Genomic DNA, 453193 nt, shown 5'->3' on the forward strand with positions numbered 1-453193 from the left:
TCTTAACCTACAATGTCAAAGAGCCGACAAAAATACCGACACTCGCATAACCTCTTCGCTAGAAGAAGCTTGGAGCATCTGGTTTTTTGCGACCGTAGCAACCAGACCGTGTGGCCGTTCGCTGCGGTGACACCCCTCTAGGGCCACCTCCCCACACCGTCAAACACTATTTTACAGTTTGAGGTCACTTTTCGGAAAAATCCGGCCGAGACGCCCAGCGAGGCTCGGCGAGACCCTCACCCGCCTTAGCGAGGATGCAGCTTGGCGAGTGCTATGCCGGCAAGGTTCTGCCCTCGACCGATATGCCGGATCCGAAGCCGCTCGAAGCCGACGGCGAGCTCCGCGAACTTTACCCGGTGTGCATCCAGTTCTGCCGAGCGGCACCGCGCCGTTCCATTTGCCTGCGTTACGACCAGGGTAGAGTCTCCCAGTAACGTGACGTCGCGGTCGCCGTTCAGGGCTGCAACCTCCAACGCATATATCGCGGCCAGCCATTCGGCGTCGCTGTTGCTGCCATCGCCCAGATCGTGGCGGTAATGGGCAACGCCCTTTCGGACTACCGCGCATTCGATCGGCCCGGGGTTCGGCCGGCATCCGCCGTCGAAGAACATTTTGATCGACTGTCCGTATGCCATCACGGCTTCGATTGCGCGTTGGTCGCCTTGTCGCGCGCCGCCGACCGCTTCCGATGGGCCAGCGCTGCGCCGACGGCAATCATACCCAAGCCCGCGACTGGCGAACCGCGCCGGATCGATCGCAGACCGCCGAGCGCAAAGAGAGACGCGGGCAAGCCGGCATGAACGCCACCCAAATGGGCGACCGCCAAGACCCCTGCCCCGTCCGGCTCGACACGCCGAGCGACCGACGATGGATCGACCTCGGTCGCAACCGTATCGGCGACGGTGGCGCCCCGCGTTCCCATCGGTGTAGCCCCGCCGGTCGTCGTGTCGCTCGTCGTCTGGTGCTCGAGTTCCGAATTCAACTCTGCGCCGAGCAGGAAGACGTAGGCCGAAAGCCAAAGCCACGTCAGCAGCACGATGACAGCGCTCAGTGAGCCGTAGGTCGCGCCGTAATTTCCAAAGCGCGAGACGTAGATGCCGAACCCGATCGTCGCACCCAGCCAGATGACCGTCGCGGCCAGCGATCCGGGTGTCAGCCACGCCCATCTAGCTTTGTGACGATTGGGGCCGAACCGGTACAGACACGCCGCCGCCGTGACGCCCAGCGAGGCGAGCACGCCGTAACTCACGAAGCGGATCGCCAGAAGCAGGAACTCCGGCGCGCCGGGTATCAGGCTGTCGAGCAACGCGAACGCCGCCGTCGAGAGCGCCGCGACCAACGCCAGCATTACCGCGCCGCCGGTGATGGCGAAGGCGAGCAGGTTCAGTGTTATGAACCCGCGCGTTTCCTTCTCTTCATAGGCGATATTGAGCGCGGTGACGATCGACGATGCGCCCTTCGTGCCGCCGTACAAGGCGATCCCCAGCGCGATGAGGAGGCCGAAACCCTTCTTGCCTTCCGACGTGTTGACGACCGTCGCGAGCTGGTCGCCGATCACTCGGGCGGCGTCGTCGGGGAGGACGTTGAACAGCGCGCGGATGTTCGCCACGACCGTCGCGGTGTCGGCGACCAGACCGTAGATCAGGACGACGGACGCCAGCAGCGGGACGATCGCGGCGAACCCGTAAAAGGCGGTACCCGCCGCGATCAGGCCGATATTGTCGTCGTTTCCCTCCGCCCAAGTGCGCTTCAGGACCTTCCACCATTCGCGCGCCGACATCGACCAGGGGCTGGTGGCCTGATGATCGGATCGTGTTTCGTTCGTGCTCAGCGTCTTGCCCCTAGTCCCGGTATATCCGGCCCAACGCCGGGCGCGTGCAAACGTGCCCTCAGAGTTGCCGCAACGCCTGTGCCGGCCGTGCGCCGAGAATGGGCCACGCGCCGATCAACCCGATCACCATCGTCAAGCCTGCTCCGCCTAGCAACGTCGCCAACACCGTCGCGTAATCCGGACGCCATTCGAAACTGAAGAGCTGCGTCACGACATACCGTGCGCCTCCGAGCCCGAGCAGCAAGGCGAGTACCGAGAGCACGATGCTGAGGAACGCGTATTCGAGCGCCTGCACCGCGAGCACCTGCCCCCGCGTTGCGCCGAGCGTGCGCAGGATTACGCCGTCATAGGTGCGTGCCTCTCGCGCCGCGGCGATCGCGCCGATCAGGACGGCGATCCCAGCGAGGATCGCCACCGACGCCGCCGCGGTGATCGCGGTCGCCATCTGCGAGACGATATCGCGGACCTGCCCCAGCACGCCACGAACCTCGATCACCGATACCGACGGAAAGCGCGGCAGCAACGCCCGCATGACGGGCGCTTCCTGCCCCGGTGCAAGCTCGATCGTCGCGGCGAGGTTATGCGGCGCGTCCTCGATCGCGTTGGGCGAGAACACCATCACGAAGTTGAAGCCAAGCGTATCCCAGCTGATCCGGCGGAACGAAGCGATCCTCGCGGTCCGCTCGACCCCGAGCAGGGTGTAGCTGAGCGGATCGCCGATCTTGAGGTCGAGCACCTTGGCCAGTCGCTCGTCGATGGAGACCAGCGGCGGGCCCTTATAGTCGCGCGGCCACCACCGGCCGGCGGCGAGTTCGCTGCCCTCGGGTAAGGTCGCGGAGTAGGTGAGCCCGCGCTCGCCGCGCAACGCCCATGCACCGTCGGGCAGCGTCTTGAGATCGGCGACGCGCGTCGTGCCGTAGCCGGTGATCGTGCCGCGCATCGCAGGTACGGTGCGGATCACCGAATGGATCGCCACGCCCTCGATGGTCCGCCGGAACTCGGCCTCGCGGTCGGGCGGAACGTCCAAAGCGAACAGCGCCGGCGCGCGCTTCGGTACGGTGAGCGCGATGTTCGCGTCGATGCTGGTGCGAATACCGGCGAGCAGAACGAACAACGTCAGGCCGAGACCGAGTGCGACGACCAGCGTGCCGGTCCGCGCGCCGGGGCGATGCAGTCCGGCGATGGCGAGGCGGAGCAGTGGCTTGCGCGAACGAGGAAGCGCTGCGGCAGTCCGGCGTACGGCCCAGCCGAACCCCGCCAGCACCAGCAACACGCCGGCCACTGCGGCGAGGAAGCCTGCGCTGAGACCGGGCTGATCCGCGGTCGACAGCGCAAGCGCGACGATCGCGGCGCCTGCACCGAGGACCCACGGCAAGGTCCGGCGCAACGGCACGGCGCGATTGCCGAAGACGCCGCGCAGCAGGCCCGCCGCGGGAATGCTCCCCGCCTCGATCAAGGGAGGCGCGGTAAAGGCGAGCGCGATCAGCATGCCGTAGGCAGCGGCGAGCGCGAGCGGCGCGAACTGGAGCGAGAAGTGCGGCGCGACCGGGAGAACGTCGCCCGCGAGCCAGATGATGAGCGGGACAGTCAACGCGCCCGCAATCAGCCCGAGGACGATCCCCATCGCTGCCACGACCGCGACTTCGAGAAGGTAGATCTTCGCGATCAGGCCGGACGTCGCGCCGAGCACTTTCAGGGCCGCGATGCTGCTGCGGCGAGCGGCCAGGTAGGAGGAGACGCCGTTGCCGACGCCGATGCCGGCGATGACGAGCGCGGACAGCCCGACCAGCAGCAGGAACTGCCCCATGCGATCGACGAAGCGTTCGGCACCGGGCGCGGCGCGGTCGCGCGTCTTGGTTTCCCAGCCGCCGGTCGGGAATGCCGCCTTGAACCGATCGATCGCGGTCGTTGGCGAGGCGCCGGGCGAAAGGCGCACCCTATATTTGCTCTCGTACAGGCTGCCGGGCTGAACCAGGCCGGTGCGCGCTATGCCCGCCATCGAGACGATCGCGACCGGGCCGAGCGTGAAGCCCTCGCCGAGCCGGTCGGGCTCGTTCGCGATCACGCCGGCGACGGTGAAGTCGGCGATCCCGAGCCGTACGGTCGCGCCGCGCCCAACGCCAAGCCTCTGCGCCAAGGCCGGGACGATCCATATCGCCTTGGGATCAGCGACCTTCGCGACCGCCCCGCCCCGTACCGCCAGCGTGCCGTAGAGCGGGTAGAGCGCGTCGACGCCCTTGAGCTGGACCGGTACGCTGTTGGTGCCGCGGATCGCGGTCGCCTGCATCCGGACGGTTTCGGACACCGTCCCGAGCCGGGCCATCGCGGCGCGTTCGTCGGGCGTTGCGGCGCGCTGCGACGTGCCGAACTCGACGTCACCGCCGAGGATCGCGCTGCCGCGTGCAGCAAGCTCGCCGTCGATCGATTGGGTCAGGCTGCCGATCGCCGCCAGGGCGCCGACGCCGAGGAACAGGCATGCCAGCAGAAGCCGCAGCCCGCGAAACCGAAGATCGAGTTCGCGACGGGCAAGCCGCCACGCCAGCCGCCATTCGCTCACCGCAAGCGATCCGCGGCGATCACGCCGTCGGCGAGTTCAATGGTGCGATCGCAGCGGGCTGCGAGGGCGGGGTCGTGGGTTATGATGATCAGCGTGGCGCCGGTCGCGGCGCGGCGGTCGAAGAGGAGGTCCATGACCGACGCGCCGGTGGCGGCGTCGAGATTGCCGGTCGGTTCGTCGCCGAACACGAGTGCGGGGCGCGGGCCGAGTGCGCGGGCGATCGCCACGCGCTGCTGCTCGCCACCGGAAAGCTGGGTCGGATAATGGCCGATCCGGTGCGACAGGCCGACCGCGGCAAGCTCCAGTTTCGCGCGCTCGAACGCGTCGGGCATCCCGGCCAGTTCCATCGGCACGGCAACGTTCTCGAGCGCGGTCATCGTCGGGAGCAGGTGGAAGGCCTGGAGGACGATGCCGATGCGTCCACGCCGCGCGCGGGCCAGAGCATCCTCGTCGAGCTTGCCGAAATCGAGGCCGGCCACCTGGACCCGGCCGCTACTCGCACGCTCCAGGCCGGAGAGCACCGCCATGAGCGACGACTTGCCCGATCCGGATGGCCCGAGGAGCGCGACGCTCGTGCCCTGCGCGATGTCGAGATCGATTCCCTTGAGGATCGTCGTCGCGGCAGTCGACGCGCCGAGTGTCAGCGTGACATCGCGCGCCGAGATCACCATATCGGCGGAAGCAGGTTCGGACATGGAGACCAATATCTTGGAGAAACAGATGCGACGCTGGCCTCTCTATGGGGGCGGACTGGCGCTTCTCCAAGCGGGGTTGCTGGCCGGCTGCGATCGGACACCCGAAGTCCCTGCCCCGCCGCCCGCAACCAACGCGGTTTCACCGGTTGCCGCCCAGGTTGCGACGACCCCAGCACCGCAGGGTCCCGAGCGCCTGATCCTCGCCTTCGGTGACAGCCTGTATGCCGGCTATGGCCTCGACCGAGGTCAGAGCCTGCCCGATACCTTGCAGAACCGGTTGCGCAATGACGGGATCAACGCGACGATCGTCAATGCAGGCGTCTCGGGCGATACCAGCGCGGCCGGCCGACAGCGGTTCGCGTTCGCGCTCGACAACATGAAGCGCAAACCGGATCTCATCCTGCTGGGGCTCGGTGGCAACGATGTTCTTCGCCAGATATCGCCGGACGAAACGCGCGCCAACATGACCGCGATGATGGACGAGGCGAAGCGGCGCGGCATCCCCGTCATGCTGACCGGCATGATGGCCCCGCCTAATCTCGGGCCGGAGTATTCGCGCCAGTTCAACGGGATATGGACCGACCTGGCCACATCCTATCATGCCACGCTGTATCCGTTCATCCTCGACGGTGTCATCGGCGACGCCGCACTGATGCAGGCTGACCACGTTCATCCCAACCGAACCGGCGTCGACCGGATTGCAGCCCGCGTTGCACCGGTGCTCGAAAGCGCGTTAGGACAGCCGCGATGACGGCATCGTATTGCCGCCATCTATAGAATCACGAAGGATCGCGCGAACCACGGCGCGCGACACGATCATTTGGCGACGTGACCGGTAAAAGCGGCGCGCGGGCAGGGAAAAGGGTTACGCATGCAATTGAGCGGTTTGATCGCACGACTAGGGCGGCATCTCGATCTCACCGATGCCGAACGCGAGGCGATCCTGCACGCCGAACGCGGCGAGCGGCGGCTGCGCGCAGGCGATGTCCTGGTCGCGGAAGGTGGCGAAAGCCATGCGCTGTACGTCGTGCGCCAGGGGTGGCTGCATTCGTCGACCAAGCTGGTCACCGGCGGGCGCCAGATCCTGCGCTTCCACTATGCGGGCGACCTGATCGGGACGTCGAGCATGGCGTGGTCGCAGGCGGCGGCGACGCTGACCGCGATATCGGACTGCATCGTGATCGATTTGCCGAAGACCGAGCTCGGGCTGCTGTTCCGCGCGCAACCGCGGATCGCCGGGCTGCTCTACGCGATCGCGGCGGCGGAAAACGTCGCGATGAGCGACCGGCTGACGACGATTGGGCGGATGGGGGCGAGCGAACGGCTGTCGACGCTGTTGCTCGACATCATGGCGCGGCTGCGGGTGACGGCGGGCGGGATCGTCGACTCGTTCGACCTGCCGCTGACGCAGACCGATATCGGCGACGCGCTCGGGCTGACCAAGGTGCATGTGAACCGGACGATCCGCGCACTGGAGAAGGCGGGCGTGATCGAGCGGACCGGGCGGCGGGTGCGGATCGTCGACGAAGCGGCGCTGGTCGCGGCGACCGGGTTTACCGATCGATACGGCGAGATCGAGACGGCCTGGTTGCCGCCTGCGGTTTGAAGAGTTTCTGATCCTCCCCCGCCAGGGGGGGTGGCAGGCGTCAGCCTGACGGAGGGGGGCAGGCGAAACAGCGGTTCGTCTTTTCCTCCCCCTCCGTCTGGCAAGAGCCAGCCACCCCCCCTGGCGGGGGAGGATCAGTTGCAGGTCAGGTGCGGTCGACGACGAACAGCGTAACGCGGTCGTACTTGATGTCGCCGGGGTTGAAGATCGCATCGGGGACGAACGGTCGATCGATGACCTCGATATCCTTCAGACCGGCGAGCTTGAACGTGCCGAGCTTGATCTCCTTGGGCGGCTGACCATCGCGCTCCAGCGTGATCGCATCGACGAACACGTCGTCATGCTTGGTGTAGAGGATGTGCGGCGCCAGCGTGCAGACCATCCGGTTGTAGGTCGCGGTGATGCACAGTCGCAACGCGATCGCCTGCAGGAGCAGCGCATTTGCGTTCGACGGGGCGGACTGGTCTGGGGTCGAGGTCATGTTGTGCATCGCAGCATAAGTTGGAGGATCGGTGCCGTTAGGCCGAACGCGACGGGTGCGACAAGGCCTAACTTTACCCCATAGCGGGTTTAAGCCGCGGCTTCGACCTCATCGGTGTGGACGTCGAAGCCGACCAGTCGCGCCGGGCCGAAGCTGGTGGTGAGCGCGGTATCGGTCGCGTCGCGTCCGCGAGCCATCAGGATACGGCCGATCCGCGGACGATTGTGGCGCGCGTCGAGCGTGTGCCAGGTGCCGCCGAGATAGACGTCGAACCACGCGGAGAAATCCATCGGCGCATCGACCGGCGGAATACCGATGTCGCCGAGATAACCGGTGCAATAACGCGCCGGGATATTCATGCAGCGGCACAGCGTCACGGCCAGATGCGCGAAGTCGCGGCAGACGCCCTGGCGCTCCTGGTAGACGTCCCACGCCGTCTTGGTCGAACGCGCGAAATGATAGCCGAACTCGACATGGTTATGCGTGAAGTCGACGATCGCCTGGACGCGCTGCCAGCCGGCGGGGACGTGGCCGAACAGCGACCAGGCAGTCTCGGACAGGCGGTCGGTCTCGCAATAGCGGCTGCCGAGCAGGTAGATCAGGATGTCGTCGGGGAGGTCCTGTACCGCGTGCTGGACCGCGTCGGGGGAGACCGGGTCCGGCAGGCCGCTGTCCTCGATCGTGAAATCGCACGACAAGGTGAGCCCCCCGCTCGGCACCGTGAACCGCGTGCAGACGTTGCCGAACGCATCGAGGTAATCATAGGTCGGCACGTCGGGATCGGCGGCAAGCCGGTGCGGCGTCACCAGATCCTTGTTGCGGGACGGATGCACGCTGAGCATCGCCAGCATCGGGGTTTCGACGTCGGTTTCGAAACGAATGTCATAGCCGGCCCGGATCAGCATCGATGTCCCCCTATTCAAGCTGTTAGTGATGTTTGTTGGTTAGCCGCCTCATCCTCGTCGACGGTGATGTCGACCGACACACTCATGTCGAGGAAGCTGCCGGGAAAGCCACTCCAGGTGCCGGAGACGGGCACCGCCTGGTAGATGTCGCGGGCTACGGCGACGCGGACGAGCCCGCGGTTGCCGACGATGCCGTTGGTCGGATCGAACTCGACCCAGCCCGAGCCGGGGATGTACACGCGCACCCAGGCATGGGTGTTGCCGCCGCCGGTTCGATGTTCTCGACGTGTCGGATTGTAGACATAGCCCGATACGAACCGCGCCGCGAAACCGAGCGCGCGAACCGCCTCGATCATCAGCATCGCATAATCGCGGCAGGTGCCCTTGCGCTTGGCGAGCGTCTCGATCGGCGACTGCGTGCCCTTTTCGGGGCGCTGGACATAGGTGAACTCGCGCTTGATCGCCGCGGTCATATCCGAGAGCATGGCGAGCGTATCGGTCTGCCCGCCCGGCGCGACGAACCGCCGCGCCCAGGTGTCGATCTCGCGCAAAGGATCGTGATGCTGGCGCTCGATCGAACGAAGCAGGTCGGGCATTTCCTCAGACGAATATGTGAACGGATAGAAGCGCGCATAGCGTTCGATGTCGACGTTCTGGAGTTCGGCCGGGGTGTGATCGAGCCGGACGCGGCTGTCGATCACGAGGTCCTTGGCGCGCTTGTCGAAGGTGGCGATCGCGACCGCATTGCCGAACACGTCGTGCAGCCAGCGGACGTCGGAGGGTTCGGGAGTGATCGTCAGCTGCGTGTCGATCAGATGTTGGTCGTAGCTTTCGCGCGGTCGGACCATGATCCGGTGCTCGCCGAACGCAACCGGTTGGCGATACGAGTATTTGGTTACATGAGAGAGCGTTAGAGATGGCATCGAGGATCCACGTCGCATGAACAGCACTGCCAGCCAAACGCTGCTTGGGACCGAAGATGCCGCACCGGTCGTGATGGTCAACCCCAAAGGCGCGTCATCGTTCCTGCTGATCGGCGATCATGCGGGAAATGCCGTGCCTAGAGCGCTGGGTTCGCTTGGGTTGAGCGACGCCGACCTGGCGCGGCATATCGGCTGGGATATCGGCATCGGCGAACTGGGCGCGATGCTGGCGGTAAAGCTCGACGCGGTGTTCGTACGCCAGACCTATTCGCGGCTGGTGATCGACTGCAATCGCAACGAAACCCAGCCGGACCTGATCGCCGACATCAGCGACGCGACCATCGTCCCGGGCAATGCTGGCCTGGGCGACGCGGACCGTGCGGCACGTCTGGCGGAGATCCATGCGCCGTATCAGGCGGCGATCGCAGGCGAACTTGCGCGGCGCGATGCGGCGGGCATGCGGACGATCCTCGTTGCGTTGCACAGCTTCACGCCCGCGATGCGCGGTGCGCTACGCGACCAGGCGCGACCCTGGCACATCGGTATCCTGCATGACGGCGGGGACACAGGGTTCGCGCACGCACTGCTCGATGTGTTGCGCGCAGAACCCGACCTGACGGTCGGCGACAACGAGCCGTACCGCATGGACCTGATCGACTACACCATCCCGCGTCATGCCTATCCGGCCAGACGACCTTATGCGGAAATCGAGATCCGGCAGGACCTGCTGGGCTCGACCGAAGGCTGCGCGGCATGGGCGGATCGGCTGGCGCGATTACTGCCAATTGCTGCAGCGACCGTCGCTTAGGCACTAGTCCGCCAAGTGCCTCGCCCCGATAACGGCGGCGCGGCATGGATGTGTTGCATTGCGGTAACATGTGGTGGGCCAACTGCGGCCGTCGCCAGATTGTTACTTGATATATGATGTATCATCAAATCTACCCGAGACGTCGTACAGGGACGATACCCCGCTAGATACGACGAGGGAATTTCATGAAGACGATCTTGTTCGGCGCCACTGCGATGGCCGCCATCCTCGCCTCGCACGCGCAAGCCCAGACCGCCGCCACGGACCCTGCCCCGCCATCGGCCGGATCGACCAACCAGCGCGACATCATCGTCACCGCGCCGATCCAGACCAGCGAGCGCGACGTCCTGCAGGGCACCACCGTCCTGACCGGCCAGGAACTCACCCGCCAGCTGCGCCCGTCGATCGGCGAGACGCTCGCGCGCCAGCCCGGCGTGTCGGCATCGTCATTCGGCCCGAGTGCCTCGCGGCCGATCCTGCGCGGCTTCCAGGGGGACCGGATCCGCGTGCTGACCGACGGGATCGGCTCGATCGACGTCTCGAACACCTCGGTCGACCACGCGGTCATCATCGATCCGCTGCTCGCCGAGCGTATCGAGATCCTTCGCGGCCCGAGCGCGCTCCTCTACGGCACGTCGGCGGTCGGCGGTGTCGTCAACGTCATCGACACGCGGATTCCGCGGTCGGTGCCCGAGAACGGCTACCGGCTGAACGGGATCGCCAATTATGGTTCGGCCGCCAACGAGCGGTCGGGCGGGATGGCCGGCGACGTCGCGGTCGGCCAGCACCTCGTGCTGCACGCAGACGGCTCGTACCTGAAGTCGGGCGACCTGCGCACCGGTGGCTATATCCTGTCGCGCGACGCCCGTGCCCAGGCGCTGGCCACCGCCGCCCTCCCCGCCGATGCCAACGAAGCCGACCCGATCGATTACGCCGCATCGGCGCAGTTGAAGGGCAAGCTGCCCAACACGCAGGCCGAAACCTGGACCGCGGGCGCGGGCGCGTCGATCATCACCGACAACGGCAGCCTCGGCGTGTCGTACAGCCATTACGACAGCCTGTATGGCGTGCCGGTCCGCTACGCCACGCAACCCGGCCAGGAGCAGGAGGCGCCCCGCCTCGACGTCGTCCAGAACCGCGTCGACCTGCGCGGCGAGATCGATACCGGCGGCGACGTCATCAGCAAGATCCGCGTCCGCGTCGGCCAGGCGAGCTATCGCCATTTCGAGCTGGAAGAGGACAACTCCGTCGGCACCGCCTTCTACAACAAGGGCCTCGAAGGACGCCTCGAAGTCGTCCAGGCGAACCGCGGCGGCTGGCAGGGCGCATCGGGCGTGCAGTTCTACAACCGCATCTTCAACGTGGTCGGCGACGAGGCCTTCCTGCCGAAGAACGAGACCAACCAGACCGGGCTGTTCACGCTGCAACAGTATGAATCGGGCAAGTTCCATGCCGAGGGCGGCGTCCGCTACGAGATCACCGATCTCGCCGCGCGCACGCCCAAGGACGATCTGCGCTTCTTCCGCGGCAGCCAGAGCTATCATTCGGTCTCGGGTTCGCTCGGTGCGTCCTACGCGCTGACCGACGCCATCCGCGTCGGCCTGAACGGCTCGCGGACCGAGCGTGCGCCATCGGCGGAGGAGCTGTTCGCGAACGGTGCACATGCCGGCACGCAGGCCTACGAACTCGGCAATCCCGACTTCAAGCTGGAGAAGTCCTGGGGCCTCGAAGGCACGCTGCACGCGCATGGCGACGGCTTCAGCTTCGACGCATCGGCCTATTACAACTGGTTCTCGAACTACATTTCAGAGAACCAGGTCGCATCGTCGGTCTGCCAGGCTGCCGCCAATCCGTCTGGCCGCGTGGTCGACCTGCCCTGCTTCCAGTATCAGCAGGCCGACGCGCGCTATTACGGGTTCGAGGCGGACGCGTCGGTGAAGCTCGCGCAGATCGGTGGCTATGCGGTCAATGCCGACGTGCTCGGCGACTACGTCCACGCGAACATCGTCGACCAAGGGCCGGTCCCCCGCATTCCGCCGATGCGCGTGCTGGGCGGTATCGAGGCGCAGGGCGACCGGATCAACGGCCGCGTCGAGGTCGAGCACGTGTTCGACCAGAACCGGATTGCCGCGTTCGAGACGAAGACCGACGACTACACGATGGTCAATGCCTCGATCGGCCTGAGTCCGTTTGGCAAGGATTCGAAGACGACGTTGCTGCTGAGTGCGAACAACCTGTTCGACGTGAACGCCCGCCGCGCAACGAGCTTCCTGAAGGACTTCGCCCCGCTCGCCGGCCGCGACTTCCGCGCGACGCTGCGGTTCGGGCTCTAACCCTGGGCGATCCTCCCCCCCACCCGGGGGAGGATCCGCTGCCCCAACATGAAATAACTGTCATTTTCCGGTTTACGCCGCCCCGCTCCCGCGTTTAGAGAGCGGCCCTCGAACGGGTGGCAAGGTGATGATGCGGAAGGCTATTTTTCTTTCCGTGGGTGCATGCCTGCCGCTGTTGGCGGCCTGCAACCGGCACCAGTCGACGCTCGCGCCGTTCGGCGAAGAGGCAGACAAGGTCCTCTCGATCACCATCGTTCTGGTTATCGGCGCGATCGTTCTCGCGGGCGGGCTCGCGTTGCTGATGCGCCATGCGATGCGCGCGCCGGAAGGTCGGCTGACGCACGAGGGCGGGATGAAGCTGGTGCTCTGGCTCGGCGGCATCGGTCCTTCGATCTTGCTGCTGGGCCTGCTGCTCTACGCCCTCCCCGCGATGCGGCCGCGCGAGGTCGCCAACAGCGATCTGCGAATCGGCGTCGAGGGCGAGCAATTCTGGTGGCGCGTCCGCTATGCGCCACCGGGCGGCTCGGTGGTCGAGACCGCGAACGAACTTCGCCTCCCCATCGGTCGCACCGTCGAACTGTCGCTCCGCAGCCCCGACGTCATCCACAGCTTCTGGGTGCCGGGCTTGGCGGGCAAGATGGACATGATCCCCGGCCGCACCAACCGGCTCGTCGTTCGCGCGACCAAGGCGGGGACGTACCGCGGCGTCTGCGCGGAGTTCTGCGGGCTCGGCCATGCGCTGATGGCGTTCGACGTGATCGCAATGCAGCCCGCCGCATTCGAGCGCTGGCTCGGCGAGCAGCGCAAGCCCGCTATCGTCACCGCATCGCCGGGCGCGCGCGCCTTCGCGAGTTACGGCTGTAGCGGGTGCCACAGCGTCCGCGGCGTCGGCCCGGTCGCGAAGATCGGCCCCGACCTGACGCACTTCGGGTCGCGCCCAACGCTCGCCGCGGGTGTGCTGCCGATGACGCACGCCAACATCGCCGGGTTCGTGCGGGATCCGGGCAAGACCAAGCCCGGCGTGCGGATGCCCGCCTTCCCGCAGATGTCGGCCGCCGAAGCCGATCAGATCGCAAGCTATCTTCAGGGGCTCAAATGACCACCGAGAGCACCCGATATATCGCGCCCGACCAGAATGATCCGGCGGTCCGCAAGGGGCAGGAAGATCGCCTGCGCGAAGTGTGGAAGCCGCCGACCGGCTGGTTCTTCCGCTGGACCGACGTCAACAACAACCGGATCGGCGTGTGGTACACGCTGACCGCGTTCGGGTTCATGTTGTTCGCGGGTGTGCTCGCGCTGATCATGCGCACGCAGCTCGCGGTACCGAACAACGACCTCGTCACGGCGAACACGTTCAACCAGCTGTTCACGCTGCACGGCTCGATGATGATGTTCCTGTTCGCGGTGCCGATGTTCGAGGCGGTCTCGATCATCCTGCTGCCGCAGCTGCTCGGCGCGCGCGACCTGCCGTTTCCGCGGCTGTCGGGGTTCGGATATTGGAGCTTCCTGATCGGCGGCGTGTTCGTGTCGGGCTCGATCTTCTTCGACGCGGCGCCCGATGGCGGCTGGTTCATGTATCCGCCGCTGACGACGCGGACCGATTTGAGCGGGCTCGGCGCGGATATCTGGATGCTGGGCTTGAGCTTCATCGAGGTGTCGTCGGTGGCGGCGGCGGTCGAGCTGATCGTCGGCGTGCTGAAATGCCGCCCGCCGGGCATGCGGCTCAATCTCATGCCGCTCTACGCATGGTACATCCTAGTCGTCGCGGTGATGATCCTGTTCGCCTTCCCGCCGCTGATCGCCGGCGACGTGCTGTTCGAGATGGAGCGGCTGCTCAACTGGCCGTTCTTCAACGCGGAAAAGGGCGGCGATCCGCTGTTGTGGCAGCACCTGTTCTGGATCTTCGGGCATCCGGAAGTCTACATCGTCTTCCTGCCGTCGATCGCGCTGTTCGCGATGCTCATCCCGACGTTCGCGCAGCGGCATCTGCTCGGCTATCCGTGGATCGTCCTGGCCGCGGTGGGGACGGCGTTCCTGAGCTTCGGGCTTTGGGTCCACCACATGTTCACGACCGGGTTGCCGAAGATCAGCCTCGCCTTCTTTGCCGCCGCATCGGAAGCGGTGGCGATCCCGACCGGCGTCCAGATCTTCGTGTTCATCGCGACGCTCTGGGCGGGCAATGTCAAGAAATCGACGCCGTTGCTCTATGCGAGCGGGAGCCTAGCGGTGTTCGTGATCGGCGGTCTGACCGGCGTGATGGTCGCGGTCGCGCCGTTCGACTGGCAGGCGCACGACACCTATTTCATCGTCGCGCATCTGCATTACGTGCTGATCGGCGGCACGCTGCTGCCGCTGTTCGCCGGGCTGTATTATTACTGGCCGCTGGTGACGGGAAAGAAGCTGTCGGACCGGCTCGGGCGGATTGCGTTCTGGATCATGTTCGTGGGCATGAACCTGACGTTCTTCCCGATGCATCTGTCGGGCCTGCTCGGGATGCCGCGGCGCGTGTTCACCTATCCGGAGGAGCTCGGGATCGGCGGGCTCAACCTTGCCTCGACGATCGGGTCGTACATGTTCGCGACGGGCGTGCTGATCGTCTGCATCGACCTCGCACTGTCGCCGCGCCGCCCCAAGGCGCCGCGCAACCCTTGGAATGCTGGCACGCTCGAATGGCTCGCGCTGCCCGACGATGAGGATTGGGGCATCCGATCGGTGCCGCTGATCGAGAGCCGCTATCCGATCTGGGACCAGAAGAACTTCGTCCAGAAGGTCGACGAGGGCCGCTTCTTCCTGCCCGATGCGGAGGAGATGCGGCGCGAGTCGATCATCACTACCGTGCTCGATGCTCGCCCCCTCCAGGTGATCCGCCTCGGTACGCCGAGCGTGAAGCCGATGATGACGGCGGTCGCGCTCGCCGGTGTGTTCATCCTGACGACGTACCATCTGTATATCTGGTCGGCGGTCAGCGGCGTCGCGACGCTCGCCTGCGTGCTGTGGTGGCTTTGGACCGGCACCGCCGAGATCCCCGAAAAGCCGACCAAGCATATCGGCCACGGCATCGAGGTGCCGCTCTACACGTCGGGGCCGTCGGCGCCGGGCTGGTGGGCGATGTTCATCACGATGATGGCTGACGCGACCGCGTTCTCGGGGTTGGTGTTCGGCTATTTCTTCTTCTGGACGATCCACAACGACTTCCCGCCGAGCGGGGTCGGGCTCAACGGACCGGGCGTGTTCTGGCCGATGGTAGCGCTGGCGCTGACCTTGGCCGGCTGGGCCGCAACGGTCGGCGCGCGCGAAGTGCACCGCCGCGGCAACGTCGGTGCGGGTCTCTCGCTGCTGGTCGTCGGGATCGTTGCGACGCTGTCGAGCCTGTTCGCCGGACTTGCGGGGCCGTGGTATTCGGGGCTCGATCCAGAACTCCACGTCTATCCCGCGATCGTCTGGACGCTGGCGATCTGGACTGCGGTCCATGCCGCGATCGGGGTCATCATGCAGGCCTACACGCTCGCGCGCAGTCTCGCGGGGAAGATGACGCCGATCTATGACGCGGACCTGCGCAACATCACCGTGTACCACCATTTCCTCGCACTGACGGGCATCGTGACGTTCTGCACGATCGGCCTGTTCCCGGGTGTCGCATGACAGAGCCCAAGTCCGGTCGGCAACGCGAGTCCAACCGCAAGCATTGGGCGCGCGACCTCAAGGTCACGCTGTGGACGCTGATCGTCCCGCCGACGATCTGGGCCGTGCATTTCCTGTTCTGCTATCTGTGGGTCGCCGTGACGTGCGCGAAATCCTCGACCCCGGGGACGGCGTTGACCGGCTTCCCGCTCGCGACACTGATCGCGACGATCGTAGCGCTGCTGGGAATCGTCGCGGCGGGCTACATCGCGCGTGTCCAGTCGGAGACGCCGGGTGATCCGGCGCCGCACGAACAGGGCACCGCAATCGATCGCCTCCGTTTCCTCGCGCTGTCGACGCGGTTGCTGGCGGGGCTGAGCTTCGTCGCGGTGATCTTCACGGCCTTGCCGGTCATCATGTTCGGCGATTGCCGATGAGACGCGCGAGCCTCGCACTGGGCGCCGTGCTAGTCCCGCTCGGCTGGGCCTTCGCCGCAGCACCGCTAGGGATGGTCGGCCACATGGCGGGTCACATGATAGCGGTCGCGGTCGCGGCGCCGTTCCTGGCGTACGGGATCGCCGGCAGCCGTTTCGACCCTGCCGAGCGCTGGCCCGCGGTGGTGACTCCGCTCGCGATGTCGCTTGTCGAACTCGTCGTCGTGTGGCTCTGGCACCTCCCCGCGCTGAGGCTCCGCGTCGACATGCAGCCCCTCGCGCTACTGATCGAGCAGGCAAGCTTCCTCATCGCTGGCGTCCTCCTCTGGAGCGCCGTACTTGGCACCCGCATTGGCGGCGCCACCGACCGTCGCGCGTCGGGGGTTGCAGCGTTGCTGCTCACCTCGATGCACATGACGCTGCTCGGCGCGCTGATCGGCCTCGCCCCGCGACCGCTCTACGCGATGATGGCCCAAATGTCGGGGGGCCACCCGGCCATCCACGGTCTCGACGCACTCGAAGACCAGCAGCTCGGCGGCGTCGTCATGCTGATGGTCGGCGCGGCGAGCTATTTCATCGGCGGGCTCGCGATGCTCGGCGGACTGTTGAAGACACGGAGCGCGACCGCATGACGATCCGGATCACCTGGGCGCGCGCCGCCGCCGCTATCGTCGGACTGGCGCTCGCCGGGCTGTTGTTCGCGTGGTCGGGGGTGTTCAACATCGCCGCATCGTCGGGCCATTGGAAGATCACCGACTGGTTCCTCCACTGGACGATGCGCAACTCGGTGCGCACCTATGCCGCGGTCACGGCGCCCGACGATCCCAAGGCGAAAGAAGGTTTCGTCAGTGCCGCCGGGCTGTTCAAGGCGAGCTGCGCCTCGTGTCACGGTGCGCCCGGCGTCCGCCCGCTGCCGGTGATGCAGGCCGCGACGCCGCCCGCCCCGAACCTCTCGGTCAACGCGCGCGAGTGGACCGACAAGCAGATCTTCTGGATCCTCAAGCACGGCGTCAAATACACCGGCATGCCCGGCTGGGCCGCCAAGGACCGCAACGACGAAGTCCGTCGCATGGTCGCCTTCGTCCGCCTGCTCCCGGAAATGTCACCTGCGACCTATCGCTCGCTGACCGAAGTGCCGGGCGTCACCGATACCAAGATTGCCACCTGCGCAGGCTGCCACGGTGCCGACGGACGTGGCCGCGGCCAGCCCGACATGCCGGTACTCGGCGGCCAGAGCCCGGCGTATCTCCGCGCCGCACTGGAGGCCTATGCAACCGGAAAGCGTCAGAGCGCGGTGATGGCGAACGCCGCCGCGACGCTGACGCCAGAGGACACGACGCGCCTCGCGGATCACTTCGCGGCGATGCCGGGAATCGGCGGCGTCACGCCGTCGGGATCGACCGCAGCTGCCCGAATCGACCGCGAAGGCCTGCCGAAGGTGCAACTCCCCGCCTGCGCAAGTTGCCACGCTCCCGGCAAGCCCTACCCCGTGCTCGCCGGCCAGCGCGCGAGCTACATCGCGCAACGTCTGCGGAATTGGCGTGGTGACGAGACGGTGGTCGACGCGCGCAAATCGCAGTCGACGATGCCGGTCATCGCACGCCGCATTCCTGAGGACATGATCGACCCGCTCGCGCGCTATCTGGCGGGCCGCTGAGGGAACGCCGCCCCCAAATCAGCCGGGGCGGCGCGGCATCACTTGCCGATCAGGACGTCGCTGGCCTTGACCAGCACCGTGACCGTGTCGCCGGTCGCGAGCGCGAGGTCGGCGATCGCCTCCTCGGTGATGTTGGCGGTGATGACGTTGCCGCCGCCGATATCGACCTTGATCGAGCCATTGACCGCACCCGGCGTAATCGAGACGATGGTGCCGGAAATCTGATTGCGTGCGCTGATCTTCATGAACGTGCTCCTGTTGAGAAATCGTCGTTTAGCAACGGCTTGGTCAGCTCACTACGGCATCCATCACGACGACCGAAACGGCTGACGTGCCAAGCAGATCGGCGATCGTTTCGCCGGACGACAGCGCGGTATCCGCCCACCAGTCGCTGGCATCGACTTCGTCGACGTAACGTCCGGCGCTGCGCAGGGCCGTTACGCACCGCACTGCCTTGCCGTCATGCACGCGGTTGAACGCGATGACGTGTTCGGCTCGGGCACCCGCCACGGCTATCGGTTCGTACGAGCCGCCCGCGAACAGCGCTGGATACTGGCGCCGTAGCGCCAGCAGGCGAGCGATCAACGCGACCTTCGAATCGGATGCGGTTGCGAGCATTTGCTCGCGCGCAAGATAGTCGACCGGCCGCCGATTATCCGGATCGACGAGGCTCAAATCGTCGGTCTCGGTGCCTTGATACAGGTCGGGAACGCCTGGAACGGTGTAACGCAATGCTACCTGCGCGAGGCTGTTCGCCTCCGCTGCCGGCGCGACGAGATCGACGAGCGCTGTAATGTCGCCGAGGAACGCCGCCGACCGCTGGGGATCGAGCAATGCACGTGCGAGATCGTGGCAGCGGGTCTCGTACGCCTCGTCCGGCGCCTCCCAGGACGACCGGAGCTTGGCTTCACGTAACGCCTTTTCCTGCCATGCGACGATCCGCTCGGCATATTCTGAAAGGGCTTCTGGGTTCGCCGCGCGAAGGTTCGTCGGCCATGCACCGAACAGCGTCTGGAGCAGCATATAGGTGTCGGCGGGATCAACGCCGTCCGCATAGGGGGCAGCCAGTTCGAACCAATGCTCCCCACGCGAACGCCAGAGATCGGGTATCTCGCTGAGCACCGCGAGCCGCGCGCGGACGTCCTCGCCGCGCTTGTGGTCGTGCGTCGCGGTGGCAAGCATGGCGGACGGCCAGTCTCGCGCGCGCTCGGTCATCGCGGCGTGGAAGGCGTCGATGTCGAGCGACATCCGCGCGGCTTCGAACCCGACGTCGTTGCGCGAGAGCAAGCGGCCGTACCGGTAGAAGGCGGTGTCCTCGACTGCTTTTGCCGCGATCGGCGCGGAGAGCTGCTGGAATTTCCGGACGGCCTCAGCGGCGAGTGGTGCATTACCGGGGCCCTCACCGGCCAGCCAGGACAGGATCCGGTCAACGACCATGTCTTCACCGGGAGGGACGAATTCCGCGACCCGCTGGCGGACCATCTCGCGTATTCTGGCGTCTGCGCTTGGCGCTGCTTCGACCGTTCCATAGGTCCGATACACCGGAAAGACCCAGAGCAGCCGCTCGATCGCGCGGTGAAGCATGCCCCTCGTCAGTCCATCGCAGTCGGGTGTCGAGCGGGCCAGCGCCACGAACGCCTCGACGCAGCGGCGGTGCTGCGCATCGAACTGCCACGCGAGCAATTCCTGTCGCGCGCACAGTTCCTCGGGCGCGAAGTCGGCGGAGCGGCCGCTCATGTCGGCCCAGAGGTTTGCGAGTGGTTCGGCGCCACCGGGCGCGTGCAGGAGCGCCGTGACCTGCTCCATGAAGTCGTAGCCGCTGGTGCCGTCTACGGCCCAGTCCTTGGCGAGCGGTTCGCCGCCGGCGAGAATCTTTTCGATGACGATGTAGGCCGGACCGGCGGGCGCTTCCGCGGGGCGCTCGATGGCGTCGAGGCGCGCGCGGAGTTGGCGGCAATAGCCGGCGGGGTTGGTCAGGCCATCGACGTGATCGACGCGGACGCCGTCGATCAGTCCTTCGGCGTATAGGCGGAAATAGAGAGCGTGCGTGGCGTCGAACACGATGGGGTCTTCGGCACGGAGGCCGGCGAGGTCGTTGATCGTGAAGAACCGCCGCCAGTTGAGTTCGTCGTTCGCCACGCGCCATGAGGCGAGGCGGTAGTGCTGCCGGTCGATGAGCGCGGCGATGTCGTCGGTTGCCGCGGTTGCCTGGTCCTCGTCGCGGAGGGGTAAACGATGTTCGCCGTACGCTTCGAGGACGTAGCGGCCGGCGACCTGCTCGACCTTGAGCGCGCTGCTCGCGATCGTTTCTGCCAGCGGATCGCCGAGGATCGGGAGGACCAGCTTCTCGCGCCGGTCGATGTCGAAGTAGCGCGCGAATTCGCTGGCTTCACCGTGTGTTAGAACGTCGTTCCACCATGCGTTCTTACCTCCAGCGACGCCCATGTGGTTGGGGACGATGTCGATGATGACGCCCATGTCGCGCGCGCGGAGGGCGGCGACGAGGCTTCGAAAGGCGTCCTCGCCGCCCAGTTCAGGGTTGATACGGGTCGGGTCGACGACGTCGTAGCCGTGGGTCGAGCCACTGCGGGCAGTGGTGATCGGCGAGGCGTAGAGGTGGCTGATCCCAAGCGCGTCGAGATACGGCACAAGCGCCTCCGCATCGGCGAAGGTGAAGTCCTTGTGGAACTGGAAGCGGTAGGTTGCGCGCGGCGTTGTAGGCGGGATCATGCGGGTCTCGTGGCGTTGAGCGTGACGATGCGAGCGGCGACTTCGGGGCGGGCGAGCAGCGCCTCGGTCGTGTCTGGCATGCGGCGGCGCCAGTTGGGGTGTTCGTTGATCGTGCCGGGAAGGTTGGGTTGCTCGATCAGTCCGGCGAGGTCTTCGATCGGGATGATGGCAAGCGCGCAAGGCGTGCCGGCGACGTGGGCGATGGCGGCGTCGACGACCGGGTCGGTGTCTTCGGGGGTTGGCTGTTCGGTGCCGATGTCGAATGCAGACCAGAGCGCGACGCGGTCCTCGGCGCGAGCGGCGAGGTCCGTGGGTTTGTCGGCAGCGTCGGACTTGCGTCCGAGGTCCCATGTCCAGTCGATATCGCGGCCGCTCCACCAGCCTGCGACGGTGGCGAGATCGTGCGTACCGGTCATCGCCACCGCGTCGGGCGACCATTTAGCGGGCGGGACGAAGCCGTCCGCATCGCGCTCGAACCACAACACCCGCATCCCGAGCATGGCGCGCGCGTCCATCGCCTCGCGGAAGCCATCGGGGACGGTGCCGAGGTCTTCGCCGATGACGATCGCCTTGGCACGGTGCGACTCCATCGCGACGATCCGCATCAGGTCGTCGAACGGCATGTCGAGATAGGCGCCTTCTGCAGCGGAGGCGCCTTCGGGGACGACCCATAGGCGGCGCAGGCCGAACGCGTGGTCGATGCGGATACCGCCGGCGTGCGCCAGTGCCGCGCGGATCGTCGCGATGAACGAGGCGAATCCGCTTGCACGGAGCGCGTGCGGATCGAAACCGGTGATGCCCCAGCTCTGGCCATCCGGTCCCAGCGGATCGGGCGGCGCGCCGATCGACAGGCCGGTCAGCAGATCGCTGCGCCGGCTCCAGCCGTGGCTGCCGCCGGGGTCCATGCCGACGGCGAGATCGGCGATGAGGCCGATCGCCATGCCAGCGTCCTTGGCGGCCGTCTGCGCGGCGTCGAGGTCGCGGCGTGCTAGCCATTGGAGGAAGATGTATAACGTGACGTCGTCCGCATGCTCCGTGACGAAGCGGCGGACGGCGGGGCTAGCGGGATCGTGATACTCGGCGGGCCATTGCTGCCAGCCCCGTGCGCGGGTGGTCGCGAAGAAGTGCGCGTGGAGGGCGTCGAACTCGGCGTGGCGTTCGAGGTCGTCGCCACCTTGTCGCCTGAACGCCGTCAGGGTTTCTTCAATCCGTGGAAGCGCTTGGTCGAAGCTCTTGCGTAGTCGCGCGAGCTTTTTGGGGATCGCGGCCTCCCAGTCGATTAGTTCGGGAAAGTCGCGGCTGTTGGACTGTGCACCGAATGCGGCCGGGTCGCCGTACAGGCCATTGAGGAATTGCCGGCTCGTGGGTGCGTAGGGGCTGTACCGGCTGGCGTCGGCGGGGAACAGCGCGTGGGTTGGGCTGATCGCGAGGGCATCAGCGCCGCGTTGGCCGAAGGCTCGGGCGGCATCTGCTAGCGAAACGAAGTCGCCAAACGCCTTCGGCTCGTCGGTGCGAAGGCTCGGGATCTGGACGGCGGGTGCCCAGAGTTTGCGGCCCGGTAGCGCGTCGGCGATCGTGTAGCAGCGGCGTGGTGCCACGAGAATTTCGATGACTTCGCCATTGATTTCAAGCTTGTGGTAGCCGCTCTGACTTATCGGACTCAACTCGCCGTTATCGACCGTGACGGAGCGCGTCGTACAGTCTTCGAACGTAAGTTCGGCGTTGCCTGATACCTTCGATGTCAGCCGGATCGGGTCTCCCACATCGACGGACAGGAAACGGACACCCTGCGCGTTTCGAGTTTCGATCGCGGCGAGGCTTTGGGCGATCTGCTTTTCACTTCCGGACGGATGGCCGAGACGATCCAGAATCGCCTGTAACGCGTTATCGGCGACGGTCTGGCGACGACCCGCTGCGTCCTGCCATTCGGGTTGCAGGCCGGCCGCGACAGCGAGTGTTCGGAGGCTGCTCATCGATCCAGCCAGACTGCCACGCTGGCAGCCTCCCCCGGTTCGCCATCGGTGAAGATCGGCGAAGTCTCTAGTGCAGGAAAATCAACGACATCGTCGCCAAGGTTGAGCGCAATTGTCAGGATTGCGCCGTCACCCATTTTCCAGCGCGCAACGACCGCCCCCTCCCCGATCGCCTCGGCGCCGATCGCCATCGTGTCGCGCAGGCGGGGAATGATCTGCTCGTGGCGGATCTTGAGCAGGGTGCGATATAAGTCCTGCCAATTGGCCGCGTCGGCGCCGGGCCGAGCTCGCGATTGGAGGAAGGTTTCGTGCGCGTTGGGGTCGGGGATAGCCTTGCGCGCTTCGGGATCGGCGAAGGCGGCGAACTTGGCGAATTCCTTGCGCCGGCCTTCGCGCACCGCGTCGGCTAGATTGTCGTGGAAGTCGGTGAAGAACAGGAACGGGCTTTCGCTGCCGTGGTCGTCGCCCATGAAGAGCAAGGGTATCTGCGGGCCTAGCAGGAGCAACGCGGTGGCGGCGCGGAGCTTTCGCTTGTCGGCGAGCAGCGTCAGGCGCTCGCCCATCGCGCGGTTGCCGATCTGGTCGTGGTTCTGGAGGAACGCGACGAATGCGGTCGGAGAGAGGTGCGCGCTGGGCTTACCGCGCGGCTTGCCGTCGTGGTTGGGGGAGCCTTCGCCCTGGTAGATGAAGCCTTCGCCCAAGCACCGCGCGAGGCGTTCGGCGGGGCGGTCGGCGAAGTCGGCGTAATAAGCGCTGGTTTCGCCGGTGAGCAGGACGTGGAGGACGTTGTGGAAGTCGTCGTTCCACTGCGCGTCGAACGCGGCGGGGTGGAGTCGGTCGGCGTCGTTGCCTTCATTCTCGAGGACGAGGTGGACGTGGCGGCCGGCGGTCTTCGCGCGCAGTTCGGCGGCCATCGCGTCGAGGAAGCCGTCGTTCTCGATCGCGTGGACCGCGTCGAAGCGCAGGCCGTCGAACTCGTACTCGTTGAGCCACATCAGCGCGTTGTCGACGAAATAGCGGTGGACCGGCGCCTGGTCGACCGCGACCGCACCGCCCCATGGGGTGTCGACTTCGGCGTGGAAGAAGCCCTTCGCATAGGCGCCGAGGTAGTTTCCGTCGGGGCCGAAGTGATTGTAGACCACGTCGAGGAACACGGCGAGGCCGAGTTCGTGGGCGCGGTCGACCAGCGCCTTCAGGTCGTCGGGTGTGCCGTAGCTTTCTGCGGGGGCGTAGGGGAGCACGCCGTCATAGCCCCAGTTGCGGGTGCCGCCGAACGCGTTGACGGGCATGAGTTCGACCGCGGTGATGCCGAGTTCGGCAATCGCCGGAAGGTGGTCCGCAACGCCTGCGAAGCCGCCCAGCGTGCCGACATGAACCTCCTGGATGACCATCTCTTCCCACGGTCGGCCGCGCCAGTCCGGGGTGCGCCACGCGTAGGCGTCACGGTCGACGACCACGCTCCAGCCGTGGACGCCGCCGTCTTGTGCCCGTGCAGCGGGGTCTGGGACGGTCAGGTCGTCCGCGAGCCGGAACCGATACCGAGCGCCGGCGCCGATTGGTGCCTTCGCGCTGAACCAGCCCTCCGGTTCGGGGGTCATCTGAACCGCGTCGCCATCGGCGATTTCGAGTGTCACCATATCGCGGTCGGGTGCCCAGAGACGGAAGACCGTCCCGTCCTCGGAAAGCGTCGGTCCCCAGGTCATGCCGCTGCAATCGTCCACGAGAGCAATGCCGCGCCCTGTTGCGGCAGTTCGTAGCTGTCCTTGATCAGGGTCGCGCCCTGCTCCGGCTTGCTGCTGTCGATCAGCACGGTGCGCTCGACCTCTGCTGGCGGCGGCATATGGAACGTCAGCGGGCTTTCCGACGCGTTGAGCAGGAGAGAGATGACCTGTACTTCGCCCGACTCCTGCTCGCACGCGCGGCGCATCACCAGCGCGCGGCCGTTGGTGTTTTCCCAGTCCTCGGGCGTCAGTTGCAAGCCGCGCTCGTCCCACCATTCGATGTCCTTCAGCCCCTCGGCCGGCGTGTCCTCGCCGTAGAGGAAGTTTTCCGCGCGGAGCATCGGATAGTCGCGGCGGAGCGCGATCAGCCGCGCGGTGAAGTCGATCAGCGCATCGCCTTCGGGAGACTTCGCCTTCTCCCAATCGAGCCAGCTGATCTCGTTGTCCTGGCAGTACGCGTTGTTGTTGCCGTTCTGCGTGCGGCCGAACTCGTCGCCCGCGACCAGCATCGGCGTGCCGAGCGAGGCGAACAGCGTGGTCAGCATCGAGCGCATCACGCGCGACCGGGTCTCGATGATCGCCGGGTCTTCGGTCGGGCCTTCCACGCCCCAGTTGCAGGAGCAGTTGTTCGAGTGGCCGTCGTTGTTGTCTTCACCGTTCGCTTCGTTGTGGCGTTCCTCGTAGGCGACGGTGTCGGCGAGCGTGTAGCCGTCATGCGCGCCGAGCAGGTTGACGCTCGCCCAGGGGCGGCGTGCGCGGCGGTCGAACAGATCGGCCGAGCCCGTCAGGCGCGCGGCGAGATCGGCGCGCTGCGCGTGGTCGCCACGCCAGAATTTGCGCACGGTGTCGCGGTACTTGTCGTTCCACTCGGCGAAGCCGGGGGGGAAGTTGCCAAGCTGGTAACCGCCGGGGCCGATGTCCCAGGGCTCGGTGATGAGCTTCAGCCTGCCTAGTACCGGGTCCTGGCGGAGCACGTCGAAGAAACCTGCGCCCGGATCGAAGCCGGTGTCGGTCCGGCCCAGCGTCAGGCCCAGATCGAAGCGGAAGCCGTCGATGCCGAAGCTGGTCGCCCAGTAACGCAGCGAGTCCGCGACCATCTGGATCACGCGGGCCTTTGTGAGGTTCAACGTGTTGCCGGTGCCGGTGTCGTTGATCGAATAGCGCGGGTCGTCCTTGACCAAGCGGTAATAGCTGGCGTTGTCGAGGCCGCGCCAGGAGAGCGTCGGGCCCTGTTCCGAGCCTTCGCAGGTGTGGTTGTAGACGACGTCGAGGATCACCTCGATCCCGGCCGCGTGGAGGCGGCGGATCGAGCGGCGGAGTTCGTCGTGACTGTCGGTCGCGAAGAACGAGCGCTCGGGCGTGAAGAAATTGAGGGTGTTATAGCCCCAGTAATTGCGCAGACCCTTCTCCTGGAGAAAGCGGTCCTGGATGTAGGTGTGGATCGGCAGCAGCTCGATCGCGGTGACGCCGAGGCGCTTGAGGTGATCGATGACCTTGGGATTGCCGAGCGCCGCGAAGGTGCCGCGTTCGGAGGGCTGGACCTCCTCGAACAGCTTGGTCAGGCCCTTGGTGTGCGCCTCGTAGATCACCGTCTCGGACCAGGGCGTGTTCGGGCGCACGTCGCGCGACCAGTCGAAATGGCTGTCGGTCACGACGCCCTTCGGCATCGTCAGCGCGCTGTCGCGTTTGTCGAAGCTTAGATCCGCGCGCGGCGACTTCACCTGATAGCCGTACATCGCGTCGGTCCAGCGGAGCTCGCCGATCATCTGCTTGGCGTAGGGGTCGAGCAGCAGCTTGTTCGGGTTGAAGCGATGGCCTTCCTCGGGCGCGTACCGACCGTGGGCACGGTAGCCGTAGACGAGGCCGGGCTGCGCGTCGGGGAGGTAGCCGTGCCAGACTTCGTCGGTCCATTCGGGCAGCGGATAGCGCTTCAGCTCGCGGCGGCCGGTCTCATCATAGACGCAGAGTTCGATCTTCTCAGCATTGGCGGAATAGACCGCGAAGTTGACGCCGAGGCCGTCGAAGGTCGCGCCGAGGGGATAGGCCGAGCCGGCGTCGAGCGTGTCGGGCAGTAGATGCAATGCGAGGACCCTTTTCGTGTCGCCGACCGAACTTTATCGCGGTGCAGCATTCCTTGCCGTGAAACCCGCCCGCCCGTTCCTATGTTCCGCCAGCAGCAGCGAGTTTTCGCCGCACCTTCTCACAGATCAAGGGACATGCGCATGCCTTCCACCATCCGATCGATCGCCGCATGAGCGGGCCGAAACTGTTCGAGCCGCTTCAGGTCGGCAACCTCACGCTCGCGAACCGGATCGTGATCGCGCCGATGTGCCAATATTCGGCGACCAACGGTTGCATGAACGACTGGCACCAGATCCATTTGGGTCAGCTCGCGCTGTCGGGCGCGGCGCTGCTGACGATCGAGGCGAGCGCGGTGCTGCCCGAGGGGCGGATCACGTACGGCGACGTCGGGCTGTATGACGATGCGACCGAGGCGGCGATGGCGGGCGTGATCGAGAGCGTGCGGCGCTGGTCCGACATGCCGATCGCGATCCAGTTGTCGCATGCCGGGCGCAAGGCGTCGTGCGAGGTGCCGTGGAAGGGTGGGCTGCAGATCGCACCGGGTGAGCCGAACGGGTGGCAGACCGAGGGGCCTTCGACGGTTCCGTTCCTGCCCGAGGAGAATGCTCCGGTCGCGCTGGACGCCGACGGGCTGGCGCGGGTGCGCGATGCGTTCGTGGCGGCGACGGTGCGCGCGGCGCGGCTCGGGATCGACGCGGTGCAGTTGCATGCGGCGCATGGCTATCTGCTGCATGAGTTCCTGTCGCCGCTGTCGAACCGGCGCGAGGATGAGTATGGCGGCAGTCTGGAGAACCGGATGCGGTTCCCGCTTGAGGTGTATGACGCCGTCCGCGCTGCGTTTCCGGCCGAGCGCGCGGTGACGATGCGCGTGTCGGGGACCGACTGGGCCGAGGGCGGCTGGGACTCTGACCAGACGGTGGCGTTTGCGAAGACTCTGGAGGCGCGTGGGTGCAGTGCGATCCACGTGTCGAGCGGTGGGATCACGCCCGCGCAGCAGATCCCGGTCGGGCCGAGCTATCAGGTACCGCTTGCGCGGGCGGTGAAGCAGGCGGTGTCGATCCCGGTCGTCGCGGTTGGGCTGATCACCGATTTCGAGCAGGCCGAGGCGATCGTCGGGACGGGCGATGCGGACATGATCGCGCTGGCTCGGACGATCCTGTACGATCCGCGCTGGCCCTGGCATGCGGCGGCGCATCTTGGGGGTAAGGTGAAGGCGCCGAACCAGTATCTGCGGTCGCAGCCGCGGCAGTTTAAGGATTTGTTCGAGGGGTAAGCTTCTCCGTCACCCCGGACTTGTTCCGGGGTCCACCGTTCCGCAAACTTACGACTATCGAGTTTGCGGAACGGTGGATGCCGGAACAAGCCCGGCATGACGGAGGGTGGCGGCTCAGCCGGCCACGGTCATCACCGAGCCCGAGTCCACGCGGATATCTGCGCCGTTGATAAAGCTCGCCCGCTCCGAGCACAGGAACACGATCGCCGACGCGACCTCTTCCGCCGTCCCGCGACGCTTCAAGGTCATCCCCGGCCGCTCCTCCTCTAGAAACGTCTCGATCGCCTCGTCGAAGCTCGTACCCTTCTCGTCCGCGCGCTTCTGCATCATCTTGTCGGTCATCGGCGTCGCGATGAACGCGGGCGAAACGGTATTCACGAGCACATTGTCGCAGCCATAAGCCTTGGACAGCCCCTTCGACAGGCTGGAAATCCCCGCCTTCGACGCGCAATAGGCAAGCTCGTCGACATAGGGCTGCACCGCATCCTCCGAACTCATCAGCACGATGCGGCCCCATTTGGCGGCGCGCATCGCCGGGATCGCCTCGCGGCAGACGCGCACCGCGCCCATCAGGTTGATGTCGATCGTCGACTGCCAGCCGGCATCGTCGACGTCGAGAAAGTCGCCGGTCGCACCGGTCACGCCTGCGCAATTGACCAGGATATTCGGCTCGCCTAGCTGTTCGCGGACCTTGGTGAACAACGCTTTCACGTCGTCGAGCTTGGTCAGGTCGGCCTCGACCGCGATCACTTCGCCGTGCGCCTTCAGGTCCTCGACACTCGCGTCGAGGTCGCCGCCGGGTTGGTCGGTGATCGCGACACGGACGCCTTCCTGGAGCAGCATCCGGGCGGTTTCCTTGCCCATGCCGCTGTCCGCGCCGGTGATGAGTGCGATCTTGCCTGTGATATCGAGGTTCATGCTGTCGTCCTTGCGTCAGTGAAAAAGGTCATGCCCATTCCCGCGGACCGTCGCTGTCGAGCGCACGGTCGAGGTAGAAGGCCGCGCTGATCAGCGCCAAGTGGCTGAAGCCTTGCGGGAAATTGCCGAGGAAGCTGCCGTCCTGCGCGATCTCCTCGGCGAACAGGCCAAGATGGTTGCCATGCGCGAGCAGCTTCTCGAAGTTCAGCCGTGCCTCGTCGAGCCGCCCCGCCCGCGCCAGGCATTCGACGTACCAGAACGAGCAGGCGACGAACGTCCCCTCCTGCCCCGGCAAGCCGTCGTCGATCCGGTAGCGATATACCTGCCCGTCGTCGGACAGGTCCTCGCCGATCGCCTCCAGCGTCGCGAGCCACTTGGGGTCGGTCGCGCCGATGAAACGGATCAATGGCATCATCAGCAGCGCGCCGTCGACCGCCAGATCCTCCGGCGCGGCGCCGATCGCGCGGACGAAGCGGCCGAGATCGTCGTTCCAGAAGTTCGCCCAGATATCGTCGTGGATCGCCGTCCGCGTCTCGGACCAGCGGACCAGCGGCGCGGGGAGCGAGCGTTTCTGCGCGAGCCGCACGGCGCGATCGACCGCGACCCAGCTCATCAGGCGCGAGTGGAGATAATGCTTATTCGGCCCGCGGACTTCCCAGATGCCCGAGTCCGGCGTGTCCCACGTCTCGCAGACCTGATCGACGATCCGCCCGATCGCCACCCAGGAGTCATGCGCGATCGGCTCGCCGTATTTGCTGCCGAGATAGGTTGCGTCGAGCAGTGCGCCGTAGATGTCGTGCTGCGTCTGGTCCTTCGCCTCGTTGCCGACGACGATCGGGGTCGCGCCCTCGAACCCGGCGAGGTCGAGCTTGCGTTCGTCGGCGATCTCGCCGCCATCGAGCGCGTACATCACGCCGAGATGACCCTTCGAACACGCCTGCGCGCGGTCCATCGCCCAGTGGAGGAAGCCGACCGCCTCGCCCTGATAGCCTAGCCGTAGCAAGGCGTAGACGGTGAACGAGGAGTCGCGGATCCACGTCGCGCGGTAATCCCAGTTGCGGACGCCGCCATGCGCTTCGGGCAGGCCGAAGGTGGCGGCGGCGGCGATCGAGCCGTGTTTGCGGGAGGTGAGCAGCTTTAACGTCATTGCCGAACGCTCGACGGTCTCGCGCCAGCGGCCTCGGTAGCGCGACTTGCGGCTCCAGGTCCGCCAATAGTTCAGGTCCTTCTCGACGATCGCGTCGAGCGCTTCGGTATCGAGCGAGACGTCGTCGGGGTTGCTGAGGATCAGCGAGACGGTGTCGCCTTCGTTGAGGTGGATGTCTGCGGTCAGGTCGCAGTTGTCCGCGACGAGCGTCGCTGCGCCGTGAACTGCGAGCGCGAGGCCGCTCTCGTGGTCGAACCGGCCGCGCGACACGTCCGCGCCCGACGTCGTGACGGAAGCCGTGCGGCCCATCACGCCATAGTCGAACCGCGGGGCGCAGCGGACGCGGACCGTCGCCGACCCGCGCGTGCAGGTCAGCCGGCGGACCAGCCGCGACGGCGCATCGTCCTTGTCGTTACCGACCGGCATGAGGTCGACCAGATCGATGCTCGCCGCATTCGCCATCCAGCGGGTCAGCAGGATGTTGGTCTCGGGCAGATACATCTGGACTATGTTCGCGTCGGGCAGGTCGGGCTTGACCGAGAAATGCCCGCCCTTGTCTCTGTCGAGCAGCCTCGCGAAAACCGACGCGCTATCGAGGCACGGCCAGCAGAGATAGTCGATCGTCCCGGCCGTATCGACCAGCGCGATCGTCTCCAGATTACCGATCGCGCCGTGATCCGCGATCGATACGCCATGCTTATCCATTATCGCGGAAGCCGGGATACAGGCTCATGCCGCCGTCGATCGTCAGCGTCGATCCGACGATATAGTCCGCCGCGTCCGACACCAGGAACAGGGCGGCGCGGGCGACGTCTTCCGGGTCGCCGATGCGGCCGTAGGGGATGAGTTCGAGCAGCTTGTCCTGGTCGGCGGTCGCATCTTCGTTGATCTCGGTCGCGATCGCGCCGGGGGCGATGCCGTTCACGCGGATGCGGTCGCCGGCGATCTCCTGCGCGAGCGTCCGCATCAGCATCCCGCTGCCGCCCTTCGATGCGGCGTAATTGGCATGGCCCGCCCAGGGGATGACCTCGTGCACAGAACTCATGAACAGGATCTTGCCGATCGACCGGCTGACGCCGCGGTCGCCCTGCTTGCGGAACCGGCGCACCGCCTCGCGCGAGACGAGGAACTGGCCGGTCAGGTTGACGTCGATGACGCGCTTCCAGTCCTCTAGCGTAAGGTCGGCATAGGCCGCATCCTTCTGCATGCCCGCGTTGGCGAAGACGATGTCGACGCCGCCGAAGCGCTCGACCGTCTCGTCAAAGAGCTTCAGGACCGCCGCTTCGTCCGACGTATCCGCCTCGCAGGCGAAAGCCTCGCCACCCGCCTGCTCGATCGCCTCGACCACTTCGCGCGCCTTGTCCGCGCTGCTGTTGTAGTTGACCGCGACCTTCGCGCCTGCCTTGGCGAAGGCGATGGCGGAGGCGCGGCCGAGGCCGGAACTCGCGCCGGTAACGATCGCGGCCTGGCCTGTCAGGTCGATGTGCATGGCTGATCTTTCGCTGGGGATTATCGCGGGTTAACGCGCGCCCTCCGGCATTTCTCCCTGGCTACGCCTTGCGTCGGGCAATCTTGCTGATCTGGGTTAACTCGCGATTTTCGGTGCAACTCTTACGGCACGCCGCGCGCTGTGGGTCCTGAGAAGCTACGAGGACGGCACATGACCAAGACCATCGCCAAGGATACCGGCACGCCCCCGCAGGGCGCCAAGTTCGAAACGCAGATCGGCGAAGGCGGCGAACTCCACCAGGTCGCCAGCGGCGACGGCGACGTGCTGACGACGCAGCAGGGCATCCCGGTATTCGACGACCAGAATTCGCTGAAGGTCGGCGATCGCGGGCCGACGCTGCTCGAGGATTTCCACTTCCGCGAAAAGATTTTCCACTTCGATCACGAGCGTATCCCCGAGCGCGTCGTCCATGCGCGTGGCTATGGCGCGCACGGCACGTTCACGCTGACCGAGAGCCTGGAAGAGTTCACCAGCGCCGGCATCCTGACCGAAGTCGGCGAGCAGACGCCGATGTTCCTGCGTTTCTCGACGGTCGCGGGCAACAAGGGCTCGGCCGATCTCGCGCGCGACGTGCGCGGCTTCGCGGTGAAGTTCTACACCAAGGAAGGCAATTGGGACGTCGTCGGGAACAACATCCCGGTGTTCTTCATCCAGGACGCGATCAAGTTCCCCGACCTGATCCATGCCGCCAAGCAGGAGCCCGACCGCGGCTTCCCGCAAGCGCAGACCGCGCATGACAATTTTTGGGACTTCATCAGCCTGACCCCGGAATCGATGCACATGGTCATGTGGATCATGTCCGACCGCACCATCCCGCGCGGCTTTCGCTTCGTCGAGGGCTTCGGCGTGCATGCGTTCCGCCTCGTCAATGCCGAGGGCAAGGGCACCTACGTCAAGTTCCACTTCAAGCCGAAGCTGGGGCTCCAGTCGGTTGCGTGGAACGAGGCGGTCAAGATCAACGGTGCTGATCCCGACTTCCATCGTCGCGACCTGTGGGACTCGATCGACCAGGGCAATTTCCCCGAGTGGGACATGGGCGTCCAGTTGTTCGACGACGAGTTCGCCGACAATTTCGAGTTCGACGTGCTCGATGCAACCAAGGTCATTCCCGAGGAGCAGATCCCGGTCCGCATCATCGGCAGCTTCAAGCTCGATCGTCTGGTGGACAATTTTTTCGCCGAAACCGAGCAGGTCGCGTTCTGCACGCAGAACATCGTGCCGGGGATCGGCTTCACCAACGATCCGCTGCTGCAGGGCCGCAACTTCTCGTATCTCGATACGCAGCTGAAGCGCCTGGGCAGCACCAACTTCACGCATATCCCGATCAATGCGCCGAAGATTCCGGTGAACAATTACCAGCAGGACGGCCACATGGCGATGCATGCCCGCAAGGGCCGTGCGAACTATGAGCCGAACAGCTGGGCCGGCACGCCGCGCGAGAGCCCAACGAAGGGCTATAAGCACTTCCCGTCGCAGGAGACGGGACGCAAGGCGCAGGTGCGATCGGCAACGTTCGCCGATCACTACAGCCAGGCGCGGCAGTTCTTCATCAGCCAGACCGAGATCGAGCAGAAGCACATCGGCGATGCGCTGACGTTCGAGCTGTCGAAGGTAGAGCGCGTCGACATCCGCGAGTTGATGGTCGGGCATCTGCTGAACATCGACGAAAAGCTCGCGAGGACGGTCGCGACCGGGCTCGGGCTCAAGGCGATGCCTCCCAAGGCGAAGGCTGCGGTCGAGACGCGTACCGACCTGCCGGCTTCGGATGCGCTCAGCATCCTGAAGAACACCAGCGGCAGCTTCGAGGGTCGCAAGCTCGGCATCCTCGTCACCGACGGGGCTCCGGCAGCGATCGTGCAGGCATTGGTAGACGGGATCGTCGCGGCGAAGGCCACGTACGAGATCATCGCACCGAAGGTTGCCGGCGCGACGCTCGACGACGGGACGCTCGCGGAAGGCAAGCAGAAGATCGATGGCGCGCCTTCGGTGCTCTACGATGCGGTCGCGATCGTCGTGTCGGCGGACGGGGCCAAGAAGCTCGGCAAGGACAAGACCGCCAAGGACTTCGTCAGCGATGCGTTCGGGCATGCCAAGTTCATCGGCTTCAACGCCGACGCGAAGCCGTTCCTGGAAAAGGCCGGCATCGAGGACGAGGACATGGACGACGGCGTGATCGCGCTGGGCGGCAAGGGCGACGTCGATGCGTTCCTCAAGACGCTCGGCAAGCTGCGCATCTGGGACCGCGAACTGAACGTCGACCTCGACGCGCCTGCGTTCGAAAACCCCGAGGCGGCTTGATCGCTTCGTTCAAACCCGGATCGTCGCCACCGTACGCTCGGCGTGCGGTGGCGATCGCCATTCCGGTCAAGAACGAAGACCAGTATCTGCTTGGTTGCCTCGACGCGTTGGATCGTGCGGCGGGGCGGTATGGCGGCAAGGTCGTCATCGTTGCGATGGCGAACGATTGTACCGACGGCACGATCGATATTTTGACGAACTGGCGGCCGACGCATGCGACGCTCGCATGGTCGGCCGTTTCGCTTCTGCCGGGTGCACGGCACGCCGGCTGGGCCCGGCGGCTAGCGCTTGACGCTGGTGCTGGGCTGCTTACGCATCACGCCGATCTTCTGCTGTCGACCGATGCGGACACGAACGTCTCCGCGGACTGGATCGCTCGAATCGTTGCGCATGTCGACGCGGGTAACGACGCCGTAGCCGGTCGCGCGCTGACCCTTCGGTCCGACCGGGCGAGCCTTGGCGCTACGGCTCGGCGGCGGCTTGATCAACTCGGGCGCTATTATACCGCGCTGGATTATCTCCGCGCGCGCGCCGAGACCGAAGCCCATGATCCCTGGCCACGCCATTTCTATGAGGGCGGCGCGAGTATCGCGGTGACGCACGCGATGTACCGCCGGATTGGTGGCGCCCCTACCCCGCCGGTTGCCGAGGACCGCGCGCTGTTCGATCGGATTCGCGCGCATGGCGGGCAGGTGCGGCATCCTCTCGACGTCCGCGTCTTCACGTCTTGCAGAATTTCGGGCCGTGCGCCGGGTGGCATGGCGGACGCGGTCGCGCGGTGGATCGACCAGCCGGTCGATGCGCCGCTCCACGAGACTTATGCGGTGACGGCGGCGCTGGATCCCTCTTCTGCTAACCCGGGCGACCAGCTCAGCTTCGCGACCTTGCCCGATGCGATCCGCGAGGCGCAGACGCTGATCCGACTAACGCGCGTCTTCCAGGCGCCAGAGGTCGAGCCGATACGCTTCGTGCCGATCGCTGCGAACGACCGTGACGCGGTCGCCGAGCGCAGCGTGCAGTTCGGCAACGGCGTCGTCCCCGCTTTTGGGATAGTCGGTCTCGCCGATCCAGTGGACCAGCATCACATACCCGCCTGACACCGCCGCCGAGCGGACGTATGCGGCCAGCCGGACGATGTCGACGCTGTCCCAGTAGTAGACTAACTCCGACAGCAGGATCAGGTCGAACGTCCCTGCGGGAGCGTCTTCGGGAAGTCGGCGCTGCTCGATGCGGATATGGGGTTGGTCCGCGCATCGTTCGCGTGCCGCTGCGACCGCGGTTTCGGAAACGTCGAGCGCGAGCAATGCATCGCATCGAGCCCCGAGCCGCGCGGTCAGGACACCGTTCGCGCAGCCGACTTCCAGCGCGCTCTCGAACCGCTTCTTCGGCAACGCGGCCAGTGTCTCGTCATACTTCGCCGCCTCGTACGGGCTGGTCTCGAACTCCCAGGGGTCGCCCTTGTCCTTGTAGAGCGCTTCGAAATATTCGGGCTCGATCGAGTGTTCACGGCGCATCGCGCGTCTCCAGCAACAAGGTGTTCGGCCGGTCCATCAGCCGCATCATCGCGTCGGGTAGTCGGAAGTTCTCGCGCGCGCCGACGATCCGCCCGCCGCGCTGGCTGCGATGGCACGCCATTGCGCGACGCTGTCTGGGCCGTCCGCATGCCGTGGCGATCGACAGCACACGCGCGCGGCGCAGGCGCTTGGTCAGGTCGGGGACGGTCCAGCCCCAGACGAGATACTGCCAGAGGCGGCAATGCGCTCTGCTCGCCACCGCCTTGGCGAGTGCGGCTGCGGCCTCGTGGTCGCAATGCGGTTCGCCGGACCACGTCACGGCGATCTGGCGGACGCCGCGGGCTTTGCACCATGCGGCCAGTCGATCGACGCTGCGCACGAACAGCGGGTCGCCCTTCGAAGCCGGCGACGCGTCGGGCCAATCGAGATACAGCGCGTCCTGCTCGCCGCCCAAAGCCTTCAACGCCGCCTGCGCTTCGCCGCGCCGTAGCCCCGCGATCCGTTTTCCACTCCAGCCGGGTGCATCAGGATGGGATCCCGCGCCATCGGTCAGGAACGCGGTATGAACCCGGCCACCTGCCGCCGTTACCGAGGCGATGAACGCGCCGCAGCCGAGCGTCTCGTCATCGGGATGCGGCGCCAGCACGAGCCAAGGCCCCTGCCCCGCCGCCGTGCTGGCCGACATCCGCCGTGCCCGCCGCGTGAGGTTGCTCCAGACCTTGCCGCCCGGTGCTACCACCACCGATCGTCGCCCCAGCAATCATCCTCGAGCCACGCCGCCGCCGCGCGGTCGCGCGCCTGGTCCGGGACCGGCTGGCGCAGGTAGAGCCCGAGATCGCGCGTAATCCGGTCGATCCGGCTGGCCGCGAAGAACGACGCCGTGCCGACCGAGCGCGCGGCCGCCTCCATCGTCCGCAGCCCCGCGTCCTCGACCACGCCGCGCGTCATCAGCACCAGCGGGATCGCGTCGCTCGCCTGTGACTCGGCCAGATGCGCGGCTTGGCGCACCCACAGCCCGGCGCTCCGCGTCTCGGTCAGGCAGGTGGCAAACCGCGCGCGCTGGATCGGGTCCGCCCCCTTGCCGGTCGCGACGAGGTGATCGCGCAGATGCCTGACGAGTGCCTCGACCGCGCCGAGCTGGACCGCCGTAAACCGCCACGCGCCCGCGCTGAAGCGTGGCTCGCGTTCATAGTCGTTCGGCGCCCCGATCACGCCCTCGCGGCCGATCTCCATACCCGTGAAGTCGAACCGCCCGCTGCACGTGCCGCGCATCCCGCGCACCTGCCATCCGGAATTGTCGGTCCGCGTAGTCTCGTCCGTGATCGGGACCAGCACGAGCTGCTTGTCGCCGTGCGCGTCGCGCGCCGTCACCAGGATGCGATCGAGATGCCCGGCCCCGGTCGCAAAGCTCTTCGCACCGTCGAGCGTCCAGCGATCGTCGCCCGCGGCATGGATCGCGAGTCCCGGTGCGGGTTCGGTGTTCCAGACGCCGAAGACCTTGCCCGCCGCGAGATTCGCATCGAGGGCCTTTCGCTGCGCATCGTTGCCATAGGTCGCGACGAGCTGGACGGCGTTCACATGCCCTTCGAACACCCGCCCGAGGCTGAGGTCGGCGCCACCGATCGCGCGGAGAACGTCGAGCAATGCGTCGGTCTGCACGCCCGTGGCCAGCGTCTTGAACGCGGCCAGCGCGCCCGCGCCGTGGAGGTCCGCGATCCGCTCCGCCGGGAATGTCTCGTGGGAATTGTCCTGATCCCATGCCGCGGCAAGGTGCCGGACGGTCTCCAGGACGGTCCAGCCGGTTGGATATGTGGTCAGTGGCCGAGTCCCCGTGAAACCGATGGCGGTGCGCCAGCTTCATCACACAGAACGCGGGACAGGCGTCAGCGTTGCGTACCGCCGCCACCATGGCGGGAACAAATTTCCCCGTGCCATGCCGCGGTCGAACCTTTGGTTAACGCTTGGCCGGCATATTTGGAGCGACCGGAAGGGATGAGAATCGATGGCACGTACACAGGACGTCTTCACGCTGCTCGGCAAGCGTATGCAGGTCGATCAACCGTCGCTTCGCGGGCGTCGTGGCGACAGCGACATGCCGCCGATCGCGGACCTGATCCGGCGGATCGATCGCGCACTGCTGGAACGACGCGCCGCCTGACCGCCTAGTCGTCTGCGCCGGCTGCCCCGATCGCGGAGGCGTACATCCGCGCCGCACGCTGCTCCCGCGGATCCTTGAACGCTTGCATCGGGTCGGGCGCCTCGCCGGTCGCGCGCAACACTGCCCACAAAGCGAACCGCCGGCCAGCCTCCCGCTCGGTGCCGAACGCGATCGACACGCGCTCTCGTCCAGCATCCAGCGCCTCGGGGTCGAGCGTATCGATGTCGGTCGTGCCGAAGAAATGCTGCGAAATCGCGTCGAGGTCCATTGCCGCGCCATGCCGATATCGTGATGCAAACGCAATTGGCGCTTAGGCAGCGACCCGTGAACCAGATGGTTGCGATCCGCCCAACCACCGCCTAGATGCGCGTCGAGCCAGCATCCGGACGGGTGGCCGAGTGGTTTAAGGCAACGGTCTTGAAAACCGTCGTAGGGGTAACTCTACCGTGGGTTCGAATCCCACCCCGTCCGCCAATCCAAACAATCCGCACGCACCCGGAGATCAGTTCGCCTTCCCCGGCGGAATGATCGGCATGGGGAGCGGAGCGACCGGAACGCCTTCGTCGACCAGCGCCTTCGCCTCCGCAAGGCTCGCCTGGCCGTGGATGGTGGCGTGTTTCTCTTCGCCGAGATGCATCGCACGGGCGCGGTCGGCAAACGCAGTGCCGACCCATTCCGAGGATTCCAGCGCCTTGGCCTGCCGCGTCGCGAGCATCTTCATCGCGGCCTTGACCGCGTCCGGGGTCGGCGGCGGCGCCTTGCTGTTGCTCTTTGCCGAGATCGCGGGCGCCATCACCGCCTTGGTGATCGTGCCATCGTCGCAAACCGGACAGCGGACATGGCCCGCCGAGCGTTGGTCTTCATAAGCGCCGCTCGATCCGAACCACGCCTCGAACACATGGCCACCACCGCACTTCAGGTCGAAGACGATCAACCGACGTTCGATACGGCAGGAATGGTCCGGCGGTGCCCGATGACCGGAATACGCGACCGCACCTGCTCGATCCGGGCGAGGTCAATCTCCACGAACGCCAGCCCTGCGGCCTCGCCCATGTCGAGCAGCACATCGCCCCATGGATCGATCACCAGCGAATGCCCGTAGGTTTCGCGTCCGTCCTCGTGCACGCCGGTCTGCGCGGCCGCCACGACGAAGGCGCCCGCTTCGATCGCCCGCGCGCGCAGCAGGATTTCCCAATGCGCTGCACCGGTCGGTCGCGTGAAGGCAGCGGGAACCGACAGGATCGTCGCGCCTGCATCGCTCAACGCGCGATAGAGGTCGGCGAACCGAAGATCGTAGCAGATCGACGCGCCGAGCTTGCCTGCGGGCGTGTCGATCACCGTCGCGGTATCGCCCGCGACATAGGCTGAGGACTCCCGCCAGCTTTCGCCGGACGGGAGGTCGACGTCGAACAAATGAAGCTTGTCGTAGCGCGCGCGGATTACGCCGGTCGGATCGATCACGAACCCGCGATTGGCGAACTTGCCGTCCGGGCGTCGTACCGCGAGCGACCCGAGGTGCACCCAGATACCAGCCGCCGCGACCGCGTCACGGACCACAGCCAGCACAGGGTCGTCATCCTCGGCGACGATCGAGCCGGCTGCGCGGGAGCGATCGCGATCGATCAGACCCGACATTTCGGGCGTGAACACCATCGCTGCGCCCGCCGCTGCGGCGTCCCTGATCGCGTCGACCAGCGTCGCGGCGTTGACGGCGGAATCGATCCCGCTCGTCATCTGGAGGACGCCGATCTTCGCCATCAGGCGAGAAGTGCGTCGAGGCCGCCCTTCGCATCGAGCGCCGCCAGATCGTCCGATCCGCCGATATGCTTACCGTCGATGAAGACTTGCGGCATGGTCATGCGACCGCCCGACCGCTCGACCATCTCTGCCTTCTTAGGGCCACCCATCGTGACGTCGAACTGCTCGGGCTCGACACCCTTCGATGCGAGGAGCTTCAGCGCGCGCGTGCAATACGGGCAGAACGCCTTGGTGTAGATTTCGACTTTAGCCATAGGCCGGGAAATGTGGTCTCGGCCCGGACTTGTCAATCGTCGGCGGCGGACGAAAGGACGCGCGCCCAGCACAGGATGACGACCGATCGGGCCCCTGCCTTCAGCAGCACCCGCGTACATGCGTCGGAGGTCGCACCGCTGGTATAGACGTCGTCGACCAGCGCGATCGCGCTGCCCCGGACACGGTCGCCAGGCTGGACCGCGAACGCACCGGACACCGCCTTTGCCCGCTGCCGTGCACCCAGCCCGCGCAACAGGATCGTCCGCCGTAGCCGCATCAGCACGGTGCGATCATGGGCAACGCCCGACAGCGCCGCGACGGCGTCGGCAATGAGCGCCGCCTGGTTGAAGCCGCGCGACCATATCCGCCAGCGGTTGAGCGGCACCGGTACCAGCAGGTCGATGTCGTCCGGCAACAGCCGCAGCATCTGGCGCGCCATCGTCTCCGCAAAGGCGATCCGACCGCCATATTTCAGGCGCAATGCGAGTGCCCGGGCGATCGGGCCATAGGCGACGGCAGCACGAACGCCAGCGTGACGCGGCGGATCGACGAGACAGGCCGCGCACCGTGCTTCTTCGCCGCGATCGAAGGCGAAGGGCCGATTGCACCCGGCGCACCAAGGCGGCCCGAGGAACCGTAATCCGGTCCAGCAGATCGCACAGAAGCGATGATCCTCGGCAACGGGCGTTCCGCAGCCTGCACAACGGGGCGGCAGGGCGAGCCCGAGGAGGTGTCGAAACGGCCGGAGTATCCTCACCCAGAGCTCCTACCGCGACCGGATCTGCGCTGGTGATCGATCGTCGACGCGAAGCGGTCTTGTCGGCGAAGCGCCAGCGCGGCACAAGCGGCGTCGTGCCCGATATGAACCAGCCGACGTCCGCCCCCGAGATCTTCGATCGCTCCACGCGCCGCCTGCGTCGCGACCGTGCAGCGCCAGGCTACGCCGAACACGACTTTCTACGGGCAACGATGCTCGACGGAATCGCCGAACGGCTCGACGCGGTCACGCGGGATTTCACCGACGTGCTCGACCTTGGCTGTTTCGACGGGGCCTTCGTCGCGCCTCAGGGTGCACGCGTCTCGCGCTGCGATGCAGGCTTCACCTTCGCGGCTCGATCGGCCGGCATCCAGGCGGACGAGGATCGCCTTCCCTTCGCGGATGCATCGTTCGACCTGGTGGTGAGCGCGGGCGTGCTGGATCAAGTCAACGACCTTCCGGGGGCGCTGGCACTCGTCCGCCGCGTGCTGCGCCCCGACGGGCTGTTCCTCGGCGCATTCGTCGGGGCAGGCAGCCTGCCCGCATTGCGAACGGCGCTTCGTACCGCGGAAGAAGATCGTCCAGCAGCACGACTTCATCCGCAGATCGACGTGCGATCGGCGGGCGACCTGTTGATGCGCGCCGGGTTCGCGTTACCGGTGGCCGATGTCGAGACGCTCGACGTCGGCTACCGCGACCTCGGGAGGCTATTGGGCGATTTGCGTGGCATGGCCGCGAGCAATATCCTCGTCGACCGTCAACCGCTGACATCTCGGGTGCTGGGACGTACGATTGCGGCATTCTCGGGCGCCGCAGATGGACGCGACCGGACCGCCGAGAAATTCCAGATCATATTCCTGACCGGGTGGTCGCCCGATCCTTCGCAGCCAAAGCCCGCACGGCGTGGCAGCGCGACCGCGTCGCTGGGTGATGCGCTGACAGCGCCGCCCGCACGCTTTCCGAAGCCCTAGGCGATCATTCCTCCTCGCGCCGCATCGCGGGCGAGGATCGCACCCATCGCATCGAACAGCTCGTCCATCGCGACGGGTTTGAAGATCACCTCGTCGGCACCGGCGGCGAGGCAGCGTTCGCGCAGATCGGGTGCGATATCGGCGGTGACGACGATGATCGGGACATTCGCCTTCGCATCCGCGCGCGCGCGGATATGCTGGATCGCGGTGATGCCGTCCATGCCGGGCATCCGCAAGTCGACCAGAACAATCGCGAAATCCTGTTCGCCGATGATCTCCAGGCCACGCTCGGCCGTCTCGGCCTCGACCATGTCAGCACCCGCGACATCGAGCATATCCTTCACCACACGACGATTCATGCGATCGTCCTCGATGAACAGGACGTTCAAGACCGCCTCCGCGATACTGCAACAAACGGGGCATAAACGATCGGCATATCGTAGCGTCTACGCGTCAAGCAGCATGGGATACAAGGTCGGGATTTGAGTTGTTTTTTGAAACTGATCTATGTAACATTGTGACAAGGAGAGCGTCGCCGCTCACCGGTCTCGACACGACGCGGGTCACCCCCGTCTGCAGAAGTTCGCGCCGTTCCGCTTCTACCGATACCGGCCACAACAGCGTGGTTTCCACGCCGCCGGCAGCAACGGCGAGTCGCGCGAGTTCGGCGAGTACATCGTCTGCGCCCGCTCGGATCGTCACGTCGTCGATCAGGATACGAACCACGTCCCCGGACGTCAGTCGGGCTATGGCCTCGTCGACCGTTGCCGCAAAGCCGATCGGTCCGCAGGCCGGAGCGAGCAGCGTCCTGAACATGCTGCGCGTAATCGGGTTGCGATCGAGGACGAGGGTCACCGGTCCGGCTTCCGGCGAGATCGCATCGACCCGCGTCGCCAACACGCGCAATACCGGCAAGACGAGCGTGAAGGTCGCGCCCTGCCCCTCGATGCTGCTGACCGAGACGTCACCGCCCATCGCGCGGGCGAGATTGCGGCAGATCGACAGACCCAGTCCGGTCCCGCCGAACTGGCGCGTCGTTCCGGCATCGGCCTGACGGAACGATTCGAATATATCCTCGAGCTTGTCGGGAGGAATGCCGATGCCCGAATCGGTCACGGCGACCCGCAACCGGTCGTCCGCGCCGACCTCGACCTTCACGCCGACATGCCCCGCCTTGGTGAATTTCAACGCGTTGGACAACAGGTTGAAGACGATCTGGCGGACGCGCGCAGCGTCGCCCATGATCAAGGCCGGACACCCGTCCATATCGACCGTGAACGACAGGCGCTTCGCCCGTGCCTGTTCCTCCCACATCCGCGTGGCGTCGGTGATCGTCGCACACACGTCGAACGGCGCGGATTCGATCGCGAGATTGCCGGTTTCCATCTTCGCGACGTCGAGGATGTCGTCGACCAGCGCACGCATCGTCATGCCGGCACCGTGAACAACGCCGATCCGGTCGCGCAAGGCAGGTGCCAGTGCGGCGTCGGCGAGCATGACCTGCGTCATGCCGAGGATCCCGTTCAGCGGCGTCCGGATTTCGTGGCTCGTCGTCGCAAGGAATTCGGTCTTGGCCGCAAGCGCCTTGCTGAGCGCGGTGTTGGTCACGGCAAGGTCGTCGTTCGCCGCGCGAACCTGATCGCGGCTGCGTCGCAGCGTGACGACGCCGAACGCCAACAGCGCGATGACGATCGCCACTGCGGCAGACGCTCCGAGAAAGACATAGCGCTGGGTCTCGGCGCGGGCACGCTCGAACGCGATGCTGCGTTGAAGTTCGCTCGCCTTCAATTGACTGATCTTGAGCTCCTGGTTCGCGAAATCGAACCGCGCCGCCATCAGCGCGGTCTTCGTATCGGTCGCGAGCTTGGTCGCATCGTCGTCCAGGCGTTTGAGGGCCTGGAGGTGCGTGAGAGCCGAGTTGGTATCGCCCGTCGCGAGGAAGATGTCGTAGGCGGTCTGGTGAAAATCCTGATACGAAACGTCGGCGCCGTCGGGGTCGATGCCCACCAATGCCTGTATGATCAGTCTTTTTGCCTTGGGCAGGTTTCCGTGTTGCAAAGCAGACTTTGCAGCCGTCGCCCTCAGTCTCCCAAGCAGGCTAAGGTCGTTTGGATCCGCCACAGCTTGCCCACGAGCAAGCGCCTGATCGGCAAGCGTCAAGTTACCGGTGTCGAGTTGGACCCGCGCGATGTTCAGATAAATTTGTTCGAGGAGGTTCCGGCTTCCCAGCTGTTTCGCAAGCGTCAGGGCATTTTTAAATTGCTCCGCTGCCAGCTTATACTTTTTCGCCTCACCCAGAACTAAGGCCCTGTTATTGTATATGGAGACGGATATGTTGATATCCGCATGATACACGTCGAGCGCCTGCTTGTAGTATTTCTCTGCCGTGTCGTTATCTTTGGCTTGGGCGTAGAGAAGTGCGATAAAGACCAGCGCCCTCGATTGTCCGCGGGCATCCCCCAGCTTACCGTAAATGCCAAATGCTTGTTGATAGTCCACCAGCGCCTTGCCGACATGGCCTTGATAACTGTCCAGCCAACCCAGCGATATCAGAAGATCTGCATAGAGCTTCGGTAATGGCCGAACGTGAACGATCGAGGCCGCCGCCTTTCGCACCGGGGCATCCGCCTTGTCCGACTGATTCGTCCGTAGATAAGCCTCGCCCTGCAGCCATTGCGCGGTAGCGACCGCTATGCGGCGCGCGCGCGGTTCGGCGATCTTCTCGCCCAGTTGCTCGGCATAGATTGCCTTGGGTAGAACCTTTGCCGGGTCGATCAGCATCGTCGCCTTCGCATCGGCCGCTGCTACATCGTAATCAAGCACGGGCGATCGCTGCGCGTCCGCGTCGATCGCCGACATCGCACCGACCGTGATCATCAGCCCGAGGAGCATCTTGGCGAACGCGGACATCATCGATTCAGCCCCGCTTCCACACCGCCGCAAGCCGGTTGAAGGGCGCCCTTACGTCGGCCGCGATGGCCTGATATTTTCCATCCTCCAGAAAATGGATCAAGGCTTCCAGATTGATGGGGCGACTGATGAGGAAGCCCTGGATCATGTCACAACCCATCACGGACAACAGCGCCATCGCAGCCTGCGTCTCCACCCCCTCCGCGACGACTTCCATGTCCAGCGCATGCGCGAGATCGATCGTCGATCGAACGATCAGCGGATCGCGATTGGAACTCGTCAATTGCGTCACGAACAGCTTGTCGATCTTCAATTCGCGCGCCGGCAGCTGCTTCAGATATGCGAGCGACGACAAACCGGCACCATAATCGTCGATCGCGATGACGATCCCGATACCGGCGAAGACGTTGAGGTTGGCGATCGCACTGTCGGGATCGCGGATCACCGATGTCTCCGTGATTTCGAAACCCAGTTGCGCGCCGCTCGTCTCGACCAACCCGCATGCCAAGCTCACGAACAGCGTGTCCGCCAACAGCGCGCCGGCGATGTTGATAAAGATGCGCAGGTCATGGCCATGCGCCGCCAGGATCGCCTGGTCCTTGATCGCGCGGCGTATGGTCCAGAGCGTCAGCGCGACGATATCGCGCGACTCTTCGGCCAGAGGAATGAAATCGTTGGGCAAGACCAGCCCGCGGGTCGGGTGGTTCCAGCGCACGAGCGCCTCGACGCTAGTGATCTTCTGGCGACGCAGATGAACCTTCGGCTGATATTGCAGGAACAGTTCTTCCCGCTCGATCGCGCGGCCGAGATCGTGCCCTAGTTCCAGGCGATCGATCGCGGCGGGACTGCCCGTTACGTCCCGCGCTATCGCAACCCGCTCGGTGCGTGCCTCGACCAGTGCGCGCTCCGCCTCCTCGATCAGGTGGACTTCATCCCGATGTGCGGCAGCGGCCGCCGCACCCAACTGGACCTGGATCATATGCGATTCGCCGTCGATATCGAACGGGACCTCGAACGCGACCCCGAGCGCGGCCATCGCCACGTCCAGTGCCAGACGCGCCTCGCTTTCGAACGCGATCTCGGCGATCTCACGGCCCGCAATCTCTACCCGCGCATCGGGTAACGCATCCCTGATCCGCGTCGCTACGTCGATGATCAACGTGTCTGCTCTGGGTCGCCCCAAGTACCGCCGCAGAATCGCGAAATTGGCGATCTCGGCCAATACCAGGAACCGCCAACCCGATTGAGATGCTTGGCAAAAACCGTCGTGAGCAAGTGCGGCCGGCGAATCGAGATCGACGAGTCGCGGACTAGTGAGCGGAACCCCGCCCTTGAACTGCTCGTGCGGAACATCCCTCATGTCCCCCGAATAGAAGGGACGCATAAACATACCCTTAAGCACTTACCATCGAGCAGCACCGAGAAGATGGTTAACAATTTACAAATATCATTGTTTAACGACTCGTTAAGCAGTATGCCTCGGGGGCACCTAAAAGGGTGCAACAAGGGAGCATAAAAATGCTGAAGTTCATCATCGCACTCGTCTACGGCGCAGGCATTCGCCCCTGGTGAATGACTCGGTCGGCCCGGCTACTGGCGATGTGTTGGTTAACGACACGTTTCGGTAATCGGGCCGACATTTAAGCCTGTTCGACTATCGCGAGTAGTTCCGCCGAAGCCTCGCTAAAGCATTGAGATATCTAACGATGCCTCTGCTGAGTTCTGCGCGAATAGCGTAATCGGCGCTATCTATTGAATCGCGCCAAGAATATCCGGCTCCGACGTGGTAGTCGGCGGGCGGTCAGCACCACCGGGCACGCCCGCACCTGGCCGGCCGCTGGAACCTGAGTCTGCTTCGAATCCCTATCGAGGCCGACAAAAGCTCGCCGTCGATCGCGACAGGGGTTCCCCGGCGGCGACTACCCGAGTTCATCGATCACCGGATTTGTTGGTTACCGGGTCTCGGCCATGCTGGCCTGGCGGTTGACGACCGGTTCTGGATTCGAAAATACCATCGCGTCGTCGACCGAGCCGAACTTCAACGCCATCAGATCCAGCGCATAGTTCTGGTTCAGTTTCCATGGCTTGCGCTCGCCCTGCGTCGGCAGCGCCGCGGCAGCGCGCTGGACATAGCCCGAGGTGAAATCGAGGAACGACTCGCTCTTCATCGTCGGATCGTCGTTGTGCGGGGTCGCCTGGCGCAGGCCACGCTTGGTCATCGTGTTGAGCAGGCGGCAGACGTACACGGCGGTCAGGTCGGCCTTCAACGTCCAGGACGCGTTGGTGTAGCCGAAGGTCGAGGACAGGTTCGGCACGCCGTCGAACATCATGCCCTTGTACTGGAGCCGCCCGGCGAGCTCGATCGGCTTGCCATCGAGGCTGAACGCGACTCCGCTCATCAATTGCAGTTCGAGGCCCGTCGCGGTGACGATCACGTCGGCGGGCAGGTCCTTGCCCGAATCGAGGTGGATGCCCTCGGGCGTGATTCGCGCGATCGTGTCGGTGACGATCGAGGCGGTGCCGGCGTTGATCGCCGCGAACAGGTCGCCGTCGGGCACCAGGCAGACGCGCTGGTCCCACGGATTGTAGCGCGGGGTGAAGTGTGTCGCGACGTCGTAGTCCGGGCCGAGCTGATCGCGGACCATGCCGATCATCCGCTCCTTCACGACCGCGGGCTTCTTCCGTGCCATCCGGTAGAAGAACATCCCCATCAGCACGTTCTTCCACCGCGTGATGCCGTACGCGGCCTTCGCCGGCAGTTTGCCGCGTAGCCAGTTCGCCACGCCGTCCTCCCCGGGCCGCGCGACGATATACGTCGGCGAGCGCTGGAGCATCGTCACGTGCGCCGCGGTCTTCGCCATCGACGGGACTAGCGTCACCGCGGTCGCGCCGCTGCCGATCACGACGACGTTCTTGCCGCTATAGTCGAGATCCTCGGGCCAGAATTGCGGGTGGACGATTTGCCCGGCGAAACTGTCCGCCCCCTCGAACTCAGGCGAATAGGCCTTGGCGTAATTGTAATAGCCCGCGCACATCGAGAGGAAGTTGCAGGTCAGCGTTACCGGACCGTCGGGGCCGGTCGCTTCGACGGTCCAGCGCGCGTCCTCGGTCGACCACGCGGCGGACTTTACGTGGTGGCCGTAGCGGATCTTTCGGTCGATTCCGTACGCCTGCGCCGTTTCCTCGACATAGGCGCGGATCGAGGGGCCGTCGGCGATCGACTTGGCCGCCGTCCAGGGGTGGAAGACGAATCCCAGAGTGTGCATGTCCGAGTCGGAGCGGATGCCGGGATAGCGGAACAGGTCCCACGTCCCGCCCATCGACTGCCGGCCCTCGAGGAACATGTAGCTGCGGTCGGGGCAGCGCGTCTGGAGGTGGTAGCCGGTGCCGATCCCGGAAATGCCGGCGCCCACCACGATCACGTCGACATGTTCGGTCATGCTGCATCCTCGCGCCCCGGCGTTACGCCGTAGGTTTCATAACCGAACCTATCCTGTTGTGATCTTTACTCAATAGTCCTTCGTATATTTCACGCTCGCGCTCTGCCCGCCGCTCGATCCCGCTGCCGACAACAGGCTGAGCGCCTTGGTCAGTGCGATCTCCAACTGCGTGGAAGTAAAGCCCTTCGCGTCGGTCACGATCTCAACATAAATGTTCTTCGTGATGTACTTGCCGGCCGCGAGGCTGGTGCCACGCCCGGTGGCCTCGTCGGCGCCGAGCACGCGCAACCGGTCGAACCCGGTCGCCGAGCGCAGCTTGCCGAGCGGGTTCAGACCGCCCCCGCCCGACCCGCGCAGCGAGTTCAGCGCGGACGCCAGCTGGATCGCTTCGGTCGCCGACAGGTTGGCCGGGCTCGACCCGAACAGCAGGCGGCTCAACACCTCGTCCTGCGGGAGGACCGGCGTCGACGTGAACGCGATCTGCGGACGCTGGCCGGTACCCATCACGTTGATGATGACCGTGATGTCGCTGGTGGTCGTCGTCGCCTGGATGTTGATGTCCGGATCGGTGAGCGCGCCGCCACGGAAGCGGATCTGGCCCTTGTTGACCTCGAACCGCTTGCCCGAGAACGAATAGGTGCCGCGGACGATGTCGAGCCCGCCCGTCACGATCGGTGCGGCGGACGTGCCGCCGATCCGCATGTCCATCTCCCATTCGGATTCGAGTCCCATGCCGGACACGAACAGCTGGTTCGGCGCGCGCACCCGGAGGTCGAGCTTGAACTTGCCGATCGCCGGCACGTCCGAGCGATCGGTAGACAGCGCCGTATGGATGTCGCTCTTGCGGCGGACACCGGTCAGCTCGGGAACCTCGGCCTGCCCTTGGCGGATGATCTGGTAGCGCGCCTCCGGGATCTGGAGATCGCCCTGGATCAGGCCACCGTTGCGCCCGTTGGTCAGATGGACCGTGCCCGTCGTGGTGGCACTGATCGCGTCGCTCTTGGCGAGTTGCGCATTGTTCAGCGTCGCGCGGATATCGATCGGGAAGCCGCTGTCCGCCGCGAACCCGATCGTGCCCTGCGCCTGTACGGTACCGTCGCCGGCCTTCGCGCTGAGCTGCGTCAGTTGCAGGTCGGTGTTCGAGAACCGCCCGGCGATCCGCATCTGCGAAAGGCGCGTGCCGTAGGTCTCGTTGTCGTAGGTCAGGTTGTCGGCGCGAACGATGCCGTTGAGCTGCGGTGCCTGCAGGCGACCGGAGAAGTCGGCGGCGACCGCGATCGGCCCCGACAGTTGCTGGTTCGGGATCGCGGCGAAGCTGAACAGCACTGCCGACGGGCCGTTGTAACGGATCCCGCCCGACAGCGGCGCGGCCATCAGGCGCGTGCTCCACGAACCATTGCCCGCCGGTAGCGGCCGGAGGTTCGCGACCATGCGGCCGATGACCGACGTCCCGCGACGCACCAGCGCTCGGCCGGTCGCCCCCTCGCCGCCGAGCGTCCCGGCGAACACGATGTCGACAGGTTCGGAGACGGCGGCAAGACCCGAGCGGGTGAAGTTAGTGACCGTCACGCGTGCGTCGGCGGTCGGCAGTGCGGCCGAGTTCGCCTGCGCAAAGTCGAGGCTGCCGGTCGCCTTGCCGCCGATGCCGAGGTTCGGGACCAACGCCGAGAGCGTCGACAGGTCGAGGCGATCGAGCCGCACCTGCGCGTTCGTGCCGCGGCCGTAGCTGCCCGCCAGGCGCGCCGAGCCGCCGCCTGCGCCGCCGAAGTCGATCCGGGTCGGCGACAGGCGATACACGCCCTTCGCCGCCTGAATTCGCGCCGGATTGACGGTGCGGAAGTCGATGCCGTTCGCTTGGCCCTGTGCGGCTACGAGGTAGTTGTTGGGGCTGAGTTTGGCGTTCACTGCGAGACGGAACGGTACGCCGTTCGAGCCCGTCAGCAGCGCCTGTGCCGTGCCGTTGCCGCCAACGTAATTCACCTTCGCGCGCGCTGCCGAGAGAACGATGGCGCCGTAACGCATGTCCGCGACCTGCGCGTCGGCGACGATCTGCGGCGTCGGGGTCAGCACCGCGGTGGCGTTGACGATCGCGCGGCCGATGGTGAAGTCGACCATGCCGGGGATCTTCGCGCCGTTGGCACGCGCCGCGACGTCGGCGCGCTGGTAGCCGCCTTGGTTGGCTAGGCGGACGTTGCCCGACAGGCCCTGCCCGGCGAACTGGAGCGCGCCAGCGAACGGTCCGGCCGCAGTCTGCACGATTCGGCCGCTGCCGACGATCCCGGCGAACACCACGCGGCGCACGTCGACCGCGAGTTGCGCGCCCGGCTTGACCAGCACGTCGGCGGTGAATGGGCCATAATTGGTGCCGCCGCTCGCGGTGACGGCATAGGCGCCGCCGCGACCGACGATCCGGGCGTTGAGGTTGACGAGCCCGACGCCGACGCCCGGCCGCGGTGCACGCAGGACGACGACCGGTGCGGTCGCGCTGCCCGTGACGCGGGCGGACAAGGGACCGTACGCGGTCGAATACGCGTCGGCATTGACCAGCACCGCGCCGGTGGCCGGATCGAACCGGCCTTCGCCACGCGTCACACGGAACTGTGGCGCGTTCATGCGGAGATTGCGGAAGGTGACGATGCCTTCGGGGCTATAGCCGATGTCCGAGCGGATGATCGCGTTGCCGCCGAGGAAGCTGCGCGCGCCTTCGTTGAAGATCTGCGAGGTCTGCGCGACCACGCGGCCGGTGATCCCGAAGCCGCCCTTGGGTCCCGGCACCAGCTTGGCGTCGGTCGTCAGGTTGACGATGCCGATGCCGTCGACACGGTAGTTGTTGATCCGCCCCTTGAGCGCGCCGGTGTAGCGCCCGGTCGACAGGTTCGCGACGACCACCGCGGTCGCATCGATCTTGTCCGAGCGAATCTTGAGGTTGTCGGACAGGACGTTAACGCCCGAGATGGCAAAGTCGCCGTCGATCGCGACGTTGGTCGCGAGTCCGCCGACGGCGGCATTGAGCCCCGTCACGCGACGTGCGCGCCCCTTGACCGGCACGAGGATGCGGTCGGAGTTCACGCGCGCAAGACCCTCGGCGTAGAGGTTCTCGGCGCCCATGTCGCCGAATGCGATCGTCGCCGCGCGGACCTTGTAGTCGACCGTCGGCGTCGCAAACGCACCGTCGAGGACGACGCGCGCCGTGACATCACGACCACGCAGGTTCGGCAGGATCGCGCCCGGCGTCAGCAGCTTCGCGTTGACCGCGAAATTGCCGAAACGGCTGTTGGCGAGATCGATCAGGCCACCGGCATCGACCGCCAGCGCGTCCGACTTCAGCGTCATCCGCGTGTCGGCCTTGCGGTCGTTGAGCGTGGTGTCGATCGCGACGTCGAGCTGCGGCGACGTCAGGCGCTCGACCGGGCCTTCGAGATACAGACCGGGACGCGTTGAACCGCGCACTTCGATATGACCGTTCTTCGCGGTCAGGCCGAGGTTCACCAGCTGTCCGCCGCCGAGCGTTGCGACCGCGCGACCCTGCCACGAGGCCCAGCTGCCGCGGCCATCGACGGTCGCGGTCAGTGGCGCCTTGAACGACCCCATCGTCGAGACGACGCCGCCAACCGGCGCGGTCAGCTTCACGTTGACGTCGAGCTTGTTCTGTTCGGGCACCGCGTCGAGCTTGAGCACGAGGCGGTCGCCGCCAGCAATGCCAGGGCCGGTCAGCGCGGTCGCGTTGGTGGTCAACTGCGCGCGCTTGTCGGCGATGTGCACCGCGCCGTCGATCTTGACGATATGCGTCTGGCCGGTGACCGGCTTGGCGATCAGGAAGCGATCGATCACCAAGCGGTTCACGTCGATATTGAGATCGGGGAGCAGCGGCGCGTTGGGATCGGTCGGCGTCGCGTTGAGCACCGGGCGGCGCTGCAGCGTGACCAGCGGCGTGGTCAGCGAGCGCACGTCGACATGGTTCTTGGCGAACGCGAACGGGCGCCAGTCGACGGCGAGCTTCGGGCTGGTCAAAAAGACGCCCTTGGGATCGGACACGCGCACGTCGCTGAGCGTCATCGCGCCGTAGATCGAGCCGTCGATCCGGCCGACCTTGATGTTCAGCCCGGATGCGGTGGTGTAGCCGCCGATTTGGTCGGCGACGAGGCGCCGGCCCGGATCGGTGTTGATCCCGAACAGCACGATCAGGACGAGCGCGATCAGGCCGACGACCAGGATCGCCAGCCATTTCAGGATGCGCTGCCATAGCGGGCGACGTTCGACGATCACCGTTTCGGTCTGCTCGAACTGGTCCCGCTCAGCAGGGCCCTGTTCAACAGGTGGAGTGCCGTTTTCGGCCATCAGAATGCCTGCCCGATCGAGATGTAGAGGGCGACCTTGCCGTCACCCTCGCGTGGGTTCAGCGGCGTCGCGATATCGAAACGCATTGGGCCGAAGCTGGTATAGAACCGCCCGCCGATGCCCGCGCCGTAGCGCAGGGACGACAGGTTCGGCGTGCTGCTCTCATAGCTGTTGCCGGCGTCGATGAACGGCACGATACCAAAATCGCCGAACCGGTAGCGGGCCTCGAGCGCGAATTCGTTGAGCGAGCGCCCACCGACCGGGTTGCCGTTGGGATCGAGCGGCCCGAGCCGCTGATACCCGTAGCCGCGCACCGAACCGCCGCCGCCGCCGTAATAGCGCCGCGAGGGGGCAAGATCGTCGCGGTCGACGCCCTGGATCGAGCCCGCCTTGGCGCGGCCGGCGATGACGATGCTGCTGGAGACGGGATAGTAGAACGTCCCCTCGATCATTGTCCGAATATACGGCTTCACCGACCCCTGCACCGACGTTTCGGGGCTGAGGTTGAGCGTCAGGCGATAGCCCTTGGTCGGGTTTAGCAGGCTGTCTGAGCGATCGAACTTAACCTGACCCGGCAGCGCGACGATGCCATAGGTCCGGCGGACGTCCTTGCCTTGCGTGAAGTCGTAGACGCTTTCGTTCGTGCCGACGAGTTCGCCGCCGTAATAATAGGTCAGCGGCTTTTGCCAGATCGGCGTGGAATCATAGCTCCAGCGGACGCCGACGCTAGTCGTGAACGCGTCATAGGCGTCGTAATTCGAATGGTTCGCACCGGCGGTCAGGCTGAACGTCTTGTCGCGCTTGCCCGCGTTGGCGCGGCGGAACGTGCCCGACAGGCCCTGCTCCTGCGTACCCGCGATCACCGACGCTATCAGCGCGCCCTCGTACGGGAACAGGTTGCGGTGCTGCCACGTACCTTCCGCGCGGAAGCCCTGCCCGGTCGAGAAGCCGACATTGCCGCCGAGCGAACGCGCCTTGCCCTCGCTCTGGCGGACCAGCAGGTCGACCTGCTCGGTGCCGTCTGGGTTGATCGTGCCGGTGCGGACCGGTTCGACCGACACCGTCGAGAACAGCGACGTCGCGACCAGCGCATCGCGCAGGTCGTCGGTCATCCGGTTATCGTAGAGCTGACCCGACTTGAACCGCGGGAACAGGTTCAGATGCTCGAGATTGAAGACCGGATCGCCTTCGGTGCGAAGCTGCCCGAACGACGAGCGCGGGCCGGTATCGACGGGCAACGTGTACGCGCCGGTCGGGGTCTGATCGTCGAGCAGGATGTCGCGCTCGCCAACCTTGACGAACGGATAGCCTCGCTGCGGCAGCGTCAGGCTGACGTTGGCCTCCGCGCCCTGGATCCGTGCGGCCTCGATCGGATCGCCGACCTTCAGCGGCAATTGCGTGCGGACGAGGTCGGGCGGCGTCGTCGCATCCGCCTTCACGGTGATCGACGACAGCGAATAGAGCCGGCCGGGTTGCGCGCTGACGGTCGCCTTCAGCCGCGCGGGCTTGGTCTTGTCGGCATCGGGGATCGTCTCGATCGTCGAGATCGCGGTCGCATCGTAATAGCCGAGCGACTTCAGCAGCCGCACCGCCAGCGCCTCGTCCTCGCGGGCGCGCGCCGCGACCTGCGTGGCGTTCGCCGCCTTGCCCTTGCCCTCGGCGAGTGCGGAGAGCGCCTTGTATTCACCCTCGAGCCCGTCGCCCGCCTTGTCGAGACCCTTGGTGGCGGTCTCATAGCGGATCTCGGGCGCGTCCTTGTCCTTGATATCCGCCGCGGTCTGGAGCGGGGTCGTATCGAAGCTCGACAGCGGCGTCAGCGGCTGCGCGAGTTGCGGATCGCTGGGGCCGGTCGGCGGCAGCACGTCGCCGGCCAGCGTGGTGGCAGGGGTCGTAGCGGTGGCAGGCGTTGCGGGTGTTTGCGTCGACGGAGCGGGCAACGGCGCCATCGCCTCCAGCGGAGCGTTCAAGTCACCGCTCAACGGCGGCAGAGCGCTGGAAAACTCAGCGTCGGGCACGATCGGCGCGTCCGAACGCGGATCGGCGGATTGCGGCTGGTCGCTTGGCTTGGGCGCGTCGGGGCCCTTGGCCGGGGCGGTACCCGGCTTCACCAATTGCGCGGAACCGACGCCCGCGAAACCGGTTGTCGACGCTACCAACGCCAGAGCGAGCCAATGATGCCGGCTGTTCGAAGCTGTCACACGATCCCCTTTACAGGCAGCGATCGTGCTCGATTCACCCCCATCTTCGCCCACGTAACGCACATAGGACGGCTTGGTTTCCAAAAAATTTACCTCAGACACAGCCGATAAGGCCACCGACCGGCATGACGACGGTATCGCGTCCGGGGCGGTCGATCCGTAGCGTCGCCGACGTTACGGTGGCGCCTGCGGAGATGTCGGCGCGGACGGCGATGGCCATGTCGAGCGTCGCGGTCACGTCGCCGCCGCGATACTGGGTGACGCCGCCGAAGCCGAAGCCGATACCGGGCGACTGGGTCGCCATCGCGTAGTCGGTCGTCTTGCCGTCGATCGCAAGACGGATCTGGGCAGGGTCGGCCATCGCCATCGCGACGAGTTGCCGGCCGGCGTCCATGCTCCAGAGATAGGCCGCGCATCCCTTCGCGGGCAGCTTCTGCTTGCCGATCGCAGTGATGGGCCCTGGCCCCGGATTGGCCGCAGCAGACGGGGTAGCCGAGGGGGCAGCCGCTTGCAGCGCGAGCATAAGAACGAGCGATATCATGGCGTCAGGCCTATCATGAACAGCCACGCGGGATAAGCCGCGATCGCCAGCAACGCGCCGAATGGAAGCGCGGTGTCCGCCGCCATGCTGCGCCCCTTGAGATGCGCGGCCAGGACGACGCCGAGCCCGATCATGCTCGCGATCAGCAGGACGGCGGGCAACATCTGCCACCCGAGCCACAGCCCGATCGCGCCGAACAGCTTGGGATCGCCGCCGCCCATGCCGTCGCGTCCGCGCAAATGCCTGTAGCCGAACGCGACCAGCCACAGCGTGCCGAAGCCGGCGAGACCGCCGATCAGTCGTTCCTGAAGCGGCGGGTCGATACCGAGCGCGACGCCGACGAGCCCGGTCGCGGCGAGGAGCATCGTCAGCCGATCGGGCAGCCAGAACGCGATGAGGTCGAGGCTTGCCAGCGCGAGCAACAGCCATCCGAACACCGCGCCTGCAATGCCCACGGGCCCCGGTGTGATGATCCCCGCAGCCAAGCCGATCACAAGCCCCGCCAGTTCGATCCGCCAATGCACCGGGCTTATCGGGACGCCGCATCCTCGGCACCGGCCGCGCAGGACGACCGCACTCAACAGCGGTACCAGCTCGACCGCGCGGAGCGTCCGCCCGCAGCCATCGCACGCCGAGCGCCCCTGGATCACCGATCGCCCGTCGGGCCAGCGCGTCACCAGCGCCGCGATGAAGCTGCCGATGATCGCGCCGAGCACGCCCAGCACCACTGCCCAGAACGCAACCTCAGACACCCGTCTTGCGCACCAGGTAGCGATACACGCCGAGGAGGTTGATCCCGAACAACACGATGTTCTGCGTGCCCAGCGCCCAGTCCCCGGTCAAGGCCGCACCGCTCAGCCACGCGATCGACGAGCCGACGAACAGCACGAACCCCCACCCCGTCACGCGCCGGCCGAAATCGAGCGACACCATGAAGGCGGCGATCACCCCCGACGCTGCGGCACACCATTTGAGCGTCGTGATGAGTGTTTCCATGACGTGAGGTCTAGGCGCATCCGGCGGTGCTTTGTATTGCCGCACATCAACCCCAGATACGGGGGCAGAAGAATACATGGAGAGTGAAGTGGCCGCCGATCGAGATCCCATCGTCATCCTGTCCTACGCACGTACGCCGATGGGCTCGTTCCAGGGCGCGCTTGCGGGCGCTACCGCTACGCAGCTTGGCGCCGATGCCGTGCGCGGGGCGGTCGAGCGTTCGGGTGTGTCGGCGGCCGAGATCGAGCGGATCTACATGGGCTGCGTGCTGCCCGCAGGGCTCGGCCAGGCGCCGGCGCGACAGGCTGCGATCAACGCGGGCCTAGGCGATCATGTCGAGGCGACGACGGTCAACAAGATGTGCGGATCGGGGATGCAGGCGGCGATCCTCGCCGCGGATGCGCTCGCGGCGGGCTCGGTCGACCTGCTCGTCGCGGGGGGCATGGAGAGCATGACCAATGCGCCGTATCTCTCGAAAAGCCACCGCGGCGGCGCGCGGATCGGGCATGACCGGATGTACGACCACATGTATCTCGACGGGCTCGAGGATGCGTACGAACCCGGCAAGCTGATGGGCAATTTCGCCGAGGACACCGCGCACGAATACCAGTTTACGCGCAAGCAGATGGACGACTACGCAATCGAGTCGCTGCACCGGGCGCAAGCGGCGCAGAAGTCCGGCGCGTTCGACCGCGAGATCGTCTCCGTCGATATTGCCGGCCGCAAGGGCACGACCACGGTCTCGCTCGACGAGCAGCCGGCCAAGGGCGACGTCGCCAAGATCCCGACGCTGAAGCCCGCCTTCTCGAAGGAGGGCACGATCACCGCCGCTAACGCCTCGTCGATCTCCGATGGCGCTGCGGCCTTGGTGATGACGCGTGCGAGCGTTGCCGAGCGCCTTGGCATCACGCCAATCGCGCGGGTCGTGGCGCATGCCGCGCATGCCCACGCCCCGGCCCTGTTCACGACCGCGCCGGTGTTCGCGATGCGCAAGGCGATGGAGAAGGCCGGCTGGTCCGCGACGGACATCGACCTGTTCGAGGTCAACGAAGCCTTCGCCGTCGTCGCGATGATCGCGATGCGCGACCTTGGCTTGCCGCATGACAAGGTGAACATCCACGGCGGCGCGTGCGCGCTCGGTCATCCGATCGGCGCTAGCGGTGCGCGTATCTTGGCGACGCTGCTGTCAGCGCTGGAGACGACGGGCCAGAAGCGCGGTCTCGCCTCGCTTTGCATTGGTGGTGGTGAGGCGACTGCAATGGCGGTCGAACTGATGAACTGATCCCCTGATTTCCCCCCTCCCTGAAAGGGAGGGGCCGGGGGTGGGTTGCCCTCCGCATCTCCCGAGCGCAGTCTGGAAAGATGGCCCGTATCCCTCCCGAGATGACGCGGCGTGCTCGGGAGTCTCGCAATCATCCCACCGATTCGGAGATCGCGATCTGGCACAAGGTGGCGTATTTTCGGCCGCGGTTTACGCGGCAATTGGTGGTGGAGCGGTTTATCGTCGACTTGGCGTGCCGGGAGGTGCGGCTTGCGGTTGAGTTCGACGGCAGCCAACATATCGACTCGGTTCGTGATGCGGAGCGCACGCGACGCTTGGAAGCCCTGGGGTGGACGGTGATCCGGTTCTGGAACTCCGACGTTGCCCGCAATCCAGACGGCGTAGCCGAGACGATCCTGGCAAGCGTCGTCCATCTTCAGCGGCCGACCCACCCCCAACCCCTCCCTTCCAGGGAGGGGAGCTAGAAAAGCGGTTGGCTTACACTGGCGCAGTCATCCCCCTTCTTACCCCCCTCCCTGAAAGGGAGGGGTTGGGGGTGGGTCGGCTTCCGCATTACGGAACATCGCCAACAAAGCGCCCCCTCAAACCCTCAAGGCAAGACCTCCCCCGCCTCCACGCCCCAAAGCCCCCCAACAGAAACAAACCCCGCCTGCCCCTTAACGTCCATCCGGCACCATCCATTGCCGCACTGGCTCAGCCGCCCGACCACGCCCGGCGCCGCGCGCCACAGCAGCCGGCTCCCCGCATTGGGCTTCTCCCGCAGCTCGACCGGCCCGGAACCATGCACGATCGCAGTGCGCGTGCCGCTCAGCAGGTTCGCCTGCATCCAGCCCTCGGTCCCATCGGGGTCCGCAACTTTCCGCCATTCCTTGAAGATCGCGACCACCTTGATCGGCAGGTCCTGGCGTTGATACAGCCAGCTCGCCGGATACGTCCGTGCCGGCCCGGTCCGCATCCGCGCGCGCGATGCCGAGATCGACGCGTAATAGGGCACGCGCTTCTTCGTCGCGTCGGCTGCCGTCGCCGGGTCGGGCACCAGCGCGGCGACAACAAAAGCGGAAAGCGCGGCGGCGAGAATGCGCATGGTCATGTCCTAACTGGCAAGCTGAACTCCTATCGCGACCAACCGCTTTCCTCAACCGAAGTTGCGGCTCCGACGTTGACGGGACGTTGACGGGCACGAGCGCCTTCGCCAAGCCATCCGCATGATCGACACACGCCGCTGTCCGAACCCCAAGGTCGTCGTCACCCGCGAGCTGGCCGATACGCTGATGGACCGGATGGAGGCGCTGTTCGACACGCAGAACAACCGTGCCGACACCAAACTCGACCGAGACCAGCTTGCCGCGGCGATGGCCGACTGCGACGTCTTCGTGCCGACCGTGACCGATGACATCGACGCCGCGCTGATCGCGGGCGCGGGCGACCGCCTGAAGCTGATCGCAAACTACGGCGCGGGCGTGAACCATATCGACCTCAAGGCGGCGCGCGCGCGCGGGATAATCGTAACGAACACACCGGGTGTCCTCACCGAGGACACCGCCGACATGACGATGGCCCTTATCCTGTCCGTGCCGCGGCGGCTGGCGGAGGGCGAGAAGCTGGTGCGGTCGGGCCAGTGGAACGGCTGGAGCCCCGGCGGGATGCTCGGCCACCGGATCGGCGGCAAGGCGCTCGGGATCGTCGGGATGGGTCGGATCGGCCAGGCGGTAGCACTGAGGGCGCGCGCGTTCGGGCTCACGATCCATTATCACAATCGCACCCGCCTGCCCGCGGTCCGCGAGGCGCAGCTGGCCGCAACCTTCCATGCATCGCTCGACGACATGCTCGCCGCGGTCGACATCGTCACGATCCACACGCCGCTCAATCCCGACAGCCGCAACCTGATCTACGCACGCCGGATCGCTCTGATGCGACCGCATGTGTATTTGATCAACGCGGCGCGCGGCGGAATCGTCGACGAGGTCGCGCTCGTCGAGGCGCTGGAGACCGGACGGCTGGCGGGCGCGGGGCTAGACGTCTGGGCGCACGAGCCGGTCATCGATCCGCGGCTGCTCGCATTGCCCAACGTCGTGATGCTGCCGCACATGGGTTCGGCGACGCTGGAAGGGCGGATGGCGTCGGGGGAGCGCGTGATCCAGAACATCCGGATGTGGGCGGATGGCCATCGCCCCCCGGATCAGGTGCTCGACGGCTGGATCTGAGTCCGCCGACACAATCTGCATCAATATTTCGGAACCGATGCCGCGGTGCAGCATTTGTTGGATACCCCCGGAGAGACAGGAGTATCCAAGATGAAGAAGTTTGCCGTTTCCGCCCTGCTGGTCGCATCCGCCGTGTCGATGAGCGCATGCTCGACGCTCAAGGGTGCGGGTATCGGTGCTGCGGGTGGTGCAGGCGTTGCCGCCGCGACCGGCGGTAGTGTCGAGAAGGGTGCGGCCGTCGGTGGCGCTGGCGGCGCAGTGGTCGGCACGGTCGCCGACTGATACGCTACCGCGCAACATGAACGATCCTCCCCCGGCAGGGGGAGGTGGCACCGAAGGTGACGGAGCGGGAGGATACGGAGCAAAGGCTGCCCTTTCCTCCCCGTCCGTCTGGCAAGGGCAGCCACCTCCCCCTGGCGGGGGAGGATCGCGACGCTCTTAAACCGCGCGCATCCAGTGGGTTCGCGCTACCGTCCCGGTCAGGACCTTCGATCCGAACGCCTTGATGATCTTCGCGGCATCCGCGCTGTTCATCAGCACGACGCGCGTACCGCCCGATGGCAGCGTCTCGATCGCACTGATGATCGCGTCATGCTTCTTGCACATTGCGACGACCTGGGGCTGTTCGACGCTGACGTTGACCGCCCGCGAGATCGGCACGACCGTATCGGTGCCCGTCGTCACGATGCGATCCCTGAGGTCACGATGGCTGAAGTGATCGTCATGCGGCATTCCCGGCTCGGAGCGGGAGCGCAAAGCATCTCTCAGTCGCAACCTGCCCGTACGAAGCGCCACGATGGCTCAGCTATGCGCGCTATTGCCCCGAACGGCAATGGCGCAGCACGCTCATGCTATGCTCGCACGCGCAGCAAAGCGAGACCGAAACCAACGAAGATCGCCCCCGTTACGCGGTCGAACGCGCGTCGCAAGGCCGGGCGCGTCAGATAGCGCGCGAGCGTCCGCCCACCGGCTGCATACATGCCGTACCAGAAGCTCTCGACCACCGCGAAGGTCACCACGAGGATCGCGAACTGCGGCGCCTGCGGTAAGGCGCGGTCGACGAACTGCGGCAGGAATGCTGCGGCGAACAACAGCAGCTTGGGATTGCTGATCCCGATCACGAAACCGCCGCGGTAAAGGCGCCACGCCGACACGGTCGGGGGGAGCGCCACCGGCGTCGTGTCGTCGCCGACGTCGATCGGAGACCCCGCCCCGCGCCACGCCTTGATCCCGAGGAATATGAGGTACGCGACGCCGGCATAGCGCAGCGCATCGAATACCCGAGGCCATGCCGCGAGCAGCGCCGACACGCCCGCCGCCGACGCCGCCAGCACGAGCACCAGCGCGGTCAGGCAGCCGGCCATCGCCGCGACACTGCGCCGCGCGCCGAACGCGATGCTGCGCGTCATGACGTGCAGCATGTTGGGTCCGGGCGTTCCGCACAGGAGGAATATCGCGACCACGAACAACCACCAGGCGTGTAACGTCATAGGTGCATCCTATTCCTGTTGAGCTTGCGCAACGAGATGCCGCAACCAATCCGATTCCGGACCTGTTCGGGGCATCTCTTGTCGAAACAAGGGTGCGGCCGCGTTCGAACGTAGGTCCACCCTTCCTTGTTCTCCCGCAAAGGCGGGAGCCCAGACTGGGTCCCCGCCTTCGCGGGGAAACACGCTAGCCTTCTCTCCAGGCGATAAACGCCGATCTGCTTCAAGGCTCAAGGTGTCGCAAAGCCGATGCTATCGAAAGTTCGACATCATCGCTACGCGACGCCACTCGCCTCAGTCCCCCGTCAAAATCCGATCGACCAGCTGCCCGACGCTCGGCACGAAGCCGTTCGAATAGAACGGGTCCTTCTTGAAATTATACGCCGCATGGCCCGCGAACATCAGATTTTGATCGATGTCCCCACCATGCGCGATGTCCTGCAACGTCTTCTGGATGCAGAAGCTGCGCGGGTCGGCCAGACGCCCGGTCGAGTTGGTCTCGGTATCCGCCCAGCTCGAAAACGAGCATTGCGACAGGCAGCCCATGCAGTCGGCCTGATCCTTGCGGATCATGCCCTTCTCGGTCGGGCTGACGAACACCAGCGTGTTGTCCGGCGTCTTCAGTGCGTCGGTATAGCCCTCGCCAAACCAGCCGCGCGCGCGCAGCAGGTCGTTGCGGGTCACCCAGAAGTTCTTGCCCTTCACGCCGACGTCGAGCTGGAAGACGTGATCGCCCGCCTCCTGCGTCGAGAACGCGATCTGGCGCTCGGAACGTGCTTCGAGCGAGCGCAGGAACGGATTGCGCACCGCCGACGAGTAGAACCCGGTCGGCGAGAATTTGTGCAGCAGCACGTCGCCAGGCTCGATCTGCGTCAGCGCGTTCTTCCAGCCCTCGGGGATCGGGCTTTCGCGCGTAAGCAGAGGCCGCGTGCCGAACTGGAACGCGATCGTGCCGAGCTCGGGATTGTCGATCCAGTCGTTCCAGTCGCGCAGATACCAGACGCCGCCCGCCATCACGATCGGCACGTCGTCGCTGATGCCGCCTTCGCGCATCACATCGCGCAGTTCCTTCACGCGCGGATACGGGTCCTGCGGCTTCAACGGGTCCTCGGCGTTCGACAGGCCATTATGCCCGCCTGCCAGCCACGGATCCTCGTACACCACCGCGGCGAGCCATTCGGCTGCTTTGGAATACGCCCGCTTCCACAGCGCGCGGAAGGCGCGGCCGGAGCTCACGATCGGCAGATAGCTGACGCCGTAGGACGCGGTGATCTCGGACAGCTTGTACGGCATGCCCGCACCGCAGGTGACACCGGCGACCTTGCCGCGCGTGCGTTCGAGAACGCCGTGCAGAATCCGCTGCGCGCCGCCCATTTCCCACAGTACGTTGATGTTGATCGCGCCCTTGCCGTCGGCGATCTCGTAGGCGCGCTCGACCTGCTGGACCGCGCCTTCGATCGCGTATTCGACGAGTTCCTCGTGCCGGGCGCGCCGCGTCAGCGCCGCATAGACCTGCGGGATGATCTTGCCGTCGGGATCGTAGCTGTCCGCGTTGACCGCCGAGACGGTGCCGATGCCCCCGGCCGCAGCCCAGGCGCCGGCCGACGCGTGGTTGGTCGCGGCGACGCCCTTGCCGCCCTCAACCAGAGGCCAGACTTCCCGACCGTTATAGACGATAGGCTTCAGGCCCTTGAACACGACGTCACCTCTCCCGGAAAATACGGCCCCCTATATCGCAAGGACGCAGCGTGCGAGCAATATTACGACCTAGGTTAGCGCGCCCGGACGGTTCAAGGCGTCTTCGTACAGTGCGCGATAGCGAGCGATCATAACCGCTTCGTCGAATTCGGCCCGCGCCTTGGCCTGGTTCGCGGCGCCTACCGAGGCGCGCAGAGCGGGATCGACAACCAGCGCCTGCAACGCATCACGCAGCCGGACCTCGTTGGCGATCTCGGTCACGAACGGCAAATTGTCGGGCGAGACCATCTGCTTGATATCGCCGACCGGATAGCTCGCGATCGGCAGGCCCGCCGCCATCGCCTCGACCACCGAAATCGGAAACTGCTCGCTCCGCGACGACACCGCCAGCATGTCGAAGTGACCGATATAGCGGTAGGGACGGTCGAGGAACCCGGGCAACACCAGCTTGTCCGCCATCCCCATCGCGGCCGCCGCTTGCAGGATATTGGCGCGCTCCGGCCCCTCCCCGACTATCACCAGCCGTACTCGACCCGAAACGCCGCCGACCGCCCGCACCAGGGCGGTCAGGTCCTTCACGTCGCGCAAACCCGCGAGCGCACCGATCACGACTTCCCTGGCGTTGGGCGTAAAGCCCGGAATCGCCTTCGGCTCGGGTTTCGGCGCGTAATAGGCGGTGCCGATCCCGTTGACGATCCGGTGGACCCGCTCGCGCGGCTGCTTCCACGTTTTCAGCGCGATGCCCTCCAGCACTTCGGACGGCACCGCGAGCGCATGCGCCGCACCCAGCGCAAGCCGGCGATAGATGTTGCGCTCGATCTTCAACCCGCCCGCCTCGTCGGCGTTGAACCCGTCCTCGTGGTGCACGAGCGGCGGCGCGCCCTTCGCGAACGCCCGCCGCGCCATTGCCCCGTCGATCGCACCCCAGTTATACGTCAGCACCAGGTCGAACCGCCGCATATACTGCGCGATCGCCTCGTAGCGCTTGACCGAGGGTTTGCCCGTCAGCGGCGGCGGGTTCTGCGCGATCTCGTAACGCACCCCCTTCGCGATCGAGTCCCGCGCGCTCAGGGCATCCGGTACGCCCGACACGATGGTATGCTTCGCCCGATCCCCAAAAGCATTCATCAACCGAACCGCCCGCGCCTCCTTGCCGCCCAGGTCGAAGGAGGAGTGGAGGTGGAGGATGTTGAGGGGTGCGGCCATGGCCGACCGATGCCCTAAGTCGGCGTTGCGTTTCAAGCATGGGATATGAAGGCGCCACAATCCGGCGCGAAAGCGGATGCTCCAGTACGGAGGAGGTTACGCAATACTCCCGCGCCGCCCCTGATACCCTCTGCTCACCCCGTACGTCACCGACACGCTGTGACCGAACGGGACATTGCACTGAAAATTTCGGGGGAAATTTATGAGATACGCAGGATTCATAGCAGGTCTGATCGCGTGCGTTGTCACGCCGGCACTTGCCCAAACCGAACCGGTCGCCGGGTCGATCCCGTCGACGACCACCTCGGCGCCATCGACATCCACCTTGGCACCGACCGCGCCCGCGGAGTTCCTCGTTGGTCCAATCGAGATCATCCAGGACGTCAACGGAACGCCGGTCAGGGTGGTGGCCAACGATTATTTTCAGGTGGTCGGCAAAGCCGACGGACTGCATCTGATTTCCAGGCTGGAACTGGACCTATCCGACCTTCAGCAGAAGTTTCCGTCGATTATCGGTGCCTTACCGTTGCCCAGCGATAATTGTGGTAGCTACAAACCGGACAATCTGATCGTCACGCTGCCCACGCGCGAACTGCGTGCTGAAGGCGATCATGCGACCATGGCGATTGCCGGCAAGGTCGATGTCTGGAGCTGTTTCGAAAACCCCATTCCGAAGATCACGATACGGTGGAAGAAGAGGTTTGGAATTCCGTATCCTGTCCTCGAGCGGGCGCCGGGCGACCCGTTCAAGAACAAAAGCGCGTCCCAGCCTTTCGAAGCGACGCTGCCGATCTACTTCCGCAAGATGAACGACACATCGCTCGGCATCGTCACGGGAGTCCCCAACGTCAAACTCAAGGGCCAGTATGTCTTCATTACGAACGGCATTCTAAACCTCGCCAGGATCGACATCAACGAGGAAGCAAGGAAGGCCTTGAGCAAGGCGATCGCGCCGAACGACCTTATAAAGTCCATTCCGGATGAATTCGTGGCGATGAACCCAACGATCCACGATGCGACGTTCTACGCCAAGGATGGGCTGCTGTCCGCCCGCGTCAACGCTAGCGCGATCATACCGCCAGCGAAGATTACCGAGTGGATTACGCTCATGATGACAAAGCCGACGCCGACGCCGGTTCCAACACCGGCTCCGTGATCGAACCGCGGGAGTCGTCTCTGACGCCTCCCGCGGCTACGGACGTCAGGCGAACACATCCTTCGCCACATGCGTAATCCGGCACGCCAAGTCCGCTTCTCCACTCGCGACGACGTAGAAGTCGCCCGCGTCGGCGATACCGGTCGTGAAGACGACGTTGTCGAGGTACAGGCTGTCCTTCAGCGGCTCGGTCAGCACGGGGTTCGGCTCGAGCAACGGCTTGTGCTCGGTCGCTACCGTGATCGACGGATCGTCCCTGTCGAGGATCGACCAATAGGTGCGATAGATCCCGACCACGCCCGACGGCTCGACGCCATGCCACAAGGTCAGCCAGCCGCGATCGGTCAGGATCGGGGGCGCGCCGCCGCCCATCCGCGCGGTCGAGACGGTGGCGGCATGCGGCCGGATGCCGGGCTTGTCGTGCGGCTTCCAGTGCAACGCATCGGGCGAGCGCGACAGGTTGATCGACGGCCCGCTGCGCCATTCGCTGCCCGGTGGATACGCGAAATACAGGTCGCCGAGCGGCCGGGTCTGCGCCCAATACTGCCCGTCGATCAGGCCCTCGAAGATCAGCATGTCCTTGTTCTGGTGATCGAGCACGATGCCCTCGAGCTGCCAGTCGAGCGCGTCGGCGGAGGTGTACAGCGTCGTCGAGTGCCGCTCCGGGCTGACCGAGCAGGTGGTCATCAGATAGCGGTCGCCGACCTTCGAGATCCGCGCATCCTCGACGCCGTAGCATTGGTACGACGTGCGCGGCGCGATCGCCTTGTCGTAATGGATCGCGACGACCGAGCGCCCCTCCGCGTCCAGCTCGACCGGGAGCAGCCACGACAGCGACGTCAGCGCCATCACCTTCCAGCCGCCACCGGGGATCAGGAATTTACGCGGATCCTTGGTATCGACCATCTGCAACGGCCACGCATCGAGCAGATATGCACCGTCCTGCCAGCGGATCGCGTGGACGTTGCCGTTCTTGACCGGCTGCTTCAGCGCTTCGGCGACGCGCACCATCAGCAGCAGGTTGCCGTTCGCCAGCCGCGTCATCCCCGGGTTGAACGCACCGAGCACATAGGTCTCGGCGCCGACCTTTCCCGCCAGCGGCGAGCGCGACAGGTCGATGTCGGCGGGGGTGAAGACGAGCTGGTCGAACATGGAAGCCTCCTAAGTGGTTACCTCAGCGCTCTGGCTGTTCCCCCGCGAAGGCAGGGGCCCAGGAGCCACAAACGCCGTTCCCAGTGACCCTGGGCTCCCGCCTTCGCGGGGGAACAGAAGGGATTACTCCCCCTCGAGCGCCCGCGGGACGATCACGATCTGCTGGATCACGGTCCGGGTCGGCTGCGTCAGCACGAACTCCACCCCGACCGCGATGTCCTCGGCGCGCAGCATCTGCTCCGCCTCGATCATCTGGCGCTGCTTCTCGTCGGGTACGTCGGGATACTGCATGTTCGACCCGACCTTGCCCGGCTCGACCAGCGATACCTTGACCCCCTTCGGCCCCAGCTCGCGCCGCAACGCCTCCGAGAAGCCGGCGATCCCGGACTTCACCCCGGCATACACCGTCGAGCTCGGCCCGAGGATATGCGCGCTCAGCGAGCCGATGATGACGATGTCGCTGATCGGCTTCATGCGGTGAGCGGCGTGATGCGCGCTCAGCAGATAGGCGGTAAAGTCGACCGCGATCGCATAGCGGAGTTCGTCCTCGCTCATCTGCGTCAGGCCGCCCGCCGCGACCGCGGCGTTGATCACGGTGATGTCGAACCCGCCGAGATACGCTTCGCCCGCGTCGAAGAACGCGCGAACCTTGTCGGGATCGGCCAGTTCGGTGACCATCCCGTCGCCCTCGCCGACTTCGCGGATACGCGCCAGCGCGTCCTGCAGATACCGTTCGTCGCGCCCGCAGATATAGACCTTGGCGCCCTCGGCCGCGAGCAGCACCGCGATCGCCCGGCCGATCCCGGTGGTCCCCCCGGTAATGATCGCGCGGCGGCCCTTGAGCGGGCGAACGGTCGTGTGGGCGTCGGAGAGTTCGGTCATCAAGTATCCCGGCTTGTCAGCAGATTGGCGGCGAAACGCTCGCCGCCATCCCTCTAAGCGCGGATCGCGGCCCCCTCAAGCGCGCCCGCCAGCAACCGGTCGATCGGCTCCTGCAGCATCGTCTCGCTCAGCGTCGGCGCGTGGCCGACGCCCGGCACCGTCACGAGTTCAGCCCGATCGAGCGATGCCGCCATCCGCTCCGCCGTCGCCGCCGACAGCAGGTCGGACCGTCCACCTCGCACGATCAGCGTCGGCACGTCGCGGAGCGAGGCCAGCGCCTGCCACATGTCCGGCCCCGCCTCGTTCCCCGGCACGCGGAACGGCTCGGCGATCTTCAGATCATAGTCCAGCACAATGCGCCCCGAACTGTTGAGCCGGTACAGCCGCTTGGCCATCGCCAGCCAATCCTCGATCTGCCAGTCGGGATAGACGTCGGCGTTGTTCTCGGAGACGCAGCGCGCGGCATGCATCCAGGTCGGGAACACGCTCGCCTTGCCGACATACCCTCGGATACGCGACAGACCTTGCGCGTCGATCTCCGGGCCCACGTCGTTCAGCAACGCCGCCATCATTCGGCCGCGCGACGGTCCCGCCATCAGCATCGCGACGATACCCCCGAGCGACGTGCCGAACGCGATATACCGATCGATACCGAGTTCGGTCAGCAACGCCTCGACGTCCTGCACGTACGTCAGCGGGACATACGACATCGGATCCTTCGCATACGCGCTCTCGCCGCGTCCGCGAAAGTCTATGGCGATCAGGCGCCAGCGCCCGGCCAACCGCGCCGCCAGCGCATCGAAATCGCGCGCGTTGCGCGTGAGCCCTGCCATGCAGATGATCGGCGGCTGGCCTTCCTTGCCCCCCGGATAGTCCCTTGCGTGCAGTCTCAGCCCGTCGTTGGACCACCAATAGAGGTTTTCATAAGCGGCCATGGTTGCGTCCTTCGGGTAACGGCCACCATATCGCCGCATGCCTATCGACCCGCAAGCCTATCACCCCGAAGCAAAGCTCCTCGACCTCGGCGACGGCTTCTTCGATCCCGTCGCGCCCGCCGACTTCCCCGAGACGCGAACCCGCTTCCGCAACGACCGCGCCGCGGCTCAGGTCGGCCTCGACACGTTGACGGATGACGAATGGACGCGTCATCTCGGCCGGTTCGAGCCCCTCCCCGGCACGCTCCCCCAGCCGCTCGCGCTGCGCTATCACGGTCATCAGTTCCGCAACTACAATCCCGATCTCGGCGACGGTCGCGGCTTCACCTTCGCGCAGATGCGCGACGACCGGAGCCGCCTGATGGACCTCGGTACCAAGGGATCGGGCCAGACCCCGTGGAGCCGTGCGGGCGACGGTCGCCTCACGCTCAAGGGCGGCATGCGCGAGATACTCGCCACCGAGATGCTCGAGGCGCTCAACGTTCCGACCTCGCGGACGCTGTCGCTGATCGAAACCGGTGAGGAATTGCAGCGCGGCGACGAGCCCAGTCCGACCCGCTCCGCGGTCCTCGTCCGCCTCAACCACAGCCACGTCCGCATCGGCAGCTTCCAGCGCCTCGCCTACCACCGCGACGAAGCGGGATTGCGCAAGCTCGTCGGCTACACGCTGCGCAACCTCTACGACGAGGACAGCGACGATCCGGTCCGCCTGCTCGACCTCGTCGTCGGCCGCACCGCAAGGCTGGCCGCACGCTACATGGCGGCGGGCTTCGTCCACGGCGTTCTCAATTCCGACAACATCAACGTCACCGGTGAGAGCTTCGACTACGGCCCGTGGCGGTTCGCCCCGACCTGGGACCCCGCGTTCACCGCCGCCTATTTCGACCATCAGGGCCTCTACGCGTTCGGCCGCCAGCCCGAGGCAATCCACTGGGACGTGATGCAACTCGCCGTCGCGCTTCGCCAGATCGCAGAGAGCGATCCACTGGTCGCCGCGCTCGACCAGTTCGGTCCGCGCTATCAACCCGAGGTCACGCAGGCGATCCTCTGGCGCCTCGGCGTCCGTCCCCGCGATCCGGACACCGACCGCGACCTCGTCCAGGCCACCGAACGCGCGCTGCGCACCTCAGGGGTGGGCATCGACCGTTTCTTCTTCGACGCGTTCGGTGGCGACCTGCCCGAAGCCTACGCCGAACCCTGGACCGAGGTTCGCACCGCGCTCGCCGCCTACGAACCCCGGAAAGACCGCTCGCACCCGTACTGGGCGGGCGAGCCCTGCAGCATGCTGATCGACGAGGTGGAGGCGATCTGGGCACCGATCGCCGAGGACGACGACTGGATGCTGCTCAATGCCAAGGTCGCTGCGATCCGCACGATGGGCGAAGCACTAGCCCAGTAATTTCTCCCCTCCCTGGAAGGGAGGGGTTGGGGGTGGGTAGGTCAGCTCGAGCCGCGAGCGTCTGAACTCATCGAAGCCGACCCACCCCCGACCCCTCCCTTCCAGGGAGGGGGGAAGAAGACGGCGCATCCCCCAGTGGAAACTCACCGCGAATCAAGGCAAGAGCCGCAGATGTCCGAGATCATCTCCTACGAACCGGCCACCGGCGCGATTCTCTGGCGTCAACCAATCGGCGACGTCGATGCCGAAGTCGCCTGCGCGCGTGCCGGGTGGTCGAGCTGGGCATCGAAACCGCTCGCCTTCCGGATCGAGACGATGCGGCGCTTCGCCAACATCGTCCGACAGCGCAACGATGCTTTCACCGACCTGATCGCGCGCGAGACCGGCAAGCCGATCTGGGAAGCGCGCGGCGAAGTCGAGACCGTCATCGCCAAGGTCGACATCTCGGTCAGCGCCTATGCCGATCGCACCGCGCAGCGTCGCCTGGAGGCGACGATGGGCTCGCGCATCGCCGTCCGGCACAAGCCGCACGGCGTGCTCGCGGTGCTCGGGCCGTACAATTTCCCCGCGCATTTGCCCAACGGCCACATCGTCCCGGCGCTGATCGCGGGCAACGCGGTGGTCTTCAAGCCGTCTGAAAAGACCCCTGCGGTCGGCGCGTTCCTGGTCGAATGTTTCCGTGCCGCCGGGGTACCGTCGGAATGCATCCGCCTCGTCATCGGCGGCCCCGACGAAGGCAAGGCACTCGCCGCGCATCCCGATATCGACGGGCTGCTGTTCACCGGCTCGGCCAGCACCGGACTCGCGCTGAACCGCGCGTTCGCCGACAAGCCGGAAAAGATCCTTGCGCTCGAGATGGGCGGCAACAACCCGATCGTGGTCTGGGACACGCCCGACCTGCACACCGCGGCGATCCTGATCATCCAGTCCGCCTTCACCACCGCCGGCCAGCGCTGCACCGCGGCCCGTCGGCTGATCGTCGACACCAAGCTCTACGACCCGCTGATCGCGACCGTGGACAAGATGGTCGGCAGGATCATCGTCGGTGAACCGCACGCCAACCCCGCCCCGTTCATGGGCCCGGTGATCGACAACCAAGCGGCCGAGCAGTTGACCGAGAGCTTCCTCGAACTGCTCAAGCGCGGCGGCCGCCCAATCCGCCATCTCGAACGCCCGGTCGCGGACCTGCCGTTCCTGAAACCCGCGCTGATCGACGTCACGGACATCGCCGACCGCCCCGATATCGAGCTGTTCGGGCCGATCCTCCAGATCGTTCGCGTCGACGATTTCGACGCCGCGATCGCCGAGGCGAACAACACGCGCTACGGCCTGTCCGCGTCGTTGATCAGCCAGACGCCAGCGCTGTACGACCGGTTCTGGGCAAACATCCGCGCCGGCATTGTCAATTGGAACAAGCCGACCAACGGCGCCTCGTCGGGCGCTCCGTTCGGCGGCATCGGCTGGTCGGGCAACCACCGTCCGAGCGCCTATTATGCGGCCGATTATTGCGCCTACCCGGTCGTCAGCAGCGAATCCGAAAGCGCGCGTGCGTCCATCGGCATTGGCCTCGCCGACGGCTGACCGCGAAATCGGCATGGTCGCCCCAAGTTGTCGATTGCAGGCTTGGCCAAAGCACCCCCCGTCATTCCCGCGCAGGCGGGAACCCATACTGGCCGGCCTTGCAGCAGGATTGCATGCGCTCGACGATATGGGTCCCCGCCTCCGCGGGGATGACGAAGGGTGGGACGACCCCATCCGTCGCGCAAAAGCAATCCTACCTCCCGCCAAAGCATCATTCGGTTGCAGCGCAGCGCCCATCCGCCCATCTCCGGTCGCATGGCAAGCCTCCTAGACCCCACCGCCCGCGGGCGCGTCATACTCGTCGGGGCGGGGCCGGGCGATCCCGGGCTCCTCACCGTCCGCGCGGTCGAGGCGCTGAAGACCGCCGACGTCGTCGTACATGACGGGCTGATCGACCCGCGCGTGCTCGACATCGCGCCGCCGGAAGCGCAGCGCATTTCGGTCGCCAAGCAGCGCGCGCGCCACACGCTGCCGCAGGAGGCGATCAACGCGCTGATCATCGCGCACGTGAAGACCGGCGCGATCGTCATCCGGCTCAAGGGCGGCGACCCGTTCGTGTTCGGTCGCGGCGGCGAGGAGGTCGAGGCGGTTCGCGCTGCGGGTCTCCCCGTCGAAGTGATTCCTGGCGTCTCGGCCGCACTCGGTTGCGCTGCTGAGGCGATGCTGCCGTTGACGCACCGCGATCATTCGAGCGCGGTCAGCTTCGTCGCGGGCCAGTGCAAGGGTTTGACCGAGCAGGACTGGTCCGGGCTTGCCGGCCAGGGCCGCACGCTCGTGATCTACATGGGCGTCGCCACGGCGACCGAGATTGCCGACAAGCTGATGGCCGACGGCGTCGCGCCCGACATGCCCGTCGCCGTGCTCGAACGCGGCACGCTACAAGGTAGCCGCGCGATCCGCACGTTGCTTGCCGATCTCGGCCCGATGGTGACGCGCGAGGCGGTCAAGAGCCCCGCGATCATCGTCGTCGGCGAAGTCGTCGAACTCTCCGACGCCGAAGACAAACTCGCCCGCTGGGCCCGCGTAGCAGAGGACGCCGCCGCATGAAGCTGTTGACCGGAAACGACCTTCCCACCGGCGACGTCGTCTGGTGGACCGGCAATGGCTGGTCGCGCCACATTGAGGACGCGGCCGACGTCGGCGTCGCGGGTGAAGCGATCCTCCAGGCGGAGGAAGGCGCGCGCCGGGTCAACGTCCCCTATCTCATCGAGGCGACGCAGACCGACGACGGCCCCCGCCCCGCCCACATCAAGGACCGCATCCGCGCGCTCGGCCCGACGATGCGGCCCGACCTGACCCTCAAACCCGCCGACCCCAATGCCGGCAGCTGGGTAATCTGATATGTATAAATACGACGAATACGACCAGGCGATCGTCGACCAGCGCGTCGACGAATTCCGCGATCAGGTCCGCCGCCGCCTCTCCGGTGAGCTGACCGAGGACCAGTTCAAGCCGCTGCGGCTGATGAATGGCCTTTACCTCCAGCTGCACGCGTACATGCTGCGCGTGGCGGTGCCGTACGGGACGCTCGACGGCCGCCAGATGCGGATGCTTGGGCATATCGCGCGAAAGTACGATCGCGGTTACGGGCATTTCACCACGCGGCAGAACATCCAGTTCAACTGGATACAGCTCGACCAGACCCCGGACATCCTCCAGGAACTGGCGACGGTCGAGATGCATGCCATCCAGACCAGCGGCAACTGCATCCGCAACATCAGTTCCGACCAGTTCGCCGGCGCCGCCGCGGACGAGGTCGCGGATCCACGCCCCTGGGCCGAGCTGATCCGCCAATGGTCGACGTTCCACCCGGAATTCACGTTCCTGCCGCGGAAGTTCAAGATCTGCGTAATCGCGGCTGACGAGGATCGTGCGGCGATGCGGCTGCACGACATCGGCATCGGGTTGCACGTCCGCGACGGCGAACTCGGCGCGAAGATCTTCGTAGGCGGCGGCATGGGTCGCACGCCGATGATCAGCCACGAGATCCGCGATTTCGTTCCCGCCGACGACCTGATGAGCTATCTCGAGGCGTGCCTGCGCGTCTACAATCGCTACGGCCGCCGCGACAACATCTACAAGGCGCGGATCAAGATCCTGCTGCACGAGATCGGCCCCGACGAATATCGCCGCCAGGTCGAGGAGGAGTTCGCCGCGGTGAAGGGCCTCGGCCTCGATCCTCCGCGCGCGGAACTGGAGCGCATCACGAGCCATTTCGGCGCGCCTGACTTCGACGCCAACGCCTCGACCAACATCGACCGCAGCGATCCCGACTTCGCGGTCTGGCTCGACCAGAACGTCAAGGCCCACAAGCAGCCGGGCTATGCGATCGTCAACATCAGCCTGAAGCCGATCGGTGGCATCCCCGGCGACGCGTCGGCGGACCAGATCGACGTGATGGCCGACCTCGGCACGCGCTACAGCTTCGACGAACTGCGCGTCACGCACGCGCAGAACATCGTCCTGCCGCACGTCCGCATCGCCGACCTGCACGCGGTGTGGTCGGCGCTGAACGACGCCGGGCTCGCCGAGGCCAATCTCGACCTGATCAGCGATATCATCGCCTGCCCCGGTCTGGATTACTGCAGCCTCGCCAACGCGCGCTCGATCCCGCTCGCGCAGAAGATCGCGACTCGCTTCGGCAGTCTCGATCGCCAGCGTGACCTTGGCGAACTGAAGCTCAAGATCAGCGGCTGCATCAACGCGTGCGGGCATCATCACGCGGGCCACATCGGCATCCTCGGCGTCGACAAGAAGGGCACCGAGAATTACCAGCTCTCGCTCGGCGGTTCGGGCGCGGAGGACGTGAGCCTCGCGAAGATCACCGGCCCCGGTTTCTCCGAGGACGGCGTGGTCGACGCGATCGAACGCGTCACCGACCGGTACCTGCAGGTCCGCGATCCCGGCGAGCGTTTCCTCGACACCTACCGCCGCGTCGGCTTCGAGACGTTCAAGGAGGCGATCTATGGTTGAGTATCCGGACCAGACGCTGCTCCGCTTCCGCGACGACGAGCCGCATGACGAGCCTGCGGTGACGCTCGACTCGTTCATCGGCCAGAGCAACGCCGCCGCCGTGCGCCTCGAAGCGGGCGACGATGCCCGCGCGCTGTTGCCGCAGATCGACCAGCTAGCGCTGATCGAGGTGAGCTTCCCCGGCTACCGCGACGGGCGCGGCTATTCGTCCGCGCGGATCCTCCGCGAGGCGGGCTATACCGGTGAACTGCGTGCGCAGGGCGATGTGCTGGTCGACCAGATCCCGTTGATGCGGCGCTGCGGGTTCGACAGCTTCGCACCGCAGGCACCGATCGATATCGACGTGCTGCGTGCGAGCCTGGAACGCTACGACACGCCGTACCAGAAGGCGGCGGACGGTGCCGTGCCGGTGTGGAAGCTGCGCCATGGGTGAGCCCGCGCGCCAACTCGACATGATCGACGTCACGCCGGCGTTCACGCGCGCCGACGCGGTGGCGATGCAGGACCGGTTCGAAGGCATCTCCGCGCAGGAGATGCTGTTCGAACTGCTGGTCGGCGAGTTGCGCGGGCGGATTGCGGCGGTGTCGTCGTTCGGCGCGGAGTCGGCGGTGCTGCTGCACATGGTCGCGCAGGTCGATGTCGATGTGCCGGTGGTGTTCACGAATACGCAGAAGATGTTCGGCGAGACGCTGGCGTATCGCGACGAGCTAGCGGAGAAATTGGGCTTCACCGACCTGCGCGTGTTCCGTCCCGATCCGCGGTTGCTCGCGATCAAGGACAAGACGGGGCTGCGCTGGTCCTATGATCCCGATGGCTGCTGTGATCTTCGCAAGGTGGAGCCGTTGCGGCGCGCGCTCGCCCCATTCGATGCGTGGATTTCAGGACGGAAGGGGTTCCAGTCGGGCACCCGTACCGCTCTCCCCCGCTTCGAAGAGGACGAGGGCCGCTTGAAGATTAACCCGCTGGCGGATTGGGACAAGGCCAAGCTCGACGCCTATTTTGCCGAGCATGAGTTGCCGCGACATCCGCTGGAAGCGCAAGGCTATCTCTCGATCGGCTGCGCGCCCTGCACGACCAAGGTCGCCCCCGGCGAAGACCCGCGCGCAGGCCGCTGGCGCAGTTTCGACAAGGTCGAATGCGGCATCCACGCGCCTACCGATTACGATCCGATGATCTAACCACTTTCCCTCGCCCCTACGGGGAGAGGGAGGGAGGAGCCACTTGGCGACGGAAGGGAGAGGGGAGTTGGGATGCGACGTCCCGAGCCACACTCCCCTCTCCCTTCCCACCGCAAGAGCGGCGGGCCCCTTCCCTCTCCCCGCAGGGGCGAGGGAGACGATGACCTCAATACTCCGCCAGATCCGAGAACTTGGTGATCGTCGGATCGAACTTCATCCGGACCTTCCCCGTCGCGCCATGGCGCTGCTTGGCGATGATCAGCTCCGCCAGGCCGTAGACCCGCTCCATCTCCGCCGCCCACGACGCATGGTCCTCGAAGATCTTCGAGCTGTCGCCCTCCGCCGGGCGCTTGGGCTCCTTCGACGCGACGTAATAGTCCTCGCGGTACACGAACCAGACCATGTCGGCGTCCTGCTCGATCGAACCGGATTCGCGAAGATCCGACAGCATAGGCGTCTTGTCCTCGCGCGATTCCACCGCACGCGACAGCTGCGACAGTGCCAGCACCGGGACGTTGAGGTCCTTCGCCAAGGTCTTCAGGCCGCGCGAAATCTCGGAGATTTCCTGGACGCGGTTGCCGTCCTTGCTCTTGCCCGAGCCCGACAACAGCTGGAGGTAATCGACCACCACCAGCCCTATCTCGTTGTTGTGCCGACGCTGCAACCGGCGGACGCGCGTATGCAGCGCGCCGATCGAGAGACCACCGGTGTCGTCGATGAACAGGGGCAGATTCTCAAGCTCGGCTGCGGCGGCGGCGAGCTGTGCGAACTCGGTGCGGCTGATCTTACCCATGCGGAGTGATTCGGAACTGATCTGCGACTGCTCGGCGAGAATACGCGTCGCCAGCTGATCCGCGGACATTTCCAGCGAGAAGAACGCGACCTTTGCGCCGACCGAGTCCTTCGGCGCGATTCCGTCGGCCATGTCGCGCATCCAGCGCCGCGCGGCGTTGAACGCGATGTTGGTGGCGAGCGACGTCTTGCCCATGCCCGGACGGCCGGCGAGGATCATGAGATCGCTGTGATGCATGCCGCCGATCTTCGCGTTGATCGAATCGATGCCGGTGGTGACACCCGACAGATTGCCGCCAGAGTTCAGCGCGCGCTCGGCCATCTTGACCGCCGCGGTCGTTGCCTGCGCGAACGACTTCACCGTGTTCTCGGAACCGCCATCCGCCGCGACCTTGAACAGCTCCTCCTCGGCGAGTTCGATCTGCGCACGCGGATTGACCTCCTCGGAGGTGTCCATCGCGCGATCGACCAGCGTGCGACCGACCGACACGAGCGCGCGAAGCATCGCGAGGTCGTAGATCTGCTGCGCGAACTGGCGCGCACCGATCAGGCCCGCGCCGCTGCCGGTCAGCCCCGCCAGATACGCCGGCCCGCCTAGTTCGCGCATACCCTCGTCCGCATCGAACATCGGCCGCAGCGTCACCGGCGTCACCAGCATGTCGTTGCCGCGCAGCGTCTTGATCGCCGCGAAGATGCGTCCGTGGACGGGTTCGAAGAAATGGCCGGGTTCGAGCTTGTCGACGAGATCGTCCGCGAGCCGGTTGTCGATCATCATCGCGCCGAGCATCGCCGCCTCGGCCTCGACGTTGCGGGGAAGCTGCTGCGGTTCGGGGACAGCGGGAACGGGGAATGCGAGAGTTGCCATCCCCTGCACCTACGCGATGCGAAGCGTCGGGTCCAAGCGCACTGCGACGGAATGTGGGGATAAGTCGCCTTCTTCGCCCCTCCCTGAAAGGGAGGGGTCGGGGGTGGGTCGGCTTCCGCATCATGGAACGGTTGCGGCCAAAGCCGGCCTACCCACCCCCAGCCCCTCCCTTTCAGGGAGGGGAGCGCGTGTCGCTCTTGGCTTGCGCGCGCTCAGACCAAGTGACAGGCGATACGACCCCCGCTATCGAACCGGTATGGCCGACCCGCGGATCATCGACGTGCAACTCGACGAGACCAGTCTCGGCTGGCGCTCGCCAGACGTCGAGCAGGAGCGGCGGATCGCGATCTTCGACCTGATCGAGGGCAATCACTTCGCCCCGCAGCGAGCCTATGCCGACGGCTATGCCGGGCCGTACAAGATCAAGCTGCAGTCGGAGGAAGGCCGCCTCGGCATCCATATCCATCGCGAAGACGACACGCATCTCGAGACTTTGGTGCTCGCGCTCGGGCGCTTCCGCCGGCCGATCCGCGATTATTTCGCGATCTGCGACAGCTATTACCAAGCGATCCGGCAATCCTCCCCCGCGCAGATCGAGACGGTCGACATGGCGCGCCGCGGCGTCCACAACGAAGCTGCCGAGCTGCTCAAGGAGCGCCTCGACGGCAAGATCGAGGTCGATTTCGACACTGCGCGACGGCTGTTCACGCTGATCTGCGTCCTCCACATCCGCAACTAGAAGACCCATGGCTCACGCACTTTTGAAATTCGCGGCCGCGCTCGCCGCGACCGGCTTTGTCGGCATCTGCGGCTGGACCGCGGCCACCGGATGGCACCCCGACGTCAAACACTACCCGTTGCAGGGCATCGATCTCGCCGAGAACCCCGGCACGGTCGAATGGGGCACGGTGCGCGCAAGCGGCGCCGACTTCGCCTATATCGTCGCGACGTCGGGCACCGACCGCCGCGATCCGACATTCGAGGCGAACTGGGCGGCGCTGCCCGACGCCGGCCTGCGTCGCGGTGCGGTCCACGTCTATTCCTTGTGCCAGCGCGCGGACGAGCAAGCGAACGCGTTCAACACCTTCGTACCGCGAACGTCGGACGCATTGCCGACCGCGGTCGACATCGCGTTCCACGACGACTGTACCGCGCGGCCCGACCGCGCGACGCTGATCGCCGACATCGCGCAGTTCGTGACGATGGTCGAGACGCACACCCGGCAGCCGGTGATGCTGCGGATCAGCAAAGCGGTGGATTCGAAATACACGCTGTCGGATGCCGTCCCGCGGCCGCTATGGGCGGTGGAGAATATCCTCAAGCCCGACTACACCGCGCGACCGTGGCGGATGTGGCGCGCGAGCGATTTCCGCCGCATCGACGGGATCGAGGGACCGGTGAACTGGGACGTGGTGGCATCATGAACGAACAAGCAACGCAACTCGTGGCCGCAGCACGCGATGCGTCGCGCAACGCGCACGCGCCCTATTCGCGGTTCGCGGTCGGTGCCGCGGTGCTGCTTGACGACGGCACGGTGATCACCGGCGCAAACTTCGAGAATGCGAGCTACGGCCTGTCGCTCTGTGCCGAGACTGTTGCGATCGCCACCGCCAGCGCCGCAGGCCGGCTCCGCGATATCGTCGCGATCGGCGTGATCGGCGGTGCGATGGACGCCGACGGCCGCGCCACCGGCACGTCCCCCGTCAGTCCCTGTGGGCGTTGTCGCCAGGTCATCAACGAAGCCGCGCAGATGGGTAAGCGTGACCTGCCGGTGCATTGCGGCGCGGCGGAAGGTGATGCGATCCGCACCTATGTCGTATCGGAATTGCTGCCTGATGCGTTCGGCCCGGCGGACCTGGGGGTCAGCTAAGCCGCGCGTCCTACGGGGCCGCCGCCAGCCATGCGCGTACGCCGTTGGGTTGCGTGATATTCGACACGACCAAACAGCAGGTCCAGGTCCTCGCGGCTTACGTCGAGTGTTTCGCCGAGATCGGCGAGCGCCTTGTCGAGATCCTCGGCGCGGAGCGCGGCTTCGATCGGCGCAGGCACGGCGACGGGCACACGGTGCGGGTAGCTGTGCCCTGAAAACCGGTGGAACAGGATTCCGCACGCCGTCAGTATGATGGCGTTCAGCGCGATCGGGATGAGCACGAACGCGAAGCCTGCGTCGATGACGGCAGGGCCTCCGATGACCGCGGTTAACGCGACCGCACCGGCCGGCGGATGCAGCGACCGGGTCAGCGACATCATGAGGATCGCAGCACCTACCGCGATTGGGGCTGCGAGTTCGGGCACCGGTACGAGCATCCTGACCGCGACCCCGACCAGCGCAGCGATACTGTTCCCGCCGATGACCGACCAGGGTTGCGCCAGCGGGCTCGCCGGTACCGCGAACACTAGGACCGCGGCGGCCCCCATCGGCGCGGCGATCAGCAGGAATGGTCCGTGCGGGTGAACGAACGCCGCACTGATCGCGCTGGTTAGGCCAATGCCGAGCACCGCGCCCAGACAGGCTCGGAGTCGATCCCCGAGGTTTCCGCCTGCGAGAATAGGATCGAAGAGTTTGCGCATGCGAGACACCCGGTGGACGATGGCTGGTCCATATGGCGGGATCGCCCGCAAGTCACGGCGGCGTGCCGGCCGGTCGGAGGTGGACCGATTACTCCTGTGCGGGGATCTCGTAGAAGCCGCGGAACCGCTTGCTCGGCGCGAAGGCGCTAGTCTGGCCGATCACGGTTTCGCCTGCCCCCATGACCAGCACGCCGCCCGGTTTCATCGCCTTGGCGATTTTCGGGAACACCTCGGCCTTGGTGTCGGGGGACAAGTATAACAGCACGTTGCGGCACAGGACGACGTCAAACTGTCCCGATGGGGCTGGATCGGATACCAGGTTCATCCGGCGAAACGCGACCATCGCGAGAAGCTCGGGCTTCGCCACCCAGTCGCTGCCGGTCGTGTCGAACCAGCGAACCATGCGACGCACCGGCAGCCCGCGCTGGATCTCGAACTGAGAGAAGCGACCGGACCGCGCGCGCGCGACGGCGGCATCCGACACGTCGGTGGCGACGATCTCGGGCAGCGGCGCACCGCTCGCCTCGCGCCGCTCGGCGAACTGCATCGCGAGCGACAGCGGCTCCTGCCCGGTCGAACAGCCCGCGCACCAGATTCGCGCGCGACGACCGTCATGCTCGGCTTGGGCGACGGTCTCGGCGAGCATCTCGAACACCTGCGCGTCGCGGAAGAACGACGTCTCCTGGTTGACGAGCGCATCGACGATGGAGTCGCCGATCGAACGATCGCTTCCCTGCAGCAACTGGGTCACCAATTGGTCGAGCGTCTCGAGCTTGCGTGCGCGCAACAGGGGTTTCAACGCGGTGTCGAGCCGCCATGAGCGATACGCGGCGATCTGCTGCCCGGTACGTGCCTCGAGCAAGGCGGTCAGGACGTTGATTGCGGTCTGCGACGCGGCGGGTGCGGGAACGGCGCGAGGCATCATGGTCGACGCCGCGTTGCGACAAGACGGCCGATAGCGTCCGGCGCCAGCACTGCGTCCGCAATGCCCGCCGAAGCGATGGCGCCGGGCATGCCCCATACGACCGAACTCGCCTGATCCTGCACGACGACGCACCCGCCGCCATCATGCACGCGCCGCGCCCCTTCGGCACCGTCGCGCCCCATGCCGCTCAGCACGATTGCCAGCAGGCGCGGGCCATAGACGTCGGCGAGCGACGCCAGCATCGGATCGACCGACGGCATGCAGCCGCTTGCTGCCACGTCGCGGGTCAGGCGGAACGCCGCCCCCCCCTCGGACAACCTGACGCATTTGAGATGCGCGTCGCCTGGTGCGATGATGATCCGTCCCGGCCGGATCCGCGTCCGGTCGGTCGCGACCTCGCACGGTCGCCCGGCAAGCTGTGCGACCTGCGCCGCGAAATACGGCATGAAGGAGGCCGGCAAATGCTGGGTGACGACGATCGGCAGCCGGAACCCGGCGGGAAGCTCGCGGAACATCCGGCTCAGCGCATGAATACCGCCCGTGGATGCCCCGATTGCGACGATGTCAAAATCGTCGATCGACGATACCGGGCGGACCGGCGGCGCCTGTACTGGGGGAGGTGGTACGATGGAGGATGGCGCGGCGGGCGAGCGCACGACCAACGCAGGCGGCATTCTCGTGGGATATTCGCACAGCGTCTCGAGCTTGCTGACCAACGCCGAACCGAACCGCGTGGACAATGCACTGGTAGACGGCTTGGTCAGCGTTTCGGCAGCACCAAGCGTCAGCGCGCGGACGGCGGTAGCACCGCCCTCGTCCGCGCTCGACGACACGATCAGGACCTTGGCCCCCCTCCCCGCCGCGATAAGGTCGGGGAGCGCGCTGAGTCCATCGATCCCCGGCATCTCGATGTCGAGCAGGATGAAGTCGACGCTTGCCCGATCGAGAAATGCCAGCGCCGCGGCGGCGGTGCCGACGGCACCAACCACCGAAAAACGGTCGCTAGCGTCGATCAACCGGGCGATCACCGCCCGCGCGACAACCGAATCGTCGACGATCAATACACTTGCGGCATCGAGACCGTCGCGATTCCCAGGCCGCGCAGCGATGTGAGGGCGGGTCGTCACGGCGCTGCCCGGATCAGGCCATGCCGACGATCTGGAGCTTCGATTCCAGCGTATCGCGATCGAACGGCTTCATGACATATTCGTCCGCCCCGGCTTCGATCGCCGCACGGATATACGCCATGCCGTTCTCGGTGGTGCAGAACACGACCTTGGGCCGGCGGGGAACATCGGCTTCACGCAGCGCGCGCAGGAAATCCATGCCGCTCATGACCGGCATGTTCCAGTCGAGCAGAATCACGTCGGGGATCGAGGCCATGCATGAGGCCAACGCCTCGCGGCCGTCGCAGGCTTCGGTAACAGTGAAGTCGAGCGTTTCCAGGATATGACGCGCAACCTTGCGGATCACCTTAGAGTCATCGACGACGAGACAGGTCTTCATGAAGCGCCTTCCGGGGAAATCGTGGATCCGGTCTACGCGGGAAAGCGTAAGCGCCGGGTTAAGCGAGAGATATTTCAGGCGGCCAGGGCGGTATCGGAAATGATCGCCGCGAGATCAAGGATCAGCAGCGGTTCTCCCTCCCGTTCGACGATACCGACCCCCGCCGATGCCCAGCCACCATGCAGCGCCAGTCCGGACGACAGCGGTAGCCGCACGAACGGGGCGACATCCTCGACCGAATCGACCAGAATCGCGTAATGATGCCCTTCGACGCCGGTGATGACGGCGCGCCGAACACTGTCGGGAGTCGGGTCCAGCCCGAGCGCGGTGCCGGTGTCGATCACCGTCACGACCCGGCTGCGCAACGCCGCCAGGCCCCGGACGAAGGCGTCCGCGCGTGGGACAGCAACGATCTCGCCGATGTCCACCACCGAGTCGACCTGCGCGGCGACGATCGCGACACCCCGACCGGCGATATGCGCCACCAGGAACAATTCGCTCACATTCCCCTCCGTGCGGCGAGCGCGGCGATCAACGCCGGCCGATCGTACCTGTAGATACTGGGATCGTCGTCGCGCTCCGCGGTCGGCATCCGCCGCAGCGTTACCACCGGCGCGCGGGTTTCGCGGATCGGGGTATCCTCCATCGCGAGCGCCACCACCGCGGACTCGCCAGCCGCCAGCGCAGTGACGCAGCGATAGCCCGACGCCTCGAGCGCAGGCTTCAGGAATGTTTCCATCCAGCCCGATCCATCGACCTGCAACAGGCAGATCGGCAGCGATGCGAGCGTCACCGGCTGCCCCGCAAACAGTGCATGCGGATCGACCAGTTCGATTTGCTCTCCGCCGATCGAGACCACGCCAGCGATCGGTCCCGTGCCGCGTGCGGGCGCCATTTCTACCGGGAGCGCAACGATTTCGATCGCCTCCGCAATGGCATAGGCCATCTCGCTCTCGCCGTCGGTCAGCCGCAGCACTGCGACTTCGGCCCGCGTACCAAGATCGGCGACCGCATGAAGCGGGATGATCGTATCGCCGATCGACAGCCGCATCGCCCCGCCCGACCAGCGGATCGCATCGGTCGGCACCGGCTCGACCCGGTCGATCACGGCAAGTGCGATCGCGCGGCGCTGACCGTCGAGATCGTCGAACAGCAGCGCCGGTACGCCCGGCACGACCTGTTCGACCGCCGCTGCCGCCGCGACGACCGGCGTAAAGCGCAGCCCTGCAACCGCGGCGATGCCCGAGGCGTCCAGCAACAGCATCGGCAGCCCGTTGTCCGGCAGCGTCTTGCCGGCATAGACCCCGGTCGCCATCACCGCGGGCGATGCCGGCTTGACCACCAGTTCCTCGGTGTCGAGCACGGTATCAACACCGAGCGCGTAGTCGCCCTCGCGCGTCGAGACGATCACCAGCGTCGGCGGTGGGGCGCCATTCAGATTGAAGAGCTCGCCCAGCGATACCAGCGGCATCCGCCTGCCGCGCACCGTGACGGTGGCCGCGTCGCCGATCGTATCGATCCGCACGGCATCGCCGCGGACCATCACGATCTCTTCGATCGCCTGGCGTGGCAACGCGAACCGTTGCGAGCCGACGCCGACGATGATCGTCGACAGGATCGACAGGGTCAGCGGCACATGGATGACGATCCGCAAGCCCCGGCCGGGATCGTTGCTCAGCACAACGCGCCCGCCGATCTGTTCGATATTGGCCCGCACGACGTCCATGCCCACGCCGCGTCCCGACGTGGCGGTAACCGTGTCGCGGCTCGACAAGCCCGGAGCGAAGATGAGATCGAGCTTGTCCGCCTCGCTCATCACAGCAAGTTCGGCGGCACCCAGCAGGCGCCGTTCGACCGCCTTGGCTACGATCCGGGCGACGTCGATACCCTTGCCGTCATCGGCGATCTCAATGAGGATCTGGTTCCCTGACTGCCGCGCCGACACGATCAGGCGGCCCGTCAAAGGCTTGCCCGCCGCGCGGCGTTCGGCCGGGGCCTCGATGCCGTGATCGATCGCGTTGCGGATCATATGGCCGAGCGGATCGCGCATCAGCTCGATCATCTCGCGATCGAGTTCGACGTCAGCGCCTTCGATAACCAAATCAACGCTCTTGGCGAGTTCGGCGCTCGTATCGCGCACCATCCGCGGCAACGCCGAGAACAAGGCATCGACCTTCTGCATTCGCGTGCGCGTAACCGTGTCGCGCATATCCGCGACGGTCAGCGACAGGCGTTCGAGCGCAGCCTCGACCTTCGGATCGACGTCGCTGTCGCGCAGCCGACGGGCGAGTTCGTTCCGGGCTAACACCATCTCCGACATGCCGCTCATCATGTGATCGAGCAGATCGACGTTGAGACGGACGCTGCGGCTTGCGGCGCGGTTCTGCGGTGGGGTGGAAACCTGCGCACGGGGCCGCGCGTCGGGTGCCAGCGCCGCAATCAGAAGGTCCTCGTCGGAATTGTCGAGCGATGCGCCCGCATCGATCGCCTCGACGATCGCGGCGATCCGATCGACGATTCCCAAGACCGCGTTGACGAGCGCGGTATCGGGTATGCGCTTGCCATCGCGGACTGCGGCAAGGACGTCCTCTGCGGCGTGGCTCAGGCGTGCCAATCGGGGCAGGTCGAGGAAGCCGCAGCTTCCCTTGACGGTGTGGACGAAGCGGAAGATCGCATCGAGACGCGCGCTATCGCCCGGCGCGGCTTCCCACGCGACGATCTCGCCGGCAATCGCCTCCAGCGTTTCGCGCGTCTCGGCAATGAATTCCTGTAACAGATCGTCCATGCGGGCCCCGCGTTCGAGGGCTGTCATGCAGGACGGAGGTTAAGGGCGCGTTAGTTCCGGTGGGGGCCGCACGCTCGATGATCTTCCACAAAGTGGCGAGAATCGCGGAACACTTACCGCGCGCTGAAGACGGCACCGAAGATCATGATGCCCTCCGCCGGCTCGGACACGATCACCGTGCCGCCCGCTTCCGCGACAACCGTATTGATCATGTACGCCGCCGCGGCGCGGGGCGTGACGGTGTGCGCGCCCTCGCCCTCGACCAGCGTCCGTCGGATTTCGGGATCGAGTACGATCCGGGCGCCCTCGATCTTCACGACGATCTCAAGCTGACCATCATTGTCCTCGCCGCCGACCTCCATCGTGCCGCCGCGGACGAGCGACTCGGTCGCGACGAGAACGAGGTTGAGCAGCACCTTGACCGCCGACTTGGACATGGCCGGCGTCTCGACCGCCCAGACGAAAGTGATCCGCTTGTTTTCCGCGACCAGCCCCTCGATCGCGTTCCGCGCTTCGTGCGTGTCGACCAGTTCGCCGAACCCGCCCGCAGCCCCGAACGCCAGACGAAAGAACTTCAGCTTGCTCGCCGACGCACGTGCGCTGTCCGCCAGCAGTTCCATGACGCGTGCGCGCATCGCCGGGTCGGTCTCGTCGGCGAGCAGTTCGAGCCCGTTGTTGAGCGCGCCCACCGGCGACAGCAGGTCGTGACACAGGCGCGAACAGAGCAGGCTCGCGAAATCGACCGGGCTGACCGTCATGAAAATCCCCTAATTCTGGAAGGTCTTGTGGCGGGCGGGCGGCTGCTGCGCAATGCCAACTTAGCAGGCACCGCGCGGCGCAGGGCGCGGTACCTTCTTCCTCCTCCCTGAAAGGAAGGGGGGAAGGTCGGCGTCGCTACTCAATGACTTCGATTGCCTGCTCGACGAAAGCGCCCACCTCGACCGATCGCCACGCCCGCGCCTCCCCGCCGCCAAGGATCATCCAAACCGCCCCATCCCCCATCGCCTGCGCCGCATCCCGTGGGGACGGAACCGGCACACCGGAGGGATGCGAGTGGTAATGCCCAATCACCGCCAGCCCTCCACCCCGAACCCGCCGATACGCCGTGAACAACGCAGCCGGATCGATCTCGAAAGCCTGCGCCGGGTTAGCCGCCACGTTCGCGCACGCCTCCGCCGACTCGATCAGGCCCGCCGCCCCGAACAGTAGCCCGCAGACCTCCGCATTCGGCGACGCAGCCGCCTGTGCGACCAGCAGCCGCAGCAATCCGCTTGAAATCGTCACGCTCATCGCCACATCAGTAGGACATGGACCGGGGGGTTTCCATCGTCGAAGCATCGATCACGCCGGCCACGGATGGCTGGAGGCTGGATCGTGCGCTCGCCGAAGTGCTGTCGGACATGTCGCGCGAGCGGTTGAAGGCGCTGATCGCGGCGGGTCAGGTGACGCTCAACGGCCGTGAATGGCGCGATTCGGCTAAGAAGGCCGCGGCGGGTCAGGTGTTCGCGGTCGCGATCCCGCCGCCGACGCCGCTGCACAACGAGGCGCAGGATATCCCACTGGTCGTCGCTTACGAGGACGACGACCTGATCGTGATCGACAAGCCCGCGGGGCTCGTCGTCCACCCTGCCGCGGGGAACTTCGACGGGACGCTGGTCAACGCGCTGCTACATCACTGCGCCGGCAACCTGTCGGGCATCGGCGGCGTCGCACGACCGGGCATCGTCCACCGCATCGACAAGGACACGTCGGGGCTGATGATCGCCGCCAAGACCGATCGCGCACACGAGGGCTTGGCGAAGCAGTTCCACGACCACAGTATCGACCGCCGTTACAAGGCGATCGTCGGCGGCATCCCGTGCCCGCCGAGCGGGACCGTCAACGCACCGCTCGCGCGGAGTCCGCAGAACCGGAAGAAGATCGCGATCGTCGACGGCGGCAAACGCGCGGTGACGCATTTCTCGACGATAACGACGTTACGCGATGCGGCGCTGATCGAATGCCGGCTCGAAACGGGCCGCACGCATCAGGTGCGCGTGCACATGGCGTCGATTGGCCACGCATTGCTCGGCGACCCGGTCTATGGTAGAACAAAGCAAGTTCAGAAGTCGCTGCTCGAAACGCTCGCTTTCCGTCGGCAGGCCTTGCACGCGGCGCATCTGGGGTTCATCCATCCGGTGAAAAGCATCGCTTTGGCGTTCGAAAGCGAAATGCCCGCAGACATGCAGGAACTGTTCACCCAGCTTCACGTATAGATAATCGACACTATGCCGCAACGCGGCAATCGGGGGCCGCGGTGCGGCACCCGGGGTCAGCAGAAAGGGATTACGACAATGGCAGCCCGCTCCAACGTTCCAGCGACGATTCCTGCGCTCGGCAGCGAGGCGGGTCTCAATCGCTATCTCGCCGAGATCAAGAAATTCCCGCTGCTGAAACCCGAGCAGGAATATATGCTCGCCAAGCGCTTTCAGGAGCATGGTGATACCGAAGCTGCGGCGCAGCTGGTTACCTCGCATCTTCGCCTCGTGGCGAAGATTGCGATGGGCTATCGTGGTTATGGTTTGCCGACGTCGGAGCTGATCTCCGAGGGCAATATCGGCCTCATGCAGGGCGTGAAGAAGTTCGAGCCTGAGCGTGGTTTCCGTCTTGCGACCTATGCGATGTGGTGGATCCGCGCCTCGATCCAGGAATACATCCTGCGGTCGTGGAGCCTCGTGAAGATGGGCACCACCGCCGCGCAGAAGAAGCTGTTCTTCAACTTGCGCCGGATGAAGAGCCGCCTCGATGCGTTCGAGGATGGCGATCTGCGCCCCGAGCATGTCACCAAGATCGCGACCGACCTAGGCGTTGCCGAGACCGACGTCGTCAGCATGAACCGCCGCATGGCGATGGGCGGCGATACGTCGCTCAACGTGCCGATGCGCGAGGATGGCGAGGGCCAGTGGCAGGATTGGCTGCAGGACGACGCGCCGCTGCAGGACAAGATCGTCGCCGATGCGCAGGAGGCGGACGTTCGCCATTCGATGCTGGTGTCGGCGATGGACGACCTTAACGAGCGTGAGCAGCATATCCTGACCGAGCGTCGCCTGACGGATGATCCCAAGACGCTCGAGGAATTGTCGCAGGTCTACGGCGTGTCGCGTGAGCGCGTGCGGCAGATCGAGGTGCGCGCGTTCGAGAAGCTGCAAAAGGCGATGATGCGGATCGCTGGCGAGAAGCGCCTGCTGGCAGCGTAAAGTGGGATGCACCGTCGTCATCGGCGGCGGTGCGGCCGGTATTGCTGCGGCAAGAACGCTGCATGATGCGGGACATGAAGTTCTGCTGATCGAGGCCAGCGACCGTCTAGGTGGCCGGGCCCACAGTCTCCCCCTCTCCTCCTTGTTCCCCCGCGAAGGCGGGGGCCCAGACTGGACCCCCGCCTTCGCGGGGGGACATGTCGACGCAGGTTGCGGCTGGCTACACTCGGCCCAGCGCAATCCTTGGACCGAGATTGCTAAGGCGTCCGGCTTCACCGTCGACCGCTCGGACGCAACCTGGCGGACACAATGGTGCGACCTCGGCTTCCCGCCCGACGACCAGGCTGCATCCGCCGACGCCTACCTAGCCTGGAACGAGCGAGCCCTCGACGCCATCGAAGGCCCCGACCGCCCCCTCTCCGACTTCATCGCTCCCAACGACACATGGCGCCCGAAGATCGACGCGATCTCCGGCTACGCCAACGGCGCGAACCTCACGCAAGTCTCGCTCCACGACTGGGCGGCCTACGAAGAAGCCGCGACCGACGACAACTGGACGGTCAAGGAAGGCTACGGCACGCTCGTCGCCAGCCACGCTGCCGGTCTGAACATCCGCCTATCGACCCCGGTAACGCGCATCGATCATAGCGGCCGCCGCCTCAAGCTCGACACCCCCGCCGGCACGATCGAGGCGGACCACGTCATCGTCTGCGTCCCCACCACCGTTCTCGCCAAGTCCCAGATCGTCTTCGACCCACCGCTCTCCAACAAGCATGCCGCCGCCGCCGACCTCCCGCTCGGGCTTGCGGACAAGGTGTTCCTCCACGTCGACCGTCCCGAATGGCCGACCAACGCGCACCTGATCGGCAACCCGTACAGCGCCTGCACCGCCAGCCACCGCCTGTCGCCGTTCGGCTGGCCGATCGTCGAAAGCTTCTTCGGCGGCGACTGCGCGGAGATGCTGGAGGACGGCGATGCGGCACAGTTCGCGATCGACGAACTCGTCGGCCTGCTCGGCAGCGACTGGCGCAAGCGCTTCACGCCGCTGGCCGCAACCCGTTGGCGGCACGAGCCTTATATCGGCGGCAGCTACAGCCACGCGCGGATCGGGCGGGCCGGACAACGCGCTGTCCTCGCAGCGTCCGTCGACGGCCGTATCCACTTCGCGGGCGAAGCGTGCCACGCGTTCGACTTCTCCACCGCGCACGGCGCGTACGAAACCGGCGTGACCGCAGCCCGCGCGGTCATTGGCGAGGCCGCGACGATCGCATAAGGAGCGGCGATGGGCCTTATCCGCATTGCCGCCAAGATCGTCTTCGCCTTCGTCCTGATCACGGTCGCGTGGGTCGGCATCTACCGCTTCGTGCCGGTGCCGTTCACCTGGACGATGATGGGCGACGTCATCAACGGCCACGGCGTCACGAAGGACTGGATGCCGCTGTCGGAGATGGACCCGGACATGGCGCGCGCGGCGATCGCCGGGGAGGATTCGCGATTCTGTTCGCATCATGGCTTCGATTTCAAGGCGATGGCGGGGGCGGCGGCGCGTAATGCGCAGGGCGGGCGGATCCGCGGCGGCTCGACGATCAGCCAGCAGACCGCGAAAAACGCGTTCCTGTTTCAGGGCGGCGGCTATGTGCGGAAGGCGTTCGAGGCGTATTTCACCGTGCTGATCGAGACGCTGTGGGGGAAGCGGCGGATCATGGAAGTGTATCTCAACATCGCCGAGACGGGGATCGGGACGTACGGCGCGAACGCGGGGGCTATTCGGTACTTCAACCACGATGCTTCGCGGCTGTCGCCGATGGAGGCGGGGCGGATTGCCGCTGTTTTGCCGTTGCCGAAGAAGCGGGCTGCGATCGATCCTCATGGGTTTGTGCGGAAGCATGGGAATACGTTGTCGCGACGGGTTTCGGTGGTGCGGAACGATGGGTTGGATAGCTGTCTGCGGTGAGGGCCAACAAGACCGCCAGCTAAAGTCGCCACCCCGGCGAAGGCCGGGGGCCAGTTGGAAAGGTGCTCGTGACGACCGCCACGTCGAGTTATCACCGTTCCCCAACTGGGCCCCGGCCTTCGCCGGGGTGGTGCCAAATCTCTGCTCTTGCTCCAAGGCCCTATGTTCTCCCGCCGAGGCGGGAGCCCAGCGTGTGTCCCCGCCTTCGCGGGGACACACGCTGGTTTACTGCGTGGACTTCTCGACCGCGTCGCCAGCCTTGTCGGCTGCACTGCCGACGCTCTTCGCCGCTGATGTAATCGCGGCGTCCTTGCTGTTCTGTGCGCCCTGGCGGCTGAACAGGTAATAGCCGCCGATCAGGACCGCGATCAGCAGGACGATGCCGATCAGCATGCCGCTACCGCCGCCGCGGCGTTCGATGATCGTGGTGTGGGTGGTCGGCGTTTCGACGATGCGCTCTTCGGCCATTTTGACTCTCCCTGATTACTGAAGAGCGCAACGCCGACCGAAGAACGATTGTTCCCGTGCCGAAACGAACCCGATCTGGTTCAGAACGGCAGCTTGAAGCCCGGTGGCAGCTGCAGGCCGCTGGTCATCTTCGACATCTCGCTGCCCGATACCGCGTCGGCCTTCGCCCGCGCGTCGTTGAAGGCGGCCGTGAGGAGGTCCTCGAGCATCTGCTTCTCGCTCACCTGCATCAGCGAATCGTCGATCGCGATGTTGATGATACGGCCCTTGGCGGACGCCTTCACCTTGACCAGACCGCCGCCGGATGCGCCCTCGACCTCGATCGTGTCGAGATTGGCCTGGGCCTTTTCCATCTCGTTCTGGACGTTCTGCGCCATGGCGAGGATTTCATCGATATTCTTCATGCGTTGCTCCTTTGGCCGGGCCACGATTCGAGCTGGGCGTCGGGAAACGCTGCCACCGCGGCCTTCATGATGGGGGATTCGAGAATAGCTTGGCGCACCGCGGCGTCGGCAGCGTCCTGCGCCTCGCGCAGCGTCGGCTCACCGGGAGCGTCGACGATCGACACTTTCCACGCGGTCCGCGTCACGCTCTTCAGCAGCGTGTTGAGCTCGGCGAGCGTGTCGGCCGAGACCGGACGGCTGCCGCTGAGGACGAATTCTGGCGGCGAATAACTGACGACGCGTGCGCCGTGACGAAGACGCGCGGCGATCGCGAGGCCACCTGATTCATCGAGCAGATCGACCAGCGCTTCGAACGTCGGCGGCAGGATCGGGCCGGTCGCGACGGGTTCGGGCGCCTTCGCAGCGGATCCAGCGTTCCAGGGCGGCGCTTCGCCGGACGGGGGTGTAGGTGGCGGCGGCGCCGTTGGTGCAGCCGCAGGGGTCGCACCGCTGGCGATCTGGCGGGCAAGCTCGCCGGGGTCGGGCAGCGTCGAGGCGTAGATCGCCCGCAGCAGCGCCATTTCCGCGGCCTCAATTGGCAGCGCGGCCTTCGCGACCTCGTCATGGCCCTTGAGGAACAGCTGCCACAGGCGGTGCAACGCGGGATAGCCCAGCGATGCCGCCCATTCCTCGCGTGCCGCACGCTCCTCCATCGGCTGCGCGGCGTCCGCCGGCGTGCCGACCTTCGTCAGCGTGATGCCGTGGATGGTTTCGAGCAGCGAGCGGAGCACCGACAGCGGGTCGACGCCGTAATCATATTGCCGGCGCATGGAGGCGAGCGCCCCTGCCCCGTCGCCGGCGAGGATCAGCGTCAGCAGGTCACGCACCGCACCGCGGTCCGACAGGCCGAGCATCTGGCGGACCGCATCGGCCGTCACGCCGCCGCCTTCGAGCCCGGCGTGCGCGATCGCCTGGTCGAGGATCGACAGGCCGTCGCGCGCCGAGCCTTCCGCGGCGCGGGCGATCAGCATCAGCGCCTCGGGATCGGCGGTGACGCCCTCTTCGGTCGACACCCAGGCGAAGTGCTTGGCGAGCTGTTCGGCGGAGATGCGGCGCAGGTCGAATCGCTGGCAGCGCGAGAGGACCGTCACCGGGACCTTGTTCACTTCGGTGGTCGCGAACAGGAATTTCACATGGGGTGGCGGTTCCTCCAGCGTCTTCAGCAGCGCGTTGAACGCGTTCTTCGACAGCATGTGGACTTCGTCGATGATGTAGATCTTGAAGCGCGCGGTGACCGCCGAATAGCGTGACGCGTCGATGATCTCGCGGACGTCGTCGACACCGGTATGGCTGGCGGCGTCCATCTCGATCACGTCGATATGGCGGCCCTCGGCGATCGCGCGGCAGGGTTCGCAGACGCCGCAGGGGTCGATCGTCGGGCCACCGTCGCCGTCGGGGCCGATGCAGTTGAGGGCCTTGGCGATGAGGCGCGCGGTCGAGGTCTTGCCCACGCCGCGGACGCCGGTCATCAGGAAGGCGTGCGCGAGCCGGTCGCGCTTGATCGCGTTGCCGAGCGTCTGGACCATCGCGTCCTGCCCGATCAGCTCGGAAAAGGTCTGCGGACGGTATTTGCGCGCGAGTACGCGGTAGGCGGGGGCGTCCGGTGCTTTGGCCGGCTGCGGGGGTTCGCCAAGGTCGAAGGAATCTGACATTGCGGCCGTCATAGCGGGTGCTGCGCGCGCTGTCGAAGGGGAGTGAAGTGCAGGAAGTGCAGACGCTGGGAAGGGTCTGCACTTCGCTCGCCGGATGGGTAACGGAGGATTGGCGCGGGGCTGTTTATGGGAGGCGTGCGGGGCATGCGCCGATCTTGGCACAGCGTTGCGCCGTAGGACAATGATTCGGAACGTTTCGGGAACGCGTAGGGCCGTAATATGTTTTGCGGGCTACGAGATCAGGAGAAGGTTGGAAGTGCGCTGCGGCTGAGCCGCATCGTCAGACGGCGCTTTGCGCCGCTGGCCGCGCTCATGCCAGTCTTCTGGCATTCGCGGTGGGAGCCGGGACGACCCGTGGCTGGGTCGTTGTGGCTGCTTCCTTCCGGATCTGACCAAGTTGGCGACGACCACGTCCGCCCGACTCCCGCGGCGCATATGGCGGGGTCGGGCGGGATGATCAAGCCGCTTTAATACGAGCGCCCTGACTTAGCGGCCCTGATTTAGCGGTTGTAGCGGACCGTGCGGCAGACGCGCTGGCGGTGATGGTTGCGGTACACGTTGCGGCAGACCTGACGCGTGCGGACGACGTGGCGACGGTAGCCGGGACGGCGATCGGTGTGGCGGACGACGGTGCGCTCATGGACGACCGTGCGCTGGGCCGATGCCTCGGCGGCGATGCCGACGGGGGCAAGCCCGGTCAGCGCGACAAGACCGGCGGCGGCGAGCGTGAACAACTTCATGATATTCTCCTGCTGGGGCGGGCCCTAAAGACCCTGCAACCTATGTTAACAAACCAACTTCGGTCGTTACGGTTCCGTATCAGCGGTGGAAACACCGGCGAACCGGGCCGTAATAGCCACGTTCGATCCGGCAGACGACACGCGACCGGCCGTATCCACGTGGGCCGCGATACCCGTAACCGCCCCGATAGCCGCCCCGATAGCCGTCGTCGTATCCGCGGTAGCCGCGGCGGGGGCCGTCCCAGCGGCGTCCGTCGTGCCAGCCACGATCGCCACCACGCGGACCATGCCAGCCGGGGCCGCCACGCGGGCCGTCCCAGCCGTAGCGCTGCGCATCGGCGGGGGCTGCGGCGAACAGCGTTCCGGTGGCAAGCGCGCCGGCGGCGAACAAGGCGATGATCTTCATGTTGGATACTCCTCTCAGGCCCCGTACACTGGGGCGATGGAAGGATAATCGGCTTTGCGCCGTGCACGTTCCCTGAACCGGCCGTTGTCATCCTGTAAGTTTTGCTGACCTAACCGGGGATCCGCACGGTCAGTCCATCGAGCGCCCCTGTGAGGTGGATCTGGCAGGCGAGCCGGCTGGTCCGCGTTGCGTTATGCGCGAGATCGAGCATGTCCTCCTCGTCGGCGCTCGCCGGGGGGAGGCGCGCGAAATCGGCGGGGTCGACGATGACATGGCAGGTCGCGCAGGACAGCTGGCCTTCGCAGGTGCCTTCGAGCGGCTGATCATGCGTCTGCGCGACGTCGAGCAGGCGGTCGCCCACGGTCGCGGCGGCGCTGGTGATCGTGCCATCGCGCGCGATGAAGCGGACGATCATGGCCATTGCGCCTTGGCTGCGGCGACGATCGCATCGATCGCGTCGCGGAGTTCGGTTTCGCCCGTGTAGCGGCCGAAGCCGAGGCGGATGCTGGAGCGCGCCTGCGCTTCGGTGAGGCCAATCGCGCGGAGCACGTGGCTGGAACGGCCCGATCCGCTGGCGCAGGCGGACCCCGCGGAGAACGCGATATCGCGCAGGTCGGACATCAGGCGGTTCACGTCGAGGCCTTCGCGGCGGATGTTGAGGTTGCCGTGATAGCGGGGGTCGATGGCGCCGTTGATCGTCCAGTCAGGGCCGAGACGGTCAAGCGCCAGCGTCCAGAGGCGGTCGACATGCGCCGCATCATGCTCCTTGCGATCCGCCATGAGTTGCGCGGCAATGCCGAAGCCTGCGCAAAGGGCGGGCGAGAGCGTGCCGGAGCGGCCGGGGGCTTCCTGCCCGCCGCCATGCATCAGCGGGGCGAGGTCGACGCCTTCGCGGATCCAGAGCGCGCCGATGCCCTTGGGGCCGTGGATCTTGTGCGCGGAGATGGCGATCAGGTCGACGGTGTCGGGAACGGTCACGCGACCATAGCCTTGGACCGCGTCGCAGAGCATCAACGCGCCGGCTGCATGGGCGATTTCGGCGAGCGCGGCGATCGGTTGCGTGACGCCGATCTCGTTGTTGACGAGCATCGCGGCGACGAGGCCGGTGCCGGGTTGGAGTGCGGCACGGGGTGTGTCGGGGTCGACTGGCGAGGGTCGACATTCAACTTCCCCCCTCCCTGGGAGGGAGGGGTTGGGGGTGGGTTGGCCAGTTTTTGCCGCCGACGTTCGATCATACGCAAGCCGACCCACCCCCGACCCCTCCCTTTCAGGGAGGGGAGAAGAGTCGGGCTGGCTACCGGCACGTCTAATGTCGCTCCACAATAGGCCGTCTACGTTGACTGGGAGGATCGTGACGGGGCGTCCCCTCGTGCCTTCCGCTGCGGCCGTGTCGAGTACCGCGGCATGTTCGGTAGCGAGCGTCACGATCGGGCCGGTCGTGCCCTTGATCGCCCAGTTGAGCGCCTCGGTCGCGCCGCTGGTGAAGGCGACGCGACCGCCGGGGGGAAGCAGCGCGGCCACCTGGTCGCGCGCGACTTCGACCGCGGCTTTGGCGCGGCGGCCCTCGCGGTGCGGGGAGTGCGGGTTGGCGTGCTGCGATTCGAGCCAGGGGAGCATCGCGGCAAGCGCTTCGGGTGCGAGCGGGGTGGTCGCCTGGTAGTCGAGATAGGTCATGCGGCTCGCCTTATGTCGCGAGCGATGCGCGTCCAGGCGTCGGCGAACTGCGCGACGTCGTCGGGTGTCGTGGTCCAGCCGAAGCTGACGCGGACGACTTCGGCGGCGGCCTCGGCGGAATAGCCCATCGCCGCCAGGACGTGGCTCGGGCGCATGCTGCCCGACGAACACGCGCTGCCGGCGGAGACGGCGAAATTGGCCATGTCGAGGCGGATCAGCTGCGCCGCAGAGCTGGCTCCCGGCATGCGGTAGGAGGCGATCGTCGGGATGCGCGGGGAGTTTGGCGCAACGATTTCACCGCCGACTGCTAGGATCGCTTCGTCGAGTTCGGCGCGAAGCTGGGCCATCTCGACGAACCAGTCGCGCGGCGCTTCGAGCGCGGCGGCGAAGCCCAGCGCACCGGGCAGGTTCTCGGTACCACCACGATAGCCGCGCTCCTGCCCGCCGGTCGGGTCGAGCATCCCGAGATCGCGGACCAGCAGCGCACCGATACCGGGGGGGCCGCCGAGCTTGTGCGCGGAAACGATGATCAAGTCGGCGTCGGGGAGCGAAAGCTTGCCCGCGGTCTGCGAGCAATCGGCTATCCAGAGCCCGGCAGGTCGATCCTGGAGGACGCCAGTTTCGCTGTTCGCGGACTGCAGCGCGGTCGCCTGGGCGCCCTCCCCGTTCACGACGATACCGCCTGAATCGACGTCCAGCATCATGGGCTGTTCGGCCGCGCGAAGAACCGCGTCATGCTCGACTGCGGCGACAGCGACGCCGGGCCGGCCGCGCAAGGCCAGCGCGGCGGACTCGCTTGCGCCGCTCGTCAGGATCACGTGATGCGGCCAGTCCAGTGCCTGCGCGATCCGCTTTCGCGCATCCTCCAGCGCAGCCCGTGCCGCGCGGCCCTCGGCATGCGGCGAGGACGGGTTCGCCCAGCGCGCCATGCCTGCCATCACTGCCGCCACGGCCTCGGGGCGCATCGGTGTGGTGGCGGCGTGATCGAGGTAGATGCGGGACAGGGTCGGTTCCAATTGCGGAAAGGGGCGTGTCGCCTATATAATGCAGATCACCCCGCACTCCACCCGAGTGCGTATCCCAGCTCGCGAGTGCCCATGCCAGAAGTCATTTTCCCCGGTCCCGAAGGCCGTCTCGAAGGTCGTTTTGCGCCGGGGCCGCGTCCGCGCGCACCCGTCGCGATGATCCTGCACCCGCATCCATCGGCCGGTGGCACGATGAACAACGCGATCGTGCAGCAGCTGTACAAGACCTTCCAGCGGCGCGGCTTCGCAACGCTGCGGTTCAACTTCCGCGGCGTGGGGAAGAGCCAGGGCGTGTTCGATAACGGCGTCGGCGAACTGAGCGATGCGGCGAGCGCGCTCGACTGGGTACAGAGCTTTCATCCCGAGGCGCAGACGACCTGGATCGCGGGCGTGAGCTTCGGTGCGTGGATCGGCATGCAGCTGCTGATGCGCCGGCCGGAGATTCGCGGGTTCATCTCGGTCGCACCGCCGGCGAACCTCTACGACTTCACGTTCCTCGCGCCTTGCCCGTCGAGCGGGATCATCATCCAGGGCGAGGCCGACGAGGTCGCGACGCCGGGCGCGACGCAGAAGCTGGTGGACAAGCTGCGGACGCAGAAGCACATCACGATCCATCACGACACGATCCCGAAGGCGAACCACTTCTTCGAGCATGAGATGCCCGAGCTGATGGGGAGCGTGGACAAGTATCTCGACATGCGGCTCGACCCGAACTCGCCGATCCGGTGATCCTGTCCTTCTCCCCTCGGGGAGAAGGTGGCGCGGCAGCGTCGGATGAGGGGGAGTCGGGATATGCTGGCTCTCCCCAACTCCCCTCTCCCTTCCCACCGCAAGCGCGGCGGGCCCCTTCCCTCTCCCCGGAGGGGCGAGGGAGTTATAGCGTCCAGATGGCTACGTTGGTTAGCAGGACCGCGGCCATTACCAGCATCAGTATGCCCTTCTTCTTGTCGCGCTTCTTCGTGATGAGCGCGATGCCGCCGAACAGGCAGGCGAACATTCCCAGCATTGCTATCGCAGGCGCCGCTGAAGCGATCGAGGTCAGCGCGGCGTTCATGCGGCCATTGCCTTGGCATAAGCGGCTAGGTCGACGTTGCCGCCGGACAGGATGACGAGCAGGCCGGGTTCGAGCTTCACCTTGCCAGACAAGACCGCGGCGAGCCCGACTGCGCCGCCCGGTTCGATCACCAGGCGCAGTTTCTCCGCCGCCCAGCGCTGTGCAGCCGCGATCTCCGACTCGCTGACGGCGACGCCGGTCGCGTCGCGGCGGGACAGGACGTCGAAGGTCAGCGGGGACACGCGCAAGGTCTGGAGCGAGTCGCAGGCGGTGGGCGGCGGGTTGGGGCCGACGGGTTCGATCCATGATGCCTCCAGCGAGCGGCGCATGTCGTCCCAGCCCTCGGGCTCGACGACGGTGATCGCGCTGTCCTTAAGCGCCAGCGCGATGCCTGCTGACAGGCCACCGCCGCCGCAGGGGATAACGACGCGGCTTGGCACGCCCATGCCTAGCGCCGCCATCTGTACGGCAGCCTCGATCCCCGTGCTCCCCTGCCCCTCGATGATCCACGGGTCGTCGAAGCTCGGCACCAGTGTCGCGCCCCGCGCTTCGGCCAGCCCTGCGGCGATGGTCTCGCGGCTTTCGGTGGCGCGGTCGTAGGTCACCACCTCTGCACCCAGAGCCAGGGTCGACTCGCGCTTCAGGCGTGGCGCATCCGACGGCATCACGATCGTCGCTGCGATGCCCAGGCGTTTCGCCGCCCAGGCCACACCCTGCGCGTGATTGCCCGACGAGAACGCGACGACACCTTTTTGTCGTGTCGCCTCGTCCAATGCGGTGAGCCGATGCCACGCGCCGCGAATCTTGAATGCGCCGATTGGTTGCAACGATTCGGCCTTGAAAGCGACCGGTACGCCTTTGATTTCGCTTACAAACAGCGGCGTCGGCGGGAGTATCCGCGCGATCTTCTCCGCGGCGTCCCGCACACCTGCCCGCGTCGGTTGTCGCAAAATCGTCACACATCGTCTCCTACGCGCCAAACGCTATTTACATGGGGGGCGCGTAACCCTAGATCGCGCTTCCGCTGCCCCATGGGACTTCCAACCGCAAGGCAGTGTTTTTGTAATTTGTCTCAGGACATTGGAGGTCCCTTGAATTGGTCAAGCATCATATCGCGCTGGGGTTAGCGAAAGCCCATTCGACCGCCGACACCTCCCACATCGGGAGCGGCATCGACATCGCTAAAGGGCGTCCGGTCAATCCGGTCACGCTCGTTCGTCCGCACGCTGCTGCGCGCGCCGCTCGGTTCTTCGTCGAGAAGTTCCCGGGCCGCTCGATGTATGCGGTGAAGGCGAACCCGTCTCCCGAACTCCTGCAGATCCTGTGGGACAATGGCATCACGCATTACGACGTGGCGTCGATCGCCGAAGTGCGCCTGGTCGCACGGACGCTGCCTGGGGCTACGCTCTGCTTCATGCACCCGGTCAAGGCCGAGGAAGCGATCGCCGAGGCGTATTTCACGCACGGCGTCCGCACCTTCAGCCTCGACAGCCTGGAAGAGCTGGACAAGGTCGTTCGCGCTACGAAAGCCGCCGCCGATTTGACGCTCTGTGTGCGCCTGCGCGTGTCGTCGGAGCATTCGAAGCTGAGCCTCGCGTCGAAGTTCGGTGCGGCCCCGCATGAAGCCAAGGAGCTGCTGTTCGCGGCTCGCCAGGCAGCAGACGCGCTCGGCATCTGCTTCCACGTTGGCTCGCAGGCGATGACCCCCGAAGCGTATTCGAACGCGATGGAACGCGTCCGTGCGGCGATCGTCGAAGCGGCGGTCACGGTCGACGTCATCGACGTCGGCGGCGGCTTCCCGTCTTCGTATCCCGGCATGGAGCCCCCGCCGCTCGAGCATTTCTTCGAGACGATCCACCGTGCGTTCGAATCGCTGCCGGTCAGCTATTCGTCCGAGCTGTGGTGCGAGCCGGGCCGGGCATTGTGCGCGGAATATTCGTCGATCATCGTGCGTGTCGAGAAGCGTCGCGGGACCGAGCTGTACATCAACGACGGCGCATATGGCGCGCTGTTCGATGCGGCGCATATCGGCTGGCGTTTTCCGGTCGAGCTGCTCCGCGAGCCGGACAGCCGTGCCAAGGACATGGAGTTCAGCTTCTATGGTCCGACGTGCGACGACATGGATTACATGGTCGGCCCGTTCATGCTGCCCGCGGATACGAAGGCCGGCGATTACATCGAGATCGGCATGCTCGGCGCCTACGGCTCGGCGATGCGGACCGCGTTCAACGGGTTCGGATCGGACGAGACGGTGATCGTTGCCGACGAGCCGATGGTCTCGCTGTATGGCGAGCGGTTCGAGGACCGTGCGTCGAACGTCGTCAAGCTGTAACCAACACTAAGTAATCGTTCGCCCTTCGTCTTCCCCTCCCGCTCGCGGGAGGGGACCGAGGGGTGGGCGCGCGTTTTCCACATCCGGCGCGTTCGCGGTGAGCGCGCGCCCACCCCCTAGCCCCCTCCCGCAGGCGGGAGGGGGGATCAGGAGAAATTAGACATGACCGAAGACACCCGCATCGACGCGCAGCGCAAGGCGGAACTCCTCTCGACCACCGTCGAGCATATCGACATCACCAGCTTCGACGCGCGGCCGATCGTCGACGCGATGAAGAAGATGTCGTTCACCAGCCGCGATCTCGGCCGTGCGACCGACATCTACAACCAGATGCTGGCCGACAAGGACTGCACGATCTTCCTCGTGATCGCAGGCTCGACGAGCGCCGGCGGCTGCATGGACCTGTATGCCGAGCTGCTGCGCAACAACATGATCGACGGCATCGTCGCGACCGGCGCGACGATCGTCGACATGGATTTCTTCGAGGGCCTCGGCCACAAGCATTACCAGGCGCTCGAAGTGCCGCACGACGACGTGCTGCGCTCGCTGATGATCGACCGGATCTACGACACCTATATCGACGAGGAGGAGCTCCAGCACGTCGACCACACGATCTTCGAGATCGCCGAGACGCTCGAGCCGCGCGCCTATTCGAGCCGCGAGTTCATCCGCGAGATGGGCAAGTATCTCGTCGAGCACGGCAAGAAGGAGAACAGCCTCGTCAAGCTCGCCTACGAGCATGACGTGCCGATCTTCTGCCCGGCGTTCGTCGATTCGTCGGCAGGCTTCGGTCTGGTCAAGCATCAGGTCGACGCGGTGAAGGCGGGCAAGCCGTACATGGTCCTCGACGCGATCGCCGACTTCCGCGAGCTCACCGAGATCAAGATCAAGGCGGGCACCACGGGCCTGCTGATGATCGGCGGCGGCGTGCCGAAGAACTTCATTCAGGACACCGTCGTCTGCGCCGAAATCCTCGGTCACGACGACGTCCAGGTCCACAAGTACGCGGTGCAGATCACCGTCGCCGACGTCCGCGACGGTGCGTGCTCGTCGTCGACGCTGCAGGAGGCGGCTTCGTGGGGCAAGGTCAACACGGGCATCGAGCAGATGGTGTTTGCCGAAGCCGGTTCGGTCATGCCGCTGCTGGCGTCGGATGCGTATCATCGGGGGCTCTGGAAGGACCGTCCGGTCCGCAAGTGGGGCGCGAGCTTCGACAAGGCCTGAACTTACGATCCTTCCCCGCCAGGGGGAGGTGGCAGGCGCTTGCCTGACGGAGGGGGCGGACACGGAGCCGATGGTATCGCCGCCTCCCCCTCCGTCGCTTCGCGCCACCTCCCCCTGGCGGGGGAGGATCAGATACCGTTGCTCCTGTGGGGCAATTGATGCAGCCTCCTTCGGATAACCGGGGGAGGCTTTTTCGTGCATAGTGATATCCTGCGACCGATGGTGGTGCTGATCGCGTGGACGCTCGTGATGCTGGGCTGGACGCTCGCCACCCGCCTGCCGGCGATGAAGGCGGCGGGCGTCGACATGGGGAAGCTGGTCGGGACCAAGGCGGCCGACGCGGACCGCGGGCTGCCAGCGAACATCCAGTGGAAGGCGCACAACTACAATCATCTGATGGAGCAGCCGACGCTGTTCTACGGGGTCTGCGCGGTGCTGGCGCTGAGCGGCACGGGCAACGGGGTCAACGCCTGGATCGCCTGGGCGTATGTCGGTCTGCGGATCGTGCACAGCGTGGTTCAGGCGACGACCAATCGCGTCCGCCACCGGTTCGTCTTCTTCATGCTGTCGAGCCTGATGCTTGTCGCACTGACGCTGCACGCGGCGCTCGCGGTATTCTGACGGTCATTTCCCGAAATAATTACCGATCGTGTCAGGCTCCCCTCCCCGAGCGTGCGCGGATCGTCTAGACTTGCGGCATGACTTTCGATCGCCGTTCGCTCCTCACCTTCCCGCTCGCCGCCGGGCTGACGCTCCCGGCTTTTGCCCGGAGTGGTGGACAGTTCACCGCCGCGCAACCGCGGGCGCCGGATGTGCCGATGTGGCCGCCCGCCGAGCGATTTGCGCTCTGGCCCGGTATCCCGGCAGGCGCGCCGAACCCGCTGCCGATCCCGCAGCCGCGCATGCCGCGCTATCCCGACGGCTATCGTGACTTCCAGATGCACGGCGTGGTGCGGCCCGAGGTCGGCGTGTTTCGCCCGGCTCGGCCGGATGGTCGCGCGGTACTGATCGTGCCCGGTGGCGGCTATTCGATCACGTCGCTGCGCAACGAGGGCATCGACGTGGCGCGGGTGCTGAACGGTTTTGGGATCACCGCGTTCGTGCTGAGCTATCGGTTGCCGGGCGAAGGCTGGGCCGACCGCGCCGACGTGCCGCTGTCCGACGCGCAGCGGGCGATGCGGCTGATCCGTGCCAACGCGCGCAGCTATGGGATCAGGGCGGAGAAGCTTGGCGTGCTCGGGTTTTCCGCAGGCGGCCATCTGGCGGGATCGGTGGCCGTGCTGCACGATTTCAAGGCCTATCGCCCGGTCGACGCCGCCGATCGCCATTCGGCGAGACCGGCCTGGGCGGGTCTCATGTACGCGGTCTCCAACATGGACCCCGGCCGCAGCCATGGCGGATCGCGTGCGAACCTGCTTGGGCCGGACCCGCTGCCCGCGGTACAGGCGCGCTACGCGATCGATCGCCAGTTGAAGGCTGGCGACCCGCCACTGTTCCTCGTCCATGCCGAGGACGACACTACCGTGCCGGTCGCCAACAGCGTCGACACGCTCGCCGCGGCACGTCGGGCCGGCATCCCGGCGGAAGCGCACTTCCTCCAGCATGGTGGACACGGCTTCGGTACGCGCCTCTCGCCGCGCTCGCCGGGGTCGTTGTGGCCGCAATTGTTCGATCGCTGGATGGGCGAACTGGTCGCCGGCTGACCCTAGTCGGTCAGCATCGCGGACCTATCCGTCCCGACCGACGTTTATCCTGAAAGATCAGGAGAGCGTGATGACCCGTCCGCATGCCGAACCCCGCGACGTCTTCCATGAAAATGGCGAGGTCGTGATCGACGGGCCGGACGGGGCGGTCATCGCGATGACTCCCGAAGCGGCGTTGCGCACGGCCGGACGGCTCGACGAAGCGGCACTCGATGAGTTGATCGCGCGTGCACAACACTGTGGCACCCCGCTTTAAACGTGCCGTTCGCGGATCTTAGCGGGACTTCACCATCAGTTGACCGTCCGACGTGACCGTCGCCGTCACATTCCGATAATCGTTTATCTGCAGTCGACGGTCATCCAGCTGATGGCTCGATCCATGCGTGGCGGTGATTACCAGAACGTCCGCGCCCGCCGCCTCGCCAGCCGTGATCCCGGCGGGGGCATCCTCGAACACCAGGCAGTCGCTTGCCATGACGCCGAGGCGTTCGGCCGCGACCAGGAAACAATCGGGTGCGGGTTTGCCGTTCGGGATGTCGTCGGCGGCGATCATGGTGGCGGGCATCGGCAGGCCGGCAGCTTTCAGGCGAACTTCGGCCAGCGCGCGGGGGGCAGAGGTTACGATCGTCCAGCGCTCGGGCGGCAGGCTGGCGAGAAATGCCGCGGCACCCGCGATCGGTTCGATGTCGTCGACATCCTCCATTTCGGCGGCGGTGATCGCGGCGGCTTCCGCTACCGGGTCGACGCCGGGGAGGTTCAGGCGGCGGACCGTCTCGACCGACTGCACGCCGTGGATTGTCGGCACGAACGTCGCGGCGTCGAGGCCGTGGGCGATCGCCCATTTGGTCCAGGTGCGCTCGGCGGAGGCGATCGAGGTAAGGATCGTGCCGTCCATGTCGAACAGGAACGCGGCGTAGGTGCGGGTGGGGAGAGTCATGAGGGTGCTCGTGATGGGGTTTGCGCGGTAGGGCAAGGGCGTTTGGCCTAGCCCGCCGCACCACCCCGGCGGAGGCCGGGGCCCAATTGGCATGTCCGAGGTAACAGCGCGATACCGCTAATCAGCGCCGTTTCCCAATTGGGCCCCGGCCCTCGCCGGGGTGGTAGTGGTTGTCGTGTTTGCGGTTGCAATACGGCGGAATAGACCACACAAAGAAAAGGCCGCTCCGGTTTCCCGAAGCGACCTGTATTCTTACACTAAGCCAAAGCTTAGATGTCGTCGCCGAGTGCGCCCTTGACGCTGCCCTTGACGTTCTGCGCAGTGCCCTTGGCCTGCTGCGCTTCGCCTTCGGCTACCAGCTTCTCGTTATCGGTCGCCTTACCGACGGCTTCCTTGACGTTGCCTGCAACCTTGTTGCCTGCTGCTGCGACCTTGTCGGTGAACTCGCCCATCAGAGCCTCCACTTGCTGTGCGAACCCGCCAACCGGGCCGCTTGAACTTGCAGAGGTATAACGGCCGTCTTTACCGTGGGTTCCGTGACGTTTGCGTCATGACCTATGTTTCAGATCAACCCCGCCAATGGACTCGAAGGATCGGCATAACGACGCTGCCCCATCCGCCCGGCACGGTATGCCAGACGCCCCGATTCGACCGCGGCCTTCATCGCGGCGGCCATCATCAGCGGGTCCTTCGCCTCGGCGATCGCGGTGTTCATCAGCACGCCATCGCAACCGAGCTCCATCGCCACCGCCGCATCGGACGCCGTGCCGACACCGGCATCGACCAGCACGGGCACCCCTGCCCCCTCGACGATCAGGCGGATCGTCACGCGGTTCTGGATGCCGAGTCCCGAGCCGATCGGCGCGCCCAGCGGCATGATCGCGACCGCGCCGGCATTTTCGAGGCGCCTGGTGGCGATCGGATCGTCGACGCAATAGACCATCGGCTTGAAGCCCTCGTTGGCGAGGATCTCGGTCGCGCGCAGCGTCTCGACCATGTCCGGATAGAGCGTCTTCGCCTCGCCAAGCACTTCGAGCTTCACGAGATCCCAGCCGCCCGCTTCGCGCGCCAGTCGCAGCGTGCGAATCGCCGATTCGGCATCGAAGCAGCCAGCAGTGTTGGGGAGGTACGTGATCTTCTTCGGATCTATGAAGTCGGTCAGCATCGGAGCGTTGCGATCGGATACGTTGACGCGGCGGACCGCGACCGTGACGATCTCCGCGCCCGAGGCCTCGACCGCGGCGGCGTTCTGCGCGAAATCCTTGTACTTGCCGGTGCCGACGATCAGCCGTGACTTGAAGGTCTGGCCCGCGACAGTCCAGCTGTCGTCATGGTCGCCGCCGCCGACGAAATGCACGATCTCGAGGTCGTCGCCGTCCTCGACCATGACGTCCGCCAGGGTCGAGCGCGGCACGACTTCCATGTTGCGCTCGACCGCGATCTTCTCGGGTACGAGGCCGAGTTCGGTCGCGAGTCCTGCGAGGCTGAGCCCGGCGGAGACGCGCTTGTGCTCGCCGTTGACGGTGATCGAGACGGTGCCATCGGAATGGGGCATGGGTGCGTGATCCACTATACAGTGAAGGCGCGGCTCGACTTGTCGCGAGACGGGCCTGTAAGGAATGGCGTGACGCGCATATAGAGACCGCTCCGCAGCACCCGCAACCGACCCGTAACCGAAAGGCCGCCCTTGCCCGATACGATATTCGTCCTGAACGGCCCCAACCTCAATTTGCTGGGAACGCGGGAGCCGGAAATCTATGGCGACGAGACGCTCGACGATATCGCCGGGATGCTGGAGGACCGCGCCCGCGAGCTCGACCTGGAGATCGACATGCGCCAGTCGAATCACGAGGGCCACCTCGTCGACTGGATCCAGGAGGCGCAGGCGCGCGGTGCGAAGGCGGTGATCCTCAACGCGGGTGCGTTCACACATACCTCGGTCGCGGTGCACGACGCGATCAAGGGCGTGAAGACGCCGGTGATCGAAGTGCATCTTTCCAATCCCCACACGCGTGAATCGTTCAGGCATGTGAGCCTGGTCGGTCAGGCGGCCAAGGGTACGATCGCGGGTTTCGGCGCGCTTTCGTATCTGCTCGCGCTTGAAGCCGTCGCACGGTTCTGACAGGAGGCCCCGCCATGAACGATACAACCGAAAACGCCGGTGCGATGCAGGTCGACGTGACCCTAGTGCGCCAGCTCGCCGAACTGCTCGACACCACGCAGCTGACCGAGATCGAAGTCGAGGACGGCTCGCGCCGGATTCGCGTCGCGCGCAAGGCCGCCCAGGCAGCACCCGTCGCGCATTACGCGCCGGCGCCTGCTCCGGCCCCCGTCTCGGCACCGTTGTCGATCCCGCAGGCCGAGGTCGGCGCGTCCGCCCCCGCGATCAGCGCGAGCGCAGTCAAGTCACCGATGGTCGGCACCGTCTATCTCGCCGCCAACCCCGAGGCGAAGCCGTTCTCGACGGTCGGCCAGAAGGTCAATGCGGGCGACACGTTGCTTATCATCGAGGCGATGAAGGTGATGAACACGATCGTCGCGCCGTCGGCGGGCACCGTGACCGCGATTCTGGTCGAGAACGGCCAGCCGGTCGAGTTCGACCAGCCGCTGGTCGTGGTGGAATAATGCCGCAAATCAAGAAGCTGCTCATTGCGAATCGCGGCGAGATCGCGCTGCGGATCCACCGTGCCTGCCATGAGATGGGCATCAAGACGGTCGCGGTGCACTCGACCGCCGACGCCGACGCGATGCACGTCCGGCTCGCCGACGAGGCGATCTGCATCGGACCGCCGTCCGCCGCCGACAGCTATCTGAACATCCCGAACATCATCTCGGCCGCCGAAATCTCGGGCGCGGATGCGATCCATCCGGGCTACGGCTTCCTCAGCGAGAACGCGCAGTTCGCCGAGATCGTTGAACTCCACAACATCCTGTTCGTCGGGCCGAAGCCCGAGCACATCCGCACGATGGGCGACAAGGTCCAGGCGAAGCGCACAGCGGGCGCACTCGGGTTGCCGCTCGTCCCCGGTTCGGACGGTGCGATCAGCGACATCGCCGAGGCGAAGCGGATCGCCGAGGACATCGGCTATCCGGTGATTATCAAGGCTGCTAGCGGCGGCGGTGGTCGCGGGATGAAGGTGGTCAACGACCCCGAAGACCTCGAAACGCAGATGCAGCAGGCCGGCAGCGAGGCGAAGGCCGCGTTCGGCGACGCCACCGTCTACATGGAAAAATACCTCGGTAACCCGCGGCATATCGAATTCCAGATCTTCGGCGACGGTGAGGGCAACGCGATCCACCTGGGCGAGCGCGACTGCTCGTTGCAGCGCCGCCACCAGAAGGTGCTCGAGGAAGCCCCCTCGCCGATCATCACCGCCGAAGAACGCGAGCGGATGGGCGGGATCGTCGCCAAGGCGATGGCCGACATGGGCTATCGCGGCGCGGGGACGATCGAGTTCCTGTGGGAAGCGGGCGAATTCTACTTCATCGAGATGAACACCCGGCTCCAGGTCGAGCATCCGGTGACCGAGATGATCACGGGCCTCGATCTGGTCCGCGAGCAGATCCGCGTGGCCGAGGGTCATCCGCTGACGCTCCGTCAGGAAGACGTCCAGTTCCGCGGGCACGCGATCGAATGCCGCATCAACGCCGAGGACCCGCGCACGTTCGCGCCGTCGCCGGGGCTAGTGAAGGTGTATCATGCGCCGGGCGGGATGCATGTGCGCGTCGATAGCGGACTGTATGCGGGCTATCGCGTGCCGCCTTACTATGACTCGATGATCGCCAAGCTGATCGTCTACGGGACGACCCGGCAGGGTGCGCTGCGCCGGTTGCGGCGTGCGCTCGAGGAGATGGTGATCGAGGGCGTCACGACGACGATCCCGCTGCACCGTGCGCTGCTCGACGATCCCGAGTTCCAGGAAGGCGCGTACACGATCAAGTGGCTGGAAGAGTGGTTGGCCAAGCAGGGGGCGTAACTTCCCCACGGTACTAAGCTTGTTCTCCCGCGAAGGCGGGAGCCCAGACTGGGCTCCCGCCTTCGCGGGAGAACAAGAAGCGGTTGGGACCTGTGTTCTGGCTGACGTTAGTTTCGATATGACGGAGCATTCGTGAAGGCGACGATCTACCACAACCCGCGTTGCTCGAAGTCCCGCGAGGCGCTCGCGCTGCTGCAAGAGGCAGGAGCGGACGTCACGATCGTCGAATACCTCAAGAACCCGCCCTCCCGCGCTGAACTCGTCCGCCTCTACGACCGCGCCGGCATGACGCCGCGCCAGGGGCTCCGCATGGCCGAGGACGGCGCCAAGGCAGTCAAGCACCGCGACGCCGAGGCGATCCTCGATGCGATGATGATCGATCCGCTGTTGATCGAGCGCCCGCTGATCGAGACAGACAAGGGCGTCCGGCTCGGCCGCCCGATCGCCCGGCTGCACGAGATCCTGTGATCGGCTCCGCTGCCCTTAAATTGCGCACGCACCGTTCAGGTGCCGCAATTTCGGGCAGTGAAATCAACGATATTCCGCGGTTGCCCGAGGGCGCTGCGGCTGGCACGCTTGGTGCAAGGCGCCCTTCAGGGCGGACGGCTCGTCCGAAAGGGCGAGGGTTTCAACGACAATCGGGGGCGTACCTGTGAAAAAGATCGAAGCCATCATCAAGCCGTTCAAGCTGGATGAGGTGAAGGAAGCGCTGCACGAGATCGGCGTGAGCGGCATCACCGTGACCGAGGCCAAGGGTTTCGGCCGGCAGAAGGGCCACACCGAGCTGTACCGCGGCGCGGAATATGTCGTCGACTTCCTGCCCAAGGTGAAGCTCGAGGTCGTCGTCGAGGACGGGCTCGCGCAACGCGTCGTCGAGGCGATCGCCGCAGCCGCACAGACCGGCCGGATCGGCGACGGCAAGATTTTCGTCATCCCGGTCGAGAGCGCGCTCCGCATCCGCACCGGCGAGCGCGACGACGACGCAATCTAGTTCCGAACCGCGCATATTGCGTTGACGACGAGTGACGACATCGTCATTTGACGCGACGCAACATTGTGTGGAAATTCTGTTCCATACCGCAATTAGATTCCCCGCATGACGCGGTGGAAATCTCAAAACGAAGGGCAAGCATCATGGCGAATTCGGCCTCCGACGTTCTCAATATGATCAAGGACCAGGAGATCGAGTGGGTCGATCTGCGGTTCACCGATCCCAAGGGCAAGTGGCAGCATCTGACGATGGTCGCGAGCCTGATCGGCGAAGACGAGCTGACCGACGGCCTGATGTTCGACGGCTCGTCGATCGAGGGCTGGAAGGCGATCAACGAGAGCGACATGACGCTCAAGCCCGATCTCGACGCGGTCTATGTCGATCCGTTCTCGGCGACGCCGATGATGATTCTGATCTGCGACATCGCCGATCCGTCGACCGGCGAGCTGTACGCGCGCGATCCGCGTTCGACCGCCAAGCGCGCCGAGGCATATCTGCTGACCACCGGCGTCGGCGACACCGTGTATGTCGGCCCCGAAGCCGAATTCTTCATGTTCGACGACGTCCGCTTCGAGAACAGCTATTCGACCAGCTACTACAAGATCGACGACATCGAGCTGCCGGGCAATTCGGGTCGCGAATATGAGGGCGGCAACCTCGGCCACCGCCCGCGCGCCAAGGGCGGTTACTTCCCGGTCGCGCCGGTCGACAGCGCCGTCGACATCCGCGGCGAGATGGTCTCGACGATGATCGAGATGGGTCTGCCCTGCGACAAGCATCACCACGAGGTCGCGGCCGCACAGCACGAGCTGGGCCTGACGTTCGGCACGCTGACGCAGACCGCGGATCGCATGCAGATCTACAAGTACGTCGTCCACCAGGTCGCGCATGCGTACGGCAAGACCGCGACGTTCATGCCGAAGCCGATCAAGGAGGACAACGGTTCGGGGATGCACACGCATTTCTCGATCTGGGAAGGCAAGACCCCGCTGTTCGCCGGCAACGGCTATGCGGGCCTGAGCGACATGTGCCTGTATTTCATCGGCGGCATCATCAAGCACGCCAAGGCGGTCAACGCGTTCACCAACCCGTCGACCAACAGCTACAAGCGCCTCGTCCCCGGCTACGAAGCACCGGTGCTGCTCGCCTACTCGGCACGCAACCGCTCGGCATCGTGCCGCATTCCGTACGGCACCGGCCCCAAGGCGAAGCGCGTCGAAGTGCGCTTCCCGGACGCGCTGGCCAACCCGTATCTCGCCTACGCGGCGCTGATGATGGCCGGCATGGACGGCATCCTCAACAAGATCCATCCGGGCGAAGCGATGGACAAGAACCTGTACGACCTGCCGCCGGCAGAACTCGCGCAGGTCCCGACCGTCGCGGGTTCGCTCCGCGAGGCGCTCGAATGCCTGCTGGCCGATCACGACTTCCTGCTGAAGGGCGACGTGTTCTCGAAGGATCAGATCGAGAGCTATGTCGAGATCAAGTACGCTGAGGTTGCGCGTTGGGAGATGACGCCTAGCCCGGTTGAATATGACATGTACTATAGCGGGTGAGCTGCCGAGCCGGCAGCGGTGCGCGAGAGCGCACAGCCGCTGTCGGCCGGCGTCGCGAGTAGCGACGACCGACGGCGTGGCTTCGCCACGTCGCTGAATTGGAAGAGGGCGCACGGAGCAATCCGGGCGCCCTCTTTCTTTAAGGCCTAACGAACCCTCTTCCCGGCGCGTTCAATGGGAGGAGAGATCAGGCCGGCGCCCCTTCCGTCATTCCCGCGGAGGCGGGAACCCACACTGGCTGACGGCGCGATCGAAGCGCGAGTGGTCGAGTTTATGGATCCCCGCCTGCGCGGGGATGACGATGGGGTCGAGGATGACGAACGGCATGGCCCGATGTCCGCGCCAAGCTTGTTTCCCCGCGAAGGCGGGGACCCAGTCTGGGCTCCCGCCTTCGCGGGAGAACAAGAAGGGGTAGCCTCGGTTAACTTCGCGCCGTGAGGCTGATTGATCGACCGCTAGAGCCACCCATATCCCGTCCAAGACGCACCGCCCCCAAAACCCAAGGAACACCCGTGACCGAAGACAACGGCAACAGCGCCGGACGCGCCATCCCGAGCGGCCGCCTCGCCCGCCTCGGCGTCTTCGGCAAACTCGCGGGCGGCGTCGCCGGCGGCGTAGTAGCAGAAGGCGCGCGCCGCCTAGCAAATGGCGAACGCCCCAAGATCGGCGATCTCCTCCTCACCCTCGCCAACGCCACGCGCGTCGCCGACCAGCTCTCGCACCTCCGTGGCGCCGCGATGAAGCTGGGGCAGATGATCTCGATGGACGCGGGCGACATGCTCCCGCCCGAACTCGCGACCATCCTCGCCCGCCTGCGCAACAACGCGAACCACATGCCGCCGCAGCAGCTCGATCGCGTGCTTGCCGCCGAATGGGGCAAGGACTGGCGCCGCCGGTTCGCGCATTTCCAGGCGCACCCGGTCGCTGCGGCCTCGATCGGCCAGGTCCACCGCGCGCGCCTGCCAGACGGCACCGAACTGGCGATCAAGGTCCAGTATCCCGGTGTGAAGGAAAGCATCGACGCCGACGTAGACAACGTCGCGACGCTGCTGCGCGTGTCGGGCATGCTCCCCAAGTCGCTCGACATCGCGCCGTTGCTCGACGAGGCGAAGAAGCAGCTTCACGAGGAAGCCGATTACCTCCGCGAAGCGCAGATGCTCGCACGCTACGGCGACCTGCTCGCCGACCAGTCGCAGTTCGTCGTGCCCACACTCTATTCCGAGCTCACCACGCCACGAGTCCTCGCGATGAGCTTCGTCACCGGCGTGCCCGTCGAGACGCTGGAAACCGCGTCGCAGGATGTCCGCGACCGGGTGATGCACGACCTGATCTCGCTCGTGCTGCGCGAGCTGTTCGACTGGCGGCTGATGCAGACCGATCCGAACTTCGCCAACTACCGCTGGCAGCCCGAGACGGAAAAGCTGGTCCTGCTCGATTTCGGCGCCGCCCGTCCCCTGCCCGCCGAGACCGGCGACGGGTATCGCCGCCTGCTTACCGCAGCCCTCGCCGGCGACCGTGACGCGGTACGCGAAGCCGCAATCGCCGCCGGGTTCCTCGGCGAGGCGGCCGTGCTCCAGCACCGCGCACTGGTCGACCGCATGATCGACGTCATCCTCGCCGAACTCGCCAAGCCCGGCCCGTTCGACTTCGGCGACCGCGCGTTCGTCGGCGTGCTGCGCGAACAGGGCACCGAGATCGCGCGCGACCGCGATACCTGGCACTTGCCGCCGATCGACACGCTGTTCGTCCAGCGTAAGATCAGCGGCACCGCCTTGCTCGCCGCGCGCCTCAGGGCGCGGGTCGACATTCGCACGATGGTCGCCGCCTATTGCGACGGCGTGCCATCGTGAGGATCAGCGTAACTTCAGCGCGCGCTTCACGCTCGCCCAGCTGACATACTTGAAGTTTTGTGTGGCCGGTGCGTTGTCGCCGTCTTGAGCGACGAACAGGCCCTGAGGGTAGGCGGGGCCGAAGTTGCCGAGCATCAGCTCGATCCCGTCGGTATCGCTGGTACCGTCAATCGCGCCCCCGCCGATGCGGAAGCGACCGGCATAGGTGACGCCCGGCAGGCGGTAGAGCGTGTAGGCGTTGTCGCCCTGGCTCGACACGACGAGATAGCCGCCGTTCCTGCCCGACGGGGCGAGCGCGAGCCCTTCCGCGTCGGCGACCAGCGTCTTGCCGTCGACCTTGGCGATCGCAGTTGCGGTGACCGGCGCGGATGGGTCTGCGTCGAAGCGCCAGAGGCCGACATCTTCCTCGGCGACGTAGAGCTGCCCGGTGCGATCATCGACGACGCAGCCTTCGGACTGGGTGCCGAGTTTCATCGAGCGGACCGTCGTGACCTTGGGCGATGCGCCGGACAGGTCGATCGCGACCTGGTCGATGCGGCCGTCCTTCAACACGACGAAGCCGAACAGCGCGTGGTCGCGCGCGCGGGTCCAGAGGCACATGCCGTAGGCCTCGCCCGGACCGACCGGGAAGCGGCCGAGGGGCACGAGCTTCGCCGCCGCCGTGTCGAGCGTGAACAGCGAGACATGTGCGGTGGCGATGTCGGCCCGGTCGCTGGCAGCGGCGATCACGCGCGTCCCCAGATCGCGCAAGTCGACGTTGTTGAGCCGCGCGGCCGGGGTGAAGCTCAGGCGCTTGCCCGTCAGGCTGTAGACGTGGATTCCCGCCTTCTTGTCGGTGCCGATGACGAGGCTCTTCGCCAGATCGCCCGCGTCGCGCCAGATCGCGGGATCGTCCGCGGCATCGGCGGCGGTGTCGACCGGGTCGGTCTCGGCGGTCGCGGCGACCATCGGCGCCTCGACCGCCACCGGGGTCGAGGTCGTTGCACATCCCGCCAGCAATATCGCGATGAAGGGCAGCATGCGCATCAGAACGTCACCCGTACGCCGCCGGTGTAGCGCCGGCCGAACGTCTCATGCTCGATCGTGTACGCCGACGATCCGACATAGCGACGGCCCGGCCCGTTCAGCAGATTGGCGAAATCGCCGTAGATCTCGACATTGCCGTTGATCGCATAGCGTACCGACGCGTCGAGCTCGTTGTCCTTGGCCCAGTAGAAATCGCCGCCATCGACACCGCGGACGGTGCCGCCGACGTCCGCCACGGAGCCGATCGCGTCGAGCCACGCCGACCGGTTCTGGTACGAGACACGCGCGGAGAAGCCGTATTTCTCGTAATAGCCGATCAGATTGTAGATCGCGTCGGATGCACCCGGCAGTGGCACTTTGCGCGACGGGATGCCTGCGCTGGCAGGTGTATCGGCGCGGCTCTTGTTGATCGTCGCGTTGAGCTGGACCCCGAAGCCCCCCATCCAGTCCGGCAGCCCGAGGTCGGCGGTGAAGGGGTCGAGCTGCTGCTGGATCGCGCCCTCGATCCCCATGATGTAGCCTTTGCCGCCGTTGACGATCGTCGAGTAGAGATAGCCCGACCGATCGACGCCGCCAGTGTTCAGCGTCGCCCGCCCGAAGGTTTCGGTCGAGTCGAACAACACGTCGGTGACGTGCTTGTAATAGGCGCCGATCGAGATGAAGCCGCGCGGCATGGTGTAATATTCGACGTAGAGATCGGCGCCCTTGGCCTTTTCGGGCTTGGCATCGGGATTGCCGCCGGAGATCGTCGCGTCGGCATCGTTATAGCTCAGGTTCGGGCGCAGCTGGTCGTAATCGGGGCGTGCCGCGCCGGTATTGAACGACAGCCGCGCCTTCATCCGATCGTTGACGTCCCAGTTGAAGTGGAGGCTGGGATAGACGAGCGTCTGGCTGGACTTCAACTCGACAGGGGTCGCCACGCTGGTCGCCGCATTGATCGAGAAGGCGCGAGCGTCGTTGCGGATGTGCTCGACGCGGGCACCGCCGATGATGCTGCCCCAGCCGGTGGTGGTGGTCGCCATCGCATAGGCCGAATAGACCTTCTCGCCGACTTCGTAATAATTGGCGTCGACCGCCTTGTAGCTGCTCACGGTCTTGGCCTTGTCGACCAGCGCCAGGATCTTGTCCTCGTCGAAATACTGGAAGGTGTAACCGAGCGGGATCTCGCCCTGGAAACCGCCGGTGGTCGCGATCGCCGAATAGGCGGTGGGAATACCGGCGGCGGCGAACTGCGCCGCGGTGGTCAGTTCGAGCAGATATTCGTTCGCGGTCTTGGTCCGGTCATCGTAGCGGACGCCGGCGGCGAACACGGTCGACGCGCCGAACAGCGATGCCTCGCGGCTGATGTCGAGCTTGGCGGTATAGGCCTCGGTCACGTCCTTGGCCTTGAGCGACCGCAACCGGCTCAGCGTGCGCGGGAAATCCTCGATCGAGGTTACCTGTGCGCCACGCGACAACGTGCCGTCGGCATTGCGGATCGTGCGGTACAGCTGGACCTTGGCGAGCTGTGGATCGGTCAGGTCATAGCCCACGGTCAGGCGGTTGGCGGCGTTCGCGCCGTTGGTGCCGAACGACGGGCTGTCGTAGTTGAGCTGTGCGGGCTGCGAGCGATCGTCGATCGAGCGCGTGAAATTGCCGCGCCACGCGACCTTCCACTCGCCGAGTTCATGATCGCCGCCGACCGTGTTGGTGAACACCGACTGCTTGTAGCGGCGTACCGTGAAGTTCGAGTTGAGATCGACGCCGTACACCGTGCCGAGCAGCGGCGTGTTGCCGGTGCAGACATCGGCATAGCCGGTCGTGCCCGATGCCGGCCGCGAATTGACCGTACACGCTGCGCTGCCGGTCGGGGTGCGCGACTGCTGGTCGTCGAGATCGAAGATGTAGTTGTTGCGAAGCTCGTGATCCTCGAACGCCGAATAGATCGTTTCCGCGAACAGCTTGTGCCCGGGGGCCGGGCGCCAGTCGAGCCGCGTCGACAGCGAGTAGTTCTTGCGCGTCAGGCGGTAGAGCTTGTTCTCGGTCTCGCGGGCCCAGTTGCGCGTCTCGTAGCCGGGACGCTTGTCTTCCTTGACCGCCTCGAAGTCGGTCTCGAAATTGTCGGTGACCATGCCGCGTCGATACAGGCTGGCGGACGAGACGATCCCGAACTCGCCGATCCCGGTGTCGATCCGGTCGGAGACGACGAGCGAGCCCTCATATTCGGTCTTCTTGCCGAGCTCGACATGGCCGAGGCCGCCCTTGGCCTGCACCTTCATGCCCGGATAGTCGAACGCCGAGCGGGTGATGATGTCGACGTTGCCCGCGATCGTCTCGCCGGTCATGTCGGGCGTGACGGCCTTGCGCACGATGATCTGCGAGGCGATCGCCGACGGGATCGAATCGAAGCGAGCATCGCGGCCCTCAGGGCTGACGACGTTGATGCCGTCGATCGACAAGGTGGTCCAGTTGATCGGCGCACCGCGCAACGTGATGTAGCGCGCCTGGCCCTGGTCGCGCTGGACGCCGACGCCGGGAAGACGGCTGACCGCCTGCGCGACGTTCTGGTCGGGCAGGCGACCGATCGAATCCGACGCGATGACCGAGACCAGCGACGGGCTGGTGCGCTGGATCTGGAGCGCTGCGGCTTCGGATTCCGCGATCGGGCGCGAGCCGGAAACGACGATCTCGCCGCCCTCCCCTGCGCCCTCCCCTGCCGTCGCACCAACGGCGGTAGTCATCGCCACGTCGAGCGCGACGGCAGCGTCGGCGACCGTCACGGTCCGGCGCGCGTCGGGAAAGCCGACATAGCGGACCACGATCTCGTGCGTTCCCGCGGGGACGCCGAGCAGCGTGAACCGTCCGGTCCGATCGACGACCGTGGACAGGTCCAGCGCCGGGATCGAGACCGACGCGCCGTCGAGATACTCGCCACTGCCGACCTGCGACACGTTGCCGGTGATCGATCCGGCCGCACGCGGCGCGCCGGCCGGGGCGGCGGCGTTGGGACGCGCGTGTGCGCTCGCGACGGTCAACGAGGTCAGCGCGGAGCCGGCGAGCAGCGCATGCGCAAGGACGCGACCGCGAACGCGGTTCGACAAGTTCGATTTCATGGTATTCCCCCGGCTGGTCCCGGCTTCTTCAGCCGGCTTGGGAGGCGCGGTAGCGGTCCCGCATGGCATCAACGTTACGTCCACATGACAACCACATGACAGCGGCGTCATCTCGGGACACATCGCGTACGCGCGGGAAACAACCTGCATTAAACCAACGTTAAAATTACCGGACACGCGATTCTTATATTCGTAACGGACGTGCCACGACCGCCGCCTATCGCGCCCTTCAAGGCAAACACTGCCGAAAAAGGGAAACTCCAGATGTTGAACTCAGCAAGCCTGCGCTTGCGGCTGCTGGCCGGCGCCGCCCTGACGCTCGCGATGACGTCGCCAGTCTATGCCGCCACGCCAACCGCCGCCAAGGATCCTGCGCCCGTTGCGGCAGCGGATCCGGCCGCCGTCGATCCTGCTGCCCCGGCAGCGGCCGACCCCGCCGACCAGACCGGTCTTGGTGAGATCGTCGTCACCGCGACCAAGCGCGAGACCAACCTGCAGAAGACGCCGATCGCGATCAGCGTGCTGACCGCCGCCGCGCTGACCGACCGCCACGTCCAGAGCCTGTACGACCTCGCCGACGGTACGGTGCCCAGCCTGCGCATCGCCACGTTCGAGGCACGCCAGTCCGCGCTCACCATCGGTATCCGCGGAATCGTGCCGCTCGACGCCAACCAGCCCGCACGCGAGCAGGGCGTCGGCATCTATATCGACGGCGTGTATCTCGGCCGCCAGCACGGCCTGAACGCCGCGCTGTTCGACATCGAGCGTGTCGAAGTCCTCAAGGGTCCGCAGGGAACGCTGTTCGGCCGCAACACCGAAGGCGGTGCGCTCAGCCTCGTCAGCCGCGCCCCCAGCGGCAAGCTCGAAGGCCGCGCCGAGGGCGGCATCGCCAATTACGGCGGCTATAACGGCGACTTCCACCTCGACCTGCCCAAGTTCGCCGGCTTCAGCATCAAGCTGGACGGCGTGCTGCAGCATCAGGACGCGACGACGAAGAATCCGTACGAGGGTGCGGCCGGCTTCAACTATTACGATCGTCAGGGCGGCCGCGCCGCCGTGCGCTGGCAGCCGACCAGCACCATCACCGACGATTTCGCGTATGATGTCGCCAGGGACAAGAACACCCCGTTCTACAGCCAGCTGCTGAACGCCAACCCCAATGGCTGCGCGAACGGCGCGGTTACCGCATCCACCACCTGCGTGCTGCCGAGCGTCAACTACACTTCGCTCACCGGCGGTCCGGTCAAGGCGCTGCTGCCGGGCGTGGTCGTCAACGGCGACAGCCGCATGAAGACCGCCGATATCGGCGTGCCGCAGCAGGTCAGCGTCGACAAGACGCACGGCTTCACCAATTCGCTGAAATGGAATCTCGGCTCCGAACTCGAACTGCGTTCGATCACCGCATGGCGCGGCGTCGACGTGGAGCAATACGACAATAGCGGCGGTGCGCATCGCCCGCCGCTGGTCAACCTGACCGCCAACTGCACCGCGGCCGCGCCGTGTGCCTTCAGCCGCTACAGCCTCGCCGACCTGCGCCAGCGCCAATTCAGCCAGGAATTCCAGGCGGTCGGCACGATCGGCTCCGTCGACTACGTCGCGGGTCTGTATTACTTCAACGAGCATGTCAGCGACGATGCCGCGACGCCGAGCTCGCTCGGCGCAGTGGCGACCTTGACCAACGGCGTCGTGACCGGCGCGAACATCGTGTCGATCCCGTTCTGCACCGGCAACACGCCCGCCTTCGTCGGCACTGCGGTCAACGGCTGCTCGATCGATCGCGCGTCGGAAGTCTGGTCGAAGAGCTATGCTGCCTATGCACAAGCGACCTGGAACGCGACCGACGTGCTGCACCTCACCGTCGGCGGTCGCTACACCAAGGACAAGAAGCGCGGCGTCCTGCATTACTTCAACAATCTGAACTACGACACCGCCACCCCGGCACAGCTCGCGGCCAACGGCTACACCCCGCTGGACAAGACCTGGAACCGGTTCAATCCGATGGTCACGCTGGCCTACGACCTGAACGACGACACGCACGTCTATGCGAAATACTCGACCGGCTATCGCGCCGGTGGCGCCAGCTCGCGGACGCCGAACTATCTCGCGTTCGAGCCCGAGGATCTGAAGTCGTATGAAGTCGGCCTGAAGAAGGATTTCTGGCAGCATCGGGCGCGCCTGAACCTTGCCGGCTACATCATGGACCGGAAGAACAGCCAGGAAGACGTCAGCTTCATCACCTTTGCGAACAGCGCCAACGTCAACGTGCTGCGCGTCGTCAATGCGCCGGGCATCACCAAGATCCGCGGCATCGAGGCGGACCTGACGGTCGCACCGGTGGAAGGCCTGACGCTCAACGCGTCCTATGCCTATACCTACACCAAGATACCGCCGGTTCCGGTCAGCTTCACGGTGGGCGCCAACACGTCGACGGTGATGCAGCAGTTCTACATCCCGTTCACGCCGCGCAACGCGGCCAGCGGTTCGGCCGACTATGCGATCCCCGTCGGCGGCGGCGACACCAAGCTGAAGTTCCACATCGACGGCAATTATTCGCAGGCGACCCAGGCGTTCGACCAGTTCGCAATCAAGGCGGACGCGTCGTTCCTGGTCAACGGCCGCATCGCACTGGCCAATGTCCGGGTCGGCTCGGCCTCCGACGTGACCTTCTCGGTATGGGCGCGCAACCTGTTCAACGAGCAGTATATTTTCCGCGTCGACCCGTCGAACAGCCTGCCGGGCGCACCGTCGAGCAGCCTGACGACGGGCTCGATCGCCAACGTGCTGGGCGATTACGGCAACTTCAACGCGCCGCGCACCTACGGGATGGACGTATCGGTCAAGTTCTGACCGGTACGACTGCGGCGACGACGGACCCGGGCAGGCGCCTCGCCTGTCCGGGTTTCGTCGTTTCAGCGTATCGGCAAGGTGACGACGACGCGCAGACCGGGTGCGGCATCTTCCAGCAGGATCGTACCGCGGTGAAGCCGGGTGATCGCCTCGACCAGCGCCAGGCCCAGGCCCTGTCCCCCGTCGTGACGGCTCGCATCAAGCCGGCCGAACCGCCGCAGTGCTAGTTTGCGCTGGTCGGCAGGGATCCCGGGACCGGTATCGGTCACCACCAGTATCGCCATGGCGGCGGTCGCGCCGACCTCGATCGTCATCTGCGTGCCGACCGGGGTATGGCGGACTGCGTTCTCGATCAGGTTCACGAGCATCTGGCCGAGCAACTGCCGATCGCCGACGATCCCGGCCGGAGCGGCGGTATCGAGAACCAGCGTTCGACCACTATCGGCGACCACCGGCTGCATCATCGTCGCGATCTCGTCGGCCAGCGCCGCCAGATCGAGCGCCGCGAACGCCGCGCGGCGATCGCCACCTTCGACCTCGGCAATCCGGAGCATCGCCGCGAACATCTCGAGCAGGTCGTCGCTCATCGCGATCGCGGTTTCGAGACCGGCTCGCTGCGCGTCCGTCTCGGCCCGCCGGAGCGTCAGCGCGAGTTGGCTCCTCAGCCGGGCGAGCGGCGTCCTGAGATCGTGCGCGATGTCGTTGGAGACGTTGCTGATGCTCGCCATCAGATCCGAGATCCGGTCGAGCATCCGGTTGAACGCCATCGCCTGCTGCGCGAACTCCCCGCCCGATCGATCGATCGGCACACGCCGCGCCATGTCGCCGTCAATGATCGCATCGACCGTACGACGTGTCTCGCCGATCCGCCGCCCGATCGTGACGACGAAGAAGATCATGCCACCGACCACGATCAGCACGATCGAGCCGAACCCGATCAGATATATCCGCGCGCGCGCCGCGTTGTAATCGTCGAACGGCTCGGTTTCGGCGATCGTCGCCAGCGTCATGCCGTGGCCGACATCGCGGACCAGCGCGCGACCTGCCGAAAGGCCCGCGATCCTGTCCTTCAGCGCGACCGTCGAGACCCCGATCGGCAGGCGGCGCGGCAGCACGATGTTGCCACCCAGGCGACGTCCGTCCGCATCGAGCAACAGCAAGCCGATGTCGCCGGTATCGCGCTGCCGGGTCGCCGCATTGATCCGGCGAACGAGTTCCTCGGGGCTGCGATCGGCGAACGCTCCGGCGACTTCCTCGCTGACGGCCTGGATGCGACGGTCGACCAGCCGTTCGATCGTCTGTTGCGTCGCCGTGTGGATCGCGAACCCGGTCCCGATCGTCGCGACGAGAAACGCCAGCAGGAACGCCAGCGTCAGCGCGCGCAGCGACCGGAAGCGCATCATCCGCGCAACAGGTAGCCGACGCCGCGGACCGTCAGGATCGGGTCCTCGCCCCCCGCCGCGGTCAGTTTCACGCGGAGGTGGCGGACATAGACGTCGACGATGTTGGTGGTCGGCGCGAAATCATACCCCCAGACGCGCTCGATCAGCATAGCGCGGGTCAGCACCGCATCGGCATTGGCGACGAACTCGGCGAGCAGCTTGAACTCCAGCTTGCCGAGATCGAGCGCGATGCCGTCGCGCCACGCGCGGAACTTGGTCGGGCTGACGGTGATGTCGCCGGCGCGGATCGTATCGGCGCTGCCGCCGGTCCAGCCTCGCCCGCGCACGACGGCCGCCAGGCGCGCGTCGAGTTCGGCCGCGTCGATCGGCTTGACGACATAATCGTCCGCACCGGCCTGCAATCCCTCGACTTTCTCGACCGAGCGGCCGAGCGCGGTGAGCATGATCACCGGCAGGGTCATGTTGCCGCCGCGCAACCGTTCGAGCACCGACATGCCGTCGACCTTGGGCAGCATCCGATCGAGCACCACCGCGTCGAAGGGTTCGCTGTCGACCGCCGCCAGCGCATCGCGACCGTTCGGCGCCACGGTGATCCGGTGCCCGAATCCCCGCAACTCCTCCGCCATGCCCTGTGCGAACACGGCATCGTCCTCGACCAGCAGCACGTTCAGGCTCATCGTCTTCTCGCCGAAAGGGGGCGTTCGCCGTACCGCGATTCGTCCCCAACGCAAACCGCCGGCTTATTCGGGCAGCAACAGCGTGCTGCCCCAGGTGTTGCCGCTTTCGACCGCGCGGTGCGCGTCGGCGGCATCTTCTAGCGCGAAGGTCTGCCCGATCTCGGGCGTGATCGCGCCGCTGTCGAGCATTTCGAACAGTCGGGCGATGCCGGCCTGTTTCTCCTCCGGCGTCACGTAGTAATCGAACAGCGTCGGCCGCGTCACGAACAGCGAGCCCTTCCGCGCGAGGACGCCGATGTTGACGCCGTCGACCACACCGCCCGCATTGCCGTAGCTGACGATCAGGCCACGCTTGGCCGCGCTGTCGAGCGACGCCTCCCAAGTCGCGCCACCGACGCCATCGAGAACCACTGGCACGCCCTTGCCGTCGGTGATCTCGCGGACGCGCTTGGCGATGTCCTCAGACTTGTGGAGGATGACGTGATCCGCGCCGGCCTTGCGGGTGCGTGCGGCCTTGTCCTCGCTGCCGACGCTGGCGATGACGGTCGCGCCGATCGCCTTCAGCCAGCCGACCAGGATATGGCCGACGCCGCCCGCCGCCGCGTGGACGAGCACGGTCTGGCCCGACTGCACCTTGGCGCAGCGCTCTACCAGGAACTCGGCGGTGGTGCCCTTAAGCAGGATCGCCGCGGCGGTGCGGTCGTCGAGCGTGTCGGGGAGTTTGAAGAGCTGGCTTGCGGGGACGTTGCGCTCGGTCGCATAAGCGCCACGTGATGGACCGAAGATGCCGACGCGGTCACCGGGTGCGAAGTCGTCGACGCCCTCGCCGACCGCCATCACCACGCCCGCCGCCTCGCTGCCGAGACCCGAGGGCAGGTCAATCGGGTACACGCCGCTGCGGTGATAGGTGTCGATATAGTTCAGCCCGACCGCGGTGTTGCGCATCCAGACCTCGCCCTTGCCCGGCGGCGGCAATTGGACGTCGTGCCACTGGATGACCTCCGGGCCGCCGGTCTTCTCGATGAATGCCACTCTCGCCATGCCGGCCTCCTGATGAATTTCCCGGTCAACCTACGGCATGCGTTTCGGGTTGCAACCGATCTCCGGCGAGCCCATTCCTTGGCGAGACAAGATGCGGAGAGGCACGATGAAAAGCTATTTGCAGCAGTATATTGACGGCGCGTGGGTCGAGAGCGAGGGCGGCACCGTCTATCAGGTGATCGACCCGTCGACCGAGCAACCCTGCACCGAAATCACGCTGGGCACCGCCGCCGACGTCGACAAGGCCGTGGCTGCGGCGCGCGTCGCGTTCGAAAGCTGGAGCCAGACCAGCGTGCAGGAACGCCTCGATGTGCTCGGCCGGATCATGACCGAGTACAAGGCGCGGATGCCCGATCTGGCGAAGGCGATGTCGCAGGAGATGGGCGCACCGATGGCGCTCGCCTCGATGGCGCAGGCGCCCACGGGGCTCGCGCATTTCTCGGCGACCGCAAAGGCGCTGGCGGGGTTCGCATTCTCCGAGACGATCGGCAAGGCGACCGTCGTGCACGAGCCGCTCGGCGTCGTCGCGATGATCACGCCGTGGAACTGGCCGTTGAACCAGATCTGCGCGAAGGTCGCCCCTGCCCTGGCGGCGGGCGACACGATGATCCTGAAGCCGTCCGAGGAGGCGCCATCGTGCGCGGTGATCCTGGCGGAGATCATGGATGCGGCGGGGGTGCCGGCGGGGGTGTTCAACCTCGTCAATGGCGACGGTCCGGGCGTCGGTGCGGCGCTGTGCGCGCACCGCGACGTCGACATGGTGAGTTTCACCGGCTCGACGCGGGCGGGCATCGCGGTCGCCTTGGCCGCAGCACCGACCGTCAAGCGGGTGCATCAGGAGCTTGGCGGCAAGGCGGCGAACCTCGTGCTGGAAGGCTCCGATCTTGCCGCCGTGCTGCCGCCGACCGTGGCGGGGGTGCTCGCCAATTCGGGGCAGAGCTGCATCGCGCCGACGCGCCTACTGGTGCATGCTAGCCAGGTGGCCGAGGCGACTGCGATCGTGAAGTCGATGATGGAGCAGACCAAGGTCGGCGATCCCGCCGAGATGGGCCAGCACATCGGCCCGGTCGTCAACAAGGCGCAGTTCGACAAGATCCAGGGGCTGATCCAGTCGGCGATCGACGAAGGCGCGACGCTGGTGACCGGCGGCGTCGGGCGTCCGGACGGGCGTAATGCGGGGTATTACATCCAGCCGACGCTGTTCACCGACGTGCGCCCGGACATGCGGATCGCGCAGGAGGAGACGTTCGGTCCGGTCGCGACGATCACGTCGTATGCCGATCAGGACGAAGGCATCCGCATCGCCAACGCCACTGAATACGGCCTGTCGGCGACGATCTCGGGCGATCCGGCGGCGGCGGCGAAGGTCGCACCGAAATTGCGCGCGGGGCTGGTGACGATCAACTCGTGGAGCCCGGACATCGGCGCGCCATTCGGGGGGTACAAGCAATCGGGCAACGGTCGTGAGAACGGGCGCTATGGCCTGACCGACTTCATGGAGGTGAAGACGATCACCGGCCTGCCGGGTGACGTGCGCGAAGGGAAACCGGCCGAAGCTGGGGCCTGAACCTCTATCTCCCTCTCCCAATGGGAGAGGGAGTTAGTCGAGGTTGGGGCGAAGCCAGCGTTCGGCGGTCTTCAAGTCCGCGCCGCGTCGTGCGGCGTAATCCTCGAGCTGGTCTCGGCCGACGCGGGCTACGCCGAAATACTCGGCCTGCGGGTGGCCGAAATAGAACCCCGAGACCGCCGCGGTCGGGAACATCGCGAAGCTCTCGGTCAGTTCCAGTCCGGTCGCGGTCTCCGCGTCGAGCAGGTCGAACAGGATCGGCTTGAGGCTATGGTCCGGGCAGGCGGGGTAGCCCGGTGCGGGCCGGATGCCGCGATATTGTTCCTTGATCATCGCTTCGTTGGTGAGTTGCTCGTCGGGCGCATAGCCCCACAGGTCGGTGCGGACGTGCTTGTGGAGGCGTTCGGCGAAGGCCTCGGCGAAGCGGTCGGCGAGTGCCTTCAGCAGGATGTCGTTGTAATCGTCGTTGTCCGCCTTGAAGCGCGCGATGTGGTCGTCGATCCCGTGGATGCCGACCGCGAACCCGCCGAACCAGTCGTCCTGCGTGTCGACGAAATCGGCGAGACACATGTTCGCGCGGCCCTCGCGCTTGGCGATCTGCTGGCGGAGCATCGGGAGGCGCACCTCTTCTTCTGCCCCCTTCCCGCTTGCGGGAAGGGTCGGGGAAGGGCCTTCTTGTGCGGCACGCCCCTCCCCTGACCCCTCCCGCAAGCGGGAGGGCAAAAGAACCACATCATCGCCTTCGCGGCGCGCCGGCCACAGCCCCGCGACTCCCCGCGGAGTCAGCCACTTCTCCGCGACGATCGTATCGAGCATAGCCTGCGCATCCGCATACAGCGAACTCGCGCTCTCGCCGACCACCTCATCAGTTAGGATCGCCGGGAAATTCCCCGCCAGCTCCCACGCGCGAAAGAATGGCGTCCAGTCGATATAGTCGCGCAGGTCCGACAGGTCCCAGTCCGCGAACACATGCACGCCGGGCTTCACCGGCGCAGGCGGCTTCATCGCGAAGTCCGCGACGAACCCTCTCGCGCGAGCCGTCTCCAGCGGCAAAAGCTCGCTCTGCCCCTTGTTCGCGCGCGAGATCCGCACAGCCTCATATTCGTCAGCGGTCTTCGTCACGAACTCGTCACGGATCGTGTCCGACACCAGCGTCGACGCAACGCCCACCGCACGGCTCGCATCGAGCACATGCACCACCGGGCCATCATAGGCCGGCGCAATTCGCAGCGCGGTATGCACCTTCGAGGTCGTGGCGCCGCCGATCAGCAGCGGCATCGTCATGCCCGCCCGCTTCATCTCCTCGGCGACCGTCACCATCTCGTCGAGCGACGGCGTGATCAGCCCGCTCAGACCGATCATGTCCGCATCGTTCTCGTTCGCAGACTCGAGAATCTTCGACCACGGCACCATGACGCCCAGATCGACCACGTCGAAGCCGTTGCACTGGAGCACCACGCCGACGATGTTCTTGCCGATGTCATGCACGTCGCCCTTGACGGTCGCCATGATGATCTTGCCCTTGCCCCGCGCACCGGGCTCCTTCATCGCCTCGATATACGGCAGCAGATGCGCGACCGCCTTCTTCATCACGCGCGCCGACTTGACGACCTGTGGCAGGAACATCTTGCCCGATCCGAACAGGTCGCCGACCACGTTCATGCCGTCCATCAGCGGGCCTTCGATCACCTCGATCGGGCGGCCGTTGTTGCCGTCGATGATCAGTCGCGCCTCTTCGGTATCCTCGACGACGTGCAGGTCGATGCCCTTGACCAACGCATATTCGAGCCGCTTGTTGACGCTTAGCGAACGCCATTCCGCCGCCGCCTTCTCCGCGACCACGTCGGTGCCGCGATAGCGTTCGGCGAGCGCGACGAGGCGGTCGCCCGCTTCCGGATCCTTGTTGAGCACGACATCCTCGACCGCCTGACGCAGTTCGGGATCGATGTCGTCATAGATGTCGAGCTGGCCGGCGTTGACGATCGCCATGTCCATGCCGGCGGGGATCGCGTAGTACAGGAACACGCTGTGCATCGCGCGACGCACGGGCTCGTTGCCGCGGAACGAGAAGCTGAAGTTCGAGAGCCCGCCCGAGATATGGACGTGCGGGCAGCGCGCCTTGATCTCCTTGCACGCCTCGATGAAGTCGACACCGTAGTTGTTGTGCTCCTCGATCCCCGTCGCGACCGCGAAGACGTTGGGATCGAAGATGATGTCCTCGGGTGGGAAGCCGATCCCGACGAGCAGCTTGTACGCGCGCTCGCAGATCTCGACTTTCCGCTCCTTGGTGTCCGCCTGTCCAACCTCGTCGAACGCCATCACGACGACGGCGGCGCCGTACGCCATGCACTTGCGGGCTTGCGCGAGGAACTGCTCCTCGCCTTCTTTCATGCTGATCGAATTGACGATCGGCTTGCCGCTGACGCACTTCAAGCCCGCCTCGATTACGCTCCATTTCGAGCTGTCGACCATGAACGGGATGCGCGCGATGTCGGGTTCGGCGGCGATCAGCTTCAGGAACGTCGTCATCGCGTGATGCGCGTCGAGCAGCCCCTCGTCCATGTTGACGTCGAGCACCTGCGCGCCGCTCTCGACCTGCTGGCGCGCGACCTCGACCGCGGCGGGATAATCGCCCGCCATGATCAGCTTCTTGAAGCGCGCCGAGCCGGTGACGTTGGTGCGCTCGCCGATGTTGACGAAACTGGTGGAGGAGGAGGTTGTCATGATCTTCTTTCCTCCCCTCCCGCTTGCGGGAGGGGTCGGGGGAGGGACGTGCCGCAAGCAAGGGGGTCGGGTTGGGCCAGCCCCTCCCCTAACCCCTCCCGCAAGCGGGAGGGGAACTAAGCCGCCATCGTGAACGGTTCGAGGCCTGCGAGCTTGGTCCGCACCTCCGGCCGCGCCACCGCACGCGGCTCGAGCCCGCGCACGCCATCCGCCATCGCCTTTATATGCGCCGGCGTCGACCCGCAGCAGCCGCCGAGCACGTTGACCTGCTTGGCCACCGCCCACTCGCCGACCAAGCCCGCCGTCGTCTCGGGCTGTTCGTCATACTCTCCGAGTTCGTTGGGCAGCCCGGCGTTGGGGTAGATCATGATCAGCGTGTCCGCGATCGCCGACAGCGTCTTCACATGCGGCCGCAACTGCTCCGCGCCGAACGAGCAGTTCAGCCCGATCGTGATCGGCTTGGCATGCCGCACCGCATGCCAGAACGCCTCGACCGTATGCCCCGACAGGTTGCGCCCGCTGAGATCGGTCAACGTCATCGACATCATGATCGGTACGTCGCGGCCGAGCGCGTCGCCCGCCTCGATCGCCGCCATGATACCGGCCTTGGCGTTGAGCGTATCGAATACCGTCTCGATCAGGATGAAGTCGACGCCGACCCCTTCGCCGCCTTCGAGCAACGCGTCGATCTGCTCGCGGTAGACGCCCTTGAGGTAATCGAAGTCGATCTCGCGATAGCCGGGATCGTTGACGTCGGGCGACAGCGACAGCGTCTTGTTGGTCGGCCCGATCGCGCCAGCGACGAACCGCGGGCGGCCGTCCTTCGCCTCGTATTCGGTCGCGAGCGCGCGCGCGATCCGGGCGGACTCGACGTTGATCTCGCGCACCAGATGCTCGGCGCCGTAATCGGCCTGCGAGATGACGTTCGCGCTGAACGTGTTGGTCGAGACGATGTCCGACCCCGCCTCGAGATATTCGCGCGTGATCGTTTCGGGGACGTCTGGCTTGGTGATCGCCAGGATGTCGTTGTTGCCCTTCTGATCGTGCGACAAGCCGAGCGTTCCAGCGTAAGCCGCCTCGTCGAGCTTCCAGTTCTGGATCTCGGTCCCGAACGCGCCGTCGGTGATCAGGATGCGCTTGGCAGCTTCCGCGTTGAAACGTTCACGTGGTGTCATCGTTTTCACTCCCCCCTCCCGCTTGCGGGAGGGGCTGGGGGTGGGCGCCCGCTATCCTCGGGCGATATCGTTGGAGGCGAGCGCGAGCCCACCCCCGGCCCCTCCCGCGTACGGGAGGGGAGCAGAATTACGCCGCGGCGACCTTGTCGACCGGCTTCGCGCGCACGCCGAGCATGTGGCAGATCGCATAGGCCAGCTCCGCGCGGTTGAGCGTGTAGAAGTGGAAATCCTTCACGCCGCCCGCGTACAGCCGCCGGCACATCTCCGCCGCGATCGTTGCCGCGACGAGCTGCCGTGCAGAGGGATGATCGTCGAGCCCTTCGAACAACCGGTCCATCCACGCAGGGATTTCAGCGCCGCAGAGCCCTGCGAATTTCCGCGTCTGTGCGACGTTCGACACCGGCAGTATGCCCGGCAATATCTGCGCGGTGATCCCGGCGGCTGCAACCCGGTCGCGAAACCGGAAATACGCCTCGGGCGAGAAGAAGAACTGCGTGATCGCGCGGGTCGCACCGGCATCGATCTTGCGCTTCAGATTGTCGATGTCGGCGTCGTGACCGCCGGATTCCGGATGGCATTCGGGATACGCCGCGACCGAGATCTCGAACGGGTGCAGCTTCCGCAACCCAGCAACCAAAGCCGCCGCGTTCTCATATCCGCCCGGATGCGCCTGATAAGGCTGACCCAAGGTTGGCATATCGCCACGCAACGCGACAATATGGCGAACGCCCGCCGCCCAATATTCCTCGGCGACCTGATCGATCTCGGCCTTGGTCGCCTCGACGCAGGTCAGATGTGCGGCTGCGTTCATCGACGTCTCGCGCTGAATCCGCGCCACCGTCGCATGCGTCCGCTCACGCGTCGATCCGCCAGCGCCGTACGTCACCGACACGAAGTCCGGCTGAAGCGGCTCGAGCGTGCGGATCGCGTCCCAGAGCTGCGCGTCCATCTTCTCGCTCTTCGGCGGGAAGAATTCGAAGCTGATGCCGACATCACCCGCGAGATCCGCGAACAGCGGTTCTTCGAGCGCGCGGCGCGCTTCGGCCAGTTGGGGGATCGAAATGTTCGTCATGCCGCCTTCACCTCACGCAAGCTCGTGCCGATCTTCCGACCGAGCCATAATTTCACCGTCAACTCGCCGCCCTCGAGCGTTTCCACGCGCGCCGTCTGCAAGCCCGCCGCGTCGAACCACGCCGCCATCTGCTCGTCTGCGAACCCGAGACGCGTGTGCGCATCGCGCACCCGCAGTTCCTCACGGTCGTGGCTCGCGAAATCGGCGATCAGCAACCGACCGCCCGGTGCGAGCACCCGCGCCGCTTCACTCACCGCGGCACCCGGCTGCTGCGCGAAATGCAGGACATGATGCAGAATCGCGACGTCCGCCGCGGCATCCGCCATCGGCAGCGCGTAGAGGTCCGCCTGTCGCAGTTCGGCATGCGTCATGTCGTGCAGCTTGGCGCGCGCGAGCCGCAGCATCTCCGAACTGCGATCGATCCCGAGCGCGACCGTCGCGCGTCCGCCGAACAGTTCGAGCATTCGCCCGGTGCCCGTACCGATGTCGATCAGCGTGCCGACCGGCGCATCGCCGAGCACGGCCGCCATCGCCGCCTCGACCTCGCTGTCGGCGACGTGCAGCGACCGGATCGCGTCCCATTCGTCGGCATGCCCCTCGAACCACGCGGCCGCACTGGCCGCCCGGTCCGCGCGGACCGCCGCAAGCCGCGCCGCATCCGCGACCGCCCAGTGATCCGGCTCGGCCTTGGCCCAGACATCGAGTGCGCCCGCGACCGGCTCGACCACATCCGGCGCACCGAGCGCGACGAACACCCAGCTGCCTTCCTTGCGACGCTCGGCAAGGCCAGCATCGCACAGGATCTTCACATGGCGCGAGACACGTGGCTGGCTCTGGCCGAGCACCTGCGCGAGCTCGCCGACCGACAGCTCCATCCGCCGCAACAGCGCGAGGATCCGCAACCGGGTCGCGTCCGCCAAAGCACGGAAGATTTCGAGCGCCATCGTCATGCTAAGACATATAAAGAATTCTTTATATGAGGTCAACGCAGGCGTGCGCGTCTTCGACATTGGCCATGTCCGCCCGCGACTTATCGCATCGCGCGAGATCGTGACGGATCGGAAACGCTTTATCCGCGTTCGATTGCGCTATGGGCTGGGCATTACCCGGTCCACAAGACGACATCCACGGGAGTAGATACCTATGAAGAAGTTCCTGATCCCCGCCCTGGCGCTCACCGCCGGGCTCGCAGCTTGCAGCAACAACGCGCAGGACCAGACCGCACAGGCGGCCAACGCGATCGCCGCCGATGCGAGCGCGACCACCGCCAATGCCGTCGACGACGTCAGCGCCGCCAGCGATCGCGCGCTGGGCTCGGCCGAGCGTTCGCTCGACAATGCCGGTGCCAAGATCGACAACTCGACCGATCATCTCGACGCCAAGGCCGACCGCGCCGGTGACCGGATCGAAGCCGGTGCGGACCGGGCAGGTGCTGCCATCAGCAACGGTGCAGACCGCGCCGCCGACGCCACCGGCAACGCGCTGACCCGCGCCGGCAAAGCGATCAAGGACTAAGCGTTGCCGAAGCGCCCCCACTTCCCCGTCATCCCAGCGAAAGCTGGGATCTCCCGGTTCAGGTCACGACGACCGACACGGAAAGATACCAGCTTTCGCTGGCATGACGGTATGGTCGTGGGGGCGCTGTTTGCTATATCATCGCTAGCGGCGTGCTCGCCCGCGAGCGAACCCGGCGCAGTCACCGCCGACGAAGCGCACCAGTTGAACGAAGCCGCCGCGATGCTCGATGCGAACAGCGTCGACCTGAATGCGGTCGCCGCCGCTCCTGAAGATACCGAACTTCCCTCGAATCAAAGCGATCAGACCCGATGACCCTCCGCCGCCTCGGCTCGACCGATCTGAAGATCGCCCCGCTCGTCCTCGGCGGCAATGTGTTCGGCTGGACTGCCGACCGCGCCGCCAGCTTCGCCGTGCTTGATGCGTTCGTCGCGGGCGGCGGCACGATGATCGACACCGCCGACGTCTATTCGGCCTGGGTCGACGGTCATCGGGGCGGCGAGTCCGAGAGCATGATCGGCGAATGGCTGAAGGCCAGCGGCAAGCGCGACGACGTGCTGATCGCGACCAAGGTCGGCATGCTCCCCGGCGAAGGCGGCGAGAAGCTCGCCCCCGCGCGTATCGCCGCCGCCGCCGAAGCCTCGCTGAAGCGCCTCGGTACCGATCGCATCGACCTGTATTATGCGCACCAGGACGACGACTCGCAGACGCAGGAGGCTGTCCTCGAAGCGTTCGGCAAGTTGGTGGACGCGGGGAAAGTCCGCGTGATCGGCGCATCGAACTTCCACGCCGCTCGCCTGAAGTCGGCGGTCGAGGCGGCCAAGACCTCGGACCTGCCGCGCTATCATGTGCTCCAGCCCGAATATAATCTGGTCAGCCGCACCAAGTTCGAGGGCGAATTGCAGGATTACTGCGTCACCGAGAACATCGGCGTGTTGCCCTATTACGGGCTCGCCTCGGGTTTCCTCACCGGCAAGTACCGGACGAAGGACGATCTGGGCCAGAGCGTTCGCGGCGGTCGGATGGGCGAATTGCTCGAGGGTAGCGGCAAGGCTGTCCTCGACGCGATGGACTCGGTCGTCGAAGCGACCGGCGCGACCCACGCGCAGGTTGCGCTGGCTTGGCTGATCGCTCAGCCGGGCGTGACGGCGCCGATCGCCAGCGCCACGAGTGTGAAGCAGGTCGAAGACCTGTTGCCTGCGATGACGCTGGAGTTGAGCAAGGATCAGATCGACGCACTGACGACAGCCGGCGCCTAACTCTTAATCCTCCCCCGCCAGGGGGAGGTGTCGCCGAAGGTGACGGAGGGGGAGGACACGGAACGGTAGTTTCCCTTTCCTCCCCCTCCGTCAGGCAAGCGCCTGCCACCTCCCCCTGGCGGGGGAGGATCGAGAGGGTGCCCCCCCTCAGTCCCCCGCAAACGTCAGCGCGGACGTCCTGCGCTCCCGCTCGTTGATCAGCAGCGCACGGCCGGCCGGCGCGACAGACCGTTGTGGGCAATCGTTGCGGAAACAGGCGCGACAGCCGAGCCCGATCGGCATCGCCCTCCCCGCCAGATCGAAGCCGCTCGCCGCCGCCAGCACACCCGCCTGCGCCGCCGCGACACCGAGCCCGATTGTGAACTCGGCATGCACTGCGCCAAAGCGACTGCCCTGCGGCGTCACGGTGCGCGCCATCGTCAGCCAGCGCGCGCCGTCCTCCAGTTCGACCAGCTGCACCATAAGGCTGCCCGGCCGGTCGAATGCATGATGTAACCGCCATAGCGGACAGCGCCCGTCGGCCTCGACCAGCGCCGCACCGCTGGCGCCGGGATAGCGCTTCGACGCCTGCCCTGCGCGATCGATGCGGATCATGAAGAACGGCAGCCCGCGCGCGCCGACGCGCTGCAACGTCGTCAGCCGGTGCGCGACCTGTTCGAAGCCCGCGCCGAACCGGCGTTGCAGCAACTCGATGTCGTACCCCGTCGTCTCGCAACCGCGAAGGAACCGGGCGTACGGCATCATCAGCGCGGCCGCGAAATACCCGAGGAGGTGGCGGCGATAGAGCCTTTCCGCCGCGCGATCGGTGAATCCGGCGCCTTTCGCGAGCGCATCGATCTCCGCCTTCGCCTCGATCTGCCCAAGCTGGAACGCGACCGCGAACGTGCGCGAGGCCGGGTCGAGCATCTCGCTCAACTGCAACTGGCGCGCGTGCAGATCGAGGCGGCGCAACGTGTCGGGGAGCACGTCGGCGGGCAGCACCCGGATCGTCAGGCCGTGCTTGGCACGCAGCCGCTCGGCGATCGCGCCGTAGAGATCGCCTGCGCCGAGCCGCAGTTCGTCGGCCAATGCTTCGGCCGCGGCGTCGAGGTCGGCGAAATGATTGCGCCAACGCTCGATCTCGCGACGGACCAGCGTCACCGGATCGTCGCCCGCCTCAACCACTGCGCCGCCGCCGATCCGGTCGAACACGCGGGCAAACGCCGCCGCGCCGCCGGGGGCGCTGGCAAGCCATTCCTCGACTTCGTTGCGGTCGATCTCGAGGTCGGCGAACATCGGGTCGGCCAGCCGCCGCCGGATCGCATCCGCACCGCCGCCCGGTTCACCCGCCGCGAGCGACCGCGGATCGAAATCGAAGCTCTCGGCGAGCTTGATCAGCAGCGTCGCGGAGATCGGCCGCTGGTTACGCTCGACGAGGTTGAGATAGCTCGGGCTGATCGCGAGCATGTCGGCCATCGCCGCCTGGGTCAGCCCCGCTCCGCGCCGCAAGCGACGGATCGCATGCCCCGCCAGCAATTTCCGTTCCGCCATCGCAAACCCTCCTGTCACGATATTTACAGAACGACACGAGCTGCACAAGCTTGGCGGACACCGCGACGTTGCAGCGGCGCGGGACCGTCTTCCAACTTGCCGGCCTCGAACGCTATTGCCTGTGCATCGCCTCTCTCGGCGCATGATCCGTGTAAAGAGAGAGACAAGACGATCATCGAAGGAGGCAAGCCATGCAGACGACCACCGAACAACCCCGCGCCCGCGCCGTCTTCTCGACCAACGATTTCGCGCTGATGAAGGAAGTCCTCGGCGAGATGATCAGCAAGACGTCGATCGACGACGAGCGGCTGACGCGGATGAGTGCGCTGTACCACCGCCTCGGCCGGCTCGGCTAAACCGCTTCACACAGTTTCCTGGGGAGGAAAGGATCCCGCCGGTGGCTCGTCCATCGGCGGGTATTCCTCTGTTTGGGAGTGAGGTGCGCTGAGTTTCCGCCCCTCCCTGGAAGGGAGGGGTTGGGGTGGGTCGGCCCGCTCGTGTCCGGCCGGTTCGATTAATGCGGCGACCAACCCACCCCCGGCCCCTCCCTTCCAGGGAGGGGGGATAAGTACCGCGCACGTGGGAGGATCGAGACAGGTGCGTCACCAACGCGTTAAGAAGCCCGCCCTTTCCTGCCCTCACCCTTTCCAACGGCATCGCCTCGTGTAGGACGGCGGGATGGCCAAGACACTGACCGCTCGCATCAAGGACGACATCGTCCTCTACGGCGCCCTCGCCGCCAATCTCGGGATCGGCGTGGCGAAATTCGTCGCCGCGGGGATGACCGGATCGTCGTCGATGCTGACCGAAGGTTTCCACTCGGTGGTCGATAGCGGCAACCAAGTGCTCCTGCTCTACGGTCAGAAAAAGGCCAAGCGCCCTGCCGACGAGGCGCACCCGTTCGGGTATGGTCGCGAACTGTATTTCTGGGCGTTCGTTGTCGCGATCCTGATCTTCGCGATCGGCGCGGGCGTGTCGATCTTCGAGGGCTGGCGGCATATCCAGGAGCCCGAGCCACTCACCAGCCCGACCATCAACTACGTCGTCCTCGCGATCTCGTTCGCGCTCGAGGGCAGCAGCTGGACGATTGCGGTGCGCGAATTCTCGAAGTCGAAGGGCGACATGGGCTGGTGGCAGGCGATCCACCGCTCGAAGGACCCCGCCGGCTTCATCGTGCTGTTCGAGGATTCCGCGGCGCTCGCGGGCCTCGTTATCGCGGGAGTCGGCATCTGGGCGAGCCATGCGTTCAACGATCCCCGGATCGATGGCGCCGCCTCGATCGCGATCGGCCTGATCCTCGCGCTGGTCGCGGTGCTGCTCGCACGCGAGTCGAAGGGCCTGCTGATCGGCGAGCGCGCCGACCCGGCGGTGATCGCGACGATCCGCAAGATCGTGTCCGCACATCCGGCGGTCGTCTCGGTCAATCATGTCCGCACGATCCACACCGCGCCGGAGAGCATCTTCGCGGCGATCAGCGCGGACTTCGACGATTCGGTGACGATGGGCGACGGCGAGACGATGATCGAGGCGATGGAGACCGAGCTGCGCGCGGCCGTCCCGATGCTTTCCTCAATCTATATCCGCCCGGAGAAGCGCGAGAACGCGACGCTCGCCGCGTCCGCCTCGCCTGCGCCGATCAACGGCAACACTACCATGCCGGGCTGATCTAAATCATGGGCATGCCTCTGGTAAGGCTGGCAATTCGACGATAGCACTGGCGCATGAAAGCATTGTTCCGCCTGATCGCCCTGCTCTCGCTATGGCTTGGGGCAGCGTTGCCTGCACAGGCGGCGGTGACGATCACCTTCTGGAGCCACGAGCTCGGCAACAGCTTCCCGCACGCGTTCTTCACGTTACGCGGCGTGCCCGATGCGGGCGGCGCGTCGGTCGATGCCAATTTCGGATTCACGGCGAAATCGGTGTCGCCCGCGCTGTTGATGGGCCCGGTGTCCGGCATGCTCGATATCGCCAAGCCGACCTATATCAACGGCAGCGACGCGCAGTTCTCCGTCGTGATGACCGACGCGCAATATACGCAGGTACTGAAGCTGGTCGATGCCTGGAGCGAGGGCAAGCCCGATAGCGTGTATCGTCTCGGCGATCACAATTGCGTGCATTTCGTCAAGGAGGCCGCGCGGATCGTCGGACTGTCGGGGCTCGACCAGCCCAAATTGATGAAGAAACCGCGGTCGTATCTGAAGGCCGTCGGTGCGGCCAATGTCGGACGCGTCACTCCGGTCGCGATGCACGGCAAGGAGTATCTCGCGAGCCTGTCGCCGATCGTGCCGGTCGGGAGCGTAGCGTCGGCGTCGTCGGCTTCGGTCGCAACCGCGTATCGGCCGCCGACCGCGACGCTCACCCCATCGATGCCAGCCCCATCGACGCCAGCCGCGCCGCGCTAATCCGCCGGTACCAGCTCGACGACGTCCAGCACCGACTCGAACTTGGGATAGGGCAGCACCACGCGCCAGCGCTTGGCACCGATCCGCTCGATCAGCCCGGCCATGTCGCGGTTCGCATCGCGGCCATAGCGCATCGGCCGCTTCTCGTCGCCGAGCTCCATCGTCCCCAGGAAGACGGCGCGCGCATTGGTGTCGGCGAAGATCGTACCGACCGGGCGCTGCGATCCGTCGAGCTTGACGAGGCTGACCACGCTCTCGCCATCGTCGTCGCTCGTCCCGATCCGACATGCGAACCAGCCCGACATCGTAAACGTCGGGCCGACGCCGGCGTGCGCGCCGAGCTTGTACGTGCGGCACCGGTACTTGCCTTCGGGCGGCAGGGGATCAACCAAGGATCGATCGGGATCGAACAGCACGGGATCGCGCCGTGTTTCCTGCGGATCAACCTGCGCCAGGGCATCCACCCATGCGCCGCGCCATCCCCGCAACCGCGCGCGATCAGCGGTCGTGGCCACCCGGCGCCAGTCGAGCGTGTTGCGCGGATCGCCGCTCGCCGTCTCGATACCGACGACGGTCGATCCACAGATCGCGATCGTCATGCACACGGCAGTTCCAAACCAAGTCCGCATAGTCTGCTGTCCCGATCGCTTGAGCGAAACTACGCCTGTATCACGTTGAGAAGCAACGGTTTTCGAAACTTGGCCACCGCTAGTCGTCACGCCGCGGTCCAGCCGCCATCCATCGACAGGTTCGCGCCGGTGATCGCCCTGGCTTCGTCGCGGCACAGGAACAGCGCGAACGCCGCGACCTGCTCGGGCGTGACGAACTCCTTGGTCGGTTGCGCCGCCAACAGCACGTCGTTCATCACCTGATCGCGCGTCAGCCCGCGTGCCGCCATCGTATCGGGGATCTGGTTCTCGACCAGCGGCGTCCAGACATAGCCCGGCGAGATGCAGTTGACGGTGATGCCGTCGGTCGCGGTCTCCAGCGCGATCGTCTTGGTGAGCCCGGCGATCGCGTGCTTCGCCATCACGTAGGCGGACTTGTTCGGGCTCGCGACCAGCGAGTGCGCGGACGCGGTCGAGATGATCCGGCCCCAGCCCTTCGCCCGCATGTGGGGCACCGCCGCCCGCATCATGTGCCAGGCGGAAGACAGGTTGATCGCGATGATCGCGTCGAACTTGTCGATCGGAAAATCGGCGATCCCGGCGACATGCTGAATGCCGGCGTTGTTGACGACGATGTCGACGCTGCCGGTCTCCGCCACGGCGCGCGCGACCATCGCCGCGATCTGTTCGGGCTTGGTCATGTCGGCCGGGTCGTAGAGCGCGGCGGCTCCGCTGACCTCCGCCAATCCCGCACGGTCTCGCTCGATCGCATCGGTGTCGCCAAAGCCGTTGAGCATCACGGTAGCGCCTTCGGCCGCGAACGCCTTGGCATAGGCGAGGCCGATGCCCGAGGTGGATCCGGTGATGACCGCGGTCTTGCCCTTCAGGAACATGCGTACTCCCTCCCTCTATCGCGTCGATGACACGCGACCTTGCAACCCTAGCGCCACCTTGCGCATTTCGTTCCCGAGAAGAAACGAAAAGGGGCATATCATGCGGCTCGACGATTACGATCCGAACATCAACGTCGAGGACCAGCGGGGCTCGGGCGGCGGAGGCGGCGGCTTTGGGGGCGGTGGCGGCGGCCTGCTGATGGGGTTGTTGCCGATGATCGGCAGCCGCTTCGGGTGCGGCGGGATCGTCGTGGTGCTGATCCTGATGGCGGTGTTCGGCGGCATGGGCGGCCTTGGCGGGCTGCTCGGCGGCGGGCAGTCGTCGGCACCGACGACGCAAAGCGGACCGCGTTCGGGTACCGATACCAAGACAAGCTGCTCGCTGAACGCCGAAAGCAAGGCCGCCTGCAACGCGTTCAGCTCCGCCGACAACACCTGGGAAGCGATCTTCCAGAAGAACGGACAGCGGTTCGAAGCGCCGAAGCTGGTCTTCTATTCCGGCAACGGCCAGTCGGGCTGCGGCGCGGCGCAATCGGCGATGGGCCCCTTCTATTGCCCGACCGACCAGGGCATCTATCTCGACACCAGCTTTTTCAACGAACTCTCGACCCGCTTCAAGGCACAGGGCGATTTTGCGCAGGACTATGTGATCGCGCATGAGTTCGGCCATCATATCCAGAAGCTGCTCGGCACCAATGCGCAGGTCCAGCAGGCACAGCGGCAGGCGAGCGAGACCGAAGGCAACGCGCTGTCCGTGCGGCTCGAACTCCAGGCGGATTGCTATGCGGGCGTGTGGGCGTCGGCGAACAAGTCGCGGCTCGAGGCCGGGGATATCCAGGAGGGCATGACCGCCGCACAGGCGATCGGCGACGACACGCTGCAAAAGGAAACGCAGGGTCGCGTGGTACCCGACAGCTTCACGCACGGCACCTCGGCACAGCGCCAGTCGTGGCTGAAGCGCGGGCTGGACAGCGGCGATCCGCAGCAGTGCGATACGTTCTCGGGCGCGATCTGAGCTGGGCCTCCCGATCCTCCCCCGCCAGGGGGAGGTGGCTGGCGCTTGCCAGACGGAGGGGGAGGTAAGCGAAACGCCTGTTCCGTGTCCTCCCCCTCTGTCACCTTCGGCGACACCTCCCCCTTGCGGGGGAGGATTCAAAAATTGGCGCGCGCGTCCTTACGCGACCGTCACGCCCTTCCAGAACGCATAGCGTCCCTCGATCTCCGCCGCCGCCGACTTTGGCTCCGGATAATACCAGACCGCATCGACGTTCCGCTTTCCGTCGACGACCAGTGTCTTGTAGCTGGCAACGCCCTTCCACGGGCAGTTCGAGTGCGTCGCGCTATCCTCCAGCAATGCCGGATCGACGCTGTCCGCAGGGAAGTAATGATTGCCCTCGACGACGACGGTATCGTCCGATCGTGCGATCTCGTGGCCATTCCAACTTGCAACCGGCATGCTGATCTCCTTCAGGCGCTCCCCAGCCCCGCCGCTTCATACGCTTCGGGTTTGAACCCGACCAGCAGTGTCTCGCCGGTATCGAGCACCGGTCGCTTGATCATCGACGGTTGCGCCAGCATCAGCGCGGTGGCCTTCGCCGAATCCAGATCCGCGCGATCCGCTTCGGGAAGCTTCCGAAACGTCGTGCCTGCGCGGTTGAGCAACACTTCCCACCCGACCCGACCGATCCAGTCGTCGAGGTGCAGCGCGTCGATACCCGCGGCCTTGTAGTCGTGGAACGCGTACGCGACTTCGCGCGCATCGAGCCACGCCCGCGCCTTCTTGATCGTGTCGCAGTTCTTGATGCCGAACATCGTGATCGTCAAAATCGTCTCCGTGTCGCTGGATGGCTAGTTGCGCTAGCGGCTCGATCTCATATCGGGCCGTCCCGCTTCCTTCCACCGGCATTGCGGCGCCAAGTCGCTCGGAGGCGACCGAAGAGCGCGGAGAGAATGACCGCAGGAACGGCCAGGACAGTAAGTATCGCGACACCGACGATCAGCAGCCCGCCGAATCCCGTATTCACCCACATTACCGGCAGTTGCGCGAAGGTGACTATCGCTCCTGCCGACCATCCTCGCCTGCCAAACGCAAAGCCCCCGAAGGCCGACAGAAGCAGCGAACCGGGGTACCAGATCAACCAGTAGCCAGCCGCATCCCAAGGCTCCTTCGTGCCCGAGACATGGCTTACGAGCAGCCAGTACAGCACGCTGATGACCGCGAGGACGAACACCTGGACCATGCGAAGTTTCATGCTCGAAGCCTCTCACAGGATCGCGCGTCATGCCACCGCCGACGGGATCAAGCCGGTAGCGTGACGCAGCGCAGGCGTTTATCGGTGCGGCATGACGCATCCATTCTACGCGATCCATAGCCACGGGCTGATCCGGGTAGCCGCCGCGACGCCGCGGGCTTCGGTGGGAGATACCGGGGCCAATGCCGAGGCTACGATCGCCTTGGCGCGCGAGGCGGATGCGAAGGGCGTCGACCTCGTCGTGTTCCCGGAGTTGAACCTCACTTCCTACGCGATCGACGATCTGCATCTCCAGACCGCGCAGCAGCGCGCGACGCTGGCCGCGATCGCGACGGTGGTCGAGGCGAGCGCGACCGTGCGGCCGGTGCTGCTGGTCGGCGCGGCGCTGGTGCGGAACGGGCGGCTGTATAACTGCGCGCTGGCGATCGCACGCGGGCGGGTGCTGGGCGTGGTCCCCAAGACGTTCCTGCCCAATTACCGCGAGTTCTACGAAAAGCGCTGGTTCGCGAGTGGCGCGGGAATGACCGGACTGGCGATCGACCTAAACGGCGACGACGTGCCGTTCGGGACCGACCTGATCTTCGCCGCGCGCGACCTGCCCCGCTTCGTCTTCCATGCCGAAATCTGCGAGGATTACTGGGCCCCTACCCCGCCCTCGACTGCTGGTGCGCTCGCGGGGGCACTGATCTGCTGCAACCTGTCGGCGTCGAACATCGTGATCGGCAAGGCGCGCGATCGGGCGATGCTGGCGGCGGCGCAATCGGCGCGCGCGGTGTGTGCGTATGTCTATTCCGCCGCGGGACCGGGCGAGAGCACCACCGAAGTCGCGTGGGACGGCCAGGGACTGGTTCACGAACTCGGCGAACAGATCGCGGAGTCGGCGCGGTTCTCGACCGAGCCCGAATTGGTCGTCGCCGACGTCGACTGCGAACGGATCACACAGGAACGACTGAGGACCGGCACGTTCAACGATGCGGCCATGTTCGCCGGCAATCCCGAGACACGCTTCCGACGGATCGCATTCGATCACGCGCCGGTGCTCGCCGACAGCGGCCTCGAACGCGCGATCCGCCGGTTCCCGTTCGTCCCGAACGATCCTGCGCGGCGCGACGACGATTGCTACGAGGCGTTCAACATCCAGGTGGAGGCGCTGTCGAAGCGCCTCGTCTCTGCGCATGCCGAGACGATCGTGATCGGCGTGTCCGGCGGCCTCGACTCGACTCACGCGCTGATCGTCGCGGCGAAGGCCATGGACCGCCTCGGACGCCCGCGGACCAACATCCTCGGCTTCACCATGCCCGGCTTCGCCACCGGCGAAGGCACCAAGGCGAACGCCTGGGCACTCATGCGCGCGCTCGGCATTACCGCGGAAGAGATCGACATCCGCCCCGCCGCCACCCGGATGCTCGAAGACATCGGCCACCCCTTCAGCGAAGGCGAACCCGTCTACGACATCACCTTCGAGAACGTGCAGGCAGGCCTGCGCACCGATTACCTATTCCGCCTCGCCAACCAGCGGCGCGGGATCGTGCTTGGCACGGGCGATCTCAGCGAGATGGCGCTCGGCTGGTGCACCTACGGCGTCGGCGACCAGATGAGCCATTACGCGGTCAACGCTGGCGTGCCGAAGACACTGATCCAGTTCCTAATCCGCTGGTGTATCCGCACCGACCAGTATGACGCGGCGACCGACGACATCCTGGCGACGATCCTGGCGCAGGAGATTTCGCCCGAACTCGTACCGGCAGGCGCCGACGGCGCCTTGCAGAGCACCGAGTCGATGATCGGGCCGTATGCGCTGAACGATTTCTTCGCGCATTACGTGATCCGATACGGCCTGGCCCCGTCGAAGATCGCGTTTCTCGCCTGGCACGCGTGGCGCGACGCGAGCGTCGGCGCATGGCCGGAGGACCTGCCGGCTGATGCCCGCCTCGCCTACGACCTGCCGACGATCCGCCACTGGTTGGAGAAATTTCTCTACCGGTTCTTCACGACCAGCCAGTTCAAGCGGTCGGCGATGCCCAACGGGCCGAAGGTGTCGGCAGGCGGAGCGCTATCGCCGCGTGGCGACTGGCGCGCGCCGTCGGATGGGAGCGCCGCGATATGGCTAGAGGAATTGCGGTCAAGCGTTCCGTAAGGTCAGCCGCGCCACCTTGCATAAATCGCCCATCCGGCGCATTATGAAAATCCTATGACAGTGGCTCCACCGGATGGATCGCGCGATCGCCGGATCGAGATCCCATCTAATCTTTGGCTAATTCACCCGGCAGGCCGTGCGCTTTTGCCGCTTGCCTTGGCGCGTGGGATTTCCGCGAATTCCGTATCGGTGGCAGGGCTTTGCCTCGGTGGGGCAGCCGCGCTCGCCTACACGCAATGGGATAGCTGGGCGATCGCGCTGGTCGGTCTGGTGCTGTCGATGGGCTGGCTGATCGCCGACGGACTCGATGGCATGGTGGCACGCGCGACCAAGACCGCCAGCCCGCTCGGCCGCATGCTCGACGGGCTGTGCGATCACGGCGTGTTCGCGCTGATCTATATCTCGCTCGCGCTGACGATCGACACGCCCGAGGGATGGATCCTCGCCTTTGCCGCCGGTGGCGCACACGCGGTGCAGTCGAACATGTACGAAGGCGAGCGCTCGCGCTTCCATCGTCGCATCAAGGGCGTGGCACTCGAGGCTCCGCCCGTGCCGACCGGCAACGCGCTCGTCCGCTTCTACGACAGCGTTGCCAGCAGCATCGACCGGATCGCGATGCCGTTCGAGCGCACGCTGGGCCAGTCGGTCGATCCGGTCGCGCTTGGTACGCTATACGGTGCGCGCGCCGTCGCGCCGTTGCGCTTCATGGCCTTGCTTACCGCGAATGTCCGGGTATGGGCGATCTTCGTCGCCTGCTTCGCGGGCAATCCACGCATCTTCTGGTGGTTCGAGATCGTCCCTTTGACGCTCGTCGCCATCGTCGGGCTCGTCTGGCACCGTCGTGTCGAGCGGGCGTTCGTTCGTAATACTTCAGCAACGCGACCAAAGACCGCGTCGCGCATGCATCTTTCGTAAGGAACAGGGTCAGTAATGAATAGCATTCGGATCGCCGTGGTCGGCATCGGCAACTGCGCGAGCTCGCTCGTCCAGGGCCTCGAGCATTATCGCGAGGGGGCAAACGACCAGGTTGGCCTGATGCATTTCGATATGGGTGGCTACAAGCCGAGCGACATCAAGGTCGTCGCGGCCTGGGACGTCGATCGTCGCAAGGTCGGCAAGGACGTCGCCGAGGCGATCTTCGCCAAGCCCAACTGCACCGCGGTGTTCGCACCCAATGTCGGCAACACCGGCACGATCGTGAAGATGGGCAAGAAGCTGGACGGCGTCGCCGACCACATGGCCGACTTCAAGGACGACCGCACGTTCCTGATGTCCGACGCTGCCGAGCCGACCCGTGAAGAGGTCATCGCCGAGCTGAAGGCATCCGGCGCCGACGTTCTCATGAACTACCTGCCGGTCGGTTCGCAGGAAGCGACCGAATTCTACGCCGAGTGCGCGATCGAAGCGGGCGTTGCGTTCGTCAACAACATCCCCGTCTTCATCGCGTCGAACCCGGTCTGGGCGAAGAAGTTCGAGGACGCCGGCGTCGCGATCATCGGCGACGACATCAAGGCTCAGCTTGGCGCGACGATCGTCCACCGCGTGCTGACCGACCTGTTCGCCAAGCGCGGCGTGAAGCTGGATCGTACGTACCAGCTCAACACCGGCGGCAACACCGACTTCCTCAACATGTCGAACCATCGCCGCCTCGAGTCGAAGAAGATCTCGAAGACCGAAGCCGTGCAGTCGGTCGCGGCCGAGCGCATGGACGACGACAACGTCCACATCGGTCCGTCGGATTACGTGCCTTGGCAGAACGACAACAAGGTCTGCTTCCTGCGCATGGAAGGCCAGCTGTTCGGCGGCGTGCCGATGAACCTGGAGCTGCGTCTCTCGGTCGAGGACAGCCCCAACTCCGCAGGCGTCGCGATCGACATGATCCGTTGCGCCAAGATCGCCAAGGATCGCGGCATCGCCGGCGTGATCGATCCTGCCTCGGCCTATTTCTGCAAGCATCCGCGCACGCAGATGACCGACGATCTCGCGCAGATCGAAGTCGAGCGGTTCATCAAGGCCGCCTGACATGATCGATACGCCCCGGATCCAAACGGCGATCATCCTCGCCGCCGGGGAAGGCAGCCGCCTTCGCACCTCCGCCCCGTACAAGCCGCTCTGCGCGGTGGCGGGGCGGCCGTTGATCGCCCACGCGCTTGAGGGACTGGCGGAAGCCGGTTTTGCGCGGGCGATCGTGACGGTCAGCTATGGGCGCGAGGCGATCGAAGCGTATCTCGCGAGCCGGCGCTGGCCGCTGGCGGTCGAGACAGTGCTGGCGGATCACCGCGAACCCAACGGCGTCTCGGTACTGGCGGCGCGCGATGCACTGGCCGGTGACGAAGCGATTCTCGCAATGTGTGACCACCTCGTCAGCCCGGAACTCTATGCCCGCATGGCGAAAGCCTGCGCTGGCGGTGGTCTACGCCTCGGCATCGACCGGCGCCTTGGTCATGACTGGGTCGACCCGGAGGACGTTACCTGCGTCGCGACCGAGGGCGACCGCATCGTTGCGATCGGCAAGGGCCTCGAACCACACGACTGCTACGACACCGGCGTCTTCGCAATCGGCCCCGCGCTCTCTGACGCGCTGGCGACCTTGGCGAGCCCCTCGCTCACCGAAGGCGTCCGCCTGCTGGCCGCACAGGGTTTGGCCCGGATCGTGGATTGCAGCGACCTCGACTGGATCGACGTCGACGATGCCCCCGCGCTGGCGAAGGCCGAGGCTTGGATGGCGACCAAGGCGGATGCCGTCGCGGCATAAGCTACGGTTCTCCTGCGAACGCAGGAGCCCAGGATACCAAGCGAAACGCTCCTGACCCTGGACTCCTGCGTTCGCAGGAGAACACTAGACCGAAGCGTCTACCCGCGGATCGGGCACGTCCAGCGTCGCGCACGTCCCGACCGCCGCGTTCTCGATCGTCACCGTCCCGCGCAGCTGCCGCGCGAGGCTGCCGATCATCCGCATCCCAAGGCTTTTCCGCGATGCCGTCTTCAGGTCGAAGTCGGCCGGCAATCCACCGCCCTCGTCCGATACCGTCAGCACGATCCGCCCGTCCGCGCTCCGCACCGTGACCCAAATCACGCCGCCGTCGTCGCCATAGGCATATTTGATCGCGTTGGTGACCAACTCGGTGACCAGCAACCCCATCGGGATCGCCACGTCCGCGCTGATCAGGATCGCCTCGATATCGCAGTCGATCCGGTGGGTGAGCGATTGCTCCCCCAGCCCTGTCGCGATCCCGCAGACGAGGTCGTTCAGCGCGACGATGCCGACCTGATCGCCACGCCATAGCTGGTCGTGAGTCTGCGCGATCGCGGTGATCCGCGCCTGCGCGTCGCCCAGCAGCCGGCGGATCCGCGGATCGTCGTCCTCCTGCATCTGGAGGTTGAGCATCGCCGAGACCAGCGCGAGGCTATTTTTCACCCGGTGGCTGGCCTCCCGCGTGAGCAGTTCCTGATGCTCCATCGCCTCGCTCAACCGCTGCTCCGCCTGCTGCCGCTCGATCGCGACGCCGATAAGGTTCGCAAACCCCTGCATGAACGCGAAGTCGGCCGGCTCGAACTGGCCCTCATCGGGGCTGTCGACCTCGAGCACACCAAAGCGCTTGCCCGATGTCTCGACCAGCACGTTGATCGCGCGCCGGATATTGTGCCGCGCCATGAACTCGGGCGTGCGGAAGCGCTGTTCGTTCTCGAGGTGGTTCGAGATCACCGGCTGCCCGGTCTCCAACGCGAACCCCGCCGGCGACCCGAGATCGGTCCGCATCTCGGTCGACCCGACCACCCCCGGCTCCCAGCCGATGCCGGCACGCACCAGCAGCGTATCCTGCTCGGGACGATATTCGAGGAACTTGCAGTATTTCGACCGCATCCCCTCGCCGCACAATTCGGTCGCGCGCTGCAACATCGGCTGCAGATCCCGCGCCCGCAAAGCCTCGATCCCGAAATCGGCGAGGATCGACTGCTGGCGAAGACGATATTCGAGTTCGCCAGCAGCAGGCGCGGTATCACCGCCGGGAGAGTGTTCTACGACAGGCATCGTCCTCAGCGAGTCAGCTTCTTGTACGCCAGACGCGTAGGCCGATCGGCGGCATCGCCCATCCGGCGACGCTTGTCCTCCTCGTACGACGCGTAGTTGCCCTCGAACCACTCGACATGGCTGTCGCCCTCGAACGCGAGGATGTGCGTGGCCAGGCGATCGAGGAAGAAGCGGTCATGGCTGATGACCACCGCGCAGCCTGCGAACGTCTCCAGCGCCTCCTCGAGCGCACGCAGCGTCTCGACGTCGAGATCGTTGGTCGGCTCATCGAGCAGGAGGACGTTGCCACCCTCCTTGAGCATCTTGGCCATGTGGACGCGGTTGCGCTCACCGCCCGACAGCTGACCGACCTTCTTCTGCTGGTCCGGTCCGCGGAAGTTGAACGCGCCGACGTATGCGCGCGTGCCCATCTCCTGCTTGCCGAAGCGGAAGATCTCGAGCTCGTCGGAGATTTCCTGCCAGACGTTCTTGTTCGGATCGAGATCGTCGCGGCTCTGGTCGACATAGCCGAGCTTGACGGTCGAGCCGACCTCGATCGTGCCCTCGTCGGGCGTTTCCTGGCCGGTGATGAGCTTGAACAGCGTCGACTTGCCCGCGCCGTTGGGGCCGATCACGCCGACGATGCCGCCGGGGGGCAGCGTGAAGTCGAGGCCGTCGAACAACAGCTTGTCGCCGTACGACTTGGTCAGGCCCTTCGCCTCGATCACCTTGCCGCCGAGACGGGCTGGCAGCTGGATCAGGATCGCAGCCTTGCCGGCAACGCGGTTCTCCTGCTTCTCCATCAGCTCGTCGAATGCGCGGATACGCGCCTTCGACTTGGTCTGGCGTGCCTTGGGGGTCTGGCGCATCCACGCCAGCTCGTCGGCGATCGCCTTCTGCTTGCCGGCCTCTTCGCGCTCTTCCTGGCTGAGGCGCTGCGCCTTCTTCTCCAGATAGCCCGAATAGTTGCTCTCGTAGGTGTAATAGCGCCCGCGATCGAGCTCGAGCACCCAGTTGACGACGTTGTCAAGGAAGTAGCGGTCATGCGTCACGAGGATGACGTTGCCGGTATATTCCTTGAGGTAGTTCTCCAGCCACGACACGCTTTCGGCGTCGAGATGGTTGGTAGGCTCATCGAGCAGCAGGATCTGCGGCTTTTCCAGCAGCAGCTTGCACAGCGCGACGCGACGCTTCTCGCCGCCCGACAGGTTGGTGACGTCGGCGTCGCCCGGCGGGCAGCGCAGGGCTTCCATCGCTTGTTCGAGCTGGCTGTCGAGCGCCCAGCCATCGACCGCGTCGATCTTGGCCTGAAGCTCGCCCATCTCTTCCATCAGTGCGTCGAAGTCGGTGTCGTCCTGCGGATCGCCCATCTCGGCCGAGATCGCGTTGAACCGGTCGACGAGGTCCGCGACCGGACGCACGCCGTCCTTGACGTTGCCCATGACGTCCTTAGTCGGATCGAGCTGAGGCTCCTGCGCCAGATAGCCGACGTTGACGCCTTCTGCGGCCCAGGCTTCGCCAGTGAAATCGGGATCCATGCCGGCCATGATCTTCATCAGCGTCGACTTGCCCGAACCGTTCGGGCCGATGATCGCGATCTTCGCCGACGGGATGAACTGCAGGTGTATGTTGTTGAGAACGGGCTTGTTGGCACCGGGGAAGGTCTTCGACAGACCCTTCATGACGTAGGTATACTGGACGGCCATGTGGGTGCCGAGCTCCGTTCTGAATAAAGGCGGGATTTGACGTGCGCAGATAGCGATGCGGCGGGCCGTTGGCAAACGGGGAGCGCCGACATACGCTGCCCCGATGATGAAACGCACCCTGCTCGCGGCGCTGGCCGCCTCCGCCCTCACCTCTCCTCTGTCGGCGCAGCGTACCGCCGCCCCGGCAACCGCGGTCGACGCCAAGGTCGCAGCACTCCGTGACAAGGCGCTGACCGACGATACGGCGTACAAGATCGTCGAGGGGATCACGACCGAGGTCGGCCCGCGGATGACCGGTACCGAAGCGGCACCGCGGGCGCGCGCCTGGTCTGTGGCCAAGCTGAAGGCGCTGGGGTTCAAGAACGTGCGGATCGAGCCATACCAGCTGCCGGTCTGGTCGCGCGGTACGGAGAGTGGCGAGTTGGTCGCCCCCTATGCGCAGACGCTGCATCTGGTCGGCCTCGGCAATTCGGGTGCGACGCCGCCGGGCGGGCTGACCCTGCCGATCGTGTATTTCGCGACGTACAACGACCTTGCGCTCGCCGCTGACGGCAGCCTGAAGGGCAAGATCGCCTTCGTGTCGAACGCGATGCAGCCGACCCAGGACGGGTCGAGCTATGGATCGCAGGGCACCGCGCGCTTCGTCGGACCGAACGTCGCCGCCAAGAAGGGCGCGGCGGCGATCGTGATCCGGTCGATCGGCACCGATCACGGCCGCGGGCCGCACGCGGGCAACACCAATTTCGAAGCGGGCGTGACGCCGATCCCCGCGGCGGCACTGTCGGTCGCGGACGCCGAGCATGTCGAGCGGCTGGTGAAGCTCGGCAAGCCGGTGACGCTGAAGCTGGTGCTTCAGGACAAGCAGGCCGGGATGCAGGAATCGGGTAACGTCGTCGCCGAGGTTCCGGGCACCGATCCCAAGGCGGGCATCGTGCTGGTCGGTGGCCATCTCGACAGCTGGGATCTCGGCACCGGCGCGATCGACGATGGCGCAGGCATCGCGATCACCGCGGCCGCTGCCAAGATCGTCATGGACGGCGGCCAGCGCCCACGTCGCACCATCCGCGTCGTCTGGTTCGGCGACGAGGAGAGCGGTGGCTTCGGCGGGCTCGCTTACGCCAAGGCACATGCGGGCGAGCGTCACGCGACTGCCGCCGAATCGGACTTCGGCGCCGATCGCGTCTGGCGGTTCGAAAGCAGCCTGCCAGCAGCCGCCAAGCCCATCGAGGATCGCCTGGCCGTCGCACTCGCGCCGCTCGGGATCATCCGAGGCAACGACGCCCCGCACGGTGGCACCGATGTCGGCCCGACGATCGCCACGGGGGTAGCCGGAATCGACCTCAACCAGTCGGGCCTGCGCTACTTCGATTACCACCATACGCCCGAGGATACGCTGGATCGGATCGACCCCGAACAGCTCCGCCAGAACGTCGCGGCGTGGACCGCGATGATCGCCACGGTGGCCAATGCCCCCGAGGAAATCGGGCCAATCGTGCTCCAAAAGTGACCAGTCGCAGCAACCTAAACGTCATCGTTCTGCCGCAAACCTTGCGGAGAGATGAATTTAGCGGATTGACCGCCCGCCGGGGGCCGCTATTTGACGGGACTTCGCGACGGCAATCGGGTCGGCCGCGAGTGAAACTATGCTTGGGAGCATTCGAATGAAGAAGATCGTTCTGATCGCTGCTGCCGCCGGCCTGATGTCCGTCGCAGCCTGCAGCAAGTCGCCAGAAGCCGCCGCAGTTGAGAACAACGCGGACATGCTGGCTGACAACATGGAAATGCAGGCTGACAACATGGACGCCATGGCGGACAACACCTCGAACGCAGTCGCTACCGACGTGCTCGAGAACGCTGCCGACAACATGAACGCAGCTGCCGACAACGTCCGTGACGCTGCCGACGAGAAGACCGACAACATGAACTAAGACGCTGTCGGGCGTTCGCGCTCGATAGAGTATTAGTGTCGGAAAGGGCGTTCCTTCGGGAGCGCCCTTTTTCTTTGTGTCTTTTGCTTTGCAGATGCTTGCGCTAACGCAGGCGCCGGTGGGGCCTGTAGCTCAACGGTTAGAGCTGGCCGCTCATAACGGCTAGGTTGCGGGTTCGATTCCTGCCGGGCCCACCAACCCCTCTTCTCGGCGCCGCCCGGAGCGCAACCCGCTCCGAGCGACGATTTGGCCTCAGTCGATCGGCAGGTCGAACAGCAGTTCGCGGACGTAGCGCACCGGCGGCGAACCATGCGCGAGCAGCGCGTCGTTGTAGCGCTTGAGATCGAACGCCCCGCCCTGCCGCTTCTTGGCCTCTTCCCGAAGCGCCATGTGCTCCGAATAGCCCGTGAAATAGCTCAGCAATTGCGTCGAGCCGAGCGAGGCGCGGACCCACTTCCCGGCCGCCTCGCGCTCCTGCTGGAACGCGGTGTGCGTCATCAGCTGCATCGCCTGCTCGCGCGTCATACCTTCGGTGTGGATGCCGATGTCGAGCAGCGAGTTCGAGATAGAGCGCAGCCGCATCTTGAGCACGGTCAGCTTGAACAGCGGATCGCCGTTCAGATAACCTTCGTCCGCCATCATACCCTCGGCATAGACCGCCCAGCCCTCCACGAACGGCCCCGAGCCAAGCACCGCGCGCAGCGTAGACTGAGTCGCGTTGGCGTGCGCGAGCTGGAGATAATGCCCCGGCATCGCCTCGTGCACCGCGAGATCGTGGATCATATAGTCGTTATATTCGCTCAGGAACGAGGTCGCCTGCGCCTCGGTCCAGTCGTCAGGGATCGGCGAGACGGCGAAGAACGTCCCGAGATTCTTCTCCAACGGGCCCGGCGAATCGCAGTACGCGACGGCGACGCCCTGCTGGAACTTGGGCATCGTGATGATCTTCACCGGGCTGTCGGGCATGCCGACGAGGCCCTTCTCGCGAACGAACGTCGTCGCCTGCGCCAGTGCCTTGGTTGACGCATCGATCATGCCGTCGCGTGGCGGACGCTTGGCGTAGGTGAGTTCGAGCGCGAGCTGGATGCCCGCCTGTTGCTGCGCTTCGGACGGCTTTTCGGGCAGCAGCATGGCACCCGGCTTGGCGCCGAAGATCTGGCGCGCGATCGCGTACATCTGCGCGCGCGTGTCGACGATCGCAGCCTGCGCGCGGCGCTTGATCTCGGTGCGCGTGAGGTCGGATTGCAGCGCGAAGCCGAGCTTCTTGTCGTAGAGCGCCGCCCCCAGCCGAAAGTCGCCCTTCGCGCCGGGCACGAGCGTCTTGTCGAGCCAGACCTGATGCTCGGCGACCGCTGCCTTCAGTTTGACGAGCGCGGCGTCGAACCGCTTGGCGTCCGCTGCCGACAGTTCGCTTTTGTGCGGTGCGAGCATGCTCTCGGCGATCTCGACGATGCCGCTGTTCTGCTTCGCCACGGTCGTCGCGTAGATCGACGGTACGCGCGCCACCACGATGTTCGCGCGCGCCTGTGCCAGCAACGCAGGGAGCGCCGCCATCCGCGCGGTCGCCGCGTTCAGCCGCTGCGGCCATGGCGCGAAATCGCGTGCGGCGAGCGAGTAGAGCGAGCTGCCGGCGATGTCGTTATAGACCTGCGGATCCCACGCCCACCCGCCGAGCGTCTCGGTATCCCAGATGTCGTAGCGCAGCGCATTGTCGAGCAACGCCGCATCGACCTGCTCCTCGCGCGACAGGGCTTTGCGATCGATCCGCTGGAGATCGGCCAGCATCGCCTTCGAGAACGCCTCACGCTTGGCGCGCCCCGCGGCGGACATGTCGGTGATCTGCGCGTCGAACCGGTGATCGCCGAGCGACGTCGCCGACGAAGGGTTCAGCCGCGCCAGGCCGTCGACATAGCGCTTCGACACCGACGCGAACGCCGACGTCTCACCGGCCTGCGCGGCCAGCACGGGCGCCGGGATCGACGAGACGGGCAGCGCCAGGATCGCGGCGCCGAGCAACAGACGGAAGTTACGCATGGTCTAATTCCTGACGATCAGCGCTATGGAGCGGTGCCGAGTTGAGTGTTGAGATAGACGGTGACGAGCGCGGCGCGCTTGGCGTCCTCGATCTTGTCGGCACCTGCCGCGTGGCCGCCTTCGGGGTTCTCGTAATAGAAGAACGGGTCGCCATATGCCTCCAGCCGCGCGGCGAATTTGCGCGCGTGGCCGGGGTGGACGCGGTCGTCCTCGGTCGAGGTGTAGATGAACGGCGTCGGGTATTTCACGTCGCGCTTCAAATTCTGGTACGGCGAATATTGCGAGATGAACGCCCAGTCCGCGGGCTTGTCCGGATCGCCATATTCGCCGATCCACGATGCGCCCGCCGACAGGTGCGAATAGCGCTGCATGTCGAGCAGCGGCGATCCCATCACGATCGCGCCGTATAGATCGGGACGCTGCTCCATCGCGACGCCGACCAGCAAGCCGCCGTTCGACCGCCCCGACACCGCGATCTTCCGTTTTGCGCTGACGCCGGTCCGCACCAGATCGTCGCCGACCGCGTGGAGATCGTCATACGCTTTTTGCCGGTTCTCGCGCAGCGTCGCCTGATGCCAGCGCGGACCGTATTCGCCGCCGCCACGGATGTTGGCGAGCACGAACGCGTTGCCTTCCTCGACCCAGAACAGGCCAGCCGGCCCTGAGCGATAGGGCTGGTCGACCAGATAGGTCGGCGTCTGCGCATTGCGGAACCCGCCATAAGCGTGGACCAGCGCAGGCACCGGGCCGGTCGTGCCCTTCTTGCGTACCAGGAAATACGGAATCTTCGTGCCATCCTTCGACGTCGCGAACCGCTGCTCCACCTGCATCGTCGATGCATCGAAGCGCGCGGGCAGCGTGTCGACCGTCACCGGCTTGGCATCGGGACGGACGGCGTAGAGCGCGGGCGGGCTGAGGAAGCTCTCGACCACCGCGAAGGCGACGTCGTCCTTGCCTGCGGTCGCCTCAAGATGGATCGTCGACGCGGTCGGCAACGCCGCGACGCCTTGCGTCCAGACGCCGTCCGCGCCGCGCGTCAGCGACACGAGCCGGCCCGAGACGTCGTCGAGCATCTTCACCCACAAGACCGACTTGCTCGAATCGACCTGCTCCACCGCCTGCGTCGCGGTCGGCACCAGCACGCGCTCGATCGTCGGCGCGCGGCCTGCCAGCACGCCGGCAATGGAATACGCGATCACCGACCCGCTCGGAATGCCGCGCCAGTCGGACGCAAGCGTCGCGATCAGGCGACCGTCGAGAACGGTATTCACGACCGCATCGTCGGGCAGCGGCGACGGCACCAGCCGGCCGTCATCGGCGATGTGGCTGCGCCTGGAATGGAAGAAGTCGACGTTGCGGGAGACCAGCGCATAGCGGCGATCGCCTTCGGTGAAGACGTCGGTCTCGATCCCGACATCGTCCGGCGTCGCGCTCGTGACGATCGTTGCCGCGGCAAGCGGCGTGCCGCGCTGCCACCGCTTGACGGTCCGCGGATAGCCCGACTTGGTGAGGCTGTCGGGCCCGAAATCGGTCGCGACATACAGCGCGTCAGGCCCGGCCCAGTTCAGCCCGGTCTTGAAGCTCGGCACGACGAAACCGTCGGTCACGAACTTGCCCGAGGGAATATCGAACTCGCGCTCGACCACCGCATCGCCGCCGCCGTTCGACAGTTCGACCATGCAGCGATCGTAGGACGGCGCGCGGCATATCGCGCCCTTCCACACCCAGCTCTTGCCCTCCGCCTTGCCGAGCGCATCGACATCGATCAGCGTCCGCCATACCGGCTTGCCGCTGGTGAACGACGCGAGCGACGCGACTCGCCACAGGCCGCGCACGTTCGTCTTGTCCTGCCACAGGTTCAGCACCTGATCGCCGAGGATCTGGTCGGGCGTCGCGATCTGGCGATCCGCCTGCAACAGGTCGAGCGCGCGCTGGCGGTAGCGGGCATAGCCGGGCTTGGCTTCGAGCGCGGCAAGCGACCGCGTGTTCCACCGCTTGACGGTATCGAGCGCACGCGTGCCGTGGATGTCCTCGAGATACTGGTTCGGATCGGCGGCGGGAGGCGGAGCCGAATTCTGGGCCAGCGCGGTCGTGGAAAGGGCCAGCAAGGCCAGGAACGGCAAGCGTCTTTGCATCATCACTCTCTTTTCGTTCGATGACGCGACCTTAGGCTGCCGGGTCCGCTGCGCCACCCCTTCTCTTCAGTTCATTCGGCCTCCAGCGCGAGCAGCGCGAACGTCGCCAGCCAATGCTCGCCCATGTAGTCGTCCGCGAGATGCGGCAGCGCCTCGGCCAGGTGCGCATCGGCGATCGCACGCGCGGCGGCAGGATCAGGCAGCGCGTCGGCGATCGTCCGCCAGCACCACGCGCGCGACAGGTTCACGCCGTCGAGATGCGCGAGGCGTCCGTCGGATCGGTCGCTGACGATCGCGGGAGAGCGCAGGCACGCAGTCGCCGGACCGAACGGATCGGGCAGGAACGCCGCCAGCCACGGCGCGAACTCGGCGGCCAGCACGTCCTTCATCAACGCCGCCTCGCACAGCGTTGCGGACAGAAAATCCTCCCCGCTCGGCTCGAACGGGCGGCAGTCGCGATCGTCGCCAAACCAGTCCCGCGCGCGCGCCTCGATCAAGGCGACCAACGACGCGTCGTGCGTCCGCCCCCAGCGCAACGCGTGGACGAGCGCGAATGCGGTGCAGTCATGCTTGCCGCTCCGCACCGGATAGATCAGCTTGGGCAGATACGCCGCAAACCGCGCGGCGAACGCGCGCGCCAATGGCTCTACCGCCGCCGCCCAAGACCGCTCCGGTCGCTGCGCCAGCTCGTCATGCAGCGCGAGCAGCCATCCCCAACCATAAGGCCGCTCGAACCCGGCCGTGCCCGGCCGCTCGAGATACGCCACCTCGCCCGCGATCAGTGCGGGGACGAGCATCCGGTCCGCCAGCGCCTCGACAGCGGCGGCTTCCGGCATATCGGGATACAGCCGCGCGAGGCGCATCACCTGCCACCAGCCGTGCACGCAGCTATGCCAGTCGAAACTGCCGTAAAACACCGGATGCAGCGTCTTCGGCAGCGCCAGGTCGCCGGGCCCGTCGAGGACCTGGTCGAGCTTGTATGGCCATTCGCGGGTCAGATGCCCCAGCGTCAGCGCGGCAAATCGCGCCGCCGTCGCGCGGTCGAGCCCATTAGTCATCGCATCGTCCTCGTGATCGCGCTGCACCCGTCAACTGCTGTGGTCGGCAATGATCCGCCACGCATTGTCCCGCCGCTCGAACACCAGCGTAGTCATCCCGCTTTCGGTGGTCGACGGCCCGGTCAGCGTCCAGCGCGCGAACAGCATCGCGTGACGCGGATCGATCCCGCGCATCTCCAGGAACGCGAACGAGAGCGCACCCCGCGCATTGCCGTCACCGCGAAAGCTCGGCCGGTATTTGGCGGAGATCGCCGCCTTGCCGCGCAACAGCCCCTTCGGCGTCACGAACACCGCATCGTCCGCATACACCGCCATGAACCGCGCGAGATCGCCCGCATTCCAGCCCGCCGCGCTCGCACCCATCGCCTGGCGGATCGCGGTTTCAGCTGGCGTCTGCGCCACGGCAGGGGTGGCGACGAGCATCGCGACCGGCAGGATCAGGGCACGCATCATTCTGGCATCACTCCCGCGTCATCAGTTCGAGCAAGACCGGCTCGGTCACCGCCTCGGACATCAGGAACCCCTGGTACAGGCTGCACCCCGCAGCGGCGAGCAGTTCCAACTGTGCCGGCGTCTCCACGCCCTCCCCGACCACGACCAGGCCGAGCGACCGCGCCATCGTGATCGCGCCGGCGACCACCACCCGGTCCCGCGCACTGCCGTCGATATCGCGCACCAGCGACTTGTCGATCTTGACGTAGTCGAGCGGCAGCGACTTCAGATAGGCAAGGCTCGAATAGCCCGTGCCGAAGTCGTCGATCGCCACCCGGCACCCCGCTCCACGCAATTCCGCCAGCAACGTCGACGCCGCCGCGAGGTCCTCGATCAATCCTGTCTCGGTGATCTCGACCGTCAGCCTTCCCCGCGGAAACCCGCTCTCGTCGATCCGTGCGAGAAACAGCGCGGCGAACCCCGGCCGGGTGATATCCGCCGCGGTCAGGTTCAGCGATACCCGCAACGTCCCCAGCGCTTCCGGCCACGCCACCGCACGCGCCAGCACCAGCCGCTGGATATGGTCCGACAACGCGATCCCCAGGTCGGCCCGGTCGGCGGCATCGAACAACGTATCCGCGCCGAGCGGTCCCAGCGTCCGGTGGCTCCAGCGCGCCAGCGCCTCGACCCCCGTGATCTTGCCGCTCGCGATCTCGACCTGCGGCTGCCAGCGCAGGTCGATCTCGTCGCGTTCGATCGCATGGTGGAGGTCGATCGCCAGCGCGTCGATCGGCGCGACGCCGTCGGGCAGCGCGACGTGCAGCACCGATCCGTCGCTCGCCTTCGCTTCCGCCAGCGCCTCGCTCGCCCGGCGCAGCAACGCCGCCGCATCGTCGCCCGGCTGGCGCTGTGCCACCCCGAAGCGACAGCCAAGCACGGCGCGCGTATCCGCCACCGCGAACGGCCGCGCGAGGGCGGCATCGAGCGCGGTGATCGCCGCCGTCACCGCCGCCCCGGCCGCCTCGATCACCAGCACGAACTCCGACCCGCCGAGCCGCGCGACCATCGCATCGACGCCGATCGCTTCGCGCGCGACCGTTTCCGCGCGCAGCACCGCAGCCTCGATCAGCCCGTCGACAGCGGGTCGGCCATGCGCTGCGTTGACGATATCCAGCCGCGACAGCGCGACGAGCACCACCGCGACCGGCCGCTCCTCGGCGATCCGCCCGACGATCCAGCGCCGCGCTTCGCCGGTCTCCCTGTCATATTGCGACGCACCCGGTATCCCGCGCCGGTCGATCGCGCCGCCGGATGCACGCGCGGCATGCCGCCCCGCGAACCGCAATGCCTGAACGAGTTCGCCTTCGCTCGCCGGGCTGGCCAGGAACTGGGTCGCGCCCGCATCGAAGAATTCGCCGATCGCCTCGACGTCACCGCGCGACACCAGCACCAGCAATGCCGCACCGTTGGTGGCAACGAACCCGCCCAGCCTGCGCGTCGCCGACAGTCCCTCGTCGAGGGCGCCGCGCGCATCGATCAATGCCACTGCGGCACCGCTTGCCAGGAAGCGGCTTTCCAATCCGTCGGCGTCGCCAGCGACCGCCGCCTGCCACCCTGCACCGGCGCCTGCGTTCGCTAAAATCTCCGTGATCTCATCACGTTGACGGAACGATACCGCGAACAGCGTCGTTGCGATCTGCATGTCTTCCATATCCGTCGCACCTCGCTCGATCGGTGCGAGCCTAGCCGCCGTATCGCCGCGCGCCAATCCAGTACCAGCCGATCCGGCCTTGTTAGTGGGACAGTCACGTCCTAGCTCGGAACAGATGACGATCGCGCCCACCCTCGAGCAAAAACCGCTGCGCGATACGCATGGTCGCACGATCAAGTATCTGCGGATTTCGGTGACCGATCGCTGCGACCTGCGCTGTCGCTACTGCATGTCCGAAAAGATGACGTTCCTGCCGCGCAGCAAGTTGCTGAGCCTCGAAGAGATCGCGATCATCGCCGAGCGCTTCATCGCACGCGGGGTGACCAAGATCCGCCTTTCGGGTGGCGAACCGCTGGTGCGTCGCGACGTCGCCGAACTCGTCCAGCGTCTCGGCCACAATATCGGCTCGGGCCTGGAAGAACTCACGATGACCACCAACGGCACGCGCCTCGCGCAGCATGCCGAGGCGATGGTCGATGCCGGTATCCGTCGCGTCAACGTCAGCATGGACAGCCGCGATCCCGATCGCTTCCGCTACATCACCCGCCACGGCGATGTGTCGCAGGTGATCGACGGCATCTACGCCGCGCGTGACGCCGGCCTCGCGATCAAGATCAACATGGTCGCGCTGAAGGGCTTCAACGAGGACGAGATCGCGCCGATGCTCGCCTGGTGCCGCGACGAGGGGTTTGACCTGTCGCTGATCGAGACGATGCCGCTCGGCGCGATCGACGAGGACCGCACCGATCGCTTCCTGCCCCTGACCAAGGTCTTCGAGGATCTCGGCCAACAGTTCACGCTCGCCCGCGACGCGCACAAGACCGGCGGCCCCGCGCGCTACTGGAACGTCGACGGCACGAGGACCCGCCTGGGCCTCATCTCGCCGCTGACCGCCAATTTCTGCGACGGCTGCAACCGCGTCCGCCTGACCACCGAGGGCAAGCTCTACATGTGCCTCGGCCATGACGATCAGGTCGACCTGAAGGCGGCACTGCGGGAAGGCGGCACCGCCGGCCTCGACGAGGCGATCGACGCCGGCCTGTTCGCCAAGCCCAAGGCGCACGACTTCCGCATCGGCCAGGGCGAAGGCCCGGCGGTCGCGCGCCACATGAGCGTCACCGGCGGATGAGCCGATACGAGCGGCGGGCGCTGGTCGCGTCCAACACCCCGCCTGCTCGTGCCGCCGAAGCGGAACTCGCCGACATGGGCGAGTGGGTGCCCGTCGAAGATGCAGACGTCATCATCGCGCTCGGCGGCGACGGGTTCATGCTGCAGACGCTGCATACGATGCTGGAGCGCCGCAAGCCGCCCGTCCCCGTATTCGGAATGAACCTCGGCACCGTCGGCTTCCTGATGAACGAATGGCGCCACCACGGCCTCACCGACCGGCTGGAGCGCGCGAAACCCTTCAAGGTCATTCCCCTCAGCATGACCGCGATCGGCGTCGATGGCCGCACGCACACCCTCCCCGCGATCAACGAGGTCTCGTTCCTGCGCGAGACGCGGCAGACCGCCAATCTCGAAGTGACGGTGAACGACCGCGTCGTCCTCGCCGAACTCGCCTGCGACGGCATCCTCGTCGCGACACCGGCCGGCTCGACCGCGTACAATCTCTCCGCACACGGCCCGATCCTGCCGCTCGGCTCGGGGATGGTCGCACTGACTCCGATCAGCCCGTTCCGCCCACGCCGCTGGCGTGGTGCCATCCTGCCCGACAAGGCGCGCATCCGCATCCGCGTACTCGACCCCGGCAAGCGCCCCGTCTCCGCAGTCGCCGACCAACGCGAGATCCGCGACGTGGCGCAGGTCGACATCTGCATGGACCGCGCCCGCGAACTGACGCTGCTGTTCGATCCCGAGCACGCGCTCGACGACCGCATCACGATGGAACAGTTCGTCGCCTGAACGCGGTTTATCGCGGACTTTGCATTTTTGCGGCGAAACCTGCTTGCATCGTCCGACCGGCCGTTTATAGAGCCGCCTCCGGCAACGTTCCCTGATAGCTCAGCGGTAGAGCTCTCGACTGTTAATCGAGTGGCCGTAGGTTCGAATCCTACTCAGGGAGCCACCGACACCATGATGACGGTGTCGCTGTTGCACGATGAAAATCACCTCCTCGAACCTGCTGCGAAGCTACCGAGCTTCGATATGCGCGCGCCCTCCGATGGTTCGCGTGGCAAGGCTACGTCACGGTAATTTCCTGATGGTTTCGTCGAGCGTCGCGACGACGATGCCGATCTTGCGGACGATCATGTGGTTCTGCGCCACCCGGCCATCCGGCGACAAGGTCAGCCACTGGTCTACCCGCATCCCGCCGGACATCGGGAATGCAAGGTGCAGTCGGTTGCCCTCGACGTCGCCTGCCACCGGTCCGGATGCATCGGTCAGCGTCCCGGTATAGCGGCCGTTCCCCAGCGGCCGGATCCGCCATTGCCGGTCGCGCGCGGGTTTGCCCGGCTGCTCGATATGTTGGTCGAGGTTGAGCGTACCGTCGGCATCGAGCGTGCCGACGCTGGAGACATGCGTCGTGGTCGCGCCGCTCATCACGACCTTCAACGTACCGACCCCGTCGAGCCGCCCGGCGAAAAATCGCTCGGCGACGAACGGCGGCGTCGCTGCGATCGCGTCGGCACGAGCCGCCGGCGGTCCCGCGGCACAGGCGGATAGCAGCATGAGCGCTGAGCACGAGACATGGATCGGACGGAGAAACGGCATGCGCAGGTCTTTCGGTACCACCGAGGCAAGGTGCGCGGCGGCACGATCAACAACCCCGCGTGATCGCTTTCGGTCCCAAAGCGACAGCGATCGTTCCTCCTGGGCCGGGCTGGTCGCCCTTGCCCCGATCAGAACCCTAGCCGCACGCCGAGCGTGACCGCCCTCGGCCGCACCGGGACGGTCTGCGTCGTCGTCGCGAGCGTGAAGGGGTTGCCGAAGCCGAAGCTGTTGCCGCGACTGTCGAACAGGTTGGTGACGTCGATCGACCAGCGCGCCGCACCATGCGTGATCGCGCCCCCCAGATCCGCCGTCGCGTACCGCCCTGCCGGCCGATCGAGCAACGGATCGAAGCTCAGGCGGGTACGGCCGGTGTAGCGCGCGGTCGCGTAGACCGAGGCCGGCAGCCTGAACAGCATGAGCGTGCGGGTCGCCCCGACATGCCCCGATATGTCCGGGACGACGGGAAGCCGTCGATCGTCGCGATCGAGGTTCGTGGCGGACGACGCGGACGTCAGCCGTGCGCGCTGCAATGTCCCGCCGAACTCGATCGCCGTCGATGCCACCGTGTAGTCGCCACCGAACTCGACGCCGTAATTGACCGCATTGCCCGCATCGACGGTTCCCAGCAGTCCGTCGGACCCGACGGTATCGCTGCGAAGATGCTCCCAGGTCGATCCGAAGACGGCGCCGTGCAGGTTGAGCCGATCACCGGCAAGGCGGAGACGCCAGCCGAGTTCGAGGCTTTGCAGTTCGTCGCCGGGAATGCGCGCCTCGTTCGGTGCGGCCGTCCGGCTGATCGCGACCGGCCGGACCGCACTGGCATAGCGCAACCAGATCAGGCCGAGATCGTCGCGATGCCAGCTCAGCGTCGCGCTCGGCGTGACGCCCAGCTGGTCCGCGTCCTCGCGATCGGGGCCCTGTTGCTCGAGCCGGCTCGACGTCAGGAAACCGCGCAGGCCGAGCTTGAAATCGAGCGCGCTGTTCAGGCGCTGCGTTCCTTCGGCGAACAGCGCGACGTCGGTGACGTCCTCTTCGTCCCGTCGCGCGGCGACCGTGCCTATCCCGTCCACGGGTACGAAGCGGCCTTGCAGACGGCTGGTCGAATGCAGGATCGTGGCGCCGATCAGCCAGGGATGGCGCGCCGTCGGGTCGCTCAGGCGGATCTCCTGCGACAGGAGCTGTGCGGAGCGATCCTCGACATAGGCAAGCGGCGCCGACACGCCGAGCGACGGCGCCACGATGCTCGCGTCGTACGTGCTGCCGAACTCCTGGTCGACATACGCCGTGGTCGCCTGCACGTCGAGCTTGCCGAGCGGCCCTCGCAAGGTGAGTGCACCCGATGTGAAGTCGTTGTCCTGCGGCTCGGCGATGCGGGTCGCGCGGGTCAGGCCGCTGGTCGCATATTGACTGTCGCGTGCGTCGATCCGCTGCGCGACGCCGCTCAACGTCGCCGACCACCCCTTGCCGATCATCCAGCGCAGCGCGGCGCGACCGCCGACGCGGTGCGTGCGATTGACGTTGCTGCGGTTCCGCTCGGTGTCGTCGATCCAGCCGGGCATCGTCTCGTCCCAGCCGGATACGCGCAGGGCCAGGGCGCCCGTGACGATCGGCACGTTGACGGTCCCCTCGACTGCGCCGCCGATGCCGCCATTGCCGACGCCGACCCCATCGACGCCGATATCCCCCGATGTCCGGGTCAGATCGGGGGCCACCGTCACGGTACGCACGACGCCGCCTAGCGCCCCGGTGCCATATAGCGTGCCCTGTGGTCCTCGCAGCACCTCGACGCGCTGGACGTCGACCAGCCGCAGGTCGGGATCGGGCGACGCATAGCCGATCCGCACGTCGTCCAGGAACAGGCTGACGAGCGACTGGCTGGTCCCGTTGAACGCGCTGTCGGCGACCCCGCGCAGGAATATGCGATCGCGACCCGGTCCCAGATTGGTCGAAAACGCGCTATCGGTCGCCGCCATGACGTCGGTCAGGCCGCGACGCCGCGCCAGCCGATCGAGCGTCGCCCCGTCCTCGATGCTGATCGAGCTGGTGAAATCGGACAGTCGCTCGTCGCGCTTGCTCGCTATGACGATGATATCGTCGCCTGCACCGGCCGGTGGCGTCGGACGGATCGCCACGCGCGGCGCCTCGACGGGTATCGGTTCGATCCGCCACGTCGTCTGGTCGAGCCGCACGGCGCGCAACGCGGTGCCGCGCAGCAATTGCCGTAGGATGTCGGCCGTATCCGACCCGCGATCGATCCGTTTCACCTGCAGATGGGGCAAAGCGCCCGCCATGCCGATCGATATGCCGGTTTGCCGCGCGAGCGCATCCAGCGCCGACCGCAACGTGCCCGCCGGGATCGTGATCGCGCGCTGGGGCGTCGTCGGATCGGCGAGCACGGGCGACGACCAGATCGCCCCCATTGCCGCGCCCATGATCGACGCCGCGCGCACGTATCGCCACGACCGCGCTACATCGTTCCATGCACCGCGACCTGCTACCAATCTTCCACACCCCGCAAAAGCGTCGCCTCGCCGTCGGTTAGTTCAGCATCGACGGGCTGTCCGCATATCGCGGGACAGCGAGGACGACCAGCGTCAATGGCGTGCGGTCATGTCGATCGAGGCATCGGGTCCGCGTGGCGGTGATCAGGGCTCGCCGCGGCGTCGCGCCTCGAACGTCCAGCCCCAGGCCCGGACGACGGTGGCGGACAATGTGAGCAGCGCCCAGGCTGGCATCGCCAGGTAGAAGACCGGGCACGTCCAGGCGGATCGTTTTGCCGCCAGCGCGTCGACGATCCGTCCGTCGCCGCTGAAGTCGCACGGCCCGGATGTCGCACGCGGTGGCACGGCGGGCTGCGCATCGAACGGTGGATCGGCGACCTCCGCCAAGGGGAAGATCGCGCTTAGCGACATGCCGCGTCCTTCCCAGCGTCGCCCTCGCCGGCGTACAGCGCGAGCAGGGCATTGAAATGGTCGTCCATCGTCCGAACCGGCCGTGCACGTTTCGGCAGTCCGGCTGGGCGCGCGATCCGGGATGCCGACCGCGCGCGTGCCACCGACAAGATCGCTTCGGCGGCGTCCGGGGCGTCGCCCGCGCGGTACATGACGCCATCATTCTTGCGGGCGAGGTCGGCGGCGCCGCCGCGGTCGGGCACGATCAGCGGCAGGCCGGAGGCGATCGCTTCGGCGGCGACGAAGCAGAAGGTCTCCGCCTCGCAGCCGTGGATCAATGCGTCCGCGCTCGCCATCATCCGCGCCAGTCCCGCCCGGTCGGTGGTCGGTTCGAGCAACCGGACATGCGGGTTGCCGTCGATCGCGTCGATCACCGGCCGCTGTCGCGAGCCGCCGCCGACGATCACCAGCCCGACCGGCGCCCGCGCGCCCGCCAGCGTCGCCGCCTGCGCGACCATCGGCCAGCGCTTCTCGGGCGCGTGACGCCCGACGCCGATCAACAACAGCGCATCCTCCGGCAGGCCGCATACCGCCAGCATCTCCGCCCGCGCCGCGGGATCGCGCAGGGTCGGCGAGAACTGCCCCGGCTCGACCCCCATTGGATCGGTCGTCACCTTGCGCAGCCCGCCTTCGCGCAACCGCGTGGTCAGGCTGTCGCTCGCGCTGACCACCAGGTCGAACCGGCTGTCGAGGCGGCGCAGGTGCCGCCAATACCAGTCGAACGCGCGATCGACCGCCTGCGTCGAGGCGATGCCCTCGAACCAGCGATAGGCATAGGCGGACAGCGGATCGGCATGCGCGATCAACGACAGCCGGGCGCGCGCTTGCCGGGTCTCACGCCAGTCCGCCACCATCGACGCGCTACGCCACGGCGACGAGACCTCGACCAGGTCGGCATCCTCCTCGTCGAGCACCCGGTGCAGCTCCTGGCGGTCCGCGAAGTACCGGTAGGAGCGATCGAGCGGAAAGCGTGGCGAGCGGACCCAGCGGATTCGCGCATGCGGCCCGCGCCGTTCCTCGCCGTCATGCTCGCCGGGCGCGACGACGACCATCTCGTGACCGCGCTCGGCGACCGCGACCAGCTTGCGGTCGACATAGGTCCGCACGCCGCCGCCGCTGGGGGTGTAGAAGGCGCAGACATCGACGATCTTCATGATGCACTCCCCTCGTACGCCGCTGCCGCCCCCCCGGGCAGCAGATCGGCATAGCGTCCGACCGCGCGCCGGGCCGACAGCGACCGGACGGTTCGCTCGATACTCGTCATCAACGACTCCTTCGTGACGTCGCCGGGGTGGACCGCGATTCGCAGCGTCGGCAGCCAATCGGGCAATGCGCGCGCCGCCGCCGCGACCGCGAGCGAACTCGCCGTCCGCGCGGTCGATCGACTGGCCCAGGTGACCACGGGGCCACGCGCGACGATCTGGTCGGTCGCTGGCCGCCAGACCCGGAAATGATCCTCCGCCAGCGCGAAATCGCAAGCCTTCAGCGCCGCCCTGGCGCCCGCCCCATACAGCCAGGCCGGCGCGATGAACCCCGCGACCGGACCGCCGATCGCGGTCTCGACCACGTCGCGGCCCCGGCGCATCCGGTATTCCGCCTCGTCCGCACCGAGCCCGAGAAACTCGCCTTCGCCCGCGGTCATGTAGCGGGACTTCATCATCGCCGCCGTGCTCTGGTGATCGGTCGTATCGCGGTGGAACCAGCCGTGGAGGAACATCTCGACGCCGGCATCGGCCCAGCGGCGCAGGCGACGCGCGAAAGCGGGCGCCCGGTCGAGCGGCGCCGCACCCCAGTGATCCGGCACCACGAGCATCGCGAACCGCGGCCCGCCGAGGATATCCCCGAGCATATCCGCCAACCGATCGATCGGCTCGGCAAACGCGGGCGAAACGTCGTGGATCGACACGAGCAGCCGCCGACCGTCCGCAGGAGCTGCCGATCGCCGCGTAGCGGGCGGGACGAGCCCTGAAGGCGAGCATCCCGGTGCGCAGTGTCGTGCCGCCGCAACGGAATCGTCGCCCGACACAGCGTCCTCGAAATCACGTAATCCCACAATCGACCTCACGCTGTTGCCAACAGGCATGCCCCAGAGACGGCGTCGCGATGCTCGTTCCGCAGTCCGCTCCGCAAAAGATTTTACGTGGTGTCGGCAGCGATGGAGTCGAGCCGGAAGCGCCTGCCCGGCAGAGGCGACGCACGCGCCGCTTATGCCGGGCGCGCGTGCGACCCGGTGCGCGACCAGGCCCGCGGCCAGCTGTCGACGGCCATCCCGATCCTGCCGCCTTTGCATCGACCACCATATTTTTCATGCACGACTGCGGATCGCGCAAAGCAGCGACGTCCCAAGCGCATGACCTATCCCGGCACCCATATCGTGGCAGCCTTGCTGCTCCTTTCAATTCGGACCGCGCGGTGATGCCGGGCGAGATGCGCCGCGTCGGTGCGGGTATCGCCATCGGCACCGGCCCCGGCATCATGGGGTCGCCTGCCAGCGACGGCCGGGCCGCCCCACCGCTGCCGATCAAGCCGATCGTGGTCAGCAAGGGCCTGCTCTCTCGGTGGCTGACACCGTTGCTGTCGGCAGTCATCCTGATCGCGGCGCTGTGGCAGCTCCGATATCTCGACGTCCGCGCGGTGATCGGCATGGTACCGCGCTCGCCGCTGTTCTGGCTGTTGTTCGCCGCTGGCTACCTCGCGCTGCCGACGAGCGAATGGTTCATCTATCGCCGCCTGTGGAACCTGCCGCCCCGCGGGATGCTGGCGCTGCTGCGCAAGCGGATCAGCAACGAGATCGTCGCGGGCTATTCCGGCGAACTGTATTTCTACGCCTGGGCGCGGCGGCACGCGTCCTTGATCGGCACGCCGTTCGGGACGATCAAGGACGTGTCGATCCTGTCGGCGGTGGTCGCCAATTGCTGCACGCTCGCGCTCGCGCTGTTCAGCTGGCGATCGCTCGCCGCGCTGAACCTCGGCACCGATGCGAAGGTGATGATCGTGTCGGCGGCGAGCATCGCGGTGCCGTCGATCGTGGTGCTGGTGATGCGCAAGCGCCTGTTCACGCTGGCCCGCGACGCACTCCGGCGGATCGCCGTGATCCACCTGCTGCGGATCGTCGCGACGACGGTGCTGGCGGCCGCCTTGTGGGCCGTCGCGATGCCGGCCGCCCCGCTTGCCTGGTGGCTGGTGCTCGCCACGCTGCGGCTTCTGGTGTCGCGCCTGCCGCTGTTGCCGAACAAGGACATCGTCTTTGCCGGCCTGGTCGCGTTCACGGTCGGCCAGGCGTCGCAGGTCACCGAGATGATGGCGATGATCGCCGCGCTGTGGCTGGTCACGCATCTCCTGCTGGGCGCGGTCCTGACCGCCGTCGAGCTTGCCAATCCGGAGCAGACCCGATGAGCCTCGCTCTCCTCGCCATACTGGCAGCGGCCCTGCCCGCCGCAGCCCCCACCACATTGCCATCCACGCCTAGGCTCGGCACCGAGGCCGCGCGGTGCCGGCCGCACGAAACCGGCCCGGCGATCCTGGTCACGGTCGAGGGGCTGAAGGACCGTGCCGGCACCCTGCGCGCCGAAGTATATCCCTCGACCGATGGCGATTTCCTTGCCGACGACAACGTGCTCGTATCGCAGGGCAAGACGTTCCGCCGCGCGGTGATCGCCGTTCCGATGTCCGGTCCCGCGCAACTCTGCCTGCGCATCCCCGCGGCGGGCGCGTATTCGCTCAGCGTCGTGCACTCGCGCAGCGGAGGACACGGGTTCAGCCTGTTGCACGACGGTATCGGCTTTGCCGGCAATCCCCGGCTTGGCCATTCGAAGCCGAGCGCCCAAGCTGCCCGGATCGTCGCGCATGGTGGGATCACGCCGACGACGGTCGTGATGAACTATCGAAGCGGCCTGTTTTCGTTCGCACCCCTCAGGCGCTAAAGCCACTCCCCGGCGCTCACGGGGAGCTATCGCGAGCAGGTTCGGGGTGATCGGTACCGCGTGTCGTCCTGGCGCTCGATACCGGCACCCGGTCCATACTCGGCCCATCGAGGCATTGCCCCGTCACGGCGAAGCGGCAAGAACGCGGCATGGCCGAGCTTTCTTCACCGTCTTCGTCGTCCGCCGCTCGGTCGAGCGCCGCCGACGTTGCGGGGGCACGTGGCCCGCTGCTGTTGTTCAGCGCGGGCGATTTCGCCTTCAATATCTACTGGCAGGCGATCAGCCTGTACCTGCTCTTCTACTATATCGATGCGCTCGCGCTGCCGCCCGCCACGGCAGGGCTGGTCTTCATGATCGGTGCGATCTGGGACGGCGTCGCCGATTTCTGTGCAGGCGCGGCAGTAGAACGGACGCGGTTTTCGTATCGCAGCCTGGTCGGCTGGGGCGCACTGCCGCTCGGGCTGGCGTTCGTCGCGATGTTCGCGGTGCCGGCGAGCGCGGCGCTGTGGGCGCTCGCGACGCAGGCCGTGTTCCGCACCGCCTACGCCTTCACCAACATCCCTTATGCCGCGTGGACGACGCGGATCGCGCATAGCAGCGCGGACCGGTCGCTCGTCGCCGGATTCCGCATGGGGTTCGGAGCGGCGGCGGGTATCCTCGTCGCGCTCGCGCTGCCCCGACTGGTCGAACTCACCGGCAGCTACGGCGCGGCGACCGCGGTACTCGCGGCCATCGGCGTGCCGTTGCTGGCCGCGATCGCCTGGCGCGTGCCCGAACCGATGCCGGTCGCGGTGACCGTCGATCGCCCGCGAATCCCGACCGCGCTGATGGCGCTCGGCCGCAATCGGGCGTTCGTCACGCTCAACATCGCCGCCGCCGCCGCCAGCGCGGCGACCGCGCTGACCAGCCAGTCGGTGCTGTATTTCTTCCGCTACGTGCTGGGCGATCTGCACGGCGGCCCGCGCGCGCTGGCCGGCATGGCGGTGGGAAGCCTGGTCGCGGTGCCGGTCTGGACGCTGCTGGCCAGGGCGCACGGCGCCCGGATCGCGTGGCTCGGCGCAGGACTGCTGGCGATAGGCTTGCCGGTGGCCTTCGCGCTGATCGCGGCGCCCGGCGGCACCGCGACGGCGGCCTTTCTGTTCGCGATGCAGGCGGCGTTCGTCGGCTTCGGCCTGGCCTCGTGGACGCTGCTGCCCGATACGGTCGACTGGGGCGAGGCGAAGGGCGGCCTGCGGGTCGAGGCGCTCGCGTTCGGGACGTTTGCGCTCGTGCAGAAGGTCGCCTTGGCGGGAACGGGGTTCGCGATCGGCGCTGTGTATCAGGCGAACGGGTTCGTTGCCGGCGTCGCGCAGTCTCCAGACAGTTTGCGCGCCATTCGCTGGCTCATGCTCGCCGGGCCCGTGGTGCTGATCGCGGCGATGCTGGTGGCGGTGATCGCCATCCCGCTTCGCCGCGATACGCTTGCGGGTTTCAAGCGAGCGTGAACTCGCCCGAGACGCCTTCGGCCTGTGCCGAGGGGGCGATCCAGACCTGGAACCGGCCGGGCTCGACGGTCGGCTTGAGATCGCGTCCGACGAACAGCAGATCGTTGCGGCGGAGCGTGAACGACACGATCTGGCGCTCGCCCGGCTTCAGCGCGATCTTCCGGAATGCCTTCAGTTCGCGCACCGGACGGGTGATGCTGGCGGCAAGGTCGCGAATGTAGAGCTGTACCACCTCTTGCGCGGCGTGGGTGCCGGTGTTGGCGATCGTCGCGCGCACGGTCAGCGCGCCGTCGCTTGCGATCGTCCCGGTGCCGAGGTCGAGACCCGAATATCCGATGGTGCCGTAGGTCAGGCCGTGGCCGAACGGGAACAGCGCATCGTTGGCGAACTCGCGGTAATGCGCCTTGTATTCGACCAGCGGACCCGGCGGGTTGGGGCGACCGGTGCTCTTGTGATCGTAATGATAGGGCTCCTGCCCCGTCGCATGCGGGAACGAGACCGGCAGGCGCGCGGAAGGCCCGCTCCTGCCGAACAGCACGTCGGCGATGGCGGGGCCGTCCTGCGAACCGAGGAACCAGGTGACCAGGATCGCCGGGACATCGAGCACGACGCCGCTCAACGCCAGCGCGCGGCCGGTGCGGAGCAGGACGACGATCGGCTTGCCGGTTGCGGCGACAGCCTCGGCCAGCGCCATCTGGGCGGCGGGGATGACGATGTCGACGCGCGACTGCGCCTCGCCCGACATCCGCTGGCTTTCGCCGATCGCGAGGACGACGATGTCGGCGGCCTGTGCGGCAGCGACGGCCGCGGCGATACCGCCCGCCAGCGGATCGTCGACGCCCGAACCGAGCGCGACGCTGACCCGCGACGGATCGGCGACCGTTGCCCGGACGCCGGTCGCGAGGTCGACGGCCTCGGCATCGGTGCCGTAGACGTTCCAGGGGCCGATCAGGTCGTGCTGCCCGGCCGCGAACGGACCGATCAGCGCGATCCGCTTGCCTGCGCGCGGCAACGGCAGCAGGCCAGCGTCGTTCTTGAGCATCACGATCGACTTCGCGCCCGCCTCGCGCGCGAGGGCCAGGCTTTCCCGCGTGCGGATACGGGTCTTCTCACGACGCGGATCGATCCGGCGGAACGGGTCGTCGAACAGCCCGAGTTGCACCTTCAGCGCGAGCACGCGGCGGACGGCTTCGTCGAGCCGGGCCATCGGCACGTCGCCCGACGCGACCAGATCGGGCAGGTGTTTCAGGTAGAAGCCGCTCTGCATGCTCATGTCGACGCCCGCCATGAAGGCGAGCTTGGTTGCCTCACGCGCGTCGGCGGCGAAGCCATGCGCGATCAGTTCCTCGTCGCCGGTATAGTCCGACACGACCAGGCCGTCGAAACCCCATTCGCGCCGTAGCACGTCGGTCAGCAGCCAGGGATTGGCGGTGGCGGGGACGCCGTTGATCTCGTTGAACGACGCCATCACGGTCGGCGAACCCGCCGCGAAGGCCGACTGGAAGGGCGGGAAATAGGTCTCGCGCAACGTGCGCTCGGAAATATCGACCGCGTTGTAATCCAGCCCCGCCTCGCCTGCCCCATAGGCGGCGAAGTGCTTGGCGCACGACGCGACCGCATCGGGTGCGGCAAGCCCGCGCTCGCCCTGGAACCCGCGCACGCGTGCCGCTGCCATCACCTTGCCGAGCAGCACGTCCTCGCCCGCCCCCTCGACGCCGCGCCCCCAGCGCGCGTCATGGGCGATGTCGACCATCGGCGCGAAGGTCCAGTCGATCCCCGATGCGGCGGCCTCGGTGCCTGCCGCACGCGCGGTCCGCCGGGCGAGTTCCGGATCGAAACTCGCCGCCTCGGCCAGCGGCACGGGAAACACGGTCCGCAGCCCGTGGATGACGTCGGCGGCGAACAACAGCGGGATCTTCAGCCGCGATTCGCGCATCGCGACGGTCTGCATCCGCTGCGCCATCACCGCGCCATTGCCATTGAACACACCACCAAGCCGCCCCGCCCTGACGTCGGTCAGTTGACTATCGAAGCTGGCGGTCCCGCCTGCCGGGTTGAGCGAGGTCGCCGCGCCCCCTGCCCAGGCCGCGGCCATCAGCGTCAACTGGCCCGCCTTTTCGACGACCGTCATCCGACCGATCAGCGCCTCGACCGACGCCGGCAGAGCCGCGGTACCACCGCGTCCCGGCTCGAGCAGCGCGCGTGCGGGACTGGCCGCCCAGGCCGTCACCGCGGCGGCGCCCATCATCATCGCCCGCCGTGAAATCGCCTTTGAACCCGTCGTTGAAATCGCCTGGGAATTCGTTGCCGCCGTCATCCGCTCACCCCTGTCCATGCCCGTAGCGATCGCACCGGCACACACCGGAAGGACGATCGTCGCAAGGTTCTTGATCCCTGCTTCTGGATCATGTAACCGGTTACATCAAGAATAAGATGCCGGTCGCAAACGCAATGCCGGTGCCAGAGGGGACCCTGACGCTTCATGCCGCACGCCACGATCCGTGATATCGCCCGCGAGGCAGCGGTGTCGGTCGCGACCGTGTCGCGGGCGATGAACGGACACAGCAACGTCCGTCCCGAAGTGCGCGAACACATCGAAAGCGTCGCCGCGCGGCTTGGCTACGTCCCTCATGCCGGCGCCCGCCACCTGAGTTCGGCACGGTCTGGGATGATCGGCGTCGTGGTCCCCGACCTGCACGGTGAGTTCTTCTCCGAACTGCTGCGCGGCATGGACCGCGAGGCGTCCGAGCGCGGCCTGTATTGCATGATGATGGTGATGCACGGCGATGCGCAGCGCGGCGTCGCGGCGCTCCACGCGATGCGCGGCCGGGTCGACGGGCTGGTGGTGATGGCACCGCAGGTGTCGGCGGACGAACTGCTCGCGCATCTGCCTCGTGGCATGCCCGCCGTCCTGGTGAACTGCGCGCCGGGTCAAGCCGGGCGCACCGAACTGCGGATCGACAATGTCGCGGGTGCATCGGCGCTGGTCGAGCATCTGATCGCGAGCGGCCGGCGGCGGCTGGTGCATATCTCCGGGCCTGTGGGCAACATCGATGCCGACGAGCGACTGCGCGGCGCGCAGGATGCGTGCGCGCATGCCGGCCTGTCGCTGCGCGTGCTGACCGGCGACTTCAAAGAGCCTTCCGGCGCCATCGCCGCCGCGCACCTGATCGAGGAAGGCGCCGATATCGACGCAATCTTCGCCGCGAACGACATGATGGCGATCGGCGCGATGATGGCGCTCAAGCGCGCCGGCATCGTCGTTCCCGACCAGATCGCGATCTGCGGCTTCGACGATATCCCGCTGACCCGCCTCATCTCGCCGTCGCTGACCTCGGCCAGCATCGACATCGCCAGCTTCGGCGCCAGCGCGGTCGCCCGGCTGGTAAGGGCGATCGCGGGCGACGACGATGGCGGCGTCGAGCAGCGCGTGCCCATCGTGATGGTGCGCGAGTCCACCGGCCCGGCGCTTCGCGCCCGGGGCAATCAGAATCTATCCAACGTCCACAACAACAAACCCGAACAATCGGGAAAAGGGGAATTCCAATGACCAAGATGATGTTGCGCGCGGCGGTCGTCTCGCTGACCGCGCTGTCGAGCGGGCTGCTGTTCGCGCCGACGCCGGCAGTGGCGCAGGTCGGCCAGGCCTCGCTGCGCGGCACGATCACCGCACCCGCCGACAATCCGGTCGTCGAGGTCACTGCGATCGAGATTTCGACCGGCTTGCGGCGTACCGTGCCGGCCGACGCCAGCGGCGCGTACAACTTCGCCTCGCTGCGCGCGGGCACCTATCGTCTCGAGATCAAGCAGCGTAACGGCACGCGCAATTCGGACGCCCTCACGCTGCGCGTCGGCCAGGTCGCCGGGCTCGACCTCGATCTTTCCGCCCCTGCCGCACCCGCCGCGCCCGCCGGCACCGCCGAAGTGCCCGCGACAGGTACCGCAGAGAGCGGCGACGAGATCGTCGTCACCGGCAACCGCATCCGATCGCTGTCGGGTGGCCAGGTCGGCAGCGTCATCTCGTCGCGCCTGATCGAGCAACTGCCGCAGAACAACCGCAACTTCCTCGCCTTCGCCGATCTGGCGCCGGGCGTGCGGTTCATCGAGGACGCCAGCGGCGCGTCGCGGATCCAGGGCGGCGCGCAGGATAGCCGCACCGTCAACGTCTTCATCGATGGCGTCAGCCAGAAGGACTATGTCCTCAAGAACGGCATCACCGGCCAGGACTCCTCGCCCGGCAACCCGTTCCCGCAGCTCGGCATCGGCGAGTATCAGGTGCTGTCGTCGAACTACAAGGCGGAGTTCGACCAGGTCAGCTCGGTCGCGATCACCGCGGTGACCAAGTCGGGCACCAACGAGTTCCACGGCGAGGGCTTCTACGACTTCACCAACCAGAATCTGCGCGATCGCCGCCCGAGCGAGATATTCCCGACGGTGATCCCCAAGGTCGACACCAGCAACAAGCAGTTCGGCGGAGCGCTGGGCGGCCCGATCATCAAGGACAAGGCGCACTTCTTCTTCACCTACGAAGGCAAGCGCATCGCCAGTCCGTACGACGTACGTCCCGAGAACGGCTATCCGATCGCGTCGATCCCGGCGCAATACCAGGATAATTTCGGCACCTTCGCGCTGCAGTTCAAGCAGGACCTGTATTTCGGCAAGATCGACATCGAGCCGACCGACAACGACCTGATCGAGTTGTCGGGCAAGTATCGCAACGAGTCCGGTATCCAGAACGCGACCGGCATCAACGCCGCCAGCACGTCGACGCTGAACAAGGTCGTCGACAAGCGCGGCCTGCTGCGCTGGCAGCATACCGGCAACCAGTGGATCAACGACGCCCGCCTGTCCTACGAGGACGCGCTGTTCGCGCCAACGCCCGCGACCGATGGCATCACGCAGTTCTTCCAGGCGACGCAGCGGATCGGCAACGGCATCCAGCGCACCGACCTGCTCCGCGCGGGTGGCGGCGGCAACTTCCAGACCAAGGGCCAGAAGGGCTGGACGATCCAGGACGATTTCACCTTCACCGGGCTCCAGGGCCACACGATCAAGGTCGGTGCCAAGGCCAAGTTCGTCAAGCTCAACACGCTCGAGCAGAATCTGACGAACCCGGAATACACCTATGACGTCAACGCGATCCCCGGCGTCGCCTTCAACGATACGCTGCCGTACAAGCTTCAGTTCGGCGCGACCGGGGCGGCTGGCCAGGCCAATGTCCGGTCGAACAATTTTCAGATCGGCTTCTACGCGCAGGACGACTGGGATATCACCAGCCACCTGACGCTGAACCTCGGTCTGCGTTGGGATTACGAGCGCACGCCGTCCTATCTGAACTACGTCACGTCGGCGGAGAACATCGCGGCGGTATCGCCGGCCAACTATCCCAACCTCATCAACGCCGACTACAACATCAACGACTATATCTCGAACGGCAACGACAGGAAGGCGTTCAAGGGCGCGTGGCAGCCGCGGCTTGGCTTCACCTATCGCTTCGACGACGCCGGACGCTTCTCGATGTTCGGTGGCTATGGCCGGTCGTATGATCGCAATCAGTTCGACTTCCTTCAGCAGGAAGCCAGCCAGGGCGCGTACCAGGTCCGCACGTTCAACTTCATCGGCAATGATTCGCTCAATCCCTGCGTGCCGAGCCAGACCTGCATCGCGTGGAACCCGGTCTATCTGACCGCGGCGGGACGCCAGCAGCTGGCTAGTGCAGCACTCGGCGGCGGGCGCGAGTTCCGCTTCCTGAACAACGATCTCAAGGTGCCGTATTCGGATCAATTTAGCCTCGGCGTGCGCGGTCGCTTCTCGCCAGTCGAACTGGAGGTCGGCTATACGCACATCGCCAGCCGCGACGGATTTGCCTTCCTGCTTGGCAATCGCCGGCCGGACGGATCGTTCTTCTTCAACGATCCGGCCGATCCGGGTGACGTGCCGCAGTCGCCCTTCTCGTTCTCGCCGAACGGCTATGGTTCGATCATCCTCGGCACCAACGGCCTGAAGACGAACTCGGATGCGGTCTATTTCAAGCTGACCAAGACCTATTCAGCCGCCTCGCCGTGGAGCATCGACGCGACCTACACCTATACACAGGCCGACGAGACGGGTAAGTTCGGGGATACGTACCTGCTCGATTACGCGCAGCTCTCGGACTATCCGATGCTGCGCTCGTCGGGCGTGCCGCGTCATCGCTTCGTGATCGCGGGCAGCGTCGATACGCCGATCGGCGTGACCTTCTCGACCAAGTTCCAGATCGAATCGCCGAGCTATCTCAAGGCGTTCGTCGACCGGTCGGATCCCTTCACGCGCGAGCTGGTCGGGCGTCAGGCGGATAGCCTGGGCGATCTCTGGGGCCGGCGACAGCTGGATTTCGCGTTCACCAAATATGTCCCGCTCGGCTTCATCACCGACCAGACCAAGATCCGCATGCGGCTCGATATCCTGAACGTGATGAACGACCGCAATTATACCGACTATAACAACAGCCCGCTCGATCCGAATTACGGACAGCGTTCGACCTACAGCACCGGCGGCAATGCGCCGCGTACGATCAAGCTGTCGGCGGGCTTCTCGTTCTAAAACTCGACGGCGGGATGCGGCCATGCCGCGTCCCGCTCATGCTCGCTTATCAGTAACCGAAGGACGCCATGATCGATCGCAGGCAGTTGCTGGGCCACACGTCGTTGGGCCTGGCAGGACTTATGGCCGGCTGCGCGATGCCGTCCGCTACCCGGCTCGGCAGCGTGGCAGGCGGCGTGGCGGGCGGCGCGACGGGCACCGCTACGGGTACGGCGATGCCGACCGCGCTGCTGGCCGATCTGCACCAGCGCAGCTTCCGGTTCTTTTGGGAGACGACCGATCCCGCGACCGGGCTTGCACCGGATCGCTGGCCGACGCCGTCGTTCGCGTCGATCGCCGCGGTCGGGTTCGCGCTGACCGCCTATCCGATCGGTGTGGTCAACGGCTGGAGCACGCGCGACGAGGCGCGCACGCGGACGCTCGCCACGCTCGAGTTCTTCGCCGCCGCACCGCAGGGCGACAGCAAGAGCGACGACAGCGGCTACAAGGGGCTGTTCTACCACTTCCTCGGCACGACCAAGGGCCACCGGTTCGCGCGCGCGGAACTGTCGACGATCGACACGGCGCTGTTGATCGGCGGCGTGCTGTTCGCGCAGAGCTGGTTCGATTCGGATCATCCCGGCGAAGTCCGGATCAGGGCGCTCGCGGACCAGCTGTACGCCGCGATCGACTGGAGCTGGATCGTGCCGCGTCCGCCGTTCATGGCGATGGGCTGGCATCCGGAGAGCGGCTTCATTCCCCACGACTGGAACATCTTTAACGAGGCGATGCTGCTGTACGTGCTGGCACTGGGATCGCCGACGCATGCCTTGCCGGCCGAGACCTGGGACGCGTGGACCGACCGTTTCGATGCGCAGTGGACCGACAAGTGGGGCGAGCCGCATATCCATTTCGCACCGCTGTTCGTGCATCAATACAGCCATTGCTGGATCGACTTCCGCGGCATCCGCGATCGCTACATGGCGAAAAAGGGCATCGATTATTTCGAGAACAGCCGCCGTGCGGTACGCGCGCAGCGGGCCTACGCGATCGCCAATCCGGGCGGGTGGAGCGGCTATGGCCCCGACGTCTGGGGGCTGACCGCGTGCGACGGGCCGGGCGATTTCAAGATCGACCTCGGCGGGCGCAAGCGCGAATTCTTCAGCTATTCCGCGCGAGGACCGGACGATCGGGACGACGGCACGCTGGCACCGACCGCGGCAGCGGCGTCGATCGCGTTCGAACCGGACCTCGCCCGTCGCGCGATCGAGACGATGCATGGTCGATACGGCACGCAGATCTACGGCAAATACGGGTTTCTCGATTCGTTCAATCCGACGCTGACGGCAGCGTCGGCACCGTTGAAGCACGGTAGAATCGATCCGAAGATGGGCTGGGTCGATGGCGACTATCTGGGCATCGACCAGGGTGCGATCGTCGTGATGATGGAGAATTGGCGGACCGGGCTGGTCTGGTCGACCATGCAACGCAACCCGCATATCCGGCGGGGGTTGCAGCGGGCTGGGTTCACGGGCGGGTGGCTGGCGTGAGTGGTGGCGGTACGCGTCTTCGGTTTGATGAAGGGTCACTTCGCAAGATAGCGCCGCACTGCTCCCATCCCTGAAAGGGAGGGGTTGGGGGTGGGTCGGCTCGCTTGAGCCCCAACGACGGTCGAGCATGCGGAACCCGACCCACCCCCGGCCCCTCCCTTTCAGGGAGGGGGGAAGAAGGAGGCGTTCCTGGACCCGCGCAAGTAGAATCAGGACGGTAAGGCGGGGCTAGCCCGCATTCGACACGGCATCGTCCTCTACCCGATCGACCGCGTCCCGATCACCACCCCCCTGCCCGGCCTTCGCCGCCGCCAGACCACCCCGCATCCGCCGCCACATCGCAATGTTCAGCGACACCATCACGATCACCGCCAGCGCGATGATCGCGATCGCCTTGGTCGGCCCGGTCATGCGCGCGCTTCGGCGACCCCGCCCGAATTGTGGCGAAGCGCCTTAAGGACGGTATCCACCAGCGCGGTCGCATCGAGACCGGCTTCGGCATACTGGACCTCGGGCTTGTCCTGATCCTGGTACACGTCGGGCAGACGCAGCGTACGCAGCTTGAGCCCACCGTCGATCAGCCCCTCGTCCGACGCCATCGTCAGCACATGCGCGCCGAAGCCACCGACCGAATTCTCCTCGATCGTTACCGCGACTTCGTGCGTCGTAAGCAGTTTCCGAATCAGATCGACGTCGAGCGGCTTGGCGAAGCGGAGATCCGCTACCGTCGTGCTCAGCCCCTTGGCTTCGAGAACCTCGGCGGCCTTGAGCGCCTCCTCCAGACGCGTGCCGAGCGACAGGATCGCGACGGTCTTGCCCTCGCGGACGACACGCCCCTTGCCGATCTCCAGCAACTGCGGAATCTCCGGAAGCGCGACGCCGGTGCCGTTGCCGCGCGGATAGCGCACCGCGATCGGGCCGGTGTCGTACTGCGCCGCGGTGTGCGTCATGTGGACCAGTTCCGCCTCGTCCGCTGCCGCCATCACGACGAAGTTCGGCAGCGTTGCGAGGTAGGTGACATCGAACGACCCGGCATGAGTCGCACCGTCAGCACCAACGAGCCCCGCGCGGTCGATCGCGAAACGAACCGGCAGGTTCTGGATCGCGACGTCGTGCACAACCTGATCGTACGCGCGCTGGAGGAACGTCGAGTAGATCGCGCAGAACGGCCGCATCCCCTGCGCGGCAAGGCCAGCCGCAAACGTGACGCCGTGCTGCTCGGCGATGCCGACGTCGAAGAACCGGTCGGGATAGGCCTTGGCGAACGCGTCGAGTCCGGTGCCCGACGGCATCGCCGCGGTAATCGCGCAGATCCGCGGGTCCTTGGCGGCCTCGGCGACGAGCTGCGCGCCGAACACGTTCTGATACTGCGGCGGTCCCGGCGGCGCCTTGGTCTGCACGCCGGAGATCACGTCGAACTTCTGGACGCCGTGATATTTGTCCGCGGCAGCCTCGGCGGGTCCGTAGCCCTTGCCCTTCTTGGTGACGACGTGAACGAGGATCGGGCCCTCCTCCGCGTCGCGGACATTCTCGAGCACCGGGATCAGGTGTTCGAGATTATGGCCGTCGATCGGGCCGACATAGTAGAAGCCGAGTTCCTCGAACAGCGTGCCACCCATCGTCATGCCGCGCGCGAATTCGTCGGTCTTCCGCGCGGCGTTGTGGAACGGACGCGGCAGGCGACGCGCGAGCTTCTTGGCGAGTTCGCGGATGCCCAGGAACTCGCGACTCGACACGATCCGGCTCAGATACGCCGACAGGCCACCGACCGGCGGCGCGATCGACATGTCGTTGTCGTTGAGGATGACGATCAGGCGGTTGCCAGCCTGCTCGGCGTTGTTCATCGCCTCGTACGCCATGCCCGCGGACATCGCGCCGTCGCCGATCACCGCGATGCCCTTGCCGGGCGTCCCCGCGATCTTGTTCGCAACCGCGAAGCCCAGCGCTGCCGAGATCGAGGTCGACGAGTGCGCCGCGCCGAACGGATCGTATTCGCTCTCGCTACGCTTGGTGAAGCCGCTGAGGCCCCCGCCCTGGCGCAGCGTGCGAATCCGGTCGCGGCGTCCGGTGAGAATCTTGTGCGGATAGCATTGGTGGCCGACGTCCCAGACCAGTCGGTCGCGCGGGGTATCGAAGACATAGTGGATCGCGGTGGTCAGCTCGACCACGCCGAGACCCGAGCCGAGATGCCCGCCGGTGGTGCCGACCGCGGAGATCGTCTCGGTACGCAGCTCGTCGGCGAGTTGGCGGAGCTGGTCCGGGCGCAGCTTGCGGAGGTCGTCGGGCGTCGAAACGGTGTCGAGCAGCGGTGTCGAGGGAAGGTCGGCCATCGGACGGGCTTAATGCAGCGCGCGTATCGTGTCGATTGTTACCGTGTCTTGACGTAGCATTCGCACTGGAATCGCTCGGAAAGTGCACAATTATGAACTTTACGCACCGTGTGGCCGGTGAGGCGGATATTCCGGCCATCTCGGCGCTGATGGCCCGTGCGATCGGCGCGTTGCAGGGGGACTTCCTTACGCCAGCGCAGGTCGAGGCGAGCCGCGCGGTGATGGGGCTCGATACGCAGTTGATCGCGGACGGGACGTATCTGCTGGTCGAGGCGGAGGGTCGGCTGGCCGGGTGTGGCGGGTGGAGTCGGCGGGCGACTTTGTACGGTGGCGATCACAGTACGGCGTTGCGCGATGCGGCGTTGCTCGATCCGGCGCATGACGCGGCGCGGATACGGGCGATGTATACCGATCCGAATTCTACGCGGCGGGGTGTCGGGCGGCTGGTGTTGTCGGTCTGCGAGGCCGCAGCGCGAGAGGCCGGGTTTGCGCGGGCGGAAATGATGGCGACGCTGGCCGGGGAGCCGCTGTACCGGGCCTGCGGGTACCTGCCGATCGAGCGGATCGAGACGCCGGGCGAGGTCCCAGTGCCGATGATCCGGATGGGGAAGGATTTGGGGTAGAACCGAGCCAGGAGCGCAGCAGCCTCCCCTCCCTGGAAGGGAGGGGCTGGGGGTGGGTCGGCTTCCGCATCAAACGGCGCTAGCCAAAACGAACCGACCCACCCCTACCCCTCCCTTCCAGGGAGGGACGGCACAATTATGAGACTAAGCGTGCGGGGTAAGCTTCTACTTCGCCTCGCAGTCGGCACAGCGGCCGCGGACTTCGATGACTGGCCGTACCGGCGAGAAGCCTGCCGCCTCCGCCGCGTTGCGGACGCCCTTGGTGATCGTGTCGTTGTCGAGATGCGTGGTCTGCCCGCACGAGTCGCAGACCAGGAAGATGCAGTCGTGCAGGCAATCCGGATGCGCGTTGGCGACATAGGCGTTCGCGCTCTCGACTCGCCGCGCTAGGTTCGCGCCGACGAACAGGTCGAGGATGCGGTACACGCTGTTGGCAGCGACCCGGCGACCTTCGGCTTTCGAGACGGCCTCGGCGATATCGTACGCCGAGGCCGGCTTCTCGAAGCTAGCCAGCGCGGCGAACACGCTGGCGCGCATCGTCGTCCATTGCTCGCCGGCCTTTTCGAGTGTCGTCTGTGCTGCGACGGTGAGATCGGCGCCCTGCGGTTCGGTGTGGGTGTGAGCGTGCGCCATGCTGGGTGAAGTAGGATGCCGGAAGGGTTCCAGCAACCCGCTCAAGTCTCCGCGCGACGGTTGAGATCGTGGCCGAATGCGAGCAGGCCGACGCCGACGATCGTCCACAACGTCTCGCCGCCGCCGCTGTCGTGCGGCAGCGTCATCGCGCCCGCCATGATGCCGAGCCCGAGCGCGCCCATCGCGGCGGGCATCATATAACCGTGGTTCAGCACGCCGCGCCCGAGCGCGAGCGCCCCGAGCCCGATCGCGATCGTCAGGCCGACTTCGTGGAAGATCGGATCGAGCAGGAACCCGCCGGCAGTCGACATCAGCGCGACCAGTACGGAGGTGGCCAGGCAATGCACCATGCACAAGCCCGACAGGCCAATCGCGTAACGATCGAGACCGGCGAAGCGGTGGGTATGGGTGGCCGAGGGCGTCATCGTTCCTCGGATATAGACGGTCGATTGAAAGGATACAACATTACATTGAGAATTTTTGGCAGCGCGATTGAGGGTTTGAGGCTGGCACTCCCTCCTCCTTGTTCTCCCGCGAAGGCGGGAGCCCAGTCTGGGCTCCCGCCTTCGCGGGAGAACAAGGAGGTAGCGTACGACGGTAGCTAGTCCGGCTTCTACCGAACCGCCCCCAGCAACATGAAGCAACGCCGCACCACGAACCGATGGCGCCCCGCATCGCAAACCACTATCTCCTCACCATGCTTCAACCCAGCGCCGCCTTCCTCAGCAAAGCCCGTCCTCGTTCCGTCGCCCTGTGGCTGTTCACAGTCGCGGGCCTGATCGTCGCGATGGTCGTCATCGGCGGGATCACGCGGCTGACTGAGTCGGGGCTGTCGATCACACAGTGGAAGCCGATCAGCGGGATCATCCCGCCACTCAACGACGCGCAGTGGCAGGCCGAGTTCGACGCCTACAAGCGCATCCCCGAATACGCCGCGTTCAACGCCGACATGACGGTCGGCGGGTTCAAGGCGATCTTCTTCTGGGAGTATCTGCATCGTCTGTGGGGCCGCGTGATCGGCCTCGTGTTCGCGGTGCCGCTGATCTGGTTCGCGGTCCGCAAGCGCATCCCGGTAGGCTATGGCTGGCGGCTGTCGGCGCTGCTGGCGCTCGGCGCGTTCCAGGGCGCGATCGGCTGGTGGATGGTTGCCTCCGGCCTGTCGGTGCGAACTGATGTCAGCCACATCCGACTCGCCGTCCACCTGCTGACCGCACTGACGATCCTCGCCGGCATCGTCTGGACCGCGCTCGACTTGATGGCGTTGCACCGCAATCCGCTCGCCGCCCCTGCCCGCCTTGCGCCCGTCGCGATCCTCGCGCTGGCGCTATTGTTCGTCCAGCTCGTCTATGGCGCGTTCACCGCCGGGCTCGACGCCGGCTATGCGTTTGCGAGTTGGCCGCTGATGGGTGACGGGCTGTTCCCTGCAGACGTACCGATGGTCAATCCCGCCTGGAGCAACGCAGTCGACAATCCGATCGTCGTCCAGTTCATCCACCGCTGGTTCGCGTTCGCCGCCGCCGCCGGGCTGATCTGGCTGGCGATCAAGGCGACCAAGACCGGCAGCAGTGCAGGCTTCTTCGTCGTCGGGCTCGTCACGCTCCAGATCATGCTCGGCATCGCGACGCTGATGACCGGCGTGCAGATCGACGTCGCCGTCGCGCACCAGGGCAACGCCGCACTCCTCCTGATCGCCGCGATGTTCGCCGCCCACGCAGTCGGCACGGCACCTCGCGCAAAGCAGCGGGTATAATAATACCCGTCAGGAAGCCGGCGGAAAGCTTGACTTGAAGCCCCCCTTTCAGCATTAGGCCGGCATTCGCGCTGCGGGGCCTCCCCTTGGTGCGCTTGCATTCAATCTGGAAGGTCTAACGCCCATGAAGGCGCTCATGAAGACCACCAAGTCGGCAAAGCCGGCTGAGGTGGAGAAGCAGTGGCATATCGTCGACGCGGAAGGTCTCGTCGTCGGTCGTGCTGCATCGATCATCGCCAACGTCCTGCGCGGCAAGCACAAGGTGTCGTTCACCCCGCATGTCGATTGCGGTGACAACGTCGTCGTGATCAACGCAGACAAGATCCGCTTCACCGGCAACAAGGCCGCGAAGAAGATCTATTACAAGCACACCGGTTACGCCGGCGGCATCAAGGGCATCACTGCCGCCAAGGTCCTCGACGGCCGCTTCCCGGAGCGCGTTCTCGAAAAGGCCGTCGAGCGCATGATCCCGCGCGGCCCGCTGGGTCGTGAGCAGATGCGCAACCTGCGTATCTTCAAGGGCACCGAGCATCCGCACGAGGCACAGAACCCTGCCGTGCTCGACATCGGCAGCATGAACCGCAAGAACAAGGTGGGCGCATAATGTCCGACAACCGCCAGTCGCTCGCCGATCTCGCGAGCCTGACCAACCAGCCCGCGCCGGCTGCCCCCGCCGAGCAGGCTTTGCCGACCAGCGAAGGCGATATCGCAGCGCCGGTCTCGAACGAGCCCGTCCGCGAGCCGATGCCGCTGCGCGAGCAGATCCTCGACAAGCAGGGCCGCGCCTATGCGACCGGCCGTCGCAAGGACGCCGTCGCGCGCGTCTGGGTCAAGCCCGGCACCGGCAAGATCACGATCAACGGTCGTGACCAGGAAGTGTATTTCGCACGTCCGACGCTGCGTCTCGTCATCAACCAGGTGTTCGGGATCACCGAGCGCGAAGGTCAGTACGACGTCGTCTGCACCGTCAAGGGTGGTGGCCTTTCGGGCCAGGCCGGCGCGGTCAAGCACGGCATCAGCCAGGCCCTGACCCGCTTCGAGCCGGTGCTGCGCGCCTCGGTCAAGGCAGCAGGCTTCCTGACCCGCGACAGCCGCGTCGTCGAGCGCAAGAAGTACGGCAAGGCGAAGGCCCGTCGTAGCTTCCAGTTCTCGAAGCGCTAATTTCGCTTTCAGTATCTGCGTATCAGAAGGGCGGTCCGGCAACGGGCCGCCCTTTCTCGTTTGGGGTGCAGCTATAACGTGAGGGCGAAAGCTCCAACGAAGCCCAAACCGCAACAGGCTCCCCTCCCTGGAAGGGAGGGGTTGGGGGTGGGTCGGCCAGCTTGAGCCCTAACGGTCGGACATGCGGTAGCCGACCCACCCCCTGCCCCTCCCTTCCAGGGAGGGGAGCCTGATGGACTTAGCTGCAGCGTCGCGATCAAACTTGTTCACGAACCTTCGAATAGAGCAAGCCCGCGATCCGCCCGCTACCCCAGCGCCGTAACGATGTCGTCGAGCGACGCGTTGCGGATCCCACGCCGCTCGAACTCGTCGAGCATCGCGGTCCACCATGCATGAAAACGCTTCAGATCCGCCGCATCGCGAACGTAAGGCGTATGTCCCGGCGCCAGAGACGGCGAATGGAACGACAGGTTGAGCAACCTGAGCCCTTCGCCAGCCGCCACCGCAACCGCCTCCAGAGCATCGGCGATCGGCATGTCCTCGGGCGTCAGCGCAATCCGGGACAAGAGGCGCCCGCGAGCGAAAAGGCCCCGACCCTTAGGAATGCGTCCGAGCGCACGGTACAGATGTGCGCCCCCCCGCCGCATACCGCCCGTAAAGACGGTCGTCAGCGGCAACTCGACGATGCCCTCCGAGCGATAGGCGCCCGCGTCGGCCATCGAGAAATCGGGGCCGCCGTCAGCGCTATAATCATAGCCGGGACGAACCGAACTATCGATCCGGTAACCAAGCGCAGCGAGCAGCGCGAAACTGTTGGGACCAATACCGTAGCGACCAGCGCGATAGGCACGCGGCGCTCTACCGAAGGCAGTCGTGATGACCCGCGTCAGCGTTTCGAGCTTGGCGGCTTCGGACGTACGCGGCAGGCTGCCCGGATAGGTCGATCCTGCCGGCGCGCCGTCCGGGAACGGCGGATTGACCCAGGCGTGGAGCTGCGTCCCGATTTCCGATCGTCCGTCCTCGACAACGCGCGCGAGGATCGCGACGGAGGCCGGATCGGTGGCGATCGGGTAATCGACCATGCAAGTCAGCCCGACGCCGCGATCGGCGAACCGGCGATGTGCGTCGGGGAAAGCCGCCATCGCGGTCGTCGCGCGGTTGCGACGATCGAGCGGCGCGGTCCAGTCGAATTCCTCCTCGACGTCGACGAAGACGGTGAAGCGGGTGCCGAAATCCTCGGGCCAGACGATACGTTGCGCGTCGGTCGGGCGCGGGGGACGATACGCGCCGTCCGCGATCACCGCTGGTCGTCGGCGACGCGCTCCACCTCGCCCGCATCGGCCGCAGGGAGCTGAAGAGTCAGGCGGTCCAGTCCGATCGTCAGCACGCCGCCCAGTTCGACCGCGAGGTTCTGCGCGAGCCGGAGCGCGAACCCGGTACCGAGCAGCGGCGCGCCATCGCCTTCCTGCTCGGCGTCGATGCTCAGCAGCACATCGGTCGCATAGGCGGCAAGCGCGGCGGGGCGGTCGAACGCGATCGTCACGGTGTCGGCGACCGGCCGGACGACGATCCCGAGATTCTCGCCGTTACGACCGGCCGAGACCAACGCGGCGAGCAGTCGGCCGACCAGCCGCTCGACGGCACGGTCGTCGCCGCGGATCTCGCAGTCGCCCGCCGGCATCGCGACGCTGAGCCGTGCCCCCCGCAGCGAGGCCAGCGGCTCGAGGTCGCGGGTTACGCGGTCGAGCAGTGGACGTACCGGCACGGTCGTCGGGCGCAGATCGAGCGCATGGCCCTCGATCCGCGCGGCGGTGTCGAGGTCGTCGATCGCGGAGAGCAGGTCGCCCGCCTGTGTGCGGATCGTGGTCGCGCGGTCGCGGTAGGTGGGCAATACGGGGCCGAGCAATTGCGTCTCGATCAGTTCCGCGAACCCGGCGATCGCGTTGGTCGGCGTGCGCAGTTCGTGGACCAGCTGGCGGAGCGAGTCGGACACGGGAGAGGACGCGCGAACCGGCTCGGTCGTCTCGTCGCGACGCGGTCGCCGCGCCATCCCGCGGAAACCGATGAACCGACCGGACGCGTGTTCGAATGCCGGCACGCCGGACAGCCGCCACGATCCGAACGCGTCGGACAGGCCACCGACTTCGAGCCGCGCGTCGTCGAACCGCGAACGGCGACGGAACGCGCCTGCCGCGACTCCGTCGAGATGCGCCTCGCCTTGTTGCGCGGCATAAGCGAGCGACACGCCGACCAGCGCCGACCGGGCAACGCCGTCGACCATTCGGATGACGCCCTGCGCGTCGGTCTCGAAACGGAAACCCTCGATCTCCGCGGCCTTGGGCGTCGGCGTAGCGGCGTCGACGGTACGGTCGCGGTTGAACGCCTCGATCCGCGCGACGAGGTCGGAGATTTCGAACCGGTCGGCCGGGGCGGCGTCCATCGGTGCCAGGACCGGGGGCTCGCCGTTGGCGAGGGCCGCGTGGCGCAGCGCCTCGGCGACGAACGGCAGGCCGCGCGCCACCGCGCCGAGCGCCATGAACGGCGTTTCGCTGAGCGGTGCAGCGTAGAGCGACGGCTCGGGTGTCCTGACGCGTACGGGTTCCGGCGCCGCGACCATGGGGCGTTCGGGCGGCATCGGTTCGGGAACGATCGCCCCCACCTCGACCACGTCCGCCTCTACCAGGTCCACCTCGACCGGCGCATCGGGTCGCGGCAGCACGAAGTCGGTCGGTCCGAAGCTCTGCAACCCGCGCTGAACCTCGGCCGGAAGATCGCGGCGATGGCGCAGCACCGAGCGGCTCGGCGGGGTCAGCCGCGGCAACAGCGCGAGCCATTCGTCGGGGCCGAGCGTCGCGGTGCGCAGCACCGGCGCGGCGATCGCGAGGACGTCTTCCGCGAAAAAGGCGACCAGTTTCGCATCCGGCTTGGCAAAGGCGAGCGCGCGCGCACTCGCGGCGCGAACCTCGACCGGCACCGCCTGGCGCAGCAGCCGCAACCGTGCGATCGCCGGCTCGTCGACCACGGCGCGACCGCGTCCCATCAGGTCGACCAGCTGCCGCCATGCCGATTGCGCACCGAAACCGGTGGCCATGTCGGCGGCAAGGATCGTCTTCAGGCTATCGTCGAACCGCACATCGTTCCCCGGCTTCAGCGGGCCTAGCACGCTCTCCGTACTGATTCCTTAACGCCGCGGACTCATCGAAGGAACAGGGCATTTTCCGGCACGGCAATGTTCGTCGCATAGTGGGACAATTGCGTTTCGCCGCAACAATCTTATCGCTATGGGGAATGAATCGCTTGGTTTGATGCCTATCGGGAGTTGCGTGACATGAGTTTTGACCGGATCGATCGCCAGATCCTGTCGCTGTTGCAGGCCGACGGTCGGATGACCAATGTCGACCTGGCCGACCAGGTAGGACTTACCGCCCCCCCATGCCTCCGCCGCGTCCGCGCGCTCGAGGAAGCGGGTGCCATTCGCGGCTATCACGCCGATCTCGACGCGAGCCGGCTGGGCTTCCCGATCACGGTGTTCGCGATGGTATCGCTGCGCAGCCAGGCCGAGCACGACCTCGCCGCGTTCGAGCATCACATCGCCGACATTCCCGAGATCCGCGAGTGCCACATGCTCAACGGCGAGATCGACTTCATCCTCAAGATCGTCGCGGCGGACCTGAAGAGCTTCCAGGAAATCCTCACGACGCATCTGACCCCGGCGCCGAACGTGGCGAGCGTGAAGACATCGCTGACGATCCGGACGGCCAAGGCGCTGTCTGGGATCCCGGTAGTGGTGGAATAAGCTTCTGACCTTGCGCCCCTCCCTGGAAGGGAGGGGTTGGGGGTGGGTCGGGTTCCGCCGGGTTCGGACCGTGGAGACACGAGCCGGCCTACCCACCCCCTACCCCTCCCTTCCAGGGAGGGGCGCTTCTCGAGCCCACAAACGAAAACGGGGCGGCATTCCTGCCGCCCCGCTTCCCGAATCAGAACGCCTAAGCTTACGCAGCCGGAGCGGCGGCCCAAGTCGTCCACAGACCGGCGACGTCGGCCTTGGGCGAACCCTTGACCGCGGCGAACGCGGTTGCGGCGCCGGCCTTGTCACCCGAGCGCGCGAGCGCGATGCCCATGTGCAGGTTGACGTCGTCGGCATCGACCCCGCCCTTCTGCAACGCGACGCGGTACAGTTCGACCGCCTTCGCGTAATTGTTCTGACCGAGATACGCGTCGGCCGTACCCGCGGCAAGCTTGCCGTTGGCCGCCGTCGTCGCGCGCTTCTCGAGTCCCGACAGCGGACCGTCGGCGGCGATGTTCTTGGTCGCGTCGGCCAGCAGGCCCTTTGCCATCGTGTTCGCGGCCGGGATCTTGCCCTGCGCCATGCCTTCCTTGATCACCGCCTGTGCCTCGCTCGGCAGGCCGCGACGGTTCACGCTATCCGCATATTGCAGATAGTCGGTCTGGTCGGCGAGCGCGTTGGTGGCACGCATCAGGCGGAACACGTCGATCTTCTGCGTCTCGTCGAGCGGGATCAGCGCATTCTGCTGGATACCCGACAGGACCAGCACGTCGCGCCAGTTCTTCGCGGTCGGATAGGCGGTGACCCACTTCTTCAGCCATGCCATCGTGTCGGCATTGCGCTTGGCGGCATACGACTTGGCGACGGCGTACTTGTAATATTCTTCCGGAGCCTTCTGCCCGGCTGCGGTCATCTGCGCGATGCTGGCGTCGAGATCGGCGGTGGCACCGGCGACGTCGCCGCTGTCCATCTTGGCCTTGATGATCTGCAGCGGCAGGTTCGGATCATTGTAGCCGTACTCCTTCGCCTTGGCGAAATACTGGAGTGCGATCGGATACTGCTTGCCGTTGAACGCGAGCGCACCGCGGCGATAGGCGTATTTGCCCCGATCGGCGGCAGGCGTCGCGGCATTGGCGATCAGCGCATCGAGCGGGCCGGCCAGCGTGGTCTCGTTGATCGGAGCGTTGGGATTCGCGGTCTGCGCGGCGACGAGCTTCTCGTTCTCGAGCTGATAGCGAAGCGCGGCGCCGATATACTTCTCGTAATCGGTCTTGGCGGCCGCATCGATCTGGTCGATCGCGGTCTGCGCACCGGCAAAGTCCTTGGCGGCAAGTGCGGTTTGCGCAGCGACGCCGGGCTTCTGAACTTCAGGGCTCAGCTTCATGGCAGGCGCGGCGTCGGTCTTCTTGTCCTTGGCGTAGGCGGGCGTGACAAGTGCCATGCTGCTCACGCCGGTGGCGAATGCCGCAACCAGTGCAAGCTTGGAAATGGTCTTCATGCGGAAACTCTCCCTCTGCGTCGGCCCGCTTACGTAAGTGGCGCGCCGCGACGCTATATGGTCCGTGGTGCATACGTTCAAGCAAGCGGTCCGGATCCCCTGCCTGCAAATTAGCGGGTGAACGTCGATTGAACGCGCTCCCCGCCACCGCTAGATCGCGACGATGATCGCTGTCCTATCGCCCGCCAAGACGCTCGATTACGAGAGCGCACTGCCCAAGCTCGACCCGACCGCACCGCGGTTTGCCGACGAGGCGAAGACGCTAGCGCACGCCGCCGCGCACCTGACGCAGAAGAAGCTGTCGGAACTCATGCATATCTCGCCCGCGCTGGCGAAGCTGAACGCAGACCGGTTCCGCGACTTCGACACGCTGCCCGAGCGGCCGGCGATGTTCGCGTTCGCGGGCGACGTGTATACCGGGCTGGAGGCGAAGACGCTCGACGAGGCGGCGGTCGATTACGCGCAGGATCACGTGCGGATGCTGTCGGGGCTGTACGGCTTGCTCCGCCCGCTCGACCTGATGCGGCCCTACCGGCTGGAGATGGGCACGCGCTGGGCGCCGCGGAAGACGAAACTGACCGACTGGTGGGGAGACAGGATCGCCAAGCTGCTCGCCGACGATGTCGAGGCGGAGGGATCGGGCACGATCCTCAACCTCGCCAGCCAGGAATATTGGGCGGCAGCGGACGGCAAGCTGCCCAAGTCGATCCGCGTCGTGGCGATCGATTTCCGCGAAGGCGAAGCGCAGAAGTTCGTCAGCTTCCACGCGAAGAAGGCCCGCGGGATGGTCGCGCGGTGGCTGGTCGAGCACCGCGTCGACGACATCGAGGGGATCAAGGGATTCGACAGCGACGGCTATGCCTATGACGCGGCGGGCAGCAGCGACGCGCAGTTCCGGTTCGTACGCAAGTGAGCAGCGCGGTCGTCATCGGTGTGTCGGGCGGGATCGGCAAGGCGCTGGAAGAGGCGCTGATCGAGGAAGGGGCTTTCGACAAGGTCCATGGGTTCGCGCGGTCGGAGAGTGGCGATCGGCATCTCGACCTGGAGGACGAGGCTAGCATTGCGGCGGCGGCTTCGCGCGTCGGGTCGCCGACGCTGGTGATCGTCGCGACGGGGTTGCTGCACGACGGCGACAAGGGCCCCGAGAAGGCGATGCGCGAACTCGATCCGATGTGGATGGCGCGCAACTTCGCGATCAACGCGATAGGGCCGGCGCTGGTGGCGAAGCACTTCCTGCCGACGATGCCGAAAGCGGGGCGGATCGTGTTCGCCGTGCTGTCGGCGCGGGTCGGCAGCATCGGCGACAACAGGCTCGGCGGCTGGTACGGCTATCGCGCGTCGAAGGCGGCGCTGAACCAGTTGGTGAAGACGATTTCGATCGAGGACAAACGGCGGAACTCGAGCGGGATCGTCGTCGGTCTGCATCCGGGGACGGTCGACACCGGCCTGTCGAAGCCGTTCCAGGGCAACGTCACCCCCGGCAACCTGTTCAAGCCGGACCGCGCGGCGGTGCAGTTGCTCGACGTCATCGACGGCCTGCGCGCACCGGACAGCGGCAAACTGTTCGCCTGGGACGGCGTCGAGGTCACGCCCTAACTTCTGCTCCCCTCCCTGGGAGGGAGGGGTTGGGGGTGGGTCGGCCGGTTGCAGACCACGACCGCTAGCCAATGCGGAAGCCGACCCACCCCCTGCCCCTCCCTTCCAGGGAGGGGTAAGAAGTAGGCCCGCGCATGACGCGGAATTCACCTGCCCGCCATCGCGCGTTCAGGTCCCCCGGCGCAGTCTCTCCGCATCGTCCACCAAGGCCGAAACGAGAGGATACCCGCATGAAGAAGTCCCTCCCCCTCGCGATCCTCGCCGCCGCTACGCTGCTGTCCGGCACCGCAGCCGTCGCCGCGACGCAGGCGCAGACCAGCGTCAAGCCGAAGACCGTCGCGACGCACACCACCACGACCAAGACCACCACGCCGATGGGCAACACCAAGGTCGCAAAGCGCACCACGACGGTCGCCAAGGGCCGCATGGTTACCGCCAAACTCGCGAACGGCAAGACCGTCACCTACAATTGCTCGCTCGCCGGCAACAAGACCAAGACCGCCTGCAAATAACCTTCAAATTAACGATGAAACCCTTCTCCCTCGCGTGCGTACGCGTGCGCGGGGGTAGTAAGGTGCCCCCCCCTCGGCTAAGGTCTGTCATCATACCGCAACAAGCCGAAAGCGTTCAGATTTGACCGACGAGACCATACTCGCCGAACCCCAGGGCGGCGAGCCCGCCGGCATCGCCACGATCTCGATCGTCGACGAGATGAAGTCGAGCTATCTCGACTATGCGATGAGCGTCATCGTCGCGCGCGCGCTGCCCGACGTCCGCGACGGCCTGAAGCCCGTCCACCGCCGCATCTTGTACGGCGCGCACGAAAGCGGCTTCGTCGCCGGCAAGCCCTACCGCAAGTCCGCGCGCATCGTCGGTGACGTGATGGGTAAATACCATCCGCACGGCGACAGCTCGATCTACGACGCGTTGGCCCGCATGACGCAGGACTGGTCGATGCGCGTCCCGCTGATCGACGGCCAGGGCAACTTCGGCTCGATGGATCCCGATCCACCCGCGGCGATGCGCTACACCGAGGCGCGTCTCGGCAAGGTGGCGAACGCGCTGCTCGGCGATCTCGACAAGGATACCGTCGACTTCACGCCCAACTATGACGGCTCGGAGCGCGAGCCTTCGGTGTTGCCGGCGCGCTTCCCGAACCTGCTCGTCAACGGCGCTGGCGGCATCGCGGTCGGCATGGCGACCAACATCCCGCCGCACAATCTCGGCGAAGTCATCGCCGCGTGCCTCGCCTATATGGACAATGGCGCGATCACGACCGAGGAACTGTTCGAGATCGTCCCCGGTCCCGACTTCCCGACCGGCGCGATCATTCTCGGCCGTGCTGGCGCCAAGTCCGCGTACGAGACCGGCCGCGGCTCGATCATCGTCCGCTCGCGCCACATCGTCGAGGAGGGCAAGGGCGACCGTCGCTCGATCGTGCTCACCGAGATCCCGTTTCAGACCGGCAAGAACGGCCTGGTCGAGAAGATCGCCGAAGCCGCCAAGGACAAGCGGATCGAAGGCGTCAGCGACATCCGCGACGAATCGAGCCGGATGGGCGTCCGCATCGTCATCGACCTGAAGCGCGACGCGACCGTCGACGTGGTGCTCAACCAGCTCTGGCGGCACACGCCGGCGCAGTCGAGCTTCCCCGCCAACATGCTGGCGATCCGCGGCGGCCGCCCCGAGCTGCTCAACCTGCGCGACATCATCGGCGCGTTCATCACCTTCCGCGAGCAGGTCATCACCCGCCGCTCGAAGTTCGAACTCGCCAAGGCCCGCGAGCGCGCGCACCTGTTGCTCGGCCTCGTCATCGCGGTCACCAACCTCGACGAGGTCGTCAAGATCATCCGCGGCTCGTCGAGCCCCGCCGAAGCGCGCGGCAAGCTGCTCGCCCGCGAATGGCCGGTCGAGGAAATCGCGCCGTACATCGCGCTGGTCGAAGCGGTCGAGGACAAGCAGGCGGACGGCATCTACAAGCTGTCCGAACCACAGGTCCGCGCGATCCTCGATCTCCGCCTGCACCGCCTCACGCTGCTCGGCCGCGACGAGATCGGCGACGAGCTGAAGGCACTGGCCGCGACGATCGGCGAGTTGCTCCACATCCTCGGCGACCGCGCGAAGCTGTACGAAGTGATGCGCGGCGAGTTGATCGCGATCCGCGACGAATTCGCTACGCCGCGCCGCTCCGAGATCGCCGCTGCCGCCAACGGTATCGACGACGAGGACCTGATCGAGCGCGAGGACATGGTCGTCACCGTGACCATGCAGGGCTATATCAAGCGCACCAGCCTCGACACGTTCCGCGCCCAGGCGCGCGGCGGCAAGGGTCGTGCGGGCATGTCGACGAAGGACGAGGACGTCGTCACCGAACTGTTCGTCACCTCGACGCACACCCCAGTGCTGTTCTTCTCGAACCTCGGCAAGGTCTATCGCTACAAGGTCTGGCGCTTGCCCGAGGGTGGCCCTGCCACGCGTGGCCGGCCGATGATCAACCTGCTGCCGCTGGCGCCGGGCGAGACGATCTCGACCGTGCTCCCGCTGCCGGAGGATCTCAGCGAATGGAGCCGCCTGCACGTGATGTTCGCGACGCAGCGCGGCCTCGTCCGCCGCAATGCGATGGATGCGTTCACCAACGTGCCCTCGAACGGCAAGATCGCGATGCGCTTCGAGGAGGGTTCGGAGGACAAGCTGATCGGCGTCGCGCTGCTTAGCGAGCATGACGACGTGCTTCTCGCGACCAAGCTCGGCAAGGCGATCCGCTTCGCCGGCGACGACGTCCGCGAGTTCCAGAGCCGGACCTCGACCGGCGTCCGCGGTGTCACGCTGAAGGGCGACGACGAGGTCATCTCGTTGTCGGTCCTCCACCGTGTCGGCGCGACGCCCGAGGAGCGCGAGACGTACCTCAAGTTCGCACCTTGGAAGGGCGAGCGCGAGGGCGATCACGGCATGGGCGCCGACCGCTACAACGATCTCAAGGACCGCGAGCAGTTCATCCTGACGGTCTGCGAGAACGGCTATGGCAAGTTGTCGAGCGCCTATGACTATCGCCGCACGGGTCGCGGTGGCCAGGGCATCACCAACATCGATAACATCGGTCGCAATGGACCCGTCGTGGCAAGCTTTGCCGCGGCTAAGGGCCATCAGCTGATGCTGGTGACCAACCAGGCGAAACTGATCCGCACGACGCTCGCGTCGCTCCGCGTCATCAGCCGTAACTCGGCCGGCGTGAAGCTGTTCGACGTGGCGAAGGGCGAACATGTCGTCTCCGCCGCACGGATCGAGGAAACCGAGGAAGACGCCGAGATCAACCTGGCGGACGCCGTGCCGGAGGTCGCTCCCGATACCGGCGCGACGATCGGCGAGGACGACGCAGCGGGTCCGGAGGACGGCGAATGAGCCGCGATCCGATCGCCTATAAGGTGCTGACGGGGGAGCAGCTGGCAACCCTGGAGAGCGGGAGCTTTGCGGGGGCGCCGGTGGATGTGGCCGATGGTTACATCCACCTGTCGACCGCCGAGCAGCTGACGGAAACGGTCGACAAGCACTTTGCCGGCCAGTCGGACCTTCACGTCGCGGCGATCGATCTCGAAGCGCTCGGCGACGACGTGAAGTGGGAAGAGTCGCGCGGCGGGCAACTGTTCCCGCACATCTACGGCGGCCCGCTGCTGCTGGAGGTCGTGTTGTCCTACGGCCCGTTGGAGCGAGACGACGAGGGCAAGGTGAAGCTCCCCGTCGCGGGCTGACCGGTACTCAAACGCAAGCGTGTTCTCCCGCGAAGGCGGGAGCCCAGACTGGACTCCCGCCTTCGCGGGAGAACAAGGAGCGGGAGATGGCGTTCGTTGCCGTCTCCCGGACAGCTATCGGCATTGCATCAACACGCGCATCGGCAACTTCCAACGCCGCGAGTGCTTGTTGTCGAGAACGCGCTCCCCACCAAAGCACCACCCCGGCGAAGGCCGGGGCCCAGTTGGGGATGGCAGCTAACGGAGCGGAGCGCCTCGTTACATCAACCTTTCCACCTGGGCCCCGGCCTTCGCCGGGGTGGTGCTGTGTGGGTTAGGTCGATCTGTTCGACCTTGCCCCGTCACCCAGCCGCAAACGCAGCCCTTACAAACCGCGCACAAGCCTCAGGCGCGGTAATCGGGATCATATGCCCCCCCTCGATCGTGTCGATCTTAGCCCCCGGAATAACCGCCGCAGTCCGGTGCCCATTCCACGCCGGGTCAAGAATAGCATCCTGCCGCCCGAACAAGATCCGCACCGGCAAACCGATCTCCGCATACCGCCCGACCATAGCCGTCACATCGTCGTTCGCCCCGGCAAGATCCGCAGCCGCCGCCGCGATCGCGATCGGCCGCGCGGACAGCGCGCCGCCGCCCCGCGTTATGAAATCCTCCGGCACAGCCTCGGGCGCGAACACGCCTTCCAGCGTCTTCTTAGCAGTCAGCCGGCTGAGCGGCGTACCCAGCACCTGCGCGAACGCCAGACGCGCACCCGACGGAATCCGAGCGAGCCCGCGAAAACTCTCCGGCACCTGCTCCAGCGGCTGCGTCAGCGGCGCGATCAACGCCAGCGCACGCACCAGATGCGGATGGTCGAGCCCCACCGCGAGACTGAGCGCCCCCCCCAGCGAATGTCCCACCAGCAACGGCCGATCGAGCCCGAGCTTCTGGATGAAGTCGGCGATGATCGCGCCCTGCCCGATGATCCCCGGCATCGCCCCCGTCGCGGTCGAATAACCCGACCCCGGCCGATCGACGACGATCACGCGGTAGTCGTCCTTCAGCAGGTCGACGAGCGCATAGCTGAAGTTGCGCAACTGCCCGCCGAGCCCATGCACCATGACGATCGTCGGCCCGCTACCGACGTCGATATAGTGCAACCGAGCGCCCGCGACGTCGAGGAAGCGCCCTTCCGCGGGCACCAGTTCCTCGGCCTTGCGCGCGACGCGGCTCGAATAGAGCGACAGCCCGACCCCCGATACCGCCGCCAGCATCGCCCCGCCGATCAATCCCTTGCCCGTCCGCCTCATCGTGATCTCCTTCATATCTTCTGTGCGCTGAACGCCCCGCCTTGTCCAAAGTCGCAGCCGCCCGCGCAGGGAACCCGTCGCGGCCACCGAACGTCCGACCCGCGAAGGAGCGGCGCGGGTGGATCCACACGCTCGAACGATCCGGGACATGATCAAGACAAGCGCACCCGACGCCGTTCCGCCCGCCGACGATCCGCGCTGGCCGGCCGACCGTTAGCCAGGCGACGTGGTCCACAAAAGCTCGTGGATATGCATCAGCCCCTTGGTGCCCGCCCCGAAGAAAGGTCAAGCAATGCAGGCCGCGCTACGCATGGTTGCCGACGAAATGAAAGACGAGGCGGTGTTCGTCGAGTTGCGCACCGACCATGCCAACCGCGATGATGAGGAAGAATACAAGAGACGCCCGTCATACGCATCGTCGTAAACTTAAGATTATTTCAACGGAACAGATCCATAGCCCGCTCAATTCGTGATCCGTCATTTTTTTGGAGTTGGACCTTCTCCGATCACCGGTCCTATACCTGCACTTATGTTTTTGCCTCAGCTCATCCGACCTTACCGCTTCAGCGATAGCCGCGGCTGGCTTGCCGAAATCTACTCCGAGCCTGTCTTTGCAAAGCTCGGGATCGGTTGCCGTTTTGTTCAGGACAATCACTCGCGGTCGCTATCGAAGTATACGTTGCGCGGCTTGCATTTCCAGACGCCGCCGCGCGGCCAGGCCAAGCTGGTGCGGTGCGTACGGGGAGCGATCCTGGATGTCATCGTCGATGTGCGTCACGATTCGCCGACGTTCGGCGAATGGATCGGTACCGAACTATCGGCCGAAAACGGGCACCAGCTTTTCGTCCCTATCGGTTTCGCGCACGGCTTCTTGACGCTCGAGGATGATTGCGAGGTCATCTATAAGTGTTCGGACGTCTATGCGCCCGATCATGAAGGTGGGATACGCTGGAACGATCCCGCTATCGGCGCGGGCGGCATCGACTGGCGGATACCGCCCGGCATCCTGCCCGAGCTTTCGGCCAAAGATGCGATGCTGCCGCTGCTCGATGAGTTCGATAGCCCGTTTGCCTATGACGGCCGCCCCCTGGCGCCAGTCGCTTGAAGGATCGACGCATGCGCATCTTCGTGACTGGCGGGGCCGGTTTCATCGGCTCGGCGCTCGTCCGTCACCTGATCGAGAACACCGATCATGAGGTCCTGAACTTCGACAAGCTCACCTATGCCGGCACGCTGTCGACGGTCGAGCGTGTCGCCAGTTCGAATCGCTACCGCTTCGTCCAGGGCGACATCTGCGACGCAGACGCCGTCAAGGCCGCGATCGCCGAGTTCAAGCCCGGGATCGTCACGCATCTCGCAGCCGAAAGCCATGTCGACCGCTCGATCGACGGCCCCGGCGCGTTCGTCCAGGCCAACGTCGTCGGCACCTTCACGATGCTCAGCGAGGCGCGCCCCTATTGGCTCGGCCTCGATGACGAAGCGAAGGCGGCGTTCCGCTTCCATCATATCTCGACCGACGAAGTCTACGGCTCGCTCGGCGAGACCGGGCTGTTCACCGAGGATACGCCGTACGATCCGCGCTCGCCCTATTCGGCGTCGAAGGCCAGCTCGGACCACCTCGTCAGCGCCTGGGGCCACACGTTCGGTCTGCCGGTGCTGATCACCAACTGCTCGAACAATTACGGGCCGTATCACTTCCCCGAAAAGCTCATCCCGCTTATGATCGTCAAGGCGCTCGCGGGTGCCGACCTGCCGGTCTACGGCCAGGGCGACCAGGTCCGCGACTGGCTGTTCGTCGAGGATCACGTCCGCGCGCTGCACGCGGTGTTCGAAAAGAGCGAGCCCGGCCGGACCTACAATGTCGGTGGGAACAACGAGAAGCAGAACCTCGAGGTCGTGAAGACCGTCTGCGCGATCCTCGACCGGCTGCGCCCGCGCGCCGATGGCGAGTCCTACGCGGCGCAGATCACCTACGTCGCCGACCGCCCCGGCCACGACAAGCGCTATGCGATCGACGCGAGCCGGATCAAGAACGAGCTTGGCTGGGAGCCCGCCGAGACCTTCGAGACGGGTATCGAGAAGACCATCGCCTGGTATCTCGACAACCAGGGCTGGTGGGAAGCGATCGTCGCCGAACACAAGGCCGGCCAGCGCCGCGGACTTTCCGTATGAGCGACGTGAAGCGGATCCTCGTCACCGGCGGTAACGGCCAGCTAGGTACCGAGCTGAAGCGGTATGCGTGGCCCGATGGCTGGGCGGTCACCGCGGTCGACATCGACGAGCTCGACCTGCGCGACACCGCCGCAATCACCACGATGGTCGCGTCACAACCTTGGGCAGCTGTGATCTCCGCCGGCGCCTACACCGCGGTCGACAAGGCCGAGAGCAACGTCGTCACCGCCTGGGCCGTCAATGCGATGGCGCCCGCGGCGTTCGCGGAAAGCTGTGCGAAGGCCGGCATCCCGATCGTTCAGGTCTCCACAGACTATGTCTTCGACGGCGCGCGCGATGGGGCGTGGGAGGTGACCGATCCGGTTGCCCCGCTCGGTGTCTACGGTGCGTCGAAGCTTGGGGGTGAACTCGCGGTTCGCACGTCGGGCGCCCGCCACGCCATCGTCCGCACCGCCTGGGTGGTCAGCGCGCACGGCAACAACTTCATCAAGACGATGCTCCGCGTCGGCGCAACCAACCCGACCCTGCGCGTGGTCGACGACCAGCACGGCAGCCCGACATCGGCAACCGATCTCGCAGCCGCGCTGACGACGATCACGATGCGTCTCGTCGACGATCCGGCAGCACCGACCGGCACCTATCATTTCAGCAACGCCGGTGCGGTGACCTGGGCAGGCTTCGCCCGCGAGATCTTCGCACAGAGCGCCGCACGCGGCGGGGCCAGTGCCGAAGTACAGGGCATCACCACCGCGGAATACCCGACGCCGGCGACGCGGCCGGCCAATTCGCTGCTCAGCCACGACGCGATCACCCGCGACTACGGCATCCATCCGCCGGCGTGGCAGACCGCGCTCGGCCCCATCCTCGATGAACTACTCGGGGCACCCGACAAGGAGACACGCGCGTGAAGGGCATCATTCTGGCTGGCGGTTCGGGCACGCGCCTCCATCCGGCCACGCTGGCGGTCAACAAGCAGCTGCTGCCGGTCTACGACAAGCCGATGATCTACTACCCGCTGTCGGTGCTCATGCTCGCCGGCATCCGCGACATCCTGATCATCTCGAGCCCAGAGTTCATCGGCAATTACGAGAACCTGTTCGGTGACGGCTCGGCGCTCGGCTTGACCATCGCCTACGCCGAACAGCCCAACCCCGACGGCCTCGCCCAGGCGTTCACGATCGGCGCGGACTTCATCGGCAACGACAATGTCGCGCTGGTGCTCGGCGACAACATCTTCTTCGGCGCGCATATGACCGGCCTGCTGGCGAGTGCAGTCGAACGCAAGAGCGGCGCGACGGTGTTTTCCTACCGCGTCGAGGATCCCCAGCGCTATGGCGTGGTCGAGTTCGGCGAAGGCGGCAAGGCGATCAGCCTCGAGGAGAAGCCCGAGAAGCCCAAGTCGAACCACGCCATAACCGGCTTGTACTTCTACGATAATCGCGTCGTCCAGTTCGCCCGTACCCTAAAGCCGTCCCTGCGAAACGAACTCGAGATTACCGACATCAACCGGCTCTACATGGACGCCGGCGATCTGGTCGTCGAACAGATGGGCCGGGGCTATGCCTGGCTCGACACGGGCACGCATGACAGTCTGCTTGAGGCGGCGGAGTTCGTGCGCACCATTCAGAACCGTCAGGGTATCCAGGTAGCGTGCCTTGAGGAGATCGCTTTCGTCCAGGGCTTCATAACCGCCGATCAGGCGCGAGCGGCCGGCGAGCGCTTCAAGAAGACCGCGTATGGCCGCGCAATCTTGAACGCGGTGAACGAAGGCCGATAGTGGAACATGGTGTGACGTCATGGCGGGCAAAGACGTCGGTCTGAAGAGATGGCTGACGTGGCCGTAGAGGCATCACCATCATCCTCTCGTCGAACATCGGCGACGATGGTGGCGCTGCAGCGTACGCCTCGACTTCATGAGTGTTCTAGGATTTCGCGCGGCTCGTAATCGTCGCGGCACACATCAGCGAACAGCGCGGTATCGGCCTTGCCGCAAATCCCCGCCGTCCCAGCCGAACCCGAAAATCGATCTAGCGCGCCGCGGCCGCCATTTCGGCGTTGCGACGTTCCGAAGCAGCCAACGTCGCGGTCAGCAGCGTCACCAGCGCCTCGTCCTGGTCGAGCACGTTCAGGCCTTCGCGGGTCGACCCACCGGGACTGGCGACGCGGTCCGCCAGCACGGCGGGCGAGACGTCGGCATCGGCAGCCATGATCGCCGATCCTTCGAGCGTGGCGATCGCAAGACGCGCCGCCTGGTCCGCTGGCAGCCCGAGCGCGGCACCCGCCTTGGCAAGCGCGTCGGCAAATCTAAACACAAATCCGGGGCCACAGCCTGCCAGCGCCGTGACCGCATCGAAATGCGCTTCGTCGGCGATCCATTCGAAATGACCGAGCGGGGTTGCGAAGGCTTCTGCCGCGGCGATCGCCTCGCGCGACGCGCCGACCGTGTAGAGCGACGTCACCCCCCTGCCGATCGCGACCGGGAGGTTGGGCATCGCGCGGACGATCGTGTCGGCCGCGAACCGCTGGCTCAGCGCCGCATGATCGACACCGGCCAGGATCGACAGGAGCAGCCTCGGAGCCCCTCGAAGCGGCGCCAGCAACGCCTGCGCGGCGTCGATCTGCTGGGGCTTGAGCGCGAGCATCAGCGTTGCCGGGGCATCCTCGTCGGGCAGCGCGATCAACGAGCGGACGCCTTCGGGCGCCCCCTGCCCGCTCCGCGTGATCACCGTGACACGTGCGGGGTCAAGCCCGCCGGCGATCCAGCGGCGCAGCATCGCGCCGCCCATGTTGCCGCACCCGATCAGCCACAATGGACCTTGCGGAAAGCCGATTGGCGGGAGGCTCATGCCTCGCCGTGCGTTTCGATCAAGGCTGCGGCGATTGCTTCCTTGGGGCTCTTTCCGCCCCACAGCACGAACTGAAACACCGGATAGAAGCGCTCGCATTCCTCGATTGCCGATTCGACCAGCAGTTCGGCAGCTTCGAGCGACATGGTTCCGTCGTCGCCGCCATCGACCATCGCCGCATGGCGGAACAGCAATATGCCGCTCGACGACCAGAGTTCGAAATGGCCGATCCACAGCTGTTCGTTGACCAGGCCGATCGTCTCGTACACCGCCTGACGCCGCTCGTCCGGCACCTTGATGTCGGGAAAAGCGAGGAATTGCAGGACGCTATCGTCTTCGCGCCACAGCGCGCGCAATTCGTAGGTCGCCCAGCTTCCCTTGACGGTCGCGACGATCTCGTCGTCGTGACGCTCATGCTCCCAGCCATGCGCAGCGTAATAGCTTTCGAGCATGTCGATCGGGGCGGCATCTTCGTGGTCGTGGTCGGCGTGTTCAAGCATCATAGGGTCCTGGCGGTCCTTATCGCACGACAAAGGGTGCCGAGGCAAAAACGCCCCGACAACCCCATCGGCCCCAATTCTGCGGAAAACTGTGGAAAAGTCAGTCGACCGACGCCCCGAGCGGTGCATTTACGGTCGACTGCGCCGCGAACTTCGCGTCGAGTGCATCGAGACGAGCCTTTAACGCATCGTTCTCGTCGCGTGCGGCGGCTGCCATTGCCTTGACCGCGTCGAACTCTTCCCGACTGACGAAGTCGAGCCCGCCAAGCCACTCGCGCGCGCGGTCGCGCGCACCGGAACCGGCTTCGCGTCCAACGCCCGCAAGCGTACCGGCCGCACCGTTCAAGACCTTGACGATATCGTCGAACACGCGGTTTTCGGACTGCATTGCTTCAAAACCCCATTATCGCAGTATCTGCTGCGTCACAGCATCTGGGATGTATGCGGCGCTGGTGCAAGGCTTTCGGCGTTCGGGTTCAACTGCCCGATGCTGAAGGCGAGCACGCCGGCAAAGCTGATCCAGACCATATACGGCACCATCAGCCACGCTGCCGCCGGCCGGATGCGCGCGAATACCACGGTAGCTGCGATCGACAAGGCCAGCATGGCGACGATCACCAGCACCGACGCCCCGATCCTGTGCGCGCCGAAGAACATCGGCGTCCAGGAGAGGTTGAGCACGAACTGCCCGACGAACAGCGCGACGGCGATCCCGCGCGACCGTGCGCCGCGTGCGTTGAGGATCATCGCAAGTGCCAGCCCGATCATGATATAGAGCGTCGTCCAGACGACCGGGAACACCCAGCCCAGCGGGTTCAGCGCAGGTTTGGCGAGCGCCATGTACCAGGCGTTCTCGCTGCCAACCGCGACCGATCGGCCGGAGACGAAGCCGAGCAGCAGGATCAGGGGCACGGTCACGACCGCCCAGCGGAGGAACGACATCCTCAACTGGCCCTTCGAAGCGATACCGCCCACACACGTCCTTCCGTCTTTACGCGGGCTCGTCCTGGCGCGCATTTTGCGATCGGTAAACCGTGCGTGCGCGATAATCGTTCCGCTAGTGGTTCATTCCGGTACGGCGGGACTTGACGACGGCGATGGGGAAGCATGGCCTTCCGCGCGGTCAGGACTCGGCGGGCATTTCGGAGACCGATCGATCGGGCACCGGCATATCACCGTGCAAAGCCGCGATCAGGAACTCGACATTGCCCTCGGGGCCGGTAATCGGGCTTTCGACCACGCCGACCACGCGCCAGCCCTGCCCCGTCAGCCACGCGGCAACCTCGTCGCAGACCCGCTGGTGGATCGCGGGATCGCGGACCACGCCACCCTTGCCCACTTCCTCGCGTCCCGCCTCGAACTGCGGCTTCACCAGCGCCATCAGCCGCGCATCGGGCTTGGCAAAGGTCATCGGCCGCTCGAGCACCTTCGCCAATCCGATGAAGCTCGCATCGCACACGATCAGGTCGATCGGCTCGGGAATGTGCGCGGGCGTGAGGATACGGGCGCTGGTCTGTTCGTGGACGACGACGCGCTCGTCCTGGCGGATCGACCAGGCGAGTTGGTTGGTGCCGCTGTCGACCGCGTACACCTTGGTCGCGCCGTTCTTCAGCAGCACGTCGGTGAAGCCGCCGGTCGAGGAGCCGACGTCGATCGCGACGGCGCCGCTCACGTCCCAGCCGAAATGCGCCAGGCCATGTGCGAGCTTGATCCCGCCGCGCGAAACCCAGGGATGATCGCGGCCGCGCACGTCGAGCGACACGTCGTCGGCGAGCGTCTGGCCCGGCTTGTCGACCTTCTTCGTGCCCGCGAACACCAGGCCCGCCATGATCAGCGCCTGCGCGCGCGTCCGCGACTCGACCAGCCCCCTGTCGACCAGCATCTGGTCCGCCCGAGTCTTCACCATGCGCGTATCCTTGCCATGACCGCGCGTATCGGCGTCCCGTCCGGCCACCGCAAGCTGCCTTCCTTTCGCCGCAATGCCATTGCCCACTCGATCGGTAGGATTATCTTCAACGGTGGAGAGCGTGGCCGCACGGCGTCCCCTAGAGCGTCGTTCGGCTACGCTCCCCGCCCCGAAGAACGGGGTCCGGAGAAGGAGAAGCGCTGTGGGTAGTTTCGCACCGTATGATTCCGTCCAGCCGACCATCCTGACCGTGCCGGGTCTCGGCGGATCGGGCCCTTCGCACTGGCAAACGCTATGGGAGGAGGCGCGCCCCGACACGGTCCGCGTCGAACTCGGCATGTGGAACACGCCGCACCGCAATGCGTGGGTCACGCGGCTCGACGAGGCGATCCGCAGGGCCGACGCGCCGGTGATCCTCGCCGCGCACAGCCTGGGTTGCCTGGCCGTCGCCTGGTGGGCCGAACTGAGCCCGCAACCCTATGGCTGGCCGGTTGCCGGAGCCTTGCTGGTGGCGCCCGCGGACGTCGATCGCGGCGGTGCGCAGGCCGAACTCAAGGGCTTCTCGCCGACGCCGCGCACGCCCCTGCCGTTCCCGTCGATCGTGGTGGCAAGCAGCGACGACCCCTGGGTCACGCCCGAGCGCGCGCACAGCATGGCCGCCGACTGGGGCAGTCACTTCGTCGACGCCGGCCCGCAGGGGCATCTGAATGCCGCGAGCGGGATCGGCTGGTGGCGCGAGGGCCAGGATCTGCTCGAGCGCGTCATCGCGGCGAGTGGCGATGGCCGCGGCCAGGCACTGCCCCCCAGCAAGGCGCGCTCGATCCTCGCGGTGAGTGCCACCGATGCCGCGCACACGCATTATCTGGGCGGCCAAAGCGCTCCATGATCGACGCTTTTCGGTGCGCGCACGACCTCCGGTAACCCAGATTACATTGATCGAAGTCTGCACGTTTCGCGCGGACATATCGGCCGATCCGCTTCGTTGACGAGCGCCAACACAGGCAGCCCATCACAGGCAAGCGGAGAGAATGAAATGGCCGTCAAATTCGCCGGAACGATGAACGCAATCAATCGTGGTCTCGACGCGACCAAGCCGACCAAGGGCGCGGACATGGTCGAGGACTGGGAGGCCGCACTGGCCGAGATCGATACGCCGGGCGCAAAGGGCATTCTTCGCGATCTCGCGTCGCTGCGCAAGCAACTGGAAAAGGGTGAGCCCGACGCCGACCGCGTCCATGCGCTGCTCCACCGCCTGGGCGCCGCGACGACGAAGATCGCCGACAAGGCCGACAAGTCGCAGGACAAGCTGAAGGCGCTCGGCGAAGCGCTGACCGAAGCCGGCGAAGACGCACCGGACGAAGAGGACGACGTCGAGGCCGCCGCCAGCCCGAAGCGTGCGCGCAAGAAGGCCTGATACGAAACGGGCCGGCATCGCGACGATGCCGGCCCGCTCTTTTTACCAAGGAGGTCGGGCGGTTACGCCGTGACCGCCTCGGCCTTCGGATTGATCGCCGATGTCGCCATCGCGGTCAGCTTGTCGTCGGTCGCGTATTCCTCGTCGAGCGTCTGCTTCAGGATCGCCGCGATCTCCGACCGTCCCAGCTGGTCGGCCCACGCGATCAGCGTGCCGTAGCGCGTGATCTCGTAATGCTCGACCGCCTGCGCCGACGCGATCAGCGCGGCATCGAGCACTGCCTTGTCCTCGATCTCGCCCGCGACCTCGTTGGCCTCCTTGATGATCCCGTCGATCGCGGGACACGTCACGGCCTTCGCCTTTTCGCCCAGCAGCGTGAAGATCTGCTCGAGGCGAGCGATCTGGCCTTCGGTTTCACGCAGGTGCGTTTCGAAGCCTTGCTTCAGCGCCGGTGCGGTTGCCTTGTCGATCATCTTCGGCAGCGCCTTGGTGATCTGGTTCTCGGCATAATACACGTCCTGCAACTGGTGCAGGAACAGGTCGTCGAACGTCACGATGTCTTTTGAAAACAAGCCCATGATGGTTTCCCTCGTGTGATGTGACTTCGCGTAAGTGGGTCCGAGGCCGAGCGCCTCGAGCCGCATGAACGCGTCGTCCGTGGTGGAAGTTTCGCGTCGCGCCGTCGCCAATGCCTCGCGCAAACATACCGGTGCCGCCGGCCGATGACGGCGGCGGCACCGGGTCCTGGATCATGGGTTACGCGACGTCGCGGTCGGCGTCCGGGGCGGAAATCCGATCATTGGCGGCCGACCCGGAAATCTCGATCCGCCGCGGCTTCATAGCTTCGGGGATTTCGCGCTTCAGGCCGATCGTGAGCAGCCCGTTGTCGAACCGAGCAGCCTGAACCTGCACGAAATCGGCCAGCTGGAAGCGGCGTTCGAACGCGCGCGTGGCGATGCCGCGGTGCAGGAACCGCGCTTCGTCGCGGTCGTCGGGACGGCGCCCGCTGACGGTCAGCTGGTTGTTCTGCGCGACGATCTCGATGTCGTCCGGACGGAAGCCCGCGACCGCCAGCGTGATCCGATAGCTGTCCTCGCTCTCGCGCTCGATGTCGAACGGCGGATACCCTTCCGCGGCCTCGGTCCGGGCGGTGCTTTCGAGCAGGTCGAACAGCCGATCGAAACCGACCGTCGAGCGGCGATAGGGAGCGAAATCGAAGTTGGTCCTCATAGTCAAATCCTCCTCATGAGCAATCTGAGCACGAGGAACACCGGACACGGAGCCGGTGCCCTCAGATGTCACCGGACCGAAAGATCGCGTCCGGCGGCGGCAAGATGGTTTGCCCGGAACGGTCATCAAGAGGGGCTGGATTGATTTTTTTGCATCCTCGATCGGCATGAACCAGGCGGCGCCGATATCCTACGCGCCGACGATCGGCGCCGATATCGTGATGCGCAGCCCAGGCCGGTTGTCGGCCTCTTCCATCGTCCCCGCGAGCCGCGTTACCAGTGCCGCGAGCATCCGCGAGCCGAACCCCTCGCGCTTGCCGGACTTGCCGCTGCCATTGTCGGCGACCACCAGCATCAGCCGTGCGCGGTTCTGATGCAGCGTGATCATGACCGGCCCCGGTTCCCCGTCATATGCGTATTTGTTGGCGTTGATGAGCAGTTCGGTGAGGATCAACCCGAGGTGCACGGCGCGCTCGGTCGGCATCAGCACCGGCGTCAGTTCCAGCTGGATCTGCCCATCCCATGCCGGGCCCATCGTCGATCCGATCTCCGTGCAGAGATCGCCGATATAGCGCGCCAGATCGATCGCCTGCAGATGCTCGTCGGAATGCAGCCGCCGATGCACCATCGCCACCGCGGAGAGGCGGCGCTGCGCCTCGGTCAGCTGCGCCGTCAGCGTCGCATTGCCGACCTCGCGGCTTTGCAGCCCGAGGAACGCCGAGACGAGTTGCAGGCTGTTCTGCACCCGGTGATGGACCTCCTTGATGAGATAGTCCTTCTGCAACAACAGGCTCTCGTTATCGGCGATCGTCGCGGTCAGCGCGTGGTTGACCTCGAACAGCCGGCGATGCTGGCGTGCGTCGAACAGGGTCTGCGACAAACGCCCCGCCGCCTCGATCTCGTGGACCTTCCAAGGCGCCGACCGGCCCTGCACGGCCTCGCTCCAGATCGCGAACGATGCGCGCGGCGTCAGCGGCACGTCGGGAGCACCGGCATGCGCCTTGTGCGGATTGCCCGCCCAGTTGACCACCTGGACCTGCTCGGCGCGAAACCACAGCAAGATCGTCGGGTCGTCGGTCGGCATCGTCACCGCGAGCACGCCGCTCGCCAAATCGCGGCACGCGATCGCAGGCGGAAAATGCTCGGACAACCGGTCGCTCGAGAACGGCAGCACGCGCGCGGCTTCACCGACATGCCCGGCGATGCGGCGGACGTCCTCCGCGGACGGTGCACGACCGGCGACGAAGATATCGTCCCCCCGCACCGCGGCGAAGCTGTCCGCGACCATCATCCGGCAAATCTCGTCCCCCGTGTCGGCCAGGAAGCCGGTCAGCCCGGTGTCGCTGCCGAGCCCGTTGACGATCGCGTCCTCCGCGGTGCGCAGGCGAATGCGTTCGCGGTAGAGTTCGGCGTCCTCCTTGGCGCGGATCTGGCGGGCGAGACTGCCGGCCAGCGCCCGACACGTCATGCGGACGTGCAGCGGCAACAGCCGGGGTACGGAATGATGGCAGGCGATCAGGCCCCACAGCATGCCGTCGCGCACGATCGAGACCGAGGCGGAGGCGGCGACGTCCATGTTGGCGAGATAATGAAGGTGGATCGGCGAGACGCTCCGCAGCGAGATGTCGCTCATGTCGAGCGTCGGTGCGCCGACCGGGCGAAGCGGTGCCGGTTCGTACCCGACGTCCGGTATCACGCGGACCCGGTTGCGGACGTACAGGGCGCGGGCCTGCCGGGGGATGTCGGACGCGGGGAAATGCTGGTTGAGGAAGGTCCGCTGCGCAGGATCGCGATCCTCCGCGACGACGACGCCCGCATCGTCGTCGAGAAACCGGTACACCATCACCCGGTCAAACCCGGTCAATCGGCGAAACGTCTCTGCGGCTCGCTCGCACAATTGCAGCAGCCCGAATGCCTGCTCGAACGCGGTCGCCGCCTCCTCCATCGCGAACAGCATGTCGATCGACGACGGCATCACGGCCGGTGCCGGCTCCAGTTCGACGACGATCGCGGTCGACGATCGGCGGGCGACGGCATCGAAGCGAGCGTGCGTACCCGTAACGGACGACAGCGCGATCGTCGTTTGGCCGGGCCGCGCATCGAGCAACGCCGACACGGACTGGCCAAGCAGGTCGTCGAGCTTTGCGCCGAGCCACGCGGGGTCGAGCGCCCCCTCGATATCGCCCGCGCCTGCGACGATGGTCAGCGTACCGGGATCGGCGACGAGGACCATGCCGTGCGGCTGGATCGAACCGGGGACGTGTATCGGCTCGCGATCGCAGGACGTCAGGTCCAGCGGATCAGGCGGTCCGCGTTGCGTTTCGAAGGTAACGGGACCGAGCATATGGAGTAATCCAGCCAGAGGCGTCGAGTGGCGCGCAAAAGCCTGTCGTTACGCCAGCGACACAACAGCGATCGGCGACACAAAGTCAACGACATGGATTAAGCCAGCCAGTCCGCTGGACTGCTAGGATATGACGAAACAGGGACAGGGAACGACGATCATGGACTTTCCGTGGAAAGATCAGGCAACGCTTGTAAGGATTACCGCCGGACAGTCTTTCGATGGCTATGCGGGCGAAATCTTGTTCGAGGGAACTTTGCTTGCGATGGCCCGCAAGGTCCGCGACATGAAACGCGACCAGCGCAAGGGCCTGAGGATTTCTTTACCCGATCGCCACGTCCGGCCCAATTCCTTTCAGGACGAAGCCTTGTCGTCGCTGATCGAGGCGATGCCCTTCGCCGCACGCTGAATACCGTGCGGCGAGGCGAGGCGGCAGAGGCGAAACTAAGGTTCGACCGCTTCGTCGTGCCTTCGCCTCGAACGCCAACGAAGATCGAGCTAGGGTAGATACGCGCTAGTGCAACGCTGCACGTCGCGCAGGCGCGGCCGCAGGGCGCCGATCTATCGTCGGATCGATCCGCTCGGCCATGCCTCCGGCGTTTGCAGTCCGGCACCAACGCACAACACCCAACGCAACGTCCACGCTTTGCAGCAGACGCTGCAACCGCGTGTCGGCCGACTTGCCCGAGGGCGCGGGGCCCCTCCGTAATCCGTTGCACCCGCCCCACCCCCGCGCCTTTTGCAACATGAAAAGATTTTAATGAAATGTTGTATCATTGCATACTACGGGACTAGGGAGGCGCGTCCGGGGGATCAACACCATGCACGCAGCCGATCATCGACTATCATCGCGTCCGCCCGCCGCAGGTTTGCGGTGTCGCATAGCCAGTTTGGTGGGCGCTACCGCGACGCCCGTCGTCGTGGCCCTGACGATCGGCACCTTGGTGACGCCCGCCATCGGGCAGATCGCGCCGGCCTCTTCGTCAGTAGCGAAGAAGCCAGCCGCCACGCCGACCGCGGTCGAGATCACCGACAACCCCGGTGATATCGTCGTTCTCGGCACAAGTTCGGCGCGCGATGCATCGCTGGGGTCGGACAGGATCACCCGGCGGATGTCACAATCGAGCCGCTCGCTGGAGCGAGACCTGATCGTCGCCAACGGGACCTACCGGCTTTCGGACGCGCTCGAACTGTTCAGCGGGATCAGCCAGCAGAACAACCGTGGCGGCTTTCTCGACAATTTCGCGATCCGCGGGTTCCTTGGCACGCCCGACGGCGGCGCCGAATATTATGTCGACGGGTTTCTCGGCAATCGCGGCCTTGCGCCGCCGCGCGACCCTGCCACGACCGAGCGTATCGAGGTGCTGAAGGGGCCGGCGGGTGCGGTATTCGGCGACATCGATCCGGGCGGTCGCGTCAACATCGTGTCGAAGACGCCGCGCTTTACCCCGCATGCGGAGGCGACGCTGCTCTACGGATCGTTCGACACGCGGCGCGGCGAACTGGACGTCACCGGGCCATTGTCCGCGACGATCGCGGGCCGGATCGTGGTCGCCGCCGAGGACAGCGATGGCTATCGCGATTTCGTCGGCCTGTCCCGCCGAGTCGTCTCGCCTTCGCTGACCTGGCAACCGCGGGTGGGGACGCGGATCACCGCGCTGGCCGAATATACGCGGTTCGATTCGGCGTTCGACCGCGGCGTGCCCGCAGTCTCCGGCAACGCGCTCGCGGTACCGCGCGACCGGTTCTTCGGCGAACCCGGCGATGGCGACCACCGCATGCGCAACACCCGCCTGCAATTGACCGGCGATCAGGCGCTGGGCGGCGAATGGTCGCTGAACGGCGGCGTCGCGTGGCGCCACAGCACGCTGCGCGGCTTCTCCAGCGACCAGTCGCGGTTGCTGGCCGACCAGCGGACGCTGTGGCGGCAACGGCGCGAGCGCGACTATGCGGCGACCGACCTGTCGGCGCGGATCGAGCTTGCTGGCCAGTTCGAGGCGCTGGGGGTCCATCACCCGAGCCTCGGCGTGAAAGGCTATACGCTCGACTACCACGAAGGCCTGCGTCGCCGGAACCCGACCGCGGCGTTCCCCTATGCGATCGACGTCGAGAACCCGGTCTATGGCGGCACCGCGCAACCGTTGCTGCCGTTCCTCGACCAGCGCGAGAAACGGCGTGTCGTGACGCTGTATGCGCAGGATATGTGGGATCTCGACGATCGGCTGACGCTGACCGGTGGCGTGCGCTTCGATGCCTATCGCCAGCAATTGCACCGCAACCTGACCGGAGTGACGGCACCGGCGGTGACGGGCGAGCCGGTGAAGTTCCGCGTCGGCGCGCGCTACCGAGTGACGGACGGCATCGCGCTCCATGCCAATTGGGCCGAGTCGTTCCTGCTCAATTCGGGGACGGGGCGGACCGGCGATCCGTTCGGCCCGGAAAGCGCCAAGGGCTATGAACTCGGCATTGCGGGGCATTGGCGGGGCCTCGATGTCGCCGCGACCGTCTTCGATATCGAGAAGCGCGGCATCCTGACCAACGACCCGGTCGACCCCAATTTCAACGCGCCGGTCGGGTCGTTGACCAGTCGCGGCGTCGAACTCGACCTGTCCGCCACGCTCGTCCGCCATTGGCAGGTCGTCGCCAACTATGCCTATATCGATGCGCGGGCGGACGACGCGACCTTCGCGACGCCGGACGTGCTGAACGTCGCGAAGCATTCGGGCACGCTGCTCGTCGTCGGACGCTATCGGACCGGGTGGGGTACGCAGTGGTCGATCAGCGGCGGTGCGACCCATGTCGGCAACCGCGCCGGCGCGATCGACACCAGTGGACTCCGCCTTCCCGCCTACACGAAGGCGAAGCTTGCCGGCGAGATCGGGGTGACGCCGGCGCTGACGCTGCGGCTCGAAGCCGACAATCTGTTCGACGTGCACTATGCCATGAGTTCGTACAGCCCGGTCTGGATCTTCCCCGGCGCGCCGCGGACGGTGCGCGTATCGGCGCGCATGGCCTTGTGACTGCCCCGCGCTTTGGATCCGCGCTCGTCGGGTCTATCGTGCGGCATGGACGAATTGACGCTCAGCGTGGTCGGCATCGACTTCCCCAACACGGACCGGAGCAAGAGCAACCGCCGCATGGAACTGCTGCTCTGCGCGCCCGGCGAACCCGTCGACCTCCGCCGCGAGCCGAAGAACCCGCACGACGCCAACGCCGTCGCCGTGTTCAGCGGACGCGGCGTGCAGATGGGCTACCTCTCCGCCGAGCGCGCGCCGTTGATCGGCCGGCGCATGCAGCAGGAAGAGCATGTCGCGGTGTTCCAGGCGCTGGTCGGCACCATGGCCTATATCCGCATCCGCTTCGGCGGCGGCGCGCCGACCCTGCCCGATCCAGACGCCCCCGCGCCGGCAAGGTCTCGCCCGGCTACGTTCGACCCCGACGCCTTCTACCCCGACCCCGAGGGCCCCGAATGGGGCGCCTGACCAGACTCGTATAATCCTCCCCCTGGCGGGGGAGGATATCTGCACGCGTCAGATCGCCTGCGCGCTGACCGTCCGCCCGGTCGCCTCAAGATCGCGCGTCAGGTCGGCGAGGCACCGATCGACCAGCGCCTCGTCCGAACTCCGCACGACGAAATTCGCGCCCGTCTTGCCATCGCGAAAGAACGGATAGCTGCCGATCGCGACGCCCTCATGCGCCTTCTCGGCGTCGCGCAGGATATCCGCGACCTCGCTCTCGGCCACCCAGCACCCGATCGTCTTCGAGACCACCGGGCGCCCGCCCTCCAGCGTGCCCGTCAACGCGTCGAGCATCCCCGCGGTAATGTGCGGCACGCCCGCCATGATGAAGATGTTGCCGATCCGGATCCCCGGCGCGCCCGACACCTTGTTGTCGATCAGGTCCGCCCCGACCGGCACCCGCGCCATCCGCGCCCGCGCTTCGGTCAGCCCGCCGCGCGTCGCGTAATACGCTTCCAGCACCGCCATCGCGCGCGGATGATGCTCGACCGCGACGCCCAGCGCCTCGGCGATCGCATCCACGGTGATGTCGTCGTGAGTCGGCCCGATCCCGCCAGTCGTGAACAAATAATCGTTGCGTTCGCGCAAAATGTTGACCGCCTCGACGATCGCCTCGGTCTTGTCGGCGACCACGCGCACCTCGGCGAGGCGTATGCCCTGCACGTTGAGCCAGGCCGCGATCTGCGCGACGTTCTTGTCCTGCGTGCGGCCCGACAGGATCTCGTCGCCGATGATCGTCAGCGCGGCCGTCCAGATGCGTTCCTCTACCATGCCCTCGCATAGCCTCGCAAAACCGCGCCCGCCACGCTATATCGTGCGTCATGACCGAATATGTAACCGTCACCTCGGACCAGCCCGACGCGCGCACCGGCGCCATCAAGCTGCACGGCCCCGCCGCATTCGCCGGCATGATGAAGGCAGGGCAGCTCGCCGCCGAAACGCTCGACATGATCGTCCCGCACATGGTGCCGGGCGTGACCACCGCCGAGATCGACCGGCTGATCTACGACTTCATCGTGGCCGGCGGCGGCGTCCCCGCGACGCTCGGCTATCGCGGCTACACGCACAGCGTCTGCATCTCGATCAACCATGTCGTCTGCCACGGCATCCCGAGCGAAAAGACGCTGAAATCGGGCGATATCGTCAACGTCGACGTCACGCCCTTGCTCGACGGCTGGCACGGCGACACGAGCCGCATGTACCTGATCGGCGACGTACCCATCAAGGCGCGCCGCCTCGTCGAAGTCACCTACGAATGCCTGATGATCGGCATCGAGCACGCCAAGCCCGGCAACCGCATGGGCGACGTCGCCAACGCGATCCAGCGCCATGCCGAGAAGCACCGCTACGGCGTAGTCCGCGATTTCTGCGGTCACGGCGTCGGCCGCCTGTTCCACGACGCCCCCGAAGTCGTCCATGTCGGCAAGCCCGGCACCGGCCCCGAGCTTCGCCCCGGCATGATCTTCACGATCGAGCCGATGATCAACATCGGCCGCCCCGACGTGAAGCTGCTCGACGATGGCTGGACGGCCGTGACCCGCGACCGCTCGCTGTCCGCGCAGTTCGAGCATTCGATCGGGATTACCGAGACGGGTTGCGACATCTTTACGCTGAGCCCCAAGGGCTACACGCAGCCGCCGTACGTGTGACCGCCGGTTCGGCGGACTTGCATTTCGAATAAAGCGTATCTACAAATAATTCGTGGATACCGAGTTCGATCCGGTCAAGGACGAAGCGAACATTGCCAAGCATGGCATATCGCTCACCCGCGCGGTCGAACTTGCTGGCGTCATAATCGTCGAGGACACGCGGTTCGCGGAAGATCGCTACCGCTTGTACGGCACGATCGACGGTATCCCTCACTGCGCGGCGGTGACGATACGCGGTACAGCCGTCCGCGTAATCAACCTGCGCCGCGCCCATGCGAAGGAGTTACGCCGTCATGGCTGGTGATACCCCGGAAATCGTATTCGACGATGACAATCCCGAATGGACCGAAGCCGATTTCGCGCGGGCCCGGCCGATCGCAGACTTCCCGGAATTGGCAGCGGCCTTTCCGAACGGCAGCAAATCGCGCGGCCGGCCAAAGGGCTCCATCACCTCTGGCAAGTCTCTCGTCTCCCTGCGGCTCGACAACGACGTGCTTGAAAGGTTTCGCGCGAGCGGACCCGGCTGGCAGTCGCGGATCAACGAAACGTTGCGCGCCGCCAAGCCATAAGCGGGGTAATTACGGTCCCAAACCACATTGTCGCTGTTCGCACAGGTGACGGACGGCCCCCACCCCGCTAAAGCCCGCCCCATGACCGAGATCACACCGCAGATCGTCGCCGACCACGGCCTGTCCCCCGAAGAATATGAGCGCGTCCTGCGCGCCATCGGCCGTGAGCCGAACATGGTCGAGCTCGGCATCTTCTCGGTCATGTGGTCCGAGCATTGCAGCTACAAATCCAGCAAGATCCACCTGATGAAGCTCCCCACCAAGGGCCCCCGCGTCATCTGCGGGCCGGGCGAGAACGCCGGCGTCGTCGATATCGGCGACAATCAGGCGGCGATCTTCAAGATGGAGAGCCACAACCACCCGTCCTATATCGAGCCGTATCAGGGCGCCGCGACCGGCGTCGGCGGCATCCTGCGCGACGTCTTCACGATGGGCGCGCGGCCGATCGCCAACCTCAACGCGCTGCGCTTCGGCCGGCCCGATCATCCCAAGATGCGCCACCTGATCTCGGGCGTGGTCCACGGCATCGGCGGCTACGGCAATTGCGTCGGCGTGCCGACCGTCGGCGGCGAGGTGAACTTCCACAGCGCGTATGACGGCAACATCCTCGTCAATGCGATGACCGTCGGGATCGCCGACCAGGACAAGATCTTCTATTCCGCAGCCTCGGGTATCGGCAACCCGATCGTCTATGTCGGCAGCAAGACCGGCCGCGACGGCATTCACGGCGCGACGATGGCCTCGGCCGATTTCGGCGAGGATTCGGACGCCAAGCGCCCGACCGTCCAGGTCGGCGATCCGTTCACCGAAAAGCTGCTGATCGAAGCGTGCCTCGAACTCATGGCGACCGACGTGATCGTCGCGATTCAGGACATGGGCGCCGCGGGCCTCACCTCGTCCGCGGTCGAGATGGCGTCGAAGGGCGGCGTCGGCATCGAGCTGACGATGGACGACGTGCCGCAGCGCGAGACCGGCATGACGCCGTACGAGATGATGCTGTCGGAATCGCAGGAGCGCATGCTGATGGTCCTCAAACCCGGCCGCGAAGCCGAGGCCGAGGCGATCTTCAAGAAGTGGGAGCTCGATTTCGCGGTGATCGGCCGCGTCACCGACACCGGCCGGATGGTGCTGACCTTCAAGGGCGAGACCGTCTGCGACATCCCGCTCGGTCCGCTCGCCGACGAAGCGCCGCTCTACGATCGCCCGCACGTCCCGACGCCCAAGCCGGCGCCGCTCGCCAACGCGCCGCACAGCAGCGACATCGCCGCCGACCTGCTCACGCTGATGGGCTCGCCGGACGTCGCCTCGCGCCGCTGGATCTGGGAGCAGTACGATCACATGGTCGGCGCCGACACCGTGCAGCGCCCCGGTGGCGACGCCGCGGTCGTCCGCGTCCACGGCACGCAGAAGGCGCTGGCCATGACCACCGACTGCACACCGCGCTATTGCTTCGCCGACCCGGTCGAGGGCGGTAAGCAGGCGGTCGCCGAAGCGTGGCGCAACCTGACCGCGGTCGGCGCACTGCCCTTGGCGGTCACCAACTGCCTCAACTTCGCCAACCCGCAGCGCCCCGAGATCATGGGCCAGATCGTCGGCTGCCTCGAAGGCATGAGCGACGCCTGCATCGCGCTCGACTTCCCGATCGTGTCGGGCAATGTCTCGCTATACAATGAATCGAAGGCGACGGGCGGCGGCTCCGCGATCCTGCCGACACCGGCGATCGGCGCGATCGGGTTGCTGGCGGACTGGCAGAAGAATGCGACGATCGCGTTCAAGGGCTCGGGCGACATCATCCTCGCGGTCGGCACGCGCGGTGGCCATCTCGGCCAGTCGCTGTGGCTGCGCGAGTGCCACGGCCGCGAACAGCTCGACGCCGGCCCGCCCCCGCCGGTCGATCTCGCCGCCGAACGTCGCGTCGGCGACTTGATCCGGGAGGCGATCGCGCTCGGCCAGCTGACTGCGGTTCATGACGTGTCCGACGGCGGTATTGCGGTGACGCTTGCCGAGATGGCGCTCGCCGGCGGGATCGGCGCGATGATCGACCGCAAGCAGCCGTTCGACTGCGCGCGCTCGTTCTTCGCCGAGGACCAGGGCGTCTACATCGTCACGGTCGACGACCATTCGCTGCTCGACTTCCTCGGCGCGGCGCATGCGGCGGACGTCGAGGCCGAGCCCCTGGGTCGCACGGGCGGCAAGCGCCTGATCTTCGAACGCCCCGACCGCGACGACGTCATCGCGCTCGATACGTTGCGGACTGCGCACGAGGGATTCTTTCCGAAGCTGATGGGCGTGGATGCAGCTTTGGCTTAAGGCAACGCGATGGCGGGTGAACTGAAACGCACCCTGCTGCCGACGACCGCTGTTTGCCACTGCCCGCCCTTCACAAGCACCACCCCGGCGAAGGCCGGGGCCCAGTTGGGAACGCCGAGGTAACGGAGCACTGCGCTCATCATCACCGTTCCCCAACTGGGCCCCGGCCTCCGCCGGGGTGGTTGTCCTTCGGAGTAAGGCACCAACCTCAAACCACAGCATGTTTCCCCGCGAAGGCGGGGACCCAGACTGGGCTCCCGCCTTCGCGGGAGAACAAGGAGCGGAGAGTTGTCGTCCGATCGAGCTCAAGTAAGGCTGAGCGCCCACCTCCACCTCCACCTCCACCTCCCCCTCTCCGTCATCCCAGCGAAAGCTGGGATCTCCCGCACCGGGCCGCAGCGCCAGCCAACGGGGATACCCCAGCGTTTGCTGGAGTGACGGGGGCGGATCGGCTTCGGGGGCGACAGCCGAGGAGGGCAAGGCGAGGTACGGCGGGGTATTGCGCAGGGACGACAGGTCAAGCAGATGATCGACCGGGTAGCCGACACACAGAGCGGTGAGGCATCTGACGCCGAGATGCCCCTCAAAGCGGCCTGTCCTACACCACCGCGATATGCCAGCGTCGGACGATGATCGAAGCATTCCACGCCTACAGCGCTACCAAGACGCGTCGACCGGATCCGAGCATCGATCGAGCACCACCTGTGTCGGGCCGGCCCAGCCGAGGCCGCCACTCTTGCAACGCCGCCGAGCGCGATCATGCCGTCTTCCAGCGTGGACAACGACCTCACGGAAATGCTGCGCGAGCGTCTACACTTCCTATACTTCACTTTTCCCGCAGGCCCCCCGCCCCCGCCAGAGCCACTACGCTCGACCTCATCCGTGGCGTCGCCGTCACCAGCAAGCCCGCCGTTAAGATTGCCTCATCCCAAGCGATTCGATGGCCTCACGGAAATGCTGCGCGAGCGTCTACACTTTCTATACTTCACTTTTCCGGCAGGCCCCCCGCCCCCGCCAGAACCGCCACGCGCGACCTCATCCGTGGCGTCGCCGTCACCCGCAAGCCCGCCGCTAAGATTGCCCCATCCCAAGCAATTCGACGCTCCGACGAAACGCCGCGCGAGCGTCTACACTTCCTATACTTCACTCTGCCCGCATGACCCCCGCCTCCACCAGAATAGCCACGCTCGACCTCATCCGAGGCGTCGCCGTCATGGGCATCCTCGCCTCAAACATCGCCGCGTTCGGCTTCCCCGAATTCGCCTACATGACGCCCGCCTCGATGGGCGCGCCGAGCACGCCCGACCTGATCGCCTGGACCACGACCTTCATCGTCATCGACGGCAAGATGCGCGGGCTCTTCTCGTTCCTGTTCGGCGCATCGATGCTGCTCGTCATCGACCGAGCCGAGGCGAGCGGCGAAGACGCGGCGACCATCCACCTGCGCCGCATGGCGTGGCTGTTCGTCTTCGGCATAGCGCATCTGTACCTGCTGTGGTGGGGCGACATCCTCGCGCACTACGCACTGGTCGGCGCGATCGCGTACATGTTCGCGCGGTTGCCAGTGCGCTGGCTGATCGCCGTCGGGCTCGCCTGCATCGCGTTCCAGACGGTCGAGCTGACGACGCTCGTCGCCTACACGTTCGACCTGCACGGCGCCGCGCACCGGCCGGGCGCAACGGCGCGAGTCATCATGAACTGGCAGCTGTTGGCGGATCAATTCGGCCAGCCCTCCCCCGCCTCCGTCACCCGCGAACTCGCCATCGGACGTGGTGGATGGCGCGATCTGGTCGCGTGGCGCTGGACCCACGCCGCTGGACCGATCACGTCCCTCACCGCCACTGGTCCGGAAACGCTAGGCTTCATGCTGTTCGGCATGGCAGGGCTACGATCGGGGTTCCTGACGGGGGAATGGTCGCGGCGCCGCTACACGGTGATTGCGGTCGTCGGGATCGGGCTCGGCTGGATCGGCTATGCGGCCATCGCGGCGTTCGACATCGGCCACGGGTTCGACGCGCGCTATGTCGCACTGTCGTGGCTCGCGCTCGCAACCCCGCTTCGGCCACTGACGATCATGGGGTACGCCGCGGCGATCGTCCTGCTCGCACGGCCCGGCGGCTGGCTGACGACGCGAGTCGCGGCGGCAGGTCGAATAGCATTCTCCAACTATCTCGGCACGACGGTCCTCTGCACCACGCTGTTCTATGGGTACGGCTTCGGCCTGTACGGCACATTGTCGCGAGCCCAGCTCTACCTAGTCGTCGTACCGATCTGCCTGCTTATGTTCCTATGGTCGAAACCTTGGCTCGATCGATTCCGCTATGGTCCGCTTGAATGGCTGTGGCGCAGCCTGTCGCGATTCGCGTGGCAGCCGATGCGCGGTTCGGCGTTCACGACGAACCGATTGGACTAGTTGCGAATAAGACGCAAAACAGCTTGCGAGTGGTTCGCATTATCCGTATCCCGTGCTTACAGCTAGGGAGTTCCCATGGTCGTCTGCGTTTGCAATGCCATACGAGAATCCGACGTTCGCAACTGCGCACGCGGCGGTTGCACGACACCGTGCCAAGCCTTCCGTTCGATGGGCCGGAAACCCAAATGCGGCCAGTGCACATCGATAGCGCGAGCGATTATCGACGAGGAACGCGCCGCTGCATAAGCGTCGCAACAGCTAAGAAAGCCCGGAAAACCGCCATTTTTGGGGGTTGTGCTAATCTATGTCAGCCCGCTACATGCTCCTCAGAGGTGACGGAGATATGGCCATGCGCGGCGACCCCCAAGTAATCGAATTCCTGAACGAGGCGCTCAAGAACGAGCTGACCGCGGTCAATCAATATTGGCTCCATTACCGGATGCTCGAGCATTGGGGCGTCTACAAGCTCGCCCAGTACGAGCGGATGGAATCGATCGACGAGATGAAACACGCCGACTGGTTGTCGGAGCGCATCCTGTTCCTCGATGGCCTGCCGAACTTCCAGCTGCTCGGCCGCCTCCGCATCGGCGAGACCGTCGAAGAGGTCCTGAAGTCGGATCTGGCACTCGAAGTCGAGGCCACCGTTCAGCTCAAAGGCGCGATCGCGTATTGCGAAGAGGTCAAGGACTACATCAGCCGCGACCTGTTCGCCCGCATCCTCGCCAGCGAGGAAGAGCATGTCGACACGCTCGAGCGCCAGTTCGAGATGATCGCCCGGATGGGCATCCACAACTACATCCAGCTCAACTCGATCTCGGAGCATGATTCGCCAAAGGCGGGCGCGGCTCCGTATCTGAAGGGCTGATCCATCCCCCTGTCATCCCACTGAAAAGTGGGGTGACGGGGAGGCAGCGTCATTCGCTGCAACACCGGTCGAGATTTTTGCCAGTCTGGCGACGATTTCAGTCCTCGCCGAACCCGGTCGGTACCGCACGACGACCAAAGCCGCCGGTGCCGGGCTTCCGGACCACGATCGGATTAGCCTCGCGCTCCAGGATCGCCAGCGTCTCGACGAACAGCGGTCGCAACAGGACGATATGCTCGAGCGCCTCGTCCGGTGTATCCTGCATCTCCACACAATCGCGCGCGATAACCTCGACCGCCTCGGCCAAGTCCGCCAGCGGCTCCGCCCCGAACTGTCGCGCTTCGCCCTTCAGCGTGTGCGCGGGAATGACCATCGCAGCAGCGTTCAGCGTGCGCATCGCCGCCTCGATTGCTGCAACCGACTTTACGCCGTCCTCGCGAAAATAACCGAGAATGCGGCCAAATCCTGCGCCCAGCTCGCTGCGCGCCTGCACGAACGCTGGCCAATTGATCAGGGTGCTTCCCTCGAACGACACTGTCGCCTTCTCCCGTTGAGCAATAGCGCCATGAAGGTCAGAACTGCATCTTACCCCATCCAGGTAAATACAATCTTGTCACACTACCGACAAGTTACGACAAAGGTCCGGATAAATTCGTCCAAAACGATCTCTATCGTTGCATTGGCCGATGCCGCGATGGCCTCAAGTTCGGTCGACGCCTGTGGATCGTCGGCAATCACCTCGACGCAGGTAGCGCCGCCGCGCAGCGCGCGGGCAAGCCGCACCGCGGGCCATGGGCAGCGCATACCCCTGGCGTCGATGCGGATCACGCCGGACACGACCGCCTAGTTGCCGCCGCCGCCCCTGCCGTTGTCGTCGTACGGATTCTTCGGCGCGCGGAACATCAGGCGTACCGGGACCGCGCCGAAGCCCAGATCCTTGCGCATGGAATTGACCAGATACCGCTCATAGCTCGCCGGCAGCTGATCGACGCGCGTGCCGAAGATGACGAAGCTGGGCGGGCGTGTCTTGACCTGCGTGACGTAGCGCATCTTGATCCGCTTGCCGCCCGGGGCTGGCGGCGGCGTCGCCTCGATCGCGCGCTCGAACCAGCGGTTGAGTTCGCCGGTACCGACGCGCTTCGACCACGCATCGCGCGTATCGAAGCACGCTTGCAGCAACTGGTCGATGCCCTTGCCGGTCGCGCCGGACACGGTCATCACGGTGACGCCCTTGACCTGGCTCAGGCCGTCCTCGAGCGCGCGCTTGACGCCGTTGAACAGCGACGACGCGCTCTCGGCGATATCCCATTTGTTGAGCGCGATGACGAGCGCGCGGCCCTCTTGCAACACCTTGTCGGCGATGCGGAGATCCTGCGCCTCAAGGCCGAGCGTGGCGTCGAGCAACAGCACGACGACCTCGGCGAAGTCGACCGCATGGAGCGCGTCCTCGACGGACATCTTCTCAAGCTTGTCCTGCACCTTGGCACGCTTGCGCATACCGGCGGTGTCGATCAGCCGAACCTTGCGCGCTTCGCCGCCGGTCGGGTGCCAGTCGTAATCGACGCTGATCGAATCGCGCGTGATGCCGGCTTCGGGGCCGGTGATCATGCGGTCTTCGCCGAGGATGCGGTTGACGAGCGTCGACTTGCCGGCGTTCGGACGGCCGACGATCGCGAGCTTCAGCGGGCCCTCATATTCGTTGTCGGGCTGTTCCTCGGGCGGCTCTTCCTTGCCTTCGAGCAGCGGGAGCAGGCCTTCGAACAGGTCGCCTAGGCCTTCGCCGTGCTCGGCCGAAAGCTGGACCGGGTCGCCGAAGCCGAGCGCCAATGATTCGAGGATACCGTCTTCGCCTGCGCGACCCTCGGCCTTGTTGGCGACGAGGATGACGGGGACGTCGGCGGTGCGCAGCCAGCGGGCGATCTCTTCGTCGAGCGGCACGATGCCGGCGCGCGCGTCGAACAGGAACAGCGCGACGTCAGCCTGTTCGACGGCGGCTTCGGTCTGCTGGCGCATCCGGCCGGGCAGGGTCTGCGCGTCGTGATCTTCGTAGCCGGCGGTGTCGATGATGCGGAATTCGAGGCCGATCAGCGACGCATCGCCCTCGCGCCGATCACGCGTGACGCCGGGCCGGTCGTCGACCAGCGCGAGCTTCTTGCCGACGAGGCGATTGAAAAGAGTCGACTTGCCGACATTTGGGCGGCCGACGATCGCGACCACAGGAAGTTTGGACATGGCGTGCCCTTAGCGCGTGTCGCGCCAAAGGTCACCTAGTCCCTCGCCTCCTGGGGAGAGAGGGGGAGGAGCCGTAGGCGACGGAAGGGCGAGGCGAAGTTGGGGCGAGCGACCCGACCCCTAATCCGCTCTCCCTTACCACCGCAAGTGCGGCGAGCCTCTTCCCTCTCCCCGCCGGGAAGAGGGGGTCGTCGTCACCGGTACGCGGTGACCTTGCCCTTCTGATCGAGCGTGTAGAGCGTCGAGTTGGCGACGATCGGTGGCAGCGAGAACGGCGTCTTCGTCTCGATCGTCGAACTCACCTTACCGTCAGTCGGCGAGACGAAATTTATCTCGCCGCGCGAATTGGTCAGGACTAGCCGGTTGCCGGCCAGGATCGGGCCAAACCAAGTGATCGCGTTGCTGCGCTTCTTCTCGTTCTGGAAGCGCGGCAATTGCGCGATCCAACGTGCCTTACCGTTCGAACGCGACAAGCAGACGAGCTTGGCGTCGTCGGTCACCACGAACAACCACTCGCCCGCGATCCAGGGCGTCGAAATCCCCGCGAAGTTCTGCTCCCACAGACGCTGTCCGGTCGACAGCTCGAGCGCGACCATGCGACCACCCTGCCCGACCGCATAGACACGGCCGCCGTCGATCACCGGTGCGGCATCGATGTCCGACAGGCTCGAAACAGACGTTGTGATCGAAGTGCGCGACAGCGCGTCCTGCCACAGGATACGACCGTTCTCGTAGCGATACGCACTGAGTTCACCGCTGGAGAAACCGGCGACGACGGTGCCCTGGCTGACGGCGGGTGCCGCGACGCCGAATACGCCCTGCGTCTCCAGCGTCCCCGACTGCACCCACTGGACCTTGCCGTCGGCCTGGTTGAGTGAAAAGACCTGGTTGTCCTGCGTCAGGACATACACAGCGCCGTTGGCGACCGTCGGTGACCCGCGCAATGGTGCGCCAGGCTTGGCGCGCCAGAGGATCTTGCCGTCCGCTGCATTCATCGCGACGACGTCGCCGACGCCGTCGGTAGCGTAGAGCTTGCCGTCGTCATAGCTGACGCCGCCTCCGAACCGGGCCGCCTTGTTGAGCTTGCCCTCGGTAATGCCCGCGCTCCACAGCGGTGCGCCGGTGTCGGCGGTAAACGCGTGGATCGTTGCAGTGACGTCGGTCACGAACAGCTTATTGTCGGCAACCACCGGTGCCGCGCCAAGGCGTTCGCGGTTCGAGCCACCGTTGATCGAAGCCTGCCATGCCCGCTTGGGTTGGTCACCGAGCGCGAGCTGTCCCATTGACTTGGGAGGGTTGCCGCCAGGCTGAGCCCAGGCGTCGTTAACCGCGGGGGCCGGCAGCAGAACCTGCACGTCGGCGATCGTCTTGTCGGTCTCTACCTCGTTTTCGGAAACCAGGATCGACACGCGGTCGCCTAGCGTCGGCGTCTTCTTGTTGCCGCCGCCCTTGAAAATCCCGCAACCGCTGAGTGCAACCAGCGCGGCGACGGCGACCGTCACCCGATATGTCTTCATCATTGCGCCTTGGTATCCTCGTTTGATGCAGCCGGAGTGATCACTCTGGCAGTAGCGCCCGTGCTGGCAACAGCGTCCACACCCAGTACGCCGGCCATCTGAACCGCGCGTTGACGGATGGTCTCGGGCACGCCGGTATCGCGCGCTATTTGCCCGAACAGCGTACCCGCCTGCTGGCGCTGGTTCATGCGGACATAGGAGATCGCGACCATCTCACCCGCGCTGCCGAACCACGGACCACCGGGCACCGCGAGCGGACGAAGTCGCTCGACGACGACCTGCGGCTTAAGCGTGTCGAACTCGGCCGACGTCTGGCGAACGAGTGCGAGATCACGAAACGGCTTCGCCAGCGACGTGTCCGCCGCAATCGTGCCGAGCTTGGCAGCGGCATTCTTCAGGTCGTCCTTCTGGAGAAGGACGTCGGCCTGCGTGAACAGCGCGAGCGCGCGGTAGCCGTCGCGGTTCGACTTGGCGAGTTCGGCCAGCGGCTTCGACGCGGCCGCGGCGTTGTTGGCGCCGAGCGAGTCGTATGCAGCCTGGAGCTGCTCACCCTCGATGCCGGCGGCCTCGCCATTATGATGCTGCCAGTAGAGGAACCCGGCGAGTGCGGCGAGTGCGGCGACGACGCCGACCGCGACCCATTTGCCCCAGTTCGTCCAGAACCCGGCGAGCTGGTCGCGTCGCAGTTCTTCGTCGACCTCACGCAGGAATGCTTGATCGGTTTTCGGCGGGAGGGCCAAGGAATGCTCCGGGAATAGTGAGGGGGTGGGCGGCGCGGACCTTAGCCGCGCCGGAACCGAAACGGAAGCGGATCAATCCTTGGGCGCGTAGACCTGCTCGGCACCCGGAAACGCGCGCGATCGGACGTCGTCGGCATAGGTTTGCGTCGCGGACGAGATCGTTTCGGCAATGTCTGCGAACCGCTTCACGAACTTTGCGGTACGCTCGAACATCCCCAGCATGTCCTCGGTCACCAGGACCTGTCCGTCGCACTGCGCGGATGCACCGATGCCGATCGTCGGGCAGGCGATCGAGTTGGTGATCTCGATCGCGATCGGCTCGACCACGCCTTCGATCACCAGCGAGAACGCGCCGGCTTCGGCGATGCTCTGCGCGTCGGCGACGATTTTGGCAGCTTCCTCGGGCGTCCGACCGCGCGCTCCGTAACCGCCGAGGACGTTGACCGCCTGCGGGGTCAGCCCGACATGGCCCATTACCGGAATGCCGCGCTCGGTCAGGAACTTGACGGTCGGCGCCATTGCGGTGCCGCCTTCGAGCTTCACCGCCGCCGCACCGGTCTGCTTGAGCAGGAACGCCGCGCTCTCGAACGCCTTTTCGGGCGAGGCTTCGTAGCTGCCGAACGGCATGTCGATCACGACCACTGCGTGATAGCTGCCGCGCACCACCGCCGCGCCGTGCGCCGCCATCATCTCCAGCGTTACCGGCACCGTAGAGGGCAGCCCGTAGATCACTTGCCCCAAGCTGTCGCCGACCAGCAGCATGTCGCAGTGCGGGTCGAGAAGTTGCGCGGTGCGAACGGTGTAGGCGGTGAGCATGACGAGTGGCGTCTTGCCCTTCTGGCGGCGGATCGCGGGGATCGTCAGGCGCTTGAGCGGGGCCGGCGTCGGATTGGCGCGACTCGTCGCAGTGTCGAGGGTGTAGGTCGTAGACATGAGGCGGTTAGTAGCGCGGGAGTTCGTGCGCGCCCAGCCTCGGGGTGATCAGACCGCCCAGCCCTTTTGCCGGGCATGGCCGACGAGCCAGAGCGTGAACGCGGCCACCGCGACGATGACGAGGGGGAAGCCGACCGTTTCGCTTGCGCCCTTGTGCGCGACGATGTCGGTTGAGGCGAACAGCCATCCGAACTGCACGATCGTCGCCACCAGCGACGCGATCAGGAACGGGCGGGCGTTGGCACGGCGCATGAACAAGAGGATCGCGCCGACCAGGCCGGTAAGCACGGCGACGGCGAACAGCGGATCATACCAACTGGGCAACGTGGCGTAGAGCGCCCGATCATAGGCGCTCGCCTGGCCCATCGCGTCGGCGCCGAGCCTAAGCTGCTGCACGCACATGAGGCATCCGACCAGTCCCCAAAGAACGAGCACGCCGGTGGTCATGCGAAACCACAAGGGTCCCTGTCGTACGAAGAACATGCCGCCGCCCCTGCCTGTTTCGGGCAACAGAGTGCGCTCCGCAAAGGGTACGCGCAAGGGGCTGCCAAGAATCCGCAAGATGTCGCGGATCCGGACCGGCGGGACGTCGGAAGCTTCCGACTGCGACGCCCCTCCGGACCGTATTCAAGACTTATCGCGCCCAACATGAACCCGTCGTGACGACAGGCGCCTGACGATCAGAACGATCGCGATACGGTCAGCCCGTAGGTACGCGGATCGCCGGGCTGTCCGACGACAAGGCCGGTGCTGCCGGACTGGAGCGCGAGCACTTCGTAATAATTGCGGTCGAACGCGTTACGCAGCCAGCCGAACACGTTCCAGCTGTCCTTCGCCTTGAAACCCAGGCGGAAGTTGCTGAGCGCATAGCCCTTGATGTCGGTGTAGAGCGACCGCGACGGATTGGACGAGAAGGTCGATCGGTAGCTGCCGTCATAGCCGAGATATACCTGGCCATCGAGACCGCCGATCGTTGCCGGAAGGTCGTATTCGGCGCCGTAGGAGAACGCCCATTTCGACACGCCGGGCAAACGCTGACCAGAGATGTCACAGTTGGCCGGGCTATACGAAGGTGTCGTTGAAGTTCCCGCCTGACCAGCCGGACTCGCAGGATGCGTCGCATCGGCGGTAGTACCGCCGGACAGTTCGGGCGGGCACGGGGCATCGACGAACTTCACGTATTTAGCGTCGGTGAAGGCCCCGTTCGCGTAGACGCTGAACCGGTCGGTGGGGCGAAACGCCGAGTCGAATTCGAGTCCGCGGGTCCGCACCTTGCCCGCGTTGGCGAGATAGCCGCGCAACACGCCAAGCTGTCCGTTGGTGACGGTCGCCTGGTAATCGCTGATCTCGGTCCAGAACCCCGCAAGATTGAGCGTTAGCCGGCGATCCAGGAACTGCGTCTTCAGGCCAAGCTCGAAATGGTTGACCTTCTCGGGCTTCACCGTCGCGGCCGACAGGATCGGGTTGTTGCTGCCATCCAGCGGCAGGCCCGACAGGTTGATCCCGCCCGACTTGTAGCTGCGCGCGTAGGTCGCATAGGCGTGAATGTCGGAGGTCACGGTGTAGGCCGCCGTGATGTCACCCGACAGGTTCCAGTTGTCGAAATCGGGCTGGTAGCTCTGCGGGGCGAGCACCCCGCGCTGGTCGGCGGTCAGCGCGGTGCCGGTGCCGGTGCCGTTGGTGACGACCGAGACATAGTCGCCCTTCTTCTTGTCGTAGTTGAGCCGCAGGCCGGGCGCGATCTGGAACCGGTCGCCGACGTTCCAGGTCAGCTTGCCGAACAGCGCCGCGCTGGTGTTGGTGAAGCCAATCGTGTTGCGCGATGTCAGACCGTTCAGCGTCGCCGGATTCTTGCCGCCCGCGCTCGTCGGGTTGAGCAGGAATGCGCTCGCCGCCGGACCCTGAACCTGAAGTCCTTGGGTATCGATCGTTTGGTAGAAATAGAACGCACCCAGCACGTAATCGAGCGTGTGCTTGCCGTTCGAGGCGATCCGCAGTTCCTGGCTATACTGCGTCTGCTGCGACGGATTGGCGGAGACGGTAGTGATCGGCAGGCCGATGAAATCGCGATCGTTCGACGGATCCCAGTTCCAGAACCGCCACGCGCTGACCGACGTGATCGTCGACGCGCCAAGATCCAGATTGCCGAGCAGCGACACCCCGCCGAGTTCCTGCTTCGCGCGCAACGGCGTATCCACGTCGGTCAACCGGTCGAACGCGTTGGTCGACGGCACGACATAACCCTGCGCGGCGGCGAGTGCGGCATATTGCCGGGTAAGCGGCCGCTGTGTCGCGCCGGTTCGCGCATAATATTGCACGCAGCAATTTGGGTTCTGCTGGCCGTAGTCGCCCGACAAGGCGAGATCGAGCGTATCGGTCGGCTTCCAGTAGAGCTGTCCGCGGACGCTCTTGTTATCCTGAGCGTTGAGGTTCTTGCCGGTCACGACGTTGTGGATAGTGCCGTCACGCTCGGTCACCGACGCGGACAGCCGGATCGCGAGCTTGTCGGGGATCAGCGGGCCCGACACCGACGCCTTGGCCTGGATGAACTGATAGTTGCCGGTGGTGAGTTCGATCCGCGCCTCGGGCGTAAAGCTGGGCTTGCGAGTCGTTATGTTGATCGCGCCGGCTGTGGTGTTCTTGCCGTAGAGCGTGCCCTGGGGCCCGCGAAGAACCTCGATCCGCTCGGTATCGGTGAAGTCGAACGTCGCCGAGGCGATCCTGCTGTAATAGACTTGGTCAACATAGATGCCGACGCCCTGCTCGATCCCGTCGTTGGTCAGGCCGAACGGTGCACCCAGGCCGCGGATATTGGCGGCGGAATTGCGCGGGTTGGTCGAGTAGAATTGCAGCGTCGGCTGGAGCTGCGTCAGGCGGCTGACATTGTACGCGCCGGTCTCGGCAAGCGCGGTGCCACCGATGACGGACATGGCGATAGGTACCGTCTGCACCGTCTCGGCGCGGCGTCGGGCGGTGACGACAATATCGCCGCCGCCTCCTTGCTGCTGGTTACCCAAGCGACCACTTGCCTGCTCGCCGGTCGGTTGAGCGGCAGGCGTTTGCGGAGCGGTCGACTGGTCTGACGGCGTGGAAACGGTAGCGACCTGACCGGCCAGCAGCAGCGCAAGCGTTAGCGACATGGATATTTTCCCCTGAACCTTGCCGCGCAAAGTCTATTAATTCAGGGGATGTTCAATGCAGGCATGTCTTGGGGCAGAGAAAGACGCGCTTGTTGGTGCGGTCGGATGGTTCGCAGGTAGTGAGTCGATGCCGTCAACCCAGCCGTCGCGGCCCCTGTCTATTCGAACAGTGGCCCATCCCCGGCTTTCGCCGGGGAGGTATAAGCTATCCGAGATCGGCTTGTTCTGTCTTCCGTTGGCGAGTTTCGGTTCAGACCAGTCGGCTCTGCTTGACCGCGGCTTCGATGAAGCTCGCGAACAGGGGATGCGGGTCGAACGGCTTGGACTTCAGTTCCGGGTGGAACTGGACGCCAACGAACCAGGGGTGATCGGGGCGCTCGACGATCTCGGGGAGCGTGCCGTCGGGGGACATGCCGGAGAAGACGAGGCCGCCCTGTTCGAGCGCTTCCTTGTACCCCGTGTTGACCTCGTAGCGGTGACGATGACGCTCCGAGATTTCGGTGCCGCCATAGATCGAAGCGACGACGCTGTTGCCGGTGAGCTTCGCGTCATAGGCGCCGAGCCGCATCGTGCCGCCCATGTCGCCTTCCGCCGCACGCGTCTCGAGGCCTTCGCGGCCCATCCATTCGGTGATCATGCCGACCACCGGCTCGTCGGTCGGGCCGAACTCGGTCGACGACGCATTGGGGATGCCGGCGAGATCGCGTGCGCCCTCGACGCAGGCCATCTGCATCCCGAAGCAGATACCGAAATACGGGATCTTCCGTTCTCGAGCGAACTTCACGGAGGCGATCTTACCCTCCGCGCCGCGCTCGCCGAACGCGCCGGGGACGAGGATCGCGTCGCACGGCTCTAGCTGGCCGGCGATGTCGCTTTCGGCGTTCTCGAACAGCTCGGCATCGATCCAGCGGACGTTGACCTTCACACGATTCGCGATGCCGCCATGGACCAGCGCTTCATTGAGCGACTTGTATGCATCCTGGAGCCCGACATATTTGCCGACCACGCCGATCGTGACTTCGCCTTGCGGATTGGTCAGCCGATCCATGATCTCGGTCCAGCGCGACAGGTCGGGCGCCTCGGCGGGTTCGATCCCGAACGCGCGCAGCACTTCGATGTCGAGGCCTTCGCCGTGATACTGGAGCGGCACCGCGTAGATGCTCTTCGCGTCGAGCGCGGGAATGACCGCGCTGGCGGGAACGTTGCAGAACAGCGCGATCTTGGCGCGCTCCGACGGCGGCAGCGGATGTTCGCAGCGACAAACGAGCACGTCGGGCTGCACGCCCAAGGCGGCGAGTTCGCGGACCGAATGCTGGGTCGGCTTGGTCTTCAGCTCGCCGGCGGCGGCGATGTACGGCACCAGGGTCACGTGGATGCTGATCGCGTTGCCACGACCTTCCTCGTTCTTGAGCTGGCGAATCGCCTCGATGAACGGGAGCGATTCGATATCGCCGACGGTGCCGCCGATCTCGCAGAGGATGAAATCGATGCCGTCGGTCTCGGCGCGCGCGAACGCCTTGATCGCGTCGGTGACGTGCGGGATGACCTGCACGGTCGCGCCGAGATAATCGCCGCGACGCTCACGCGTGATGATCTGCTGGTAGATGCGTCCCGACGTGACGTTGTCCGACTGGCGAGAGGGAACGCCGGTGAAGCGCTCGTAATGGCCGAGATCGAGGTCGGTCTCGGCCCCGTCGTCGGTCACGTAGACCTCGCCGTGCTGATACGGCGACATCGTGCCGGGATCGACGTTAAGATACGGATCGAACTTCCGAATCCTGACGGTATACCCGCGTGCCTGGAGGAGAGCGGCAAGCGATGCCGCCATGAGACCTTTACCGAGCGACGAAACCACGCCCCCGGTGATGAAAATGTACCGAGCCATGGGAAGAGTCTCGTAGCGTGTGTTGGGGACGAACGACAAGAGCCCCGCGGATCACGCAGGGCCTTTTATCGGCGAATGGAGTATTTAGCGGGCGAGCGGGACCGCGGAATTGTCGGCGGGCGTGGCAGTGCCAGCGGGAACGCCGGCATTCTCGGCACCGCCAGCGAACGGAGCCGCATCACCCTTGGGCTGCGCAGTCGGAACGGAAGTCGCCGCCGCCGGCGTGCGGGCAAGCGACGTATCGATCGTGGTCGTCCGGTGATTCGCCGCGAGGACCGCAAGCAAGATCGAGAACAGCACGAACATCGTCGCGAGGACGCCGGTCGCGCGGGTCAGGAAATCGGCCGCGCCGCGTGCCGACATCAGGCCCGACGGACTGCCGCCCATGCCCAGACCGCCGCCTTCCGAGCGCTGCATGAGGATCACCGTGACGAGGGCGGCCGCGATGATCGCGTGGATGACGAGCAGAAAGGCGAACATTGCGCGGAAAACCCCGGAACTTTTGCGAAGGCGCGCACATAGGCGACGTCGCGGTTTCGATCAACCGCAACGCGGGCTCCGCATATCGCAAGCCAATCGCAAAACTACGGAAACATGACGTCCGGGCGGCGTTGTGAACCCGTAACGACGCCCATGACTGGGCATCGTGTTTATAAATTCAGATGGCGGATCAACGCTGTGGCATCAATGGCAGCCAATACCTTATCGACCTGGATGACCGCTCTGGTGGATTACGTCCGCTCGGGTGAACCCGATCTGACCAATCGTCAGATGGCACTTCTTCTGCTCGTTTATCTTAAACCGGGACCGCACACGGTGCGCGGCTTGGCGCGTGCGCTGAACGTATCGAAGCCGGTCGTCACGCGCGCCTTGAACAGATTGGGTGCCCTCGGCTATCTGCGCCGGCAACGCGATGATAGCGACAAGCGCAACATCTTCGTCGCGCGCACGACCGAAGGGGCAGATTTTCTTGAAGAGTTCGGGCAATTCATCGGCGACGGCCCCGCCCCTGCTGGTTCCAACGGGCGCGCAGCCGCTCACGCTTGAGCCGTTCGACGACCAGGCTCGCGCGAGCTTTTCGCTGACGGGCCGGTCGGTCGACCTCGACCCGCGGACCCACGCGGTTCGCCGCGATATCGCCGACATTCGCCTCGCCGAATACGTATTCGCTCCACACTATGCCGTGCCGATGATACGGCCCGTCGCGCGCACAGCTTTGTTGCGCAGCGGACGAGACGAAGCGAGCGATACGATGGTCGACCTCAACCCTGGCGACAGTTTCGAAGTGCTGGAAATTGCCGGTGTTTCGGCGTGGGGCGTTGCGCGCCCGAGCGGGCTGGTCGGCTATGTCGAGGCCGCTGCGCTCGATCTTTCGACGACGGACGCGGCATGACCACGGTCTTCATCGATGGCGCGGTCGGCACCACCGGCCTCGAGATCCGCGAACGGCTCGCCGGGCGGACCGACATCACGCTGGCGCTGTTGCCTGAGAATCGTCGCAAGGATCCGGCGGCACGGCGCGAGGCGCTGAACGATGCCGATTTCGTCATCCTCTGCCTGCCGGACGAAGCGTCGCGCGAAGCCGTCACGCTGATCGACAATGCGCGCACCCGCGTGATCGACGCATCCAGCGCACACCGCGTCGCTGCCGGCTGGACCTACGGCTTCCCTGAGTTGCCGGGCCAAGCGGATAAGGTCGCGACCGCGATGCGCGTGTCGAACCCCGGCTGCTACCCCACCGGTTTCCTCGCGCTTATCGCACCTCTGGTCGCGGCCGGTCTCATCCCCGCCGACCTCCCGCTGAGTGTCAACGCGACCTCTGGTTACTCGGGCGGTGGCAAGGCGATGATCGCGGCGTTCGAAAATGGCGAGCCGGCGACGGCCTTCCGCGCCTACGCGCTAGGCCTCGCGCACAAGCATATCGCAGAGATGACTCAGCATGCGGGCCTCACGCACGCGCCTATCTTCGCGCCTGCGGTGGCGAACACCTATCGCGGCATGGTCGTCGAAGTGCCGTTGCACCTCCACGCCCTGCCCGGCCGCCCCACGCTTGCGGCGATCGAAGACGTACTGCGCGCTGCGTTCGATGGCTCGAAGCTCGTCTCGGTTGCTCCCGGCGATATCGGCTCGGTTGATATCGAGGAGAACGCAGGCACCGATCGGCTGACGCTGCGGGTCTGCGGCAACGACGCGGTCGGCCATGCACGGCTGGTCGCAACGCTCGACAATCTGGGCAAGGGCGCCGGCGGTGCTGCGGTCCAGAACCTCAACATCATGGCCGGGGTCGATCCCGTAGCCGGCCTCGTTTTCTAGGACCGGCGTTCTTCGCCCGGCCCATCGGCAAATCCAGGAGCTTTCATGCACCGTAATCCCGTAGCCAAGCTGCTCCTGTTCGGCGCGACCGGCGATCTCGCACAGCGCATGCTGCTGCCGTCGCTTTATGGCCTGCACGCCGACGGCCTGCTGCCCGAGGAACTGACGATCACCGGTGCCGCGCGTCACGAGCATGACGACAAGGATTACCGCAAGTTCGCCAAGAAGGCGCTCGACGAGTTCCTGCCCGAGGATCGCAAGGACGAAAGCGCGATCGGGACGTTCCTCGACCGGATCTTCTACCAGCCGACCGACCTGTCCGATCCGGCGAGCTTCCAGCCGCTGGCGGACAAGATCGGCGATATCTCCGGCGGTCTGGCGATCTATCTGTCGACCGCGCCATCGCTGTTCGAAGCCGCGATCGAAGGGTTGCACAAGGTCGGGCTAGCAGGTGAAACCGTGCGCGTTGGGCTCGAGAAGCCACTCGGCTACGATCTGGAAACGAGCCGCGAGATCAACGATGCGGTCGCGAAGGCTTTCCCGGAAGATCGGACCTACCGGATCGATCATTACCTCGGCAAGGAAACCGTCCAGAACATCCTTGCGCTGCGCTTCGGCAACTCGTTCTTCGAGCCGGTGTGGAACGCGCAAGGCATCGACAACGTCCAGATCACGATCTCGGAGACGGTCGGGCTCGAAGAGCGCGCAGGCTATTACGAGACCGCCGGAGCGCTGCGCGACATGGTGGCCAACCACATGCTCCAGCTGCTCGCGCTGATCGCGATGGAGCCGCCCGCGCGTTTCGAGGGCACCGATGTCCGCGACGAGAAGTCTAAGGTTTTCCGGTCTTTGCGGCTGATCAAGCCTGAGGAAGTGCCGCACGTTACCGTCACCGGCCAGTACGGCGAAGGCGCGGTGAAGGGTAAGTTCGTCAAGAGCTACTCGGACGAACTCGGCCAACCATCGACCACCGAGACGTTCGTCGCGATCAAGGCGCATGTCGACAACTGGCGCTGGCAGGGCGTGCCGTTCTACCTTCGCACCGGCAAGCGCATGGCGACGCGCCGCAGCGAGATCGCGATCCAGTTCAAGGCGGTCCCGCACTCGATGTTCGCGGGGCGTGGCGGGCTGTTGCAGCCCAACATGCTGATCATCCGCCTCCAGCCCGAGGAATATATCCAGCTGCTGGTGATGGCGAAGGAGCCGGGGCTCGACCGCGAGGGCGTCCGCCTCCGCGAAGTGCCGCTGAACCTGAGCATGGATGCCGAGTTCGCGGGCTCGCGTCGACGGATCGCCTATGAGCGGCTGCTGCTCGACCTGATCGAGGGCGACCAGACTCTGTTCGTGCGGCGTGACGAGGTCGAGGCGCAATGGACTTGGATCGACGCGATCCGCGAGGGCTGGAAGGCCAACGCGATGAAGCCCAAGAGCTATGCGTCGGGTAGCTGGGGTCCATCGGCCGCGATCGCGCTGACCGAGCGCGACGGCGTGACCTGGCAGGACGACTGAGTTTTCGGGGAGGGATACCCCTCCCAAAGGTTTTCAAGGAAAGATCGAATGACCGAAATCGAATGGTGGGATTACGAGGATTCCGACGAGCTCGCCAACGCAGTCGCGGGCGATATCCAGTTCGTCATCGAGAGTGCGCTCGACGCGCGCGGCTCGGCGGTAATCGCGCTGGCGGGCGGCAAGACGCCGATGGCCGCGTATGAGAAGCTCGCCCAGGCGAAGCTCGACTGGAAGAAGGTCACGATCATCCCCGGCGACGAGCGGATCGTGAAGCTCGGCGATCCGCTGTCCAACGTAACCGCGCTGGCGAAGATCTTCCTGCCCAAGGGTGCGCGCGTGAAGCCGATCGTCCCCGAGGCGATGTCCGACTACAAGGCGGCCGGTCGCTCGGCGGATGCTCTGATGCAGGACCTGCACTGGCCGCTTGACTTCTGTCTGCTCGGCATGGGTGGCGACGGGCATACCGCGTCGATCTTCCCCGGCCCCGATTACGACGAGGCGCTGAGCGGTCCCAAGGAGCGTCGTGCGCTCGGCGTGATGCCGGATCCACTGCCGCCCGAGGCGCCGCTGGCGCGCGTGACGCTGTCGGCGGCGGCGATCGCTTCGTCGAAGGCGCTGATGATCATGATCACCGGCGCCGCGAAGAAGAAAGTGCTCGAGCAGGCGATCGAACAGGGACCGTCGTCGTCCTACCCGATCGGCCGCGTGCTCGCCGAGGTCGAGCTCCCGGTCGACGTGCACTGGGCGCCGTGACGATGCTCAACGCCGTCGTCTCCGCGGTGACCGACCGGATCATCGAACGCTCGCGCGACAGCCGCGCCGCCTACCTCGCGCTGATCGAGCGCGAGGCGGCGGCACAGGTCCGACGTCCGGGTCTGGGCTGTGCGAACCTCGCGCACGCCTATGCCGGGACCGAGGAAGATCGCGACGCGATGAAGGCCGATGCCGGCATGAACATCGGCATCGTTACCGCGTACAACGACATGCTGTCGGCTCACGCAGTCTATTATCGCTACCCCGAACTGATGAAGATCTGGGCGCGCGAAGCGGGTGCGACGGCGCAGGTCGCTGGCGGCGTGCCGGCGATGTGCGACGGCGTGACGCAGGGCTATCCAGGCATGGAGCTATCGCTGTTCAGCCGCGATACGATCGCGCTGAGCACCGCGATCGCCCTATCGCACGGGACGTTCGAGGGCGCCGCGCTGCTCGGCATCTGCGACAAGATCGTACCCGGCCTGCTGATGGGCGCGCTGCGCTTCGGGCACCTGCCGATGGTGCTGATCCCCGGCGGGCCGATGCCGACCGGCTTGCCGAACAAGGCCAAGGCGGCGGTCCGCGAGAAGTTCGCGGAAGGGCTGGTCGGGCGCGACGAGCTGCTCGAAGCCGAAATCGGTGCGTATCATTCGAAGGGCACGTGCACCTTCTACGGCACCGCCAACACCAACCAGATGATGATGGAGGTGATGGGCCTCCACATGCCGGGTGCGGCGTTCGTCAATCCGGGCACCAAGCTGCGCCAGGAACTGACGCGGGCGGCGGTGCACCGGCTGGCGAAGATCGGCGCGCGCGGCGATTCGTACCGGCCGCTCGGGCATTGCGTCGACGAGAAGGCGATTGTGAACGCCGCGGTCGGCTTGCTCGCGACCGGCGGCTCGACCAACCATCTGCTCCACGTGCCAGCGATCGCTCGCGCGGCGGGGATCATCATCGACTGGGAGGATTTCGACCGCCTCTCCTGCGCGGTCCCGCTGATCGCGCGCGTCTATCCCAACGGTTCGGCGGACGTGAACGCGTTCGAGGCGGCCGGGGGCATGCCCTATGTGATCCGCGAACTGCTCGGCGAAGGCCTGCTGCACGGCGACATCATGACGATCGGTGGCGACGACCTGTCGGCCTACGCGAAGACTGCGGTCGTCGAGGGCGATACGCTCGGCTGGCGCGATACGCCGGATAGCGGCGACGAGACGATCCTCCGTCCAGCAACCGCACCGTTCTCGCCGGATGGCGGCATGCGGATCCTCGCGGGCAATATCGGCCGCGCGTGCATCAAGGTGTCGGCGGTCGAGCGCGAGCGCTGGATCGTCGAGGCGCCCGCGATGGTGTTCGACGACCAGCTCGACGTGATCGAGGCGTTCAAGCGCGGCGAGCTGGAGAAGGACGTCGTCGTCGTCGTCCGCTTCCAGGGGCCGCGCGCGAACGGGATGCCTGAACTGCACAAGCTGACGCCGCCCTTGGGGGTGTTGCAGAATCGTGGGTTCAAGGTTGCGCTGGTCACCGATGGGCGGATGTCGGGGGCGAGCGGGAAAGTGCCGTGCGCGATCCATTGCTCGCCCGAAGCGCTCCTCGACGGTGCGATCGGGTTGATCCGCGATGGCGACATGATCCGGGTGGACGCGGTCAACGGTACGCTCGAGGCACTGGTCGACGCAGATGTGTGGGCGACGCGCAAGATAGTCGCGATACCGCCGCCGGTCAGTGGCATGGGCCGCGAGTTGTTCGGCATGTTCCGCGGGCTTGCCGACGAGGCCGAGAAGGGCGCGTCGGCGATGCTGGCGGGGGCTGGGCTTTAAAAAGTCGCACACGCCGCCGTCGCCGCAGCCACACCCCCGTCATCCCGGCGAAAGCCGGGACCTCGCTCCACAGGGACGGACGATGCGGCTTGAGATCCCAGCTTTCGCCGGGATGACGGCGGTGGTGGTAATAATAAAAATCGGACGGAGGACGACATGGAAATCGTAGCGGCAGATATCGGCGGAACGCACGCCCGCTTCGCGATCGCCGAGGTCGAGAACGGGCGCGTCGTGTCGCTCGGCGAGCCGGCGACGCTCAAGACCGCGGATCACGCGTCGCTCCAGACCGCGTACCAGGCATTCGAGGCCGGGCTCGGCCGACCTCTCCCCCGCGCGCTGGCGATCGCGGTCGCGTCGCCGGTCGCGAACGACGTGATCCGGCTGACTAACAATCCGTGGATCATCCGCAAATCGCTGATCACCGAGCGGCTGAAGGCGGACCAATGGGTGGTCGTCAACGATTTCGGCGCGGTCGGCCATGCCGTCGCACAGGTGCCGAGCAGCGACTTCATCCACCTTTGCGGGCCGGATACGCCGCTGCCGTCCGAGGGCATCACAACGATCTGCGGACCCGGCACCGGGCTCGGCGTCGCGCAGCTGCTGCGACGCAAGGACGGTTACCAGGTCCTCGAAACCGAGGGCGGCCACATGGACTTTGCTCCGCTCGACGGGATCGAGGATGCTTTGCTCAAACGCCTGCGGAAGACCTTCACGCGCGTTTCGGCCGAGCGCGTCGTTGCTGGCCCCGGCATCGTTGCGATCTACGAGACGCTTGCTGCACTGGAGGGCCGCGCGGTGCCGAGCCACGACGACAAGACGATCTGGACCGAGGCGATCGACGGCACGGATTCGATCGCGCTCGCCGCGCTCGACCGGTTCTGCCTCGCGCTCGGCGCGGTCGCGGGCGATCTCGCGCTTGCACAGGGCGCGAAGGCGGTCGTGATCGCGGGCGGCCTCGGCTTCCGGATCAAGGATCGCCTGATCCGCTCGGGCTTCGACCAGCGCTTCGTCGCCAAGGGCCGTTTCCAGACGATGATGGCGGCAATGCCCGTCAAGCTCATCACCCATCCCCAGCCCGGCCTGTTCGGCGCCGCGGCCGCCTTCGCACAGGAACACACCCAATGACCGCAACTATCGCAGACATCATGCAGACCAGCGCCGTCATCCCGGTACTGGTGATCGAGGACGCCGCGCTCGCACGACCGCTCGCCGAGGCTCTCGTTGCCGGCGGCCTGCGCGTGCTCGAGGTGACGTTACGCACCGGCGCCGCGCTGGAGGCGATCGCCGAGATGAAGAAGGTGCCGGGCGCGATCGTTGGCGCAGGCACCGTCGTCAACACGCAGCAGTTCGCGCAGGTCCGCGATGCGGGCGCCGAGTTCATCGTGTCGCCGGGGCTGACCGAACGCCTCGCCATGCCGATCATCGAGAGCGGTATTCCGTTCCTGCCCGGAATCGCCAATGCGGCGGATATCATGACCGGACTCGACCTGGGCCTGACGCACTTCAAGTTCTTTCCGGCCGAAGCGAATGGCGGGTTGAAGGCGCTCAAGGCTCTGGCCGCCCCGTTCTATCAGTGCAGCTTCTGCCCGACGGGCGGGATCACCGAAGCCAGCGCGCCCGAGTGGCTGGCGTTCAAGCCGGTGCTCTGTGTTGGCGGGAGCTGGGTGACCGGCGGGACGATGGCCGAAATCGAGATCAAGGCGCGCGCGGCTAACGCGCTGCGGGGGTAACTCCTCCCCGGCACGGGGAGGGGGACCGCGACGCGTAGCGGCGGGGTGGAGGGGGAGCGCCACGAGCGTACCGCCTGCCGTAGTCGCCACTGCTGGTACGCTCGCGGTAAGCCCCCTCCACCATCCTGCGGATGGTCCCCCTCCCCGTTCCGGGGAGGATTACATCTCGCCGCGGGCTTTGCGGATGGCGTACCATTTCTTCACGTTGGCGTTGTGTTCGGCCAGCGTGTTCGCGAACACGTGGCCGCCGGTGCCGTCTGCTACGAAGTACAGCGCCTGGGTCTGTGTCGGGTCGAGCACCGCGTCGATCGAGGCGCGGCCCGGGTTGGCGATCGGACCGACCGGTAGGCCGGCTTCGGCATAGGTGTTGTAGCCATTCCTCGCATGCAGTTCCGACCGCAGGATACGGCGGCCCAGCGGACGCCCCTTGGTGATCGGGTAGATCACGGTCGGGTCGGCCTGGAGCGGCATACCGTTGCGAAGACGGTTGGCGTAGACCGCGGCGACGGTGCGGCGTTCGGAGGGCTTGCCGGTCTCCTTCTCGACGATCGAGGCGAGGATGATCGCCTGTTCGGGCGTCGTCACCGCGATACCGGGCTTGCGCGCCGCCCAGGCGGTGGCGAGGTAGGTCTTCATCGCCGCCTGCATCCGCGTGACGACCGAGGCGCGGGTGTCGCCGGCCTGGAAGGCGTAGCTGTCGGGGAGAATTGAGCCTTCAGCCGGAACGGGCACGGTGCCGGTCAGGCCGTCCGCCCTCGCCAGCGCGTCGTGGACGAGGACAGAAGGATAGCCTTCGGGGACGACGACGAGGCGCTGGACGACCTTGCCGCCCTGCATCAGTTTCAGGATGTCGGACTGGCTGGTGTGTGGCGCGATGCGGTATTCGCCGGCCTTGATCGGGTCGCCCGAGCCGAACACGCGGGCGTAGAGGCGGAAACGGCGGGCCGAGGGGATCGCACCGGCCTTTTCGAGTTCGGTGGCAGCGCCAGCCAGCGTGCTGCCTTCGCCGATCTGTATGGTCAGCGTGCGGGCCGCTGGGCCTGCCCCGCCCCAGCCTTGTACGACCAGGAACAGCGCTACGACTGCCACCAGGCCGATGATCAATCCGAAACAGCCAACCTTGCGCATTGGTACTCCTTGGATCCCCGCGAAGGCGGGGACCCAGTCTAGGCCCCCGCCTCCGCGGGGGAACAAGCTATTATCGGACCTTCGTCATAACCAGCGACGCGTTGGTGCCGCCGAAGCCGAACGAGTTGTTCAGCACCGCGCGTACTTCACGCTTCTTGGCGACATGCGGGACAAGGTCGACCCCCACGCAGCTGTCGCTCGGATTGTCGAGGTTCAGCGTCGGCGGGACGATCTGGTCGCGCAGCGCGAGGATGCAGAAGATGCTCTCGACCGCGCCGGCACCGCCAAGCAGATGGCCGATCGCCGACTTGGTCGACGACATCGACAGACCCGAGATCGCATCGCCGAACAGACGGCGCACAGCTCCGAGCTCGAGCTCGTCACCGAGCGGCGTCGAGGTGCCGTGTGCGTTGATGTAGTCGATGTCCTCGAGCTTGAGGCCCGACTTCTTGATCGCCATCTGCATCGAGCGGAACGCACCGTCGCCTTCCGGATGCGGCGCCGTCACATGGTATGCGTCGCCTGACAGGCCGTAGCCGATCACCTCGGCATACATCTTCGCGCCGCGTGCCTTGGCATGCTCGTATTCCTCGAGCACCAGCACGCCGGCGCCCTCACCCATCACGAAGCCGTCGCGGTCCTTGTCATACGGACGCGAGGCCTTTTCTGGCGAATCGTTGAAGTTGGTCGACAACGCGCGGGCCTGTGCGAACCCGGCGATGCCGAGTGGGCAGACCGTACCCTCCGCGCCGCCCGCGAGCATCACGTCGGCGTCGTCCATCGCGATCATCCGCGCTGCATCGCCAATGGCGTGCGCGCCGGTCGAACAGGCGGTGACGACCGCGTGATTCGGACCGCGCAGACCGTATTTGATCGAGACCTGACCCGAGATCAGGTTGATCAGCCGGCCATGGACGAAGTGCGGCGAGACGCGGCGCGGGCCCTTGGTGTGGAGGACGATCGATTCGCTCTCGATACCCGGCAGGCCGCCAATGCCCGAGCCGATCGAGACGCCGGCACGCCAGCTCTCTTCGAGCGTCATTTCGGTGAGACCAGCGTCTTCCAAGGCCTGGCCAGCCGCATCGATGCCGTAGATGATGAACGGATCGACCTGACGCTGGACCTTGTGATCGACGCGCTTGCCAGGATCGAAGCCATATTCGTGGTCGGCCGGCTTCACCTCGCAGGCGATGCGGCACACCTGATCCGACGCGTCGAAGCGCGTGATCGGCCCCGCGCCCGACTTGCCGGCGAGGATATTCGCCCAGGCCGTTTCAACATCCGCCCCCAAGGGGGTGACCAGGCCTAGCCCGGTTACGACGACACGCCGCATGGCTTCAAACTCCGTCTGCTCTCAAAACGAAACGGCTCCCCGCCCTCTTTGCCCAAGGACGGGGAGCCGCTCAAATCACACCCTTCAGGGCAGGTCCAAAGTTTTGAACCCTAGACCCTGATCAGGCCTTGTGCTCGTCGATGTAAGTGATGGCGTCCTTGACGGTCGCAATCTTCTCGGCGGCATCATCGGGGATCTCGACACCGAATTCTTCCTCGAACGCCATGACGAGTTCGACGATGTCGAGGCTGTCTGCGCCCAGGTCGTCGATGAAGCTCGCGTCCTCGGTCACCTTGTCGGCTTCGACGCCGAGATGCTCGACGACGATCTTCTTCACGCGGTCAGCTGTCTCGCTCATGGTAGTTCCCTCTTCAAATCTGGGGGTTTTCGGTATTTCCTGAACGCACCTAGAACGCGGTAGTTCAGCGCGCAAGTTCAGATCATCGCCATCCCGCCGTTCACGTGCACGGTTTGTCCCGTGACGTACCCGGCTTCACGGCTGGCGAGGTACACGATCGCCGCGCCGATGTCTGCGCCTTCGCCAAGCCGACCGGCCGGAATCTTTGCGGTGAGCGCGGTCTTCTGCGCGTCGGGCAGCGCGTCGGTCATCGGCGAGGTGATGAAACCGGGCGCGACGCAATTGACGGTGATGCCGCGGCTGGCGAGCTCCTGCGCCATCGATTTCGACATGCCGATCAGGCCGGCCTTCGATGCGGCGTAATTGGCCTGGCCGGGGTTGCCGGTGACGCCGACGATCGAGGTGACCGAGATCATCCGGCCGAACCTTGCCTTCATCATCGGCTTGGCAGCGGCGCGCATGAGGCGGAACGCGGCTTCGAGATTGACGCGGATGACGCTGTCCCACTCGTCGTCCTTCATCCGCATCGCGAGATTGTCGCGGGTGACGCCGGCGTTGTTGACGAGGATGTCGAGCTTGCCGCCGAGTGCTTCGACGGCTTGCGAGACGAGAGCGTCGACTGCGGCGGCGTCGGAGAGGTTGCACGGGAGCGCCACATGGTCGCCACCGAGGCTGGCGCGGAAGGCTTCGAGCTTGTCGGCGTTTGAGCCGGATACGGCCAGGCGCGCGCCTTGTGCGGCGAGGGCCTTGGCGATCTCGGACCCGATCCCGCCGGATGCCCCGGTGACGAGGGCGGTCATGCCTGTGAGGTCGAACATTTTGGTCAGTCTCCAAGAAGGTTGTTCACGCGGAGACGCGGAGCCGCGGAGGGGCGATGGTCGTTTACGATCCGTCGCACTCCCTCTTTCAGCGTTGCGCCACCGAAGTTGATCAGCAGCCCTACGGGCTGGTGAGTTAGGCGTAGGTAGGTCAGCAGTTGTTTGCCGTGCGCGGCGTTCAGTTGCTCTACCGATTTGATTTCGACCAGAAGGCGTTCGTCGACGAGTAGATCGATTCTGAAGGCCGCTTCGAAGCGCATGCCGTCAAACTCGATGTCTACCGGTCGCTGCCGCGCCACGTGGTAACCCAGACTGGCAAGCTTACCCGCCAAGACCAGTTCGTAGACGCTTTCAAGGAGACCCGGACCTAGCTCGCGATGGATGCGAAGTGAGAGATCGAGCACATCGCCACTGATCTGATCGATTTCTCTCAAATCTTCTCTCCGCGGCTCCGCGTCTCCGCGTGATCACATCTTCTTCACGAGTTCCTCGATGTCGTCCATCGTGATGACGCTGGCGGTCTCAACGTCGGGGGTGATGCGCTTGACCATCGGGCTGAGCACCTTGCCTCCGAATTCGACGAAGTGCCCGACGCCCGCAGCGTGCATCGCCAACACCGACTCGCGCCAGCGGACCATGCCGGTTACCTGTTGCACCAGCAGGTGACGGATTGCGCCTGGGTCGGCGACTGCGGTGGCATCTACGTTGGCGAAGACGGGAACGAGGGGCGCGCGGAGGTCGGCATCCAGGAGGGCGGCTTCCATGGCTTCGGCGGCGGGCTGCATCAGCGGGCAGTGGAAAGGGGCGGATACGGGGAGTAGCACCGCACGCTTGGCGCCGAGGTCCTTGGCAAGTGCGATCGCCTTTTCGATGGCGAGGCGGTGGCCGGAGATGACGACCTGCGACGGATCATTGTCGTTGGCGACGGTGCAGATCAGTTCGGGGCCGCCTTCCGCGAGGATCGCGTCGACTGCGGCTCCGGCGATCAGCTGCGCCTTTTCGAGGTCGGTGCCGAGCAACGCTGCCATCGCGCCCTCGCCTACCGGTACCGCCGCCTGCATCGCGCGGCCGCGGAGTTTCAGGAGGCGGGCGGTGGTCGACAGGTCGAGCGCACCGGCGGCGCACAAGGCGGTGTATTCGCCGAGGCTGTGGCCGGCGACGTAGTCGGCCTTGTCGGCGAGGCGGATGCCGCCTTCCTTCTCGGCGACGCGCAAGGTCGCGATCGCGTTCGCCATGATCGCAGGCTGCGCGTTCTCGGTGAGGAGGAGGTCGTCCGCCGGCCCTTCGCTCATCAGGCGGAACAGGTGCTGGCCGAGCGCCTCGTCGACTTCGGCGAAGACCTCGCGGGCGGTGGCACTGGCGTCGGCGAGCGCCTTGCCCATGCCGACAGACTGGCTCCCCTGGCCGGGGAAGATGAACGCGCGCATGGCCTCTCCTCTGTGTTGGGTCTTCGTTTGAGCGCGGGGCCTATAAAGGTGCGCGTCGAGTTGCAACCTGAACGAACCCCGCGGCCTTGCGACAATATGCGACCATTTCGCCGACCTTGCGACAATCGCCTGCGACAATCGGCTCCCAGATTATGGACGACGCCGCAGCAACGGCGCCGTGTTTCAAACGGGAGATTATCATGAAGAAGTTCATCCTCAGCGCGCTTGCCGCCACGCTCGTCGCCAGCCCGCTGCTCGCCGCCGCGCCTGCCGAAGCGCAGCAGCGTCGCGAAGTCACCACCGTGCGCCACAACGACAACGGCCGCACCGTCGTCACCAAGCGCACCGTTGTCCGCACGCCGCAGTATCGCAACTGGCGCGCTGGCCAGCGCTTCGATCGTCGCCAGGCCCAGAACTACCGGGTCATCACGACGTACCGCAACTATCGCCTCGCCGCTCCGCCGCGTGGCAGCCAGTGGGTCCGCTCGGGCAACGACGCACTGCTGATCAACGGTCGCGGCAACGTGGTCCAGGTTCGTGGCGGCGCGTTCCAGTAACATCTACCATTACCTTGCCTTTCCCCGATAAACGGGTAAGGCCCTCTGCAACCGGGGTGAGAGATTCGCGTCTCTCGCCCCTGTTTGCATTCTAGACGACAGCCGGAGGGGTGCACGCATGGGGCGTGTATCAGCGATCGGCCAAGACGAAGGACAAGACATGGCTCTTTACGAGCACGTGTTCCTTGCGCGCCAGGATCTGGCACAAGCGCAGGTGGACGCACTGGCGGAAATCGCCACCAAGATCGTGAACGACAACGAAGGTCGGGTCGTAAAGACCGAGAACTGGGGCCTGCGTTCGCTGGCGTACAAGATCGCCAAGAACCGCAAGGCGCACTATGTCATGCTCGAGATCGATGCCCCGGGCAGCGTGATCGCAGAGCTGGAGCGCCAGACCCAGATCAACGAAGACATCATCCGTTACATGACGGTCAAGGTCGACACCCTCGAAGAGGGCCCGACCGTGATGATGCGCAAGCAGGATCGTGACCGCGAGCGTCGTGGCGACCGTGAAGGTGGCCGTGAGGGCCGTCCCGATCGTGGCGATCGTCCGGACCGTGGTCCCCGTCGTGACCGCGAAGAGGGAGCTGAATAATCATGGCACGTCCATTCTTCCGCCGCCGCAAGAGCTGCCCGTTCTCCGCCAAAGACGCTCCCCGGATCGACTATAAGGACGTCCGGTTGCTGCAGGGCTTCGTGTCCGAGCGTGGCAAGATCGTCCCGTCGCGTATCACTTCGGTGGCCGCAAAGAAGCAGCGCGAACTGGCCCAGGCCATCAAGCGTGCGCGTCATCTGGGCTTGCTGCCCTACATCGTTAAGTAAGGAGCGCCCACATGGACGTCATTCTGCTTGAGCGCGTCGAAAAGCTTGGTGCTATCGGCGACGTGGTGAAGGTCAAGGACGGTTACGCACGTAACTTCCTGCTTCCCAACAAGAAGGCGCTTCGTTCGAACGAAGCCAACCGCAAGGTGTTCGAGTCGAACCGTGCGAAGATCGAATCGGACAACGCATCGCGTCGCAGCGATGCCGAGACCGAAGCGAAGACCTTCAACGACGCAACCGTGACCCTGATCCGTCAGGCGTCGAACACCGGTCAGCTCTACGGTTCGGTCGCGGTTCGCGATCTGGTCGATGCGCTGGTGGCCGATGGTCACAAGGTCGGCAAGTCGGCGATCGTGCTCGACAAGCCGATCAAGGCGATCGGTGTCTACACCGTCAAGGTATCGCTGCACCCCGAGGTGTCGGTGGCCGTCAAGGTCAACGTCGCCCGCTCGCCTGAAGAGGCCGAGATGCAGGCTTCGGGCGTCGACGTGATGTCGTCGATGTTCGAGCGCGACGAGGCTGGCTTCGTCGAGGATTACGATCCGAACGCAGAGCCCGGCGCGACCGCCGAAGCTCCTCGCGACCAGGAGGAAGAGGCGCAGGGTTGATCCCTTCGCTTCCCTTCTAGCCGATACTGAAAAGGCCCGCCCGGAGCGATCCGGGCGGGCCTTTTCTTTTGTGCTTTTGCGACGGGTGTCAGGGGCAGGTTACGCAGGCGCCGATCATGGCTGCGAACGGGATGAGGGCGCAGAGAATGGGGACTAGGTGTTTCATGACCGGGTGACTCTTGGGGGTGTTATCCGGTTAATGCGCAGGGTCGGGAAAGGTTGCCGGGAGGTGAACGAATTTTGTACCGATCGGTTTCTTTTTTCGGGAGAACACCACTCCCTACCACCCCGGCGGAGGCCGGGGCCCAGTTGGGAAAGCTAGAGTAACGGATCGCAGCGCCCATTATTCGCGTCCCCCAATTGGACCCCGGCCTTCGCCGGGGTGGTGTGGAAGCAGGGTCAGCCTTCGACGTTTTCCGGCTTCTCGATCAGCGCGGGCCCCTCGCCTAGCGCTAGCGCGTCGACCGAGGACACGTCTTCAAGATCCCGCGCGCCGGTCTCGATGTTCAGGTCGCGAAACTTGCGACCGGTTACCATCAGGCGGCCGTTGAACGAGTTGGTAAAGCCGTTGAAGTTCTTCACCGCGCTGTTGAGACCGACGCCGACCTTGCGCAGGTCGTCCGCGACCTTGGCGAGGCGATCATGCATCTCCTTGCCGAGTTCGCCGATCTTGCGTGCTTCGTTGGCCAGTTTTTCCTGGCGCCAGACCGCCGCGACCGTGCGAGCGATGGCGATCAGGTTCGTCGGCGTGGCCAGCAGCACGCGCTTTTCGAAGGCGAAATCCCAGAGTGTCGGGTCGTGTTCGAGCGCGGCGGAGAGGAAATGTTCGCCAGGGACGAACATGATGACGTAGTCGGGTGTGTCAGCGAACTGGCTCCAATAGGCCTTGTTGCCGAGGCCGTTGACGTGCGCGCGCATCGAGGCCGCGTGGGCAGCGAGGCCGATCAGCCGTTCGGCGTCGTCGACCGCGCCGAATGCGTCCTGATACGCATTAAGCGAGACCTTTGCGTCGATCACCAGTGCGCGGCCGCCGGGGACGCGGATGATCGCGTCGGGGCGGAGGCGGGCGCCGTCGTCGCCTACCGCGACCGAGACTTCGGTCTGGAAGTCGGTATGTTCGCTGAGGCCGCAGGTTTCGAGAACGTTCTTCAACTGCTGCTCACCCCAGCGGCCGCGGGACTTGGGGGCGTTGCGTAAGGAATTGACGAGTTTGGCGGCTTCGTTGGAGACCTTTTCCTGGCCGAGGCGCATCTGTTCGATCTGGCCCTTGAGGTCGCCGAACGCGTCGCGGCGCTCGGCTTCGACCTTGGCGACGCCTTCCTCGTAGCGTTGCAGACGGTCGCTTACCGGTTGGAGCATCGATTTCAGGTTGAGGCCGGCGGATTCCTCGGACTGGCGGAAGCGGGCGTCGGCGCGTTCGAGGAAGGTCTTCTGCGCGTCGCTGAGCAGCTTGTTGGCGACATCGCCGAACTGCGCGGCCATGACGTCCTTCGCCTCGCGGAGTTCGAGCAGGCGCGCTTCGAACGCCTCGCCCTGCGCCTTGATCGTGGCGATTTCGGTGCGGGCGGCGTCGCGGTCGGTGCGGATCGTGGCGAGGTCGAGGCGCAGGCGGTCAGTGTCGGTGGCGCGCTCGGCGTTCTGCGCGCGGAGGGTAGCGAGGTCCTGCATCGCGGCGTTGCGTTCGCGCTCGACGGCGTCGCGCGCGGTGCGGATGAGGTCGGCGTCGGCGACCTTGGTCTGCGCGACGGCAAGTTCGCTGGCTAGGGTGGCGGCTCGGCGGGAGGCCAGGAGCCAGCCGAGGAGGATGCCGGCGGCTAGCGCCAGGACGGCGATGATGGCGAACTCAGCCATTTTACGCGGCCGAAACTGGAGTGAAGTATAGGAAGTGCAGACGCTGGCGCAGCATTTCCTCAAGGGGAGATGGGGGCGTTAGCGGGCGGGTTTGGGGAGCGAATGGGGACGTCATGTTTGGAACATACGTCGAACGGTTGATGTAGGACAATCGGAATATTGTTTTGCCGCAGAGGCGGGAGTCCAGGGTTACTGTCGGTGGTGTTTGTGGTCCTGGGCCCCCGCCTTCGCGGGGGAACTAGGAGGCGGGTGGCAACTCCGATAGTCGGCGCCCTCTAAAATAATACCACCCCGGCGGAGGCCGGGGTCCAATTGGAGAGGTTTCGATAACGGGGGACTGCGCTCAGTTGGCGACGTCCCCCAATTGGGCCCCGGCCTTCGCCGGGGTGGTAGCGTGTTGGGTGAACGGGTGCCCACCCTCAAGCGCTCGTGCTCGTGCTCGTGCTTGCCCCGCCCCTCAGCCCAGCTTGCGCTGCTTCGCCAGCTTCTTCAGCACCATGTCGCGCTTGAGGCGGCTGATGTGGTCGATGAACAGCACGCCGTCGAGATGGTCGATCTCGTGCTGCATGCAGGTCGACAGCAGACCGTCGAAATCCTCCTCATGCGCAGCACCGGTCTCGTCGAGCCACTTCACGCGGCACCGCGCCGGGCGCGCGACTTCGGCGTACTGCTCCGGGATCGAGAGGCAGCCCTCGTTGTAGGTAGAGACCTCGTCGCTGACCGACAGGATCTCGGCGTTGATGTACGCCTTGGGGTTCTTGATCGGCTTGTCCTCCTCGTCCTTCTCCTCCTGGAGATCGATGACGAGGACGCGCTGCTGGACGCCGACCTGGGTCGCGGCGAGGCCGATGCCGTTGAAGTCGTACATCGTCTCGATCATGTCGGCGACGAGCGTGCGGGTGGAGTCGTCGACCGTCTCCACCGGCTCGGCGACGAGGCGTAGGCGGGGATCGGGGACTTCGAGAACGGTCATGACGGTCATCCTGCGCAGCTAGGTTCCGCGCGGGGGTGCGTCAAGCCATTGGCCGCCTTGCCCTTAACGCCTGCGCCAGCGTGCCCTCGTCAAGATAGTCGAGTTCGCCGCCGACCGGCAGGCCGTGCGCAAGTTGGGTCACGCGGACGGGGAAGCGTTCGATGCGCTCGGCGATGTAGTGCGCGGTGGTCTGGCCTTCGAGCGTGGCGTTCATCGCGAGGACGACTTCGTCGATGCCGCCGGCTTCGATGCGGCGGACGAGGCTGTCGATGCTGAGGTCCTCGGGACGGATGCCTTCGAGTGCGGACAGCCGCCCACCGAGCACGTGGAAGCGGCCGGGGAACAGGCGGGACCTATCCAATGCCCAGAGGTCCGCGACTTCCTCGACCACGCATAGCGAGCGCTGGTCGCGGCGCGGATCAGCGCAGATCGCGCAGGGGTTGGTGGTGTCGACGTTGCCGCAGGTCGAGCAGTTCTCCAGCCGCTCGTCGACCGCGGTCAGCGCCTCGCGCAACGGGCCCAGCGCCGCGTCGCGCTTCTTGAGCAGATGCAGCACGGCGCGACGTGCGGACCGGGGGCCGAGGCCGGGGAGCCGGGCCAGCGCCTGCGTCAGCGCCTCGATCTCGGGGGATGCCATAGGGAACAGATAGGGGGTTGCGCGGCTCCCCGCCAGCGTGTTCGAGAGGGCCATGCGGATCATCTTCATGGGAACGCCGGACTTCGCAGTGCCGGTGCTGGAGGCCCTCGTCGCGGCGGGGCATGACGTGGTGGCGGCGTATTGCCAGCCTGCCCGGCCAGGGGGGCGGCGTGGGCGCGAACTGGTGTCGTCGCCGGTGCAGGTTCGGGCTGAGGCGCTCGGCATCGAGGTGCGGACGCCGGTGTCGTTCAAGGCGTCTTTGCCGGAGGGACTCGAGGCTCGCGAGGCATTTGCGGCTTTGGGCGCGGATGTGGCGGTCGTTGCGGCCTATGGTCTTATTCTGCCGCGCGCGGTGCTGGAGGCGCCTCGGTTCGGGTGCCTGAACGTGCACGGGTCGCTATTGCCGCGGTGGCGGGGGGCGGCGCCGGTGCAGCGCGCTATCCTCGCGGGCGATGCCGAGACGGGTGTCGGGATCATGCAGATGGAGGCGGGTCTGGATACCGGGCCGGTTCGGCTTGAGGGGCGGACGCCGATCGTCGGCAAGGCCGCGGGGGATCTGACGTCCGAACTCTCCGCGATGGGGGCCCGGCTGATGGTCGAGGTGCTGAGCGATCTCGACGCCTACCCCGCCCGGCCGCAGCCCGAGGAGGGCGTTACCTATGCCGCGAAGATTGACAAGGCGGAGGCGCGGATCGATTTCGAGCGATCGGCCGTCGAGGTCGAGCGACTGGTGCGGGCGATGAACCCGGCGCCGGGGGCTTGGTTCGAGGTTGCTGGCGAGCGGGTGAAGGTGCTGGCGGCGGACGTGTTGCCGTTCTCGTTTCTTGGGTGCGAGGGTCTGACGGTCAACGCGGAGCTGACGATCGGGTGCGGCAATGGGGCGATCCGGCCGACTTTGGTGCAGCGCGCCGGACGCGGGGTGACCTCGGCGACGGAATTGCTCCGTGGGTTTGCTATCCCGTCGGGGACGCAGCTTTGACGCGGTTCGCGTTGACGGTGGAGTTCGACGGGCGGCCGTTCATGGGCTGGCAGCGGCAGAAGCATGGGCCGAGCGTGCAGGCGGCGCTGGAAGCCGCGGTGCTGAAGATGACCGGCGAGACCGCGTCGGTGCAGGCGGCGGGGCGGACCGATGCGGGGGTGCACGGAATGGCGATGCGCGCGCATGTCGATATCGCAAAGCCGCTCGCGGCGTTTCGGTTGATGGAGGGGCTGAATGCGCTGGTGAAGCCCGCGCCGGTGTCGGTGTTGGCGTGCGAAGTGGTTGATGACGATTGGCATGCGCGGTTTTCGTGTGTCGGGCGGTCGTACGAGTACCGGATCGTCAACCGGCGTTCGCCGCTGACGTTCGAGGCGGGGCTGGCTTGGCAGGTACCGCAGTTGCTGGATGCGGACGCGATGGCGGAGGCTGCGGGGGCGCTCGTCGGGCGGCATGACTTCACGACGTTTCGGTCGGCGCATTGCCAGGCGGATAGTCCAGTGCGGACTTTGGACCGGCTCGAGGTGGTGCGGGAGGGGGAGCGGCTGTTCGTCTATGCGGCGGCGCGGTCGTTCCTGCACCATCAGGTGCGGTCGATGGTCGGGTGTCTGGCGCTGGTGGGTATGGGACGTTGGGCGGTTGGCGATGTTGCGGCTGCGCTCGCGGCGAAGGATCGGGCGATGCTGGGGCTGAATGCGCCGCCTGACGGGTTGTTCTTCGTTAGCGCGGTGTACCCCTAAAGCTGTTCCCCCGCGAAGGCGGGGGTCCAGACTGGGCCCCCGCCTTCGCGGGGGAACAAGCTTCCTCGACTAACGGACGAACTTGGCCGCCAGCTCGACATGCGTCGACCAGCGAAACTGGCCGACCGGCTGGATCCAGTCGATCCGCCACCCGGCGTCGCACAACTCCTTCGCATCGCGCGCGAAGCTCGCTGGATTGCACGAGACATAGGCGATCACCGGCGTCTTGCACTCGGCCAGCGCAGTCGCCTGTTCGCGCGCGCCGGAGCGGGGCGGATCGATCACTACCGCGTCGAAGCGGTCGAGTTCGGCTACCGTCAGCGGGCGGCGATAGAGATCGCGGTGCTCCGGGTAGACGGGCCGCTGAGTGCGGTGCGCGGCGGCCTTTAGCGAGCCGAGCGCATCGCGGGCGCCCTCTGCCGCGTAGACCTTGGCTGGGATTGCCAGTGTGAATGTGCCGAGACCGGCGAACAGATCGGCGACCGTCGCGGGCTTGCCGATCGCCTCTAGAACGGCGGCGGTGAGTGCGGCTTCGCCATCGGGCGTGGCCTGGAGGAACGAGGCGGGCGGAAGCGGCACGGGGACGCCGCCGAGCGTGATCGTGACCGCGTCGGGCTCCCAGCGCGTTTCGGGGCCGAGACCGTCGTCGAAGGCTACGCGGGCGATATTGTGATCTTCGCAGAATTTGGTGAGCGCTTCGGCGGCCGGGAGTCCTTCGGGCGCGAACCCGGTGATCAGGATATCCGCGCCCTGGTCGGCAAGCGTCAGGTGGATGTCCGCGCGACGGCGGAAATTGAGGCGCTTGAGCAGTTGGCGAAGCGGCTGGACGAGCGCGAACAGGCGTGGATCGAGGATCCAGCATTCCTTGATATCGACGATCGTGTGCGCCTTCTCGGCGGTGAAGCCGAGCGTGATCTTGCCGCCCTTGGCCTCGGCGTGGAGCGTCGCGCGGCGGCGGCTCCGGACAGGCGAGATGTGGGGGGTGCGGATCGGGGCGGACAGGTCCTGGCCGTCGAGCGCGGAGGCGATGCGGTCGGTGACGAACTCGGCATAGGCCTGGTCGTCGAGATGCTGGAGCTGGCAGCCGCCGCAGGTCGGGAAATGCACGCAGGGGGGAGTCTGGTGGTGCGGGCCGGGGATCACGGTGCCGTCGGCGGCGAGCGTGTCGCCGGGCGCCGAGAAGGCGGCGTGGCGGCCGTCGGCGGTCATGCCGTCGCCACGCGCCGCGACGCGGATGATGGTATCGATATTCGTTTCAGAGGTCGAGTCAGTGGTCATGGGGCCGCTCTGGCCGACCGGAGCGCTTCCGCCAAGTCGTCGGCGATGAAAGCCGCGCCCAATCGGCGGGCAGCGTCACCGTGTAGCCACACTCCGGCGCAGGCCGCGTCGAGCGGATCGAGCTTGGCGGCGAGCATCGCGCCGATCGCGCCGGCTAGCACGTCGCCGGTGCCGGCGGTGGAGAGCCAGTCGCTGGCGCCCTGCCCAATGCGGACGCGGCCGTCGGGGGCGGCGATGACGGTGTCGGCGCCCTTGAAGACGACGATGGCGTTGGTGCGGGTGGCGGCTTGGCGGGCTCGGGTGATCTTGTCGGTGTCGGATTTGCCGAAGAGCGCGTCGAACTCGCCGGCGTGCGGGGTGAGGATGACGGGGACCTCGAGCGCTTTGATTCGGTTCGGATCGAGCAGGCGGAGGGCGTCGCCGTCGATGATCAGCGGGTGGTCCGAGGTCAGCGCGGCTCCGAGGCGGGCCTTGGCGGTATCGTCGCGACCCAGGCCGGGACCGATCACGAGTGCGCCGATGCGATCGTTGGCAAGCACGTGATCGGAGAATGGCGTGCGAACGAGCGCGTGCGGTGGGCCTTGGCTGTCGCCGAGCAGGGTCACGTAACCGGCGCCTGCGCGCATCGCAGCGAGGGCTGCAAGGTCGGCGGCGCCGGACATGGTGCCGGCGATGATCGCGACCATGCCTCGGGTATATTTGTGCGAGTCAGGGCCGGGGGCTGGAAGGCTTGGGGCCTTGTGGACTTCGGCTTGGCTGGTGGCAGGGACGCCGATGTCGAGGAGGCGGATCTGGCCGCAATAGCGCGCGGCGGGTTGGAGAAGGTGCGCAGGTTTTACGGCGCCGAGCGCGAGGGTGAGGTCGAATACGGGCGGCGTGCTGAGGGCCTCGCCAGAGTCGGTGGCGAGGCCACTGGGCAGGTCGACCGCGATGCTGAGCTGCGCGGCGTTCGCGAGGGAATGGAGACACTCGACCACAGACCGTTCCCCCGCGGACGCGGGGCCCCAGGATAGGCCGCTAGGTGAGCCCTCGGGATTTAGCTGGGCCCCCGCGTCCGCGGGGGAACGGTTGGGGGTCGGTGTTGTACTGGCGTCGAGCGGGCGCGTGAGGCCCGTGCCGAGCAGCGCGTCAACGAGGATTGGAGCGGGTTTCGCCTCCGGCAGCGTTTCGACCGGGCCTGGCCACCCTGTCCTTGCCGACTTCGCCGCATCCGTCTTAGGTTCCGACAACGCCGCTACGCGAACTGGCACACCCATTTCCGCCAGTACGCGAGCCGCGACGTAGCCGTCTCCCCCGTTGTTGCCAGGGCCGCAGAGGATCAGGACTTCGTTTGCACCCGCGAGCCGGCGGACTACCTCAGCGATCGCGGTGCCGGCGCGGTCCATCAGTGTTTCGACCGAAACGCCGGTGGCGATCACCGCATCCTCCGCCGCGCGCATTTCGGCGGCGGTCAGGATGGGTTGGCCTTCGATCCCGATCATGACGGCTTCGTCGTACCCTTGACGGTAGCCGGGAGGCGGTAGCGGTTACCGCCCAGCGCGACCTCGATGCCGTCCGCGCCCGTGATCGTGACCTTGGCGACCTCGGCGCCGTCCGCGGCGATCACGCCGCGGCCGTCCTGCGTTACCAGCAACCGGCGGAAGGCTCCGTCGGGATGGCGGATCGTCAGGACCAAGCCATCCTTGCCCTGTGCCTGCTCGATCGTACAGATCGACGCGAACGCGGCTTCACCCTGCGCGCACGCGATACGGCTATCCCCCGCGGTTTCGGCCTTATGCTTGGCCTCGACCTCCGCGCTGGACGACCCTCGCCCACAGGCTGCGAGCGGGAGCGAGAGAAGCGCGGCAACCGCCAGTATTTGCTTAGATATCCGCGTAGACATGGGTTTCGGCTGCCGCTCCAGGGTGCGTGACGGCACCCTTGTACGCGGGCCCGACGGTCTTCGCATAGCGCCAGAGTGCGCCCGAGCCGTAATCGTTGGTCCGGGGCACCCAGGCGGCACGGCGCTCCGCCATCACGTCCTCTGGAACGTCGAGGTCGATCGTGCCCGCCTCGGCGTCGATGTGGATGATGTCGCCATTCTCGATTAGCGCGATCGGGCCGCCGTCCGCGGCTTCGGGGCCGACATGGCCGATGCAGAAGCCACGCGTGCCGCCCGAGAAGCGGCCGTCGGTGATCAGCGCGACGCTCTCGCCCATGCCGAGGCCGTAGAGCGCGGCAGTGGTCGACAGCATCTCGCGCATGCCGGGGCCGCCCTTGGGGCCTTCGTAGCGTATAACGATGACTTCGCCTTCGTTGATCTCGCGGTTTTCGACCGCGGCGAAGGTGTCCTCCTCGCAGTCGAACACGCGCGCCGGACCCGAGAACTGGAGGCGGTGCATGCCGGCGACCTTCACGATCGCGCCATCGGGGGCGAGGCTGCCGCGCAGGCCGACGACGCCGCCCGTGGGCGTCAACGGGGTCTTGATGTCGTAGATGACCTTCTGGTCGGGGTTCCACGTCACTTGGTCGATGTTCTCGCCGAGCGACTTGCCCGTCACCGTCAGGCAATCGCCGTTGAGGAAACCACCGGCGAGCATCGTCTTCATCAGCATGTAGACGCCGCCGGCCTCGTACATGTCCTTGGCGACGTACTTCCCACCAGGTTTGAGGTCCGCGATGTACGGCGTTGTCTTGAATATCTCGGCGACGTCGAACAGGTCGAATTCGATACCGGCTTCGGACGCCATTGCAGGGAGATGCAACGCGGCGTTGGTCGAGCCACCGGTCGCCGCGACGACGCGCGCGGCGTTGATGAACGCCTCGCGCGTGCAGATGTCGCGCGGGCGGATGTTGTCGGCCAGGCACTCCATGACCTGCGCACCGGCGGCGACAGCGATCTGTTCGCGCGTCGTGTAAGGAGCCGGCACCATGTTGCTGTTCGGGATCGACAAACCGATCGCTTCCGCGACGCAGGCCATCGTGTTGGCGGTGTACTGGCCGCCGCACGCGCCGTGGCCGGGGCATGCGACCTTTTCGATCGCATGGACTTCGGAGAGCGGGCACGCGCCGGCCGCGTATTTGCCGACGATCTCGAACACGTCGACGACGGTGACGTCGCGGTCCTGATAGCGGCCAGGCAGGATCGAGCCGCCATAGACGAACACGCTCGGGATATTGAGGCGGAGCATCGCCATCATCATGCCGGGAAGCGACTTGTCACAACCGGCAAACCCGACCAGCGCGTCGTAGCAATGGCCGCGGACCGAGAGCTCGACCGAGTCGGCAATGACTTCGCGGCTCACCAGCGAGGCCTTCATGCCCTGATGGCCCATCGCGATGCCGTCGGTGACGGTGATCGTGTTGAAGCGGCGCGGCATGCCGCCGCCCTGGATGACGCCGGCCTGCGCGGCATCGGCCTGCGCGTCGAGCGTGGTGTTGCAAGGCGCGGAGTTGTTGCCGGCGGACGCGAGCGCGACGAACGGGCGCGCGATCTGCTCCTCGTCGAGGCCCATCGCGTAGTAATAGCTGCGGTGCGGGGCGCGTTCTGGGCCGACGGAGACATGGCGGCTCGGCAGGCGCGATTTATCGAATGTGCGGGTCATGGCGAACGCCTATGTCGCGGGAGGGGGTATTTGCGCAAGAGAGTTGCGTTGATTTTTGCGTGTTGGGGACCGCTTCCGTCTGCGTCATCCCCGCGGAGGCGGGGATCCAGAACTGCGACGGCTAGCGATCTTGTCAGTGAGGACTGCCAGTATGGGTCCCCGCCTTCGCGGGAATGACGGGAGGTGAGTGGGATTTCTCCCCTCCCTGGAAGGGAGGGGTTGGGGGTGGGTTGGCCTGTTGGCTGGCGTTGACCTGCCCAAGCGGCCTACCCACCCCCGGCCCCTCCCTTTCAGGGAGGGGGGCAGAAGTGGAGCGTTTGGCGCTCTATCGATGAGGTCAGAGGCCTTCGAGGGCTTTCGCGACGCCGTCCATCGTGAAGGGCTTTTGCAACCGCGGGCGGTCGCGAAATTCTGGCGCTACGCCGTCATCGCCGCCGCCGGTGGCGAAGACGAACGGAACGCCCTTTGCTGCCAGCGCTTCGGCGACTGCGGTGCTCTTCTCGCCGCCACGCAGGTTCACGTCGAGGATCGCGCCATCGACGCCGCCCTCTTCGATCCGCTTGAGCGCGTCTGCGACGGTGTCGACGGAGCCCGCCACACCCTTGTCCAGCACTTCGAGAAAATCCTCGAGCATCATGGCGATCAACGGTTCGTCTTCGACGATCAGAATCTGCTGGGGAGCGGTCATGTCATGCGCATAGGCGGGATTGTTACGACTTGCCAACATCTTGTTCGAACCATCTTGGTTTAGCCTCGGGGTGTCGCAAGCACGTCTCGTGCCGCTTCGGCGAGCTCCTGGACCGAAAAAGGTTTCGGCAGGAACGCCACGTTGTCGAGGTCGATCGACTTGCGCAGCTGTTCCTCGGCATAGCCCGACATGAACAGGATCGGGAGATCGGGAAATTTCTCGCGCGCATGCCGCACCATCGTCGGGCCATCCATCTGCGGCATGACGACGTCGCTGATGAGCAGGTCGGGCCGGCCGTGTTTCTCCAGCACTTCCAGCGCGATCTCGCCGTTCTCGGCCGTGAGCACCGTGTATCCTTGCCGCGTGAGCGCGCGCTCGGCGACGGCGCGGACCATGTCCTCGTCCTCGACCAGCAGGATCGTGCCCGTCCCCCACAGGTCGACCGGCTTCGGCGTAGGCTTGATGACCACGGGACGAGTCGCGGCGGGGGCCGAATGGACGGGCAGGTACATCGAGAAGGTGGCGCCCTGCCCCGGCTTGCTGTCGGCGAAGATGTAGCCGCCGGACTGCTTGACGATACCATAGACCGTCGAGAGGCCGAGCCCGGTGCCCTTGCCGAATTCCTTGGTCGTGAAGAACGGCTCGAAGATCTTGGGCAGCACGTCGGGCGGAATGCCGGTACCGGTGTCCTGCACGATCAGCGCGGTATAGTCGGCGACGGGCAGGATGTCGGATGCCATCTCGCGCACTTCGGACGCAGGAACGGCGCGCGTCGTGATCGTCAGCACGCCGCCACCGCGCGCGTTCGCCGAGACGATCGCGTCGCGCGCGTTGACCGCGAGATTGACGACGACTTGCTCGAGCTGGCCGGGATCGGCGCGGACGGGCCCCAGATTGCGGCCGTGCGTCATGTCGAGGCGGACGTTCTCGCCCATCAACCGCTTGAGCAGGTTGGACACCTCCGAAACGACGTCGGGGAGCTGGAGGATCTGCGGGCGGAGCGTCTGCTGGCGCGAGAAGGCGAGCAGCTGGCGCGTCAGGCTGGCGGCGCGGTTCGAGTTGGTGCGGACCTGCTGGATGTCGTCGTAATCGCTGTCGCCGGGCGAATGGCGCATCAGCATCAGGTCGCAGTGGCCGATGATCGCGGTCAGGATGTTGTTGAAATCATGCGCGACGCCGCCCGCGAGCTGGCCGACTGCCTGCATCTTGGTGGCCTGCGCCACCTCGCGCTTGAGGCGGCTCTCCTCGCTATTGTCCTTGAGGCTGAGCAGCACGGCAGCGTCGCCGAGCCCGCGCGCGCCGGCGATGGTGAGCGCGACCGGCTCGTCGGGGTGATCCTTGAGACGGACAGCCATGTCGGCGGAATGCGTCGCGCCGTTCGCGAACTTGCGGATCGCGTCGGCGACCGCGGCCTTGTCCTCGCGGACGACGAGGTCGCCAGGATAGAGCGGCGGGGCGACCGCGTTGACGCCCGCGGCGCGCAGGAACGAGTCGTTCATCTGGAGGAAGCGGCCGTCGCGATCGACCAGCGCCATGCCGAACGGCATCATGCTGACGAGGCTGCGGACGTGGGCGGAGGCACTGGCGCCGAGCGCGGGGGCGTTCTCCTCCTCGTCGAGCAAGGCGACCAGCACGGGTGCGTCGTCGCCGTCGAGGAACGGGATCTGGAGGACGCGGAGCGGCGTGCCTTCAAGGCCTTCGCGCTCGAACCGGACGAGGCCGCGGCTGTCGGTGATGAGGAAGCGGGCGAAGTCGCGGCCTTCGATCGAGTCGTACTCGTCGCCGCATGCCCTCGCGCGGAGGACACGGTTGGCGGTGCGGACGCGGCCGTCTGGCGAGAGCAACGCGGCCATGATGCCGCTGCCGCCGAGCCGGTCGCCGGTCGGGCCCGTCAGCAGCGCGGCGAGCGTCTCGGCGAGGTCGTGTTCCTGCGCGGTGACGAAGCGCCAGACGAGCATGTCGGCGTCGTCGCCGGCGCGGGCGATCTGTGCGGACAGGCACACGCCGCGGGCGTTGAGGCGCTCGACCTGCGCGGTGCCGTCGCGCCAGGCGGAGCGGCCGGCGTCGGCAAGCGCTGCGTTGCCGGCTTCGTCGAGCGGCAGGCCGGGGGGCGGCGGGAAGCCTTCGAACAGCGCTTCGTAGGCGTCGTTGGCGCAGACGAGGCGCCCGGCTCGGTCGGTGATCGCGAGGGCGTCGGTGCCGGCTTCGGCGACGGTGCGGGTGAGGTCCCAGTCGACCGGGCGCGGCGCGTCCCTGGCGACGGGGTTGAGCAGGCGCCACGCGATCAGCGCGCCGATGACGATGACGGCCGCGGCGAAGAAACCGGCGGCTGCGATCCAGCTGCCGACGAGGAGCAGCACGATCGCGGCGGCGGCGACGCCCGAGGCTATGGCGACGAGTGCTGCGTTGCGGGCGGGGGTGGGTAAAGCGAGCGATGCCATTGTGGGGGGTCATCCGCTGTAGCGGGGTTGGGCGTCAAGCGGGATGGTGGATTTGGAGGGACTGAGCTTGTCTCGCAGGCGGGAGACGGGAGGTGGGGGGGCGGGCACTTCCCCTCGTGCCTCCGCTTGCGGACTAGCTCTCATACCACCCCGGCGAAGGCCGGGGTCCAATTGGGGAACGTTGCTAACGAAAGACCGCGCTTCGTTACTGCGACCTTCCCAATTGGACCCCGGCCTTCGCCGGGGTGGTAGAGAAGGACACTTCAACCTTCTGCTCCCCCGCGGAGGCGGGGGTCCAGGGTTACGGAGGATAGCGCTTGTGGCTCCTGGGCCCCCGCCTCCGCGGGGGAACTAGGGGTCACCGCTAAACCGCGTCGGCGGTCTTTCTGCTCCCCTCCCTGGAAGGGAGGGGTTGGGGGTGGGTCGGCCTGTTGGTGGACGGTGCCCTCCCCAAGCGGCCTACCACCCCCTGCCCCTCCCTTTCAGGGAGGGGGGACCGTTGAGTGTTGGGCGGGCTTGCGTGCTTTGCCTTGCACCGGGCGTCGTCGCTTCTGCTCCCCCGCTATCGCAAGGGGAGTCGGCCCTACCATATCCGAACGCGCTGTTCCGGCGTGAGGTACAGCTTCTGCCCGGCGGTCGGCTTGTACGCCGCATACCAGGGGTCGAGGTTCCGCACGACCCACGCGCGCTGCTGCGACGGCGAGTGAGGATCGGTCAGCAACCGGTTGCGAAGGTTAGCCTCGCGGTAGTTGCGCCGCCACACCTGCGCCCAGCCGAGGTAGAAGCGCTGGTCGCCGGTGAAGCCGTCGAGGACGGGCGCGGTCTTGCCTCCCAATGCCGTGTGATACGCGTCGTACGCCACCGTGAGCCCTGCGAGATCGGCGATGTTCTCGCCCATCGTGAGCTGGCCCTTCACGTGCATGCCGGGCAGCGGTTCGTACGCGTCGTACTGCGCGCCGAGCTTGCCGGTGAGCGCCTTGAAGCCGGCAATGTCCTTGGGCGTCCACCAGTCGGTGAGCTGGCCCTTGGCATCGTACTTCGAACCCTGGTCGTCGAAATGATGGCTCAGCTCGTGGCCGATCACGGCGCCGATGCCGCCGTAATTGACCGCGTCGTCGGCCTTCGGATCGAAGAACGGCGGTTGCAGGATCGCGGCGGGGAAGACGATCTCGACCATGCCGAAATTGGCGTAGGCGTTCACCGTCATCGGCGTCATGCCCCATTCCCAGCGCTGCAACGGCTTGCCGAGCTTGGCAATATTGTCCTGGTGCTGCCATTCGTTCGCGCGCCATTCATTGCCGAACGCATCGCCCGACGTGATCGTCAGGCCGGAGAAATCCTTCCACTGGCTCGGATAGCCGATTTTCGGCGTGAAGGCGGCGAGCTTGGCGTGCGCCTTCACCTTGGTCTCGGGCGCCATCCATTCGAGCTTGTCGATCCGGCGGCCCATCGCGGCGAGCACGTTCTTGACGAGCTTGTCGGCCGCGGCCTTCGTCTCGGGCGGGAAATACTGCGCGACGTAGAGCTTGCTGACCTCGTCATCGAGCGCGCCCGAGGTGAACTGGACGCCACGCTTCCAGCGGGCCTCCTGCTCGGGCGTGCCGCCGAGGACGGTGCCGTAGAACGCGAACTGCTCGGCGTCGAACGCCTTGGGGAGGACGTCGGCATAGCCGTCGAGCGAGCGCAGGATCAGCTGGTCCTTGAGCACGCCGATCGGCGCGGTCGAGACGAGCTTGGCGATGCCGGTGATCGCCGAGGGCTGCGCGACGATGACGGTCGGGACGGGCGTGCCGATGCCCTTGAAATACGCGGCGAAATCGAAGCCCGGTGCGCGCTTGGCGAGATCGGCGACGGTCATCTTGTTGTAGGTCTTGGTGGCGTCGCGGCTGTCGACGCGGGTCCAGCTGACCTTGGCGATCTCGGTCTCGAACGCGAGCAGCGCGGTGGCGCGCACCTCGGCATTGGGTTCGCCGGCGAGGGTCAGCATCTTGACGATGTGCGCGCGGTAGGCGTTGCGCGCCTCGACCAGTTTCGCGTCGGTGCTGAGGTAGTAATCGCGGTCGGGGAGGCCGAGGCCGGACTGGCCTAGCGAGAGCGCGTATTGCTCAGGGAGCTTGTCGTCCTGGCCGACGCCGCCGCCGAACGGACCGCCGATCCCGGCGCGGTCGGCTTCGGCGAGGAGGGCGGGATAGCCGGCGCGGTCGTTCAGCGCGGCGATCTTCTTCAGCCACGGCCGCATCGGCGCGAGCCCCTTGGCCTCGATCGTGCCGGTGTCGAGGAACGTCGAATAGGCGCGGCCGATCTTCGAGTTCGGATCCTTCGCGGCGGTGTCGAGGATACCGCGGGTGCGCGTCTCGGACAGGTCGGACAGGAGGTTGAACGAGCCGTAGTTCGACTTATCCGCGGGGATCGGGGTGGTCTTGGCCCAGTTGCCGTTGGCGAAGGTGTAGAAATCGTCGCCGGGCTGGACGGTCTTGTCCATGCCCTTCTCGTCGAAGCCGAACGTCCCGTATTGCGCGCCGGTCGGGGCGGATGCGGGTTCGGAGGTTTGCGAGATGGCGGCGGTGACGCCGGTGATGGCGGTTGCGGCGAGTAGGCCGGCGACGATGAAGGACTTCATGGGGTTCTCCTAGAATTTCGTTGGCACACCCCCTCCAATACCACCTCCCCGGCGGAGGCCGGGGTCCAGTTGGAGAGGTCTTAGTAACGGGGACAGTCCGCCGTTACGTCTGTCCCCCTACTGGGCCCCGGCCTTCGCCGGGGTTGTGCAAGATCGGGGTATGCGGCGTGTAATTACCAGATGCGGACGCGGTTGGCGGGGGCGAGGTAGCTGGCCTCACCCGGCTTGGCGCCGAACGCGGCGTACCAGGGATCGAGGTTGCGGACCGTGAGGACGCGCTGGTGGCCCGGCGAATGCGGGTCCGACAGCAACGTCTGCTGGAGCGCCGCGTCGCGGAACTTGGTGCGCCAGACGCCCGCCCAACCGTAGTAGAAGCGCTGGTCGCCGGTCGTGCCGTCGATGATCGGCGCCTGCTTGCCGCCGAGCGACTTGTGGTACGCGTCGTACGCGACCGTGAGGCCCGCCAAGTCGGCGATGTTCTCGCCGAGCGTCAGGCCGCCCTGGATATGCTGGCCGGGAAGCGGTTCGTACGCGTCGTACTGCTTCACGAGCGCATCGGTGAACACCTTGAAGCGCGCGACGTCCTGCGGCGTCCACCAGTCGGTGAGCTTGCCGTTGAGGTCGTACTTCCGGCCCTGGTCGTCAAAGTGATGGCTGATCTCGTGGCCGATCACCGCGCCGATGCCGCCGTAGTTGACCGCCGGGTCCGCCTTCGGATCGAAGAACGGCGGCTGGAGGATCGCGGCCGGGAAGACGACCTCGTTCATCGTCGGGTTGGCGTAGGCGTTGATCGTCATCGGCGTCATGAACCATTCGCCGCGATCGATCGGCTGGCCGAGTTTCTTGAGGTCGCGATCATATTCGAACGCGTTGGCGCGCGCGACGTTACCGACGAGATCGCCGCGCTGGATCTGGAGCGCGGAATAATCGCGCCACTTGTCCGGATAACCGATCTTCGGGGTGAAGGCGGCAAGCTTGGCAAGCGCCTTGGTCTTGGTCTCGGGCGCCATCCATTCGAGGTTCCGGAGCCGCTCGCCCATCGCGGCGATGACGTTCTTGACAAGGTCGTCGGCTGCCGCCTTCGATGCGGGCGGGAAATACTTCGCCACGTACTGCTGGCCGATCGCCTCGCCCATCGCGCCCGACACGGTCGAGACGCCGCGCTTCCAGCGGACCTGCTGCTCGGGCGTGCCCGACAGCGTGGTGCCGTAGAACGCGAAGTTGGTCTTGTCGAAATCGCTCGACAGATACGGCGCGTAGGAACGCAGCACCTTGAGCATCGCATAGTCCTGGAGGACGTTGACCGGCGTATCGGCGAACACCTTCGCCTCGCCCGTTACCGCGCTCGGCTGCGCGACGAGATAGAACGGACGGCCGGTGACGCCCATCGCGGTCATGTACTGCGCCCAGGGGAAGCCCGGTGCCTTTGCGGCGAAGTCGGCGGCGGTCCATTTGTTGTAGGTCTTGTCGGCGTCGCGGCTCTCGATCCGCGTCCAGTGCGCGGTCGCGAGGCCCTTCTCCATGGTGAAGACGGCGGCAGCGCGGGCGGCGGCATTGGGCTCGCCAGCAAGCGTCAGCATCCGCGCGAGATACGCCTGGTACGCGGTGCGGACGGTCGCGAGCTTCGCGTCGTCCTTCAGGTAATAGTCGCGGTCGGGGAGGCCGAGGCCGCTCTGCCCGAACTGGACGACATAGGTGGTCGGGTCCTTGTCGTCCTGCGATACGCCGACCCCGACGAGGCCACCGACGCCCTGGCGCTGGAGTTTGGCGATCTCAGTGACGAGCGCGGTCTTGTCCTTGGTCGCCTTTAGCGCGGCGAGCATCGACTTGACGGGGGTCACGCCCTTCGCGTTGACCGCGGCCTCGTCCATGAAGCTGGAGTAGAAGTCGCCGACCTTGTCGCCGGGCTTGGTCGCTGCGGCATCGAGGATCGTACGGGTACGCGCGAGCGACAGGTCCTGGAGGACGTGGAACATGCCGTAGGACGAGCGATCGGCGGGGATCGGCGTGGTCTTCACCCAGCCGCCGTTTGCGTAGTCGAAGAAGTCGGTGCCCGGCGTCACGCTGGTATCACGGCCCGCCATGTCGAAGCCGAAATCGCCGATCTGCGGCTTGTTGGCGTCCTTGGCTGCGATGGGGCCCTTCGCGGCCTTCGCCAGTACAGGCGATGGGCGGTTGGTGCTGGGTTTCGTCTGGGCGAAAGCCGACGCCGCGGACGCGAGCAGGATCACGGTAACAATCGACTTACGCATCAAGAACCTCGGAGAAAGATCGTCTGGATGCCGTGTGTTCTACGCCGATAAGACGGTCCGTCAATTCCAACCGGTGTCAAATGTTACGAAACATTGCTGGCGCGATTGTCGTGGCGGTGCCGCCACTTGCGCGCGATCCACAACCGCCAGCCGAGCGCGCTGAGCGCATAGCCGCCGACCGAACACACGACCGTGATGACCAACAGGCCGAGCGCGGTGGCTGGGCCAGCCTGCATCAGCCAGGGGATCCATTCGGTGCGCGCCGCGGCGTCGGCGACGGGCTGGCCGGGGACGTGCGCGTCGAGGCGGAGCAGCGACGAGCCGATCCAATAGGCGGCGATCCAGAGCGGCGGCGTGGTCAAAGGGTTGGTGATGAAGGTGGTCAGCGCCGCGGTCGGCACGTTGGCGCGGAACGGAAGCGCGAAGATCGCTGCGACCGGCGTCTGTGCGACCGGGATCAGGATGCCCGCGACCATCCCCAGCGCGACGCCGCGCGGGACCGAGCGGCGGGTGAAGCGCCAGAGTTCGGGCGCGAGGACGCGGTGCGCGACCGGGCGAAGGAGACGGTTCTTCTCCATCGATTCGCGAGTCGGCAGATTGCGATGCGACCACGCCGCGAGACGCCCGAATATGCTCAAGACGATAGGGTCATCGACACCGGCGCCACGTCGGTTATCCGCGATCCCGCATGATCCGGCCCTGCTCGCGCTTCCAGTCCTGTTCCTTCACCGAATCGCGCTTGTCGTGGTTCTGCTTGCCCTTGGCGAGCGCCAGTTCGATCTTCGCGCGGCCCTTGGAATTGAAGTAGATCATCAGCGGCACGAGCGTCATGCCCTGACGCGCGACCGCCCCGAACATCTTGTTGATCTCGCGCTCGTGGAGCAGCAATTTGCGCGGGCGCTTGGGTTCGTGGTTGAAGCGGTTGCCGTGGCTGAATTCGGGGATGTTCGAATTGACCAGGACGACGTTCTTGCCCTTCACCTCGGCATAGGCCTCGGCGATCGATCCCTCGCCGCCGCGCAGCGCCTTCACCTCGGTGCCGGTAAGCGCGATGCCCGCCTCGAACACCTGCTCGATGTAATAGTCGTACCGCGCGCGCCGGTTCTCGGCGACGATCTTGGTCTTCTCGAAGGTCGGGGGTTTGGGACGTGCCATGGGACGCGCGATGTAGGAGGTCGGAGGGCTTAGGGGAAGCGGTGGGGTGCTATTGGCTGAAACAAACGCCGTTCTTCTTCGAACGCAGGAGGCCAGGGTTACACGCGGCGGTCTTCGTGATCCTGGGCTCCTGCTTTCGCAGGAGAACACGCAGGGGGTTTAGGCCAGGCCGGCGTGCGCCAAGGCTGCGTCGACGGCAGCGCGTGATGCTTGGAGGAGGCGATGGTGACTTCTCATTAGTCCAGCCCTCCCCTTCTTCGCCCCTCCCTGGAAGGGAGGGGTTGGGGGTGGGTCGGATTCCGCATGTCCTGGGGTCGGTGGCTCAAGCTGGCCTACCCACCCCCTGCCCCTCCCTTTCAGGGAGGGGGGACCGTCGTGGCTGGGTCAGATGAGGCGTGCGTGTTCGAGCGCTGCGTCGACCGCTGCGCGCGAGGCCTCCCCAGCGGGGGTCATCGGCAGGCGGAGCGTCTTCGGGAACCCCGACCGCACCTTCGTCATCGCGTACTTGACCGGGCCGGGCGACGCGTCTGTGAACAGCGCTTCGTGCAATGGATAGAGCTTATCCTGGTACGCCAGCGCCTTGACGAAATCGCCGGCCTGGCACGCCGCCTGGAACTCCGCGCAGAGTTTCGGCGCGACGTTGGCGCTTACCGAGATGCACCCGGTGCCGCCCATGACGTTGAACGCCAGCGCCAGGTCGTCGTTACCCGACAGCTGGCAGAAATCCGGCCCGCACGACGCGCGATGCTGCGAAACGCGGGCGAGGACGCCGCTGGCATCCTTCACGCCGACGAACACGTCCGGGAACGCCGCGACGATCCGCGCCAAGGTCGCCGGCTGGATGTCCGTCACCGTCCGCGCGGGCACGTTGTAGAGGATGATCGGCAGCGGGGTCGACACCGCCAGCGCCTCGAAATGGCGGAAGATGCCCTCCTGCCCCGGCCGGTTGTAATAGGGCGGCACCATCAACGCGGCATCTGCACCAGCCTCTTTCGCTGCGCGCAGATTGGCCGATGCGACACGCGTGTCGTTCGAGCCTGCACCGGCGATGACAGGGACGCGGCCCTTCGCCTGGTCGACGCAGACGCGGACGACGTGGAAATGTTCATCGTACGACAGGGTCGCCGCCTCGCCGGTCGTACCGCACGCGACCAGCCCCGACGAGCCCTCGACGATCTGCCATTCGATGAAGTCGCGATAGGCGGGTTCGTCGAAGCTGCCGTCGGCGGCGAACGGCGTGACGAGCGCCGGAATAGATCCTGAAAACATGCGGTGGCCTGCAGTCCTGTTGCGCCGGATGTCTTGCAAAATCCGGATTTCGTTCAGGACAGATACGGGTTCGATGCGTATGCTGTCCACATGGTAGCATCGATGTTTAAAACGAGCCTTCTCCTTGCAGTCGTGGCGGGGACGGCTGTTTCGTCCGGCGTGTTGGGCCAGGGCGGCGAGCAGACGCTGGATCGCTACAGCACGCAGTTGGCCAATATGGGCCCCAATGCGCAGCCGATGGCAACCGACGGCCCGATCGCCTCGACCATCGCGCAATGGCGGGCGTTGCAGCAGACCGACGCGCTGCCGTTCGACAGCTATGCGGGCTTCCTGATGGTGCATCCGGGCTGGCCCAACGAGACGGCCAATCGGCGTGCGGCGGAGCGCAAGGCTTCTATGGGCTCGCCGACCAGCGTCGTCGCGTTTTTCCGTCGTTACCCGCCGCAGTCCGCGTCGGGCGGCGTTGCCTATGCGCGGGCTTTGCAGGCGACGGGCGCGCGGGATCAGGCGTATGCGGCGGTGCGGACGGCGTGGCGAAGCAGCGGCCTGACACCGACCGACGAGGCGATGGTCGTGTCGGGCTTTCCGGGTGCGCTGACGCCGGACGATCAGGATGCGCGGATGGATGCGCTGTTGTGGGCTGGCCAGACCGGCGCGGCGCAGCGGCAACTGGTCTGGACGAGCGCGGCGCGGCGGCCGATCTTCGAGGCGCGGCTGGCGTTCCGGACGAATGCGCCGAACGCGTCGGATATCTCGGCCTCGACGCAGACGCTGTATGCGAACGACGCAGGGTATGTCGCAGACCGGGCGCAGTGGTTGCGCAATTCCGGGGCGAGCCCTTCGGCGCGCGCGTGGCTGGCGCGGCCTCGTTCGCTGGTGACGCGGCCGGGCAATGCCGCCGAGTGGTACGAGGTGCTCGTCACCAACGCGAACGGCGCGGCGAACGACGGGCAATACCAGGTCGCCTACGACATCGCGCGGCAGATCGACGACGCGTATCCGTTTGGCGCAGACATCGCGGCGAAATCCTATGCCGAGCGCGACGAATATACCAACCTCGCCTGGCTCGGGGGACGTGTGGCCATGAAGCAGCTTGGGCGGCCTGCGGACGCGATGACGTTGTTCGACCGGTATGCGCGGGGCTCGCGTTCGCCGCAGGTCCGATCGAAGGGGTATTATTGGGCGGGTCGTGCGGCGGAAGCGGCCGGGTTGGCGCCCCAGGCGGCTGCGTTCTATGGCCAGGCGGCGGGGTACCGCGATCAATATTACGGTCAGCTGGCGAACGAGCGTACCGGTCGGGCGCTGGTCGCGCCGCCGTCGGTCGCTTCGGTGGCGATCGATCCGGCAACGCGCGCGGCGTTCGATCGGCGCGAGGTGGTGCGTGCGGTGAAGTTCCTCGGGCAGATCGGCGACTGGCAGGACCAGACCGCGTTCGTCCGCCAGATCGCGGCGGATGCGACGACCGACACCGATCACCTGCTCGCCGCCGAGCTTTCGAAGAGCATCAACCGGCCGGACCTGGGCGTGATGGTCGGGCGGAGTGCGCTGGCTAACGGGCTCAGCGATTATTCCGCGGTCGGCTTCCCGATGGTCGCGGTGCCGGCGGGGTATGAGGACAACTGGACGATCATCCACGCGATCTCGCGTCAGGAGAGCCAGTTCGATCGCGCCGCGGTGAGCCACGCCGGCGCGCGCGGGCTGATGCAGCTGATGCCGGCGACCGCGCGCGAGCAGTCGGGTAAGATCGGGCTGGCCTACAACCAGGCGGCGCTGACGACCGATCCGAACATGTCGATCATGCTGGGCTCGAGCTATTTCCAGCGGGTGTATGCGAATTACGGCAGTTATCCGCTGGCGGTGGCGGCGTATAATGCGGGCGGCGGCAACGTGAACAAGTGGCTTCGCGCGAACGGGGATCCGCGGACCGGGGCCGTGGACATGGTCGATTGGGTCGAGGCGATCCCGTACCAGGAGACGCGCAACTATGTGCAGCGGGTGCTCGAGAACGCCGTGGTGTACGACCTGATGAACCCCGCTCGGGCGAAGAGCCGGGGGGCGGCGCGGTTGTCGTGGTATCTCGGCAAGAACCGGCCCGGTTGAGGTCTCGCTACCTCATAAGATTGTTCTCCCGCGAAAGAGGGAGGCCAGACTGGGCTCCCGCCTTCGCGGGAGAACATGGTAGGCGAGCGCATGGATCGCCCGAACTACATCACCCCCGCCGGCTACACGATTCTTCGCGAGGAATATGAGCACCTGCTCGCTGGCGAACGGCCGAAGCTGGTCGAAGTCATCTCGTGGGCGGCAGGCAACGGCGACCGGTCCGAGAATGGCGACTATATCTACGGCCGCAAGCGCCTGCGCGAGATCGACCGCCGGCTCGGCTGGCTGTCGAAGCGGATGAAAGCGGCCAAGGTCGTCGACCCGGCGGCGCAGGAAGATCGCTCGCGCGTGTGGTTCGGCGCGTGCGTAACGGTCGCGGACGAGGATGACGTCGAGCGGGTCCTGACCTTGGTAGGCGACGACGAGACCGATGCGAGCAACGGCCGGATCGGCTGGAACTCGCCATTCGCGCGCGCCCTGCGTGGCGCCGCGATCGGCGATGTGCGCCGGGTGGACCTCCCCGCCGGCGAGCGCGAATACGAGGTGATGGCGATCGCCTATCCCTGACCTCGCGATCCTACCCCGCTAGGGGGAGGTGGCTGGCGCTTGCCAGACGGAGGGGGAGGTGAGTGAAACATGTGTTCCGTGTCCTCCCCCTCCGTCACCTGCGGTGCCACCTCCCCCTGGCGGGGGAGGATCGTGAGAGCGCGTCCCGTCAACGAACCGTTTCGATCTACGCGAATTGACCTGGCCCCGCCCCCGTGTGACGTTTCGCCCACGCAACGACACTCGAGGATACCCCATGCCGATACCCGTCACCTGGTCCGCCCGCCTGCTCAGCGTCATGCGCATCGTCGTCGCGCTGGTGTTCTTCAGCCACGGCATCTCGAAGTTCTTCGGCCTGCCCCCCTTCCCGATGCCGATGAACCCGTTGCTGACGGTCGCTGGCGTACTCGAGGTCGTCGGCGGCGGTCTGCTGATCGTCGGCCTGTTCACACGGCCGGTCGCGTTCGTGCTGTCGGGCATGTCGGCGGTCGCTTATTTCATGGCGCACATGCCGAAGGGCCCCTTCCCGATCGCCAATGGCGGCGAGGCGGCGGTGCTCTATTGCTTCGTGTTCCTGTACCTTGCCGCAGCCGGTGGCGGCGCGTGGAGCGTGGACGCGGCGCGCGCGCGGGGCTAACCTTGCGCGCATGATCGATACCACAACGCGCAACGTCGCCCTCCTGATCGACGCGGACAATGCGTCCGCGGCGACCCTCGACCCGGTGCTGACCGTCCTTGCCGAGCTCGGCACGGTCAACGTCCGGCGGGTCTATGGCAACTGGTCCAAGCCCGCGCTGAAGGCGTGGAGCGACATGTCGATCAAGCACGGCATCGAGCCGCAGCAGCAGTTCGACCTGACCAAGGGCAAGAACGCGACCGACATGAAGATGACGATCGACGCGATGGACCTGCTGTTCCGCGGGCGCATCGACGGATTCGGCATCATGTCGTCGGACAGCGACTTCATGCCGCTCGCGACGCGCATCCGCCAGGACGGCATCCCGGTATATGGCTTCGGGACGAGCCGCACACCGGAGGGGTTTCGGCAGGCGTGCACGCGGTTCATCGACGTGGGCGCGCTGAACGAAACGTCGCAGGCGATGCCGGCTCCGACGCCAGCCCCCGTAGCCGGTGAAAAGGCCGCGCCCCCCGCGCCGGTCGCGCGGCCGAAGACCGCGCAGCCGATCGACGAGCAGGTGATCAAGCTGCTGATCGACGCGTACAATGCGGTGAAGCGCGACGAGAAGGGTTACGCGAGCGTTGCCGAGCTTGGCCAGCTTGCAGGGAACCGCTCGAGCTTCGATGCGCGCAACTATGGTTTCAATCGGCTGTCGGACCTGATCGAGACGATCCCGAACTTCCAGCACGAGCGCCGCGAAGGTGGACGCTCGTTCGTGAAACGGCTACGCTAAATCTTCCCCCCTCCCTGGAAGGGAGGGTTCGGAGGTGGGTCGGCTTCCGCATATCCGAACCGTGGAGACACGAGCCGGCCTACCCACCCCCAGCCCCTCCCTTTCAGGGAGGGGAGCGCGTTTCGCCTCACCCCGTAGGCTGCAACCGCCCGCCCGGCTCGCTCATGCCGTGCGCCTGTTCCTCGCTGTCGTCCGGCACGACCAGCGCGCCCTTCCGCCAGTTCCCGTAGCGATAATAGCCCGCCGCGATCGTCAGCGTCACGAGCGATCCGATCGGAAAGCTCCACCACAACGCATCCGCGCCGAGCCACGGTTTCGCGAGCAGCGCAAAGCCGATCCGCACCGGATACAGCGCGACGATCAGCGCGATCAGTGGTGCGATCACCGCGCCGTTTGCGCGGACGGTCGAGAACAGCACCATCGTCATGCCGAACAGGATGAAGTTCCAGCTCGCGATCAGCTGGATATGCCGTGCGATCGGCAGCGCGGGGCTGGCCGCGCCGATGAACAGCGTCATCACCGGTCGGTCGAACAGCAGCACCACGCCGACCATCGCGCCGGTCAGCGCGATGTTGAAGAGCAGGCCGTATTTGGTGATGTCGCCGACCCGGTCCCACCGACCCGCACCGATATTCTGCGCGGCCATCGAACTCACCGCGGCGCCGATCGCCAGCGCGGGCATCTGGATATACGTCCAGAGCTGCTGCGACACGGCGTATGCCGCCGCGGTATCCACGCCGAGCCGGTTGACCAAGCCGACCATCGCGAGGCCGGCGGTCGACATCACGAGCATCTGCGCGCCCATCGGCAGGCCTTTCCGGACGATCGTGCCGGTCAGCGCGCGCTCGGGGATGAGGTAGCGGAGTTCGTTGCCGCGTAGCCTCAGCGGCAGGTCGCGTTTGTAGATATAGATGACCAGCCCGAGCAGCGAGACGTGGCTGGCGATCAGCGTCGCCATCGCCGAACCGGCGATCCCCATCTGCGGGAACGGCCCGATGCCCGCGATCAGCAACGGGTTGAGGCCAGAGTCGAGGATCGCGCTGAGCAGCATGAACCATAGCGGCGTCATCGAATCGCCGGTGCCGCGCAGCCCCATCATCAGCAGCACCATCATCATCGACGCGGGCAGCCCGAGGAAGATCACCCGCAGATACGCGAGCGCGAGCGGCATCGCGTCGCCGGGGGTGGCGAGCAGATGCAGGATCTCGGGCGCGAACACCCAGCCGAGCGCGGCGATCACGATCGCACCACCGAGGACCAGACCGACCGCGGACCCGAACGCCCTGCGCGCCCCCTCCAGGTCGTGACGGCCGAAGCTCTGGCCGACCAGGATCGTCGCCGCCATGCCGAACCCGAACACCGCGCCGAAGGTGAGGAACATGATGATGTTGGCGTTCGAGGTCGCGGCGAGTGCCCCCTCACCCAGATAGCGCCCGACCCAGATCGCGTTGATCGAGCCGTTGAGGGATTGGAGGATGTTGGAGCCGAGTGTCGGCAGCGCGAAGGCGAGCAGCGTGCGGCCGATGTGTCCGGTGGTGAGGTCGCGCTGGCCTGGCTTGCCGCGAGGGCGGTCGGGCTTTGTGCCGAATGGTTCTTGGGAAACGTTGCTGGTTTCGACGTCGGGTGGAAGGTCACTCACACAGTCTCTCCGTCAGGCCGAACTCGGTCCGGCATATACCGGTGAATGAGCAGGCGCCCGGTCATGTCGAGTGCCTAGCCGCGGAGTGAACTCCGGAACAAGCTGGTAGGTCCCGGGTGCGAACCAAGGAAGCCTTGTTTCCCCGCGAAGGCGGGGATCCAGACTGGGCTCCCGCCTTCGCGGGAGAACAAGATGGCAGGGACATACCTTACGCAGTAGAGCCGCCCCCCCCGAACCGTCACCCCAGCGAAAGCTGGGGTATCCCGTTATCGGCCGGCCGGTGTAGTTACTCACTGCGATACCCCAGCTTTCGCTGGGGTGACGGATTGGGTTTGAGTGAGACGGCGGTACGACACGCATTCCCCTCCCGCTTGCGGGAGGGGTCAGGGGAGGGTGCGACGTACGTACTGGCGTCCGGCTTTTGAGGCACGCCCCCCCCAACCCCTCCCGCATGCGGGAGGGGAGCAGGTTAGCCCAGGCGTCCCAGTGCCGCCTGCAACCGCGCAGCTTCGGCGGCCTTGTCGGCGTGGTCGGCCTTGGCCTTCTCGACTGCTTCGGGCTTGGCGCGTTCGACGAAGCTGGCGTTGCTCAAGCGGCCGGACAGCGCGTCGCGCTCCTTCTCGGCTGCCGCAATCGCCTTGGTCAGGCGGGCGCGTTCGGAGTCGAGGTCGATGACGCCTTCGAGCGGCAGGACGAACGTTGCCTCGTCGACCACGACCTGTGCCGCGCCACCGGTGGCTTCGCCGTCGGCATGCGTGACGCGGGCGAGACGCGCGAGTGCCGGCGCCTGGCGTTCCAACCGCGCCAAGGTCGTTGCGTTCGCATCACGGACGTGGAGCGGCAGGCGCGCGCCCGGCGGCACGTTCAATTCATTCCGGGCGGTGCGAATTTCCTGGACCAGGCGGATCAGCCAGTCGACTTCCTTGCTAGCCTCGGGATCGAGCGAACGCGCATCCGCCATCGGCCATTGCGCGACGATCAGGTCGTGCTCGCGCGGGTGAGCGGGGTCGGCCATCGCGTGCCACAGTTCCTCGGTGATGAACGGCATGAACGGGTGGAGCAGCACCAGGATCTGGTCGAGCACCCAGCCCGCGACCGCCTTCGATTCAGCATCGATGACACCGCGCTCGTCGCCGACCATCTGCGGCTTGATGAGTTCGAGATACCAGTCGCAGAAACGGCTCCACGCGAACTGGTAGATCGCGTTGGCGGCGCCGTCGAAGCGGTAATCGGCGAGCGCGAGGTCGACCGTCTGGACGGTCGCGATCGTCTCGGCGATGATCCACTTGTTGACCGCCAGCTCCGCACGCGGCGCCTCCAACGTCGTGCTGGCGACGATGCCGTTGGCCTGTGCGAACCGGGCGGCGTTCCACAGCTTGGTGGCGAAGTTGCGATAGCCCTCGACGCGCTTCTCATCCATCTTGATGTCGCGGCCCTGGCTTTCCATCGCCGCCATGAAAAAGCGCAGCGCGTCGGCGCCGTAGGTGTCGATCAGCCCGAGCGGGTTGACGACGTTGCCCTTCGACTTCGACATCTTCGCGCCGTCCGCCGCGCGGACGAGACCGTGGAGGTAAAGCGTGCGGAACGGCACGTCCTTCATGAAGTGCAGCCCCTGCATCATCATCCGCGCGTTCCAGAAGAACAGGATGTCGAAGCCGGAAATGAGCACGTCGTTCGGGTAGCGACCGCCGAGCTGCTTCTGCTCCCTCTCCCCTGCGGGGACAGGGTCGGGGTGAGGGGTCGTACCGGGCATTGCGCTGCTTGGCTGCCCCTCACCCTGGCCCTCTCCCCGGAGGGGAGAGGGAACGGCACCCTCCTCGGGCCAACCGAGTGTGGCGAAGGGCCAGAGGGCGGAGGAGAACCACGTGTCGAGGACGTCCGGATCGCGAAGAAGCGGGATAACCTCGCCGCGGCTAACCTGCTCACCGTTCTCTCGCATGAAAGCATCCATACTTGGACGATCGTCAAATATCCGCAGCTGCTCACTCGCGACCTTGCGTCCGTAGAGTTCAGTCAATTTTGCAGGTATTTCCGCCTCAGTCTCGCAAACAACGGCTTCCTCTACACGTAGTTTGGCAGCGTCTTGGGACGCGTCGCCGGAACTCACCCACCCGTGCATGTATCCGGCGTCGGTTTTTTTCGGCGCGAACCACGCCGGAATCCGATGCCCCCACCACAATTGCCGCGACACGCACCAAGGCTGGATGTTGTCCATCCAGTTGAAGAACGTCTTCTCCCAAGTCTTGGGCACGATATCGATCGCACCGGTCCGCACCGCCTCGATCGCCGGCTGGGCGAGCGTCTTCGCGTCGACATACCATTGGTCGGTCAGCCACGGCTCGATCACCACGCCCGAGCGGTCGCCATACGGCGTCTGGATCGTGCGCGGCTCGGCGTCGTGCTCTTCGCCGTCCTTGTCGACATGCGCGATCAGGAAGCCTTCGGCCTTCAGCCTCGCAACGACGGCTTTGCGCGCCTCCGCGGTCGTCAGCCCGAGCAGCTCGGCGGGGATCAGCCCGTCAGACACCTGGACGACGCGCGCTTTGGCATCGAGCATGTTGAGCATCGACCCAGCGGCCATCCCTGCCCGCTTGCCGACCTCGAAATCGTTGAAGTCGTGCCCAGGCGTGATCTTCACCGCGCCAGAACCGAGTTCCGGATCGGCGTGGTCGTCGGCGATGATCGGGATCAGCCGTCCGCTGATCGGCAGCTTGACCTGCTTGCCGATCAGCGTGGTGTAGCGCTCGTCGGAGGCGTTCACCGCCACCGCCATGTCGGCGAGCATCGTCTCGGGCCGCGTGGTCGCGACCTCGATGAAGCCCGATCCGTCTTCGAGCGGATAGCGGAGGTGCCAGAAGCTGCCCTTGATCTCGCGCGTCTCGACCTCGAGGTCGCTGATCGCGGTGCCGAGGCCCGGATCCCAGTTCACGAGGCGCTTGTCGCGGTAAAGCAGCCCGTCCTTGTGGAGGTCGACGAACACTTTCAGGACGGCCTTCGAGAAGCCCTCGTCCATCGTGAAGCGCTCGTTCGCCCAGTCCATCGAGCAACCAAGCCGGCGGAGCTGCTGCGTGATCTCGCCGCCGCTTTCTTCCTTCCACGCCCAGACCTTCGCAACGAACTCCTCGCGCGTCAGGTCGGTGCGCTTCTGCGGCGGGGTCAGCGCACCCATCTGGCGCTCGACCACCATCTGCGTCGCGATGCCGGCGTGATCGGTGCCGACGACCCACAACGCATCCTTGCCCTTCAGCCGCGCGTGACGCGTGAGGATGTCCTGCAGCGTGTTGTCGAGCGCGTGGCCGATGTGCAGCGAACCCGTGACGTTGGGCGGCGGGTTGACGATCGTCCACGGCTCGGCGTTCGGACGGTCGGGGCGGAACTGGCCGCTCGCCTCCCAATGCGCGTACCAGCGCGATTCGATGGAGGACGGGTCGAAGGTTTTGGGAAGCTCGCTCATGGCAATGGCCTTAGCGAGCGTGGTGGGGCTAGGCCAGCCTTGGGGAGCGTGTGGGGTTTGGAATTGGCGTTGCCGCGCTTCAATCGGCCTACCCACCCCCGGCCCCTCCCTCTCAGGGAGGGGAGCAGTTTGACGTTAGGGCTGCTGGTTCATGATCTTGGCGATCTCGCGCGAGACCATGTCCTCGACCATGTTGGGGAGGTTCGCGTCGATCCATTCGCGCAGCATCGGGCGGAGCATTTCGCGCACCAGGCCCTCGAGCGTGCCGTCATTGCCTGTGTCGGGTTTTACCATCATCCGCGTCAACGCTTCGAGCGGCGCGCGCGTTGCAGCGGCGGTCTGGCGCGAGACGATCGGCTCGGCGGCCGGCTCCGGCGCGTGCTGCGGCTTGGCGGCGGGTTGGCGCGGTTCGGGATGCCGCGGCTCGGATTGCCGGGCTTCGGCCGCAGCATCGACCGAGGTCAGCACCGGGGATTTCGGCGTGCGAGGCGTACGCTCAACCATAGGCATCGGATCGCTCAGTTCGAGAATTTCGTCATCGTCGATTTCATCATCGGCATAGCCGGCGCCGAAGTCGTGGCCGTGAACTCCGGACTCACGAACGGACGATTCACGCGAGGATGGCTCGCGATACGCGGCCTCGCGGTGGTCTTCGCGGTGATCGTGCTCGACGGACGAAGATCCGACACGCGCCGGGCGGCGCGACCGGCCTGGCACGTCGCCCTCTTCGGCGATGATGCGTTTGATCGACGAGAGGATTTCCTCCATCGACGGCTCGCCGTTCACGTCCCCCATCCGGACCATCCCAAACCCCGTAGCCGCGCGCACCCCTATTGGCGGCTCGGCGCGTCCTTACCTGTCGTCAAGGCGGGGTTCCTGTCAACCGGCGTATCGAGCAACGGGTCGTCCTGCGCCTGGACCGTCGCATTCTGGGCGGGCGACTGCGCGGTGCTGGTCGCGATCGGGCTCGGATCGCCGTCGCTGCCGAAATCCCAGATCTTGTGATGGACGCGGTCGTAATTCGCGACCGGATCGTACAGCACGCCGCCATCAAGCCCCAGGTCGCGCGCCTCGGCCTGGCCCATCGCGGCCAGCAGCGCGAACCCCGCGACATAGGCGTCGCGTCGCGCGGTAACGAGCGTCACCTGGCTGTTGAGCAATTCCTGCTCGGCATTGAGGATGTCGAGGATCGTGCGCGTGCCGACGCTGTTCTCGGCACGGACGCCCTCGAGGCTGAGCTTGTTGGCGTTGACCGCGGTTTCCGACGACTGGATCACCTGCTCGGACGAGCGCCAGACGGCGTAGGCCGAGCGCGCCTGCGACACGACGCTGCGCTCCGTGGCCGTGACGTTCTCGATCGCGCGGCCGCGCAACGCCTCGGCCTGGCGGACCTGCGCAGCGGGGCGGCCACCCTGGAAGATCGGCACCGTCAGCGACAATCCGCCCTGCGCCGCGGTGCCCGACGGCTCCACGCCCGAGCCGAAATTGCTCGAGCCGAGGTAATTGTAATAGCTGCCGCCGCCGGTTGCGCTCAGCCGTGGCAGGCGATTGGCCTTGGCGACGCCGATGTCGTAGCGCGTCGCGTCGCTTTCCTGCGCGGCGGCGATCAGGAACGGATTGTTTTCGAGCGCGACGCTCACCGCGACCTGCGGCGTCGACGGCAGGTGCGGCAGGGTCGGCGGCGTATCGAGCGTACCCGCCGGCGTGCCGACGAGCCGGATATAGCTCTCGCGGCTGGAGATCAGCGTCGCCTGCGCCGACTGGAGCTGCGCGCGCGCGAGGGCGAGCCGCGCTTCGGACTGCGCGACGTCTGTACGGGTCAGGTCGCCGACCTGGAACCGGTCGCGGCTCGCCTGGAGGTTGACGTCGAGCACGCGCACGTTCTGCGTGTTGAGCCCGACGATCGCCTCGTCGCGGATCACGTCCATGTACGCGCCGACGACCGACGTGAAGAGATCCGATTCGGTACCGCGCAGGGTGGCCCGGCCGCTCTCGACGCGCGTCTTCGCCGCCGCGACCGAGTTGCGCACGAGCCCGCCGGTGTAGATCGGCACGCTCACATTGGCGCTGCCCTGGGCCTGGCGGGCCGGCGAGACGAAGCTGTTCGAGGCGACCAGCACGTTCTCGGTATAGGTGCCGCTTGCGTTGATCGACGGCAGTCCCGAGGCGCGCGCGATCGGCACGTTCTCGTCGGTCGCGCGCAGCGTCGCGCGCTGGCCAGTGAGCGTCGGGTTGGTGTTGTACGCCTTGACGAGCGCCTCGCGCAGCGTTTCCGCCTCCGCCACCCCCGCTACTGATACAGCGCTATAGAGCAGCGCAACACCCTGAAACAGGTAACGGACTTGAGCGGTGCGCGGCATGGGTCTGGCTCAGAACTTGAAGGGCTTGGGCGTTTCGAACCCGGGCAGCGTCACGCATTCGACGTCGACGAATGCGACCAGCGCGAACCCGCCATCGGTCTTGCGCCCCGACGCGAGCCGGGTCAGGCCGCGCTCTGCGATCCCGGCGGCGACGCGACCATCGGTGCGGACCTGCGCGATCAGCGCGTCCGGCACGGAGTCGATCGCACCGTCGACGATCAGCACGTCGTACGGCGCCCTGCCCGGATGCCCCTCGGCCATCGGCCCCTCGACGAGTTCGACGTTGCCGACCCCGGCCAGCGCGGTCCGCGCGACCGCCAGCAGCGCCGGGTCGCTCTCGACCGCAACCACCGAACCGACGATTTCCGACAGCACCGCGGCGGTATAGCCGGTCGCGGCACCGATCAGCAGGACACGGTCCGTCGCGGTCAGATAGGCCTCGGTCAGCAGACGGCCGGTCGCCATCGGCAGGTTGGCGTAGCGACCGCCACCCAGCGGTATCGCGGTATCGCGGTAGGCGATCGACCGGACGTCGGCGGGCATGAACTGCTCACGCGGCACACGCGCCATCGCCGCGACGACGCGCTGGTCGTTGACGGCGTTGGTCCGCAACTGGCTCGCGACCATCGCATGCCGCATGGCGTCGTAGGTCGCGGGCGACGTCCCGGCATCGGCGACGCCGGAACCACCGGCCTGGCCATCGACCCGGTCCGTTGCGAGAAGGCCGGTATCGAGACCGGTATCGAGAATTGTCGTCGTCATGGCCCATCCTGTCGCACAGCTGTTTTAGTTGTGCAATACACTTGTTGCGTATCGCCGTGATATCGCGCGACCGGCGCCACGCCAAGCACGGGTTGGTCGGATTTCGCCCAGCCGGGCACTGCGTTCGAGAAAACGCGGATCTGGAGCCGACCATCGCGGGATGAAACGGGCGGCATGAAAAGGAATGTAGGCGCCCCGCCCGCCCGTGTGACACCGAGATGCCGCGAGCGGAGCGCCGAGGGTGCACGCGGAAGACCTTGGCACTACCTCTGACGCCGGTTTTAGCAGGAAATCCCGGCAGCGTCGCCCGAAATGACCCGCTGCGACGTCGCTTTGCGCTCGCCGCCGTGCGCGTCCGTCCGCGCCGGCGCGGTGGCGAGGTCGTGCAGCGCCTGGGTCGGCGACCCGAGCACGGCATTGCGCGCACGCAGGCTCGCCTCGAGGAACGGCTTGGTCAGCGCCATGAACCGGCGTGGCGTCATGCCCAGGAACGTCCCCGAATCGCGCAGGAAGTGCGACGCATCGAAATAGCTGCCGTCGATCAGCGCGTAGTCCGCCTTCTCGCCCCCGGCCATCACCCGCAGCAGCGATCGCAGGAACCGGGCGCGCATCAACAGCATCTTGGGCGGAAAGCCGAAATGCCGGACCGACAGCCGGCGAAGCGCATGAGTCGGGATGTCGAGCCGATCGGCGGCGGAGGCCATGTCGGCCGGCCCGTCGGTGGCGAGGATCTCCATCAACGACCGGATCTGCGGCGCATCGACATGGACCGGCCCCAGTCGCGCCAGCAGCAGCGCATCCAGGATCGGCGCGACCTGCGCGTCGTCCGCCGCACCTTGCAGCGCGACGACCAGTCGATCGGTGAAGCTGCGCCCCAGCACATCCTCGAGCGGGACGATCCGATTGCGAAAATCGCCCGCCGGTCGCTTGGACAATCGTGCCCAGCCGAGCGCGCTGATCCCGAAACCGATCATGATCCCGCCATGCGTGACCGCCTTCAACGCCTGGCTGGTCGGCCCGAACAGGCTGGCGGTCGGCAACGGATCATAGGTCCGCCGACCGATCGTCACCGCGATCGGCCCCGCATCGATCGCGATACGCACGTTTGCGGTGCCCGGCAGGAACCAGTCGACCTGCCCCTCCCCGCTCAATCGGTCGCCGGACGCTACGGTGGAGCGGTAGACATGATAGCCGGTGATACAGTCGGCGAGCGCCGCCGCCGGGCGGTCGTACCGGATCGCCATGCCGTAGGGCATCGCGAAGACCGCATCCTCGACATCGGGAGCATTCGTGCCGCCCGTAACCTCGTCCGTTCGCACTCGACCCGCCCCCGCGCCATTCTCGTTATGATTCACGGCACTAGAGAAGGAACCGAAGGGGAGCGAGTCTCGAAATCGTCACTCTTGCCCAATTCGCCGCGCAAGGACTCCGATCCGGGCTCGATCGCATGCCGCGGCCCCACCACGCGGAACCGATCAAGAATAATCCGCCACCGCGCCAACTGACGGTTGACCGCACGACAAAAACGAAGCATTTGCGCCGCCTTCACGCAATCGGGGCCCGATGGCGGAGTGGTGACGTAGAGGACTGCAAATCCTCGCACCCGGGTTCGATTCCCGGTCGGGCCTCCACCTTCTAAGATTTTCGTATATAAACGAAGACGTTAAAGGATTTTGGTGTCTAACATGTCCAAGTGGTTAGACACTTACACGTGTGATCGATTGCGCTGAACGGTGGCATCTCACTTCCCGACAGCAGCCGCGCCAGCTGAGCAACCGTTGATGCTTTGGTCAGCGACGTGTGATTTGAAACATCGGATCGGCGAGACCTATTACGGTTACCATTACACATGGTGCAGCCCTGTTTTCGAGGCAGCCGCAGCGCCGCAGTTTGCGCTTGGGGCTAAACAACCGCCCTCTTCTGATCCCGTCACGATTTACCGACAGCTGCACGCCGCGGTAAAAGGCAAAGATCGTCACGACCCGAAGATTGCCGGGTACCGCAAATCGTTACGCGCCATCGCTTTGAAGATGCGCGATGAAGGAAAGCTATCGGCAGAGTACGCCGCCGAGATTGTGACTCGAGTCCGCTCAGCCGAGTTCGTTGATTGGAAGCCGCTGATGTATGTCATTCCATACTCCGTGGTCGCACCACGGGTACAGCTGGTTCGGCTCAGGGATAGAGCGAGCGACGAACCCGAATATGTGATACCGGATCTGAAGCGCGAAGAGTTCCACATCATCGAGTTGATGCCATGCCTATAGCCGCTCTCGAAGGCCTTGATCCGAAAACGGCCGCAGCAGTGCTCGTTGAAGCCGCCCTGCAGGTTGGGCCTCATATTTCGCACGACCGTCCATCTGTATGGCAAACTCAGGTCGACGAGGTACTGGACGAGTTGAGAACGCGCCTTAATTTGTCTGCTACGGACGTCGATGCCCGCGCACATCAGCGCCTGGACGATGCTCTGGCGGACGAAATCGATAGAGTTGCGTTTTCAGACATCGAGCTCTCAAAGGCGCGACGTTCGCTAGGTTCGACTGGCGAACTTTCTGCCGGAGGGTATCGGGTACGCTTTCAAGGTAACTTTTTAGCGACGTTCAAGGAAGACGAGAAGTTCATTCGCCGATGCATCGATAGCGCTGAATTTACGCAGCATGTGAACCCGGCTTTTGAGTGGGAGGACCGCTTCGACGATTACCGAATCAGCCTATTCATGAAGAAGGCGAAGGCTAAGTCGGGCGAGCATTGGGTAATCGTGCAAGCAAATCGCATTAACGATGAACTACACGTCATTGCCGCATGGCGTGCGTTTCCGCGCGTCTTGAACTTAGAAAGTCTGGTTCAGCCACTGGACGTACTGCGGTCATTTGCCCTGCATTACGGCGAAATAATTAAGGCGCCCGGACATCCCGCCAAGGCGTTCCTCGAAAATATCGATCTTGGCGCCTGGAATCGTGATCGGTTTAGTGAAAATAATCGAGTAGCAGAGCCCGTAATAAATCGATTTAAACCCCAAACCTACTACGTTGAGACCGGATATCGAACGCCAGCAGGACGAGCAATATTGGCCTGCGCATATTCGATAGACGCAGAACTATACCGACCTGACTTGAGAAAGTACGCCTATTAGGAGATTTCATAATTTTGAGATTTCGCCGGGGTTAGCACTGTCATTTATCTGCGCTTCCCAGCTCGCCAATTGACGGATGGCGTGATCTGCCATTCGTCGCTGGTCGACGGCCCGCGTATAGGTCGCAACCTCAGCGTCGTTTTCATGGCCAGAAACGGACTTCAACGTCTGATTGCCCATATGTAGCTCGGCAAGCCGGCGCATCATCGCCTTACGAAGCCCGTGCGCGGTGCACTGCGGCAGTCCAGCTTCGTCACACTGATCACGAAACCAGTTTCCGAATCCGGGGTTTGAGAATGGCTTCCCGTACTCGGTGACCAGAAAACACAGGTGCCCCTTATCGGCGATCGGCATTGCGACGATCGCTTCTAGCAGCTGCGGCGCGACCGGAATGCCTAGTTCACGCCCGCCCTTCGTCTGCGAGAACTCAACCCGGCCGTCCCGGATGTGCTGACGTCCCATGCGGATCGCATCGACTCGACGCTGGCCCGTCCAGAGCATCAACTCCATCGCAAGACGCGGCTTGCTGCCGATCGGATGGTGAGCGCGGTATTGAGCTATTTCGACCTCGGTCCAGGTGTGAAAGCCCTTTGATCGTTCGCCTCGGGCGACCTTCACCCGCTCTGCCTGATTGACTGGGTTGTCGGAGCGCATCTTCAGCTTCACGGCGAAATCGAATAGCCGGACCAACTCCTTGCGAAGTTTGCGCGCCGCCTCGACACCGCCCTCCATGCGCTTACCGACGAGCACCTTCGGGAGCTTGGCGGCGACGATCGCGTCGATATGCTCAAACCCGATCCGCGCAACCGGCTTGGCGCCATACGATTCGCGGAACCGACATAGGATCGCCCTCACCTTTGCCTGCGTTGCTACCGTCGGTCCGAGCCGGCTTGGCGTAGCAAGATACCGGGTAACCAGATCGTCGATCGTGCCTGGCGCCGCGCGCTCGATCGCGACGGCGACGCTGCTCTCGGGAGCATCCAAGAACCCACGGTACTCCTGCCGGAATTCCTCGGTCCCGAGCGCGGACGCAAAGTAACGACTCGTGTACCCCTTGCGCCGGAAGCGGAAGCGCTCCTTGCCATGGCGGTCTCGAAAGACAGTCACGTACTGAGGGAGGAACCTACGCTTTGCCATGTAGCACGCTATCCCACGGGTTCGGATCAACGGGAGGCGCGACCGATTCGCTAAGGATGACGATCTTCCCGTTCGGATCAATCTCTATGCGTCCGACCATCATGCCGGCTTTCGTCGCGCCACGCACTGCGCGTGTCACGTCAGCCTCCTTGAAACGTGCCGCGGCGCTCATGCTGCTGCCCTTTCATGTGGGAAATAGCCCATCTTTCGAAGCTCGATATTGGCGAAGGTGATCGCGCGGCGGTTGCAGTAAGGCGCGCGCTGCTGCCACCAGAGCATCGCTTCCAGCGCGGCTGCGTAGCTCTCCCAGTGGAGATAGGGCAGGACGCGCGCGGTCGTGGTGTCGTGCATGTCGACGAGCGCCCATAGCTCCGCCAGCGACCGAACGAAGAACCGCTCGCCGTATTCGCTGACGACCGCCTGGCGCGCGTTGTCGCGCCGCTTCGTCGCTCCGGAAAGAACTGCCTTCAGGTCCGCGACCTTCTCCTCGTCGGTCGCGCCCTTGATCGGCGGAAGCTCGATGCGCGCGTAATGCGCCCAGTCGTCGGCGATGGCGGTTGAGATCCGCAGGCGGGTGGCGGCGTCCTTAGCGGACAGCTTGCCGGCCGCGACCAGCGCGGGGTCACCTTCCGCCCGGTTCTTGCGGACGTCCTCGGCGACGATCGCCATCTCGGCATCGGCGTAGAGGAAGCGAGGACGTTCACTCATCATAGCGGATCGAACCCAGTAAGGATGCGCAGGATCATAAATGCAGGCCATTCCATCCGGCCGCGGCCGTCGTTGGCTGCGCGATCCTCGTCGCGGTAGCGTTGGACCAGCGTGGCGTAATACGACGAGGCGGTTTTGCCGGCTTCTCTCGCCTCTGGTGTGCCTCGGGTGCCGTTGCGCGTGATCCGTGCGACCATCCCAAGCGGCGTCAGCACGCGACCTCGCGTCGTGGCGCGATTGTTCCAGTCGACGGTATGGGCCGGCTTGCAGAACAGCTGATTGACCACCTTCGGCTCGAAGGGCTTCATGCACTGCTCATCGAGATGGGGAAAGAGAGGTGGTCGATCGCCTGGGTAGCCTACGGGCTCGCCACCGCGTTCCACGAAACCGGTGCCGCCATGCAGCCGGTTCGCGAGTCGCCGCGCGTTTCGGAGGCATGGCGGAAGAAGAACCTGCGGTACTGGCCTTGGTACGGCCGCGGTTATCCGCAGACGACTTGGGAGACGAACTACCGGAAGATGGACAAGCGTCTCGGCCTGAATGGTACGCTGATCGCAAACCCGGATCGGATGCTCGAACACCGGATCGCGGCCCTTACGATGGTCTATGGCATGGCCGAAGGCCTGTTCTCCGGCCGGAAGCTCGGCACCTATTTGCCGGTGGAATTAGGCACGAGAGCACAGTTCGTGGCGGCCCGGCCGATCATCAACTCCACGGATCGAGACGAACTCGTCGCCGGCTACGCTATGTCGTTTCAGGCTGCGCTGGTCGCGGGTGGTTGGGCGTAGGGTCCGCTCTCCCTTTCGCCAGTGCGTCGATCAGCTTGATGTCGTGCGGCACGCCTACGTCTTGGCAGATGCGCGAGAACTGCGTGCCTGCCCACGTCACCCGGAGGTCTGGTGGCTGACGATCGCGCCCAAGCAAGGTCAGCCAGAGCGTGTCGAACGGGTCGCGGTTCTTCGATAGGCAAGCTGAGTACAGGTATGCCAGCGCCAGCCGTACGCCGTGCTCGGGCGGCTTCAGCGGACCGCCGGTCTGTAGCTTCCTGATCGCATCGTCCAGCACTACTAGCGCAATGAACGTGGTTCGGTTGGGCTTGGGCACGGCATCATCGCTCCGACTCGTCAGAGCGACGCTGTATCGAGTTCTGCGTTTGTTCTCAATTCGCGCCGCGTGCCAATGCGGCCGTGATTTGATCGACGTCAGCAGCAACCCAGCTTCGATCCTCGACCGCGATGTGGCCCAATGCCAGACTTGAAGATGCCCTACGACATACCCTATTAACCCGTACCGAATAGCAAGACGCGTACGGCGAAGGGTTTAGATATGCACTGGCAAGCGGATAGCATTAAGGCGGTGCTGTTCACAGCTCCGTTTGGATCTCATCGTGACGCGTCTGAGCTCTGGGCGGAGGCCTTCCCCGGCGACACTCCGGACGGGTATCAACGTAATCCAAGCGCCCCAAATCTGCAATCTTCCGCCTCAGGTGAGCGCTACGGCTTCGTAATAAACGTTACCGCCCAGGTTGGTCAGATATCGGTCGTCGCGACACCTGTCTTCCGCCAGGTGCCAGGGCTGGTGATGCCTGGACTTACCCCGCCGCGAATAGCTGAAGTTACCGACGCTACATACATCGCCGTGGAAGCGATGAAGCGCCTTGCGCCTAGTTTTCAAGCCGCACGGATAGCGTTGATATTGGAGTTGGCGAAAACTGCGGTTGGTGTTGTTACCGCGGACATGATGTCCGAGGAACTTCCTAATGTTCCGTTTCCGCCGGGATCAATTGAACCATCTTTTCAGTTTAACTCTCTCGCACCACTACCCTCCGCTCCCCATATAACTTTAAATCGCATCTGTATTTGGAGTTCTGGTCAAGTAGGTTTCTTTGGCGGGAACATGCCGGGCGTACCAGCTAACGGACCAATGGCGATGAGCAGCTTTATTGGGTTCAATGTCGACGTCAACACGTCCCCAAGCCAAAACCTTTTCGGTGTTAACCTAACCGATGCGTTTGATTGCCTTCGATCAGAAGCTCTCAGTATCGCCGAAAACCAAATGCGCCACTTCCTGTGACCGCCGACGCACGCGCAATCGTTGATCCATCTTCTGCAATCTGGAAAGCTGTCGTCGAGGGATCGAACCTGGCTGCTGAGCCGGGCCTATCAGTTCGAGGACAGCATTATGCGCAAGATGTAAGTATAGTTACTTCAGATTACAGGCTTCATAAATCGCTCCTGACAAGCAGCGCTGCCGCAGTCGAAAACCTTAGCCTTTCATGTTACGTTCGTTTTAGTTCCGCACATGTGATCCCATCGTCGAATAGCGCGACGTCGCTATCATCCTTGGCGGACAACTATTACGCACGCGCTGCAAGCCAAATATCCCAGCTTCGCGGAGCGACGGATGACTTCGGCGATCAGCTTATGGAAGAGGCTGCGATAGATACCGCGGAAGCTATATTGAGTAATCTAAAGCGGGCAAACTACACTCCACCTGAGGTAAGCTGGCATGGCGGCGATGCCGTTGTCATGCTCTGGACAGCAAAGGATATGACCTTCGCGATTACCGTAACCGATGGGGAATGGGGTTACGTGGCTCGTCGAGCAGGCAAGCAAATCCGCGAGGACGACTCGCTGAAGGTTGAGCGCTTCGCCTTGGGATACACTCGATAAATGGTAGTCGCGATCCAGGCGGATGATGTGATAGCAAGATGCTTGATTTATCCCCAACTGTTTGCCGGTAATATTCAAGCAAGCGGCAAGCTGTGGGAGTTTGGTCAGCGGGCACAGGATGGAGCATCTCACCTTTCAGCGGTCCTGAAACGCCTCGCACCTGCAAATGATGATATTCATCAGTTTGGCTGCAACCTCGCTCTTCAGCAAAACTTGGCCTTATCCGAGCGACTTGGCTTGGAAAACCCTCCAGCCGAGAAGAAGCGATACTACTGCGGATTTAAAGAGGCCCGAGTAGATACACTCCGCCTTTCATCAAGCGACTACAAAATCATTCTCACGAACCAGCCAGAACATGGTGAGGACGCGCACGTGGATGTCGCCCTCTTTATTGACAAAGATGTACCAAAGAACAGGTTTGCCAACCGCCGTACAGCAGCAGGCATAGCCTTGGCGGAAGGCTTCTCCGACGTTGAACCGCACATGTGCAAGGTTGACGAGGGAGACTCGAATCACCCGTTTGAACGCATTGGCGTCGACTGCGTCAATTCTGAATTGCCCGGCCCGTGGCAGGGTAAGACCGTCCATCTCTCGGACGACGCTACCATTGAAACCAGCAATTTGACGGAAGGGTTTTCGAATGTGTTTGAGACGACCAATCTGCCGGTGCCGCAACTGGGTAGCGATCAATAGTCCGAGCGGATGATGCGCGTGAAATAGCTCCGCTCGCCCATAACCTGATAATATGGCGGCCCCGGTACTTTAGTCCGTTAGCGAGTTAGTAGCATGCCCGAAACGGAACCGCAGCCAGTATCGGCAAGTAGCGCTCCACCGCGCGAGCCATCGGCACATTTAGCGCCATTCAAAACGTTCGGACGTCGGCTAATTGCGACATCCAGTAAACAGTACGAACGTTTGATCATCGGGTTAGCACCCGCTGCGGCCGTAAGTGTGTTCGTAATTCAGCCTGTGATGCGTTTTACTCGGCCTATGGGCCTTCTAGTAGCTGGCGAAGTTCTTGTTTTTGCGCTGACAGCAGGCGCTTTTCTCAGCGTGTATTCCCGAAGTCGCCGTTCTGCGTTTCTCCAAATCATAATGATCCTAATGGCCGGAGCATTTATATTTTTCGGCGCGGTTCTCGCCGCAGGTCGAAGCGATTGGAACGATCGCCGCTGCCACAAAATTCAAACGGCGATGCTGAGACCGGTCAGCGGAGGCCGGACAGACCTCCCCGAACTGTTTCAGGCACTGGGATGTCAGCCGACCGACGGTGAACCCCGCGACCCTTCCTACCATCCGAGCAAAGCCGACCCTCCCTCGTGGGCTGAAGAACGGGCGCACGAGGCATTTTTAGAGCGTAAGCTCGACGAGCAGCTTAGTCTGGTATCCCCTGTCGAGGCAAAGGCGCGATAAGGTCCGGCCAACGGTTTGGTATCGCGCTGGTATCGCAAATCCCTCTTCCAACGAAATATTTTGGGAGTTCGTCGAAGCGTCTCCTCGTAATGACGTCAAATATGCAGCACTGGGAGCAATCGCACTGCAGACGTTGAGGGTGGATGCGGCGCGCTTCGAGATCGTGTCCGACCTTACCCTATTGATCCGCGAGCACTCGGCTCACGTCACCTTGGCCCGTTCACAGAGGTGCGCCTGAACTAGGTCCTCGAACGCTGGATCAGTAATGCCCAGTTCGCCGAGAAGAATGGCAAGCACGCAGGCGCACAAAAAGCGTTCGTCAGCTTGATCAAATTCAGGCCGCTTACCATGGTGGAAAAGAGCGTTTCGCAAATCAAAGAAGCGTTTTGCTTCCGATCCGAATGCCGGATCAAGGCCATTTAAGAAGGTCTTGACGGCCTTATGACCTCCTGCGGCTATCTCAAGGGCGATCCATGTATTAGCGTAGCGCGCGACTTGATCTAAATTGTTTGTCGAGCGAGAAATAAAGCTAAACGCTAATTCGGCACGTGCCTTGATGTCTCCGGTGGACGAAATCAATGCTACTTCGGCCTTTTGCAGAGTGTCCTCTGCAAACACCTCCCACATACGTGGATGTATGTGGGACTCAACCACCCTTGAGACTCTCGAAATTTTATCTGGCTGAGAAAAGTCAAACCGCTGTTCGAAAGCTAGATCCAGCATAGCGGTATGACCTGCCACCAAGGTCAAAAGACCTCTGATGGACTCGGTACGTCGTGTAACGTACGCTTCGCTGTTGTCATACGTGGGCAAGGCAAGGAAAACGTAGTATCCAGGAGGTATTGTCCCTTGCCTAACATCGATATTCATTCTGATTTCGTCGCCGTGAAACGTTACGATCTCTTGAAAGATCTGCTGTGGTTCGCTGCGGGGAATTTCGCCGAAGCCAATGACAAACCGACCGTCGGAAAGCGGTAAAAACGACCTGACGGCTGCAAGAGATTTTTGATGGTTCTCTGCAAACTCTGCGATCCCGCTAGTATAACCGCGTATCACGGCACCTTTTATGTCGGGTTCCATAAGCCACGCTTCTGGAACCAGTGTCATAAAACTGGTGTCGGTTTGTTGGGCATCGCTCATACGAGACCATACTGCCGCCTTTCGCCGAAAAACACCCGGCCATCGATACTGACCCCGAGCACATAGCTAAGCCGCCACGTCCCTGTGCCGTCCACGATGCCCCTGGCGGTACAAGTCATTGATATCCCTTGCGCCGAGATAGAACCGCGATCGGGCAACTGGCCTTGATAACGAACGGTTTTACGGCTTCACGGCTAAAGGCGGGCAACGGCGAGCACTATGAGGACGGACCTCGAATCGTATATTTCGCGGGGTTCGGTACTTCCGAAGATAATTTTAGGATCTATAAGGGTCGCATGAGCGATATCGAACGAACAGCAAGTAGAGTTAATCTCGTCACGTCGCTCATTGAGCGCGGGGGTAAATTAGCTAACGACTTCGGATGGGAAGTCACCCCCGCGAGAATCGTTAATGCCGTATGGCCAGCCGCGATTTTGGTCGGAGCCATGATCTGGCAATACGTACCTTGGTATGTGATCGTTCCAACAGCAATTTTTGCGGTCGGTTCTTTACTCCAACTGTATGTCGCGTTCGCACGCGCTCGTGCCGTAGTTGGAGTGAAGCGCCTCTCGTTAACAGACGCCGCCGCGCTATGCGAACGTGCCGAACGGGGCTTCTACGATTTTGTAGAGTCACGAGCAGAGGAAATTGGCACCTTGCATAGACGAGCCATAAACTATGACGATCCAAACATTGGCCGTCTCCGAGAAGATCAGAAAATCGCTGAGGAATTGTTCCTGCGAAAATTGCGGGCACGTATAGGAGGCGATGTGGGCGCTGCCGTCGGCGCGCTGACCAGTCTCGGCATCAAAGCCGAGTCTGACCTTCGCTCACTTCATTGGGCCGACAGCGGGGCTCGATTCTTTGGTGCGCAGGCGCGTCTCCTCCGTGGCGGCCATCTGGAGGAGGCGCAAAAGTTGGGGCAGAGGGATTTGTTTTTTTAGGAAGTCCCATCCGGATCTTTGTACCGTGACAAGTCCGATGGGCACGCAGCGTTCCGGTATCGCGCTGGTATCGCAAACCAACAATAACGATCCGCTCGCCTGCCAACTTTAGTGCACCTTCTGCTCCTGTGGTAGCTAGAGGTGCAGCATCAGGAACAATCGCACTGCACAGGTCAGGGGTAACGGGAGCCTACTGCCTGCTAAATCGCGCACCTTACAATGATGCCTTGTCGGAAAGATGATCCGCATTGCATGATTGGGAATGACGACCGATCTCTACATACCGCCCGTGGCAGCCGTGCCGGCGAACCATGCACGCCGCCTCTTTCTCGGCGGCATTATGGTAAGTGTCATCTATGTCGTTGGGCTTGGCATTTATTCGGTCTCGGAATGGCCGAATATGCTGATAATGAAGCCTGACGAATTCGCGACGTTTTTGTCTGGTGTCTTCGCGCCCCTAGCTTTTCTTTGGTTGGTTCTCGGTTTTCGCCAGCAAGGAGACGAACTGCAGAACAGCGCACGAGCACTATGGCTTCAGGGCGAAGAGCTTCGCAACTCTGTCGAACAGCAAAGGCAACTGGTTGAGGTTTCGCGAGAACAGCTGGCATGCGAGGCTGCCGAGCGAGTGCGGACCGAGCAGGCTGCCGAGTCTGCGGCGCAACCCCGGCTTACGGTTGGGCCGGCTGGGGGAAGCTACTTTGGCGATGGTCGGCGGGTGCTCACCATAAGCGTGACGTCAGGCGGCCCAACGTGCACGGACGCAAGGATGCTTTTGAACGCCGCCGATGTGGCAAGAACGCAAGTGCTTGTCGAAGGCGGCCGCCTGGAAACCCAAGTGGAGTACCTCAGCCCGGCGGAAGTCGAGCCAGCGAACATTCTCGTCCAGTACAATGATTTGCGAGGAAATCCGCGACAGCAACGATTCCTTATTCCAATTACAGAGGCGGGCGGTCCACATCGTGACCGGACCCTGGGGGATCCAGTCAGGCTACAGGACTGACAATACGGCTTCTGGAAGTTAGCCATCGCGCGTGGGCCGCCACAGAACGCCGTGGTCGGAAGGCTGTGGGTTAGACGGGCTAGCCCTCTGATTTAGCTAGATTGTTTGAGGCCCGGTCGGGCCTCCAGTGATTGTCGAGCGCAGGGCGTATACGCCGTGCTTGCGAGCATCAGCTTATACCGGCAAACCTCGGCGAGCACGCTCGCAAACAGACACAATTGCCCGGCAACCACGCTACCATCGCTCACCGCTGGCAAAGCCGTACCGAAACGCATTACCAACATGATGCCCCGCCGGAGGAGCTTCTCTTTCAGTGCGGATGACCTCCACCCCAAGAGTTCACCGGGAAAAGCCCGATCTCGTACACGTACAAGACGAGGTCGCACGCAACCGCAGCTTATTCGCGGCGAACATGCTTCGACCATGGCCCTGTGCCAGATCGAACGTCCGATTCTCTACTCGAACCCTCGGGCTATTGCGTTTCCAAGACGCAATATCGCTTTCTAAGGCTGCAATGGTTCTCGACCAACATTTTGTGGCCGGCCAAATGCCAGATACCGAATTTCGATCTCACGAACTCGACAGTTGATCCCGATCAATACGATGCAAATCACGGCTGGAACTCTTTGTCTTCGCAGCAATTGAGGGGGCAGCGCCCATCAGGAGCGCGGGAGAGACACCATGAAGCGTATCCTATTTGCAGCAGCGTTGATCGCCGTGCCGACCTACGCGATCGCGCAGACCGCACCGACGCCGGCGACCTATGTCATGAAGGCCGGCGCAGGCGATCAGTATGAGATCCAGTCGAGCAAACTCGTGCTGGCCACCACCCAGAACCCAGGACTGAAGCAGTTCGCGACGATGATGGTCTCGGACCACACCAAGAGCACCGCGGACGTCAAGGCGGCGGCCAAGCAGTCCAAGCTCATGCCCAAGCCACCGATGCTCGACGCGATGGGCCGCAAGAACATCGCGGCCCTGAAGGCCTCGAAGGGTACGGCACGCGATACGCTGTACGTCGAGCAGCAGAAGGTCGCGCATCAGAATGCGCTGACGCTGCATCAGACCTACGCCGCATCGGGTACGGCACCGGCGCTGAAGCAGGTCGCAGCGACGATCGCGCCGACGGTGCAGCATCATATCGAGATGCTGTCCTCCATGTGACGGCTTCGCATGACGGTTGAAATCGGGGTCGGGCAGTTTGTCCGGCCCTTTTTTTGCGCGCGCCGCCGGCGCTGCACCCACCACGGCGGAAACGTCATCCCAGCACCAGCCGCGCGCCCAGCGCCGCGAACAGCGCAGGCGGCATCGTCACCGCGCCGACCTTCAGAAAACGCCAGAAACCGACGTCCTCGCCTTCGCGGCGGATCGCAGTCAGCCACAGGATCGTGGCGAGCGACCCCGTGATCGACAGGTTCGGTCCCAGATCGACGCCGATCAGCAGTCCGTCGGTGACGATCTGCGGGACGTGCGCCTGCTGCACCGTCGTGCTGGCGATGAGCCCGGCGGGCAGGTTGTTCATCAGGTTCGATCCGAACGCGAGGATCGTTCCCGCGACTCCGGCGGTGGTGGACGGCGACTGTGCCGCCCCCACCGCGAGCCAGCGCGCCAGCATCGCGATCACACCCGTGCTCGCGAGCGCCTCGACCAGCACGAACAGCCCAGCGACCAGCGGCAGGACCGCCCATGATACCGAGCGCAGCGTCGAGACCGGCGACTTGCGCCCGCCGATGCAGATCGCGACCATCGTCGCGACGCCCGCGAGGCAGGTCGGCAGGCCCAGCTCATGTCCGCGCGCCGAGGCGGCGATCAACAGCACGGCGGTCGCGACGATCCCCGCGAGCGCGATCTTTCCGCCGCGTGACAGCGTGCCGGTTTCGACAAGGGTCTCGCAATGCCCCGTGAGGCGCTCGCGCTCGACCCAACGCAGGACGAGGAACGTCACGCCGATCGACAGCAGCGACGGCAACGCGAACGATGCCAGCCACGCGCCGAGCGACGGCATCCTGCCGCCGTACAGCACGAGATTTGCCGGGTTCGAGATCGGCAGGACGAAGCTCGCGGCGTTGGCGATCAGCGCGCACGCGAACAACATCGGCAGCGGGTCCGCCTTCGCCTTCTTCGCCGCGGCATAGACCGCCGGCGTCAGCACGACTGCGGTAGCGTCGTTCGACAGGAAGGTCGTGACGACGATGCCGACGCCGAAAACCATCGCGAACAACCGGCTAGTCGATCCCTTCGCCAACCGGACGGCGTGTTCCGCGACCCAGTCGAACAGCCCTTCCGCGCGGGCGATCTCCGACAACAGCATCATGCCGATCAGGAACAGGTAGACGTCGTTCCCCTTCGACACCGCGCGCCACGCCTCGTCGACCGACATCAGGCCGAACACCACCAACACCGCGGCGCCCGCCGCCGCCCAGACCGCTTCGGGCAGTTTTAACGGGCGGGTGATCACGCCGATCGTGGCGGCTAGGCAGATCGTCCAGATCGCATAGGTCGCGAGCATATCGTGGCTACTCACGCCGAAAGCCACGACGAATACCGCCTCGCCCAGGGGCACCGGCTGGGCCATGGCAGCAGGACATCAACCAAAATACTCGATCCACTGGACTTCTTTCTCGCCGACGGGCGCGGCGGACTGGCCGGTATGTCGCCGCATATATCCTCGGGGTCCGCAGCGCGATGGACACCGTTTCGAAAGATCCTTGGCGAGTGGCGCGCAGCGGCTCGCCAGCGTCGGCGCGAACATCGTGCGCGCCGTTCCGGATCGTGATCGTGATCGTGATCGTGATCGTGATCGTGATCGGCGAACGCATCGGGGAACCGGACGCTTCGATGTCGACCAAGGCGCGGTGGCGAGTCCGAGTGTCTCGATGCGGCCTTTGTCGACCACGCTCGCTGGTCACGCCGGCCGGCGCGGTCATCCCGTGATCGGCTATCCCTGCAGTTTCCTGACGTTCGCGATGCTTGAGCCGAACACAAAGGGTGGCTGAACGGCGATCGGCGCCCGCGATCGCGTGTCCCGACATGGTACATACCGACTATCCGTTTGCACAAAAGTACCAGGAACCAAGCAGTTGCGCGCAGGTTTATGCGTCCAGTCCGATTGCACTACCGCTTCACCGATTTGTCGGCGGGCGTTTCCAATCGGCGTTCGCGCGGTCGCCGGTGGCCCTCTTTTCAACCAACGACCCGGGTCACGGCGGTCTTCCCCGTGGCGGCGGGCGGCCGACATCCGGCCGAATAGAAGTCTTGAAGGATATCACGATGAACAAGGACGAATTTCAGGGCGGCGCGCGCTATATCGGTGGCAAGGTCGAGAAGGCCGTGGGCGATACCGTGAACAGCCGCGACTGGCAGGTCGACGGCGTGGTCGACCAGGTCGCCGGTGGTGCGCAGAACCTGTACGGCCGTGCGAAGTCGGCGATCGACGATGCCATCGACGGCGCACCGGAACTCGCCGACAAGCTCGGCAGCGAAGCACGCGAGGCCACCGATCGTGAAGCCGCGGCCGCACGCCGCGGTGCCGCATCGGCGCAGACCTCCGCGCAGGACGCTCCGATGCTCTGGGCGCTCGGCGCAGCGGCGATCGGCTACGGCATAGCCTGGTTCGTTCACGGTCGGCGCGACTGATCCGATGACCGTCGAGTCCGCCGCCCCTGCCCTCAAGTCGCTTCGCGACTCCGCTGATCTGCGCCATTTGCGCCAGATCATCGCGGGGCTGAACGAGGGGGTGATCCTCGTCGATCCGGATCAGGCTATCCTGTGGGCCAATCACGCGGCCCTCGGGATGCACGGTGTCGAATCGGTCGAGGATCTGGGCGTCACGGTCGACGACTATCGGCAGCGGTTCCAGCTGCGGTATCGGAACAACCACAAGCTGAACCACGCGGACTATCCGATCGAGCGGGTCGTATCGGGCGAGGCGTTTTCGCAGGTCGTCGTGGAAGTAGCGGTGGCCGGCGAAGCCGAACCTCGCTGGGTCCACCAGGTCCGCAGCCTGGTGCTGACCAACGAGGCGGACGAGCCCGAGTGCCTCGTGCTGATCATCCAGGACGTATCCGCCCGGTTCGAGGCGGAGGACCGCTTCGAACAGTCGTTCAACGCCAATCCGGCGCCGGCGGTGATCTGCCGGCTGTGCGACCTCCGGTTCGTGAAGGTCAACCAGGGCTTCATCGACATGACCGGGCATGACCGGGATGCGGTGCTGTCGCGCACGGTCTACGACATCGACGTGCTCGCGCGCGCCGACAAGCGGGACTTGGCGAAGGAACGCCTGTGCGAAGGCCGCACGATTCCGCAGATGGAGGCCGAGCTCGATCTGCCCGGCGGCGTGACCAAGCTGGTCATCGTCGCAGGGCAGCCGATCGACATGAGCGGCCAACCCTGCATGTTGTTCACCTTCGCCGATCTCGAACCCCGCCGTAAGGCCGAGGCGTCGTTGCGCCAGAGCGAGGAACGCTTCACGCGCACCTTCTCGCTGGCACCGGTGGCGCTCGCCATCGGTACGCTCGACGGCCACCGGCTGTGCGACGTGAACGAGGCGTTCCTGGAGCTGACCGGATATGCGGCGACCGAGATCGTCGGCCGCCCGCTGGAGGATATCGGTCTGTGGGAGACGCCGGCGCTTGGCGCTGCGCTGGAGGCCGAACTCGAGGCCGGTGTCGCGATCCGCGACCGCGAGGTCCGCATCCGCCTGAATACCGACGAGATCCTCGACTGCATCGTGTCGACCGAACCGATCACGCTCGGCGACGAAACCTGCGTGCTGTGGGCGATGCGCGACATCAGCACGCGCAAGGCGTCCGAGCGCGAACTGGTCAGCGCGATCGAGGCGGTCATGAAAGATACCAGCTGGCTCAGCCGCTCGATCATGGAAAAGCTCGCACGGATCAGGACGCCGCAGGCCACCCCGCAGGGTGTCGGCCTCGACGAACTGACGCAGCGCGAGCGCGAGGTGCTGGCGCTGATCTGTCGCGGCCTCGACGACAAGTCGATCGCGCGATCGCTGAACGTGTCGGGCAACACCGTGCGCAACCACGTCGCACGCATCTATTCGAAGATCGGCGTGAACCGTCGCAACGCCGCCGCCGCCTGGGCGCGCGCGCGGGGTTTCGATGGCGATTCCATGCCGGTCCTGCCGCCCCGCAGCGGGGCGCAATCCCTGGAGACGACGGCATGATCCGCAAAACCGATACCGATCACGACCGAGACGCCGGGAACGACGAGAATCTGTCGCCCGAGCAGGAAAAGGTCCGCGTTCGCCAGACCAAGGAGTCGGTCCAGGACGCGATCGCCAAGCTGACGGGCGAGCCGGTCGCCGCGCCGCCGACGGAGGCTGACGGCTCGGGCGATCCCGGTTCCGGCGACCACGATCGAGGCACGCGCGACGTGAAGCATTCCCCCATTCCCGAGACCGGCAAACACTGACGCCGTCGCTCGCGAGTATGACCCAACAGGAGTTACCATGGCCATTCATCCTACCACCGGCACCGTGCCGGCTGACGACTATCGCTACGCGAAGGCCCCGACGCGCATTTCATGGGGCGCTATCTTCGCTGGCGTCGTCATCGCGATCGCCGTCCAGCTCGTGCTCGGCATCCTCGGCACCGGCATCGGCCTGAGCCTCGTCGATCCGGTCGAGGGCACGACGCCCGGTGCTGCCGGGTTCGGCATCGGTGCGGGCATCTACTGGGTGATCACGACGATCATCGCGCTTGGCGCAGGTGGCTATGCCGCCGCCCGCGTCGCGGGTGTGCAGGATCGTTTCGACGGTCTCGTCCACGGCCTGGTCGTGTGGGGCGTCACGCTGATCCTGACGCTGTACCTTCTGACCTCGGCTGTCGGCGGCATCATCGGCGGCGCATTCCGGACCGTCGGGTCGGTCGCCTCGGCTGCCGGTACGGGGATCGGCGCCGCTGCGCCCAAGGTCGCGGACGTTGCCAATGTCGACGTGACCGATGTTCGCCAGGAAGCTGCCGAGTATCTGTCGGACGCGCCGTCGGATCCCGCGCAGATGACGCCTGAGCAGGCACAGAAGGAAATCGCCAAGCAGTTGCCGGCGCTCGCCCGCGGTGGCCAGGACGGTGCGCAGGCCGAGAGCCGGATCGTCGACATCGTCGCCGCCCAGCGCAAGATCAGCCGCCCCGAGGCTCAAGCGCAGGTGACGCGTGCCAAGGCGCAGTTCGTCCAGACCAAGAACAAGACCGTCGAGACCGCGAAGTCGACCGCCGATGCCGCCGCCGGCGCCGCCGCCGGCACGTCGTTCATGGTCGTCATCGCACTGCTGATCGGTGCCGCAGCGGCAGCCTTCGGTGCGACCACCGCGGCACGTCGTCGCCTGAACTGAGCTGAGTTGAACTGAGCCGGGCGCGTAACCGGGTGGGTCATGATGGCTCGCCCGGCCATCGCGGACCACGTAGAGGGGGCTATCGGTTCGATAGCCCCCTTTTTCTTGTGCGGGCCGCGCGTCCATGCGCGCCGCGACGAGACGGTGGGTACGGGCATCGCCCTGCCGTTCAGCGACCGCGGTGCCGTTCGGCCGCCGCGGTGATCGAAGCCAAGGTACTGAAACACAAGTGGTTTGATCACGACGCTGGCTATGCCGAGGCCGGAAACGGCTCGCTCGTGAAAAGGGAATAACGCGTGCGAGCCGCAGTCCAGACGACTGGATACGGTCTTGGGGACGTACACCAGTTCGGTTTCAATGCGCCTGCGCATGAGCAGGATCAAGTAAAATTTGAACACGAAGTATGCCGACCTGCCTTGGTGACGAGCCAAAGGTTGATTGGCGGGCCGGCATACCGCCTGACCAACCAACGACATCTCCGATCGGACGCAAGTCGACGAACATTCCGCAACCGATACAACACGTTCATCGACGGTGCGCGGGTTCGTCCGAAGATCAGATCAGGACATCGAGCAAGCCGATCAGCGGCTTGTCGGCTGGCGGCATCGGCAATGCGTGCATGTCGGCCGGCCGGACCCAGCGCAGTTCGGCCGCCTCGAGCGCGCGCGGCACGCCGCTCCACTTGCGCGTGATATACAGCAGCAGCATCAGGTGCCGGTCGCCCAGCGGCGCGCTGGCGAACGCGGCGGGTGCTAGACACGCATGCGGCACCGCGATCGCCAGTTCCTCCTCGAGTTCGCGGATCAAGGCCGCCTCCGGCGTCTCGCCCGGCTCGACCTTGCCGCCGGGGAATTCCCACAGGCCAGCAAGCGATTTCCCCTCGGGACGCCGCTGCAACAGGACCCGGCCTTCGAGATCGACCAGCGCCGCGGCGACCACGGGCAACAGGAACGGCGTGGCCGATTCGGATCGATCGTTGGTCATTCGTTAAGCCCCCTGCGAATAGGTATGCCCTTATGAGGCCTCAAGATTCCGCGACGACCCTGGTCATCCGAACGATCGCTCGTGCCATGCGGGACAAGCGCGGGGCAACCGTGATCGAATATGGGCTGATCCTCGCCTTCGTGTTCATCGCGATGATCATCGGCCTCACCGCGCTCGCCAATACGACGACCGACATGTGGGGCAACGTCAGCACGAAAGTCGCAACGGCCCGCTGACCGTCGGAATATTTTACAGGCGCCTTAAACCTTTCTCAACTCACCGCCTGTATCTCTTCAATCGCTGACCCGGCCCGCCCGGTCCAGCCGGGTGACACTGACGCAATCAACGATGGAGACCGGAATGAAGACGATCCGCCAGTTTTTCAAGAATTCCAAGGGTGCAACGGCAATCGAGTACGGCCTGATCGCCGCGCTGATCGCAGTTGCCGCAATCGCCGCAATGGGCAGCTTGGGCACCAGCCTGAACAAGACGTTCAACAACGTCTCGACCAAGCTTGGTTCGGCAGCAACCTGAGGTTGAAGCCGGGACACGTCGGAAACGACGTATCCCGGCTCACTTTTCGGTTACGCAAGGGCGGCGGAACTTCGGTTCCGCCGCCCTTGTCGTTTCGCCGTACAGGAGCGCTTAAAGCCGACCCATTTTCAGGAACTTGGCTTGTCGATCCTTGCGCAGGTCGGCAGGAGCAAGCGACGCGAGATCCGCCAACGCGGACGCCAGCGCGTCGCCGAGCGACTCGATCGCGGTCGCACGGTCGCGGTGCGCGCCGCCGAGCGGTTCGGTGACGATGTCGTCGATCACGCCAAACGATTTCAGGTCCTGCGCGGTGATGCGCATGGCTTCGGCGGCCTCGGGGGCCTTGTCGGCAGTGCGCCACAGGATCGATGCGCAGCCTTCCGGGCTGATCACCGAATAGATTGCGTGTTCGAACATCAGCACGCGGTTGCCCGCAGCCAGCGCGACCGCGCCACCCGAGCCGCCTTCGCCGACGATCGCCGCAACGATCGGCACGCCGGCGTTGAGACAGGCTTCGGTCGAGCGGGCGATCGCCTCGGCCTGGCCGCGCTCCTCGGCCTGGATGCCGGGGAACGCGCCGGAGGTATCGACCAACGTGACGATCGGCAGGCCGAATCGGTTGGCGAGTTCGATCAGGCGGATCGCCTTGCGATACCCCTCGGGCTTGCCCATGCCGAAATTGTGCCGGAGGCGGCTCGCGGTGTCGTCGCCCTTCTCGTGGCCGAGCACCATGATCTTACGCCCGCGGAACGTCGCGAAGCCGCCGATGATCGCCTGGTCATCGCCGAATGCACGATCGCCGGCGAGCGGCACGAATTCGTCGAACAGTGCGGCGACGTAATCCTTGAAGTGCGGACGCTCGGGATGACGGGCGACTTGCGTCTTCTGCCACGGGGTCAGGCGCGCGAACGTGTCCTTCAACAGCTTGTCGGACTTCGCCTGCAAGCGGGCAATGTCGGCGGCGAGGTCGACGCTGCCTTCGGCGGCGGTGTCGCGGAGTTCGTCGATCCGGCCCTGGAGTTCGGCGATCGGTTTCTCGAAGTCGAGGAAGCTTGGCATCAGCGGCGGTTACGGCGCGCCGCCGCCCGCGTCAACGCGGCGGCAAGTCTGCCAAAGGGTGACGGGTGTTGACGAGCTCGACGAGGCGGCTCGAATCGACGTGCGTATAGATTTCGGTGGTGGCGATATCGGCGTGGCCGAGCATCGATTGCAGCGCGCGCAGATCCGCACCGCCGGCGAGCAGATGCGTGGCGAAGGCGTGGCGAAGGACGTGCGGGCTGACGCGGTCGGGGGGGATGCCTGCCTCGGCGGCTATCGCCTTCACCAGTTGATACAGGCGGATGCGCGAGAGATGGCCCTTGCCCGAGGGGAACAGCCAGAGCCGGTCGGTCGCGACGTGGGTGCGCCAGACGGCGACAGCGGCGCGCGCCCGATCGGAGATGGGGACGAGCCGCTCGCGTCCGCCCTTGCCGCGCAGGATCAGGAACGGGCGGTCGGGGTGGACCGCGTTGCGCGGCAGGCTGACGAGTTCGGTCGCGCGCAGGCCGGAGCCGTACAGAAGCTCGAACAGTGCGGAAAGTCGCAGGTCGTTGGGGTCGAGCGGATCGCGGGCCGCGCGTTCGGCGATCGCGGCGAAGAGCCGGTCGACATCGGCGTGGCTGAGGATCTTCGGCAAGGTGCGTGCTGTGCCGGGTCGGGGCAGCGCTTTGCCGGGATCGTCGGCGCGGTGGCCTTCATCGGCGAGGAACGAGAAGAAGCGGCGGAGCGAGGCGGACTTTCGGCGCACGGTCGAGCGGGACAAGGCCGACCACCCGCTCGCCAGCTTGGCTAGCGCGTCGGCATCCGCGTCGGCCAATCCGCCTTCCAGCGCCTGCGAAGCAAGCGTCAGGTCGCTGCGATACGCCGCCACCGTGTTGGCCGCGGCACCAACCTCCGCAGTCATCATTTCCAGGAACCGATCGATCAACGCGCGATCGCTACCGTGGCTCACGCGCGCGCGATCGCCTCGGCCGCGATCATCCGCGCCTCGCCGTCGAGACCGACGCCGCGCAGCGCGCCGACGATGCGGTACAGCGCTTCCGGGGGGATATCCTTCCAGCTCCCCGCCTGCATGCCGACCGCTGCGAGCAGGACGACCGTCCCGGCCTGGCCGTCGCGGGCAGCGCGATCGAGCGCACGGGTCCAGGCATTGTCCGCGCCGATCCGGACGCCGAGCGACTGCGCCGCGCGCTCGATATCGCCCTGGTTGAGGCGGCCGAGGCCTGCCAACCCTGCGAACAGCATCCGCTGCTTCAACGCCGAATCGCCTTCGCCGCCAGTATAGGACGCAAGGTCGGAATAGCTGAGACGGCGATACGCGTCTGGATCGCTGAGCACGATCATCGCCCAGGCGTCGCTGCCGGCGGGTACCGAGCCCAGCCAGCGCGCTGCCGTGCGATCGAGCCCCGCGGACAGCATCGATGCGACCAGATGATCGGCGTCGGCCTTTGCGAGATTGGGGTTCAGCCGGGCGGCCGCGCGCGCCGTCAGCACGAGCCGCGCATAACTCGGACGCACGTTCGCACCGCCCCACAACTGACGGAGCGCGGTGAGCCGCGAATCCGGGTTGCGATCGGCATAGGCGGTCTGGAGATCGTTGGCGGTCGCGGTCGCGCCACTCTGCGTATCGTCGTCGGTCGCAGCCGCAGCGTAGAGGTCGACGAGCGCCGCGCTGGAGAGCACCCCCTGCCCCGCCGCAGCCTCGGCCGGGGCCAGCCGATCGCCGAGCGCGACCGAAGGCGACAAGGCCTGCCAGTATTTCACCTGCGGACCCGCGGTACCGTACAGTTCGTCGGGCACGGTGACGCCGGTCGCCATGGCGAGCCCGAACCGCCACGCGGTCAGCCGGTCGACGCCGTCCCACTCGATCGTCACGGCCTGACGCCCTTGCGCCCCGGCGCCGACGACTTTCTGTGCGAGCAGCAGGTCGACGCCGCTGGCGACGTTGCGACGCTTGGCGGTCGCGATCAGCGGGCTCGCCTGCGCGGGATTGCCGGAAAGCCCCGCGCACATCGCCTGCGCCATCGTCCAGCCGCGCGCCGGAGCGTAGCGCATCGCACCCGTCACCAGCGGGCACAATCCGGCCGGATCGCCGGTCGCCAGCGCGGTGTTCATCGCCACCTGATAGAGTTTCGGCGTGTAATTATCGGTGTCGACGGTCTGCGCGACCGCACGCGCGGCAACCGATTCGCCCATCCGCAGCAGCAGCCACGCGCGCTCGGCGGCGAAATCGGCGCCGTTCGTGCGGCTGGGCGTATCGACATGCGACACCAGCGCGCGGCGCAACAGGATCGACATCCAGCGCGACGGCAGCGGCGCACTGAGGCGGCGCATCAGCGTCTCGACGTATTGGCCGTCCGCTTCACCGAACGCATCGGTATCGAGACCGCCTTCGCTAGCCGTAACCGGACCGACCGTCGCGAGCGAGCGTCGCGCGGATGCCGGCATCTCGTACTGCGCAAGCACGGCCGGATCGACCGGTGCCGGCGTCGCGACAGGGGGCACCAGCGGCGCATCGCCCGGCGTCGTCGGCGGCAGCGGTTGGATCATCGCACCCGGTTGCGCGGGTGCGCCTGCCGGAGCGGTCGGTTGCGTGGGATCGGTCGGACGGGTCGGCTGCGTACCGGCGGGCGGCGTCGGTCGTGGTGCGGACGCGGGGGTCGGCTCGCCGAACCCCGGCGGCAGGATCGATTCGGGACGATCCTGCCCGATCGCCGGTGCCAGCGCGACCAAGGCCCCGACGGCGACCGCCGCCGCGAGGGATGCCTTAAGAGAGGTTCGCAAGCGTCACGGCCTTTTCGACGTGGCTCTGCGGACGCTCGGTCGCGCGGCCTGCCAACAGGAACAGGCCGCCGACCACGACCACAAGAACGACGACGACCGAGACGATGAAACGGGACATGCGACGTAACCTTGTAGTGGACGGGTGTAGTGGACGATCGGCGAAATATCGCGCGCCAAGAGCTTTTGCCCTCGCGCGGAGCCGCTGTATAGCGCGGGCTACGATGTTGCAAAGCCACAACCCTTCAGGCGGACCTTCGGGTGGTCGCCGCCCTGCCCCGATCGATCGCCCGATCGTGCTCGTCGGGCTGATGGGCGTCGGCAAGACCACCGTCGGCCGCCGCCTCGCGCTGCGCATGAACCTGCCGTTCGTCGATGCCGACCACGAGATCGAGGCCGCATCGGGCATGACCGTCGCCGAGATCTTCGCCAAATACGGTGAGGACTATTTCCGCGATGGCGAGCGTCGCGTGATCGCACGGCTGATCGACGGCACGCCGAAGGTCATCGCGACCGGCGGCGGCGCGTTCATCAACGACGATACGCGGGCGCTGATCCTGCGCGATGCGGTGTCGGTGTGGCTCAGCGCGCATCCCGACATCCTGGTCGAGCGCGTCGGGCGCCGCGACAGTCGCCCGCTGTTGCGCAACCGCGATCCGGGCAAAGTGCTCGCCGAACTGGCGCGCGTCCGCAACCCGATCTACGCGCAGGCGCACATCCATATTGTCAGCAACAAGACGCCGCACGAAGCGACCGTCGCCGCTATCCTGAGGGCGCTTGGCCGATGAAGACCGTTATTGTTGAACTGGGTGCGCGGACGTACCCGATCCATATCGAGGCGGGGTTGCTCGCGCGGGCTGGCGAGTTCCTGGCGCCACTTGCGAAGGGTCGGCGCGTGGCGATCGTCACCGACGAGAATTTGTCGGTGCATCTGGCGACGCTGCAGACGTCGCTGACCGCTGCGGGAATTGCATCCGAGGCGATCCTGCTGGCACCGGGCGAGGGCAGCAAGAGCTGGACGACGCTGGAAATGCTGTGCGACCGGCTGCTCCAACTCGGTGTCGAGCGCGGCGATCACGTCGTCGCGCTGGGCGGCGGCGTGATGGGGGACCTGGTCGGGTTCGCCTGCTCGATCCTGAAGCGCGGGTGCAACTTCGTGCAGATCCCGACATCTCTGCTGGCGCAGGTGGACAGCTCGGTCGGCGGCAAGACCGCGATCAACACGAAGGCCGGCAAGAATTTGATCGGCGCGTTCCATCAGCCGGTGATGGTGCTAATCGACCCGCAAGTGCTCGACACGCTGCCGATCCGGGAACTGCGCGCAGGCTATGCCGAGGTCGTGAAATACGGGCTGATCGACGACTTCGCGTTCTTCGAATGGTGTGAGGCGAATGGCGCCGCGTTGCTCGCGGGCGACATCGGCCTGCGCGAATACGCGATCGCGCACAGCGTGTCGGCGAAGGCGCGGATCGTCGCGGCGGACGAACATGAGACGAATGGGACGCGAGCTCTTCTCAATCTCGGCCACACATTCGGGCATGCGCTGGAGGCGGAGACCGGGTTCTCGCAGGCGCTGATCCACGGCGAAGGTGTCGCGGCAGGCTGTTCGCTGGCGTTCGGGTTCTCGGCCTCGCAAGGGATTTGCTCGGGACAGGATGCCGAGCGCGTTGCGGCGCATTGGCGGAACGTCGGGCTACCGGACGGTCTGGCCGCTGCGAAGATCGGCGCGAGCGGTGCGCAACTGGTCGATCACATGCGGCATGACAAGAAGATGGCGGCGGGCACCCTGCCCTTCCTGCTCGCGCGGGGGATCGGGCAGACGTATCTCGACAAGACGGTCGACCTCGCCGATGTCGAGACCTTCCTCGACGCGCAGCCCCGCTGATGCCCAACGGTATCGCCAAGCAGAACCTGCCGACCAAAATGTGTCCGGCGTGCGAGCGGCCGTTCACGTGGCGCAAGAAATGGGCGCGAGACTGGGACAGCGTGATCTACTGCTCGGACGCCTGCCGGAAGAAGCGGTAGCCAGAGTACCAGCAAGAAACTTGTTCACCCGCGAAGGCGGGTGCCCAGACTGGGTCCCCGCCTTCGCGGGTGAACAATTCTGCTAGGGGCGAGCCGCACTCCATGCCAGCCACAACCAGCCTCCGATCAGCAACGCGCCACCGATCGGCGTGATCGCACCAAACCACCGCGGCGCCCCCAGCGCCATCGCATACAACGTCAGCGCGAAGATCGCGGCGCCAACCACAAACAACCAAGCCGGCCCCCGCGCCTCCATCCGAACCGCCACCAGCGCCGCGACAACGTGGACGAGTTGATACTGCGCCCCGGTCTTCAACCACTCCGCCGCCGAGCCACTGGCACCGTGCGCGCCGAACGCCCCAGCCGCGACCGCGATCGCGCCCGACAAGGCCGCTAGAATGGCGATAATCATTGCGTATCATTCCCCCAGGGAAAGCGTTTCGCCGTCTCGGCACGTGCCGCGCGCATGTCGCCGGAGTCGATCTGCAACTGCAACCGCTCCTTGTCGCGCGACCGGTATTGCTCCTCCGCACGGTCGATATCGGCCGGCGACACGTCCAGCCCGCGCAGCGCAAGCCGCGCCATCTTCACCGCCGACTCCATCACTTCGCGCACCACCGCCGTCGCCGAGGTATTCTTCAACTTCACCAACGCACGGCGATCGAACGCGCGGACATAGATGGCAGCATCCGGGAAGGCCTCGTGCACGCCCTCGATCGTGTCCGGATCGAGCTGGTCGCCGTCCATGCAGAAGCAGATGATCTCCGCCTCCGCCGCGCCCGCCTGCCGCAACAGGTCGAGCCGCGTGCCATCGCCATAATAGACCTTTGCGCCGAACTCGCCGGCGATGTCGATCATCTCGATATCGGTGTCGATCAGCGTCACTGGGATATCTTGCGCGAGCAGCATCTGGCCGACCGTCTGGCCGAACCGCCCATAGCCGACGATAATCGCATTCGCGCCGTCGACCTTGGGCCCATCGCGCTCCTGCCCCTCGGCGATCGGCTCGGTCCGGAAACGCCGCGTGATCCCCATCAGGAACGGCGTGGTCGCCATCGACAGCGTGATGATCGCGCCGAACAGGCTCGCCGCCTGCGGTTCGATCAGCAGCCCGGCCTGCGCCTGCGCGAACAGCACGAAGCCGAACTCGCCGCCCTGGCTGAGCAGCAGCCCGAGCGCGAACGCCTGCCGCCACGTCATCTTGAACGCCATGCCGATGAGCATGATGACGCCGGTTTTCGTGGCAATCAGGGCGGCGGCCATCGCCATCACGAAGATTGGTCGCTCGGCGATCGCGCCCAGATCGAGCACCATGCCGACCGCGAGAAAAAACAACCCGAGAAGGATCGAGCGGAACGGCTCGACATCGGCTTCGAGTTCATGCCGATACGGGCTATCTGCGAGCATCACGCCGGCGATGAACGCGCCGAGCGCAGTCGACAGCCCGAGCCATTCCATGATCGCGGCGCTCGCGATGACCGTGAACAAGCCGGCGAACACGAACATCTCGCGCTCGCCGAGATTGCCGATCAGGCGGAAGAACGGGCGCAACAGGAAGCGTCCCGCGACGACGAGCCCGACAACCGCGAGTACCGTGTAGATTGCCAGCAGCCACCCCGGAGGCGCATTCGCGTCCGCGGGGTTGCGGCTCATTGCCGCGACGATCGTGATCAGCGGCACGATCGAGAGGTCCTGGAACAGCAGGATCGAGAACGCGCGTTCGCCGAACGGAGTCTTCATCCGCCCCGACGAGCGCAGCATCGGCAGCACCTGCGCGGTCGACGACAGCGCGAGCGGCAGGCCGAGCGCGAGCGCGGCGGGCAGCGAGAACTTCGCCCCGACCCAGACGATCGCGGTGATCGCCAAGCCGCAGATCGCGACCTGAAGGAGCCCCAATCCGAAGATCTCCTCCTTCATCTTCCACAGCCGCGACGGGTTCAGTTCGAGCCCAACGATGAACAGCAGCAGCGTGATGCCGAGTTCGGCGAACCCGAGCTTCGACTCCGCATCGCCGACCAGGCCCAGCACATGCGGCCCGACGACCGCACCCGCGACCAGATACCCCAGCGTCGCGCCGAGCCCGAGCCGGCGGAACAGCAGCACGAACATCAGCCCGAACCCGAGCAATACGACGCCGTCGCGGAGCAGCGACGGGGCCGTACCCTCCGCCATCAGACCTTCGCCTTTGCAGCGGTATCGGCAGCCTCGGCCGCCGCTTCCGACGCCGCTTCGAACGCGAGCCGGATCGAGGGGTGCCGCGCCGTGTAGTCGAGCGCAGGGGTAAAGATATCCATGCCCGGCCAATCGGGCGCATCGCCCTCGCGCGCAAGCCATGCCGTCAGCGCGTCGCGCGCGACGGCGAGTTCGGCGGGAGTTCGGCCGAGGATGTTCGCTGCCAACAACGACGACGACGCCTGGCCGAGCGCGCAGGCGCGGACCAGCAGGCCGACCTCGCTAACCTTGCCCTCATCGTCGACCGCGACGTCGATCGTCACGCGGCTACCGCAGATCGGCGAGCGTTTCTCCGCGGTCGCCATCGGCTCGGGCAGGCGTTCATGGTGCGGGATCGTCGCGGCAAGGCGCAGGATCTCGGCATTGTAGAGGGGCGCGCTCATGGTTTCGGCTCGCTTGCACTATCGGATCGGGAGGGGTCGGATTTGGAAGACGGCGTGGTCGCGCCGAAGACGGGTTTGCCGCGGCGGCGGCGGTCGACGAAATCGGCGATCCCCGCGCTGGTCGCGTTGAGCAGCGGATAGGTCCGCGACGTGGTCATCCAGCCGGGCCGGCGCGACGGTCCGCCACTCATCGTGTCGATGACGAGCGTCGCGAGCAGGAAGACGAGGCTGGCGAGGATAAGCCCCTTCAACGCGCCGAACCCGAAGCCGAGCGCGCGGTCGACCGGCCCGAGGATCGACGTTCGCGTTCGCGCGCCGATCGCGTTGGCAACCAGTCGACCGCCGATATACGTGACGCCGGTGATGATCGCGAACGCGAGCACCGCGGCGCCGCCAACGGTGCCGACCATCGGCGACAGCGCGGCGGCGAGCGGGATGTGGAACAGCTTCAGCATCGCGACCATCGCCACCCAGGCGAACATAGACAGCACTTCGGTGACGAACCCGCGCACGAGCCCCAGCACGGCGGACCCGGCGACGGCGATCAGGACGACGATGTCTAGGGCGGTCAGGTTCATGGTCTCTGGAATAGGGACGCGGGGCGCGAACCGCTAGTGCGGGCTCGACCGACGCGTTCTAGCGGTTCAAACCGAAAACACCGTAGCGTTCGCGCCACGCGGCGACTTCGTCCTGTAAACGCGCGGGTGCAGCCTCCCCGGAGAGGACGAAGCCGGCGACGTCGATGTCGGGATGCATCAGCATTTTCTTCGACCCGTCGCTGAACCAGACCGGGACCAGCTGGTCGCAGACGCTGTCGAGCACGGTCGCGGCCATGCCATTCGCGATCGCGTCGCTGCCGGCGAGGACGCGGACATTGATCGAGACGCCTTCGAGGCAGTTTTGCGGTTCCTTGACGAAATTGAGCGACACGAGAAGCCCGGACCGGTCGGGCCGTGCTTCGTCGGGCAGGCTCGCGACCCGTCGCCAGGCGCAGAACCATGTGCGGCAGATTCGGGGGCGGACCGCGTGGATGCCGCACCCCTTGTCGGAGAGGTGGATGCACGGCGTGCCCGCGGGCTTGGCGAACTCGGGCGTGTTCACCGTCAGTTCGGTGCAGCACGCCGTACAATCGCCGCACTCTCGATCGGGCAGGATCGGCCCCAGCAGCGCTGTTTCCACGTCGGTATGGGGTTGGATTCGCGTGCGCGCGTCCGTCGGGGTCGGGGTGTCACGCCGATCCACGGTTCAATTCCCTTCGGAATCCACCGTGAAGACCATCGGCTTGCCGCGCGACATCGGCTCCCACCCCGCAGACAACGCCGCCCGCACGCCGCGCGTGATCGTCGCGTCGTCGATCTGGAGCCGCCCGCGCGGCAAGCCCTTCAACAGGCGTTTCGGCGCGGGGAACTCGAGCAGGGCTTCGCGCTTGGCGTCGTCCTGCAACAGCGAGATCGTCATGCCTTTCCAGCCTTCGGCATCCGTGTGTTGCGGTTCGCGCTGAAGGTGCCAGTCGTATCGGGTGCCGTCGACCTCGACGGTACCGGTATTGCTTTTCGTGTTCGCCATGAGGGGGGCCATAGCATGGCTGTCGCGAGAGGCCATGCGTTCGGCACTTGGCCGAACCTGCCGCCACAATGACGTCGTGTGCGGCTCGATCGACCGATGACCGACAACGGCCCTCACTACCCCACCCCGGCGGAGGCCGGGGCCCAATTGGAGAGGTCGTCGTAACGAAGCGCAGCGGTCGCCAGCAGCGTTTTCCAATTGGGCCCCGGCCTCCGCCGGGGTGGTCCTTCCCGTTGGATAAACCGCGCCGAACAATCAAAGGGCGACTAGGCACGCGACTTTAGAGCGCCAGTTATCCAACCGGCCGCGAAAGCACGGCCGAACACCGTCACTAACGCTGCCCTGTTCTCCCGCGAAGGCGGGAGCCCAGTCTGGGTCCCCGCCTTCGCGGGGAAACAATCTGCGTTCCTTGGGCGCCTACCCCCGCCCCATCATATGATCGACGAACGACGCCAGCGTCTTGAACCCCGACAGTTTCATCCCGCTCTTCTCCCCCGTCATCGACGCCGGCACCAGCGCGCGTTCGAAGCCGAGCTTGCTCGCCTCCTTCAACCGCAAAGGACCGTGCGCGACCGGGCGGATCTCGCCCGACAGCGCGACCTCGCCGAACGCCACTGCATCGACCGGCACCGGCCGTTCCGACATCGCCGAGATCAGCGCCGCCGCCACTGCCAGATCCGCCGCCGGATCCTGCACGCGGTAGCCGCCGGCGATGTTGAGATAGACTTCGGCGTTCGAGAAGCTCAGCCCGCACCGCGCCTCCAACACCGCCAAGATCATCGCGAGACGCCCAGAATCCCAGCCGACCACCGCGCGCCGCGGCGTAGCGCCCGACGCCAGCCGCACGGTCAGCGCCTGAATCTCGACCAGCACCGGCCGCGTCCCTTCCAGCGCCGGAAACACCGTCGCGCCGGTCATCGCATCATCGCGGTGCGTCAGAAACAGCGACGATGGATTGCCGACCTCCGCCAACCCTTCGGTCTGCATCGAGAATACGCCGATCTCATCCGTCCCGCCGAAGCGGTTCTTGATCGCGCGGAGGATGCGGTACTGGTGGCTGCGCTCGCCCTCGAACGACAGCACCGTATCGACCATATGCTCGAGCACGCGCGGGCCGGCGATCGAGCCGTCCTTCGTCACGTGCCCGACCAGAACGACGGCCGTACCGCGTTCCTTGGCGAAGCGGATCAGCTCCTGCGCCGACGCCCTCACTTGGCTCACTGTCCCCGGCGCGCCCTCGATCAAATCGGAGTGCATCGTCTGGATCGAATCGATCACCAGCATCGCGGGAGGCCGCGTCTGCAACGTCGTCAGGATGTCGCGCGTCGAAGTCGCCGCCGCGAGCTGCACCGGCGCGTTGCCCAAGCCCAACCGTCGCGCGCGCAGACGCACCTGATCCGCCGCTTCCTCGCCCGAGACATACGCGACCGACTGGCCGGCGAGCGCCATCTTCGCTGCAGCCTGCAGGAGCAGCGTCGACTTGCCGATCCCCGGATCGCCGCCGATCAGCGTCGCCGATCCCTCGACGAACCCGCCGCCCAGCGCCCGGTCGAGCTCGGCGATGCCGGTCGCCATCCGGTCTGGCAGCTTGATCTCGGCATCGAGCCCGACGAGCTGGATCGCGCGGCCGCCGGTCTGGAGGTTATGCTTCGAATGGAACGGCGTGGCGGCGGTGTTCGCCTCCTCGACCAGCGTGTTCCACTCGCTGCAATCGGCGCATTGCCCCGCCCAGCGGTGCGACACCGATCCGCAGGCCTGACATACGTAACGCTTCTGGGGTTTCGCCATATCGCCGATGTACGAGAACGATACGGGAACATCAATGGCTGGCGGCTGGCCTATGTTGCGGATTTAGTGGCGCTTGGCGGCACACGGCGTTATCCGCGCGACGATGCACGCCACCGACCTGCGCATCGCCCTGTTCAGCGGCAACTATAATTACGTTCGCGATGGCGCAAACCAGGCGCTGAACCTGCTCGTCGGCCATCTCCTGTCAAAGGGCGTGACGGTGCGTGTCTATTCACCGACCAACGCCAAGCCGGCCTTTCCACCGACCGGCGATCTGGTTGCGGTGCCGTCGCTCCCGCTGCCGGCGGGGCGGGGCGAATACAAGATGGCGCGTGGGCTGCCTGCTGCGATCCGGCGCGATCTGGACGCGTTCGCGCCGAACATCGTCCATGTGTCGGCACCCGATTTTCTCGGCCACCGCGCGATCAGCTATGGCCACCGCAATGGCATCGCGACGGTCGCATCGCTGCACACGCGGTTCGAGACGTATTTCCGCTATTACAAGATGGCGTTCTTCGAGCCGATCATGGTGAAGATCCTGACGCGCTTCTACAACCGCGTCGACGAGGTGCTGGTGCCCGGGCGCGGCATGGCGGAAATCGTCCGCGACTGGGGCGTGACGACGCCGACCGCGATCTGGTCGCGCGGGGTGAACCACGATCGCTTCACGCCGACGCGCCGCGATCTCGAGTGGCGGCGCGCGCGCGGGATCGCCGACAGCGAGGTCGCGGTCGGGTTTCTCGGGCGACTGGTGAAGGAAAAGGGGCTCGACGTCTTCGCCGACGTGATCCGGGAACTGGAACAGCGCGGCGTGCCCCACAAGGTGCTGGTGATCGGCGAGGGGCCTGCGCGCGACTGGTTCGCGAGCCGGGTGCCGGGCGCGGTGTTCGCAGGGTTCCAGTCGGGCGACGATCTCGGCCGCGCGGTCGCGTCGATGGACGTGTTCTTCAACCCGAGCGTGACCGAAACGTTCGGCAACGTGACGCTGGAAGCGATGGCGGCTGGCGTACCGGTCGTCGCGGCGCGGGCTTCGGGCGCAGTCGGGTTGGTGGACGACGGGGTGACCGGGTTCCTGGTGCAGCCGACGGATATTGCAGGCTATGCGGACGCGATCGGGCGGATCGTTTCGGAGCCGGGCCTGCGCGAGACCATGGGGTGGGCCGGGCACGACAAGGCGGCAGGGTATCTTTGGGATACGATCAACCAGACGGTGCTGGACACGTATCTCGCGGTGATGGCGCGGCGGGGTAAGTGATGCCCTGACCTGCCCCCCCCCTGAAAGGGAGGGGTTGGGGGTGGGTCGGTCTCCGCATGCTCAGGCATAGGTGGCTCAAACCGGCCTACCCACCCCCGGCCCCTCCCTTTCAGGGAGGGGAGCAGGTTGCACAAACGCTCAGGGTGCCGTGACCCAGTCGAACGTCAGCGGCGCTTCGCGGAAGGCGAAGCGGTCGAGGTGGCTGGAGATTACCCCGCGCATCCGGTCGACATCCTCGCCCTCCTGCACGGTCAGCGCGACGTCTAGCGTTTCGCTGTCCGCACGCATCTCGAGGACGCTCCCGTTCGGAAAGGCGATGCGGCCTTCTTCTTCGGAGAAAGCGACTTCCATCTTGTGGCTCCAGTGCTTGGCGAGCTGCTGGAGATACTTGCTGGCCGAATGCGTCGGCACTCTCGCGACGGAGACGCTCACTTCAAGCGCTCGATCTTCTGTGCGGCTTCGTCGAGTAACGCAGCGACCTCGTGCAGCGTGTCCTCGGTGACGTCCTCGCGCATCAACCGGTGCTGGAGCACCTGCCGCAAATTGCCCATCGCCCGCCGGATCGGCGCGCCATCGGTCCGCTCGGACTCCGCCCCGACTGCCGCCAACCGCGCGAACAGGCCGTCGACCACGGCCGCATTCTCGGCCAGATGCGCGCGGCCCTCGTCGCTCGCCGCAAAGTGCTTCTTCGCGCCTTCCGACTGCTGTTCCTCGATCAGGCCCATTTCGTCGAGCATGCTGAGCGTCGGATAGACGACGCCCGGGCTTGGCGCATAGCCGCCCCCGGTCAGCCCCTCGATCTCTCGGATCAGGTCGTAGCCGTGGCGCGGTGCGTCTGCGATCAGCTTCAGCATCACGAGCTTCAACTCGCCGCCATCGAACAGCCGCCGCCGACCGCCCGGGCCGCCGCGATGCCCGTGGCCGTGTCGACCATGGCCTTCGTGACTTCCTCGACCCCGACCTTCGCCGTCAGCCCGCGGGCCACCGGTCCAGGCTCCATATCCCATACCAAAACGCATTTGAGTGTTCTCCGATATATCTTCATTCATGGGTTGCGATATATCGCAGACTGTTTCGAGTTCAAGTGGGTCGGCAAAAAGATTCGCTTTTAGGCACTCCGTCGTCCCCGCGGAGCCGGGGACCCAGACCCTCGGACCAAGCGAGTTGCATTGCCGTCAGCCAATATGGATCCCCGCCTTCGCGGGGATAACGATGCTTGTGAGAACGACGATGCCTGTGAGAACGACGATGCTTGTGACAACGACGATGCTTGGAGGAGGACGGTACCTCTAAGAATGGCGAGCGCGCTTGGATGGCGGACGGATGGGCAAACCGGCCCCCTGCCCCTATCTTCCCGGAATGGCCGATCTCTTCGCGGGCTTCGAACCCGCCGCCCCCGCCGAAACGCATCCCGAAAACGCGCCGCTCGCCGACCGCCTGCGCCCGCGCACGCTGGACGAAGTGGTCGGGCAGGATCACATCACCGGCCCCGAAGGCGCGATCGGGCGGATGGTATCGGCGGGGCGACTGTCCTCGATCATCCTGTGGGGTCCGCCCGGTACCGGCAAGACGACGATCGCGCGCCTGCTCGCCGACGCGGTCGACCTGCGGTTCGTCGCGATCTCGGCGGTGTTCTCCGGCGTCGCGGACCTCAAGAAGTCGTTCGCCGAGGCACGCGAGCACGCCAAGATCGGCAAGCGGACCTTGCTGTTCGTTGACGAGATCCACCGCTTCAACCGCGCGCAACAGGACGGTTTCCTGCCCTATGTCGAGGACGGCACCGTCACCCTCGTCGGCGCAACCACCGAGAACCCGTCGTTCGAACTCAACGCCGCTCTGCTCAGCCGCGCGCAGGTGCTGATCCTCGAACGCCTCGGCCGTGGCGCGCTCGAACAATTGCTCGACCGCGCCGAGACGGAGATGGAGCGCCCCCTGCCCCTCACCCCGCCTGCCAAGGACGCACTTATCGCAAGTGCGGACGGCGACGGTCGGTTCCTGCTCAACCAGGCGGAGACGCTGTTCTCGGTCAACCTGCCCGAGCCACTCGATCCCGCCGGGCTGTTGAACTTCCTCCAACGCCGCGTCGCGGTGTACGACAAGGATCGCGAGGGGCATTACAACCTCATCTCCGCGCTCCACAAATCGATCCGCGGTTCGGACCCCCAAGCAGCGCTCTATTATCTCGCGCGGATGCTGACCGCTGGCGAGGAACCGCTGTTCCTGCTCCGTCGCCTCACCCGCGCCGCGGTCGAGGATATCGGTCTCGCCGACCCTCAGGCGCTGGTCCAGTGCATCGTCGCCAAGGACACCTACGACTTCCTCGGCAGTCCCGAAGGTGAACTCGCGATCGCGCAGGCCTGCGTCTATCTGGCGACCGCGCCCAAATCGAACGCGGTCTACAAGGCGCAGAAGGCGGCGTGGAAGTCGGCGCGCGAGACGGGATCGCTGATGCCCCCCGCGTCGATCCGCAACGCGCCGACCAAGCTCATGCGCGATATCGGCTATGGCAAGGGCTATGCCTATGATCACGATGCGGAGGATGCGTTCTCGGGCTCGGATTACTGGCCCGACGAGATGAGCGCGCAGACCTTCTACACGCCGACCGAACGCGGGTTCGAGAAACGGCTGTCCGAGCGGCTCGCCTATTGGGATGGCCTGCGTGCGGAAAAGCGGTCGTGAAGGATTGGGCTGCGGTCGCGGCGTATGCGCTGTCGCTGCCCGAGACCGAGGCGTCGACCTCGTACGGCCAGCCGGCGATCAAGACGCGGGGAAAAATGTTCGTCAGCGCCGGTCATGTCGACGGCAGCTTCCACGTTCGCAGCCCGCATGAAGAGAAGGCGGTCCTGATCGCGACGGACCCGGACAGTTTCTGGCAGACGCCGCATTACGAAACCTGGCCCGGCCTGCTGGTCCGCTATGGCGCGCATGATTCCGAGCGGGTCGCTCTCGTGATCGCCCGCGCGTGGTGGGATCAGGCGTCGGCCAAGCAGCGAAAGGCGTACAGCGATCGCCCCTGACCATTTCGGCCATTTCGCCGCGATCGACTGGTCGGGTGCGGTCGGTCCTCGCCAACCTGGGATCGCCGTCGCGATCTGCGCGCGCGGGACCGCTGCACCGACGCTGATCGCAACCGAGGGCGGCTGGTCGCGCACTGCCGCGCTTGATTGGCTGGTAAATGCGATGCCGCCGGATACGCTGGTCGGGCTCGATCTCGGGCCATCGCTGCCGTTCGTCGACAAGGACGCATTCTTTCCTAACTGGACAGAGAGTCCCGCGGATGCGCGCGCGCTGTGGGCGTTGGTCGAGCGGATCTGCGCGAACGATCCGCATCTGGGGGCCAGCAGCTTCGTCGATCATGACGAGGTCGCGCGGCATCTGCGTCGCCATGGCGGGCGCAAGGGCGAATTCTTCGAAGGGTCCGGTCGGCTCCGCGTGACCGAGGACGCGCAGCGGCGACAAGGGTTGAGTCCCACCAGCAACCTCAATCTGGTCGGCGCCGCACAGGTCGGCAAGTCGAGCCTTACCGGCATGCGCGTGCTGCACCGCCTCGCCGGTCGCGTGCCGATCTGGCCGTTCGATCCGGTCCCGCGCGGGGGGCCGGTCATCGTCGAAATCTATACCACGATCGCCGCCCGCGCCGCCGGCATCCGCAAGGGACTCAGCAAGATCCGCGACGCCGACGCGCTGGACGTGGCGCTGGACGCGATCGGCAGCGATCCGCACGCACCGCTCGTCCGCTACGACGATCACGCCACCGACGCGATCCTGACTGCCGCATGGCTCCGCGCCAACGCCGAGCGCCCCGAACTCTGGACGCCAACCGCAATGACGCAGCATATTGCGCAAACCGAGGGCTGGACCTTCGGCGTTTCGTAAAGCGTTGCGCGGTGTTGCGATCGACGGAATGACGATCGGCGAATACGTTGATCCGGCACGCCAAGGGCTCTCGATCGGTGTCCGGACTGGCGGAAAGAAACCTGGGCTGTACCGCCGTCGGATCACTGGCGGCGGCGTAATCTCAAAATGCGCTTAGCGGTTTCCTGCACACACCGTCGCAGATCCGGTCGAGCGGGCTGCTGGATGGAACGAGCGTTCGAGGGGCCCGTCGGCCTCCGATTTGATGTGATGAGGTTGCCGGCGTGGTGGTGCATGGACCGTGCTTCAGGGTGGCGGGGAGACACCCGCGCTTACGCCGGGTTTTACCCAGACCGGACGTCGGCCATCGGCGAACATCCGAAGGTGCGCCGATAGGCGTGACCGAACGCGCTTTGCGAGACGTAACCGACGCTGTTTGCTATGTCGGCGATATTCGCGCGGCCTCGCGCCAACGCTGCGCGTGCAAGCGTGAGACGCCATGTTCGCAGATACGTCAGCGGCGGCTGGCCGATGCGGCGCGTGAAGTCCGCCGAAAAGGCGGCGCGCGACATGCCGGCAACGGTCGCAAGCTGCGCGACGGTCCATCGCTGCGCCACATCGGCATGAAAGGCGTGAAGCGCGCGGCCGATCCGGGGGTCGGACAGCGCGCCGAGCCATCCGCCGCCAGCCGTCATGTCCCCGCCGGCATATGCGCGTATCGCCTCTACCAGCAGCACGTCGGCAAGCCGGGCGCTGACGATCTCGCTACCGATCGCACCCCGTTCGCTCTCGCTGTTCAACAGGGCGAGGACCGTACCGACCGCACCGGATGTCGGCGACGACCGGGAGACCAGCATGCAATCCGGCAGCATGTCGAGCAGGAAGTCCGCGCTGGCCGATGCGAAGGTAACCGTTCCGCCGATGCCGATGGTATCGTCTCCGCCCAAGCGCGCGACGTTGCAGCCATCTGCGTAGAAGGCTTGACCATCGATCGGTGCTTCGTCGGGGTGGCTGGCCAGGGCGTAGGCCGCGCGGCCAAGCACGCACACATCCCCCATTCCGAGTAATCTGGGCGGAGCGCCCGAAACCATCAACCAACCGCTTCCACGTAGCATCGCCACGAATTTGAGCCGGTCGATCGCCGGGAAAGACAACGCCCAACGACCTGCCGCCCCGATCCGCGTGCGCCGCGTCACGCGAGCGCCGAGAACGCCGAGAACATCCGACAGCGGGTCGCCAGGCGATCTGGACGATTGCGATACCATCATAGCTCTTCGAGCATAGGTCATCTCGGATGGAATGGCTATTTTGACGCGAAGGAGATTACAAATGGGTATCACGGGAAAAGTCGTCGCCATTACAGGGGCAAGCAACGGGATCGGGCGGGCCACGGCCATCCTGTTGGCCGAACATGGTGCATTCGTCGTTCTGGGGGCCCGTAACGAAGAGGGGCTTGCGACGGTCGTCAAGGATATCGAAGCCAGCGGTGGAAAGGCCGTATTCGTGGCGACCGATGTCCGCCGTCGCGACGATCTGGAAGCGCTCGTCGCGCTCGCGGTCGAACAGGGAGGCCGGCTCGACGTCATCATCAATTGCGCGGGGATCGGGCCGATCTCGCGCTTTGATGCGCTCGATGTCGATGGCTGGGATGCTATGATCGATGTGAACCTTCGCGGCACCCTGTACGGGATCGCCGCCGCTCTGCCGGTATTCGCACGACAGGCGAGCGGGCATGTCATCAACGTCGTTTCGACAGCGGGTATCAAGCTGGTCCCGACCATGGGCGTCTATGCCGCTACCAAGAACGCGGTGCGCACGGCGACTGAGGTGCTGCGGCAGGAGGCCGGGCCGCACCTTCGCGTGACCGAAGTGTCGCCCGGGATGATCGCCACCAGCTTCGGAGATAGCATTACCGACCTATCGACGAAAACAGCGATAGCCGAGCAAGTCGATGCCATCGCAATCCCACCCGACGCGATCGCCCGCGGCATCCTCTATGCGATCGACCAACCGCCGCACGTTGAAGTCGGTAGCATCGTGATACGTCCAACCGCACAGGGTTGATCGGCATACCGGAACAAATCGTGTGACGATCACACGGTAGATTTACGCCGGGGCTACACTATGATCTCAGGTGTTTCGGGTCCAGCTTCGATCGAATACGTCACACGATCCATCGGCAACGCGGCGCTGCCTTTTAATGGAAGCTAAATCATGACCCGATTGCTGATCGTCGGTGCGACCGGACTGGTCGGCCAGCACGTCGTACTGCAGGCACTTGCCGATCCACGGGTCAACAAGGTCATCGCCTTGACGCGTCGGCCGATACCGACTTGTGCCAAGCTGGAAAATGTCGTCGTCGATTTCGCGGACATGCCCAATGAGGCATCATGGTGGTCCGTGGACGGCGTGATCAGTGCGCTTGGCACCACGCGGGCCCAGACCCGGTCTGGTGCCGACTATCGGACAATCGATTACGAATATCCGCTCGCCATCGCTCGCCATGCTCGCAACCATGGAGCGGTCCGTTTTGCGCTAACGTCTTCGCTTGGCGCCGATGCCCGCTCGCGCTTTGCCTACACTCGTACCAAGGGCGAACTAGAATCCGAACTGGGCAAAGTCGGTTTTACGTCACTGACAATCGTTCGCCCGAGCGTGCTGGAGGGACATCGCGACCAGCCGAGAGCGGATGAGCACATGGCTCAGGTCATCGTGAAGATCATGGCTCCCTTCCTCCCCCGCCGCCTGCGCGTTAGTCCGGCCCAGGGTGTAGCGGCCTTGCTGATCGATGGTGCGATCGACGCGCCACCGGGTGTTCACGTCAAGACCAATACCGACATGCTATGAACGACCATATTGCTCGCTGACAGCGCCGCTAAACTGGCTGGGTCGGAAGCCGACAAGCAAGGTGCTCGCTCTCCCTCCCTACCGGGTCGCAGAAGCGTCCAACATGATCTTCCAGTCAACACCACGGCTCGCGCCGTGGTTCACACCCATGCGAGACCATTGGCAGTCCTGAATGTGAGCCGCCCCACGAGCCGGCGCGCATCTATGCTCCTCACGGCAGGGCTGGGGGACGTAGACGGTGCAGAACTTCAGGCTCGCTTTTGCCCGATAAAGAGCGACGTGCCTGGTTTTGGCATGACTAGTCTGATCAATACCAGTTCCGACGTTGTCAGCGATATCGTCCCATCGTTACGCGCAGCACTTGCGGTCGGTCGACCAGGTTCAACCCGTAATCGGTCTGGTCGCCGTTCCAGACGCGCTTGGTCATCCACTGCCCTTTGTCGAAGCGTCCCTCCTCGACCCGCACGATAATGCCGTTCGAGCCAGTCCCCGGCGCGCCGGCAAACGTGACGCGGACATGGTCGCCCATCACCAGAAACTCGTTCGCAGACAGCTGCGCGATCGCGACCCCGCCAACCGGTTCCTTCCCCCAAGGTGCCGGCGCGCTCTTCAGCCATTCCCACTCCTTCATGCCGAACTGCCATTCGCCCCAGCTCGCAGTGATTGCCCAGTCGCCCATGCGCGTGGACTGCACTTCGCCGCTATCGGGCTTGGCCGCCCCCCAGGTCGGCTTTTCATACGCGATCCGTGCCCAATCGCGCATCATCGATCCGACCGCAGCATAGGGCAGCGCGAAGGCGTCGAGCGTCGCTGGCGAGATATCGGCGGCGCCGAGCGGAAAATTGAAATAGCCGGTGTCGTCCATCCCGAACGGCGAGAAGCCGATGGCACCGCGTCCCAAGGCCGGCCAGAAGAAGCGGGCGAAGTCGCGCGTGTTTCCCATCTCCGGGATCATCAGCGGATTGTCGGCGCGCGCATAGGCATCGAGATATTTGACGACGTTGGCGCTCGTCTTGTCGTAAATGTCGGGCGCTTCGAGATCGATCGCGGGCGCGGCTGCCTTCCAGATGTCGAGCACGTCCTGCTGGGGACCGCCGCTCGCCACGCCGTACGGATCTGGCACGTTGGAGGGCCCGGCAAGCGACGCATTGACGTACATCGGCAACGGCTTGATCGCCTTGCCCGCCGCGGCAATGGCGTTGACGTAGCTGCCGACATACCAAGTGTTGAAGGCACGGTCGGCCTGCGCGCCGAACACCGTGCTCCAGGTTCCACGCTTGTTCAGGCGCCGTGAGAGCGCGGGTGGGATCGGCTTGGCGAACAGCGCATCGGCCGAGGGTGAGAAATCGCGCGGGTTCTTGTAGCTGCCCGTCTCGTTTTCCACCTGCACCATGATCACGGTGTTCTGCGGATCGTGATCGCGCAGATACGTCATCAGCGCGACGAAGGCGTGCGTGTCCGCCGCCAGCGTGGCCGCGCCGTGTGCGCTGAGCACGCCGTGATCCTGGCCGCTTTTGGTCTTCATTCGAGGGAAGCGGCGATTGTCGAGCTTTACCCAGTCTGGCGTGTAGGAGAATGACGTGTTCTTCCACGTCCCGAACCAGAGCAAGACGACGCGCTTGTCATGCACGCGGGCCTGGTCAAGCAGGGTCTGCAGGAACCGGAAATCGAACTCGCCCTCTCGAGGCTCGACCTGTTCCCATGCGATCGGAACCTCGACCGTATTCGCGCCGATCCGGTCGAGCACCGGCCATGCCGTCGCGAGCGGCTCGGGATAATTGGTGGAATTGTTGACCTGCGCCCCGAGCATGAAGAACGGAGCGCCATCGACGATCAGCGCGTGCCGACCATGCTGGCTCTCGATCCGCGGCAGCTCGTGCGAGACCTGCGCGAACGCCCCCGTATTGCCAGCGAGGATCAGGCCGACCGACAGGAAGGATGCCGTCGCGCGTCTGGACCATGCTGCCCGGTGGTGAGGTGTGTCGTTCATGATAGCCTCCGCATTTGTTCAATTTGACCGAAAGGGCGCGCCGAGCCGGGCTCGATCGGCTCGATCGTCATCAGGACGACGTCTTCGCCGTCGAGCGGCATCGTGGCTGCCAAGCGTCCGTCAGCGACGATCCTCGCAGTGGCTGGGCGTGCCGGGCCACCGTCAAGGCGTACCCGCTCGCGCGGCACCAGCGCGGCGCAGATGTCGGCCGGCCCATGTCGCCGATATCTGGCACCTCCCCTGCCCGTGCCGGCGGCGGCAAGGATGCAACGGTTTCCCCGGACGAGCCAAGCTTCGACCAGCGCGTGGCGCTTCATCGAGTGCGAGCCACGATCGTGGTACCCGAACCATCTGTACGGACAATCCGACCGAAGCTCGGTAGTCCCTACGGCAACGCCAACCCGACCCTATGACGGCGCCGACCCGCCCCACGACGATGTCTACCACGACGATCGCGACCGTCGGTGCGAGCGACCAGGCATGCCGACGCGCGGCGATCGGCCGTATCACGGCTGGTCGTCGAGCGAGTAGATCTGCTCGGCCGCGATCCATTTCTCGCCCTCCGCCGCGAACGGCAGGCGGCGCTGGAAGCGGTCCATCAGCGTTTCCCAAGCCTGGACGTCGGGATTGGTGGCATCGCGCGCGGCCTTGGCGGTCGGGTCGAACTCAGGAGTCGTCTCCATCAGCATCACCAGCCGGTCGCCGACCTGCCAGATCTCGAGCGATGCGATACCCTCTGCACGGAGCGCGTTCGTGATCGCGGCGGGCGGCCCGCCGCGGCGATGCCAGTGCCGATACGCCGCGATCGCCGCCGGATCGTCGTGCAGGTCGAGCACCAGGACATGTCGCGACCGCGCCGCGCTCACAGCCATGCGCCCAGCATCCACGGCACGAATTCGTTCTCGCCGAGCCCGAGCAGCTCCGACTTGGTCGGCCGCCCCGAAGCGGTAGCCAGCAACGCGTCGAAGATCTGCCGGCCAACCGTCTCGATCGGGACGCCGTCGAGCACGACCGAACAGTCGATATCGATATCGCCGGCCATCGCGCGCGCCAGCTTGGCATTGGAGGCGAGTTTGAGGCAGGGCGTTGGCTGCGCGCCGAACGCCGATCCACGCCCCGTCGTGAAGGCGAGCAGGTTGGCGCCTGCGGCGATCTGCCCGGTCGCCGAACAGGGATCATATCCGGGCGAGTCCATGAAGATAAGCCCCCGCGCCATCGGGCGCTCGCCATAGAGCGCGACGCCGTTGAGCGCGCTCGACCCGGCCTTGGAAATGGCACCGAGCGACTTCTCGAAGATCGTGGTCAGCCCACCCGCCTTGTTGCCCGGCGACGGATTATTGTCGAGGCTGGCGCCGTTACGCGCGGCATAATCCTCCCACCAATGAATCCGCGCCTCGAGCGCCCGCTTGATCGCCGGCGTGGCCGCGCGCGCCATCAGCAGATGCTCGGCACCGTAGATTTCGGGGGTCTCCGACAGCAGGGCGGTGCCGCCCGCCGCGACGAGCAGGTCGGAGGCGACGCCAAGTGCCGGATTGGCGGTCACCCCCGACCAGCCGTCGGATCCGCCGCATTGCAGGCCCAGCACCAGTTCGGCCGCGGAACAGGATGTGCGGCGATCGCGCGCGGCTTCCTCGATCAGTTCCTCGACGATCGCGATGCCCTGCGCGATGGCCTCCGCGGTGCCGCCGGCCTGCTGGATCGTCAGCGTGCGCAGTCGCACGCCCGGGGAAAGCCCGAACGCGCCGAGCATGTCGTCGATCTGCGCCACCTCGCACCCAAGGCCGATCATCAGCACGCCCCCGAAATTGGGGTTTCGCGCATAGCCGACCAGCGTGCGCTGCAACGTCTCGTATCCGTCGCCCGTCTTGGACATGCCGCAGCCGCTGGCATGGGGGAACGCCGCGACCGCGTCGACTCCGGGGATGACGCGCTGCTCGAAATGCCGCGCGATCCGCCGCACCACCGTCGCCGAGCAATTGACGCTCGCGATGATCCCGATCGCATTGCGCGTCCCCACGCCGCCGGCGGCGCGGACATAGCCATCGAAGGTGGCGGAATGCGGCATGCGCCGGGACACTTCGGCGGATGCGCTCGACGCGGTGGGCGTGGTCCCGGCGGCATGCACGCCGACCACCAGATTGTGCGAATGGACGTGCTCGCCCGCCGCGATCGGCCGGCTCGCCACACCGATCGACTGGCCGTATTTGTGCACCACCGCGCCTGCCGCGATGGGATGCAGCGCGATCTTGTGGCCGCTCCGGACGGCGTCGCGCGCAGTGGTGTCGCGGACTTGCTCGCCCGCCTCGGCAGGATCGATCAGGATTGCGACATCGTCGCTGTCGGACAGCAGCAGCGCGCGGGTCATGATTTCACCTTCGATGAATGGCCGGGGCAGCGGCGAGCGCGCAGGCATGCGCGGCTCATCGCGCCTGCCCGGCGGTGGGTATCGGCGCGTCTTCGTGCAGCAGCCCGGCGCCGCGCAGGTCGTGCCAGAAGCCATCGGGAATCACGGTGAGATACAGTTGCAGCGTGTGCTCGACCTGGTCGCGATCGGCGAGGCCCGGCACGACGCTGGCGACCGCCGGGTGGGCCAGCGGGAATTGCAGCGCCGCGGCGGCCAACGGAACGCCGTGCGCGTCGGCGATCTGCTCGATCCGGCGAACACGCTCGACGATCGGCGCGGGCGCGACGGCATATTCATAGTGGAACGGCCCCGCGCCCTTGGTGCCGGTCGCGAGGATGCCGCTGTTATAGGGGCCGCCGATCAACACCGCGATGTCGTTGGCGACGCAAGCCGGCAGGAACGTCTCGAGCGCTCCCTGTTCGAGCAGCGTGTAGCGGCCGGCGAGCAGCACCACGTCGATGCCGACCTCGTCCATCGCCGCCAGGCATATCGCGGTCTCGTTCACGCCGAGGCCGAAGCCGCCGATCGCGCCACTCTCGCGCAACGCCTCGAGTGCGCGGAAGCCACCGCCTGCGGTGAGTTGCGCCCAGTATTCCGTCTGCGCGTCACCATGCGTCGCACGGCCGATATCATGTACCAGCAGCAGGTCGATCCGCGCCAAACCCAGTCGCTGGAGACTCGCCTCGTACGAGCGCATCACGCCGTCATAGCTATAGTCGTATACAACGCGGAACGGCATGGGCGTCGCGAAACCATCGCGTATGCCACTGGTATCCTGCGTGGCGTCTGGAACGAGCAGCCGCCCGACCTTGCTCGACACGACCAGTTCGCTTCGACCACGAAGCGCATCGCCCAACCGCCGTTCACTCAGCCCATAGCCATAAAACGGGGCCGTATCGAACAGGCCGATCCCGGCTTCGACCGCGACGTCCACCGCCGCGCGCGCGCATGCTTCGCCGATGGGCCGATACAGGTTCCCCAACGTACCGGCGCCAAAGCCGATCTCGGTCACGGCCAGACCGGTCTGGCCGATCGTTCGCTTATCCAGCATCCAAGCTCCATCGACACGAGGGCCGTCATCGGTGCTTATCGTCTCACCGTTCACAGGCATTGCTAGAAGCTGATTTTTATCCATGCAAGCCAATTGGCATATATAGCATTTACGCCAATCACCATGTCGGGATTGGCGGGGCCGGGTTTTCCCTGCGATAGGCGACGACGACATGCGCCGGGTTGGTCGCGACGAAGACGGAGAGGATACACGTGACGCGTACCGGACCAAAGGGTACCTATGCCGCGCCGGCACTCGAAAAGGCGTTCGAGATCGTCGAGTTGCTCGCCGAATATCCCGACGGCGCGCTCGTCAGCGAAATGGCGGCCAGCCTCGGGCGGTCGGTCGGTGAATTGTTCCGCATCGTGATCGTGATGGAGCGGCTCGGCTACCTGCGCAAATCGGCGCATACCGATCGCTATACGGTGTCGTACAAGCTGCTCGAAACCGCGTATCGCGCAACGCCCGCGCAAAACCTCGTGCGCGCGGCCCTGCCGCAAATGCAGGGGCTGGCAGCAGCGGCCGGGCAGTCTTGCCACCTCGTCGTGGCGAGCAACGATCACGGCTTGGTGGTCGCCTGCGAGCAGCAACCCGGAATGCGAGGCTTTTCGCTGCGCGTCGGAGCGCGGATCGACATCGTCAACAGCTGTTCGGGCCAGGTGTTGCTGGCCTATGCGACGACGCAGCGGCGGGAGCAGATACTGCAGACCTTGGACGAACAGCTCGAGGAAAAGGTCGATCGCGTCCGCTTGGCGCAGCGGATAGAGACGATCCGCGCAGCAGGCCACGACAGCCGCCAGAGCCCGGTGACGCACGGCGTTACCGATATCAGCTTCCCCGTGTTCGGGTTCGACGGACAGATCATGGCGGCGCTGACGATCCCGTTTCTCGAATTGATCGACGGATCGCAGAAGGTCGGACTCAAAGCCGCACGAGAGATGCTGCGCGAGACGACCGCGGCGATCGCCGACACGCTGGGCTATCCGGGTACGCCGTCAGACGCTTGAGGCCAGGCCCGGTGCGCGCGGCGGGCATAGGCGGCGATGACGACGAAGCACGCGAGCGGCAGCAGCATGATGATCGCCACGCTTCCGGTCCATACCGAGGCGACGCCCATCAGGGGAGGAAAGATCGCTCCACCGACGATTGCCATCACGATGCACGACGAACCGAGCGGCTTGGCCGCGCCAAGCCCCTCGACGCCCAACCCGAAGATGGTGGGAAACATGATCGACATGAAGAAGCTGACGAGCATCAGCGCGCCAAGCGCCAGCCGTCCGCCCGCCATGGCCGCAACCGCGCAAAGCCCGACATTGGCGAGCGCATAGCTGCCGAGCAACGTCGTGGGACGCACGCGCGTCATCAGCGCGGTGCCGGTAAAGCGCCCGATCATGAACAACAGGAGGCTGATCGAGAGCAGGAATGCGGCGTTCCGCTCGGAAAGGTCCGGCGCGGCCTCCTTGGCGAAGTCGATGAAGAAGCTCCACACACCGACCTGTGCGCCGACGTAGAAGAATTGCGCGATCACCGCGCCGCGCAAGGCAGGGCGCCGGATCAGCGTGCGGAGGTCACCGTGCGCGGTGTCCTCGCTCCGCCCCTCGGGCAGGCGCGCCCAGCCGACCGCGGCAGCCACCAACAATACCGCAATCGCGAGCAGCGCATAGGGCAGCCGCACGGTCGCCACCTCGCTCGCGCGATACGCCTGCAGCGCCGCAGGACTCATTTGCGCCAACACGGCCTTGCTGTGCTCTACCCCCGAAAAAATCAGCGTGCCGCCAATGATCGGCGCGAAAAAGCCGCCAAGGCCATTGAACGCCTGTGCCAGATTCAGCCGCCGTACGGCGCTGGCGGGATCGCCGAACACGCCGACATAGGCATTGCCGGTGGTTTCCAGACAAGCGGCGCCTGCCGCGATCAAGAACAATGCGACAAGAAACAGCGCATAGCTCGTCATCAGCGACGCCGGCAGAAACAACAATGCGCCGACCGCGTACAGGCCAAGCCCGGTCAGAACCCCAGCACGATAGCCGAAGCGGCGCATCAGCAACCCGGCCGGGAGCGCGACGACGAAATAGCCGATATAGAAGACGAACTGGATGAAGCCCGCCTCGCCCCGGTTCAGCCCCAAGGCCTTTTGAAACTGGCGGATGAGGATATCGTTGAAATTGTTGGCCAACGCCCACAGGAAAAACAGGCTGACGACCAGCACGAAGCCCCAACGATAGCCCGGCGTGACGAAATGCCGAACGGCGACTGGGTCTGGCACTGCCGGCGTCAGTTCGGCGCTGCTCATCTCGCTCTCTCCTATGATACGGTCCGGCCTGTTGCCGGTACCGCGCCGTGTGCGTGCTGTCAGAACCGCGCGATCGCCTTCAACACGTGATCCGCCTCCGCGATCAGCTGGGGCAAGCGCGTGGGCATGTCGTCCGCATCGAAACTGTGGGTATGCAAGGCGTCGATCGGGATATGTCCCGCGGTGATCGATGCGATCACGTGGGCGAAGTCGCTCGCCAGCGCGTTCCGGCTGGCAAGCAGCGTGGTTTCGCGCTTGTGAAACTCGGGATCGGCGAACACCAGATCGCCTGGAGCGACCCCCACCAACACCAGCTTACCGCCATGCGCGACATAGGCGAGGCTTTGAGTCATCGCCGCCAGCACACCCGTTGCGTCGAACACCGCGTCGTACATCGCACCGCCGGTCCGCGCGGCCAACGCCGCCGCGATATCCTCATCGACTGCCACGGTGTCATCGAAGCCCAGCGCCGCCCTTGCGAAGTCGAGGCGCGCGGCGCGCGTATCGATCAGCGTGACGCGCGCGCCGCTCAGCTGGGCAAATAGTCCGGCGGCGATCCCGATCGGCCCCGCGCCGACGACGAGGACCTGGTCGCCAGCCGATAGCGCGGCCCGTGCGACGGCGTGGGCGCCGATCGCCAGGAATTCGATCATGGCGGCTTGGTCGAGCGACAAGCCCGCGACGTCGATCACGGCACTCTCAGGCACCGCAAGAAGTTCGCACATCCCGCCATCCGCATGAACACCGAGCACGGAGATAGTGACGCACGCATTCGGCTTGCCCTTGCGGCATGCAACGCACGTTCCGCACGACAGATAGGGATTTATCGCAACGCGCTGACCGGGCGAAAACGTCGACCCCACAGGCGCGTGCTCCACCTCGCCGGCAAGCTCGTGCCCCATCACCCGCGGGTAGGACAGATACGGATGACGCCCCGCATAGATATGATAGTCCGTCCCGCACAGGCCGACGCGGCGGATCCGAACGAGGACCTCACCCAATCCCACGGTCGGCGCGGCTCGCTCCACGATATCCAGACGATAGGGCTGTTGGCAGACGATGGCTTTCACGGTATTTTGCTAGCTCCAGGCGAGCGTTGCTGTTTAAAGACCGCTTCTCATATATACAAGCCAGCTTTGGTATGTGCAAATAAGAGTGGTCCTGCGGGACGTGCAGGGCCGAGGTTGACGCTTGTGGATTGCCGGATCGCGTATTCGCCGCCGGGGAACGACAGGCATGCGAAAGCTCGTCGGCGCCCAGGCGCGGAGGGATGGCAATGGCTCGCGGGCGAATGCACGCGCGCGATTGCCGCCGCTGCGTGCACCGCGCCGTCTGCGGAGACGGCGGCGGTGCTTTCAAGCTGGACCGGCGACATCCGCGGCTCGATCCCGCGCGACACCGGCGGCGAGATCATCTCGGGCTGGCGCTTGCAGAGGTCCGGGCGGCGATGCGCGACGCGACGTCGCTGGAGCGGCAGACGATCTCGCCGCCCTGCCCCAACCCTGCTCACAACCTGCGAGAACGACCCGCTACGCGACGAAAGCAAAGCCTATGGCCATCGCCTGCGCGACGTGGACATTACCGTCGATCGCGATCGATGCGCGGGCATGATCCACGCGTTCCCACAAATGGGCGGACGGATGGATCGGTCAAATCGGCTGCGCGATCGCATCGCCCGCTGCCTCGACGCCGATGATGGAAGAATGGTGCACCCAGAGCGATTCGAACGCCCGACCCTCAGATTCGTAGTCTGATGCTCTATCCAGCTGAGCTATGGGTGCATCGCCGTTCCGTGACCGGTTCGACAAGCCCGCCGTGAAGCGGAAAATCCTGGTGCACCCAGAGCGATTCGAACGCCCGACCCTCAGATTCGTAGTCTGATGCTCTATCCAGCTGAGCTATGGGTGCACTGGAGGGGCGCTGATAGCAGGCATTTTCGGGGGCGCAAGGGTTTGCCGCGATAAAGTTGTGTCGGGCGACGCGGACGCATAGAGCAGCGGGCATGAAACTCGCCACGTCGTTCCGATCGCGGTCGCTCCGCACGCTATCGCTCCTCGCGCTGCTCGCAGCGGCGGCGTGCAGCAAGGATACCACCGCCTACCCGTCGCTCGGTCTGCGCCCGGTCGAGAAGCTCGGATTCGCCGAGCCCGAGGTGAAGACAGCGGTCGCGACGCCCGATCCGGCGTTGGATGCGGATATCCGGACGATCTCGAACAAGCTCGATGCCATCGCCACCGGTTTCACGCGCGACGCGGCCAAGGCGGAGGCGCTGGCGCGGACCGCGCGCGGCGCCGCAGTCGGCAGCGACGCGTGGCTCGCCGCGCAGACCGCTCTCGCCGGGCTCGACGACTGGCGCGCGCAGTCGTCCGCACTGGTGACCGACATAGAACAACGCGCCACCGACCGCGCCGCCAAGCTGCAGGCCGACTATCCCGCGCTGGCCACGATCCGCGAAACGGCACAGGCCGAGAACGATCGCCAAGGTGCCGCGATCGCGCGCATCCAGGCGAGCCTCCCCGCCGCCTGAGCCGCTGCTGATCCTCCCCCGCCACGGGGAGGATCAGACGGCTAGAACCCCTTCAGCAACGGCAGGATCGTCGAATAATCGTCGGTCCACGCGGTGAAGCCCTTGCGCGGCACCAGCGGAGTCCATGCGGGATCACCCGATCGCAACGCGGCAATCGCACGCGGATCGCGCGACAACGCCACCCAGTCCGACGCCGACGCGCGATCGACCAGCAAGCTCGACGGACGGTATTTCAGCTCGATTGGAGTCCACCCGCCCTCGCGCGCCGCCGCCGCGATCACCGGTTCCAGATCGATGAACCGGTTGGAGATGTGCACCAGCAACAGGCCGCCCGGCGACAGCACCCGGCCATAGGTCGCGAACGCCTCGCGCGTCATCAGGTGCATCGGCACCGAATCCGACGAGAACGCATCGAGTGCGAGCAGGTCGAGGCTGTCGGGCGCATCATGCGCGAGCGCGATCCGGGCATCGCCCATCCTAATCTCGGGCTGGGGCAGGCAGCGCGACAGATAGGTGAACTGGCCTGTATCCCGCGCGATCCGCACCACCGCCGGATCGATCTCGTAGAACCGCCAGCGCTGGCCCGGCCGCGCGTAGCAGGAGAGCGTCCCCGTCCCGAGCCCGACCACGCCGATCCGCGCCTGCGGGCCGTACAGCGCCGGCGCGGCGCGCATCGCCTGCCCGACGCCCGATCCGACCGCGTAATAGGTGGTCGGCGTCCGTTCGCGCTCGGGCGAACCGCGCAACTGGATGCCGTGCACGGTCGTCCCATGATCGAGCTCGCGAACGCCGCCGTCCCGCCCCGGCGTATTGCGCACGGTATAGACGCCGAAATAGCTCCGCACCCGTGCGCCCGGATCGAGCGAGAACTCAAGCGAGCGATACCCGCCGAACAGCACGAGCGCCCCCGCGAGCACGACCATGTACGGCCGTCGCGCACCGATCGCGACGAACCCGATGGCTGCGATCACGAGGAAGACGAGGCCCTGGCGCCCCTCCCCGAACACGCCGTCTGGATTGCCGATCCGCAACCCGGTGAGGGCCAGCATCGCCGCGACGATCGCGAGCAGCGCAACGTATTTCGCCGGCCCCTTGCCCATCCACAGGGCGCGGAACCGTCCGAACAGATACATTTGCGGCACCAGCGCGCCCGCCGCCAGGATCAGCAGCGGATACTCGTAGGTCCAGTCGAACACCACCGGCGCCACCAGCGCGGCGAACACGCCACCGAGCGCGCCACCAGCCGACATGGCGAGGTAAAAGCCCGTCAGCCGATCGGGTGCGGGTCGCTTGCGATACAGAGCAGTGTGCAGCGCGACCGAGATCATGAACAGCAACACCAGCGCGATCCCCGCGCTGAAGAACGGGCGCTCGTTGACCCCGCCCATGATGATTCCGCCGAACAGCAGAATCGTGATCGGCGCGATCCGGGTCAGAAGGTCGGCGAGCCAGCGATCGTTCGCGAACGCCACGCTGAAGCTTAGCAGGTACAGCCCGAGCGGGATCACCCAAAGCAGCGGCATCGCCACGATATCGGTGGTGATGTAGGTCGAGGTCGCCAGCATCATCCCCGACGGCACGAGCGCCAGCGCGATCCAATGCGCGATCCGCCGCGCGCCGGGCGGCGCGCTGGTCGCGGCGACATGATCGACTGCCGCGGTCTTCGGCAGGCGCGTGGCGCAGGCGAGCACCAGCATGATCAGCAGCAGATACCCGCCGCTCCAAAGCAAGCTCTGCCCGTGCACCGCCATCAGCGGCTCGACCAGCAACGGGTACGCGATCAGCCCCGCGAAACTGCCGAGATTGGACGCGGCATACAGCGCATACGGATCGCCGCCCCCGCTCGCCGCGCTGAACCAGCGCTGGATCAGCGGCGCCTGCGCGGAGACCGCAAAGAACAACGGCCCGATCGACAATCCGAGCAGCCACGGCACCCACAAGGCCGGCAACGCGTCCGCCGGAAGCTCCATCGCGATCAATCCGATCGGCAACCACAGCGCCGCGACGATCAGCACGCCCAGATGGATCGCCGCCTGCGCCCGCGGCCGGACACGCCCGAGCCAATGCGCATACGCATAGCCCGCGAGCAGCAACGCCTGGTACACCAGCATCGCCGAGTTCCACACCGCCGGCGCGCCCCCCAGACGCGGCAACGCCATCCGCGCCACCATCGGCTGGACGAGGAACAGCAGGAACGACCCGGTAAGGATCGTCGCGACGAACATCGTCCGGCACCAGCGCGCCATCAGTGGCCGCACTTCCATAGCATCGGTGTCAGACATAAGCGGGGCGGTCGATCCGGTAGAGAATGTGGTGACGAAGGCGGTCATCTTCGGCGAGCTTCGGATGGTCGAAATCGCCTTCGACTACGCGGGTCATCCCGAGCCGCGCCATGAGCGCGCGGCTGGCCGTGTTTGCAGGGACGGTGATCGCCCAGACCGTCGGCACGTTCAACTCGTGCCAACCCCAGGCAAGGGAAGCCTCCGCCGCCTCCCGTGCATAGCCCCGCCCCCATTCGCTTTGGATAAGACTCCAGCCGATCTCCGGTTTCCCCTCGATCGGCGTACCGACCGGGCCGGGCTTGATCCCGCACCAGCCGATGAACGCACCGGTATCCCGTCGCTCGAGCGCCCAGAAGCACGCGCCATAGTCGGCGAACATCGCCTTCTGGCGTGCCACCACCGCGGCGGACTCGGCCAGCGACGGCGCCGGCCCGAGATACGCCATCACCGCCGGATCGGCACACATCGCATGATGCAAGGCGGCATCGTCATCACGCCAGCCACGCAAGATCAGCCGTTCGGTCTGGATCATCCGCCGAGCAATTTCGCCGCATGCGCCGCGTGGTAGGTCAGCACGCCCGAGCATCCGGCGCGCTTGAACGACATCAGCGTCTCCAGCACCATGACGTCGCGCTCGGCCGCGCCAGCCGCGACCGCGTGCTCGATCATCGCGTATTCGCCCGACACCTGGTACGCAAACACCGGCACCTCGAACGCCTGTCGGACGCGGACGATGATGTCGAGATACGGCAGGCCGGGCTTGACCATCACCGTGTCGGCGCCCTCCGCCAGGTCCATCGCGACCTCGCGCAGCGCCTCCTCGGCGTTGGCGTTGTCCATCTGGTACGTCTTCTTGTCGCCCTTGAGCAGCCCGCGCGAGCCGACCGCATCGCGGAACGGGCCATAGAACGCACTGGCGTACTTGGCGGCGTAGGACATGATCTGGACGTTGTGGTGCGACTCCGCCTCGAGCGCGCTGCGGATCATGCCGATCCGCCCGTCCATCATGTCCGACGGCGCGATGATGTCGGCGCCCGCGTTCGCCTGGTTGAGTGCCTGCGCGACGAGCATCTCCGCAGTGGTGTCGTTGACGACATAGCCGGCCGCGTCGACCAGCCCGTCATGACCATGGCTCGTGTACGGATCGAGCGCGACGTCGGTCAGCACGCCGACCTCAGGCACAGCATCCTTCAGCGCACGGATCGCCTGGCACATCAGATTGTCGGGATTGAGCGCCTCGCGACCATCCTCCGTCCGCCGCTCGACCTGCGTATACGGGAACAGCGCGATGCACGGGATGCCGAGGTCGCGCGCCTCGCGGCCGCGCGCGACGATCCCGTCGACCGACCAGCGCGACACGCCCGGCAGGCTGGCGATCGGTTGCTCGACGCCGGCTCCTTCGGTGACGAACAGCGGCCAGATCAGGTCGGCGGGAGTCAGCACGGTCTCGGCATGGAGGCGGCGGCTCCAGGCGGAGGCGCGAGTGCGACGAAGGCGAAGCGCGGGATAGCTTGCGGTCATGCGGCGGGCTTTGCGGGATGCGCGGCGACGGATCAAGTTTTACGGGCGAAGCGTTACGGGTGCGAAACCGCATGCCGTGCGTTGGGGGCCTTATGTCGAACGATACGATCACGTCCGCGGCGCTCGTCGTCAACGCCAAGTCGCGCAAAGGGCAGAAGCTGTTCAAGCGCGCCTGTGCAGCGATGTCGGGGCTACCTTATGAGGTCGACGCGCATGCAGTCGAGGATCCGAAGGACCTGGAAGCGACGGTGCTGCGCGCGCTGGCAAAGAAGCCCGACCTGCTGATCCTGGGCGGCGGCGACGGAACGGTCAGCGGGCTGGTGGACCTGATGGTCGGCCATGACGTGATCCTCGGCGTACTGCCGCTCGGCACCGCCAACAGTTTCGCACGCACCTTGGGAATACCGCTCACCATCGAGGGCGCGGTGGACGTGATCCGTACCGGCAAGCCACGCCGGATCGATCTCGGCATGATCGACGGCGATTATTTCGCGAACTGCGCGGCGATGGGCATCAGCCCGAAGATCGCCGAGACGGTGCCGCACGGGTTGAAGAAGGTCTTCGGCAAGGTCGGCTATCTGGCGTGGGCGACGTATCAGTACATGCGCTTCCGCCCGTTCACGCTGATCGTCGGCGAGGGCCCGACCGCAGTGAAGATCCGCGTAGTCGAGGTGCGGATTTCCAACGGCCCGTATCACGGCGGCACCGAACTGGTCGACGCAGCGGCGGTCGATTCAGGCGAGATCGTCGTGCAGGCGGTGATGGGGCACGTGAAGCGGCGGCTGGTGCAGAACTGGTATGCCAGCGTGTTCCGGCTAGAGTCGCGTCACGAAAAGGTGCGTGATTTCCGGGGCAAGAGCCTGAAGATCAACACCATCCCGCCGCTGCCGATCTCGATCGACGGCGAGGTGCTGGCGAAGACCCCGGTAACGGCCAAGGTCGCGGCCGGGATCATCCGAGTGATGGCGCCGGCTTGAGGCACGCTCGACCAGCCGGACCGCCCGCTTCCTTGTTCTCCCGCGAAGGCGGGAGCCCAGACTGGGTCCCCGCCTTCGCGGGGAAACAATTTAGTGGAGGAGTGACCCATCCTCACACCACCCCGGCGAAGGCCGGGGCCCAATTGGAAAGGTCGGAGTAACTGATCGCAGTCCTCCGTTAGCAACGTTCCCCAATTGGGCCCCGGCCTCCGCCGGGGTGGTAGCTGTGAAGCGTAATCGTTCTCAAACCGACGCCCGTTACTTCACCCGCCGCACCGTCAAAATCTTAACCGGCGCAGCAATCATCTGCCCCTTCATCACCCCAACCCCAGCAGTCGGCGAAGTCGGCGCAGCAAGAATCCGCTTCACCACGTCCATCCCCTCAACAACATGCCCGAACGCCGCGAACCCGGCCGTATCCCCACTCCCAGCCGGATTAGCATCAAGCGACAACACTGGCCCGACGGTAATGAAGAAATCCGCCGTAGCGCTCCCCGGCGCAAACCTAGCCATCGAGATCGTCGCATCGACATGCGACAGCCCGGTCTGGCTGGTCGGCTCATGCTTCACCGGCGGCAACAGCCGCTTAACCTCGCCCTGCGGCCCGCCCTGGATCAACCCAGAGTCCGCCCCGAGCTTCATCGCCCGGTAGAACGTCACCCCATCGAGCCGCTTCTGGTCGACGTACCGCAAGAAGTTCGCGGTCGTCAGCGGCGCGCGCTCCTTTTCCAGCGCCAGCGTGATCGGCCCCTCGCTCGTCGTCATCACGATCGAGACGGTCGCCGGGACGACAGGCGGCGGCGGAGCTTCCTGCGCCGAGACGGAAACGGCGCCGACAACGGCAAGAGCGAGCGTGACGAATCTGGAGATCATCCGCCACGCTACCGCGTCCTCCCCTCGCTGTCAGCGGCCCCGCGACACGATATTGCGCGCGGCAAAGTTTTGCTTGGGTTTGCACGCCCGCACGCAATGCGTATCCGGGTCGCGATGACCGATCTCGCCATTCTCTACGAGCACCCGCTCTGGTTCGAACCGCTGTTCGCCGCCCTCGACCGCCGCGGCGTCGCGTTCACCCGCGCGACGCCCGACGGGTTCTGGAACCCCGCCGACCAGAGCGCCCCCGCCCCCGTCGTCTTCAACCGCATCGCGATGTCGAGCTTCCTGCGCAACGACGAGCATCCGATCTTCGACACGATGGCAATGCTCGATCACTGGCGCCGCACCGGCGCACGCGTGGTCAATGGCACCGACGTCCTCGCGATCGACGCCTCCAAGGCCCGCCAACTGTCGCTGATCGCCTCGCTCGGCCTCGCGATCCCCGAGACCCGCGTCGTCCACCGCGCCGCCGACGTCGTCCCCGCCGCCCAGACGCTCCGCTTCCCGCTGGTCGTCAAGGCGAACATCGGCGGATCGGGCGCCGGCATCATCCGTTTCGACAACCTCGAAGAACTCCGCACCGCCGTAGCCGATGCCGGCCTGCCAAGCAGCGTAGACGGCGTCCTGCTGGTCCAGGAATACGTCCCCGTCCGCGACGGCGCGATCACCCGGATCGAGACGCTCGACCGCAAGTTCCTCTACGCGATCGAAGTCGCCGGCGGCGGCGCATTCGATCTCTGCCCGGCAGATGCCTGCGTCGTCCCCGGCTCGGGCATCAAGATGGCCGCGGTCGAGCCCTCGCAAACATTGAAGGACGCCGCCGAAGCGATCGCCCGCGCGGTCGATCTCGACGTCGGCGGAGTCGAGGTGATGATCGACGACCGCGACGGCGTCGCGCGCTTCTACGACATCAACGCACTGTCGAATTTCGTCGCCAAGCCCTTGGAAACACTCGGCTGGGATCCGCACGACCGGCTCGTCGATTACCTCGTCGAACAGATCGAGAAGGCCCGCTGATGCGCTATGGTTACTGGACTCCCGTCTTCGGCGGCTGGCTTCGCAACGTCCCCGACGAGGGGATGGAGGCGAGTTGGGCGTACACCAAGGCGCTCACGCAGAATGCCGAGCGCTGGGGGTATGACCTGACGCTGATCGCTGAGCTGAACCTCAACGACATCAAGGGCATCGAACAACCCGCGCTCGACGCGTGGTCGACGGCGGCGGCGCTGGCGGCGGTGACCGACAGCATCGAGCTGATGGTCGCGGTCCGTCCGAACTTCCATCACCCCGCGCTGTTCGCCAAGGCCGCGGCGAACATCGATCGGATCTCCGGCGGGCGGCTTGCGCTCAACGTCGTGTCGTCCTGGTGGGCGGACGAAGCCAAGCAATACGGCCTCCAGTTCGACCAGCACGACGATCGCTACGCGCGCACCGCCGAGTGGTTGACCGTCGTCGATGGGCTTTGGACGCAGGAGCGGTTCGACTTCGCGGGCCAGTTCTACACCACCGAACAGGCGATCTGCGCGCCCAAGCCCGCCAAGCGCCCAACCGTCTACGCGGGCGGCGAGAGCGAGAAGGCCAAGGCGATAATCGCCGCGCAGTGCGACGCCTACGTCATGCACGGCGACCCCGCCGAGGCGATCGCGCCAAAGATCGCCGACATGGCGGCGCGACGCGAAGCAGCTGGCGGCGCGCCGATGCAATACGGCATGGCCGCGTACGCGATCGTGCGCGACAGCGAGGCGGAGGCGAAGCGCGAGCTCGACCGCATCACGAGCGTCACCGAACTCCCCGCCGGCTATGCGAATTTCGATCAGTGGTTGTCGGGCACGCAGCTCGAACGCGAGCTGAAGATCCAGGAATACTCCGTCTCCAACCGCGGCCTGCGTCCCAATCTGGTCGGCACGCCCGAGCAGTTGAAGGAGCGTGTCGCGGAGTACGAAGCCGCCGGTCTCGACCTGCTGCTGCTCCAGATGAGCCCGCAGGCCGAGGAAATGGAGCGGTTCGCCGCGCAGGTCATGGGCACCGCATGATACGCCTGATCGACGTCATCAAAACCTACCCGGCAAGCGAGGCGGCGGCCCTCGATGGCGTATCGCTCGAAATTCCCGCACGCGGCGTGTTCGGCGTCATCGGCCAGTCCGGCGCGGGCAAATCGACGCTGATCCGCCTGATCAACGCGCTCGAACGCCCGACTTCGGGCCGGGTCGAAGTCGATGGCGTCGACGTAGCCGCGTTGTCGGCGGCGGACCTACGCGCGCTACGCCGCCGCATCGGCATGATCTTCCAGAACTTCGGACTGCTTTCGTCGCGCACGGTCGCGGCGAACGTCGCGTTCCCGCTGGTGCTCGCGGGCGTATCCGAAGCCGAACGCGAGACGAAAGTCGCCGCACTGCTCGACCGCGTAGGCCTCGCCGATCACGCCACCAAATATCCTGCCCAGCTCTCCGGCGGCCAGAAACAGCGCGTCGGCATCGCCCGCGCGCTCGCCACCGACCCCGACATCCTGCTCTGCGACGAAGCGACCAGCGCGCTGGATCCCGAAACCACCCGCTCGGTCCTGACCCTTCTCCGAGAGCTGAACCGAGACCTCGGCCTGACGATCGTCCTGATCACGCACGAAATGGACGTCGTCCGCTACGTCTGCGACCGCGTAGCCGTCCTCGAACGCGGCCGCATCGTCGAGACCGGAGACGTCACCGACATCTTCGCCAACGCCGCTCACCCGGCGACGCAGCGCATGCTCGCGGCGCTGGCGGCATGAGCTTCTTCGCCAACATCGACTGGTCGGACATCGGCCAGGCCTGCCTCGACACGCTGATCATGCTCGGCGGATCGCTGATCCTGACGATCGCGTTCGGCCTCCCGCTCGGCGTCCTGCTCTACCTGACCGACCGGGGCCGCCTGTCGCAGAACCGCGTCGCCAACGCCGTGCTCGGCGTCATCGTCAACATTCTCCGCTCGGTGCCGTTCATCATCCTGCTGATCGTGATGATCCCGCTCACCGTCATGCTCGTCGGCACCTCGCTAGGCGTTGCCGGCGCGATCCCGCCGCTCGTCGTCGGCGCCGCGCCGTTCTACGCACGGCTCGTCGAGGGATCGCTGAAGGAAGTCGACCGCACCACGATCGAGGCGGTGCAGGCGATGGGCGCCACCACCCGCCAGATCGTCACCGGCGCGCTGATCCCCGAGGCGCTCCCCGGGCTGATCGCCGGCGCCACCGTGACCGCGGTCGCGCTCGTCTCGTTCACCGCGATGGCGGGCGTAGTCGGCGCGGGTGGGCTCGGCGATCTCGCGATCCGCTTTGGCTATCAGCGCTTCCAGACCGACGTCATGGTCGTCACCGTCGTGCTGCTGGTCGTGCTCGTCCAGATCATCCAATATGCCGGCGACGCGCTCGCCCGCCACTTCACCCGCCGCTAGGAATTCGCATGAACCGCCGCATTTTGCTCGCCTCGTTCTCGCTGCTCGCGCTCGCCGCCTGCGGTGGCACCAAGACCAACGACGGCAAGACGCTGACCGTCGCCGCGACCGCGGTGCCGCACGCCGAGATCCTGGAATCGATCAAGCCGACGTTGGCGAAGGAAGGTGTCGATCTCCAGATCCGCGTCTTCAACGACTACGTCCAGCCCAACCTCCAGGTCGAGCAGAAGCAGATCGACGTCAGCTATTTCGAGACCAAGCCGTATCTCGACGAGTTCAACGCCTCGCGCGGCACGCATCTGGTGACCTATGCCGGCGTCCATGTCGAACCGCTCGGCGCCTATTCGCGCAAGTGGAAGTCGATCGCGCAGATCCCCAACGGCGCGACCGTCGCGATCCCGAACGAGCCGAGCAACGGCGGCCGCGCGCTGCTGCTGCTGCAAAAGGCCGGGCTGATCACGCTCAAGAACCCGACCAACCCACTGTCGAGCCTGAACGACATCGCCACCAACCCCAAGAACCTGCAGTTCAAGGAACTGGAGGGCGCCACCCTGCCCCGCACGCTCGGCGAAGTCGATCTCGCGCTGATCAATACCAACTACGCGCTCGACGCGAAGCTCAACCCGGTCCGCGACGCGCTCGCGATCGAGGACAAGAACAGCCCCTACGTCAATTTCGTCGTCGGCCTGCCCGGCGGCGAGAAGGACCCACGGGTCGTGAAGCTGATCGCCGCGTTGCGCAGCCCGGCCACCAAGACCTTTATCGAACAGCATTATCGGGGTGCGGTCCTCCCGGCGTTCTGATACCGGCGCGGCCTCGTTAGCGTAATCCCTGAGGCTCCATGACGGTCGTCGCCGCGTATCTCTATCGCCATGGCAAGCGCGTCCGCGCGGTCTCGATCGACGAAAAGGTCGACTGCCCCGCGGATCGTTCGGAGTTCGTCTGGATCGGCATCTGCGACCCGACCGACGCCGAGATGCGGACGCTCAAGGACCAGTATAACCTCCACCCACTGGCGGTGGAGGACGCGATCAAGGCGGACCAGCTGCCCAAGGTCGACGTCTATGGCGACCAGCTGTTCGTGGTCGCGCGCACCGCGCAGCTCGAGGGCGACAAGATCGCGTACGGCGAGACCGCAATCTTCGTCGGCCACAGCCACATCATCAGCGTCCGCCACGGCTCCGCGCGCTCGCACAAGGCCTTGCGCGAACAACTCGAAGCCGCGCCGACGTTGTTGATCAACGGCGTCGACTACGTCCTCCACGCGATCCTCGATTACGTCGTCGACGGCTATCTCCCGATCGTCGAGAGCATCGAGGACGAGGTGCTGGCGATGGAACAACGCACGATCGACGCGTTCCTCGGCCGCGACGAGATCGTCCGCATCTTTGGGCTGAGACGCGAGATGATCCGCTTCCAGCGTATCCTAGGGCCAATGGGCGAGGTCGCGAGCAAGATCGTCCGCCTCGACCTGCCCTGCATCGACGCCGAGGCGAAACCGTATTTCAGCGACGTGCTCGACCACGTCCGCCGCGTGCAGACGATGGTCGAGGGGTTACGCGAAGTGCTGACTTCGGTGTTCGAATTCAGCAACCTGCTGGAGCAGCAGCGCACCGGCGCGATCACTCGCCAGCTCGCCGCCTGGGCTGCCATCCTCGCCGTGCCCACCGCGATCGCCGGGATCTACGGCATGAACTTCGAGAACATGCCCGAGTTGAAGTCGCAATATGGGTATTTTGTGGTGCTGGCCGTGATCGCGGTGGTCTGCTCGGCGCTGTACTTGAAGTTCAAGCAGGCGAAGTGGTTGTAGCGGAACCGACCACCCACTCCGTCATGCCGGGCTCGTTCCGGCATCCACCGATCCGCATACTCGCCAGCCGTCGATACGCGGCACGGTGGACCCCGGAAATAGTCCGGGGTGACGCGGGGATGCAGCCGTCCCTCTATTGCATCCTCCCCCGCCAGGGGGAGGTGGCTGGCCCTTGCCAGACGGAGGGGGAGGTAAGGGGTAACCGTGGTTGCGCGTTCCTCCCCCTCCGTCACCTTCGGTGCCACCTCCCCCTCGCGGGGGAGGATCGAAGAGCCGTTCAAACCTTGACGAGCATCTTCCCCGTATTCCCACCCGAGAACAGCCCCAGAAACGCATCCGGCATCGTCTCGAGCCCCTCGTGCACCGTCTCCTGCCGCTTCAGCGTCCCCGCCGCCAGCATCCCGCCCATATCCTTGTAGAACTCCTCGGCACGATTCATGTAGTCGCTGACGATGAACCCGCGGATCTGGATCCGGTTACCGATCAACCGCGCGAGATACTTCAGCTGGGTCGCAGCCCCGCTGTTGTAGACGTCGATCATCCCGCACACCGCGAACCGCGCGTGCATCCGTGCATGCGCCAGCGCCGCATCGAGATGCTCGCCGCCGACATTGTCGAAATACACGTCGATTCCCCCAGAACCGACAGCGTGGGCCGCCTCGCCAAGCGCCTTCACCACCGGCACGTTGCTCTTATAGTCGATCACCGCATCCGCACCGAGCGACTTCACCCACGCACACTTCTCCGCGCCGCCGGCCGAGCCGATCACCGTCATGCCCTTGGCCTTGGCAACCTGCACCACGGTCGAGCCGACCGCACCCGCCGCCGCCGACACGAACACCGTGTCGCCCGCCTTCGCCTCGGCAACCTGGAGCAGCCCGAAATACCCGGTCATCCCCGGCATGCCGAGCTGCCCGAGAAACGCCTGCGCCGGCACGTCGAGTGCGGGCAGCTTCTGCACCTGCGCGGCCGGCACCACCGCCTCGTCGCGCCAGCCCGCCATGTGCAGCACCATGTCGCCGACCTTGATGCCGTCGTCGTTGCTCTCGACCACTTCGCCGACCGCGCCGCCCTGCATCGCCTCGCCCAGCGCGAACGGCGGGACATAGCTCTTCACGTCGTTCATCCGCCCGCGCATGTACGGGTCGACCGACAGCCAGCGGTTCGCGATACGCACGTCGCCGGCGCCGAGCGTCGACTGGTCGAGATCGATCATGGCGAAGTCGGTATGCTTCGGCATGCCTTGCGGACGTGCCTTCAGGCTCCATGCACTGGCCATAAACTTGCTCCTGTCTTGAATATTCGTGAAGCGGGTATGGCGCAAAGCCACGCTCGCGCAACCCGCAAAAAAGCCCGGACGTTTCCGCCCGGGCTCTTGTTCGACCGGGATCAACAGACCCCGATCATCGCTGACGGGCGATCAATAGGTACCGGAAAAGCTCTTGCCAAGGGCCTGCCCCGAGGTGCCGGTGGTGCCGGTCGTCTCGGTGCCCGTCGTTGCCTGACCGGTCGTGCCGGAATTGGTGGTCGACGCCGACGACGTGCCGTAGTTCGAGGTCGACGTGTCCTTCTTGTCGCCACCGGTGCGATCGCCGTACTCGAACATCGCCGAGTTGCGCTCTTCTTCCTTCCACGCGGCCTTGGCTTCGTCGGCAGACTTCGACAGCGTCACCTTGCCGTCAACGGTCTTGATCCAGCGCGACGGGATCGAGTGATGTACGCCGCCCGCATCCTTGTCGTTCTTGGTCAGCAGGATCCGGTCGCCCTTCACCTTGTCGACCGTACCGACATGGCTGCCGTCCGACCCGACGACTTCCATATGCTCGGCGACCTGTGACAGCGAACTACGCTGGCCCTGGCGCTCGGTGCGCCACGACGAGAACTCATTCTCGAACTTCGAGCGGTTCTCATGGCGATACTCGTCATAGTCACGGTCCAGCGCCGCGATCTGCGTGCTACGCCAGCTATGGTAATGGTCGTCATGCGTGTTCGACGACCGGTTGCCGAACGACCGGTTGTCCGAGTTGCCGTACGAACGCTCGTCGTAACGCGCATCGGCTTCGCGGCGACGCTCTGCCTCGTCGTCGCCGAACCACGAGCGAACTTCGTCGCCGGCGCGCGCGATGAACCCGCGATCGTCATAGTCGTAGCCCTGCGGCTGGCGACCATAGTCACGCCCTTCGTTACGGCTGTCGCCGCGCGAGGGGTTGCGGTTGTCGTCGTCCGCATGGCGGTTGCGCCCCACGTCCTCGAAGCGGCGACCGTCGGATGCATAGCTGCCATGATATTCGGTATCGCCCGAACCCTGGCTGCCCTGGCCGTAGGACGGCTGGCCGTAACCCTGCCCAGAGCGCTGCTGGCCATAGCCCTGGCTCGATCCCTGGCCGTAACGCGACTGCCCGTAACGCGACTGCCCATCACGCGACTGCCCATCACGCGACTGGCCGTAGCGATCGCCGCCCGACGGCTGCGAACGGTCGTTGTGACCGCCATAATAGTCACGACCGCCCTGCTCGCGACCATATTGGTCGCCGCGTCCCTGGTCGTCACGCCCCTGATATCCCGGGCCGCGACCGCCACGGTTGTCGTCGCGATCATATTCGCCCGCGGCTTCATACTCGCGCGCGCTGGAGCGGCCATAGCCGCCACCGTCTGCGCGGAAATCGCGACCATAATCCTGCGAGTTCGGCCGACCGAAATAGTCGCCCGACTGGGGATCTCGGGTATTGCGTTCGTAGACCATAGGAACCTCCTAATTGCTATCCTGCGGCTGCCGGCGTCGTCGCATGCGACGTCGTACATTCCGAGGACTACAAACGCCAAACCGGCCGAATGTTCCTGTGATCCGGGCGGCGCGACGGCGACACGACGCTGTGTTGCGACGACATGCCGGGGGCCGCTCGCTCGTGCCTCGCCAACCCGGTTGCAACAGCCAAATCGACCCGCTAAACCTTCGACTTGGCCTATGGCCGACCGCGCGGGGCCGTAGCTCAGATGGGAGAGCGCCGCAATCGCACTGCGGAGGTCAAGGGTTCGATTCCCTTCGGCTCCACCATGCGCAACCTATTGAAAGACGGTCCATTTCGATTTCACGTGCGATCGTTCACGAGGCTCCCGCGCGCGTCTGCACGCCGCCCGAACGCATGATAGCGCCCCGCCCCTCGCGTCGATAACGGCTCATCTTGCCGACGATCACCGACCATGACGACACCAGTCACTTGGCCCGAATACGCGGCGTCGTGGAAGATCGAACCGATGACGTACCCACCTGGCACGCCGCCATGCGACTCCGGTGCGAGCGCTGCGGCCAGTCGACTGAGTGCAGGGCCGTCAGTCGGCGGCTAACCGAGGATACTCCCTCACCGGGTATCCAACGCCTTCGCCTGTCCTACCGGATTTGGACGCATCCGACGTACCGGTACCATCGATACGAAAAAGGCCGGCGCGAGGCCGGCCTGAGTATGGGGATGCCATGACGGCCCGAACCTCCTAGCAGAACTGAATTGGTAAGACAGAAGAAAATTCCTTCTCCTGAAGGACCGGCGAGAATGGCCATCATCGCTTGAAATTGGCCATGCCGAAAATTGTTGACTCGTCGACCAGCCCGCCTAAGATACCGCTATCAATTGCCTGCAGCAGACGGGTTATGATCGGGAGTTGGATGGTTTTGGCGCTTCAGATTCTCGAAAACCATGCTGGAGCGAAGCCCGCTCCCGGCCACCTGTCGCGTACAAACCATCAACGACCAAACCATGCTTCGCGCCGCAACGTCGGCGACGTCCAGAGAGGATCCTGATCATGACACCCTACAAAACGGCCCCCCGCCTGACGCGTGCGGCGTTGTTGTGTGCGACGACCATGGTGGTGCTGTCTGCTACCGTCGCAACGGCACAAACCATTCCGCCGACGCAGGACCCGTCGCCTGCCGCGTCCCAAAACGCCGGGCCGGCCACGGCAGAGCCGGCCACACCTCCTGCGTCGCCGGCCGCGACTCTGCCCGGTTCTGACCAAACACCCGGCACGATCGACGCGGCCGACAGTTCGGACATCGTCGTCACCGGCTATCGCTCAAGCCTTGCCAAATCGACCAACGCAAAACGTGCCTCCACCGGCTTTACCGATTCCATCTTTGCCGAAGACATCGGCAAGTTCCCCGACACCAACATTGCGGAATCCTTCAACCGCATTCCCGGCATCACGATCACGCGCGACGTGACGGGCGAAGGAACCAACGTCGCGATCCGCGGACTTGGCTCCAACTTCACGAACGTCACGCTCAACGGCGCGACGATCGCGGTGGCGTCGTCGGGTGCGACCGACGCACAGGGAACCGATCGCTCGGTCGATCTCAGCTTTTTCCCGACGGACCTGTTCACCAAGCTCACCGTCAACAAGAGCTATACCGCGGACCTGCTGGAAGGCGGCGCGGCGGGTAATATCGACCTTCGCTCGGCACGGCCGTTCGATCGTGCGACCTCGTTCCTCGCCTATAACGTGCAGGGCACGAAGCAGTCGCCCGAGGACCGGATCGGCGCTCGTGGCTCGCTGATCGGCAGCTGGCGGAACGACAAGGTCGGCATCCTGGCAGGGGTCTCGGGACAGCGCCTGTTTACGGACACGCGCGGGTTCGAGACGGTTGGCTATACCAATCCTGCACTTACGGCCGCGCAATGCGGTGCGACGACGGGGTGCAACACGACCGGCGGGGGCAACTGGACGATCCCGGCGGTGGTGCCGGTCGGCGCCGGCGCGGGGTTGGTGGCAGGAACGCCGATCACCAGCGCGTTCCTGCTCGCAAACAATCCGGGTGCGACGATCCAGCAGATCGACAACGCGCTGCTGCCGCGGCTCGGCCGGTCGACCAGCATCCGCGGTCCGCGCGACCGGATCAACGCCATCGTCAGCGCCGAGTGGCAGCCGACCGATACGCTGCACCTCTACGTGGACGGCCTCTACGGCTACAAGAAGAACGAACTGATCCGCGAGAACATCGCATGGATCGTCCGCAACGGCGCGATCATTCCGACCAACCTGACGTTCGACAAGGCGGATTGCACGATCGGCTGCGTCGTCACCGGCGGGACGTTCGCCAACGCGCAGTTCTTCAACGAATTCCGCCCCTACACCGAAACCACGAAGCTCTTCAGCATCAACCCCGGTGGCGAGTGGGAAATCTCCGACACGCTGAAGCTCAACCTCCAGGGCAATTACGCACGCTCGACCTTCCACCGCGAGAGCCCATCGGTCGGCATGACGACCCCGCTGGGCGTCGGCAACACGGTAACCTACACGAATACCGGCGGCATCCCGAGCATCGTCAGCGCGCTCGATCTCAACGATCCGGCCAATTTCGGCTGGAACGCGGGCAGCCGCGTGAACATCTCGGACGAGCGACGGCTGAATACGAGCAAGGGCGCGCGCGGCGACCTTACCTGGGGTGGCAAGGCGCTCAACCTGAAGGTCGGCGGAGCGTTCGACGACGTGTCGCGTCGTATCCAGGGGTTCGACAACAGCCAGGCGTATCAGAACGCGGTTTGCGGCAACAATCCCAGTGTCTTCGTACCATCGCCCAATTCCCAGCCACCCTGCGAGGGGCTGAACGCACCTGGCGTCATCCCGACGGGCTATCCCTCCTATCCGGGTTACGGCACCGGATCGACGTCCGGCATGGCCGGGCCGGTGACCTATGGCGGCTCGCTGATCCCGAACTCCGCGGCGTCGACCTATCTCAAGCCGGGTCCGGCCGGGTTCGTGACCGTCGATTGGCCCGCCTTTGCCGCTGCAAGCAACTACAAGCTCTTCCACGACAACGCACCCGAGAGCGGCGGCGCAAATACCGGCGCCAGCGGCGGCACGATCCGCGAAGTCGTGAAATCGGCGTTCGCAACGCTGAACGGCGAGCAGGAACTCGGCGGCAACATGCTGCGCTTCAATGTCGGCCTGCGCTACGTCAACACGATCCAGACGATCACCGGCCGGGTCTCGCTGCCGGATCCGCGCAACACCACGCCCACGGGCGCGGCCCTGCCCGACGGCAGCCGCTATGCGAACATCGTCAACATCGTCGAGACGCGCAACGAATATGCGAAATGGCTGCCGGCGGCGACGTTCGCCTACGACGTCAGCGAACATGCCGTCGTCCGCGTTGCCGGATCGCGGACGATGACGCGCCCGGATCCATCCGCGCAGTTGCCGGGCGTCAGCTTCGGTGCCCCCTCGGCCGATCAGGCGAACATCGGCAATCCCGCGCTCAAGCCCTATCTGTCGACCAACCTCGACCTCGGCTTCGAATATTACACCGGCCGCGAAGGCGTCGTCAGCTTCAACGCGTTCCGCAAGTCGATCGAGGGCTTCACCAACACCTTCATCAGCACGGTGCCGTTCTCCAACCTGGCGCAGTACGGGATCACCTACGACACGCTCAATCCCACGCAGCAGATCGCGATCAACTCGCGTGGCGGCCCCGGCGCGGCGCAGGTGCAGGTCACGTCGCAGGTCAACGTGCCCAACAAGCTGACGATCAACGGGCTCGAATTCCAGTGGGTCCAGCCGCTCGATTTCCTGACCAGGATGATCGGCGTGACGGGGTTCGGCTTCAACGCGAACGCCACCTTCGTCGACCAGCGCAGTGATGGCCCGGCAACCGCGTTCGGCGTGGCGCCGTTCACCTACAATATCACCGGCTATTACGAGAAGCACGGCGTGATGCTGCGGGTTTCGACGACGTCGCGCGAAGGATCGCAGAACAGCGGCGCGGCCCAGAACGGCATTCCGGCAGCGGCACTGTTCGGGACGGACTATACCACGTACGATTTCTCGTCCTCGTTCGATCTGGACAAGATCTTCGGCATCGCGCACGCGCCGCAGCTGACGGTGAACGTGGCGAATTTCACCAATGCCACGCTGCGGTCCTACTTCCAGTTCGAGGACGCGACCTTCACGCAGTACAAGCCGGGACGTCAGTTCCTGGTGGGTCTGCGTGGCACCTTCTAGTCTGCGCGCGGGCTAGCCAGCATGCGGGGCGGCCTGACGCGGCCGCCCCGCCGAATATCGGGTGGGACGATACGGACGCGACCGTCCCGCCCCATGATCGCGGAGACGAAACGATGATCACGCGCCGTAACATGATGGGCGGCGCGGTGGCCGCGGGGTTGATGGCCTCGCCGTTGGCCGCCGCGGTGCGGTTCGACCGGCGCAAGGGCGGGTTCGACATCACGATGCCGAGTGGCGGCGTGGTACCGGTGTTCGTCGATGCCGACGACCTGGTCGGCGTCCGCCGCGCCGCCGGCGACCTGGCCGCCGACATCGGTCGCGTGACCGGCACCGCGGCGCAGGTCGTTTCGGATTCCGCGCATCTCGCCGAGCGGATCATCCTGGTCGGCACGCTCGGCCATAGTCCGCTTGTCGACCGGATGATCGCGAGCGGCAAACTCGACGTCGCCGGCATCCGCGGCAAATGGGAATCGTTCGTCGTCGAGACGATCGCCAACCCGCTGCCCGGCGTGCGCGAGGCGCTGGTGATCGTCGGCAGCGACAAGCGCGGTGCGATCTACGGCGCATACGATTTGTCGCGGATGATCGGCGTGTCGCCCTGGTATTGGTGGGCGGACGTGCCGGTCGTCCGCCAGGCGCATCTGAGCGTGGCGCATGGCCGCTATGTCCAGGGATCGCCCGCAGTGAGATATCGCGGCATCTTCCTCAACGACGAAGCGCCCTGCCTGTCGGGCTGGACCACCGAAAAGTTCGGCGGGATGAACGCCAAATTCTACGGACGGCTGTTCGAACTGCTGTTGCGACTGCGCGCCAATTACCTGTGGCCGGCGATGTGGAACAATGCGTTCGCGATCGACGATCCGGCCAATGCGCCGCTCGCCGACGAGTACGGCATCGTGATGGGCACGTCGCATCACGAACCGATGATGCGCGCGCACAAGGAATGGACCGACCATCACGACGACTACGGCAACGGCGCGTGGAACTACGCGACCAACCGGGACGGCGTGCGCACGTTCTTCGAGGAGGGCATCGCGCGCAACCGGACCAACGAGGTGGTCGTCACGATCGGCATGCGCGGCGATGGCGACGTCGCGCTGGAGAGCACCGGCAGCCTCCAGTCCGACGTCACCTTGCTCGAGACGGTCATCACCGACCAGCGCCGGATCATCGCGGAGGGGATGCGCAAACCCGCCGAGCAGGTGCCGCAGGTGTGGGTGTTGTTCACCGAGGTCTATAAATATTACGATGCCGGGCTGAAGATCCCCGACGACGTCACGCTGATGCTGGCGGACGACAATGTCGGCAACCTGCGCCGCCTGCCGACGGCGGCCGAGCGTGGTCGAAAGGGTGGCTTCGGCGTGTATTTCCACATGGACATGCACGGCGGCCCGTTCGCGTATCAATGGATCAATTCGAACCCGCTGCCCAAGATCTGGGAGCAGATGAACCTCGCCAACCAGTACGGCGCGAACGAGATGTGGATCGCCAATGTCGGCGACCTCAAGCCGCTCGAACTGCCGATCGAGTTCTTCCTGGCGATGGCGTGGAACCCCGCCGACGTCGCCAAGGACAAGATCGCCGATTGGACGCGCGCCTGGGCCGAGCGCCAGTTCGGGCCCGAGCATGCCACCGAGATCGCGTTCCTCGCGGCGCGCTATGCCAAGTATAACGGGATGCGCAAACCCGAGCAGCTCCGCCCTGGTACGTACAGCCTGGAGCATTACCGCGAGGCCGAGCGGATGTGCGAGGCGTGGACCGACCTCGTCCGGCGCGCCAATGCGGTCGACGCCGCGTTGCGCCCCGAGCAGCGCGACGCGTTCTATCAGCTCGTGCTGTACCCGGTGCGCGCGTGCGCCAATCTGATGCTGATGTATGCCGCGGCGGCGCGCAATGCGCGGTTCGCCGAGCAGGCGCGGGCGAGCACCAAGGCCGAGGCCGACGAGGTCCGGCGGCGTTTCAAATACGACCACGAACTGCGCGACACCTACAACCACGTGCTTGCCGGCGGCAAATGGAACCACCTGATGGACCAGACGCATATCGGCTATTTCGACTGGTATCCGCCCGAGGCCGACATCATGCCCGCGGTTGCCGATCTCGATCTCGACGGCGTGACGGGGTTCGGCGTCAGCGTCGACGGGGACAGCCGTGGATGGCCGGGCTATTACATGCCGCCGGTGCTGCCCACGCTCGACAGCATCACGCGGTTGCCGACCTATCTCGACGTGTTTCCGCGCGGGATCGCCGACGCGCAAGTGACGGTGACCGCGGACCAGCCCTGGGTGACGATCCGCGAGGGCAAGGCGTTCAGCGTCTCGCCGCGCGACCGGCGGTTCTGGATCGATGTCGACTGGACGAAGGCGCCGGTGGGGAAGGCCAAGGCGACGATCGCGGTCAAGGGCGACACGACGATCAACGCGGCGCTGAACGTGGTGCGCGCGACGCCGCAACAGGAGAAGGACGCGCGCGGTACGTTCGGTGGGCTGGCGGGCGCGTTCGCGGTGCCGGTCACCGGCTTCACGCGGTCGGTGCCGGTCGGTGGCGTGCGCTGGGACGCGATCCCCGATTTCGGGCGCGTCGAGACGGCGATGTCGATCTTTCCGGTCGATGCACCGTCCTTCCCGGACCCCTCGCGCACACCGCGTCTCGAGTATCCGATCTTCCTGGCGACGGCGGGCAAGTATCGCGTCGATCTGGTGACTGGGCCGACGCTGGAGGTTATCCCCGGACGCACCCTGAGCGTGGCAGTCTGGCTCGACGATCGGCAGCCCGAGATCGGCACGGTCTTCACGTCGGAGGACGGCGCGGCCCAGGATTTTCTCGGCGCCAAGCATGCGGCCAACACCGCCGACAATGCGCGGACGATGCGGTTCACGATCGATGCGGATCGACCGGGGCGCCACGTGCTGACCATCGCCATGATCGATCCGACGATCGTCGTGCAGACCATCGCGATTTCGCACGGGGATCCCAAGGCCTGCTATTTCGGACCGCCGATGATCGACGCACGGCCTGCGCAACCCGGCCGGTCCGTGTCCCCCTGGGCGATCGCCCGGTCATGAGGCGGGCATGCCTGGCTCTTGTCGGCGTCCTGGCCCTGGCGGCGCTGCCTGCGGGGAACGGGCGCGCGGCGACGCAGGACCCGCAGCCGGTGTCGGCCGACGTGATCGTCGATCTCGATGCGCCGGGGCCGGTCATCGCCAGGCATATCTACGGCCAGTTCGCCGAGCATCTCGGGCGGGGTATCTACGAAGGCATATGGGTCGGCGAGAAGAGCGCGATCCCCAACATCCGGGGGTATCGCCGCGACGTGGTCGAGGCGTTGCGCCATATCCATGTGCCGGTGGTCCGCTGGCCGGGGGGCTGCTTCAGCGAAATCTACGATTGGCGCGACGGGATCGGGCCACGCGCGAAGCGTCCCACCCGCGTGACGATGAACTGGCCGAACACGATCGACACCAACCAGTTCGGCACGCATGAATTCCTCGATTTTGCCGAACTGATCGGCGCGGATGCCTATGTCTCGGGCAATGTCGGATCGATGACGCCGCGCGATATGGCGCAGTGGATCGAGTACATGACCTCCGACCAGCCCGAATCGACGCTGGTGCAGCAGCGCAAGCGCAACGGCCGCGACACGGCATGGCGCGTGCCGTTCTTCGGCATCGGCAACGAGACCTGGGGCTGCGGCGGCGAGATGCGACCCGAATACGCCGCCGACGTTAACGCGCGCTATGCGATCTTCGCGCGCGCGCCGAGCGGTTATCCGATGATCAAGGTGGCGAGCGGCGCCAGCGTCCAGGGCGGCGGCGATCACGAGGCGTTCACCACCGCGATGATGGCGCACATGGGCGCGACGCAGGCGCTGAGCTTTCATTATTACGCGATGCCGGACGGAGCCAAGGGACCGGCGATCGGTTTCGACGAGGATGGCTGGGCGAGCGAACTCGCGCTTGCGCGGCGCATGGAACCGCTCGTGTCGCGGACCGAGGCGATCATGGACCGCACCGATCCCGAGCGGAAGATCGCGCTCTTCATCGACGAATGGGGAAGCTGGTATCGCCAGCCACCCGAGGCGCCCGAGGGTGCGCATTACCAGCAGAACTCGTTGCGCGATGCGATGGTCGCGGCGCTCACGCTCGACATCTTCCATCGGCACACCGCCCGCGTGCGGATGGCCAACATCGCGCAGATGGTCAACGTGCTGCAGGCGATGATCCTCACCGAAAAGCAGAAGATGCTGCTGACGCCGACCTATCACGTGTTCGACATGTACCAGCCGTTCATGGACGCGACGCCGTTCCCGGCGCTGGTGGCGGGCCCGGTCTACACGCAGGGCAAGGCGAGCATGCCGACGATCGACGCGTCGGCGGCGCGGGGCAAGGACGGCAAGCTCTATCTCGCGCTGGTCAACGTCAGCCCAGGCAAAGCCGCGCATATTCGCACGAACCTGACCGGAACCGCGCAGGGCCGGTTGCTGACCGCGCCGCAGATCGACAGTCACAACAGCTTCGATGCGCCGGAAACGGTCAAACCGGTGTCGTTCTCTGGTCGGCTCGAGGGCGGAAGGATCGTCTTCGACATGCCGGCAAAATCGATCGCCGTGGTGAGGATCGAGTGACGCACGGGCATCGCCGGGGGTGATGCGCGACGCTGCGGGCTGCGTTTCGGATAATTGCGAAGGGCATTCCGGCGGCGATCGTGAACGATGCCGATACCGACGCACGGTTCGGACCGTGGCCAAGCCTCGTTCGCGGCCCCGCCGCCGCACGACCGGCATCGCCCACGCGCCGCCTACGGCCGCGGGCGAAGCCAGGGCAAGATGCTCGCAAGTGCAAACTCTTGGCCAATTTCAGTGGCTTTCCGAACGCAATCCGATCTCCTATGTTGATTTCGCAGGGCTGGTACCTGTGGTGGAGGCTGGCCGGCCCCCAACGGACGATGATCAGTCTCTATGCTTCCACCTGTCGATCCCGCGCCTGATTTCCTGACCGGTGGCGGTGAGATGGGCGCGCTCATGCGGGCGTGCGATTGGTCGGCAACGCCGCTCGGCCCGACCGAATCCTGGCCGCAGTCCTTGCGCTCGTCGCTGTCGATTTGCCTGAATTCGACCATGCCCAACGCCGTCTACTGGGGCCCCGATTGTCACCTGCTCTATAACGACGCGTATTCGGAGATACTGGTCGATCGCCATCCTGACGCACTCGGTCGCCGGTTCAGGGACGTCTGGCCTGAAGCATGGCCTGTGCTGGGCCCCCAGCTGGAGACTGTGGTCTCGACGGGACACGGCTTTGCGGCCGACCGCTTTCCGCTGATGTTGACGAGGCAAGGCGCGCTTCAGGAGACGCATTGGTTCTACAGCTTCGCTCCGATCAGGGGCGAAGGCGGCACCGTCCTCGGCGTTTTCGTCAACGGTCTCGAAATCACCGAGAGGGTATTGGCGGAACGGCGCCACGCCACTGAACGGGACCGCCTGGCTCAACTCCTGGACAAGGCCCCGAGCTTCGCGGCCAGCCTTCGCGGTCCCACTCACGTCGTCGAGTTCGTCAACGCCGCGTTTCGAGCCACGTTCGGCGAACGCGACTTCATCGGGAAGACGACCGGCGAGGCTTTCCCCGAGTCTGCGGAACAGGGCCTCTCCGAGATGCTCGACACGGTCTATTCGACCGGCGAACGGTTCATTGCCGATCGCGTCGCCATTCGACTCGAAGCACCCGGGGCGGCACCGGAGGAACGGTTCCTCAACTTCATATGCGAGCCGGTCACCGACGATAACGGCCAGGTCACCGGCATCTTCATCGAAGGCTACGACGTCACCGACGCGCATCGCGCCGAGGCCGGCTTGCAGGGGGCGCAGGAGCGCTACAGCGCGCTGTTCAACGCCATCGAACAGGGCTTTTGCACGATCGAGGTTGCGTTCGACGAACACGAACGACCGGTCGACTACCGCTTCCTGGAGATCAGTCCGTCGTTCGAACGCCAGACCGGCATCGAGAATGGCGCTGGCCGGTGGATGCGGGAGATCGCACCCGACCAGGACCAGTTCTGGTTCGATACCTATGGTCATGTGGCGCTGACCGGCGAGCCGGCGCGCTTCGAAAACTATTCGACGCCGCTCGGTCGCTGGTGGAACGTCTACGCCTTTCGCATCAGCGGTTCGTTCCGGGTCGCCGTGCTGTTCCACGACATCACCGACCAGAAGCGCTCGGAGGCGGCGCTGCGGGAAAGCGAGGCACGATTCCGATTGATGGCCGACGCCGTGCCGCAGATCGTGTGGATCACCGACCGCCATGGCCGCATGGAGTTCCTGAACAAGCGGTTCGTCGACTATACCGGCGCGTCCTACGGAACATCTGTGCCAGCGGACATGACGATGGACGTCATCTACCCGGAGGACGGCGAGCGCGTAGTTGCAGCATTCGCCGCCGCGCTCGAAAGTGGTCGGCCGTTCGAGATCGAGCACCGCGTCCGCTCGTCTGCTGGCGAGAACCGGTGGTTTCTGGCTCGGGCCGAACCCTTCCGGGATACCGAGACGGACAAGATCGTCCGCTGGTTCGGCGTGTCCGTCGATATTCACGATCGCAAGCAGACCGAGGCCGCGTTGCGGGCGAGCGAAGCGCGGCATCGCTTCCGTGCGGAGTTGAGCGATGCACTCCACGGATTGACGACGACGTCCGAGATCATGGCGACGGTGGCGGAACGGCTCGGGCGGTGGCTCGGCGTCGATCAGGCGAACTACTACAGCGTGGAAGGCGATAGCTTCGTCGTCACGGAAGAGTGGCGGACAAGCGCAAGCCTGGGTTTGCTGGGGCGCCACTCGCTCCCCGAATTCGGCGAACGTACGGTCGCGCTCGTGCGGTCCGGAGGGTCTCTCCGCGTCGACGATACCCGGTTGGCGGAAGGCGCCCAGGCCTATGCCGCCGTTGGCATGGGCGCCGTGCTGTCGCTGCCGCTACGGCGCGATGGTCGTTGGGCCAGCGGGCTTCACGTTCACCAGAAGCTGCCGCGTGCCTGGACCGACGAAGAGGCGGAACTGGTAGCCGAGGTGGCGGCCCGCACCTGGGATGCGATCGAGCGTACGCGCGCCGAAGGCGAGCTACGGACAAGCGAGCTCGCGCTGCGCGACCTGACCAACACGCTCGAGCGCCGGGTGGTCGAGCGTACCGCCGAACTGGAACTCGCGCACGAGCAGCTGCGCCAGAGCCAGAAGCTCGAAGCCATGGGAGCGCTGACCGGCGGGGTAGCGCATGACTTCAACAACCTGCTGACACCCATCGTAGGATCACTCGATCTTCTCCAGCGACGAGGCCTGGGCGGCGAGCGCGAACAGCGTCTCATATCGGGCGCCATACAATCCGCCGATCGTGCGCGAACGCTGGTACAACGGTTGCTCGCCTTCGCGCGCCGTCAGCCGTTGAGCGCCAGTGCCGTCGACGTTGGCAGACTGGTAGAGGGCATGGCCGATTTGCTCGGTAGTACGACCGGACCGCAGGTGCAGGTCGTCGTCGCGTTGGCGCAGGACCCGCCTGCGGCGCACGCCGATGCCAACCAGCTGGAAATGGCGCTCCTGAACCTGGGTGTGAACGCGCGCGACGCGATGCCGGATGGAGGAACCCTGCGGATCGGCGCGACGCACGAAAGCGTCGTGTCCCCGAATGGCGCTCTGAAGGAGGGGCACTACATCCGTCTGTCCGTCGCCGATACGGGCGTCGGCATGGATGAGGCTACCCTTGCGCGGGCAGTCGAACCGTTCTTTTCCACCAAGGGTATCGGCAAGGGCACGGGTCTCGGCCTGTCGATGGCGCACGGTCTGGCCGCGCAGCTTGGTGGGGCGCTGACGATCCAGAGCCAGCCGGGGACGGGCACGACTATCGAGCTGTGGCTGCCGGTCAGCGTGGCGGCGGCGAGACCGGAGGAGGTCGTCACGACGCCTGCCGTGCTTGGCGCGGTTCGCGGACTGGCATTGCTGGTCGATGACGAGGATGTCGTCCGGGAGAGTACCGCGGACATGTTGGAAGAGTTTGGCTACGACGTGCGCCAGGCGGCATCGGCCGAGACCGCGCTGGCGCTGGTCGCACAGGGGCTCGAGCCGGACCTGCTCGTCAGCGATCACCTCATGCCGGGCATGAGCGGCGTGGATCTCGCGCGGGCCCTGCGAACGACGCGAACCGACCTGCCGGTATTGATCGTGTCCGGCTATGCCGAGGCCGAGGGTATCGCCCCCGACCTGCCCCGCCTGACCAAGCCGTTCAAAAGCGCCGAGCTGGAAGCCAGCCTCGCTGCACTCACATCGGGTTGAAACCGACGCCGCGGCTCGCGGAGCCCGCCTGTGTCGAAACCTGCTTCTTTCCCAAAATGGCCTTCGCTGCGACGACGCGGGTGAGCCGCCTTTAGCTCGTCGGCGCGGATGTCCGGAGAGGACAGGCTGGAAACCTGCGGATATGCCCATGGCGGTTGCCGTGCTGGTCCCGCAGGACATCGTTCCATGCATCAGTATGGTCGCGGGACGTGGATCGCGAAGGTCGTCATATCGCTATCGAGTATCGCGATGCTCCCGCGCTGCGCTTCGATCAGGGAGCGGGAAATTGCCAGGCCGAGGCCAGTCCCGCCCTGGTCTCGCTTGGTTGTGAAGAAAGGTTCGAACAGGCGCTCCCGATCGGCACGCGGAACACCGGCGCCGTCATCGGCCAATAGAAGTTCGAAGTGGTCTGCCGTGACCGACATCGTGATCGCGACAGATTGTGCGCCGGATTGCCTGCTGTTCTCCAGCAACGTGGCGAGGACGGCTTCCAACGTTGCCGCGGGTAAGTTTACGCAAGGGATTTCGGTCAGGCAGGCGACGTCGATCATGAAATCGGCCGTTCGCCACGAATCCGCAACGCGCACGATCACCTGTGCGGCATCGGTCATGTCCTCACCGGGCTCGACCATGTCGGCGCGGGCCAGGTCGAGCAGCCGCGTGACCAACAGCGCGAGCCGGCGCGCATCCGCATCGGCATTGGCGAGGAAGCGACGTCGATCCTCCGCCGCCATGTCGGGATGGTCCTGGAGCAGTTCGACGGCGCCGCGGATGCCGGCGAGCGGAGTCTTGAACTCGTGACTGACGGCGTGGGCGAAGTCGCGCAGATAGCGTGATCGGCGCTCGATCGCCGCGGCCATGACCGCGAAATCGGCATAGAGCCCCTGGATCTCGATCGCGGCGGTCGGTGGCGGATCGGGGACGTGGCCGCGGCCGCTCGCGACCGCGCGCGTCGCTGCGCCGAGCTGTTCGATCGGGCGCGTGACGCCGCGCGAGATGACACCGCTCAACACCACGAGCAACCCGAAGATCGCGGCGATGCCCAGTGCGATCTTGCCCCGGTCTTCGTACAATCCCCTGAACAGCGCGCGCGCGGAGCGGGACAACAGGAGCACGCCGACCACGCGGTCGCCGACGATGATCGGGCACGCGTAATGGACGCGTATCGCCGCGGCTCGGGACAGCCATTCGAAGCGGTAGGTTGCGCGGTAGGCGCCGTTGCGGCGAAGCACGGTCGACGCGCGCCCGGTGAGCGCGGCCGCCACTTCGGGCAACGCGGCGTAGCTCCCCGTGGTGGCGTCGCCGGCGACGATACTGCCGTTGCGGTCGAGCAGGATGATCGAGGCCAGCGTCGTGGACCGCGTCGCGTCCATGATCGGCGAGAGGCGCACGGCGGCGGCGACCGCATCGGGCGACCGCCGCGCGTCGGTTGCGACCGGTGGCCTTTCCGCCCTGATCGGAGTCGTGCTGAGATCGATCCCGGAACTGGGCATTTGCGCGCCATAGGGGTCGCCGTCCGCCCCGACATCGCTGCGCACCGACCGCCCGGGCGGTGCGGCGGGCCAGAGCGCCGTGGCCGTCGCGGACAGCGCCGCGCCCTGAGCCACCAGTTCCGCCTCGGTCTGGCGGACGAGCGTGTTCTCGTAGACGCGCAGGAATACCGCGCCGAAGCCGGGCAGCGCGGCGACCAGGAACAAGGTCGCGAACAGGATCGTCCGCAAGCGCATCCGGGGCCAATGGCGTTTGGCCCAATCCTTGACCCTGCCGATCACGAACCCGTGCACGATCCGAGGCGATAGCCGATGCCGGCACGCGTCTCGATCAGGTCGTCGGCGCCGGCCTTCGCGAACTTGCCGCGCAGGTTGCGGATGTGGCTGTCGATCGTCCGGTCGGTGACCGCGAAACCGGGGCCGTGCAGCCGGTCGATGATCGCGTCGCGGCTGAACACGCGTCCCGGCATCGATGCGAGCAGCCGGAGGATCTGGAACTCGGTCACCGTGAGCGCCACCTCGACCTCGTTCCACAGCGCGCGCCATCCTTCCAGGTCGAGCCGCAACCGCCCATGCGACAGGTCGCGGCCGTCCTCGACGCTGGGTGCGCGCGCGGCGGTGCGGCGCAGGATCGCCATCACGCGCGCCACCACTTCGCGCGGCGAGAAGGGCTTCACGACGTAATCGTCGGCGCCGAGCTCGATGCCGAGCACCCGGTCGATCTCGTCGTCGCGGCTCGACAAGAACAGGATCGGTATGTCGCCGCTGCCGTCGCCGGCACTGCGAAGACGCCGACAGACCTCCAGCCCGTCCATGCGCGGCATGTTGATGTCGAGCACGACCAGATCGGGCGCGTGCGTGCCGACGAGCGCGAGCGCAGCCTCGCCATCTGCCGCCTCGATCGCACCGAGCCCGGCCTTGTCGAACGCGAACACGAGCAATTGGCGGATATGGGGATCGTCGTCGACGACCAGGATGGTGCGGGGCATGGGGCACAGGATCATCGTTGCGGGCCCGGCGTCAACGGCTTTGGTGCGGACGGCGCCGGCGCTGGCTGAACCGGCGTCGCCGGCCCAGGCGTCGGCTCAGGCGGCGGCAACGCCGGGGTAGAGGGCGCTGGCGCAAGCGGCACCGGGGTGGTCACCAATGGCGGCGGCGGCTGGACCCCGCCGTCGCAGTCACGCCCATACGGTGCCGGGCGCACATCCGGTGACTTGGTACCGACCATCGCGCGGACGACCGCGAGCCGCCTCGCGTTGCGCGGCGTCCAGCGGCGCCAGTCGGCCTGATCGCCGGCCGTTCTGTATTGCGTCTGCCACCGCAGATACGCCAGCCGGTCGTGCAGTCCGGGTTCGCGCGCATGCCGTTCGAGCACTGTCAGGGAGACCAGCGACGACGTCCCGAGCCGCGCCATGTAGCACAGGTCGAGCGGCGCCCCTGCCCTACCGCGCGCCATTGTCGTCCGCACGTTCCATGCCGCCGCCGTAGCGGCCAGATCGACGACGCCCGCCGTCGCCAACACGGTCATCGCCGCCACCGCGTTGGCGTTGATCAACCACCCTGCCGACTTGCCCGCGAGCAGCCGCCAGCCGATCAAGGCCAGACCGCTCGCCACCAGCGCCATCCAGCCAAGCGCGGACAATCGCAGCACCGTCATTCCGTAGGCGTCGACGTAATCGAGCGTCCGCAGCGCGCTCGACGCGACCAGCAGCAGGTTCTGCACCATCCACACCGTCACCAGTCTCCGCACCAGCGGGCTGGCCGCCGCGGCACTGCCGGGCCTCAGCGCCACCAGCACGAACACGCCGGCAAGCAGCGCGGTGACGATCAGCGAATAGGCGCCGCGGTGCGCATAGTCCGCCATCGTCACGCCCGCGGGCAGGCCCGCGCCGCTCCACAGGAAGACGAGGTCGAGTATGGTCTCGATCGCGAAGATCGCATTGAAGGTCACGAGCGACAGCGTCAGCGTCGCCACGCCCGGCCCGAACGCCTTGGTCGTCGAGTGCTCCCCGATACGCGACCACCGCGTCGTATGCAGACTTGGCCTGAAGCTCACCCAGGTTGCGATCAGGACGGCAAGGCCGAACAGCATGCGCCAAGCGATCGTCCAGGGATCCGGCAACACGATCCCCGCAAAGGCCTGCCCGATCAGCGGGTTCGCGTTCGCGAACAGCGCGAGGAACACCGCACCGCCGGCCAGCGGGAGCGCGACGAGCCTCGCGACCGCGCGTATACCGCCGGGACGCGCCCCTCGCCGCTGCCGGATCGTCGACAGCCGCGCGATATCCTTCACCGGCGCGACGACCGCCGATATCGCGTGCCAGCCGAGCCTGCGCGACCACGCCAGCGCGTCGTCGAACCCGTGACGCGGCAGCAATGCGGCGAGCGATAGCGCGGTCCAGAACAGAACCCAGGCTAGAAAGCTCGGATCGTCGACCAGCACCAGTGCCATGCCGGCAGCCGCTATAGTGGCCATCCGCGCCGCACGATCGTGCCGGATGGCGCGCCGCGTCAGGTACAGGGTCGCGATCCAGGCACCGGCAAACCCGCCCACGACTGCGCCGTTACCGTCGTCGATCAGTATCTCCGCCAGGACGATCAGTGCCGCCACGGCGCCCATCTTGGCCGCCAGCCTTCCGTTACGATTCATCTTCGCGCTCCCGGTGGTCGAGAGTCCTCTATGGCGTGGCCCCGTGAGGGCCTGATCGTGACGTCGATGGTCTCTGCGTCCGGTTCGGGTGCAGATCCTGTGCAGCTGTTGAATCCAAACCCGGCCGATCTCGCTCTACCCTGCGTTGCGATTGCCTCGGCACCGGGCTAGCCTCGCTTCGGGGGGTATCGCGTGCATGGAAAGCAGAGACCGGATCGGACGACTTTCCGTAACGAAACCTTACCGTCTGTCCGCTATCCGTGCGCCGATGCAGAACCACAGCCCCCGCCAAGGCAACGGCACATGTTCGCCATCTTCCTGACGCCGGCCTACGCGCCCTTCGCGATCGCGTTCGTGGTGATGATCGGGATCGGCCTGATCGAGGCGATCGGCCTCGGGCTCGGCCATCTCGACCTCCACGCCGACCTACACGCCGAAGCCGATGGCGGCGGCGTGCTCGACTGGCTCGGGCTCGGGCACGAACTGCCGATCCTGATCTGGCTGACCTCTTTGCTGGGCTGCTTCACGCTGGCCGGGATCGCCATCCAGCAGGGCGCGACCGCGCTGGCCGGCGGCCCGCTGCACTGGGGTCTGGCGTCGGGTGGTGCGTTCGTGGCCGGCGCATTGCTCAACACGCTCGCCGCCAACGGCCTCGCCCGGATCATGCCCGGCTTCGAGACCAGCGTGATCTCGACCGACGACTTCCTGCGCCGCCGCGGCACGATCCTCGAAGGCACCGCGCGTCGAGGTAGCCCGGCTCGTGCGAAGATCGTCGACCAGCACGGCCAAGCGCATTTCATCATGGTCGAGCCGCATGACGACGGCGACGCGATCGCCACCGGCGAGACCGCGCTGATCGTCCGCCGCGACGGCAAACTCTTCTACGCGCTGCCCGACGCCAACGCGCTCCTGCAGTCGATCTGACCACAATCATAACCGGGGAGGGTCTCGTGCCCGCACAGCTTCTGAACGTCCTGATCTACGCCGGCATCGTGCTGCTCGCCCTGGTGGTGATCGGCATCATCCTGACCCGGCTCTATCGCCGCGCGACCAAGGACGTCGCGCTGATCCGCACCGGCTTCGGCGGCGAGAAGGTCGTCCTCAACGGCGGCATCATGGTCATCCCGGTGCTGCACGAACTGATGCAGGTCCGCCTGACCACCGTGAAACTGGAGGTATCGCGGCTCAACAAGGACGCGCTGATCACGCTCGACAAGCTGCGCGTCGACGTCGTCGGCCTGTTCCATATCAAGGTGAAGCCCGACGCGGAGTCGATCGCCGCCGCCGCGCAGACGCTCGGCGATTCGGTCAACAGCCCCGATGCGGTGAAGTCGCTGCTCGACGGCAAGCTCGTCTCCGCGCTGCGCTCGGTCGCCGCGACGATGACGATGGAGCACCTCCACGCCAACCGCGCCGACTTCATCCAGAAGGTGCAGGAGGCGCTGATGACCGATCTGGACATGAACGGCTTCCAGCTCGAGTCTGTCAGCATCACCCATTTCGACCAGACCGCGTTCGAGCATTTCAACGAGAACAACGCGTTCGATGCCGAGGGGCTGACCGTGCTCACGCGGACGATCGAGGAGCGCAAGAAGATCCGCAACGACATCGTCGCCACCAACCGCGTCGAGATCGAGCAGCGTAACCTGGACGCCAACAACCAGTCGCTCGAGATCGCCCAGGCCGCCGAACAGGCGCGCCTGACGCAGGAGCAGACGCTGTCCGCCCGCCGCGCCGAACAGGCGACCGCGATCGCCACCGCCGAGGCCGAGCAGACCCGTCTGGCCGAGATCGCCCGCATTACCGCCAGTCAGGCGCAGACCGTCGCGCAGACCGAGGCCGACAAAGTGATCCAGACCGCGACGATCGCGCGCGACGGCGCGATCCAGACCGCGACGATCGAGCGCGACCGCACCATCGAGATCGCGCGCATCACGACTGCTGTGCAGACCGCGCAGAAGTCCGAGGAGGAATCGACCGCCACGGCTGCCGCCAACGAGGCGCGCGCGCTCGCCGTCCGCGCCGAGGAAAGCGTTGCGACTGCCAAAGCGACCGAGATCGCCAACCGCAACAAGAACGTCGCGGTGATCGCCGCCACCCAGCGCGCGCAGGAAGAGGCGGTCGGCATCACCGTCGCCGCCACCGCCGAGAAGGAAGCTGCCGAGGCTCGCGCGAGCGCCCTGCGCACCGAGGCAACCGCCGAAGCCGATGCGGAGAAGGCCCGCGCGGAAGGGCGCGAGGCGGCGTTCAAGGTCGACGCGGCAGGTCAGGCCTCGCTAAACGAGGCGACCAACCTGCTGAGCGACGCGCAGACCGCGCTGCTGATCCGCCGAGCGATGCTTGAAGCGCTCCCCGCGATCATCGCCGCGGCGAGCAAGCCCATGGAGAACATCGACAAGATCAGCATCCTCGATGCGCGAGGACTGCACGGTGACGGCGGTAGCGACGGCGCGACCGGCGGCGGCCAGGGCAATCTCGCCGACGCCGCGGTCGCCGCGGCGATGCGCTACCGGGTCGGCGGCCCGCTGATCGACGGCCTGATGGCCGAGCTCGGCATGACCGGCAGTTCGTTGAACGGCATGCTCGCAGGCAGCGGCGCGGACGTCGGCACACCGCGAGTCTCGTCCACCGATACCCACTCGAAGCCCGCCGCAAAGCCCGCTGCGCTCAACGGCGGATCGGGCAACACGCCGACCTGATCGAATGCACAAGACCGCGGCTTCCTGCGAGCTCGAGCTGCGGTTCGACGAAGACGGCGCGCAGGCCTTTGCAGCAGCCTTGGATCCCCGCGCGTGTCTTGCGATCGAGCACGCGATCGCGGACCTGCCGCGCGACCTACCCGGCGTCAGGATCGGCGCGGCCCCTGCCCTGCGCGCGATGCTCGCCGCGGACGGTCCCGTCGGTAGCATCGCCGCGATTGCACTAGGCCTAGGCGTACGCCCGGTCCGCGCGGTGCTGTTCGACAAGACGCCCGCGCGGAACTGGGCGCTCGGCTGGCATCAGGATCGCACGATCGTCGTCGAGGCGCGCGCGGATGTCGACGGGTTCGGCCCGTGGACGGTCAAGTCCGGACTCGTCCAGGTCGAACCCCCGTTCGCTTTGCTGGAACGGATGGTTACGATCCGGGTCCACCTCGACCCGGTCGACGCGACGAATGCCCCGCTGCGGATCGTGCCCGGATCCCATCGACTGGGTCGCGTGCCGGAAGCGAGCATCGGGGCCATCGTCGAAGAGCGCGGCGAGCGGCTGTGCCTCGCGGACCGCGGCGACGTCTGGCTCTATGCGACGCCGATCGTGCACGGATCGCACGCCGCCGACCCACCACGCCGTCGACGCGTGCTGCAGGTCGATTACGCGGCCGACGCCTTGCCGCCTCCGTTGCGCTGGCGCGGCTTGTGACGACGCTACCCGCCTGTCCCAAGGCCGCTGTTCGTCGGTAACATCCAGCGGAAATATTCCGCGTTCATCGCGTCGCGACATTCACGGTCGCACGAGGTTCACGAATGCCGTCAGGCGCGTTTCTGCTCAATCCCGGTCTCGACGTGGAGTATCTGCGCACGACATACCGACGTACGCGGCGCGTCCGGATCGCAGGATTCTTGGCGGGCGATGGACCGGAGCGCCTGCTCGCCGACCTGATGGCCCGGACGGACTGGCGGCAGGTGCTCAATAGCAACGACAAGTCCTTCGAACTCGATCGTGCGACGCGCGATGCCATGAGCGTCGCGCAGCGGGATGCGCTCGACGTCGCGGTCCACCGGGGCGCGGTCGACGGTTTTCAGTATCGGTACGAAACGGTGCGCGTGCCGGATGGCCTGCGCGCGCGCGACGAAAGCCCCGACTTGCCCACGCAGTTCGCATCCTGGCTTTCCAGCCCGACGCCGATGGCGGTGCTGCGAACGATCACCGGCGCGGACGATACGCGGTTCGTCGATGCGCAGGCGACCGCCTACGCGCCCGGAGACTTCCTGACCGCGCATGACGATGCGGTCGCAGGCAAGGATCGACGCGCCGCCTACGTGTTCGGTCTCAATCCGCGATGGCGCGCCGAATGGGGCGGCGTGTTGCTGTTCCACGGGCCCGAGGGCGCAGTCGAAGGGCTCGTCCCGGATTTCAACACGCTCGACCTGCTCGCCGTGCCTCAGCCGCACAGCGTGTCCTATGTGGCGCCGTCGGCACCGGCCAAACGGTATTCGATCACCGGATGGTTGCGCGCGCAGGACCAGCCCGACTGACGGCGTAGGTGGCGGCGCAGGTGAAGGCGGGACCGCAGCCCCCTCGATCGGCAAAGACCATTGAGTTCAGGGCAAAATATAGCGCGTTTCGGCGCAATTCGGACGCCGCTTTGATCTGGATCAGCGCGGCATCACTCTGCTAGCAACGTGTCATGACCGCCGCCACGTCTCGCGCCGCCCGACCGAACCTGCCCACCCTGGCCGGTGCAGTTGCGGTGATCACGGTCGTCTCGCTCAGCATCCACGTCGTCATGCTGCAGGTGCTGTGGGTGCCCTATCCATACCCCAACGGCATCGGCAGCCTCGGCCTGCTCTTTCCGCTCGCCCAGTCGATCGGCCTCGTCGCGCTGGCGGCATCTGCATCGGCATCGGCTTGGCTCGATCGGTTTTCGGTCGTCGCGCGCGGCGCGATCGTCGGGCTGCTGTTCGCGACGATGAACGGCATCGTCCGCAACGCACTCATGGCGGGCTTCACGACGACCGACTTCGGCGGAGGCGTTGCCGGCTTCATTTAGGGCGCGCTGCTCGACCTGATCCTGGGCATACTAGCTGTCGGCGCAGTCTCGATCGTCCGCAACACCGCGCTCCGCATCGTCGTCGCGGTGGCCCTGACGGCGGCCAGCATCTTCGTCCTCAACCCCTTGCTGGCGTCGCTGCTCGCGCCGATCACCGCGTGGTCGGACCAGCATACGCGGCCGGACGTCTACCTCGTCCCCTACCGCGCCAACATATTGGTGCCGAGCTACCTGCTCTTCGCCGAAACGGTCATCGCCTGCCTCGTCGCGCGTTTCCTCGTGACCTTCCGGATCGTATCCTGGGACCGCACCGGGCTGATCCGGTACGTCGCACTGATCCTGTTCGTCCGCGGCACCATCGCCATCACCTTCGGGTGGGGACCGATCATCGGGATGCTCAGCGTCAGCCAGTTCTTCTTCCAGGACCTCGCGATGGCGGTGCTGATCCATCTCGCCTGGATGCGGTTCGGCGGACGTCGCGCGGCACTCTGACGCCCGGCAATCGCCATCAATCCGTCCGGAGCCTGACCGAAGCGCGCAGGCAACCTATGATGCTCCAGCCGTGAAAAGACCGCGGCTCAGTCGATCCAAAGGAACGATTTGCCCCCTCTCCGCGCTCGACAACGAGACAAGGAGACGGAAATTGGACGACAATCGCGTATGGGGCTTCGAGGAAAGCCTGTGGACCGGCGACGCCGAGCATTACCGCGCGCTCATCGACGACGAATGCGTGATGGTCCTGCCGGAGCATCCGTTCGTACTGACCGGCGCACAAGCGATCGAGGCGGTTGCGGATACGCCCCGGTGGTCGACCGTGACGTTCAGCGAACAGCAGATCATGCGGCCGCAGGAGGGCCTGATCGCGATCGCCTACAAGGCCGAGGCCAATCGGGACGGCGCAACCGGCTACACGGCCTATTGCACGACGACGATGCGCCGGCTGGAACACGAGGAATGGCGTGTCGTCCAGCACCAGCAGACGCCCGCTCTGGTCGCCAGCGCAGGATAAGCACACCGGGAGGACGTCGCCGTCCTCCCGCTGGAAGATATCGGTGCGACCGCAATTGCGCGACTACCGTACGAATACGTGATCGGCTGGCTCCCCTATCGAGAGCCAGCCGATCGGTGCGTCTGGCTGCTCTGCCGAACGCGGTGGAGACCAACTTACCAGTTCAGGCCGGCGCGAACGTATAGGTAGCGACCGTTGAACCCGTATGGCGAGTAGGACGGGAAGCCCAGGACGCCGGTGCTGTTGTTCGCCGCGATCGTCCGGTCCGGATAGACGTCGAACACGTTGCTGACACCGAGGCCGAGCTGTGCGCCCTTGGTCGCGGTATAGCGGAGCTCGAGATCGGTGATCGCATGCTTGCCGGTATGGACGTCGGCGGCGACCAGCGTACCGGCCTGGTTGACGTCGCCATAATAGGTCACGCGGGCGAGCGCCCCCAGTCGGTCAAGCGACCAGTCGATCGTCCCCGTCACCTTCGTGCCCGGTGTCCCGTCCTCGAGCGTCAGGATGCGGCTGCGCGCGAACAGCGTCGGCGCCGGGTTGAGCGTCGAGGTCGTCGCCGGTACGCGCGTGACCTTCGCGTCGTTGATATTGCCCGCGATCGTGAAGTCGAACGTCCCGGCGCTGTCGGCGGCCAACCGATAATGCGCGACCGCGTCGATGCCCTTGGTGGTCGACGCGAGCCCATTGAGGAAGAAGCGCGCCGCCGACACGTTGAACGGCGCGAGCAGGGCGGCAACGGTCGGGCTGAACGTCGCGGCGATGTTCTCCGACAGGCCGATCTGGTCGCGGATATGGATGCGATAGGCGTCGATGGTCAGGTCGAAGCCACCCGCGCGGATCACCGTACCGACCGACAGGTTGGTCGACTTCTCGGGCTCGAGCGGCAAGCCGCCGAGCGCGGTTGCGACCGGGCTGACCGAAGGGAAGGTGCCGGTCAGGATCGGCACGCCGTTGGTGACGACCGACGCGGTCTGGGTGAAAAATTGCTGTTGCAGCGACGGGGCGCGGAATCCGGTCGAGGCCGTGGCGCGCAGGGCGAACCAGCGCGTGAAATCGTAGCGGAGCGATGCCTTGCCGGTCGCGGTGCTGCCGAAATCGGAATAATCCTCGGCGCGGCCGGCGAGCCCGACGAGCAGCTTGTCGGTGACCTGCGCCTCCAGATCGAGGTAGATGCTGCCGTTGCGGCGGCTCTGTTCGGTGGCGTTGGCCGGCGAAAATCCGCCGAATCCCTGTGCGCCCGGCGCCGCAGTGACGCCGGCCGGGATACCCGTCACCGTGCCTGCCGCCGGATAGCCGTACGACGCCAGTTCGCCGGCGACGATCTTGTAGCCTTCGCGCCGCCCCTCGACGCCGAACGCGACGTTCAGCGACTGGAAGACGTCGAACTTTCGCGAAACGTCGAGGCCGACGACATACTGGTCGTAGATCGTCGATCCATCGTCGAAGTCATGCGGTGTCGCGGTGCCGAACGCGTAGTTCGCCGAATTCAGCGTGCGATAGTCGATCTGGTTGCGACCATAGCTCACCGACAGGTCGACGTTGAAGCCCGCAAGGTCGCCGCGCAGGCCGATCGCCGAATTGATGTCCTTCGACTTGGTGTTGATGATCGGCAGGAAGCCGGTCTTGTAGCCGGCCCGATCGAGCAACGCCAACGCCGCCGGCGTCGCGGTGGTGGCGGCAACGCGGGGGAAGGCGGCGCTGCGGCTGTCGCGGTCCTGATAGCCGCCGAACGCGTAGAGACTGATCGTGTCCGTGAGCGACGTTCCGGCGTTGACGAACCCGGTATATTGCTCGACCGCCGGATCGCCGTAGCGTCCGGTGACGCGCCTGGGCGAAACGCGCGTGTCGATATCGGCGCGGTTGGTCGGCTGGCGCTTGGTATATTCGCCCGACACGGTGACGAAGCCGTCGTTGCCGAAGCCGATGCCCTGCCACGCCGACGCCGTGACGGCGTGTTCGCCGTTGACGTGGCGGCTGTTGTTCGCGGTGTCGACGTCGGTGTTGTAGAGGCCGTACGTCACCTGCGCGCCGCCGCCCGACCGCGCTTCACGCAACCGGAGATTGACGACGCCCGCGATCGCATCGGAGCCGTATTGCGCCGAGGCACCGTCGCGCAGCACCTCGATCCGGTCGAGCGCCACGGTCGGGATCGTGTTCAGATCGACCGCCGCCGAGCCGCGGCCGACGCTGCCGTTGGTGTTGACCAGCGACGAGGTATGGCCGCGGATGCCGTTGATCAGCACCAGCGTCTGGTCGGGCGACAGGCCACGCAGCGTCGCGGGGCGGATCGCGTCGGTCCCGTCGGTTGCCGAGGGACGCGGGAAATCGATCGACGGCGCGATCGCCGACAGCGCAGTGGCCAACTCGGTAGTGCCCTGGCGTTGCAGGCTGGCGCCGCTCAGCACGTCGACCGGCGACGCGCTGTCGAGGCGCGACCGCCCGGCCGTGCGGGTTCCGGTGACGATGATGTCGTCCTGCTCGTCCGCCAGCGGCGCGGCCGCCGGTCCTGCGACGGGATCCGGCGCGGCAGCCACCGGTGCCGGCGTCTCCTGCGCGTAAGCCACATGCGCATGGGCAAGCGTGAGCGTCGAAACGGCAAGAGCCAAGGCGGTGCGATACGTCGTCATGTCACGGGTCCCTGTAGCAGCATCGCTCTGCGGCGATCATGGGACCGGATTCGCCTCGAACGCGCGCGCGTTCAACGAAAAAAAACTACGTCCAGATGCGTGTCCGACGACATTCCCCAGGTCGGGCGCAGCGCTCGATCAAGAGCTAGCGCGATCATTGGACCCTCGCGACGATGCGCTCAGGCCGGCGGGCGCCGTCCATGCTCGACATGCCGTGCAATCGCCCCGGCCGTGGTCCACCAGATGCGCGGATCGGCGGCTTCCCTCAATCGCGTCAGCACCCGATCGAGATGAAGCGCGCGGTGTGCCTGCCCCATGATATAGGGGTGCAGCGCGATACCCAGCACCAGCGGGCGTCGATCGCTTTCGCCGAGCAACTGCTCGACGGCGTCCTCGATCATGCCGGCAAAGCCCGCCGCTTCCTGGTGTCGCGTGATGATCGAGGGAATGTCGTTGATCTCCTGCGAATACGGGATCGAGAATATCCCCTTGCCGCTGCGCGTCTTGAGCCGTGTCGGCTGGTCGTCATGCGCCCAGTCGAGCACATAGCCGAACCCAGCCTCCTCGAGCAGATCGGGGGTGTGCCGGCTCTCTGAAATCCACGGGCCGAGCCAGCCGCGTGGCCGCACGCCGATCGCGTCGAAATCGCCGAGCGTCCGCGCGATCAGCGCCCGCTCCTCGTCCTCGCTCATGTCCCCCTGCGCCTGCGCATTGGTCCGGCCGTGCGCCGCGATCTCGTCGCCCCGGTCGCGGCATGCCTCGGCGAGCCCCGGACATTGCGCGATCACGGCACTGTTCATCAGCGCCGTCGTCGGCAGTTCGAGCCGGTCGAACATCTCCATGAATCGCCACGCGCCGACGCGGTTGCCGTAATCGCGCCACGCGAAATTCATGACGTCGGGCTCGGTCTTGGACGGCGCCAGCGTCGCACCCAATCCGTCGCCGAACGAGAACACCTCGTGATTGACGCCGAGATAGACCGCCAGACGTCGCCCGTCCGGCCAGCTATAGTCGGGACGCCCGACGATCGGTCGATAGTCATAGCGACCGTGGTGCGCCACTTCGGTCGTCGTATCGAACACGTCAGCTGCCATCGGACCTTCTCGAAATTTTCTACCGCAGCCGCCGAGAACGTGCCGGCAGGTTGAGCGTCGCCGCCATCTCCCCCATAGATCGGCAGGGGGTAGCGATGAAAAGAATTTTGAGCGGTTTGACGATCGGCATCCTGTTGGCCGGATGCGGCGGGGGCGACGGTGGGGGCGGCAGTTCGACGGTCCCGGTCGTGAGCGGACCAAGCCCCACGCCATCCCCCGCACCGACGCCGACGCCGGCACCGACGCCCGCCCCTACCCCGCCACCCGTCGCCGGATCGCAGCCCACGCTCCTGAGCTTGACGGCCGACACCGGTCTGGAAGGGTTCGCTGGCAGCAACGGCTATTATCGCGCGCCGAACGGCCAGGTTACCTATGCGCAGGACCTGTCGGTCGCTGCCACCACGCCGGTTCGGTATAACGCCGCGACGCGGAGCTTCACGTTCACGACGTTCGACTATCTGGTGCCGAACGACAAGGTCACCGGTCCGTTCTCGCTGACCCGCGACGCTTCGGCCTCCACGTCGTCCTTCTCGGACTATACCGCGCAGTCCAACGGCATCAGCTATCGCCTGACTCAGTTGACGCCCGGCTCGTCCAACACGGTCTTACCCCTATATTATTCCAGCATAGCGATAGCCCGCGCCAGTTATTATGATGCTGCCGCGGGCGTCACCAAGTTCGGGCTGACGCCGATGGCGTTCGGTATCCTGTTCAAGTGGGATACGACCAAACTCACTGGCGCCGCCAAGTATTCGGGTATCGTGCTCGGCCATGCGCGCGGCGAGGGAAGCCGCGTGTACGAGGTCAGCGGCACGGTGACGATCGCGCTGAACTACGACACCACCGCATTCACCGGCATTTTGAAACTCGTCGGCAAGGACGACCAGACCGGCGAGATCGTCGATCTGGGAACACGGGCGTTGTCGCAGGGCCGACCACGCGGCGTACTCGATTACTTTTACGCGAACACCGACAATGACGGCCAGCTCCAGGCGCGACTCGCCGGATCGCTCGGCGAGGAATTCATGGGTGGTTTCGACGCGAAAATACCCGATCCGCGTACGCCGGGCGCGGTGCTCAAGGTCGTGCTGGCCCTGGCTGCCAGCAAATAGTCGCCGGAGGGTACCGCTAAACAGGCGGACGCGAGACGCGAACCTGTACCGCAGCCGACAACCCCGTTCAGGAACGATGTCGTTCGATGGCCGTATCAACGGCGCATCCGATTGTCGGGTTCGAGAGGACATCTCATGAAGTTTACGCATCTCATCGCTGCCGGGTTGGCCTTTGCAACGCTTGGTCTGGGTGCCGCCGCGCCTGCCGAGGCGCAGCGCGATCGCGGTCATAGCGAGCAGTATCGCGACAACGACCATCGGGGGGACCATCGTGGCGACCGCCGCGATTTCCGCGGGAACGACCACCGCGGCGACCGCCACGACGACCGACGCTATCGCGGTCGCGGCAATGATCGTCGCAACTGGAGCAACAACCGCCGCTGCCGCACCGAATGGCGCCACCACCGCCGCGTGCAGATCTGCCGCTGATCTTACGGCCTGTCGCGCGATTAGCGCGTAGGCATAAGGTGGACGGTGGTATCATGCCGCCGTCCACTCCTGTGTGCGACCCTTTGCAAGGATTTGAACCATGAAGCGTTTCTTCGGTACGGCTGCGGTGATTGCGGCGACGTGCCTGTCCGTTGCCACGCCGGCGCTCGCGCAGTCGCAGGCCGACGACGCGCGGTTCGCCGCGGCGCAGGCCCGCCTCGACAGCGAGCTGCAGATCTTCCGCACGGAATTCGATCGCTACCAGTCGGTGCGCGGCAATCGTGGCGGCTACGCGCCACAGGGTGGCTATCGCACCGCGCCGGATCGCAGCGGCGGCTATCAGGAAGCCTATCCGGACGAGCGCGACGAGGGCAATTACGACCCCTCGCGCTATTATCGCGCGGGTCCGAACTATCAGGAGCGCACGCTGTCGACCAACGACCGCGTCTATGCCGGGCAGGACGGCAAATATTACTGCAAGCGCAGTGATGGCACGACCGGGCTGATCATCGGTGCGGCTGGCGGCGGCATCCTCGGCAACGTGATCGACGGCGGCCGCTCGCGCATCGTCGGCTCGCTGCTCGGTGCAGCAGCCGGTGGCCTAGCCGGACGTGCGATCGATCAGAACAACAGCCAGGTCCGCTGCCGCTGATCGACGGTCGATCCTCCCCCGCAAGGGGGAGGTGGCGCCGAAGGTGACGGAGGGGGAGGACACGGAACCGGAGTTTCCTCTTCCTCCCCCTCCGTCAGGCGATGCCTGCCACCCCCCCCTGCCGGGGTAGGATCACAGCTTCTACTTCACCGGACCGACCAGCTTCTGCGTGAAATACGTCATCTGCAAAGCCTGCAACCGAGCCCCCTGCTCGATATCCGCATCGCCCGAATGCCCGCCCGCGGTATCCTCGTAATAGAGATACGGCAGCCCATATTCCTTCAACCGCGCCGCGAACTTGCGCGCATGCTGCGGCCCGACGCGGTCGTCCTTGGTCGTCGTCCAGATATACGGCTCCGGATACGCGACGCCCTTCTTGATGTTCTGATACGGCGAGATCTTTTCGAGGAACGCCTTCTCCTCTGGCACCGTCACCGAGCCATATTCGTCGACCCACGACGCCCCTGCCGCGATCCCCTCGTACCGGATCATGTCGAGCAACGGCACCTGGATCGTCACAGCCTTCCAGAGATCGGGATGCTGGTTGAACTCGACCCCCATCAGCAACCCGCCATTCGACCCGCCATAGATTCCCAGCTTGGCCGGGCTCGTCAGCTTCCGCGCGAACAGGTCCTTCGCCACCGCGGCGAAATCGTCGTAGATCACCTGCCGCTTCGTCTTCCGCCCAGCGTCATGCCATTTCGGCCCGAACTCGCCGCCACCGCGGATGTTGGCGAGCACGTACGACCCGCCCCGCTCCAGCCAGAGCTTGCCGGTGCTCCCTGAATAGCTCGGCGTCATCGACACCTGGAAACCGCCATACGCCGTCATGATCGTCGGCGTCGTCCCGTCGAGCGTAATGCCCTTCTTGTGGACGACGAAATACGGCACCTTCGTCCCGTCGGTCGAGGTCGCCTCGAACTGCTCGACGACATCGTTCGACGCATCGAACTTCGCCGGCAGCGTCTTGATCGGCTTCGGCGCAGCGCCCGTCGCCGCATCCAGCGAATAGAGCGAGGTCGGCGTCAGGAACCCGGTCACCGTCAGATACGCGTCGTCGCTGCGATCGGTCGTGCTCACGACATCGATCGAGGCATTGTCCGGCAGCGCGATCGGCTTGGCGGTCCAGCCCCCCGCCCCATGCGTGTAAACCGACGCGCGACCGCGGACGTTGTCCGAGACCACCAGCAACAGCTTCGACCGGGTCAGCGCCATCCCGTCGACCGACTGGCGCGGTCCCGGTGCGAACACGATCGTAGGATTGATGGTGCCCTTCTCGACGTCGGAGAGCGGCGCAGAGGCAACCGCTCCCTCCGGGATCTTGCCCCAGGGATCGCTGGTCGAGAAGATCACCTGCCCATCGATCATCCCCGCCGGAAACGTCCGGTCGGGCAGCGCGAGCGGCCGCGTCCCTGCCGGCGTCCACACCAGCTTGTCCGCGCCGAAGAACGTCTTCCGGCGCTGGATCACCACCAGCCGGTTGCCCTTCTCGTCGGTCAGCACGTCCGCGCCGGTCGGCCCCTGGTCGGTCGCCGCACCCCGATACACCTCGGTCGCGGCGGTCAGCGGGGCCCCGCGCTTCACCTGCTTCAACACGAACGCATAGCCCGACTGCGTCGTCGTCCCCGCCCCCCAGTCGCGCGCGACCAGCAGCGTATCCTTGTCGACCCAACTCGCATCCTGCTTCGACTTGGGCAGCATGAAGCCGTTCGCGACGAACGCGCCGGTCGACAGGTCGAACTCGCGATACGTCACCGCATCCTCGCCGCCCTCCGACAGCGCGACGAGGCATAGCCGCTCCTCGGGCTGGAGGCAGGTCGAGCCTTTCCAGACCCACTGCTTGCCCTCGGCCTTGCCCAGCGCATCGAGATCGAGCGCGGTCGTCCATTTCGGCGTCGCGCTCGCGTAATCGGCAGCGCTGGTCCAGCGCCAAAGCCCGTGCGGATGCTCGGCATCGCGCCAGAAATTATAGATTCGCCCGAACATCTGGTTCGGCATCGGGATGCGATCCTTTGCCGACGCGATCGCCAGCGCCTCGGCATAGAAGGTCTTGTAGCGCGGATCGTTCTGGAGCCGCGGCAACGTCTTCGCATTCTCCGCCTCGACCCAGGCCAGCGGCTTCGCGCCATCCTTGTCCTCGAGCCAGATATACGGATCGGCGGCAGTGTTCGTTTTGGTCATCGGTGCGACTTGGGCAAGCGCGGCACCGCCCGCAAGTCCGGCGCCACCGCTCAATATCGTCGCCGCAAGCATCGAAGCCAGAACCCGCATCGTCGTATCTCCCTGATTTGCTTGGCGGGATACATGACGAGGTCTATCGCCGTCCGCAATGCAACCGGACCAGATATCGGCGGCCGACGGCCTGCCCAAGCCCCGCCGCTTCGTCGCGATCGCCGCAATCTCGGCAGGCACCGCGCTGACGATCATCGACGGCGGCATCGCCACCGTCGCCCTGCCGACGATCGCGCGCGACCTGCACGTCGGCAGCAGCGCGGTGGTGACCGTCGTCACGGTGTACCAGCTGATCCTGGCGATGGCGCTGCTTCCGTTCTCCGGGCTCGGCGACCGCATCGGCCTGAAGCGCATGTACCAATATGGCCAGCTGCTCTTCACCGTCGCGACGTTGCTGTGCTTCTTCGCCAAGAGCCTGCCGTTCCTGCTAATCGTCCGCGCCGCACAAGCCCTAGGTGCGGCGGCGGCGCTCAGCGTCTCGTCGGCACTGATCCGCTCGATCTACCCGACCAAGCAGCTCGGACGCGGGCTCGGCATCAACTCGGTCGTCGTCTCCAGTTCCGCGGCACTCGCCCCGACGATCGGCGGCCTCGTCCTCGCCATCGCCCCCTGGCCCTGGGTGTTCGCCAGCGCCGTACCATTCGCGATCGCGTCGCTCCTGCTCGGCCGCGCACTACCCGAACCACGGAAACACGACGAACCCTTCGACGTGCTCGGCGCGGTAATGTGCGCAGCGATGATCGGCCTCGTCATCGGCGGCGCGGAGAGCGCGGTCCACGGCGACAGCCCGATCGTCTCCGCCGCGATCGTCGCGACCGGCATCGTCATCGGCTGGTTCTTCGTGAAGCGCGAGCAGGGCGAGACCAAGCCGATCCTGCCGATCGACCTGCTCGCGCGGCCCGTCCTCGCGCTGTCGGCGATCGGCGCGTACACCGCGTTCATCGCGCAGATGACGCTGCTGCTCTCGACCCCGTTCCGCCTGACGCACGCCTACGGTTTCTCGGCGGCGGAGGTCGGCGCGGCGATCGCGCCATGGCCGCTGGCGAACATGTTCGTCGCACCGCTCTCCGGCTGGTTGTCCGATCGCTATCCAGCGGGGCTGCTCGGCGGCATCGGCATGGGGGTATCGATCTGCGCGCTGCTGCTGATCGCCTACATGCCCGCGGACCCCGGCTATTTCGATATCGCATGGCGAATGGCCCTTTGCGGCTCGGGCTTCGGGATGTTCATGGCCCCGAACGCGCGCCTGATCATCGGCTCCGCCCCCCGCGAACGCGCCGCAGCGGCAGGCGGCCTCGTCTCCACGGTCCGCCTGGTAGGCCAGACCACCGGCGCCACCCTGGTCGCGGCGTTGCTGGCCATGGGCGTAGGCGCCGGCATGACCCCGCCGCTCGTAGCCGCCGGTCTAGCGCTCGTAGCAGGCCTATGCAGCCTGAGCCGCCTCCGCCCCTCGATCCGCAACCCGCCGACCGAGGAAACCCAAGACGTGCAGCCGGCCTCCCAAGCAAGGTGACCTACTCCCTCTCCCCTCCAGGGAGAGGGTCGGGGTGAGGGGCAGCCCCAAACGCTGCACTGCTTGGCTCCCCCTCACCCCAGCCCTCTCCCCAGAAGGGGGAGAGGGAGCAGGAGCAGAAGAAGAAGAAGAATGTTCACCCGCGAAGGCGGGTGCCCAGTCTGGGTCCCCGCCTTCGCGGGGACACATGCTTTGGTTTGAAACGACCTAACACCGAGAGCTACCACCCCGGCGGAGGCCGGGGCCCAATTGGAAAGGTCGGCGTAACGGCGGACTGCGCTTCGTTAGCGACGCTCCCCAATTGGGCCCCGGCCTTCGCCGGGGTGGATGGGAGAACGATCGTGCTCCTCCCCAATCAAAACGCAGCCGTCGCCTTAGCCTCCCCCATCATCGCCTTCCGCACCAAAGGAATAGGCGGCCCCCCATAACTCAAGAACTGGTCATGGAACGCCTTCCAAGCCTTCCTTCCACCCCGCGTCGCAGTCCAGTCCGCCCGCAACTTCCGGATCATCAACTTACCCATAGTATAGTTCAGATACGCCGGATCATAAGTCCCCCGCGCCGCCTGCTGCTTCGCGTTCCCCTCGTCCTGGTAACATTCGTCGACGAACATCCGGAACGACTGCTCCTGCGTCATCCCCTTCGCATGCATGCGGATCGCCGAAAGATACCGGCAATCCCGCAGCAGCGCGTTCGAGATCTGCCCGACATGCGTCTCGGGATCGCCGTTGTTGAGCCCCGCCTCCCACATCATCTCCTCGGCATAATGCGCCCAGCCTTCCGCAAACGCATACCCCACGAACAACCGCCCGAAGAGCGACGGCGAGCGGTTCGCATGCAGGAACTGGACGAAATGCCCTGGCATCACCTCGTGCACCGAGGTGAACAGCAGGTCGTCCTTGCCCGGCACGAACGCGTCCTGCACCGCCTTGGTCCAGCTCGGATCGGGCGGCGAAATGTAATAGATCGACGGCACACCCTTATCGAACGGCCCCGGCGGATCGATGTACGCCGAGTTCTGCCGGTTATACGGCGGCGACTCCTCGACGAGCGCCTGCTCGGTCCCCGGGATCGTCACCAGATCGTGATCCACGACGAATTTCCGCAACGTCGGGATCTGGCGCCGCGCCTCGGCAACCGGGCCGCCGACCGGCTTGTTCGCGTTCATCTTGTCCATGCACGCCAGGATCGTCTGCCCCTTGGCGAAGACCCCGCACGCCTGCGCCAGCGCTGCCTGATTGCGCTTCAAGTCGGCGACACCCGCCGCCTCGAGCTGGTCGAGCGGCGTATCGACGCCCTCGGTCATCGCCACCATCCGCGCGAACTTGTCCGCCCCGAGCGCAAAGTCCTGCGTCGCGGTCCCGCGCTGGCCCTCGGTCCACGTCCCCAGATCGCGCATCGCCTTCGACGCCGCCTGCGCCGCATCGGTCAGCTGCTCCTGCGCCGCCGCATCCTTCACGCTCGCGAACGCCTTCACCGCGTCGCCCGCATAATAGTCGGCAAAGCCGTTGAACGCCGCCGTCCCGTAATTGACGTAGCTCAGTGGCATCGGCGTCTTGAGGTTCGCCTTGATGTTCCCCGCCGCCGCCGGGATCTTCTGCAGGAACGCGGTCAGCGCCTTCATCCGGGTCGGTGCATCGGCATAGTTGCGCGCGATATACGTGTTCGGATCGAGCCCCGCGCTCACATACCACGCCGGATTATGGTGCGGCTGGTCGGCATCCTCCAGCCAGAACAGTTTCCCCCTGGCGACCTGCACCAGATAGTCGCGCTCGAACCCCTCGGCGGGCTTCAGATCCTTGAACGCCCCCGCCTTGTCGATCGCGCCATGCAGGAAGTCCGCCTGCCGCTTCAGCCCCGCCGCACTCCAGTCGCCCAAGCCGCCGTCATATTCGTGCTTGCCCTGATAGACCGCGTTCGCCGGATCGATCTTGAACCAGCCGTCGATGAAGCCATCGCGGAACCCCGCCCAGTCGCTCGTCGCAGCGGTCGTCGGCGCGGCAGGAGCCTGCGTGTTCGCGGTCGTCTGCGCAGGGCCGCACGCGCTCAAGGCGAGGACCGCGCCAAGTGCCGTCGTCAAAAGTCCGATCCGCATCCCGTCTCCAATTCCGACTCGTCTGGCGCCATGCTGCCAGTCGAAGCTTCGGTACGCCAGCGTGCGGAACGGCGCGCGCGATGAGCCGTTGAACGTGCATCTGCCAAGACAGACCGGAGACTTGCATGCCCTACGTAAAAACCCGCGACGGTACAGATATTTACGTCAAGGACTGGGGCACGGGTCGCCCGGTGATCCTGACGCACGGCTGGCCGCTCAACGCCGACAGCTGGGACGCGCAGGCGATGGCGCTCGCGCACGCCGGCTTCCGCGCGATCGCCTATGACCGCCGCGGGTTCGGTCGCTCGGGGCAGCCCTGGACCGGCTACAACTACGACACGCTGACCGACGATCTGGCCGACGTGATGGAAGCCACCGGCGCGAACACCGACGCGACGATCGTCGGCTTCTCGATGGGTGGCGGCGAGATCGCGCGCTACATGAGCCGCTACGACGGCAAGGGCGTGGTCGCCGCGGGGCTGATCTCGTCGGTGGTGCCGTACATGCTCAAGACCGACGACAACCCCGACGGTGTCGACGAGGAAACGCTGGCCAGCATCGGCGCGAACATCGAGGATGATCGCCCGGCGTTCTTCAAGACCTTCCTCCAGCAATTCCTCGGCGTCGGGTTCATCACCTCGCCGGTCAGCGACGAGGTCGTCGACTGGGCATGGAGCTTGGCGATGCAGGCGGGCCTTCACCCGACGCTGGAGTGCGCCAAGGCGTTCGGCCACACCGACTTCCGCGGCGACCTGGCGGCCTTCCGCGTACCGACGCTAGTCGTCCACGGGACGAGCGACAAGACGGTCCCGATCGACGCCACCGGCCGCGCCGCCGCCAAGGGCATCGCGGACTCGCAGCTGGTCGAATATGACGGCGCCCCGCACGGCCTGACGATCACCGAGAGCGATCGCTTCACCAACGACCTGCTCACGTTCCTGGGTCGGTAAACATCCAACCGACCACACTTCTTGCCCCTCCCTGGAAGGGAGGGGTAGGGGGTGGGTCGGCTTCCGCATGCTCGATCGGTGGCGGCTCAAGCCGGCCAACCCACCCCCAGCCCCTCCCTTTCAGGGATGGGAGCAGAAGATCCCTTCCGCTAGGGGAGCAGAAGCTCAGTTCCCCAAGGGCACGATAACCTCGTCCGGATGCGCGACGTTCAGTTCCTTGCGGACCATCTCGTCGACCATATCCGGGTTCGCATGATCCGGGTTCAGCAACGCCACCCGGTTCTTCAGCACCTCACGCTTGCGATCGAGAGCGGCATAGTCCTGCTCGCGCTTCGCAAGCTGGCGCTTGTAGTCGCCATACGCGAACATCCCGTTCGGCCCGAGCACCGCATACGCGCCGAAGAACGCCATCAGCGTCAGCCCCAGCGCCGGCCACGCGGCCTTGCGCATCGTCTTCCGCAACTTGCTGGTCTTCGTCGTCACGCGTGCCATGTCGTCCTCCGGTACTCCAGATCGGTCCAATCCTGGACTTACCCAGTGCGTATACCCTCCATACACCCAAGCGTCATTCCCGCGAAGGCGGGAACCCATATTGGCAAACCTCGCGACCTGATCGCGACCGTTTGAGCATCTGGGTCCCCGCCTCCGCGGGGATGACGAGAGTTAGATGTCGAAAGGGCTATACCCTCACCCCCCGATCAGGATGTCGCGCCCAGCATAGCGCGCCGCATCACCCAGTTCTTCCTCGATCCGGATCAGCTGGTTGTACTTCGCCAACCGGTCCGACCGGGCAAGGCTGCCCGTCTTGATCTGACCGCAATTGGTCGCGACCGCCAGATCGGCGATCGTCGAATCCTCGGTCTCGCCCGACCGATGCGACATCACCGCCGTATACTTCGCCCGCTGCGCCATCGACACAGCCTCCAGCGTCTCGGTCAGCGTGCCAATCTGGTTGACCTTCACCAGCAGCGAGTTCGCATACCCGCCATCGATCCCACGCTTCAGACGCTTCGGGTTGGTCACGAACAGATCGTCGCCGACCAGCTGGACCTTGTCGCCGATCAGGTCGGTGAGCGTCTTCCAGCCCTCCCAATCGTCCTCGCCCATGCCGTCCTCGATCGAGAAGATCGGATAGCGGCGCGTCAGGTCCGCGAGATATTCCGCCATCTCGGCGCTCTCGAGAATCCGGCCCTCGCCCGAAATGTCGTACTTGCCGTTCTTGTAGAACTCGGTCGCCGCGCAATCGAGCGCGAGCATGACGTCCTCGCCGGGCTTGTACCCCGCCTTCTCGATGCTCGACATGATGAAGTCGAGCGCCTCGGTGGTGCTGCCGATGTTCGGTGCGAAGCCGCCCTCGTCGCCGACGCTGGTCGACAGGCCCTTCTCGCTCAGGCCCTTCTTCAGCGTGTGGAAGATCTCCGAGCCGCAACGCACCGCCTCGAGGATGTTCGACGCACCGACCGGCACGACCATGAACTCCTGGAAGTCGATCGGGTTGTCGGCATGCTCGCCGCCGTTGATGATGTTCATCATCGGCACCGGCAGCAGGTGCGCCTGCACGCCGCCGACATAGCGGTACAGCGGCAGGCCGCGCGACTCGGCCGCAGCCTTGGCGACGGCGAGGCTGACGCCGAGGATCGCGTTCGCGCCCAGCCGGCCCTTGTTCTCGGTGCCGTCGAGCTCGATCATCGCGCGATCGAGATCCGACTGGTCCTCCGCATCCATGCCGAGCACGGTATCGGTGATCTCGTCGTTGACCGCGTCTACCGCGCCGTCGACGCCTTTGCCGCCCCAGCGGGTCTTGTCGCCGTCACGACGCTCGACCGCCTCGTGCGCCCCGGTCGACGCGCCCGACGGTACGGCGGCACGGCCGAAGCTGCCGTCTTCGAGCAGCACGTCGACCTCGACGGTCGGATTGCCGCGGCTGTCGAGGATCTGGCGTGCATGAAGGTCGATGATTGCGGTCACGTAACGATGCTCCTACAAATCCCGGTGCCGGGTCGTTCGCGCCGCCTCTACCGTCTCACGCCATATCGGGCAATCGCGAGGACATCCGAGAATAGTGTCGCGCAATCGCGCGACGGTTCGGGAACCGCGCTCCAACGACGGTGTTGAGGGCGTAACAATTCTGAAAGGGACCGTCATGGCCGACTCCAGCGTAAACGACACCGTCAACGACCTGAAAACGACCGCGAACGAGGTCGGGACCGAGCTCAGCAAGACGATCGATAACGGCGATGTCTCGGCCAAGGCCGGCGATGCCAAGCAGGCGATCAAGGACGGTGCCAACAAGTACACCGCACAGGCGACCGACAAGGTCCGCACCTTCGCCGAGGACGGCAAGGCACGCGCGAGCGGAGCTCTGGAGCAGGTCGCGCAGTTGCTGACCGACGCCGCCGGCCAGGTCGACGAAAAGCTCGGCTCGCAATATGGCGGCTATGCCCGCAGCGCCGCCGACAGCGTCTCGGGCTTCGCCGATCAGGTGAAGGCGAAGGACATCGACGAGCTGTTCGATGACGCGCGCGAACTCGTGCGGAAGTCGCCGGCCATCGCGGTGGGTGCAGCAGCGGCCATCGGCTTCGTCGTCGCGCGACTGGTGCAGTCGGGCGTCGATGCCAACTCGAAGGTCTGACGTCTTGTCCGACCCACTGACGTTCGCGACCGGCGAGGACGAGAGCCTCGTGTCCATCGTCGGTCGCCTGGCGACCGAGACGAAGAGCCTCGCGACCGCGGAAGTCGCTGTCTACAAGGCGAAGTTCGGTGAGACCGCCAGCGCGTACAAGTCGGCCGCGATGTTCTTCGCGGTCGCCGGCGTGCTGGCTTTGGCCGCACTGATCGCACTGCTGGTCGGTGCGATCTTGACGGTGGCGACGCTGGTGGGGCCAGGATGGGCGACCGCCATCGTCGTGGTGGCCGTCCTCGCAGTGGCGGCGATCCTGGCGATGATCGGCAAGTCGAAGCTTCAGACGAAGAGCGAGCCCGTATCATGACATCCGCCAAAGTCGCCGCCGCAGAGATCGAATCGGCCCTCGCCCGCCAGCGCGTCATGATGACGATCGGGCAGTTGCAGGACCGGCTCAATCCGCGGAAGCTCGCGCTGAACGCCAGCCGCGACGTCGCCGATGCCGGCACCGCCGCGCTTAGCGCCAGCGTGGAGACCGTGAAGCGCAATCCGGGGCCGACCGCGGGGTTTGCCGCGGTCGCCGGACTGTTCCTCGCGCGCCACCGGATCGTCGGACTGTTCCGCCGCGGGCGCTAGGCCCGTTGAAACCTTGAAGTCCCGGCTCGCGTTGAACGACGAGCAGCTTGCCACCAGAAGGACATTTCCATGACCGACGCAAAGACCACTGCAAACGAAGCCGCCCACGAGACCGAGAGCCGTCTGCGCGAAGGCCTCGACACCGTTCGCGAGACCGCATCGAAGGTCTATCACGACGCCGGCGACAAAGCCTCCGAGGTTCTCGAAGTCTCGCGCGAGAAGACCAAGCGCGTCGTCAACAACCTCGAATCCAACCCGCTCGGCATCCTCGTCGGCGGCCTCGCTGTCGGCGCGCTCGCCGGCGCGTTGCTTCCGCGTTCGGCACGTGAGAAGGAATTGCTCGCCCCGGTCGGCAAGCGCCTCAGCGAGACGCTCGTTGCGGCAACTGCGGCAGCCAAGGACGCAGGCCGCTCGGAACTCGGCGAACTCGGCCTGACCAAGGACAATGCACGCGACCAGGCCAAGGGCTTGCTCGAGGGTATCGTCAAGGCCGTCACGACGGCCGGTACCGCAGGTGCGAAGGCGGTTTCGCAAAAGCCAACCGTCTAAGGGTTCAAACCGCGGGTCGAACACGCTAGGGAGGCGGCAACCCCCTCCCTAGGAAAGCAAGCGCATGAGCAAGCTCCACCTCGTATTCGGCGGCCGCGTCAGCGACCCGCGCACCCTGGATTTCAACGATCTGAGCAAGATCGAGTTCGTCGGCGTATTCCCCGACTATGCCAGCGCCGAGAAGGCCTGGCGTGCTGCGGCGCAGCGTACCGTCGACGACGCGGAGATGAAGTTCGTTGTGGTGCACCTGCACCGGATGCTCGAGCCGAACCTTGGCGCGACTGTCGCGTAACAGCCGCCACCCACGGTCATTCCCGCGGAAGCGGGAATTCATACTGGCTAACGTAGCGACCTGATAGCAACGAAATAGGCTATGGATCCCCGCCGCCGCGGGGATGACGGTTCTGTGGTACCTGTCTGACGATCAAGTTTGCATGAAGCGGCCCCCCCTCGTCCCTCTCCCCTCGGGGAGAGGAAAAGACGCCAAAGGCGGCGATGGGTGAGGGCACGCCAAGCAGGACTATGGCTACGAGCTCACGCGGCCTCGCTCACGCGGTCTCGCGGCACAGGCAGTAGCCCTTTCCCACCCCCGTTCGTGCTGAGTAGAGACCGAGTAGCTCCGCAAGGAGCGTATCGAGGGCTCGTATCGAAGCACAGGTCCCGCGTACCAACCCATCCTCCGATACGCCGCTTCGACAAGCTCAGCAGCTCCTCAGGACGAACGGGGTTTGCGTGTATCAAGTGGCGGTAGTTAGCAGCCGGCAGACTCAAGCCGCCCGGTAATGCCAAAGCAACAAAGGCCGAGCCAGCACCAGCCCCGCCAGGAACCCACCGATATGCGCGCCAATAGCAATAGGCCCGCTAGCCCCAACCGAAGCCCCAAACCCGGCGAGCCCCATCAGCAACTGGATCCCGATCCAAGCCGCGGCCAGCCACACGACATGCACCACCCCAGCCGGCACCGGCCCGATCGCCTGTGCCCGCCGCTCGCCATACAAAAGCGCATAAGCCCCAACGACCGCCGAAATCGCACCGCTCGCGCCAATCATCGGCGCGGTGGAGTCAGGCCCAAACGCCCAATGCCCCGCCGCCGCCGCATACGCGCCGAGCACGTACAGCACGACCAACCCGACCGTCCCCAGCGCCTTCTCGACGAACTGCCCGCAATACACCAGCATCACGAGGTTCAGCGCGATATGCGCCCATCCGCCATGGATCAACGTCGCAGTCAGCGGCGTCGCCCAGGACGGCACGACGAACATATGCTCGCTCGGAATACCGAGGTCGGTCATCCGCAACGGAATGAACCCGGCGTTCACCGCCCAGTACCCAAGCGACCCGCTTAGCACCAGGAATCCCGAGACGATGACCGTCACGATCGTGATGATCGCCGTCGCCCGCGTCTCGAAGAATTGCATGAGGCTCAGATGAACTCGATCTTGGAGACGACGTAATAGCGCTCGCCGGCCGGCACCGTGACCTCGACCTCTTCGTCGAGCTTTCGCCCGATCAGCCCACGACCCAGCGGCGAGTTGTACGAGATCCGCCCCGTCTTCGCGTTAGCCTCGGTCTGGCCGACGATCTGATACTTCACCGGCTTGTCGTTCTCGTCGAGCAACGTCACCGTCGCGCCGAACACGACCTTGTCGCCCGACAGGTCCTTCGGATCGATGATCTGCGCCCGCGACAGCTTGTCCTCGATGTCCGAGATCGATGCCTCGACCTGGCCCTGACGCTCCTTCGCGGCATGATATTCCGCGTTCTCGCTCAGGTCGCCGTGTGCGCGCGCCTCTTCGATCGCGTCGACAATCGTCGGACGTTCGGCTTTCAGGCGCTTCAGATCCGCGCTCAGCGTCTCATAGCCTTCCTGCAGCATCGGCATCTTTTCGACGGTCGCCATCATCTCGTCCCCAAATCCATTTCCCCGCGCGGGGCCCTGTACCAGCCCCGCCCACACATCATTCTCATGTCGGGATCAGTCGTGCGACTGCGAATAATAGGATTGCAGCGGCCGTACTTCAAGGCTGTGCGTCGAAAGCTTGGCGATCGCCTTCGCCGCTTCGAGCGAAGCCGGCGCGGTCGTGAAGTACGGAATCCGTTGTCCCAGCGCCGAAGCCCGGATCGGCTGCGAGTCCTTCAGGCTCTGCCACCCCTCGGTAGTGTTGAAGATCAGCGCGATATCGCCGTCCTTGATCCGGTCGACGATATGCGGCCGACCTTGAGCCACCTTGTTGACCTTCTCGACCGGCAAACCTGCGCGCGCCAGATGATCCGCGGTCCCGCCGGTCGCGACGATCGAGAAGCCGGTGTCGACCAGCGCCTTCACCGCCTCGACGATCATCGCCTTGTCGCCGTCCTTCACGCTGACGAAGACATTGCCCTTGGTCGGGAGGATCGTCCCCGCGCCGAGCTGAGCTTTCGCAAACGCGATCGTGAAATCGGGATCGATTCCCATGACTTCGCCGGTCGACTTCATTTCCGGTGACAGCACCGGATCGACGCCGGGGAACTTGTTGAAGGGGAACACCGCCTCCTTCACCGCATAATAGTCGATATGCCGGTCGATCTTCGGCAAATTCACGAGCTTCTCACCCGCCATGACGCGCGCGGCGATCTTGGCGATCGGCGCCCCGATCGCCTTGGCGACGAACGGCACGGTGCGCGACGCGCGCGGGTTGACCTCGATGAGGTAGACCAGCCCATCCTTCACCGCGAACTGGATGTTCATCAGCCCGACCACCGACAAGGCATGCGCGAGCGCCACCGTCTGCCGCTCGATCTCGGCGATGATCTCCGCCGACAGCGAATATGGCGGGATCGAGCACGCCGAGTCGCCCGAATGAACGCCCGCCTCCTCGATATGCTGCAACACGCCCGCGACGACGACATCGGTGCCGTCGCAGATCGCATCGACATCGACCTCGATCGCATCGCGGAGGTACTGGTCGATCAGCACCGGCGAGTCGCCCGACACCTGCACCGCGGTCGCGATGTAATGCTCGAGCTGCCCGATCGTATCGACGATCTCCATCGCCCGTCCGCCCAACACATACGAAGGCCGCATCAGCACCGGATAGCCGATCCGCTCCGCCGCCGCGACCGCCTCGTCCCGGCTCCGCGCCAGGCCATTGGCCGGCTGAAGCAACCCGAGCTTGGTGATCAGCGCCGCGAACCGCTCACGGTCCTCCGCCAGATCGATCGCGTCCGGCGTCGTCCCCAGGATCGGAATGCCCGCAGCCTCGAGCGCCCGCGCGAGGTTCAGCGGCGTCTGCCCGCCGAACTGCACGATCACGCCCACCAGCGTCCCGTTCTGCTGCTCGACGTGCAGGATCTCCAGCACGTCCTCGGCGGTCAGCGGCTCGAAATAGAGCCGGTCCGACGTGTCGTAATCGGTCGACACCGTCTCCGGGTTGCAGTTGACCATGATCGTCTCATAGCCAGCATCCGCCAGCGCGAAGCACGCATGGCAGCAGCAATAATCGAACTCGATTCCCTGCCCGATCCGGTTCGGCCCGCCGCCGAGAATGACGATCTTCTTCCGATCGGTAGGCTCGGACTCGTTCTCGGGCTCGCCGAAGCTCGGCGCCTCGTAGGTCGAGTACATATACGGCGTCTTCGCATCGAATTCGGCCGCGCACGTATCGATCCGCTTGAACACCGGCCGCACGCCGAGCTTCAGGCGATGCTGGCGCACCTCCTCCTCGGTCACGCCGCCGGTCATCGCCTTGACGACCTCGTGGATCAGCCCCGAGCCGCGCGCGATCCCGCGGTTCATGCCGCGCAGATTGGCGGATTGCAGCGCCAGCCACGCAAGCCGCTTGTCGCTGAACCCCATGCTCTTCAGGCGGCGCATACCGGGCGCGTCGATCGGCAAGCCGTCCTTCATCACCTCGGCCTCGGCCGCGATGATCTCGGCGATCCGCTCCAGGAACCACGGATCGTACTTGGCGATCGCATGCACCTCGGCGACCGTGAAGCCCTCGCGCAACGCCTGCGCCGCCACCAGCAACCGGTCCGGAGTCGCGACGGCCAGCGCCGCCTCGATTTCCGCACGCGGCGCGCCGACCAGATGATCGACCTGGTTGAACCCCGACAAGCCCGTCTCGAGCCCGCGCAATGCCTTCTGCATCGATTCGTGGATGTTGCGACCGATCGCCATCACCTCGCCGACCGACTTCATCGCGGTGCCGAGCGTGTTCGACGCGCCCTTGAATTTCTCGAACGCGAACCGCGGGATCTTCGTCACGACGTAATCGATCGTCGGCTCGAACGCGGCAGGCGTGGCGCCGGTAATGTCGTTCTCGATCTCGTCGAGCGTGTAGCCGACCGCCAGCTTCGCCGCGACCTTCGCGATCGGGAAGCCGGTCGCCTTCGACGCCAGCGCCGACGAGCGCGAAACACGCGGGTTCATCTCGATGACGACCAGCCGGCCGTCCTTCGGATTGACCGCGAACTGAACGTTCGAACCCCCTGTTTCGACACCGATTTCGCGCAACACCGCGATCGATGCGTTGCGCATGATCTGGTATTCCTTGTCGGTCAGCGTCAGCGCCGGCGCGACCGTGATCGAGTCGCCGGTGTGGACGCCCATCGGATCGACGTTCTCGATCGAGCAGATGATGATCGCGTTGTCGTTGCGATCGCGCACCACCTCCATCTCGTATTCTTTCCAGCCGAGCAGCGATTCCTCGATCAGAACCTCGGTGGTCGGCGACAGGTCGAGCCCGTTGCGAACGATCGCGATGAATTCCTCGCGATTATACGCGATGCCGCCGCCCGAGCCGCCCATCGTGAAGCTCGGCCGAATGATCGACGGAAGCCCCGTCTTCTCAAGCCCTTCGAGCGCTTCCTCGACAGTATGTGCGATCGCCGAGCGCGCGCTTTCCAGCCCGATCCGGTCCATCGCATCGCGGAACTTCAGCCGGTCCTCCGCCATGTCGATCGCATCGGCATCCGCCCCGATCATCGTCACGCCGAACTTCTCGAGCGTACCGTCATGGAACAGCGCCAACGCGGTGTTGAGCGCGGTCTGTCCGCCCATCGTCGGGAGGATCGCGTCCGGGCGCTCCTTCTCGATGATCTTGGCGACGATCGCGGGCGTGATCGGCTCGACATAGGTCGCGTCGGCCAGCTCGGGATCGGTCATGATCGTGGCGGGGTTCGAATTGACGAGGACGATACGATAGCCCTCCTCCTTCAACGCCTTGATCGCCTGCGTGCCCGAATAATCGAACTCGCACGCCTGGCCGATGACGATGGGTCCTGCGCCGATGACGAGGATCGAGGAGATGTCGGTGCGTTTTGGCATTATTTCGCCTGTAGAATTTCGCTGACCAACGCTCCAAGAAGCGCGTTAGCCAAAGCGACTATGGTTGGGTTCGAGTAACGCTTGATCAATTCGCCAAGGGCGCGAACGAGCGTTTCGTATAAAAGAAAAGAACGAAAGGTTCCGGCCCTGATCAATTCACGCCCGGCCCTAACCTCACCTAAAATCTGCTCTCTTAAGCCCGGCTGGTCAGGATCACCGTTGTCGGCGTCTAGAGCGCCGACCAAATCATCGATCGGCTGAACAACTGCCGCCAACTGGTTGTGATTTAACGACACGATCCGATCTGAAGCGGGAATTTTTATTCCGCCCAAGGGATCAAAGCTGATCCGTTCCAACACAATCTTATCGGCAGCGATTAACTCCTCCGCCTGCCTGAGACCTGCCGCGGTAAGCTCGATCGGTTGGTTCTCGACCTCCCCTAGAAGCAGAGGCCCCTCTGCCCACTTGACGTCAACAAAGTGCATCATCGCACGGTTTAACCATCTTGTGTTGTCGTCGAGCGCGTAAAGGCTTTTTGCCTCTGCGAAACTAACTTCGTCCTTAGCTAGTATGTTCGAGGTGTAGTAAATCGCAACTAGAAGGTGCTCCTCGAAGGAAGTGTAGCCTCCGACGAGAATAGTCACCGCAAAGATCCTACAAACCGCTCAAACAGGTACAAGCTGTCCTGCGGCCCCGGGCTCGCTTCCGGGTGATATTGCACCGAGAACGCCGGCCTGTCGGTCAGCTCCAGCCCCGCGTTCGACCCATCGAACAGCGATACATGCGTCTCGCGGACATTCGCCGGCAGGCTGTCGCGCTCGACTGCGAAGCCGTGGTTCATGCTGGTGATCTCGACCGCGCCGTCGGAGAGGCGCTTGACCGGGTGGTTGGCGCCGCGGTGGCCCTGGAACATCTTGGTCGTGGTCGCGCCGACCGCGAGGCCGAGCAACTGGTGGCCGAGACAGATGCCGAACAGCGGCTTGCCCGTCTCCAGCAGCTGGCGGATCACCGGGACGGCGTAGTCGGCGGTCGCGGCGGGATCGCCGGGGCCGTTCGACAGGAAGATGCCGTCGGGGGCGAGCGCCATCACGTCGTCGAAGCTGGCGGTCGCGCTGACGACCGAGACCTTCGCGCCTGCCTCGACGAGGTTGCGGAAGATGTTACGCTTCGAGCCATAATCGATCGCGACGACGTGGGGCTTCTGGCCTCCCCTCCCGCTTGCGGGAGGGGATTGAGGGGTGGGCCCGCGCTCACCTGTTGGGGGGACGGTCGAGGAGTGCTCGACTGCACCGTTGCCTGTCAAGGAAGCCGGGAGCCCACCCCCGGCCCCTCCCGCTTGCGGGAGGGGGGAAGAAGAATAGCCGAAGCCCAGCTTCCAGACACCGCCAGGCGCATCCTCACCCCAGCCATAATGCATCTCGGTCGACACGTCCTTGGCGAGGTCCATGCCCTCCAGCCCCGGCCACGCCCGCGCCATCGCCAGCAGCGCCGCCACGTCGAACTCGCCACTCGCCGAATGCGCGATCACGCCATTAGGCGCGCCCGCCACCCGGATCCGCCGCGTCAGCGCACGTGTGTCCACCCCCGAAAGGCCGATCCGCGCATGCCGCTTCATCCAGCCATCCAGCCCCTCGACCGCGCGGAAGCTCGACGGCTGCGTCACGTCCTCGCGGACGATGATGCCGAGCGCGTGCGGGTCGTCCGCCTCGACGTCGTCGGGGTTCGCGCCGACGTTGCCGATGTGCGGGAAGGTGAAGCAGATCATCTGCCCGGCGAACGACGGGTCGGTCAGCACCTCCTGATAGCCGGTCATCGCGGTGTGGAAGCACACTTCGCCGACCGCACTGCCCTCTGCGCCGAACCCGCGACCCCAGATCACGTCGCCATTGGCGAGGACCAGGACGCCTGTTGCACCGGCAGGCATGGCTATAGGCTGGGCGTCGGCCATCAGGCTGGGCACTCTCTTTACGTTGACGATGTCGCTAAGTGGTGTCCGCTAAGGCCGGCGTGCCGCAGCGTCAATCTGTTAAACGGGCGGCGGACGCGCTATCCCGTCGGGCTATCCCGAACCGCCTGAAAGACCAGTACATGATTCGCGACGACATCAAGGCTGCGCAGCTGACCGCCATGAAGGCCGGCGACAAGACGAGCCGCAACGCTATCTCGTTGATCCAGGCCGCGATCAAGAACCGCGACATCGAGGCGCGGACTGGGAAAGCCCCCGAGAGCGACGACGCGCTGGTGGTCGAGGTGCTCCAGAAGATGGTCAAGCAGCGCCGCGAGTCGATCGAGATGTTCTCGAAAGGCGGCCGCCAGGAGCTCGCCGATGCGGAGACGGCCGAGGTCGCGGTGATCGAACGCTTCCTGCCGCAGCAGATGAGCGAGGCGGAAACGTCGGCGGCGATCGAGGCAATCAAGGCAGAGCTCGGCGCGACCGGCATGAAGGACATGGGCCGCGTGATGGCCGAGCTGAAGGCGCGCCACGCAAGCGAACTGGACATGAGCAAGGCAAGCGGCCTGGTAAAGGCGGCGCTGTCGTAAATGGATAAAGGCGAGCCTTCACTTCCTCCCCTCCCGCAAGCGGGAGGGGACCGAGGGGTGGGCCCGCGCCATCGTCTGGACCGACCGACCGAGAGGGCGCGAGACCTTCGCAACGACGCGACGAACGCCGAGCAGATGCTGTGGCGGCAGCTGAAGGGCTCAAGGTTGCAGGATTTAAAGTTCAGCCGCCAGATGCCGATCGCGGGGTTCTTCGCGGACTTCGTATGCCGCTCGCACAAGCTGATCGTCGAGCTCGACGGCAGCCAGCATGTCGAAGGCCAACCTCATGACGACGCCCGCACGAAGCAGCTCGAAGCGGCTGGCTACCGCGTCGTTCGCTTCTGGAACAACGATCTGACCTCGAACATGGCCGGCGTATTGGAGACCATTCTGAACGCTGCGAGCGGAACCGAGCGCGTGCCCACCCCCCAGCCCCCTCCCGCAAGCGGGCGGGGGGGCTCTGTTGTGGGCGGGGCGATCTAATGGCGCTAACCCCACAATTCCTCGACGAACTCCGCGCCCGCACCTCGCTCTCGGCGCTCGTCGGCAAGACCACCAAGCTCACCAAGGCCGGCCGCGAGCACAAGGGCTGCTGCCCGTTCCACAACGAGAAGACGCCCTCGTTCTACGTCAACGACGACAAGGGCTTCTACCACTGCTTCGGCTGCTCCGCCCACGGCGACGCCATCAAGTGGATGACCGACCAGCGCGGCCTCCCCTTCATGGACGCGGTGAAGGAACTCGCGCAGGCCGCCGGGATGGACATGCCCGCGATGGACCGCCAGTCCGCCGCCAAGGCCGAGCGCGCCAAGGGCCTGCACGAGGTCATGTCCGACGCCGCCGACTGGTTCACCGAGCAGCTCAACGGCCTCCCCGGCACCGACGCGCGCGCGCTCCTCGACCGCCGCGGGATCAGGCCCGAGACGGCACGCGCGTTCGGCATGGGGTTCGCGCCGGACTCACGCGGCAAGCTCAAAACCGCGCTGAAGGACTACGGCGACCCGATGCTGGTCGAGTCCGGCATGCTTATCAATGTCGAGGGCAAGGACCCGTACGACCGGTTCCGCGGCCGCCTGATGATCCCGATCCGCGACCCCCGCGGGCGCACGATTGCGTTCGGCGGGCGCGTGCTCGACGGCGGCGAGCCGAAGTACCTGAACTCCCCCGACACCCCGCTCTTCGACAAGGGCCGCACGCTCTACAATCTCGACAAGGCCGCCCCAGCCTCGCGCAAGTCCGGCCGCGTGCTGGTGGTCGAAGGCTATATGGACGTCATCGCGCTCGCCCAGGCAGGCTTCGGCGAAGCGGTCGCCCCGCTCGGCACAGCGCTCACCGAAGCGCAGCTCGAACGGCTGTGGCGGATGGTCGACGTCCCCCTGCTCTGCTTCGACGGCGACGGCGCCGGCCAGAAGGCATCTCTCCGCGCCGCCCACCGCGCGCTCCCGCTGCTCGCGCCCGGCCGCAGCCTCGCCTTCGTCACGCTCCCGCAAGGCCAGGACCCCGACGACCTCGTCCGCGCCGGCGGCCCCGGTGCGTTCGAGGCGTTGCTCAAGACCCCCGAACAGCTCGTCGACCGGCTCTGGGCATCCGAAGTCGCCGCCGAGGCGCTCGACACCCCCGAACAGCGCGCCGGCCTCAAGCGCCGCCTCCACGAACTCGCGGAAGGCATCGCCGACCCGTCGGTGAAGCAGCAATATCACGCCGAGTTCAAGAACCGCTTCTACGAACATTTCAAACCCGTCCGCGCGCCCTTCGTGCCCAGAGGCGAGCGCCCCAAAGGCGGCTGGAAGCCCCCCGCCGCGCCCGTCACCGAAGACGCGAAGGCCTTCCTCGCCACCGGCATCGACCGCGTCCTGGCCAAGGCGGTGCTCGCCGGGCTGATCCGCCACCCGGTCGAGATCGCGCGCCACATGGAGGTGCTCGGCTCGCTGCAAATGATCGATGGCGCGCTTGGGCGATTGTTCGAAGCGGTCGTAGATGTTGCACTTGAGGACCAGAAGCTTGATAGCGGGCGCTTGCTCACCATATTGGCGAGGTCCGGTTTCAATTCAGTCGCGAGTGACCTGTTGAGAGCCGATACGATGCCCTATTCGTTCACGCAGACCACGGCCGATCCAGCCCGCGTCCGTGCCGACCTCGACGAGGCGATCGCGATCATGGTCGCCCGCCCTGAGGTAGACGCGGCACTCAAGCAGGCGACCGCGGCGATGCAGACGCACTTCACCGAAGATGCGTTCGAACGACAAGTGGCTATGGTAAGAGAGAAACAGGCGTTGGAAGTCCGACTTGCAAATCTCGTACAGTCGAACGAAGACGCCCGAGCGTTGGGTACCGAGGGCGATTGATGGCTAAGGCGAACATGGCGGAACCCGCCGAGACGAACGAAACCGGCGATGCGCCGCTGATCGACATGAACGATGCGTCGATCAAGAAGGTCATCGCGCGCGCCAAGAAGCGCGGGTACATCACCTATGAGCAGCTCAACGAAGCGCTGCCGCAGGGCGAGATGTCGTCCGACCAGATCGAGGACATCAGCGCCGCGCTGAGCGAGATGGGCATCAACATCGTCGAGAACGACGAAGCCGGCGAGGACGGCGAGACCGAGCCCGCCAAGGATGACGAGGACGAGCCGGAGGCCGCCGACGCGGATGCCGACACAGGCCCCGCGATCGAGAAGAAGAAAGAGACCATCGATCGCACCGACGATCCGGTCCGCATGTACCTGCGCGAGATGGGCGCGGTCGAGCTGCTCAGCCGCGAGGGCGAGATCGCGATCGCCAAGCGTATCGAGGCGGGTCGCGACACGATGATCCTCGGGCTCTGCGAATCGCCGATCACCTTCAACGCGATCATCGACTGGTCGACCGCGCTGAACGAGGGCACGATGCAGCTACGCGAGATCATGGATCTCGACGCGATGCTGTCTAAGGACCCTGCCCCCGAAGCGATGGCCGAGGACGGCGAAGCTGACGACGGCGAGATCAGCGAGAAGAACGCCGGCCCCTCGTTCAAGGAAGAGGCCGAGCCCGAAGAGCCGTCCGCCGACGAGGACGAGGACGGCGAGCGTCGTGCCCCGCGCGCATCGGACGACGAGGAGGAGGACAACACCCTCAGCCTCGCGCAGATGGAAGAGCAGCTGAAACCAATCGCGCTCGAGCGGTTCGCCAGCATCACCGCGCTCTACAAGAAGTTCAGCAAGATCCAGCAGTCGCGCGTCGACGCGATGGGCATCGGCGGCGATTTCTCCGCTGCCGACGAGCGCAAATACCAGAAGCTGCGCGAGGAACTCACGGCCGAAGTCGAGAGCGTCCAGTTCCACAACGCCAAGATCGAATATCTGGTCGATCAGCTCTATGCCTATAACCGTCGCCTGACCGCGCTGGGCGGCCAGATGCTGCGCCTCGCCGAGCGCCACAAGGTGCCGCGCAAGGACTTCCTCGATCGCTATATCGGTCACGAGATCGACGAGAACTGGCTGACGACGGTCAACAAGGTCGACAAGAAGTGGACTGCGTTCGTCGCCAACGAGGGCGAAGCGGTCGAGCGCATCCGTGCGGAGATCGCCGACATCACGCAGCAGACCGGCATGGCGCTCACCGAGTTCCGCCGGATCGTCAACATGGTCCAGAAGGGCGAGCGCGAGGCGCGCATCGCCAAGAAGGAGATGGTCGAGGCGAACCTGCGGCTGGTGATCTCGATCGCCAAGAAATACACGAACCGCGGCCTGCAGTTCCTGGATCTCATCCAGGAGGGCAATATCGGCCTGATGAAAGCGGTCGACAAGTTCGAGTATCGCCGCGGCTACAAGTTCAGCACCTATGCGACGTGGTGGATCCGCCAGGCGATCACCCGCTCGATCGCGGACCAGGCGCGGACCATCCGCATCCCGGTCCACATGATCGAGACGATCAACAAGCTGGTCCGCACCAGCCGCCAGTTCCTCCACGAGCAGGGCCGCGAACCGACCCCGGAGGAGATGGCCGAGCGCCTCTCCATGCCGCTCGAGAAGGTGCGCAAGGTGATGAAGATCGCCAAGGAGCCGATCAGCCTCGAAACGCCGATCGGCGACGAGGAGGATTCGCATCTCGGCGACTTCATCGAGGACAAGAACGCCATCATCCCGGTGGACGCCGCGATCCAGGCGAACTTGAAGGAGACGGTCACGCGGGTGCTGGCGTCGCTGACGCCGCGCGAAGAGCGCGTGCTGCGCATGCGCTTCGGCATCGGCATGAACACCGATCACACGCTGGAGGAAGTCGGCCAGCAGTTCTCGGTCACCCGCGAGCGCATCCGCCAGATCGAGGCGAAGGCGCTGCGGAAGCTTAAGCACCCGTCGCGTAGCCGGAAGATGCGGAGCTTCCTCGACCAGTAAGGGTTGGTATTATTGATTGAAAGAACGGGCCGCGGTGGAAACACCGCGGCCCTTTTTGATTCAGCGAAGCGTGCAACTCAGCCAACCAGCCACGCCAAGTACATACTCCTGGCCCTCTCCGAGCCACTGGCCTCACGAATATCACCTTACGCAAACCCTAGTATTCGCCACCATTTGATCGTGAAATTGTGATGCGTGACTAGGTATAGAGAGCCATGCGCGTTAATACGTCAGCCGAGCGTATTCTAACCGACAGAGGCAGGGGCACGAGGGATTGATCTCCGCCACGCTCGTAAGAATGGGTTTCAGGCTAATCTTTACAATTTTAAAATCGTAGGCAAATCGGCGCAAGTTCGCCTCGACTTTAAAACAAGTAGGCATAAGCTGAATTGCTTATCGAGGAGCTACTGTGGCCGAGTTTCAGATTGCGTTACCACTCGTCCAATACCAGCTTGAAGCTGAAATTATTCACCAGCGAATGAAGGACGGCTACATCAACGCTACCGCAATGTGCAAAGCTGCGGGCAAGATGTGGGGCCATTACAATGATATCGGGCCAACCAAGGCGTTTCTGTCGGCCCTGTCGGACGATATCGGTATACCGATAACGGAACTTGTTCAGTCGATCCGAGGTGGCGATCCTAAGCTGCAAGGTACGTGGGTTCATCCACAGGTCGCCATAAATCTAGCTCAGTGGCTTTCGCCGCAGTTCGCCGTGAAGGTCACCAAGTGGATCATGGATTGGATGACCGGGAAAGTTCCCGGCGGCAATCTACCGTACCATCTTCGCCGCTACATGGCCAATATGACCAATGTTCCGAACGGCCATTTCTCTATGCTTAATGAGATGACCGTCGCATTAATCGCACCTCTGGAACACCTCGGGTACGTGCTGCCAGACAACATGATTCCGGACATCTCTGAAGGCCGCATGTTTTCCGGCTGGCTGCGTGAAAACGGTCACGATCCCGACGGGATGCCCACGTATATTCACATATATGAGGATGGCCGTGCTGTTAATGCGCGAGCTTACCCAAATAGACTATTAGCAGATTTCAGACGACACTTTGTTGAGGTTTGGATGGCAAAGCGCGCCCTGCCCTACTTTGGTGAACGCGATCGGGCTGCTGTTCCGCATATAGAACGCCTATTATTGCTACCCAACTATTCAGATGTTGCAGGGTTTATTGGAGATAAATAATGGGTAAGGCGCGTCCAATTATTATAGAAACCAAGACATTTACTAAAGTAGGAGACGCGCGAAAATTCTTTAGTGAGATGCTGCAAGGCTATTCGGTTGGCGACCGTATCGACGACGAGGACACATCGCATTTGACGGCCTTACTCCGCCGTCACGATGAGGAAGTTGAAAAAGTTGGTAGTGGTATCGCCCATATATCCGTCGGCCCCGCTCCAGATTATATTAACGAGCGGTGCTTCTGGATCACCCGCACGGACGGTAGCCGTATTGATTTTTCCTATCAGCATTGCCTTCTCAAGAAGCCCACTGACTGAAATGGCGGCTTTCAGAGGCGGTTCACTATCGAAACCGATCGATAATCCCTCTAAAGCCCGCCATGCCCCGCGTAATCCTGTTCAACAAACCGTACGACGTGCTCAGCCAGTTCACCGACGTGAACAGTCCGACCCCGCGCGCGACGCTGTCGCAGTTCGTCGATGTGCCGGGCGTCTATCCGGCGGGGCGGCTCGACCGCGATAGCGAAGGGCTGTTGCTGCTGACCGACGACGGCCGCCTCCAGGCGAGGATCGCGGACCCGAAGTTCAAGCTGGCCAAGACCTATCTCGTGCAGGTCGAGGGCGATGCCGGCGAGGACGCGCTCGATCGGTTGCGGGGCGGCGTCCTGCTGAAGGATGGCCCTGCCCGCGCCGACGTCGAGCGGATCGCCGCGCCCGACCTCTGTCCGCGCGTGCCGCCGATCCGGGTCCGCGCGAGTATCCCCGATTGCTGGCTGAAGATAACGATCCGCGAAGGCCGCAACCGCCAAGTCCGCCGCATGACCGCCGCGATCGACCACCCCACGCTGCGGCTGGTCCGGTGGAGCATCGGCGACTGGACCGTGGCGGGTCTGGCACCCGGCACGTGGCGCGACGCCTGACGGGCGCTTGAGGCGGGCTCACGGCCGCCTGCGGGCCACCGGAGGCATGGGCCCCCATGGGCACCCTTCAGACGACAGCGTTCGCGACTGCGAGCGGAACGCCTCCCCACCCACACCGACATCCTGACGAAAGTCAGGACCCAGAATCACGAACGCCGCGCTGCTTGCCTCTGGGTCCTGACTTTCGTCAGGATGACGGGCGGCGTTGGTTACGTCACGCCCGACAAGCCTCGTCATTCCCGCGGAGGCGGGAACCCATACTGGCTGGCCTCGCACCATGATCACTGGCACCCGAGGATATGGATCCCCGCCTGCGCGGGGATGACGACGCGTTGCGTGATGGGCAGGCGTTGCATGATGGCGATGATGCCGATGATGCCGATGATGCCGATGATGCCGATGGCAGCGCACAACCAAAACTCCCTCCCCTTCAGGGGAGGGTCGGGGTGGGGCATGTCCACGCGAGCGCGCTCAGCGTGGCAAGGTCCGTACAGCCCAAGCAGGCAGCCATCCCAATCTAGCCAGCAAGACGTGTTTCCCCGCGAAGGCGGGGACCCAGACTGGGCTCCCGCCTTCGCGGGAGAACAAGGAAGCGCAAGTAGGCCCGCGTAGGATCGCGCGTCCCTATCCAACGAGATATCCGGATAACCAGATAACCAGATAACCGCCCCATGCCCCGAACGACAACGGGCCGTACAGACCCCACGGTCGGAAACCCTAAACGCTGTCCTACACGCCGGATAACGCGCACCGTCACCGCATGTCCGCCCCCTGCCCCGTATGGACCGCACCCTCGCCCGATCCGAAACACAGACGCGCGGGGGGATTGCAGCGGGGACGTAGCGTGAACTTCGTGAACTTCCGCGCGCCTCCAGCCCCGCACGACTCGGCCCCCACGCAGCCGCATCACGCCGCCTCCGCCGATCGCTCGACGCGAACCAGGGTTCCGGCCACGAAAAAGGGCGCGGGGACCATTGCCCCCGCGCCCTTCTTCAACTCTAGCCCAGAGCGGGCGGCAGTCCGATTACTCGGCTGCTGCGGTGCCCTTGGCAGGGCGCATGTCGCGACGCTCGGCGATACGCGCTGCCTTGCCGGTGCGGCCACGCAGGTAATACAGCTTGGCGCGACGCACGGCGCCCTTGCGGACGACTTCGATCGAATCGACGTTCGGCGAGTAAAGCGGGAAGACGCGCTCGACGCCCTCGCCGAAGCTCATCTTACGCACGGTGAAGTTCGAGCCCATGCCCTTGTTCGAGCGCGCGATGCACACGCCCTCGTAGTTCTGAATACGCGTGCGCTCGCCTTCGACGACCTTCACGCCGACCTTCAGCGTATCGCCAGGGCGGAAATCGGGGATCGTCTTGTTGGCCAGGAACTTCGCGATGTTCTCGGCTTCGATCGTCTGCAACAGGTTCATGTCTCGTCCTCGTGTCGCTGCGCGCCAGAGGGCGACTGGACCCGAACGCCCTCATGGCGCTCCCAAAGGTCCGGTCGCCGTGACCGTGTATCGATCTCCGCGCGGCGTTTGCGCCATGCAGCGATCTTCGCATGATCCCCCGATCGCAGCACCTGCGGGATCGTGCGCCCTTCCCATTCCTGAGGTCGGGTATAATGCGGATATTCGAGCAGCCCCGTTTCGAAGCTCTCGTCATCCCCACTAGAAGCCGCGCCCATTACGCCGGGCAGCAGCCGAATGCAAGCATCGAGCAGCACCAGCGCCCCCATCTCGCCGCCCGACAGGATGTAGTCGCCGATCGAGACCTCCTCGATCTCCCGCGCCTCGAACAGCCGTTCGTCGAACCCCTCGAACCGACCACAGAGAATGGTGACGCCAGGGCCCTGCGCGAGCTCCCGCACCCGCTCCTGGGTCAGCGGCTTCCCCCGAGGAGTCATCGCCAGCACCGGCCGCCCATCCGCCACGCTGTCGATCGCCGAGGCCACCACGTCAGCCCGCAGCACCATCCCGGCCCCGCCCCCCGCCGGCGTGTGGTCCACCGACTTGTGCTTGTCCGTCGCAAAATCCCGGATCTGCACCGGCGAACAGGACCACCGCCCCTCCCCCAGCGCCCGACCCGCAAGCGACGTCCCCAGCGGCCCCGGAAACATCTCCGGATACAGCGTCAATATCGTGGCAGCGAAAGTCACAGCGTCCAATTCTCTATGCGTTTGCGCCAGCGTGCGGCGCCGAATGCGCCCAGCACCTATACGGATCGGCGCAGTGGAACAATTACGCTGGCGAAACGCTCGCGGCGAATGGACGATTGCATCATCATCGGCGCCGGCCCGGCGGGCCTGACCGCAGCGATCTATCTCGCGCGCTTCCACCTCTCGATCCGCCTGTTCGACTGCGGCAGCAGCCGCGCCGCGCTGATCCCCTGCACGCACAACCATGCCGGCTATCCGGACGGTATCCGCGGAACTGACCTGCTAGCCCGAATGCTGGCACAGGCGGAAACCTATGGTGCAGTCCGCGAGGGTGCGAGGGTCGATGCGATCGAGGTCGAAGACGACGGCTTCACCGTACGGCTCGGCGACCGCCGCGCGCGAGCCCGGAGCGTACTGCTCGCGACCGGGGTCGTGAACAACCGTCCGAACATGCCCCAAGCCATCCACGACGAAGCGCTGGAGGCCGGGTTGCTCCGCTACTGCCCGATCTGCGACGGCTACGAAGTCACCGACAAGCGCGTCGGTATCATCGGCACCGGCGACCACGGCATGCGCGAGGCGCTGTTCCTGCGCGGCTACACAAAGGACGTGACGCTGATCGCGCCCGAGGGGAGCCACGATCTCGATCCAACATGCGAAACGGCACTAGAGGAAGCCGGGATCGTCCGCGTCGGTGGTCCCTGCGGCAACTACGCGATCGAGGACGACAAGCTCGCACTCGACACGGTCGAAGGGCGGTTGTCGTTCGACAGCATCTATCCGGCGCTCGGATCGGTCATCCGTTCGGAACTGGCCGTCGCAGCAGGCGCGCGCGCATCCGAGGACGGGTGCCTGGAGGTCGACTCGCACCAGCGTACGTCGATCCCCGGCCTGTTCGCGGCTGGCGACGTCGTGAAGGGTCTCGACCAGATCAGCCACGCAATGGGCGAAGCCGGCGTTGCCGCCACGACGATCCGAAACATGCTCGCCGAGCAGCGGCCGCTCCGGCGGTAATCGCTACTCGACTCGGGAGAACAAGGCTCACTCAGCCGCGAACGAAGCCTCGACAATGAGCCGGTCGGCATTCCACTCAGGAACGGCCTCGGGCCGCATCGGTATCATGAACCGCTTGCCGGGCTTGTCATCCACGGGCGGCCGCTCGATCTCGATCACGTCGCCCGCACCAAAATTATCGATCGCAACAACGCGCCCAATAGCCTCCCCATCGGTCGAGACAACATCGAGCCCGATCACATCCGTGTGATAATACTCACCGTCTTCCAGCGGCGGCAACGAGGACCGCGGCACCGTCAGTTCGGTCCCGCGCATCGCCTCGGCAGCGTTGCGATCGGCGACCTCAGCGAAGCGCGCGATCATGCCGTTGTTGCCGTTTCGCGCCGACTTCAACGACAGCGCGCCGTCGTTGAAGCTCTTATAGCTCCCGAAATTCTCGGCAAAGACCTTCAGCCGCACTTCGCCACCGATGCCATGCGCACCGATGACGACGGCGAGCGTCACGTCAGCCTTGCGCGGAGCCTTCATCGCGACCGGGAGTGTCGTCGGAGCCTTCGGCGGGGTCGTCGGCGGAGACGCCTTGATTGGTGGCATCTTCGATGTCCTCGGGTGCGGGGGCTGTACGGGGGTCGGTTTCGGGGGCCATCATGCGCTCCTGTTCGGGGTTACCGACAAGGAACGCACGAACGGCCGATCGGGTGCGGTTGGCGACCCGTAGTCGGAGCGGGGGTTGCCTCCCGCCCGTCGTCACCCCGGACCTGATCCGGGGTCCACCGTTCCGCGTATCCCATTCTCTCGAATGCACGGACGGGTGGATGCCAGAACTAACCCGGCATGACGGAGAAGGGGAGGAGCGATCACGCCCCGCCCCCAATCCAGAAGCGCTATCTTACGAAGCGGCTTCTTCGGTCTCGGCAGGAGCCTCTGCTTCGGCAGCAGGTGCTGCCTTCGCAGCAGCTTCAGCCTCGGCAGCTTCAGCCGCCTTGGTCGCACGCTCTTCAGCGCGCTCGGTGGCCTTCTCGCCGGGCTTGCCCTTGTTCGGGTTGTTGCGGGCCGAACGCTCGAGCACGCCAGCCTGGTCGAGGAAGCGCGCGACGCGGTCGGTCGGCTGTGCGCCGACGCTCAGCCAATGCTTCGCGCGATCGGCGTCGAGCTGCACGCGCTGCTCGTTGTCCTTGGCGAGGAGCGGGTTGTAGTTGCCGATCTTCTCGATGAAGCGGCCATCACGCGGCGAACGCGCATCGGCAACGACGATCTTGTAGTAAGGACGCTTCTTGGAGCCACCGCGCGCGAGGCGAATGTTGATTGCCATGATATTTTCCTTCGTTTTCTAGATAGATCCCCGAGCAAACGCCGAGGTGTCGTGGTTGGATAAAGAGGTTATTTCTTCTTCAGAAAATCATCGAAACCGGCCGGCATCTGCGGCATCTTGGGGCCACCAAGCCCCGGCAGACCACCGCCACCGCCGGGCAGGCCACCCGCGCCGGCCTTGTTGAGCATGTCGCCCATCTGCGGCCCGCCGATCGCATTGCCGATGCCGCCGAGACCGCCGCCAAGACCGCCCTTGCCGAGCATCGCCATCATGCCCTTCATGCCGCCCATCTTCTTGATCTTCTTCATGGCGGTCGACATTTCGAGATGCATCTTGAGCAGCTTGTTGACCTCCTGGACGGTCGTCCCGGAGCCCTTGGCGATGCGGATCTTGCGCTTGGCGTTGATCAGTTCGGGCTTGTTGCGCTCCTTGATCGTCATCGAACCGATCATCGCGTCCATGTGCACCAGCACCTTTTCGCCACCGACCGACGCGACCGCGCCCTGCGCCTTCTTCATGCCGGGGATCATTCCCGCCAGCGCGCCGAGCCCGCCCATCCGCTGCATCTGCGCCAGCTGGGCACGCAGGTCGTTCATATCGAACTGACCCTTGGCCATCTTGGCGGCCATCCGCTCGGCGTCTTCGGCCTGGATCGACTCCGCGGCGCGTTCGACCAGGCTGACGACGTCGCCCATGCCGAGGATGCGGCCAGCGACGCGCTCGGGATGGAACGCTTCGAGCGCATCGAGCTTCTCGCCAGTCCCTGCGAACTTGATCGGCTTGCCGGTGACCGCACGCATCGACAGCGCCGCACCGCCGCGGGCATCGCCGTCCATGCGGGTCAGCACGATACCCGTCAGCGGCACCTGGTCGCTGAAGTTCTGCGCGACGTTGACCGCATCCTGACCGGTCAGCGAGTCGACGACGAGCAGGATCTCGGCCGGGTTCGCGACGTCGGCAACCGCCTTCATCTCGTCCATCAGCGCCTGGTCGACATGGAGTCGACCCGCGGTGTCAAGCATCAGGACGTCATAGCCCTGGAGCTTGGCCGCCTGCATCGCGCGACGGGCGATATCGACCGGCTGCTGGCCATGCACGATCGGCAGCGTCGCAACGTCGATCTGCGTGCCGAGCGTTGCGAGCTGCTCCTGCGCGTTCGGGCGATTGACGTCGAGCGACGCCATCAACACCTTTTTGCGCTCGCGACCGGCCTGTCCGAAATTGGCCTGCCCCGCCGCCAGCCGCTTGGCGATCTTGGCGGTGGTGGTGGTCTTACCCGAACCCTGGAGGCCTACCATCATGATCACGGCCGGCGGCGTGACGCCCAGCTCGAGCTCGACGGCGTCCGAGCCCAGCATCTCGACCAGCGCATCGCTGACGATCTTGACGACCTGCTGCCCCGGCGTGACCGAACGCAGGACGTTCTGGCCGATCGCCTTCTCAGTCGCCTTCTCGACGAACTCGCGTGCGACGGGCAGCGCGACGTCGGCTTCGAGCAGCGCGACACGCACCTCGCGCATCGCCGCGCGCACGTCCGCTTCGGTCAGCGCACCCCGGCCGCGAAGGCGGTCGAAGACGCCGCCAAGTCGATCGCTCAGGCTTTCGAACATCGAAATACTCCCATACACCGCTACCAAACGCAAAAGCGCCGGCGGGCGAAACCTCGCCGGCCAGCGTGCATCCTTGGATGCTCGTCCAATGCGCCCCGTAACGGAACGTGATGCGCTACCTACTGGAATGCGGTTCGGGACGCAAGATGAGTCACAGCGTGGACGACAAGACGACACTTCCCTGCTTTCCCGCGAGGACGGAAATCGAGTTTAGGCTCCCGTCTTCGCGCGAGAACAATTTGCATCCTGATCGCGTACGGCATCCATATCCGCGCAACCAATCGCGCCTACGCCACGCTCCGCCTCGCGCTAACGACGCCTTAACGTCTCTTACACGTGTCGCATGCCACACCGCGGACCAGGCAAGAGACCGAACAGGCCAACCCCATGACCGTAAAGTCGGCGGCGACACGTTCGCTCCGCAACATCAGTCGGGAATTCATGACCGGCGCCGTCACGGGCGCCGCACTGCTTCTGTTCGTCGGCACCGCCGGCACCGCGATCGTCAAGGCGCTGGCACATTGGCACGGCAGCGATGCGGTGATCGACCGTGCGCTGTTTGCGGCATTGTTGTTGAATGCGGCGCTGATCCTGTTCGGCTGGTTCCGGTACCGCGCCCTATCGGAAGAGTTGAACGACCTGACCGACGCCGGGCGCCAAGCTCACGCGCTTGCGCAACGCGATCCGCTCACTGGCTTTCTCAATCGCCGCAGCCTGTCCGAGGACGGCGCGGCACTGTTCGCCAGCGCCCGCCGCCGCGGCAAGGCGATGGCCATGCTGACGATCGACATCGATCACTTCAAGAGCGTCAACGACCTGCACGGTTACACGGTCGGCGACCTGTTGCTCGGTCATGTCGCCGAAACGATCACGGCGATCGCCCCCGGTGTTAGCCTGCTCGCGCGACTGGGGGCGGACGAATTCGCGTGTACCTTCGTCTTCGACGCCGCGCACAAGAACGTAGCCGACCGGATCGCCGAGCGCATGGTCGCTGGCCTAGCATTGCCGTTCCGCACCAACGGCGTCGATATCCACACCAGCGTCTCGGTCGGAATCGCCCGGTCCGATCGCGACTGTGCGTCGGTCGACGCCTTGTTGCGCAACGCCGACATCGCGCTCCACGCCGCCAAGACCGCCGGGCGCAGCCGCCATGCGTGGTTCGACACGTCGATGGAGCGGTCGCTGCAACTGCGCGGCGAACTCGAAGCGGGTCTTCGCAGTGCGATCCCGGCGCAGGAGGTCGTTCCGTATTTCGAGCAGCAGGTCGACCTCACCACCGGTCTCATCACCGGTTTCGAGGTGTTGGCGCGCTGGGAGCATCCAACGCGCGGCACGATCGCGCCCGACGTGTTCATCCCGATCGCGGAGGAAACCGGGCTGATCGGCGAACTGTCGCTGTCGATCATGCGCCAAGCGTTTGCCGCCGCGCGAGATTGGGACGCCGGGCTCACCCTGTCGGTCAACGTCTCGCCGTTGCAGTTGCGCGACGCATGGCTCGCACAGAAGATCATCAAGACATTGGTCGAGACGGGCTTCCCCGCAAGTCGGCTAGAGATCGAGATCACTGAAAGCGCGCTGTTCGACAACCTCCCCCTTGCGCAGTCGATCGTCGGCAGCCTCAAGAACCAGGGCATCCGCCTCGCGCTCGACGATTTCGGCACCGGCTATTCGAGCTTGGCGCATCTCAGGGCGCTGCCGTTCGACCGGATCAAGATCGACAAAAGCTTCGTCTCGTCGATCCTGGACAATCCGGAGAGCATAGCGATCGTGAACACGATCGTGCGGCTGGGCGACAGCCTGAACCTTCCGACGACCGCCGAGGGGATCGAAGACGCTGCGATCGAGGAGCGTCTTCGCGGCATGGGGTGTGCGAAGGGCCAGGGATATCTCTACGGGCGCCCGCTAGGCGCGGCGCAGGTAAGGCGATTGCTGGCGGAGAAGCGCTTGCTGACCCAGCGCCCCGACCGGAGCGTGCCACCGCCGCGCGGCATTGCCCCTCGGCTGGCGGGCTAACCGCAGCACGCGTCTCCGTTCCTGTCCTGCCCCACCCAACGAAATGCCACCCCGCCGAAGGCCGGGGCCCAATTGGAAAGGTCGCAGTAACTGGGCGCCATCCGTCGTTAGCAACGTCGCCCAATTGGGCCCCAGCCTCCGCCGGGGTGGTGTTAAGAGGAAGGCCGCTCGCCAATCCGTTCTCCCGCGAAAGCGGGAGCCCAGGACCAAGCAGTGCTGCAGATGGCACCCTGGACTCGTGCGGTCGCAGTAGAACAGGACGTCGGACGCCCTTCACCTGCAACACCAACCGTGGACTTCCCCCCCCGCCCCTCCTAAATCGCGCCCTATGCCATCTGCCCCGCAGCCAGAGGTCATCAGCCTCGGCTGCCGCCTCAACATCGCCGAAAGCGAGACCATCCGCGCTCTTGTCGCCGGCCGGGACATGGTCGTGGTCAACAGCTGCGCGGTAACCAACGCTGCGGTGAAGGCGACGCGGGTCGCGATCCGGCGTGCCAAACGCGATCGCCCGGACGCGCAGATCGTCGTCACCGGATGCGCCGCACAGATCGACCCTGCGAGCTTCTCGGCAATGCCCGAAGTCGACCGCGTCATCGGCAATGCAGACAAGCTGACGTATTCAGCTTGGAAGGCTGATGACGCAGTGGTGGTTTCCGACATCATGCAGATCCGCGAGACCGCGCCCCACCTCGCCGCCAGCTTCTCCGCGCACGCCCGCGCGTTCGTCGAAGTCCAGAACGGCTGCGACCACCGTTGCACCTTCTGCGCGATCCCGTTCGGCCGCGGTCCCAGCCGCTCGGTCCCCGCGGGCGCGGTCGTCGACCGTATCGCCGGTCTCGTCGACGCAGGCCACCGCGAGATCGTCCTCACCGGCGTCGACCTCACCAGCTACGGCCCCGACCTTCCCGGCGCGCCGACGCTCGGCCACCTCGTCGAACGCGTCCTGCATCACGTGCCAAAGCTCGAACGCCTGCGCTTGTCATCACTAGACGGCATCGAGATCGACGACCGTCTCTTCGCGCTGCTGACGACCGAGCGCCGGATCATGCCGCACGTACACCTGTCATTGCAGGCCGGCGACGACATGATCCTTAAGCGCATGAAGCGACGCCATTCACGCGCTGAAAGCGTCACGCTGGTCGATCGCCTCAAGACCGTCCGCCCCGACATCGCGATCGGCGCGGACCTGATCGCCGGCTTCCCGACCGAGAACGCGGCGATGTTCGCCAACACGCGCGCGCTGATCGACGACTGCCACATCGTCCACCCGCACATCTTCCCCTACTCGCCCCGCGCCGGCACCCCCGCCGCGCGCATGCCGCAGGTAGAACCCCAAGTCCGCCGCCAGCGCGCCGCCCTCCTGCGCGAGGCCGGCGAAACATCGCGAGCGAACTGGCTGCAAACGCTGGTCGGCACGTCGCAGGATCTGCTCGTCGAACGCCCCGGCGACCGCGGCCATATCGGCAATTTTGCAGAAGTCCTGCTGGACGAACCCGCCATACCCGGCGACATCGTCCGCATCACGATCACCGGCGCCACGTCCGACCGCCTCAGCGCAACACGAGAACCATCATGAGCACCACCCCCACCTGGCACGACAAGCTGATCGGCGGCTTCAAGCGCACCTCCGACCGGCTCGTCGGCAACCTCGCCGGCCTCGGCGGCGCGCGGCTCGACGATTCGACGCTCGACGACATCGAGGAAGCGCTGATCGCCTCCGATCTCGGCCCCGAGACCGCCGGCCGCATCCGCCGCCGCCTCTCCGAAGGCAGCTTCGAGCGCAACATGGAAGAACTCGGCATCCGCGTCATCGTCGCGGAGGAGGTCGAGAAGGTGCTTGCCACGGTCGCCAAGCCGATCGAGATCGACGCCTTCCCGCGCCCGCAGGTGATCCTCGTCATCGGCGTCAACGGATCGGGCAAGACCACCACCATCGCCAAGCTCGCGCACCTGCTGATGGAGCAGGATTACGGCGTGATGCTGGCCGCCGGCGACACCTTCCGCGCCGCCGCGATCGGCCAGCTCCGCACCTGGGCCGAGCGCGTCGGCGTGCCGATCGTGACCGGCCCGGAGGGCGGCGACGCGGCGGGCGTGGTGTGGGATGCGGTCAAGAAGGCGAGCGAGACGGGCATCGACGTGCTGATCGTCGACACCGCCGGCCGCCTCCAGAACAAGCGCGAACTGATGGACGAACTGGCCAAGATCCGCCGCGTCCTCGGCCGGATCAACCCAGAGAGCCCGCACGACATCGTCCTGGTGCTCGATGCGACGACCGGCCAGAATGCGCTGCAGCAGATCGAGGTCTTCAAGGAGGTTGCGGGGGTTACTGGCTTGGTGATGACCAAGCTCGACGGCACAGCGCGCGGCGGCGTCCTGGTTGCTGCGGCCGAGAAATACGGCCTGCCGATCCATGCGATCGGCATCGGCGAGGGTATGACTGACCTCCGCCCGTTTGATGCGAACGAGGTCAGCCGGATCATCGCCGGGGTGGAGAGCGTCCGGAAGTAACGCTTGCCGCGCCTCCCTTCCCCCGTTCGTCCTGAGCGAAGTCGAAGGACTGGTCAGCTTGTGGCAATGTCCTTCGACTACGCTCAGGACGAACGGCATCTTACCGTATTTCGTGGATATTCCAGTGACCAAGCCCCCCCTATCCCCCGGCCTCCGCATGGCGGTCGACTACGGCCCCCTCGCGGTCTTCTTCGCGGTGAACTTCCTCACCCCCGGCCTGCCGATCGTCCGCGTCGTCGCCGCCACCACCGCGTTCATCATCGCCACGGTCGCCGCGATGATCGTGTCGAAGGTCAAGGCCGGGCATATCTCGCCGATGCTGTGGCTGTCGGGTGCGCTGATCGTCGTGTTCGGTGGACTGACGATCTATTTTCACGACCAGCGCTTCATCCAGATGAAGCCCACGATCATCTACGCGATGTTCGCGGCGATCCTGACGTTCGGGCTCGTCACCGGGCGCCCACTGCTCCAGTCGCTGCTCGCCACCGCTTACCCCGGTCTGTCCGCGGATGGCTGGCGCAAGCTGACGCGCAACTGGGCGGTGTTCTTCGTATTCATGGCGGTGCTGAACGAGGCGGTCTGGCGCAACACGACCTGGGATTTCTGGGTCGGCTTCAAGCTGTGGGGCGCGATCCCGCTGACGCTGCTCTTCGCGTTCGCCAACATCCCGATGCTGCTGAAGCACGGATTGCAAACGGGCGACAAAGCCGTCACCGACCTGCCGCCCGAAGGGTAATTTAGTTGTTCCCCTCCCGTTCACGGGAGGGGTCGGGGGAGGGCTTGACCAAACGGACCGGACGCCAGTACGTACGTCGCGCCCTCCCCTAGTCCCTCCCGTAAAGCGGGAGAGGAACTTAGGTCAGCCAGCGACCTTGGTGTAGCGCTCGCCGACTACGTCCCAGTTCACGATGTCCCACCAAGCCTTCAGATAGCCCGGACGATCGTTCTTGTACGTCAGGTAGTACGCGTGCTCCCAGACGTCGTTACCGAGCAGCGGCGTGCCGGGCTCCTTCGCGTCGTCCATCAACGGGTTGTCCTGATTCGGCGTGCTCGTCACCTTCAGCTTGCCGCTCGCATCCGCGATCAGCCACGCCCAGCCCGAGCCGAACTGCCCTGCACCCTTGGTGTTGAACTCTTCCTTCAGCTTGTCGAGGCTGCCGAAGTCGCGATCGATCGCCTCGGCGAGCTTGCCCGACGGTGCCTGGCCGTTCTTCGCTGCCATCGTCTTCCAGAAGAAGTCGTGGTTCCAGAAACCGCCGCCATTGTTGCGGACCAGCGGCGGCTGCGACGAGATCATGCCGAGGATGTCCTCGATCGACTTGCCCGCCAGTGCGGAATCCTTCTCGACGCCTTCGTTCAGCTTCGCGGTGTACGCCGCGTGATGCTTGTCGTGATGAAACTTCATCGTTTCCTGGTCGATCACCGGCTCGAGCGCGTCATAGGCATACGGCAGCGGTGGGAGTTCGAAAGCCATGGGGGTTCTCCTTTATGGGGTCGGACGCTCAACGCCCGCGCGTTGCAAATGGTCCCGCAAAAGTCGTTGCGCAAGCGTATCCAGCGGCCGAAACGCCGCGACCCGACAGCATCATCGGTCAGGCGGGTGGGTCAGGCGGCCGTCTTGCCATATTCCTGCCGCGTGACGGGATGGCTCGACGAGAGACCGCCATCGACCGCGATGGCCTGCCCGTTGACGTAGCTGGCGTCGTCGGAGGCCAGGAACAGCGCGACCTTGGCGAGCTCCTCGGGCTGCGCGCCGCGGTGGAGCGGGTTGAGCCGTCCGACGCGATCCATCTTGTTCGCCTCGCGTGCGTAGTCGAAGACGGGCTTCGTCATGCCGGTCTCGGTCAGGCCGGGACAGATCGCATTGACGCGGACGTTCGAGCCGGTGAGTTGTTGCGCGGAGACGGCAGCGAGGTTGATGACGCCTGCTTTCGACGCGGAATAGGCGGGCGAGCCGGCGCCCGACCGAATACCGGCGACGCTGGCGGTGAGGACGATCGCGCCCTTCCCGCGTTCGCCAATGCGCGGCGCGGCATGCTTGATCGCGAGGAACGGGCCGATCAAGTTGACGCGCAACACCTCGGTGATCAGCGCGACGTCGGTGTCGAACAGGTTCGCCATGCCGCCCGAGATCCCCGCGTTGGCGAACATCACGTCGAGCCCGCCGAAGCTGTCGCAGGCGAGCGCGATCGTGCGGATCACGTCCTCTTCGAGCCCGGCGTCGATGCGGATCGCCTTCGCCGCGCCGCCGGCCTGCGCGATAAGATGCGCGGTTTCGTCCGCACCCTCGGTTTTGTCGGCGACGATGACCTTGCCCCCTTCGCTTGCGAACAGGAGTGCGGCGGCGCGGCCTATGCCGGAACCTGCGCCGGTGACGATAATCGATTTGTCGGTAAAGCGCATCGCATGGTCCTTCGGTTATATCGTGACGCCGCCGTCGATGACCATCGTCTGGCCGGTCATGAATGCGCTGGCCTGCGAGGCGAGGAAGACGACCGCGCCCGCGATCTCTTCCGGCTCACCGATCCGGCGGAGCGGCACGCTGGTGTTCGCTGCCTCGATCCGCTGCGGGTCTTCCCACAAGGCGCGCGCGAAGTCGGTCTTGATCAGGCCGGGAGCGATGCAGTTCACGCGGACGTTGGACGGGCCGAACTCGACCGCGAGGTTGCGCGCGAACTGCATGTCGGCCGCCTTGCTGATGCAATAGGCGCCGATCACCGGCGAGCCGCGCAGGCCGCCGATCGACGAGATGATGATGATGCTGCCGCTGCGGCGCTCCAGCATCTCGGGCGCGACCATCTGGATCAGCCAGTGGTTGGAGACGATGTTGTTGTCGAGGATCTTCCGGAACTGGTCGTCGGCGATGCCGGCCTGGGGGCCGTAATAGGGGTTCGAGGCAGCGTTGCAGACGAGGATGTCGATTCGGCCGAACTGGGCACGGGTCTCGTCGACGAGGTTCTGGAGGCCGGCCTTGTCGGAGATGTTCGCGGCGACCGCGATCGCGGTGCCGTCTCCGTGCCTGGCATTGAGTTCCGCCGCGACGGTGTCGCATGCGTCCTGCTTGCGGCTGGAGATCACGATCTTCGCGCCGTGCTCGGCGAGTTCGCGCGCGGAAGCCAAGCCGATGCCGCGCGAGGAGCCGGTGACGATGGCAACCATGCCGGTAAGGTCGAACTGCGACATTCTTGCTTCTCCCCTTCCGCTTGCGGGAGGGGTCGGGGGAGGGCCCGATCTTTCCGCAACGTTTCATGCCGGGAAAGGTCAGCCCCTCCCCTAACCCCTCCCGCAAGCGGGAGGGGAATCAGGCGCCCGCTTTCACCGCAAAGCCCCACGCAGCATCCGCCAACCCGTGGATCTTGGCGACCGTCTTCTCCGCCTGCGCACTCGACGCAGTGCCGTCGATGATGCGCTTCTTGATACCCTGGACGATGCCGGTCAGACGGAAGAGGTTATAGGCGAAATACCAGTTCAGATCGGGGACGCCGTCGCGGCCGGTGGCAGCGCAATAGCGTTCGACGACCTGCTCGATCGTCGGAATGCCCGTCTCCGGTCCGGTCATGCCAAGCACGCCCGAACGCCCCTCGGGCTCGGTCACCCAACTCATCAGCAGATACGAGAAGTCCGCGAGCGGATCGCCCAGCGTCGACAATTCCCAGTCGAGGACGGCGATGACCTTTGGCTCGGACGGCGCGAAGATCATGTTGTCGATGCGGTAGTCGCCGTGGACGATCGCGGTGCGCGTCTGCTCGGGCAGCGTGCGCGGCAGCCACTCGATCAGGCGTTCGACCGACTCCATATTCTCGGTCTCGGCCGCCCGGTATTGCTTGGTCCAGCGGCCGACCTGGCGCTCGAAGTAATTGCCGGGCTTTCCGTACTCCCCGAGCCCCGCTGCCGCATAATCGGTGTTGTGAAGCGCGGCGAGCGTGTCGACCATCGCTTCGTAATGCGCGGTCCGCTCGGGCGGGGTCGCGCCGGGCATCGCGCCGTCCCAGATCGTCCGGCCTTCGACCATCTCCATGACGTAGAACGCCGAACCGATGACCGCCGCGTCCTCGCAGAGACCATAGGGCCGCGGCACCGGGAAGCCGGTCGGATGGAGGCCCGCAATCACGCGGTATTCACGATCGACGGCGTGCGCGCTCGGCAGGATCGGGCCGAACGGTTTCCGGCGCAGCACGTAGGCGCGCTCCGGCGTGTCGAGGCGGTAGGTCGGGTTCGACTGGCCGCCGGCGAACTTCGCGTAGGTCAGCGGGCCGGCATAGCCGGGCACGTTGGCGGTCATCCACGCGCCAAGCGTGTCGAGGTCGAGGCGGTCCTTGTCGCCGACTTCGATCGTGCCGACCATGCTGGTCGATGCGTCGCTCACGAGAAGGTGATCACACTACGGGTCGTATCCCCGCGGCGGAGTTCGTCGAACGCGTCGTTGATCCGCTCCAGCGGCATCCGGTCGGCGATGATCGTGTCGAGATCGAGCAGCCCGCGCATGTAGAAATCGACCAGCCGCGGGATGTCGACCGGGAACCGGTTCGACCCCATGAAGCCGCCCTGCAAGCGCTTGCCCGACAGCAGGTCCATCGCCGACAGCCCGACCTTCTCGCCGAGCGGCATCATCCCGAGGATCGTCGCGGTGCCCCCGCGCCGCAGGACCTTGACCGCAGTTGCCGCCGATTGCGCACGCCCGACCGCCTCGATCGCGTGATGCACGCCGCCCTTGGTGATCGCGACGACCTCGTCCGCCGCGGTATCGGACAGCGCGTCGATGCTGTGCGTCGCGCCGAGTTTCTCCGCCATCACGCGCTTCTCAGGCACCGGATCAAGCGCGATGATCTTTCCCGCGCCGGCGATCTTGGCCGCGTTAACCGCGGCGAGGCCGATGCCGCCGCAGCCGACCACGCAGACCGTCTCGCCCGGCGTCACGTCGGTAGTGTTGAACACCGCACCTGCCCCGGTGGTAATCGCGCAACCGAGCAATGCTGCACGGTCCATCGGCATATCGCGGTCGATCGCGACGCACGCGTGTTCGTGGACCACCATCATTTCCGCGTAGGCGCTGAGGTTGAGCATCTGCGCGATCGGCCGATCGCCAAGCATGAGGCGCGGTGCGGCCCCCTTCGGACGGCGGACGCTGGCGTCGATGCAGAGCGACATCCGCCCGGTGACGCAAAACTCGCACTGACCACAGAATGCCGACAGGCACGTGACGACATGATCGCCGACCTTCACGCCGCGCACTTCCTCCCCGACCGCCTCGACGATGCCGCAAGCCTCATGGCCGGGAATCGTCGGCATCGCGTGGGGATAGGCGCCGTCGACGAAATGCAGGTCGGACCGGCACACGCCGACCGCGACCGTGCGGATCAGCACTTCATGCGCCGTCGGCTTCGAGATGGTCACGTCCTCGATGCTGAGCGGGGTGTTGGCTTCGAAAAGGACTGCGGCTTTCATGGGTAGGTGCGCTCCGAAACGAGACCGTCATCCTGACGAAAGTCAGGACCCAGAGCCAAGATCGTCGCGCTTGTGGCTCTGGGTCCTGGGTCGAGCCCAGGATGACGAAGAAAGAAGGACGAACGGGGGTTTACCGGCTCACCCCGACATCCCCGCTGGACACGCCACCCTTCCGGAAATCGCCGTATTTCCCGAACTCGTTCCGCGCGATCGAGCGGTTGTGGACCTCGTCCGGGCCATCCGCGAACCGCAGCGTCCGCATTGCCGCCCAGTCGTGCGCCAACCGGAAGTCACCCGAGACACCGCCGCCGCCATGCGCCTGGATCGCATCGTCGAGAATTCTGAGCGCCATGTTCGGCGCGGCGACCTTGATCATCGAGATCTCGATCTGCGCGGACTTGTTGCCCGCCTTGTCCATCATGTCCGCCGCCTTGAGGCACAGCAAACGAGTCATCTCGATGTCGATCCGCGCGGTGGCGATGCGCTCCTCCCAAACCGAGAAGTCTGCGATCCGCTTGCCGAACGCGACCCGGTCGAGCAGGCGCCGCGCCATCGTCTCGATCGCTGTCTCGGCGACACCGATGGTGCGCATGCAGTGATGGATGCGGCCCGGCCCAAGCCGCCCCTGCGCGATCTCGAACCCGCGCCCTTCGCCGAGCAGCACGTTCTCGACCGGCACGCGGACGTTCTCCAGCACGACTTCGCCATGCCCGTGCGGCGCGTGGTCATAGCCATAGACGGAAAGCATCCGCTTGATCGTCACGCCGGGCGTATCCATCGGCACGAGGATCTGGCTCTGCTGCTGGTGCCGCGAGCCCTCGAACGACGTCTTGCCCATCACGATCGCGATCTTGCAACGCGGATCGCCGACGCCGCTCGACCACCATTTCGTGCCGTTGATGACGTAGTGATCCCCATCGCGCACCATCGACGTCTCGATGTTGGTCGCATCGGACGACGCCACCGCCGGCTCGGTCATCAGGAACGCCGAACGGATCTCGCCGCGCATCAGCGGACCGAGATAGGCCTCCTTCTGCTCGCGCGTGCCATAGCGGTGAAACACCTCCATGTTGCCGGTATCGGGCGCCGAACAGTTGAAACACTCGCTCGCCCAACTGATCTTCCCCATCTCCTCCGCGCATAACGCATATTCGAGATTGGTGAGCTGCGTGCCTTCGAATTCGAACGTATCGTCGACATGCGTCTGGCCCGAATGCGGCGGCATGAAGAAATTCCAGAGCCCGGCCGCCTTGGCCTTCTCCTTCATCTCCTCGATCACCGGAATTACCTTCCAGCGCTCGCCTTCATGCGCCTGCTGGTCGTAATCGGCCTGTCGAGGGCGGATATTCTGGTCGATGAAATCCCGGACCCGATCCCGGAAATACATCTCTCGTTCGCTCAGCGTAAAATCCATGCGGGCTCTCCAATCGTCATCGCTTTGGAGGCGGGGTAGACCATACCGCGTATTCGGTAAAGCGTGTGGAGGGCCGCTGAAAGCATGTTTTCAAGTCCGCCCTGAAAGCGCCTAAAAAGCACTGTATCTTCAAATCGAAGCTGTTAGGGTGTTTCGATGAAGGTTCCGGCAGAGGCCAGCGACGAGAGCGAACAGGGGACCAAGCGCTTCCGTGCGAAGCGTGACGCGATCCTCGCGGCGGCGGCAGAAGCGATCAACGAACAGAGTGCCAAGGGCATGACGTTCGCGGACGTGGCGCGGCGCGTCGGGCTCAACACGACGAGCGTTACCTATTATTTCAAGCGCAAGGAAGACCTCGCGGCAGCGGCGTTCGAGAACACGCTCGAGTCCCTGATCGCGATGCTCGACATGGCGATGGAAGAGGCGACGCCGGAGGAGCGCGTACGGCGCTATCTCGCGCTCAACATGGATCGGTTGCGCCGGATCCAGCGCGGCGAGGAGAAGGCGTTCGCGGTCCTCTCCGATCTGCGCGCGACCGAAGAGCCGATGCGCGGCCGTCTGATGGCAGGCTGGCGCGAGGTATTCCGCCGCACGCGCCTGCTGTGGGGTCCGACCTCGTCGCGTGCGCAGACCGATCTCAATGGCGCCCGCGCGCACGTGCTGCTCGAGAACACGTTCTGGCTGCCGATCTGGCTGACGCGGTACGAGCCCGATCAGTACGACCGTGTCGAGGAACGCCTGATGGACGTGTTCGCGCACGGCATCGCGGGCAAGGATGCCAGATGGTCGCCGAAGCTGCTCGATCTCAGCCATGACGAAGCGGAGCCGGGCCGCGAGGCGTTCCTGCTCGCTGCGACGCGCCTGATCAACGAACTCGGCTATCGCGGTGCGTCGGTGCAGAAGATCGCATCGGAGCTGAACGTCACCAAAGGCAGCTTCTACCACCATCTCGATGCGAAGGACGATCTCGTCATCGCCTGCTACCGCCGCAGCTTCGACACGATCGCCGATGCGCAGAGCCGCGGCGAGGCCGAGGGCGGCAGTTATTGGCATAAGCTGTCCAGCACCGTCGCGACGCTGCTGGACGTGCAGTTCGCCGAGCGCGGGCCGTTGCTACGGACGACGGCGCTGAGCGGCCTGCCGGTCGGCGTGCGCAACGCGATGGTCGATCGCTCGAACGGCATCGCGCGGCGCTATGCGGGCATGATGATGGACGGGATCGGCGAGGGCTCGATCCGCGCGGTCGATGCGCTGATCGCAGCGCAGGCGTTGATGGCGCTCCAGAACGCAGCGTTCGACATGCGCAAATGGGCCTCGACCATGCCGCGCGAGCGGGCGATCGCGATGTATGCCTCGACGCTGATGTTCGGGCTGTTCGACGACGGGCTCGCAAAGGGCTGAGTCGTCATCCGATACGCGTAATGGATGCGTTCACATCCGTTACGGTTTCCTTACCTTGTGTTAAACTGCCTGACCCGATGCCGCGCCCAACGGAGGCGTCATGCATAGTATTACCACGGATCTCGGGTCGGGGATCATCGAAGTCGAAGCATCGGGCTTCTGGACCCTGGCGCACGTCGAGGATTTTCTCCGCGACCTCGAACGCGAGGCGCGTAGCGTGCTCGCGACCGGCAAGCGCCACATGCTCCTCTGCAATTTCACACGGGCCGCGATCCAGCCGCAGGAGGTGATCGCGATGCTCCAGCGCATGGCGCTGACGATGCCCCTCAGATCGCGCAAGGTAGCCCTGTACACCAACGGCAAGCTCGCGCGCCTGCAGGTCAAGCGCATTGCGTCGGTACGCGACGACATGGCGGTGTTCGACGATCGCGCATCCGCGCTCGCGTGGATGCTGACGGATATGCAGCAGAGAGCCGCGCCATAGCGCTCGAGGCGATCAGCCCCCTGCCCCGAAATCCCCCTATCGGGCGGCATCCTCCTGTCGCTTGAGCAACACGCCTGCCCGCCAATAATGGAACAGTGCCCACGGCGTCATCAACACGATGACGATCAGCGCATACCGTAGCGAATCCTCGCCGAACCCGGGCTTCAGCAAGTCGCTCAGCCAGCCGACCAACGTCGGTCCCAGTCCCAGCCCGACCAGGTTGATCACCAGCAACGTGATCGCCGCCCACATCGCGCGGATCTGCAATGGCGCGAGGTGCTGGATCAGCGCGAAACTCGGCCCAAGATACGAATTCGCGAAGATCAGCGAGACGAAATAGCTGCCGATCGCCACCGCCGGTGCGTCGATCAGGTAGAAGGCCAGCGCGAACGGGAGCGACAGGCCTTTCATCGCCAGCACTACCCAGGCCTGGACGTGGAGCCCGCGACGCCTGGCGAGCACGTCCGCAATCTTGCCGCCTGCCAGCGCGGAGATCGCGCCGAACAGCGCCCCCGGCAACGCGATATACCGCGAGATGTCGAGCATCGAGATGCCGAGCGAGCGCTGGATGTAGCTCGGCCCCCAGCCGGTCAGCGCATAGCCGATCATCGACGTCAGCGTGACGCCGACCACCAGATGTCGCGCCGGGGCGCTCGCCCACATCGACGCGAACCCCTGCGCGACGCTAGGCATCGGTGTCGCCACCGCGCGCGCCGCGTCGGACAGTCCGCGACGCGGCTCGACCATGAACAGGCGGACGAGCAGCGCCAGCACGATTCCCGGCAGGCCGACGGTCATCATCGCGATCCGCCAGCCATAGCTATGCGCGACGACGCCGCCGATTAGCGTGCCGAAGCCCGCGCCAAGCACCACGCCGAGCGAATACACCGCCATCGCACTCGCGCGTTTCTCGGGCGGATAGAGGTCGGCGATGATCGAATGGCTGGGCGGGCTCGACCCCGCCTCGCCGATGCCGACGCCGATCCGGAAGAGCATCAACTGCGTGAAGTTCTGCGCGAGGCCGCACAGCGCGGTCATCGCGCTCCAGATCGTCAGGCTGGCGGCGATGATGTTGCGGCGACTGGTCCGATCCGCGAGTCGCGCGACCGGAATGCCAAGCGTCGCGTAGAAGATCGCGAACACCAATCCGGACAGCAGCCCGAGCTGCGTATCGGTCAGCAGCAGGTCCGCCTTGATCCGCTCGAGCAGGATGGCGAGGATCTGCCGGTCCATGTAGCTGAAGAAATAGGTGAAGGTGAGCAGCGCGAGCGTCAGGCCCCGTCGCTTCATCGCCAGGGCATCGGCGATCTCGGGATGGGACTGATACGCTGCGGCCATCGGCAATACCTCGAAATCGAAACAGGCCTTACGCTAAGGCAATCGAGGCGTACCAGACAAGCTGAAGCTGTAATTGGCACGGACGTTCGACGAGCCGATGGCCTGGTAGCGACAAGCGGAATTACTCAAAGAAGCAAAGGCTTGGTGCTCTGAGGGCCTGATCGGTATTTCGTGAGAAGGACGGCGGAAGATGCGTCCTCGTTGGGGTCGCTCTTCCGCCTTATCCCCTCTCCAACGTCGTGGCCGGGCTCGTCTCCCCATCGTCTATGGAGTGGAGCGTCCGGGCAATCTGAATACCGGGTATGCGGCCCTCTCGCACAGATTCGCGGCGTTGCAAAGCGTCTTTTCCTTACCGCGTCGTTGCTCGCGGAATCGTTCGATCGCGGCTTGCTTGCCGTCGGCGTGACACTGCCCCATCTGCGATGCGACACAATCGCTGGAGCATTCCGATGATCGATCTTTTCTACTGGCCCACACCGAACGGCCACAAGATCACGCTGTTTCTCGAAGAAGCCGGGCTCGACTACACGATCAAGCCGATCAACATCGGCAAGGGCGAACAGTTCGTCCCCGATTTCCTGAAGATAGCGCCGAACAACCGGATGCCGGCGATCGTCGATCATGCGCCAACCGATGGTGGCGAACCGATCGCCATCTTCGAATCCGGTGCGATCCTGCTGTATCTGGCGGAGAAGACGGGCCAGTTCGGCGGCAAGGATCTGCGTGGCCGGACGGACGTGACCCAGTGGCTGATGTGGCAGATGGGCGGACTTGGCCCCATGCTCGGGCAAAACCACCATTTCAACCGCTACGCACCCGAGAAGATCCCCTACGCGATCGACCGGTACGTAAAGGAAACCAACCGCCTGTACGGCGTGCTCGATCGCCGGCTCGATGGGCGCGACTTCATTGCGGGCGACTATTCGATCGCGGACATGGCGGCGTATCCGTGGATCGTACCGTACGAGGCGCAGGGCCAGCGGCTCGAGGATTTCCCGAATTTGAAGCGCTGGTTCGAGGCGATCGCGGCGCGACCAGCGACGATCGCCGCGTATGAGAAGGGCAAGGCGATCCACGATACGAGCGTGCCGATGACCGACGAGGCGAAGAAGATGCTGTTCGGGCAGACTGCGGCGACGCGGTAAGGGGCACGTGGCGGAATCGGGCTCGGGAACGCCTTTCTACGGGATTCTCGATTATCCCGGGAGAGCTTGCCGGCTCTGCTCGGCACGCCCTGGCGAAGGCCGGGGTCCAAGTTGGGAACGGTGTTTAACGGGGGCTTCGCTCCGTTACTGCAGCTTCGCCAGTTGGGCCCCGTCCTTCGCCGGAGCAGTTGCTTTCTTTGGCCGGCATTTTCGACAAACTGACGACGCGATTCCTCTCTTCAAAGGGAGCGTTCGTTTATGGCGGCGAGCGTAACGCGGGAAAAATTCACCCCTCCCGCCCCGGGCGCCGCGACAGAGCGACATCCAAATGCCCGCCGCCATCCAGCAACAGCACTTCGCCCGTCATCGCCCGGCTCATCGGATCGAGCAGCATCTCGATCGGCCCTGCCACATCGTCGGCCCTCGTGGCGAACCCCATCGGCACCGACGCCGCGACCTTCGCGTTGAGCTTGGCGAACCCTTCGTCACCGAGCCGCTTCTCGTACCAACCGGTCGCGACGTATCCCGGCGCGACCGCGTTGACGCGGATCTCTGGGGCCAAGGCACGCGCAAGGCTTTTGGTCATCGTCACGAGTGCGCCCTTCGAGGCGGCATAGGCGACCGACGATCCCATCCCGAACACACCCGCGACGCTCGCCACGTTGACGACCGCGCCGAATGGACTTGCGTGCAACGCGGGCGCGCAGGCGCGGACCATCTGGAACGGCGCGACCGTGTTCAGCCGGTAGAGGTCGATGAAATCCTCGGCGTCGAGCGCATCGAGATCCTCATGGGCGGCGAACTTCGTACGACCGGCATTGTTGACGAGAAAGTCGATCCGACCGAACGCATCGATCGCGGCGCTGGCGAGCGCACGGCAGGCGGCGTCCTCGACGATGTCGGCCTGCACCGCGGTCGCGCCCAGCCCTACCTCGACGGCAAGCGCCTCGGCGTCGTCGCGGCTGGTGGCGTAGTTGATGACGCAGCGGACGCCCCGCGCCGCCAGTCGCCGCACGACTGCCGCACCGATCCCGGTGCCGCCGCCCGTGACGATCGCGACCGCGCCTTCGATACTGGCGCTCATGCCTGCGCACTCGGGCGCGCGGAGGCACGAGCGTGCCAGGCCCTGAGGTGCGTCAGGTCATCCGGCATCGCGACGCCGACGAACCGGGCGAAGTCGATCGTCGTGAGCAGGACGATATCGGCAATCGTGTAGCGTTCGCCGTCCAGCCAGTCGCGACCGGCGAGCGCGCGGTCGAACTCCGCCATCGCGGCGAGAACGCGCGGGCGCTGGCTCTCGCCGAACTCGGTATATTGCGGCTGGACGATCCGCGCGGTCCAGGGATGCGTGTGCAGCCAGACCATAGACAGCGGGGTCATCAGCCGCAGTTCGATCCGCCGCGTCCACATGTCGATCTCGGCGATGTTGTGCGCGCCGTGGCCGAACATCGGCGGATCGGGATGGAGAATCTCGAAGTAACGACAGATCGCAACGCTCTCGGTCAGCACGCGGCCGTCGTCGAACGTGAGCGCGGGCGTCTGGCCGAGCGGATTGACCGCGAGGAACGGCTCGGCCTTGTGCTCGGCCTTGGGGATCGAGATCTGCGCCATCGGCACGCGGACATGCTTTTCGGCGAGGAAGATGCGGACGCGGCGCGGATTGGGCGCGGGCAGTGCGCTATCGTAGAACAGCAAGGGCGTCTCCTCGACATTGTTTTTCGAATATACCGTATGGCATTGCCGGACGCGTTCGCCTAGCGATGCGTCGCATGACGACCGCCGCAGACATGCTCGCCACCGGCTTTGCCACCCTCCCCGATTTGATCCACGCGCACGCGTTGGAACGCGGTGATCGGACGGCCGTTGCCGACGCGCAGGGTAGCATCGACTATCGGACGCTCGATGCGATGATGGACCGCGTCGCGTCGGCATTGCAGCGCGACGGGGTTGTGCCGGGGAGCGCGGTGGCGATCGCCGCCGCGCCGACGACCGACTATGCGGCAGTCTTCCTTGGTACGGTACGCGCAGGGTGCGTAGCGACGCCGATCGCGCCGTCGGCGACGCCGGCGGCGATCGCGGCCATGATTGCGGATAGTGGCGCGCCGCTAGTGTTCCTCGATGCGGAGAATGCGCGGGCTTTGGAAGGGCAGCTCCTAACAGCCCGCATAGTATTGTTCCCCCGCGAAGGCGGGGGCCCAGGCTGGGCTCCCGGCTTCGCGGGGGAACAATCTTTTGAGACGTGGCTCGCTCCTTCAGAGAGCAGGCCAACCCCGGTCGAGATCGCCCCCGAAGACCCGTTCAACATCATTTACTCCTCCGGCACGACCGGCACGCCGAAGGGTATCGTCCAGAGCCACGCGATGCGCTGGGCACATATTGCGCGCAACACCGCCGCCGGGTTCGACACCGCCGTCACGATGATCGCGACGCCGCTCTATTCGAATACCACCTTGGTCAGCTTCCTGCCGACGCTCGGCTGGGGCGGCACCGTCGTGCTGATGGGCAAGTTCGACGCCCGCGCCTATCTCGAACTCGCCCAGCGCTACCACGCGACGCACACGATGCTCGTCCCGGTGCAATATCAGCGGATCATGGCGCTACCCGATTTCGACAGCTTCGACCTGTCGACGTTCCGGTTCAAGACCAGCACCAGCGCGCCCTTCTCGGCCGCGCTCAAGGCCGACGTGGTCGCGCGCTGGCCGGGCGTGCTCGTCGAATTCTACGGCATGACCGAGGGCGGCGCGAGCTGTGCGCTCAACGCCACGGCCAACCCGACCAAGCTGCACACCGTCGGCCAGCCGATGCCGGGCCATGAGATCCGCCTGATCGATGATGACGGCAACGAGGTTGCGCAGGGCGAGATGGGCGAGGTCGTCGGCCGCAGCCCGGCGATGATGAACGGCTATCACGGTCGCTCCGAGGCGACGCGCGACGCCGAATGGCATGACGCGGACGGCAACCGCTACATCCGCCACGGCGACGTCGGGCGGTTCGACGAGGACGGTTTTCTTACACTGATGGACAGGAAGAAGGACCTGATCATCTCGGGCGGGTTCAACATCTATCCGTCTGATCTGGAGGCGGTGTTGGCGCAACACCCCGCCGTCGCCGATTGCGCGGTGATCGGCGTTCCGTCGGAGTCCTGGGGCGAGACGCCGGTCGGGTTTTACGTCTCCCGTGCCGAAGCACGCGAAGATGCGGCCGCGATCCTCACCTGGGTGAACCGCCAACTCGGCAGGACACAACGCCTCTCCGCGCTCCACGTCGCAGACGAGTTGCCACGCAGCGCGATCGGCAAGGTGCTCAAGCGCGAACTTCGCGACAGGCTGGGGGGTGCTGCCGCGTGACCAGTCTCAGACAGGCGATCGACGCGCTGGAACCGATTGAGGGTGGTTGGCGCGGGACGGTGCCCGACAATTGGTTGCAGGGCCGCACCGCCTATGGCGGCTTCTCCGCCGCGCTCGCACTGCATGCCGCGCAGAAGTCCGACGTCGACCTGCCGCCGCTGCGGTCCGCGCAAGTATCGTTCATCGGCCCGCTCTCTGGCGATATCGTCATCCGCGCAAGCCGGCTGCGGCGGGGACGCAACGCGGCGTTCATCCAGGCGGATGTCGAGAGTGAAGCAGGGCTCGGGCTGCGCGCGACGTTCGTGTTCATGGGGGCGGTGGCGTCGCGCATCGATCACCAGACCGGCAGCGCACCGGACTTTCCGATGCCCGGCCCCGAGACGCAGACGTTTCGTGGCCATAGCGCGGTCGCGTTCTCGCGGAACTTCGACCTGCTCGACCGCCGCGATGACGGCGTCGGACCGGCGGAATGGCTGCGCTGGGTGCGGTTGGCCGAGCGTGACGGGATCGATCCGATGGTCGAGCTCGTCGCGGTCGCGGACTGCCTGCCTCCGTCCGCGCTGAAACTGCTCGGCGGCCCCGCCCCGCTCAGTTCGATGACCTGGCTGCTCAACGTCCTCGGTCCGCAGCCGGTGACGCGCGATGGCTGGTGGCTGCTCCGCGCGACCACCGATTACGTGCGCGCAGGCAGTTCGAGCCAGCAGATGGCGATCTGGAACGCGGACGGCACGCCGATCGCCGAACAGATGCAGAGCGTCGCGATCTTCGCCTAGTCCAGGCAGGGCGCGCTCGACATATCTTGCGACACATTGGCGGCGCGGCGGCGCACCTCTGCGACAAGCGGCTCGTAGAACGACCGTCGTTCGATGGGAATTCGTCCCACTCCGCCGGAGACCGACATGCGCAAGACCGTCCTCACCCTGATGCTCGCCGCCAGCGCGATCACGTCCACCGCCAGCAGCGCGCAAACCCCCACGCCGCCACGTCCGCCGATGCGTCAGGACGCGAACCACGACGGCGTAGCCACGCGCGCGGAAGCGATCGCACAGGCCGATGCCCGCTTCGCGCAGATGGATACCGACCATGATGGCCGCGTGAGCGGCGGCGAGATGCGCGCCTATCGCGCCGCGGTGCACGACCGGATGATTGCCAGCGGTCGCGACGTCCCCGTTCCACCGCCGGGCGGGCGCAAGCATGATGGCATGGGGCGCCGGATGGATCCGAACGGCGACGGCAGCGTGACGCGCGAGGAATTCGAGGCACGCGCGCTCAAGCGGTTCGATCGGATGGACGCCAATCACGACGGCACGATCGACGCGACCGAGCGCGCCAACGCCGCCGAGATGCGCCACGTCGACCGGCGCGAACGCCGCGACGGCATGACCCCGCCCGCACCTGCACCTGCTCAATAATTTGGATGAGGGGAAGCATCGGGCGTCGGTGCTTCCCCTGGACAGCCGCTATGCTAGACACTGCCCCGATGGGGGATATGCCGCACCTGCTGCTCGTCGACGACGAGCGCTCGATCCGCGAGCCGCTGGCCGTGTACCTGACCAAGCAGGGGTTTCGCGTCACGCAGGCGGGCGACGCGGAGGCGGCGCGGACGCGACTGACGGCATATGCAATCGATCTCGTCATCCTCGACATCATGATGCCCGGCGAGGACGGCTTGTCGCTATGCCGCCACATCGCCGCGACCAGCGACGTGCCGGTGATCCTGCTGACCGCCCGCGCGGAAGAGACCGACCGGATCGTCGGGCTCGAGATGGGAGCGGACGACTACGTGGTGAAGCCGTTTTCGCCCCGCGAACTGGCGACGCGCGTAAAAGTGGTGCTGCGGCGAGCGACCGCGGGCGGCTCGCGCCAGCACGCGCCGGAGAGCAGCTCCTACGGGTTCGCCGGCTGGGTGCTGAAATCGGGCGAGCGAGCGCTGATCGACCGCGAGGGCGTCTCGGTGCCGCTGTCGACCGGCGAGTATAACCTGTTGCTCGCGCTCGTGACGCGTCCGCGCCAGGTGCTGACGCGCGACCAGTTGCTCGACCTCACGCAAGGCCGCGAGGCCGCGGCGTTCGACCGTGCGATCGACAACCAGATCAGCCGATTGCGCCGCAAGATCGAGACGGATGCCAAGACGCCGGAGCTTATCAAGACGGTCTGGGGCGGTGGCTATACGCTGGCGGCGGAAGTCACCCGCCTGTGATCACCCGCTCTTGAAACGGCCTTGGCCGCGCAGCCTCGCCGGTCAGATGGCGCTGCTGATCGCGCTTGCGCTGTTGGTGGCGCAGGTCATCAACTTCGGCATGATCCTGCACGATCGGTCCGAGTTCCGCCTTTCCCAGGCAACGCGGCCGGTCGCGACGCGGATCGCCGACGCGCTGGACCGCGAGGCGCATGGCGGCCGCCCACTGAGCGCCGACCGGGGTCGCGTCCGCCGTATGCCGACCAATCCGATCCCGCCTTCGGTGTTCGAGCGCCATCCCGAAGTCACGACCGAACTGCGGCGGCAATTCGCCGATCTCGGCCTGAAGGTCGGGCGGATCGATACCGGATTGCGCCCTGCCACCGACGAAACCAGCGACGCGCATCGCCGCGACGGGCTGCGGCGGGGCGATCGGCAAGGCGCCACGCTGTTGATCGCGATCGAGCAGCCCGGACGCGGATGGCTGGCGATTACGGCACCCTGGCCGCAACCCGGCTGGCGGCTGCTGTTCGCGGTGCTGACGCAGACCGCGATCCTGTACATCATCGTGCTGCTGCCCGTGCTGTGGATCGTTCGACGGATCTCGCGCCCGCTCCAGGATTTGCGGCGTGCGGCGGAGAGTTTTCGGCCGGGTGATCCGGGCGCGCCGATGCCGCCGCATGGGCCCGACGACGTCGTGGCGCTGATCGCGGCGTTCAATGCGTTGAGGTTGCGGGTCACGGGAATGCTTGACGAGAAAGACCGGATGCTCGGCGCGATCGGCCATGACCTGCGTACGCCGCTGGCCGCTCTGCGAGTCCGGATCGAGTCGGTAGAGGACGATATCGACCGCGCGAAGATGATAGACACGGTGGCGGAGATGAACCGCACGCTCGACGACATCCTGTCGCTGGCCAGGCTCGGGCGTCCGAGCGAACCACTGACGGATGTCGACCTCGCTGCGCTGGTCGATGCCGTGGTCGAGGATTTTCGCGATATTGGCAGCGATGTGAGCTTCGTCGAAGCGGACCGGTTGCGAATGCGATTGCGGCCGTCGCTGATGCGCCGCGCGGTGCGCAACCTGATCGAAAACGCCATCAAATACGGCGTTTCGGCAGAGGTGCGTGTCGAGGTTGGCCCGCGGTGCGTCGCGATCGTCGTGGCGGACCAGGGTCCGGGCATCCCCGAGGATCGGATGGGCGACGTGTTCGACGCCTTCACGCGGCTGGAGAGTTCGCGCAACCGCGAGACGGGAGGGATCGGCCTTGGCTTGGCGCTGGCCCGCGCGATCGTGCGGGAAGCTGGTGGGGAAATCCGCTTGGTCAACCGCGCGGCCGGCGGACTCGACGCGATCATCGAGCTGCCACGTTAGCTGAACTGCTCCCACTCCCCTCCGGGGAGAGGGTCGGGGTGAGGGGCAGCCAAGCAGGACATCGCCTGGAACAGCCCCTCACCCCGGCCCTCTCCCCGGAGGGGAGGGGGAGCAGCGCGCGCCTAGTCCTCGACGATCTGGCTGTTCGTCCGCGTGTCCTTCATGCGCAGATACACGACCAGCGACACCGCGATCATCGCCGTCACATACCAGTAGAATCCGCGTTCGAATCCCGCGCCCTTGAACTTCAGCGCGACGAACTCGGCGGTCCCGCCGAACAGCGTATTCGCCAGCGCGTACGGCAAGGCGACGCCCAGCGCGCGAATATGCGCGGGGAACAGTTCCGCCTTCACGACCGCGTTGATCGACGTGTAGCCCGTCACGATCACCAGCGCCGCCATCACCAGCAACCCGGCATAGATCGGGTTGGTCGCGCTCTCCAGCGCGGTGAAGATCGGATAGGTGAACAGCACCCCGGCAATGCCGAAGCCGACCATCAGCGGCTTCCGCCCGATCTTGTCCGAAAGCCCGCCCGCGATCGGCTGTAACAGCATGAACACGAACAGCGTGGCGGCGTTGATCTGGCTCGCGACCTCGCGGCTGAACCCGCTGGTGTTGACCAGGAACTTCTGCATGTAGATCGAGTAGGCGTAGAAGGCGAGCGTACCGCCAGCGGTCAGCAGCATCACCGTGATCGTCTCACGCGGATGCTTGGTGATCAGCTGGATGAAGCCCGACTTGGGCTTGCCGTCGCCCGCATCCGCCTTGGCATTCTCGAAGCTCTGCGTCTCGGCGAGGCCACGACGGATGTAGAACACGACCACGGCCAACACCGCGCCGATCGCGAACGGGATGCGCCAACCCCAGGAATCGAGCGCCGCCTCGCTCATCGTCGATTGCAGGATCAGCAGCACGCAGATCGCGAGCAACTGGCCCGAGATCAGCGTGACGTACTGGAACGACGAAAAGAACCCGCGGCGGTTCTTGCCCGCCATCTCGGTGAGATACGTCGCCGACGCGCCGTACTCGCCGCCGACCGACAGCCCCTGCATGAGCCGCGCGATCACCAGCATCGTCGGCGCGAAGACGCCGATCGTCTCATAGCCCGGCGTGCAGGCAATGATGAGCGAGCCGGCACACATCAGCGTGACCGACACCGTCAGCCCGGCCTTGCGTCCGTGGCGATCGGCATAGATCCCCATGATCCACGCGCCGATCGGCCGCATCAGGAAGCCGACCGCGAAGACCGCCGCGGTGCTGAGCAACTGCGCGGTGCGATCGGTCGACGGGAAGAAATGCGGTGCGAAATACAGCGTGAAGGCGGAATAGACGTACCAGTCGAACCACTCGACCAGGTTGCCGGTCGATCCACCGATGATTGCCTTGAGGCGGGTTTTCTGATCGGGTGCCATTACTTCGTCCCCTGTGGAGCTTGTGTCGGAAACCCGCGCTTCTTGAGCAGCGCGTTCACATCCGGATCACGCCCCCGGAACGCACGATACGCCTCGGCACGATCGGTCTCGTTGCCGGTCGACAACAGGATCTTCGCGAAACTGTCCGCCGTCGGCTTGTCCCACGGGCTGCCCGCCTCTTCGAACGCCGCGAAGGTGTCGGCATCCATCGTCTCGGACCAGAGGTAGCTGTAATAGCCCGCCGAATAGCTGTCCGACGCGAACAGATGCTGGAACTGCGGCACGCGGTGGCGCATCACCAGCTGCTTCGGCATGCCGATCTCGGCGAGTGTCGCGGCCTCGAACTTGTCGGGGTCGATCACGCCGTCAGGCACGGTGTGGATCTTCATGTCGACAATCGCCGACGACAGATATTCCGCGGTCTTGAAGCCTTCATTGAACTTGCTCGACTGCTCGATCTTGTCGAGCAACGCCTGCGGCATCGCCGCCTTGGTCTGGTAGTGCCGCGCATATTTGTCGAGCACGTCGCGGGTCAGCAGCCAATGTTCGTTCACCTGGCTCGGATATTCGACGAAGTCGCGCGGCGTGCCGGCGAGCCCCGGATAATAGACGTTCTGGAGCATGGCGTGGATCGCGTGGCCGAACTCGTGGAACAGCGTCTGTGCATCGTCGAGGCTGATCAGGATCGGCTCGCCGGGCGCGCCCTTCGCGAAATTGTTGTTGTTCGACGACAGCACGAGCTGCGCCGGCGCGAGCCTACGTTGCCCACGATAGGTGTTCGCCCACGCACCCGACCGCTTGCCGGTCCGCGCGAAATCGTCGCGGTAGAACAGCCCGACGTCCTTGCCGTTCTTGTCGGTCACGCTCCACACGCGCATGTTCGGCTCGAACACGGGAACGGTGCCGGTGATCTCCTTGAAGTTCAGCCCGTACAGCCGGTTGGCGGCGTACAGTGAACCCTGGATGATGTTGCCGAGCTCGAAATACGGCTTCAACTGCGCCTGATCGAGGTCGTACCGCGCTTTCCGCACCTTCTCCTGGTAGAAGCGGTAATCCCACGGCTCGATCGTCAGCGAGGTGCCGGCGACCTTCTGCATGTCCGCGACTTCCTCGGCCACGCGCGCCTTGGCGGCAGGCCAGACGCGCATCATCAGGTCCATCGCCGCGGCGGGCGTCTTCGCCATCGTGTCCTGCATCCGCCAGTCGGCATGCGTCTTGAACCCGAGCAGATGCGCGCGGTCGGCGCGGAGCTTCACGATCTGTGCGATCGTCGCATTCGTGTCGTTCGCGTCGCCATTGTCGCCACGGTTCACGAACGCGCGCCAAACCTTCTCGCGCAGTGCCCGGTCGGTGGCGTAGGTCAGCACGGGATCGACCGCCGACCGCGTATTGACGATCGCGAAGCCTGGCAGCTTCCGCTCGGTCGCAGCGGCCTTGGCCACCGCCTTCACGCTATCGGGAAGCCCCGCGAGTTTCGCCTCGTCGGTGACCGAGATGGCTTTGCTCTCATCGGCGAGCAGCTTCTCGCCGAACGTCGAGAACGCGGTCGCGAGTTCCTGGTTATACTGCGAAAGCTGCGTCTTCTGCACATCGGTCAGCTTGGCGCCCTGGCGCACATAGCTGTCGTAGATCCGCGTCACGAGCCGGATCTGCTGCGCGTTCAAGCCGCTGGAGTTGCGGCCTGCGTAGATAGCCTGGATCCGCGCGAACAGCGGCTTGTCGAACGTGATCGCGTCCGACGCCGCGGCGAATTTGGGCGACCATTCGCGGTCGAGCTTCTGATACGCGGGCGTGCTCATGTTGCCGGTCATCACGCCGAACAGCGTCATCACCTGACCGTAGCGCTTGCCGGCCAACTGCATCGGCACGATCGTGTTGGCGAAGGTCGGCTTGGCCGGATTGTCGGCGATCTTGCGGTAGTCCGCAGCGCGCTCGGCCAGCGTCGTCTCGAACGCCTGCGGGAACAGTTCGGGGCGAACCTTGTCCCAGGGCGGCACCCCGCCGGTTGGGCCGGTCCAGTCGGCCAGCAAGGGGTTCGCGGCTGGTGTCGTGGACGTCGCACCCGTCTGCGCGACGATCGACGTAGACGCCATCAACGCAACGGCGCTGGCGGCGAGGTATAGAAACTGCACATGGATCTCCCGGTCAATGTACCGGGTAGCATAGTGATAAAGTTACGTAGCGGAAGGCGTCGCCACCGATCCGCGCACAGGGTCGGTCGTCCGTGCCGTGAGATCAGGTGCCGGGTCGATCATCACGAGGCTGGCTCGCCGCCTGTTCCGCTGCCGCGATGAGCCGCCGCCCCGTCTCCGCCGCGGCCTCCGGCGTGAACGTGATCGCCAGGCCATCGACTCCGTCCAGCGTCACCAGCCCATTCTCGGCTGCGGCGATACCTGCGGTGGATTCCGGCCTCATCATGGTTTCGCCCTCCCGCCCGTCGGTGCCATCAGGTGTCGTGCGATCGGTATCCGTCACGCTCCCCTGGAACCGTACAGATATTGTGGTTCAAACTCAGCAACGGCTGCAAGTGCTTTACGATCCAGGATATTTACCTCCCCGCCCTTGAACGTCAGCAGATTTTTCTCGCGAAGCGCTCTCAGCACGCGGTTGACGTGCACGCCCGTCAGTCCGCTCGCCTCGGCGAGGTCTGGCTGAGTCATCGGCAGCATGTAGCGCCCGTCCGCCGCCATCCCGACCATTTCGAGCCGCGCGTTCAATTCGCAGAACAGATGCGCGATACGGCCCTCCGCGCCGAGCCGCCCCAGCCGGAATATCCATTCGCGGTGCATCGCCGCATCGAGCAGCGTGCTAAACCACAGTTTCTGCGTCAGGTGCGGATAGCGCTCGGTGATCGACTGCAACGTACGATGTTCGAAACAGGCGATCTTGACCGGCCCAAGCGTGGCGATGTCGTGATCGAGCCGCTTCATCGGGAAGGCGTGGAGATCGACGAAATCGCCCGGCACATGCACTGCGACGAGCTGACGCTGGCCCTCGCGGTCGTCCATGTAGCGACAGACGAACCCTTCCAGCAGGAGCGCGCTCGTCTCGATCAGGTCGCCGGCACGCACGATCTGCTTGCGCGCAGCGACCTGCCGCACGGATTCGATGCCGTCCTCCAGCACCTGCTTTTCTTCGCTGCTGAACTCATGGCGGCCGCGCCCCATGAGAAACTTTTCCGAGATCATCGACACCCCTTCATCACCCGGCTTCGTACCGCCCTGCGTGATAGAAGAACAGATCGGGATTCGTACTGATCAATATCAAAGGTTATGCCGGGTGCGAAACATTGCCGCGGTTCGTGGGTTCCACCCCGACCATGTACCAGCCAATATTCCAAAACGACCATCCACTCGCGCGCAAGTTCATCGAAAATGTGCAGGCGCCGCAGTTTCCGTGCGTCGGCGCGAAATCGGCGCTCGCCAAGGGACAGATGGACATTCTCGTCGCCCGCGACGTGCGATCCGCTTGGGATGACATGAGAATCTCTCCGGCGCTTGGCGAGACCGTCCGCAAATATCGCGAGGATCGCGCGATCTTCCGCACGCTCATCATCCTGTTCGAAGCGCCTGCTTTGCTATCGGAAGAAGAGTTCGAGGCGCATCTTTGGGCGCGCGCTCAGTCCCTTAGCGACAAGGACGAGTGGCTTGGCTATCGCCCCGACCCGTCGGTGAGCAGCGATCCCGACGATCCGCATTTCTCGCTGAGTTTCGCAGGCGAGGCATTCTTCGTGGTCGGCCTGCATCCGAACGCAAGCCGTCCGGCGCGTAAGTTCGAATCGCCGACGATGGTGTTCAACCTGCACGACCAGTTCGAGGTGCTGCGCGACCAGCAGCGCTACGACAAGTTGCGTTCGTCGATCCTTGCGCGCGATCTCGAATATGCCGGCTCGATTAACCCGATGCTGGCGCGGCACGGCGAGTCGAGCGAAGCACGACAATATAGCGGGCGCGCGGTGGACGAATCCTGGAAATGCCCTTTCAAGCGAGGCGAAGCACGTGGCTGACATCAAGACGATCCCGCCGCGTTCGGGGGCCGGATTTACGCTCGACAAGGGGCAGACGCTGACCGTGATCGATCCCGAGGGTCGCCAGGTTTCGGACTTGCTCGCCTATAACCGTGCCGACATTCGCGAGGCGATCTCGTCGGGGCGGACGCTCGATTATGCGAGCCGGTTATACCTGACGACCGGCGACCTGCTCTATTCGAACCGCAGCAACGTGATGCTGGAGATCGTCTCGGACGATGTCGGGCGACATGATTTCCTGCTGACGCCGTGTTCGAAGGAAACCTTCGCGATCATCTATGGCGATACCGATCCGCATCGCGGCTGCTTTGGCAATCTCGCGGAAGCGCTCGCGCCTTGGGATATCGAGCCGGACCAGATCCCGGTCGCGTTCAACTGCTTCATGAACGTGCCGATCAATGGCGAGACGGGCACGTTCACGGTCGAACCGCCGCTGAGCAAGGCCGGCGACACGATCGTCTTCCGCGCTGCGATGGACCTCGTCATCGGCATGACCGCGTGTTCGGCGCTGCAATCCAATGGCGGCAGCTTCAAGCCGATCCAGTACCGAATCGACTGAACGGACTGGCTAGCGGCGCTGATAGAAGATGTGCGACTCGACGGTCGCCACCTTGACGAGCGAACTGCGCCAGTACGGCACCAGCCAGTCGGTATGGTAATGCGTCGCGCAGCCTATCGGGGTATAGACATAGCCGTTCATGGCCCGGCGCGCCGCGTGTCTCGCCTCCTCCCAGCCCTCGTGCTCGGGCCGTCGTGTCTGCGAGCCGTCGCAGGTGAAGGAGAACTGGCATCCCGCCTTGCGGTTCGCACCTTGATAGACGACCCCGCACACCGTCTTGGGGAACCCCCGCGCGCCGACCCGGTTGAGCACGACCTGGATAACCGCGCGCTGTCCGTCACGGTCGGCGCCAGCCTCATAGAGTGCAACGGTGGCGAGGCATTCGGTCGCCTGGAGACGCGCGGCCGGACCACCACGAAACCGGAACGGCTCTGCCCGCTTGCGCTTTTCGGCAACGATCGGGACCAGCGCATTGGAAGCGCGCGCCTGCGCCATCGTGAGACGTGGCCTCCGATGCGCCGTGGTTGTTTCGGTCGGCCAGGGCAGATCGGTCAGCGACCCGAAGATCGCCGCGAACCCGACCACGGCGCCGAGCAGGAGAAGCCAATGCTCGGACGATGGTCTCAGCCTGGATCGATTGCGCCGCCGCGATGAGACATATCGGGCCGGTCGCTTCGCCATCCCGCGTCCTTACCGGCGAAATTTTCGCAAGGAAACGATCACTGTGCCGCTCGCCCCGAGGGTCGATGCGTGATCGCTGGAAAGAGATGGTGCCCCTGGCCGGAATCGAACCAGCATGCCTTGCGGCAACCGATTTTGAGTCGGTCGCGTCTACCAATTTCGCCACAGGGGCAGCGGCGGGTTGGCTAGACGAAGCTTTCGTCCGCCGCAAGCTGTCTTGATGAGGAATTGTGACCGGTCAGTTTCTCGGCGGTTGGCGGCGGTAGCTCAGCGCCTCGGCGATGTGGATGCGGCCGACGGTGTCGCTGCCCGCGAGATCGGCGATAGTGCGCGCGACGCGGAGGATACGGGTGTAGCCTCGCGCGGTCAGGCGCATCGCTTCGGCTGCTTGAGCGAGCAGCTTGCGACCGGCTTCGTCGGGCGTGGCAACGGTATCGAGCAACGCGCCGTCCGCCTCGGCGTTCGTGCGAACAGGATGGTCGCGGTAGCGTTCGGTCTGGATCGCGCGGGCGGCGGAAACGCGGGCGGAAACCTGTGCCGAGCCCTCGGTCGGTGGCGGGAGGATCAGGTCGGCGGCGCTGACCGCCTGTACGTCGATGTGTAAATCGATCCGGTCCAACAAAGGGCCGGACACCTTCGCTTGATAGTCCGCAGCGCATTTGGGGGCTCTCGCGCAGGCCAGGCTCGCGTCGCCGAGGTGACCGCACCGGCACGGGTTCATCGCAGCGATCAACTGTACGCGCGCAGGAAAGGTGACGTGCGCGTTGGCTCGGGCGACGCTGACCGTACCTGTCTCGAGCGGCTGGCGCAGCGAATCAAGGACGGCGCGCTGGAACTCCGGGAGTTCGTCGAGGAAGAGCACGCCGAGATGCGCGAGGCTGACCTCCCCCGGCTTCACCTTCAGCCCGCCCCCGGTGAGTGCTGCCATCGACGCGGAATGGTGTGGCGCTCTGAAGGGTCTCGTGCGGGTCAGGCGCCCGCCGGTCAGCGTACCAGCGACCGACTGGACCATAGATACTTCCAGCGCTTCGGCCGGGTCGAGCGGTGGCAGGATGCCTGGCAGGCACGAGGCCATCAGCGATTTTCCGGAGCCGGGTGGGCCTACCATCAGCAAATTATGCGATCCGGCGGCCGCGATCTCCAGCGCGCGCTTGGCCGTCTCCTGCCCTTTGACCTGCCGCAGGTCCGGACCGTGATCGGCGGCTTCAGCGATTCCCGGCTTGGGGGGACTGAGCAAGCCGTGGCCCTTGAAGTGGTTGAGGAGCGACAAAAGATCAGGCGCAGCGATGACCTCGATCTCGCCCGCCCATGCCGCTTCCGAGCCTTGCGCGGCGGGGCAGACAAGGCCCTTCCCCACTTCCGATGCATGCAGCGCGGCGAGCAACACGCCCGGCGACGCGGTGATCCGCGCATCCAGACCGAGCTCCCCGACTATCACGTAATCGGCGAGCGCTTCGGCATCGACCACGCCCATCGCCGCGAGCAACGCCAGCGCGATAGGAAGATCGAAATGCGATCCTTCTTTAGGGAGATCCGCAGGTGAAAGGTTCACCGCGATGCGTTTCGGCGGCAGCGACAGGCCCATCCCTGCAATCGCTCCCCGCACCCGCTCACGACTTTCGCCGACCGCTTTGTCCGCGAGGCCCACGACGTTGAACGCAGGAAGTCCTGGAATCAGTTGGACTTGCACCTCGACCGCGCGTGCTTCCAGCCCGAGATACGCCACCGTCGCCACGATCGCCGCCATGCCCGCTCCCCCGCGACACGACGTCACGCCTTATTCATACCCGATTTGCCATGTCTGCAAGGACGGGCGGCCTGGAAGCCTCTGGCGCCGCCGTCTTGCGAACCTAATACACCGGACCCACATGCCTCCCGTGAAAGCCGTCCGCTCCCCCTTTCTTCGCTTCGGCCAGTTGGCGCTCGGGGTGCTGTTGATCCTGAGTGCGCCGCTCCTCGCGCCGCTGCCGGGGCCTGCGGGCATCTTCCTGTTCGCGGGCGGGATGGTTCTGATCCTGCGCAACTCGCGGTGGGCGCGGCTGAAATGGGCGCGACTGAAGCGACGCTGGCCCAAGACCGGGCATTTCGTCGATCGGATGATGCGGCGACAGAGCGCGATGCGCCGACACGAGCGGACCAAGGCTGCTAAAAGCATGCCGATTACGCGGGGTGTGAATTGACTTCCCCGGCCCCTTTCCGTAAGCGCCCAGCCATCAAGGCCGTCCGCGTGGCGGCCGTTTTCTATTTGATGACCTAGGGAATGACCAATGAAGCGGACCTTTCAGCCGAGCAACCTGGTACGCGCACGCCGTCACGGCTTCCGCGCACGGATGGCGACGGTCGGCGGCCGGGCAGTGATCCACGCACGCCGCGCCCGCGGTCGCAAGAAGCTGTCGGCCTAACCATTCTAGACAAACGCCGCGATTTTCTCGCGGCGAATGCGGGGAAGCGCGCACCAATGCCGGGATTCGTCCTGCTCATGCGCCCCCGCGATGACGGTGACGAGACGATGCGAATCGGCTTCACCGTCACCAAGAAGATCGGCAACGCCGTCGTCCGGAACCGCATGAAACGGCGGTTGCGGGCGTTGGCGCGCGAGCTGTTGGCGGAGCGCGGCGTTGCCGGGGCCGATCACGTGTTGATCGGGCGTAATGGCGGGGTCGAGCGGGATTACGCTTTGTTGCGGACCGAGCTCGGCAAGGCGTTTCGCAAGGTCACGCCGCAAGCTGCCGACACGTCAGCAAGTAAGGTTGCCACTCCCGCGAACACCACCACCCCGGCGAAGGCCGGGGCCCAGGTGGGAAAGCGCCCGTGATGCAGCACCGCCCTTCGTTAGCCACGTCCCCCAACTGGGCCCCGGCCTCCGCCGGGGTGGTACCTCGGTTTGGGTGGCGCGGTGCCGAAGGGGCGATTGCCCCCCGCTCCTTGTTCTCCCGCGAAGGCGGGAGCCCAGTCTGGGTCCCCGCCTTCGCGGGGAAACGATTTTGCGGCAATCGGGCGGCGGCCACATCATGCTAGCCCGCCTCCTCATCCTCCTCGCCCGCGGCTGGCAACTCGGCCCCTCGCTCGTCCTGCCGTCGAGTTGCCGCTACGATCCTTCGTGTTCAGCCTATGCAATCGAGGCCGTTGGGCGCTATGGCGCGCTAAAGGGGGGCTGGTTGGCGGCGAAGCGTATCGCGCGTTGCCATCCGTGGGGCGGGTATGGACCCGACCCAGTCCCAGAGCTGAAGCCTGAGAAATTGAAAGACGCCGCCCTGTGAAAGACGACAAGCAGAATTTCGTGCTGTTCGCGGTGATCGCGGCGCTGATCCTGTTCGGATGGCCGCTGATCCAGGGCAAGTTCTTCCCGACCGCGAATCCCCCGGTCACGAAGATCGAAGGCGGCAAGACGAAAGCCATCGCCAACCCCGCCGCCGATCCGGCCGCGGATGGTGCCGCCGCGATCGGCGATCGCAATGCCGTGATCGCGAGCACTCCGCGTATCCGCATCGAGACCCCCCGCGTGTCGGGTTCGATCAACCTGAAGGGCGCGCGGATCGACGATCTCGTGCTCAAGGGCTATGACGAGACCGTCGCGAAGAACTCGCCGCCGATCCGCCTGCTCTCGCCCGCCGGTGCGCCCGACGCGTATTTCGCAAGCTTCGGCTGGCGTGCGCAGGGCCTGACCCCGCCCGCCGCCGACGCGGTCTGGACGCCTTCCGGCGCAACCACGCTGACGCCGACCACGCCGGTCACGCTCGACGCCACCAACGCAACCGGACAACGCTTCCGCATCCAGATCGCGGTCGACCAGGACTATATGTTCACGGTCCGCCAGACCGTCCTGAACGCCGGTACCGCGCCCGTCCCCGTCGCGACCTACGGCCTCGTCAACCGCGTCGGGATCTCGAAGGATCCGTCGTCGATGACGATCCATGTCGGGCCGATGTCGGTCGACAATGGCGGCGCGCATTACCGTCCCAACTACAAGGATATCGATGCCGCCGCGCAGAAGTTCACGACGACCGGCGGCTGGCTCGGCTTCACCGACAAATACTGGCTGACCGCGATCATCCCGGACCAGGGCCAGGCGTTCGACGGTCAGTTCCGCGCCGGTGCCAACAAGGCCTATCAGGCCGATTACGCGCTTAAGCCGAAGCAGGTCGCACCGGGCCAGGCGATCACGCAGGTCTCACGCTTCTTCGCCGGCGCCAAGGAAGTCCGCCTGCTCGACCGCTACACCGATCAGGCCGGCGGCGTCGCCAAGCTCGATTACGCGATCGACTGGGGCTGGTTCCGGATCGTCGAGAAGCCGATCTTCTATTATCTCGACTGGCTGTTCCGCGTGATCGGCAACTTCGGCGTCGCGATCATCCTGCTGACGGTCACGATCCGCGGCCTGCTGTTCCCGATCGCGCAGCGCCAGTTCAAGTCGATGGCGGCGATGCGCGCGGTCCAGCCCAAGGCGAAGCTGCTCCAGGAAAAGCACAAGGACGACAAGGTCCGCCTGCAGCAGGAGACGATGGCGCTGTACAAGGCCGAGGGCGTCAATCCGCTCGCTGGCTGCGCACCGACGTTGCTCCAGATCCCGATCATGTATGCGCTCTACAAGGTGCTGATGCTCACGATCGAGATGCGTCACCAGCCATTCGTCGCGTGGATCAAGGATCTCTCCGCGCCCGATCCGCTGACGCCGCTCAACCTGTTCGGCCTGCTCGCCTTCACGCCGCCGCACATGATCGCGATCGGTGTCGTGCCGATCATCCTTGGCATCAGCATGTACTTCCAGTTCAAGCTGAACCCGACGCCGATGGACGACACGCAGAAGCAGGTCTTCGCGCTGCTGCCATGGGTGCTGATGTTCGTGATGGCGCCGTTCGCGGTCGGCCTCCAGGTGTACTGGATCACGTCGAACTGCCTGACGATCATCCAGCAGAAGCTGTTGTACGCCCGCCATCCGGGCCTGAAAGTGCCGGTGACCAAGTGAACGAGCCATCGAACCTCGGCCCTGACCTTGAGCAGACCGACGCACCGTTCACGCCCGAGATGCTGGAGCATGCGCGCAAACTGTTCGCCGGGCATGTCGGCTTCCTGAAGTCGGCGCCGACGCTCGAATTCCTGCCCGATGCGTCGGTGCCGGAAGTGGCGTTCGCCGGACGCTCGAACGTCGGCAAGTCGTCGTTGTTGAACGCGCTCACCGGGCGCAACTCGATGGCGCGCACGTCGAACACGCCGGGCCGGACGCAGGAGCTGAACTTCTTCGACGTCGGCGCGCCGCTCGCGTTCCGGCTGGTCGACATGCCCGGCTACGGGTTTGCTAAGGCACCCAAGGACGTCGTCAAGAAATGGCGCTTCCTGATCAACGACTTCCTGCGCGGGCGTGACGTGTTGAAGCGTGCGCTCGTGCTGATCGACTCGCGCCACGGCATCAAGGACGTCGACCGCGAGATCCTCGAGATGCTCGACAAGGCCGCCGTCAGCTACCGCATGGTCCTGACCAAGGCGGACAAGATCAAGGCGTCCGAGCTGGTCGACGTTACCGAACGCACCGCGATCGAGGCTCGCAAGCGTCCGGCCGCACATCCCGACATCCTCGTCACGTCGAGCGAATATGGCATGGGTATCCCGGAACTTCGCGCAGCAGTGGTCGAAGCGGTCAGCTAGGCGGCGGCCGATCGACCCATCCGCGCCCGAGGATAATCGGGCAAATCCCGGGCCCCGCGGCGAGGCTGCAGACGGCGACCGGCATAGACGTAACGAGATCGAACCAACCTTACGTTTCAAGGCTGACATTATTCGTCAAACTTCGTAGCTTTCCCGCAACGGGGGAGAATGCGTGATGCGTAAGCGTTTTGGGACGACACTGGCACTGGCCGCCATGCTGGCAGGCTGTGGCGGCGGGGACGGCGGCGGGTCGAGCACGATCGGGGGCGGGTCCGCCACCACGCCGACCCCGACGCCCGCGCCGACGGCGACCGCCGGATGCTCGCTTCGCGAACGCCAGGATTGGGCCGCAGCACAGCTTCGCGAATGGTATTTGTTCCCCGAAACGCTCCCGACCTCGATCAACGCGGCGTCCTACACGACGGTCGACGACTATATCGACGCTCTGACGGCGACCGCGCGGGCACAGCGCAAGGATAGGTTCTTCACCTATCTGACGTCGATCAAGGAAGAGACCGCCTATTATAGTTCGGGTTCGAGTGCGGGGTTCGGAATCCGATTCGCACTTGATCAGACCGGCCAGCGACTATTCTCCGCGGAGTCGTTCGAGGGGGCCCCCGCGCTCGCTGCCGGGATCGACCGGGGTACGGAAATTCTGGCGATCGGCACGACGGCGGACAACCTGCGGACCGTCAGCGCGATCGTCACCGCCGAAGGAACCGCGGGACTGACGACTGCGCTCGGTCCCGACACGACGGGAACGGCCCGCGTGTTCCGGGTGTCCGACGCCGCCGGCACGCGCAACGTGACGGTCGCAAAGACCGACTTCACCCTGCTGCCGGTTTCGACCCGCTACGGTGCGAAGATCATCGACGATAGCGGCCAGCGCGTCGGCTACATCAATCTGCGGACGTTCATTTCGACGGCCGAGCCCGCCCTGAAGGCTGCGTTCGCGGATTTCCGCGCGAAGGGCATAACCAATGTCATCGTCGACCTGCGCTACAATGGCGGCGGGCTGGTCGCGACGGCGGAGTATCTCGGCGATCTGCTCGGCGCTGGGCGATCCACGTCGGACGTGTTCGACTACACGACCTTCCGTCCGGAAAAGGCATCGAACAACGGCACGCGCTTCTTCGCGCCACAACCCGAATCGATTGCGCCAACCCGGATCGCCTTCATCGGTACCGGCGGTACGGCCTCGGCAAGCGAACTGGTGATCAACGCGTTCACACCGTATCTCCACGCCAATGCCGCGCTGATCGGGACGAACACCTATGGCAAGCCCGTCGGCCAGATCGCGCTCGACAAGCCGGCTTGCGACGATCGCCTCCGCGTGATCGCGTTCGCAACGCAGAACTCGGCACGCAACGGCAATTATTTCGATGGCTTGGCGACGACCGTCGAGGCAACCTGTCGAGCCTCGGACGATATCGGCTTCCCGCTGGGCGACTCGCGTGAAGCGTCGACGCGGCGGGCGCTCGACTTCCTGGCGGGGCGCAGTTGCTCGCCGATCACCAGCGATGCGAGCGCCCAGTCCGCCCGTACCACGACGAACACGCGCCAGGACCTGCTGATCTCCACCGCGCCCACGATCGCGCAACGGATGGTCCCCGGTTCGTTCTAGGACCAGGACGGGGGAACGATGACATTGGTGAACGGACACCGAACCGATCGTCGGACGATCAAGGTTCGATGCCGTTCAGCCCAGCGAAAGCTGATCCAGCCGACGGACATCGCGTGACCCTCTAAATGTGATACTCTCGCGCTGCCCATGATTGACGTATCGATTACAGCCACTCGGCCTGCTGCAACCATCCACCGTGGCATATCGGCTGCCAGCGCGAACGTGCCCGATTACGGATGGTGGATCGGCGGGGGCATGATCCTGAGCATGGCCGCGCTTGCGGTCATGATGCATGTCGCGGGCCTGGTGATCGATCCGTCGGATGCGGACAATCTGCCATTCTACGTCAGTGGCGTCGTCCTGCTGGCGCTACGCTTCGGTCTGCGCGATCGACCATGGCGCTATGCCCGTGCGGTCGCGGACTGCGCGGAATATTACGGCGTCTTCACCGTCCTCGCGCTGATGGGCGCGGTTGCCAGCTACCCGATCGCGGCATTGACGCACGGCTTCCACGATGCCGCGCTGCAACGCATCGACGCGCTGCTCCGGTTCGACTGGCTCGCCTGGTACCGGCTGGTCGCCGCGACGCCCCTCCTGCAAGCGCTCGGCCTGGCGGCGTATCGGAGCATCTACCTGACGCCCGCGATCCTGTTCGCGACCTTCGCCTTCACCGGCGACCGGGTGGCGGCCCACCGCTTTCTCGCAACGTTCTGGCTGACGGCGGTGGGGACACTGATCCTGTATACGTTCATGCCCGCGGTCGGCCCGTTCTCGTACCTCTGGCATGGCCCGATCGTCTACATGCCGGAGAGCGAGCTGTGGCAGCCGGGGCTCATTCCCGCGCTTCGGTCGCACAGCGAACGCATCGTCGATCTCGGGCATCTGCGCGGCATCGTGTCGGCGCCGAGCTTTCATGCCGCTGCGGCGACGATCTATATCCAGGCGGCATGGCGCCTGCCACGGCTGCGCTGGCCGGTACTTGCGGTGAATACGGCGATGCTGCTCTCCACCCCGGTCGAGGGGACGCATTACCTGATCGACATCATTCTGGGCACGGCAGTCGCGCTGGCAGCGATCGCGGCGCTTCACCGGATCATGCCGCGCACCACCGGACCGCAGGCCGACACGGCAATCGGCATCACCGGCGTTGCCGCGACGCACCTCCCCCGCTAGTTCACGCAGCATGAAACTGATCATCGGCAACAAGGCCTATTCCTCCTGGTCGCTGCGCGGCTGGCTCGCGTGCAAGCAGTCCGGGCTCCCGTTCGAGGAGGTCGTCGTGCCGATGTACGACGCCGATTGGGAAAAACGTCGCTCGGGCGACGAGTTCGCGCCATCGTCGGGCAAGGTACCGATCCTGTGGGACGACGACGCGGTGGTATGGGACAGCCTGGCGATCGTCGACTACCTCGCCGACAAGGTCGGACGAGACCGCTTCTGGCCCGAGGACAATGCCGCACGCGCGATGGCGCGGTCGATGGCGGCGGAGATGCATTCGAGCTTCGCCGCGCTGCGTCGCAAGCACAGCATGAACGTGCGCCAGGTCTTCCCGGCGCGCACGCCCGACGACGACGTGCTCGTCGAATTGCAGCGGGTCATGGAGATCTGGGCGCAGGCCCGCGCACGGTTCGGTGGCGGCGGCGATTTCCTGTTCGGCCAGTTCGGCGCGGCAGACATCATGTTCGCGCCGCTCGTCACGCGGATCGTGACGTACCAGTTGCCGATCGCGCGGTTTGCCGCCGGGTACATGCAGGCGATGTTCGAACATCCCTTCATGCAGGACTGGATCGCCGCCGCGCAGGAAGAGGAATGGGTCCTCGAACAGTTCGAGCAGCCGGTACCGACGCCTGCATGAACGGACCTATCGACCCGGTCGCGCTGACCCAGGCGTTGCTCCGCGCGGATAGCGTCACGCCCGCGCACGGTGCGGTGTTCGATGTCCTGGAGGCGGCGCTCGTCCCGCTCGGCTTCGCGGTCGACCGGTTCACGGTCGGCGAAGCGCCCGACGGCCCGGTGGAGAATCTGCTCGCCGTGCGCGGCGATGGACCGCGGCATCTCGCGTTCGCCGGCCATGTCGACGTCGTTCCCGCCGGCGAAGGCTGGACCGGCTCGCCCTGGTCCGGCGACGTCCGGGACGGATTGTTGTACGGTCGCGGCGCGGTCGACATGAAGGGTGCAGTCGCGGCCTTCGTCGCAGCCGCCAGTCGTAGCGATGCCCGGCGCGACGGAGGCACGCTCTCGCTCATCGTCACCGGCGACGAGGAAGGACCCGCCACCTACGGCACCGTCGCGTTGATGGAGCGGATGGCGACACGCGGGATCGTGCCCGACCTGTGCCTGGTCGGCGAGCCGACCTCGACCGCGCGGCTCGGCGACATGGTCAAGATCGGGCGGCGTGGATCGGTCAACATCTGGATCGAGGTGGCGGGACGTCAGGGGCATGTCGCCTACCCGCACCTCGCCGACAACCCGATACCGCGGCTGATCGCGATCCTCGCGGAGATCGAGGCGGTCGTGCTCGACGAGGGTACCGACTGGTTCCAGCCGTCGAATATCGAGGTCACCGACATCACCGTCGGCAATCCCGCGCACAACGTCATCCCCGCGAAAGCGTCGGCGCGCCTCAGCATCCGGTTCAACGATCGCCACCGCGGGGCGGACCTGATCGAGCGTATCCGCGCGATCGCCGAACGCCATGCGCCGGCCGTCGCGGTGACGGGCAAGGTTTCGGGCGAAGCGTTTCTCACCCCGCCGGGCGATTTCTCGGCGCTGCTCTCGGACGCCATCTCGGGCAGGACCGGGATCGTCCCGGAATTGTCGACGACCGGGGGAACCTCCGACGCACGCTTCCTGTCGAAGCTGTGCCCGGTCGTCGAGTTCGGCCTGATCAACGCGACCATGCACAAGGTCGACGAAGCGGTTGCGGTCGAGGATCTGCTAACGCTGACGGATATCTACGCGGATGTGATCGCTCGGGCGCTGAAGTAAGAACAACGCTGCAAAACGTCGTCCTTCCGGCAAAAAGCCCTGCACCCCCCCAAACTTCCCGTCACCCCTGGGATGATGGGGAAGGTGAGGAAAGAGCCATCGGTCCTCGTTCGACTGCTCCGTTCTCGCTTCTTGCTAGTCCGGTGACCGCTCCTGTCCCGGTTCCCTCCTCCGATTTCCGCCCCAACTCCGATCCCAGTTTCTTATTCTGGTTCCGGTCTCTCCGTTTTCCTCCCGCTCGTGCCGAGAAGAGGCGGAGTAGCCGCTAAGGGGTATCGAGGGCCCCTCTCGAGGTACGGGTTGCCAGCGTCACCCAGCCATCGAAACCTAGTCCCGGCCGCGGCGCAGGACGATGTACAACGCGCCCTGCCCACCGTGCCGTGGATGCGCGCCACGGACCGCGGCGATGGAGTCGGCATGACGCGAGCCCGCCAACCAGTCCGCCACCGCCGATCGGATCGCACCTCGCGCGTGTGGACGCTCGCTCTCGGGCCGCGGCGGCTTGCCGGTCACCAGCAGCAGTACGCGATCCCCTCGCGCGATCGCCCGGCCGAGGCCAACATCGAGCAACGCATGAGCCGACGCCAGCGTATGGCCGTGCAGGTCAATGGAACTGTCCGGGAACACCGCCCCGCGCACCAGCTTTTTGTCCCAGCCGCCGTCGAGCGTGTTGGCCGTGATCGGTTTGACGACCGGTCGCGCAACGACCGGCTTGGCGCCCGCGCGCACCGCGTACGGCGTGACGATCGTGCGGACGAGCGGCTTCACCCGCCCCATCGGCGCAGGTGGCGCCGGTACGACCTTGCCGTTGGGCCCGATCAGCGGCTTCGGCGGCGGTGGCAACGGCGGCGCGCGGTCCGGAACACGGACGGCGACCACGCGCATGGGACGAACGCTCGCCATCACCCGCGCCCATAGCTGCGCCTCGTCAGGGTTGAGGGGTCGGCCCGCCATCTTGCGCCCCATTCGCTGGACCGTTGAAACGCTGGCCGTTGAGCCGCTGGACCGTGCCGATCGGCAGCAACAGGAACGCACTGCCCCGCCCGGCCATGCCGCCCGCGGTCGACTCCGCCGCCGGGCCAGCGCCCCAGAACGTATCGAACCGGTTGCTGCCCTTGATCGCGCCGCCGGTATCCTGCGCGACCCACAAGCCGCTCGCATCCTGGCGGTCGAGCGACAGGAAGACCGGCGCACCAAGCGGTACGAACTTGACGTCGGCGGCTGCACTGACCTGACCGGTGACCGGCAAGCCGAGTGCCCCCAGCGGTGCCCCCTCCAGTTCGCGGAAGAACACGAAGCTCTTGTTCTCGCGCATGATCGCCTGTCCCTCGGCGGGATGCGCGTGGAGCCACGCGACGATCCCCTGCATCGAGGTCTGGCCTGGCTGGAGCAACCCGCGCGACTTCATCAGCGCGCCGATGCCGGTATAGTCGCGGCCGTTCTGCGTCGCATAGCCGATCCGGAGGATCTCGCCGTCGGGCAGCCGCAGCCGCCCCGAGCCCTGGATCTGAAGGAAGAACAACTCGACCGGATCGCGCGCCCAGGCCAGAATCGGCGCCCGCCCCGTGATCGCGCCCTGCTCAATGGCGGTCCGATCGTAATACGGCACTAGGTTGCTGCGATCGACCCGACCGCGGACCTTCTTGCCCTTCAAACTTGTCGAGAATGCGCCGAGGTCGACATCGATCAGGTCGTTCGGCCGTCCGTAGATCGGCGCATACCCATCGCGGCGCTCGAGCGACCCTGCGATCTCGGGCTCGTAATAGCCGGTAGCGAACGCCTTTCCGTCGCCAACCTGCACTGCTTCGAACCATTGGGAAAAGAAATTACGAGCACTACCGCGGGGAACGGACGTGGCAGCGGTACAAGCCGGCTGCCAATCGGCGCCGCGCGTGAGGCCGGACGCGTCGGAGCGTCGCATCAACGACGGGCAACTCGTCATGAACGCCGACAACGCCGATTGCGCCTGCGTCTCGTCGATCGGCAGGCTCGCGATCGTCGGACCGACAGCGACTCCGGCGGCAGCGGCATTGATGGGTGCCAACGGCGCGACGACCGGCACCGGCAAAAGTGGTACTGCGCCGACAATCCGGGCCGGCATCTGGATGCCGCGAATATTCGGGGATGCGCCGGTATCGCGGGAGGGATGTACACGCACCGGTTCACGCGACGGCTCGCGTTCGGTCGTGCCGCCGCGATCAACCGGCGCCGGCCCCGAGCGCGGCGGCTCCACCCCACCGACACATGCGCTCAACAACAGCGACAGACCTAATCCACCGAGCGCCGCTTTTCCGAAGCGCGCCCCCCCGACGTGCATCGTCACGCCTCGTCGGTATCCGCAAGCTTCCAGTTCGGATCGTTGCTTTTCAACGTCCGTGCGAAGGTCCAGACGTCATGGGTCTCGACCGCGTCCGTCAGCGAGCCTGCAAGGACATTGCCCTCACCGTCACGCGTGACCGCAGCGATGTCCGCATCGAACCGTACCGTAATCCGGGCATCGCGCCCGGACACGCCGGCATCGGAGATCATCGCACGTTCGATCGAGACGAGACGGTTGTCGAGCACTTCGCCAGCCTCGATCCGGGCCGCGATAGCGTCCGCGAACGCCGCACGAACATCGTCCTCCGCGAGATACCCGAGCTGCTCCTCGTCGCCCTTCCAGAACGCCTCCAACACCATCCGATACGCTGCCTGCGCACCTTCGAGGAACTGGCTGACGTCGAACCCGGGTTCGGCCGCGACGATCGAACGCAAGCCGGCCTCGGCTCGCAGTTCGATGTTGCGGCTGGCGATCTCGCGTGGCTCCGGCGCCGCATCGACCGTTCGCGGAACGGCGGCGAGCGCGGGACGGTCCTCGGCCGCACGCGGCAAGGGCTGTTCATGGCCCGTCCGCTTGCCGAGCACGCTGTAGAGTCGCATCGCCAAGAAGCCTGCAACCATCGCGAGAAGAACTACGTAAAACAACCGTGCCTCCGATCTTCGGGCTAACATAGGCCAAAGCTGTGCTTATTCAAACCCGCGCCCGTTGAAACGCTTGGTCGGCACTGCTACTCGCAGCGTCCTGACCGATATGAACGCGCAGGCGTGCCACTTCGGTCCCAATCTCACGCTTCTTCGCAAGGACACGACGAATGGACGATCAGGACAACGGCGTCACCACGCCCGACCAGGCTTTCGCAAACGGCGAGGACACGATCCCCGCGGCCGGGCTGATCTCGCAATACGTCAAGGACCTGTCGTTCGAGAATCCGAACGCCCCCGCCGTCTACCAGAACCAGACCCCGCCGGCGATCGACGTGCAGTTCAACATCGGCGCTGCGCAGGTCGGCGACGAAGTACACGAGGTCGTGCTGAAGATCGACGTCCGCGCCGAGAGCGAAGGCCAGGTCGCGTTCATCGTCGATCTTTCGTACGCGGGCCTGTTCGGGCTGCGCAACATCCCGGCCGAGCATGTCCAGCCGTTCCTGCTGGGCGAGGCGCCGCGCCTGCTGTTCCCGTTCGCCCGCCGCGTGCTGTCGGATGCCGTACGTGACGGTGGCTTTCCGCCGCTGCTGCTTGAGCCGATCGATTTCTCGCAGCTGTACCTCCAGCAGTCCGAGCAGCAGGGCATCCAGCCCAACGTCGGCGATTTCGGCCAGGCCTGAACGAACCGGGGGCGGAGCGCGCATAAATGAACCTTACCAAGGCGCTGGGATCGGTCGGCGGGCTGACGCTCGCCAGCCGCGTCCTGGGCCTCGTGCGCGACTCGCTGTTCGCGCGGTTCGTCGGCGCCGGGTTCGCGTCCGACGCGTTCCTGATCGCGTTCCGCCTCCCCAACATGTTCCGCGCGTTGTTCGCGGAGGGGGCGTTCTCCGCGGCGTTCATCCCGATGTTCAATCGGAAGGTCGGCGACAAGGACGGGCGCGGGCTGCCCGACGGGATCGCGTTCGCCGAGGACGCGCTGTCGGTGCTGCTGCCGACGCTGATCCTGATGACCGTGATCTTCGAACTCGCGGCGTGGCCGATGACGTGGCTGCTCACCTTCGGGTTCAACGGCGCGAGCGCAGAGCGGTTCGACTATGTCGTCCACCTGTCGCGGATCACCCTGCCCTATCTGCTGCTGATCAGCCTCGTGTCGCTGCTCGGCGGCATCCTCAATTCGCTGCACAAGTTCTGGATCAATGCGGCGGCCCCGATCCTGCTGAACGCGACGTTGATCGCGGCGCTGCTGCTGTTCCACGAGCATCAGCCTCTGCTGACCGCGCGCAACCAGGCGATCGCAGTCACGGTATCGGGCGCGTTACAGCTTCTGTGGCTGATCTGGGCGTGCCGCGCGTCGGGCGTGAAGCTTCGCCTCAAGCGCCCGCAGCTCAATCCCGACGTTAAAAAACTCATGGCGCTGATCTGGCCCGCTGCCGCTGGCGCGGGTGCGGTCCAGATCAATCTCGTCGTCTCGACCGCGCTCGCCGCCGCCTTGCTGCCGGCAGGATCGGTCTCGTACATCTATTTCGCGGACCGGCTGAACCAGCTCCCGCTCGGGCTGATCGGAATCGGTCTCGGCACCGTCCTGCTGCCGACGATCTCGCGCCAGCTCGGTCGCGGCGAGGATGCCGAGGCGATGGCGACGCAGAACCGCGGCATGGAACTGGCGCTGTTCCTGACCCTCCCCGCAACAGTCGCGCTGATCGTCTGCGGGGTGCCGATCGTCGGCGCGCTGTTCCAGCACGGCAAGTTCGCGCTCGACGATAGCGTGTTGACCGCGCAGGCGCTCGCCGCCTTCTCGATCGGGCTGCCGTCGTATATTCTCGTGAAGGTGCTGACGCCGGGCTATTACGCGCGTTCGGACACGCGCACGCCGGTCCGCTATGCGACGATGTCGATGGTCGTGAACCTCGTCCTCAACCTGGCCTTTATCAAGCCGCTCGGGCACATGGGTCCGCCACTCGCCACCGCGATCGCCAGCACGGTGAACGTCGCGATGCTGTACCGTACGCTCGTCCGGCGCGGACATTTCACGCCCGACGCGCGGCTCCGGAGGCGGACGTGGCGGCTGCTCGTCGCCGCGCTGATCATGGGCGTGGTGATGTATTTCCTGAACGACCTGTTCCAGCCGTTCGTGACCGGCACCAGCATACAGCGCTGGGGAGCGATGCTGGTGCTGGTGACGACCGGCGGGGTCGTCTATGCGATCGCGACATTGCTCACCGGCGCGTTCCGGCTGGGCGACATCTCCACGCTATTGCGTCGTTCCAGATAGGTTTTCCCATGCACGCCCCTGTTCAACGGGTTGTTTCCGGCATCCAGCCAACCGGCAATCTCCACCTCGGCAATTACCTCGGCGCGATCCGGCAGTGGACCGCGTTGCAGGACGGCATGGCGGCGGGCGACGAATGCCTGTTCTTCCTCGCCGATCTCCATGCGCTGACCGTCGCGATCGATCCGAAGGTGCTCGCCGGCAATACCGTCGAGATGGCGGCGGTGCTGATCGCGTCCGGGATCGATCCGGACCGGTCGATCCTGTTCAACCAGGCGCGCGTCACCGCGCACAGCGAACTCGCCTGGATCCTGAACGGCACGGCGCGCGTCGGCTGGCTGAACCGGATGACGCAGTGGAAGGACAAGGCGGGCAAGAACCGCGAGGGTGCCAGTGTCGGGCTGTTCGCCTATCCGGTGCTGCAGGCGGCCGACGTGCTGCTCTACAACGCGACGCACGTGCCCGTCGGCGAGGACCAGAAACAGCATCTCGAGCTCGCGCGCGACATCGCGACGAAGTTCAACGGCGATTTCGGCGTCGACCTGTTCACGCTGCCCGCGCCGCTCGTCAGCAAGGCCGCGCCGCGGATCATGTCGCTCCGGGACGGATCGGCCAAGATGTCGAAATCGGACCCTTCGGACGCCTCGCGGATCAACCTGATCGACGGCGACGACGTGATCGTCCAGAAACTCAAAAAGGCGAAGAGCGACGCCGAGCTGCTGCCCGAGACGGCCGACGGCCTGGCCGACCGTCCCGAGGCACGGAACCTGGTGACGATCTACGCGGCGCTAGCCGACAGTTCGACCGACGCCGTGCTCGGCGAGTTCGCCGGCAAGGGGTTCGGTGCGTTCAAGCCGGCACTGGCCGATCTCGCGGTCGCGACGCTAGGACCGATCCGCGACCGGATGCTGAGGCTGCTGGACGATCGGGTCGCGGTCGCGCGGACGCTCGAGCGCGGCGCGGAGCGGGCGCGGGCGCTCGCAGCCCCGACGCTTCACGCGGCACAAATGGCGGTCGGCCTTCAGGTCTGAGGCGGTAGAGGCACCGGCGCCGGCAGCGGCAGCGGCACCGGGCGACCGCAATGCCAGCGCCGCATCAGCGCCCGGCCATTGGTCAGGTGCCGTTCGTATTTCCCCGCATCGCCGCCGAACATGATCCCCAGGGGTCGCGCCTGGACCTGATCGAACACCATGACGCTGCCGGTCGTACACAGTCGGTGCAGATCGGCCAGGGACACATAGCTCATGTCGAGCAGGATCGGCTGCGCGATCGGCCCGTCCAGCCGAGCAAGATCCTCGATGAAGGCACCGCCTCGCCCGTCGATCAGCACCACGTCCGCGTCCGCACCGCGCAACAGCCGATAGGCTGTCGCATAAGGGTGAAGGAACCGGTGCGACAGCGTCAGCGCCAGCGGCGCGGTGAACACGATCGCGAACCCGCACGCCGCCCACAGGAGCACGGCCGGTATCGATCGGCCACGCTGCGTCGACAGCCGGACCCAGCCACCCGCCGCCAACAGGCAGAAGCACGGGATCACGCCGTGCAGATAGCGATAGCCATAGCCCAGCCCCTGATACAGCATCAGCAGCAGCCCGATCATGCACGACACCGCGAACGCGACCGCGATCGTCGGCTTCCCCTCGTCGTCCTGCAGCCCGCGTGCGCCGACGAACGCGAGCGGTAGCAGCAGGATGTTCTGCCACGCCGCGAACCGCGCGAGATTGCTGATCGGCTGGAGATCGCCGATCCGGTCGGCCGCCCGCCTGATCTGCAGGTAGAACGGGATCTCGGGACCGGCGACGAACGGCAACGGCCCGAATGCCAGCGCGAGCAGGTACCGGGAATAGACCTGGTCCCAGAACACCAGATAACCGAAGCACGCGCCCGCATACAGCAGCGCCGTGCGTCGCCGTCCGCTCGCCAGGTCCCAGACGATGAAGCCCGAGACGAACAGGATGTGGAACTGGATCTGGTGGAGTCCGCTCGCCAGCAGTCCGATGGCGATCGCGACGACATGCCCCATCAGGTCTCGGCGCAGATAGAAGACGAGCCACAATGCGTTCAGCGCGAAATGCGCGGTCATCGCAAACGGCGTCATCGCGGTCGCGACGACCTGCGTCGACGTCAGCGCCAGCACGACGGCAACGGTTGCCGCGTCGCGCCGGTCCGGCCAGATCTTCCGCGCCGACGTCCATAGCGCGGCGCACCCGATCACCAGCAGGATCGGCCCCGCGAGAAACCGGTCCCCGAGCAAGCCGGCACCGGCCCGCAACAGCGAATTGCCCGGCAGATACCCCGGCATCCAAATCCCGTTCGCAGCCCACCCACCGGTCCACGGCATCATCGCCTCGGCCAGCGAGTTCAGTCCTCGTGGCACCGCGCGCGCCATTTCTCCGCGCTGGAACGTCTCGGCTGCGAACTCGGCGATCGCCTCGTCCCGCGACAGCGCGTAATGCTCCATGACGACGAACGACCCGGCATAGGCCAGCACCGCGATCAGCAGCGTCGCACCGGCCAGATGCCATGGCCCGAGGGCAAGCGGTCGGTCGCCGACATCGAACCGCGACAGGACGCACAGCATGAGCCCGCCTGCGCCGAGCAGCCAGAAATCCTGGTGGAAGAAATAATACTCGATCAGCGTGCCCGGAACCGAGCGCGGGATCGTGAACGCCGCCAGCGCGCACAATAGCAATGCCGCGATCCCCGAGCGCAACAACAAGGTCGCGACCGGGTCTGCGTCGGACCTGCCTGGGATCGATACTGCCATGACGGTCGGTATCGGCGCGCGTCGTTAAGATCGCGTTAGCCAAGTACCGTCGGCTTAGCCTTCCAGCTCGCGCATCAGCACGCGGACAGCCGCATCGATATCGCGATCCGAGTCGCGCAGCTCCTCGATCTTCCGCACCGCGTGAATCACCGTCGAGTGATCGCGACCGCCGAACTTGCGCCCGATCTCGGGAAGCGAACGTGTCGTCAGCCGCTTGGCCAGGTACATCGCGATCTGGCGGGGCCGTGCCACCGCCCGCGCGCGTCGTGCCGAAATCAGGTCGAGCGGCTTCAGCTCGAAATGCGCGGACACCAGCTTCTGGATCTCGTCGATCGTCACGCGCTTCTGAGCGCCGCGAAGAACTTCGCCGAGCGTCGCGACCGCGAAGTCGAGATCGATCGTGTCGCCGGTCAGCTGCGCATACGCGACGACGCGGTTGAGCGCGCCTTCCAGCTCGCGGATGTTCGCGTGAATGCGCGCGGCAAGCAGGTCGAGTACATCGGTCGGTACGCGCATGTCGGGCAGGTCGACCAGCTTCCGGTCGAGGATCGTCCGGCGCAGCGTCAGGTCGGGCGCCTTGATGTCCGCCACGAGGCCGACCGACATCCGGCTGACGATCCGCGCCTCGACGCCTTCGAGCGCCTGCGGGCAGCGATCGGCGGAGATTACCAGCCGCTTGCCCGCCGCCATGATCTCGTTGACGGTGTGGAAGAATTCTTCCTGCGTCGCGTCCTTGCCGGCGATGAACTGGAGGTCGTCGATGAGCAGCAGGTCGGCCCCGCGCAGACGCTGCTTGAACGCATGCGTGTCGCGCGCGCGCATCGACGCGACGAAGTCGTACATGAACCGCTCGGCGGACATGCACAGCACGATGGCGTGCGGGTTATGCTCGAGGAACGCGTGGCCGATCGCGTGCATGAGGTGGGTCTTGCCCTGCCCCGTACCGCTGTGGAGGAACAGCGGGCTGAAGCGAACCGGCCCCGGCTCGGCAAGCACCTTGGCCGCGTTGAACGCGACCTTGTTGGACGGATCGACGACAAATCGCGCGAACGTATAGCGTGGATCGAGCGGCGGACGTTCAGCGGGCACGCCGACCGGCGCCGAGGCGACAACGGGCGCCGGCGCGGGCTTCAGCGACGGATCGACACCGAACTTCATCGACGCCTGCACCGGCTCGGCGACCGGCTTAGGGGCGGGCATGGCCTCGACCGGCAGCGGATCTGCAACGGGCTTGGGAGCGACGGCGTCAGCCACCGGCTCGATCGCCAGCACGACGGGTGCGCGGCCCGGTGTCCGGGTCTCGATCTGGACGGTGCGGATGTTGGGCAGGATCTGCTTGAATTCGAGCACGAGTCGGTCGGCGTAGTGATTGCGGACCCAGTTGGTCATGAATGCCGACGGCAGCGCGAGACGGATCGTGTCGCGGTCCTCGCCGGGAATCAGTTCGATCGGCTTCAGCCACTGTTCGAACAGCCGCGCACCGGCCGACTCGCGCAAGGCTGCACGAACGCGGGCCCAGGCCTTTTCGGCCTCGCTCGCATGCGTCACAGATCCTTGCCACTTCGTCACGCGCACACTTCTCCGACCCCGCGAGATTGCTCGCGCGGGTGATATAGCCCCGACAGAAAATGGTCCCCCTGACGACCCCAAGGGTCATCCGGCATCTTCGCCCTGTTTGTTGATGCAGCGGTGGAAACCACCGTCGCTGTGAGCCCCGTTATGAAGCGATCGGCGATCCGAGCAAGGCCCCGAGGCGTCACATTTTCGAAATAAAGCGGGTTGACTTGATCAAGCCGCGGAAATGCGTCGATATTTTTATAAGTCGCTGTCTTTACGCATTTTTTGCTATTTCTGCTGTTGCGTGACTTGACTTCGCGCCACTCGAATCGCGGGGAATCCGTGGGTTACGCACCGCCGCACTTGGTTCCCTTCGCAGACGCAAAAAACCCGCCGGGAAGGTCCCGGCGGGTGATCCGCTTCGCCAATGATCTGGCAATGATCGGTCGCTTAGGCGAGCCCGGTCACGGCCTTGGTCAGACGCGCGAACTTGCGGCTCGCGGTGTTCTTGTGCAGCACGCCCTTGGCGACGCCACGCTGCAGTTCAGGCTGTGCGGCCGCGAGTGCGGTGGTCGCTGCGCCCTTGTCGCCCGATGCCAGTGCGGCCTCGACCTTCTTGATGAAGGTACGGATACGGCCGACGCGGTTGCCGTTCACTTCCGCGCGACGGTCGTTACGACGGATACGCTTTTTCGCCTGCGGCGTGTTCGCCATGAAGCCCTCTGGATGTTCGAATGAATAAAAAGGGGCGCCGGATTGCTCCTACGCCCTCTCGAAGCCGCGGCCCTACCCACTTTGCTCCAGCGCGTCAACCGAAAGGCTCAGCCGCGTTGGCACTTCGCACACCAGAAGGTCGAGCGCCCGCCCTCGGTACGCCGTTTGACGACGGCACCGCATTCGCACGCCTCCCCTTCACGCCCATAGACGCGCCATTGTTTAGAGAAATAGCCGAGTTCGCCGTCCGGCCGGACGTAGTCCCGGAGCGAAGACCCGCCCGCCAGGATCGCAGCCGTCAGCACCGTCCGAATCGCCTCGACGAGTCGCTCGAGTCGAAACAGCGAGATCCGCCCCGCCGCACGTGACGGCGCGATCTTCGCCATGTGCAGCGCCTCGCACACATAGATGTTGCCGAGCCCCGCGACGATTCGCTGGTCGAGCAGCATCGCCTTGATCGACGCCCCCCGCCCTTCGAGCGCCTCCAGCAGATAGGCCGCGGTCAGGTCGGGCCCGAGCGGCTCCGGCCCCATGCTGAGGAATGGCGGGTAATTCGCGATGTCGTCGGTCGCCCACAGATCGAGAAAACCGAATCGCCGCGGATCGTTGAGCGCGACCGTCCGCCCCGCCGCGGTGCCGATCAGCAGATGATCGTGCGTCAGCAATTCGCTCGGATCGACTCGCCAACGCCCCGACATGCCGAGATGGAAGACGAGCGTATCGCCGCGATCGGTATCGATCAGCCCGTATTTGGCGCGGCGGCCCAGATGCGTCACGGTCGCCCCGGTCATCCGCTGGCGCAGGTCGACCGGGATCGCTTTGCGCAGGTCGGCGCGGCGCGGCTCGACCGAGGTCAGGCGCTGGCCCTTCAGCACGGGCTCAAGCCCACGCACGGTGGTTTCGACTTCTGGTAATTCTGGCACGGGTTGCAGCTAGGTTGCGTTTGCTCGCGCCACAAGGCGCGGCTAGAGCGCAGGATATGAACGACTTGATCGCGCCCGCGCCCGCACTCACGCCCGATACCGTCTCCTTCGGCTACGAAGACATCCCCGCCACCGAGAAGACCGCCCGCGTCGGCGGCGTCTTCTCGAACGTCGCCGGGAAATACGACCTGATGAACGATGCGATGTCGGGCGGCATGCACCGCCTGTGGAAGGACCGCTTCGTCCGCCGCGTAAAGCCGCGCGAAGGCGAGCAGATCCTCGACATGGCCGGCGGCACGGGCGACATCGCCTTCCGCATGGAGCCGTCGGGCGCGTCGATCACGGTTGCCGACATCAACCCGCAGATGCTCGAAGTCGGCATGCAGCGCGCGCAGAAGCGCGGCATCGACGGCCTCGTCTGGACCGAAGCCAATGCGGAAACGCTGACCTTCCCCGACAAGTTCTTCGACGCGTACACGATCGCGTTCGGCATCCGTAACGTGACCGATATCCCGAAGGCTCTCCGCGAGGCGCACCGTGTGTTGCGGCGTGGCGGACGCTTCTACTGCCTCGAATTCTCGACCACCGTGTGGCCCGGGTTCGCTGAGGTGTACGACGCCTATTCGCACAAGATGGTCCCGAAGCTCGGCCAACTGCTCGCACAGGACGCCGACAGCTACCGCTACCTGATCGAGTCGATCCGTCGCTTCCCCGACATGCCCAAGTTCAAGGGCATGATCGCGGACGCGGGCTTCGTGCAGACGAAGGTCGAACCGTTGCTGGGCGGACTGGTAGCAATCCACAGCGGGTGGAAGATCTAGTGATCACGCGAAGTCGCGAAGACGCGAAGATTTGTTCACGCGGAGACGCGGAGACGCGGAGAGTAAGTAGGCGCGAAGGCGCCGGGTCTTTTGCGCGACAGCGCTATGCTACCTCTTCGCTGACGGTGAAAAGCCGCATTCGCGGCGTAGCGCCATACCTCCGCGCCCCCGCGCCTCTGCGCGAACCACTTCTTCTTTCTCTCCGCGGCTCCGCGTCTCCGCGTGAACCACTCTATCTTCGCGCCTTCGCGCCTTCGCGTGAACAAAACTCTTCTCAACGCGCCCTCGCCCAGTGACCGCGTCCACAACCCACGTCTGGCGCCTCCTGAAATGGGGCCGCATACTCGCTCGCCACGGCGCACTGCGCGGGATCGAGCGCGATCCGAACACCCCCGCCCCCGTCCGCCGCCTCGCACGCATCGCCAGGTTCGGCGCGCGCGTGCCCGCGGTGCCACGCTATGCGGATGCGTTCCAGGCGATCGGTCCCGCCGCGATCAAGCTCGGGCAGACGCTCGCCACGCGGCCGGATCTCGTCGGCGAGGACGCCGCGCATGACCTGCTAAGGTTGCAGGACCAGCTCTCCCCCGTCCCCTACGCGACTATCGAGGCGGCGATGCTGGCGAGCTTCGGCAAGCCGCTGGAAACGTTGTTCTCGCGGATCGAGCCGATCCCGGTCGGTGCCGCATCGATCGCGCAGGTCCACCGCGCCGTCACGACCGACGGCCGCCACGTCGCGGTCAAGGTCCTCCGCCCCGGCGTCGAGGACGATTTCGCGCGCGCGATCGATACCTACAGCTGGGCCGCAGCGCAACTCGAGGCGCTCAGCCCCGAGGCAATGCGTCTACGTCCGCGCCTGACGATTGAGACGTTCAAGCGCTGGACCCTGCGCGAACTCAACTTCCGGCGCGAGGCCGCGTCGGCGTCCGAACTCGCGGAGGGCATGACCGCCGAGCCCGATTTTGTCATTCCCGCGATCGACTGGGCACGATCGACCGCCAAGGTCATGACGATCGAGTGGATCGACGGCATCAAGCTGTCCGACCGACCCGCGCTCGTCGCCGCCGGCTACGACCTCCCAGCGCTCGCACAGACGTTGGTCCGCGCGTTCCTCCGCCAGGCGATTGCCGACGGGTTCTTCCACGCCGACATGCACCAGGGAAACCTGTTCGCGCTCCCCGGCAACAAGATCGCCGCGATCGACTTCGGCATCATGGGTCGGATCGACCGCCGCGCGCGCGTCTGGCTCGCCGAGATCCTCTACGGGCTGATAACCGGCAATTATAAGCGCGTCGCTGAGATCCATTTCGAGGCAGGCTACGTCCCCGCGCACCACGACGTCGCGGAGTTCGCCACCGCGCTCAGGGCCGTCGGCGAGCCGATGCGCGGGTTGCCGGTCAAGGACATGTCGATCGGCATGATGCTCGACAGCCTGTTCTCGATCACGCGCGATTTCGACATGGTGACGCAGCCGCATCTGCTGCTGCTCCAGAAGACGATGGTGATGGTCGAGGGCGTCGCGACCAGCCTCAACCCCGACATCAACCTATGGGAAGCCGCCGAGCCGTTCGTCCGCGACTGGATCCGCGGCGAGCTTGGGCCGGAGGCGATGATCGCCGATCGCCTGATCGAGGATTTCCGCACGCTGACCCGGCTCCCGGAGCTGGTCCGCCGGATCGAGGCGCATTACCCCGCCCCCGGTGGCGCACCCCCGACGATGCCGTTGCGCGAGATCGAGGTCATACGAATCGGTGGCGGCTGGCGCTACGGCCTCGTCGCGGTGCTCGCTGCCGCGGCCGGGGTCGCGGCGACGCTGCTTTTTGGATGACGGCATGACGACGCGCCGCGCCGCGCCGATATGGACGACCGGCGCGACCCGGTTCGCAGGCATGCCGAGAACGCATGCCCGGATCGGGCTCGCACTGTTGCTGATCTTCCTGGCGGCCTGCCTCAGCGCGGTCACGTCGCCGGGCCCTCGCCCGAGCGGTGCATCCGGGTCCGTCACCGCTCCGGCGGCATCGGATCCGCCGCCCCCCGGCCAGACCGACCTGCTATTATACCAGACGGTCGTCGCCGGCATCAGGGGCGGCTCGCCCTATTACGCGGTCGTCGCCGGCATCAGGGGCGGCTCGCCCTATTACGCGGTCGTCGCCGAAACGCACCGCATGGGGCATTATCCGCTCAAGCCATTCTTCACGGTCCGCCTGCCGACCCTGGCGGTCGTCGAGGCAGCATTGCCGCCGATGGTGCTGAACCTGCTCCTGTTGCTCTTGTGCGTCGGGACGATACTGGCGTGGGTCGCGCGGGTCCGTCCGGAAATGACCGGCCTCGTGCCACTCGCCGTGGCGGGCCTGCTCGTCCTTGCCGGCCTTTATGTGAACCTCGACCCCGGCTTCGTGGTGTTCCATGAGATCTGGGCAGGCCCGCTGATCGCGTTGTCGCTCGCGGTACGCCGTCCCGGCCGCTGGCTGCCCGCGGTCGCGTTCGGACTGTCGGCGATGCTGATCCGCGAGACCGCGTTGCTGTACGTCGCGATCATGGCGGTGTTCGCGTGGCTCGATGGCGAGCGCCGCGAGACGTTCGGCTGGCTCGGCGCGATCGCGATCTTCGCCGTGGTCCTTGCCGCCCACGCGCACGCGGTCTCGCTGGTCAGCGGCCCGCTCGACCGCGTGTCGCAAGGCTGGAGCGGGCTCGAAGGGTTCGGGTTCTACGTCCGGCTCGCAACCATCTCGTCGGGGCTCGACATCCTGCCGCAATGGCTCGCCTCGCTGGTCCTTGGCATGGCGCTGTTCGGCTGGCTCGCGTGGCGCGATGCGGTCGCGACGCGTGCGCTGGTCGTGTTCGCCGCCTATGCCGCGTTGATCTCGCTGTTTGCCAGGAGCGACAATTTCTACTGGGCGCTGATGACCACGCCGGTGCTGCTCGTCGGGCTGGTGTTCGCGGTCGACGGCCTGCGCGACATGATTGCCGCCGCGCGCGATACCCGGCGCATTACGGTGACACGCGTTATCCGCTAGAGTTGCGAGCATGAAACGCATCCTCCTGATCGTCGGTGGCGGGATCGCCGCCTACAAGGCCGCCGAACTGATCCGCCTGTTCAAGACGCGCGGATACGCGGTGCGCTGCGTGATGACCGAGGCGGCGCATCACTTCGTCACGCCCATGACGCTCGCCGCCCTCAGCGAGGACAAGGTCTACACCACGCTCTGGGACCTCAAGGACGAGGCCGAGATGGGCCATATCCAGCTCAGCCGCGAGGCGGACCTGATCGTCGTCGCGCCCGCCACCGCGGACCTGATGGCGCGGATGACGGCAGGCCTCGCGAATGACCTCGCGACGACGCTGCTGCTCGCGACGGACAAGCCCGTTCTGGTGGCCCCGGCGATGAACGTCCGGATGTGGACCCACGCCGCGACCCTGCGCAACGTGGCGCAATTACGCGCCGACGGCGTGACGGTGATGACGCCCGACG

427 protein-coding genes, 8 tRNA genes, 1 other RNA gene and 1 pseudogene (1 of these 437 cut by a window edge) are annotated in these 453193 nt (G+C 65.7%); 213 read left to right on the forward strand and 224 right to left on the reverse strand.

What is annotated here, in order from left to right; genetic code table 11:
- Positions 1-245: 245 nt before the first annotated feature.
- From BM244_RS11500 to BM244_RS11515, 4 genes are all read right to left on the reverse strand, one after another.
- The gene (locus BM244_RS11500; RefSeq protein ID WP_254784411.1) at positions 246-611 is read right to left on the reverse strand and encodes a reverse transcriptase-like protein; all 366 of its coding nucleotides are present in this window, start codon (positions 609-611) and stop codon (positions 246-248) included.
- A gap of 23 nt (positions 612-634) precedes the next feature.
- Positions 635-1780 carry a YihY/virulence factor BrkB family protein gene (locus BM244_RS11505; protein WP_093399124.1) on the reverse strand — a complete coding sequence of 382 codons (1146 nt, stop codon included), beginning with the start codon at positions 1778-1780 and terminating at the stop codon, positions 635-637.
- 109 nt (positions 1781-1889) lie between these two features.
- The gene (locus BM244_RS11510) at positions 1890-4388 is read right to left on the reverse strand and encodes an ABC transporter permease (protein ID WP_093399125.1); all 2499 of its coding nucleotides are present in this window, start codon (positions 4386-4388) and stop codon (positions 1890-1892) included.
- The gene (locus BM244_RS11515) at positions 4385-5083 is read right to left on the reverse strand and encodes an ABC transporter ATP-binding protein (protein ID WP_254784412.1); all 699 of its coding nucleotides are present in this window, start codon (positions 5081-5083) and stop codon (positions 4385-4387) included. The genes BM244_RS11510 and BM244_RS11515 overlap by 4 nt, the downstream gene beginning before the upstream one ends.
- A 25-nt stretch (positions 5084-5108) precedes the next feature.
- Here BM244_RS11515 and BM244_RS11520 point away from each other — a divergent pair, with 25 nt between their 5' ends.
- Together BM244_RS11520 and BM244_RS11525 are read left to right on the forward strand one after the other, a co-directional pair.
- A complete protein-coding gene (locus BM244_RS11520; protein ID WP_093399530.1) occupies positions 5109-5834 on the forward strand; it encodes an arylesterase in 726 nt (241 codons plus the stop codon).
- Positions 5835-5954: 120 nt separating this feature from the next.
- Positions 5955-6689 carry a Crp/Fnr family transcriptional regulator gene (locus BM244_RS11525; RefSeq protein WP_093399127.1) on the forward strand — a complete coding sequence of 245 codons (735 nt, stop codon included), beginning with the start codon at positions 5955-5957 and terminating at the stop codon, positions 6687-6689.
- A gap of 145 nt (positions 6690-6834) precedes the next feature.
- Here the strand turns inward: BM244_RS11525 and BM244_RS11530 are convergent, their stop codons facing one another.
- The 3 genes from BM244_RS11530 to BM244_RS11540 all read right to left on the reverse strand — a co-directional run bounded on the left by BM244_RS11530 (position 6835) and on the right by BM244_RS11540 (position 8998).
- Entirely contained in the window at positions 6835-7170 is a 336-nt protein-coding gene (locus tag BM244_RS11530; RefSeq protein WP_093399531.1) for a hypothetical protein, read from the reverse strand.
- Positions 7171-7259: 89 nt separating this feature from the next.
- Positions 7260-8075 (reverse strand): transglutaminase-like domain-containing protein, encoded by an 816-nt coding sequence (locus BM244_RS11535; RefSeq protein ID WP_093399128.1) that lies wholly within the window; start codon positions 8073-8075, stop codon positions 7260-7262.
- Positions 8076-8089: 14 nt separating this feature from the next.
- Entirely contained in the window at positions 8090-8998 is a 909-nt protein-coding gene (locus tag BM244_RS11540) for a transglutaminase family protein (RefSeq protein WP_093399129.1), read from the reverse strand.
- Between the two features lie 16 nt (positions 8999-9014).
- Between BM244_RS11540 and BM244_RS11545 the strand changes: the two genes are divergently transcribed.
- From BM244_RS11545 to BM244_RS11575, 7 genes are all read left to right on the forward strand, one after another.
- Complete coding sequence (locus BM244_RS11545) at positions 9015-9806, forward strand: N-formylglutamate amidohydrolase (protein WP_093399130.1); 792 nt, start codon at positions 9015-9017, stop codon at positions 9804-9806.
- 185 nt (positions 9807-9991) lie between these two features.
- Positions 9992-12139, forward strand: a complete 2148-nt coding sequence (locus BM244_RS11550) for a TonB-dependent receptor (protein ID WP_093399131.1) — start codon at positions 9992-9994, stop codon at positions 12137-12139.
- A gap of 154 nt (positions 12140-12293) precedes the next feature.
- Entirely contained in the window at positions 12294-13238 is a 945-nt protein-coding gene (locus tag BM244_RS11555; protein WP_368086068.1) for a c-type cytochrome, read from the forward strand.
- Positions 13235-15781 (forward strand): cytochrome c oxidase subunit I, encoded by a 2547-nt coding sequence (ctaD, locus tag BM244_RS11560; RefSeq protein ID WP_093399132.1) that lies wholly within the window; start codon positions 13235-13237, stop codon positions 15779-15781. Before BM244_RS11555 ends, ctaD begins: the two co-directional genes overlap by 4 nt.
- The gene (locus tag BM244_RS11565) at positions 15778-16197 is read left to right on the forward strand and encodes a hypothetical protein (RefSeq protein ID WP_093399133.1); all 420 of its coding nucleotides are present in this window, start codon (positions 15778-15780) and stop codon (positions 16195-16197) included. The genes ctaD and BM244_RS11565 overlap by 4 nt, the downstream gene beginning before the upstream one ends.
- The gene (locus BM244_RS11570; protein ID WP_093399134.1) at positions 16194-16826 is read left to right on the forward strand and encodes a cytochrome c oxidase assembly protein; all 633 of its coding nucleotides are present in this window, start codon (positions 16194-16196) and stop codon (positions 16824-16826) included. Before BM244_RS11565 ends, BM244_RS11570 begins: the two co-directional genes overlap by 4 nt.
- Positions 16823-17851, forward strand: a complete 1029-nt coding sequence (locus BM244_RS11575; protein ID WP_093399135.1) for a c-type cytochrome — start codon at positions 16823-16825, stop codon at positions 17849-17851. The genes BM244_RS11570 and BM244_RS11575 overlap by 4 nt, the downstream gene beginning before the upstream one ends.
- A gap of 38 nt (positions 17852-17889) precedes the next feature.
- Here the strand turns inward: BM244_RS11575 and BM244_RS11580 are convergent, their stop codons facing one another.
- From BM244_RS11580 to glgX, 5 genes are read right to left on the reverse strand one after another with little or no spacing between them, the layout of a single operon-like run.
- Complete coding sequence (locus tag BM244_RS11580) at positions 17890-18096, reverse strand: TOBE domain-containing protein (protein ID WP_093399136.1); 207 nt, start codon at positions 18094-18096, stop codon at positions 17890-17892.
- Positions 18097-18139: 43 nt separating this feature from the next.
- Positions 18140-20581 (reverse strand): malto-oligosyltrehalose synthase, encoded by a 2442-nt coding sequence (gene treY / locus BM244_RS11585; RefSeq protein ID WP_093399137.1) that lies wholly within the window; start codon positions 20579-20581, stop codon positions 18140-18142.
- On the reverse strand, positions 20578-22554 hold the full coding sequence (gene malQ / locus BM244_RS11590; RefSeq protein ID WP_093399138.1) for a 4-alpha-glucanotransferase: 1977 nt from the start codon (positions 22552-22554) through the stop codon (positions 20578-20580). The genes treY and malQ overlap by 4 nt, the downstream gene beginning before the upstream one ends.
- The gene (gene treZ, locus BM244_RS11595; protein WP_093399139.1) at positions 22551-24257 is read right to left on the reverse strand and encodes a malto-oligosyltrehalose trehalohydrolase; all 1707 of its coding nucleotides are present in this window, start codon (positions 24255-24257) and stop codon (positions 22551-22553) included. The genes malQ and treZ overlap by 4 nt, the downstream gene beginning before the upstream one ends.
- Positions 24254-26356, reverse strand: coding sequence for a glycogen debranching protein GlgX (gene glgX / locus BM244_RS11600; RefSeq protein ID WP_093399140.1), 2103 nt, complete (start codon positions 26354-26356; stop codon positions 24254-24256). Before glgX ends, treZ begins: the two co-directional genes overlap by 4 nt.
- A gap of 170 nt (positions 26357-26526) precedes the next feature.
- Between glgX and BM244_RS11605 the strand changes: the two genes are divergently transcribed.
- The gene (locus BM244_RS11605; RefSeq protein WP_093399141.1) at positions 26527-27630 is read left to right on the forward strand and encodes an NADH:flavin oxidoreductase/NADH oxidase; all 1104 of its coding nucleotides are present in this window, start codon (positions 26527-26529) and stop codon (positions 27628-27630) included.
- Positions 27631-27744: 114 nt separating this feature from the next.
- On the opposite strand, the gene BM244_RS11610 is transcribed toward BM244_RS11605, so the two are convergent.
- Genes BM244_RS11610 through BM244_RS11620 form a run of 3 tightly spaced genes read right to left on the reverse strand, consistent with a single transcriptional unit; the run spans position 27745 to position 31184 of the window.
- Entirely contained in the window at positions 27745-28548 is an 804-nt protein-coding gene (locus BM244_RS11610; protein WP_093399142.1) for an SDR family NAD(P)-dependent oxidoreductase, read from the reverse strand.
- Positions 28549-28576: 28 nt separating this feature from the next.
- Positions 28577-30400: a glycoside hydrolase family 15 protein gene (locus tag BM244_RS11615; protein WP_093399143.1), complete on the reverse strand. Its 1824-nt coding sequence runs from the start codon at positions 30398-30400 to the stop codon at positions 28577-28579.
- The gene (locus tag BM244_RS11620; protein ID WP_093399144.1) at positions 30393-31184 is read right to left on the reverse strand and encodes a glucose 1-dehydrogenase; all 792 of its coding nucleotides are present in this window, start codon (positions 31182-31184) and stop codon (positions 30393-30395) included. Before BM244_RS11620 ends, BM244_RS11615 begins: the two co-directional genes overlap by 8 nt.
- A 171-nt stretch (positions 31185-31355) precedes the next feature.
- Between BM244_RS11620 and BM244_RS11625 the strand changes: the two genes are divergently transcribed.
- Positions 31356-33503 carry a catalase gene (locus BM244_RS11625; protein WP_093399145.1) on the forward strand — a complete coding sequence of 716 codons (2148 nt, stop codon included), beginning with the start codon at positions 31356-31358 and terminating at the stop codon, positions 33501-33503.
- A 47-nt stretch (positions 33504-33550) separates the two neighbouring features.
- Positions 33551-33916: pseudogene (locus tag BM244_RS23550) on the forward strand (glycosyltransferase); the annotation flags it as partial.
- 510 nt (positions 33917-34426) lie between these two features.
- On the opposite strand, the gene BM244_RS11635 reads toward BM244_RS23550, so the two are convergent.
- Genes BM244_RS11635 through BM244_RS11645 form a run of 3 tightly spaced genes read right to left on the reverse strand, consistent with a single transcriptional unit; the run spans position 34427 to position 36676 of the window.
- Positions 34427-35017 (reverse strand): class I SAM-dependent DNA methyltransferase, encoded by a 591-nt coding sequence (locus BM244_RS11635; RefSeq protein WP_093399147.1) that lies wholly within the window; start codon positions 35015-35017, stop codon positions 34427-34429.
- Positions 35007-35759: a PIG-L deacetylase family protein gene (locus tag BM244_RS11640; protein WP_093399148.1), complete on the reverse strand. Its 753-nt coding sequence runs from the start codon at positions 35757-35759 to the stop codon at positions 35007-35009. The genes BM244_RS11635 and BM244_RS11640 overlap by 11 nt, the downstream gene beginning before the upstream one ends.
- Entirely contained in the window at positions 35750-36676 is a 927-nt protein-coding gene (locus tag BM244_RS11645) for an acyl-CoA dehydrogenase family protein (RefSeq protein ID WP_139226921.1), read from the reverse strand. Before BM244_RS11645 ends, BM244_RS11640 begins: the two co-directional genes overlap by 10 nt.
- A gap of 343 nt (positions 36677-37019) precedes the next feature.
- Between BM244_RS11645 and BM244_RS23110 the strand changes: the two genes are divergently transcribed.
- A complete protein-coding gene (locus tag BM244_RS23110; RefSeq protein WP_175518188.1) occupies positions 37020-37175 on the forward strand; it encodes a hypothetical protein in 156 nt (51 codons plus the stop codon).
- 4 nt (positions 37176-37179) lie between these two features.
- Here the strand turns inward: BM244_RS23110 and BM244_RS11650 are convergent, their stop codons facing one another.
- The gene (locus BM244_RS11650; protein ID WP_093399149.1) at positions 37180-37443 is read right to left on the reverse strand and encodes a hypothetical protein; all 264 of its coding nucleotides are present in this window, start codon (positions 37441-37443) and stop codon (positions 37180-37182) included.
- Between the two features lie 116 nt (positions 37444-37559).
- On the opposite strand from BM244_RS11650, the gene BM244_RS11655 reads away from it, so the two are divergent.
- Positions 37560-37649 (forward strand) — tRNA-Ser (locus BM244_RS11655).
- 28 nt (positions 37650-37677) lie between these two features.
- On the opposite strand, the gene BM244_RS11660 is transcribed toward BM244_RS11655, so the two are convergent.
- From BM244_RS11660 to BM244_RS11675, 4 genes are read right to left on the reverse strand one after another with little or no spacing between them, the layout of a single operon-like run.
- Entirely contained in the window at positions 37678-38109 is a 432-nt protein-coding gene (locus tag BM244_RS11660) for a DUF1178 family protein (protein ID WP_093399150.1), read from the reverse strand.
- Entirely contained in the window at positions 38106-38933 is an 828-nt protein-coding gene (locus tag BM244_RS11665) for a carbon-nitrogen hydrolase family protein (protein WP_093399151.1), read from the reverse strand. The genes BM244_RS11660 and BM244_RS11665 overlap by 4 nt, the downstream gene beginning before the upstream one ends.
- The gene (gene grxC / locus BM244_RS11670; protein ID WP_056063132.1) at positions 38933-39187 is read right to left on the reverse strand and encodes a glutaredoxin 3; all 255 of its coding nucleotides are present in this window, start codon (positions 39185-39187) and stop codon (positions 38933-38935) included. The genes BM244_RS11665 and grxC overlap by 1 nt, the downstream gene beginning before the upstream one ends.
- Positions 39188-39219: 32 nt before the next feature.
- The gene (locus tag BM244_RS11675) at positions 39220-39945 is read right to left on the reverse strand and encodes a ComF family protein (protein ID WP_254784413.1); all 726 of its coding nucleotides are present in this window, start codon (positions 39943-39945) and stop codon (positions 39220-39222) included.
- Positions 39946-40049: 104 nt separating this feature from the next.
- Here BM244_RS11675 and BM244_RS11680 point away from each other — a divergent pair, with 104 nt between their 5' ends.
- On the forward strand, positions 40050-40916 hold the full coding sequence (locus BM244_RS11680; protein ID WP_093399535.1) for a methyltransferase domain-containing protein: 867 nt from the start codon (positions 40050-40052) through the stop codon (positions 40914-40916).
- On the opposite strand, the gene BM244_RS11685 is transcribed toward BM244_RS11680, so the two are convergent.
- The 9 genes from BM244_RS11685 to BM244_RS11725 form a co-directional block, all read right to left on the reverse strand.
- On the reverse strand, positions 40913-41305 hold the full coding sequence (locus tag BM244_RS11685) for a response regulator (protein WP_093399152.1): 393 nt from the start codon (positions 41303-41305) through the stop codon (positions 40913-40915). The genes BM244_RS11680 and BM244_RS11685 overlap by 4 nt on opposite strands.
- A gap of 64 nt (positions 41306-41369) precedes the next feature.
- Positions 41370-43829, reverse strand: a complete 2460-nt coding sequence (locus BM244_RS11690) for a tetratricopeptide repeat-containing sensor histidine kinase (RefSeq protein WP_093399153.1) — start codon at positions 43827-43829, stop codon at positions 41370-41372.
- Between the two features lie 4 nt (positions 43830-43833).
- The gene (locus tag BM244_RS11695; protein WP_254784414.1) at positions 43834-44985 is read right to left on the reverse strand and encodes an EAL domain-containing protein; all 1152 of its coding nucleotides are present in this window, start codon (positions 44983-44985) and stop codon (positions 43834-43836) included.
- A gap of 793 nt (positions 44986-45778) precedes the next feature.
- Complete coding sequence (locus BM244_RS11700) at positions 45779-47266, reverse strand: flavin-containing monooxygenase (RefSeq protein WP_093399155.1); 1488 nt, start codon at positions 47264-47266, stop codon at positions 45779-45781.
- 69 nt (positions 47267-47335) lie between these two features.
- Positions 47336-51604 (reverse strand): translocation/assembly module TamB domain-containing protein, encoded by a 4269-nt coding sequence (locus tag BM244_RS11705; protein WP_093399156.1) that lies wholly within the window; start codon positions 51602-51604, stop codon positions 47336-47338.
- On the reverse strand, positions 51604-53802 hold the full coding sequence (locus BM244_RS11710; RefSeq protein WP_254784415.1) for an autotransporter assembly complex protein TamA: 2199 nt from the start codon (positions 53800-53802) through the stop codon (positions 51604-51606). Before BM244_RS11710 ends, BM244_RS11705 begins: the two co-directional genes overlap by 1 nt.
- 94 nt (positions 53803-53896) lie before the next feature.
- Positions 53897-54343, reverse strand: a complete 447-nt coding sequence (locus BM244_RS11715; RefSeq protein ID WP_093399157.1) for a hypothetical protein — start codon at positions 54341-54343, stop codon at positions 53897-53899.
- Positions 54340-55095 carry a prepilin peptidase gene (locus tag BM244_RS11720; RefSeq protein WP_093399158.1) on the reverse strand — a complete coding sequence of 252 codons (756 nt, stop codon included), beginning with the start codon at positions 55093-55095 and terminating at the stop codon, positions 54340-54342. The genes BM244_RS11715 and BM244_RS11720 overlap by 4 nt, the downstream gene beginning before the upstream one ends.
- Positions 55088-55339: a hypothetical protein gene (locus BM244_RS11725; protein WP_055879041.1), complete on the reverse strand. Its 252-nt coding sequence runs from the start codon at positions 55337-55339 to the stop codon at positions 55088-55090. Before BM244_RS11725 ends, BM244_RS11720 begins: the two co-directional genes overlap by 8 nt.
- 76 nt (positions 55340-55415) lie before the next feature.
- On the opposite strand from BM244_RS11725, the gene BM244_RS11730 reads away from it, so the two are divergent.
- Together BM244_RS11730 and BM244_RS11735 are read left to right on the forward strand one after the other, a co-directional pair.
- Complete coding sequence (locus BM244_RS11730; protein WP_093399159.1) at positions 55416-56621, forward strand: acetyl-CoA C-acyltransferase; 1206 nt, start codon at positions 55416-55418, stop codon at positions 56619-56621.
- Between the two features lie 80 nt (positions 56622-56701).
- Positions 56702-57085 carry an endonuclease domain-containing protein gene (locus tag BM244_RS11735; protein ID WP_093399160.1) on the forward strand — a complete coding sequence of 128 codons (384 nt, stop codon included), beginning with the start codon at positions 56702-56704 and terminating at the stop codon, positions 57083-57085.
- A 125-nt stretch (positions 57086-57210) separates the two neighbouring features.
- Here the strand turns inward: BM244_RS11735 and BM244_RS11740 are convergent, their stop codons facing one another.
- Positions 57211-57705: an SH3 domain-containing protein gene (locus BM244_RS11740; protein ID WP_254784416.1), complete on the reverse strand. Its 495-nt coding sequence runs from the start codon at positions 57703-57705 to the stop codon at positions 57211-57213.
- Between the two features lie 121 nt (positions 57706-57826).
- Between BM244_RS11740 and BM244_RS11745 the strand changes: the two genes are divergently transcribed.
- A complete protein-coding gene (locus tag BM244_RS11745; RefSeq protein ID WP_093399162.1) occupies positions 57827-58825 on the forward strand; it encodes a 2-hydroxyacid dehydrogenase in 999 nt (332 codons plus the stop codon).
- A gap of 90 nt (positions 58826-58915) precedes the next feature.
- Positions 58916-59107 carry a hypothetical protein gene (locus BM244_RS11750; RefSeq protein WP_093399163.1) on the forward strand — a complete coding sequence of 64 codons (192 nt, stop codon included), beginning with the start codon at positions 58916-58918 and terminating at the stop codon, positions 59105-59107.
- A gap of 156 nt (positions 59108-59263) precedes the next feature.
- Here the strand turns inward: BM244_RS11750 and BM244_RS11755 are convergent, their stop codons facing one another.
- The 4 genes from BM244_RS11755 to BM244_RS11770 form a co-directional block, all read right to left on the reverse strand.
- Positions 59264-59509, reverse strand: coding sequence for a hypothetical protein (locus tag BM244_RS11755; RefSeq protein ID WP_254784417.1), 246 nt, complete (start codon positions 59507-59509; stop codon positions 59264-59266).
- A gap of 167 nt (positions 59510-59676) precedes the next feature.
- Positions 59677-60315, reverse strand: a complete 639-nt coding sequence (locus BM244_RS11760; protein ID WP_093399164.1) for a LysE family translocator — start codon at positions 60313-60315, stop codon at positions 59677-59679.
- A 291-nt stretch (positions 60316-60606) separates the two neighbouring features.
- On the reverse strand, positions 60607-62010 hold the full coding sequence (locus BM244_RS11765; protein WP_093399165.1) for an NAD(P)H-dependent flavin oxidoreductase: 1404 nt from the start codon (positions 62008-62010) through the stop codon (positions 60607-60609).
- Between the two features lie 69 nt (positions 62011-62079).
- Entirely contained in the window at positions 62080-63216 is a 1137-nt protein-coding gene (locus tag BM244_RS11770; protein WP_093399166.1) for a glycosyltransferase, read from the reverse strand.
- A 202-nt stretch (positions 63217-63418) separates the two neighbouring features.
- Here BM244_RS11770 and BM244_RS11775 point away from each other — a divergent pair, with 202 nt between their 5' ends.
- Complete coding sequence (locus BM244_RS11775) at positions 63419-64372, forward strand: hypothetical protein (protein ID WP_093399167.1); 954 nt, start codon at positions 63419-63421, stop codon at positions 64370-64372.
- A 45-nt stretch (positions 64373-64417) separates the two neighbouring features.
- On the opposite strand, the gene BM244_RS11780 is transcribed toward BM244_RS11775, so the two are convergent.
- The 3 genes from BM244_RS11780 to BM244_RS11790 form a co-directional block, all read right to left on the reverse strand.
- Positions 64418-65524, reverse strand: coding sequence for a glycoside hydrolase family 130 protein (locus BM244_RS11780; protein ID WP_093399168.1), 1107 nt, complete (start codon positions 65522-65524; stop codon positions 64418-64420).
- Between the two features lie 123 nt (positions 65525-65647).
- The gene (locus BM244_RS11785) at positions 65648-66406 is read right to left on the reverse strand and encodes an SDR family oxidoreductase (RefSeq protein ID WP_093399169.1); all 759 of its coding nucleotides are present in this window, start codon (positions 66404-66406) and stop codon (positions 65648-65650) included.
- Between the two features lie 53 nt (positions 66407-66459).
- Entirely contained in the window at positions 66460-67341 is an 882-nt protein-coding gene (locus BM244_RS11790) for an alpha/beta fold hydrolase (RefSeq protein ID WP_093399538.1), read from the reverse strand.
- Positions 67342-67378: 37 nt separating this feature from the next.
- Between BM244_RS11790 and BM244_RS11795 the strand changes: the two genes are divergently transcribed.
- The 7 genes from BM244_RS11795 to BM244_RS11825 all read left to right on the forward strand — a co-directional run bounded on the left by BM244_RS11795 (position 67379) and on the right by BM244_RS11825 (position 74472).
- Positions 67379-68740: a protein adenylyltransferase SelO family protein gene (locus tag BM244_RS11795; RefSeq protein WP_093399170.1), complete on the forward strand. Its 1362-nt coding sequence runs from the start codon at positions 67379-67381 to the stop codon at positions 68738-68740.
- 171 nt (positions 68741-68911) lie between these two features.
- Positions 68912-70321, forward strand: coding sequence for a succinylglutamate-semialdehyde dehydrogenase (gene astD, locus BM244_RS11800; protein WP_093399171.1), 1410 nt, complete (start codon positions 68912-68914; stop codon positions 70319-70321).
- A gap of 255 nt (positions 70322-70576) precedes the next feature.
- Positions 70577-71368 (forward strand): uroporphyrinogen-III C-methyltransferase, encoded by a 792-nt coding sequence (gene cobA, locus BM244_RS11805; RefSeq protein WP_093399172.1) that lies wholly within the window; start codon positions 70577-70579, stop codon positions 71366-71368.
- Complete coding sequence (locus tag BM244_RS11810; protein ID WP_093399173.1) at positions 71365-71661, forward strand: DUF2849 domain-containing protein; 297 nt, start codon at positions 71365-71367, stop codon at positions 71659-71661. The genes cobA and BM244_RS11810 overlap by 4 nt, the downstream gene beginning before the upstream one ends.
- Position 71662: 1 nt before the next feature.
- A complete protein-coding gene (locus tag BM244_RS11815) occupies positions 71663-73294 on the forward strand; it encodes a nitrite/sulfite reductase (RefSeq protein WP_093399174.1) in 1632 nt (543 codons plus the stop codon).
- Complete coding sequence (locus BM244_RS11820) at positions 73287-73727, forward strand: DUF934 domain-containing protein (protein WP_056050673.1); 441 nt, start codon at positions 73287-73289, stop codon at positions 73725-73727. The genes BM244_RS11815 and BM244_RS11820 overlap by 8 nt, the downstream gene beginning before the upstream one ends.
- Positions 73720-74472, forward strand: coding sequence for a phosphoadenylyl-sulfate reductase (locus BM244_RS11825; RefSeq protein WP_093399175.1), 753 nt, complete (start codon positions 73720-73722; stop codon positions 74470-74472). The genes BM244_RS11820 and BM244_RS11825 overlap by 8 nt, the downstream gene beginning before the upstream one ends.
- A gap of 166 nt (positions 74473-74638) precedes the next feature.
- Here BM244_RS11825 and BM244_RS11830 read toward each other — a convergent pair whose 3' ends face one another.
- The gene (locus BM244_RS11830) at positions 74639-76129 is read right to left on the reverse strand and encodes a replicative DNA helicase (protein ID WP_056050676.1); all 1491 of its coding nucleotides are present in this window, start codon (positions 76127-76129) and stop codon (positions 74639-74641) included.
- 256 nt (positions 76130-76385) lie between these two features.
- Between BM244_RS11830 and BM244_RS11835 the strand changes: the two genes are divergently transcribed.
- Genes BM244_RS11835 through BM244_RS11845 form a run of 3 tightly spaced genes read left to right on the forward strand, consistent with a single transcriptional unit; the run spans position 76386 to position 77999 of the window.
- Positions 76386-76868 carry a UPF0262 family protein gene (locus BM244_RS11835; protein ID WP_056050677.1) on the forward strand — a complete coding sequence of 161 codons (483 nt, stop codon included), beginning with the start codon at positions 76386-76388 and terminating at the stop codon, positions 76866-76868.
- 7 nt (positions 76869-76875) lie between these two features.
- Positions 76876-77553 (forward strand): glycoside hydrolase family 25 protein, encoded by a 678-nt coding sequence (locus BM244_RS11840; RefSeq protein WP_093399176.1) that lies wholly within the window; start codon positions 76876-76878, stop codon positions 77551-77553.
- On the forward strand, positions 77550-77999 hold the full coding sequence (locus tag BM244_RS11845) for a cytidine deaminase (RefSeq protein ID WP_093399177.1): 450 nt from the start codon (positions 77550-77552) through the stop codon (positions 77997-77999). Before BM244_RS11840 ends, BM244_RS11845 begins: the two co-directional genes overlap by 4 nt.
- Here the strand turns inward: BM244_RS11845 and BM244_RS11850 are convergent.
- The 8 genes from BM244_RS11850 to BM244_RS11885 form a co-directional block, all read right to left on the reverse strand.
- Positions 77996-78700, reverse strand: a complete 705-nt coding sequence (locus tag BM244_RS11850) for an HPP family protein (RefSeq protein ID WP_093399178.1) — start codon at positions 78698-78700, stop codon at positions 77996-77998. The genes BM244_RS11845 and BM244_RS11850 overlap by 4 nt on opposite strands.
- Before the next feature lie 88 nt (positions 78701-78788).
- Positions 78789-79622, reverse strand: coding sequence for a CheR family methyltransferase (locus tag BM244_RS11855; RefSeq protein ID WP_093399539.1), 834 nt, complete (start codon positions 79620-79622; stop codon positions 78789-78791).
- The gene (locus BM244_RS11860; RefSeq protein ID WP_093399179.1) at positions 79622-80686 is read right to left on the reverse strand and encodes a chemotaxis protein CheB; all 1065 of its coding nucleotides are present in this window, start codon (positions 80684-80686) and stop codon (positions 79622-79624) included. The genes BM244_RS11855 and BM244_RS11860 overlap by 1 nt, the downstream gene beginning before the upstream one ends.
- A gap of 79 nt (positions 80687-80765) precedes the next feature.
- Entirely contained in the window at positions 80766-81131 is a 366-nt protein-coding gene (locus BM244_RS11865; protein WP_055878033.1) for a response regulator, read from the reverse strand.
- 74 nt (positions 81132-81205) lie between these two features.
- Complete coding sequence (locus BM244_RS11870; protein WP_093399180.1) at positions 81206-81634, reverse strand: chemotaxis protein CheW; 429 nt, start codon at positions 81632-81634, stop codon at positions 81206-81208.
- Positions 81631-83916, reverse strand: coding sequence for a chemotaxis protein CheA (locus BM244_RS11875; protein ID WP_093399181.1), 2286 nt, complete (start codon positions 83914-83916; stop codon positions 81631-81633). The genes BM244_RS11870 and BM244_RS11875 overlap by 4 nt, the downstream gene beginning before the upstream one ends.
- Before the next feature lie 113 nt (positions 83917-84029).
- Positions 84030-84674 (reverse strand): histidine phosphotransferase family protein, encoded by a 645-nt coding sequence (locus tag BM244_RS11880; RefSeq protein ID WP_093399182.1) that lies wholly within the window; start codon positions 84672-84674, stop codon positions 84030-84032.
- A 136-nt stretch (positions 84675-84810) separates the two neighbouring features.
- Positions 84811-85206 carry a M67 family metallopeptidase gene (locus tag BM244_RS11885; protein WP_093399540.1) on the reverse strand — a complete coding sequence of 132 codons (396 nt, stop codon included), beginning with the start codon at positions 85204-85206 and terminating at the stop codon, positions 84811-84813.
- Between the two features lie 17 nt (positions 85207-85223).
- On the opposite strand from BM244_RS11885, the gene BM244_RS11890 reads away from it, so the two are divergent.
- From BM244_RS11890 to mtgA, 4 genes are all read left to right on the forward strand, one after another.
- A complete protein-coding gene (locus BM244_RS11890; RefSeq protein ID WP_093399183.1) occupies positions 85224-86171 on the forward strand; it encodes an RluA family pseudouridine synthase in 948 nt (315 codons plus the stop codon).
- 78 nt (positions 86172-86249) lie between these two features.
- Positions 86250-87152 (forward strand): RNA polymerase sigma factor RpoH, encoded by a 903-nt coding sequence (gene rpoH / locus BM244_RS11895; protein WP_056048373.1) that lies wholly within the window; start codon positions 86250-86252, stop codon positions 87150-87152.
- Position 87153: 1 nt separating this feature from the next.
- A complete protein-coding gene (locus BM244_RS11900) occupies positions 87154-88425 on the forward strand; it encodes a flavin monoamine oxidase family protein (RefSeq protein WP_093399184.1) in 1272 nt (423 codons plus the stop codon).
- A gap of 9 nt (positions 88426-88434) precedes the next feature.
- Entirely contained in the window at positions 88435-89106 is a 672-nt protein-coding gene (gene mtgA / locus BM244_RS11905) for a monofunctional biosynthetic peptidoglycan transglycosylase (protein WP_093399185.1), read from the forward strand.
- 225 nt (positions 89107-89331) lie between these two features.
- Here the strand turns inward: mtgA and BM244_RS11910 are convergent, their stop codons facing one another.
- From BM244_RS11910 to BM244_RS11955, 9 genes are all read right to left on the reverse strand, one after another.
- Complete coding sequence (locus BM244_RS11910; RefSeq protein ID WP_056048365.1) at positions 89332-89574, reverse strand: hypothetical protein; 243 nt, start codon at positions 89572-89574, stop codon at positions 89332-89334.
- Positions 89575-89654: 80 nt separating this feature from the next.
- Positions 89655-89978: a YbaB/EbfC family nucleoid-associated protein gene (locus BM244_RS11915; RefSeq protein WP_093399186.1), complete on the reverse strand. Its 324-nt coding sequence runs from the start codon at positions 89976-89978 to the stop codon at positions 89655-89657.
- The gene (locus tag BM244_RS11920; RefSeq protein ID WP_093399541.1) at positions 89975-91669 is read right to left on the reverse strand and encodes a DNA polymerase III subunit gamma/tau; all 1695 of its coding nucleotides are present in this window, start codon (positions 91667-91669) and stop codon (positions 89975-89977) included. Before BM244_RS11920 ends, BM244_RS11915 begins: the two co-directional genes overlap by 4 nt.
- Before the next feature lie 332 nt (positions 91670-92001).
- Positions 92002-92097, reverse strand: an RNA gene (gene ffs, locus BM244_RS11925) — signal recognition particle sRNA small type.
- Between the two features lie 72 nt (positions 92098-92169).
- Positions 92170-92409 (reverse strand): hypothetical protein, encoded by a 240-nt coding sequence (locus tag BM244_RS11930; protein WP_093399187.1) that lies wholly within the window; start codon positions 92407-92409, stop codon positions 92170-92172.
- A 79-nt stretch (positions 92410-92488) separates the two neighbouring features.
- A complete protein-coding gene (locus BM244_RS11935) occupies positions 92489-92815 on the reverse strand; it encodes a hypothetical protein (RefSeq protein WP_093399188.1) in 327 nt (108 codons plus the stop codon).
- A gap of 109 nt (positions 92816-92924) precedes the next feature.
- The gene (locus BM244_RS11940; RefSeq protein WP_093399543.1) at positions 92925-93230 is read right to left on the reverse strand and encodes a 2Fe-2S iron-sulfur cluster-binding protein; all 306 of its coding nucleotides are present in this window, start codon (positions 93228-93230) and stop codon (positions 92925-92927) included.
- The gene (locus BM244_RS11945; protein ID WP_254784418.1) at positions 93227-94489 is read right to left on the reverse strand and encodes a cysteine desulfurase family protein; all 1263 of its coding nucleotides are present in this window, start codon (positions 94487-94489) and stop codon (positions 93227-93229) included. Before BM244_RS11945 ends, BM244_RS11940 begins: the two co-directional genes overlap by 4 nt.
- The gene (locus BM244_RS11955) at positions 94486-95505 is read right to left on the reverse strand and encodes a cysteine desulfurase family protein (protein ID WP_302847267.1); all 1020 of its coding nucleotides are present in this window, start codon (positions 95503-95505) and stop codon (positions 94486-94488) included. The genes BM244_RS11945 and BM244_RS11955 overlap by 4 nt, the downstream gene beginning before the upstream one ends.
- Positions 95506-95586: 81 nt before the next feature.
- On the opposite strand from BM244_RS11955, the gene BM244_RS11960 reads away from it, so the two are divergent.
- Positions 95587-96243, forward strand: coding sequence for an alpha/beta hydrolase (locus BM244_RS11960; RefSeq protein ID WP_056048342.1), 657 nt, complete (start codon positions 95587-95589; stop codon positions 96241-96243).
- Positions 96244-96388: 145 nt separating this feature from the next.
- Here BM244_RS11960 and BM244_RS11965 read toward each other — a convergent pair whose 3' ends face one another.
- Both BM244_RS11965 and BM244_RS11970 read right to left on the reverse strand, forming a co-directional pair.
- Positions 96389-96568: a hypothetical protein gene (locus BM244_RS11965; RefSeq protein WP_093399189.1), complete on the reverse strand. Its 180-nt coding sequence runs from the start codon at positions 96566-96568 to the stop codon at positions 96389-96391.
- Positions 96565-97527, reverse strand: coding sequence for a threonine ammonia-lyase (locus BM244_RS11970; RefSeq protein WP_175518190.1), 963 nt, complete (start codon positions 97525-97527; stop codon positions 96565-96567). The genes BM244_RS11965 and BM244_RS11970 overlap by 4 nt, the downstream gene beginning before the upstream one ends.
- A gap of 137 nt (positions 97528-97664) precedes the next feature.
- Here BM244_RS11970 and BM244_RS11975 point away from each other — a divergent pair, with 137 nt between their 5' ends.
- The 5 genes from BM244_RS11975 (at position 97665) to BM244_RS11995 (ending at position 102083) form a co-directional block, all read left to right on the forward strand.
- Positions 97665-98900, forward strand: coding sequence for a type III PLP-dependent enzyme (locus BM244_RS11975; RefSeq protein ID WP_093399191.1), 1236 nt, complete (start codon positions 97665-97667; stop codon positions 98898-98900).
- A 162-nt stretch (positions 98901-99062) separates the two neighbouring features.
- Positions 99063-100124: a 1,9-bis(guanidino)-5-aza-nonane synthase gene (locus BM244_RS11980; RefSeq protein ID WP_056048328.1), complete on the forward strand. Its 1062-nt coding sequence runs from the start codon at positions 99063-99065 to the stop codon at positions 100122-100124.
- Positions 100125-100319: 195 nt separating this feature from the next.
- Positions 100320-100745, forward strand: a complete 426-nt coding sequence (locus BM244_RS11985; RefSeq protein ID WP_093399192.1) for an MAPEG family protein — start codon at positions 100320-100322, stop codon at positions 100743-100745.
- Between the two features lie 77 nt (positions 100746-100822).
- On the forward strand, positions 100823-101827 hold the full coding sequence (locus BM244_RS11990) for an alpha/beta hydrolase (RefSeq protein ID WP_093399193.1): 1005 nt from the start codon (positions 100823-100825) through the stop codon (positions 101825-101827).
- A 70-nt stretch (positions 101828-101897) separates the two neighbouring features.
- A complete protein-coding gene (locus BM244_RS11995; RefSeq protein WP_093399194.1) occupies positions 101898-102083 on the forward strand; it encodes a hypothetical protein in 186 nt (61 codons plus the stop codon).
- Positions 102084-102101: 18 nt separating this feature from the next.
- Here BM244_RS11995 and BM244_RS12000 read toward each other — a convergent pair whose 3' ends face one another.
- From BM244_RS12000 to thiS, 3 genes are all read right to left on the reverse strand, one after another.
- Complete coding sequence (locus tag BM244_RS12000) at positions 102102-102764, reverse strand: HAD-IA family hydrolase (RefSeq protein WP_093399195.1); 663 nt, start codon at positions 102762-102764, stop codon at positions 102102-102104.
- A gap of 269 nt (positions 102765-103033) precedes the next feature.
- Positions 103034-103216, reverse strand: a complete 183-nt coding sequence (locus BM244_RS12005; protein WP_056050734.1) for a CsbD family protein — start codon at positions 103214-103216, stop codon at positions 103034-103036.
- Between the two features lie 110 nt (positions 103217-103326).
- Positions 103327-104319 (reverse strand): sulfur carrier protein ThiS, encoded by a 993-nt coding sequence (gene thiS, locus BM244_RS12010; protein ID WP_093399196.1) that lies wholly within the window; start codon positions 104317-104319, stop codon positions 103327-103329.
- A gap of 132 nt (positions 104320-104451) precedes the next feature.
- Here thiS and aroQ point away from each other — a divergent pair, with 132 nt between their 5' ends.
- The 7 genes from aroQ (at position 104452) to BM244_RS12045 (ending at position 111138) form a co-directional block, all read left to right on the forward strand.
- Entirely contained in the window at positions 104452-104886 is a 435-nt protein-coding gene (gene aroQ, locus BM244_RS12015; RefSeq protein ID WP_093399197.1) for a type II 3-dehydroquinate dehydratase, read from the forward strand.
- Positions 104887-104900: 14 nt separating this feature from the next.
- Positions 104901-105389, forward strand: a complete 489-nt coding sequence (accB, locus tag BM244_RS12020) for an acetyl-CoA carboxylase biotin carboxyl carrier protein (protein ID WP_093399198.1) — start codon at positions 104901-104903, stop codon at positions 105387-105389.
- Complete coding sequence (accC, locus tag BM244_RS12025; RefSeq protein WP_093399199.1) at positions 105389-106741, forward strand: acetyl-CoA carboxylase biotin carboxylase subunit; 1353 nt, start codon at positions 105389-105391, stop codon at positions 106739-106741. The genes accB and accC overlap by 1 nt, the downstream gene beginning before the upstream one ends.
- Positions 106742-106873: 132 nt before the next feature.
- Positions 106874-107209 carry an arsenate reductase family protein gene (locus tag BM244_RS12030; protein ID WP_093399200.1) on the forward strand — a complete coding sequence of 112 codons (336 nt, stop codon included), beginning with the start codon at positions 106874-106876 and terminating at the stop codon, positions 107207-107209.
- 184 nt (positions 107210-107393) lie between these two features.
- On the forward strand, positions 107394-107732 hold the full coding sequence (locus BM244_RS12035) for a P-II family nitrogen regulator (RefSeq protein ID WP_055875939.1): 339 nt from the start codon (positions 107394-107396) through the stop codon (positions 107730-107732).
- A 143-nt stretch (positions 107733-107875) separates the two neighbouring features.
- Positions 107876-109288 (forward strand): type I glutamate--ammonia ligase, encoded by a 1413-nt coding sequence (glnA, locus tag BM244_RS12040; RefSeq protein ID WP_093399201.1) that lies wholly within the window; start codon positions 107876-107878, stop codon positions 109286-109288.
- 512 nt (positions 109289-109800) lie between these two features.
- Positions 109801-111138, forward strand: a complete 1338-nt coding sequence (locus BM244_RS12045) for an ABC1 kinase family protein (RefSeq protein ID WP_093399202.1) — start codon at positions 109801-109803, stop codon at positions 111136-111138.
- A 3-nt stretch (positions 111139-111141) separates the two neighbouring features.
- On the opposite strand, the gene BM244_RS12050 is transcribed toward BM244_RS12045, so the two are convergent.
- Together BM244_RS12050 and BM244_RS12055 are read right to left on the reverse strand one after the other, a co-directional pair.
- Positions 111142-112158 (reverse strand): phytase, encoded by a 1017-nt coding sequence (locus BM244_RS12050; RefSeq protein ID WP_175518209.1) that lies wholly within the window; start codon positions 112156-112158, stop codon positions 111142-111144.
- Between the two features lie 5 nt (positions 112159-112163).
- On the reverse strand, positions 112164-115256 hold the full coding sequence (locus BM244_RS12055) for a TonB-dependent receptor (protein WP_175518191.1): 3093 nt from the start codon (positions 115254-115256) through the stop codon (positions 112164-112166).
- 264 nt (positions 115257-115520) lie between these two features.
- Between BM244_RS12055 and BM244_RS12060 the strand changes: the two genes are divergently transcribed.
- On the forward strand, positions 115521-118103 hold the full coding sequence (locus BM244_RS12060; protein ID WP_093399204.1) for a TonB-dependent receptor: 2583 nt from the start codon (positions 115521-115523) through the stop codon (positions 118101-118103).
- A gap of 62 nt (positions 118104-118165) precedes the next feature.
- On the opposite strand, the gene BM244_RS12065 is transcribed toward BM244_RS12060, so the two are convergent.
- From BM244_RS12065 to BM244_RS12075, 3 genes are all read right to left on the reverse strand, one after another.
- Complete coding sequence (locus BM244_RS12065; protein ID WP_093399547.1) at positions 118166-119503, reverse strand: sensor histidine kinase; 1338 nt, start codon at positions 119501-119503, stop codon at positions 118166-118168.
- The gene (locus BM244_RS12070) at positions 119503-120183 is read right to left on the reverse strand and encodes a response regulator transcription factor (protein ID WP_175518192.1); all 681 of its coding nucleotides are present in this window, start codon (positions 120181-120183) and stop codon (positions 119503-119505) included. The genes BM244_RS12065 and BM244_RS12070 overlap by 1 nt, the downstream gene beginning before the upstream one ends.
- Positions 120184-120246: 63 nt before the next feature.
- Positions 120247-121224, reverse strand: a complete 978-nt coding sequence (locus tag BM244_RS12075; protein WP_093399205.1) for a quinone oxidoreductase family protein — start codon at positions 121222-121224, stop codon at positions 120247-120249.
- Positions 121225-121330: 106 nt separating this feature from the next.
- Here BM244_RS12075 and BM244_RS12080 point away from each other — a divergent pair, with 106 nt between their 5' ends.
- On the forward strand, positions 121331-122791 hold the full coding sequence (locus BM244_RS12080) for an aldehyde dehydrogenase family protein (protein ID WP_093399206.1): 1461 nt from the start codon (positions 121331-121333) through the stop codon (positions 122789-122791).
- Between the two features lie 33 nt (positions 122792-122824).
- On the opposite strand, the gene metH is transcribed toward BM244_RS12080, so the two are convergent.
- From metH to BM244_RS12100, 4 genes are all read right to left on the reverse strand, one after another.
- Positions 122825-125515, reverse strand: a complete 2691-nt coding sequence (gene metH, locus BM244_RS12085; RefSeq protein ID WP_254784419.1) for a methionine synthase — start codon at positions 125513-125515, stop codon at positions 122825-122827.
- Positions 125516-125631: 116 nt separating this feature from the next.
- On the reverse strand, positions 125632-126690 hold the full coding sequence (locus tag BM244_RS12090; RefSeq protein ID WP_093399207.1) for a homocysteine S-methyltransferase family protein: 1059 nt from the start codon (positions 126688-126690) through the stop codon (positions 125632-125634).
- Between the two features lie 127 nt (positions 126691-126817).
- Positions 126818-127762, reverse strand: a complete 945-nt coding sequence (gene metF / locus BM244_RS12095) for a methylenetetrahydrofolate reductase (RefSeq protein WP_093399208.1) — start codon at positions 127760-127762, stop codon at positions 126818-126820.
- Entirely contained in the window at positions 127759-128712 is a 954-nt protein-coding gene (locus BM244_RS12100) for an ArsR/SmtB family transcription factor (RefSeq protein ID WP_093399209.1), read from the reverse strand. Before BM244_RS12100 ends, metF begins: the two co-directional genes overlap by 4 nt.
- Positions 128713-128905: 193 nt before the next feature.
- Between BM244_RS12100 and BM244_RS12105 the strand changes: the two genes are divergently transcribed.
- Complete coding sequence (locus BM244_RS12105; RefSeq protein ID WP_093399210.1) at positions 128906-129277, forward strand: hypothetical protein; 372 nt, start codon at positions 128906-128908, stop codon at positions 129275-129277.
- Positions 129278-129588: 311 nt separating this feature from the next.
- On the forward strand, positions 129589-130536 hold the full coding sequence (locus tag BM244_RS12115; protein ID WP_093399212.1) for an aldo/keto reductase: 948 nt from the start codon (positions 129589-129591) through the stop codon (positions 130534-130536).
- Between the two features lie 147 nt (positions 130537-130683).
- Here BM244_RS12115 and BM244_RS12120 read toward each other — a convergent pair whose 3' ends face one another.
- Positions 130684-132066: a helix-turn-helix domain-containing protein gene (locus BM244_RS12120; protein WP_093399213.1), complete on the reverse strand. Its 1383-nt coding sequence runs from the start codon at positions 132064-132066 to the stop codon at positions 130684-130686.
- Between the two features lie 191 nt (positions 132067-132257).
- Between BM244_RS12120 and BM244_RS23115 the strand changes: the two genes are divergently transcribed.
- The 3 genes from BM244_RS23115 (at position 132258) to BM244_RS12130 (ending at position 134468) form a co-directional block, all read left to right on the forward strand.
- Positions 132258-132422: a hypothetical protein gene (locus tag BM244_RS23115; RefSeq protein WP_164913371.1), complete on the forward strand. Its 165-nt coding sequence runs from the start codon at positions 132258-132260 to the stop codon at positions 132420-132422.
- Positions 132423-132744: 322 nt separating this feature from the next.
- On the forward strand, positions 132745-133731 hold the full coding sequence (locus tag BM244_RS12125) for a cation diffusion facilitator family transporter (protein WP_093399214.1): 987 nt from the start codon (positions 132745-132747) through the stop codon (positions 133729-133731).
- Between the two features lie 56 nt (positions 133732-133787).
- Positions 133788-134468, forward strand: coding sequence for a hypothetical protein (locus tag BM244_RS12130; RefSeq protein WP_093399215.1), 681 nt, complete (start codon positions 133788-133790; stop codon positions 134466-134468).
- Here the strand turns inward: BM244_RS12130 and BM244_RS12135 are convergent.
- Positions 134465-135067, reverse strand: coding sequence for a DUF4893 domain-containing protein (locus BM244_RS12135; RefSeq protein ID WP_093399216.1), 603 nt, complete (start codon positions 135065-135067; stop codon positions 134465-134467). The genes BM244_RS12130 and BM244_RS12135 overlap by 4 nt on opposite strands.
- 116 nt (positions 135068-135183) lie before the next feature.
- Positions 135184-135969, reverse strand: a complete 786-nt coding sequence (locus BM244_RS12140; RefSeq protein WP_093399217.1) for a 3-hydroxybutyrate dehydrogenase — start codon at positions 135967-135969, stop codon at positions 135184-135186.
- A 100-nt stretch (positions 135970-136069) separates the two neighbouring features.
- Here BM244_RS12140 and BM244_RS12145 point away from each other — a divergent pair, with 100 nt between their 5' ends.
- Entirely contained in the window at positions 136070-136984 is a 915-nt protein-coding gene (locus BM244_RS12145; RefSeq protein ID WP_093399218.1) for a KPN_02809 family neutral zinc metallopeptidase, read from the forward strand.
- Between the two features lie 159 nt (positions 136985-137143).
- Here BM244_RS12145 and BM244_RS12150 read toward each other — a convergent pair whose 3' ends face one another.
- The 3 genes from BM244_RS12150 to BM244_RS12160 are packed head-to-tail and all read right to left on the reverse strand — an operon-like array spanning position 137144 to position 138221.
- On the reverse strand, positions 137144-137425 hold the full coding sequence (locus tag BM244_RS12150; RefSeq protein ID WP_093399219.1) for a DUF427 domain-containing protein: 282 nt from the start codon (positions 137423-137425) through the stop codon (positions 137144-137146).
- Between the two features lie 11 nt (positions 137426-137436).
- The gene (locus BM244_RS12155) at positions 137437-137793 is read right to left on the reverse strand and encodes an ArsC family reductase (RefSeq protein ID WP_093399220.1); all 357 of its coding nucleotides are present in this window, start codon (positions 137791-137793) and stop codon (positions 137437-137439) included.
- A 47-nt stretch (positions 137794-137840) separates the two neighbouring features.
- Complete coding sequence (locus BM244_RS12160; RefSeq protein WP_093399221.1) at positions 137841-138221, reverse strand: hypothetical protein; 381 nt, start codon at positions 138219-138221, stop codon at positions 137841-137843.
- Between the two features lie 91 nt (positions 138222-138312).
- Between BM244_RS12160 and BM244_RS12165 the strand changes: the two genes are divergently transcribed.
- The 4 genes from BM244_RS12165 to BM244_RS12180 are packed head-to-tail and all read left to right on the forward strand — an operon-like array spanning position 138313 to position 143113.
- Positions 138313-140358 (forward strand): NAD(+) synthase, encoded by a 2046-nt coding sequence (locus tag BM244_RS12165; RefSeq protein ID WP_093399222.1) that lies wholly within the window; start codon positions 138313-138315, stop codon positions 140356-140358.
- 54 nt (positions 140359-140412) lie between these two features.
- Positions 140413-141273, forward strand: a complete 861-nt coding sequence (locus BM244_RS12170) for a CDP-alcohol phosphatidyltransferase family protein (protein ID WP_093399223.1) — start codon at positions 140413-140415, stop codon at positions 141271-141273.
- 15 nt (positions 141274-141288) lie between these two features.
- Positions 141289-142380: an inositol-3-phosphate synthase gene (locus BM244_RS12175; RefSeq protein WP_093399224.1), complete on the forward strand. Its 1092-nt coding sequence runs from the start codon at positions 141289-141291 to the stop codon at positions 142378-142380.
- Position 142381: 1 nt separating this feature from the next.
- Complete coding sequence (locus tag BM244_RS12180; RefSeq protein ID WP_093399225.1) at positions 142382-143113, forward strand: phosphocholine cytidylyltransferase family protein; 732 nt, start codon at positions 142382-142384, stop codon at positions 143111-143113.
- Between the two features lie 84 nt (positions 143114-143197).
- Here BM244_RS12180 and BM244_RS12185 read toward each other — a convergent pair whose 3' ends face one another.
- Positions 143198-144391: a sensor histidine kinase gene (locus BM244_RS12185; RefSeq protein WP_093399226.1), complete on the reverse strand. Its 1194-nt coding sequence runs from the start codon at positions 144389-144391 to the stop codon at positions 143198-143200.
- 5 nt (positions 144392-144396) lie between these two features.
- Positions 144397-146076, reverse strand: a complete 1680-nt coding sequence (ettA, locus tag BM244_RS12190) for an energy-dependent translational throttle protein EttA (protein WP_093399227.1) — start codon at positions 146074-146076, stop codon at positions 144397-144399.
- A gap of 103 nt (positions 146077-146179) precedes the next feature.
- Between ettA and BM244_RS12195 the strand changes: the two genes are divergently transcribed.
- The 3 genes from BM244_RS12195 (at position 146180) to BM244_RS12205 (ending at position 148201) form a co-directional block, all read left to right on the forward strand.
- Positions 146180-147583 carry a M20/M25/M40 family metallo-hydrolase gene (locus BM244_RS12195; protein ID WP_093399228.1) on the forward strand — a complete coding sequence of 468 codons (1404 nt, stop codon included), beginning with the start codon at positions 146180-146182 and terminating at the stop codon, positions 147581-147583.
- A 154-nt stretch (positions 147584-147737) separates the two neighbouring features.
- Positions 147738-148004, forward strand: a complete 267-nt coding sequence (locus BM244_RS12200; RefSeq protein ID WP_031393308.1) for a hypothetical protein — start codon at positions 147738-147740, stop codon at positions 148002-148004.
- 121 nt (positions 148005-148125) lie between these two features.
- Positions 148126-148201, forward strand: a tRNA-Ile gene (locus tag BM244_RS12205).
- A 55-nt stretch (positions 148202-148256) separates the two neighbouring features.
- Here BM244_RS12205 and BM244_RS12210 read toward each other — a convergent pair.
- The 5 genes from BM244_RS12210 to BM244_RS12230 form a co-directional block, all read right to left on the reverse strand.
- The gene (locus tag BM244_RS12210) at positions 148257-150038 is read right to left on the reverse strand and encodes a DUF885 domain-containing protein (protein WP_093399229.1); all 1782 of its coding nucleotides are present in this window, start codon (positions 150036-150038) and stop codon (positions 148257-148259) included.
- A gap of 23 nt (positions 150039-150061) precedes the next feature.
- Positions 150062-152176 carry a prolyl oligopeptidase family serine peptidase gene (locus tag BM244_RS12215; protein ID WP_254784421.1) on the reverse strand — a complete coding sequence of 705 codons (2115 nt, stop codon included), beginning with the start codon at positions 152174-152176 and terminating at the stop codon, positions 150062-150064.
- Positions 152177-152244: 68 nt separating this feature from the next.
- A complete protein-coding gene (locus BM244_RS12220) occupies positions 152245-153231 on the reverse strand; it encodes a DUF2891 domain-containing protein (protein ID WP_093399550.1) in 987 nt (328 codons plus the stop codon).
- Between the two features lie 30 nt (positions 153232-153261).
- Entirely contained in the window at positions 153262-153684 is a 423-nt protein-coding gene (locus BM244_RS12225) for a YybH family protein (RefSeq protein ID WP_093399230.1), read from the reverse strand.
- Between the two features lie 7 nt (positions 153685-153691).
- Positions 153692-155365 (reverse strand): EAL domain-containing response regulator, encoded by a 1674-nt coding sequence (locus BM244_RS12230; protein ID WP_254784422.1) that lies wholly within the window; start codon positions 155363-155365, stop codon positions 153692-153694.
- A 124-nt stretch (positions 155366-155489) separates the two neighbouring features.
- On the opposite strand from BM244_RS12230, the gene moaA reads away from it, so the two are divergent.
- The 3 genes from moaA to BM244_RS12245 all read left to right on the forward strand — a co-directional run bounded on the left by moaA (position 155490) and on the right by BM244_RS12245 (position 157442).
- Positions 155490-156503, forward strand: a complete 1014-nt coding sequence (gene moaA / locus BM244_RS12235) for a GTP 3',8-cyclase MoaA (RefSeq protein WP_093399232.1) — start codon at positions 155490-155492, stop codon at positions 156501-156503.
- Positions 156500-157279 carry an NAD kinase gene (locus BM244_RS12240; protein ID WP_056062860.1) on the forward strand — a complete coding sequence of 260 codons (780 nt, stop codon included), beginning with the start codon at positions 156500-156502 and terminating at the stop codon, positions 157277-157279. Before moaA ends, BM244_RS12240 begins: the two co-directional genes overlap by 4 nt.
- A gap of 88 nt (positions 157280-157367) precedes the next feature.
- Positions 157368-157442: transfer RNA gene (locus BM244_RS12245), tRNA-Asn, on the forward strand.
- Between the two features lie 119 nt (positions 157443-157561).
- Here the strand turns inward: BM244_RS12245 and BM244_RS12250 are convergent.
- The 5 genes from BM244_RS12250 to BM244_RS12270 all read right to left on the reverse strand — a co-directional run bounded on the left by BM244_RS12250 (position 157562) and on the right by BM244_RS12270 (position 162952).
- Positions 157562-158089: a DUF3833 family protein gene (locus tag BM244_RS12250; RefSeq protein WP_139226922.1), complete on the reverse strand. Its 528-nt coding sequence runs from the start codon at positions 158087-158089 to the stop codon at positions 157562-157564.
- A gap of 128 nt (positions 158090-158217) precedes the next feature.
- A complete protein-coding gene (locus tag BM244_RS23780) occupies positions 158218-160590 on the reverse strand; it encodes a TonB-dependent receptor (RefSeq protein WP_175518193.1) in 2373 nt (790 codons plus the stop codon).
- A 144-nt stretch (positions 160591-160734) separates the two neighbouring features.
- Positions 160735-161001 carry a hypothetical protein gene (locus BM244_RS12260; RefSeq protein WP_093399235.1) on the reverse strand — a complete coding sequence of 89 codons (267 nt, stop codon included), beginning with the start codon at positions 160999-161001 and terminating at the stop codon, positions 160735-160737.
- Positions 160992-162194, reverse strand: a complete 1203-nt coding sequence (locus BM244_RS12265; protein WP_093399236.1) for a glycosyltransferase — start codon at positions 162192-162194, stop codon at positions 160992-160994. Before BM244_RS12265 ends, BM244_RS12260 begins: the two co-directional genes overlap by 10 nt.
- On the reverse strand, positions 162191-162952 hold the full coding sequence (locus BM244_RS12270) for a polysaccharide deacetylase family protein (protein WP_254784450.1): 762 nt from the start codon (positions 162950-162952) through the stop codon (positions 162191-162193). The genes BM244_RS12265 and BM244_RS12270 overlap by 4 nt, the downstream gene beginning before the upstream one ends.
- A 503-nt stretch (positions 162953-163455) precedes the next feature.
- Here BM244_RS12270 and BM244_RS12280 point away from each other — a divergent pair.
- From BM244_RS12280 to BM244_RS12290, 3 genes are all read left to right on the forward strand, one after another.
- A complete protein-coding gene (locus BM244_RS12280; protein WP_093399239.1) occupies positions 163456-164436 on the forward strand; it encodes a hypothetical protein in 981 nt (326 codons plus the stop codon).
- The gene (locus BM244_RS12285; RefSeq protein WP_093399240.1) at positions 164433-164963 is read left to right on the forward strand and encodes a DUF2141 domain-containing protein; all 531 of its coding nucleotides are present in this window, start codon (positions 164433-164435) and stop codon (positions 164961-164963) included. Before BM244_RS12280 ends, BM244_RS12285 begins: the two co-directional genes overlap by 4 nt.
- A gap of 149 nt (positions 164964-165112) precedes the next feature.
- Positions 165113-166447 (forward strand): MFS transporter, encoded by a 1335-nt coding sequence (locus tag BM244_RS12290; protein WP_093399241.1) that lies wholly within the window; start codon positions 165113-165115, stop codon positions 166445-166447.
- Here the strand turns inward: BM244_RS12290 and BM244_RS12295 are convergent.
- Positions 166434-168698, reverse strand: coding sequence for a glycoside hydrolase family 3 N-terminal domain-containing protein (locus BM244_RS12295; protein WP_093399242.1), 2265 nt, complete (start codon positions 168696-168698; stop codon positions 166434-166436). The genes BM244_RS12290 and BM244_RS12295 overlap by 14 nt on opposite strands.
- A gap of 231 nt (positions 168699-168929) precedes the next feature.
- Here BM244_RS12295 and BM244_RS12300 point away from each other — a divergent pair, with 231 nt between their 5' ends.
- The 3 genes from BM244_RS12300 to BM244_RS12310 all read left to right on the forward strand — a co-directional run bounded on the left by BM244_RS12300 (position 168930) and on the right by BM244_RS12310 (position 174558).
- A complete protein-coding gene (locus tag BM244_RS12300) occupies positions 168930-169997 on the forward strand; it encodes a LacI family DNA-binding transcriptional regulator (protein WP_093399243.1) in 1068 nt (355 codons plus the stop codon).
- Positions 169994-173029: a TonB-dependent receptor gene (locus BM244_RS12305; protein ID WP_254784423.1), complete on the forward strand. Its 3036-nt coding sequence runs from the start codon at positions 169994-169996 to the stop codon at positions 173027-173029. Before BM244_RS12300 ends, BM244_RS12305 begins: the two co-directional genes overlap by 4 nt.
- A 68-nt stretch (positions 173030-173097) precedes the next feature.
- Positions 173098-174558 carry a glucoamylase family protein gene (locus BM244_RS12310; RefSeq protein ID WP_093399244.1) on the forward strand — a complete coding sequence of 487 codons (1461 nt, stop codon included), beginning with the start codon at positions 173098-173100 and terminating at the stop codon, positions 174556-174558.
- Positions 174559-174786: 228 nt separating this feature from the next.
- Here the strand turns inward: BM244_RS12310 and BM244_RS12315 are convergent, their stop codons facing one another.
- Together BM244_RS12315 and dxs are read right to left on the reverse strand one after the other, a co-directional pair.
- Positions 174787-174969, reverse strand: coding sequence for a hypothetical protein (locus BM244_RS12315; RefSeq protein WP_093399245.1), 183 nt, complete (start codon positions 174967-174969; stop codon positions 174787-174789).
- Entirely contained in the window at positions 174966-176888 is a 1923-nt protein-coding gene (gene dxs, locus BM244_RS12320) for a 1-deoxy-D-xylulose-5-phosphate synthase (RefSeq protein ID WP_093399246.1), read from the reverse strand. Before dxs ends, BM244_RS12315 begins: the two co-directional genes overlap by 4 nt.
- Positions 176889-176980: 92 nt before the next feature.
- Between dxs and BM244_RS12325 the strand changes: the two genes are divergently transcribed.
- On the forward strand, positions 176981-177511 hold the full coding sequence (locus BM244_RS12325) for a GNAT family N-acetyltransferase (protein WP_093399247.1): 531 nt from the start codon (positions 176981-176983) through the stop codon (positions 177509-177511).
- Positions 177512-177676: 165 nt separating this feature from the next.
- Here BM244_RS12325 and BM244_RS12330 read toward each other — a convergent pair whose 3' ends face one another.
- Both BM244_RS12330 and BM244_RS12335 read right to left on the reverse strand, forming a co-directional pair.
- Entirely contained in the window at positions 177677-178144 is a 468-nt protein-coding gene (locus tag BM244_RS12330; protein ID WP_060524220.1) for a Fur family transcriptional regulator, read from the reverse strand.
- A gap of 41 nt (positions 178145-178185) precedes the next feature.
- The gene (locus BM244_RS12335) at positions 178186-178569 is read right to left on the reverse strand and encodes a MerC domain-containing protein (RefSeq protein WP_093399248.1); all 384 of its coding nucleotides are present in this window, start codon (positions 178567-178569) and stop codon (positions 178186-178188) included.
- A gap of 272 nt (positions 178570-178841) precedes the next feature.
- Between BM244_RS12335 and BM244_RS12340 the strand changes: the two genes are divergently transcribed.
- The 3 genes from BM244_RS12340 (at position 178842) to rpsI (ending at position 181055) form a co-directional block, all read left to right on the forward strand.
- Positions 178842-179894, forward strand: a complete 1053-nt coding sequence (locus BM244_RS12340) for a COX15/CtaA family protein (protein WP_093399552.1) — start codon at positions 178842-178844, stop codon at positions 179892-179894.
- Between the two features lie 124 nt (positions 179895-180018).
- The gene (gene rplM, locus BM244_RS12345; protein WP_060524218.1) at positions 180019-180498 is read left to right on the forward strand and encodes a 50S ribosomal protein L13; all 480 of its coding nucleotides are present in this window, start codon (positions 180019-180021) and stop codon (positions 180496-180498) included.
- Positions 180498-181055 carry a 30S ribosomal protein S9 gene (gene rpsI, locus BM244_RS12350; RefSeq protein ID WP_082441435.1) on the forward strand — a complete coding sequence of 186 codons (558 nt, stop codon included), beginning with the start codon at positions 180498-180500 and terminating at the stop codon, positions 181053-181055. The genes rplM and rpsI overlap by 1 nt, the downstream gene beginning before the upstream one ends.
- 305 nt (positions 181056-181360) lie before the next feature.
- On the opposite strand, the gene BM244_RS12355 is transcribed toward rpsI, so the two are convergent.
- Both BM244_RS12355 and BM244_RS12360 read right to left on the reverse strand, forming a co-directional pair.
- Positions 181361-182356 carry a polysaccharide deacetylase family protein gene (locus BM244_RS12355; RefSeq protein WP_093399249.1) on the reverse strand — a complete coding sequence of 332 codons (996 nt, stop codon included), beginning with the start codon at positions 182354-182356 and terminating at the stop codon, positions 181361-181363.
- Positions 182353-184188, reverse strand: a complete 1836-nt coding sequence (locus BM244_RS12360) for a sensor histidine kinase (protein ID WP_254784424.1) — start codon at positions 184186-184188, stop codon at positions 182353-182355. Before BM244_RS12360 ends, BM244_RS12355 begins: the two co-directional genes overlap by 4 nt.
- A gap of 195 nt (positions 184189-184383) precedes the next feature.
- Here BM244_RS12360 and BM244_RS12365 point away from each other — a divergent pair, with 195 nt between their 5' ends.
- On the forward strand, positions 184384-184851 hold the full coding sequence (locus BM244_RS12365; protein ID WP_093399250.1) for an Lrp/AsnC family transcriptional regulator: 468 nt from the start codon (positions 184384-184386) through the stop codon (positions 184849-184851).
- A gap of 196 nt (positions 184852-185047) precedes the next feature.
- Here the strand turns inward: BM244_RS12365 and BM244_RS12370 are convergent, their stop codons facing one another.
- Positions 185048-186340: a hypothetical protein gene (locus BM244_RS12370; RefSeq protein WP_093399251.1), complete on the reverse strand. Its 1293-nt coding sequence runs from the start codon at positions 186338-186340 to the stop codon at positions 185048-185050.
- A gap of 163 nt (positions 186341-186503) precedes the next feature.
- Between BM244_RS12370 and yaaA the strand changes: the two genes are divergently transcribed.
- From yaaA to BM244_RS12395, 5 genes are all read left to right on the forward strand, one after another.
- Positions 186504-187253: a peroxide stress protein YaaA gene (gene yaaA, locus BM244_RS12375; protein WP_093399252.1), complete on the forward strand. Its 750-nt coding sequence runs from the start codon at positions 186504-186506 to the stop codon at positions 187251-187253.
- A complete protein-coding gene (locus BM244_RS12380) occupies positions 187250-187936 on the forward strand; it encodes an SDR family NAD(P)-dependent oxidoreductase (RefSeq protein ID WP_093399253.1) in 687 nt (228 codons plus the stop codon). Before yaaA ends, BM244_RS12380 begins: the two co-directional genes overlap by 4 nt.
- Positions 187937-188166: 230 nt before the next feature.
- On the forward strand, positions 188167-188448 hold the full coding sequence (locus BM244_RS12385) for a hypothetical protein (protein ID WP_093399254.1): 282 nt from the start codon (positions 188167-188169) through the stop codon (positions 188446-188448).
- Positions 188449-188569: 121 nt separating this feature from the next.
- On the forward strand, positions 188570-191335 hold the full coding sequence (gene gyrA, locus BM244_RS12390) for a DNA gyrase subunit A (protein WP_093399255.1): 2766 nt from the start codon (positions 188570-188572) through the stop codon (positions 191333-191335).
- Positions 191332-191682 carry a DUF952 domain-containing protein gene (locus BM244_RS12395; RefSeq protein WP_093399256.1) on the forward strand — a complete coding sequence of 117 codons (351 nt, stop codon included), beginning with the start codon at positions 191332-191334 and terminating at the stop codon, positions 191680-191682. The genes gyrA and BM244_RS12395 overlap by 4 nt, the downstream gene beginning before the upstream one ends.
- A gap of 341 nt (positions 191683-192023) precedes the next feature.
- On the opposite strand, the gene BM244_RS12400 is transcribed toward BM244_RS12395, so the two are convergent.
- Positions 192024-192971: an alpha/beta fold hydrolase gene (locus BM244_RS12400; RefSeq protein WP_254784425.1), complete on the reverse strand. Its 948-nt coding sequence runs from the start codon at positions 192969-192971 to the stop codon at positions 192024-192026.
- A 292-nt stretch (positions 192972-193263) separates the two neighbouring features.
- Between BM244_RS12400 and BM244_RS23785 the strand changes: the two genes are divergently transcribed.
- Genes BM244_RS23785 through rfbA form a run of 5 tightly spaced genes read left to right on the forward strand, consistent with a single transcriptional unit; the run spans position 193264 to position 196920 of the window.
- The gene (locus BM244_RS23785; RefSeq protein ID WP_302847270.1) at positions 193264-193395 is read left to right on the forward strand and encodes a hypothetical protein; all 132 of its coding nucleotides are present in this window, start codon (positions 193264-193266) and stop codon (positions 193393-193395) included.
- Between the two features lie 45 nt (positions 193396-193440).
- Entirely contained in the window at positions 193441-194076 is a 636-nt protein-coding gene (rfbC, locus tag BM244_RS12405; protein WP_368086070.1) for a dTDP-4-dehydrorhamnose 3,5-epimerase, read from the forward strand.
- 11 nt (positions 194077-194087) lie between these two features.
- On the forward strand, positions 194088-195143 hold the full coding sequence (gene rfbB / locus BM244_RS12410; protein ID WP_093399258.1) for a dTDP-glucose 4,6-dehydratase: 1056 nt from the start codon (positions 194088-194090) through the stop codon (positions 195141-195143).
- A complete protein-coding gene (gene rfbD / locus BM244_RS12415; protein WP_175518194.1) occupies positions 195140-196051 on the forward strand; it encodes a dTDP-4-dehydrorhamnose reductase in 912 nt (303 codons plus the stop codon). The genes rfbB and rfbD overlap by 4 nt, the downstream gene beginning before the upstream one ends.
- On the forward strand, positions 196048-196920 hold the full coding sequence (gene rfbA, locus BM244_RS12420) for a glucose-1-phosphate thymidylyltransferase RfbA (protein WP_093399259.1): 873 nt from the start codon (positions 196048-196050) through the stop codon (positions 196918-196920). The genes rfbD and rfbA overlap by 4 nt, the downstream gene beginning before the upstream one ends.
- 250 nt (positions 196921-197170) lie before the next feature.
- Here rfbA and BM244_RS12425 read toward each other — a convergent pair whose 3' ends face one another.
- From BM244_RS12425 to BM244_RS12445, 5 genes are all read right to left on the reverse strand, one after another.
- Positions 197171-197989 (reverse strand): pyrroline-5-carboxylate reductase family protein, encoded by an 819-nt coding sequence (locus tag BM244_RS12425; RefSeq protein ID WP_139226925.1) that lies wholly within the window; start codon positions 197987-197989, stop codon positions 197171-197173.
- On the reverse strand, positions 197986-198489 hold the full coding sequence (locus tag BM244_RS12430) for a type III secretion system chaperone family protein (RefSeq protein WP_093399557.1): 504 nt from the start codon (positions 198487-198489) through the stop codon (positions 197986-197988). Before BM244_RS12430 ends, BM244_RS12425 begins: the two co-directional genes overlap by 4 nt.
- A 100-nt stretch (positions 198490-198589) precedes the next feature.
- Positions 198590-198877 (reverse strand): accessory factor UbiK family protein, encoded by a 288-nt coding sequence (locus tag BM244_RS12435; protein ID WP_093399260.1) that lies wholly within the window; start codon positions 198875-198877, stop codon positions 198590-198592.
- 35 nt (positions 198878-198912) lie between these two features.
- Positions 198913-199464, reverse strand: coding sequence for a TspO/MBR family protein (locus tag BM244_RS12440; RefSeq protein ID WP_254784426.1), 552 nt, complete (start codon positions 199462-199464; stop codon positions 198913-198915).
- 148 nt (positions 199465-199612) lie between these two features.
- Positions 199613-200395: a TlyA family RNA methyltransferase gene (locus tag BM244_RS12445; protein ID WP_093399558.1), complete on the reverse strand. Its 783-nt coding sequence runs from the start codon at positions 200393-200395 to the stop codon at positions 199613-199615.
- A 202-nt stretch (positions 200396-200597) separates the two neighbouring features.
- On the opposite strand from BM244_RS12445, the gene BM244_RS12450 reads away from it, so the two are divergent.
- A complete protein-coding gene (locus BM244_RS12450) occupies positions 200598-201281 on the forward strand; it encodes an RBBP9/YdeN family alpha/beta hydrolase (RefSeq protein ID WP_093399262.1) in 684 nt (227 codons plus the stop codon).
- 147 nt (positions 201282-201428) lie between these two features.
- Positions 201429-201809 carry a hypothetical protein gene (locus BM244_RS12455; protein ID WP_254784427.1) on the forward strand — a complete coding sequence of 127 codons (381 nt, stop codon included), beginning with the start codon at positions 201429-201431 and terminating at the stop codon, positions 201807-201809.
- A 62-nt stretch (positions 201810-201871) separates the two neighbouring features.
- On the opposite strand, the gene BM244_RS12460 is transcribed toward BM244_RS12455, so the two are convergent.
- The 3 genes from BM244_RS12460 to BM244_RS12470 all read right to left on the reverse strand — a co-directional run bounded on the left by BM244_RS12460 (position 201872) and on the right by BM244_RS12470 (position 205382).
- Positions 201872-202387, reverse strand: a complete 516-nt coding sequence (locus tag BM244_RS12460; protein WP_093399560.1) for a YciE/YciF ferroxidase family protein — start codon at positions 202385-202387, stop codon at positions 201872-201874.
- A gap of 178 nt (positions 202388-202565) precedes the next feature.
- Complete coding sequence (locus tag BM244_RS12465; protein WP_093399263.1) at positions 202566-203039, reverse strand: Hsp20 family protein; 474 nt, start codon at positions 203037-203039, stop codon at positions 202566-202568.
- 189 nt (positions 203040-203228) lie between these two features.
- A complete protein-coding gene (locus tag BM244_RS12470; protein ID WP_093399264.1) occupies positions 203229-205382 on the reverse strand; it encodes a histidine kinase dimerization/phosphoacceptor domain -containing protein in 2154 nt (717 codons plus the stop codon).
- 160 nt (positions 205383-205542) lie between these two features.
- Between BM244_RS12470 and BM244_RS12475 the strand changes: the two genes are divergently transcribed.
- The 3 genes from BM244_RS12475 to BM244_RS12485 all read left to right on the forward strand — a co-directional run bounded on the left by BM244_RS12475 (position 205543) and on the right by BM244_RS12485 (position 208864).
- A complete protein-coding gene (locus BM244_RS12475) occupies positions 205543-205791 on the forward strand; it encodes a hypothetical protein (RefSeq protein ID WP_139226926.1) in 249 nt (82 codons plus the stop codon).
- Positions 205792-206275: 484 nt separating this feature from the next.
- Positions 206276-208402 carry a TonB-dependent siderophore receptor gene (locus BM244_RS12480; protein WP_254784428.1) on the forward strand — a complete coding sequence of 709 codons (2127 nt, stop codon included), beginning with the start codon at positions 206276-206278 and terminating at the stop codon, positions 208400-208402.
- 45 nt (positions 208403-208447) lie between these two features.
- On the forward strand, positions 208448-208864 hold the full coding sequence (locus BM244_RS12485; protein WP_093399267.1) for an HIRAN domain-containing protein: 417 nt from the start codon (positions 208448-208450) through the stop codon (positions 208862-208864).
- 48 nt (positions 208865-208912) lie between these two features.
- Here the strand turns inward: BM244_RS12485 and BM244_RS12490 are convergent, their stop codons facing one another.
- Positions 208913-209671 (reverse strand): competence/damage-inducible protein A, encoded by a 759-nt coding sequence (locus BM244_RS12490; RefSeq protein WP_093399268.1) that lies wholly within the window; start codon positions 209669-209671, stop codon positions 208913-208915.
- 50 nt (positions 209672-209721) lie between these two features.
- Between BM244_RS12490 and map the strand changes: the two genes are divergently transcribed.
- The 7 genes from map (at position 209722) to bfr (ending at position 216706) form a co-directional block, all read left to right on the forward strand.
- The gene (map, locus tag BM244_RS12495) at positions 209722-210549 is read left to right on the forward strand and encodes a type I methionyl aminopeptidase (RefSeq protein ID WP_093399269.1); all 828 of its coding nucleotides are present in this window, start codon (positions 209722-209724) and stop codon (positions 210547-210549) included.
- A 52-nt stretch (positions 210550-210601) separates the two neighbouring features.
- Positions 210602-210853: a BrnT family toxin gene (locus BM244_RS12500; RefSeq protein WP_093399270.1), complete on the forward strand. Its 252-nt coding sequence runs from the start codon at positions 210602-210604 to the stop codon at positions 210851-210853.
- Positions 210843-211118 carry a BrnA antitoxin family protein gene (locus BM244_RS12505; RefSeq protein WP_093399271.1) on the forward strand — a complete coding sequence of 92 codons (276 nt, stop codon included), beginning with the start codon at positions 210843-210845 and terminating at the stop codon, positions 211116-211118. The genes BM244_RS12500 and BM244_RS12505 overlap by 11 nt, the downstream gene beginning before the upstream one ends.
- A gap of 81 nt (positions 211119-211199) precedes the next feature.
- The gene (gene purL, locus BM244_RS12510; protein WP_093399272.1) at positions 211200-213428 is read left to right on the forward strand and encodes a phosphoribosylformylglycinamidine synthase subunit PurL; all 2229 of its coding nucleotides are present in this window, start codon (positions 211200-211202) and stop codon (positions 213426-213428) included.
- 1156 nt (positions 213429-214584) lie between these two features.
- The gene (locus BM244_RS12515; RefSeq protein ID WP_093399273.1) at positions 214585-215841 is read left to right on the forward strand and encodes a DUF418 domain-containing protein; all 1257 of its coding nucleotides are present in this window, start codon (positions 214585-214587) and stop codon (positions 215839-215841) included.
- Positions 215842-215916: 75 nt separating this feature from the next.
- Entirely contained in the window at positions 215917-216087 is a 171-nt protein-coding gene (locus BM244_RS23575; RefSeq protein ID WP_082441433.1) for a (2Fe-2S)-binding protein, read from the forward strand.
- 103 nt (positions 216088-216190) lie between these two features.
- The gene (gene bfr, locus BM244_RS12525; protein ID WP_093399561.1) at positions 216191-216706 is read left to right on the forward strand and encodes a bacterioferritin; all 516 of its coding nucleotides are present in this window, start codon (positions 216191-216193) and stop codon (positions 216704-216706) included.
- A 97-nt stretch (positions 216707-216803) separates the two neighbouring features.
- On the opposite strand, the gene BM244_RS12530 is transcribed toward bfr, so the two are convergent.
- The 10 genes from BM244_RS12530 to secG form a co-directional block, all read right to left on the reverse strand.
- A complete protein-coding gene (locus BM244_RS12530; protein WP_093399274.1) occupies positions 216804-217241 on the reverse strand; it encodes an Hpt domain-containing protein in 438 nt (145 codons plus the stop codon).
- A gap of 83 nt (positions 217242-217324) precedes the next feature.
- A complete protein-coding gene (locus BM244_RS12535) occupies positions 217325-217534 on the reverse strand; it encodes a sulfurtransferase TusA family protein (protein WP_302847271.1) in 210 nt (69 codons plus the stop codon).
- A 15-nt stretch (positions 217535-217549) separates the two neighbouring features.
- Positions 217550-218938 (reverse strand): ribosome biogenesis GTPase Der, encoded by a 1389-nt coding sequence (der, locus tag BM244_RS12540; protein WP_093399276.1) that lies wholly within the window; start codon positions 218936-218938, stop codon positions 217550-217552.
- A gap of 194 nt (positions 218939-219132) precedes the next feature.
- Positions 219133-220458, reverse strand: a complete 1326-nt coding sequence (locus BM244_RS12545; RefSeq protein WP_093399277.1) for an outer membrane protein assembly factor BamB family protein — start codon at positions 220456-220458, stop codon at positions 219133-219135.
- Positions 220455-221195: a tetratricopeptide repeat protein gene (locus tag BM244_RS12550; RefSeq protein ID WP_093399278.1), complete on the reverse strand. Its 741-nt coding sequence runs from the start codon at positions 221193-221195 to the stop codon at positions 220455-220457. The genes BM244_RS12545 and BM244_RS12550 overlap by 4 nt, the downstream gene beginning before the upstream one ends.
- Positions 221196-221267: 72 nt before the next feature.
- Complete coding sequence (panB, locus tag BM244_RS12555) at positions 221268-222128, reverse strand: 3-methyl-2-oxobutanoate hydroxymethyltransferase (RefSeq protein WP_093399279.1); 861 nt, start codon at positions 222126-222128, stop codon at positions 221268-221270.
- A 48-nt stretch (positions 222129-222176) separates the two neighbouring features.
- A complete protein-coding gene (locus BM244_RS12560; RefSeq protein WP_254784429.1) occupies positions 222177-222611 on the reverse strand; it encodes a hypothetical protein in 435 nt (144 codons plus the stop codon).
- Between the two features lie 197 nt (positions 222612-222808).
- Positions 222809-225268 carry a TonB-dependent receptor gene (locus tag BM244_RS12565; RefSeq protein WP_093399281.1) on the reverse strand — a complete coding sequence of 820 codons (2460 nt, stop codon included), beginning with the start codon at positions 225266-225268 and terminating at the stop codon, positions 222809-222811.
- A 250-nt stretch (positions 225269-225518) separates the two neighbouring features.
- Entirely contained in the window at positions 225519-227153 is a 1635-nt protein-coding gene (locus BM244_RS12570) for a CTP synthase (protein ID WP_093399282.1), read from the reverse strand.
- Positions 227154-227237: 84 nt separating this feature from the next.
- Positions 227238-227633 (reverse strand): preprotein translocase subunit SecG, encoded by a 396-nt coding sequence (gene secG / locus BM244_RS12575; RefSeq protein ID WP_093399283.1) that lies wholly within the window; start codon positions 227631-227633, stop codon positions 227238-227240.
- Positions 227634-227867: 234 nt separating this feature from the next.
- Between secG and BM244_RS12580 the strand changes: the two genes are divergently transcribed.
- The 8 genes from BM244_RS12580 to eda all read left to right on the forward strand — a co-directional run bounded on the left by BM244_RS12580 (position 227868) and on the right by eda (position 235275).
- Entirely contained in the window at positions 227868-228200 is a 333-nt protein-coding gene (locus BM244_RS12580) for a MarR family transcriptional regulator (protein ID WP_056050858.1), read from the forward strand.
- Positions 228124-228546, forward strand: coding sequence for an SH3 domain-containing protein (locus BM244_RS12585; RefSeq protein ID WP_254784430.1), 423 nt, complete (start codon positions 228124-228126; stop codon positions 228544-228546). The genes BM244_RS12580 and BM244_RS12585 overlap by 77 nt, the downstream gene beginning before the upstream one ends.
- Entirely contained in the window at positions 228543-229466 is a 924-nt protein-coding gene (gene argC, locus BM244_RS12590; RefSeq protein ID WP_093399284.1) for an N-acetyl-gamma-glutamyl-phosphate reductase, read from the forward strand. The genes BM244_RS12585 and argC overlap by 4 nt, the downstream gene beginning before the upstream one ends.
- 45 nt (positions 229467-229511) lie before the next feature.
- Positions 229512-230975, forward strand: a complete 1464-nt coding sequence (zwf, locus tag BM244_RS12595; RefSeq protein ID WP_093399285.1) for a glucose-6-phosphate dehydrogenase — start codon at positions 229512-229514, stop codon at positions 230973-230975.
- A 48-nt stretch (positions 230976-231023) separates the two neighbouring features.
- Complete coding sequence (gene pgl / locus BM244_RS12600; protein ID WP_093399286.1) at positions 231024-231728, forward strand: 6-phosphogluconolactonase; 705 nt, start codon at positions 231024-231026, stop codon at positions 231726-231728.
- A gap of 2 nt (positions 231729-231730) precedes the next feature.
- The gene (edd, locus tag BM244_RS12605) at positions 231731-233545 is read left to right on the forward strand and encodes a phosphogluconate dehydratase (RefSeq protein ID WP_093399287.1); all 1815 of its coding nucleotides are present in this window, start codon (positions 231731-231733) and stop codon (positions 233543-233545) included.
- Between the two features lie 156 nt (positions 233546-233701).
- A complete protein-coding gene (gene glk / locus BM244_RS12610) occupies positions 233702-234670 on the forward strand; it encodes a glucokinase (RefSeq protein ID WP_093399288.1) in 969 nt (322 codons plus the stop codon).
- Positions 234667-235275: a bifunctional 4-hydroxy-2-oxoglutarate aldolase/2-dehydro-3-deoxy-phosphogluconate aldolase gene (eda, locus tag BM244_RS12615; protein WP_093399289.1), complete on the forward strand. Its 609-nt coding sequence runs from the start codon at positions 234667-234669 to the stop codon at positions 235273-235275. Before glk ends, eda begins: the two co-directional genes overlap by 4 nt.
- Positions 235276-235434: 159 nt before the next feature.
- Here eda and mltG read toward each other — a convergent pair whose 3' ends face one another.
- From mltG to fabD, 6 genes are all read right to left on the reverse strand, one after another.
- Entirely contained in the window at positions 235435-236403 is a 969-nt protein-coding gene (mltG, locus tag BM244_RS12620) for an endolytic transglycosylase MltG (protein ID WP_093399290.1), read from the reverse strand.
- Between the two features lie 70 nt (positions 236404-236473).
- Complete coding sequence (fabF, locus tag BM244_RS12625; RefSeq protein WP_056050875.1) at positions 236474-237736, reverse strand: beta-ketoacyl-ACP synthase II; 1263 nt, start codon at positions 237734-237736, stop codon at positions 236474-236476.
- 121 nt (positions 237737-237857) lie between these two features.
- Positions 237858-238094 (reverse strand): acyl carrier protein, encoded by a 237-nt coding sequence (locus BM244_RS12630; RefSeq protein WP_031393971.1) that lies wholly within the window; start codon positions 238092-238094, stop codon positions 237858-237860.
- 77 nt (positions 238095-238171) lie between these two features.
- Positions 238172-238912, reverse strand: a complete 741-nt coding sequence (gene fabG, locus BM244_RS12635) for a 3-oxoacyl-[acyl-carrier-protein] reductase (protein ID WP_093399291.1) — start codon at positions 238910-238912, stop codon at positions 238172-238174.
- A 5-nt stretch (positions 238913-238917) separates the two neighbouring features.
- A complete protein-coding gene (locus tag BM244_RS12640; RefSeq protein WP_093399292.1) occupies positions 238918-239346 on the reverse strand; it encodes a GxxExxY protein in 429 nt (142 codons plus the stop codon).
- Between the two features lie 33 nt (positions 239347-239379).
- A complete protein-coding gene (gene fabD, locus BM244_RS12645) occupies positions 239380-240339 on the reverse strand; it encodes an ACP S-malonyltransferase (protein WP_093399293.1) in 960 nt (319 codons plus the stop codon).
- A gap of 200 nt (positions 240340-240539) precedes the next feature.
- Here fabD and BM244_RS12650 point away from each other — a divergent pair, with 200 nt between their 5' ends.
- From BM244_RS12650 to rplI, 4 genes are all read left to right on the forward strand, one after another.
- Positions 240540-240896 (forward strand): RcnB family protein, encoded by a 357-nt coding sequence (locus BM244_RS12650; RefSeq protein ID WP_093399562.1) that lies wholly within the window; start codon positions 240540-240542, stop codon positions 240894-240896.
- A gap of 160 nt (positions 240897-241056) precedes the next feature.
- Positions 241057-241491 carry a 30S ribosomal protein S6 gene (gene rpsF, locus BM244_RS12655; RefSeq protein ID WP_056050884.1) on the forward strand — a complete coding sequence of 145 codons (435 nt, stop codon included), beginning with the start codon at positions 241057-241059 and terminating at the stop codon, positions 241489-241491.
- A 2-nt stretch (positions 241492-241493) separates the two neighbouring features.
- Positions 241494-241718, forward strand: coding sequence for a 30S ribosomal protein S18 (gene rpsR, locus BM244_RS12660; protein ID WP_031393978.1), 225 nt, complete (start codon positions 241494-241496; stop codon positions 241716-241718).
- A gap of 11 nt (positions 241719-241729) precedes the next feature.
- Entirely contained in the window at positions 241730-242326 is a 597-nt protein-coding gene (rplI, locus tag BM244_RS12665; protein ID WP_056050886.1) for a 50S ribosomal protein L9, read from the forward strand.
- Between the two features lie 399 nt (positions 242327-242725).
- On the opposite strand, the gene rmuC is transcribed toward rplI, so the two are convergent.
- The 3 genes from rmuC to recR all read right to left on the reverse strand — a co-directional run bounded on the left by rmuC (position 242726) and on the right by recR (position 245787).
- Positions 242726-244177, reverse strand: coding sequence for a DNA recombination protein RmuC (gene rmuC / locus BM244_RS12670; RefSeq protein WP_093399294.1), 1452 nt, complete (start codon positions 244175-244177; stop codon positions 242726-242728).
- 457 nt (positions 244178-244634) lie between these two features.
- Entirely contained in the window at positions 244635-245159 is a 525-nt protein-coding gene (def, locus tag BM244_RS12675; RefSeq protein ID WP_093399295.1) for a peptide deformylase, read from the reverse strand.
- A 31-nt stretch (positions 245160-245190) separates the two neighbouring features.
- On the reverse strand, positions 245191-245787 hold the full coding sequence (gene recR / locus BM244_RS12680) for a recombination mediator RecR (RefSeq protein WP_056052820.1): 597 nt from the start codon (positions 245785-245787) through the stop codon (positions 245191-245193).
- 52 nt (positions 245788-245839) lie between these two features.
- Between recR and fmt the strand changes: the two genes are divergently transcribed.
- A complete protein-coding gene (fmt, locus tag BM244_RS12685) occupies positions 245840-246766 on the forward strand; it encodes a methionyl-tRNA formyltransferase (RefSeq protein ID WP_093399296.1) in 927 nt (308 codons plus the stop codon).
- The gene (truA, locus tag BM244_RS12690; protein WP_093399297.1) at positions 246763-247503 is read left to right on the forward strand and encodes a tRNA pseudouridine(38-40) synthase TruA; all 741 of its coding nucleotides are present in this window, start codon (positions 246763-246765) and stop codon (positions 247501-247503) included. The genes fmt and truA overlap by 4 nt, the downstream gene beginning before the upstream one ends.
- Positions 247504-247572: 69 nt before the next feature.
- Here truA and BM244_RS12695 read toward each other — a convergent pair whose 3' ends face one another.
- From BM244_RS12695 to dapA, 11 genes are all read right to left on the reverse strand, one after another.
- Positions 247573-248781, reverse strand: coding sequence for a class I SAM-dependent RNA methyltransferase (locus tag BM244_RS12695; protein ID WP_093399298.1), 1209 nt, complete (start codon positions 248779-248781; stop codon positions 247573-247575).
- Positions 248778-250262 (reverse strand): NAD(P)H-hydrate dehydratase, encoded by a 1485-nt coding sequence (locus BM244_RS12700; protein ID WP_093399299.1) that lies wholly within the window; start codon positions 250260-250262, stop codon positions 248778-248780. The genes BM244_RS12695 and BM244_RS12700 overlap by 4 nt, the downstream gene beginning before the upstream one ends.
- Positions 250259-250663, reverse strand: a complete 405-nt coding sequence (locus tag BM244_RS12705) for a hypothetical protein (protein ID WP_093399300.1) — start codon at positions 250661-250663, stop codon at positions 250259-250261. Before BM244_RS12705 ends, BM244_RS12700 begins: the two co-directional genes overlap by 4 nt.
- Positions 250644-252365, reverse strand: coding sequence for a dihydroxy-acid dehydratase (ilvD, locus tag BM244_RS12710; protein WP_093399301.1), 1722 nt, complete (start codon positions 252363-252365; stop codon positions 250644-250646). Before ilvD ends, BM244_RS12705 begins: the two co-directional genes overlap by 20 nt.
- 337 nt (positions 252366-252702) lie before the next feature.
- The gene (locus BM244_RS12715; RefSeq protein ID WP_093399563.1) at positions 252703-253053 is read right to left on the reverse strand and encodes a response regulator; all 351 of its coding nucleotides are present in this window, start codon (positions 253051-253053) and stop codon (positions 252703-252705) included.
- 59 nt (positions 253054-253112) lie between these two features.
- A complete protein-coding gene (locus tag BM244_RS12720) occupies positions 253113-255494 on the reverse strand; it encodes a hybrid sensor histidine kinase/response regulator (protein WP_093399302.1) in 2382 nt (793 codons plus the stop codon).
- Between the two features lie 583 nt (positions 255495-256077).
- The gene (locus BM244_RS12725) at positions 256078-258114 is read right to left on the reverse strand and encodes a M13 family metallopeptidase (protein WP_093399303.1); all 2037 of its coding nucleotides are present in this window, start codon (positions 258112-258114) and stop codon (positions 256078-256080) included.
- Positions 258115-258287: 173 nt separating this feature from the next.
- Complete coding sequence (locus BM244_RS12730; protein WP_093399304.1) at positions 258288-260366, reverse strand: M13 family metallopeptidase; 2079 nt, start codon at positions 260364-260366, stop codon at positions 258288-258290.
- An 83-nt stretch (positions 260367-260449) separates the two neighbouring features.
- The gene (locus BM244_RS12735) at positions 260450-260944 is read right to left on the reverse strand and encodes a DUF2062 domain-containing protein (protein ID WP_093399564.1); all 495 of its coding nucleotides are present in this window, start codon (positions 260942-260944) and stop codon (positions 260450-260452) included.
- Positions 260945-261038: 94 nt separating this feature from the next.
- Positions 261039-261521 carry an SsrA-binding protein SmpB gene (gene smpB, locus BM244_RS12740; RefSeq protein WP_055879372.1) on the reverse strand — a complete coding sequence of 161 codons (483 nt, stop codon included), beginning with the start codon at positions 261519-261521 and terminating at the stop codon, positions 261039-261041.
- A 384-nt stretch (positions 261522-261905) separates the two neighbouring features.
- Positions 261906-262790 carry a 4-hydroxy-tetrahydrodipicolinate synthase gene (gene dapA / locus BM244_RS12745; RefSeq protein ID WP_093399565.1) on the reverse strand — a complete coding sequence of 295 codons (885 nt, stop codon included), beginning with the start codon at positions 262788-262790 and terminating at the stop codon, positions 261906-261908.
- 90 nt (positions 262791-262880) lie between these two features.
- On the opposite strand from dapA, the gene BM244_RS12750 reads away from it, so the two are divergent.
- From BM244_RS12750 to BM244_RS12765, 4 genes are all read left to right on the forward strand, one after another.
- Positions 262881-264890: a lytic transglycosylase domain-containing protein gene (locus BM244_RS12750; protein WP_093399305.1), complete on the forward strand. Its 2010-nt coding sequence runs from the start codon at positions 262881-262883 to the stop codon at positions 264888-264890.
- A gap of 90 nt (positions 264891-264980) precedes the next feature.
- Positions 264981-265457 (forward strand): transcription elongation factor GreB, encoded by a 477-nt coding sequence (gene greB, locus BM244_RS12755; protein WP_093399306.1) that lies wholly within the window; start codon positions 264981-264983, stop codon positions 265455-265457.
- 235 nt (positions 265458-265692) lie between these two features.
- Complete coding sequence (locus tag BM244_RS12760; protein WP_093399307.1) at positions 265693-266073, forward strand: DoxX family protein; 381 nt, start codon at positions 265693-265695, stop codon at positions 266071-266073.
- Positions 266074-266083: 10 nt separating this feature from the next.
- A complete protein-coding gene (locus tag BM244_RS12765) occupies positions 266084-266848 on the forward strand; it encodes an NYN domain-containing protein (protein WP_093399566.1) in 765 nt (254 codons plus the stop codon).
- 127 nt (positions 266849-266975) lie between these two features.
- Here the strand turns inward: BM244_RS12765 and BM244_RS12770 are convergent, their stop codons facing one another.
- The 6 genes from BM244_RS12770 to BM244_RS12795 form a co-directional block, all read right to left on the reverse strand.
- Entirely contained in the window at positions 266976-268361 is a 1386-nt protein-coding gene (locus tag BM244_RS12770; protein ID WP_093399567.1) for an MATE family efflux transporter, read from the reverse strand.
- A 595-nt stretch (positions 268362-268956) separates the two neighbouring features.
- On the reverse strand, positions 268957-271941 hold the full coding sequence (locus tag BM244_RS12775; RefSeq protein ID WP_093399308.1) for a valine--tRNA ligase: 2985 nt from the start codon (positions 271939-271941) through the stop codon (positions 268957-268959).
- Between the two features lie 135 nt (positions 271942-272076).
- Positions 272077-272736, reverse strand: a complete 660-nt coding sequence (locus BM244_RS12780; RefSeq protein WP_093399568.1) for a DUF2497 domain-containing protein — start codon at positions 272734-272736, stop codon at positions 272077-272079.
- Positions 272737-272771: 35 nt separating this feature from the next.
- Entirely contained in the window at positions 272772-274301 is a 1530-nt protein-coding gene (locus BM244_RS12785) for a TolC family outer membrane protein (protein ID WP_093399309.1), read from the reverse strand.
- Between the two features lie 9 nt (positions 274302-274310).
- A complete protein-coding gene (locus BM244_RS12790) occupies positions 274311-274940 on the reverse strand; it encodes a protein-L-isoaspartate O-methyltransferase family protein (protein WP_254784451.1) in 630 nt (209 codons plus the stop codon).
- Positions 274941-275344: 404 nt separating this feature from the next.
- The gene (locus BM244_RS12795) at positions 275345-276382 is read right to left on the reverse strand and encodes a helix-turn-helix domain-containing protein (protein WP_093399311.1); all 1038 of its coding nucleotides are present in this window, start codon (positions 276380-276382) and stop codon (positions 275345-275347) included.
- 238 nt (positions 276383-276620) lie between these two features.
- On the opposite strand from BM244_RS12795, the gene BM244_RS12800 reads away from it, so the two are divergent.
- The 3 genes from BM244_RS12800 to BM244_RS22690 all read left to right on the forward strand — a co-directional run bounded on the left by BM244_RS12800 (position 276621) and on the right by BM244_RS22690 (position 278193).
- A tRNA-Cys gene (locus tag BM244_RS12800) sits at positions 276621-276694 on the forward strand.
- Between the two features lie 102 nt (positions 276695-276796).
- A complete protein-coding gene (locus BM244_RS22685; protein ID WP_139226927.1) occupies positions 276797-277327 on the forward strand; it encodes a hypothetical protein in 531 nt (176 codons plus the stop codon).
- Positions 277318-278193, forward strand: coding sequence for a hypothetical protein (locus tag BM244_RS22690; RefSeq protein ID WP_139226928.1), 876 nt, complete (start codon positions 277318-277320; stop codon positions 278191-278193). The genes BM244_RS22685 and BM244_RS22690 overlap by 10 nt, the downstream gene beginning before the upstream one ends.
- Before the next feature lie 6 nt (positions 278194-278199).
- On the opposite strand, the gene BM244_RS12810 is transcribed toward BM244_RS22690, so the two are convergent.
- The 4 genes from BM244_RS12810 to BM244_RS12825 are packed head-to-tail and all read right to left on the reverse strand — an operon-like array spanning position 278200 to position 280346.
- Positions 278200-279300 (reverse strand): tyrosine-type recombinase/integrase, encoded by a 1101-nt coding sequence (locus BM244_RS12810; protein ID WP_254784431.1) that lies wholly within the window; start codon positions 279298-279300, stop codon positions 278200-278202.
- Positions 279301-279316: 16 nt separating this feature from the next.
- Complete coding sequence (locus BM244_RS12815; protein ID WP_093399314.1) at positions 279317-279502, reverse strand: hypothetical protein; 186 nt, start codon at positions 279500-279502, stop codon at positions 279317-279319.
- The gene (locus tag BM244_RS12820; protein ID WP_139226929.1) at positions 279499-280038 is read right to left on the reverse strand and encodes a hypothetical protein; all 540 of its coding nucleotides are present in this window, start codon (positions 280036-280038) and stop codon (positions 279499-279501) included. The genes BM244_RS12815 and BM244_RS12820 overlap by 4 nt, the downstream gene beginning before the upstream one ends.
- The gene (locus tag BM244_RS12825) at positions 280038-280346 is read right to left on the reverse strand and encodes a hypothetical protein (protein ID WP_093399316.1); all 309 of its coding nucleotides are present in this window, start codon (positions 280344-280346) and stop codon (positions 280038-280040) included. The genes BM244_RS12820 and BM244_RS12825 overlap by 1 nt, the downstream gene beginning before the upstream one ends.
- A gap of 15 nt (positions 280347-280361) precedes the next feature.
- Here BM244_RS12825 and BM244_RS12830 point away from each other — a divergent pair, with 15 nt between their 5' ends.
- The gene (locus BM244_RS12830) at positions 280362-280826 is read left to right on the forward strand and encodes a hypothetical protein (protein WP_093399317.1); all 465 of its coding nucleotides are present in this window, start codon (positions 280362-280364) and stop codon (positions 280824-280826) included.
- On the opposite strand, the gene BM244_RS22695 is transcribed toward BM244_RS12830, so the two are convergent.
- Positions 280783-281142, reverse strand: coding sequence for a hypothetical protein (locus BM244_RS22695; RefSeq protein WP_139226930.1), 360 nt, complete (start codon positions 281140-281142; stop codon positions 280783-280785). The two genes, BM244_RS12830 and BM244_RS22695, sit on opposite strands and share 44 nt — an antisense overlap.
- Positions 281143-281364: 222 nt before the next feature.
- Here BM244_RS22695 and BM244_RS22700 point away from each other — a divergent pair, with 222 nt between their 5' ends.
- Genes BM244_RS22700 through BM244_RS12840 form a run of 3 tightly spaced genes read left to right on the forward strand, consistent with a single transcriptional unit; the run spans position 281365 to position 283403 of the window.
- Positions 281365-282111, forward strand: coding sequence for a hypothetical protein (locus BM244_RS22700; protein WP_139226931.1), 747 nt, complete (start codon positions 281365-281367; stop codon positions 282109-282111).
- Positions 282108-282710 carry a hypothetical protein gene (locus tag BM244_RS22705; protein WP_139226932.1) on the forward strand — a complete coding sequence of 201 codons (603 nt, stop codon included), beginning with the start codon at positions 282108-282110 and terminating at the stop codon, positions 282708-282710. The genes BM244_RS22700 and BM244_RS22705 overlap by 4 nt, the downstream gene beginning before the upstream one ends.
- A complete protein-coding gene (locus tag BM244_RS12840; RefSeq protein WP_093399319.1) occupies positions 282711-283403 on the forward strand; it encodes a hypothetical protein in 693 nt (230 codons plus the stop codon).
- A 921-nt stretch (positions 283404-284324) separates the two neighbouring features.
- Here BM244_RS12840 and BM244_RS12845 read toward each other — a convergent pair.
- Positions 284325-285263 carry a hypothetical protein gene (locus BM244_RS12845; RefSeq protein WP_093399320.1) on the reverse strand — a complete coding sequence of 313 codons (939 nt, stop codon included), beginning with the start codon at positions 285261-285263 and terminating at the stop codon, positions 284325-284327.
- Between the two features lie 296 nt (positions 285264-285559).
- On the opposite strand from BM244_RS12845, the gene BM244_RS22710 reads away from it, so the two are divergent.
- The 3 genes from BM244_RS22710 to BM244_RS12860 all read left to right on the forward strand — a co-directional run bounded on the left by BM244_RS22710 (position 285560) and on the right by BM244_RS12860 (position 288371).
- Complete coding sequence (locus BM244_RS22710; protein ID WP_139226933.1) at positions 285560-286207, forward strand: hypothetical protein; 648 nt, start codon at positions 285560-285562, stop codon at positions 286205-286207.
- A 262-nt stretch (positions 286208-286469) separates the two neighbouring features.
- Positions 286470-287207: a hypothetical protein gene (locus BM244_RS12855; RefSeq protein ID WP_093399322.1), complete on the forward strand. Its 738-nt coding sequence runs from the start codon at positions 286470-286472 to the stop codon at positions 287205-287207.
- A 681-nt stretch (positions 287208-287888) separates the two neighbouring features.
- Positions 287889-288371: a DUF4142 domain-containing protein gene (locus BM244_RS12860; protein ID WP_175518195.1), complete on the forward strand. Its 483-nt coding sequence runs from the start codon at positions 287889-287891 to the stop codon at positions 288369-288371.
- A 94-nt stretch (positions 288372-288465) separates the two neighbouring features.
- Here the strand turns inward: BM244_RS12860 and BM244_RS12865 are convergent, their stop codons facing one another.
- Complete coding sequence (locus BM244_RS12865; RefSeq protein ID WP_093399570.1) at positions 288466-289716, reverse strand: arsenic transporter; 1251 nt, start codon at positions 289714-289716, stop codon at positions 288466-288468.
- A gap of 263 nt (positions 289717-289979) precedes the next feature.
- Here BM244_RS12865 and BM244_RS12870 point away from each other — a divergent pair, with 263 nt between their 5' ends.
- The 5 genes from BM244_RS12870 (at position 289980) to BM244_RS12890 (ending at position 293559) form a co-directional block, all read left to right on the forward strand.
- A complete protein-coding gene (locus BM244_RS12870; RefSeq protein WP_175518196.1) occupies positions 289980-290141 on the forward strand; it encodes a hypothetical protein in 162 nt (53 codons plus the stop codon).
- Between the two features lie 336 nt (positions 290142-290477).
- The gene (locus BM244_RS12875; protein WP_093399571.1) at positions 290478-290843 is read left to right on the forward strand and encodes a CsbD family protein; all 366 of its coding nucleotides are present in this window, start codon (positions 290478-290480) and stop codon (positions 290841-290843) included.
- Positions 290844-290847: 4 nt separating this feature from the next.
- Entirely contained in the window at positions 290848-292392 is a 1545-nt protein-coding gene (locus BM244_RS12880) for a PAS domain S-box protein (RefSeq protein WP_093399324.1), read from the forward strand.
- On the forward strand, positions 292389-292640 hold the full coding sequence (locus tag BM244_RS12885) for a hypothetical protein (protein ID WP_093399325.1): 252 nt from the start codon (positions 292389-292391) through the stop codon (positions 292638-292640). Before BM244_RS12880 ends, BM244_RS12885 begins: the two co-directional genes overlap by 4 nt.
- Positions 292641-292677: 37 nt before the next feature.
- Positions 292678-293559: a hypothetical protein gene (locus BM244_RS12890; protein WP_093399326.1), complete on the forward strand. Its 882-nt coding sequence runs from the start codon at positions 292678-292680 to the stop codon at positions 293557-293559.
- A gap of 555 nt (positions 293560-294114) precedes the next feature.
- Here BM244_RS12890 and BM244_RS12895 read toward each other — a convergent pair.
- Positions 294115-294543, reverse strand: coding sequence for a (deoxy)nucleoside triphosphate pyrophosphohydrolase (locus BM244_RS12895; protein WP_093399327.1), 429 nt, complete (start codon positions 294541-294543; stop codon positions 294115-294117).
- Between the two features lie 86 nt (positions 294544-294629).
- Between BM244_RS12895 and BM244_RS12900 the strand changes: the two genes are divergently transcribed.
- Positions 294630-294779 (forward strand): Flp family type IVb pilin, encoded by a 150-nt coding sequence (locus BM244_RS12900; protein ID WP_254784432.1) that lies wholly within the window; start codon positions 294630-294632, stop codon positions 294777-294779.
- A gap of 124 nt (positions 294780-294903) precedes the next feature.
- Entirely contained in the window at positions 294904-295077 is a 174-nt protein-coding gene (locus BM244_RS12905; protein WP_093399329.1) for a Flp family type IVb pilin, read from the forward strand.
- Positions 295078-295188: 111 nt separating this feature from the next.
- Here the strand turns inward: BM244_RS12905 and BM244_RS12910 are convergent, their stop codons facing one another.
- Genes BM244_RS12910 through BM244_RS23790 form a run of 4 tightly spaced genes read right to left on the reverse strand, consistent with a single transcriptional unit; the run spans position 295189 to position 299017 of the window.
- Positions 295189-296136, reverse strand: coding sequence for an acetyl-CoA carboxylase carboxyltransferase subunit alpha (locus tag BM244_RS12910; protein WP_093399330.1), 948 nt, complete (start codon positions 296134-296136; stop codon positions 295189-295191).
- 31 nt (positions 296137-296167) lie between these two features.
- A complete protein-coding gene (locus BM244_RS12915; RefSeq protein WP_302847274.1) occupies positions 296168-297067 on the reverse strand; it encodes a tyrosine-type recombinase/integrase in 900 nt (299 codons plus the stop codon).
- Entirely contained in the window at positions 297064-298899 is a 1836-nt protein-coding gene (locus BM244_RS12920; RefSeq protein ID WP_093399331.1) for a proline-rich domain-containing protein, read from the reverse strand. Before BM244_RS12920 ends, BM244_RS12915 begins: the two co-directional genes overlap by 4 nt.
- A complete protein-coding gene (locus BM244_RS23790) occupies positions 298883-299017 on the reverse strand; it encodes a hypothetical protein (protein ID WP_258191373.1) in 135 nt (44 codons plus the stop codon). The genes BM244_RS12920 and BM244_RS23790 overlap by 17 nt, the downstream gene beginning before the upstream one ends.
- 103 nt (positions 299018-299120) lie before the next feature.
- On the opposite strand from BM244_RS23790, the gene BM244_RS12925 reads away from it, so the two are divergent.
- The 3 genes from BM244_RS12925 to BM244_RS12935 are packed head-to-tail and all read left to right on the forward strand — an operon-like array spanning position 299121 to position 300921.
- A complete protein-coding gene (locus BM244_RS12925) occupies positions 299121-299684 on the forward strand; it encodes a shikimate kinase (RefSeq protein ID WP_093399332.1) in 564 nt (187 codons plus the stop codon).
- Positions 299681-300781 carry a 3-dehydroquinate synthase gene (gene aroB / locus BM244_RS12930; RefSeq protein WP_093399333.1) on the forward strand — a complete coding sequence of 367 codons (1101 nt, stop codon included), beginning with the start codon at positions 299681-299683 and terminating at the stop codon, positions 300779-300781. Before BM244_RS12925 ends, aroB begins: the two co-directional genes overlap by 4 nt.
- Positions 300781-300921, forward strand: coding sequence for a DUF2256 domain-containing protein (locus tag BM244_RS12935; protein WP_093399334.1), 141 nt, complete (start codon positions 300781-300783; stop codon positions 300919-300921). Before aroB ends, BM244_RS12935 begins: the two co-directional genes overlap by 1 nt.
- 82 nt (positions 300922-301003) lie before the next feature.
- Here BM244_RS12935 and BM244_RS12940 read toward each other — a convergent pair whose 3' ends face one another.
- From BM244_RS12940 to radA, 7 genes are all read right to left on the reverse strand, one after another.
- Positions 301004-301333 (reverse strand): DUF423 domain-containing protein, encoded by a 330-nt coding sequence (locus tag BM244_RS12940; RefSeq protein WP_093399335.1) that lies wholly within the window; start codon positions 301331-301333, stop codon positions 301004-301006.
- A complete protein-coding gene (locus BM244_RS12945) occupies positions 301330-303093 on the reverse strand; it encodes a cation:proton antiporter domain-containing protein (RefSeq protein ID WP_093399336.1) in 1764 nt (587 codons plus the stop codon). Before BM244_RS12945 ends, BM244_RS12940 begins: the two co-directional genes overlap by 4 nt.
- A complete protein-coding gene (locus BM244_RS12950) occupies positions 303093-303536 on the reverse strand; it encodes an iron-sulfur cluster assembly scaffold protein (RefSeq protein ID WP_093399337.1) in 444 nt (147 codons plus the stop codon). Before BM244_RS12950 ends, BM244_RS12945 begins: the two co-directional genes overlap by 1 nt.
- A complete protein-coding gene (locus BM244_RS12955) occupies positions 303533-304114 on the reverse strand; it encodes a CvpA family protein (protein WP_093399338.1) in 582 nt (193 codons plus the stop codon). Before BM244_RS12955 ends, BM244_RS12950 begins: the two co-directional genes overlap by 4 nt.
- A 58-nt stretch (positions 304115-304172) precedes the next feature.
- Positions 304173-304733, reverse strand: coding sequence for a YkgJ family cysteine cluster protein (locus BM244_RS12960; RefSeq protein WP_093399573.1), 561 nt, complete (start codon positions 304731-304733; stop codon positions 304173-304175).
- 48 nt (positions 304734-304781) lie between these two features.
- On the reverse strand, positions 304782-305102 hold the full coding sequence (locus tag BM244_RS12965) for a hypothetical protein (RefSeq protein ID WP_175518197.1): 321 nt from the start codon (positions 305100-305102) through the stop codon (positions 304782-304784).
- Between the two features lie 417 nt (positions 305103-305519).
- Positions 305520-306890, reverse strand: coding sequence for a DNA repair protein RadA (radA, locus tag BM244_RS12970; RefSeq protein WP_093399340.1), 1371 nt, complete (start codon positions 306888-306890; stop codon positions 305520-305522).
- Between the two features lie 103 nt (positions 306891-306993).
- On the opposite strand from radA, the gene BM244_RS12975 reads away from it, so the two are divergent.
- Complete coding sequence (locus BM244_RS12975; RefSeq protein WP_093399574.1) at positions 306994-308145, forward strand: glycosyltransferase family 4 protein; 1152 nt, start codon at positions 306994-306996, stop codon at positions 308143-308145.
- Between the two features lie 138 nt (positions 308146-308283).
- Here the strand turns inward: BM244_RS12975 and BM244_RS12980 are convergent, their stop codons facing one another.
- Together BM244_RS12980 and BM244_RS12985 are read right to left on the reverse strand one after the other, a co-directional pair.
- Positions 308284-308577 carry a DUF2218 domain-containing protein gene (locus BM244_RS12980; RefSeq protein ID WP_093399341.1) on the reverse strand — a complete coding sequence of 98 codons (294 nt, stop codon included), beginning with the start codon at positions 308575-308577 and terminating at the stop codon, positions 308284-308286.
- Positions 308574-309164 (reverse strand): PadR family transcriptional regulator, encoded by a 591-nt coding sequence (locus BM244_RS12985; RefSeq protein ID WP_093399342.1) that lies wholly within the window; start codon positions 309162-309164, stop codon positions 308574-308576. The genes BM244_RS12980 and BM244_RS12985 overlap by 4 nt, the downstream gene beginning before the upstream one ends.
- A 340-nt stretch (positions 309165-309504) precedes the next feature.
- On the opposite strand from BM244_RS12985, the gene BM244_RS12990 reads away from it, so the two are divergent.
- The 3 genes from BM244_RS12990 to BM244_RS13000 all read left to right on the forward strand — a co-directional run bounded on the left by BM244_RS12990 (position 309505) and on the right by BM244_RS13000 (position 312021).
- The gene (locus BM244_RS12990; RefSeq protein ID WP_093399343.1) at positions 309505-310824 is read left to right on the forward strand and encodes a replication-associated recombination protein A; all 1320 of its coding nucleotides are present in this window, start codon (positions 309505-309507) and stop codon (positions 310822-310824) included.
- Positions 310821-311162, forward strand: coding sequence for an MmcQ/YjbR family DNA-binding protein (locus BM244_RS12995; RefSeq protein ID WP_093399344.1), 342 nt, complete (start codon positions 310821-310823; stop codon positions 311160-311162). Before BM244_RS12990 ends, BM244_RS12995 begins: the two co-directional genes overlap by 4 nt.
- 163 nt (positions 311163-311325) lie before the next feature.
- Positions 311326-312021, forward strand: a complete 696-nt coding sequence (locus BM244_RS13000; RefSeq protein WP_368086071.1) for a hypothetical protein — start codon at positions 311326-311328, stop codon at positions 312019-312021.
- Positions 312022-312344: 323 nt separating this feature from the next.
- Here the strand turns inward: BM244_RS13000 and BM244_RS13005 are convergent, their stop codons facing one another.
- Positions 312345-313397: an AraC family transcriptional regulator gene (locus BM244_RS13005; protein ID WP_368086072.1), complete on the reverse strand. Its 1053-nt coding sequence runs from the start codon at positions 313395-313397 to the stop codon at positions 312345-312347.
- Between BM244_RS13005 and BM244_RS13010 the strand changes: the two genes are divergently transcribed.
- Positions 313330-314064: an SDR family oxidoreductase gene (locus BM244_RS13010; RefSeq protein ID WP_093399347.1), complete on the forward strand. Its 735-nt coding sequence runs from the start codon at positions 313330-313332 to the stop codon at positions 314062-314064. The genes BM244_RS13005 and BM244_RS13010 overlap by 68 nt on opposite strands.
- Before the next feature lie 150 nt (positions 314065-314214).
- A complete protein-coding gene (locus BM244_RS13015; protein WP_093399348.1) occupies positions 314215-314847 on the forward strand; it encodes an NAD(P)H-binding protein in 633 nt (210 codons plus the stop codon).
- A gap of 328 nt (positions 314848-315175) precedes the next feature.
- Here BM244_RS13015 and BM244_RS13020 read toward each other — a convergent pair whose 3' ends face one another.
- From BM244_RS13020 to BM244_RS13040, 5 genes are all read right to left on the reverse strand, one after another.
- On the reverse strand, positions 315176-316837 hold the full coding sequence (locus BM244_RS13020) for a DUF5597 domain-containing protein (protein WP_093399349.1): 1662 nt from the start codon (positions 316835-316837) through the stop codon (positions 315176-315178).
- Entirely contained in the window at positions 316834-317154 is a 321-nt protein-coding gene (locus BM244_RS13025; RefSeq protein WP_093399350.1) for a hypothetical protein, read from the reverse strand. The genes BM244_RS13020 and BM244_RS13025 overlap by 4 nt, the downstream gene beginning before the upstream one ends.
- Before the next feature lie 189 nt (positions 317155-317343).
- Entirely contained in the window at positions 317344-317709 is a 366-nt protein-coding gene (locus BM244_RS13030) for an L-rhamnose mutarotase (protein ID WP_093399351.1), read from the reverse strand.
- Positions 317700-319202: a UxaA family hydrolase gene (locus BM244_RS13035; RefSeq protein WP_093399352.1), complete on the reverse strand. Its 1503-nt coding sequence runs from the start codon at positions 319200-319202 to the stop codon at positions 317700-317702. Before BM244_RS13035 ends, BM244_RS13030 begins: the two co-directional genes overlap by 10 nt.
- Positions 319203-319257: 55 nt before the next feature.
- Positions 319258-320292 carry an aldo/keto reductase gene (locus BM244_RS13040; RefSeq protein ID WP_093399353.1) on the reverse strand — a complete coding sequence of 345 codons (1035 nt, stop codon included), beginning with the start codon at positions 320290-320292 and terminating at the stop codon, positions 319258-319260.
- A 212-nt stretch (positions 320293-320504) separates the two neighbouring features.
- Here BM244_RS13040 and BM244_RS13045 point away from each other — a divergent pair, with 212 nt between their 5' ends.
- A complete protein-coding gene (locus tag BM244_RS13045; protein ID WP_093399575.1) occupies positions 320505-321299 on the forward strand; it encodes an IclR family transcriptional regulator in 795 nt (264 codons plus the stop codon).
- On the opposite strand, the gene fucP is transcribed toward BM244_RS13045, so the two are convergent.
- On the reverse strand, positions 321272-322585 hold the full coding sequence (fucP, locus tag BM244_RS13050; RefSeq protein WP_093399354.1) for an L-fucose:H+ symporter permease: 1314 nt from the start codon (positions 322583-322585) through the stop codon (positions 321272-321274). The two genes, BM244_RS13045 and fucP, sit on opposite strands and share 28 nt — an antisense overlap.
- A gap of 59 nt (positions 322586-322644) precedes the next feature.
- On the reverse strand, positions 322645-323646 hold the full coding sequence (locus BM244_RS13055) for a zinc-binding alcohol dehydrogenase family protein (RefSeq protein ID WP_368086075.1): 1002 nt from the start codon (positions 323644-323646) through the stop codon (positions 322645-322647).
- Between BM244_RS13055 and BM244_RS23875 the strand changes: the two genes are divergently transcribed.
- On the forward strand, positions 323530-324339 hold the full coding sequence (locus tag BM244_RS23875; RefSeq protein WP_368086076.1) for an alpha/beta hydrolase: 810 nt from the start codon (positions 323530-323532) through the stop codon (positions 324337-324339). The two genes, BM244_RS13055 and BM244_RS23875, sit on opposite strands and share 117 nt — an antisense overlap.
- Here BM244_RS23875 and BM244_RS13065 read toward each other — a convergent pair.
- Positions 324290-324366, reverse strand: a tRNA-Arg gene (locus tag BM244_RS13065). The genes BM244_RS23875 and BM244_RS13065 overlap by 50 nt on opposite strands.
- Positions 324367-324416: 50 nt before the next feature.
- Positions 324417-324493, reverse strand: a tRNA-Arg gene (locus BM244_RS13070).
- A 94-nt stretch (positions 324494-324587) separates the two neighbouring features.
- Between BM244_RS13070 and BM244_RS13075 the strand changes: the two genes are divergently transcribed.
- The gene (locus BM244_RS13075) at positions 324588-325112 is read left to right on the forward strand and encodes a hypothetical protein (protein ID WP_093399356.1); all 525 of its coding nucleotides are present in this window, start codon (positions 324588-324590) and stop codon (positions 325110-325112) included.
- Positions 325113-325153: 41 nt separating this feature from the next.
- Here the strand turns inward: BM244_RS13075 and BM244_RS13080 are convergent, their stop codons facing one another.
- Genes BM244_RS13080 through hemB form a run of 3 tightly spaced genes read right to left on the reverse strand, consistent with a single transcriptional unit; the run spans position 325154 to position 328915 of the window.
- Positions 325154-327394 carry a spermidine synthase gene (locus tag BM244_RS13080; protein ID WP_254784433.1) on the reverse strand — a complete coding sequence of 747 codons (2241 nt, stop codon included), beginning with the start codon at positions 327392-327394 and terminating at the stop codon, positions 325154-325156.
- Positions 327387-327926: a GNAT family N-acetyltransferase gene (locus tag BM244_RS13085; protein WP_093399358.1), complete on the reverse strand. Its 540-nt coding sequence runs from the start codon at positions 327924-327926 to the stop codon at positions 327387-327389. The genes BM244_RS13080 and BM244_RS13085 overlap by 8 nt, the downstream gene beginning before the upstream one ends.
- Positions 327923-328915 (reverse strand): porphobilinogen synthase, encoded by a 993-nt coding sequence (hemB, locus tag BM244_RS13090; protein ID WP_093399359.1) that lies wholly within the window; start codon positions 328913-328915, stop codon positions 327923-327925. The genes BM244_RS13085 and hemB overlap by 4 nt, the downstream gene beginning before the upstream one ends.
- 92 nt (positions 328916-329007) lie before the next feature.
- Between hemB and BM244_RS13095 the strand changes: the two genes are divergently transcribed.
- Positions 329008-329892, forward strand: coding sequence for a diacylglycerol/lipid kinase family protein (locus tag BM244_RS13095; protein ID WP_093399360.1), 885 nt, complete (start codon positions 329008-329010; stop codon positions 329890-329892).
- Between the two features lie 258 nt (positions 329893-330150).
- On the opposite strand, the gene BM244_RS13100 is transcribed toward BM244_RS13095, so the two are convergent.
- Positions 330151-330765, reverse strand: a complete 615-nt coding sequence (locus BM244_RS13100) for a peptidylprolyl isomerase (protein WP_093399361.1) — start codon at positions 330763-330765, stop codon at positions 330151-330153.
- A gap of 114 nt (positions 330766-330879) precedes the next feature.
- Between BM244_RS13100 and BM244_RS13105 the strand changes: the two genes are divergently transcribed.
- Genes BM244_RS13105 through BM244_RS13130 form a run of 6 tightly spaced genes read left to right on the forward strand, consistent with a single transcriptional unit; the run spans position 330880 to position 336001 of the window.
- Positions 330880-331785 (forward strand): ATP-grasp domain-containing protein, encoded by a 906-nt coding sequence (locus tag BM244_RS13105; RefSeq protein ID WP_093399577.1) that lies wholly within the window; start codon positions 330880-330882, stop codon positions 331783-331785.
- Positions 331785-332801, forward strand: coding sequence for an LLM class flavin-dependent oxidoreductase (locus BM244_RS13110; protein ID WP_093399362.1), 1017 nt, complete (start codon positions 331785-331787; stop codon positions 332799-332801). Before BM244_RS13105 ends, BM244_RS13110 begins: the two co-directional genes overlap by 1 nt.
- Positions 332798-333532 (forward strand): methionine ABC transporter ATP-binding protein, encoded by a 735-nt coding sequence (locus BM244_RS13115; RefSeq protein WP_093399363.1) that lies wholly within the window; start codon positions 332798-332800, stop codon positions 333530-333532. The genes BM244_RS13110 and BM244_RS13115 overlap by 4 nt, the downstream gene beginning before the upstream one ends.
- Positions 333529-334191 carry a methionine ABC transporter permease gene (locus tag BM244_RS13120; protein ID WP_093399364.1) on the forward strand — a complete coding sequence of 221 codons (663 nt, stop codon included), beginning with the start codon at positions 333529-333531 and terminating at the stop codon, positions 334189-334191. Before BM244_RS13115 ends, BM244_RS13120 begins: the two co-directional genes overlap by 4 nt.
- Before the next feature lie 8 nt (positions 334192-334199).
- Positions 334200-334994, forward strand: coding sequence for a MetQ/NlpA family ABC transporter substrate-binding protein (locus BM244_RS13125; protein ID WP_056062680.1), 795 nt, complete (start codon positions 334200-334202; stop codon positions 334992-334994).
- Between the two features lie 38 nt (positions 334995-335032).
- Positions 335033-336001, forward strand: coding sequence for a magnesium and cobalt transport protein CorA (locus BM244_RS13130; protein ID WP_093399365.1), 969 nt, complete (start codon positions 335033-335035; stop codon positions 335999-336001).
- Between the two features lie 277 nt (positions 336002-336278).
- On the opposite strand, the gene BM244_RS13135 is transcribed toward BM244_RS13130, so the two are convergent.
- Both BM244_RS13135 and BM244_RS13140 read right to left on the reverse strand, forming a co-directional pair.
- A complete protein-coding gene (locus tag BM244_RS13135) occupies positions 336279-337280 on the reverse strand; it encodes an NADP-dependent oxidoreductase (protein ID WP_093399366.1) in 1002 nt (333 codons plus the stop codon).
- A 141-nt stretch (positions 337281-337421) separates the two neighbouring features.
- Positions 337422-338744, reverse strand: a complete 1323-nt coding sequence (locus BM244_RS13140) for a DUF2171 domain-containing protein (RefSeq protein WP_093399367.1) — start codon at positions 338742-338744, stop codon at positions 337422-337424.
- Positions 338745-338980: 236 nt separating this feature from the next.
- Here BM244_RS13140 and BM244_RS13145 point away from each other — a divergent pair.
- The 5 genes from BM244_RS13145 (at position 338981) to BM244_RS13165 (ending at position 351296) form a co-directional block, all read left to right on the forward strand.
- A tRNA-Ala gene (locus tag BM244_RS13145) sits at positions 338981-339056 on the forward strand.
- Between the two features lie 743 nt (positions 339057-339799).
- Positions 339800-342994, forward strand: coding sequence for a TonB-dependent receptor (locus tag BM244_RS13150; RefSeq protein ID WP_093399368.1), 3195 nt, complete (start codon positions 339800-339802; stop codon positions 342992-342994).
- A gap of 113 nt (positions 342995-343107) precedes the next feature.
- Positions 343108-346059 (forward strand): glycosyl hydrolase 115 family protein, encoded by a 2952-nt coding sequence (locus BM244_RS13155; protein ID WP_093399369.1) that lies wholly within the window; start codon positions 343108-343110, stop codon positions 346057-346059.
- Positions 346056-347618, forward strand: coding sequence for an alpha-N-arabinofuranosidase (locus BM244_RS13160; protein ID WP_093399370.1), 1563 nt, complete (start codon positions 346056-346058; stop codon positions 347616-347618). Before BM244_RS13155 ends, BM244_RS13160 begins: the two co-directional genes overlap by 4 nt.
- 333 nt (positions 347619-347951) lie before the next feature.
- The gene (locus BM244_RS13165) at positions 347952-351296 is read left to right on the forward strand and encodes a PAS domain-containing protein (RefSeq protein ID WP_093399371.1); all 3345 of its coding nucleotides are present in this window, start codon (positions 347952-347954) and stop codon (positions 351294-351296) included.
- A gap of 191 nt (positions 351297-351487) precedes the next feature.
- Here the strand turns inward: BM244_RS13165 and BM244_RS13170 are convergent, their stop codons facing one another.
- Genes BM244_RS13170 through BM244_RS23795 form a run of 3 tightly spaced genes read right to left on the reverse strand, consistent with a single transcriptional unit; the run spans position 351488 to position 355436 of the window.
- Positions 351488-353023: a sensor histidine kinase gene (locus BM244_RS13170; RefSeq protein ID WP_254784434.1), complete on the reverse strand. Its 1536-nt coding sequence runs from the start codon at positions 353021-353023 to the stop codon at positions 351488-351490.
- A gap of 41 nt (positions 353024-353064) precedes the next feature.
- Positions 353065-353775, reverse strand: coding sequence for a response regulator transcription factor (locus BM244_RS13175; RefSeq protein WP_254784435.1), 711 nt, complete (start codon positions 353773-353775; stop codon positions 353065-353067).
- An 11-nt stretch (positions 353776-353786) separates the two neighbouring features.
- Positions 353787-355436, reverse strand: coding sequence for a DUF4153 domain-containing protein (locus tag BM244_RS23795; protein WP_139226935.1), 1650 nt, complete (start codon positions 355434-355436; stop codon positions 353787-353789).
- A gap of 303 nt (positions 355437-355739) precedes the next feature.
- Between BM244_RS23795 and BM244_RS13185 the strand changes: the two genes are divergently transcribed.
- The 7 genes from BM244_RS13185 to BM244_RS13215 all read left to right on the forward strand — a co-directional run bounded on the left by BM244_RS13185 (position 355740) and on the right by BM244_RS13215 (position 361195).
- Complete coding sequence (locus tag BM244_RS13185; RefSeq protein WP_093399373.1) at positions 355740-356360, forward strand: OB-fold-containig protein; 621 nt, start codon at positions 355740-355742, stop codon at positions 356358-356360.
- A 26-nt stretch (positions 356361-356386) separates the two neighbouring features.
- Positions 356387-358135, forward strand: coding sequence for a flotillin family protein (locus BM244_RS13190; protein WP_254784436.1), 1749 nt, complete (start codon positions 356387-356389; stop codon positions 358133-358135).
- Between the two features lie 4 nt (positions 358136-358139).
- Entirely contained in the window at positions 358140-358835 is a 696-nt protein-coding gene (locus BM244_RS13195) for a phytanoyl-CoA dioxygenase family protein (protein WP_093399374.1), read from the forward strand.
- A gap of 104 nt (positions 358836-358939) precedes the next feature.
- Positions 358940-359671, forward strand: a complete 732-nt coding sequence (locus tag BM244_RS13200) for a 2OG-Fe(II) oxygenase (protein ID WP_093399375.1) — start codon at positions 358940-358942, stop codon at positions 359669-359671.
- Positions 359672-359823: 152 nt separating this feature from the next.
- Positions 359824-360186 (forward strand): hypothetical protein, encoded by a 363-nt coding sequence (locus BM244_RS13205; protein WP_093399376.1) that lies wholly within the window; start codon positions 359824-359826, stop codon positions 360184-360186.
- Between the two features lie 87 nt (positions 360187-360273).
- The gene (locus BM244_RS13210; RefSeq protein ID WP_093399377.1) at positions 360274-360678 is read left to right on the forward strand and encodes a hypothetical protein; all 405 of its coding nucleotides are present in this window, start codon (positions 360274-360276) and stop codon (positions 360676-360678) included.
- A 151-nt stretch (positions 360679-360829) separates the two neighbouring features.
- Positions 360830-361195 carry a DUF4440 domain-containing protein gene (locus BM244_RS13215; protein ID WP_093399378.1) on the forward strand — a complete coding sequence of 122 codons (366 nt, stop codon included), beginning with the start codon at positions 360830-360832 and terminating at the stop codon, positions 361193-361195.
- A gap of 155 nt (positions 361196-361350) precedes the next feature.
- Here BM244_RS13215 and BM244_RS13220 read toward each other — a convergent pair whose 3' ends face one another.
- Together BM244_RS13220 and BM244_RS13225 are read right to left on the reverse strand one after the other, a co-directional pair.
- Positions 361351-363825 (reverse strand): TonB-dependent receptor plug domain-containing protein, encoded by a 2475-nt coding sequence (locus tag BM244_RS13220; RefSeq protein ID WP_093399379.1) that lies wholly within the window; start codon positions 363823-363825, stop codon positions 361351-361353.
- Positions 363826-364004: 179 nt separating this feature from the next.
- Entirely contained in the window at positions 364005-364919 is a 915-nt protein-coding gene (locus BM244_RS13225; RefSeq protein ID WP_093399380.1) for a polysaccharide deacetylase family protein, read from the reverse strand.
- A 95-nt stretch (positions 364920-365014) separates the two neighbouring features.
- Here BM244_RS13225 and BM244_RS13230 point away from each other — a divergent pair, with 95 nt between their 5' ends.
- The 3 genes from BM244_RS13230 (at position 365015) to BM244_RS13240 (ending at position 367112) form a co-directional block, all read left to right on the forward strand.
- Positions 365015-366031 carry a hypothetical protein gene (locus BM244_RS13230; protein WP_139226936.1) on the forward strand — a complete coding sequence of 339 codons (1017 nt, stop codon included), beginning with the start codon at positions 365015-365017 and terminating at the stop codon, positions 366029-366031.
- Positions 366032-366166: 135 nt separating this feature from the next.
- Complete coding sequence (locus BM244_RS13235; protein ID WP_093399382.1) at positions 366167-366460, forward strand: hypothetical protein; 294 nt, start codon at positions 366167-366169, stop codon at positions 366458-366460.
- A 100-nt stretch (positions 366461-366560) separates the two neighbouring features.
- Positions 366561-367112 carry a glycine zipper 2TM domain-containing protein gene (locus tag BM244_RS13240; RefSeq protein ID WP_093399383.1) on the forward strand — a complete coding sequence of 184 codons (552 nt, stop codon included), beginning with the start codon at positions 366561-366563 and terminating at the stop codon, positions 367110-367112.
- Between the two features lie 141 nt (positions 367113-367253).
- Here the strand turns inward: BM244_RS13240 and BM244_RS13245 are convergent, their stop codons facing one another.
- Entirely contained in the window at positions 367254-369383 is a 2130-nt protein-coding gene (locus tag BM244_RS13245; protein WP_093399384.1) for a prolyl oligopeptidase family serine peptidase, read from the reverse strand.
- Positions 369384-369441: 58 nt separating this feature from the next.
- Between BM244_RS13245 and BM244_RS13250 the strand changes: the two genes are divergently transcribed.
- Positions 369442-370857: an MFS transporter gene (locus BM244_RS13250; RefSeq protein ID WP_093399385.1), complete on the forward strand. Its 1416-nt coding sequence runs from the start codon at positions 369442-369444 to the stop codon at positions 370855-370857.
- Positions 370858-371212: 355 nt separating this feature from the next.
- Here the strand turns inward: BM244_RS13250 and BM244_RS13255 are convergent, their stop codons facing one another.
- Positions 371213-372952 (reverse strand): DUF885 domain-containing protein, encoded by a 1740-nt coding sequence (locus BM244_RS13255; protein WP_093399386.1) that lies wholly within the window; start codon positions 372950-372952, stop codon positions 371213-371215.
- Positions 372953-373077: 125 nt separating this feature from the next.
- Between BM244_RS13255 and BM244_RS13260 the strand changes: the two genes are divergently transcribed.
- Positions 373078-373902 (forward strand): alpha/beta fold hydrolase, encoded by an 825-nt coding sequence (locus BM244_RS13260; RefSeq protein ID WP_056051031.1) that lies wholly within the window; start codon positions 373078-373080, stop codon positions 373900-373902.
- 165 nt (positions 373903-374067) lie between these two features.
- Here BM244_RS13260 and BM244_RS13265 read toward each other — a convergent pair whose 3' ends face one another.
- Positions 374068-374394: an FtsB family cell division protein gene (locus BM244_RS13265; protein ID WP_055878455.1), complete on the reverse strand. Its 327-nt coding sequence runs from the start codon at positions 374392-374394 to the stop codon at positions 374068-374070.
- 195 nt (positions 374395-374589) lie between these two features.
- Complete coding sequence (eno, locus tag BM244_RS13270; RefSeq protein ID WP_093399387.1) at positions 374590-375870, reverse strand: phosphopyruvate hydratase; 1281 nt, start codon at positions 375868-375870, stop codon at positions 374590-374592.
- 175 nt (positions 375871-376045) lie between these two features.
- Here eno and BM244_RS13275 point away from each other — a divergent pair, with 175 nt between their 5' ends.
- The 5 genes from BM244_RS13275 (at position 376046) to BM244_RS13295 (ending at position 378002) form a co-directional block, all read left to right on the forward strand.
- Entirely contained in the window at positions 376046-376534 is a 489-nt protein-coding gene (locus BM244_RS13275; protein WP_056062308.1) for a hypothetical protein, read from the forward strand.
- Between the two features lie 4 nt (positions 376535-376538).
- Positions 376539-376892, forward strand: coding sequence for a phage holin family protein (locus BM244_RS13280; RefSeq protein WP_243644047.1), 354 nt, complete (start codon positions 376539-376541; stop codon positions 376890-376892).
- Positions 376889-377161 carry a hypothetical protein gene (locus tag BM244_RS13285; protein ID WP_056062302.1) on the forward strand — a complete coding sequence of 91 codons (273 nt, stop codon included), beginning with the start codon at positions 376889-376891 and terminating at the stop codon, positions 377159-377161. The genes BM244_RS13280 and BM244_RS13285 overlap by 4 nt, the downstream gene beginning before the upstream one ends.
- A gap of 69 nt (positions 377162-377230) precedes the next feature.
- The gene (locus BM244_RS13290) at positions 377231-377710 is read left to right on the forward strand and encodes a PLP-dependent aminotransferase family protein (protein ID WP_056486302.1); all 480 of its coding nucleotides are present in this window, start codon (positions 377231-377233) and stop codon (positions 377708-377710) included.
- Positions 377711-377774: 64 nt separating this feature from the next.
- Complete coding sequence (locus tag BM244_RS13295; RefSeq protein WP_056051043.1) at positions 377775-378002, forward strand: DUF4170 domain-containing protein; 228 nt, start codon at positions 377775-377777, stop codon at positions 378000-378002.
- Positions 378003-378477: 475 nt separating this feature from the next.
- On the opposite strand, the gene BM244_RS13300 is transcribed toward BM244_RS13295, so the two are convergent.
- The 5 genes from BM244_RS13300 to BM244_RS13320 all read right to left on the reverse strand — a co-directional run bounded on the left by BM244_RS13300 (position 378478) and on the right by BM244_RS13320 (position 384966).
- Positions 378478-379128, reverse strand: a complete 651-nt coding sequence (locus BM244_RS13300; RefSeq protein ID WP_093399389.1) for a rhomboid family intramembrane serine protease — start codon at positions 379126-379128, stop codon at positions 378478-378480.
- Between the two features lie 5 nt (positions 379129-379133).
- Complete coding sequence (greA, locus tag BM244_RS13305; RefSeq protein ID WP_056052861.1) at positions 379134-379610, reverse strand: transcription elongation factor GreA; 477 nt, start codon at positions 379608-379610, stop codon at positions 379134-379136.
- Positions 379611-379685: 75 nt separating this feature from the next.
- Entirely contained in the window at positions 379686-383018 is a 3333-nt protein-coding gene (gene carB / locus BM244_RS13310; RefSeq protein WP_093399390.1) for a carbamoyl-phosphate synthase large subunit, read from the reverse strand.
- Positions 383018-383662 (reverse strand): hypothetical protein, encoded by a 645-nt coding sequence (locus BM244_RS13315; RefSeq protein WP_093399391.1) that lies wholly within the window; start codon positions 383660-383662, stop codon positions 383018-383020. The genes carB and BM244_RS13315 overlap by 1 nt, the downstream gene beginning before the upstream one ends.
- Complete coding sequence (locus tag BM244_RS13320) at positions 383659-384966, reverse strand: carbamoyl phosphate synthase small subunit (protein WP_093399392.1); 1308 nt, start codon at positions 384964-384966, stop codon at positions 383659-383661. Before BM244_RS13320 ends, BM244_RS13315 begins: the two co-directional genes overlap by 4 nt.
- A gap of 140 nt (positions 384967-385106) precedes the next feature.
- On the opposite strand from BM244_RS13320, the gene BM244_RS13325 reads away from it, so the two are divergent.
- The 7 genes from BM244_RS13325 to BM244_RS13355 all read left to right on the forward strand — a co-directional run bounded on the left by BM244_RS13325 (position 385107) and on the right by BM244_RS13355 (position 392048).
- Positions 385107-385559, forward strand: a complete 453-nt coding sequence (locus tag BM244_RS13325; RefSeq protein ID WP_093399393.1) for a GatB/YqeY domain-containing protein — start codon at positions 385107-385109, stop codon at positions 385557-385559.
- Entirely contained in the window at positions 385560-386042 is a 483-nt protein-coding gene (locus BM244_RS13330) for an endonuclease domain-containing protein (RefSeq protein ID WP_093399394.1), read from the forward strand.
- Positions 386042-387904: a DNA primase gene (gene dnaG / locus BM244_RS13335; protein ID WP_093399395.1), complete on the forward strand. Its 1863-nt coding sequence runs from the start codon at positions 386042-386044 to the stop codon at positions 387902-387904. The genes BM244_RS13330 and dnaG overlap by 1 nt, the downstream gene beginning before the upstream one ends.
- On the forward strand, positions 387904-389931 hold the full coding sequence (gene rpoD / locus BM244_RS13340) for an RNA polymerase sigma factor RpoD (RefSeq protein WP_056051057.1): 2028 nt from the start codon (positions 387904-387906) through the stop codon (positions 389929-389931). The genes dnaG and rpoD overlap by 1 nt, the downstream gene beginning before the upstream one ends.
- A gap of 409 nt (positions 389932-390340) precedes the next feature.
- Positions 390341-391132, forward strand: coding sequence for a KilA-N domain-containing protein (locus BM244_RS13345; RefSeq protein ID WP_093399396.1), 792 nt, complete (start codon positions 390341-390343; stop codon positions 391130-391132).
- Positions 391132-391446 carry a DCL family protein gene (locus tag BM244_RS13350; RefSeq protein WP_093399397.1) on the forward strand — a complete coding sequence of 105 codons (315 nt, stop codon included), beginning with the start codon at positions 391132-391134 and terminating at the stop codon, positions 391444-391446. Before BM244_RS13345 ends, BM244_RS13350 begins: the two co-directional genes overlap by 1 nt.
- Before the next feature lie 62 nt (positions 391447-391508).
- Entirely contained in the window at positions 391509-392048 is a 540-nt protein-coding gene (locus tag BM244_RS13355) for a pseudouridine synthase (RefSeq protein WP_093399398.1), read from the forward strand.
- Positions 392049-392329: 281 nt separating this feature from the next.
- Here BM244_RS13355 and BM244_RS23800 read toward each other — a convergent pair whose 3' ends face one another.
- The 3 genes from BM244_RS23800 to trmD all read right to left on the reverse strand — a co-directional run bounded on the left by BM244_RS23800 (position 392330) and on the right by trmD (position 394193).
- Entirely contained in the window at positions 392330-392461 is a 132-nt protein-coding gene (locus BM244_RS23800; RefSeq protein WP_302847280.1) for a hypothetical protein, read from the reverse strand.
- 611 nt (positions 392462-393072) lie between these two features.
- Positions 393073-393465, reverse strand: coding sequence for a 50S ribosomal protein L19 (gene rplS / locus BM244_RS13360; RefSeq protein WP_031395442.1), 393 nt, complete (start codon positions 393463-393465; stop codon positions 393073-393075).
- Positions 393462-394193 (reverse strand): tRNA (guanosine(37)-N1)-methyltransferase TrmD, encoded by a 732-nt coding sequence (gene trmD / locus BM244_RS13365; RefSeq protein ID WP_093399579.1) that lies wholly within the window; start codon positions 394191-394193, stop codon positions 393462-393464. The genes rplS and trmD overlap by 4 nt, the downstream gene beginning before the upstream one ends.
- Before the next feature lie 108 nt (positions 394194-394301).
- On the opposite strand from trmD, the gene BM244_RS13370 reads away from it, so the two are divergent.
- Complete coding sequence (locus tag BM244_RS13370; protein ID WP_093399399.1) at positions 394302-395207, forward strand: NAD(P)/FAD-dependent oxidoreductase; 906 nt, start codon at positions 394302-394304, stop codon at positions 395205-395207.
- A gap of 27 nt (positions 395208-395234) precedes the next feature.
- Here the strand turns inward: BM244_RS13370 and rimM are convergent, their stop codons facing one another.
- From rimM to ffh, 3 genes are all read right to left on the reverse strand, one after another.
- Entirely contained in the window at positions 395235-395735 is a 501-nt protein-coding gene (rimM, locus tag BM244_RS13375; RefSeq protein ID WP_093399400.1) for a ribosome maturation factor RimM, read from the reverse strand.
- A 361-nt stretch (positions 395736-396096) separates the two neighbouring features.
- Complete coding sequence (rpsP, locus tag BM244_RS13380; protein ID WP_093399401.1) at positions 396097-396519, reverse strand: 30S ribosomal protein S16; 423 nt, start codon at positions 396517-396519, stop codon at positions 396097-396099.
- A 68-nt stretch (positions 396520-396587) separates the two neighbouring features.
- Positions 396588-398129 carry a signal recognition particle protein gene (gene ffh, locus BM244_RS13385; protein WP_093399402.1) on the reverse strand — a complete coding sequence of 514 codons (1542 nt, stop codon included), beginning with the start codon at positions 398127-398129 and terminating at the stop codon, positions 396588-396590.
- Between the two features lie 387 nt (positions 398130-398516).
- Here ffh and BM244_RS13390 point away from each other — a divergent pair, with 387 nt between their 5' ends.
- The 4 genes from BM244_RS13390 (at position 398517) to BM244_RS13405 (ending at position 403386) form a co-directional block, all read left to right on the forward strand.
- Complete coding sequence (locus tag BM244_RS13390) at positions 398517-400142, forward strand: putative bifunctional diguanylate cyclase/phosphodiesterase (RefSeq protein ID WP_093399403.1); 1626 nt, start codon at positions 398517-398519, stop codon at positions 400140-400142.
- Between the two features lie 328 nt (positions 400143-400470).
- Positions 400471-401718 (forward strand): tRNA (N(6)-L-threonylcarbamoyladenosine(37)-C(2))-methylthiotransferase MtaB, encoded by a 1248-nt coding sequence (gene mtaB / locus BM244_RS13395; protein WP_093399404.1) that lies wholly within the window; start codon positions 400471-400473, stop codon positions 401716-401718.
- Positions 401715-402650 (forward strand): signal recognition particle-docking protein FtsY, encoded by a 936-nt coding sequence (gene ftsY / locus BM244_RS13400; RefSeq protein ID WP_093399405.1) that lies wholly within the window; start codon positions 401715-401717, stop codon positions 402648-402650. Before mtaB ends, ftsY begins: the two co-directional genes overlap by 4 nt.
- Before the next feature lie 124 nt (positions 402651-402774).
- Positions 402775-403386: a septation protein A gene (locus tag BM244_RS13405; protein WP_302847281.1), complete on the forward strand. Its 612-nt coding sequence runs from the start codon at positions 402775-402777 to the stop codon at positions 403384-403386.
- A 123-nt stretch (positions 403387-403509) separates the two neighbouring features.
- Here the strand turns inward: BM244_RS13405 and BM244_RS13410 are convergent, their stop codons facing one another.
- From BM244_RS13410 to BM244_RS13435, 6 genes are all read right to left on the reverse strand, one after another.
- A complete protein-coding gene (locus tag BM244_RS13410) occupies positions 403510-404124 on the reverse strand; it encodes a superoxide dismutase (protein WP_093399407.1) in 615 nt (204 codons plus the stop codon).
- A 131-nt stretch (positions 404125-404255) separates the two neighbouring features.
- Positions 404256-405053: an SDR family NAD(P)-dependent oxidoreductase gene (locus BM244_RS13415; protein WP_093399408.1), complete on the reverse strand. Its 798-nt coding sequence runs from the start codon at positions 405051-405053 to the stop codon at positions 404256-404258.
- Between the two features lie 15 nt (positions 405054-405068).
- Complete coding sequence (locus tag BM244_RS13420) at positions 405069-405833, reverse strand: SDR family oxidoreductase (RefSeq protein WP_093399409.1); 765 nt, start codon at positions 405831-405833, stop codon at positions 405069-405071.
- 118 nt (positions 405834-405951) lie between these two features.
- Positions 405952-406995, reverse strand: a complete 1044-nt coding sequence (locus BM244_RS13425; protein WP_093399410.1) for a phosphotransferase family protein — start codon at positions 406993-406995, stop codon at positions 405952-405954.
- Positions 406996-407012: 17 nt separating this feature from the next.
- Positions 407013-408095 carry a Zn-dependent alcohol dehydrogenase gene (locus tag BM244_RS13430; RefSeq protein WP_093399411.1) on the reverse strand — a complete coding sequence of 361 codons (1083 nt, stop codon included), beginning with the start codon at positions 408093-408095 and terminating at the stop codon, positions 407013-407015.
- Between the two features lie 130 nt (positions 408096-408225).
- A complete protein-coding gene (locus BM244_RS13435; protein WP_093399412.1) occupies positions 408226-409509 on the reverse strand; it encodes an acyl-CoA dehydrogenase family protein in 1284 nt (427 codons plus the stop codon).
- 156 nt (positions 409510-409665) lie between these two features.
- Between BM244_RS13435 and BM244_RS13440 the strand changes: the two genes are divergently transcribed.
- Both BM244_RS13440 and BM244_RS13445 read left to right on the forward strand, forming a co-directional pair.
- On the forward strand, positions 409666-410910 hold the full coding sequence (locus BM244_RS13440) for a TetR/AcrR family transcriptional regulator (RefSeq protein ID WP_093399413.1): 1245 nt from the start codon (positions 409666-409668) through the stop codon (positions 410908-410910).
- Positions 410911-411010: 100 nt separating this feature from the next.
- Entirely contained in the window at positions 411011-411394 is a 384-nt protein-coding gene (locus tag BM244_RS13445; protein WP_093399414.1) for a hypothetical protein, read from the forward strand.
- Between the two features lie 36 nt (positions 411395-411430).
- Here BM244_RS13445 and BM244_RS13450 read toward each other — a convergent pair whose 3' ends face one another.
- A complete protein-coding gene (locus tag BM244_RS13450; RefSeq protein ID WP_093399415.1) occupies positions 411431-412732 on the reverse strand; it encodes a spinster family MFS transporter in 1302 nt (433 codons plus the stop codon).
- A gap of 449 nt (positions 412733-413181) precedes the next feature.
- Between BM244_RS13450 and BM244_RS13455 the strand changes: the two genes are divergently transcribed.
- Positions 413182-413877, forward strand: coding sequence for a glutathione binding-like protein (locus BM244_RS13455; protein ID WP_093399416.1), 696 nt, complete (start codon positions 413182-413184; stop codon positions 413875-413877).
- 286 nt (positions 413878-414163) lie between these two features.
- On the opposite strand, the gene BM244_RS13460 is transcribed toward BM244_RS13455, so the two are convergent.
- Both BM244_RS13460 and BM244_RS13465 read right to left on the reverse strand, forming a co-directional pair.
- A complete protein-coding gene (locus tag BM244_RS13460) occupies positions 414164-414961 on the reverse strand; it encodes an SDR family NAD(P)-dependent oxidoreductase (protein ID WP_093399417.1) in 798 nt (265 codons plus the stop codon).
- Positions 414958-415572: a glutathione S-transferase family protein gene (locus BM244_RS13465; RefSeq protein ID WP_093399418.1), complete on the reverse strand. Its 615-nt coding sequence runs from the start codon at positions 415570-415572 to the stop codon at positions 414958-414960. Before BM244_RS13465 ends, BM244_RS13460 begins: the two co-directional genes overlap by 4 nt.
- Positions 415573-415646: 74 nt before the next feature.
- On the opposite strand from BM244_RS13465, the gene BM244_RS13470 reads away from it, so the two are divergent.
- From BM244_RS13470 to BM244_RS13490, 5 genes are all read left to right on the forward strand, one after another.
- On the forward strand, positions 415647-417224 hold the full coding sequence (locus BM244_RS13470; protein WP_093399580.1) for a class I adenylate-forming enzyme family protein: 1578 nt from the start codon (positions 415647-415649) through the stop codon (positions 417222-417224).
- The gene (locus tag BM244_RS13475) at positions 417221-417997 is read left to right on the forward strand and encodes a thioesterase family protein (RefSeq protein WP_093399419.1); all 777 of its coding nucleotides are present in this window, start codon (positions 417221-417223) and stop codon (positions 417995-417997) included. The genes BM244_RS13470 and BM244_RS13475 overlap by 4 nt, the downstream gene beginning before the upstream one ends.
- Positions 417998-418123: 126 nt before the next feature.
- On the forward strand, positions 418124-418636 hold the full coding sequence (locus BM244_RS13480) for an EF-hand domain-containing protein (RefSeq protein WP_175518198.1): 513 nt from the start codon (positions 418124-418126) through the stop codon (positions 418634-418636).
- A 68-nt stretch (positions 418637-418704) separates the two neighbouring features.
- Complete coding sequence (locus BM244_RS13485; RefSeq protein ID WP_093399421.1) at positions 418705-419424, forward strand: response regulator; 720 nt, start codon at positions 418705-418707, stop codon at positions 419422-419424.
- A gap of 46 nt (positions 419425-419470) precedes the next feature.
- Positions 419471-420775, forward strand: coding sequence for a HAMP domain-containing sensor histidine kinase (locus BM244_RS13490; protein WP_093399422.1), 1305 nt, complete (start codon positions 419471-419473; stop codon positions 420773-420775).
- A 122-nt stretch (positions 420776-420897) separates the two neighbouring features.
- On the opposite strand, the gene BM244_RS13495 is transcribed toward BM244_RS13490, so the two are convergent.
- The 4 genes from BM244_RS13495 to BM244_RS13510 form a co-directional block, all read right to left on the reverse strand.
- The gene (locus BM244_RS13495) at positions 420898-422187 is read right to left on the reverse strand and encodes an MFS transporter (protein WP_093399423.1); all 1290 of its coding nucleotides are present in this window, start codon (positions 422185-422187) and stop codon (positions 420898-420900) included.
- The gene (locus BM244_RS13500) at positions 422187-424319 is read right to left on the reverse strand and encodes a M3 family metallopeptidase (protein ID WP_093399424.1); all 2133 of its coding nucleotides are present in this window, start codon (positions 424317-424319) and stop codon (positions 422187-422189) included. Before BM244_RS13500 ends, BM244_RS13495 begins: the two co-directional genes overlap by 1 nt.
- A 103-nt stretch (positions 424320-424422) precedes the next feature.
- Positions 424423-424605 (reverse strand): hypothetical protein, encoded by a 183-nt coding sequence (locus BM244_RS13505; RefSeq protein WP_093399581.1) that lies wholly within the window; start codon positions 424603-424605, stop codon positions 424423-424425.
- A 53-nt stretch (positions 424606-424658) separates the two neighbouring features.
- Positions 424659-425375 (reverse strand): Crp/Fnr family transcriptional regulator, encoded by a 717-nt coding sequence (locus BM244_RS13510; RefSeq protein ID WP_093399582.1) that lies wholly within the window; start codon positions 425373-425375, stop codon positions 424659-424661.
- Between the two features lie 131 nt (positions 425376-425506).
- Between BM244_RS13510 and gntA the strand changes: the two genes are divergently transcribed.
- Positions 425507-426193, forward strand: coding sequence for a guanitoxin biosynthesis heme-dependent pre-guanitoxin N-hydroxylase GntA (gene gntA / locus BM244_RS13515; protein ID WP_093399425.1), 687 nt, complete (start codon positions 425507-425509; stop codon positions 426191-426193).
- Entirely contained in the window at positions 426186-426773 is a 588-nt protein-coding gene (locus BM244_RS13520) for a DUF1989 domain-containing protein (protein ID WP_093399426.1), read from the forward strand. Before gntA ends, BM244_RS13520 begins: the two co-directional genes overlap by 8 nt.
- 9 nt (positions 426774-426782) lie before the next feature.
- Here BM244_RS13520 and BM244_RS13525 read toward each other — a convergent pair whose 3' ends face one another.
- From BM244_RS13525 to BM244_RS13535, 3 genes are all read right to left on the reverse strand, one after another.
- A complete protein-coding gene (locus BM244_RS13525) occupies positions 426783-427454 on the reverse strand; it encodes a cell wall hydrolase (protein ID WP_093399427.1) in 672 nt (223 codons plus the stop codon).
- A gap of 87 nt (positions 427455-427541) precedes the next feature.
- Positions 427542-427626, reverse strand: a tRNA-Leu gene (locus tag BM244_RS13530).
- Positions 427627-427692: 66 nt separating this feature from the next.
- Positions 427693-429201: a YifB family Mg chelatase-like AAA ATPase gene (locus tag BM244_RS13535; RefSeq protein ID WP_093399428.1), complete on the reverse strand. Its 1509-nt coding sequence runs from the start codon at positions 429199-429201 to the stop codon at positions 427693-427695.
- A gap of 130 nt (positions 429202-429331) precedes the next feature.
- On the opposite strand from BM244_RS13535, the gene BM244_RS13540 reads away from it, so the two are divergent.
- The 10 genes from BM244_RS13540 to dapE all read left to right on the forward strand — a co-directional run bounded on the left by BM244_RS13540 (position 429332) and on the right by dapE (position 437709).
- Positions 429332-429634, forward strand: a complete 303-nt coding sequence (locus BM244_RS13540; RefSeq protein WP_254784438.1) for a hypothetical protein — start codon at positions 429332-429334, stop codon at positions 429632-429634.
- An 87-nt stretch (positions 429635-429721) separates the two neighbouring features.
- The gene (gene rpmH / locus BM244_RS13545; protein ID WP_031393806.1) at positions 429722-429856 is read left to right on the forward strand and encodes a 50S ribosomal protein L34; all 135 of its coding nucleotides are present in this window, start codon (positions 429722-429724) and stop codon (positions 429854-429856) included.
- Positions 429857-429912: 56 nt separating this feature from the next.
- On the forward strand, positions 429913-430269 hold the full coding sequence (gene rnpA / locus BM244_RS13550) for a ribonuclease P protein component (RefSeq protein WP_254784439.1): 357 nt from the start codon (positions 429913-429915) through the stop codon (positions 430267-430269).
- Positions 430270-430465: 196 nt separating this feature from the next.
- The gene (gene yidD, locus BM244_RS13555) at positions 430466-430714 is read left to right on the forward strand and encodes a membrane protein insertion efficiency factor YidD (protein WP_093399430.1); all 249 of its coding nucleotides are present in this window, start codon (positions 430466-430468) and stop codon (positions 430712-430714) included.
- Entirely contained in the window at positions 430711-432420 is a 1710-nt protein-coding gene (yidC, locus tag BM244_RS13560; protein ID WP_093399431.1) for a membrane protein insertase YidC, read from the forward strand. Before yidD ends, yidC begins: the two co-directional genes overlap by 4 nt.
- A gap of 59 nt (positions 432421-432479) precedes the next feature.
- On the forward strand, positions 432480-433097 hold the full coding sequence (gene yihA / locus BM244_RS13565) for a ribosome biogenesis GTP-binding protein YihA/YsxC (protein ID WP_093399584.1): 618 nt from the start codon (positions 432480-432482) through the stop codon (positions 433095-433097).
- Positions 433098-433272: 175 nt separating this feature from the next.
- The gene (locus tag BM244_RS13570; protein WP_093399432.1) at positions 433273-434721 is read left to right on the forward strand and encodes a S41 family peptidase; all 1449 of its coding nucleotides are present in this window, start codon (positions 433273-433275) and stop codon (positions 434719-434721) included.
- Between the two features lie 255 nt (positions 434722-434976).
- The gene (locus BM244_RS13575) at positions 434977-435894 is read left to right on the forward strand and encodes a phosphatase PAP2 family protein (RefSeq protein ID WP_254784440.1); all 918 of its coding nucleotides are present in this window, start codon (positions 434977-434979) and stop codon (positions 435892-435894) included.
- 10 nt (positions 435895-435904) lie between these two features.
- Entirely contained in the window at positions 435905-436576 is a 672-nt protein-coding gene (locus BM244_RS13580; protein ID WP_093399434.1) for a glutathione S-transferase, read from the forward strand.
- A complete protein-coding gene (dapE, locus tag BM244_RS13585; RefSeq protein ID WP_093399435.1) occupies positions 436573-437709 on the forward strand; it encodes a succinyl-diaminopimelate desuccinylase in 1137 nt (378 codons plus the stop codon). The genes BM244_RS13580 and dapE overlap by 4 nt, the downstream gene beginning before the upstream one ends.
- Before the next feature lie 327 nt (positions 437710-438036).
- Here dapE and BM244_RS13590 read toward each other — a convergent pair whose 3' ends face one another.
- The 3 genes from BM244_RS13590 to BM244_RS13600 are packed head-to-tail and all read right to left on the reverse strand — an operon-like array spanning position 438037 to position 440673.
- Positions 438037-438663: a Smr/MutS family protein gene (locus tag BM244_RS13590; RefSeq protein WP_093399585.1), complete on the reverse strand. Its 627-nt coding sequence runs from the start codon at positions 438661-438663 to the stop codon at positions 438037-438039.
- Positions 438638-440026, reverse strand: a complete 1389-nt coding sequence (locus BM244_RS13595) for a murein transglycosylase A (RefSeq protein ID WP_093399586.1) — start codon at positions 440024-440026, stop codon at positions 438638-438640. Before BM244_RS13595 ends, BM244_RS13590 begins: the two co-directional genes overlap by 26 nt.
- Before the next feature lie 2 nt (positions 440027-440028).
- Positions 440029-440673, reverse strand: a complete 645-nt coding sequence (locus BM244_RS13600) for a Tim44/TimA family putative adaptor protein (protein ID WP_139226937.1) — start codon at positions 440671-440673, stop codon at positions 440029-440031.
- A 167-nt stretch (positions 440674-440840) separates the two neighbouring features.
- Here BM244_RS13600 and secB point away from each other — a divergent pair, with 167 nt between their 5' ends.
- The 3 genes from secB to trpS are packed head-to-tail and all read left to right on the forward strand — an operon-like array spanning position 440841 to position 443973.
- Positions 440841-441353, forward strand: a complete 513-nt coding sequence (secB, locus tag BM244_RS13605) for a protein-export chaperone SecB (RefSeq protein ID WP_093399437.1) — start codon at positions 440841-440843, stop codon at positions 441351-441353.
- 26 nt (positions 441354-441379) lie between these two features.
- Positions 441380-442945 (forward strand): murein biosynthesis integral membrane protein MurJ, encoded by a 1566-nt coding sequence (gene murJ / locus BM244_RS13610; protein ID WP_093399438.1) that lies wholly within the window; start codon positions 441380-441382, stop codon positions 442943-442945.
- Positions 442946-442953: 8 nt separating this feature from the next.
- Complete coding sequence (trpS, locus tag BM244_RS13615) at positions 442954-443973, forward strand: tryptophan--tRNA ligase (RefSeq protein WP_093399439.1); 1020 nt, start codon at positions 442954-442956, stop codon at positions 443971-443973.
- Here trpS and BM244_RS13620 read toward each other — a convergent pair.
- The 4 genes from BM244_RS13620 to mutM all read right to left on the reverse strand — a co-directional run bounded on the left by BM244_RS13620 (position 443964) and on the right by mutM (position 448903).
- A complete protein-coding gene (locus tag BM244_RS13620; RefSeq protein ID WP_093399440.1) occupies positions 443964-445709 on the reverse strand; it encodes a hypothetical protein in 1746 nt (581 codons plus the stop codon). The genes trpS and BM244_RS13620 overlap by 10 nt on opposite strands.
- Positions 445710-445763: 54 nt before the next feature.
- Positions 445764-447278, reverse strand: a complete 1515-nt coding sequence (gene dnaA, locus BM244_RS13625) for a chromosomal replication initiator protein DnaA (RefSeq protein WP_093399587.1) — start codon at positions 447276-447278, stop codon at positions 445764-445766.
- 438 nt (positions 447279-447716) lie between these two features.
- Entirely contained in the window at positions 447717-447980 is a 264-nt protein-coding gene (gene rpsT / locus BM244_RS13630) for a 30S ribosomal protein S20 (RefSeq protein ID WP_031394736.1), read from the reverse strand.
- 107 nt (positions 447981-448087) lie between these two features.
- Positions 448088-448903 (reverse strand): bifunctional DNA-formamidopyrimidine glycosylase/DNA-(apurinic or apyrimidinic site) lyase, encoded by an 816-nt coding sequence (gene mutM / locus BM244_RS13635; RefSeq protein ID WP_093399441.1) that lies wholly within the window; start codon positions 448901-448903, stop codon positions 448088-448090.
- Between the two features lie 56 nt (positions 448904-448959).
- Here mutM and BM244_RS13640 point away from each other — a divergent pair, with 56 nt between their 5' ends.
- The 4 genes from BM244_RS13640 to coaBC form a co-directional block, all read left to right on the forward strand.
- The gene (locus tag BM244_RS13640) at positions 448960-449724 is read left to right on the forward strand and encodes a class I SAM-dependent methyltransferase (RefSeq protein WP_056051226.1); all 765 of its coding nucleotides are present in this window, start codon (positions 448960-448962) and stop codon (positions 449722-449724) included.
- A gap of 292 nt (positions 449725-450016) precedes the next feature.
- The gene (ubiB, locus tag BM244_RS13645; RefSeq protein ID WP_093399442.1) at positions 450017-451549 is read left to right on the forward strand and encodes a 2-polyprenylphenol 6-hydroxylase; all 1533 of its coding nucleotides are present in this window, start codon (positions 450017-450019) and stop codon (positions 451547-451549) included.
- A gap of 4 nt (positions 451550-451553) precedes the next feature.
- Positions 451554-452738: a glycosyltransferase family protein gene (locus tag BM244_RS13650; RefSeq protein WP_093399443.1), complete on the forward strand. Its 1185-nt coding sequence runs from the start codon at positions 451554-451556 to the stop codon at positions 452736-452738.
- A 10-nt stretch (positions 452739-452748) separates the two neighbouring features.
- Positions 452749-453193: the 5' portion of a bifunctional phosphopantothenoylcysteine decarboxylase/phosphopantothenate--cysteine ligase CoaBC gene (gene coaBC, locus BM244_RS13655; RefSeq protein WP_093399444.1), read on the forward strand. It continues 743 nt past the right edge of the window; only the first 445 of its 1188 coding nucleotides appear in the window; its start codon is at positions 452749-452751; its stop codon lies off the right edge, out of view.

It is taken from the genome of Sphingomonas sp. OK281 (assembly GCF_900115295.1).
In the GTDB taxonomy this organism is placed as follows: Bacteria; Pseudomonadota; Alphaproteobacteria; order Sphingomonadales; family Sphingomonadaceae; genus Sphingomonas.

Excerpts from the sequence above, each read along its gene's own strand:
- BM244_RS11500 (WP_254784411.1), bottom strand. The coding sequence starts at position 611 with ATGTTCTTCGACGGCGGATGCCGGCCGAACCCCGGGCCGATCGAATGC.
- BM244_RS11505 (WP_093399124.1), bottom strand. The coding sequence starts at position 1,780 with ATGTCGGCGCGCGAATGGTGGAAGGTCCTGAAGCGCACTTGGGCGGAG.
- BM244_RS11515 (WP_254784412.1), bottom strand. The coding sequence starts at position 5,083 with ATGTCCGAACCTGCTTCCGCCGATATGGTGATCTCGGCGCGCGATGTC.
- BM244_RS11520 (WP_093399530.1), top strand. The coding sequence starts at position 5,109 with ATGCGACGCTGGCCTCTCTATGGGGGCGGACTGGCGCTTCTCCAAGCG.
- BM244_RS11525 (WP_093399127.1), top strand. The coding sequence starts at position 5,955 with ATGCAATTGAGCGGTTTGATCGCACGACTAGGGCGGCATCTCGATCTC.
- BM244_RS11530 (WP_093399531.1), bottom strand. The coding sequence starts at position 7,170 with ATGACCTCGACCCCAGACCAGTCCGCCCCGTCGAACGCAAATGCGCTG.
- BM244_RS11535 (WP_093399128.1), bottom strand. The coding sequence starts at position 8,075 with ATGCTGATCCGGGCCGGCTATGACATTCGTTTCGAAACCGACGTCGAA.
- BM244_RS11540 (WP_093399129.1), bottom strand. The coding sequence starts at position 8,998 with ATGCCATCTCTAACGCTCTCTCATGTAACCAAATACTCGTATCGCCAA.
- BM244_RS11545 (WP_093399130.1), top strand. The coding sequence starts at position 9,015 with ATGAACAGCACTGCCAGCCAAACGCTGCTTGGGACCGAAGATGCCGCA.
- BM244_RS11550 (WP_093399131.1), top strand. The coding sequence starts at position 9,992 with ATGAAGACGATCTTGTTCGGCGCCACTGCGATGGCCGCCATCCTCGCC.
- ctaD (WP_093399132.1), top strand. The coding sequence starts at position 13,235 with ATGACCACCGAGAGCACCCGATATATCGCGCCCGACCAGAATGATCCG.
- BM244_RS11565 (WP_093399133.1), top strand. The coding sequence starts at position 15,778 with ATGACAGAGCCCAAGTCCGGTCGGCAACGCGAGTCCAACCGCAAGCAT.
- BM244_RS11570 (WP_093399134.1), top strand. The coding sequence starts at position 16,194 with ATGAGACGCGCGAGCCTCGCACTGGGCGCCGTGCTAGTCCCGCTCGGC.
- BM244_RS11575 (WP_093399135.1), top strand. The coding sequence starts at position 16,823 with ATGACGATCCGGATCACCTGGGCGCGCGCCGCCGCCGCTATCGTCGGA.
- BM244_RS11580 (WP_093399136.1), bottom strand. The coding sequence starts at position 18,096 with ATGAAGATCAGCGCACGCAATCAGATTTCCGGCACCATCGTCTCGATT.
- treY (WP_093399137.1), bottom strand. The coding sequence starts at position 20,581 with ATGATCCCGCCTACAACGCCGCGCGCAACCTACCGCTTCCAGTTCCAC.
- malQ (WP_093399138.1), bottom strand. The coding sequence starts at position 22,554 with ATGAGCAGCCTCCGAACACTCGCTGTCGCGGCCGGCCTGCAACCCGAA.
- treZ (WP_093399139.1), bottom strand. The coding sequence starts at position 24,257 with ATGACCTGGGGACCGACGCTTTCCGAGGACGGGACGGTCTTCCGTCTC.
- BM244_RS11605 (WP_093399141.1), top strand. The coding sequence starts at position 26,527 with ATGAGCGGGCCGAAACTGTTCGAGCCGCTTCAGGTCGGCAACCTCACG.
- BM244_RS11610 (WP_093399142.1), bottom strand. The coding sequence starts at position 28,548 with ATGAACCTCGATATCACAGGCAAGATCGCACTCATCACCGGCGCGGAC.
- BM244_RS11615 (WP_093399143.1), bottom strand. The coding sequence starts at position 30,400 with ATGGATAAGCATGGCGTATCGATCGCGGATCACGGCGCGATCGGTAAT.
- BM244_RS11620 (WP_093399144.1), bottom strand. The coding sequence starts at position 31,184 with ATGCACATCGACCTGACAGGCCAGGCCGCGATCGTTACCGGCGCGAGT.
- BM244_RS11625 (WP_093399145.1), top strand. The coding sequence starts at position 31,356 with ATGACCAAGACCATCGCCAAGGATACCGGCACGCCCCCGCAGGGCGCC.
- BM244_RS11635 (WP_093399147.1), bottom strand. The coding sequence starts at position 35,017 with ATGCGCCGTGAACACTCGATCGAGCCCGAATATTTCGAAGCGCTCTAC.
- BM244_RS23110 (WP_175518188.1), top strand. The coding sequence starts at position 37,020 with ATGGCACGTACACAGGACGTCTTCACGCTGCTCGGCAAGCGTATGCAG.
- BM244_RS11650 (WP_093399149.1), bottom strand. The coding sequence starts at position 37,443 with ATGGACCTCGACGCGATTTCGCAGCATTTCTTCGGCACGACCGACATC.
- BM244_RS11665 (WP_093399151.1), bottom strand. The coding sequence starts at position 38,933 with ATGGCGAAGATCGGCGTCCTCCAGATGACGAGCGGGATCGATTCCGCC.
- grxC (WP_056063132.1), bottom strand. The coding sequence starts at position 39,187 with ATGGCTAAAGTCGAAATCTACACCAAGGCGTTCTGCCCGTATTGCACG.
- BM244_RS11680 (WP_093399535.1), top strand. The coding sequence starts at position 40,050 with ATGAACCAGCCGACGTCCGCCCCCGAGATCTTCGATCGCTCCACGCGC.
- BM244_RS11690 (WP_093399153.1), bottom strand. The coding sequence starts at position 43,829 with ATGATGTCCGCGTTCGCCAAGATGCTCCTCGGGCTGATGATCACGGTC.
- BM244_RS11700 (WP_093399155.1), bottom strand. The coding sequence starts at position 47,266 with ATGACCGAACATGTCGACGTGATCGTGGTGGGCGCCGGCATTTCCGGG.
- BM244_RS11705 (WP_093399156.1), bottom strand. The coding sequence starts at position 51,604 with ATGGCCGAAAACGGCACTCCACCTGTTGAACAGGGCCCTGCTGAGCGG.
- BM244_RS11715 (WP_093399157.1), bottom strand. The coding sequence starts at position 54,343 with ATGATATCGCTCGTTCTTATGCTCGCGCTGCAAGCGGCTGCCCCCTCG.
- BM244_RS11725 (WP_055879041.1), bottom strand. The coding sequence starts at position 55,339 with ATGGAAACACTCATCACGACGCTCAAATGGTGTGCCGCAGCGTCGGGG.
- BM244_RS11730 (WP_093399159.1), top strand. The coding sequence starts at position 55,416 with ATGGAGAGTGAAGTGGCCGCCGATCGAGATCCCATCGTCATCCTGTCC.
- BM244_RS11735 (WP_093399160.1), top strand. The coding sequence starts at position 56,702 with ATGGCCCGTATCCCTCCCGAGATGACGCGGCGTGCTCGGGAGTCTCGC.
- BM244_RS11740 (WP_254784416.1), bottom strand. The coding sequence starts at position 57,705 with ATGCGCATTCTCGCCGCCGCGCTTTCCGCTTTTGTTGTCGCCGCGCTG.
- BM244_RS11745 (WP_093399162.1), top strand. The coding sequence starts at position 57,827 with ATGATCGACACACGCCGCTGTCCGAACCCCAAGGTCGTCGTCACCCGC.
- BM244_RS11750 (WP_093399163.1), top strand. The coding sequence starts at position 58,916 with ATGAAGAAGTTTGCCGTTTCCGCCCTGCTGGTCGCATCCGCCGTGTCG.
- BM244_RS11760 (WP_093399164.1), bottom strand. The coding sequence starts at position 60,315 with ATGACGTTACACGCCTGGTGGTTGTTCGTGGTCGCGATATTCCTCCTG.
- BM244_RS11770 (WP_093399166.1), bottom strand. The coding sequence starts at position 63,216 with ATGGCCGCACCCCTCAACATCCTCCACCTCCACTCCTCCTTCGACCTG.
- BM244_RS11775 (WP_093399167.1), top strand. The coding sequence starts at position 63,419 with ATGAGATACGCAGGATTCATAGCAGGTCTGATCGCGTGCGTTGTCACG.
- BM244_RS11780 (WP_093399168.1), bottom strand. The coding sequence starts at position 65,524 with ATGTTCGACCAGCTCGTCTTCACCCCCGCCGACATCGACCTGTCGCGC.
- BM244_RS11785 (WP_093399169.1), bottom strand. The coding sequence starts at position 66,406 with ATGACCGAACTCTCCGACGCCCACACGACCGTTCGCCCGCTCAAGGGC.
- BM244_RS11790 (WP_093399538.1), bottom strand. The coding sequence starts at position 67,341 with ATGGCCGCTTATGAAAACCTCTATTGGTGGTCCAACGACGGGCTGAGA.
- BM244_RS11795 (WP_093399170.1), top strand. The coding sequence starts at position 67,379 with ATGCCTATCGACCCGCAAGCCTATCACCCCGAAGCAAAGCTCCTCGAC.
- astD (WP_093399171.1), top strand. The coding sequence starts at position 68,912 with ATGTCCGAGATCATCTCCTACGAACCGGCCACCGGCGCGATTCTCTGG.
- cobA (WP_093399172.1), top strand. The coding sequence starts at position 70,577 with ATGGCAAGCCTCCTAGACCCCACCGCCCGCGGGCGCGTCATACTCGTC.
- BM244_RS11810 (WP_093399173.1), top strand. The coding sequence starts at position 71,365 with ATGAAGCTGTTGACCGGAAACGACCTTCCCACCGGCGACGTCGTCTGG.
- BM244_RS11815 (WP_093399174.1), top strand. The coding sequence starts at position 71,663 with ATGTATAAATACGACGAATACGACCAGGCGATCGTCGACCAGCGCGTC.
- BM244_RS11820 (WP_056050673.1), top strand. The coding sequence starts at position 73,287 with ATGGTTGAGTATCCGGACCAGACGCTGCTCCGCTTCCGCGACGACGAG.
- BM244_RS11825 (WP_093399175.1), top strand. The coding sequence starts at position 73,720 with ATGGGTGAGCCCGCGCGCCAACTCGACATGATCGACGTCACGCCGGCG.
- BM244_RS11830 (WP_056050676.1), bottom strand. The coding sequence starts at position 76,129 with ATGGCAACTCTCGCATTCCCCGTTCCCGCTGTCCCCGAACCGCAGCAG.
- BM244_RS11835 (WP_056050677.1), top strand. The coding sequence starts at position 76,386 with ATGGCCGACCCGCGGATCATCGACGTGCAACTCGACGAGACCAGTCTC.
- BM244_RS11840 (WP_093399176.1), top strand. The coding sequence starts at position 76,876 with ATGGCTCACGCACTTTTGAAATTCGCGGCCGCGCTCGCCGCGACCGGC.
- BM244_RS11845 (WP_093399177.1), top strand. The coding sequence starts at position 77,550 with ATGAACGAACAAGCAACGCAACTCGTGGCCGCAGCACGCGATGCGTCG.
- BM244_RS11850 (WP_093399178.1), bottom strand. The coding sequence starts at position 78,700 with ATGCGCAAACTCTTCGATCCTATTCTCGCAGGCGGAAACCTCGGGGAT.
- BM244_RS11855 (WP_093399539.1), bottom strand. The coding sequence starts at position 79,622 with ATGCCTCGCGCCGTTCCCGCACCCGCCGCGTCGCAGACCGCAATCAAC.
- BM244_RS11865 (WP_055878033.1), bottom strand. The coding sequence starts at position 81,131 with ATGAAGACCTGTCTCGTCGTCGATGACTCTAAGGTGATCCGCAAGGTT.
- BM244_RS11875 (WP_093399181.1), bottom strand. The coding sequence starts at position 83,916 with ATGGACGATCTGTTACAGGAATTCATTGCCGAGACGCGCGAAACGCTG.
- BM244_RS11880 (WP_093399182.1), bottom strand. The coding sequence starts at position 84,674 with ATGACGGTCAGCCCGGTCGATTTCGCGAGCCTGCTCTGTTCGCGCCTG.
- BM244_RS11885 (WP_093399540.1), bottom strand. The coding sequence starts at position 85,206 with ATGAGCGTGACGATTTCAAGCGGATTGCTGCGGCTGCTGGTCGCACAG.
- BM244_RS11890 (WP_093399183.1), top strand. The coding sequence starts at position 85,224 with ATGGACCGGGGGGTTTCCATCGTCGAAGCATCGATCACGCCGGCCACG.
- rpoH (WP_056048373.1), top strand. The coding sequence starts at position 86,250 with ATGGCAGCCCGCTCCAACGTTCCAGCGACGATTCCTGCGCTCGGCAGC.
- mtgA (WP_093399185.1), top strand. The coding sequence starts at position 88,435 with ATGGGCCTTATCCGCATTGCCGCCAAGATCGTCTTCGCCTTCGTCCTG.
- BM244_RS11910 (WP_056048365.1), bottom strand. The coding sequence starts at position 89,574 with ATGGCCGAAGAGCGCATCGTCGAAACGCCGACCACCCACACCACGATC.
- BM244_RS11915 (WP_093399186.1), bottom strand. The coding sequence starts at position 89,978 with ATGAAGAATATCGATGAAATCCTCGCCATGGCGCAGAACGTCCAGAAC.
- BM244_RS11920 (WP_093399541.1), bottom strand. The coding sequence starts at position 91,669 with ATGTCAGATTCCTTCGACCTTGGCGAACCCCCGCAGCCGGCCAAAGCA.
- BM244_RS11930 (WP_093399187.1), bottom strand. The coding sequence starts at position 92,409 with ATGAAGTTGTTCACGCTCGCCGCCGCCGGTCTTGTCGCGCTGACCGGG.
- BM244_RS11935 (WP_093399188.1), bottom strand. The coding sequence starts at position 92,815 with ATGAAGATCATCGCCTTGTTCGCCGCCGGCGCGCTTGCCACCGGAACG.
- BM244_RS11940 (WP_093399543.1), bottom strand. The coding sequence starts at position 93,230 with ATGATCGTCCGCTTCATCGCGCGCGATGGCACGATCACCAGCGCCGCC.
- BM244_RS11945 (WP_254784418.1), bottom strand. The coding sequence starts at position 94,489 with ATGACCTATCTCGACTACCAGGCGACCACCCCGCTCGCACCCGAAGCG.
- BM244_RS11960 (WP_056048342.1), top strand. The coding sequence starts at position 95,587 with ATGCCAGAAGTCATTTTCCCCGGTCCCGAAGGCCGTCTCGAAGGTCGT.
- BM244_RS11965 (WP_093399189.1), bottom strand. The coding sequence starts at position 96,568 with ATGAACGCCGCGCTGACCTCGATCGCTTCAGCGGCGCCTGCGATAGCA.
- BM244_RS11980 (WP_056048328.1), top strand. The coding sequence starts at position 99,063 with ATGACCGAAGACACCCGCATCGACGCGCAGCGCAAGGCGGAACTCCTC.
- BM244_RS11990 (WP_093399193.1), top strand. The coding sequence starts at position 100,823 with ATGACTTTCGATCGCCGTTCGCTCCTCACCTTCCCGCTCGCCGCCGGG.
- BM244_RS11995 (WP_093399194.1), top strand. The coding sequence starts at position 101,898 with ATGACCCGTCCGCATGCCGAACCCCGCGACGTCTTCCATGAAAATGGC.
- BM244_RS12000 (WP_093399195.1), bottom strand. The coding sequence starts at position 102,764 with ATGACTCTCCCCACCCGCACCTACGCCGCGTTCCTGTTCGACATGGAC.
- BM244_RS12005 (WP_056050734.1), bottom strand. The coding sequence starts at position 103,216 with ATGGGCGAGTTCACCGACAAGGTCGCAGCAGCAGGCAACAAGGTTGCA.
- thiS (WP_093399196.1), bottom strand. The coding sequence starts at position 104,319 with ATGCCCCATTCCGATGGCACCGTCTCGATCACCGTCAACGGCGAGCAC.
- accB (WP_093399198.1), top strand. The coding sequence starts at position 104,901 with ATGAACGATACAACCGAAAACGCCGGTGCGATGCAGGTCGACGTGACC.
- accC (WP_093399199.1), top strand. The coding sequence starts at position 105,389 with ATGCCGCAAATCAAGAAGCTGCTCATTGCGAATCGCGGCGAGATCGCG.
- glnA (WP_093399201.1), top strand. The coding sequence starts at position 107,876 with ATGGCGAATTCGGCCTCCGACGTTCTCAATATGATCAAGGACCAGGAG.
- BM244_RS12050 (WP_175518209.1), bottom strand. The coding sequence starts at position 112,158 with ATGCTGCCCTTCATCGCGATATTGCTGGCGGGATGTGCAACGACCTCG.
- BM244_RS12055 (WP_175518191.1), bottom strand. The coding sequence starts at position 115,256 with ATGAAATCGAACTTGTCGAACCGCGTTCGCGGTCGCGTCCTTGCGCAT.
- BM244_RS12060 (WP_093399204.1), top strand. The coding sequence starts at position 115,521 with ATGTTGAACTCAGCAAGCCTGCGCTTGCGGCTGCTGGCCGGCGCCGCC.
- BM244_RS12065 (WP_093399547.1), bottom strand. The coding sequence starts at position 119,503 with ATGCGCTTCCGGTCGCTGCGCGCGCTGACGCTGGCGTTCCTGCTGGCG.
- BM244_RS12070 (WP_175518192.1), bottom strand. The coding sequence starts at position 120,183 with ATGAGCCTGAACGTGCTGCTGGTCGAGGACGATGCCGTGTTCGCACAG.
- BM244_RS12075 (WP_093399205.1), bottom strand. The coding sequence starts at position 121,224 with ATGGCGAGAGTGGCATTCATCGAGAAGACCGGCGGCCCGGAGGTCATC.
- BM244_RS12080 (WP_093399206.1), top strand. The coding sequence starts at position 121,331 with ATGAAAAGCTATTTGCAGCAGTATATTGACGGCGCGTGGGTCGAGAGC.
- metH (WP_254784419.1), bottom strand. The coding sequence starts at position 125,515 with ATGACAACCTCCTCCTCCACCAGTTTCGTCAACATCGGCGAGCGCACC.
- BM244_RS12090 (WP_093399207.1), bottom strand. The coding sequence starts at position 126,690 with ATGACACCACGTGAACGTTTCAACGCGGAAGCTGCCAAGCGCATCCTG.
- metF (WP_093399208.1), bottom strand. The coding sequence starts at position 127,762 with ATGACGAACATTTCGATCCCCCAACTGGCCGAAGCGCGCCGCGCGCTC.
- BM244_RS12100 (WP_093399209.1), bottom strand. The coding sequence starts at position 128,712 with ATGACGATGGCGCTCGAAATCTTCCGTGCTTTGGCGGACGCGACCCGG.
- BM244_RS12105 (WP_093399210.1), top strand. The coding sequence starts at position 128,906 with ATGAAGAAGTTCCTGATCCCCGCCCTGGCGCTCACCGCCGGGCTCGCA.
- BM244_RS12115 (WP_093399212.1), top strand. The coding sequence starts at position 129,589 with ATGACCCTCCGCCGCCTCGGCTCGACCGATCTGAAGATCGCCCCGCTC.
- BM244_RS12120 (WP_093399213.1), bottom strand. The coding sequence starts at position 132,066 with ATGGCGGAACGGAAATTGCTGGCGGGGCATGCGATCCGTCGCTTGCGG.
- BM244_RS23115 (WP_164913371.1), top strand. The coding sequence starts at position 132,258 with ATGCAGACGACCACCGAACAACCCCGCGCCCGCGCCGTCTTCTCGACC.
- BM244_RS12125 (WP_093399214.1), top strand. The coding sequence starts at position 132,745 with ATGGCCAAGACACTGACCGCTCGCATCAAGGACGACATCGTCCTCTAC.
- BM244_RS12130 (WP_093399215.1), top strand. The coding sequence starts at position 133,788 with ATGAAAGCATTGTTCCGCCTGATCGCCCTGCTCTCGCTATGGCTTGGG.
- BM244_RS12135 (WP_093399216.1), bottom strand. The coding sequence starts at position 135,067 with ATGACGATCGCGATCTGTGGATCGACCGTCGTCGGTATCGAGACGGCG.
- BM244_RS12140 (WP_093399217.1), bottom strand. The coding sequence starts at position 135,969 with ATGTTCCTGAAGGGCAAGACCGCGGTCATCACCGGATCCACCTCGGGC.
- BM244_RS12145 (WP_093399218.1), top strand. The coding sequence starts at position 136,070 with ATGCGGCTCGACGATTACGATCCGAACATCAACGTCGAGGACCAGCGG.
- BM244_RS12150 (WP_093399219.1), bottom strand. The coding sequence starts at position 137,425 with ATGCCGGTTGCAAGTTGGAATGGCCACGAGATCGCACGATCGGACGAT.
- BM244_RS12160 (WP_093399221.1), bottom strand. The coding sequence starts at position 138,221 with ATGAAACTTCGCATGGTCCAGGTGTTCGTCCTCGCGGTCATCAGCGTG.
- BM244_RS12165 (WP_093399222.1), top strand. The coding sequence starts at position 138,313 with ATGACGCATCCATTCTACGCGATCCATAGCCACGGGCTGATCCGGGTA.
- BM244_RS12170 (WP_093399223.1), top strand. The coding sequence starts at position 140,413 with ATGACAGTGGCTCCACCGGATGGATCGCGCGATCGCCGGATCGAGATC.
- BM244_RS12175 (WP_093399224.1), top strand. The coding sequence starts at position 141,289 with ATGAATAGCATTCGGATCGCCGTGGTCGGCATCGGCAACTGCGCGAGC.
- BM244_RS12180 (WP_093399225.1), top strand. The coding sequence starts at position 142,382 with ATGATCGATACGCCCCGGATCCAAACGGCGATCATCCTCGCCGCCGGG.
- BM244_RS12185 (WP_093399226.1), bottom strand. The coding sequence starts at position 144,391 with ATGCCTGTCGTAGAACACTCTCCCGGCGGTGATACCGCGCCTGCTGCT.
- ettA (WP_093399227.1), bottom strand. The coding sequence starts at position 146,076 with ATGGCCGTCCAGTATACCTACGTCATGAAGGGTCTGTCGAAGACCTTC.
- BM244_RS12195 (WP_093399228.1), top strand. The coding sequence starts at position 146,180 with ATGATGAAACGCACCCTGCTCGCGGCGCTGGCCGCCTCCGCCCTCACC.
- BM244_RS12200 (WP_031393308.1), top strand. The coding sequence starts at position 147,738 with ATGAAGAAGATCGTTCTGATCGCTGCTGCCGCCGGCCTGATGTCCGTC.
- BM244_RS12210 (WP_093399229.1), bottom strand. The coding sequence starts at position 150,038 with ATGCGTAACTTCCGTCTGTTGCTCGGCGCCGCGATCCTGGCGCTGCCC.
- BM244_RS12215 (WP_254784421.1), bottom strand. The coding sequence starts at position 152,176 with ATGATGCAAAGACGCTTGCCGTTCCTGGCCTTGCTGGCCCTTTCCACG.
- BM244_RS12220 (WP_093399550.1), bottom strand. The coding sequence starts at position 153,231 with ATGACTAATGGGCTCGACCGCGCGACGGCGGCGCGATTTGCCGCGCTG.
- BM244_RS12225 (WP_093399230.1), bottom strand. The coding sequence starts at position 153,684 with ATGATGCGTGCCCTGATCCTGCCGGTCGCGATGCTCGTCGCCACCCCT.
- BM244_RS12230 (WP_254784422.1), bottom strand. The coding sequence starts at position 155,365 with ATGCAGATCGCAACGACGCTGTTCGCGGTATCGTTCCGTCAACGTGAT.
- moaA (WP_093399232.1), top strand. The coding sequence starts at position 155,490 with ATGACGATCGCGCCCACCCTCGAGCAAAAACCGCTGCGCGATACGCAT.
- BM244_RS12240 (WP_056062860.1), top strand. The coding sequence starts at position 156,500 with ATGAGCCGATACGAGCGGCGGGCGCTGGTCGCGTCCAACACCCCGCCT.
- BM244_RS12250 (WP_139226922.1), bottom strand. The coding sequence starts at position 158,089 with ATGCCGTTTCTCCGTCCGATCCATGTCTCGTGCTCAGCGCTCATGCTG.
- BM244_RS12260 (WP_093399235.1), bottom strand. The coding sequence starts at position 161,001 with ATGTCGCTAAGCGCGATCTTCCCCTTGGCGGAGGTCGCCGATCCACCG.
- BM244_RS12265 (WP_093399236.1), bottom strand. The coding sequence starts at position 162,194 with ATGAAGATCGTCGATGTCTGCGCCTTCTACACCCCCAGCGGCGGCGGC.
- BM244_RS12280 (WP_093399239.1), top strand. The coding sequence starts at position 163,456 with ATGCCGGGCGAGATGCGCCGCGTCGGTGCGGGTATCGCCATCGGCACC.
- BM244_RS12285 (WP_093399240.1), top strand. The coding sequence starts at position 164,433 with ATGAGCCTCGCTCTCCTCGCCATACTGGCAGCGGCCCTGCCCGCCGCA.
- BM244_RS12290 (WP_093399241.1), top strand. The coding sequence starts at position 165,113 with ATGGCCGAGCTTTCTTCACCGTCTTCGTCGTCCGCCGCTCGGTCGAGC.
- BM244_RS12295 (WP_093399242.1), bottom strand. The coding sequence starts at position 168,698 with ATGATGATGGGCGCCGCCGCGGTGACGGCCTGGGCGGCCAGTCCCGCA.
- BM244_RS12300 (WP_093399243.1), top strand. The coding sequence starts at position 168,930 with ATGCCGCACGCCACGATCCGTGATATCGCCCGCGAGGCAGCGGTGTCG.
- BM244_RS12305 (WP_254784423.1), top strand. The coding sequence starts at position 169,994 with ATGACCAAGATGATGTTGCGCGCGGCGGTCGTCTCGCTGACCGCGCTG.
- BM244_RS12310 (WP_093399244.1), top strand. The coding sequence starts at position 173,098 with ATGATCGATCGCAGGCAGTTGCTGGGCCACACGTCGTTGGGCCTGGCA.
- BM244_RS12315 (WP_093399245.1), bottom strand. The coding sequence starts at position 174,969 with ATGACCGGGCCGACCAAGGCGATCGCGATCATCGCGCTGGCGGTGATC.
- dxs (WP_093399246.1), bottom strand. The coding sequence starts at position 176,888 with ATGGCCGACCTTCCCTCGACACCGCTGCTCGACACCGTTTCGACGCCC.
- BM244_RS12325 (WP_093399247.1), top strand. The coding sequence starts at position 176,981 with ATGAACTTTACGCACCGTGTGGCCGGTGAGGCGGATATTCCGGCCATC.
- BM244_RS12330 (WP_060524220.1), bottom strand. The coding sequence starts at position 178,144 with ATGGCGCACGCTCACACCCACACCGAACCGCAGGGCGCCGATCTCACC.
- BM244_RS12335 (WP_093399248.1), bottom strand. The coding sequence starts at position 178,569 with ATGACGCCCTCGGCCACCCATACCCACCGCTTCGCCGGTCTCGATCGT.
- BM244_RS12340 (WP_093399552.1), top strand. The coding sequence starts at position 178,842 with ATGCTTCAACCCAGCGCCGCCTTCCTCAGCAAAGCCCGTCCTCGTTCC.
- rplM (WP_060524218.1), top strand. The coding sequence starts at position 180,019 with ATGAAGGCGCTCATGAAGACCACCAAGTCGGCAAAGCCGGCTGAGGTG.
- rpsI (WP_082441435.1), top strand. The coding sequence starts at position 180,498 with ATGTCCGACAACCGCCAGTCGCTCGCCGATCTCGCGAGCCTGACCAAC.
- BM244_RS12365 (WP_093399250.1), top strand. The coding sequence starts at position 184,384 with ATGAGTTTTGACCGGATCGATCGCCAGATCCTGTCGCTGTTGCAGGCC.
- BM244_RS12370 (WP_093399251.1), bottom strand. The coding sequence starts at position 186,340 with ATGAAGACCATTTCCAAGCTTGCACTGGTTGCGGCATTCGCCACCGGC.
- yaaA (WP_093399252.1), top strand. The coding sequence starts at position 186,504 with ATGATCGCTGTCCTATCGCCCGCCAAGACGCTCGATTACGAGAGCGCA.
- BM244_RS12385 (WP_093399254.1), top strand. The coding sequence starts at position 188,167 with ATGAAGAAGTCCCTCCCCCTCGCGATCCTCGCCGCCGCTACGCTGCTG.
- BM244_RS12395 (WP_093399256.1), top strand. The coding sequence starts at position 191,332 with ATGAGCCGCGATCCGATCGCCTATAAGGTGCTGACGGGGGAGCAGCTG.
- BM244_RS12400 (WP_254784425.1), bottom strand. The coding sequence starts at position 192,971 with ATGAGGCGGACGGGCAAGGGATTGATCGGCGGGGCGATGCTGGCGGCG.
- BM244_RS23785 (WP_302847270.1), top strand. The coding sequence starts at position 193,264 with ATGCAGGCCGCGCTACGCATGGTTGCCGACGAAATGAAAGACGAGGCG.
- rfbB (WP_093399258.1), top strand. The coding sequence starts at position 194,088 with ATGCGCATCTTCGTGACTGGCGGGGCCGGTTTCATCGGCTCGGCGCTC.
- rfbD (WP_175518194.1), top strand. The coding sequence starts at position 195,140 with ATGAGCGACGTGAAGCGGATCCTCGTCACCGGCGGTAACGGCCAGCTA.
- BM244_RS12425 (WP_139226925.1), bottom strand. The coding sequence starts at position 197,989 with ATGAGCCTCCCGCCAATCGGCTTTCCGCAAGGTCCATTGTGGCTGATC.
- BM244_RS12430 (WP_093399557.1), bottom strand. The coding sequence starts at position 198,489 with ATGCTTGAACACGCCGACCACGACCACGAAGATGCCGCCCCGATCGAC.
- BM244_RS12435 (WP_093399260.1), bottom strand. The coding sequence starts at position 198,877 with ATGCAGTCCGAAAACCGCGTGTTCGACGATATCGTCAAGGTCTTGAAC.
- BM244_RS12445 (WP_093399558.1), bottom strand. The coding sequence starts at position 200,395 with ATGGTGAAGACTCGGGCGGACCAGATGCTGGTCGACAGGGGGCTGGTC.
- BM244_RS12455 (WP_254784427.1), top strand. The coding sequence starts at position 201,429 with ATGGCCGTCAAATTCGCCGGAACGATGAACGCAATCAATCGTGGTCTC.
- BM244_RS12460 (WP_093399560.1), bottom strand. The coding sequence starts at position 202,387 with ATGGGCTTGTTTTCAAAAGACATCGTGACGTTCGACGACCTGTTCCTG.
- BM244_RS12465 (WP_093399263.1), bottom strand. The coding sequence starts at position 203,039 with ATGAGGACCAACTTCGATTTCGCTCCCTATCGCCGCTCGACGGTCGGT.
- BM244_RS12470 (WP_093399264.1), bottom strand. The coding sequence starts at position 205,382 with ATGCTCGGTCCCGTTACCTTCGAAACGCAACGCGGACCGCCTGATCCG.
- BM244_RS12475 (WP_139226926.1), top strand. The coding sequence starts at position 205,543 with ATGGACTTTCCGTGGAAAGATCAGGCAACGCTTGTAAGGATTACCGCC.
- BM244_RS12485 (WP_093399267.1), top strand. The coding sequence starts at position 208,448 with ATGGACGAATTGACGCTCAGCGTGGTCGGCATCGACTTCCCCAACACG.
- BM244_RS12490 (WP_093399268.1), bottom strand. The coding sequence starts at position 209,671 with ATGGTAGAGGAACGCATCTGGACGGCCGCGCTGACGATCATCGGCGAC.
- map (WP_093399269.1), top strand. The coding sequence starts at position 209,722 with ATGACCGAATATGTAACCGTCACCTCGGACCAGCCCGACGCGCGCACC.
- BM244_RS12505 (WP_093399271.1), top strand. The coding sequence starts at position 210,843 with ATGGCTGGTGATACCCCGGAAATCGTATTCGACGATGACAATCCCGAA.
- purL (WP_093399272.1), top strand. The coding sequence starts at position 211,200 with ATGACCGAGATCACACCGCAGATCGTCGCCGACCACGGCCTGTCCCCC.
- BM244_RS12515 (WP_093399273.1), top strand. The coding sequence starts at position 214,585 with ATGACCCCCGCCTCCACCAGAATAGCCACGCTCGACCTCATCCGAGGC.
- BM244_RS23575 (WP_082441433.1), top strand. The coding sequence starts at position 215,917 with ATGGTCGTCTGCGTTTGCAATGCCATACGAGAATCCGACGTTCGCAAC.
- bfr (WP_093399561.1), top strand. The coding sequence starts at position 216,191 with ATGCGCGGCGACCCCCAAGTAATCGAATTCCTGAACGAGGCGCTCAAG.
- der (WP_093399276.1), bottom strand. The coding sequence starts at position 218,938 with ATGTCCAAACTTCCTGTGGTCGCGATCGTCGGCCGCCCAAATGTCGGC.
- BM244_RS12545 (WP_093399277.1), bottom strand. The coding sequence starts at position 220,458 with ATGATGAAGACATATCGGGTGACGGTCGCCGTCGCCGCGCTGGTTGCA.
- panB (WP_093399279.1), bottom strand. The coding sequence starts at position 222,128 with ATGTCTACGACCTACACCCTCGACACTGCGACGAGTCGCGCCAATCCG.
- BM244_RS12560 (WP_254784429.1), bottom strand. The coding sequence starts at position 222,611 with ATGTTCTTCGTACGACAGGGACCCTTGTGGTTTCGCATGACCACCGGC.
- BM244_RS12565 (WP_093399281.1), bottom strand. The coding sequence starts at position 225,268 with ATGTCGCTAACGCTTGCGCTGCTGCTGGCCGGTCAGGTCGCTACCGTT.
- BM244_RS12570 (WP_093399282.1), bottom strand. The coding sequence starts at position 227,153 with ATGGCTCGGTACATTTTCATCACCGGGGGCGTGGTTTCGTCGCTCGGT.
- secG (WP_093399283.1), bottom strand. The coding sequence starts at position 227,633 with ATGTTCGCCTTTCTGCTCGTCATCCACGCGATCATCGCGGCCGCCCTC.
- BM244_RS12580 (WP_056050858.1), top strand. The coding sequence starts at position 227,868 with ATGACCGCTCTGGTGGATTACGTCCGCTCGGGTGAACCCGATCTGACC.
- argC (WP_093399284.1), top strand. The coding sequence starts at position 228,543 with ATGACCACGGTCTTCATCGATGGCGCGGTCGGCACCACCGGCCTCGAG.
- zwf (WP_093399285.1), top strand. The coding sequence starts at position 229,512 with ATGCACCGTAATCCCGTAGCCAAGCTGCTCCTGTTCGGCGCGACCGGC.
- pgl (WP_093399286.1), top strand. The coding sequence starts at position 231,024 with ATGACCGAAATCGAATGGTGGGATTACGAGGATTCCGACGAGCTCGCC.
- edd (WP_093399287.1), top strand. The coding sequence starts at position 231,731 with ATGCTCAACGCCGTCGTCTCCGCGGTGACCGACCGGATCATCGAACGC.
- glk (WP_093399288.1), top strand. The coding sequence starts at position 233,702 with ATGGAAATCGTAGCGGCAGATATCGGCGGAACGCACGCCCGCTTCGCG.
- eda (WP_093399289.1), top strand. The coding sequence starts at position 234,667 with ATGACCGCAACTATCGCAGACATCATGCAGACCAGCGCCGTCATCCCG.
- mltG (WP_093399290.1), bottom strand. The coding sequence starts at position 236,403 with ATGCGCAAGGTTGGCTGTTTCGGATTGATCATCGGCCTGGTGGCAGTC.
- fabF (WP_056050875.1), bottom strand. The coding sequence starts at position 237,736 with ATGCGGCGTGTCGTCGTAACCGGGCTAGGCCTGGTCACCCCCTTGGGG.
- BM244_RS12630 (WP_031393971.1), bottom strand. The coding sequence starts at position 238,094 with ATGAGCGAGACAGCTGACCGCGTGAAGAAGATCGTCGTCGAGCATCTC.
- fabG (WP_093399291.1), bottom strand. The coding sequence starts at position 238,912 with ATGTTCGACCTCACAGGCATGACCGCCCTCGTCACCGGGGCATCCGGC.
- fabD (WP_093399293.1), bottom strand. The coding sequence starts at position 240,339 with ATGCGCGCGTTCATCTTCCCCGGCCAGGGGAGCCAGTCTGTCGGCATG.
- BM244_RS12650 (WP_093399562.1), top strand. The coding sequence starts at position 240,540 with ATGAAGAAGTTCATCCTCAGCGCGCTTGCCGCCACGCTCGTCGCCAGC.
- rpsF (WP_056050884.1), top strand. The coding sequence starts at position 241,057 with ATGGCTCTTTACGAGCACGTGTTCCTTGCGCGCCAGGATCTGGCACAA.
- rpsR (WP_031393978.1), top strand. The coding sequence starts at position 241,494 with ATGGCACGTCCATTCTTCCGCCGCCGCAAGAGCTGCCCGTTCTCCGCC.
- rplI (WP_056050886.1), top strand. The coding sequence starts at position 241,730 with ATGGACGTCATTCTGCTTGAGCGCGTCGAAAAGCTTGGTGCTATCGGC.
- rmuC (WP_093399294.1), bottom strand. The coding sequence starts at position 244,177 with ATGGCTGAGTTCGCCATCATCGCCGTCCTGGCGCTAGCCGCCGGCATC.
- def (WP_093399295.1), bottom strand. The coding sequence starts at position 245,159 with ATGACCGTCATGACCGTTCTCGAAGTCCCCGATCCCCGCCTACGCCTC.
- recR (WP_056052820.1), bottom strand. The coding sequence starts at position 245,787 with ATGGCATCCCCCGAGATCGAGGCGCTGACGCAGGCGCTGGCCCGGCTC.
- fmt (WP_093399296.1), top strand. The coding sequence starts at position 245,840 with ATGCGGATCATCTTCATGGGAACGCCGGACTTCGCAGTGCCGGTGCTG.
- BM244_RS12695 (WP_093399298.1), bottom strand. The coding sequence starts at position 248,781 with ATGACCACTGACTCGACCTCTGAAACGAATATCGATACCATCATCCGC.
- BM244_RS12700 (WP_093399299.1), bottom strand. The coding sequence starts at position 250,262 with ATGATCGGGATCGAAGGCCAACCCATCCTGACCGCCGCCGAAATGCGC.
- BM244_RS12705 (WP_093399300.1), bottom strand. The coding sequence starts at position 250,663 with ATGTCTACGCGGATATCTAAGCAAATACTGGCGGTTGCCGCGCTTCTC.
- ilvD (WP_093399301.1), bottom strand. The coding sequence starts at position 252,365 with ATGACCCGCACATTCGATAAATCGCGCCTGCCGAGCCGCCATGTCTCC.
- BM244_RS12715 (WP_093399563.1), bottom strand. The coding sequence starts at position 253,053 with ATGACCGCTCCCCAGCAGATTCTGATCGTCGAAGACGAACCGTTGATC.
- BM244_RS12720 (WP_093399302.1), bottom strand. The coding sequence starts at position 255,494 with ATGGCATCGCTCGCTTTACCCACCCCCGCCCGCAACGCAGCACTCGTC.
- BM244_RS12725 (WP_093399303.1), bottom strand. The coding sequence starts at position 258,114 with ATGAAGTCCTTCATCGTCGCCGGCCTACTCGCCGCAACCGCCATCACC.
- BM244_RS12730 (WP_093399304.1), bottom strand. The coding sequence starts at position 260,366 with ATGCGTAAGTCGATTGTTACCGTGATCCTGCTCGCGTCCGCGGCGTCG.
- BM244_RS12735 (WP_093399564.1), bottom strand. The coding sequence starts at position 260,944 with ATGGAGAAGAACCGTCTCCTTCGCCCGGTCGCGCACCGCGTCCTCGCG.
- smpB (WP_055879372.1), bottom strand. The coding sequence starts at position 261,521 with ATGGCACGTCCCAAACCCCCGACCTTCGAGAAGACCAAGATCGTCGCC.
- dapA (WP_093399565.1), bottom strand. The coding sequence starts at position 262,790 with ATGTTTTCAGGATCTATTCCGGCGCTCGTCACGCCGTTCGCCGCCGAC.
- BM244_RS12750 (WP_093399305.1), top strand. The coding sequence starts at position 262,881 with ATGGTAGCATCGATGTTTAAAACGAGCCTTCTCCTTGCAGTCGTGGCG.
- greB (WP_093399306.1), top strand. The coding sequence starts at position 264,981 with ATGGATCGCCCGAACTACATCACCCCCGCCGGCTACACGATTCTTCGC.
- BM244_RS12760 (WP_093399307.1), top strand. The coding sequence starts at position 265,693 with ATGCCGATACCCGTCACCTGGTCCGCCCGCCTGCTCAGCGTCATGCGC.
- BM244_RS12765 (WP_093399566.1), top strand. The coding sequence starts at position 266,084 with ATGATCGATACCACAACGCGCAACGTCGCCCTCCTGATCGACGCGGAC.
- BM244_RS12775 (WP_093399308.1), bottom strand. The coding sequence starts at position 271,941 with ATGAGCGAGCTTCCCAAAACCTTCGACCCGTCCTCCATCGAATCGCGC.
- BM244_RS12780 (WP_093399568.1), bottom strand. The coding sequence starts at position 272,736 with ATGGGGGACGTGAACGGCGAGCCGTCGATGGAGGAAATCCTCTCGTCG.
- BM244_RS12785 (WP_093399309.1), bottom strand. The coding sequence starts at position 274,301 with ATGCCGCGCACCGCTCAAGTCCGTTACCTGTTTCAGGGTGTTGCGCTG.
- BM244_RS12790 (WP_254784451.1), bottom strand. The coding sequence starts at position 274,940 with ATGCGGCATGCGATGGTCGCGAGCCAGTTGCGGACCAACGCCGTCAAC.
- BM244_RS22690 (WP_139226928.1), top strand. The coding sequence starts at position 277,318 with ATGCCTATAGCCGCTCTCGAAGGCCTTGATCCGAAAACGGCCGCAGCA.
- BM244_RS12815 (WP_093399314.1), bottom strand. The coding sequence starts at position 279,502 with ATGAGCGCCGCGGCACGTTTCAAGGAGGCTGACGTGACACGCGCAGTG.
- BM244_RS12820 (WP_139226929.1), bottom strand. The coding sequence starts at position 280,038 with ATGAGTGAACGTCCTCGCTTCCTCTACGCCGATGCCGAGATGGCGATC.
- BM244_RS12825 (WP_093399316.1), bottom strand. The coding sequence starts at position 280,346 with ATGAAGCCCTTCGAGCCGAAGGTGGTCAATCAGCTGTTCTGCAAGCCG.
- BM244_RS12830 (WP_093399317.1), top strand. The coding sequence starts at position 280,362 with ATGGGGAAAGAGAGGTGGTCGATCGCCTGGGTAGCCTACGGGCTCGCC.
- BM244_RS22700 (WP_139226931.1), top strand. The coding sequence starts at position 281,365 with ATGCACTGGCAAGCGGATAGCATTAAGGCGGTGCTGTTCACAGCTCCG.
- BM244_RS12840 (WP_093399319.1), top strand. The coding sequence starts at position 282,711 with ATGGTAGTCGCGATCCAGGCGGATGATGTGATAGCAAGATGCTTGATT.
- BM244_RS12845 (WP_093399320.1), bottom strand. The coding sequence starts at position 285,263 with ATGAGCGATGCCCAACAAACCGACACCAGTTTTATGACACTGGTTCCA.
- BM244_RS22710 (WP_139226933.1), top strand. The coding sequence starts at position 285,560 with ATGAGCGATATCGAACGAACAGCAAGTAGAGTTAATCTCGTCACGTCG.
- BM244_RS12855 (WP_093399322.1), top strand. The coding sequence starts at position 286,470 with ATGACGACCGATCTCTACATACCGCCCGTGGCAGCCGTGCCGGCGAAC.
- BM244_RS12860 (WP_175518195.1), top strand. The coding sequence starts at position 287,889 with ATGAAGCGTATCCTATTTGCAGCAGCGTTGATCGCCGTGCCGACCTAC.
- BM244_RS12865 (WP_093399570.1), bottom strand. The coding sequence starts at position 289,716 with ATGCTCGCGACCTATGCGATCTGGACGATCTGCCTAGCCGCCACGATC.
- BM244_RS12875 (WP_093399571.1), top strand. The coding sequence starts at position 290,478 with ATGAACAAGGACGAATTTCAGGGCGGCGCGCGCTATATCGGTGGCAAG.
- BM244_RS12880 (WP_093399324.1), top strand. The coding sequence starts at position 290,848 with ATGACCGTCGAGTCCGCCGCCCCTGCCCTCAAGTCGCTTCGCGACTCC.
- BM244_RS12885 (WP_093399325.1), top strand. The coding sequence starts at position 292,389 with ATGATCCGCAAAACCGATACCGATCACGACCGAGACGCCGGGAACGAC.
- BM244_RS12890 (WP_093399326.1), top strand. The coding sequence starts at position 292,678 with ATGGCCATTCATCCTACCACCGGCACCGTGCCGGCTGACGACTATCGC.
- BM244_RS12895 (WP_093399327.1), bottom strand. The coding sequence starts at position 294,543 with ATGACCAACGATCGATCCGAATCGGCCACGCCGTTCCTGTTGCCCGTG.
- BM244_RS12900 (WP_254784432.1), top strand. The coding sequence starts at position 294,630 with ATGCGGGACAAGCGCGGGGCAACCGTGATCGAATATGGGCTGATCCTC.
- BM244_RS12905 (WP_093399329.1), top strand. The coding sequence starts at position 294,904 with ATGAAGACGATCCGCCAGTTTTTCAAGAATTCCAAGGGTGCAACGGCA.
- BM244_RS12910 (WP_093399330.1), bottom strand. The coding sequence starts at position 296,136 with ATGCCAAGCTTCCTCGACTTCGAGAAACCGATCGCCGAACTCCAGGGC.
- BM244_RS23790 (WP_258191373.1), bottom strand. The coding sequence starts at position 299,017 with ATGTCCCGTTTCATCGTCTCGGTCGTCGTCGTTCTTGTGGTCGTGGTC.
- BM244_RS12925 (WP_093399332.1), top strand. The coding sequence starts at position 299,121 with ATGTTGCAAAGCCACAACCCTTCAGGCGGACCTTCGGGTGGTCGCCGC.
- aroB (WP_093399333.1), top strand. The coding sequence starts at position 299,681 with ATGAAGACCGTTATTGTTGAACTGGGTGCGCGGACGTACCCGATCCAT.
- BM244_RS12935 (WP_093399334.1), top strand. The coding sequence starts at position 300,781 with ATGCCCAACGGTATCGCCAAGCAGAACCTGCCGACCAAAATGTGTCCG.
- BM244_RS12940 (WP_093399335.1), bottom strand. The coding sequence starts at position 301,333 with ATGATTATCGCCATTCTAGCGGCCTTGTCGGGCGCGATCGCGGTCGCG.
- BM244_RS12945 (WP_093399336.1), bottom strand. The coding sequence starts at position 303,093 with ATGGCGGAGGGTACGGCCCCGTCGCTGCTCCGCGACGGCGTCGTATTG.
- BM244_RS12950 (WP_093399337.1), bottom strand. The coding sequence starts at position 303,536 with ATGAGCGCGCCCCTCTACAATGCCGAGATCCTGCGCCTTGCCGCGACG.
- BM244_RS12955 (WP_093399338.1), bottom strand. The coding sequence starts at position 304,114 with ATGAACCTGACCGCCCTAGACATCGTCGTCCTGATCGCCGTCGCCGGG.
- BM244_RS12965 (WP_175518197.1), bottom strand. The coding sequence starts at position 305,102 with ATGGCGAACACGAAAAGCAATACCGGTACCGTCGAGGTCGACGGCACC.
- radA (WP_093399340.1), bottom strand. The coding sequence starts at position 306,890 with ATGGCGAAACCCCAGAAGCGTTACGTATGTCAGGCCTGCGGATCGGTG.
- BM244_RS12975 (WP_093399574.1), top strand. The coding sequence starts at position 306,994 with ATGCACGCCACCGACCTGCGCATCGCCCTGTTCAGCGGCAACTATAAT.
- BM244_RS12985 (WP_093399342.1), bottom strand. The coding sequence starts at position 309,164 with ATGCGTTTTGGTATGGGATATGGAGCCTGGACCGGTGGCCCGCGGGCT.
- BM244_RS12990 (WP_093399343.1), top strand. The coding sequence starts at position 309,505 with ATGGCCGATCTCTTCGCGGGCTTCGAACCCGCCGCCCCCGCCGAAACG.
- BM244_RS13000 (WP_368086071.1), top strand. The coding sequence starts at position 311,326 with ATGCCGCCGGATACGCTGGTCGGGCTCGATCTCGGGCCATCGCTGCCG.
- BM244_RS13010 (WP_093399347.1), top strand. The coding sequence starts at position 313,330 with ATGGGTATCACGGGAAAAGTCGTCGCCATTACAGGGGCAAGCAACGGG.
- BM244_RS13005 (WP_368086072.1), bottom strand. The coding sequence starts at position 313,397 with ATGGCCGTGGCCCGCCCGATCCCGTTGCTTGCCCCTGTAATGGCGACG.
- BM244_RS13015 (WP_093399348.1), top strand. The coding sequence starts at position 314,215 with ATGACCCGATTGCTGATCGTCGGTGCGACCGGACTGGTCGGCCAGCAC.
- BM244_RS13020 (WP_093399349.1), bottom strand. The coding sequence starts at position 316,837 with ATGAACGACACACCTCACCACCGGGCAGCATGGTCCAGACGCGCGACG.
- BM244_RS13025 (WP_093399350.1), bottom strand. The coding sequence starts at position 317,154 with ATGAAGCGCCACGCGCTGGTCGAAGCTTGGCTCGTCCGGGGAAACCGT.
- BM244_RS13030 (WP_093399351.1), bottom strand. The coding sequence starts at position 317,709 with ATGGCTGTGAGCGCGGCGCGGTCGCGACATGTCCTGGTGCTCGACCTG.
- BM244_RS13035 (WP_093399352.1), bottom strand. The coding sequence starts at position 319,202 with ATGACCCGCGCGCTGCTGCTGTCCGACAGCGACGATGTCGCAATCCTG.
- BM244_RS13040 (WP_093399353.1), bottom strand. The coding sequence starts at position 320,292 with ATGCTGGATAAGCGAACGATCGGCCAGACCGGTCTGGCCGTGACCGAG.
- fucP (WP_093399354.1), bottom strand. The coding sequence starts at position 322,585 with ATGAGCAGCGCCGAACTGACGCCGGCAGTGCCAGACCCAGTCGCCGTT.
- BM244_RS23875 (WP_368086076.1), top strand. The coding sequence starts at position 323,530 with ATGATAGTCCGTCCCGCACAGGCCGACGCGGCGGATCCGAACGAGGAC.
- BM244_RS13075 (WP_093399356.1), top strand. The coding sequence starts at position 324,588 with ATGAAACTCGCCACGTCGTTCCGATCGCGGTCGCTCCGCACGCTATCG.
- BM244_RS13080 (WP_254784433.1), bottom strand. The coding sequence starts at position 327,394 with ATGTCTGACACCGATGCTATGGAAGTGCGGCCACTGATGGCGCGCTGG.
- BM244_RS13085 (WP_093399358.1), bottom strand. The coding sequence starts at position 327,926 with ATGATCCAGACCGAACGGCTGATCTTGCGTGGCTGGCGTGATGACGAT.
- hemB (WP_093399359.1), bottom strand. The coding sequence starts at position 328,915 with ATGACCGCAAGCTATCCCGCGCTTCGCCTTCGTCGCACTCGCGCCTCC.
- BM244_RS13095 (WP_093399360.1), top strand. The coding sequence starts at position 329,008 with ATGTCGAACGATACGATCACGTCCGCGGCGCTCGTCGTCAACGCCAAG.
- BM244_RS13100 (WP_093399361.1), bottom strand. The coding sequence starts at position 330,765 with ATGATCTCCAGATTCGTCACGCTCGCTCTTGCCGTTGTCGGCGCCGTT.
- BM244_RS13105 (WP_093399577.1), top strand. The coding sequence starts at position 330,880 with ATGACCGATCTCGCCATTCTCTACGAGCACCCGCTCTGGTTCGAACCG.
- BM244_RS13110 (WP_093399362.1), top strand. The coding sequence starts at position 331,785 with ATGCGCTATGGTTACTGGACTCCCGTCTTCGGCGGCTGGCTTCGCAAC.
- BM244_RS13115 (WP_093399363.1), top strand. The coding sequence starts at position 332,798 with ATGATACGCCTGATCGACGTCATCAAAACCTACCCGGCAAGCGAGGCG.
- BM244_RS13120 (WP_093399364.1), top strand. The coding sequence starts at position 333,529 with ATGAGCTTCTTCGCCAACATCGACTGGTCGGACATCGGCCAGGCCTGC.
- BM244_RS13125 (WP_056062680.1), top strand. The coding sequence starts at position 334,200 with ATGAACCGCCGCATTTTGCTCGCCTCGTTCTCGCTGCTCGCGCTCGCC.
- BM244_RS13130 (WP_093399365.1), top strand. The coding sequence starts at position 335,033 with ATGACGGTCGTCGCCGCGTATCTCTATCGCCATGGCAAGCGCGTCCGC.
- BM244_RS13135 (WP_093399366.1), bottom strand. The coding sequence starts at position 337,280 with ATGGCCAGTGCATGGAGCCTGAAGGCACGTCCGCAAGGCATGCCGAAG.
- BM244_RS13140 (WP_093399367.1), bottom strand. The coding sequence starts at position 338,744 with ATGGTCTACGAACGCAATACCCGAGATCCCCAGTCGGGCGACTATTTC.
- BM244_RS13150 (WP_093399368.1), top strand. The coding sequence starts at position 339,800 with ATGACACCCTACAAAACGGCCCCCCGCCTGACGCGTGCGGCGTTGTTG.
- BM244_RS13155 (WP_093399369.1), top strand. The coding sequence starts at position 343,108 with ATGATCACGCGCCGTAACATGATGGGCGGCGCGGTGGCCGCGGGGTTG.
- BM244_RS13160 (WP_093399370.1), top strand. The coding sequence starts at position 346,056 with ATGAGGCGGGCATGCCTGGCTCTTGTCGGCGTCCTGGCCCTGGCGGCG.
- BM244_RS13165 (WP_093399371.1), top strand. The coding sequence starts at position 347,952 with ATGCTTCCACCTGTCGATCCCGCGCCTGATTTCCTGACCGGTGGCGGT.
- BM244_RS13170 (WP_254784434.1), bottom strand. The coding sequence starts at position 353,023 with ATGCGCTTGCGGACGATCCTGTTCGCGACCTTGTTCCTGGTCGCCGCG.
- BM244_RS13175 (WP_254784435.1), bottom strand. The coding sequence starts at position 353,775 with ATGCCCCGCACCATCCTGGTCGTCGACGACGATCCCCATATCCGCCAA.
- BM244_RS23795 (WP_139226935.1), bottom strand. The coding sequence starts at position 355,436 with ATGAATCGTAACGGAAGGCTGGCGGCCAAGATGGGCGCCGTGGCGGCA.
- BM244_RS13185 (WP_093399373.1), top strand. The coding sequence starts at position 355,740 with ATGTTCGCCATCTTCCTGACGCCGGCCTACGCGCCCTTCGCGATCGCG.
- BM244_RS13195 (WP_093399374.1), top strand. The coding sequence starts at position 358,140 with ATGCACAAGACCGCGGCTTCCTGCGAGCTCGAGCTGCGGTTCGACGAA.
- BM244_RS13200 (WP_093399375.1), top strand. The coding sequence starts at position 358,940 with ATGCCGTCAGGCGCGTTTCTGCTCAATCCCGGTCTCGACGTGGAGTAT.
- BM244_RS13205 (WP_093399376.1), top strand. The coding sequence starts at position 359,824 with ATGACCGCCGCCACGTCTCGCGCCGCCCGACCGAACCTGCCCACCCTG.
- BM244_RS13220 (WP_093399379.1), bottom strand. The coding sequence starts at position 363,825 with ATGACGACGTATCGCACCGCCTTGGCTCTTGCCGTTTCGACGCTCACG.
- BM244_RS13225 (WP_093399380.1), bottom strand. The coding sequence starts at position 364,919 with ATGGCAGCTGACGTGTTCGATACGACGACCGAAGTGGCGCACCACGGT.
- BM244_RS13230 (WP_139226936.1), top strand. The coding sequence starts at position 365,015 with ATGAAAAGAATTTTGAGCGGTTTGACGATCGGCATCCTGTTGGCCGGA.
- BM244_RS13235 (WP_093399382.1), top strand. The coding sequence starts at position 366,167 with ATGAAGTTTACGCATCTCATCGCTGCCGGGTTGGCCTTTGCAACGCTT.
- BM244_RS13240 (WP_093399383.1), top strand. The coding sequence starts at position 366,561 with ATGAAGCGTTTCTTCGGTACGGCTGCGGTGATTGCGGCGACGTGCCTG.
- BM244_RS13245 (WP_093399384.1), bottom strand. The coding sequence starts at position 369,383 with ATGCGGGTTCTGGCTTCGATGCTTGCGGCGACGATATTGAGCGGTGGC.
- BM244_RS13250 (WP_093399385.1), top strand. The coding sequence starts at position 369,442 with ATGCAACCGGACCAGATATCGGCGGCCGACGGCCTGCCCAAGCCCCGC.
- BM244_RS13255 (WP_093399386.1), bottom strand. The coding sequence starts at position 372,952 with ATGCGGATCGGACTTTTGACGACGGCACTTGGCGCGGTCCTCGCCTTG.
- BM244_RS13260 (WP_056051031.1), top strand. The coding sequence starts at position 373,078 with ATGCCCTACGTAAAAACCCGCGACGGTACAGATATTTACGTCAAGGAC.
- BM244_RS13265 (WP_055878455.1), bottom strand. The coding sequence starts at position 374,394 with ATGGCACGCGTGACGACGAAGACCAGCAAGTTGCGGAAGACGATGCGC.
- BM244_RS13275 (WP_056062308.1), top strand. The coding sequence starts at position 376,046 with ATGGCCGACTCCAGCGTAAACGACACCGTCAACGACCTGAAAACGACC.
- BM244_RS13285 (WP_056062302.1), top strand. The coding sequence starts at position 376,889 with ATGACATCCGCCAAAGTCGCCGCCGCAGAGATCGAATCGGCCCTCGCC.
- BM244_RS13290 (WP_056486302.1), top strand. The coding sequence starts at position 377,231 with ATGACCGACGCAAAGACCACTGCAAACGAAGCCGCCCACGAGACCGAG.
- BM244_RS13295 (WP_056051043.1), top strand. The coding sequence starts at position 377,775 with ATGAGCAAGCTCCACCTCGTATTCGGCGGCCGCGTCAGCGACCCGCGC.
- BM244_RS13300 (WP_093399389.1), bottom strand. The coding sequence starts at position 379,128 with ATGCAATTCTTCGAGACGCGGGCGACGGCGATCATCACGATCGTGACG.
- greA (WP_056052861.1), bottom strand. The coding sequence starts at position 379,610 with ATGGCGACCGTCGAAAAGATGCCGATGCTGCAGGAAGGCTATGAGACG.
- carB (WP_093399390.1), bottom strand. The coding sequence starts at position 383,018 with ATGCCAAAACGCACCGACATCTCCTCGATCCTCGTCATCGGCGCAGGA.
- BM244_RS13320 (WP_093399392.1), bottom strand. The coding sequence starts at position 384,966 with ATGGCCGACGCCCAGCCTATAGCCATGCCTGCCGGTGCAACAGGCGTC.
- BM244_RS13325 (WP_093399393.1), top strand. The coding sequence starts at position 385,107 with ATGATTCGCGACGACATCAAGGCTGCGCAGCTGACCGCCATGAAGGCC.
- BM244_RS13330 (WP_093399394.1), top strand. The coding sequence starts at position 385,560 with ATGGATAAAGGCGAGCCTTCACTTCCTCCCCTCCCGCAAGCGGGAGGG.
- dnaG (WP_093399395.1), top strand. The coding sequence starts at position 386,042 with ATGGCGCTAACCCCACAATTCCTCGACGAACTCCGCGCCCGCACCTCG.
- rpoD (WP_056051057.1), top strand. The coding sequence starts at position 387,904 with ATGGCTAAGGCGAACATGGCGGAACCCGCCGAGACGAACGAAACCGGC.
- BM244_RS13350 (WP_093399397.1), top strand. The coding sequence starts at position 391,132 with ATGGGTAAGGCGCGTCCAATTATTATAGAAACCAAGACATTTACTAAA.
- BM244_RS13355 (WP_093399398.1), top strand. The coding sequence starts at position 391,509 with ATGCCCCGCGTAATCCTGTTCAACAAACCGTACGACGTGCTCAGCCAG.
- rplS (WP_031395442.1), bottom strand. The coding sequence starts at position 393,465 with ATGAACCTGTTGCAGACGATCGAAGCCGAGAACATCGCGAAGTTCCTG.
- BM244_RS13370 (WP_093399399.1), top strand. The coding sequence starts at position 394,302 with ATGGACGATTGCATCATCATCGGCGCCGGCCCGGCGGGCCTGACCGCA.
- rimM (WP_093399400.1), bottom strand. The coding sequence starts at position 395,735 with ATGAAGGCTCCGCGCAAGGCTGACGTGACGCTCGCCGTCGTCATCGGT.
- rpsP (WP_093399401.1), bottom strand. The coding sequence starts at position 396,519 with ATGGCAATCAACATTCGCCTCGCGCGCGGTGGCTCCAAGAAGCGTCCT.
- ffh (WP_093399402.1), bottom strand. The coding sequence starts at position 398,129 with ATGTTCGAAAGCCTGAGCGATCGACTTGGCGGCGTCTTCGACCGCCTT.
- BM244_RS13390 (WP_093399403.1), top strand. The coding sequence starts at position 398,517 with ATGACCGTAAAGTCGGCGGCGACACGTTCGCTCCGCAACATCAGTCGG.
- mtaB (WP_093399404.1), top strand. The coding sequence starts at position 400,471 with ATGCCATCTGCCCCGCAGCCAGAGGTCATCAGCCTCGGCTGCCGCCTC.
- ftsY (WP_093399405.1), top strand. The coding sequence starts at position 401,715 with ATGAGCACCACCCCCACCTGGCACGACAAGCTGATCGGCGGCTTCAAG.
- BM244_RS13410 (WP_093399407.1), bottom strand. The coding sequence starts at position 404,124 with ATGGCTTTCGAACTCCCACCGCTGCCGTATGCCTATGACGCGCTCGAG.
- BM244_RS13415 (WP_093399408.1), bottom strand. The coding sequence starts at position 405,053 with ATGCGCTTTACCGACAAATCGATTATCGTCACCGGCGCAGGTTCCGGC.
- BM244_RS13420 (WP_093399409.1), bottom strand. The coding sequence starts at position 405,833 with ATGTCGCAGTTCGACCTTACCGGCATGGTTGCCATCGTCACCGGCTCC.
- BM244_RS13425 (WP_093399410.1), bottom strand. The coding sequence starts at position 406,995 with ATGGTCGGCACGATCGAAGTCGGCGACAAGGACCGCCTCGACCTCGAC.
- BM244_RS13430 (WP_093399411.1), bottom strand. The coding sequence starts at position 408,095 with ATGAAAGCCGCAGTCCTTTTCGAAGCCAACACCCCGCTCAGCATCGAG.
- BM244_RS13435 (WP_093399412.1), bottom strand. The coding sequence starts at position 409,509 with ATGGATTTTACGCTGAGCGAACGAGAGATGTATTTCCGGGATCGGGTC.
- BM244_RS13440 (WP_093399413.1), top strand. The coding sequence starts at position 409,666 with ATGAAGGTTCCGGCAGAGGCCAGCGACGAGAGCGAACAGGGGACCAAG.
- BM244_RS13445 (WP_093399414.1), top strand. The coding sequence starts at position 411,011 with ATGCATAGTATTACCACGGATCTCGGGTCGGGGATCATCGAAGTCGAA.
- BM244_RS13450 (WP_093399415.1), bottom strand. The coding sequence starts at position 412,732 with ATGGCCGCAGCGTATCAGTCCCATCCCGAGATCGCCGATGCCCTGGCG.
- BM244_RS13455 (WP_093399416.1), top strand. The coding sequence starts at position 413,182 with ATGATCGATCTTTTCTACTGGCCCACACCGAACGGCCACAAGATCACG.
- BM244_RS13460 (WP_093399417.1), bottom strand. The coding sequence starts at position 414,961 with ATGAGCGCCAGTATCGAAGGCGCGGTCGCGATCGTCACGGGCGGCGGC.
- BM244_RS13470 (WP_093399580.1), top strand. The coding sequence starts at position 415,647 with ATGACGACCGCCGCAGACATGCTCGCCACCGGCTTTGCCACCCTCCCC.
- BM244_RS13480 (WP_175518198.1), top strand. The coding sequence starts at position 418,124 with ATGCGCAAGACCGTCCTCACCCTGATGCTCGCCGCCAGCGCGATCACG.
- BM244_RS13485 (WP_093399421.1), top strand. The coding sequence starts at position 418,705 with ATGGGGGATATGCCGCACCTGCTGCTCGTCGACGACGAGCGCTCGATC.
- BM244_RS13490 (WP_093399422.1), top strand. The coding sequence starts at position 419,471 with ATGGCGCTGCTGATCGCGCTTGCGCTGTTGGTGGCGCAGGTCATCAAC.
- BM244_RS13495 (WP_093399423.1), bottom strand. The coding sequence starts at position 422,187 with ATGGCACCCGATCAGAAAACCCGCCTCAAGGCAATCATCGGTGGATCG.
- BM244_RS13505 (WP_093399581.1), bottom strand. The coding sequence starts at position 424,605 with ATGATGAGGCCGGAATCCACCGCAGGTATCGCCGCAGCCGAGAATGGG.
- BM244_RS13510 (WP_093399582.1), bottom strand. The coding sequence starts at position 425,375 with ATGATCTCGGAAAAGTTTCTCATGGGGCGCGGCCGCCATGAGTTCAGC.
- gntA (WP_093399425.1), top strand. The coding sequence starts at position 425,507 with ATGTACCAGCCAATATTCCAAAACGACCATCCACTCGCGCGCAAGTTC.
- BM244_RS13525 (WP_093399427.1), bottom strand. The coding sequence starts at position 427,454 with ATGGCGAAGCGACCGGCCCGATATGTCTCATCGCGGCGGCGCAATCGA.
- BM244_RS13535 (WP_093399428.1), bottom strand. The coding sequence starts at position 429,201 with ATGGCGGCGATCGTGGCGACGGTGGCGTATCTCGGGCTGGAAGCACGC.
- rpmH (WP_031393806.1), top strand. The coding sequence starts at position 429,722 with ATGAAGCGGACCTTTCAGCCGAGCAACCTGGTACGCGCACGCCGTCAC.
- rnpA (WP_254784439.1), top strand. The coding sequence starts at position 429,913 with ATGCCGGGATTCGTCCTGCTCATGCGCCCCCGCGATGACGGTGACGAG.
- yidD (WP_093399430.1), top strand. The coding sequence starts at position 430,466 with ATGCTAGCCCGCCTCCTCATCCTCCTCGCCCGCGGCTGGCAACTCGGC.
- yihA (WP_093399584.1), top strand. The coding sequence starts at position 432,480 with ATGCTGGAGCATGCGCGCAAACTGTTCGCCGGGCATGTCGGCTTCCTG.
- BM244_RS13570 (WP_093399432.1), top strand. The coding sequence starts at position 433,273 with ATGCGTAAGCGTTTTGGGACGACACTGGCACTGGCCGCCATGCTGGCA.
- BM244_RS13575 (WP_254784440.1), top strand. The coding sequence starts at position 434,977 with ATGATCCTGAGCATGGCCGCGCTTGCGGTCATGATGCATGTCGCGGGC.
- BM244_RS13580 (WP_093399434.1), top strand. The coding sequence starts at position 435,905 with ATGAAACTGATCATCGGCAACAAGGCCTATTCCTCCTGGTCGCTGCGC.
- dapE (WP_093399435.1), top strand. The coding sequence starts at position 436,573 with ATGAACGGACCTATCGACCCGGTCGCGCTGACCCAGGCGTTGCTCCGC.
- BM244_RS13590 (WP_093399585.1), bottom strand. The coding sequence starts at position 438,663 with ATGGCGGGCCGACCCCTCAACCCTGACGAGGCGCAGCTATGGGCGCGG.
- BM244_RS13595 (WP_093399586.1), bottom strand. The coding sequence starts at position 440,026 with ATGCACGTCGGGGGGGCGCGCTTCGGAAAAGCGGCGCTCGGTGGATTA.
- secB (WP_093399437.1), top strand. The coding sequence starts at position 440,841 with ATGGACGATCAGGACAACGGCGTCACCACGCCCGACCAGGCTTTCGCA.
- murJ (WP_093399438.1), top strand. The coding sequence starts at position 441,380 with ATGAACCTTACCAAGGCGCTGGGATCGGTCGGCGGGCTGACGCTCGCC.
- trpS (WP_093399439.1), top strand. The coding sequence starts at position 442,954 with ATGCACGCCCCTGTTCAACGGGTTGTTTCCGGCATCCAGCCAACCGGC.
- BM244_RS13620 (WP_093399440.1), bottom strand. The coding sequence starts at position 445,709 with ATGGCAGTATCGATCCCAGGCAGGTCCGACGCAGACCCGGTCGCGACC.
- rpsT (WP_031394736.1), bottom strand. The coding sequence starts at position 447,980 with ATGGCGAACACGCCGCAGGCGAAAAAGCGTATCCGTCGTAACGACCGT.
- BM244_RS13640 (WP_056051226.1), top strand. The coding sequence starts at position 448,960 with ATGAACGACTTGATCGCGCCCGCGCCCGCACTCACGCCCGATACCGTC.
- BM244_RS13650 (WP_093399443.1), top strand. The coding sequence starts at position 451,554 with ATGACGACGCGCCGCGCCGCGCCGATATGGACGACCGGCGCGACCCGG.